At 63.4% G+C, this 449,750-nt stretch carries 423 protein-coding genes, 1 tRNA gene, 8 pseudogenes and 1 riboswitch (2 of these 433 running past the window's edge); of the genes and pseudogenes, 180 read left to right on the top strand and 252 right to left on the bottom strand.

Translation table 11 applies throughout. From position 1 onward, the window contains the following. From ACVIW0_RS04980 to ACVIW0_RS04955, 6 genes are all read right to left on the bottom strand, one after another. Positions 1 to 1,709: the 5' portion of an FdhF/YdeP family oxidoreductase gene (locus tag ACVIW0_RS04980; RefSeq protein WP_461351322.1), read on the bottom strand. The gene continues 559 nt to the left of window position 1, outside the view; only the first 1,709 of its 2,268 coding nucleotides appear in the window; the start codon lies at positions 1,707 to 1,709; its stop codon lies beyond the left edge, outside the window. A gap of 97 nt (positions 1,710 to 1,806) precedes the next feature. Next, positions 1,807 to 2,016 (bottom strand): hypothetical protein, encoded by a 210-nt coding sequence (locus ACVIW0_RS04975; RefSeq protein ID WP_461351321.1) that lies wholly within the window; start codon positions 2,014 to 2,016, stop codon positions 1,807 to 1,809. Positions 2,017 to 2,244: 228 nt separating this feature from the next. Next, positions 2,245 to 2,451: a CsbD family protein gene (locus tag ACVIW0_RS04970; protein WP_461351320.1), complete on the bottom strand. Its 207-nt coding sequence runs from the start codon at positions 2,449 to 2,451 to the stop codon at positions 2,245 to 2,247. A gap of 602 nt (positions 2,452 to 3,053) precedes the next feature. After that, a complete protein-coding gene (locus ACVIW0_RS04965) occupies positions 3,054 to 3,950 on the bottom strand; it encodes a bestrophin family protein (protein WP_461351319.1) in 897 nt (298 codons plus the stop codon). A 201-nt stretch (positions 3,951 to 4,151) separates the two neighbouring features. Further along, the gene (locus tag ACVIW0_RS04960; protein WP_461351318.1) at positions 4,152 to 4,424 is read right to left on the bottom strand and encodes a DUF1488 family protein; all 273 of its coding nucleotides are present in this window, start codon (positions 4,422 to 4,424) and stop codon (positions 4,152 to 4,154) included. A 255-nt stretch (positions 4,425 to 4,679) separates the two neighbouring features. Further along, positions 4,680 to 5,141 carry a GNAT family N-acetyltransferase gene (locus tag ACVIW0_RS04955; protein WP_461351317.1) on the bottom strand — a complete coding sequence of 154 codons (462 nt, stop codon included), beginning with the start codon at positions 5,139 to 5,141 and terminating at the stop codon, positions 4,680 to 4,682. 339 nt (positions 5,142 to 5,480) lie between these two features. Between ACVIW0_RS04955 and ACVIW0_RS04950 the strand changes: the two genes are divergently transcribed. Then, complete coding sequence (locus ACVIW0_RS04950) at positions 5,481 to 6,452, top strand: Dyp-type peroxidase (protein WP_461351316.1); 972 nt, start codon at positions 5,481 to 5,483, stop codon at positions 6,450 to 6,452. Positions 6,453 to 6,526: 74 nt separating this feature from the next. On the opposite strand, the gene ACVIW0_RS04945 is transcribed toward ACVIW0_RS04950, so the two are convergent. From ACVIW0_RS04945 to ACVIW0_RS04860, 18 genes are all read right to left on the bottom strand, one after another. Beyond that, a complete protein-coding gene (locus tag ACVIW0_RS04945) occupies positions 6,527 to 6,691 on the bottom strand; it encodes a hypothetical protein (RefSeq protein WP_461351315.1) in 165 nt (54 codons plus the stop codon). A gap of 1,114 nt (positions 6,692 to 7,805) precedes the next feature. After that, the gene (locus ACVIW0_RS04940) at positions 7,806 to 8,165 is read right to left on the bottom strand and encodes a hypothetical protein (protein ID WP_461351314.1); all 360 of its coding nucleotides are present in this window, start codon (positions 8,163 to 8,165) and stop codon (positions 7,806 to 7,808) included. 72 nt (positions 8,166 to 8,237) lie between these two features. Beyond that, complete coding sequence (gene hemA, locus ACVIW0_RS04935; RefSeq protein WP_461357244.1) at positions 8,238 to 9,467, bottom strand: 5-aminolevulinate synthase; 1,230 nt, start codon at positions 9,465 to 9,467, stop codon at positions 8,238 to 8,240. Between the two features lie 396 nt (positions 9,468 to 9,863). Then, positions 9,864 to 10,073, bottom strand: a complete 210-nt coding sequence (locus ACVIW0_RS04930) for a hypothetical protein (protein WP_461351313.1) — start codon at positions 10,071 to 10,073, stop codon at positions 9,864 to 9,866. Next, positions 10,070 to 10,240 carry a hypothetical protein gene (locus ACVIW0_RS04925; RefSeq protein ID WP_461351312.1) on the bottom strand — a complete coding sequence of 57 codons (171 nt, stop codon included), beginning with the start codon at positions 10,238 to 10,240 and terminating at the stop codon, positions 10,070 to 10,072. The genes ACVIW0_RS04930 and ACVIW0_RS04925 overlap by 4 nt, the downstream gene beginning before the upstream one ends. Before the next feature lie 142 nt (positions 10,241 to 10,382). Then, positions 10,383 to 11,117, bottom strand: a complete 735-nt coding sequence (locus ACVIW0_RS04920; RefSeq protein ID WP_461351311.1) for a hypothetical protein — start codon at positions 11,115 to 11,117, stop codon at positions 10,383 to 10,385. A gap of 3 nt (positions 11,118 to 11,120) precedes the next feature. Further along, positions 11,121 to 11,636: a flavin reductase family protein gene (locus ACVIW0_RS04915; RefSeq protein WP_461351310.1), complete on the bottom strand. Its 516-nt coding sequence runs from the start codon at positions 11,634 to 11,636 to the stop codon at positions 11,121 to 11,123. 481 nt (positions 11,637 to 12,117) lie between these two features. Continuing rightward, positions 12,118 to 12,327 carry a hypothetical protein gene (locus ACVIW0_RS04910; protein ID WP_057020993.1) on the bottom strand — a complete coding sequence of 70 codons (210 nt, stop codon included), beginning with the start codon at positions 12,325 to 12,327 and terminating at the stop codon, positions 12,118 to 12,120. Continuing rightward, the gene (locus tag ACVIW0_RS04905) at positions 12,324 to 12,497 is read right to left on the bottom strand and encodes a hypothetical protein (RefSeq protein WP_461351309.1); all 174 of its coding nucleotides are present in this window, start codon (positions 12,495 to 12,497) and stop codon (positions 12,324 to 12,326) included. The genes ACVIW0_RS04910 and ACVIW0_RS04905 overlap by 4 nt, the downstream gene beginning before the upstream one ends. A gap of 2 nt (positions 12,498 to 12,499) precedes the next feature. Next, complete coding sequence (gene clpX, locus ACVIW0_RS04900) at positions 12,500 to 13,777, bottom strand: ATP-dependent Clp protease ATP-binding subunit ClpX (protein ID WP_461351308.1); 1,278 nt, start codon at positions 13,775 to 13,777, stop codon at positions 12,500 to 12,502. A gap of 7 nt (positions 13,778 to 13,784) precedes the next feature. Next, the gene (locus ACVIW0_RS04895) at positions 13,785 to 14,018 is read right to left on the bottom strand and encodes a DUF6894 family protein (protein WP_057020995.1); all 234 of its coding nucleotides are present in this window, start codon (positions 14,016 to 14,018) and stop codon (positions 13,785 to 13,787) included. A gap of 185 nt (positions 14,019 to 14,203) precedes the next feature. Then, positions 14,204 to 14,527: a hypothetical protein gene (locus tag ACVIW0_RS04890; protein WP_461351307.1), complete on the bottom strand. Its 324-nt coding sequence runs from the start codon at positions 14,525 to 14,527 to the stop codon at positions 14,204 to 14,206. A 216-nt stretch (positions 14,528 to 14,743) separates the two neighbouring features. Further along, positions 14,744 to 15,913 (bottom strand): efflux RND transporter periplasmic adaptor subunit, encoded by a 1,170-nt coding sequence (locus tag ACVIW0_RS04885; RefSeq protein ID WP_461351306.1) that lies wholly within the window; start codon positions 15,911 to 15,913, stop codon positions 14,744 to 14,746. A gap of 11 nt (positions 15,914 to 15,924) precedes the next feature. Beyond that, the gene (locus ACVIW0_RS04880; protein ID WP_461351305.1) at positions 15,925 to 16,128 is read right to left on the bottom strand and encodes a DUF1656 domain-containing protein; all 204 of its coding nucleotides are present in this window, start codon (positions 16,126 to 16,128) and stop codon (positions 15,925 to 15,927) included. Next, positions 16,128 to 17,783: an FUSC family protein gene (locus ACVIW0_RS04875; protein ID WP_461351304.1), complete on the bottom strand. Its 1,656-nt coding sequence runs from the start codon at positions 17,781 to 17,783 to the stop codon at positions 16,128 to 16,130. The genes ACVIW0_RS04880 and ACVIW0_RS04875 overlap by 1 nt, the downstream gene beginning before the upstream one ends. 33 nt (positions 17,784 to 17,816) lie before the next feature. Further along, positions 17,817 to 18,278, bottom strand: coding sequence for a winged helix-turn-helix domain-containing protein (locus ACVIW0_RS04870; protein WP_461351303.1), 462 nt, complete (start codon positions 18,276 to 18,278; stop codon positions 17,817 to 17,819). A 561-nt stretch (positions 18,279 to 18,839) separates the two neighbouring features. After that, complete coding sequence (locus ACVIW0_RS04865; RefSeq protein ID WP_461357243.1) at positions 18,840 to 19,475, bottom strand: response regulator transcription factor; 636 nt, start codon at positions 19,473 to 19,475, stop codon at positions 18,840 to 18,842. A gap of 234 nt (positions 19,476 to 19,709) precedes the next feature. Further along, positions 19,710 to 19,925: a hypothetical protein gene (locus ACVIW0_RS04860; protein WP_461351302.1), complete on the bottom strand. Its 216-nt coding sequence runs from the start codon at positions 19,923 to 19,925 to the stop codon at positions 19,710 to 19,712. Positions 19,926 to 20,498: 573 nt separating this feature from the next. On the opposite strand from ACVIW0_RS04860, the gene ACVIW0_RS04855 reads away from it, so the two are divergent. Further along, positions 20,499 to 20,906, top strand: a complete 408-nt coding sequence (locus ACVIW0_RS04855; protein ID WP_461351301.1) for a response regulator transcription factor — start codon at positions 20,499 to 20,501, stop codon at positions 20,904 to 20,906. Here the strand turns inward: ACVIW0_RS04855 and ACVIW0_RS04850 are convergent. Further along, complete coding sequence (locus ACVIW0_RS04850) at positions 20,872 to 27,192, bottom strand: AAA family ATPase (protein ID WP_461351300.1); 6,321 nt, start codon at positions 27,190 to 27,192, stop codon at positions 20,872 to 20,874. The two genes, ACVIW0_RS04855 and ACVIW0_RS04850, sit on opposite strands and share 35 nt — an antisense overlap. 236 nt (positions 27,193 to 27,428) lie before the next feature. Between ACVIW0_RS04850 and pqqA the strand changes: the two genes are divergently transcribed. The 12 genes from pqqA to ACVIW0_RS04790 all read left to right on the top strand — a co-directional run bounded on the left by pqqA (position 27,429) and on the right by ACVIW0_RS04790 (position 40,109). Beyond that, the gene (gene pqqA / locus ACVIW0_RS04845; RefSeq protein ID WP_461351299.1) at positions 27,429 to 27,581 is read left to right on the top strand and encodes a pyrroloquinoline quinone precursor peptide PqqA; all 153 of its coding nucleotides are present in this window, start codon (positions 27,429 to 27,431) and stop codon (positions 27,579 to 27,581) included. 153 nt (positions 27,582 to 27,734) lie between these two features. Then, positions 27,735 to 30,143 (top strand): membrane-bound PQQ-dependent dehydrogenase, glucose/quinate/shikimate family, encoded by a 2,409-nt coding sequence (locus tag ACVIW0_RS04840; protein WP_461351298.1) that lies wholly within the window; start codon positions 27,735 to 27,737, stop codon positions 30,141 to 30,143. A 204-nt stretch (positions 30,144 to 30,347) separates the two neighbouring features. Next, complete coding sequence (locus tag ACVIW0_RS04835; RefSeq protein ID WP_139861803.1) at positions 30,348 to 30,665, top strand: DUF3551 domain-containing protein; 318 nt, start codon at positions 30,348 to 30,350, stop codon at positions 30,663 to 30,665. A 37-nt stretch (positions 30,666 to 30,702) separates the two neighbouring features. Next, positions 30,703 to 31,617 (top strand): SMP-30/gluconolactonase/LRE family protein, encoded by a 915-nt coding sequence (locus tag ACVIW0_RS04830; RefSeq protein WP_461351297.1) that lies wholly within the window; start codon positions 30,703 to 30,705, stop codon positions 31,615 to 31,617. Between the two features lie 23 nt (positions 31,618 to 31,640). Next, positions 31,641 to 32,612, top strand: a complete 972-nt coding sequence (locus ACVIW0_RS04825) for a 3-hydroxyacyl-CoA dehydrogenase NAD-binding domain-containing protein (RefSeq protein WP_461351296.1) — start codon at positions 31,641 to 31,643, stop codon at positions 32,610 to 32,612. A gap of 47 nt (positions 32,613 to 32,659) precedes the next feature. Further along, complete coding sequence (locus ACVIW0_RS04820; protein ID WP_461351295.1) at positions 32,660 to 34,186, top strand: CoA transferase; 1,527 nt, start codon at positions 32,660 to 32,662, stop codon at positions 34,184 to 34,186. A 297-nt stretch (positions 34,187 to 34,483) separates the two neighbouring features. After that, positions 34,484 to 35,848, top strand: a complete 1,365-nt coding sequence (locus tag ACVIW0_RS04815; protein ID WP_461351294.1) for an NAD(P)/FAD-dependent oxidoreductase — start codon at positions 34,484 to 34,486, stop codon at positions 35,846 to 35,848. 55 nt (positions 35,849 to 35,903) lie between these two features. Next, positions 35,904 to 36,332 carry a hypothetical protein gene (locus ACVIW0_RS04810; RefSeq protein ID WP_461351293.1) on the top strand — a complete coding sequence of 143 codons (429 nt, stop codon included), beginning with the start codon at positions 35,904 to 35,906 and terminating at the stop codon, positions 36,330 to 36,332. A gap of 252 nt (positions 36,333 to 36,584) precedes the next feature. After that, on the top strand, positions 36,585 to 37,985 hold the full coding sequence (locus ACVIW0_RS04805; RefSeq protein ID WP_461351292.1) for a cytochrome ubiquinol oxidase subunit I: 1,401 nt from the start codon (positions 36,585 to 36,587) through the stop codon (positions 37,983 to 37,985). Beyond that, a complete protein-coding gene (gene cydB, locus ACVIW0_RS04800; protein WP_461351291.1) occupies positions 37,985 to 38,995 on the top strand; it encodes a cytochrome d ubiquinol oxidase subunit II in 1,011 nt (336 codons plus the stop codon). The genes ACVIW0_RS04805 and cydB overlap by 1 nt, the downstream gene beginning before the upstream one ends. A gap of 32 nt (positions 38,996 to 39,027) precedes the next feature. After that, a complete protein-coding gene (locus ACVIW0_RS04795) occupies positions 39,028 to 39,804 on the top strand; it encodes a hypothetical protein (protein ID WP_461351290.1) in 777 nt (258 codons plus the stop codon). A 113-nt stretch (positions 39,805 to 39,917) separates the two neighbouring features. Beyond that, complete coding sequence (locus tag ACVIW0_RS04790) at positions 39,918 to 40,109, top strand: hypothetical protein (RefSeq protein ID WP_461351289.1); 192 nt, start codon at positions 39,918 to 39,920, stop codon at positions 40,107 to 40,109. 436 nt (positions 40,110 to 40,545) lie between these two features. On the opposite strand, the gene ACVIW0_RS04785 is transcribed toward ACVIW0_RS04790, so the two are convergent. The 13 genes from ACVIW0_RS04785 to ACVIW0_RS04725 all read right to left on the bottom strand — a co-directional run bounded on the left by ACVIW0_RS04785 (position 40,546) and on the right by ACVIW0_RS04725 (position 54,321). Beyond that, positions 40,546 to 41,571 carry a mechanosensitive ion channel family protein gene (locus tag ACVIW0_RS04785; protein WP_461351288.1) on the bottom strand — a complete coding sequence of 342 codons (1,026 nt, stop codon included), beginning with the start codon at positions 41,569 to 41,571 and terminating at the stop codon, positions 40,546 to 40,548. A gap of 101 nt (positions 41,572 to 41,672) precedes the next feature. Further along, a complete protein-coding gene (locus tag ACVIW0_RS04780) occupies positions 41,673 to 42,923 on the bottom strand; it encodes an adenylate/guanylate cyclase domain-containing protein (protein WP_461351287.1) in 1,251 nt (416 codons plus the stop codon). Next, positions 42,920 to 43,312 carry a response regulator gene (locus ACVIW0_RS04775; protein WP_461351286.1) on the bottom strand — a complete coding sequence of 131 codons (393 nt, stop codon included), beginning with the start codon at positions 43,310 to 43,312 and terminating at the stop codon, positions 42,920 to 42,922. The genes ACVIW0_RS04780 and ACVIW0_RS04775 overlap by 4 nt, the downstream gene beginning before the upstream one ends. A 2-nt stretch (positions 43,313 to 43,314) precedes the next feature. Then, positions 43,315 to 44,826, bottom strand: a complete 1,512-nt coding sequence (locus tag ACVIW0_RS04770; protein ID WP_461351285.1) for a GAF domain-containing sensor histidine kinase — start codon at positions 44,824 to 44,826, stop codon at positions 43,315 to 43,317. Positions 44,827 to 44,839: 13 nt separating this feature from the next. Then, complete coding sequence (locus tag ACVIW0_RS04765; RefSeq protein ID WP_461351284.1) at positions 44,840 to 45,589, bottom strand: SDR family NAD(P)-dependent oxidoreductase; 750 nt, start codon at positions 45,587 to 45,589, stop codon at positions 44,840 to 44,842. A gap of 21 nt (positions 45,590 to 45,610) precedes the next feature. Continuing rightward, positions 45,611 to 46,393 carry a 3-hydroxybutyrate dehydrogenase gene (locus ACVIW0_RS04760; RefSeq protein WP_461351283.1) on the bottom strand — a complete coding sequence of 261 codons (783 nt, stop codon included), beginning with the start codon at positions 46,391 to 46,393 and terminating at the stop codon, positions 45,611 to 45,613. A gap of 149 nt (positions 46,394 to 46,542) precedes the next feature. Then, entirely contained in the window at positions 46,543 to 47,499 is a 957-nt protein-coding gene (locus tag ACVIW0_RS04755; protein WP_461357242.1) for an MBL fold metallo-hydrolase, read from the bottom strand. Between the two features lie 79 nt (positions 47,500 to 47,578). After that, positions 47,579 to 48,784: an NAD(P)/FAD-dependent oxidoreductase gene (locus tag ACVIW0_RS04750; RefSeq protein ID WP_461351282.1), complete on the bottom strand. Its 1,206-nt coding sequence runs from the start codon at positions 48,782 to 48,784 to the stop codon at positions 47,579 to 47,581. A gap of 44 nt (positions 48,785 to 48,828) precedes the next feature. Next, positions 48,829 to 49,659, bottom strand: a complete 831-nt coding sequence (locus tag ACVIW0_RS04745; protein ID WP_461357241.1) for an alpha/beta fold hydrolase — start codon at positions 49,657 to 49,659, stop codon at positions 48,829 to 48,831. Between the two features lie 252 nt (positions 49,660 to 49,911). Then, on the bottom strand, positions 49,912 to 50,895 hold the full coding sequence (locus ACVIW0_RS04740; protein WP_461351281.1) for a helix-turn-helix transcriptional regulator: 984 nt from the start codon (positions 50,893 to 50,895) through the stop codon (positions 49,912 to 49,914). Between the two features lie 157 nt (positions 50,896 to 51,052). Beyond that, positions 51,053 to 53,188, bottom strand: coding sequence for a PAS domain-containing sensor histidine kinase (locus ACVIW0_RS04735; protein ID WP_461351280.1), 2,136 nt, complete (start codon positions 53,186 to 53,188; stop codon positions 51,053 to 51,055). Further along, positions 53,181 to 53,618 (bottom strand): response regulator transcription factor, encoded by a 438-nt coding sequence (locus ACVIW0_RS04730; RefSeq protein ID WP_461351279.1) that lies wholly within the window; start codon positions 53,616 to 53,618, stop codon positions 53,181 to 53,183. Before ACVIW0_RS04730 ends, ACVIW0_RS04735 begins: the two co-directional genes overlap by 8 nt. Before the next feature lie 61 nt (positions 53,619 to 53,679). Continuing rightward, positions 53,680 to 54,321 (bottom strand): response regulator transcription factor, encoded by a 642-nt coding sequence (locus tag ACVIW0_RS04725; RefSeq protein WP_141340810.1) that lies wholly within the window; start codon positions 54,319 to 54,321, stop codon positions 53,680 to 53,682. Between the two features lie 516 nt (positions 54,322 to 54,837). Between ACVIW0_RS04725 and ACVIW0_RS04720 the strand changes: the two genes are divergently transcribed. Together ACVIW0_RS04720 and ACVIW0_RS04715 are read left to right on the top strand one after the other, a co-directional pair. Next, entirely contained in the window at positions 54,838 to 55,767 is a 930-nt protein-coding gene (locus tag ACVIW0_RS04720) for a helix-turn-helix domain-containing protein (RefSeq protein WP_461351278.1), read from the top strand. 368 nt (positions 55,768 to 56,135) lie between these two features. Then, positions 56,136 to 56,708 carry a hypothetical protein gene (locus tag ACVIW0_RS04715; RefSeq protein ID WP_461351277.1) on the top strand — a complete coding sequence of 191 codons (573 nt, stop codon included), beginning with the start codon at positions 56,136 to 56,138 and terminating at the stop codon, positions 56,706 to 56,708. Positions 56,709 to 56,864: 156 nt separating this feature from the next. Here the strand turns inward: ACVIW0_RS04715 and ACVIW0_RS04710 are convergent, their stop codons facing one another. From ACVIW0_RS04710 to ACVIW0_RS04700, 3 genes are all read right to left on the bottom strand, one after another. Continuing rightward, entirely contained in the window at positions 56,865 to 57,854 is a 990-nt protein-coding gene (locus tag ACVIW0_RS04710) for a glutathione S-transferase family protein (protein WP_461351276.1), read from the bottom strand. An 18-nt stretch (positions 57,855 to 57,872) separates the two neighbouring features. Then, positions 57,873 to 58,112: a DUF2798 domain-containing protein gene (locus ACVIW0_RS04705; RefSeq protein ID WP_461351275.1), complete on the bottom strand. Its 240-nt coding sequence runs from the start codon at positions 58,110 to 58,112 to the stop codon at positions 57,873 to 57,875. A gap of 153 nt (positions 58,113 to 58,265) precedes the next feature. Beyond that, the gene (locus ACVIW0_RS04700; protein WP_461351274.1) at positions 58,266 to 59,297 is read right to left on the bottom strand and encodes a glutathione S-transferase family protein; all 1,032 of its coding nucleotides are present in this window, start codon (positions 59,295 to 59,297) and stop codon (positions 58,266 to 58,268) included. A gap of 293 nt (positions 59,298 to 59,590) precedes the next feature. Here ACVIW0_RS04700 and ACVIW0_RS04695 point away from each other — a divergent pair, with 293 nt between their 5' ends. Continuing rightward, complete coding sequence (locus tag ACVIW0_RS04695) at positions 59,591 to 60,205, top strand: FMN-dependent NADH-azoreductase (protein ID WP_461351273.1); 615 nt, start codon at positions 59,591 to 59,593, stop codon at positions 60,203 to 60,205. Positions 60,206 to 60,501: 296 nt separating this feature from the next. Then, entirely contained in the window at positions 60,502 to 61,365 is an 864-nt protein-coding gene (locus ACVIW0_RS04690; protein ID WP_461351272.1) for a tryptophan 2,3-dioxygenase, read from the top strand. 52 nt (positions 61,366 to 61,417) lie between these two features. Here the strand turns inward: ACVIW0_RS04690 and ACVIW0_RS04685 are convergent, their stop codons facing one another. From ACVIW0_RS04685 to ACVIW0_RS04665, 5 genes are all read right to left on the bottom strand, one after another. Continuing rightward, positions 61,418 to 61,762 (bottom strand): hypothetical protein, encoded by a 345-nt coding sequence (locus ACVIW0_RS04685; RefSeq protein ID WP_461351271.1) that lies wholly within the window; start codon positions 61,760 to 61,762, stop codon positions 61,418 to 61,420. A 27-nt stretch (positions 61,763 to 61,789) separates the two neighbouring features. Further along, positions 61,790 to 63,148 (bottom strand): amidase, encoded by a 1,359-nt coding sequence (locus tag ACVIW0_RS04680; protein WP_461351270.1) that lies wholly within the window; start codon positions 63,146 to 63,148, stop codon positions 61,790 to 61,792. 6 nt (positions 63,149 to 63,154) lie between these two features. Further along, positions 63,155 to 64,312, bottom strand: a complete 1,158-nt coding sequence (locus tag ACVIW0_RS04675; protein ID WP_461351269.1) for an iron-containing alcohol dehydrogenase — start codon at positions 64,310 to 64,312, stop codon at positions 63,155 to 63,157. 12 nt (positions 64,313 to 64,324) lie between these two features. Beyond that, positions 64,325 to 65,491, bottom strand: a complete 1,167-nt coding sequence (locus tag ACVIW0_RS04670; RefSeq protein ID WP_461351268.1) for a VOC family protein — start codon at positions 65,489 to 65,491, stop codon at positions 64,325 to 64,327. Between the two features lie 133 nt (positions 65,492 to 65,624). After that, a complete protein-coding gene (locus ACVIW0_RS04665) occupies positions 65,625 to 66,581 on the bottom strand; it encodes a LysR substrate-binding domain-containing protein (protein ID WP_461351267.1) in 957 nt (318 codons plus the stop codon). A 185-nt stretch (positions 66,582 to 66,766) separates the two neighbouring features. Between ACVIW0_RS04665 and ACVIW0_RS04660 the strand changes: the two genes are divergently transcribed. Next, entirely contained in the window at positions 66,767 to 67,384 is a 618-nt protein-coding gene (locus ACVIW0_RS04660; protein ID WP_461351266.1) for a glutathione S-transferase family protein, read from the top strand. A gap of 22 nt (positions 67,385 to 67,406) precedes the next feature. Here ACVIW0_RS04660 and ACVIW0_RS04655 read toward each other — a convergent pair whose 3' ends face one another. The 3 genes and pseudogenes from ACVIW0_RS04655 to ACVIW0_RS04645 form a co-directional block, all read right to left on the bottom strand. Then, positions 67,407 to 68,126, bottom strand: coding sequence for a nitroreductase (locus ACVIW0_RS04655; protein WP_461351265.1), 720 nt, complete (start codon positions 68,124 to 68,126; stop codon positions 67,407 to 67,409). Between the two features lie 215 nt (positions 68,127 to 68,341). Beyond that, positions 68,342 to 68,643: pseudogene (locus ACVIW0_RS04650) on the bottom strand (integrase); the annotation flags it as partial. 764 nt (positions 68,644 to 69,407) lie between these two features. After that, positions 69,408 to 70,328 (bottom strand): LysR family transcriptional regulator, encoded by a 921-nt coding sequence (locus ACVIW0_RS04645; protein WP_461351264.1) that lies wholly within the window; start codon positions 70,326 to 70,328, stop codon positions 69,408 to 69,410. A 106-nt stretch (positions 70,329 to 70,434) separates the two neighbouring features. Here ACVIW0_RS04645 and ACVIW0_RS04640 point away from each other — a divergent pair, with 106 nt between their 5' ends. From ACVIW0_RS04640 to ACVIW0_RS04615, 6 genes and pseudogenes are all read left to right on the top strand, one after another. Beyond that, entirely contained in the window at positions 70,435 to 70,758 is a 324-nt protein-coding gene (locus ACVIW0_RS04640; RefSeq protein WP_461351263.1) for a Dabb family protein, read from the top strand. Then, positions 70,755 to 71,834 (top strand): maleylacetate reductase, encoded by a 1,080-nt coding sequence (locus ACVIW0_RS04635; RefSeq protein WP_461351262.1) that lies wholly within the window; start codon positions 70,755 to 70,757, stop codon positions 71,832 to 71,834. The genes ACVIW0_RS04640 and ACVIW0_RS04635 overlap by 4 nt, the downstream gene beginning before the upstream one ends. Positions 71,835 to 71,901: 67 nt before the next feature. Continuing rightward, positions 71,902 to 72,015 (top strand): annotated as a pseudogene (locus tag ACVIW0_RS04630) (NAD(P)-dependent oxidoreductase); the annotation flags it as partial. A gap of 15 nt (positions 72,016 to 72,030) precedes the next feature. Next, the gene (locus ACVIW0_RS04625; RefSeq protein WP_461351261.1) at positions 72,031 to 72,915 is read left to right on the top strand and encodes an intradiol ring-cleavage dioxygenase; all 885 of its coding nucleotides are present in this window, start codon (positions 72,031 to 72,033) and stop codon (positions 72,913 to 72,915) included. Between the two features lie 60 nt (positions 72,916 to 72,975). Then, a pseudogene (locus ACVIW0_RS04620) lies at positions 72,976 to 73,180 on the top strand (FAD-binding oxidoreductase); the annotation flags it as partial. 142 nt (positions 73,181 to 73,322) lie between these two features. Then, on the top strand, positions 73,323 to 73,610 hold the full coding sequence (locus ACVIW0_RS04615) for a YciI family protein (protein ID WP_461351260.1): 288 nt from the start codon (positions 73,323 to 73,325) through the stop codon (positions 73,608 to 73,610). Between the two features lie 275 nt (positions 73,611 to 73,885). On the opposite strand, the gene ACVIW0_RS04610 is transcribed toward ACVIW0_RS04615, so the two are convergent. After that, entirely contained in the window at positions 73,886 to 75,376 is a 1,491-nt protein-coding gene (locus ACVIW0_RS04610) for a glutamine synthetase family protein (RefSeq protein ID WP_461351259.1), read from the bottom strand. Between the two features lie 200 nt (positions 75,377 to 75,576). On the opposite strand from ACVIW0_RS04610, the gene ACVIW0_RS04605 reads away from it, so the two are divergent. Continuing rightward, on the top strand, positions 75,577 to 76,518 hold the full coding sequence (locus tag ACVIW0_RS04605; RefSeq protein ID WP_461351258.1) for a LysR family transcriptional regulator: 942 nt from the start codon (positions 75,577 to 75,579) through the stop codon (positions 76,516 to 76,518). A 348-nt stretch (positions 76,519 to 76,866) separates the two neighbouring features. On the opposite strand, the gene ACVIW0_RS04600 is transcribed toward ACVIW0_RS04605, so the two are convergent. The 7 genes from ACVIW0_RS04600 to ACVIW0_RS04570 all read right to left on the bottom strand — a co-directional run bounded on the left by ACVIW0_RS04600 (position 76,867) and on the right by ACVIW0_RS04570 (position 83,834). Beyond that, entirely contained in the window at positions 76,867 to 78,015 is a 1,149-nt protein-coding gene (locus tag ACVIW0_RS04600) for an ABC transporter substrate-binding protein (RefSeq protein ID WP_461351257.1), read from the bottom strand. Positions 78,016 to 78,079: 64 nt separating this feature from the next. Next, entirely contained in the window at positions 78,080 to 79,159 is a 1,080-nt protein-coding gene (locus ACVIW0_RS04595; RefSeq protein WP_461351256.1) for a branched-chain amino acid ABC transporter permease, read from the bottom strand. After that, on the bottom strand, positions 79,159 to 80,073 hold the full coding sequence (locus ACVIW0_RS04590) for a branched-chain amino acid ABC transporter permease (RefSeq protein ID WP_461351255.1): 915 nt from the start codon (positions 80,071 to 80,073) through the stop codon (positions 79,159 to 79,161). Before ACVIW0_RS04590 ends, ACVIW0_RS04595 begins: the two co-directional genes overlap by 1 nt. Next, the gene (locus ACVIW0_RS04585; RefSeq protein ID WP_461351254.1) at positions 80,073 to 80,816 is read right to left on the bottom strand and encodes an ABC transporter ATP-binding protein; all 744 of its coding nucleotides are present in this window, start codon (positions 80,814 to 80,816) and stop codon (positions 80,073 to 80,075) included. Before ACVIW0_RS04585 ends, ACVIW0_RS04590 begins: the two co-directional genes overlap by 1 nt. Then, entirely contained in the window at positions 80,813 to 81,583 is a 771-nt protein-coding gene (locus ACVIW0_RS04580) for an ABC transporter ATP-binding protein (RefSeq protein WP_461351253.1), read from the bottom strand. The genes ACVIW0_RS04585 and ACVIW0_RS04580 overlap by 4 nt, the downstream gene beginning before the upstream one ends. Positions 81,584 to 82,089: 506 nt before the next feature. Continuing rightward, positions 82,090 to 82,638: a flavin reductase family protein gene (locus ACVIW0_RS04575; protein ID WP_461351252.1), complete on the bottom strand. Its 549-nt coding sequence runs from the start codon at positions 82,636 to 82,638 to the stop codon at positions 82,090 to 82,092. Further along, the gene (locus tag ACVIW0_RS04570; RefSeq protein WP_461351251.1) at positions 82,635 to 83,834 is read right to left on the bottom strand and encodes an acyl-CoA dehydrogenase family protein; all 1,200 of its coding nucleotides are present in this window, start codon (positions 83,832 to 83,834) and stop codon (positions 82,635 to 82,637) included. Before ACVIW0_RS04570 ends, ACVIW0_RS04575 begins: the two co-directional genes overlap by 4 nt. A 159-nt stretch (positions 83,835 to 83,993) precedes the next feature. On the opposite strand from ACVIW0_RS04570, the gene ACVIW0_RS04565 reads away from it, so the two are divergent. Together ACVIW0_RS04565 and ACVIW0_RS04560 are read left to right on the top strand one after the other, a co-directional pair. After that, positions 83,994 to 84,935, top strand: a complete 942-nt coding sequence (locus ACVIW0_RS04565) for a LysR family transcriptional regulator (RefSeq protein WP_461351250.1) — start codon at positions 83,994 to 83,996, stop codon at positions 84,933 to 84,935. 39 nt (positions 84,936 to 84,974) lie between these two features. Then, a pseudogene (locus ACVIW0_RS04560) lies at positions 84,975 to 85,113 on the top strand (IS5/IS1182 family transposase); the annotation flags it as partial. A 22-nt stretch (positions 85,114 to 85,135) separates the two neighbouring features. Here ACVIW0_RS04560 and ACVIW0_RS04555 read toward each other — a convergent pair. Then, positions 85,136 to 86,050, bottom strand: a complete 915-nt coding sequence (locus tag ACVIW0_RS04555; protein WP_461351249.1) for a MurR/RpiR family transcriptional regulator — start codon at positions 86,048 to 86,050, stop codon at positions 85,136 to 85,138. A gap of 377 nt (positions 86,051 to 86,427) precedes the next feature. Here ACVIW0_RS04555 and ACVIW0_RS04550 point away from each other — a divergent pair, with 377 nt between their 5' ends. From ACVIW0_RS04550 to ACVIW0_RS04535, 4 genes are all read left to right on the top strand, one after another. Next, positions 86,428 to 87,516: a TRAP transporter substrate-binding protein gene (locus tag ACVIW0_RS04550; protein ID WP_461351248.1), complete on the top strand. Its 1,089-nt coding sequence runs from the start codon at positions 86,428 to 86,430 to the stop codon at positions 87,514 to 87,516. A 141-nt stretch (positions 87,517 to 87,657) separates the two neighbouring features. Then, entirely contained in the window at positions 87,658 to 88,197 is a 540-nt protein-coding gene (locus tag ACVIW0_RS04545) for a TRAP transporter small permease subunit (RefSeq protein ID WP_461351247.1), read from the top strand. Continuing rightward, positions 88,194 to 89,795, top strand: coding sequence for a TRAP transporter large permease (locus ACVIW0_RS04540; RefSeq protein WP_461351246.1), 1,602 nt, complete (start codon positions 88,194 to 88,196; stop codon positions 89,793 to 89,795). Before ACVIW0_RS04545 ends, ACVIW0_RS04540 begins: the two co-directional genes overlap by 4 nt. A 60-nt stretch (positions 89,796 to 89,855) precedes the next feature. Beyond that, positions 89,856 to 90,338 carry a MaoC family dehydratase gene (locus tag ACVIW0_RS04535; protein WP_461357240.1) on the top strand — a complete coding sequence of 161 codons (483 nt, stop codon included), beginning with the start codon at positions 89,856 to 89,858 and terminating at the stop codon, positions 90,336 to 90,338. A 68-nt stretch (positions 90,339 to 90,406) separates the two neighbouring features. Here the strand turns inward: ACVIW0_RS04535 and ACVIW0_RS04530 are convergent, their stop codons facing one another. Together ACVIW0_RS04530 and ACVIW0_RS04525 are read right to left on the bottom strand one after the other, a co-directional pair. After that, positions 90,407 to 91,345, bottom strand: a complete 939-nt coding sequence (locus ACVIW0_RS04530) for an aromatic alcohol reductase (protein ID WP_461351245.1) — start codon at positions 91,343 to 91,345, stop codon at positions 90,407 to 90,409. 178 nt (positions 91,346 to 91,523) lie between these two features. After that, positions 91,524 to 93,101 carry a gamma-glutamyltransferase family protein gene (locus tag ACVIW0_RS04525; protein ID WP_461351244.1) on the bottom strand — a complete coding sequence of 526 codons (1,578 nt, stop codon included), beginning with the start codon at positions 93,099 to 93,101 and terminating at the stop codon, positions 91,524 to 91,526. Positions 93,102 to 93,458: 357 nt separating this feature from the next. On the opposite strand from ACVIW0_RS04525, the gene ACVIW0_RS04520 reads away from it, so the two are divergent. The 4 genes from ACVIW0_RS04520 to ACVIW0_RS04505 all read left to right on the top strand — a co-directional run bounded on the left by ACVIW0_RS04520 (position 93,459) and on the right by ACVIW0_RS04505 (position 96,635). Then, positions 93,459 to 94,328: an MBL fold metallo-hydrolase gene (locus ACVIW0_RS04520; protein WP_461351243.1), complete on the top strand. Its 870-nt coding sequence runs from the start codon at positions 93,459 to 93,461 to the stop codon at positions 94,326 to 94,328. A 164-nt stretch (positions 94,329 to 94,492) separates the two neighbouring features. After that, positions 94,493 to 94,885, top strand: a complete 393-nt coding sequence (locus ACVIW0_RS04515) for a RidA family protein (protein ID WP_461351242.1) — start codon at positions 94,493 to 94,495, stop codon at positions 94,883 to 94,885. A 228-nt stretch (positions 94,886 to 95,113) separates the two neighbouring features. Further along, positions 95,114 to 95,482 (top strand): DoxX family protein, encoded by a 369-nt coding sequence (locus ACVIW0_RS04510; protein ID WP_461351241.1) that lies wholly within the window; start codon positions 95,114 to 95,116, stop codon positions 95,480 to 95,482. 202 nt (positions 95,483 to 95,684) lie between these two features. Further along, positions 95,685 to 96,635, top strand: coding sequence for a helix-turn-helix domain-containing protein (locus tag ACVIW0_RS04505; RefSeq protein WP_461351240.1), 951 nt, complete (start codon positions 95,685 to 95,687; stop codon positions 96,633 to 96,635). A gap of 86 nt (positions 96,636 to 96,721) precedes the next feature. Here the strand turns inward: ACVIW0_RS04505 and ACVIW0_RS04500 are convergent, their stop codons facing one another. The 10 genes from ACVIW0_RS04500 to ACVIW0_RS04455 all read right to left on the bottom strand — a co-directional run bounded on the left by ACVIW0_RS04500 (position 96,722) and on the right by ACVIW0_RS04455 (position 109,671). Next, the gene (locus ACVIW0_RS04500) at positions 96,722 to 97,906 is read right to left on the bottom strand and encodes an NAD(P)/FAD-dependent oxidoreductase (protein ID WP_461351239.1); all 1,185 of its coding nucleotides are present in this window, start codon (positions 97,904 to 97,906) and stop codon (positions 96,722 to 96,724) included. Then, entirely contained in the window at positions 97,906 to 98,229 is a 324-nt protein-coding gene (locus ACVIW0_RS04495; protein ID WP_461351238.1) for a 2Fe-2S iron-sulfur cluster-binding protein, read from the bottom strand. The genes ACVIW0_RS04500 and ACVIW0_RS04495 overlap by 1 nt, the downstream gene beginning before the upstream one ends. Positions 98,230 to 98,286: 57 nt before the next feature. Beyond that, positions 98,287 to 99,483, bottom strand: a complete 1,197-nt coding sequence (locus ACVIW0_RS04490) for a cytochrome P450 (RefSeq protein ID WP_461351237.1) — start codon at positions 99,481 to 99,483, stop codon at positions 98,287 to 98,289. Positions 99,484 to 99,713: 230 nt separating this feature from the next. Then, on the bottom strand, positions 99,714 to 100,652 hold the full coding sequence (locus tag ACVIW0_RS04485) for an MBL fold metallo-hydrolase (RefSeq protein WP_461351236.1): 939 nt from the start codon (positions 100,650 to 100,652) through the stop codon (positions 99,714 to 99,716). A 593-nt stretch (positions 100,653 to 101,245) separates the two neighbouring features. Then, a complete protein-coding gene (locus ACVIW0_RS04480) occupies positions 101,246 to 102,370 on the bottom strand; it encodes a hypothetical protein (protein WP_461351235.1) in 1,125 nt (374 codons plus the stop codon). Between the two features lie 676 nt (positions 102,371 to 103,046). Beyond that, a complete protein-coding gene (locus tag ACVIW0_RS04475; RefSeq protein WP_461351234.1) occupies positions 103,047 to 103,394 on the bottom strand; it encodes a helix-turn-helix domain-containing protein in 348 nt (115 codons plus the stop codon). Positions 103,395 to 103,560: 166 nt separating this feature from the next. Beyond that, on the bottom strand, positions 103,561 to 105,168 hold the full coding sequence (locus tag ACVIW0_RS04470; RefSeq protein WP_461351233.1) for a GMC family oxidoreductase: 1,608 nt from the start codon (positions 105,166 to 105,168) through the stop codon (positions 103,561 to 103,563). Continuing rightward, positions 105,168 to 105,773, bottom strand: coding sequence for an MSMEG_1061 family FMN-dependent PPOX-type flavoprotein (locus ACVIW0_RS04465; RefSeq protein WP_461357239.1), 606 nt, complete (start codon positions 105,771 to 105,773; stop codon positions 105,168 to 105,170). Before ACVIW0_RS04465 ends, ACVIW0_RS04470 begins: the two co-directional genes overlap by 1 nt. Before the next feature lie 192 nt (positions 105,774 to 105,965). Continuing rightward, entirely contained in the window at positions 105,966 to 106,931 is a 966-nt protein-coding gene (locus ACVIW0_RS04460) for a MurR/RpiR family transcriptional regulator (protein ID WP_461351232.1), read from the bottom strand. Between the two features lie 394 nt (positions 106,932 to 107,325). Beyond that, complete coding sequence (locus ACVIW0_RS04455) at positions 107,326 to 109,671, bottom strand: molybdopterin-dependent oxidoreductase (protein WP_461351231.1); 2,346 nt, start codon at positions 109,669 to 109,671, stop codon at positions 107,326 to 107,328. Between the two features lie 286 nt (positions 109,672 to 109,957). On the opposite strand from ACVIW0_RS04455, the gene ACVIW0_RS04450 reads away from it, so the two are divergent. The 5 genes from ACVIW0_RS04450 (at position 109,958) to gfa (ending at position 114,020) form a co-directional block, all read left to right on the top strand. Beyond that, a complete protein-coding gene (locus ACVIW0_RS04450; protein WP_461351230.1) occupies positions 109,958 to 111,175 on the top strand; it encodes a cytochrome P450 in 1,218 nt (405 codons plus the stop codon). 11 nt (positions 111,176 to 111,186) lie between these two features. Beyond that, positions 111,187 to 111,510 (top strand): 2Fe-2S iron-sulfur cluster-binding protein, encoded by a 324-nt coding sequence (locus ACVIW0_RS04445; protein WP_461351229.1) that lies wholly within the window; start codon positions 111,187 to 111,189, stop codon positions 111,508 to 111,510. Between the two features lie 168 nt (positions 111,511 to 111,678). Then, positions 111,679 to 112,167 (top strand): RidA family protein, encoded by a 489-nt coding sequence (locus ACVIW0_RS04440; protein ID WP_461351228.1) that lies wholly within the window; start codon positions 111,679 to 111,681, stop codon positions 112,165 to 112,167. A 149-nt stretch (positions 112,168 to 112,316) separates the two neighbouring features. Continuing rightward, positions 112,317 to 113,426 (top strand): S-(hydroxymethyl)glutathione dehydrogenase/class III alcohol dehydrogenase, encoded by a 1,110-nt coding sequence (locus ACVIW0_RS04435; protein ID WP_461351227.1) that lies wholly within the window; start codon positions 112,317 to 112,319, stop codon positions 113,424 to 113,426. Between the two features lie 33 nt (positions 113,427 to 113,459). Further along, positions 113,460 to 114,020, top strand: a complete 561-nt coding sequence (gene gfa / locus ACVIW0_RS04430) for an S-(hydroxymethyl)glutathione synthase (RefSeq protein WP_461351226.1) — start codon at positions 113,460 to 113,462, stop codon at positions 114,018 to 114,020. Between the two features lie 893 nt (positions 114,021 to 114,913). Here gfa and ACVIW0_RS04425 read toward each other — a convergent pair. Next, positions 114,914 to 115,081: a hypothetical protein gene (locus ACVIW0_RS04425; protein WP_461351225.1), complete on the bottom strand. Its 168-nt coding sequence runs from the start codon at positions 115,079 to 115,081 to the stop codon at positions 114,914 to 114,916. A gap of 221 nt (positions 115,082 to 115,302) precedes the next feature. Here ACVIW0_RS04425 and ACVIW0_RS04420 point away from each other — a divergent pair, with 221 nt between their 5' ends. The 4 genes from ACVIW0_RS04420 (at position 115,303) to ACVIW0_RS04405 (ending at position 118,394) form a co-directional block, all read left to right on the top strand. Continuing rightward, on the top strand, positions 115,303 to 115,818 hold the full coding sequence (locus tag ACVIW0_RS04420) for an inorganic diphosphatase (protein WP_461351224.1): 516 nt from the start codon (positions 115,303 to 115,305) through the stop codon (positions 115,816 to 115,818). Between the two features lie 641 nt (positions 115,819 to 116,459). Next, the gene (locus ACVIW0_RS04415) at positions 116,460 to 117,365 is read left to right on the top strand and encodes a DUF6328 family protein (protein WP_461351223.1); all 906 of its coding nucleotides are present in this window, start codon (positions 116,460 to 116,462) and stop codon (positions 117,363 to 117,365) included. Beyond that, positions 117,352 to 117,954 carry a cysteine hydrolase family protein gene (locus ACVIW0_RS04410; RefSeq protein ID WP_461351222.1) on the top strand — a complete coding sequence of 201 codons (603 nt, stop codon included), beginning with the start codon at positions 117,352 to 117,354 and terminating at the stop codon, positions 117,952 to 117,954. Before ACVIW0_RS04415 ends, ACVIW0_RS04410 begins: the two co-directional genes overlap by 14 nt. Positions 117,955 to 118,037: 83 nt before the next feature. Then, complete coding sequence (locus ACVIW0_RS04405) at positions 118,038 to 118,394, top strand: PRC-barrel domain-containing protein (protein WP_461351221.1); 357 nt, start codon at positions 118,038 to 118,040, stop codon at positions 118,392 to 118,394. Between the two features lie 374 nt (positions 118,395 to 118,768). On the opposite strand, the gene ACVIW0_RS04400 is transcribed toward ACVIW0_RS04405, so the two are convergent. Next, on the bottom strand, positions 118,769 to 118,963 hold the full coding sequence (locus tag ACVIW0_RS04400) for a hypothetical protein (protein ID WP_461351220.1): 195 nt from the start codon (positions 118,961 to 118,963) through the stop codon (positions 118,769 to 118,771). 306 nt (positions 118,964 to 119,269) lie between these two features. Between ACVIW0_RS04400 and ACVIW0_RS04395 the strand changes: the two genes are divergently transcribed. Further along, complete coding sequence (locus tag ACVIW0_RS04395) at positions 119,270 to 119,659, top strand: C40 family peptidase (RefSeq protein ID WP_461351219.1); 390 nt, start codon at positions 119,270 to 119,272, stop codon at positions 119,657 to 119,659. Positions 119,660 to 119,916: 257 nt separating this feature from the next. Next, positions 119,917 to 120,093, top strand: a complete 177-nt coding sequence (locus tag ACVIW0_RS04390; protein ID WP_461351218.1) for a hypothetical protein — start codon at positions 119,917 to 119,919, stop codon at positions 120,091 to 120,093. A gap of 3 nt (positions 120,094 to 120,096) precedes the next feature. On the opposite strand, the gene ACVIW0_RS04385 is transcribed toward ACVIW0_RS04390, so the two are convergent. Further along, a complete protein-coding gene (locus ACVIW0_RS04385; RefSeq protein ID WP_461351217.1) occupies positions 120,097 to 120,729 on the bottom strand; it encodes a TetR family transcriptional regulator in 633 nt (210 codons plus the stop codon). A gap of 103 nt (positions 120,730 to 120,832) precedes the next feature. On the opposite strand from ACVIW0_RS04385, the gene ACVIW0_RS04380 reads away from it, so the two are divergent. Beyond that, positions 120,833 to 121,498 carry an O-methyltransferase gene (locus tag ACVIW0_RS04380; protein ID WP_461351216.1) on the top strand — a complete coding sequence of 222 codons (666 nt, stop codon included), beginning with the start codon at positions 120,833 to 120,835 and terminating at the stop codon, positions 121,496 to 121,498. Positions 121,499 to 121,521: 23 nt separating this feature from the next. On the opposite strand, the gene ACVIW0_RS04375 is transcribed toward ACVIW0_RS04380, so the two are convergent. The 3 genes from ACVIW0_RS04375 to ACVIW0_RS04365 form a co-directional block, all read right to left on the bottom strand. Beyond that, positions 121,522 to 122,847 carry a tetratricopeptide repeat-containing protein gene (locus tag ACVIW0_RS04375; RefSeq protein WP_461351215.1) on the bottom strand — a complete coding sequence of 442 codons (1,326 nt, stop codon included), beginning with the start codon at positions 122,845 to 122,847 and terminating at the stop codon, positions 121,522 to 121,524. Between the two features lie 27 nt (positions 122,848 to 122,874). After that, positions 122,875 to 123,459 carry a hypothetical protein gene (locus ACVIW0_RS04370; protein ID WP_461351214.1) on the bottom strand — a complete coding sequence of 195 codons (585 nt, stop codon included), beginning with the start codon at positions 123,457 to 123,459 and terminating at the stop codon, positions 122,875 to 122,877. 108 nt (positions 123,460 to 123,567) lie between these two features. Next, positions 123,568 to 124,707, bottom strand: coding sequence for a patatin-like phospholipase family protein (locus tag ACVIW0_RS04365; RefSeq protein ID WP_461351213.1), 1,140 nt, complete (start codon positions 124,705 to 124,707; stop codon positions 123,568 to 123,570). A 383-nt stretch (positions 124,708 to 125,090) separates the two neighbouring features. On the opposite strand from ACVIW0_RS04365, the gene ACVIW0_RS04360 reads away from it, so the two are divergent. Next, positions 125,091 to 126,521 (top strand): toll/interleukin-1 receptor domain-containing protein, encoded by a 1,431-nt coding sequence (locus ACVIW0_RS04360; protein WP_461351212.1) that lies wholly within the window; start codon positions 125,091 to 125,093, stop codon positions 126,519 to 126,521. A 44-nt stretch (positions 126,522 to 126,565) separates the two neighbouring features. On the opposite strand, the gene ACVIW0_RS04355 is transcribed toward ACVIW0_RS04360, so the two are convergent. From ACVIW0_RS04355 to ACVIW0_RS04345, 3 genes are all read right to left on the bottom strand, one after another. Then, positions 126,566 to 127,297, bottom strand: a complete 732-nt coding sequence (locus ACVIW0_RS04355) for a hypothetical protein (protein WP_461351211.1) — start codon at positions 127,295 to 127,297, stop codon at positions 126,566 to 126,568. A gap of 109 nt (positions 127,298 to 127,406) precedes the next feature. Next, a complete protein-coding gene (locus tag ACVIW0_RS04350; protein ID WP_456752164.1) occupies positions 127,407 to 127,649 on the bottom strand; it encodes a hypothetical protein in 243 nt (80 codons plus the stop codon). A gap of 114 nt (positions 127,650 to 127,763) precedes the next feature. Continuing rightward, the gene (locus ACVIW0_RS04345) at positions 127,764 to 128,741 is read right to left on the bottom strand and encodes an NAD(P)H-dependent flavin oxidoreductase (protein ID WP_461351210.1); all 978 of its coding nucleotides are present in this window, start codon (positions 128,739 to 128,741) and stop codon (positions 127,764 to 127,766) included. An 87-nt stretch (positions 128,742 to 128,828) separates the two neighbouring features. On the opposite strand from ACVIW0_RS04345, the gene ACVIW0_RS04340 reads away from it, so the two are divergent. Further along, positions 128,829 to 130,391: an AMP-binding protein gene (locus ACVIW0_RS04340; protein ID WP_461351209.1), complete on the top strand. Its 1,563-nt coding sequence runs from the start codon at positions 128,829 to 128,831 to the stop codon at positions 130,389 to 130,391. Positions 130,392 to 130,548: 157 nt separating this feature from the next. Here the strand turns inward: ACVIW0_RS04340 and ACVIW0_RS04335 are convergent, their stop codons facing one another. The 7 genes from ACVIW0_RS04335 to ACVIW0_RS04305 form a co-directional block, all read right to left on the bottom strand. Further along, the gene (locus ACVIW0_RS04335; protein ID WP_461351208.1) at positions 130,549 to 132,675 is read right to left on the bottom strand and encodes an ATP-binding protein; all 2,127 of its coding nucleotides are present in this window, start codon (positions 132,673 to 132,675) and stop codon (positions 130,549 to 130,551) included. Positions 132,676 to 133,068: 393 nt separating this feature from the next. After that, complete coding sequence (locus tag ACVIW0_RS04330) at positions 133,069 to 133,842, bottom strand: thioesterase family protein (RefSeq protein WP_461351207.1); 774 nt, start codon at positions 133,840 to 133,842, stop codon at positions 133,069 to 133,071. Then, positions 133,842 to 134,813, bottom strand: a complete 972-nt coding sequence (locus ACVIW0_RS04325) for an NAD(P)H-dependent flavin oxidoreductase (RefSeq protein ID WP_461351206.1) — start codon at positions 134,811 to 134,813, stop codon at positions 133,842 to 133,844. The genes ACVIW0_RS04330 and ACVIW0_RS04325 overlap by 1 nt, the downstream gene beginning before the upstream one ends. Positions 134,814 to 134,985: 172 nt before the next feature. Beyond that, on the bottom strand, positions 134,986 to 135,525 hold the full coding sequence (locus ACVIW0_RS04320) for a hypothetical protein (RefSeq protein ID WP_461351205.1): 540 nt from the start codon (positions 135,523 to 135,525) through the stop codon (positions 134,986 to 134,988). Between the two features lie 96 nt (positions 135,526 to 135,621). After that, a complete protein-coding gene (locus ACVIW0_RS04315; protein ID WP_461351204.1) occupies positions 135,622 to 136,203 on the bottom strand; it encodes a YqaA family protein in 582 nt (193 codons plus the stop codon). A gap of 63 nt (positions 136,204 to 136,266) precedes the next feature. Beyond that, the gene (gene hisE / locus ACVIW0_RS04310; protein WP_461351203.1) at positions 136,267 to 136,680 is read right to left on the bottom strand and encodes a phosphoribosyl-ATP diphosphatase; all 414 of its coding nucleotides are present in this window, start codon (positions 136,678 to 136,680) and stop codon (positions 136,267 to 136,269) included. A 113-nt stretch (positions 136,681 to 136,793) separates the two neighbouring features. Then, the gene (locus tag ACVIW0_RS04305; RefSeq protein WP_461351202.1) at positions 136,794 to 137,234 is read right to left on the bottom strand and encodes a hypothetical protein; all 441 of its coding nucleotides are present in this window, start codon (positions 137,232 to 137,234) and stop codon (positions 136,794 to 136,796) included. A 266-nt stretch (positions 137,235 to 137,500) separates the two neighbouring features. Between ACVIW0_RS04305 and ACVIW0_RS04300 the strand changes: the two genes are divergently transcribed. The 7 genes from ACVIW0_RS04300 to ACVIW0_RS04270 all read left to right on the top strand — a co-directional run bounded on the left by ACVIW0_RS04300 (position 137,501) and on the right by ACVIW0_RS04270 (position 147,231). After that, positions 137,501 to 138,556, top strand: coding sequence for an ABC transporter substrate-binding protein (locus ACVIW0_RS04300; protein WP_461351201.1), 1,056 nt, complete (start codon positions 137,501 to 137,503; stop codon positions 138,554 to 138,556). A gap of 347 nt (positions 138,557 to 138,903) precedes the next feature. After that, positions 138,904 to 140,682, top strand: coding sequence for a glucan ABC transporter ATP-binding protein/ permease (locus ACVIW0_RS04295; RefSeq protein ID WP_461351200.1), 1,779 nt, complete (start codon positions 138,904 to 138,906; stop codon positions 140,680 to 140,682). A 202-nt stretch (positions 140,683 to 140,884) separates the two neighbouring features. After that, entirely contained in the window at positions 140,885 to 142,324 is a 1,440-nt protein-coding gene (locus tag ACVIW0_RS04290) for a D-alanyl-D-alanine carboxypeptidase family protein (RefSeq protein WP_461351199.1), read from the top strand. Positions 142,325 to 142,504: 180 nt separating this feature from the next. Continuing rightward, positions 142,505 to 144,187 (top strand): long-chain-fatty-acid--CoA ligase, encoded by a 1,683-nt coding sequence (locus tag ACVIW0_RS04285; protein ID WP_461351198.1) that lies wholly within the window; start codon positions 142,505 to 142,507, stop codon positions 144,185 to 144,187. 85 nt (positions 144,188 to 144,272) lie between these two features. Then, positions 144,273 to 144,830, top strand: coding sequence for a DUF924 family protein (locus ACVIW0_RS04280; RefSeq protein WP_461351197.1), 558 nt, complete (start codon positions 144,273 to 144,275; stop codon positions 144,828 to 144,830). A gap of 208 nt (positions 144,831 to 145,038) precedes the next feature. Beyond that, a complete protein-coding gene (locus ACVIW0_RS04275; RefSeq protein ID WP_461351196.1) occupies positions 145,039 to 145,524 on the top strand; it encodes a redoxin family protein in 486 nt (161 codons plus the stop codon). Between the two features lie 480 nt (positions 145,525 to 146,004). Further along, positions 146,005 to 147,231, top strand: coding sequence for a calcium-binding protein (locus tag ACVIW0_RS04270; RefSeq protein WP_461351195.1), 1,227 nt, complete (start codon positions 146,005 to 146,007; stop codon positions 147,229 to 147,231). A 136-nt stretch (positions 147,232 to 147,367) separates the two neighbouring features. Here ACVIW0_RS04270 and ACVIW0_RS04265 read toward each other — a convergent pair whose 3' ends face one another. Further along, on the bottom strand, positions 147,368 to 150,220 hold the full coding sequence (locus ACVIW0_RS04265) for a beta strand repeat-containing protein (protein ID WP_461351194.1): 2,853 nt from the start codon (positions 150,218 to 150,220) through the stop codon (positions 147,368 to 147,370). Positions 150,221 to 150,504: 284 nt separating this feature from the next. On the opposite strand from ACVIW0_RS04265, the gene ACVIW0_RS04260 reads away from it, so the two are divergent. Next, positions 150,505 to 151,563, top strand: a complete 1,059-nt coding sequence (locus ACVIW0_RS04260) for a helix-turn-helix transcriptional regulator (RefSeq protein ID WP_461351193.1) — start codon at positions 150,505 to 150,507, stop codon at positions 151,561 to 151,563. Between the two features lie 135 nt (positions 151,564 to 151,698). Here ACVIW0_RS04260 and rnhA read toward each other — a convergent pair whose 3' ends face one another. Genes rnhA through ispH form a run of 3 tightly spaced genes read right to left on the bottom strand, consistent with a single transcriptional unit; the run spans position 151,699 to position 154,117 of the window. Next, positions 151,699 to 152,169: a ribonuclease HI gene (gene rnhA / locus ACVIW0_RS04255; RefSeq protein ID WP_461351192.1), complete on the bottom strand. Its 471-nt coding sequence runs from the start codon at positions 152,167 to 152,169 to the stop codon at positions 151,699 to 151,701. Continuing rightward, positions 152,157 to 153,137 carry a homoserine kinase gene (locus ACVIW0_RS04250; protein WP_461351191.1) on the bottom strand — a complete coding sequence of 327 codons (981 nt, stop codon included), beginning with the start codon at positions 153,135 to 153,137 and terminating at the stop codon, positions 152,157 to 152,159. The genes rnhA and ACVIW0_RS04250 overlap by 13 nt, the downstream gene beginning before the upstream one ends. 5 nt (positions 153,138 to 153,142) lie before the next feature. Then, positions 153,143 to 154,117 carry a 4-hydroxy-3-methylbut-2-enyl diphosphate reductase gene (gene ispH / locus ACVIW0_RS04245; RefSeq protein ID WP_456752147.1) on the bottom strand — a complete coding sequence of 325 codons (975 nt, stop codon included), beginning with the start codon at positions 154,115 to 154,117 and terminating at the stop codon, positions 153,143 to 153,145. Positions 154,118 to 154,361: 244 nt separating this feature from the next. Between ispH and ACVIW0_RS04240 the strand changes: the two genes are divergently transcribed. Continuing rightward, on the top strand, positions 154,362 to 155,060 hold the full coding sequence (locus tag ACVIW0_RS04240) for a DUF1013 domain-containing protein (protein ID WP_461351190.1): 699 nt from the start codon (positions 154,362 to 154,364) through the stop codon (positions 155,058 to 155,060). A gap of 69 nt (positions 155,061 to 155,129) precedes the next feature. On the opposite strand, the gene ACVIW0_RS04235 is transcribed toward ACVIW0_RS04240, so the two are convergent. The 4 genes from ACVIW0_RS04235 to ACVIW0_RS04220 all read right to left on the bottom strand — a co-directional run bounded on the left by ACVIW0_RS04235 (position 155,130) and on the right by ACVIW0_RS04220 (position 159,795). Next, positions 155,130 to 156,245 carry an acyltransferase family protein gene (locus ACVIW0_RS04235; RefSeq protein WP_461351189.1) on the bottom strand — a complete coding sequence of 372 codons (1,116 nt, stop codon included), beginning with the start codon at positions 156,243 to 156,245 and terminating at the stop codon, positions 155,130 to 155,132. A 64-nt stretch (positions 156,246 to 156,309) separates the two neighbouring features. Continuing rightward, positions 156,310 to 156,582: a hypothetical protein gene (locus tag ACVIW0_RS04230; RefSeq protein WP_456752144.1), complete on the bottom strand. Its 273-nt coding sequence runs from the start codon at positions 156,580 to 156,582 to the stop codon at positions 156,310 to 156,312. Between the two features lie 371 nt (positions 156,583 to 156,953). Then, on the bottom strand, positions 156,954 to 158,861 hold the full coding sequence (locus ACVIW0_RS04225; RefSeq protein WP_461351188.1) for a propionyl-CoA synthetase: 1,908 nt from the start codon (positions 158,859 to 158,861) through the stop codon (positions 156,954 to 156,956). Positions 158,862 to 159,027: 166 nt separating this feature from the next. Next, entirely contained in the window at positions 159,028 to 159,795 is a 768-nt protein-coding gene (locus ACVIW0_RS04220; protein WP_461357238.1) for a hypothetical protein, read from the bottom strand. Positions 159,796 to 159,929: 134 nt separating this feature from the next. On the opposite strand from ACVIW0_RS04220, the gene ACVIW0_RS04215 reads away from it, so the two are divergent. Further along, positions 159,930 to 161,474, top strand: a complete 1,545-nt coding sequence (locus ACVIW0_RS04215; RefSeq protein WP_461351187.1) for a cation:proton antiporter — start codon at positions 159,930 to 159,932, stop codon at positions 161,472 to 161,474. A gap of 30 nt (positions 161,475 to 161,504) precedes the next feature. Here ACVIW0_RS04215 and ACVIW0_RS04210 read toward each other — a convergent pair whose 3' ends face one another. The 4 genes from ACVIW0_RS04210 to ACVIW0_RS04195 form a co-directional block, all read right to left on the bottom strand. Continuing rightward, complete coding sequence (locus tag ACVIW0_RS04210; protein WP_461351186.1) at positions 161,505 to 162,311, bottom strand: SDR family NAD(P)-dependent oxidoreductase; 807 nt, start codon at positions 162,309 to 162,311, stop codon at positions 161,505 to 161,507. A gap of 131 nt (positions 162,312 to 162,442) precedes the next feature. Beyond that, positions 162,443 to 162,856: a DUF1850 domain-containing protein gene (locus ACVIW0_RS04205; protein WP_461351185.1), complete on the bottom strand. Its 414-nt coding sequence runs from the start codon at positions 162,854 to 162,856 to the stop codon at positions 162,443 to 162,445. Then, positions 162,817 to 164,925, bottom strand: a complete 2,109-nt coding sequence (locus ACVIW0_RS04200; RefSeq protein ID WP_461351184.1) for a TRAP transporter permease — start codon at positions 164,923 to 164,925, stop codon at positions 162,817 to 162,819. Before ACVIW0_RS04200 ends, ACVIW0_RS04205 begins: the two co-directional genes overlap by 40 nt. Positions 164,926 to 165,042: 117 nt before the next feature. After that, complete coding sequence (locus ACVIW0_RS04195; RefSeq protein WP_461351183.1) at positions 165,043 to 165,990, bottom strand: TAXI family TRAP transporter solute-binding subunit; 948 nt, start codon at positions 165,988 to 165,990, stop codon at positions 165,043 to 165,045. A gap of 174 nt (positions 165,991 to 166,164) precedes the next feature. Between ACVIW0_RS04195 and ACVIW0_RS04190 the strand changes: the two genes are divergently transcribed. Beyond that, positions 166,165 to 167,427 carry an MFS transporter gene (locus ACVIW0_RS04190; RefSeq protein ID WP_461351182.1) on the top strand — a complete coding sequence of 421 codons (1,263 nt, stop codon included), beginning with the start codon at positions 166,165 to 166,167 and terminating at the stop codon, positions 167,425 to 167,427. A 341-nt stretch (positions 167,428 to 167,768) separates the two neighbouring features. Beyond that, positions 167,769 to 168,983 (top strand): EAL domain-containing response regulator, encoded by a 1,215-nt coding sequence (locus ACVIW0_RS04185; protein WP_461351181.1) that lies wholly within the window; start codon positions 167,769 to 167,771, stop codon positions 168,981 to 168,983. A 64-nt stretch (positions 168,984 to 169,047) separates the two neighbouring features. Here ACVIW0_RS04185 and ACVIW0_RS04180 read toward each other — a convergent pair whose 3' ends face one another. Further along, positions 169,048 to 169,527, bottom strand: coding sequence for a hypothetical protein (locus ACVIW0_RS04180; RefSeq protein ID WP_461351180.1), 480 nt, complete (start codon positions 169,525 to 169,527; stop codon positions 169,048 to 169,050). A 205-nt stretch (positions 169,528 to 169,732) separates the two neighbouring features. On the opposite strand from ACVIW0_RS04180, the gene ACVIW0_RS04175 reads away from it, so the two are divergent. Then, the gene (locus tag ACVIW0_RS04175; RefSeq protein ID WP_461351179.1) at positions 169,733 to 170,032 is read left to right on the top strand and encodes a hypothetical protein; all 300 of its coding nucleotides are present in this window, start codon (positions 169,733 to 169,735) and stop codon (positions 170,030 to 170,032) included. 15 nt (positions 170,033 to 170,047) lie between these two features. Here the strand turns inward: ACVIW0_RS04175 and ACVIW0_RS04170 are convergent, their stop codons facing one another. Next, positions 170,048 to 171,256, bottom strand: a complete 1,209-nt coding sequence (locus tag ACVIW0_RS04170; protein ID WP_461351178.1) for a hypothetical protein — start codon at positions 171,254 to 171,256, stop codon at positions 170,048 to 170,050. Positions 171,257 to 171,395: 139 nt separating this feature from the next. Then, a complete protein-coding gene (locus tag ACVIW0_RS04165; protein WP_461351177.1) occupies positions 171,396 to 172,025 on the bottom strand; it encodes an NUDIX hydrolase in 630 nt (209 codons plus the stop codon). A gap of 92 nt (positions 172,026 to 172,117) precedes the next feature. Here ACVIW0_RS04165 and ACVIW0_RS04160 point away from each other — a divergent pair, with 92 nt between their 5' ends. The 4 genes from ACVIW0_RS04160 (at position 172,118) to ACVIW0_RS04145 (ending at position 174,125) form a co-directional block, all read left to right on the top strand. Then, a complete protein-coding gene (locus tag ACVIW0_RS04160) occupies positions 172,118 to 172,543 on the top strand; it encodes a PaaI family thioesterase (RefSeq protein WP_461351176.1) in 426 nt (141 codons plus the stop codon). 102 nt (positions 172,544 to 172,645) lie between these two features. Next, positions 172,646 to 173,656 carry an aldo/keto reductase gene (locus tag ACVIW0_RS04155; protein ID WP_461351175.1) on the top strand — a complete coding sequence of 337 codons (1,011 nt, stop codon included), beginning with the start codon at positions 172,646 to 172,648 and terminating at the stop codon, positions 173,654 to 173,656. Positions 173,657 to 173,686: 30 nt separating this feature from the next. Next, positions 173,687 to 173,911, top strand: a complete 225-nt coding sequence (locus ACVIW0_RS04150) for a hypothetical protein (RefSeq protein WP_461351174.1) — start codon at positions 173,687 to 173,689, stop codon at positions 173,909 to 173,911. A 13-nt stretch (positions 173,912 to 173,924) separates the two neighbouring features. Continuing rightward, entirely contained in the window at positions 173,925 to 174,125 is a 201-nt protein-coding gene (locus ACVIW0_RS04145; RefSeq protein ID WP_461351173.1) for a hypothetical protein, read from the top strand. A gap of 101 nt (positions 174,126 to 174,226) precedes the next feature. Here ACVIW0_RS04145 and katG read toward each other — a convergent pair whose 3' ends face one another. Beyond that, the gene (gene katG, locus ACVIW0_RS04140) at positions 174,227 to 176,401 is read right to left on the bottom strand and encodes a catalase/peroxidase HPI (RefSeq protein WP_461351172.1); all 2,175 of its coding nucleotides are present in this window, start codon (positions 176,399 to 176,401) and stop codon (positions 174,227 to 174,229) included. Positions 176,402 to 176,519: 118 nt separating this feature from the next. Between katG and ACVIW0_RS04135 the strand changes: the two genes are divergently transcribed. Next, positions 176,520 to 177,581, top strand: a complete 1,062-nt coding sequence (locus ACVIW0_RS04135) for a LysR substrate-binding domain-containing protein (RefSeq protein ID WP_461351171.1) — start codon at positions 176,520 to 176,522, stop codon at positions 177,579 to 177,581. Between the two features lie 23 nt (positions 177,582 to 177,604). Here the strand turns inward: ACVIW0_RS04135 and ACVIW0_RS04130 are convergent, their stop codons facing one another. The 3 genes from ACVIW0_RS04130 to ACVIW0_RS04120 form a co-directional block, all read right to left on the bottom strand. Further along, positions 177,605 to 178,999, bottom strand: coding sequence for an IS1182 family transposase (locus tag ACVIW0_RS04130; RefSeq protein ID WP_461351170.1), 1,395 nt, complete (start codon positions 178,997 to 178,999; stop codon positions 177,605 to 177,607). A 343-nt stretch (positions 179,000 to 179,342) separates the two neighbouring features. Further along, positions 179,343 to 180,218: a UTP--glucose-1-phosphate uridylyltransferase GalU gene (gene galU / locus ACVIW0_RS04125; protein WP_461351169.1), complete on the bottom strand. Its 876-nt coding sequence runs from the start codon at positions 180,216 to 180,218 to the stop codon at positions 179,343 to 179,345. A gap of 148 nt (positions 180,219 to 180,366) precedes the next feature. Beyond that, positions 180,367 to 181,668, bottom strand: coding sequence for an NADH:flavin oxidoreductase/NADH oxidase family protein (locus ACVIW0_RS04120; protein WP_461351168.1), 1,302 nt, complete (start codon positions 181,666 to 181,668; stop codon positions 180,367 to 180,369). A gap of 85 nt (positions 181,669 to 181,753) precedes the next feature. On the opposite strand from ACVIW0_RS04120, the gene ACVIW0_RS04115 reads away from it, so the two are divergent. From ACVIW0_RS04115 to ACVIW0_RS04105, 3 genes are all read left to right on the top strand, one after another. Then, a complete protein-coding gene (locus ACVIW0_RS04115) occupies positions 181,754 to 182,173 on the top strand; it encodes a MerR family transcriptional regulator (RefSeq protein WP_461351167.1) in 420 nt (139 codons plus the stop codon). 132 nt (positions 182,174 to 182,305) lie between these two features. Then, entirely contained in the window at positions 182,306 to 183,685 is a 1,380-nt protein-coding gene (locus ACVIW0_RS04110) for a lytic murein transglycosylase (RefSeq protein WP_461351166.1), read from the top strand. Between the two features lie 260 nt (positions 183,686 to 183,945). Continuing rightward, the gene (locus ACVIW0_RS04105; RefSeq protein WP_461351165.1) at positions 183,946 to 185,691 is read left to right on the top strand and encodes an SGNH/GDSL hydrolase family protein; all 1,746 of its coding nucleotides are present in this window, start codon (positions 183,946 to 183,948) and stop codon (positions 185,689 to 185,691) included. A 128-nt stretch (positions 185,692 to 185,819) separates the two neighbouring features. On the opposite strand, the gene ACVIW0_RS04100 is transcribed toward ACVIW0_RS04105, so the two are convergent. Further along, on the bottom strand, positions 185,820 to 186,209 hold the full coding sequence (locus tag ACVIW0_RS04100; RefSeq protein ID WP_461351164.1) for a CsbD family protein: 390 nt from the start codon (positions 186,207 to 186,209) through the stop codon (positions 185,820 to 185,822). Positions 186,210 to 186,267: 58 nt separating this feature from the next. Beyond that, the gene (locus ACVIW0_RS04095; RefSeq protein ID WP_461351163.1) at positions 186,268 to 187,002 is read right to left on the bottom strand and encodes an SDR family NAD(P)-dependent oxidoreductase; all 735 of its coding nucleotides are present in this window, start codon (positions 187,000 to 187,002) and stop codon (positions 186,268 to 186,270) included. Positions 187,003 to 187,183: 181 nt separating this feature from the next. On the opposite strand from ACVIW0_RS04095, the gene ACVIW0_RS04090 reads away from it, so the two are divergent. Both ACVIW0_RS04090 and ACVIW0_RS04085 read left to right on the top strand, forming a co-directional pair. After that, the gene (locus tag ACVIW0_RS04090) at positions 187,184 to 187,963 is read left to right on the top strand and encodes an SDR family NAD(P)-dependent oxidoreductase (protein WP_461351162.1); all 780 of its coding nucleotides are present in this window, start codon (positions 187,184 to 187,186) and stop codon (positions 187,961 to 187,963) included. A 103-nt stretch (positions 187,964 to 188,066) separates the two neighbouring features. Further along, positions 188,067 to 188,954, top strand: coding sequence for a TauD/TfdA dioxygenase family protein (locus tag ACVIW0_RS04085; protein WP_461351161.1), 888 nt, complete (start codon positions 188,067 to 188,069; stop codon positions 188,952 to 188,954). Between the two features lie 170 nt (positions 188,955 to 189,124). Here ACVIW0_RS04085 and ACVIW0_RS04080 read toward each other — a convergent pair whose 3' ends face one another. Beyond that, a complete protein-coding gene (locus ACVIW0_RS04080; RefSeq protein WP_461351160.1) occupies positions 189,125 to 189,796 on the bottom strand; it encodes a YqgE/AlgH family protein in 672 nt (223 codons plus the stop codon). Between the two features lie 136 nt (positions 189,797 to 189,932). Here ACVIW0_RS04080 and ACVIW0_RS04075 point away from each other — a divergent pair, with 136 nt between their 5' ends. From ACVIW0_RS04075 to ACVIW0_RS04065, 3 genes are all read left to right on the top strand, one after another. After that, positions 189,933 to 190,769 carry a protein-disulfide reductase DsbD domain-containing protein gene (locus ACVIW0_RS04075; RefSeq protein WP_461351159.1) on the top strand — a complete coding sequence of 279 codons (837 nt, stop codon included), beginning with the start codon at positions 189,933 to 189,935 and terminating at the stop codon, positions 190,767 to 190,769. 224 nt (positions 190,770 to 190,993) lie between these two features. Then, on the top strand, positions 190,994 to 192,385 hold the full coding sequence (locus ACVIW0_RS04070; protein ID WP_461351158.1) for an oligosaccharide flippase family protein: 1,392 nt from the start codon (positions 190,994 to 190,996) through the stop codon (positions 192,383 to 192,385). A 159-nt stretch (positions 192,386 to 192,544) separates the two neighbouring features. Continuing rightward, positions 192,545 to 193,510, top strand: a complete 966-nt coding sequence (locus ACVIW0_RS04065) for an acyltransferase family protein (RefSeq protein WP_461351157.1) — start codon at positions 192,545 to 192,547, stop codon at positions 193,508 to 193,510. Between the two features lie 149 nt (positions 193,511 to 193,659). Here the strand turns inward: ACVIW0_RS04065 and ACVIW0_RS04060 are convergent, their stop codons facing one another. The 12 genes from ACVIW0_RS04060 to cysG form a co-directional block, all read right to left on the bottom strand. Further along, on the bottom strand, positions 193,660 to 194,448 hold the full coding sequence (locus ACVIW0_RS04060; protein WP_461351156.1) for a 3-hydroxybutyrate dehydrogenase: 789 nt from the start codon (positions 194,446 to 194,448) through the stop codon (positions 193,660 to 193,662). Next, positions 194,448 to 195,644: a DUF3734 domain-containing protein gene (locus ACVIW0_RS04055; protein ID WP_461351155.1), complete on the bottom strand. Its 1,197-nt coding sequence runs from the start codon at positions 195,642 to 195,644 to the stop codon at positions 194,448 to 194,450. Before ACVIW0_RS04055 ends, ACVIW0_RS04060 begins: the two co-directional genes overlap by 1 nt. Before the next feature lie 95 nt (positions 195,645 to 195,739). Beyond that, positions 195,740 to 196,237: a CAP domain-containing protein gene (locus ACVIW0_RS04050; protein ID WP_244066267.1), complete on the bottom strand. Its 498-nt coding sequence runs from the start codon at positions 196,235 to 196,237 to the stop codon at positions 195,740 to 195,742. Positions 196,238 to 196,445: 208 nt separating this feature from the next. Next, a complete protein-coding gene (locus tag ACVIW0_RS04045) occupies positions 196,446 to 197,495 on the bottom strand; it encodes a sulfate/molybdate ABC transporter ATP-binding protein (RefSeq protein ID WP_461351154.1) in 1,050 nt (349 codons plus the stop codon). After that, on the bottom strand, positions 197,485 to 198,447 hold the full coding sequence (cysW, locus tag ACVIW0_RS04040) for a sulfate ABC transporter permease subunit CysW (RefSeq protein WP_461351153.1): 963 nt from the start codon (positions 198,445 to 198,447) through the stop codon (positions 197,485 to 197,487). The genes ACVIW0_RS04045 and cysW overlap by 11 nt, the downstream gene beginning before the upstream one ends. Positions 198,448 to 198,457: 10 nt before the next feature. Beyond that, positions 198,458 to 199,294, bottom strand: a complete 837-nt coding sequence (cysT, locus tag ACVIW0_RS04035) for a sulfate ABC transporter permease subunit CysT (protein WP_461351152.1) — start codon at positions 199,292 to 199,294, stop codon at positions 198,458 to 198,460. 32 nt (positions 199,295 to 199,326) lie between these two features. Then, positions 199,327 to 200,316 carry a sulfate ABC transporter substrate-binding protein gene (locus tag ACVIW0_RS04030; RefSeq protein WP_461351151.1) on the bottom strand — a complete coding sequence of 330 codons (990 nt, stop codon included), beginning with the start codon at positions 200,314 to 200,316 and terminating at the stop codon, positions 199,327 to 199,329. Positions 200,317 to 200,548: 232 nt separating this feature from the next. After that, a complete protein-coding gene (locus ACVIW0_RS04025) occupies positions 200,549 to 201,280 on the bottom strand; it encodes a phosphoadenylyl-sulfate reductase (RefSeq protein WP_461351150.1) in 732 nt (243 codons plus the stop codon). After that, positions 201,277 to 201,792: a DUF934 domain-containing protein gene (locus tag ACVIW0_RS04020; protein ID WP_461351149.1), complete on the bottom strand. Its 516-nt coding sequence runs from the start codon at positions 201,790 to 201,792 to the stop codon at positions 201,277 to 201,279. Before ACVIW0_RS04020 ends, ACVIW0_RS04025 begins: the two co-directional genes overlap by 4 nt. Further along, positions 201,779 to 203,434: a nitrite/sulfite reductase gene (locus ACVIW0_RS04015; RefSeq protein ID WP_461351148.1), complete on the bottom strand. Its 1,656-nt coding sequence runs from the start codon at positions 203,432 to 203,434 to the stop codon at positions 201,779 to 201,781. The genes ACVIW0_RS04020 and ACVIW0_RS04015 overlap by 14 nt, the downstream gene beginning before the upstream one ends. A 27-nt stretch (positions 203,435 to 203,461) precedes the next feature. After that, positions 203,462 to 203,779, bottom strand: coding sequence for a DUF2849 domain-containing protein (locus tag ACVIW0_RS04010; protein WP_461351147.1), 318 nt, complete (start codon positions 203,777 to 203,779; stop codon positions 203,462 to 203,464). Next, positions 203,776 to 205,227, bottom strand: a complete 1,452-nt coding sequence (gene cysG, locus ACVIW0_RS04005) for a siroheme synthase CysG (RefSeq protein WP_461351146.1) — start codon at positions 205,225 to 205,227, stop codon at positions 203,776 to 203,778. Before cysG ends, ACVIW0_RS04010 begins: the two co-directional genes overlap by 4 nt. Positions 205,228 to 205,474: 247 nt before the next feature. Here cysG and cysD point away from each other — a divergent pair, with 247 nt between their 5' ends. Both cysD and cysC read left to right on the top strand, forming a co-directional pair. After that, positions 205,475 to 206,269: a sulfate adenylyltransferase subunit CysD gene (gene cysD / locus ACVIW0_RS04000; protein WP_461351145.1), complete on the top strand. Its 795-nt coding sequence runs from the start codon at positions 205,475 to 205,477 to the stop codon at positions 206,267 to 206,269. 24 nt (positions 206,270 to 206,293) lie between these two features. Then, a complete protein-coding gene (gene cysC, locus ACVIW0_RS03995; RefSeq protein ID WP_461351144.1) occupies positions 206,294 to 208,213 on the top strand; it encodes an adenylyl-sulfate kinase in 1,920 nt (639 codons plus the stop codon). 145 nt (positions 208,214 to 208,358) lie between these two features. Here the strand turns inward: cysC and ACVIW0_RS03990 are convergent, their stop codons facing one another. After that, positions 208,359 to 209,360, bottom strand: coding sequence for an AraC family transcriptional regulator (locus tag ACVIW0_RS03990; RefSeq protein ID WP_461357237.1), 1,002 nt, complete (start codon positions 209,358 to 209,360; stop codon positions 208,359 to 208,361). Positions 209,361 to 209,440: 80 nt separating this feature from the next. On the opposite strand from ACVIW0_RS03990, the gene ACVIW0_RS03985 reads away from it, so the two are divergent. Together ACVIW0_RS03985 and ACVIW0_RS03980 are read left to right on the top strand one after the other, a co-directional pair. Beyond that, a complete protein-coding gene (locus ACVIW0_RS03985) occupies positions 209,441 to 210,676 on the top strand; it encodes an MFS transporter (protein ID WP_461351143.1) in 1,236 nt (411 codons plus the stop codon). Positions 210,677 to 210,825: 149 nt separating this feature from the next. Beyond that, entirely contained in the window at positions 210,826 to 212,988 is a 2,163-nt protein-coding gene (locus tag ACVIW0_RS03980; RefSeq protein ID WP_461351142.1) for a malate synthase G, read from the top strand. Between the two features lie 355 nt (positions 212,989 to 213,343). Here ACVIW0_RS03980 and ACVIW0_RS03975 read toward each other — a convergent pair whose 3' ends face one another. From ACVIW0_RS03975 to ACVIW0_RS03965, 3 genes are all read right to left on the bottom strand, one after another. Then, positions 213,344 to 213,499 (bottom strand): Thivi_2564 family membrane protein, encoded by a 156-nt coding sequence (locus tag ACVIW0_RS03975; RefSeq protein WP_021076357.1) that lies wholly within the window; start codon positions 213,497 to 213,499, stop codon positions 213,344 to 213,346. Positions 213,500 to 213,609: 110 nt separating this feature from the next. Continuing rightward, positions 213,610 to 214,242, bottom strand: coding sequence for a DUF2865 domain-containing protein (locus ACVIW0_RS03970; protein ID WP_461351141.1), 633 nt, complete (start codon positions 214,240 to 214,242; stop codon positions 213,610 to 213,612). A 27-nt stretch (positions 214,243 to 214,269) separates the two neighbouring features. Next, entirely contained in the window at positions 214,270 to 215,124 is an 855-nt protein-coding gene (locus ACVIW0_RS03965) for a L,D-transpeptidase (protein ID WP_461351140.1), read from the bottom strand. A 220-nt stretch (positions 215,125 to 215,344) separates the two neighbouring features. Here ACVIW0_RS03965 and ACVIW0_RS03960 point away from each other — a divergent pair, with 220 nt between their 5' ends. The 3 genes from ACVIW0_RS03960 to ACVIW0_RS03950 all read left to right on the top strand — a co-directional run bounded on the left by ACVIW0_RS03960 (position 215,345) and on the right by ACVIW0_RS03950 (position 217,476). Further along, complete coding sequence (locus ACVIW0_RS03960; RefSeq protein ID WP_461351139.1) at positions 215,345 to 216,457, top strand: AI-2E family transporter; 1,113 nt, start codon at positions 215,345 to 215,347, stop codon at positions 216,455 to 216,457. Positions 216,458 to 216,533: 76 nt separating this feature from the next. Then, positions 216,534 to 216,905, top strand: a complete 372-nt coding sequence (locus tag ACVIW0_RS03955) for an ElaB/YgaM/YqjD family protein (RefSeq protein ID WP_461345359.1) — start codon at positions 216,534 to 216,536, stop codon at positions 216,903 to 216,905. 133 nt (positions 216,906 to 217,038) lie between these two features. Beyond that, positions 217,039 to 217,476, top strand: a complete 438-nt coding sequence (locus ACVIW0_RS03950) for a hypothetical protein (protein ID WP_461351138.1) — start codon at positions 217,039 to 217,041, stop codon at positions 217,474 to 217,476. Between the two features lie 134 nt (positions 217,477 to 217,610). Here the strand turns inward: ACVIW0_RS03950 and ACVIW0_RS03945 are convergent, their stop codons facing one another. The 4 genes from ACVIW0_RS03945 to ACVIW0_RS03930 form a co-directional block, all read right to left on the bottom strand. Further along, positions 217,611 to 218,003 carry a hypothetical protein gene (locus tag ACVIW0_RS03945; RefSeq protein WP_461351137.1) on the bottom strand — a complete coding sequence of 131 codons (393 nt, stop codon included), beginning with the start codon at positions 218,001 to 218,003 and terminating at the stop codon, positions 217,611 to 217,613. A gap of 416 nt (positions 218,004 to 218,419) precedes the next feature. Beyond that, complete coding sequence (locus tag ACVIW0_RS03940; protein WP_461351136.1) at positions 218,420 to 218,596, bottom strand: hypothetical protein; 177 nt, start codon at positions 218,594 to 218,596, stop codon at positions 218,420 to 218,422. A 103-nt stretch (positions 218,597 to 218,699) separates the two neighbouring features. Then, positions 218,700 to 219,626 (bottom strand): DMT family transporter, encoded by a 927-nt coding sequence (locus tag ACVIW0_RS03935; protein ID WP_461351135.1) that lies wholly within the window; start codon positions 219,624 to 219,626, stop codon positions 218,700 to 218,702. Positions 219,627 to 219,729: 103 nt separating this feature from the next. Then, positions 219,730 to 219,951 (bottom strand): hypothetical protein, encoded by a 222-nt coding sequence (locus ACVIW0_RS03930; protein WP_461351134.1) that lies wholly within the window; start codon positions 219,949 to 219,951, stop codon positions 219,730 to 219,732. Between the two features lie 167 nt (positions 219,952 to 220,118). Between ACVIW0_RS03930 and ACVIW0_RS03925 the strand changes: the two genes are divergently transcribed. Next, positions 220,119 to 220,373, top strand: coding sequence for a hypothetical protein (locus tag ACVIW0_RS03925; RefSeq protein WP_461351133.1), 255 nt, complete (start codon positions 220,119 to 220,121; stop codon positions 220,371 to 220,373). 589 nt (positions 220,374 to 220,962) lie between these two features. On the opposite strand, the gene ACVIW0_RS03920 is transcribed toward ACVIW0_RS03925, so the two are convergent. Then, positions 220,963 to 221,523, bottom strand: a complete 561-nt coding sequence (locus ACVIW0_RS03920; RefSeq protein WP_461351132.1) for a hypothetical protein — start codon at positions 221,521 to 221,523, stop codon at positions 220,963 to 220,965. Here ACVIW0_RS03920 and ACVIW0_RS03915 point away from each other — a divergent pair. Further along, positions 221,522 to 221,920 (top strand): transposase, encoded by a 399-nt coding sequence (locus tag ACVIW0_RS03915; protein WP_461351131.1) that lies wholly within the window; start codon positions 221,522 to 221,524, stop codon positions 221,918 to 221,920. The two genes, ACVIW0_RS03920 and ACVIW0_RS03915, sit on opposite strands and share 2 nt — an antisense overlap. A gap of 665 nt (positions 221,921 to 222,585) precedes the next feature. Here ACVIW0_RS03915 and ACVIW0_RS03910 read toward each other — a convergent pair. Further along, complete coding sequence (locus ACVIW0_RS03910; RefSeq protein ID WP_461351130.1) at positions 222,586 to 222,708, bottom strand: hypothetical protein; 123 nt, start codon at positions 222,706 to 222,708, stop codon at positions 222,586 to 222,588. A gap of 37 nt (positions 222,709 to 222,745) precedes the next feature. Next, complete coding sequence (locus ACVIW0_RS03905) at positions 222,746 to 222,922, bottom strand: hypothetical protein (protein ID WP_461351129.1); 177 nt, start codon at positions 222,920 to 222,922, stop codon at positions 222,746 to 222,748. 179 nt (positions 222,923 to 223,101) lie between these two features. Between ACVIW0_RS03905 and ACVIW0_RS03900 the strand changes: the two genes are divergently transcribed. Then, positions 223,102 to 223,356 carry a hypothetical protein gene (locus tag ACVIW0_RS03900; RefSeq protein ID WP_461351128.1) on the top strand — a complete coding sequence of 85 codons (255 nt, stop codon included), beginning with the start codon at positions 223,102 to 223,104 and terminating at the stop codon, positions 223,354 to 223,356. A 26-nt stretch (positions 223,357 to 223,382) separates the two neighbouring features. Here the strand turns inward: ACVIW0_RS03900 and ACVIW0_RS03895 are convergent, their stop codons facing one another. Together ACVIW0_RS03895 and ACVIW0_RS03890 are read right to left on the bottom strand one after the other, a co-directional pair. Beyond that, on the bottom strand, positions 223,383 to 223,523 hold the full coding sequence (locus tag ACVIW0_RS03895) for a hypothetical protein (protein ID WP_461351127.1): 141 nt from the start codon (positions 223,521 to 223,523) through the stop codon (positions 223,383 to 223,385). Positions 223,524 to 223,770: 247 nt separating this feature from the next. Beyond that, on the bottom strand, positions 223,771 to 224,499 hold the full coding sequence (locus ACVIW0_RS03890) for a TetR/AcrR family transcriptional regulator (RefSeq protein ID WP_461351126.1): 729 nt from the start codon (positions 224,497 to 224,499) through the stop codon (positions 223,771 to 223,773). A 325-nt stretch (positions 224,500 to 224,824) separates the two neighbouring features. On the opposite strand from ACVIW0_RS03890, the gene ACVIW0_RS03885 reads away from it, so the two are divergent. Further along, entirely contained in the window at positions 224,825 to 226,036 is a 1,212-nt protein-coding gene (locus ACVIW0_RS03885) for a cytochrome P450 (protein WP_461351125.1), read from the top strand. Positions 226,037 to 226,061: 25 nt separating this feature from the next. Here the strand turns inward: ACVIW0_RS03885 and ACVIW0_RS03880 are convergent. Together ACVIW0_RS03880 and ACVIW0_RS03875 are read right to left on the bottom strand one after the other, a co-directional pair. Further along, positions 226,062 to 230,160, bottom strand: a pseudogene (locus ACVIW0_RS03880) (ATP-binding protein). A gap of 160 nt (positions 230,161 to 230,320) precedes the next feature. Next, a pseudogene (locus ACVIW0_RS03875) lies at positions 230,321 to 231,134 on the bottom strand (response regulator). Positions 231,135 to 231,401: 267 nt separating this feature from the next. On the opposite strand from ACVIW0_RS03875, the gene ACVIW0_RS03870 reads away from it, so the two are divergent. Together ACVIW0_RS03870 and ACVIW0_RS03865 are read left to right on the top strand one after the other, a co-directional pair. After that, positions 231,402 to 231,605, top strand: coding sequence for a NepR family anti-sigma factor (locus ACVIW0_RS03870; RefSeq protein ID WP_018269610.1), 204 nt, complete (start codon positions 231,402 to 231,404; stop codon positions 231,603 to 231,605). Continuing rightward, complete coding sequence (locus ACVIW0_RS03865) at positions 231,605 to 232,153, top strand: sigma-70 family RNA polymerase sigma factor (protein WP_016847265.1); 549 nt, start codon at positions 231,605 to 231,607, stop codon at positions 232,151 to 232,153. The genes ACVIW0_RS03870 and ACVIW0_RS03865 overlap by 1 nt, the downstream gene beginning before the upstream one ends. 92 nt (positions 232,154 to 232,245) lie before the next feature. Here the strand turns inward: ACVIW0_RS03865 and ACVIW0_RS03860 are convergent, their stop codons facing one another. Next, positions 232,246 to 235,149, bottom strand: a complete 2,904-nt coding sequence (locus ACVIW0_RS03860; protein WP_461351124.1) for an EAL domain-containing protein — start codon at positions 235,147 to 235,149, stop codon at positions 232,246 to 232,248. 212 nt (positions 235,150 to 235,361) lie between these two features. Here ACVIW0_RS03860 and ACVIW0_RS03855 point away from each other — a divergent pair, with 212 nt between their 5' ends. After that, entirely contained in the window at positions 235,362 to 235,727 is a 366-nt protein-coding gene (locus ACVIW0_RS03855; protein ID WP_461351123.1) for a methylamine utilization protein, read from the top strand. A gap of 20 nt (positions 235,728 to 235,747) precedes the next feature. On the opposite strand, the gene ACVIW0_RS03850 is transcribed toward ACVIW0_RS03855, so the two are convergent. Beyond that, positions 235,748 to 236,731, bottom strand: coding sequence for a hypothetical protein (locus ACVIW0_RS03850; protein ID WP_461351122.1), 984 nt, complete (start codon positions 236,729 to 236,731; stop codon positions 235,748 to 235,750). Between the two features lie 334 nt (positions 236,732 to 237,065). Here ACVIW0_RS03850 and ACVIW0_RS03845 point away from each other — a divergent pair, with 334 nt between their 5' ends. Beyond that, positions 237,066 to 237,227, top strand: a complete 162-nt coding sequence (locus tag ACVIW0_RS03845; protein WP_461351121.1) for a hypothetical protein — start codon at positions 237,066 to 237,068, stop codon at positions 237,225 to 237,227. Between the two features lie 54 nt (positions 237,228 to 237,281). On the opposite strand, the gene ACVIW0_RS03840 is transcribed toward ACVIW0_RS03845, so the two are convergent. The 18 genes from ACVIW0_RS03840 to urtA form a co-directional block, all read right to left on the bottom strand. After that, positions 237,282 to 238,310: a cytochrome-c peroxidase gene (locus ACVIW0_RS03840; protein ID WP_461351120.1), complete on the bottom strand. Its 1,029-nt coding sequence runs from the start codon at positions 238,308 to 238,310 to the stop codon at positions 237,282 to 237,284. 176 nt (positions 238,311 to 238,486) lie between these two features. Continuing rightward, positions 238,487 to 240,148, bottom strand: a complete 1,662-nt coding sequence (locus ACVIW0_RS03835) for a CHASE domain-containing protein (RefSeq protein WP_461351119.1) — start codon at positions 240,146 to 240,148, stop codon at positions 238,487 to 238,489. A 412-nt stretch (positions 240,149 to 240,560) separates the two neighbouring features. Continuing rightward, the gene (gene ureG, locus ACVIW0_RS03830) at positions 240,561 to 241,199 is read right to left on the bottom strand and encodes an urease accessory protein UreG (RefSeq protein ID WP_461351118.1); all 639 of its coding nucleotides are present in this window, start codon (positions 241,197 to 241,199) and stop codon (positions 240,561 to 240,563) included. 153 nt (positions 241,200 to 241,352) lie between these two features. After that, positions 241,353 to 242,090, bottom strand: a complete 738-nt coding sequence (locus ACVIW0_RS03825) for an urease accessory protein UreF (RefSeq protein WP_461357236.1) — start codon at positions 242,088 to 242,090, stop codon at positions 241,353 to 241,355. Further along, positions 242,071 to 242,700 carry an urease accessory protein UreE gene (locus ACVIW0_RS03820; protein ID WP_461351117.1) on the bottom strand — a complete coding sequence of 210 codons (630 nt, stop codon included), beginning with the start codon at positions 242,698 to 242,700 and terminating at the stop codon, positions 242,071 to 242,073. Before ACVIW0_RS03820 ends, ACVIW0_RS03825 begins: the two co-directional genes overlap by 20 nt. Positions 242,701 to 242,707: 7 nt before the next feature. Then, a complete protein-coding gene (locus ACVIW0_RS03815) occupies positions 242,708 to 243,007 on the bottom strand; it encodes a putative quinol monooxygenase (protein ID WP_461351116.1) in 300 nt (99 codons plus the stop codon). 113 nt (positions 243,008 to 243,120) lie between these two features. Further along, a complete protein-coding gene (locus ACVIW0_RS03810) occupies positions 243,121 to 243,420 on the bottom strand; it encodes a putative quinol monooxygenase (protein WP_461351115.1) in 300 nt (99 codons plus the stop codon). 48 nt (positions 243,421 to 243,468) lie between these two features. After that, on the bottom strand, positions 243,469 to 245,184 hold the full coding sequence (ureC, locus tag ACVIW0_RS03805) for an urease subunit alpha (RefSeq protein ID WP_461351114.1): 1,716 nt from the start codon (positions 245,182 to 245,184) through the stop codon (positions 243,469 to 243,471). Between the two features lie 36 nt (positions 245,185 to 245,220). Next, positions 245,221 to 245,760 carry an HD domain-containing protein gene (locus tag ACVIW0_RS03800; protein WP_461351113.1) on the bottom strand — a complete coding sequence of 180 codons (540 nt, stop codon included), beginning with the start codon at positions 245,758 to 245,760 and terminating at the stop codon, positions 245,221 to 245,223. A gap of 442 nt (positions 245,761 to 246,202) precedes the next feature. Further along, positions 246,203 to 246,658, bottom strand: a complete 456-nt coding sequence (locus ACVIW0_RS03795; RefSeq protein ID WP_461351112.1) for an endonuclease domain-containing protein — start codon at positions 246,656 to 246,658, stop codon at positions 246,203 to 246,205. Between the two features lie 146 nt (positions 246,659 to 246,804). Beyond that, entirely contained in the window at positions 246,805 to 247,110 is a 306-nt protein-coding gene (locus tag ACVIW0_RS03790) for an urease subunit beta (protein WP_461351111.1), read from the bottom strand. Between the two features lie 109 nt (positions 247,111 to 247,219). Then, positions 247,220 to 247,522, bottom strand: coding sequence for an urease subunit gamma (locus ACVIW0_RS03785; RefSeq protein ID WP_029077742.1), 303 nt, complete (start codon positions 247,520 to 247,522; stop codon positions 247,220 to 247,222). Positions 247,523 to 247,568: 46 nt separating this feature from the next. Then, the gene (locus ACVIW0_RS03780) at positions 247,569 to 248,405 is read right to left on the bottom strand and encodes an urease accessory protein UreD (protein WP_461351110.1); all 837 of its coding nucleotides are present in this window, start codon (positions 248,403 to 248,405) and stop codon (positions 247,569 to 247,571) included. Between the two features lie 49 nt (positions 248,406 to 248,454). After that, on the bottom strand, positions 248,455 to 249,150 hold the full coding sequence (gene urtE, locus ACVIW0_RS03775) for an urea ABC transporter ATP-binding subunit UrtE (RefSeq protein WP_461351109.1): 696 nt from the start codon (positions 249,148 to 249,150) through the stop codon (positions 248,455 to 248,457). Between the two features lie 2 nt (positions 249,151 to 249,152). Beyond that, entirely contained in the window at positions 249,153 to 249,914 is a 762-nt protein-coding gene (gene urtD, locus ACVIW0_RS03770) for an urea ABC transporter ATP-binding protein UrtD (RefSeq protein ID WP_461351108.1), read from the bottom strand. A 4-nt stretch (positions 249,915 to 249,918) separates the two neighbouring features. After that, the gene (urtC, locus tag ACVIW0_RS03765) at positions 249,919 to 251,088 is read right to left on the bottom strand and encodes an urea ABC transporter permease subunit UrtC (RefSeq protein ID WP_461351107.1); all 1,170 of its coding nucleotides are present in this window, start codon (positions 251,086 to 251,088) and stop codon (positions 249,919 to 249,921) included. Continuing rightward, complete coding sequence (gene urtB / locus ACVIW0_RS03760) at positions 251,085 to 252,737, bottom strand: urea ABC transporter permease subunit UrtB (protein ID WP_461351106.1); 1,653 nt, start codon at positions 252,735 to 252,737, stop codon at positions 251,085 to 251,087. Before urtB ends, urtC begins: the two co-directional genes overlap by 4 nt. A 72-nt stretch (positions 252,738 to 252,809) precedes the next feature. Further along, positions 252,810 to 254,138 carry an urea ABC transporter substrate-binding protein gene (urtA, locus tag ACVIW0_RS03755; RefSeq protein WP_461351105.1) on the bottom strand — a complete coding sequence of 443 codons (1,329 nt, stop codon included), beginning with the start codon at positions 254,136 to 254,138 and terminating at the stop codon, positions 252,810 to 252,812. A 532-nt stretch (positions 254,139 to 254,670) separates the two neighbouring features. Here urtA and ACVIW0_RS03750 point away from each other — a divergent pair. From ACVIW0_RS03750 to ACVIW0_RS03740, 3 genes are all read left to right on the top strand, one after another. Further along, complete coding sequence (locus tag ACVIW0_RS03750; RefSeq protein ID WP_461351104.1) at positions 254,671 to 256,113, top strand: DEAD/DEAH box helicase; 1,443 nt, start codon at positions 254,671 to 254,673, stop codon at positions 256,111 to 256,113. 24 nt (positions 256,114 to 256,137) lie between these two features. Next, entirely contained in the window at positions 256,138 to 256,431 is a 294-nt protein-coding gene (gene infA / locus ACVIW0_RS03745; protein ID WP_016842649.1) for a translation initiation factor IF-1, read from the top strand. A 265-nt stretch (positions 256,432 to 256,696) separates the two neighbouring features. After that, on the top strand, positions 256,697 to 256,909 hold the full coding sequence (locus tag ACVIW0_RS03740; RefSeq protein ID WP_016842648.1) for a cold-shock protein: 213 nt from the start codon (positions 256,697 to 256,699) through the stop codon (positions 256,907 to 256,909). A 225-nt stretch (positions 256,910 to 257,134) separates the two neighbouring features. On the opposite strand, the gene ACVIW0_RS03735 is transcribed toward ACVIW0_RS03740, so the two are convergent. From ACVIW0_RS03735 to ACVIW0_RS03715, 5 genes are all read right to left on the bottom strand, one after another. Beyond that, positions 257,135 to 257,776: a TadE/TadG family type IV pilus assembly protein gene (locus ACVIW0_RS03735; RefSeq protein WP_461351103.1), complete on the bottom strand. Its 642-nt coding sequence runs from the start codon at positions 257,774 to 257,776 to the stop codon at positions 257,135 to 257,137. Next, the gene (locus tag ACVIW0_RS03730) at positions 257,773 to 258,327 is read right to left on the bottom strand and encodes a TadE/TadG family type IV pilus assembly protein (RefSeq protein ID WP_461351102.1); all 555 of its coding nucleotides are present in this window, start codon (positions 258,325 to 258,327) and stop codon (positions 257,773 to 257,775) included. Before ACVIW0_RS03730 ends, ACVIW0_RS03735 begins: the two co-directional genes overlap by 4 nt. Positions 258,328 to 258,520: 193 nt before the next feature. After that, positions 258,521 to 259,027: a pilus assembly protein N-terminal domain-containing protein gene (locus ACVIW0_RS03725; protein WP_461351101.1), complete on the bottom strand. Its 507-nt coding sequence runs from the start codon at positions 259,025 to 259,027 to the stop codon at positions 258,521 to 258,523. A 197-nt stretch (positions 259,028 to 259,224) separates the two neighbouring features. Continuing rightward, a complete protein-coding gene (locus ACVIW0_RS03720; protein WP_461351100.1) occupies positions 259,225 to 260,670 on the bottom strand; it encodes a hypothetical protein in 1,446 nt (481 codons plus the stop codon). 24 nt (positions 260,671 to 260,694) lie between these two features. Continuing rightward, positions 260,695 to 261,525 (bottom strand): sterol desaturase family protein, encoded by an 831-nt coding sequence (locus ACVIW0_RS03715; RefSeq protein ID WP_461351099.1) that lies wholly within the window; start codon positions 261,523 to 261,525, stop codon positions 260,695 to 260,697. Positions 261,526 to 261,807: 282 nt separating this feature from the next. Here ACVIW0_RS03715 and ACVIW0_RS03710 point away from each other — a divergent pair, with 282 nt between their 5' ends. The 9 genes and pseudogenes from ACVIW0_RS03710 (at position 261,808) to ACVIW0_RS03670 (ending at position 270,564) form a co-directional block, all read left to right on the top strand. After that, positions 261,808 to 261,972 (top strand): Flp family type IVb pilin, encoded by a 165-nt coding sequence (locus ACVIW0_RS03710; RefSeq protein WP_139480303.1) that lies wholly within the window; start codon positions 261,808 to 261,810, stop codon positions 261,970 to 261,972. A 170-nt stretch (positions 261,973 to 262,142) separates the two neighbouring features. Next, on the top strand, positions 262,143 to 262,667 hold the full coding sequence (locus tag ACVIW0_RS03705) for an A24 family peptidase (RefSeq protein ID WP_461351098.1): 525 nt from the start codon (positions 262,143 to 262,145) through the stop codon (positions 262,665 to 262,667). Positions 262,668 to 262,795: 128 nt separating this feature from the next. Beyond that, complete coding sequence (gene cpaB, locus ACVIW0_RS03700; protein WP_461351097.1) at positions 262,796 to 263,587, top strand: Flp pilus assembly protein CpaB; 792 nt, start codon at positions 262,796 to 262,798, stop codon at positions 263,585 to 263,587. A gap of 44 nt (positions 263,588 to 263,631) precedes the next feature. After that, complete coding sequence (locus ACVIW0_RS03695; RefSeq protein ID WP_461357235.1) at positions 263,632 to 265,077, top strand: type II and III secretion system protein family protein; 1,446 nt, start codon at positions 263,632 to 263,634, stop codon at positions 265,075 to 265,077. A gap of 7 nt (positions 265,078 to 265,084) precedes the next feature. Then, entirely contained in the window at positions 265,085 to 265,837 is a 753-nt protein-coding gene (locus tag ACVIW0_RS03690) for a CpaD family pilus assembly protein (RefSeq protein WP_461351096.1), read from the top strand. Continuing rightward, positions 265,834 to 267,103 (top strand): annotated as a pseudogene (locus ACVIW0_RS03685) (AAA family ATPase). Before ACVIW0_RS03690 ends, ACVIW0_RS03685 begins: the two are co-directional and overlap by 4 nt. A 24-nt stretch (positions 267,104 to 267,127) precedes the next feature. Continuing rightward, complete coding sequence (locus ACVIW0_RS03680; protein WP_461351095.1) at positions 267,128 to 268,591, top strand: CpaF family protein; 1,464 nt, start codon at positions 267,128 to 267,130, stop codon at positions 268,589 to 268,591. An 11-nt stretch (positions 268,592 to 268,602) separates the two neighbouring features. Next, the gene (locus ACVIW0_RS03675) at positions 268,603 to 269,580 is read left to right on the top strand and encodes a type II secretion system F family protein (RefSeq protein ID WP_461351094.1); all 978 of its coding nucleotides are present in this window, start codon (positions 268,603 to 268,605) and stop codon (positions 269,578 to 269,580) included. Positions 269,581 to 269,589: 9 nt separating this feature from the next. Next, positions 269,590 to 270,564 (top strand): type II secretion system F family protein, encoded by a 975-nt coding sequence (locus ACVIW0_RS03670; protein WP_461351093.1) that lies wholly within the window; start codon positions 269,590 to 269,592, stop codon positions 270,562 to 270,564. Between the two features lie 172 nt (positions 270,565 to 270,736). Here the strand turns inward: ACVIW0_RS03670 and ACVIW0_RS03665 are convergent, their stop codons facing one another. Then, complete coding sequence (locus tag ACVIW0_RS03665) at positions 270,737 to 271,543, bottom strand: tetratricopeptide repeat protein (RefSeq protein ID WP_461345377.1); 807 nt, start codon at positions 271,541 to 271,543, stop codon at positions 270,737 to 270,739. Between the two features lie 206 nt (positions 271,544 to 271,749). Between ACVIW0_RS03665 and ACVIW0_RS03660 the strand changes: the two genes are divergently transcribed. After that, positions 271,750 to 273,129, top strand: coding sequence for a leucyl aminopeptidase family protein (locus ACVIW0_RS03660; protein WP_461351092.1), 1,380 nt, complete (start codon positions 271,750 to 271,752; stop codon positions 273,127 to 273,129). Beyond that, positions 273,122 to 273,964: a C40 family peptidase gene (locus ACVIW0_RS03655; RefSeq protein WP_461351091.1), complete on the top strand. Its 843-nt coding sequence runs from the start codon at positions 273,122 to 273,124 to the stop codon at positions 273,962 to 273,964. The genes ACVIW0_RS03660 and ACVIW0_RS03655 overlap by 8 nt, the downstream gene beginning before the upstream one ends. A gap of 116 nt (positions 273,965 to 274,080) precedes the next feature. On the opposite strand, the gene ACVIW0_RS03650 is transcribed toward ACVIW0_RS03655, so the two are convergent. The 6 genes from ACVIW0_RS03650 to ACVIW0_RS03625 all read right to left on the bottom strand — a co-directional run bounded on the left by ACVIW0_RS03650 (position 274,081) and on the right by ACVIW0_RS03625 (position 282,571). Then, a complete protein-coding gene (locus ACVIW0_RS03650) occupies positions 274,081 to 275,706 on the bottom strand; it encodes an ABC transporter ATP-binding protein (protein WP_461351090.1) in 1,626 nt (541 codons plus the stop codon). A gap of 3 nt (positions 275,707 to 275,709) precedes the next feature. Then, entirely contained in the window at positions 275,710 to 276,894 is a 1,185-nt protein-coding gene (locus tag ACVIW0_RS03645; protein ID WP_461351089.1) for an ABC transporter permease, read from the bottom strand. Next, complete coding sequence (locus tag ACVIW0_RS03640; protein ID WP_461351088.1) at positions 276,894 to 278,003, bottom strand: microcin C ABC transporter permease YejB; 1,110 nt, start codon at positions 278,001 to 278,003, stop codon at positions 276,894 to 276,896. Before ACVIW0_RS03640 ends, ACVIW0_RS03645 begins: the two co-directional genes overlap by 1 nt. Before the next feature lie 3 nt (positions 278,004 to 278,006). Next, positions 278,007 to 279,878 (bottom strand): extracellular solute-binding protein, encoded by a 1,872-nt coding sequence (locus ACVIW0_RS03635; protein ID WP_461351087.1) that lies wholly within the window; start codon positions 279,876 to 279,878, stop codon positions 278,007 to 278,009. Between the two features lie 16 nt (positions 279,879 to 279,894). Beyond that, complete coding sequence (locus ACVIW0_RS03630) at positions 279,895 to 281,796, bottom strand: extracellular solute-binding protein (RefSeq protein WP_461351086.1); 1,902 nt, start codon at positions 281,794 to 281,796, stop codon at positions 279,895 to 279,897. 226 nt (positions 281,797 to 282,022) lie between these two features. After that, entirely contained in the window at positions 282,023 to 282,571 is a 549-nt protein-coding gene (locus ACVIW0_RS03625) for a c-type cytochrome (RefSeq protein ID WP_461351085.1), read from the bottom strand. A 199-nt stretch (positions 282,572 to 282,770) separates the two neighbouring features. On the opposite strand from ACVIW0_RS03625, the gene ACVIW0_RS03620 reads away from it, so the two are divergent. After that, a complete protein-coding gene (locus ACVIW0_RS03620; RefSeq protein ID WP_461351084.1) occupies positions 282,771 to 283,511 on the top strand; it encodes a 3-deoxy-manno-octulosonate cytidylyltransferase in 741 nt (246 codons plus the stop codon). Positions 283,512 to 283,614: 103 nt separating this feature from the next. Beyond that, positions 283,615 to 284,475: a prephenate dehydratase gene (locus tag ACVIW0_RS03615; protein WP_461351083.1), complete on the top strand. Its 861-nt coding sequence runs from the start codon at positions 283,615 to 283,617 to the stop codon at positions 284,473 to 284,475. Positions 284,476 to 284,559: 84 nt separating this feature from the next. On the opposite strand, the gene ACVIW0_RS03610 is transcribed toward ACVIW0_RS03615, so the two are convergent. After that, entirely contained in the window at positions 284,560 to 285,579 is a 1,020-nt protein-coding gene (locus tag ACVIW0_RS03610) for an LLM class flavin-dependent oxidoreductase (RefSeq protein WP_461351082.1), read from the bottom strand. Positions 285,580 to 285,958: 379 nt separating this feature from the next. On the opposite strand from ACVIW0_RS03610, the gene metF reads away from it, so the two are divergent. The 3 genes from metF to maiA all read left to right on the top strand — a co-directional run bounded on the left by metF (position 285,959) and on the right by maiA (position 291,529). Beyond that, on the top strand, positions 285,959 to 286,873 hold the full coding sequence (gene metF, locus ACVIW0_RS03605; RefSeq protein ID WP_461351081.1) for a methylenetetrahydrofolate reductase [NAD(P)H]: 915 nt from the start codon (positions 285,959 to 285,961) through the stop codon (positions 286,871 to 286,873). A 3-nt stretch (positions 286,874 to 286,876) separates the two neighbouring features. Then, positions 286,877 to 290,731 (top strand): methionine synthase, encoded by a 3,855-nt coding sequence (gene metH, locus ACVIW0_RS03600; protein WP_461351080.1) that lies wholly within the window; start codon positions 286,877 to 286,879, stop codon positions 290,729 to 290,731. 138 nt (positions 290,732 to 290,869) lie between these two features. Further along, positions 290,870 to 291,529 carry a maleylacetoacetate isomerase gene (gene maiA / locus ACVIW0_RS03595; protein WP_461351079.1) on the top strand — a complete coding sequence of 220 codons (660 nt, stop codon included), beginning with the start codon at positions 290,870 to 290,872 and terminating at the stop codon, positions 291,527 to 291,529. Positions 291,530 to 291,864: 335 nt separating this feature from the next. Here the strand turns inward: maiA and ACVIW0_RS03590 are convergent, their stop codons facing one another. From ACVIW0_RS03590 to ACVIW0_RS03580, 3 genes are all read right to left on the bottom strand, one after another. Continuing rightward, positions 291,865 to 292,944: a Cj0069 family protein gene (locus tag ACVIW0_RS03590; RefSeq protein WP_461351078.1), complete on the bottom strand. Its 1,080-nt coding sequence runs from the start codon at positions 292,942 to 292,944 to the stop codon at positions 291,865 to 291,867. A gap of 158 nt (positions 292,945 to 293,102) precedes the next feature. Further along, on the bottom strand, positions 293,103 to 294,179 hold the full coding sequence (locus ACVIW0_RS03585) for a nickel/cobalt efflux transporter (RefSeq protein ID WP_461351077.1): 1,077 nt from the start codon (positions 294,177 to 294,179) through the stop codon (positions 293,103 to 293,105). Between the two features lie 22 nt (positions 294,180 to 294,201). Beyond that, the gene (locus ACVIW0_RS03580) at positions 294,202 to 294,480 is read right to left on the bottom strand and encodes a metal/formaldehyde-sensitive transcriptional repressor (RefSeq protein ID WP_456752038.1); all 279 of its coding nucleotides are present in this window, start codon (positions 294,478 to 294,480) and stop codon (positions 294,202 to 294,204) included. Positions 294,481 to 294,734: 254 nt separating this feature from the next. Here ACVIW0_RS03580 and ACVIW0_RS03575 point away from each other — a divergent pair, with 254 nt between their 5' ends. The 6 genes from ACVIW0_RS03575 to ACVIW0_RS03550 all read left to right on the top strand — a co-directional run bounded on the left by ACVIW0_RS03575 (position 294,735) and on the right by ACVIW0_RS03550 (position 299,671). Then, positions 294,735 to 295,553 (top strand): chromate resistance protein ChrB domain-containing protein, encoded by an 819-nt coding sequence (locus tag ACVIW0_RS03575; RefSeq protein WP_461351076.1) that lies wholly within the window; start codon positions 294,735 to 294,737, stop codon positions 295,551 to 295,553. Next, positions 295,550 to 296,941, top strand: coding sequence for a chromate efflux transporter (gene chrA / locus ACVIW0_RS03570; RefSeq protein WP_461351075.1), 1,392 nt, complete (start codon positions 295,550 to 295,552; stop codon positions 296,939 to 296,941). The genes ACVIW0_RS03575 and chrA overlap by 4 nt, the downstream gene beginning before the upstream one ends. A 58-nt stretch (positions 296,942 to 296,999) precedes the next feature. Then, on the top strand, positions 297,000 to 297,233 hold the full coding sequence (locus ACVIW0_RS03565) for a PepSY domain-containing protein (RefSeq protein WP_461351074.1): 234 nt from the start codon (positions 297,000 to 297,002) through the stop codon (positions 297,231 to 297,233). 164 nt (positions 297,234 to 297,397) lie between these two features. Next, the gene (locus tag ACVIW0_RS03560) at positions 297,398 to 297,616 is read left to right on the top strand and encodes a hypothetical protein (RefSeq protein WP_461351073.1); all 219 of its coding nucleotides are present in this window, start codon (positions 297,398 to 297,400) and stop codon (positions 297,614 to 297,616) included. Positions 297,617 to 297,661: 45 nt separating this feature from the next. Then, a complete protein-coding gene (locus ACVIW0_RS03555) occupies positions 297,662 to 298,606 on the top strand; it encodes a DUF1259 domain-containing protein (RefSeq protein WP_461351072.1) in 945 nt (314 codons plus the stop codon). 90 nt (positions 298,607 to 298,696) lie between these two features. Continuing rightward, the gene (locus tag ACVIW0_RS03550) at positions 298,697 to 299,671 is read left to right on the top strand and encodes a magnesium transporter CorA family protein (RefSeq protein WP_461351071.1); all 975 of its coding nucleotides are present in this window, start codon (positions 298,697 to 298,699) and stop codon (positions 299,669 to 299,671) included. Between the two features lie 91 nt (positions 299,672 to 299,762). Here ACVIW0_RS03550 and ACVIW0_RS03545 read toward each other — a convergent pair whose 3' ends face one another. Beyond that, positions 299,763 to 300,845: an ISAs1 family transposase gene (locus ACVIW0_RS03545; protein ID WP_461351070.1), complete on the bottom strand. Its 1,083-nt coding sequence runs from the start codon at positions 300,843 to 300,845 to the stop codon at positions 299,763 to 299,765. A 414-nt stretch (positions 300,846 to 301,259) separates the two neighbouring features. On the opposite strand from ACVIW0_RS03545, the gene ACVIW0_RS03540 reads away from it, so the two are divergent. Further along, entirely contained in the window at positions 301,260 to 301,976 is a 717-nt protein-coding gene (locus tag ACVIW0_RS03540; protein ID WP_461351069.1) for a dihydrofolate reductase family protein, read from the top strand. Between the two features lie 29 nt (positions 301,977 to 302,005). Here the strand turns inward: ACVIW0_RS03540 and ACVIW0_RS03535 are convergent, their stop codons facing one another. Together ACVIW0_RS03535 and ACVIW0_RS03530 are read right to left on the bottom strand one after the other, a co-directional pair. Next, positions 302,006 to 302,824 (bottom strand): outer membrane protein, encoded by an 819-nt coding sequence (locus ACVIW0_RS03535; protein WP_461351068.1) that lies wholly within the window; start codon positions 302,822 to 302,824, stop codon positions 302,006 to 302,008. A 172-nt stretch (positions 302,825 to 302,996) separates the two neighbouring features. Further along, positions 302,997 to 303,731 carry a TetR/AcrR family transcriptional regulator gene (locus ACVIW0_RS03530; RefSeq protein WP_461351067.1) on the bottom strand — a complete coding sequence of 245 codons (735 nt, stop codon included), beginning with the start codon at positions 303,729 to 303,731 and terminating at the stop codon, positions 302,997 to 302,999. Positions 303,732 to 303,935: 204 nt separating this feature from the next. Between ACVIW0_RS03530 and ACVIW0_RS03525 the strand changes: the two genes are divergently transcribed. Beyond that, complete coding sequence (locus ACVIW0_RS03525; protein ID WP_461351066.1) at positions 303,936 to 305,174, top strand: HlyD family secretion protein; 1,239 nt, start codon at positions 303,936 to 303,938, stop codon at positions 305,172 to 305,174. A 15-nt stretch (positions 305,175 to 305,189) separates the two neighbouring features. Then, complete coding sequence (locus ACVIW0_RS03520; RefSeq protein ID WP_461351065.1) at positions 305,190 to 306,791, top strand: DHA2 family efflux MFS transporter permease subunit; 1,602 nt, start codon at positions 305,190 to 305,192, stop codon at positions 306,789 to 306,791. A 78-nt stretch (positions 306,792 to 306,869) separates the two neighbouring features. On the opposite strand, the gene ACVIW0_RS03515 is transcribed toward ACVIW0_RS03520, so the two are convergent. Then, positions 306,870 to 307,769: a LysR family transcriptional regulator gene (locus ACVIW0_RS03515; RefSeq protein ID WP_461351064.1), complete on the bottom strand. Its 900-nt coding sequence runs from the start codon at positions 307,767 to 307,769 to the stop codon at positions 306,870 to 306,872. 81 nt (positions 307,770 to 307,850) lie between these two features. Between ACVIW0_RS03515 and ACVIW0_RS03510 the strand changes: the two genes are divergently transcribed. The 3 genes from ACVIW0_RS03510 to ACVIW0_RS03500 are packed head-to-tail and all read left to right on the top strand — an operon-like array spanning position 307,851 to position 312,744. Next, positions 307,851 to 308,444, top strand: coding sequence for a hypothetical protein (locus ACVIW0_RS03510; protein ID WP_461351063.1), 594 nt, complete (start codon positions 307,851 to 307,853; stop codon positions 308,442 to 308,444). Continuing rightward, positions 308,441 to 309,628 (top strand): efflux RND transporter periplasmic adaptor subunit, encoded by a 1,188-nt coding sequence (locus ACVIW0_RS03505; RefSeq protein WP_461351062.1) that lies wholly within the window; start codon positions 308,441 to 308,443, stop codon positions 309,626 to 309,628. The genes ACVIW0_RS03510 and ACVIW0_RS03505 overlap by 4 nt, the downstream gene beginning before the upstream one ends. Then, on the top strand, positions 309,625 to 312,744 hold the full coding sequence (locus tag ACVIW0_RS03500; RefSeq protein WP_461351061.1) for an efflux RND transporter permease subunit: 3,120 nt from the start codon (positions 309,625 to 309,627) through the stop codon (positions 312,742 to 312,744). Before ACVIW0_RS03505 ends, ACVIW0_RS03500 begins: the two co-directional genes overlap by 4 nt. Positions 312,745 to 312,754: 10 nt before the next feature. On the opposite strand, the gene ACVIW0_RS03495 is transcribed toward ACVIW0_RS03500, so the two are convergent. The 8 genes from ACVIW0_RS03495 to coxB all read right to left on the bottom strand — a co-directional run bounded on the left by ACVIW0_RS03495 (position 312,755) and on the right by coxB (position 319,430). Beyond that, positions 312,755 to 313,588: an SURF1 family protein gene (locus ACVIW0_RS03495; protein ID WP_461351060.1), complete on the bottom strand. Its 834-nt coding sequence runs from the start codon at positions 313,586 to 313,588 to the stop codon at positions 312,755 to 312,757. Beyond that, entirely contained in the window at positions 313,585 to 313,971 is a 387-nt protein-coding gene (locus tag ACVIW0_RS03490; RefSeq protein ID WP_461351059.1) for a DUF983 domain-containing protein, read from the bottom strand. Before ACVIW0_RS03490 ends, ACVIW0_RS03495 begins: the two co-directional genes overlap by 4 nt. 62 nt (positions 313,972 to 314,033) lie before the next feature. Continuing rightward, the gene (locus tag ACVIW0_RS03485) at positions 314,034 to 314,930 is read right to left on the bottom strand and encodes a cytochrome c oxidase subunit 3 (protein WP_461351058.1); all 897 of its coding nucleotides are present in this window, start codon (positions 314,928 to 314,930) and stop codon (positions 314,034 to 314,036) included. A 107-nt stretch (positions 314,931 to 315,037) separates the two neighbouring features. After that, positions 315,038 to 315,667 carry a cytochrome c oxidase assembly protein gene (locus ACVIW0_RS03480; protein WP_461351057.1) on the bottom strand — a complete coding sequence of 210 codons (630 nt, stop codon included), beginning with the start codon at positions 315,665 to 315,667 and terminating at the stop codon, positions 315,038 to 315,040. A gap of 5 nt (positions 315,668 to 315,672) precedes the next feature. Beyond that, on the bottom strand, positions 315,673 to 315,837 hold the full coding sequence (locus tag ACVIW0_RS03475; RefSeq protein WP_212012421.1) for a CoxF protein: 165 nt from the start codon (positions 315,835 to 315,837) through the stop codon (positions 315,673 to 315,675). A gap of 39 nt (positions 315,838 to 315,876) precedes the next feature. Beyond that, entirely contained in the window at positions 315,877 to 316,815 is a 939-nt protein-coding gene (locus ACVIW0_RS03470; protein WP_461351056.1) for a heme o synthase, read from the bottom strand. Positions 316,816 to 316,879: 64 nt separating this feature from the next. Beyond that, positions 316,880 to 318,508, bottom strand: coding sequence for a cytochrome c oxidase subunit I (gene ctaD, locus ACVIW0_RS03465; protein WP_461351055.1), 1,629 nt, complete (start codon positions 318,506 to 318,508; stop codon positions 316,880 to 316,882). A gap of 82 nt (positions 318,509 to 318,590) precedes the next feature. Then, entirely contained in the window at positions 318,591 to 319,430 is an 840-nt protein-coding gene (gene coxB / locus ACVIW0_RS03460) for a cytochrome c oxidase subunit II (protein ID WP_461351054.1), read from the bottom strand. Positions 319,431 to 319,916: 486 nt separating this feature from the next. Here coxB and ACVIW0_RS03455 point away from each other — a divergent pair, with 486 nt between their 5' ends. After that, positions 319,917 to 320,444 (top strand): invasion associated locus B family protein, encoded by a 528-nt coding sequence (locus tag ACVIW0_RS03455; protein WP_461351053.1) that lies wholly within the window; start codon positions 319,917 to 319,919, stop codon positions 320,442 to 320,444. Positions 320,445 to 320,611: 167 nt separating this feature from the next. Here the strand turns inward: ACVIW0_RS03455 and ACVIW0_RS03450 are convergent, their stop codons facing one another. Genes ACVIW0_RS03450 through ACVIW0_RS03440 form a run of 3 tightly spaced genes read right to left on the bottom strand, consistent with a single transcriptional unit; the run spans position 320,612 to position 322,150 of the window. Then, a complete protein-coding gene (locus ACVIW0_RS03450) occupies positions 320,612 to 321,211 on the bottom strand; it encodes a TlpA family protein disulfide reductase (RefSeq protein ID WP_461351052.1) in 600 nt (199 codons plus the stop codon). 32 nt (positions 321,212 to 321,243) lie between these two features. Further along, the gene (locus tag ACVIW0_RS03445; protein WP_461351051.1) at positions 321,244 to 321,747 is read right to left on the bottom strand and encodes a DsrE family protein; all 504 of its coding nucleotides are present in this window, start codon (positions 321,745 to 321,747) and stop codon (positions 321,244 to 321,246) included. A gap of 10 nt (positions 321,748 to 321,757) precedes the next feature. Then, positions 321,758 to 322,150, bottom strand: coding sequence for a DoxX family protein (locus tag ACVIW0_RS03440; RefSeq protein ID WP_461351050.1), 393 nt, complete (start codon positions 322,148 to 322,150; stop codon positions 321,758 to 321,760). A gap of 129 nt (positions 322,151 to 322,279) precedes the next feature. Here ACVIW0_RS03440 and ACVIW0_RS03435 point away from each other — a divergent pair, with 129 nt between their 5' ends. From ACVIW0_RS03435 to ACVIW0_RS03420, 4 genes are all read left to right on the top strand, one after another. Next, on the top strand, positions 322,280 to 322,732 hold the full coding sequence (locus ACVIW0_RS03435) for a winged helix-turn-helix transcriptional regulator (protein WP_461351049.1): 453 nt from the start codon (positions 322,280 to 322,282) through the stop codon (positions 322,730 to 322,732). 274 nt (positions 322,733 to 323,006) lie between these two features. Then, positions 323,007 to 324,431, top strand: a complete 1,425-nt coding sequence (tldD, locus tag ACVIW0_RS03430) for a metalloprotease TldD (protein WP_461351048.1) — start codon at positions 323,007 to 323,009, stop codon at positions 324,429 to 324,431. Further along, a complete protein-coding gene (gene lepB / locus ACVIW0_RS03425) occupies positions 324,431 to 325,201 on the top strand; it encodes a signal peptidase I (RefSeq protein WP_461351047.1) in 771 nt (256 codons plus the stop codon). The genes tldD and lepB overlap by 1 nt, the downstream gene beginning before the upstream one ends. 253 nt (positions 325,202 to 325,454) lie before the next feature. Further along, on the top strand, positions 325,455 to 326,021 hold the full coding sequence (locus tag ACVIW0_RS03420; RefSeq protein WP_461357234.1) for a nucleotidyltransferase family protein: 567 nt from the start codon (positions 325,455 to 325,457) through the stop codon (positions 326,019 to 326,021). Between the two features lie 106 nt (positions 326,022 to 326,127). On the opposite strand, the gene ACVIW0_RS03415 is transcribed toward ACVIW0_RS03420, so the two are convergent. From ACVIW0_RS03415 to ACVIW0_RS03405, 3 genes are all read right to left on the bottom strand, one after another. Beyond that, positions 326,128 to 326,646: a PAN domain-containing protein gene (locus ACVIW0_RS03415; RefSeq protein ID WP_461351046.1), complete on the bottom strand. Its 519-nt coding sequence runs from the start codon at positions 326,644 to 326,646 to the stop codon at positions 326,128 to 326,130. A gap of 178 nt (positions 326,647 to 326,824) precedes the next feature. After that, on the bottom strand, positions 326,825 to 328,195 hold the full coding sequence (locus tag ACVIW0_RS03410) for a glutamate--cysteine ligase (RefSeq protein WP_461351045.1): 1,371 nt from the start codon (positions 328,193 to 328,195) through the stop codon (positions 326,825 to 326,827). A gap of 93 nt (positions 328,196 to 328,288) precedes the next feature. Then, positions 328,289 to 328,801: a MarR family winged helix-turn-helix transcriptional regulator gene (locus ACVIW0_RS03405; RefSeq protein ID WP_461351044.1), complete on the bottom strand. Its 513-nt coding sequence runs from the start codon at positions 328,799 to 328,801 to the stop codon at positions 328,289 to 328,291. Positions 328,802 to 328,931: 130 nt separating this feature from the next. Here ACVIW0_RS03405 and gstA point away from each other — a divergent pair, with 130 nt between their 5' ends. Beyond that, positions 328,932 to 329,549: a glutathione transferase GstA gene (gene gstA, locus ACVIW0_RS03400; RefSeq protein WP_461351043.1), complete on the top strand. Its 618-nt coding sequence runs from the start codon at positions 328,932 to 328,934 to the stop codon at positions 329,547 to 329,549. A 277-nt stretch (positions 329,550 to 329,826) separates the two neighbouring features. Continuing rightward, positions 329,827 to 330,135, top strand: coding sequence for a hypothetical protein (locus ACVIW0_RS03395; protein ID WP_461351042.1), 309 nt, complete (start codon positions 329,827 to 329,829; stop codon positions 330,133 to 330,135). Between the two features lie 317 nt (positions 330,136 to 330,452). On the opposite strand, the gene ACVIW0_RS03390 is transcribed toward ACVIW0_RS03395, so the two are convergent. The 4 genes from ACVIW0_RS03390 to ACVIW0_RS03375 form a co-directional block, all read right to left on the bottom strand. Further along, a complete protein-coding gene (locus ACVIW0_RS03390; RefSeq protein ID WP_461351041.1) occupies positions 330,453 to 332,666 on the bottom strand; it encodes a 3-hydroxyacyl-CoA dehydrogenase NAD-binding domain-containing protein in 2,214 nt (737 codons plus the stop codon). Between the two features lie 144 nt (positions 332,667 to 332,810). After that, complete coding sequence (locus ACVIW0_RS03385) at positions 332,811 to 334,019, bottom strand: acetyl-CoA C-acetyltransferase (RefSeq protein ID WP_461351040.1); 1,209 nt, start codon at positions 334,017 to 334,019, stop codon at positions 332,811 to 332,813. Positions 334,020 to 334,156: 137 nt separating this feature from the next. Beyond that, complete coding sequence (locus ACVIW0_RS03380) at positions 334,157 to 335,944, bottom strand: acyl-CoA dehydrogenase C-terminal domain-containing protein (protein ID WP_461351039.1); 1,788 nt, start codon at positions 335,942 to 335,944, stop codon at positions 334,157 to 334,159. Between the two features lie 216 nt (positions 335,945 to 336,160). After that, a complete protein-coding gene (locus tag ACVIW0_RS03375; protein ID WP_461351038.1) occupies positions 336,161 to 336,568 on the bottom strand; it encodes a nuclear transport factor 2 family protein in 408 nt (135 codons plus the stop codon). Between the two features lie 160 nt (positions 336,569 to 336,728). On the opposite strand from ACVIW0_RS03375, the gene ACVIW0_RS03370 reads away from it, so the two are divergent. The 5 genes and pseudogenes from ACVIW0_RS03370 to ACVIW0_RS03350 all read left to right on the top strand — a co-directional run bounded on the left by ACVIW0_RS03370 (position 336,729) and on the right by ACVIW0_RS03350 (position 344,125). Next, positions 336,729 to 337,316, top strand: a complete 588-nt coding sequence (locus tag ACVIW0_RS03370) for a PadR family transcriptional regulator (protein ID WP_461351037.1) — start codon at positions 336,729 to 336,731, stop codon at positions 337,314 to 337,316. A 268-nt stretch (positions 337,317 to 337,584) separates the two neighbouring features. Then, positions 337,585 to 341,107: pseudogene (locus tag ACVIW0_RS03365) on the top strand (tetratricopeptide repeat protein). 208 nt (positions 341,108 to 341,315) lie between these two features. Next, positions 341,316 to 342,149: a COG3904 family protein gene (locus ACVIW0_RS03360; RefSeq protein ID WP_461351036.1), complete on the top strand. Its 834-nt coding sequence runs from the start codon at positions 341,316 to 341,318 to the stop codon at positions 342,147 to 342,149. A gap of 267 nt (positions 342,150 to 342,416) precedes the next feature. Next, entirely contained in the window at positions 342,417 to 343,346 is a 930-nt protein-coding gene (locus ACVIW0_RS03355; RefSeq protein WP_461351035.1) for a sulfite exporter TauE/SafE family protein, read from the top strand. Continuing rightward, entirely contained in the window at positions 343,343 to 344,125 is a 783-nt protein-coding gene (locus ACVIW0_RS03350) for a TIGR02186 family protein (protein WP_461351034.1), read from the top strand. The genes ACVIW0_RS03355 and ACVIW0_RS03350 overlap by 4 nt, the downstream gene beginning before the upstream one ends. Before the next feature lie 83 nt (positions 344,126 to 344,208). Here the strand turns inward: ACVIW0_RS03350 and ACVIW0_RS03345 are convergent, their stop codons facing one another. Beyond that, positions 344,209 to 345,513 (bottom strand): aspartate aminotransferase family protein, encoded by a 1,305-nt coding sequence (locus ACVIW0_RS03345; RefSeq protein WP_461351033.1) that lies wholly within the window; start codon positions 345,511 to 345,513, stop codon positions 344,209 to 344,211. Between the two features lie 141 nt (positions 345,514 to 345,654). On the opposite strand from ACVIW0_RS03345, the gene ACVIW0_RS03340 reads away from it, so the two are divergent. Further along, positions 345,655 to 346,137 (top strand): Lrp/AsnC family transcriptional regulator, encoded by a 483-nt coding sequence (locus tag ACVIW0_RS03340; protein ID WP_461351032.1) that lies wholly within the window; start codon positions 345,655 to 345,657, stop codon positions 346,135 to 346,137. Positions 346,138 to 346,237: 100 nt separating this feature from the next. Here ACVIW0_RS03340 and ACVIW0_RS03335 read toward each other — a convergent pair whose 3' ends face one another. After that, positions 346,238 to 347,569 carry an NRAMP family divalent metal transporter gene (locus ACVIW0_RS03335; protein WP_461351031.1) on the bottom strand — a complete coding sequence of 444 codons (1,332 nt, stop codon included), beginning with the start codon at positions 347,567 to 347,569 and terminating at the stop codon, positions 346,238 to 346,240. A 64-nt stretch (positions 347,570 to 347,633) separates the two neighbouring features. Further along, entirely contained in the window at positions 347,634 to 348,578 is a 945-nt protein-coding gene (locus ACVIW0_RS03330) for a DMT family transporter (protein WP_461351030.1), read from the bottom strand. A 96-nt stretch (positions 348,579 to 348,674) separates the two neighbouring features. Between ACVIW0_RS03330 and ACVIW0_RS03325 the strand changes: the two genes are divergently transcribed. Beyond that, a complete protein-coding gene (locus ACVIW0_RS03325) occupies positions 348,675 to 349,538 on the top strand; it encodes a LysR family transcriptional regulator (protein ID WP_461357233.1) in 864 nt (287 codons plus the stop codon). A gap of 121 nt (positions 349,539 to 349,659) precedes the next feature. On the opposite strand, the gene pdeM is transcribed toward ACVIW0_RS03325, so the two are convergent. From pdeM to ACVIW0_RS03305, 4 genes are all read right to left on the bottom strand, one after another. After that, positions 349,660 to 350,331, bottom strand: a complete 672-nt coding sequence (gene pdeM / locus ACVIW0_RS03320; RefSeq protein ID WP_461351029.1) for a ligase-associated DNA damage response endonuclease PdeM — start codon at positions 350,329 to 350,331, stop codon at positions 349,660 to 349,662. 62 nt (positions 350,332 to 350,393) lie between these two features. Then, positions 350,394 to 353,198: a ligase-associated DNA damage response DEXH box helicase gene (locus ACVIW0_RS03315; RefSeq protein WP_461351028.1), complete on the bottom strand. Its 2,805-nt coding sequence runs from the start codon at positions 353,196 to 353,198 to the stop codon at positions 350,394 to 350,396. Between the two features lie 227 nt (positions 353,199 to 353,425). Then, positions 353,426 to 354,652, bottom strand: a complete 1,227-nt coding sequence (locus ACVIW0_RS03310; protein ID WP_461351027.1) for an ABC transporter substrate-binding protein — start codon at positions 354,650 to 354,652, stop codon at positions 353,426 to 353,428. A 166-nt stretch (positions 354,653 to 354,818) separates the two neighbouring features. Further along, positions 354,819 to 355,745 (bottom strand): methyltransferase domain-containing protein, encoded by a 927-nt coding sequence (locus ACVIW0_RS03305; protein WP_461351026.1) that lies wholly within the window; start codon positions 355,743 to 355,745, stop codon positions 354,819 to 354,821. A 143-nt stretch (positions 355,746 to 355,888) separates the two neighbouring features. On the opposite strand from ACVIW0_RS03305, the gene ACVIW0_RS03300 reads away from it, so the two are divergent. From ACVIW0_RS03300 to ACVIW0_RS03280, 5 genes are all read left to right on the top strand, one after another. Beyond that, positions 355,889 to 356,947: a ligase-associated DNA damage response exonuclease gene (locus ACVIW0_RS03300; RefSeq protein WP_461357232.1), complete on the top strand. Its 1,059-nt coding sequence runs from the start codon at positions 355,889 to 355,891 to the stop codon at positions 356,945 to 356,947. Beyond that, positions 356,944 to 358,803 carry a cisplatin damage response ATP-dependent DNA ligase gene (locus ACVIW0_RS03295; protein WP_461351025.1) on the top strand — a complete coding sequence of 620 codons (1,860 nt, stop codon included), beginning with the start codon at positions 356,944 to 356,946 and terminating at the stop codon, positions 358,801 to 358,803. Before ACVIW0_RS03300 ends, ACVIW0_RS03295 begins: the two co-directional genes overlap by 4 nt. 194 nt (positions 358,804 to 358,997) lie before the next feature. Continuing rightward, on the top strand, positions 358,998 to 359,306 hold the full coding sequence (locus ACVIW0_RS03290; protein WP_461351024.1) for a DUF6460 domain-containing protein: 309 nt from the start codon (positions 358,998 to 359,000) through the stop codon (positions 359,304 to 359,306). A gap of 21 nt (positions 359,307 to 359,327) precedes the next feature. Next, positions 359,328 to 360,062 (top strand): MBL fold metallo-hydrolase, encoded by a 735-nt coding sequence (locus ACVIW0_RS03285; RefSeq protein WP_461351023.1) that lies wholly within the window; start codon positions 359,328 to 359,330, stop codon positions 360,060 to 360,062. Positions 360,063 to 360,182: 120 nt separating this feature from the next. After that, on the top strand, positions 360,183 to 361,502 hold the full coding sequence (locus ACVIW0_RS03280) for an MATE family efflux transporter (RefSeq protein ID WP_461351022.1): 1,320 nt from the start codon (positions 360,183 to 360,185) through the stop codon (positions 361,500 to 361,502). Positions 361,503 to 361,674: 172 nt separating this feature from the next. Here ACVIW0_RS03280 and ACVIW0_RS03275 read toward each other — a convergent pair whose 3' ends face one another. Then, a complete protein-coding gene (locus ACVIW0_RS03275; RefSeq protein ID WP_461351021.1) occupies positions 361,675 to 362,772 on the bottom strand; it encodes a quinone-dependent dihydroorotate dehydrogenase in 1,098 nt (365 codons plus the stop codon). Beyond that, positions 362,769 to 363,113 (bottom strand): DUF952 domain-containing protein, encoded by a 345-nt coding sequence (locus ACVIW0_RS03270; protein WP_167386909.1) that lies wholly within the window; start codon positions 363,111 to 363,113, stop codon positions 362,769 to 362,771. The genes ACVIW0_RS03275 and ACVIW0_RS03270 overlap by 4 nt, the downstream gene beginning before the upstream one ends. Before the next feature lie 199 nt (positions 363,114 to 363,312). On the opposite strand from ACVIW0_RS03270, the gene ACVIW0_RS03265 reads away from it, so the two are divergent. Beyond that, positions 363,313 to 363,966 (top strand): S24 family peptidase, encoded by a 654-nt coding sequence (locus tag ACVIW0_RS03265; RefSeq protein WP_461351020.1) that lies wholly within the window; start codon positions 363,313 to 363,315, stop codon positions 363,964 to 363,966. A gap of 181 nt (positions 363,967 to 364,147) precedes the next feature. Here the strand turns inward: ACVIW0_RS03265 and ACVIW0_RS03260 are convergent, their stop codons facing one another. From ACVIW0_RS03260 to ACVIW0_RS03235, 6 genes are all read right to left on the bottom strand, one after another. Beyond that, positions 364,148 to 364,933 carry a class II aldolase/adducin family protein gene (locus ACVIW0_RS03260; RefSeq protein WP_461351019.1) on the bottom strand — a complete coding sequence of 262 codons (786 nt, stop codon included), beginning with the start codon at positions 364,931 to 364,933 and terminating at the stop codon, positions 364,148 to 364,150. Between the two features lie 280 nt (positions 364,934 to 365,213). Then, positions 365,214 to 366,854, bottom strand: coding sequence for a lysine--tRNA ligase (locus ACVIW0_RS03255; RefSeq protein WP_461351018.1), 1,641 nt, complete (start codon positions 366,852 to 366,854; stop codon positions 365,214 to 365,216). Between the two features lie 239 nt (positions 366,855 to 367,093). Beyond that, positions 367,094 to 368,050 carry a transporter substrate-binding domain-containing protein gene (locus ACVIW0_RS03250; protein WP_461357231.1) on the bottom strand — a complete coding sequence of 319 codons (957 nt, stop codon included), beginning with the start codon at positions 368,048 to 368,050 and terminating at the stop codon, positions 367,094 to 367,096. A 154-nt stretch (positions 368,051 to 368,204) separates the two neighbouring features. Next, the gene (locus ACVIW0_RS03245; RefSeq protein WP_461351017.1) at positions 368,205 to 368,795 is read right to left on the bottom strand and encodes an SCO family protein; all 591 of its coding nucleotides are present in this window, start codon (positions 368,793 to 368,795) and stop codon (positions 368,205 to 368,207) included. An 18-nt stretch (positions 368,796 to 368,813) separates the two neighbouring features. Further along, positions 368,814 to 368,948, bottom strand: coding sequence for a hypothetical protein (locus tag ACVIW0_RS03240; RefSeq protein WP_263009965.1), 135 nt, complete (start codon positions 368,946 to 368,948; stop codon positions 368,814 to 368,816). A 173-nt stretch (positions 368,949 to 369,121) separates the two neighbouring features. Continuing rightward, on the bottom strand, positions 369,122 to 369,586 hold the full coding sequence (locus ACVIW0_RS03235) for a hypothetical protein (protein WP_461351016.1): 465 nt from the start codon (positions 369,584 to 369,586) through the stop codon (positions 369,122 to 369,124). 278 nt (positions 369,587 to 369,864) lie between these two features. On the opposite strand from ACVIW0_RS03235, the gene ACVIW0_RS03230 reads away from it, so the two are divergent. Continuing rightward, positions 369,865 to 371,523: an FAD-binding dehydrogenase gene (locus ACVIW0_RS03230; protein ID WP_461351015.1), complete on the top strand. Its 1,659-nt coding sequence runs from the start codon at positions 369,865 to 369,867 to the stop codon at positions 371,521 to 371,523. 121 nt (positions 371,524 to 371,644) lie between these two features. On the opposite strand, the gene ACVIW0_RS03225 is transcribed toward ACVIW0_RS03230, so the two are convergent. Beyond that, on the bottom strand, positions 371,645 to 372,004 hold the full coding sequence (locus ACVIW0_RS03225) for a hypothetical protein (protein WP_461351014.1): 360 nt from the start codon (positions 372,002 to 372,004) through the stop codon (positions 371,645 to 371,647). Positions 372,005 to 372,256: 252 nt separating this feature from the next. Then, a complete protein-coding gene (locus ACVIW0_RS03220) occupies positions 372,257 to 372,604 on the bottom strand; it encodes a winged helix-turn-helix transcriptional regulator (protein ID WP_461351013.1) in 348 nt (115 codons plus the stop codon). A gap of 107 nt (positions 372,605 to 372,711) precedes the next feature. On the opposite strand from ACVIW0_RS03220, the gene ACVIW0_RS03215 reads away from it, so the two are divergent. Together ACVIW0_RS03215 and ACVIW0_RS03210 are read left to right on the top strand one after the other, a co-directional pair. Then, positions 372,712 to 374,160 carry a CDGSH iron-sulfur domain-containing protein gene (locus tag ACVIW0_RS03215; protein ID WP_461351012.1) on the top strand — a complete coding sequence of 483 codons (1,449 nt, stop codon included), beginning with the start codon at positions 372,712 to 372,714 and terminating at the stop codon, positions 374,158 to 374,160. A 120-nt stretch (positions 374,161 to 374,280) separates the two neighbouring features. After that, positions 374,281 to 374,631, top strand: coding sequence for a RidA family protein (locus tag ACVIW0_RS03210; protein ID WP_461351011.1), 351 nt, complete (start codon positions 374,281 to 374,283; stop codon positions 374,629 to 374,631). Positions 374,632 to 374,706: 75 nt separating this feature from the next. On the opposite strand, the gene ACVIW0_RS03205 is transcribed toward ACVIW0_RS03210, so the two are convergent. Beyond that, positions 374,707 to 375,861 (bottom strand): alpha/beta fold hydrolase, encoded by a 1,155-nt coding sequence (locus tag ACVIW0_RS03205; RefSeq protein WP_461351010.1) that lies wholly within the window; start codon positions 375,859 to 375,861, stop codon positions 374,707 to 374,709. 343 nt (positions 375,862 to 376,204) lie between these two features. Between ACVIW0_RS03205 and ACVIW0_RS03200 the strand changes: the two genes are divergently transcribed. From ACVIW0_RS03200 to ACVIW0_RS03190, 3 genes are all read left to right on the top strand, one after another. After that, a complete protein-coding gene (locus ACVIW0_RS03200; RefSeq protein ID WP_461351009.1) occupies positions 376,205 to 376,567 on the top strand; it encodes a nuclear transport factor 2 family protein in 363 nt (120 codons plus the stop codon). 216 nt (positions 376,568 to 376,783) lie between these two features. Continuing rightward, positions 376,784 to 377,581: a helix-turn-helix transcriptional regulator gene (locus ACVIW0_RS03195; protein WP_461351008.1), complete on the top strand. Its 798-nt coding sequence runs from the start codon at positions 376,784 to 376,786 to the stop codon at positions 377,579 to 377,581. 102 nt (positions 377,582 to 377,683) lie between these two features. Further along, entirely contained in the window at positions 377,684 to 378,853 is a 1,170-nt protein-coding gene (locus ACVIW0_RS03190) for a cytochrome P450 (RefSeq protein WP_461351007.1), read from the top strand. Between the two features lie 215 nt (positions 378,854 to 379,068). Here the strand turns inward: ACVIW0_RS03190 and ACVIW0_RS03185 are convergent, their stop codons facing one another. Next, positions 379,069 to 379,998, bottom strand: coding sequence for a dihydrodipicolinate synthase family protein (locus tag ACVIW0_RS03185; protein WP_461351006.1), 930 nt, complete (start codon positions 379,996 to 379,998; stop codon positions 379,069 to 379,071). 36 nt (positions 379,999 to 380,034) lie between these two features. Next, entirely contained in the window at positions 380,035 to 381,201 is a 1,167-nt protein-coding gene (locus tag ACVIW0_RS03180; protein ID WP_461351005.1) for an NADH:flavin oxidoreductase/NADH oxidase, read from the bottom strand. Between the two features lie 267 nt (positions 381,202 to 381,468). Between ACVIW0_RS03180 and ACVIW0_RS03175 the strand changes: the two genes are divergently transcribed. Then, positions 381,469 to 382,488: an LLM class flavin-dependent oxidoreductase gene (locus ACVIW0_RS03175; protein WP_461351004.1), complete on the top strand. Its 1,020-nt coding sequence runs from the start codon at positions 381,469 to 381,471 to the stop codon at positions 382,486 to 382,488. A gap of 303 nt (positions 382,489 to 382,791) precedes the next feature. Here ACVIW0_RS03175 and ACVIW0_RS03170 read toward each other — a convergent pair whose 3' ends face one another. The 4 genes from ACVIW0_RS03170 to ACVIW0_RS03155 all read right to left on the bottom strand — a co-directional run bounded on the left by ACVIW0_RS03170 (position 382,792) and on the right by ACVIW0_RS03155 (position 385,114). Then, positions 382,792 to 382,968 carry a hypothetical protein gene (locus ACVIW0_RS03170; RefSeq protein WP_461351003.1) on the bottom strand — a complete coding sequence of 59 codons (177 nt, stop codon included), beginning with the start codon at positions 382,966 to 382,968 and terminating at the stop codon, positions 382,792 to 382,794. A 43-nt stretch (positions 382,969 to 383,011) separates the two neighbouring features. Then, entirely contained in the window at positions 383,012 to 383,275 is a 264-nt protein-coding gene (locus ACVIW0_RS03165) for a DUF3551 domain-containing protein (protein WP_461351002.1), read from the bottom strand. Between the two features lie 45 nt (positions 383,276 to 383,320). After that, a tRNA-Gly gene (locus tag ACVIW0_RS03160) sits at positions 383,321 to 383,394 on the bottom strand. A 202-nt stretch (positions 383,395 to 383,596) separates the two neighbouring features. Next, on the bottom strand, positions 383,597 to 385,114 hold the full coding sequence (locus tag ACVIW0_RS03155; RefSeq protein ID WP_461351001.1) for a glycosyltransferase family protein: 1,518 nt from the start codon (positions 385,112 to 385,114) through the stop codon (positions 383,597 to 383,599). Between the two features lie 201 nt (positions 385,115 to 385,315). On the opposite strand from ACVIW0_RS03155, the gene ACVIW0_RS03150 reads away from it, so the two are divergent. The 4 genes from ACVIW0_RS03150 to ACVIW0_RS03135 are packed head-to-tail and all read left to right on the top strand — an operon-like array spanning position 385,316 to position 387,605. Next, positions 385,316 to 385,894 carry a methylated-DNA--[protein]-cysteine S-methyltransferase gene (locus ACVIW0_RS03150; RefSeq protein WP_461351000.1) on the top strand — a complete coding sequence of 193 codons (579 nt, stop codon included), beginning with the start codon at positions 385,316 to 385,318 and terminating at the stop codon, positions 385,892 to 385,894. Positions 385,895 to 385,904: 10 nt separating this feature from the next. Beyond that, positions 385,905 to 386,744 (top strand): helix-turn-helix domain-containing protein, encoded by an 840-nt coding sequence (locus ACVIW0_RS03145; RefSeq protein ID WP_461350999.1) that lies wholly within the window; start codon positions 385,905 to 385,907, stop codon positions 386,742 to 386,744. 57 nt (positions 386,745 to 386,801) lie between these two features. Next, positions 386,802 to 387,161, top strand: a complete 360-nt coding sequence (locus ACVIW0_RS03140; RefSeq protein WP_461350998.1) for a VOC family protein — start codon at positions 386,802 to 386,804, stop codon at positions 387,159 to 387,161. Positions 387,162 to 387,188: 27 nt separating this feature from the next. Further along, positions 387,189 to 387,605: an SRPBCC family protein gene (locus ACVIW0_RS03135; protein ID WP_461350997.1), complete on the top strand. Its 417-nt coding sequence runs from the start codon at positions 387,189 to 387,191 to the stop codon at positions 387,603 to 387,605. Between the two features lie 171 nt (positions 387,606 to 387,776). Here ACVIW0_RS03135 and ACVIW0_RS03130 read toward each other — a convergent pair whose 3' ends face one another. From ACVIW0_RS03130 to ACVIW0_RS03120, 3 genes are all read right to left on the bottom strand, one after another. Next, complete coding sequence (locus ACVIW0_RS03130; protein ID WP_461350996.1) at positions 387,777 to 389,219, bottom strand: MATE family efflux transporter; 1,443 nt, start codon at positions 389,217 to 389,219, stop codon at positions 387,777 to 387,779. Between the two features lie 140 nt (positions 389,220 to 389,359). Beyond that, the gene (locus ACVIW0_RS03125; RefSeq protein WP_461350995.1) at positions 389,360 to 390,400 is read right to left on the bottom strand and encodes a hypothetical protein; all 1,041 of its coding nucleotides are present in this window, start codon (positions 390,398 to 390,400) and stop codon (positions 389,360 to 389,362) included. 219 nt (positions 390,401 to 390,619) lie between these two features. Next, positions 390,620 to 391,726, bottom strand: coding sequence for a 2'-deoxycytidine 5'-triphosphate deaminase (locus ACVIW0_RS03120; protein ID WP_456797128.1), 1,107 nt, complete (start codon positions 391,724 to 391,726; stop codon positions 390,620 to 390,622). 120 nt (positions 391,727 to 391,846) lie between these two features. Next, positions 391,847 to 391,926, top strand: a riboswitch (SAM riboswitch). A 77-nt stretch (positions 391,927 to 392,003) separates the two neighbouring features. On the opposite strand from ACVIW0_RS03120, the gene ACVIW0_RS03115 reads away from it, so the two are divergent. After that, the gene (locus tag ACVIW0_RS03115; RefSeq protein ID WP_461350994.1) at positions 392,004 to 393,197 is read left to right on the top strand and encodes an O-succinylhomoserine sulfhydrylase; all 1,194 of its coding nucleotides are present in this window, start codon (positions 392,004 to 392,006) and stop codon (positions 393,195 to 393,197) included. A gap of 188 nt (positions 393,198 to 393,385) precedes the next feature. Here the strand turns inward: ACVIW0_RS03115 and ACVIW0_RS03110 are convergent, their stop codons facing one another. The 5 genes from ACVIW0_RS03110 to ACVIW0_RS03090 form a co-directional block, all read right to left on the bottom strand. Then, positions 393,386 to 394,159 (bottom strand): SDR family NAD(P)-dependent oxidoreductase, encoded by a 774-nt coding sequence (locus tag ACVIW0_RS03110; protein ID WP_461350993.1) that lies wholly within the window; start codon positions 394,157 to 394,159, stop codon positions 393,386 to 393,388. A gap of 133 nt (positions 394,160 to 394,292) precedes the next feature. Next, positions 394,293 to 395,438 carry a pimeloyl-CoA dehydrogenase small subunit gene (gene pimD / locus ACVIW0_RS03105; protein WP_461350992.1) on the bottom strand — a complete coding sequence of 382 codons (1,146 nt, stop codon included), beginning with the start codon at positions 395,436 to 395,438 and terminating at the stop codon, positions 394,293 to 394,295. Between the two features lie 162 nt (positions 395,439 to 395,600). Then, entirely contained in the window at positions 395,601 to 396,791 is a 1,191-nt protein-coding gene (gene pimC, locus ACVIW0_RS03100) for a pimeloyl-CoA dehydrogenase large subunit (protein ID WP_461350991.1), read from the bottom strand. Positions 396,792 to 396,940: 149 nt separating this feature from the next. Then, on the bottom strand, positions 396,941 to 398,629 hold the full coding sequence (gene pimA, locus ACVIW0_RS03095; RefSeq protein WP_461350990.1) for a dicarboxylate--CoA ligase PimA: 1,689 nt from the start codon (positions 398,627 to 398,629) through the stop codon (positions 396,941 to 396,943). Between the two features lie 157 nt (positions 398,630 to 398,786). Then, positions 398,787 to 400,883: a 3-hydroxyacyl-CoA dehydrogenase NAD-binding domain-containing protein gene (locus tag ACVIW0_RS03090; RefSeq protein ID WP_461350989.1), complete on the bottom strand. Its 2,097-nt coding sequence runs from the start codon at positions 400,881 to 400,883 to the stop codon at positions 398,787 to 398,789. Positions 400,884 to 401,063: 180 nt separating this feature from the next. Here ACVIW0_RS03090 and ACVIW0_RS03085 point away from each other — a divergent pair, with 180 nt between their 5' ends. The 11 genes from ACVIW0_RS03085 (at position 401,064) to ACVIW0_RS03035 (ending at position 413,606) form a co-directional block, all read left to right on the top strand. Then, complete coding sequence (locus tag ACVIW0_RS03085) at positions 401,064 to 401,930, top strand: IclR family transcriptional regulator (RefSeq protein WP_461350988.1); 867 nt, start codon at positions 401,064 to 401,066, stop codon at positions 401,928 to 401,930. Positions 401,931 to 401,999: 69 nt separating this feature from the next. After that, entirely contained in the window at positions 402,000 to 402,797 is a 798-nt protein-coding gene (locus ACVIW0_RS03080; RefSeq protein ID WP_095731499.1) for an ABC transporter ATP-binding protein, read from the top strand. Continuing rightward, positions 402,794 to 403,507 carry an ABC transporter ATP-binding protein gene (locus ACVIW0_RS03075; protein WP_456750665.1) on the top strand — a complete coding sequence of 238 codons (714 nt, stop codon included), beginning with the start codon at positions 402,794 to 402,796 and terminating at the stop codon, positions 403,505 to 403,507. The genes ACVIW0_RS03080 and ACVIW0_RS03075 overlap by 4 nt, the downstream gene beginning before the upstream one ends. 13 nt (positions 403,508 to 403,520) lie before the next feature. After that, positions 403,521 to 404,399, top strand: coding sequence for a branched-chain amino acid ABC transporter permease (locus ACVIW0_RS03070; protein WP_461350987.1), 879 nt, complete (start codon positions 403,521 to 403,523; stop codon positions 404,397 to 404,399). Between the two features lie 2 nt (positions 404,400 to 404,401). Next, positions 404,402 to 405,418, top strand: a complete 1,017-nt coding sequence (locus tag ACVIW0_RS03065; RefSeq protein ID WP_461350986.1) for a branched-chain amino acid ABC transporter permease — start codon at positions 404,402 to 404,404, stop codon at positions 405,416 to 405,418. 30 nt (positions 405,419 to 405,448) lie between these two features. Next, positions 405,449 to 406,678 carry an ABC transporter substrate-binding protein gene (locus tag ACVIW0_RS03060; protein WP_461350985.1) on the top strand — a complete coding sequence of 410 codons (1,230 nt, stop codon included), beginning with the start codon at positions 405,449 to 405,451 and terminating at the stop codon, positions 406,676 to 406,678. 119 nt (positions 406,679 to 406,797) lie between these two features. Then, entirely contained in the window at positions 406,798 to 408,024 is a 1,227-nt protein-coding gene (locus ACVIW0_RS03055; protein WP_461350984.1) for an ABC transporter substrate-binding protein, read from the top strand. Between the two features lie 229 nt (positions 408,025 to 408,253). Then, entirely contained in the window at positions 408,254 to 409,480 is a 1,227-nt protein-coding gene (locus tag ACVIW0_RS03050; RefSeq protein WP_461350983.1) for an ABC transporter substrate-binding protein, read from the top strand. Positions 409,481 to 409,638: 158 nt separating this feature from the next. Then, positions 409,639 to 410,865, top strand: coding sequence for an ABC transporter substrate-binding protein (locus ACVIW0_RS03045; RefSeq protein ID WP_461350982.1), 1,227 nt, complete (start codon positions 409,639 to 409,641; stop codon positions 410,863 to 410,865). A 203-nt stretch (positions 410,866 to 411,068) separates the two neighbouring features. Next, on the top strand, positions 411,069 to 412,301 hold the full coding sequence (locus ACVIW0_RS03040) for an ABC transporter substrate-binding protein (protein WP_461350981.1): 1,233 nt from the start codon (positions 411,069 to 411,071) through the stop codon (positions 412,299 to 412,301). 21 nt (positions 412,302 to 412,322) lie between these two features. Then, positions 412,323 to 413,606: a glycerate kinase type-2 family protein gene (locus tag ACVIW0_RS03035; protein ID WP_461350980.1), complete on the top strand. Its 1,284-nt coding sequence runs from the start codon at positions 412,323 to 412,325 to the stop codon at positions 413,604 to 413,606. 106 nt (positions 413,607 to 413,712) lie between these two features. On the opposite strand, the gene ACVIW0_RS03030 is transcribed toward ACVIW0_RS03035, so the two are convergent. Further along, positions 413,713 to 414,231: a MarR family winged helix-turn-helix transcriptional regulator gene (locus ACVIW0_RS03030; RefSeq protein ID WP_456751929.1), complete on the bottom strand. Its 519-nt coding sequence runs from the start codon at positions 414,229 to 414,231 to the stop codon at positions 413,713 to 413,715. Between the two features lie 179 nt (positions 414,232 to 414,410). Between ACVIW0_RS03030 and ACVIW0_RS03025 the strand changes: the two genes are divergently transcribed. From ACVIW0_RS03025 to ACVIW0_RS03015, 3 genes are read left to right on the top strand one after another with little or no spacing between them, the layout of a single operon-like run. Further along, a complete protein-coding gene (locus ACVIW0_RS03025; protein ID WP_461350979.1) occupies positions 414,411 to 415,451 on the top strand; it encodes a branched-chain amino acid ABC transporter permease in 1,041 nt (346 codons plus the stop codon). A gap of 5 nt (positions 415,452 to 415,456) precedes the next feature. Then, entirely contained in the window at positions 415,457 to 417,226 is a 1,770-nt protein-coding gene (locus tag ACVIW0_RS03020; protein WP_461350978.1) for a branched-chain amino acid ABC transporter ATP-binding protein/permease, read from the top strand. Continuing rightward, positions 417,223 to 417,954 (top strand): ABC transporter ATP-binding protein, encoded by a 732-nt coding sequence (locus ACVIW0_RS03015; protein WP_461350977.1) that lies wholly within the window; start codon positions 417,223 to 417,225, stop codon positions 417,952 to 417,954. Before ACVIW0_RS03020 ends, ACVIW0_RS03015 begins: the two co-directional genes overlap by 4 nt. 82 nt (positions 417,955 to 418,036) lie before the next feature. On the opposite strand, the gene ACVIW0_RS03010 is transcribed toward ACVIW0_RS03015, so the two are convergent. The 9 genes from ACVIW0_RS03010 to ACVIW0_RS02970 all read right to left on the bottom strand — a co-directional run bounded on the left by ACVIW0_RS03010 (position 418,037) and on the right by ACVIW0_RS02970 (position 427,107). Next, the gene (locus tag ACVIW0_RS03010; RefSeq protein ID WP_461350976.1) at positions 418,037 to 419,188 is read right to left on the bottom strand and encodes an ABC transporter substrate-binding protein; all 1,152 of its coding nucleotides are present in this window, start codon (positions 419,186 to 419,188) and stop codon (positions 418,037 to 418,039) included. 88 nt (positions 419,189 to 419,276) lie between these two features. Beyond that, entirely contained in the window at positions 419,277 to 419,696 is a 420-nt protein-coding gene (locus ACVIW0_RS03005) for an acyl-CoA thioesterase (protein WP_461350975.1), read from the bottom strand. Between the two features lie 194 nt (positions 419,697 to 419,890). Next, the gene (locus ACVIW0_RS03000) at positions 419,891 to 420,652 is read right to left on the bottom strand and encodes an SDR family NAD(P)-dependent oxidoreductase (RefSeq protein ID WP_461350974.1); all 762 of its coding nucleotides are present in this window, start codon (positions 420,650 to 420,652) and stop codon (positions 419,891 to 419,893) included. 20 nt (positions 420,653 to 420,672) lie between these two features. Beyond that, complete coding sequence (locus tag ACVIW0_RS02995) at positions 420,673 to 422,544, bottom strand: feruloyl-CoA synthase (RefSeq protein ID WP_461350973.1); 1,872 nt, start codon at positions 422,542 to 422,544, stop codon at positions 420,673 to 420,675. After that, on the bottom strand, positions 422,541 to 423,335 hold the full coding sequence (locus tag ACVIW0_RS02990; protein ID WP_461345474.1) for a crotonase/enoyl-CoA hydratase family protein: 795 nt from the start codon (positions 423,333 to 423,335) through the stop codon (positions 422,541 to 422,543). The genes ACVIW0_RS02995 and ACVIW0_RS02990 overlap by 4 nt, the downstream gene beginning before the upstream one ends. A 249-nt stretch (positions 423,336 to 423,584) precedes the next feature. Continuing rightward, positions 423,585 to 424,046 (bottom strand): DUF3237 domain-containing protein, encoded by a 462-nt coding sequence (locus ACVIW0_RS02985; protein ID WP_461350972.1) that lies wholly within the window; start codon positions 424,044 to 424,046, stop codon positions 423,585 to 423,587. 4 nt (positions 424,047 to 424,050) lie between these two features. Beyond that, the gene (locus tag ACVIW0_RS02980) at positions 424,051 to 425,367 is read right to left on the bottom strand and encodes a TRAP transporter large permease (RefSeq protein WP_461350971.1); all 1,317 of its coding nucleotides are present in this window, start codon (positions 425,365 to 425,367) and stop codon (positions 424,051 to 424,053) included. Positions 425,368 to 425,373: 6 nt separating this feature from the next. After that, on the bottom strand, positions 425,374 to 425,883 hold the full coding sequence (locus ACVIW0_RS02975; RefSeq protein ID WP_461357230.1) for a TRAP transporter small permease: 510 nt from the start codon (positions 425,881 to 425,883) through the stop codon (positions 425,374 to 425,376). Positions 425,884 to 426,072: 189 nt separating this feature from the next. Next, the gene (locus ACVIW0_RS02970) at positions 426,073 to 427,107 is read right to left on the bottom strand and encodes a TRAP transporter substrate-binding protein (RefSeq protein WP_461350970.1); all 1,035 of its coding nucleotides are present in this window, start codon (positions 427,105 to 427,107) and stop codon (positions 426,073 to 426,075) included. Between the two features lie 268 nt (positions 427,108 to 427,375). On the opposite strand from ACVIW0_RS02970, the gene pobA reads away from it, so the two are divergent. Together pobA and ACVIW0_RS02960 are read left to right on the top strand one after the other, a co-directional pair. Then, entirely contained in the window at positions 427,376 to 428,545 is a 1,170-nt protein-coding gene (gene pobA / locus ACVIW0_RS02965) for a 4-hydroxybenzoate 3-monooxygenase (RefSeq protein WP_461350969.1), read from the top strand. Positions 428,546 to 428,829: 284 nt separating this feature from the next. Further along, positions 428,830 to 429,285, top strand: a complete 456-nt coding sequence (locus ACVIW0_RS02960) for a PaaI family thioesterase (RefSeq protein WP_461350968.1) — start codon at positions 428,830 to 428,832, stop codon at positions 429,283 to 429,285. A 16-nt stretch (positions 429,286 to 429,301) separates the two neighbouring features. Here the strand turns inward: ACVIW0_RS02960 and ACVIW0_RS02955 are convergent, their stop codons facing one another. Beyond that, entirely contained in the window at positions 429,302 to 430,195 is an 894-nt protein-coding gene (locus tag ACVIW0_RS02955; protein ID WP_461350967.1) for a LysR family transcriptional regulator, read from the bottom strand. A 118-nt stretch (positions 430,196 to 430,313) separates the two neighbouring features. Between ACVIW0_RS02955 and ACVIW0_RS02950 the strand changes: the two genes are divergently transcribed. Further along, the gene (locus tag ACVIW0_RS02950) at positions 430,314 to 430,949 is read left to right on the top strand and encodes a pyridoxamine 5'-phosphate oxidase family protein (protein WP_461350966.1); all 636 of its coding nucleotides are present in this window, start codon (positions 430,314 to 430,316) and stop codon (positions 430,947 to 430,949) included. On the opposite strand, the gene ACVIW0_RS02945 is transcribed toward ACVIW0_RS02950, so the two are convergent. Together ACVIW0_RS02945 and ACVIW0_RS02940 are read right to left on the bottom strand one after the other, a co-directional pair. Then, positions 430,946 to 431,677: a glutathione S-transferase family protein gene (locus ACVIW0_RS02945; protein WP_461350965.1), complete on the bottom strand. Its 732-nt coding sequence runs from the start codon at positions 431,675 to 431,677 to the stop codon at positions 430,946 to 430,948. The genes ACVIW0_RS02950 and ACVIW0_RS02945 overlap by 4 nt on opposite strands. Positions 431,678 to 431,741: 64 nt before the next feature. Then, a complete protein-coding gene (locus ACVIW0_RS02940; RefSeq protein WP_461350964.1) occupies positions 431,742 to 431,975 on the bottom strand; it encodes a hypothetical protein in 234 nt (77 codons plus the stop codon). A gap of 182 nt (positions 431,976 to 432,157) precedes the next feature. Between ACVIW0_RS02940 and ACVIW0_RS02935 the strand changes: the two genes are divergently transcribed. Both ACVIW0_RS02935 and ACVIW0_RS02930 read left to right on the top strand, forming a co-directional pair. After that, positions 432,158 to 432,856, top strand: coding sequence for a helix-turn-helix transcriptional regulator (locus ACVIW0_RS02935; protein WP_461350963.1), 699 nt, complete (start codon positions 432,158 to 432,160; stop codon positions 432,854 to 432,856). After that, the gene (locus tag ACVIW0_RS02930; protein WP_461350962.1) at positions 432,856 to 433,191 is read left to right on the top strand and encodes a YkgJ family cysteine cluster protein; all 336 of its coding nucleotides are present in this window, start codon (positions 432,856 to 432,858) and stop codon (positions 433,189 to 433,191) included. Before ACVIW0_RS02935 ends, ACVIW0_RS02930 begins: the two co-directional genes overlap by 1 nt. Before the next feature lie 9 nt (positions 433,192 to 433,200). Here ACVIW0_RS02930 and ACVIW0_RS02925 read toward each other — a convergent pair whose 3' ends face one another. Both ACVIW0_RS02925 and ACVIW0_RS02920 read right to left on the bottom strand, forming a co-directional pair. Beyond that, positions 433,201 to 433,602 (bottom strand): hypothetical protein, encoded by a 402-nt coding sequence (locus ACVIW0_RS02925; protein WP_461350961.1) that lies wholly within the window; start codon positions 433,600 to 433,602, stop codon positions 433,201 to 433,203. A gap of 168 nt (positions 433,603 to 433,770) precedes the next feature. Beyond that, entirely contained in the window at positions 433,771 to 434,124 is a 354-nt protein-coding gene (locus ACVIW0_RS02920; RefSeq protein WP_461350960.1) for a DUF3307 domain-containing protein, read from the bottom strand. Positions 434,125 to 434,545: 421 nt separating this feature from the next. Between ACVIW0_RS02920 and ACVIW0_RS02915 the strand changes: the two genes are divergently transcribed. Then, positions 434,546 to 435,940, top strand: a complete 1,395-nt coding sequence (locus ACVIW0_RS02915; RefSeq protein WP_461350959.1) for a TAXI family TRAP transporter solute-binding subunit — start codon at positions 434,546 to 434,548, stop codon at positions 435,938 to 435,940. Positions 435,941 to 436,070: 130 nt separating this feature from the next. On the opposite strand, the gene ACVIW0_RS02910 is transcribed toward ACVIW0_RS02915, so the two are convergent. From ACVIW0_RS02910 to ACVIW0_RS02900, 3 genes are all read right to left on the bottom strand, one after another. After that, positions 436,071 to 436,832 carry a Crp/Fnr family transcriptional regulator gene (locus tag ACVIW0_RS02910; protein WP_461350958.1) on the bottom strand — a complete coding sequence of 254 codons (762 nt, stop codon included), beginning with the start codon at positions 436,830 to 436,832 and terminating at the stop codon, positions 436,071 to 436,073. 184 nt (positions 436,833 to 437,016) lie between these two features. Then, complete coding sequence (locus ACVIW0_RS02905) at positions 437,017 to 437,379, bottom strand: PRC-barrel domain-containing protein (RefSeq protein ID WP_461350957.1); 363 nt, start codon at positions 437,377 to 437,379, stop codon at positions 437,017 to 437,019. Positions 437,380 to 437,471: 92 nt separating this feature from the next. Beyond that, positions 437,472 to 437,678, bottom strand: a complete 207-nt coding sequence (locus ACVIW0_RS02900) for a hypothetical protein (RefSeq protein ID WP_461350956.1) — start codon at positions 437,676 to 437,678, stop codon at positions 437,472 to 437,474. Positions 437,679 to 437,909: 231 nt separating this feature from the next. On the opposite strand from ACVIW0_RS02900, the gene ACVIW0_RS02895 reads away from it, so the two are divergent. The 3 genes from ACVIW0_RS02895 to ACVIW0_RS02885 all read left to right on the top strand — a co-directional run bounded on the left by ACVIW0_RS02895 (position 437,910) and on the right by ACVIW0_RS02885 (position 438,621). After that, positions 437,910 to 438,098: a hypothetical protein gene (locus ACVIW0_RS02895; protein WP_461350955.1), complete on the top strand. Its 189-nt coding sequence runs from the start codon at positions 437,910 to 437,912 to the stop codon at positions 438,096 to 438,098. A gap of 26 nt (positions 438,099 to 438,124) precedes the next feature. Further along, a complete protein-coding gene (locus ACVIW0_RS02890; protein ID WP_461350954.1) occupies positions 438,125 to 438,340 on the top strand; it encodes a hypothetical protein in 216 nt (71 codons plus the stop codon). A gap of 62 nt (positions 438,341 to 438,402) precedes the next feature. Beyond that, positions 438,403 to 438,621: a hypothetical protein gene (locus tag ACVIW0_RS02885; protein WP_461350953.1), complete on the top strand. Its 219-nt coding sequence runs from the start codon at positions 438,403 to 438,405 to the stop codon at positions 438,619 to 438,621. A 168-nt stretch (positions 438,622 to 438,789) separates the two neighbouring features. On the opposite strand, the gene ACVIW0_RS02880 is transcribed toward ACVIW0_RS02885, so the two are convergent. Then, on the bottom strand, positions 438,790 to 439,659 hold the full coding sequence (locus ACVIW0_RS02880; RefSeq protein WP_461350952.1) for a DUF6537 domain-containing protein: 870 nt from the start codon (positions 439,657 to 439,659) through the stop codon (positions 438,790 to 438,792). A gap of 29 nt (positions 439,660 to 439,688) precedes the next feature. Further along, the gene (locus tag ACVIW0_RS02875) at positions 439,689 to 440,357 is read right to left on the bottom strand and encodes a Crp/Fnr family transcriptional regulator (protein ID WP_461350951.1); all 669 of its coding nucleotides are present in this window, start codon (positions 440,355 to 440,357) and stop codon (positions 439,689 to 439,691) included. Between the two features lie 373 nt (positions 440,358 to 440,730). Between ACVIW0_RS02875 and ACVIW0_RS02870 the strand changes: the two genes are divergently transcribed. Both ACVIW0_RS02870 and ACVIW0_RS02865 read left to right on the top strand, forming a co-directional pair. Next, complete coding sequence (locus ACVIW0_RS02870) at positions 440,731 to 441,843, top strand: cyclic nucleotide-gated ion channel (protein ID WP_461350950.1); 1,113 nt, start codon at positions 440,731 to 440,733, stop codon at positions 441,841 to 441,843. An 11-nt stretch (positions 441,844 to 441,854) separates the two neighbouring features. Next, positions 441,855 to 442,640 (top strand): enoyl-CoA hydratase/isomerase family protein, encoded by a 786-nt coding sequence (locus ACVIW0_RS02865; RefSeq protein WP_461350949.1) that lies wholly within the window; start codon positions 441,855 to 441,857, stop codon positions 442,638 to 442,640. A gap of 193 nt (positions 442,641 to 442,833) precedes the next feature. On the opposite strand, the gene ACVIW0_RS02860 is transcribed toward ACVIW0_RS02865, so the two are convergent. Continuing rightward, positions 442,834 to 443,268, bottom strand: coding sequence for a DUF6157 family protein (locus tag ACVIW0_RS02860; RefSeq protein ID WP_461350948.1), 435 nt, complete (start codon positions 443,266 to 443,268; stop codon positions 442,834 to 442,836). 11 nt (positions 443,269 to 443,279) lie between these two features. Continuing rightward, positions 443,280 to 443,933: a glutathione S-transferase family protein gene (locus tag ACVIW0_RS02855; protein WP_461350947.1), complete on the bottom strand. Its 654-nt coding sequence runs from the start codon at positions 443,931 to 443,933 to the stop codon at positions 443,280 to 443,282. A gap of 82 nt (positions 443,934 to 444,015) precedes the next feature. On the opposite strand from ACVIW0_RS02855, the gene ACVIW0_RS02850 reads away from it, so the two are divergent. Next, positions 444,016 to 445,020 (top strand): helix-turn-helix transcriptional regulator, encoded by a 1,005-nt coding sequence (locus ACVIW0_RS02850; RefSeq protein WP_461350946.1) that lies wholly within the window; start codon positions 444,016 to 444,018, stop codon positions 445,018 to 445,020. Positions 445,021 to 445,144: 124 nt separating this feature from the next. On the opposite strand, the gene ACVIW0_RS02845 is transcribed toward ACVIW0_RS02850, so the two are convergent. From ACVIW0_RS02845 to ACVIW0_RS02825, 5 genes are all read right to left on the bottom strand, one after another. Further along, entirely contained in the window at positions 445,145 to 445,555 is a 411-nt protein-coding gene (locus tag ACVIW0_RS02845; RefSeq protein WP_461350945.1) for a hypothetical protein, read from the bottom strand. Between the two features lie 72 nt (positions 445,556 to 445,627). Next, the gene (locus ACVIW0_RS02840) at positions 445,628 to 446,341 is read right to left on the bottom strand and encodes a nitroreductase (RefSeq protein ID WP_461350944.1); all 714 of its coding nucleotides are present in this window, start codon (positions 446,339 to 446,341) and stop codon (positions 445,628 to 445,630) included. 111 nt (positions 446,342 to 446,452) lie between these two features. Beyond that, on the bottom strand, positions 446,453 to 447,697 hold the full coding sequence (locus ACVIW0_RS02835; protein WP_461350943.1) for an acyl-CoA dehydrogenase: 1,245 nt from the start codon (positions 447,695 to 447,697) through the stop codon (positions 446,453 to 446,455). Between the two features lie 101 nt (positions 447,698 to 447,798). Then, the gene (locus tag ACVIW0_RS02830; protein WP_461350942.1) at positions 447,799 to 449,046 is read right to left on the bottom strand and encodes an acyl-CoA dehydrogenase; all 1,248 of its coding nucleotides are present in this window, start codon (positions 449,044 to 449,046) and stop codon (positions 447,799 to 447,801) included. Positions 449,047 to 449,159: 113 nt separating this feature from the next. Continuing rightward, positions 449,160 to 449,750, bottom strand: the 3' portion of a protein-coding gene (locus tag ACVIW0_RS02825; RefSeq protein ID WP_461350941.1) for an acyl-CoA dehydrogenase family protein. Its footprint extends 537 nt past the window's final position; only the last 591 of its 1,128 coding nucleotides appear in the window; its start codon lies beyond the right edge, outside the window; the stop codon is at positions 449,160 to 449,162.

Below are 449,750 nucleotides of genomic sequence, written 5' to 3'. Positions count from 1 at the left end.
CTCTTCCAGTCGACCTTGCTGTCCGGCAACGTCGCTTGCGCGATCCGGCAGACGATTTCCACCTCCGGAAGCAGATGCGGGCTCGCCGGCGACAGCACGCCGCGAGACGCGGTGACGTTCGACATCGAGTCCTCGATCGTCAGGAATTGCTCGCCGGCTGCCGTTCGGATGATCTCCGAGCGTGCGATAACAGGCAGCATCAGGGCATCGCGACCGTGAACCAGATGTCCGCGATTCAGCTTGGTGGTGATGGCGACCGTCAGCGCAAGCTTTCGCATCGCTGCGTATGATCGTTCGGTATCAGGTACGGCGCGGACGAAATTGCCGCCGAGGCCGATGAAGACCTTCGCGGTGCCCGCCTGCATCGCGGCGACGGACTCAATGGTATGATGACCATGCTCGCGCGGAGGTTCGAACCCGAAGACATCGTGAACGCGATCGAGATAATCCTGGCTCGGCTGCTCGTCGATCCCGACGGTGCGATCCCCCTGCACATTGGAATGACCGCGAATGGGTGATATTCCGGCGCCCGGCTTGCCGAAGTTGCCTTTGAGCAGGAGCAGGTTGACCAGCTGCTGCACCAGCCGCGACCCCTCCTGATGCTGCGTAATGCCCATCCCGTAGCAAATGATTGTCGCCCGCGATCGAATATAGATTTCGGCACACCTGCGGATTTGCGCTTCCTCTAACCCGGACGCCCGCTCCAGGTCCGGCCATGTCTGCGCCAGCGCGTCGCTCCGAACTGCATCGAGGCCGACGGTATGCTCGCGGATGAATTCCCAGTCGACGATCTTCTCGCCGGCTTCCTCCCGTTCGAACATGACCTTCATGACGCCTTTGAGAAAGGCCAGGTCACCTCCGATGCGGACGTGAACGAATTCGCTGGCAATCCTGGTCGAACCGAAGGTTGCCATCTGGATGACATCCTGCGGATCGGCGAAGCGCACCAACGCACGCTCGGGCATCGGATTAACGGCGACGATCGGAACCCCGCGCTTGCTCGCTTCGACCAGATTGCTCATCATCCGCGGCGAGTTCGTTCCGGTGTTCTGCCCGATGACGAAAATCGCTTCGGCGTGCTCAAAATCGTCGAGGATAACGGTGCCCTTTCCGACACCGATCGAGGGCGGCAGGCCCCGGCTGGTCGGCTCGTGGCACATGTTCGAGCAATCGGGGAAATTGTTGGTTCCGAACTCTCGGACGAAGATCGAGTAGAGGAACGCCGCTTCGTTGGGTGTGCGGCCGGACGTATAGAATTCCGCTTCGTGGGGACTGTCGAGAGATCGCAGATGCCTGCCGATCAACGCGAACGCGTCGTCCCAGCTGCACGGCACGTAGCGATCCGACGATGAGTCATAGCGCATCGGCTCCGTCAAACGTCCTTGCATCTCGAGCCAGTAGTCCGACCTCTCCATGAGCTCGGACACGGTGTGCCGCTCAAAGAACTCTCGCGTGACTCGAAACTTCGTTGCCTCAAATGCCAACGCCTTGGCACCGTTCTCGCAGAAATCGAGCGTCTTCTTGCATTCCGCGTCGGGAAACGCACAGCTCGAGCACTTGAAACCGCCGGGCTGATTCATTGCCAGAAGCGCGCGCGATCCCTTCGTCACCACACTCTGCTCGAGAAGAATCTTTGCGGTCGCTGCGGCGGCACCCCAACCACCGGCGGGATGATGATACGTCTTGAAGCGCGGCTTGCCGTCCAACATCAATCAACTCCGCAATTGTCAGGTCTTCAGTAGGGTCTTCGGCGGGATGACCTGAATGAGATCACCCGCAACACGCTGGGCCGCGTTGCCGGCCGCTTTATCGATCCTGGTCGAGGCTAGCGACGATCACCTTGTCGATCAGGCCTTCGTTGTGCCGGATGAAGTCATCGCGCGTCATGCCGGATGCGCGCCACGCATCCTGGAGACCGGCGTCTCTGTGCAGCCACTCGTTGCGCGTTTGATGATCGATCTTGTGACGCCGTGCGTCTTGCGATCCGTGTGACGCTTCGTCGTGATCCTTGGACATAGTATCTCCTCGTGTATCCTGTCTTGGCTTGGCACTCTCGCCGGGCGCAACGCGAGACAATTCAAGGGAGTCTTGAGGCCGGACTTCGCCGACCCGAGCGTCGCGCAGCCTTGCTACCCGCTGTGATAACGTTCCGCGTCCGATTGCGGGCAAGCTCGGTGAATGTAGATCGAGCATCGACGCTGCTTCGCATGCAGCCGTCGGTCCGCCAGGGTCACTCAATCGGGATCAATCCCAATTTGCTTCCCGCGCCCACTTGTCGCCCTCCTTGCGGACCTGGTTCTTGTCGATGCCGTAGAGATCTTGCAGCTTGCCCTCCAGCCGCTCCCTGTCACCATTGATGATGTCAATGTCGTTGTCGGTCAGCTTGCCCCATGTTGCCTTGAGTGCGCCCTTGGCGGCCTTCCAGTTTCCCTCGATGCGATCCCAGTTCATTTTCATCTCCTTCTTTTGCCTAACCGTGAAACGTGCATCGAGGAGAGGTTAGCAACAGGCGTGCCAGTCTGAGCGCATCGTCATATCAATGAGTTAGGAGATATCGCCTACCGGCAATGGACAATTTGTCACGACAGATTTGGCCAAGTTGTCCGCCGTGACGGATTGCAGCACACGCGCTACCGGCCGCGACTCCACCTCCGTGGCGCGACGCCTGGAGCCGGCGGCCTCGACGATTGCCGCATCGACGGGCCATCGACGCCGGAAGACGTTCGACGACGCCTGCTTGGCGCAATGGACGGCATGGAGAATGCGATGACGAATGACTCCACCACGGCTTTCGCTTACGTTCACCAACGTTGAGGCACCGCGTTCATGCGCAAGGATGCTTCGTTGATTATTTCGCGCCTATGAGGAGATCAAATGAAGCGCGATCCGAGAGACCGGCGACCAATCCATCATTCACCCATTTTCTGGGTTGGCATCGCCTTGTGCCTGGCAGCTATCGCCATCTACGTTTGGTCCAACGATCTTTCCTGGCGACCCGCTGCGACTCCGCACTGAACCGTTAGCGTGGTTAAGGGCCCGTCCCTCTCGGTGGTTTACATCAGCACATTCTGACGCGGCTCGATCGGAGCCGGCAAATCACGTTCCCCGAGCAGAGCGAGCATCTCGCGCTCGATGGCTCGCCTCATTGCGTCAAGCGGAAGGGCATTTGGCTCCAACCCAAACGGAGACTCAAGCTGATGGCCAAGCGCATCGAGGCCGAAGAAGGTGTAGGCGACGAGCAGAACGGGCAGCAGCGTCCACCAATCGAGCGATCCGGCGAGCGCGAACGGCAACGTCACACAGAAGATCAGCGCGGTTCGATGCAGCAGCAGCGAATAGGCGAATGGCACCGGAGTGGACGCGATGCGCTCGCATCCGCCCTGCACGTCGGAAAGAGCGGTGAGCTGTCCCTCCAGGACTGCGTAGTGGATCGGTTCGATCCGATCCCGCTTCATCAGCATCAAGCAGTGCAGCCCGATCTGGATAAGTACGGCATTGGTCGGGTTGGGGCCGACTGAAGTGGCGTCGATTTGGCTCCATGGTTTGATCGCCGCCACTTCGTCCTCACCGCGCAGGCGCGCTGTTAGTCCGGAGCAGAAGCCGCACAGGCCGCGGAGCAGGACGCGCCGGTCGTCGTCTTCGAGGGAGGAGATCTGACGTGCGAACGAGCGGCAGGCGATGATTAGCTTGCCCCAGAGCTCGCGCCCCTCCCACCAGCGGGCGTAACATGTGCTGTTTCGGAAGCTCATGAAGACCGATAGCGCGATGCCGATCAGCGTGAACGGAACCGCACTGATGCGCGCGAAAATGCCCGGATGCTCCATGGCGGCAAAGATCGCCAACACGCTGATCAGCGCTATCGCCACCAGATGCGGCGCGATCCGCGGCAAGATCGATCCATTGACCGCAAATGCGACGTCCCAGAAGCCGGGCTTGGAACGCACGATCATTGCCACCTCTCCGACACTCCAGGTCGATTCCTACGCCCGTATTGCAAGGCTGCGCCGGGCCGAGCTTCGCTGCCGCGGACAGGCCAGCGCAGACATTTTGCCGACATCGATGCTTCGGATCCGGGAGGATTTCCCTGTGACGGAGCCGTGAAAGCGGCCGCTGTATCGGGTTGCAACATTATTTATGAAGCTGAGTTGGGTTCAGAAATCCACGTCGAACCGATCGAGCGATACCACGCGCGTGACGCTGGACTGACGATTTTCAAACTTGTCGCTGGCGGCGCGTTCGATGCGCGATCGACGCATGAGGAAGAATTCCTCGGCGCTCAGGGTGGGATGAAACCGCACGCGCATCACATTGAGGGCTCTGCGCCCAATCATGCACGTAACCTCGGCACTGTCATTGTACATCACGAAATAGATTCCATGACGGTGAACCTCATACTGACCATCGGGATCTCGAGCGAGCGCCATCTAACGGTCCTTAAACGACGGTCGCTCCGGATCAACCCGGACCGATCGGCCATACGATCATTGACTCGGGTGCTCCCAGAGCAAGGAGCACGCCAAATCCCAAGACGACGCAAATTCAATGAATTAGAGGGCGATCACCGCCCTTAGGGCAGACATTTTGTCTCACGCGACGGACAAGTTGGACCGGAGGCCACTCCAAGGCGCCCAGGGAAGCTGGCGTGACGGCCGGGTCTAGAACGACTTCATGACATCACTTCACAGATCGCGAACCATGAGCGTTGCATCAACGCCCCTCCAGCAGGTGCGATCGGCGATCGACCATCCGAGCCGCGCATAGAATCCGGCTGCCTCTGATGTATACAGGTTTAACCGGGAAAATCCGCGCTGCCGCGCCTGATCCTCGATCGCTCGCACCAGGATGGATCCCGCTCCTTCGTTGCGATGCTCGGGGATAACGAACAGACCTGTGAGCCATGGCGCGACATCGTGGTTCGGCTCGAACTCGGACTCGACCAAGAGGCAAGCGCCGATTGGTGCGCCATCTTCTTTCGCGACAAGCAGCACGCCGAGGCTCTGATCGGCAGAAAACTGTTGCAATGACCTCAACTCTTGCTCGAAGGAAGTACGAGGCATTGAGAATGCATTGACACGCCAACGCGCGCAGATCGCCAGCTCGATCGCACCCGGCTCCGCAGCGACTATTCGAATATTTGCCATAGCGAAACGGTCAACTTCACGACGTGATCGCAAGCGCTTCGAGCAATAGATGTGCCATTTCTAACCCGCCGCAGTGCCAGCGACCTGGAACGCGGCGTAGACCGACGCCGGACAATTTGTCTGTGTCGTTGCGGACAATTTGTCTATCGACTTCGCCCGGAACACACTGCCCGATCACACTGGGTGAGTCAGTGCACGATTGCACGACATGAGATGTTCCGCCAGATTAGAGCAAGCAACGGATCTGGCGACAATGCCTGGACAGATGCCGCGCCAACACGTTGCCATGCAACAGACCTGAAGAGACGATCCTGGTTCGACGAGGGAGGCGCAATCACAGTGTCCAACGCAATGCAGACCCCGGAGGCGCGGCATCGCGCGATTGACTCCGAGCCCCAGTACATCGATGCGCCAATGACCGCGTCGGCGGCCTTTCTCGTACTGGCAATCAATCCCGGCGGTCAGGCTCTTGAGACGGTTCGTGCGGTCGTCGGTTCGACCGCCGATCTCATCAAGGATATCCGGGGACGTGCCAACGGTGAGACGTTCACCGCCAACGTGGGAATCGGGCATCGCGTCTGGCTGACTCTCACCGGCAAAGCGGAACCCATGGAGCTCACCGCGTTCAGGGAGATCAAGGGAGCCAAGCATACCGCGGTATCAACGCCGGGAGATCTGCTTTACCATATCCGCGCCGCTTCGACCGATCTTATCATCGAGTTCGAGAAGATCCTGCTGGAGGCCTTCGGCGACGCAGTCACCGCCGTGGACGATGTCGCGGGCTTCCGGTATTTCGACGGCCGGGACTTGCTGGAGTTCGTGGATGGCACGGCGAACCCCGATGGTCTCGATCTCCCCGCCGCGACTCTCGTTGGGGACGAAGATCCGGACCATGCCGGCGGCAGCTATGTAGTTGTCCAGAAATACCTCCACAATCTGGTTGCCTGGCGGACTCAGGCCGCCGAAACGCAAGAGGCCATCATCGGCCGGACCAAGTTCGACAATGTCGAGCTGGCGGACGCGAGTGAAGGGCAGAAGTCTCACAAAACACTCTGCACGATCACTGATGAAGAGGGCGAGCATGATATTCTGCGTGACAACATGCCGTTCGCGGTGCCCGGGCGAGGAGAGTACGGGACCTACTTCATCGGCTACTCGCGGCATTTGTGGGTTATCGAGAAAATGCTTGAGCGGATGTTTATCGGAGATCCGCCTCCGCTTCACGATCGCATCCTCGACTACTCAACACCCGTCTCTGGAGCAACGTTCTTCGTACCGCCGCGGCAGTTTCTCGCCGACCTGTCCGACTGACCCGTGCGACTCGAGTGACTCCCGTCGTATCTCGGCGCCAATCAATGATTGCCGTGGACGACGTCGCAGGATGACTAGTATTTTGAGGGTTTCGGTTGAGTCTCGCTCACGGGATCGGAAGCCGGAAACGTTTCTTCGAGACCTTCCTCGAGCTTGGTTTGCGTCATGTCCGCTTCGATCGCCTTCTTGGGATCGACCGCGAGCTTGTCGATGGGTGCAGGATCGAATTTTTTCTTCATGGATTTTCTCAACGATAGACTGGTCCGCCCGGAGTAATGAACCCCATAAGCGGCGAGTGGCCAAGGCTTTTCGAAGCAATTCAGCGAGAGTGCGCTCCGCCTTCGGACGGATCTGCGATTAAGTGGTGGCCGTCGCGCCTCGCCGCGCGCGATCGATCCCTTCGGGGGTTCGGGTCAGAGCCGGGTTCGATTCCGGTCAGGGCAAATTGCGGGGTCCGCAACGGCACAGGCGTGCCCGCTGCCGGAAGCCTGCCATTTTATTTTTATCGGCTAACCACGCGTGATCCTGTTGGTATTTGTGCTGGTATCGGCAGCAATACGAGAAAAAATCTTCTTTCAATTCAATACGTTATGGCATTAGGTGATTGTCGGCCAGGGGCACCACGGAAAAAAGCGCAGTAATAACAATAACTTACTGCGCTAGTTCGATTCCGGATTTCCCCCGGAAAACTGTCGCGACGGATTGAAAATCCAAGCATAAGCTCACTGCAGCGGTCCACTTTGCTGGTATTTTTGCTGGTATCGCCAAGCCAAACGCGCCGCGGCGAATTTCGCTATTCCGAACGACGGAATCGAGCAAATGGCCCACAAGAATGATGGCGCCGTGGGTGCCAACCCACAGCAGATCTGACTAATCTCGACTGCCGCCGCGCGACCGAATTCGACATGAGCGACGGACCGCCGGCGCTTTTCGACTCGCCCACGAAGCTGATGCAGCATTGGGCTGATCGGAACTGTTTCGATCCCAAGAAGTCGATGCCGACAAGGTAGGCGCGCAGGCTTGAGTCTCCTAACATCAGGCTGGTTGAGCTTGTCCAGTTCAACCCGCGGCGAGCTCAGGTGATAGTCGTCGAACGCATGTGCATGACGTGCCGGAAAGCGAATCGATTTCGCAGCGCATTTGCAACGCGTTGCGCTTGGCCACCTGAGATAAACCGTCGCGCGTACATACGCCGTGACCAAGAGGTCGCCTGCGCTCCTGACCGCCGCCCTCCGAAGGCAAAGGTCACACGTTCTGTGCCAATTGTTCTTATTCTGCAGCGAGATGTGGGCCCGCGAGCCTAGACTCCGCCTCTGTCTGCTTCGGGCGAGTAAGCAAGCGGGAGACAATTTATCAGGTCCGCCGAGCGGTCCAGTACCCTGAGCAACGCGCGTTTCCCGAAAAGCCGCTCCACGTCCCGCGACCGGAGTTGCCCGAGAGCCGACCTGAGCCGGACGCATATTTGTCCGGAACGGTCACCGAAGCGCGGACGGCGCCCGAGCGCGCCACATAGCCCCTGAACTTCACGAGGTTGGGATGCGTGACGATACCGTCGGTGACGTTGACGGAGAAATTGTAGGTCGGATCGCACGCGCCTCGCTGTGTCACGAAGAGAAGGTCCCAAGACCCGTCATACGCCGAGTGGGCTTGTGCGGCCGATACAAGGGTCATCAGGCAACTTGCGGCAATCGTACATGCGAGAAGATTTTTCATTGTGCGCTCCAGATGTCTTGGTCACTCACTTCCGACCTCAGTGCGACGCATGCCCGATGCAAGGGGAACTGATCACTCCGCCGCAAGCGCGTGGCGTCGCAGAGGCAACCCGATTCTGCCCCACACATCGACCAGCGCTTCAGCCAGCTCGTCAATCAGCTTATCATCGTGACAGGGCGTCGGCGTGATGCGCAGCCGTTCGGTCCCGCGCGGGACGGTCGGATAGTTGATCGGCTGAACATAGATCTTGTGCTCGGCGAGCAGGAGATCGCTCGCCTCCTTGCATCTCTCCGGATTACCCACCATCAATGGCACAATGTGCGTTTCACTGGGCATGACCGGCAGGCCAGCGGCGTTGAGCACGGACTTGACCCGCGCGGCGCGATCCTGATGGCGGTTGCGCTCCCATTGCGAAGCTTTAAGATGGCGGATTGCCGCCGTAGCGGCGGCGCAGACCGCCGGCGGCAGCGCGGTGGTGAAAATGAATCCCGGCGCGTAGGAGCGCACCGCATCGATGACGTCGGCATTCGCCGCGATGTAGCCGCCGAGGCAGCCGAAGGCCTTCGCCAGCGTGCCCTCGACGACGTCAATGCGGTGCAGGGCCCCTTCCCGCGCCGCGATGCCGCCGCCGGCCGGGCCATACATGCCGGCAGAATGGACCTCATCGATATAGGTCATGGCGCCGTAGCGCTCGGCTAGATCGCAGATTCGGTTCACCGGCGCTACGTCCCCGTCCATCGAGTAAAGCCCCTCGAATACGATCAGCTTCGGTCGCTCGGGTGCCTCGGCCGCCAGCAGTTCTTCGAGGTGGCCGACGTCGTTGTGGCGCCAGATCTTCTTCTCCACGCCGGCGCGGCGCGCGCCCTCGATCATCGAATTGTGGTTCCAGGCGTCCGACAGGATCACACTGTTCGGCAGCAGTTTCGCGATGGTCGGGATGCCGGTCTCGTTGGAGACGTAGCCCGAGGTGAAGACCAGCGCGGCCTCCTTGTCGTGCAAGCTGGCGAGCTCCCGCTCCAGCTCTACCAGTGGATGATTCGTGCCGGAGATGTTCCGGGTGCCGCCCGCGCCGGCACCCATTCGGGTCGCGGTTTCGACCATGGCACCGATCACCTTCGGATGTTGGCCCATGCCAAGGTAATCGTTCGAGCACCAGATCACGACCGGACGCGGGCCGTCCGGCGAATGCCATATCGCGTGCGGGAAACGTCCTGCGATGCGCTCGAGGTCGGCAAACACGCGGTAGCGCCGTTCGGCGTGCAGACGAGCAAGCGCGGTGGAAAAGAAATGATCGTACGTCATACAGCCAATCTCCAGCCAGTTTGCGCTCAACGATCAGACCGGGCGATCCAGAGAGCCACCGTGCATCCGATCAGGCGTTGCCGCCATCAGACGGTAAAAGGGGCGGCCGGTCCCCGGGAGGAGAAGGACCGGCCGCTGCAAGCCGGCGAAGGGACGGGGGAGGTCCGGCGCCGAGCAGTTGCGAAGCTGTCTGTCTTCGCGAAGTAACTGGTATCCGACATGGAACGTCGATGCGAGTAAAGCAGTCCTAATCTCGGCAAATCGTGGAAAATGTGCTTGTCGCAACGGGCCGGCGGAAACCAGCAACGGCTGATCGAGCGGATCGCTTCGCAGAAGCCCGCACTCAGATCCAGCGCGATGTAAAGAGACGAGTTTGCGGGCGAACTGTTTACTACCTCACACTCCCCTTCCCTCCCGTTTGCCAACTTCGCAGCGCCACCCTGCAAGGCGCTCGGCCGGGTGTTGTCTCATCCATTCGGCCAGCTGCGGTGCGCCCATCAGACACGACTGCACCGATACGGCGGCGAAATCCGAGGTGGTAACGGTCCGATCGTAGCGATTTGCCGGTGAGGACAGACTGCAGAGCACCGCAATGATCTTGATCACGACAGGAGCTCCCCACCGGTGGTCGCATGAACCATTGGCGCCTTGTCGTTCTGCTCATCGAGGGGAGCAGCCGGCGGAAAGACGCTGTCATACATCGCGCGGGCTTCACGAATGAGCCGAATGCGCTCGCGCTCGGATTTTGAGACAAAACGAACAACCTCGCCCATGGCAGGCTCCTATTGCATTATATTTATCATTCCTTGTGCGATGTGGGGTCCTTGACCGCGGCTTTGAAGCCCTCGGGTAGTAACGAACGAACAAATGCGCGTGTTGTAGTCCGAATGTCGGAACGAGGCCGACTGAGATTGTCTACGAGAACGTAACCTCGCTGATGTCGATCGCTACCATCAGCATATCCAGTATTGGACGTCGGTCGGGGCCGCGCGTGTAGGCACGCCGCTTGCTCGGCAAGCGCATGCCGTTGGCCTCGGTGTATTCCAGCATCAGTTGCGCGGCAGGAAAGCCGCCGGCGATATTGACACTGTAGTCGTGGCGGCGAAGCTCAAGTTGCTCGTCGAAGAAGAAATCCTGAATCTGGCAATGCGTCTCGATCGAGCCGGGAAAATAGACACGCAACACCCGCCACGTCTCCTTGCCCTCCTGCCATGGCGCAGTCTCCTCGACACGGAAGCCATCCATCGCAAAGGCAAAGGGCGTCGCGAGATAGGTCCACAGTGCTTTGCCGTTGAAATAGGCGCGGTGCAGGGGATCCCAGGGCGTGTGCATCTGGTGCCCGGCAAATGAATCCCTGGGCATGCGCCGCTCGGCAACGGCCGTTCCGTCGAGCTTCTCGATGGCGATGCGGTCCGGGGTGAACATCGTGCGCTGATCGGCCGCGCCATAAGGCGTGACGGACGATCGCTCCTCGTGCAGCCATACAGTCATGCGGCGCGGATTCGCGTCCTGCAGGACGCCTTTCAAGGCAAAGAAGCCGCCGCCACTGACAATCGTAGCCTCAACCTTGTTGTAGCTACGCCAGCGTTCCAGACCGCCGTGGGCGTTGAGAACTTTCGTGAGTAACTCGTTCGTGGCTTTCCTTTCCAATCTTCAAGAACGAATTTCGAAACGATCGCGCGTGCGCGTATACCAGCCGCCTTCCATGCGACCGATCAGGTCAAGCTTTTCGGCATCGACGTGCTGGCGCGCCGCGTTGGTCACAGCCTCGTCCTTGACATGCACCATCAGGATCCTGCCGAGCACCAGGCTGAAGCTGCCGAGCGCGATTTCCTGCATGAAGGTGCACTCCATCGAGACCGGCGCATCCGCGATACGGGGAACGCCGACCCGTATCGAGGGGGCCCGCGACAGTTCCGCCTCTTTCAGCTCCTCGACGCCTCTTGGAAAGGCAATTGACGTGACGCGCATCTGCTCGGCCAGTGCGAACGGCACCAGATTGACGACGAACTGCTCGTTGCTGCGAATATTGGCGCGCGTGTCCTTTGGCTCAGCCGGTCCCTTGCTGCCAATGCCAATACCGACGGTCGCGGGGTCGCTGCCGAAGACATTGAAGAATGAGAACGGCGCGGCGTTGATGGCCCCGGCAGCATCACCGTGGTCACCCATGCGATCGGCCGCGGCAAAACTGTCGCCAGCAGCAATTTGTAGCGCTCGGGCGCGCCCATCCTTTCGAAATCGAATTCCACAGCTTCTCCAATCCTCAGCTTGCGTGGCCGATCCAGTAGGAGCTAAAGCGCGATGGGATCAGATTGAATCACGGTCGCGCGTTGGCTCCTTGGTTACACATAAGCCGTCAGCTTTGCGGCTTGCTGCCGAGAAGCTGCTTGTGCACCGTCAAGACCTGGATCTGACTGGCCGAGGCAGGCATGCCACCCAGCGTCAGCGCGGGGACGGAGGGAGCCTCCTCAACATGCCCCGCGTTCATCACGCAACCTGGTGCGCGGTGATCGGGAAGCCTGTTGATTCAGTTTTCGGGGAATTCCAGCCGCCCGCTTAGGGTCAGCCACCAACAAAGGACTTGCGGAAATCTGGACTAAGATCCAGCTCGATCTGAACCACCGAACCGGCTGGCGACCCAATTTCTACTTTAAGCTCCCCTGCCGTCCTGTTTGCCGATCACGCAGCGCCATGCCGCGAGACGCTCGGCCGGATGCTGCGTCATCCAGTCGGCAAGCTGCGGCGCGCCCATCAAGCATGACTGCACCGAGACGTTGGCGAAATCCGACGTGGTGACGATCTGCTCGTGGCAATTCGCCGGAGAAGACAGGCTGCAAAGCACCGCAATGATCTTGATCACGAGACAACTCCGGCATTGATGTTGCTGATTGCTTGACCCATCGGCGGCTTCTTGTCCTGCTTGCTGACGGGAGCCGACGGGATGACGCTGTCGCTAATCACGCAAGGTTCATGAATCAGGCGGCTTCGTTCGCGCCCAGACGCTTGGATAAATCGAAAGAATTCTTCCATCTTCAACCTCTTCTGAATTGCGCGCCGCCTGCCACCGCACGATCGGGCCGATCGGCGTAGATGTAGAGCGGATGCGCGGTCCCCTCCGCCACTTCGCGCGAGATCACGACTTGCTCGACGCCTTCGAGGCCCGGCAGATCGAACATGGTCTCGAGCAGGATGCTTTCGAGGATCGAGCGCAGGCCGCGCGCGCCGGTCCTGCGTTCGATCGCTTTGCGCGCAACCGCGCCAAGTGCCTCGTCTGCGAAGGTCAGTTCGATGTTCTCCATCTTGAACAGGCGCTGGTATTGTTTCACCAGCGCGTTCTTCGGATCGGTGAGGATCTTCTTCAGCGAGGTCTCGTCCAGGTCCTCGAGCGTAGCGACCACCGGCAGGCGGCCGACGAATTCGGGGATCAGCCCGTACTTCGAGAGGTCCTCTGGTTCCACATGGCGGAAGATCTCACCGCTGCGGCGGTCTTCCGGTGCGAGTACCTGGGCTCCGAAGCCGATCGAGGTCGACCGGCCGCGCGCCGAGATGATCTTTTCCAGACCTGCGAAGGCGCCGCCGCAGATGAACAAGATGTTGGTGGTGTCGACCTGCAGAAGCTCCTGCTCCGGATGCTTGCGGCCGCCCTTCGGCGGAACTGAAGCGACCGTGCCTTCGATGATCTTGAGGAGCGCCTGCTGCACGCCCTCGCCTGATACGTCGCGAGTGATCGACGGATTCTCGGACTTACGGCTGATCTTGTCGATTTCGTCGATATAGACGATGCCGCGCTGGGCACGCTCAACGTCGTAGTCGGCGGCCTGCAACAGCTTCAGGATAATGCTCTCGACGTCCTCGCCGACATAGCCCGCCTCGGTCAGCGTGGTGGCATCCGCCATCGTGAAGGGCACGTCGAGGATGCGGGCGAGCGTCTGCGCGAGCAGCGTCTTGCCCGCACCTGTCGGCCCGATCAGCAGGATGTTCGATTTCGCGAGTTCGACGTCGTTGTGCTTGGTCTGGTGGTTGAGCCGCTTGTAGTGATTGTGGACAGCGACCGAGAGGACCTTCTTCGCGTGGCTCTGACCGATCACATAGTCGTCGAGGACCTTGCAGATATCCTTCGGGGTCGGAACGCCGTCAGGCGACTCTACCGGCGAGGACCTGTTCTCCTCGCGGATCATGTCCACGCAGAGTTCGACGCATTCGTCGCAGATGAACGCCGTCGGCCCTGCGATGACCTTGCGGACCTCGTGCTGGCTCTTGCCGCAGAAGGAGCAGTACAGCGCATTTTGCGTAAGTGAATGAACTGCCATAGCGACCTCAATGCGACTTGCCGAGCACGAAAGTGAAGGGAACAACAAACAGTTCACCGCCCTGCTCGTCGCTGACATGCAAGGCCCAGTCACGCCAATCCTCGAGGCTGCGCTCGTCGATCAAGGATCGCACGATGCGGGTCGCATGATCGCACGCCTCAGCGAGATCATCCACCAAGGCGCCGCGACGATCGACGAACACCTTCTTCGTGTTCGAGCAATGGAAGTAGACCTGGGTCACGTTCAGTCTCCTTTGGATCGAATGGGGAGTAGCGAGAGGCAAGCGTCGCTCGTGTCCTCAAAGAGGCAGCGCGAGGTAGACAGCGGCGAGGCCACGAATATTTGGAACCACATCCAGGTGGCCATGAGCGGAAACAGGATCATCTGCGCACCTCCTGAGTTGCCATTGGCCACGAATATTGAGGCTCAGCTGCCGCACTTCGTCGCCAACAGGTCGTTGAAAGCGTTGATCACGGAATCGAGCGCGGCCAGGACCCGCGCGCCATCGACGCGGTTGGCTGCCATTTGCCGCAACATCACCGACTCGTAGAATGAAGCGGCGTAGGTCCGACAGCTCTTGTCTTTCTCTTCGGGATTGGCCGGCTGGCTCTGCACGGTCGGCCGGCGCTTGCAAAAGGCATCGACGTCCTTGCTCGAGGTACAGTCAGCCGCAAGCGAGGGGGCCGCAGATGCGATGATCGCGGCGGAAGCGATGAGAACGGCTAATCTCCTCATGACCGAACTCCGCAAGGGGAATTGTTACGAGGAGAGTTACAGTTCCTTAGGCGATCTTCCATTGCACGCGGGTCGTTCCAGGTACGGCTGTGGTTGCATCAACTGAACCTTGGCTTACCGAGCGACGCTGTATGGATGCAACGGCCTACCTTCGTTCGAGGTGACACGAGTTGACGCAGTCAGCCTGCGCGCTAGCGAACACGCTGACCGCGTTGAAGTTGTCGTGTAGACTCACGCCGGGTTTGGAATGCAGCCCGGCCGGGCCGAGGCTCTACCGATCAATCCGAAAAAGCTCGTTTCGAGTTTGGCGCGGGCTCTTTGCAAGAGCGTTGCGCCTTCGCCATCCGTGCCGTCCCGAATCGTCACGGTTGCTGTCAGACCCGACACCAGCGGCACGCCGGTCGGGACGTGATCAATTGCGATCCGGACCGGTACCCGCTGTGCCAGGCGTACCCAGGTGTAGACCGGATCGACATTGGGCAAGCCCTGCGTGGCAGCGGCTGCGTTGGAGACGCTGACCCCACGCGTCACCGTTGCGATATGGCCTGTAATCGGCGCCGAATAGCCCATCAGCTTGGCCTCGGCACGGTCACCCACGCACAGCCGCGCCAGCTTGGTTTCCTCGAAATAGCCGTCGACCCAATAGCTGTCCGTGTCGATGATGGAGACGTTTGCGACACCAAGATGAGCGTAGTCACCCTCCCGGAGCAGGAGATTGGTGACGATCCCATTCACCGGACTGCGCACTTCGGTACGCTGCAGGTTGATCTCCGCCTGCGCAACCTGCTGCTCGGCCGATTCGACAGCCGCCTTTGCCTGGAGCGCGTTTCCCTCATAGACCTGCTTCTGCTCGGTGGACGCAGCCAAATCAGACAGGCGGCTCCGCCGCTCGGACTGCAATGCCTTCACGCTCAGATCCGCCGTCTTCTGCTGGAGGGCCGCCTTGTTCGTGCGCAGCGCCACCTCGAAATCAAAGGAGTCGACGACGTACAGAACGTCACCCTTATGAACAAATTGGTTGTCGACGACTCGCAGCTGCTTGATTCTCCCGGAGATCTCCGGCGCAACACTCGCCACCTGCACGCGCAGCCGCCCATCGCGCGTCCACGGTCCGGCGTTATACTGGTCCCAGGACACGAGCGCAGCCAGCACCGCAGTGGCGGCGATTCCGACGGTTGCCAGCTTGCGCAGCCGCCCGGCTCGCGCGCCATCGTTTCGGAGTGGCGGCGTCGATTTCACTGGAGCCGGTGCGGTCGGCTCATCATCGGTGTGACCGTCCGACACCCTCAGCGCCGGTTGGTCGACCAGGCTCACTCGACGAACCGATTCCTCGGCTGCACTCGGCAAAGCGGCATTTGCCGGTATCTCACGAACAGTCACATCATGAACGACCGCATCCATGGCGCCCTCCTCTAGACCAACAGAATCAACAGGCCGAGAACCGTCACAAACAGGCTCATCTCGGCGACCGCAGCGTGGCTGAACATCTTCGCAAAGCCGACGGCATGCAGGAGGGGCCGAAGCGCGAGGATCATGATCAGAGCTACCGCGAGGTAAATTACAAACGGAGCGAACAGGACGCCTCCGATTACCAGCTCTGCAAAGGTCTGTGCCATCAGGTTACCTCTGATAAATTGAGATTTTGGTCGCGACGCCCATTCCGCTTCGAACCACCGCACGGGATTATTGCTAATTGGTCGAAACAAGAGACCATTTCGGCGAGCGCCTCACTGTCCTCTGCGCCGCCGGCGGAAAGAAACTGCCCAAGCCGTGAGGCATCCCGGAACATTACCTCTTCCGGCGCTTCCCCATTTTTGAAAGACGGCTCATGCAGCTCGCTGCGGGCTTCCGCCAGAAGCTGCATCTTTCGTTTGTCATCGGATAAGGGAGGAATCAGTATTTGCGTTGCAAGCAGCAACGCGGCCGCCGCGACAATAAACACGGACGTAAAGAGGAAGGCTTGCGGATTGTAGGTCTGCGGATTACTCGGCGCCAGGAGGAGCATGGTGAAGGGTAGAATGGTGCGACCGAGTGAGGACCATAGAAGATTGCCGGAGGCGATGAGGAGCGCCGGGCCGATCACAAAGGGGGCAAGACAGATGGCCAGCAGAGGAAAGTCATCGGCGCCATTGAGGATGAAGAACTCGAGTATGCCGGTCAGCACAATTGCGATGGGCGCAGCAACAAGCACGATCGCCGTGAACCCGCGTGGTTTCGGAGTTGTGGCCCCCAATCCGACCATCAGTGCCACGAACGACAGCGAAACGCTCGCGGCAGGCCACGCGGCCCACACGTAGAACGCCGAGGTGATGGCGAGCCATAGAGCGGCGCGGACGGCGCTCTCGGCTGCAATTCGATAGGAGCGATACAGGGGTGCGCGCCACAATCGCCGCGGCCACGTCACCGAACCCAAGGCGAGCAGGTCTTGTGAGACTTGTTCGTCCCGTAGAAGTACCTCACTCCGTGCCAGGATTTCGGTTTCAGCGTCACCGCCGCGGGCACGACCGCTGCTCAGGCTCCGAGCAGCCTGCAATTCGGCGATGAGCGAGACCGCGGTGCTGCGGGCAGCCGCACTCCCTATCGACCCGCCGCTCGACTCCGGAGCTACGCTCGCGATTTCCGGCCGCAGCGCCACAATCTCCCGCAGCAGCATCAGGAATGTCGTCGAGTCGCCTGGTTCGCCACGGAGCGCAGCGCTGGCATAGTGGCGAACGCGGCGATGGATCGCCGCGAGCTGGGTGACCAGATGCGACCGGCGATCGGGCGCAAACGTGAATGTATTCACCACTGCGATCGAGAGAACGCCGATCGCGATCGCGGCGCCACGCGCCATACCGGATTCGAAGACGTGCTGCGGGTTGTCGAGCTGCTGTGTCGCAATAAATGCGACTGTATAGCCGGACAGCACCGCCGCATAAGCCCGATAGCCATCCAGGAGCTTTGCCGCGAAGACGCAGACACCAAGCCAGACCGCAAACGCAGCGAGGATCAGATCCCTCGCCTGCGAGAAGAGACCGGTGATTGCGATTGACGCTGTCACGCCCACGACAGTGGCGAGCAGACGCCAACCCGCCTTGTCCAACGCCTGACCGCGGGTTGGTTCGGCGAGAATGGCAACCGTAAGGGCGGCCGTCGTCGGCGATTCAAGCTGTAGCCAAAAGCTCACGAACAGCGCCAGGATCGAGGCCAGCCAAACACGGATGGCGAAGCTCCAAGAGCCGACAGGTATCTTCGCTATGGTGAGCGGCTGTTCTGTTGTCGTCGCGACCACGGTTTGATCTCTACAATGCTTCACCAGTCGCGCTCAGCTCTCGTGTTCCAGCACGTCGACCCTGCCGACGAAGCAGTAGCCACGTCCGGGAATGTTGACGATGAACCGGTGCCCATCGCGGCCATCACGCAGCGCACGACGCAGCGCGGACATATGGACCGTGAGGTTCGCTGGCTCGACAAAGACATTGGGCCAGACCCGCGCCATCAAGTCCTGCTTGCTGACCAGTTCACCGCGGCGCTCGAGCAAGGCGATCAGGATCTCCAGGGCGCGACTTCCGAGGCAGACGGGCTTATCGCCTTCCAGGAGAAGAAGCTGGGTCGGATGCAGCCGGAACGGTCCGAAAGAAACGTCCGCTGAGGTGACTCCGGCCGATCCGACTCGCTGCGGGACGAATGGTCTGTTCGGAACCGGTCCCTGAACCGTGTGCCCGGCGTCGAGCCTCGGTTCAGGATGAAATTGCTCCAGGCGGCCGAAAGCTGAAATCGATCGCATCGTGACCTCGCGTGCTTTTGCAGGGCTAATCCCCGCAAAGGTGCCAGTGGCCCGCAATCTGATGATTTGGAGAGCCGCGAGCTATTCCACGCTGGTCGCGCGCAATGACAGATTTGGTTGCATTAGCTAAACCTAGATTTACAGGCTGCGCGAGGGAGCAGGCCATCGATGACGAGTGCTGTGGCACGATCAAGACACGCGAAAACCCGAGGCTTAGCACGCGCCCTGCATGGCACTTCGTGATCGATAAACCAACGTATAACTGGCTGTGTCTAGATCACTAGCGCGAACTGCCCTCGGTACAGTCGCGCCATACCCGCGTGCAATGGTGCGGGGCATCGCTCTGCTGTAACGATCCATCCGATGCGGATCACCAATGCATAGTGGGCCGCTCTTTATTGCTCCGGCACCCACGCCGGAATCGCAGCGGAACCGGACCCACGAGCCGGCAGTTGCAAGAAGAGGTCGGCGGCGTAACGCCCGTCGGCCTTTTCTGTTGGTTGCCTGGAGATAAGCGACTGCGGATCCGCGCGTGCGAATGGCACGCAGCAAAGTGACCACTCAAGCGCGCTGCGTCGTGTCGGGCACCAGCTTGAGCTTGTCGGCCATCCGGCCGAGCTCGGGAAGAGAACCGGCCTGCATCTTCTGCATCGCCCTGCTCCGATGCACCTTCACGGTGGCTTCGGCGATGCCGATATCGTGGGCGATCTGTTTGCTCAGGCGGCCTCGCGCGACTTGAATCACGATTTCGCGTTCCCTGGGACTCAATGAAGCGAAACGCTCCCTCAAGGCAACCAGATCCTTCTCACTTTCACGCCGTTCACGATCGCGAGAAAGCCCGAGTTGAATGGCATCGAGGAGATCCTGGTCGCGGTACGGCTTGGTCAGGAACTCGATGGCCCCCCGTTTCATGGCCTGCACGGACATCGGTATGTCGCCGTGCCCCGTAACGAAGATGATCGGGATATCCCGATTTGACGCAGCGAGCTCTCGCTGAAGATCGAGGCCGCTTTGGCCCGGCATTCTGATGTCGAGCACCAGACAGGTGGGCCCATCCGGTCGATTGGACTTCAGGAAGTCGGGAATGGAGGCAAATAGCTGAACGTCGATGCCGAGCGATCGCAACAGCCGCCCGACCGACGCGCGGAGGTCCGGATCGTCGTCGATGACCAATACGGTGGAATCTGCGCCACGCATCGCTGCTGCTCGGGAGGCCGCGAGACTTTCGCCTTCATCTTGGACCGCGACCAGATTGCGCATTTCTAGTCCTAATCCCGGAGCCTGAACAGTCCCATTTTTCCAGAGGATGCGCGCGGGGCATACACCAAAGTTTACGCAGGACCGACGCAGCTGGCCTCGCCCAACGCTGGTCGGCCTGCCCGGCCATCTACGGTTCGTCCGATAGCTGATGAGCAACACTGACCCATCAACTCATGCGCTCCACGCGCGTGCAACATCATTGGCCAATCGAGCCGACGCTTTGTCTGCATCATCGCGCGAAGCCTTCGCGGCTCGCCGCTCATAGTCGTCGGCAAGCGCCTTGAGCTGACCCGCAACCGCTCGATCAGTCATGGTTTTGGCGGTGCGAAGCAAAGTCTCCGCCGTTTTCAAATACTGCCTGCCTCGGGCTGAGATCTGGAGCGTCATGAGGCCCTCACACGGCTTTCGAGCGACTGGTCGGAGGTGACTCGGAGCCAGCCCATCCAGTTTCCGTCACTTTGGCGACGGCTCTTGAGGCGATCGACACAGTTCCGGGAGCAAAGCTGGGTTCGCCACGAATAATGTCGGACGAGACCGAACTTGCCATCACAGACGGCGCATCGTGTGACCCTGCGAGACCCGTGAGTTTCCATGCGGTAAGACATTGTTCTCTCCTCTTGGCCCCTGCGCATTCCGGACGTATGCACATTAGGAGGATCGTCACCGACGCCTCAATTGACCGCGAGTCGATATGGGCCCTCCAAGGGGAGCAGGACGGCGATACGAAGGCTTATAAGGCTCCGCCATGACCTGAGATCGGCGCGCATGACCCCGGCGACCAAGTCCGTTCAGGGGCAATTTCCATGAGAAGCTACGACTGCCGGGCTTGGCAATTGGTTGTCGAGATAAGCCAAAGTTTATGGGGCGCCAGCGTCGCATTGGTGTCATTCTTGACGCAAGTCAAGCAATCCCACGCGGGGTTGCGGCAATGTTAGGCTGCCCGCAGGATGGGTCCCGCGAATGGCCAAAGGCGGAATGATGAAAAAGGTATTGGTTTCGGTCGTCGATGATGATCGATTCTTTCGTGAGTCCATGTGCAGGCTCATGAGATCGCTAGGCCATACAGTCGACGTTTTCTCGTCGGCAGCCGAATTTCTCGCCTCCCCTCGCCTTGCCGAAACAGCTTGCCTGATCGCCGACATCCATATGCCTGCCATGACCGGGCTCGAGCTCCGCCGCCGGCTCATCGATATGGGACGCGCGATTCCGACTATCCTCGTGACGGCGTTTCCCAATGACGTTGACCGGGCTCGCGCGCTAGAAGATGGCGCCATGTGCTACCTGCGCAAGCCGTTGGACGAAGAGCATCTCACACGATGCGTTCGCGAAGCTCTCACACTCGCCGGCTCGCCTGAAGAGAAGCCGTGAGCTCTCCTTCGGCATCGGGCAAGATGAACTGAAATACAGCGCCGCGAGGCTCGTTAGCTTCGACCCACAACTTGCCTCCGTGCGCGTGGATGATGGACCGGCAGATCGACAACCCCATGCCCGTTCCACTGGATTTGGTGGTATAGAAGGCATCGAAGACCCGATCGAGATGCGCCGGATCAATGCCAGGCCCGGAATCGCGTACGCCCACAAGGGCGCCTGCTCGGTCCTGCTCGGTGCTGATCAACAGCTCTCTTGCTCCCGCTTCAACTGAGCTCATTGCTTCAGCCGCATTCAGAATCAGATTCAGCATGACTTGTTGCAGCTGAATTCGATCCCCCAGAACCGGAGCCAATCCCTCCGCAAGCCGAGCCTGGACCGAAACGCCATTCCTGACAGTCACGCTTTGCCCCAATGTGATCACCTCCCTAATCGCGGCGTTGAGATCGAACCGCTCCTTTCGCGGCGGGGCTTTCTTGATTTGCTCTCGGATGCGATCGATGATCTCCGCGGATCGATCCGCATCCGCAACCACACAGGAGAGGGCTTCCTGGACCTCGCCCAGGTCCGGCGGCTGCATCTTCAGGAAATTCTGGGCCGCCCGAGCGTTGTTGCGAGCGCTGGCGATCGGTTGTGCGATCTCGTGAGAGAGCGAAGCCGCCAGTTCTCCCATCACGCTCACGCGGTTCATGTGCGCGAGATCCGACTGCATCTGCTGCAACCGCGCCAGCGCTTGTGTCCGATCCTCGATGTCAGTAGACGACCCGTACCATTTGACAATGTTACCCAACTCATCCCTCAGCGGCACGCCGCGGAACAAAAACCGGCGATATTCACCATCGAAGCGGCGAAGTCGGGCTTCAAGCTCGCCGGGCATGCCAGATTCCCGTATTGCAGTCCATTTCTGCAACATGCCCTTCTTGTCTTCCGGATGAAAGGCGCGAGGCCAGCCGGTTTCGGCCTGGTCCAATTTGAGGCCGGTGTAGTCGAGGGCCGGTTGATTGAGGAAATCGGGAATCCCGTCCGGGCTGGCGCGCCAGACCAATGCTGGAATTGTGTCGACGACCAGTCGAAGGCGATCTTCTGACTTCTTGATTTCGTCGAAGGCCTTTTGCAGCGCCTCGTTTGCGAGGTGCTGCTCGGTAACATCGACATGCGTACTAACCACTTCGACTACCTCGCCGTCCGTTCCGAGCAAGGGATGCCCCACGGAATGTACGTACTTGATCGATCCGTCCGGAAGTGCAATGCGAAAATCGACCTCGCGGCCTGCTTTCTCTTGAACCGCCTGCTGCGCCATTTCGATGACCCGCTCTCTGTCGTCGGGAAGAATGCGATCATAGAAGGGCTGGGGTGATCCTATGTCCTTCTTCGGATCGAACCCGAAAAGGCGGTATACTTCGGACGATAAATACACGAACTCACGACGGCGCACGTCCAAGGCCCAGCTGCTGGTATGACTCAAGCGTTGGGCTTCAGCCAAATAGGCTTCGCTGCGTCGCAGCGCCTCCTCCGCCCGCTTGCGCTCGGTCAGATCGAGCACGAACGCAACGCCCTCGTTGCCTCCTTCCTTGAGCATCGTGGCAGCACCAACAAGCACGGGAACGCGGCTGCCATCTTTCCGGAAATATTCTTTCTCGAAGGGCTGAGCGAGCCCGGTCGAGATCAATTCTGCCCAGCGACGTTTATCGACTTCGCGCCATTCCGGCGGGGTCAGCTCGGTCAAGCTCGCTCTGCCCAAGGCCAAGTCTACACGATCATATCCCAGCATACGTAGAAATGCGTCATTGGCTTCAAGAATTCGACGTTCACGGTCAACAATGATTATCCCGATGATGTTGGAGTCGACAAGACTCCGAATCTTCTGTTCGCGATTCGCAAGATCATGGTAGAGCCGCGCGTTTTCGAGCGAGATTGCCGCCTGCGACGCCAGTACCTTCAATAGAGCAACACGGTTTGGCGTGAAAACGTTCGGCGTTAGACTGTTCTCAAGGTAGAGTATCGCTGTGAGCTTTCCCTGATTGATCAGCGGCAAGCAGAGAATAGAACGGACGCGACTCTGAAGAATATAGCGATCGGCAGAAAATTCATTCTGAGATGACGCATCGTCGAGAATCACAGTCTCATGGGTGCGCGTTCCATAACGCACCAACGACTCCGGTAACGCGGCTGTGCTGTAGGATCCGTCCCGCAGACGCACGATTACATTGTCTCCACCAGCGATTGCTTCCGCTTCTATCTGCAGCACATCTCCTTGCGGAACGATCAAGAGACCTCGCTCGGCGCCGGCGTGCCCGATGGCCGCTCGCAACAGCCTGTCGATAAGCTTTTCGAGAACCATCTCGCCGGAGAGTGCCTGCGAGGCTTCAATCATTGTCGCGAGATCGAGATGTTCGACCGGCGCTTCGATCGTGCCCGCTGGCCCCGGCGCGCGTCCGTCCTGCCTCAGCCGCGGATGGAGCTGATCGAGTTGCCGCACCTTTCCGTCGGCACCCCATCGCAGATAACTCCGCCGCGCGTTTCCCAGGTACAGATGCGCGACTTCCTCGAAGCCGCGCGCCAAGTAAAAGCGCCCGGCCAGTTCATAGGCGATCGCCTCATTGTGGACAAATCCATTGGTTCGCGCCGAGCGGATAGCCTGTTCATACAATTGCTCGGCATCGAGCGTGCGGTCTTCGATCCTGGCAATCTCGGCGCCCACCAGCGCGGCGCGGTTCTCGAAATTTTCCGGGCAATTCGCCTCCCATGCGCGGAGCTGCCGGTGATGAGCAGTCAGTGCATCGAGATGCGGCTGCCGCTCCTCGGCAGGAGCGGTGTCGCAAAATGCGGCGCGGGAGAGCGCCGCGTAGAACTGATATTCCGCGCCTTCCCAGTACGAAGTGGCGGTCCACACCAGCGGTTGTACCCTGGACAGTGCGTCAACGGCCGCGGCGTAGTCTCCCGCAAAAAAACTCGCCTGCAGCTTCTGAATACAATACCAGCACGTGGCAAGCGCAAGATTCGGATTGCTGAATAACCGCTGCGCTACTTGATCTTCGTCGAATTCGTCGCAGTCCATTGAACCGAATGCTCGCGTCAACCCGCGTAACATTTTGACCAGCGCAAGCTGGGAAGCGATAACATCAATCCCCCATCCCATCCGCGTCCTCTGCATAAACGCGTGACCACCCTCGACCGCTCGCTGCACCTCAATGAGCGGATCTCCAGCCGCCAGCATGTGGCTGACCAACTGGCTCCGGCTGTATGCCCCGATAGTGAGATCGCCGATTTGATCGGCCGACGTCACCGCGCGACGCAGCAGATCGCGTCCGGACTTCACATGTTTCGTCCAGGGTGCGACCAGGCCGAAGATCTGATAGGTCGTGGCCTGGAAGCGCGTTAATTCGTAACCTTCGCACAGTTCATAGCCAAGCTGGGCTAAGCGATACCCCGCCTCGTAATCGCCAAACGAAGGGCCGGCGAGCATGCCAACTCGAATATAGGCGACGCAAGAAGCGTCGCAGTTCCCATGCTCGATACTTAGATTGACGCCGCGGCAGGCCGCCAATGAATAGAGATTTATATCCGTGAATCGCGCGGGGGCCCCTAGCCTTACCAAAACATCGAAGGTAGCGCGGGATGAAGGATCGCTCACCAGCGGCAGTTTGATCAGATCCTCGATCGAGCGCTCGCCGAGCTGCGACCACATCAGGTCATACTCGCGCAGGGTCTCCTCTTTCGTTGGATGTGCCGACCATTCGATGCCCAGCTGGCGGAAATACTCCAGAGCCACGGCGACCGCGTCGCTGTTCCTGCCGAACATCGTATGCACGTCCATGCGTAAGCACGCGACGGTCGCACGTTCGACGGAGTTGGCGGCACGCGTTGCAAGCACGGCGAGACGCTCATTCGCTGCGTTCAACTCGCCGGTCAGAAATTCGCATTCCGCTCGGAGCAGCTCCAGTGCGAGAATGAGCTCGTGCTGGCGCTCCCAGCAGTCGTTCGTCAGCAGCGCCACGCCCGCGGTGCTATATTTGAGCGCCGAGGCATAGGCGGTGGACGACCTGGCGCGCTGCCCTGCGCGCAGGTTAAGCTCGGCGAGTTGCTCACGCTCGTCTCGCGAAACGATCAGTGCGGCGCCGCGGTCGAGCTGATTGACGATCTCGAAAATCGCCTCCGCTCGCTTAGATGTGTCTGCCGCGAGCAGCCAGCCGATCCGCAGATGCATCTCGGGGCGTAGATCCACGGGAATGAGCGAGTAGACAGCCTCCTGGACCCGGTCATGAAGAAAGCGGTAGGACCGTTCGGTACGGAAAACGAGCCCGGCACGGACCGATTCCCATAGCCGCTCATGCATCTCTTCTTGCGACAGCCGGGAAACCATGCCGAGGAGATCGAACTCCGCGGTGTTGCCGATGCACGCCAGCAGCTGCAACGCTTGCTGCGTTTCGACGGGAAGCCGCGCCAATTTGTCAACCATTAGGTCGACCACATTGTCAGTGTGGCCCTTCGCGCGGATGCTGTTGATGTCCCAGGACCACGCGCGCTCGTCATAGTTGAATGTCAGCAGATCCTCGTCGACAAGCGAAGAGATGAATTGAATGGCAAAAAATGGATTGCCTGCCGTCTTGTGATGGATCAATTCCGCCAATGCTGCGGCATCTTCCGCTCCGCGGCGAAAACAATCGACGATCAGCTCTGCCAGATCGTCACGTGCGAGCGGCGCAAGCACGATCTGTTGAACGGGTGCTCCGGCTTTCCGGATCTCCTCCAGCTTGCGCATCAGCGGATGCGCCGCAGTGACTTCATTATCGCGGTAGGCGCCGATAAGGAGAAGATTGTGGAGGTCGGACCGGGTCACCAGGTGTTCGAGCAAGTCGAGCGTTGCCGCGTCGAGCCACTGCAAGTCATCGAGGAAGAGCGCCAGGGGATGTTCCGGCCGAGCGAAAACGCCTATAAACTGCCGAAGCACACGCTGGAAGCGCCGTTGCGTGTCCTGCGGCGGAAGCTCGGGCACCGGCGGGGGCTCTCCGATGAGGAGCTTCAGTTCAGGAACGAGATCCAGCATCAGTCCCGCGTTCGGTCCCAGCGTCTCCCTTAATGCATCGCGCCAAGGCGCAAGGTCCTCTTCACTCTTGCCCAGCAGCGGCCGGGTCAGGCTCTGAAGGGCCTGGATCAACGTCGCGTAGGGAATGTCCCGTTTGTACTGATCGAACTTGCCGGAAGCGAACAGGCCGCGCGGCGGCACCAGCACGGGCTGCAACTCGTTGACCACAGAGGATTTACCAATGCCGGAATAGCCCGAGACCAGGACCAGTTCGGGAGCGCCGCCGTTGACGACCCGATCGAAGGCAGCGAGCAAAATGTCGACCTCGCGTCGCCGCCCGTAGAGTTTCTCTGGAATCAGGAGGCGGTCGGACGTGTCGTGCTCGCCGAGGGGAAAATCATCGATCTGGCGCTGCGCTGCCCACTCGGTCTGGCAGTTGCGAAGGTCGCTTTCCAGGCCGGCCGTCGTTTGATAGCGATCTTCCGCCCGCTTCGCGAGCAGCTTCATGACGATGGCTGAGACAGCGACCGGAATCTCTTTCAGCCGCTCAGCAGGCGGCACCGGTAGCTTGGCGAGATGGCAATGCACCCAGTCCATCGGCTCCGCAGCGGCAAACGGAAGTCCACCGGTGAGCATTTGGTAGAAGGTGACGCCAAGCGCATAGAGGTCACTGCGGGAATCGATCGACCGATTCATTCGACCGGTCTGTTCGGGCGCCATGTAAGCGAGCGTGCCGGCGATCGTCTCGGGAGGATGAGGCGATTGACGTTCGCGTGCGAAGCGCGAGGCGATGCCGAACCCGGTCAGCCGCACCTGGCCAGTCGCCTCGTTGAACAGGATGTTGGCCGGCTTGATGTCTTTATGGACGAGCCCACGTTGGTGAAGCTTGCCCAGAGCCGATGAGATGGCGATGCCGAAGCGCAAGAAGCGCCCTACATTCATGGGCACGCCGAGCAACGTCTCGAGCGGCTCGCCGCTCGCATCGTCGAGCACCAGCTTAATTCGATTGGCCTCGCGCACGAGCTCCAGCGGACGCACTGCCCACGCGGCCTCGAGTTCATCTCTTAGTTCGTATTCGTGCGTGAGACGATCGAGGCAAGAGCGGGACGGATGCTCGGTGGCGGGAGCGACGAACAACACGCCGTGGCGCTTGCCGTCTTCATCCATTCGCCAACCGCGGTGAAAGACGCGTTCGCTGTCCCTCCACAAAACCTGAGCGTCACCGTCCGAATACGCGACATTCAGCGAATGCGGCACCATGTGAGCCTCCGGCGTTCGGCCAATCGAGCTTTACACCATGCGCGCGGCCGGTCTCTGGCCCCGCGAAAATCGTACCCGATCGGCTGAGAAATGCCAGCCGTCACTTGATGCCACCTGATCCAAATACGTCGAATCCGCTGGCTCCTTAGCAGCAATTTGCCGCGATTTGGCAGGCTTTACTCGCGACGGCGACACATGCGCGTCAAATCACGCATTGCGAAACAATGGAGATCCGCATGACCACCACCCTTGGCCTCAACCCGTCACTGACGAAGCAACTTCCTGCATCGGAGCGGGTGGCCCCCGCAAAGAAGTGGACCAGCCCGCGCGTCGCCGAGATCGCGGTCGGCCTCGAAATCAACTCCTACGCCCGCGCCGAGCTCAGTTAGCACCGGCGATCAATCGCCGAGCTCTCACGGCGCATCAACGCCGGGTCGCCTCGGCGACTCGGCGGAGTCCCGAAACACTGGAAAAAGGAGAACCACATGTCTTCGACAGTCCATACAGGCCCGGCCGCACCACCACGAGACCGGACCTCTGAGTTGCAAAGATACCTCGCGTGGACGCCTGCGCTGCTGGGCGGCGTGATCGCCCTGCTCGGTTGCATTCTCGCGGGCGGCGGTGCTTACCTCGCCTCGCTCGGGGGCAGCCTCTACTACGTTGTGGCCGGCGCGATGCTGATCGCTGCGGGCCTGCTCATGATCAAGGGCAAGATCGCGGGCGTCTACGCCTACATCGGCGCGGTCGCCTTCACAGCCGTTTGGACGTTCTGGGAAGTGGGCTTGTCGGGCTGGGAGTTGATCCCGCGGCTCGTTGGTCCCTTTGTCCTTCTCATCCTCGCAATCCTGGTTGCTCCCCTGCTCGACCGGACCATTGGTCGACAGGCCCGGAAGTGGGGATTGATCGGCGCCGGCGGCTTCGCTGCTGCACTCGCCGTTCTTATCCCGATCTTCAATCAGCAGGCGGCACCGAACCAGCTTCCTGAGGCGCACGCAAACGCCCCCTTCGCGGATTCCGCCTATGCGCCCAAGAAGGGTGAGTGGAACGCCTATGGCGGCGGTCAGAGCGCACAGCGCTTTTCGGACCTTGCGCAGATCACGCCCGCGAATGCCAAGGACCTCAAGCGCGTATGGACCTTCCACACGGGCGACATTCCGAAGAAATACGGATCGGAATTGACGCCGCTCAAGATCGGCAATGCGATCTACGGCTGCACGCCGATGAACAAATTGTTCAAGCTGAATGCGGCGACCGGCCAGAAGGAGTGGATGTACGATCCCGAGGTTCCGGCGTCCTGGGTGCCCTACACGGCGGCCTGCCGCGGTGTGGCATACTATGAGAACCCCAAGGCCGCAGCCGGCGAGGCCTGCGCGGCACGCATCATCGAGGGAACTCTCGACATGCGCCTGATCGCTGTGGACGCCAAGACGGGCCAGCCGTGCCAGGATTTTGGCAAGAACGGCGCCGCCGATCTCAAGGTCGGACTTGCGCAGAAGGATAGCGCCAATGGCGCCATCACGCCCGTCGTTCCGGGTACAGCGGCCATCACTGGCGTCCCTGTCATCGTGCACGGGGTCGTCGTCACCGGGCATCAGGTGCTCGATGGTCAACGCCGCTGGGCAGCATCGGGCGTCATCCGCGGCTACGATGCTGTCACGGGTGAATTGCGCTTTGCCTGGGACATCAACCAGCCGGAGGTGACGAAGCTGCCGCCGGACGGCAAGCCCTACTCGTTGGGCACGCCGAACATGTGGACGACCGCCGTCGGCGACGAGAAGCTCGGACTCGTCTACCTCCCGATGGGTAATTCGGCGGGCGACTACTACACCTCGCTGCGCTCGGATGAGGAGAAGAAGTACAGCTCCGCACTGGTCGCGCTCGATGTGGAGACGGGCAAGCCGCGCTGGGTGTACCAGACCGTGCATAACGACGTGTGGGACTACGACCTCGGCTCCCAGCCGACCCTGGTCGAATTCCCCACCGCCGGCGGCAAGGTGCCAGCAGTGCTGCTGCCGACCAAGCAAGGCGACATGTTCGTGCTCGACCGCGCCACCGGCAAGCCGCTGCACCAGGTCGACGAAGTTGCCGTCCCGCAGGGCGGCGCCGAGCCCGACCAGCGCTCTCCAACGCAGCCGTTCTCGCGTTACCACACGCTGCGTAAGCCTGATCTGGTCGAGCACGACATGTGGGGCATCTCGCCGATCGACCAGATGATCTGCCGGATCAACTTCAAGCGTGCTCGCTATGAGGGCCCGTTCACTCCGCCGGAGATCGACCGTCACAACCTGGAATATCCCGGCTACAACGGCGGGTCGGACTGGGGCAGCGTCGCCGTCGATCCGCAGCGCGGGGTGATCATCGCGAACTACAACGACATGCCCAACTACGACAAGCTTGTCACTCGCAAGGACGCGGACGCGATGGGACTGTTCCCCGCCGGCGATCCGCGTGCGGCCGGAAGCGCCTCGAGCGCTGAAGGCGCCGGCGCGCAGACGGGCACGCCCTATGGCATCCTCGTCAATGCGGGCTGGCAGATGCCGACTGGCGTGCTCTGCACGCGGCCTCCTTACGGTGGCATCCGTGCGATCGATCTCGCCACCGGCAAGACGCTGTGGGATCGCCCGTTCGGTTCGGCTCGCCGCAATGGTCCGTTCGGAATGCCGACCTTCATTCCGCTCGAGATCGGCACGCCGAACAATGGCGGATCGGTCGTGACGGCAGGTGGTCTGATCTTCATCTCGGCAGCAACCGACGATCTGATCAAGGCGATCGACATCAAGACCGGTGAGATCGTCTGGAGCGACGTGCTCCCCGCCGGCGGCCAGGCAGCGCCGATCGTCTACGAGCAGGATGGCAAGGAGTACGTTGTCATCATGGCGGGCGGCCATCACTTCATGATGACGCCGGGCGGCGACTCGCTGATCGCGTACGCTCTGCCGGACAAAAAGTAAGAGTCTACGATTTCTGCAACGCGCGGCATCACCCGATGCCGCGCGTTGTGCTGTCTGGAGAGGGAAGAGAGAGCCATAGATCGAGCCGATCGATTCACGAGCAGACTCCCTCGCAACAATTTGGCGCGATTTGCTGCGCTTCACTCGCGCTCACAGCACATCCGGATCAAATAGTGCCAAACGCATGCAACGAAAGAGATCCAGATGACCGCAGTCGCCCTGAGAACAACGACCATTCCCGCCGTTACCTTGGCCGTGGCAATTGCGCTCGGCGCAATGTTCGCCTCGTCTGCAGCGCGCGCCGGCGAGTTTTGCAGCCTGGACGGTGATTTCACCAAAGACTGCGGCTTCAGCTCGATGGAGCAATGCCAGGCAACGCGTTCCGGCATCGGCGGATGGTGCCTCCTGAACCCATCGAACAGGGAGACCGGCATCACGGCAATCAATCGCAATGCCTACGCCTATGCACCCCGTTTAGTCCATCACGAGCGCTCCGGAAGAACGGCTACCCACAACAAGTAGGCAAAGCATTTCGATGCTCCGCACAGAAGGACGAGCCATGACGACAATCGAGGCAGCCAAATCGAAGAACTTATCGGGCCCCACCCGCTCCGGCCGACTGTTCGTACTCGAACTGAGCGGCGATCGCATTCACTCGATGAATCCCGATGGTTCCGACCGCAAGGTCATCGTTACCGATGGCTGCTACCCCGACGGCATCGTCGTGGATGCGCAGGCAGGTCACATCTATTGGACCAACATGGGCGTTCCCCCTCTCAACGACGGCTCGATCGAGCGCGCCGACCTCGACGGCGGGAATCGCAAGATCATCGTCCCGCAGGGCGGCACCCACACGCCGAAGCAGATCCACCTCGATAAGGAGAACGGCAAACTCTACTGGTGCGACCGCGAGGGCATGCGCGTGATGCGCGCCAATCTCGATGGCTCGCAGGTCGAAACGCTGGTCCAAACCGGCCACGGCGACGAGGATGCGCGCGATCAGAACCGGTGGTGCGTCGGGATCACCATCGATCCGAAGTTCAAGAAATTCTACTGGACGCAGAAGGGCCCCGACAATGGCGAGCAGGGCCGCATCTTACGCGCCAACATCGAGATCCCGAAGGGCGAGACCCCGACGAACCGTTCCGACATCGAGGTGCTGTTCGATCGTCTGCCGGAGCCGATCGACCTTGAGCTCGATGTGGCGAACCGTGTCCTCTACTGGACCGATCGTGGCGATCCACCGCGCGGCAACACCGTCAATCGTGCACCGGTCGACACAAAGGCAGCGCCGGAGATCGTGGTTACGCATTTGATGGAGGGCATCGGCATCGCCCTCGACGTGCCCGGCAACCGGATGTTCGTCACCGACTTCGCCGGCTCGGTTTATTCCGCCGACCTCGACGGCAAGAACGAGCGCAACTTCCTCTACGCCCAAGGCAATCTCACCGGCATCGCCTACGCCGAGGTTTGAAAACCGAGCAGGAGAATCAAATCATGTCGAACACCAAATCCGTTTGCCGCATTGCCATCATCGGCACCGGCGTGATCGGTGCGAGCTGGGCCTCGCTGTTCCTCGCGAAGGGATTGCAGGTTGTCGCAACCGACCCTGCACCAACCGCAGAGACCTCGCTCCGCAAGTTCGTGGAGGCGGCCTGGCCAGCTCTTACGCGATTGGGCCTGTCGCCCGGGGCATCGCAATCGAATCTCAAGTTCACGGCCGACCTCGCCCAGGCTGTCGCCAACGCGGACCTTGTTCAAGAAAACGGCCCGGAGCGGATCGAGTTCAAGCAGAAGCTCTATGGTCAGCTCGACGAGCTGCTGCCAGCCGACGTGATCATCGCATCGAGTTCGTCGGGGCTCACCATGAGCGAGATCCAGAAAGGTGCCGCGGCACATCCCGAGCGCTGCGTCATCGGCCACCCGTTTAATCCGCCGCATCTGATCCCGCTGGTCGAGATTGTCGGGGGAACCAAGACTTCCGAGGAGACGATCCGGCGCGCGACGGAGTTCTATGCATCGATCGGGCAGCGCCCGGTGCGCCTCAACAAGGAAATGCCGGGGCATGTCGCAAACCGCTTGCAGGCCGCGTTGGCACGTGAGGTTTATTATCTCGTTGCCGAGGGGATCGTGAGCGCCTCCGACGTTGACACCGCCCTCTCCTGGGGACCCGGCCTTCGCTGGGGCGTCATGGGCAACATGATGCTCAACCATCTCGGTGGCGGGCCCGGCGGTATCGAGCACTTCTTTCATCAATTCGCCGGCCCGACGACAGCTTGGTGGAAGACGCTCGGTGCGCCGGTGCTGACTCCGGAATTGCAAAAGAAGCTCATCGACAGCGTCCATGCCGAGGTCGGCTCGCGCACGATCGAGACGCTGGAGCAAGAGCGTGACGATGTTCTGCTCGGCCTGGTCGAATTGCGCAAGCGGTCGGAGACGGCCGCTCCGCACGAATCCGCGGCCAAGTAGCGATCGGCCGCAGGCAGCAATCTTCCCCAAACGCAGGAATACACACGATGAACATCGAGACGACCATTCAGGCAGCGGAAGAGCTCAAACCCGATCTGCTCACCGAGACGATTGTATCGAAGCTCGCCAATCCGGAGACCAGGTCGGATTTTGACTTTCACGGCGCAGTCAACGACGTCCTGAAGGACGTCGGAATGTCGACAGCGGATAGCGGCGGCAAATTCACCTTCTACGGTCGCGATCCCATCATTCCTACCCCATTTCGGTTTGGCACGATGGCGGCGATTGGTCTGGCTGCCAGGTCCACCGCCGTCGCGGCATTGTGGCGCGACCGGACCGGTGAGGGGCAGGATATCGCCGTCGATGTGCGCAAGGCGCTCCGGCGCTTCGCCGGTTTCTTCGATCTGAAATGGGAAACCATCAATGGACGTCCGCCGGCCTTCTTTGAGCCTCTAAACCCCTTCATCGATATCCCCATGTTTCGCGAAACCCGCGATGGGCGGCACGTCATACCCCTGAACATCTACCCAAGGCTCGCCGCCCGCGCACTTAATCTCCTCAAATGCAGTTCGAGCACCGACTCCGTGCGGAACGCCATTCTGCAGTGGCGTGCCCTGGACCTGGAGAACGCGGCGGCCGAGGCCGGCCTGCCTATCGTGATGGTGCGCACCTTCGATGAATTCCGGAGAGAGATTCAGTACGCCGAAGTGCTCTCCAGGATGTCGCTGATTTCGGTTGAGAAGATCGGTGACAGCGATCCGATCCCTTTCAAGAAGGATGGCAAGAGCCCGCTGGACGGCATTCGCGCAATCGGAATGGGGCATGTGATCGCCGGAGCCGGTATCGGCAGAGACCTCGCTCAACACGGCGCCGATGTACTCAACATTTGGCGGCCTGACGACACTGAGATCGAAGCCTTTGCCTGGGATGTGCAAGTCGGGATGCGCTCGACGATCCTGAACAATTCGAAAGAGGACCGGGTACAATTCGATCGACTGCTGAAGGATGCCGATGTCTTCTTCGCCAACAAGCGTCCGGGCTATCTGGAGCGCAATGGCCTCGACGCCGAAGAGCTCTGCGCGAAGAAGCCAGGCTTGATCCATGCGCGTGTCGTTCTCCATGGCGACAGAGGCCCCTGGAAGAACCGTGTCGGGTTCGACGAGATCGGCGGCGCCGTATCGGGGCTGTTCTGCATCGAGGGTACCCCCACAAATCCCAAGTCGCCTCCTATCATCCCGATTTGCGACAACGTGGTGGGCTGGCTTGGCACGGTCGGCATTCTGTCGGCGCTGCGCCGACGCGCGGTCGAGGGCGGCAGCTATCGGGTCACCGTTTCGCTGACCCGGACGCTACTGTGGCTGTATTCGCTCGGCATTTTCGACAAGGACTATGCACGAGCGACCGCCGGGTCCTCCGACGAGCATGCTGACGTCGCTCCCGATTTGTTCACGGCGGAGACGCCGCTCGGCACGTATCAGGGAATAACCGAGGCGATCCTGTCGCGGACACCCCCAGCATTCAGGACGGTGCTCGTGCCGCGCGGCTCGAGCAAACCCGAATGGCTGGAGCGTTGAGACGATAGAGGTCCAGCGACCTGTAAATGCATGGGGCTCCCATGAAAGACGTCTTGAGCGTGGTTGCGGTCCTCATGGCAGCCCTGTGCTTTGTTGTGTTTCTGATCGCGCTGAAGCCGGATGCGCACATTCCAGTTACAGCACAGGTCAAGCTCTCACTTTGCAAAAGGCCGGCTCCTGGTGCGCCAGGATGCGGTAGCGGAACTGAATACACGGAGCGTTGAAAGACCGTCGCGGACGTAAGTTGCAGACTCTCTCAATGACAAAGAGCACGAACGAGGTGAACTTGTGAGTACGATGTTAGCTGAGACCCGGGCTGAAAAGGCGACCGCCGTTGCCGAGCCGCACCGCCGTGAGCGCAAGCGCGTCGTCATCGTTGGCGGCGGCTTTGCAGGGATCGCAGCCGCGCGTGCGCTCCGGCGCGCCGATGTCGATGTCATCCTGATCGACCGCCGCAATCATCATATCTTTCAGCCGCTGCTCTACCAGGTGGCGACGGCGGTCCTCTCGCCCGCGGAGATCGCCGCGCCGATCCGTCAGCTCGAAGTGAAGCAGAAAAACCTCAGCGTGCTCCTCGCGGAGGTCACCGGCATCGATGTCGCCACCCGCACGATCGAGGCGTCTTCGCCCGGCGCGGGCGCTCTCAAGATCGCCTACGACTACCTGGTGGTCGCGACCGGCATGCGTCCGATCTACTTCGGGCACGACGAGTTCGCTCAATATGCGCCGGGCCTCAAGAACCTCAGTGACGCCGAGACGATCCGAGCCAAAATCCTCGGCGCGTTTGAACTGGCCGCAACGACTGAGGACGAGGCCGAACGCGCGCGTCAGATGACGTTCGTGCTGGTCGGCGCAGGCCCAACCGGTGTGGAACTCGCAGCATCCCTCGCGCAAATGGTGAAGGTCACGTTGCGCGGCAACTTCCGCTACATCGATCCGGCACAGGCGAACATCATTCTGCTTGACGCAGGCAAGCGGGTTCTGTCGACCTTTGCCGAGTCGCTGTCCCGCAGGGCAACCCGACGGCTCGAAAAGCTCGGCGTAAAGATCTTGACCGAAGTGAAAGTCGAGACCGTCGACGCGCAGGGCGTGGTCGCCGGCGGAAGCCGGATCCCCAGCGCCACGGTGCTCTGGACCGCAGGGGTTGCGGCATCGCCGATCCCAACGATGCTCGGCACCAAGACCGACCGCGCAGGGCGTGCGCTCGTTGATCCCTTCCTCAAGGTCGTGGAGGCGCCCGGCGTCTTCGTCGCCGGCGATGCGGCGGCGGTCATGAAAAAAAACGGACAGCCGGTGCCAGGCGTAGCGCAGGCGGCGATCCAGGAAGGACACTATATCGGGCGGCTGATTGCCGAGGAGCTGAAGGGAGGGAAGGTCAAGCGTCCGTTCAGCTATTTCGACAAGGGCAGTATGGCGGTCGTCGGCAAGAATTACGCCGTGCTGGAGCGCGGCTGGCTGCGCACGAGCGGGGCCCTGACGTGGCTGGTGTGGGCGTTCGTTCACGTCCTCGCCCTGCCGCAGTTGCAGAACCGTTGGCGCGTGCAGCACCAGTGGCTCTGGTCGTATTTCACTGGCCAGCGCAGCTCGCGATTGATCCCGGAGCCGCCGAGGGACGTTGCTCCCGCGCGGAACTCGCGTGAGGGCCACCAGCCGACATCGTAAGCGGCGCTACGCTTGCGGTCGATGATTAGGATCCCCGAGTTGATGGACAAAGCAGGTGCTCGATCACATTTTGAGATTTATGACGCTTGGCACGATCATAGTTAGCAGTATTGCCATCTACGCCGCGCTTCACACCAACAACAGGCGTGTAGGAGCCGACATTTTCCTCAAGTATTCCGACCGGATCTCCAACCTGAGGCGCACCCTCCCGATAGCTGCCTTCGTTGAAAGAGACGCACCTTGCAACCTGGACATGACGCCCGATGAGCGTCGAGCAGCACACGAAATCATCTACTCAATCTACGAGCTTTATGAGCTTAAAGTGCATGGCTTTCTTCCGTCGGCGATCTGGAAGATAAGAGAGCCCGATATTGAAAGGACTCTTTCTCTTCCGTTTTTTCGTCAAGAGTTAGCTGCCCTAGAGGGAAGATTTACCCGGCACCCACGCTTTGCGAGCTGGCTCGAACAGCTCAGGCGAGGATAGGCCGCTTACGAGCAATCAAATCTGAGGACTTCAGCGAGCAACGCCGGGCCGAATTGCATACGCTCGATCACAGTTGAGCATGTGCTCAGCATAGTTGCTCCGCTGCTTTTGAAGATTTTGCCGGAATTTGGCAGCGTTTACTCATGCATCTGAACCTCGCCAGCTATTTTGAGCGGGCCTGCATGCTGCAGACGGCTTTAGAGAGCCCCTCGGCTGCTCTCTCTACATTACCGAAACAAAAGAGGTTCAGCGATGCACTTCGATCCAGTCCTGTTATCACGCATCCAGTTCGCCTGGGTCGTCGCCTGGCACATCCTGCTGCCGGCGTTCACCGTGGGATGCGCGTCCTTCATCGCAGTCGTCGAGGGCTTGAGTTTCGCGACCGGACGCGAAGAATATGCCCGCATCTCGACATTCTGGACCAAGATCTTCGCCATCGCATTCGGCATGGGCGTTGTGAGCGGGCTCGTCATGCCGTTCCAGTTCGGCACCAATTGGAGCCGTTATGCGGCCGCCGTCGGCGACGTCCTGTCGCCGCTATTTGCATATGAGGGCTTGACTGCTTTCTTCCTGGAAGCCGGCTTCCTCGGCGTCCTCTTGTTCGGCCGCAAGCTGGTGCCGCCATGGGCGCACTTCTTCGCGGCCCTTATGGTGGCAATCGGGACGTTGTTTTCCACGTTCTGGATTTTGTCCGCCAACAGCTGGATGCAGACGCCAGCCGGCTACGAGATCGTCAATGGTCAGTTCATTCCGACAGACTGGATCAAGGTGATCTTCAATCCGTCATTTCCTTATCGGCTGGCGCATACCGCATTCGCATTCTTCACCACCACCGGCTTCGTCGTCCTCGGTGTCGGCGCATACCTGCTGAGGCGCAACCGCTCGGTTCGCGAAGCGCGCATCATGTTCTCGATGGCGCTGTGGGCGCTGACCTTGCTGGTGCCGATGCAGATGCTGATCGGCGATATGCACGGCCTCAACACCCGCAAATATCAGCCTGCAAAGCTGGCGGCCATCGAATCTCGCTGGGAGACCGGCAAGGGCGTGCCGCTGACGGTCTTTGCGATCCCCGATGACAAGGCCGAGCAGAACAAGTTCGCGATCGAAATTCCATTCCTCGGAAGCCTGATCCTGACTCACGAACTCCATGGCGAGGTGAAGGGTCTGAAGGACTTCCCCGCCGATCAGCGGCCGCCGGTGGCGATCCCCTTCTTCGCCTTCCGCGCGATGGTTGGATGCGCAGGGTTGATGCTGGGGCTCGTGCTGCTGGGCGGCTGGTTGCGGTGGCGCGGGCAGCTCTACGACACGCGGCTGTACCTGCTGGCATGTCAGTGCGCGCTTCCGCTCGGCTTCATCGCGGTCGTGGCCGGATGGTTCGTGACCGAGGTCGGCCGGCAGCCCTGGACGGTCTATGGGCTCTTGCGCACGGCAGCCTCGGTGTCGCCGTCCCTGACAAGCTCCGACGTGACGCTGTCGTTGCTGACCTACATGGCGGTCTACCTGCTGATCTATCCCTGCGGCGTCATGCTGATTGCCCGGCTCATTCGCAAGGGGCCGGTCGAGTTCAGTGAAACGGCTTCGGCCGTCGAGGCTGGCATTGCCTCCGCGCCGGTCCTCACCCCCGCCATCAACGTCGTCAAAGGAGAAGTGTAATGACCCAGATCCTCGATTTGGTCCCGATCTGGACAGTGATCCTGGCCGCGGCCGTGTTCTTCTACGTGCTGCTGGACGGCTTCGATCTCGGCGTCGGGATGCTCTATGGCCTGGCGGGCGACAAGCACTCCCGCAACACCATCATGAACTCGATTGCCCCCATCTGGGATGGCAACGAGACCTGGTTGGTGCTTGGCGGCCTTGGCCTCCTCGCCGCGTTTCCCAAGGCCTTCGCGGTCATCATACCGGCCGTGTATTTCCCGATCCTGGTCATGCTGCTTGGACTGGTGTTTCGCGGCGTTGCGTTCGAATTTCGCGTTCGCGACGCCGAGAACAAGACGGTCTGGGACCGCGCATTCTGCTACGGATCCGCGATCGCCACCTTCGCGCAAGGCGTCGTGCTTGGTGCATTCGTCCAGGGTTTTCCGGTTCAAAACGGGCAATTCGCGGGAACGTCCTTTGCGTTTCTCACGCCCTTCTCCGTTCTGACCGGCGTCGCTCTGATGTTCGGCTACGGCCTTCTCGGCGCCGGCTGGCTGATCCTGAAGACCGAGGGTGACGTCCAGGCCGCGGCACGTCGTTACGGCCGCGTCTGCCTCATCGGTGCCGTGTCTGCGATCGCCATCGTGAGCGTCTGGACACCGATCATGAGCCCCGCGGTGGCGGCGCGCTGGTTCAGCTTGCCCAATTTCGTGCTGTTCCTGCCGGTGCCGGTGCTGTCAGGCGTGGTTGCGCTCTGGACTTGGCGATCCCTCAACAGCAAGGCTGAGGCCGCGCCATTCTTCAGTGCGATCGGGCTCTTCGTCCTGACTTACATCGGCATGGCCGTCAGCCTCTATCCGATGATCGTGCCCTACCAACTGACGCTGTGGGAGGCAGCCTCCTCGCCGCGCACCCAGGCATTCCTGCTGGTCGGAACGCTATTCCTGCTACCCGTCATCCTGACCTATTCGAGCTGGTCGTATTGGGTGTTCCGCGGAAAGGTCAAGGCCGAAGCGGGGTATCACTGATCGGCTCTCGTCAACGTTGGCGAGGTCAAGTGATGACGACGACGAAACATGCAAAACGCTTCGCGTCGTCATCGCGTTATTCCATGAGCCAAACTGCCCTGACGCAGACGCCGCATCCCGCAACCTGGGCGCTCCCACGATCCCGGATGCCAGAAGGCGCAATTGCAATGATCATCTGCTCCTGCAATGTCCTCAGCGATCATGATGTTAGAGACGGCGCTGACGACGCCTTCCATCTGGTGATCCCGTCGATGCACGGCTACGGCTTCTCCGGCAAGCTGCCGAATGCATTGTCCTCGCCCTGCCCGGGAAGACGTATGTGCCGACATTCTCCGTGCGCCGTCGCTCAAGATATTCGACGTCATTGGCCCATCCAGCAGCTCGCGGATCAGCGTCACGCGGTCAGTCTCGCGCCAAGCGCAACCGAATCGCCCCCCGAAGTCGTCCACCAAGAGGTAAGTGTCTCGCTCGGGATTGTGGGCACACTGGATGGGGTACGCATGACAAGAGGCTCGCCGGGATTTCGAGTCCGAGCCGGGTTCGATTCGGGTCGGGGCGATTGTCGAAACCGGAAGGGCATTGGGGCATGCCTGCTGCCGGGGTTTCTATCGGCAAATACCGCGCGTCATCCTGCTGGTATTTGTGCTGGTATCGGCAGCAATCGACGACAAAACTGTTTTCAAATCCAAATGGTTATGGCTCTAGGCAATTATCGGCCAGGGCACCACGGAAAAAATCTTAATGATAACAATAACTTAAGCCGCTGGTTCGATTCCGGATTTCCCCGGAAAACTGTCGCGACGGATTGAAAATCCAAACATAAGCCCACTGCAGCGGTCCAATCTGCTGGTATTTTTGCTGGTATCGCCAAGCCAAACGCGCCGCGGCGAATTTCGCTATTCCGAACGACGGAATCGAGCAGATGGCCCGTAAGAATGATGGCGCCGTGGGTGCCAACCCACAGCAGATCTCACTCATCTCGACTGCCGCCGCGCGACCGAAATTCGACATGAGCGACGGACCGCCGGCGCTTTTCGACTCGCGCACGAAGCTGATGCCACATTGGGTTGATCGGAACTGTTTCGATCCCAAGAAGTCGATGCCGACAAGGTAGGCGCGCAGGCTTGAGTCTCCTAACATCAGGCTGGTTGAGCTTGTCCAATTCAATCCGCGGCAAGCTCAGGTGATAGTCGTCGAACGCTCGTGCATGACGTGCCGGAGAGCGGATCGATTTCGCAGCGCTTTTGCAACGCGTTGCGCTTGGCCACCTGAGTAAACCGCCGCGCGTACATACACCGTGACCAAGAGATCGTCCGCGCTCCTCGTGCGAGTAAGCAATCTCTCCTTCCCCCGGTTTGAGATGGTCCATCAGTGGCTCGCGGATGCTCCAAGTCCATGAGATCCTTAGAGACGCACTGATCCCACGATCCCATGACGGTTGCTAGCGAAGCTTGGCGCGAGAAACCGCGCAGCGTCACGCAGTCCGATCTCGTGCAAATCCTTTCGAAGGAAACACCTACGCGCTCTGGAAGGATACCTTCGCGTGGGTCTTATTCCGCGCGGGATGAATGCGTCTCGATTGCCCCGGCAGAATGCTCGCCGCTGATCGTGGCCGGGCCGAAGACAAGGCTTTCGGCCGGCGCGGCCAACGCAAGACCGTTTGCTTTGCATTGGCTGTAAAGGAGGTTGATGACTTCGTTGCGGGCCGCCGTCCACCCGGCGGGACTCTCCACACGGAACAACAACTCGACTTCAATCGCGGCTGCGTCAATCGAATTCAGGGCGACAATCGGCGACGGGTCCTGGACGATCCGCGTGCAGCCTTCCAGCACGGACCGCATAACTTGCTCGACGAAGTTTGGCGTCGTGGTGGCAATGCGTACGGTCAACGTGATCTGGTGCGTCTCGTCGGGGCGGCTGAGATTGGTGACACCCTGTCTTGCCAGGATGCTGTTCGGCACAACGACGACATTGTACCCTCCGGTGAGCAGATTGGTGGAGCGCCAATTGGTCTCAACGACGCGACCTTCCGTGCCGTCCTTCAACTGGATCCAGTCGCCTATGGCATAGGCCCTCCCCAGCGTCAGCGCGATCCCTGAGAAGACATCGCCGAGGGTATTTTGCAGCGCGAGGCCGAAAATGATCGCGACAACGCCCGAGGTCGCGACCAGCGTGCCGACCGGGACACCAAACACAAAGCCAATGATCGACAGCGCGACACCGAGATAGATGACACCGACGGCCATGTCCTGGATCAGATGCGCTTCCCGTGGCCGGCGATTGAGCAACATATAGATGTGGACCAGGCCAATAATGGCCCATGCGAGATGGGTCCACCACAGGATCCTGGCCGATATGGAGAGCAACGCGCCGAAACCCCGCAAGTGAGCGCCATCGACGCGGTGCGGAGAGATGCCGCCTTGATAGAGCACGAGGCTCGTGCCGACAAAGAACAGAATCTGGGCGATCAGTCGGCCTGTCGGACGGTTGCTCCCCTGAACATGCCAAACGACGATACCGGCGATTCCGAGGATATTGGTCAGAACAAGCGGCATCACATGATCTTCGTTTAACATAGTTGGGACTCAGCAATGGCGGTCGGTTGCGACCGACGGAAAGGCTCTACGCTCAGGTGAAGCTACGCATCAATGAGTCCACGCCCTGGAGGTGTGATCAATCACCCCACGTGCATTCGAACACCCTTGGACCCGTTGAGGAGCCTCTTCAGATGAAAATTCGCCAGCGGGTCGTCGGCGTTGAGACCGACCAGTGCCGCGAAGGCTGGCACCACGTCGGTGTCATTCGCCTCCAATTTGTTAAAGGCGGTCGCGTACTGCGTCGCGGCCGGCCCATAACTCTCCGCAGCTGACAAGGGCTCGTAGGCGCGTAGCGCCTCGCTTCGTCCGCGCAGGACAAGATCTCCGATCGGCCGCCCCCTGAACTCCTGTGCCTTACACGCGATCGCGTCGCTGACGCAGATTCGCGTGCCCAATGTCTTGTTGGCCGCCTCCAGTCTGGCGGCAGTGTTAACAGTGTCCCCGTAGGCCGTGTAGTCAAAGTAACGGCCGCCGCCGAAATTGCCGACCAGCGCAGGCCCGGCGTGGACGCCTATCCGCGTGACACCGAAGTCAACGCCCCTCTGTTTCCAGCGCTCCCGAAATGTTTCGGCCCATCGATCGAGCGCCTGCGCGCAGGCGATCGCGCGAGTGGGGTAATCGATCTGGTCGCCGGGTGCATTGAACAAGACCTGAATGGCGTCACCGATCACCTTCGCCACCGTTCCCTCATAGGCGAAGACGACATCCGTCAGTCCACCGACGTATTCGTTGAGCAGATCAGTCAGCACATTCGAATCGGCCGTCTCGACGAGTGAGGTGAACCCCGTAATATCGGTGAAAATCACTGCAATGTCGCGCCAGTGGACCTGCATTTCATCGTCGCCATCCACCGCAGCAAGGCGCTTAGCGAGCTCAGGCGAGAAATATCTCGACAGCGACGCATGAGCCCGCTCCGCCTCCGCCTGTCGGCGGCGTGCTTCGCGCAAGACCTCGATGTGACGGATGGTCTTCTGGATCGTGGATTCCAGGTCGGCGAAATCGATGGGCTTGGTCAGGAAGTCGAACGCGCCGCGATTCATTGCAGTCCGTATGTTGCTCATATCGCCGTAGGCCGAGACGACAATGGCCAACTTCTTGTCCTCTCGCTCCTGCAGTTTCGCCAACAACGAAAGGCCGTCCATGCGCGGCATGTTGATGTCCAAGACCACGAGATCGACGTTCGGATGCCGCTCAATCGATTGCAGCGCCTCAAGACCGTCACGCGCGAACACGAAGCTTATCTGCCGTTCGCGAATCTGCCGGCGAAACCTCCGGAGTACGAGCGCCTCCAGATCCGGCTCGTCATCGACGACAAGAACGGTGGAGGTCATGCGGCGGCCTGTTCCAGTCTCGCCTGGATCGCCTGGCGGACCACGCCGAAGTCGATCGGCTTGGTCAACAGGGCCTGCGCGCCCCGCTCAAGGGCCGTCCTGCGCGTTTCGGCATCGCCGTACGCCGTGATCATGATCACCGGAACGTCGGGCCGCCGAGCGCGAAGCTCCGGCAGCATCTCCAGCCCGCTCATCCCGGGCATGTTGATGTCGGAGAGGATGAGGATCAGCGTTTGCTCGCCGGTATCGGAGATGCGGTTCAGGGCCTGCGCTGCCGAACCGGCAAAGTCCATCGCAAAGCGCCGGGCGCGAAGCTCGCGTCGAAATTGCTGGCGAAACAGGACCTCCAGATCGGGTTCGTCATCCACGACAAGGACCAGTACAGTCATAGTCAACCCCCGATGCTGTGAGAAAGACCGATGTTGCGCGGCAGCAGGATGGTGAACTCGGTGAATTCGCCGGGCTCGGTCTCGACATCGATCCTGCCGCCATGTTGCTTCACGATGATGTCGTGGCTCATGGACAGTCCGAGGCCCGTTCCCTCGCCCGGCGGCTTGGTCGTGAAGAACGGATTGAACATCTTCTCCTTCACCTTGGGCGGAATACCGACGCCATTGTCGCGGACGCGGATTTCGACGTAATCGCCGCGATCATGCGTGACGACGTAGAGCGCGGGTTCAAATCCGGGATCACCGTCGTCACAGCGCTTGGCGACGGCATAGAAGCCATTGGAGATGACGTTCAGCAGCACCCGCGTGATCTCCTGCGGGAAGACGTCGGCGATCCCGGTGTTCGGATCGAACTCGCGCCTGAGGGTGACGTTGAACTGTGGTCTCTCGGTGCGCGCGCCATGATAGGCAAGATTGAGGCTCTCTTCGACCAGCGCATTGACGTCGGCAGGCCGGTGCTCGCCGCCGCCACCACGCGAATGCAGGAGCATGTTCTTGACGATGGAGTCGGCGCGTTTGCCGTGCTGCACGATCTTCTGAAGATTGTCCGTTAGCAGCCCGCTCAGTTCATCGACTTCGCTGCGGATGTCGTCCGGGAGCATGACCGGAGCGAGAACCTCGTTCAATTCGCCGGTCAGTTCGACCGAGAGTGCGGCGAAATTGTTGACGAAGTTGAGCGGGTTCTTGATCTCGTGCGCAATGCCGGCAGTAAGTTGACCGAGCGAAATGAGCTTTTCGGTCTGCACCAGGCGGTCCTGGGCCGCGCGTAGATCGTCGAGGGATCCGGCAAGCTCCTTCGTACGAGCCTCTACTTCTTCGAACAACCGCGCGTTCTCGATCGCGATCACGGCCTGATCGGCGAATGTCTTGAGAAGGTTGATCTGGCTGTCAGTGAAGGTTCCGGGTTCGACGCGCGAAACGCCGATCGTACCGATCGCCACGCCTTTTCGGAGCATGGGCACGACCACGATGCTTCGATATCCTCTCGCGCGTGCCATGCTCTTGATCGCCGGATGGACACCCGGTTCGGTCTCGATATCGGAGCGAAATGCAATCGTCGACGTGAGTGCGACCCGGCTGTGGATCCCGGAGGACGTGAGCGGCGCAGGAAATGAGATTCGGATCTCCTCATCGCCGGCCACGCTTCCTGCCGTGCATGCCGCTAGATGAAGCATGTCGCCGACGACACGTGTCACGAGCGCCGTTTGGCCGGCAAGCAACCGCCTCGCGCTTTCGGAGATGACGTCGAATACCGGCTGCACGTCAGTTGGTGAACTGGCGATAACATTGAGGATTCCTGCCGTGACGGTCTGCCGCTCTAACGCGATCGCGAGTTCGCCCTGCAGGCGGGCATTCTCGGCTACTCCGCTCTGCAGTCGTTGTTCGAGCTCCTCGACCCTGTTCCTCAGGTCGGCATCCATGTGTTGATCATCACTTCCGGGTTCGGCGCTCAAACCCCGATCGCGACTAGGCCAATCCCAGGCCGCCATCGATGGCAACCACCTGGCCGGTGATCCATTCCGAGGCTGAGCCGGAAAGCCGGACAATCCATTCTGCGACATCGTCCGGAACGCCGCGCCGCCCGAGCGGGATGCGCGCACGCTCCTGTTCCTTGACTGCGGCAGCCTGTTCCTGCGTCAGCCCCATCATGCCGGTGAGGGCGCCGGATTCCGTTGGCCCAGCGGCGACGGCGTTCACCCGTATGCCGAATGGCGCAAGCTCCAGCGCCCAACAACGGGTCAGGTGCTCGAGCGCCGCCTTGCTCGCTGCATAATGAGACAGTCCGGCCGCGGGCCGGTGACCAAAGGTGCTCGACACGTTGATGATGGTGCCGCGCCTTGCCTTCAGGTGCGGGAGGGCAGCGGAGGCAAGCAGGCTAGGACCGAGCACATTAACCGAGAAGATATCCATGATCCGATCGGCCGTGGTATCGGCCAATGGAAGGATTGCGCCAGCGCCGGCGTTGTTGACCAGGGCGTCTATTCTGCCCCAGAGATCCATCGCCTTGGCAATTGTGCGCCTGGCATCATCGGTCGAGGCCGCATCCGCAACGATACCCGCGATGTTCGGATGCTCGGCAATCGTGTCGTCCAGAGGACCCGCCCGGCGGCCGGTCACGAGCACCTTGTCGCCCTGGTTGGCAAGGCGGATCGCCGCCGCTCGTCCGATACCTGAAGTGCCGCCGGTCAGGACGATGACTTTTTCTTCGCTATGCATGTTGATCGCGCTCCTCTGCGGTTACTGGGCGGTCCAGCCGCCATCGACCGCGATCGCCGTTCCGGTGATCTGGTCCGCTGCGGACGAACACAGGAAGGCGACGGTGCCGCCAAGCTGCGCCGGAGAAACGAATTCGAGGGACGGTTGCTTCTCAGCCAGGAGTTTGCTGGCGGCTTCCGCCCGGCTCATACCTGTTTGCGCGGCGATGTCGTCGATCTGTTTGTCGACCAGGGACGTTCGCACCCACCCCGGACAGACCGCATTGCACGTCACCCCGCTCCCAGCCGCCTCCAAGCCGACCACTTTGGTCAAACCGATCAGCCCGTGCTTGGCCGCGACGTAGGCGGCCTTGTGTGTTGAAGCGACGAGACCATGTGTGGAGGCAATGTTGACGATCCGTCCCCAGCACTGCTTTCTCATCTGAGGCACCGCGGCGGCAATACCGTGGAACGCGGCCGACAGATTGATCGCCAGGATTGCGTTCCACTTGGCGGCTGGAAACTCGTCTACCGGCGCAGTGAACTGGATGCCGGCATTGTTCACGAGGATGTCGAGCCGGCCGAATTTTTCGGCCGTCGCATGGATCAATCCGCGAACTGCATCCTCCTTCGACATATCGGCGCCATCGTAAACGGCACGCACGCCATACTCGCGTTCGATCCCGCTGCGGATCGCCTCGATCTCGTCGGCATCGCCCAAGCCGTTCAACACGATGTCAGCGCGGAGCCTGGCAAGCTCCCTGGCAATGCCGAGCCCAATGCCGCTGGTCGATCCGGTGACGACGGCCACCCTGCCTTTCAACACAACAATTCCTTTCGATGATAGTTGGATACAAGCTCAATCGCGACGATGTATGGCTGACGATGCTCGGCGGCCCAGTGGTCGCGAAGTATTGAGCTAGGGCGTGAACTCTTTGAGCACCCACCCTTGCTCGGATTTGACTCAACGCACGGTCAGTAGTCCCAGAAGGCCGGCACCCAACGAAACGCGTCGCCTGCGACCGCGACATGACCGACCGACGGGAACGGCATGTGCGTGGCCACCAGCAGTTCGCGGTTCGCCGCCAGTTCGCGCAAAAGTTCGATCCGGACGCGAGCGGCTTCCTCGGGATCGTGCTCGAAGCCATTGTGCCAATCCGGGTGCTCGAATCCGACGGTGAAGACGAGGTCGCCGGCGAATGTCAGCCGGTCGCCGCCGGATGCCACGCGAACCACGCTGTGTCCGGGAGTGTGGCCACCGGTGCGGCGGACTACGACGCCCGGCGCAACTTCGTGCTCATCGTCGAACGTCCGCAGCTGGTTGTGGTACTCGTTCGCGAACCGCTTGGCGGTGGCCCGAAGCGCGTCCGGGAATCCCGGCGGCATGGAGACGCGGGAGAAATCGGGCGCCTCCCAGAATTTGACCTCCGCGGCCGCCACGTGAATCCGCAGGTCCGGACGCAGCCGGTCCTTCACGCCCTCGACCAGCAAGCCGCCGACATGGTCCATGTGCATGTGGGTCAGCACCACGTCGGTCACGGATGCCAGATCGATGCCGGCGCCTTCCAGTCGCTTGACCAACTGCCCAGCCCGCGGCAGGTGCAGATCCGGGTCCAGTCCGAGACCCGCGTCGATCAAAATGGTCTGCGCGCCGCTGCGCACCACGACCACGTTCAGTGCCCAGTCGAACGCGTCCGGCGGCAGGAACATGTCGTCCAGCCAGGCGGCGCGGACGGCCGGGTCGGCGTTGTGCGCCAGCATCTTGGACGGCAGCGGCAGCACGCCGTCGCTGATCACCATAACATCGATGTCGCCGATTTTCAGCGCGTAGCGCGATGGTACCAATTCGTCGGGCTTCGATCTAACGGAGCGTGCGGCAGTGTCTAAGCTCATGGTTGTCTCCTGTTGAGTATTGCGGATCATCCGATCCATCTTCGAGAAGTTCGGCCCTCGATCCTGGGCGCGGGTCGTGCTTCCCGCGCGGAAAGCGCGGTCAATGCTCGTGAGGCGTTCAGAGATCAGTGACACGCTCCGGATCAGCGGACGCAAGAGCAGCGGCACGCTCGGCCCGCGGCGGATAGATCCAGACGGTATTGATCTCCTTCTTGGTCTTCTTGGCTTCGTCGCCAACCATCTCGACCTTGCGCTCCCAGCCGCGCGTGAACAGCGCACCGGCTTCTCCTAAGTCAAGACAAGTGACGTAAGCCTTCTGGCGGTACGGTTTGGTAGGGACGCTGAGCAGCTCGGCGGCCGCATTGTTGCCGGCGAAGGCGCCCATCCGCGTGGCGTGTTGGCACGACATCAACGCGTAGTTGCCAACCTCGTCACATGCCGCTCTCGCCGCATCGCCGGTCGCAAAGACCCCAGGCACCGACAGCACGCGCAAGTCGGGATCGACGAGCAGGCGCCCAAAGTTGTCGCGCTCAGCGGGAATCTGCGCGGTTAGCGGAGCGGCACGCATGCCGGCCGCCCAGATCACGGTCCCGCTATCAATATGCTCGCCGCTGGAAAGCGTGACGCCGGACTTGTCGAGCGAGGTAACGCCAACGCCAAGCCGGGTCTCGACCCCCAACTTGCGGAGCGCGGCTTCGATGATAGGGCGAGGACCTTCGCCCATGTCGGGGGCGATCGCACTGTTTCGCTCGACGATGATGACACGTGGATTGGCATCCTTGCCAAGGATCTCACGAAGCCGCCCGGGCATCTCGGTCGCGACTTCGATGCCGGTAAATCCGCCACCGGCCACGACAACCGTGTCGCGCATCTGTGATACCGGCCACCCCACCAAGTGACGCAAATGCCGGTCGAGGGCGATCGCGTCGTCGAGCTGGTCGACGCTAAAGCCGTGTTCAGCGAGTCCGGGGATGCTGGGACGGAACAGCCGGCTGCCAGTGGCGACAATCAATCGGTCATAGGCGAGTCTCTGCTTCGCACCCTTGGCCGCAACGATGTCTACCACCTGGGACTTGGCATCGATCGACTCGGCGCTGCCTTTCACATAGGTAACGTCAACGGCCTTCAGCACATCCCGGAGCGAAGCTGTCAGGGTCTCCGGTTTCGGCTCATAGAGCCGCGGTCGAACCACCAGCGTCGGCTCCGGTGAAACCAACGCAATTTCGAACGCCTCGGGCGAAACGCCCTGGATGTCGCGCAGCCGGGCCGCAGAGAGAGCGGCATACATGCCGGCGAATCCGGCGCCGATGATCACGAGTCGCATTTGATTACTCCTTGGGTTTGACTCTCTTCGATGAAGGCGCCGAGCTACGCGCTCACGAATTTGAGCAAATCGGCGTTGATGATGTCGGGATGCGTCGTGCACAGACCGTGCGGTAGCAGGTCGTAGATTTTCAGAGTGCTTCGTTTCAGAAGCTTCGCCGACAAGATTGCGGAATCGTCAACGGGCACGATCTGATCGTCGCCGCCATGCAGGACGAGCGTGGGCACGTCGATGTTCTTCAGATCTTCGGTAAAGTCGGTTTCCGAGAAGGCCTTGATGCCATCGTACTGCGCCTTGGCGCTGCCCATCATTGCTTGGCGCCACCAATTCCAGATCACCGCCTGGGACGCCTGCGCACCTGGGCGATTGTAGCCATAGAACGGGCCACTCGCGAATTCGAGATAGAACTGTGCCCTGTTCGCTGCGAGCTGTTTGCGCAATCCGTCAAGCACCTCAATGGGCACGCCCGCCGGATTGGCTTCAGTCTTCAACATCAAGGGAGGCACGGCCCCGATCAGGACCAGTTTGGCCACCCGGTTCCTGCCGTGGCGAGCGACGTAGCGCGCGGCTTCGCCTCCGCCCGTGGAATGACCAACGTGAATGGCATTGCGAAGATCGAGATGCTCGACGACAGTCGCAACGTCGGCTGCATAGTGGTCCATGTCATGGCCCTCGCTCACTTGACTCGAGCGGCCATGACCTCGTCGGTCATGAGCGATGACGCGATAGCCTTTTCCGACGAAGAAAAGCATCTGCGCGTCCCAGTCGTCGGCACTGAGCGGCCAACCGTGATGAAAGACGATCGGCTGGGCGGACCTCGCCCCCCAGTCCCTGTAGAATATCTGTACGCCGTCCTTGGTCGTGACTGAGGTCATGGGATCGCTTCCTTGTGCGGGCGACGTCGAATGGTCCCTTTCCTTGCCAATCGCCGAAGACGGGCGAACGGTCAGCGATGTCGCGTAGATGAGCGTGCTCGCCAGCAAGTTTCGACGCGACGTGAGGCCGCTGAAGAGTTTTTTGGAAATCATCTGTTCGTCTCCGTGTCGTCAGATTTCTTTACGGGTTGTCTAGGTGATCTCGGGGACTACTGCCCAAGAGCGATTGCGCCGATTCCAGCGCGATTGCGGCTAACGCATGCTGCGCCGCCAATCGGTCGGTGTTTCGCCGGTCAAACGTTTGAATGCCGCGGCGAACGCGGTCTGAGAGCCGTACCCGAGAGCTTCCGCGACCGCGACGACCGATGCGTCGGTGTCGCGCAGCATCTCCATGGCCTGCTCGAGCCGTCGCTGGCGCAGCCAGGCATGGGGCGAGAGGCCTGTGCTCTCCTTGAAGGCACGACAAAAATGGAAACGCGAAAGGCCGGCCTCCGAAGCGAGCGCTCCGAGAGAAACGTCCGCGTCGCTATCGGAGCGCAAGCGCTCGATAGCGCGGCGCAGGACATTCGGCGAGAGACCACCCAGAGTTGGCCGGACCGTGATCGACGAGCCGGCATGTGCTGCCAAGAGGCGCGTCGCCAGCAGGTCCATCAATTGCTGCCTGAACAACGCATCCAGCGCCGCGTGCCCTTCCAGAGCATCCACCGCACTCATCAGCAACCTGGATGTAACGGGATCGGGGTGCACTGTCCGCTCCAGAAGGTCGCCGGGCGCGGCCACGTCGGCTTCGCCGGCAGCGCGCGAGAGTGTTGCGTGCGGAAGGTAGAGTTGAAGGACATGCATCGGCCGGTGAATGTCCCACCGAGAGGTCGAACCAGCCGGAATGAGCGTTATGACGCCGGGACGTGCCGTTCCGATTGCAACTGATCTTCCGGTACGCCGCTCGAGCCGTTGCACGCCGGTCGGATAGGTCATGATGACGTGATCGAGCATCGGCTTGACGATGTCGTGTACAGGCTCGTGCTTCCAGTATGCGATCGTGCCGCTGGACGGTTCCAAAGCGACGCGAAAGGGCTTGGTCCTGAGCACCCGTGCCATCTCTTCATTGGCGGGGCGCCGCTCGCCGATCGGCGGGTCACTCCTATGCGTCTGCGTCACGCCGGGCGCGTTATCCAGGGGGGCGCGCAAGATGGGCCTGCTCATGAACTCCCGCTCGCATTGGGGAAGGGCGTTCATTCCGCGCCTCTGCGGATGCGCCGCTTCCCTTGTGCTGCGATCATGGTGGCGAGCGCTGTATGAGGGTATCGTGCAGCGGGTCTGGTCGCGCTGGTTCAGCGGATAGATCGACCTATACCTCGGAATAGATGCTCCCCGTCACGGGCGCAATTCCCTGTTAAAGCAGCCGCTCATTGTGGAGATTGGCGTAGTTGGCGAATGGCTCGACAACGTTTGAATCGGGACCGGCAGCCACCGGCACGGGAAGCGTGAAACGAAAATGTGCGCCGCCATTCGAGCGATTCGCGCCCCAAATGCTGCCGCCGTGGGCACTGATGATCGAATGGCAGATCGCGAGGCCGATGCCAATTCCGGCATCCTTGGTGCTGAAGAAGCTGTCGAAGATGCGCGTGAGGTTTGCGTCGGCGATGCCAGGCCCATTGTCGAAGATGGAAAGGCCGACCGAGCCGTCTTCGCCGACCGAAGTTTGGACGTCAATCCGGCGAATTGGTTGACCGGACTGCACAATGGCCTGGACGCTGTTGACGAGCAGATTGATGATCACCTGTTGCAGCTGAATGCGGTCGCCCAGCACCTGGGGAAGCCCGGATGCGAAGGTCGTAGACAAGGCAATTGATTTTGAATCAATGTCGTGGCGAATGAATAACAGCGCTTCTCTTGCGACCTCATTGAGATCCATGAGGCGCTTCTCCGGCTCATGCTTCGCCGCCATACCCCGGATGCGATTGATGATCTCACTCGCGCGCCGCGCGTTCGTCACGATTCGAGACGTGAGCTGGGTAACCTTTTCGATGTTTTGATCAGTGCGCGCCAGCCACCTCAAACTTGTCTCGCCATTGGTCACGATGGCCGCAAGCGGCTGGTTGATTTCATGCGCGATCGAAGTTGCCAACTCTCCGAGAGTCGCGATGCGGCCCGCATGCGCGAAATCGGCTTGAAGCTTCCGAAGTTGCCGCTCTGCGTTCAAGCGCTCACTGATGTCCTGGATTGTGATTAAGGTGTTGTCGAGTTGCTCGGGGGGCACAGGATATGTGACCGTGAACAGGACATCGATGAGCGAACCGTCGAATGCACGGATCCTGGTCTCTTCTATGAGATTGCGTCGGCCTTCAAAGTGAGCGACCATGACCCGCTCAGCGAGCCCCGGGGCGGCACCAAACAGGTATCGAACGGGCTTGATCAAGTCGGCGAGAGTATGGGCTCGAAACAGCGAGACCGCATCGCGATTGACGTCGGTCACGCGAACGACGTCCTTGGCATGCTCGACTAGGTCGGGATTTCGGCTCAAATAGGAGGCAATATCGCGGATGCCCTTGGCCTTCAGTTCGTCGAAGACCTCGCCCGCGCGTCGTGAATCGACTTGCCAGAGAGCCGTCGGCAGGTACTGAATGAGCTTGCGATACCGATCCTCGCTCGCCTGCAGCTCCCAGGACGTGCGGTCATCATCAATCGCGGCGTTGATCGTCACGAGCACGGTGCCCGGCGGCTTCGGCTCGGCAGAATGCCAGGCCCGGATGATGGGGTTGCGTATAGCGCCGCTCAGGACCATTCTGCGGGTCTCGAGGCGCGAGCGGTCCATGGCAACGTTTTCGATTAGTCCGGCCAGGATTGAGCGGCTTTCAGCCGGCCAGAACGTACCGATCGACTGACCGATCATCTGCTCGTGCCCTGCATGTGCCCCGAACATGCGCACCGCGCGATCATTGGCGGCCAGAATTCGAGTTGCGGTAAGCAGTGCGTTGACCCAGTCGGGATGCTGATCAAGATCGATAGCGGCTCCGCGGCGCCTGTGCTCCGCGATTGCATCAAGCAGGGGTCGGGCCGGCGAGGCATCGAGCTCCCAAGCAGCGGCCAGAGATCCCTGCAACTCGGCATCCATGCGCAGGTATGCTCCTTCGGTGAGCGGTCCCGCATTTTGGCCAAACTCAACGATGTCAAGGACGGCACCGGTTGCGTCTCGCCGCACCACTTGCCGCACGGCGACCGCAACCTCGACTCCGGTCAGGCTACGCCGAAAGACGATGCCTTCCCATCGACCTTCGCGGAGCAGTATGTCGATGTGGTCGATACCGGAGTGGCCGAGCGAGCCGATCTCTGCCACGTGTCGACCGACCATCGCCATGGAAGGCCAGCCGTACAGGACTTCCGATGCGGCATTCCAGTACTGGATGACACCGTGCAGGTTGCTGACGATGATGCTTTCGGACACAAGGTCGGCCAGTTCCGTGCCGGGAGCAGAGGCAACGAGATTCGGCTGGCTGCCTTGCGATACCTGTCGGACGAGATTAGTCATCTGATGGTGGATCCCGTCGCTCGTGGCGTCGCGAGCGGCCTGCGCAGTTCATTGCGTTCTGCAGGAGATGAAACAGCACCTCATCATTGACCGGCTTCGTCAGGCAGGCATAGGCACCGCCCCTCAGCGCGCGCGCCTCTGTCGCCGGGCTTGTGTCCGCGGTGATGAAAATGACCGGCATTGACGAGCCCAGCTCTCGTAATCGCTCCTGTAGTTCGAGCCCGCTCCGGCCGGGCATGCTCACATCGGTGATCAGGCAATCGAAGCGGCCCGGCACAAATTCGGCCATGAACGCCTCCGCCCGATCAAAGGAGCGACACGCAACGTCCAGGACCAGGAGGAGATCGCAAAGAGCCTCTCGTACAGCTTGGTCGTCATCTACGATGGCAACTAGGGGCGTTTTGGACAAACAGATGACTCTCGCTGGCATGGCCCGACGACCATCTGCCCATTGCTGATCGGGTTGTACCTATTCCTTGGTGTAGGATGGGCTACCTCCCGCGAAGTTCCGCAGGAAGTGCTTCCCAAATCCGGATCAAGTCTCCGACGGACGTTGCTTGCAACTTTCTCGTCGCGTTGCCGCGATGCAGCTTCACAGTGATCTCGCTGATGCCGAGATCAAAGGCGATCTGCTTGTTGAGGCGGCCCCTTGCTACCTCACCCAGGACTTCACGTTCGCGCGGTGTCAGCGTTGCGAAGCGGGCGGCGTGTTGCGTGATGCGTCTGGCTGCGGCTCTTTGCGAGACATCCTTCTCGATCGCCGCCGCGACGGCGTCGAGGAGCGTCTGGTCTCTGACTGGCTTCGTCAGGAAGTCGACGGCTCCCGCCTTCATTGCCTGGACGGTCATGGCGATATCGCCATGACCTGTGAGGAAAATGATCGGCCTCGTGTTGCCGTTCAATGCCAGACGCTGTTGCAGATCCAGCCCGCTTGCTCCGGGCATGCGAACATCGAGAATCAGGCAGCCGGGCCGCTCCGGAAGATCGGCACGCAACAATTCCTGCGTCGAGCCAAAGCAGCACGCGTCGATGCCGACCGACAGCAAAAGCTCCCGAAGCGCCGACCGGATCTCCTCGTCGTCGTCCACGATCAAAACAAGTGGGCGGTCTGCAGTGTTGGTATTGAGAGTCATAGGTAAGCGCGTTACGTGCGATGAAGGCTGCGAGCCCGTGGATACGGTTGCCCTGAGCATTTGCGTGGCCTCCTGATCGCTTCTGCCCCGCGGTCTTTCGCTGCTTCTTCGCAGATGCCCGTAAGGTCCATGTCATGACACGACCGTCACGGTCACTTGGCTTCTACGGCGTGTTTCTAGGGCTTGCAGGGCGCCCGCGTCTTTCCCAAAGCCGTCATGTCTTGCCTCATTCCGTGCCAAACGAGGACCATGCGACCGCGAGTCACGGAATCACGTGTGCTTGCGAATAATGGCGACCCGCGCTCCGGATTCCACCCCCAGTTCCTGGCGGCAGTTGATTGGATCGACCGCATTGAAATTGCTTCCGAATCCGTTGCGACTTTCGCGACGATTGCCCTCACGAAAAGTTGCGCATCGCCGGGTGGCCGTGGACAGCCGCTTGCCTATTTCCGATAATGCACCGCAAAATTCGCAGGGCGATCAGCGCCTGCGGTCTAACCTTCCGGATCAACTTAAATGGCACAGGCCGGCGTCTACGGATCGAGGCTCGGACGACCCCTACAGGCGAAGAATGCACCTTCGCTGATTGCGCGTACGCTGCGCAGCGCCGAGCTGGCGGTGACCGAAACCCGAAACGACGACCCGGTGCCGAGCCTTTCCGGTTCGCTGCCTGCCGAGGACGCTTACCTCGTCAGCCTCAAATTTCGTGATTATCCGGACTGCGAGTGCTGGGAGCGGGGCCGATGTGTCATCAAGACGAATGTCCACGGCGGCTCGACCTATCTCTACGATCTGAAGCGCGATCCGCGCTATGTCATCGACAAGCCATTTCACTCCCTCTTTTTCTATCTTCCGCGCTCAGCCCTTGACGACATTGCGAGGCAGGCCGGCGCACCGCGCATTGGCGAGCTCGCCTATGAGCCTGGTATAGGCCACGACGACACGGTCGTCCGTAACCTCGGTGCGTCGCTCTTGGAAGCTTTGCGTCGAGCGGACGAGACCAACCAGCTTTTCGTCGACCACATGTTGCACGCACTTACTGCGCACGTCGCTCAAACCTACGGTGGCCTTCGGCGTAGCGCCAAGCCGATCCGCGGCGGCCTTGCTCCGTGGCAGTTAGACCGTGCTTGCGATAGGCTCGAGGCCGATCTCGCCGGAAAGACTCCTCTACGGCAGATCGCAGCCGAGTTTGATCTTTCCGTCGATCATTTCTCGCGGGCGTTCCGAATCTCCACTGGTCTGCCGCCGCATCGATGGCTGCTTCGCCAGCGAGTGAAGACGGCGCAGCAGCTGATGACCGTCCGCGATCTGCCGCTGTCCGAGGTGGCAAAATCGGCCGGGTTTGCCAATCAGAGCCACTTTACCAAGGTTTTTTCGACCATAGTTGGCGTCAGCCCGGGAGCCTGGCGGCGAGAAGTGCGTGGCTCGTCGAACAGCGAGACCTGATCCTGATTACCTTATTGCGGCGCATCCCACGCATCGTCAAACCGACACTCGTGATGGCGATCGCCCCAGCAGCACCCTTTTCGTGACGTGTTTTCCTGACCATCGCGAGCGACATGCGCGTTCTACGCAGTACAGTGGTGAAGCGACCTTTCCTAAAACAGGCACGTTTTATCTGATCCTGCTGCGCGCGCGGCATCGATACCGACAAGAGCGCGCGTCCAGAGTGGCAGCTTTTGCCGGATAGCATTTGCCGCTGGGCAGCGCGTGAAGTCCGAGACGTACGATAAGTCGTTGAGAACGCAAGTCATCGAAATTGGCATATCTATTGCTGGCAGCCCGAATATTTGAAATGACAGTGGAGTCTAAGCGTGGGCATCGGAAGCATAGCCGGCGGAAACGCCGTGAGCTGGCCTTCTTCGGTCCGCCAAACCAATTCTGTTTCGACAGCCGGTTCAAAAGGCGACGGTTCGAAGCTCGCGCTCGGCATGAGCGCCGATGCGCCTTACGACGCGATTAAGGTCAATCTACGAAACGGCATGTCCGTCGGAGTCTACAGCTTCGGCGGAACAGGACTCGATAGCGAAACCCTCAAGACGATCGAGGATTTCGTACAGAGATTGGCGAGCCAGGATATCCCCGGACATCAGGCATCCACCACGGATAAGCCAAGCGCAAGTTCAGGCGGCGATGAGGCATCAGACGTCGCCGGGTTGGATAATATCCACGTGGATCTTCCGAACGGGATTTCGTTCGAGGTGCGACACTCCTCCGCTGGTCAAACGACAGACAGCGCCGCTGTCATGAAGGAGCTCACAGATGCCGCGGAGGAACTGGCGGAGGTCTTTGCAAGATATTCGCCGGCTTCGACCGCGGCCTCTGCCTATGCAACCAACCAGGCAGCGTCACTTGGCCGCGCAAATCAATTCGACACGCGGACTTGAGAACGACTTGTTGGTGCCCGCTTCGTGCTCCTCCCCGAGCGCAGCGGGCTTTACGTGAACGGATCCTTGCGTGCTAACGGGCGTAGGAAATTACCAAACGCCTGTCGGCGCGCGTTGCGTCCCGGCGTGCGGGTACCGGGTCCAAGGCGAAAATTGCTATTTATCTGCCGAGAGCCGTTCGCGCCCATGCGCCGCGCTAAAATCACGCAGAGGGCCCGCAGGGACGATACCCGTGGGATTGATGGAGCGATGGCTCTGATAGTAGTGACGCTTGATGTGCTCAAAGTTCACGGTCGATGCGATTCCTGGCCATTGATAAACGTCACGGACGTACGCGGAGAGGTTTGAATAGTCGGCAACAGATCGAATGTTGCACTTGAAATGGCCGAAATAGACGGCATCAAACCTGATCAGCGTTGTGAAGAGCCGGATGTCCGCCTCGGTCAAACGATCGTCGAAAAGGAAGCGGTTATCCGCCAGACGCTCTTCGAGCCAATCTAGTGTCTCGAACAGCGGAACGACGGCATCATCGTAGGCAGCTTGTGTAGTAGCAAATCCGGCCTTGTAGACACCATTGTTGAGCGTGTCATAGACCCGGGCATTCACGGCATCGATCTCGTCTCGAATCTCGCTAGGATAGAAGTCGCCCGATCTCGCACCGAGGTGATCGAACGCGAAATTCATCATGCGAACGATTTCGGACGATTCGTTGCTAACGATAGCGCCCTGTTGCTTGTCCCACAGCACTGGCACAGTTGCCCGACCAGTATAGTGGCTGTTGGCCATCGTGTAGATCTGATGCAGATATTCCGCGCCGTTAACATGGTCGGGTATCACTCCCGGACCGTTCGCGAAACTCCAGCCGCGCTCGGCCATCAGCCAATGCACAATGGATACGGATATCTTGTCTTCGAGGCCCTTGAGCACTCGCATGATCAGAGTTCGATGGGCCCAGGGACAAGCAAGACTGACATAAAGGTGATATCGACCCACTTCAGCCCTGAACCCGCCAACACCGCTCGGACCAGGGCTTCCGTCGGCCGTAATCCAGTTGCGGAAAACTGCGTCCTTGCGGACAAAGAAGCCGCCGGTCGCGTCGGTGTTATACCAGGTGTCACGCCATTCACCTTCAACCAATAGTCCCATACCGTCCTCCTGGCGTGATCAGCTCGCGGGTTCATCTCTGGTAAGACCGAGAGACAAGAGTTTTATCGCTGGTGCGGCCAGAAAGACCACAGGCGACATCGCAGCCCACGAAATCAGCCATGATGAGAACCAATTCCAAAGGAAATGGCCCGTCGCCAGCGATGGAATGCTCGCAATACCGGCAGCGACGAGGGACGTGATACCGGACTGTATGACCCCAAACACGAAATGGCTATGACGACGCGGGATAGGAAGCATGACGAATTTGGGGAGCCGTCGTCCAACGTCTCTACGTCAACCAAACCGTGTTCTCGTAACCCTTACGAAACATCTTCGAGTATGGACACACCCACTTGGTCTCTCTAATCAGTTCGTGAGCGATCGCGGGATCGCCAAAGACAAGCCCAAATTCTAATGCTTCTTGAAGCGCTCGATGCGCTCGCCGGGCGGATGACCAGGCCAATTTATTACGCCATTTTGCATCGCCGGCGAGGCAAAAAGCTGTTCAGCGTATTCGGACACCCTCGGGCAGTCCTTCCACATCCAATTGTAACCAAGAAAGAGAAGCCGGAAGAGACTTACACCCCAGAAGATATCGGCTAGGGTAAATCCATCGGGCATCAACCACTCGTTTTTGCTTTCCAATCTTCGATCCAGTTGCACGATAGTGCTGTGCGTTGCCTCGATAATCCTCCGCATATTGGCCGACTGCGATATGAATTGACGCCCCGCTTCTTCCTTTATGATCTTCTGCCTGTAAGCCTCGCGAAGAAGGGAGTCCGCCGGCAGGCCCTCTAAACGCTTGCGCACCAGTTCGATCTTCTTGTTATGAGCACCCCGCATTCCCGCACGGATCTCTTCAGGCCGATCGTCGCCATCGGGATTCGCGCCATAGAACAAGCCAGCATGTGGTATTGCGTCGACAATTGCTATTTCACTCCAAACCCTGTTTTGCCACTGCAGCGGCACCAACGCCCCTCCACTCAAGATGTCGAGATAGGCCGCAATCAGCCGCGAATCCGCAACGACTGTTCCCTTTTCATGATCGACGAGCGTGGGTACCGCCAACGGGTCGAAGCCCTCGTTCTCAACGCTTGAACTTCCGGAATAGCCGTTCACAAACGGCCGGCTGCGCGCAATAGCAGACGCCATGCGAAGCTTCACGTATTCGGCCGAATAGTTTTCGCTGAACGGAGGCATGATGACCAGTTCGCTGCTGGCAAATGGAACGCCAATCTGGAATAGCGCCCCGCGAATCTTCTGAGAGCAGATCGACATGGTGAAGTGAAACAGCTCGAGCCGTGGGCTCGGTTCCTGTCGGTCTCTCGGCTTCGGACGTACGCTACCACTGGAAACGATGGCCCTCCGCTCAGGATTCCCGATTGCAGCGTTCCTCGCTTGCTCGGCCAAAATACTGGTCGACGTTTCGAAATCAGTGGTCATCGCGTTCCCTGGATGTTCGAGCCTTGTCCACGCACTTACCCACCCAAACTAGCTGCGGACTGCCCGACCTGAAGCCGTCTTTCTTCGAACCATGCGTTCAACGTGTCGGACGATGTTTTCTCCCAAATAAGGAGGGGGGATCATCGCGGTGATCGTTCCAATCTGTGGAACGATGCGTCCGAGATCGCGCAGCTTCCCGCTGAGCCTGTGCTGCATTTACGTCCAGACGGTCGTCAGCTGCGAAATGAATCCTCTTGGAGCGGCTGACTTAGTACCAACTCTGGAGCAAAAGAATGACCCGCCTCTTGGTGATTGAAGCCAGCCCACGCTTCGAGCATTCGACTTCCCGCACGTTGACCGCGCAATTTGTCGAGAAATGGACCCGCCTCCATCCCAATGCTTCCGTTCTCACACGCGACCTTACGCGCTCGAATCTACAGTTCGTTGACCTTCCGTGGATTGGCGCCGCTTTCACCCCACCCGAGACGCATTCGCCCGAAGTTGCTGCTGCCCTGACGACCTCCGATATCCTCATCGAAGAACTCAAGTCCGCTGACCACATCGTCATCGGCACACCAATGTACAATTTTTCGATTCCCGCCCTCCTCAAAGCGTACATTGATCAGATCGTGCGTGTCGGTGTTACAGTCTCAACCACCTACGAAGGCATGCTGAAGGGCAAGCAAGCCACCGTGATCCTTACGACTGGCGGCGATTTCTCTCCCGGAGCTCCATTCGCGTCAGCCAACGTGGCAAGCTCTTATCTCAAACAAATTCTCGGATTCGTCGGCATCACCGACGTCAACATTGTTCTTGCCGTCAAGACTCTCGCAATCGATCAAGGCGAGACAACCCTTGGTGATTTTGCGAGCCGGTTCGATGCCGAACTCTCGGCGGCAGCTGCATAGGACGGGACCAGTCAGAGTCTCGCACCGTTGCTGGACCGGATAGAAAGCGCAGCTCCGTTCAACAATATAGACGATGTGTTCGGCTGCAGGTGTCTTTTCAACGAGCACAAAACACCACGAACATTGATTGGAATATTGAGCAATTCAACAGCGTGTCGGCAGCGGCAAATCAATCAACCGGAGGCCACCGCGAGTCGCGATGTTTGCGGATCAAGTTCGTCAGGCAAGCCATCGCCCGGCGGCGTTTCGATTCCGAACCAGGCAGGAAGTTCTTGTAACATGGGAGCACCAACGCAATGAACGCCCAGATCACCGAGAAAGATAGATTTGAACAGACACCGTATAGTATGTGGCTGCAGACGGAGATTCTGCACACGCTGCAAAGGACGGTGAGCGATTATCCAGGAGAGTACTCGTTCATCGTCAACTGTCAGGTAATGGAGCTCTATTGGGCTCTCATTGTCCGAGAACTTCAGGCCGCTCAAAGCAGCCTGAGACAGAATGACCTTGCGAAGGCCCAGCAAGCGCTGCGCCGAGTGGTCGATGCACATGAACCACTCAATGCCACGTGGCGTTCTCTATCGTGGCTGACCCCGTCCGATCTGCTTCCGATGCTGGGCGCGGCTGGAGCGACATTAGGCCGCGACACTGCTCTCCAGGGTTGGACCTACCGCCACATGGTCTATCTGTTCGGAATCAAACAAGCGGAACATTTGGAGCACTTTAAGCCGCAGCCGCGCAGATGGCAGCAACTGAATGAGGCCCTTAACGCTCCGAGCGTCTACGACGACGTGTTGGCATTCCTGCATCGTGAAAAGCTTCCCATCCCTCGAGCTCAGTTTGAGCGTGATTTCGCTCAGCCGTACAAGCCTAGCCCCGAGGTCGAGCGCGCTTGGCAAATTGGGTACGATGAGCGACCCGAGATCAAGAACTTGGGTGAGACACTTGCCGATATTGCCGAGGAGTTCACGACCTGGAAGTATCGCCACCTGATGCTGACCCGACGCACCCTGGGATCTCGCAAGGCCTACTTCGGCGTCTCCGGAATTGAGTGGCTGACGCCGACTCTCGAAGAGATTCCATTCCCGGAACTCTTTTCTGCGCGGACGTTCATCGGTGATCCTCCAGCGGGCTGCCCCGTGGGCAAAGCCAAGGAGTAACCTTTCGCGACCGCCTGAGTTTAGGGGAGGCAGTCCTGACGGCCGCTTCCCTTCAGGCCGAGCGGATCGGCGTTCCTGCAATGGCTCCTTGGTTCTTGCACAGAACCGATAGCAGGCACGGAGTGAGTGAATGCTCATTTGGGCACGCCAAATCAAGGCCGCGCGTTGTCTTGTGGGGTGGCAGCAGTTTCAATTGGCCGTTGCAGCCGGCGTCGGAATTGCAACCATTCGCCGGATTGAGAGAATGACGGGTGCTATCAACGCCCAGTTCGAGACGGTCAAAAAGATCCGCCGGGCGCTCGAAGGCGCTGGCGTTGAATTTATCGGAGAGCCTAAGCCCGGCCTCTGCGTTCGACCCAAGTAATTGGGCAATCGCTTGTTGGTTACGCAGAGACATCGATTGTCGGCCAGCGGTCAGCCGGATCTAACTAGTTGCATTGTTGCAGTTGAGCTCGGTGACCAGCCTCTGGAACTGCACCGCGGCATTAATGACATCGCGATCCCTTCCTCTACGGCCCACGATCTGCAGGCCAGCCGGCAAGGCACCGGCCCTTCGCGGCAAGGGCAGAGTCACGGCAGGATATCCAACGAGGTTGAATGGCGCCGTGTAGGTCATGAGCGCTTTACGGATGTCACCGCTCCACGCTCCAATCCGAACATCGTCCGCTCCGATCAGGGGTGCAGTACAGGGGCACGTAGGCAAAATCAGAAGCTCGATTTGCTCAAAAAGGGATGCAATCTTCGACGAGAACCGCCGCCTTGCCTCCTGAGCTCTTGCAAAATCGTCGATGCTAAGCATGCGCGCCCGCTCGAGCCTGGCAACCGTCTCTCTACCGTAGCTTTGGCGAATTAGCTCTGAGGAACTGTGCGAAAAATGTACCATACCTCCCTCGGCCAGCACCAGGTTGGCAAAGATCGAGTAGGCCTCATCTAGGCGCGTCTCGACCTCCATGAGGTTGTGATCATGACGCAACCTTTCAACGACTGTCGAAAGGTCGCTCGAAATGGCCGCGTCGACTGGAACATCGCTTGGCACCTTAAGCACGCCAATCATTCGCTTCATGTTGGCGTTGCGGCAGGAATCATCTGGCGTTACGTTCATCCCCAGAGCACCGGCCAGGACGATAAGATCCTCAGCCGTTTGGCAAATGAGTCCCACATGGTCGAGCGTTGGAGCGAGTGGAAATACTCCATCGGGTGAGAGAACGCCGTACGTCGGTTTTAGTCCAACTACCCCGCAAAGGGCGGCCGGGATTCGAACCGAGCCTCCGGTATCCGTGCCGATAGCGGCCGGAACCACTCCGTAAGCAACTGCTGCGGCCGAACCACCGCTCGATCCTCCTGGAATTCGTGCTGAATCGCTCGGATTGAGCGTATTGCCAAAAGCCTCGCTCGATGTGGTCACGCCCCAGGCAAATTCGTGTGTGGTCGTCTTTCCAAGGATGATTGCACCGGCATTCCGCAGATCACGCACCACTCGGGCGTCGGCTCTCGGCACGTTACCGATGTAGGCGGCCGATCCGTACCGGGTCTCAATACCAGCGCTATCGATGATATCCTTGACGACAATCGGAATACCCTCAAGAGCTCTTGCCGAACCTGCTGCGTATCGCCAGTCGCTCTCGGTTGCGACAGCCAACACGCTTTCATCGATCGCCGCAAAGGCATTCAACTCAGCTGCGCAACGTTTGGCCTTTTCAAGTGCTACCTGCACAAGTTGACGCGATGTTGTTGCGCCCGACTGAAGCTCAACTAGCATCTCGGCCACGGATGGCGACGTCATCCTGGCTCACCACAGGCTTCGTAACAGGGCTTCAAGTTTTCGATCAGCGTCTTCTCCAAGATCGGCGACTTCGCTCTGATAATTCGCTCGCAGGAGATCAGTGATCTCCGGAAGCGCCGATAACCCCATATCAAATGATCGCAGCCGATTCGGTAGCCCGAGGTGCGCCACAAGACTCTCTATTCTGGTGGCGAGTGCCGGCCCTGGATTAGGTTCTCCTGGCGAATTGAACACCCGAAGCTTATTGCCATACCGCGCTTCACAATTTCGGATGACGGGCCCAAGCGTTATGCATGACGTGACGCTATGCGGAAATCCAAACGTCCCACCCAAGATATGTCCGATTCGATGACTGAGCCCGTAGACGACGGATGCCGGATAGAAATAGCATTGCCACGCGGCCAGCTGCAGCTGAAGCAAAGCGTCGAGATGAACCGCTCCTCGTTGAACGGCCTCGCCGGTTTCCAGATCGGTTGGCCACTGCTCCAATACGCCAAAACACCTGCCTGCGCCTGCCGCGGCCATGATCGCGTGTGGGTGGTCGACGTCGACTAGTCGCATGCCTTCGATGGCATGATCCAGCCCCTTGACGGCAGACGACAAGAGCAACGCCCGGGGTGTGTTGATGAGCAAGCTGGGATCCATCAGCACAATCTTCGGAACTGTTTCGCGCTCGGCGTAGCTTCTCTTGAATGGCCGCGCCCCTGACGTTTCGGTGACACCGAAATAGTGAGAGAATTCGGATCCGGAGAGAGTGGTCGGCAGAGCGACTATCGGAAGATGGCGCCCCTGACGAAGCGAATGAAAATGCGAAACGGCCTTAGCGGCATCCAAAACCGAGCCGCCTCCATAGGCGATGATTGAGCGGGCGCCCGCCAGGATGCACCGATCAAGCGCACCTTCGATCGCTGTATCGGGCGCATGAGGCGGAAAATCGGAGATAATTCCAGAGACGTCGTGAAGATGCGGAAGAATGACCCGATCGGTTGAGCGCAGCAGCGGCTCAACCGTAAAAATCATCGGCCGCTCCAGGCCGTCGTCAGCCAGTTCCCGAAGGGCAGCATCGACGATCCCCAACCCCCACCGCAGGGTTTCCTGCGGTAAGCACCGCAGGACCCCCCCGCTGATTACACGTTCGGAGCGAGAAGGGGCTGCCTTCAGCACGCTGCCACTCCTTCAATTCTGAGGAAGCGGCACAGGAGCTGGGCGCAACGCCATATTGCGCTCTATCTCAATGCGGCGATCTTCCAAATCCGGCGCCAAGCAAAGCTTTGTCCCGAGCTCTTCAGCAGGTTCATCGATCGTCAGTTGAGTTGGCGTGGAAAGGGCGCAAATGTGCCCATCCGGATCCCGGAAGTAGAATAGCTTGCTGTAGAGGCAGTCATAAACGTCCGACACTTTCACGTCGGCTCGTTTTAGGCGTTGGTGCTCATGCGTAAGGGCCGCGTCGTTCTCCACTTCCAAGGAAAAGTGATGCGATAATCCTGTGCCCAAATGTCCGGCGGAATACCCAGGCAGCCCAAAGAAGGTCAAGACCGAGCCAGGCGAGAGATCATCGTCGCACGCGTAGTAATAGTGCGTACCTCCGCGCTCATCCAAATAGTCGGTCTTTTTGATCAATCGAAGTCCGACCGTTTCGACGAAGAACTTTTCTGTCCGCTCGGCGTTCGACGAGATCGACGTAATGTGGTGGAAACCGCGCAGCGCAAAATCGTCCGTGATCGACGGGACGGCACGGGGCCAAGTTTCGGCTGCCGTTAGCACCTCGTCGCGACCGCCAATAAGGTTCTCCTTCGGCTGAGACCGGAACCCAGACCCGAGAACCGCTTCATCGTGCCCGAACCCGGGTTCGGTGGTCGCGATTTCGATGATCGCGCCATCGGGGTCGCGGAGGTAGATCGCATAAAAGTAGTTACGGTTGTAGGGCCCCGTAACATGGATACCCTGGTCGGTGAGTCTCCGCTTCCATTTCAAGAGGCCGTTTCTTGTGGGAACGTGAAGAGCCAGATGATGGTTCGTACCGGCCCCCCAACGCCCCTTTGGGTCTCCAACCCGCGGCGACGTAACGCCAGCGATGACCGTTTTTGGATCCACGAATCCAGTTTGCGGCATCATGTAGAAAATCGGATTCCACTCGATGTAGCTGATCGTGTGACCGCGCTTCGGCTCGCCCTTGAATGCCTGAAATCCAAAAGTAATGACTGGCAATCGCGGGTCCAAATGATGGACGGTCCGCTTCACGACTGGCAGGCCTAGAAGCGTTGAATAGAAGTGCTCAATCCTGCCGAGATTTGCGGCCACGAATACCTGGTTGTTGACGCCGCCGATAGTCATGTTGTTCATCTTAAACCCTCGCGATCACAGGCCGCTGAAGCGGCGTCTCTACCCATCGCGAAGGATGGCAGCGCTACTGAGGGATATGAAGATACTCAGCGAAGGACGTAGCGTTCAATTTGTTGGACGGAGCGGAAAATCCTCAGGTCGACCGCTTGCTCGACGCTTTGGCGTGCACGTCTTCCGCCGGCGCAGGCTCGAATGCGGTCACGCGCGGTATCTCCGACGCCAAGAAATCGACCAAGGCCCTGACCGCAGGAAGAAGGCCCCGCTTATATGGGATAAGGGCCGAGACCCGCGCATCGGCCGCAATCCAGCGCGGCAATATCTGCTTTAGCTTTCCCACCGCAATTTCGTCTCGGCAAATGTATCCTGGCAATGCGGCAATGCCCAGGTTGGCACATGCTGATTCCTTCAGCGCAACGAGATTGTTGCTCTGAAAGCGAGGCGCCGTCTGCACGATGCACCTGCGGCCGTTCGGTCCAGTCAGCACCAAGTTCGTCGAACCCATCCTTGCGATCGAGATTGTATCGTGTTGCGCGATTTCCTCAGGAGTCGCTGGAGCACCCTTAGCGTCCAAGTATCCGGGTCCGGCGAATAAGTACCACGGCGCGCGCGCGATGGCCCGCTGCACCAGGGATGAATTCTGCAACGGCGAGGTATGGCCGCGCAAAGCCAAGTCGAAGCCGTCAGCGACGATATCGACGAGGGTATCCGTGGTGATCTCCACAATCTGCACTTTCGGATACTTCTTAAGAAATACCGGTATCAGGTCCTTCAATGCGAACTGGGCGATTTCGACGGCCGTCGTCATTCTGATGACGCCGCTAGGTTCGGTTGCCCTCTGGCGCACCGCCTCCTCCGCGACCTCGGCCGTCTGCAGCAATGTCTGAGCGTAATGATAGAACTGCGTTCCTACTTCGGTCATACCGAAACGGCGCGATGTTCTGTTGAGCAACGTTACGCCCAAAGCGCCTTCGAGTTCTCTTATCCGATGACTCAAGGTGGATTTCGGCAAACCCAACGATCTACTCGCAGAGGTAAAGCCCCCTCTGTCAACGACCTGGACAAAATAGAAGACATCCTTGAGATCAAGCATGACGCAAGCAGATTGATGTGTACCTCAGGCTGACAAAGATACGACTCACACTTTTAGATGTGCAGATCCTATCTAAGCTATTGTAGACACCCGCCGTTCTGACCTCAACAGGCACATCCCTTGCTTGTCTCTCGGCACCACTGGCTCGTATTCTGTCTCGAACCAGAAGCCCGTCGGAGTAAGCCATGTTTCGTCTTTACGATAGTCTGCTATCTGGAAACTGCTGGAAGGTCCGGATTCTGCTTTCGCAGCTGAACCTTGAGTACGAGAGAATTACTCTGGACTTGGTCCGAGGCGATACTCAACAACCCGATTTCGAAAGAATTAGCCGGTTCTCGCGAGTCCCGACATTAGTACTGGAGGACGGTCGCCCTATCGTGGAGTCCGGCGCCATATTGATGCACCTGGCAGAAGGAACGCGTTTTCTCCCTGGCGACCGGCTTGCGCGCACGGAGGTGCTGAGCTGGCTGTTCTTCGAACAGGCCGATCTTCAAAAGGCCATCGCATTCCCACGCGTTTACAATCTTCGCGGCCAAGCATCCCAGATGGCAGGCGAAATCGTCTACCGGCAAAAGGACGGATACAGCGCTTTACAAAAACTCGAGAACTGGATTGGAAGTCGTGACTGGCTAGTGGGTAATGGCTACACGATCGCCGACACTGCAGTATTCGCCTACGTGTCCCTGGCTGCGGAGGGCGGATACCAGATGGAGCGATATCCCGGAATTCTCAGATGGTTGAACAGCGTGCGATCGACCGATGGCTGGGTACCGCTTATCGAAGGGACGACGCCTTCAAGATAATCCGTACCCAGTCCAGGGCAGTCTAGACGTCGAGGAATGTTGCGAATTTCTCCGGCCCGAATTTATCAAGCGCCATGTTGTTCTCGGGAAGGCCGTTGTCTGCGTGGCCAATGCACATGCCGCATACGACCATGTCGCTTTCAGGAATGCCGAGCTCCTTGCGCAGCACTTGATATTGCAGCGACCAAATCTGTTGAGGAAGCGTATCAAGTCCTCGGCCCTGAGCCGCCAACATTACTGTCTGCAGGAAGGCGCCGTAGCAGATGAAGCTTGCGGGGACCAGTTTCCGGTCCATCGTGAAAATAAGACCGACAGGTGCGCCAAAGAACATAAACTGTCTAGCCACATCGCGGCGGCGGCTTTCCTTATCGCTTCTTTCTACACCCTGCGCGTCTCCTAGTTGACCACGAAACTTGGTGAAGACCGACAAATGCGGCTCGTGAAGGGGCTCCGGAAAGAATGGATATTCCGGAGACAGTTTGTCATGGTTGTCATTGAAATTCTTCACCGCGGCCGCAACAACTCGCTCGCGAGCCTTTCCGGTCAATACGTAGCATTTCCACGGTTGAGTGTTGCTCGAGCTAGGGGCGAACCTAGCGATCGAGAGGATATCCTTAACGACTTCGGTTGGAACGGATTTGTCTGTAAACCCACGTTTCGCCCGACGACACTTGATGAGTTCATCAATGTAAAAGGGGCTCTCATCATCCTTCCGCACGTGCCGCTGAAGCTCTAGTGTCATTGCATCCCCCGAATCCTTTGAACCAAGACCGCATGGCCGTATGACCCATCTTCGGAGTTCAGCAGCCGTTTAGGGAAGTAGCCGATCTTCGGACTTATCGTTCGACAAATTCGAACGATGCCGGCGCGTCAGTCCTGTGGCTGCTTTTTGCACCTGGTCGCGTTTCGGAGTTTTTCGCTGCTACTAAGGCCAGCCCGCCAAGATTGGTATAGACCCTAAGCCGCCAATTGGCACTCCTGCTCGATCAGCTGTTGGTCGCCACTCGAAGCTCGCTTTAGGAAGCGGGCCAAGGCGGCCTTTCGCGAACCATCCAAGGCGTAGGCAGTCTGCTTGAACTCGATGCCATCAAGGAGGCCTTGAATGTAGCCCGAGATGGTGTCCGCAGCCATGATGAACGCGGTATCAAGCGTGTGGATGTACTTGCTCGTCACAGAGCCCTTCGCATGCCCCGGAGCGCCGCGATGGTCACCTCGGTAAAGCCGAGATCGTTGGCGAGCCGTAGCGTAGCCTGGCGGAGAGAGTTGGAGTCAAACTCACGATTTTTCAATCGTTCCACTTCCAAGGAGACTGAAAGCTGCTGAGGAAGCGCTCGCCTGCCTCCTCCAAAGATTTCGAGTCTGAGCCGGGTTCGATTCCGGTCGGGGCAAATTGTGGAGTCCGGAACGGCATAGGCGTCCCCGCTGCCGGAAGCCTGCTGTTCTATTTTTGTCGGCGAATACCACCTGCTGGTATTTGTGCTGGTATCGACAGCAATCGACGACAAAAGTGGTTTCAAATTCAAATGGTTATGGTTCTAGGCAATTATCGGCCAGGGGCACCATGGAAAAAACTGTAGTAATAACAATAATATAAGGCGCTAGTTCGATTCCGGATTTCCCGGAAGACTGTCCGCGACGGATTGAAAATCCAAGCATAAGGCCACTGCAGCGGTCTACTCTGCTGGCATTTTTGCCGGTATCGCCAAGCCAAACGCGCCGCGACGAATTTCGTTATTCCGAACGACGGAATCGAGCAGATGGCCCGCAAGAATGATGGCGCCGTGGGTGCCAACCCACAGCAGATCTAACTAATCTCGATTGCCGCCGCGCGACCGAAATTCGACATGAGCGACGGACCGCCCGGCGCTTTTCGACTCGCGCACGGAGCTGATGCAGCATTGGGCTGATCGGAACACTGCGCGGTCCGGAGCTTTGCCTGCGCGCGGATGACGGCGGAGGCACGCGGTCCCGACGCCCGTGAAGTTGCTCGCGATTCGGATGCGAAAGGTTGCGAACCGGGTCCTTACTGCGCCTCGATCCAGATCCCCGACTCCGAATGCTTACGGATGTGGCTGACCAGAAAGTCAGAAAACACCCTGATCTTGGCAGGCAGCCCGACGCGGTTCTGATAGGCGATGTTCATGCTGAGCAGAGGCAGTTCCCAGTCGATCAGGAGAGGGATAAGGCGGCCGGCTGCGATGTCGCTCTGAACGATGTAGAGCGGCTGAATGAGGATGCCGAGGCCGGCCAGCGCCGCGCCGCGGATGACCTGACCGTCATTGCTGTCGAGTGTCGGCGTGATGCGAACAGTCTGCGCACCATGGCCTTTGCGCAAGCGCAGGGAATACGGATCGTTGGCGAGATTGTAGACGAGCATGTTGTGGCGCGCGAGCTCGGCCGGCTGTTCCGGCGCGCCGTAGCTTGCGAGATATGACGGCGAAGCGGCGAGCACGCGGCGCATCTGGCCGATGCGGCGGACGATGATGTTCGAATCCGGCTCCTGCTCGCGCGTGCGGATCGCCACGTCGACGCCGGCCTCGATGAAGTCGGGATAGCGGTTGGCGGTGGTGATCTGCAGATTGAGCTTCGGGTAGCGCGCGCGGAAGGCCGTCAGCATCGGCGCGAGATAGATCACCGCAAAGGACAGCGAGCTCGTGACGCGCAGCGTGCCCTGCGGCGACAGTGCGCGATCGCTGACGACGTCCTCGGCTTCCGCCAATTCGCTCAAGACCCGGCTCGAGCGCTCCAGCAGCTCCTGTCCCGCTTCCGTCAGCCACAGCCGGCGCGTGTTGCGCTCGATCAGGCGAACAGCGAGGCGCTCCTCGAGCGCGCTGAGATGGCGGCTCGCGGCCGCGTTCGACATGCGCAAGGCCTCGGCGGCCTTTGACAGGCTGCCGAGTTCGGCCGTCTTGGCGAACACCTCCAGTTGGAGCAGGCGGTCCATTTTTTCTAAAACTGGAAAAGAGACTTGCAATTATTGGGCTTTATTTCCGTCTTCTGCAAGCCAAAATGGCCGGAAGGAAGCAGGATAGCAGGCGAGGAACGGGGAAATGCCGAGGCCGATCAGGCACATCGTGATGTGGCGCCTGCGAGGGGAGACCCCCGAGGAGCGCTCCGCCGCCCGGATGAAGGTCAAGACCCTGTTCGAGGGCCTCAAGGGCCGGATCGACGGCCTCACCCACATCGAAGTGGGCATGGATGTCAGCGCCGTCGACTACGCCTGCGACGTGGTGCTCTTCTCTGAATTCACCGGCCAAGCGGCGCTCAGCGCCTATGCCAATCACCCCGAACATTTACGCGTCCGCGAAGCGCTCGGCGACTTGCGGATCGGGCGCTTCCAGGTCGATTATCCCATCATAGAGACCGGCGCATGATCGGTTCGTTCACCTTTGAAAACCCGCCCTCCCGCGTCGTGTTTGGCAGCGGAACGTTGGCCGCGGCAAAGGCTGAAGTGGAGCGCCTCGGCGGCAAGCGCGCGCTGGTGCTGACCACGCTGCAGCAGGAGGCGCAGGGCAAGAATCTAGGTGCGGCCCTCGGCCCGCTCTATGCCGGCATCTTTCCTGGCGCCACCATGCACACACCGGTCGAGGTCACCGAGCGCGCGCTCGCGGCGATGAAGGCGTGCGAGGCCGACTGTGTCGTCTCGCTCGGCGGCGGCTCGACCACCGGCCTCGGCAAGGCGCTGGCCTTGCGTACCGGCGTGAACCAGCTCTGCATCCCAACCACGTATGCCGGCTCGGAAATGACGCCGATCGTCGGCCAGACCGAGAACGGCCTGAAGACCACGGTGCGCGACGCGGCGATCCTGCCGGAGACCGTGATCTACGATGTCGACCTCACCCTGACGCTGCCGGCGAGCCTGGCGACGACTTCGGGCATCAACGCGATCGCCCATGCCGTCGAGGCGCTCTATGCCCGCGACACCAATCCTGTGACATCGCTGATGGCGGAAGAAGGTATCCGCGCGCTGGCGCGCGCCCTGCCGGCAATCGCTGCGAAAAGCGACGACCGCGAGGCCCGCACCGAAGCGCTCTATGGCGCCTGGCTGTGCGGTGTCTGCCTCGGCACCGTCGGCATGGCGCTGCATCACAAGCTCTGCCATGCACTCGGCGGAACCTTCGACCTGCCGCACGCCGAGACCCACACCATCGTGCTGCCGCATGCACTGGCCTACAACGCGCCGGCCGCGCCCGACGCGATGGCGCGGATCTCCCGCGCGATCGGTGGGGCCGATGCATCGCCGGGGCTCTACGAACTCGCTAAGCGGCTGGGCGCGAAGCTGGCGCTACGCGATGTCGGCATGCCCGAAAGCGGCATCGACACGGCCGCCGATCTCGCCGTCACCAACGCCTATTGGAATCCGCGCCCGCTCGAGCGCAATGCCATCCGCGATCTGATCGCACGCGCCTGGGCCGGCGAGCCGCCCGGCGCCGCCAAAGCGACGGCGTGAGGCGATGCGGTGCACGCTTATCAAATCCGCCAACGCTATCAGCATGCATGATCCGACAGCTCGCGGCCAATTTCGCGAGACCTATGGCGCGCTGGTCGCGCAAGGCGATAGCGAGACTGACTTCATCGCGACCGTCAAGCATCTGGAACGGTTGTCCGGACTTGGCGAGCCCAAACTCTGATCGACGGAGGCGAATGTGCGTAATTTCAGCGAGACCAACATCACCGACGCCGTGCTCGAACGCATCGCTGGCGCCGCCGAGCCGCGCATCAAGCAGGTCAGCGAAGCCCTGGTGCGTCACCTCCACGCCTTCGTGCGGGAGATCAGGCCGACGCAGAAGGAATGGGAGTACGGCATCGACTTTCTGACCCGGACCGGGCACATGTGCGACGATAAGCGGCAGGAGTTCATCCTGCTGTCGGATACCCTCGGCGTCTCCATGCTGGTCGACGCGATCAACCATCCGGTGCCGGAAGGCGTGACCGAGACCACGGTGCTCGGCCCGTTCTTCGTTCAGGCCGCGCCGGAGAAACAGAATGGCGACGACATCTCGGAGACCATGGAAGGCGATCCGATGCTGGTCACCGGCTCGGTCTCGACCGTCGATGGCAAGCCACTCGCGGGCGCCGTGGTCGACGTCTGGCATTCCGACAACGACGGCTATTACGACGTGCAGCAGATCGACGAGATAGGCGACCTCGCGATGCGCGCACGCTTCCGCACGGACGCCAACGGCCGCTTTCATTTCTGGTCGATCAAGCCGGCGGCCTATCCGATCCCGCACGATGGCCCGGTCGGCGAGATGCTGGAGGCGCAAGGCCGACATCCCTGGCGCCCGGCGCATGTGCATTTCATGATCTCGGCGCCGGGCTTCGAGCAGCTGGTGACGCATGTGTTCGTTGCCGGCGACAAATATCTGGACAGCGACGTGGTGTTCGGCGTCAAGGACACCCTGATCCGCGAATTCGTTCGTCATCCCGCCGGCCGTGCGCCGGATGGTCGGGTGGTGGACAGCGACTATTTTCATCTCAACTATGATTTCGGCCTGAAGCAGGTTGCGAGCAGCGCAAGAGCCGCTTAAGCCGAACGACAGCGTAGCGGACCGGCAAGAGTCCGCGATCGGGGCAGATCGGAAGCAAGGATCGGACCGCGGGTCAGCACGAGCATATTGGCCGATCGCCTCACCGGCACGATCGGCCCGCGCGCGAGCCTTGCGCGCGGGCGTGCTCGATCAGCATGGGCTGAGCGAGTCGCACTATCGCAATTTGCCGCCCGACATCGTCGTCTTCCCCGAGACGACGCAGGAGGTCGCTGAGATCGTCAAGCTGTGCGCGAGTGAGGGCCTATTGTTCGACACGCCGCTCGAGCAGCGCACCTGTCCGACCTTCGAAGAGGCCAGCAAGCTCGGCGCGAAGCAATGGCGGCTTGTCCTGATCAAACACCGGGACAGCTGCTGAAACAGCCGTCCCCAAGAAGACTGGAGACATCATGTTGTTTGCCATCCACGCCGTCGACCGCGCCGGCGCACTGCCGACGCGGCTTGCTAATTACGATGCCCACAAGGCCTTCCTCGGCGACACCTCACGCTTCGGAGTCAAGATCGTGATGTCGGGACCGCTGGTCGCCGACGACGGCGCCACCATGATCGGAAGCCTTTTCCTGATCGAGGCCCCGGGCCGAGCTGAAGTCGAGGTCTTCAACCGCGCCGATCCGTTTGCCGCGTCCGGCATCTGGGAGGAGGTCACGATCACGGGATTTCTGCGGCGGCAGGGCTGAACGTGACGCGTCCTTGAGCTGGGCTTGTTGAGCGGCCGCCCGATATCCGTTCGCCCAGCAGCGGCGACGAGATGCGAACCTTCCCTAGGATCGCGGACGAATCAACAAGCAACCCATATACTGCAGCATTTTAGCAAACAGGGCCTCTACTCGATCACCTCGTCCGCGCGGGAAAGAAGAGCCGTTCCGAAGCCCGCCAGCCTCCGGCAACTAGTGCGCTTCAGCGGCTTGCTCGATACGCCCTGCTCTGCCACACTTCGGGCGGCATCATACGGTCAGTACCGGGTAAAATACTCTCTATGTTCCCAACCCGTCACCTTATCCGGGCTTCGCTGCCAGTCCGGCTCTGAAGCAAGGAAACGGTTCACTTCCGACTGCTTCATCCCGACTAACCAGTCCACGAATGCCTCACCCAGCTGCCGGCGGAAGAACGACGCTTTGTTGAGTGCCTCCAACGCCTCCATCAGGTTTGCAGGGAGAAGCGGCCGATGCGTTGCTGAATATGGGCTCGTCTCGGGCGTCCCTGGCTCTAGGCCACGTCGTATGCCGTCTAGTCCGCTGAGCACCTGAGAGGTAATATAGAGGTGGGCATTGGCTCCAGGTTCGCCGACACGGTTCTCGATGTGAGCAGATGCTTCTCCGGCGCAACCCAACACTCGTATCATCGTTGCACGACTGTTATGTCCCCAAGTTGCGCGATCTGGCGCCAAGGAATTCGCCTTCCGACGGCGATAGCCATTCACGGTGGGAGTTGTGAATACAGATGCCGCAGCCGCGTGCTCGAGGATTCCGCCGACGAAATGGCGACCGGTCTCGGACAGAACGTCGTTCGCGCCCGCATCCGTCGCAAAAGCATTTCTTCCGTCTGAGGTTCTGAGGCTTTGATGAAGATGCCAACCGCTAGGTACATAGTTTGGCAGGCCAGGCAAGGCCATGAAGGTCGCATGCAAGCCTTTGCGGTATGCAACCTGCTTCACCATCGAGCGGAAGAGTGACATCGTGTCCGCGGCCTGCAATCCAGGCAGCACGTCGAAGGTAAACTCCAGTTGCCCCGGTCCCATCTCGTTTTCGACCGTGCGTAAAGGCAACTGTAGCGCCTCACAATGGCCCACAAGCGTACAGACGAAATCATCCATGCGATCAAGGTTGTCTTCGACTTGGTAGGAAAAGCCACGCGATGCAGCCTCGACAATAGGCGGCGTCGGCGGCGCACCGAACCAGCCCATGTCTTCAGGCATCAGCTTGGAATCCACGACTTTGGCGACGTAAAACTCTATCTCCAACCCGGCCATGAAGGTGAAGCTCTCGCGTTCGAGATCGGCAAGCGCGGACTTCAGTTGGTGGCGCGCATCGAATGGGATAGGACGGCCGTCTCGGAAATACAGATCACCCAAGATCCAGCCTGTCCCCGGACACCAGGGCAGTTGCCGAAATGTGAGGGGGTCTGGAACGAGGACGACATTAGCGAAGCCACCCATCCCGGGTATGCCGAATTCGCCACCTTCCGCGAACGGGTTGTAGGCCATCGCTTCGGCTGAATCGAAACTGTACTGCGCGTTCGTAAACTCGATGCCGCTTTTCAGCACCTTCTGGAAGAAGCTCGGCATCACCGTCTTGCTACGGAGCTTGCCCTGCGGGTCTGAGACCGAAACGCGAATACAACGGATTCCGTTCTTTGCGACGACTTCGAGGACGTCCTTGGCTGCAGACCGTTGTTCGTGATTCCAGAGACTATGGGCTTCGATAAATCCCGCTGTCGTGCTCATGGAAACGCCTGCTCAATATGACGTGCAACCGCCTCGTTGATCTGAACTGAAGACCACGCGTAGACGACACCGCGAGTGTGAGCAGATTTGCCGGAGCTGCGCTCCCGAATGGAGTGCGCTCTTCGGCTTGGCCAATCGCTCATGCCAATCATCTTTGACAAGGATTGATCTAAGTCAAATTCATTGTTAGAATTCACACTATGAATGAGACTAATTCACCTCTCGATCTTAATCTCCTGCGCGTGTTCTTCGCTATCTGGGACCTTCGGAGTCTTACCGCAGCAGGCGAGCGACTCGGCCTGACTCAACCGGCAATAAGCCATGCCCTGCGGCGCTTACGTGATCGCTTCAACGACCCGCTATTTGTGCGCGCCGCAAACCGCATGCTTCCCACCGAAACGGCCGTTCGCTTGCATGAGCCACTTGATCAGGCGCTCACGATCATCAACCGCGTCCTTCAGGAACGTGTTGCGTTCGATCCAATGGTCACGCAGCGGACCTTCCGAATCGCGATGTCCGACATGGCCGAAATCTACGCCCTGCCCCGGCTGATGGCACGGCTCAGATACATCGCACCCTTGGCGAGAGTTAATGCCGTCCCACTTCAGCCGGAGAACGGCGTCGCCGCGATGCGCTCTGGCGATGTTGACCTTTCGATCGGGCACATCAAGGATCCCGACGAAGACTGCGTCAGCAATGAGGTATTCAACGACAGGATTGTCTGCATGGTGCGAGCGAACCACCCGATCGCCCGGTCAAAACTCACTCGATCGAACTTTTCTAATCTTCAGTTTTTTTATGCGCGAATGACCGCTCCCATTCACCAGATGGTCGAGCAATGGCTCATTGACGAAGCTCGCCCTCGGATTGCAGTTCGTGGACACTTCATGGCCGCGCCGGATATCGTAAGAAACACCGACTTGGCGGCGATCTTTCCCGAGAATATGGCTCTTCACCTCGATCGTGCGAAAGATTTTCGCCTCCTCGAATTGCCATTCGACTTACCTCCGATTGAAGTCAAAGTGCATAGCCATGCGCGGTTTGCGAGCGACATGGGGATTAAATGGATGCGGGAGACTGCGGCAACGATACTTAAGGAAGGTAAAAACTCAAAGGCTCTTGGTCGTCAGCCGAAAGGATGAGGTGACGCGAGCGACTTCTTATCGAGAAGTTTTTGCAAGCATCTGGCAGATCAGCCGTGTTGGCTCGCCCTACGCGAGACAACGCTGCAGCGCCGATACTGCGCCTGAGATCAGGCAGGATTTAACCAGAATGATCCGCGAGCGGGCTGGCGGCTCAGATTTGATTCGAGAAAGGCCTGGGCTTCCGGTTGGAGATCCAGGCAAGTTGGGAGGTAGCTTGGAAATCACAAGCCTGTCGGTCAATGCAGGGAAAAGAGCTAGCGCTCCGGATTCGTGATCGGAAGCACGACTCCCCATCTCTTCGACCAGCGGCGCAATGCGCCGCTGGCAGCCGCTGCCCGAAGCACGCTATTCTGCTTTACGGAGAAGCTCATTTGTGGCGAATGGCGTCTTGGTCGTCCAGCTATCGATAACTACGTGTTTTCCATCCTTGACCGACATGATTGGAAACGAGAACTTGTTTTGAATGTGCAGGTCGCGCGAAAACGAGTAAGGCCCAAAAATCGTCGGGATGCCGTCAGGCGACTCGAGCGCCGCCACAACCTTCTTCGTATCCGTGCTCTTCGCTTGCTCCACCGCTTTGGCGTAAAGATTGATGGCGACGTACCCTAGGAACGCGTGCGAGAAGGGGGGCTCGGCGTTATATTTCGCCTTGTACCTTTTCACTAGGTCGTTGACGGCTGCGCGTTGGTCATCGCCATAGATCGAGCCATGAACCGGATAATAGAAATCGTTGAGGCCAGGAACCGCATCCAGCCAGTGATTTCCGTCCATGGCGATACTCGCAAAGATCGGGGTCTTAATGCCGGCCGCCCGGATCTGGCGAACAGCTGCTCCACCACCTGGGGTAAAGGTGCAAAGCGTAATGACGTCCGGCGCTGGATCCAGGTTCTTAATGCGTGTAACTTGGGAAACGATGGACGGATCGCCGTTCTTGAAGGTGTCACGACCGACGATCTTGGCTCCGGCTAAGGTTTTAGCAGCGAATTCGTACCCGTAGCAAACGGACTTATTGTATTCGATGAGGGTGTCCGTGAGAATATATGCGGTCTTAAAACCTTTCTTTTCGTAACCCCACTCCGCCATGGCTGCACCTTCAAGCTGTGCGGCCGGCCCGCTGGTGAAAGCGAGCGGCCCCACGCCCTGCACACCCATTTTCACGTCCTCTGCGCCAATCGAAAACGATATTTTACCGGCCTTGCTTGCTTCAAGCGCTGCAGGAGCGCCCATGTCGTAGTCAAGGTCAACGAAAATTACGTCTGCGCCTTTTTCCAAAACTTCCAAAGCGGCCTTCGCACCTTGGGCCCTGTCGGACTTGGTGTCGGCATAGATCGTCTTTATCTTTCGTCCTAAAATTCCACCTGCGGCATTCAGTTCATCGATCGCCAAATCGGCAGATTTGATGCCACCCTCGTTATTGACGGCAAACCAGCCGCTCTGAGCAATTGCGAAGCCGATCACAATTGGCTTTTCCTCGGCGAGCACGATGCCGGACAATGCGATTGCTCCGACGGCCGCGACTATGCAAGTTCCGATAAATCTCTTCCTCATCTTCTGCTCCTTAGTAATTCTCAGTGAACTTACTGATCCGCTTCAGCTGTGGTGCGAGGAACCGCGACAGTCGCCCGCCTATCTCTTGGTTGCCGGCAATGCCGTTCCGGCGAAAAATGAGCATGACTAACATTGCCACACCGAGACCGATTTCCTGCGTTCCACGGGGGGCGGAGACAGTGAGTGAACCCAAAGCAAATCCGTGCTCGGATTGGCGAAGCACTTCGATCAGCAGCGAGATTGCTCCCACGCCAACCACCGCTCCTGTAAGGCTGTTCATGCCACCGACGACCAACATTGCGAGCGTCAGGAGACTGATGTCGATATAAAAGGCATCGACCGAGATGGTGCCGAGAAAGTGAGCGTAAAGAGCACCCGAAACGCCGACAAAGAAAGCGCTGATTACAAACGCGATGAGACGCTGGCTGAAGATGCTGACTCCTGAGGCCTTCGCCGCCACTTCATCCTCGCGCGAAACGCGCAATGACAGCCCGAAGCGGGAAGTCTGATAAAAATGAGCGGCGAAGATGGCTATAACCACCCACAACAAAGCAAACCAATGGTCTGTGTAATTCGGAATGCCGACTAATGTGCTGGTGCCTGCTGTCATCGAATCCCAATTAGAAAATGTAACGTTGACGATCGCCAGGACCGCGAAGGTCGCGATCGATGCGCCGATTCCTGAAAGGCGAACGATTGCTAGGCCAACGACGGCAGCAAAAATCGACGCAACCACGCCGGATAAGATCGTGGCAAGCGGTGGAGGAACGGTGGCCTCAAGCAAAAACTTCGGCAGAGCCGGCATCAAGAGTGGTTTGGTCGCACTGCAGCAGTCCTGCCATGCAGTGGCATAAGCGCCGATTGCCATGAATGCAGTATGGCCAAACGATATCACGCCTGAATTGCCGACGAAAATGTACAGCCCCACGACGTACACAATGCGTACCAAGGCCTCAACTACGGTGCGGTCTAGTGCCGCGTTGTTTGTCAATGCAGTGCCGAGCACAATCAGGGCTATCGCGCCACACAGAACGATAGGCGAGGCATTGCGCGCCAAATTTTCGGCAATGGAAAAGCGGCGGGCCATCATCAGACGCGCTCCCTTGCGGCGCGGGAAACCAACAATCCTTGTGGCCGCACGACGAGGATGACGATGACGACCGCGAAAACGAATGCGTCGCGGAATGTTCGTAGATTCTCGGGCAACAGCGTCTGCAGCAAGATGCTCGCGAAGCCCACGATATATCCGCCGATCACCGCCCCTGTAAGGCTGCCCATGCCCCCAATCACAGTGGCAACGAATGCGAAGAGCATGAGGGGAACACCCATGTTGAAGCTCATGACCCCAACCTGCGCCAAGAACAATAGAGACACCACGCCAGCAAGAAATCCGCTGATGACTAACGACGTACTAATTACAGTATTGGCGCGAACTCCAAGCATTCGCGCCATCCGGAAATCTTCCGAAGCCGCGCGCATTTGTACGCCAAATGGCGAAGCCTTAAGAAAGAGAACGAGAGCCCCAAGAAGCAGCAGTGTGACAGCGATGGTCAGGAGTTCTAGCCTAGGCATTCGCAACCCACTGAGCACAATCGCTTCTCCAAGGTCAGGCCAAAGACCGACCGCTTTGGGCCGCCCGTCATATACAACAATAATTATGTTCTGGATGACGTATCCAAGAGCGAAAGAACCAATCATCAATACAGCGGGCTTCGCGGTTCTAAGCGGCCGGAATACGAAATACTCTGACGTCAGCGAGAGAATAACGACCACGCCCACCACGGCAATCACAAGAAACGGCCATGGCCAATGGCCGATGACAATTTCTACCGTGGATCCCGCAGTAGGAACGATAAGTGCATAGCTTGCGACGGTAATAAAATCACCGTAGGCAAAATTGGCGAGACGCAAGACGCCAAATACAAGCCCGACGCCAAGCGTCGCCAGCGCGTACAAACTACCGAGGCTAATGGCATCCACTAAAATTTGCAGCGCCGCTATCATCACCGAATACCCTCTGCTTCGTCCCCGAACCCGAAATACGCCTGCTGCAGTCGCACCCCGTCCTCGAGTTCAGTGCTTGTCCCCGCAAGCTCCACCAATCCCCGCCGCATCACATAGATGCGGTCGGCGACGTCGAGCGCTCGTTCAGCGCTTTCCTCGACGATCAGCAGGGTAATGCCGCGGGTGTCGCGCAAACCGGTCAGAATGTCGTAAACTCGCTCAATCATCATCGGGGCAAGCCCTAACGACGGCTCATCAACCAGCAGGATCTTGGCGCCAGTCAAAAGCGCCCGCCCTATTGCCAATTGTTGCTGCTCGCCGCCCGAAAGCAGTGCCGCGTTGGTGCCACGGCGTTCCGCGAGAACTGGAAATTCGTCAAGAATACGCTTCAACTCGCGCTCAACATTCCGCTGATCGGGACGTCGATAGGTACCGATCCGGAGGTTTTCCTCCACAGTGAGCGTACCGAAAATGTGGCGCCCCTCCGGTACCATTGAAATGCCGAGTCGAGCGACTTTCTCCGGCGCCATTCCGAGGATTGGAACACCGCCGATACTGATCGCGCCACGAGTCGCCGACAGCACCCCCACAGTGGCGAGTAACGTCGTCGATTTACCCGCACCGTTAGGCCCAACTACACAAACTATCTCGCCAGGATCGACCCTCATCGACACGCCGCGCACCGCCGCCAGTCTTCCGTAATGCACGTGAACGTCGTCGATCTGGAGCAAAGGCTCGGTCATTTCGGTCCCTTGCGTTTCTTTGTACCTAGATAGGCGGTTATGACCTCAGGGTTGGCCTGTACTTCATTCGGCGTTCCTTGGGCGATCGTTCGCCCTCCGTCGAGCACATGGACGCGAGAACATGTGCCCATCACCACCCGCATGTTGTGTTCGATCAACAAGACCCCGGTGCCAAATCGTATGGGAATTTGCGCGATGAGCTCCATCAGATTGTCGCATTCCTGATCGGACATTCCGGCCGCCGGTTCGTCCAGCAGCACAAAGGCGGGATTCATTATCAGTGCTCTGGCAATACTGAGACGCCGTTCGTCCGTGTAAGGCAACGTGTCCGCGTAAGCGTCGGACTTGTCACCAAGCCCGATCCATTCGAGTATGCTCATCGCATGGTCGTGCGCTCGCTTGCGGCTCAGCCCGAAACTTGCTGCCGTCGCTTCCACGTTTTCGCGCACCGGCAATTCACGAAAAAGGCGACCGCTCTGAAAGGTGCGTGCTACTCCAGCCAGCCGGATTCGGTGTGGAGGCCAGCGGGTAATGTCCGTATCTCCCAAGTGGACACTTCCCGCGGACGGCAACTGGAATCCCGTGAGCGCGTTTATGAGCGTAGTCTTGCCGGCGCCGTTCGGCCCAATCAGGCCAACAATTTCCCCTTGCTGCACCGACAGAACGACATTCTCAAGCGCCCACAATCCATCGAAGTGTACCGACAGATTTCGGGCGGCAAGGGCGGCGACGCTTTTGGCGACAAAACCTCCACTCCCGTCGATCATCACAATCTAATTCCCCCTGGGATCGCGGACGCGCCGCCCGCTCGGCAGCACGAACACCGCGACCGCGAAGCCTCAGTCTTGTCGTCGTTCCAGCCCCAAATGAATAGGCCTGGCTCGAATAAGAGATTCGGCTTCTTCCCGACGCACTGATCTAAGAGAGGGCAGACCACCACTGTCCTGCGCTTTCCTGCTCGAACTTGCAAAAATTGACTGCGAAAGTCTGCTTTGAAGATACTTACAATAATTACGTATCGACATCAATATGAAATATTCATTATGTCAAATGTGATGCACTCTCGGTCATCAACGTGTCTCTGGGTCAGCTCGATTGACGCTCGCGATTTCGCGATAACGCGAGGACTCGGCTCCAGATAGATGGTTTCGAGATCGCTTGGGGTGAGATCGACCACAGAGGTCCCCCGTCCTGACGTCTAACTGCATATCAATATGACTGAGCAAGTCTCTCCATCACACGATTTTCGCCGTGTCATGGCATCGCAAGCGCCTCAACAGTGCGCCTGAATAGGCAACAATCCGCAGAACTCTCGATTGAAATGCACGAGCGGGCGATTCTCGGACTCATGGATCGCCGACTTCACCTCACAAAAGAACACTGAGTGCTGACCGACCGAGAACTCGTTGACGATCTCGCAGTCGAGCACGGCAAGTGCATCGATCAAGGCCGGGCCACCGCTTGGCAGGTTGCCCCAATGTGCTGACTCGAATCTGTGAGCCCCCTTCGTGCTGGCCGACGAGAATAGCTCGGCAAGCCGCACGTGACCGGCTGCGAGAAAATTTACGCTTACCCGTTTGGTTGTCCGCATAGCCTCGTGAGCTCCGGCGGCGCGATTGATGCAAACGACCAGGGTGGGTGGGTCAGCAGTTAGCGAGCAGACTGCCGTCACGGTGAGTCCGAGCCGTTCCCCATTGAGGGAGGTGGCTGCGATGCAAACCCCACCGGCAAGGAGTCGCATGCTCTGTCTGAAGGTGTCCGCAGAAATTGCTGCTTCTCTTGTCATCACATTGTCGCTGCGTTTGCCTTCTGGCCGTTTCATGCGAATGGGGCGGCACGAGGATTTTCGCCGAGACTGCCAAGCAGGATTGCGCGTCCCTGCATTTCAGACACGAGGTCAAAATCCACCACCGCATGATGACATGCCGTGACCACGTCACGGTACGCCCGAAGAACGGGATCGCCTTCATAAAGTCCATGCGCTCCGGCAGAGGCATAGATGCGATCGATAGCCCGCCGGCTGAGCTCCGCGACGTAGGCGGCATCCCAACGAAACTGAATTCGGTCGCGGTCGGACATCGGGGGCTCGTCCGCCACCATCGCGGCATCAAACCGCGTGCAGATATTCTCCAACAAACGTCTCGCTTGCGCCAGCTCCGCTCCTGACTCCGCAATACGACGCTGCATCGAGATGCTTTCGGCTTTCGCCACCCCATAGGCGCTTTTGCGGACCATGGTCTTCTCGACGAACGCCTTGAATCCTCTTTCGGCTATGCCGAGCACCGATCCGGTCATCATGGATGCCAACCCGGCATAGACCGGAAGGCGAAACGTTGGGCTTTGTGCGTGCGGGCTCAATCCGAGGAACGTCGGAAAGGTCGGCATGGCGCAGTGTTCGGGGATGAAGGCATCACGCACCACAAGATCCTTCGAACCGGTGCCGCGCATACCCAGCGTGTGCCAGGTGTCGTCGATTTCCACCTCGGCACGGGGAACAACGACGTGCTGGACCTGATAATCGTCGGCCTTCGGATCGATCACCTTCGCGCCCAGAATGAACCAGGGCGAATGATCGCAGCCGCTGCCGAATTGCCAGCGCCCCTTGAGCCGCCACCCTCCAGGCACGCGCTCCACCGTGCCCTGCGGCTGCAAGCACCCGGCCAGCAGGTTATCGGCGTCGCCTTCGTAGACCTCTTTCTGACACTGTTCGGGAAACCGACCGACAATATAGTCGTGGGCTACGCATACCATCAAAACCCAGCTAGCCGACGAACAAACCTGACCGAGCTCGGCGCAAGCCCAGATATGCGCACCGGGCGAGAGTTCAAACCCGCCAAACCGCTTGGGCGTGAGAACGCGCGTCAAACCGGATTCCCGGAGAGCCGCAGCGGCATCATCGTCGAGACGACGCATTTTTTCGCTGTTGTCAGCGGTCGCAGCAAGTCTCGGCAAGATGGCGCGAGCCGCGCCCTTGTAGTCGAATTCCGCCGCCTTAGTGTCCATTGGCATCATTTTCATCGTTCGGATCCTCCCCTGAAGACGGGCCTCTAGCGCTCAGAAACTGTGGTCCGATGAGCCTGCAGCCCATGCGGCTTGGATGTCGATCAATCAAGATTCCTGAGACTGACGATCATCCGCGGATTGAGCTGCGTCAAATTCATAGTTAGAATTTGTTGCATGAACCGCATTAATGAATATCTCGACCTGAACCTTTTGCGCGTCTTCTTCGCCATCTGGGATCTTCGTAGCCTCACGGCGGCGGGAGAACGTCTCGGCCTCACCCAACCGGCCATCAGTCACGCACTGCGACGGTTGAGGGACCGGTTTGACGATCCGCTGTTCGTGAGAGTGGCGAACCGCATGCTTCCGACGGATGCTGCCGTCCGTCTGCACGAGCCTCTGGATCAGGCCTTCGAGCTACTCAATCGAACCCTGCAAAGCGGTATCGTGTTCGATCCACGCGTGACCGAACGAACCTTCAGGGTGGCGATGTCCGATATAGCCGAGGCCTACCTCTTGCCTCGGCTGATCACCGAGCTGTCGCGCATCTCGCCCTTTATCCGCATCCAGATCGTTCCACTGGTTCACGACAGCGTGGTGAATTCGATGCGTTCGGGTGAGATCGACTTGGCGATCGGTGCTGTCACCGTGTCCGACAAGGATCTCATGAGCATCGACATTCTCAGGGATCGGTATATTTGCCTGGTGCGGGCCAAACATCCGATCGCGAAGTCCCGACTGACCCGCGCGGATTTTTCGAAACTTCGCTTCTTCTTCGCGCGAACGACGTCTACGGTTTACCAGCTGGCCGAGCAATGGCTCGCGGACGAAGCAGCTCGGCCACAGATTGCCGTCCGCGGTCATTTCACCGCCGCGCCGGAGATCGTACGCCGTTCAGATCTAGCTGCGATTTTCCCACAGATGCTCGCTCTGGAATTGCATCGTGCCAGAGATTTTCGGTTGCTTGATCTGCCGTTTGAGCTGCCGCCAATGGAAGTCAAGGTGCACAGCCACGGACGCTTTGCCAACGACACTGGGATCAAGTGGATGTGCCAGACCAGCGCCGCCATTTTGGGAAAGACCACCGATGGTGCGCGCACCAGGACCGAAACTGGGTAGCCCAGGGCTGGCCCATTCGCGTCGCGGCCGGATGTCCGCGGCGTATGGGCGAGCTCATGAGCGCACTAGCCAGCGCTCACGATGCTGCCGTGCAGATGACCGAAACGTCTATCGCTCGCATGCATCAACACGGGACCTATGTCACAAGGAACCGGCGCCAATGATGGGAAGGTCACGCGCCGCTTGCTCAGGACCGCAGCTCATCGTTCCTGTTGGCCCTTCTGAAGCGGTGTCATGCCGCGAGACGCTTGTTGTTCATCGCGTTGCTGTAACGCAAGCAGATCAGCCAGGCGTTTTCTCGCTGGAGCACCCATCGACCGCGCAACCTCCGCGATAACCAGCTCGGTCAGAGCAAAGGCACCCACAAGTGAGTCGAAGGGGTCGAGACCCTTAGTGCTGCAAGTCAGCAGAGACGTCGCATGCTGAGCAAGAGGCGACAGATACTGATCGGTGAAAAGAATGAGGTGAGCCTTGCGCTTCGTTGCCTCGATGCCCCAACTTACGGTGCTCTCTTGATAGTGCCGGTAGTCGAAAAGAACGACCACGCTTTTCGGATCTAAATCAAGCATGCTAGAGCTTCGACCGAAACCGTCGGAAGCAATCTGAGTGACGTTTCGGCGCAACTGCGACAGGTAAGTTGCAACGTGCGAAGCCAAAACAGAACTTACCCGACCTCCCATCAAGTAAATCGGTCGCTTGGGATCCGACAAAGCAAATACAGCCGACTTTAACTCGGCAGCATCGAGGTGAGTAAACGTTGACCGAATACATTCTTGGTAGGCAGCAAGGGCCTTTGCCGCGGCGGTCGAGCCGTTGCCCCCGCGCTTGGAGGATGGATAGGCATCGACCGGAGAGAAAATTCGCTCTTGAATTTCGGCCCGGAGCGCAGCGTGAAACTCGGCGTACCCGTCGAAGCCAAGCTTATTGACCAGACGAAGAACCGTCGGGCCGCTCACGTGAGCCTCAGCAGCAATCTGAGCTATCGGCACCAACCCGCTTGTTGGATACCCTTCAATAATCGCGCTGGCCACAGCGAGTTCGGACGGCGCGAGATGGTTGCGAACGACGCGGATTCTCTCTGCGACGGTGCCATGGGAGGGAACGGGGACAGTCACTAAACAGCCTGCATCCAGAATTGAGATCGATGTACTGGTATCACGACCCTTATGGCGAAAGAAGCGCCCTTATGCCGCCATAACTGGCAGGTCGAGCCTTATCGTTACGCACCGCCCGATTTCGCGATTCCAGTCCTGCTGGCGATAGCCAGTACATACAGGCGACGCAGCCAAGCAATCGCCGCATTACGTAAATTACATGTTGATTCCGCTGCGTATCATTTATAACCTTTACATGGTTCAACTTGCTAACGCTGCTCGACGACTCGCCTGACCTTTACTGGCTCCTACGGCGGCGTGGTGCAGTGTCGCGCTGAAAGCAGCGCATCAGCAAGGACTTGGCATAGTTGAGGGAAAATGTGGGGGGAGCAAAAGGCATGAAGCGACGGGATTTCATTAAGGCGACCGGCTTGGGCGTTGCGGGCGCAACGACGCTGACAGCTCCAGCTATCGCCACCTCGATGCCCGATATCAAATGGCGGCTCGCGACGAGCTGGCCGAAATCGCTCGACACAGTTCACGGGGCCTGCGAGCTCTTCGCGAAGGCCGTTGGGGAAGCAACCGACGGTCAATTTCAGGTCCAGACTTTTGCAGCCGGCGAGATCGTTCCAGGTCTGCAGGTGCTCGACGCGGTGCAGAATGGAACGGTCGAGATGGGTCACACCGCACCGTATTTCTATCATGGCAAAGATCCGACCTTCACCTTTGGCTCCTCGATACCGTTCGGCCCCAACGCACGCATCAACCAATCCTGGTACGTGGTTGGTGGCGGGAAGGAGCTCCTGAACGAATTCTTTAAGAGCTACAACGTTACCTCCCTTCTCGCCGGCAACACCGGCTGTCAAATGGGTGGCTGGTTTCGAAAAGAGATCAATACCGTGGAAGACCTTCGCGGATTGAAAATGCGCATCGCGGGCTTTGCCGGAAAAGTCCTTCAGAGGATCGGGGTCGTCCCGCAGCAGCTGGCCGCCGGCGATATCTATCCTGCACTGGAGAAAGGCACGATCGATGCCGCCGAGTGGGTAGGGCCATATGACGACGAAAAGCTTGGCTTCTACAAGGTGGCTCCTCACTACTATTATCCGGGATGGTGGGAGGGCGGCACCATGGCGCTCGTGATGATCAATCTCGACAGGTGGAATGCGCTGCCGAAGCACTATCAGAACGTGCTGGAGCAAGCGGGTCATCTCGCCAACACGTGGATGATGGCACGCTATGACCAAGCAAATTCATTGGCGCTTCGGAAGTTGCTTGCAAACGGCGCAAAATTGCACGCATTTTCGCAGCCAATCATGGAAGCTGCATTCAAAGCAACGAAGGAACTGCACAGCGAGATTGCCGCTACGAACCCCAATTTCAAAAAGCTCTACGACTCCGTGACGACCTTTTCCAATAACGGCTATGCGTGGTTCCAGGTGGCCGAGATCGGCTACGACAACTTCATGGCGCGTCACTTCCAAAATTGACAATCGATCGCGAATAGCCGCACCGCGGTGTGAATGCGATGCGCTTGCTCGGAGTCTTGCAGCCGCGAGCCTATGCCCGCGGCTGCAAGACAATACCCGCCTGGATAATCGTCGCGCTTCGGCGTCGCCCTGGAGAGTCGGATGCGCGGCTTGCTGCCACTGAGTAGAGCGATCGACCTGCTCAACGAGAGGATCGGATACGTCTGTAACCTGCTCGTGCTCCTCGCCTGTCTGGTGAGCGCGGCCAACGCCATGATCCGCTACGCCTTCAGCTACTCGTCGAACGGCTGGCTGGAGCTGCAATGGTACATGTTCGCGATCCTGGTGATGTTCGGCGCGTCCTACACGTTCAAGCGCAACGAGCATGTCCGCGTCGAGATCCTCTATCTGATGCTGTCCGAGCGCGGCCAGCTCTGGCTCGACATGATCGGCACGCTGTTCTTCCTGATCCCGTCCTGCCTCCTGCTCGCCTATCTGTCCTGGCCGTTCTTCATGCAGGCCTATGATGTCGGCGAGATGTCCGGCAATGCCGGCGGCCTGATCCGCTGGCCGATCAAGTTCGTGATTCCCGCCGGCTTCGTCCTGCTGGCGCTCCAGGGTGTTTCCGAAGTCATCAAGCGTATCGCGGCTCTCCAGGGCTATGTGACGATCGACGCCAAGTACGAGAGGCCGACCCAATGATCACGCTGGAAATGATGCCGCCGCTGATGTTCGGCGGCCTGGTTCTGGCGATGCTGATCGGCTTCCCCGTCGCGTTCACGCTTGCCGCGGTCGGCCTCTCGTTCGGCTTCCTCGCCATCCATCTCGGCTTCTTCGACCTCAACTTCCTCCAGGCGATCCCCGGCCGCGTGTTCGGCAGCGTGCTCTCCAACGAGCTGCTGCTCGCGATCCCGTTCTTCACCTTCATGGGCTCGGTATTGGAGCGATGCGGGCTCGCCGAGGACATGCTGGATTCGATGGGCCAGCTGTTCGGCCCGGTGCGCGGCGGCCTCGGCTATTCCGTCATCATCGTCGGCTTCATCCTCGGCGCGATCACCGGCACGGTCGCCGCGCAAGTCATCGCCATGGCGCTGATCTCGATGCCGGTGATGATCCGCTACGGCTACAACATGCGCTACATCACCGGCGTGCTGGCGGCCTCCGGCACCATCACGCAGCTGGTGCCGCCCTCGCTGGTGCTGATCGTGCTTGCCGACCAGCTCGGCAAGTCGGTCGGCGACATGTATCTCGGCGCCTGGGGCCCCTCGGTGTTCCAGATCATGCTGTTCGCCGGCTACACCTTCATCCTCGGCCTGATCAAGCCGGGCCACGTGCCCGCGGTGCCGAAGGAGGCCCGTACGCTGACCGGCTGGGCGCTGTGGAAGAAGTGCCTGATGGGCATCATCCCGTCCGCGGTGCTGATCTTCGTCGTGCTCGGCACCATGATGATGGGCCTTGCGACCCCGACCGAAGCCGGCGCCATGGGTGCGGTCGGCGCCATCGTGCTCGCCGCCATCCACCACAAGGACTTCAGCGCGACCGGGCGCAAGGTGCTGATCATCGGCGTGATCGCCGGCGGCATCGGCACCATCATCGCGATGCTCTACAGTGAGAACCTGATTTTCAGGCTCGCGTTCGCGGTCACCTATCTCGCGGTGGTCTGGATCTGCCTCGAGGCCGTCAAGATCCCCGACCTGCGCGACCTGATCAAGCAGGGCTACGAGACCACCATGCGCATCACCTGCATGGTCACCTTCATCCTGATCGGCTCGACCTGCTTCTCGGTGGTGTTCCTCGGCGTGTCCGGCGGCGTCTGGCTCGAGCATCTCCTGACCTCGCTGCCCGGCGGCGTCTGGGGCTTCCTGATCTTCATCAACCTCTTCATCTTCTTCCTGGCGTTCTTCCTCGACTTCTTCGAGATCGCCTTCATCATCCTGCCGATGATCGCGCCGATCGCGCAGAAGATCCTCGCCCCCGTGGTCGGACCGGACGCGGCGCTGATCTGGTTCGGCGTGATGCTGTGCGTGAACATGCAGACCTCGTTCCTGCATCCGCCGTTCGGCTTCGCGCTGTTCTACCTGCGCGGCGTCGCGCCGAAGGAAGTGAAGAGCTCCGACATCTATTGGGGCGCGATGCCCTGGATCGGCCTGCAGATGATCATGGTGCTGCTGGTGATCATCTTCCCGTCCGTGGTCACGGGCCTGCTCGACAAGCCGCTCAACGTCGATCTCGACAAGGTCAAGATCGAAGTGCCGCAGATCGACCTGCCGCCGCTGGATTTCCGTGATACGAAGCGGTGACAGGCGCACGATCTGGAGTTGAAGGTGACAGAACTCGAGGAAGCCCCCGATCTAGAGGCCATGCGCGGCACGCTAATTCCCTTGGCCCTATATAGGCAACTTCTAAACGGACCAGAGTTCCTATCCGATTGGCAGACAGTCGATCAGTCCATGATCGACATGTTCGCTGATGCCACCCGCGATCACCAGTTTATTCACACTGATAGCCGACGAGCCGAGAAGGAGACGCCGTTTGGGGGCACGATCGCGCACGGTTTCCTCACGCTATCATTGCTATCGAGGCTCGCCTTCGATGCGATGCCCGGAGTCGAGGGAACACAAATGGGTGTCAACTATGGGTTTGAGCGCGTACGCTTCCTGAGCGCGGTCAAGTCCGGAGCTCGGATTCGGGGCAGGTTCCGCTTAATTGGACTAACAGAGCGCGCGGTGTCGGTCCAAACAGCTTGGGACAGCTTGGTGGAGGTTGACGGTATGATCAAGCCTGCCATCACGGCGCACTGGATCACCTTGGCGCTGCTTGACCCTAAGCAACTCCCGCTCTGACTTAAGACTTGCAAGGTGAGCAGGCTTCGCTTTCGCAGACTGCTCTGGTCGTCTTAGCGCTTGCGCTCTTAAGAGTGAAGGTTTTCTCTGATCCATTCTTCGGCGTTCTTGACATTTATGCCATTTTGCACATTGAAGCTGTCGCGCTTTGGCCATGCCACGCCCTTACCCTCGGCAAAGACCGCCCGATATTTCTTGATGTGGTTATCAGGGTCCTGTGCAAGTTCCGACTTGAGCTGACGAACTGTCCATTCTGCTTTCGTAAACGGACGCCCAAGCACGGTCTGAAGCTTGTCGGCAACCTCACCGTAGGTCACCGTGTCGCCAGCAAGATAGATGATCTCGTTGCGGATCATCGGCTGAGCGAAGACCACCTCGGCGGTCAAGGCACCGATATCGTCGGGAGTTGTCAGCGTAACTTCCGTATCTAGGCTCCCCAGCGCGTTGACCACGTTCTTTTCGAGATCGACGACCCCGAAGATCGGTTCGAACAAGAAGCTCGTGAACATTCCCGTAGAGATCACCACCCAGTCGGTTTTGTCTTGCGCACGCAGAAGTTCGCGCACGTCGATCTGGGCATCGAACAGGTCCTGAGGGCTGCCACGACCGATGACGTCGAAGTCGACGCCAAACTGCCACGGGAAATATCGCTTGAGGTTGGCTTCAAGCGCAGCTTTCGCGAGTTTCATTGGCGTGTTTCGACCAGCCGAGAAGCCAGCACAGCCGATCACCGTATCAAAACGTGCGAAGATCGCTGCCAGCTCACTTATTGTCGAGGCAAGGATGTCGCCAGTGACGATCTCGATCCCCAGTTCGCGTATCTCGAAGACATCAAGCTGTTTGCCTGGGTCAGTCGACTCAACGGTCGCAGCCCGCAGAAGAACGCTGATCGTTGTTCCATGACGATCCCTGGCTTTAAGCGCCAGGTGGCGCAGTACCGGCATACCGAGTTCTCCGGCACCAACGACCAGGATCGACTGTGCTTCTGCCTTTTGCGTGGAGCTCATGTTGTAAAATCCTTCCCGACCTCATCGTTCGTGTGAACGGGTAATTGACAATGTCGGAGTGGAACACCGGTTACGCTCAACCTCGCGCCGGCCTGACATCTGGCAAGCTCCCCCCGGCAGCGCCTCTCGATTGGTCGTGCCGGCCGTGTTGCGCGCAACCTCACTCCACGGCCGCTCCTCAATAGCCCAGAGCCAGGCCATCCTTGCGGTGGTCGGAGGCGCCGAGAAGAATGCCGCGCGCATGATCGATCTGGATTGCCTGGCAACCGCCGATCGGCTCCACCGGGTAGCGTACGTGGTGGCCGCGCTTGCGCAGTTCATCCTGGATCGCTGATGAAATTGTCGTCTCGACCTCCAATACGCCGTCGAAGGCAAATGAGCGCGGCGCTTCGGCCGCAGCTTGGATGTCCATCTTCATATCAAAGATGTTCGAAAGCAAATTGGCATGACCGGCGGCCTGGTAGTTGCCGCCCATTACGCCGAACGACATCACGGTTTTGCCGTTCCGACGCAGGAGGCCCGGGATGATTGTGTGCATCGGGCGCTTGCGCTGCCCGAGGGAGTTGGGATGCCCGGGCGTAGGGCGGAAACCCCAACCGCGATTGTGCAACAAGACGCCTGACTTGGGTGCATAGATGCCGCTACCAAACGGCGTAAACAGCGAATTAATCAGTGACACGACATTGAGGTCGCGATCGACCACGGTCACGTAGACAGTATCGCGGTGCTCAATATCGTCCCAGGTTTCCTTTTCGGAGGCGCGGTCCATGTCGATCCGGGCGCGAATACGTTCGATATAGCTGTCAGCGAGGAACGCGGCCGGATCGATCATGCTGGTCGCCGGATCGCAGAAGTAGGCGTCGCGAGCGCGGTAAGCTGCCTTCGTCGCTTCCGCGAGCAGATGGATGCGGTCAGTCTGAGACAACGTGCCCACGTCGAAGCCTGCTAATGTGCGCAGGATCATAAGCGCGGCAAGCCCTTGCCCGTTGGGAGGACATTCAACGACCTCGTGATCGTGGTACGGGGCCGAAATCGGACGGACATCGTCCGTCGTCTGGGCTGCGAAATCATCCATTGTGTGGGCGCCGCCCAACGCGCGGAGGATCCCGACCATTTCTTCGGCAGCTTCACCAGCGTAGAACCCTTCTCGCCCAAGTCTTGCAATATTGCGTAAGGTGCTTCCCAGCGCCGGTTGCGCGCGAATGTCGCCAACCATGGGCGCCACACCATCCGGTAGGAACTGGGCTGCCGCATTTGAGTCAATCTCGATCCGCGCGCGGAATTTGTGCCAGTCGTGCGCAACGCGCGGCGTGACACAGAAGCCCTGTTCGGCAGCAGCAATTGCCGGCTGAAAGATTTCCTCCAGCGACCTGCTGCCGTAATTGGCCACGAGCCGGCACCAAGCGTCGACCGCGCCTGGCACGGTCACTGCTTCAGGCGACGTTTGCGGAATGTCCCGCCGCGAGGCGTTCGCATATTTGCCGATATCGGTGAATTGAGGTGTGCGACCTGAGCCATTCAGCGCAATTGGATCGCCTGCTTTGGGCGAATAGATCACGAAGCAATCGCCGCCGATTCCGGTCATCTGCGGTTCGACGACGCCCTGCAGGGCGACCGCCGCGACGGCAGCATCGACGGCGTTACCACCGGATTTCAGCATGTCGATCGCAGCCAGCGTCGCTCTCGGATGCGAAGTTGCTGCCATACCTCTTTCCCCCACCGCCACCGAGCGGCCAGGCGTCATGAAATCACGCATGTTGTATCCCCAATGTATCAAGCGGCCGCCCGCGCCGATATCGTGACGACGGGCGTAGGCAGGCAGAGCACCTACACTTCTGTTGGAAGAAGAAGAGCTCGATTAGCATCACAGGCTGTTTCCGGCTTGAAACGCCCGGGTACGAGGCCGCCTACGCGGCCCTTTCATCCTGCTCCTCTTACTCACCAATTGAGGTGGAGGGACGTCCTCGCCTGCCCTTACGGCACGAGCTTCTGATACGTTATAAATATTACGATGTGCTTGCAATAGGTGTTTTTTATAATATAAAGGCGCTCAACGATCGAACATGTACCGACGCGCTCAAACTGCAGAGCGAGTACCCCAGGACACCTGACGATGAGTATTCATCATTTCGGCGAAACGTCAGTAGTACGTGTGACGGAACAATGCGGACTAAGCTTCGCTCCCGAAGAGCTGTATCCGCAGTGGGACCGTACGCTGCTGGAGCAACATCGCGAGTTGATGATTCCCACCTGCTTCGATGAGACGCAAAGCCGCTTCATCAACAGCGTTCATACCTGGGTTTTGAAGACTCCCAAGCACGTGATCTTGATTGATAGCTGCGGCGGCAATCATAAGAATCGGCCTCTCGTGCCGCAGTTTCATCAGCAGAATCTGCCGTTCATCGAACGGCTGGCCGAGGCTGGCGTTACGCCTGAGCAAGTCGATTGCGTCTGCTGTACCCACCTGCACGTCGACCATTGCGGGTGGAACACAATGCTGCGCGACGGCCGCTGGGTACCAACATTTCCTAACGCAAGATATGTATTCTCCAAGGCGGAGCATGACCACTGGTCAGGACCGGCGGGCCGAAGCGGCGCGCATGCCGGCGTGTATGAGGATAGCGTTTTGCCCGTCGTGGCAAGCGGTCAGGCAGACATCATCGACGGCGATGGCCCACTGGGCAATGGCCTCATCCTGCATGCAACGCCGGGCCACAGTCCTGGCCACGTTGCAGTCGAATTCGCCGACCAGGGTCGGCGCGGACTGTTCGGCGGCGATATCATGCATCAGCCATTGCAGGTGTTTCGGCCAGATTGGAACAGCGTCTTCTGCGAAGAGCCGGTCCAGTCGCGAGCGTCACGACGCTGGCTCTTGGAGCACGCTGCTGAGGAGCGCGCAACGGTGTTCACCGCTCATTTTGCTGGAAGCTCAGCTGGTCATGTCAGCCGCAAAGGCGATCTGTTCGATTGGCGCTTCGTCTAAGCAGAACTGGCGAGGTCGGGGGCGTGGTCAATTCCTACAGGCCTGAGCAGAAAAGCGCAGGATGGCGATCGTCCCTACAGCTACGTAGTGACAGTCCATAAGGCGCCCTGATCAGCAGGGGGCCGCTGGCTGAAACACCGAGACAATCAAAAGCGGAGAAGTCCATGTTCAAGAGCACGAATCCCGGCACAATAGCTCCTCCTGTGGGCGCGTATAGTCATAGCATTGAAATTCCCGCCAATGCGCGATGGCTCTCGATTGCGGGACAGGCTGGCATTCGCCCGGACGGCAGCCTGCCCGAAAGCTTTGAAGAACAGCACGACCAAGTTTGGCAGAACACCCTGGCCACTCTAAGTGCCGCGGGGATGGGACCTGAGAACATTGTGCACTTGAACGTCTACTCTACAGACCCCGCTGGTCTCAAATTCCTGGCCATTCACCGGAAGAAATATCTGCCTGCTGGCTATCTGCCGACGTCCACCTGGGTCGTTGTGTCCGGCTTGGCCAACCCCAAGTGGGTGGTCGAGATGGAAGCTTTGGCTGCAAAAGCAGATTGAGATGAGAACGTGCAGCGGGCGAGCGCTGGCTTTCGGCCGTGCTCGCCAGCTGTTTCGGTCGCTGTGCAACTCGGCAAGCCCGTTCAGCGGTCAGGGCGTGCTCACTTCATTAGAATCCATGCACTAAGGCCACCAACGGTACGTTAGCGCGCCTTTGTGCTTTGAACCGAATGACCTTGCGAAGGAGCGACGCCATGCTGCACTTCGCGCCACTTCTAGGGGAGTCGAATGAATCTAGATCTTGCCGATCCGATCCGCCAACTCGGTCTCATTTGTGGACTTGCCTACATCCCTCATAGCCTCGCCAAATTCACCGCACGAGACAGTGTGTTCGGCTTTTTCAAAGCCGCCGGGTTCCGTCCAGTCGCTTTGTTTGTCTACTTTTCGCTTGTTGTTGAGGTAACAGTTACCGTTTGCATGACGTTTGGAATATTCATGACGTTTGCCGGGTGGATATCCGCAATTTTCATGCTGACCGCCGCAGCTGCCGTCCTGAAGGTTTCCAGCGGCAAATGGAGCTGGAATCTCGGCGGTTGCGAGTACCACGTTTTTTGGGCCCTGTGCTCGTTGATCATCGCGCTTCACGCGAAGACCTAGTGTCTCCATTCTCCTGGGCCAAGTGCGGCTGCTTGCGTTTCACCGGAGCTTATGCACGTCATTGCCGCGGGCGGAGCTAAGCAGGATCGGGCAACTTAGCTGACCTGACCTGACCTGACCTGGAGAACACACGATTCTATTTTTTCTAACATACTGAAGCGTCACGGTGCGCCTCGTAGTTTAACCCAATTGACGGCGCGCAGTGACCCGGCTTACCTTTATGGGGCTATATCGAGATCGGCTGGAGATGCGCGTCTTTAGGACTTTTACGCTCGCCGATACGCACGGTCTGTTGACCTTGCCGACTTGCCAAGTGCGGTTTTCCAGCGAAAACTGCGGCTGGTCATCCCTGTTTGTTTCACATCAGAGTGAAGCGCCATTTCACGCCGACCTTCACCCTCTAGATCATCATCTCATCGTCTTGCATCTTACTGGTCCGGTGCGCATAGACGGAAAGATTGATGACAATCCCAGGAGCAAAGTCGTGTCTCCCGGCGGCATAGGCTTCTGGCCCGCTGGGCGGCAGTTTAGCATTACATTGCGGGATCAGTTGGAAACGGTCCACTTGTATCTGAGCTCAGCCGTAATGCGAAAGGCCGCCGAAAATCTAGGGTATGTCTCTGGCGAACTAAGCTACCGGCCATTGTTCACGATGAAAGATGAGTTGCTGGAGCAGCTGATAATGGAAGCTTGGCGAGTAGCGGCTAAGCGTTCTGATCGATCAGTTTCCTATGCAGATCAGCTAGCAATGGCGATTGCAACTCGCCTCGTCTGGATAAATGCTGGAGCAGTCCAGGAATCAGAGTGCGATAGAGGGTTGACCAGCTCGCAGTTGGAAACAATTCGGAACCACATCGACGAGAATCTGGACAGCAATATACGCTTGCAAGACTTAAGTGATCTGATCGGTCATAGCGCCTCCCATTTTTCTCGCCAGTTCAAGAATGCTACGGGCAAATCTCCTCATCAGTTCATCGTGCTCCAACGGGTTGAGCGCGCTAAGCGTCTTCTGCGACACACAACTGGTTCAATAGCAGAAATTGCGCTTGACTGCGGATTTGCACACCAAGAGCACCTGACTCATGTTTTCCGGCGGGTTGCAGGCGTTACTCCTGGCAGCTATCGGAAGGCCTCCCACGATTTGGTTGCATAGACCTTCGAGCGGTCGTGCTCGGTCAGCGACACGCCGCTTGCGCAGCCATGCTGCTCGCCGCATCCAATTTCAGAGTGAGCAGCCGCTCAGACGCTGAGGGCGATATCTCGCGAAGGGCCGGCTGCAAGAAGTTTGCGTGCAGACATATGCACGCCGGGAGCATTCAGAGTCTCGACTGCCGTGACTAGCCCATTCCGAGACCGAACTACGACCTGCCCGCCGTTCTCCGTCTGTGTCAAACGTGCCGCGTCGTCGGGTGCGGCCAAGCCCGCGATTTGTAGTTTGTACCTGCCCTGATCGCTCCAGAACCACGGTAGCGCCGCGTAAGGAGAAGGGCGACCCATGATTACATCCGCAACACACCGTCCGTGATCGACCGCTGCCTGTACTGATTCTAGACGAATAAGCGACAGACCGAACGGATCAGGAAAGGCCGCACAATCTCCCACGGCGTGAATCATTGGGTCCTCGGTCGTCAGATAGCAGTCTGTTACGATACCGTTATGAACCCTCAATTCAGCCGCTTCAGCAAGCTCGGTGTTCGGGACAACCCCGGTCGCCAAGATTACGCCGTCGGCCGGCAGGAAACGTCCGTCGCTCAGTGACACCCCGCGCACCCGGCCATCAGCCTGCGCCTCCACAGATGCAGCGAAGCTGTTCAGGAATATCGATACCCCCTGCTCGCTATGAATCGCTTGCACGATTGTCGACATCTGGGGAGAGATCGCCCGTGCCATCAATCGTCCGGCGCTCTCGATAATACTGACTTCGATACCTGCCTCCCGCGCGACGGCGGCAAACTCCAACCCGATGAAGCCTCCTCCAATCACAACTGCCCGCCGCATTGTGGCCATTTCATCACGCAGGCGCCGCGCATCGTCAATCGAACGCAAGCCATGAACGCCCGGCAGATTCACCCCTGCGATTGGCGGTGAGGCAATCCGAGTACCGGTGGCCAAAACCAGGCGATCCCAATCGAGATACTGCCCGTCATCCAGTGTTATCCGTTTTGCTCGACGATTAAGTGCCGTGACGCGTCGTCCACACAAGAGAGAGATTCGATTCTCAGAATAGAAAGGCAGATTGCGAAGGTGCAGCCTCTCTTCGCAGCCCTCTTTTAGATAGGCCTTGGAAAGAGGCGGACGCTGATAGGGAGGGGAGGCTTCATCGCCTACCAGCGTAATTTCACCTGCAAAACCCTTTTGTCGCAGGCTTGCGGCAAGCTGGAAGCCTGCTTGGCCGGTACCGACCACTAACACGTGCTCGCTCATCAAAACTGACTTTCAGGTAGGTGCACGACCATCCCATCCATCTCCGGCCGCATGACGATTTGGCAGGATAGGCGAGAATTGTTGCGCAACTCCGAGGCAGCGATGGCCAGCAACTCCTCTTCGGTCTCGCTGCGCGGCGGACACCAGTCAAGAAATTGCGGTGCGACATAAATGTGGCAAGTCCCGCAATTCATCGAGCCGCTGCATTCGGCCTCAATTCCAGTGACGCCGTTATCCAATGCAATACGCATCAATGTCTCGCCCGCTGTTGCATCAACGGTCGTTGCCTTTCCCAATGCGTTGACAAAGGTAAGTTTCGCCATGACGATACCCTCGATCTAAAACCGATCGCGTCGGTCTGCTGGTTTTGACTCGCTCTGTCAGTCGAACTCAACCTCGACTTCGAGCACTTCGTAATTGCGCACGAGGTTGTGCACCAGCCGCTTTTCATTGCGGACGTGGAAGCGCCGTACCCGGCTCAGCAAGGCCGTGAAGAGCGAAACGATTTCCAGACGCGCAAGGTTCATGCCCAAGCATTGATGTGTACCGAACCCAAAGGAGAGATGCATGTTTGCATTGTTCCGGGCAATGTCGAAGCGGTCCGGGTTCTCGAATTGGCGCGGATCCCGATTCGCCGCACCATAGAAACAGATCACGCGGCTATCTTTGGGAATGGTGACCCCATCCATCTGAACATCATTGGCAACATACCGGCCAAAGCCCTGCAACGGAGCTTCGAGCCGCAACACTTCGTTTACCGCGTTGCGCAGCAACGCATTATCGTTGCGCAGCTTGTCCCATTGATCAGGCGAACGGGCGAAGTGCCAGACAGCCGAGACAATGCCAGAGATGGTGGTGTCCAGACTGGGCACGAGATAATCGCCCATGAGAACGGAGACTGCCTCTTTCGGAACGGCACCACTATCAGCCGCATCGAGAATGGCATCAGCCCAACTCCCCTTGCGAAGCTTGCCACGCACCGCCTGGTTGTTCGCGTACTCCACCATCTCACCCAGCACCGGAAGCGACCGCAACATGCGTTCGTTCTCCGGACCGAAGCAATTGAAGGCGGCCTCCGACCATTCCAGCATTCGTTCGCGGCCCTCTTCGGCAAGGCCAACCGCGTTCGAGACGATTTTCAGCGGCAAATACTGAGCGAGATCCTTGACCGCGTCGAACCGCCCGCCCCGATCGCCCAGCAGCCGGTCGACCAACCCTTCGCTCTCCATGCGGATCTCGTCCTGAAGACTTTTGAGGGCACCCGGAGTCATGGGAGCAGCAGTGACTTTGCGAAGGCGGGTGTGCATGTCGCCATCGCTGCAAAGCGTGTTGCCAACCAAAAGATTGTTCAGCTGCTCGTTCATCATTACGCCTCGTCCAGACACGAAGTTTGTGTCATCGCTGAGCGCTTGTTTGACCGACGAATAGCGCGTCAAGGCATACATCTCGTATTTCGTCAGCCAGACGGCTGCGCCCATGTCGCGCAGCATGTCATAGCCCGGGAACGGATTTGGCAACGCACCGTCGTGATAGGGATCATAATTCGATTGGGGGATTTGATTGTTTGTGTCCAGCATTGCTGTCGTCCTCTGTGTTTGCGTTTCGGTTGTTGACCGCTTTCACCTTGGCGCCCGGACGCGTGACCTCTCACCGCTGCGAACCGGATCGAACGCCGATCCTCCGGCCAGCCGCCCTTCACGTAAGCGCCGCTAGGATCATTTGGAAATTCCTCCAAAAATCATCCGGCAACGGCTTCTGCTTCGTGACGCATCGAAGCATCACCAAACGCCGGTGCCCGCTTCGTCAATTAGGACGATTCCGGCGAGAACGCCTTTATGCCATAGGGCTTGCGGGACTTATCCCCGTCGCGCAGATTGACCTCAGCGACCTGATTCCCGCTAGCCGTGACCCAAGTTAGATGACGCTCCCACAGAACTGGATCGTGACCGGGAATGATGCGCTTCGTCTCGTTTTTCAAAACGTCGCGCATTTGCAGAAATGTTTTGATTTGGTTGAATGCGTTTCCCTGATTGTACCCAGGCGGCCACATCTTCTCGACGTTCGAGTACCAGTAAACGGTGTCTCCAGCGACCGCGAATGGCCCATTATGCGTCCGGACCATGAAGAATTGAGTGCCGAACGTGTGCGAATCTTTAGCGAGATGAGCGGTGATGCCCGGCAGAATCTCTTCTTCTCCGCGTACAAAGCAGAGCCGCCCCTTCGCCAACCCCTCCGCGGCATGCACTAAGTCTTCCGGGTCAAACGACGAAAGTATCCAGGCTCTCTCTTCGTCGGAGTGCATGTTCTGGTGGGCACTACATACTGCTTCCGACCACCCGAGATATTCGTCGAGCTGGATGTAGAGCTTCGCATTTGGGAAAGCGCGAAAATTGCCTATATGATCGAAATGCATGTGCGTGACCAAAATTGCTTCCACGTCCTCAGGTGAGAAGCCCACTTTACCCAGAACGTCTTTAGGATCCTCCCAGCCCGAGAAGGAATAGCGCTTCAGCCAGTCGCCCTTCTGGAAGCCGCAGTCTACAAGAGCGACATGCTGTTTGCCGCCGACTTCGCCACCGACGAGCAGCGTGTAGATCATCGGAACCGTGACGATACCTTTGTTACTGTAAAGACCCGCGCCCCCAAAGAAATCGTACGGCATGTGCGACTGACAGTAAGCGAGCGGCCAGATTGAATAGTCTGTATCACGAGCCGGATGAACGTCTAAAAGAGGGGGCAGCTTCATTTGATGCTCCGATTGCGGAATACGCCAACGACTAAATTTGCATCACCAGGAAGGCGACATCCTGCAAATTCGTGATGCCTTCTGCCGAATCGTGCCATGCGGCCAGCTTTATGAGAAACCTGCTTTTTACTTTGCCGATATGCGCCAGGAAGGCACTCTACAGAAACGCTCCGGCGGCTGATCCGGACCATCTCCGCGTCAACGCCCCATGCGGTGGCAATCCCGTTGGTCGATGTCCGCGAGCTGCCGGAAGCGACAACGGGTATTCAAGCCGTGACATCGACCGGCCACTGTCCTGGGCCTACCGCGCTCAAACATTCCAAGCCGTGGCTGGAGAATGACGCTTGGGAAGTTCTGCCTGGGATGCTGACGCGCGAGCAGTTGAGATTGTTGTTCCAGTTTCTGTCTCGTCTTGCATCTAACTTCGATAGTGCCCGGAAACCCGCCAGACGTGCTCGAGCGACGCTCGAATTTCAGGAAGATCAGTAGCGAGTCCGTCGTAGATGAGGAAAAAGAGCGGGAGGGCTGCCCCGAGGAAAGCCGTCCCGCTCAGTGCGGCCATGGAGGTTGCTTATGGCCAATGGGAGCGAGGATCAGAACTTTATTGTAACGCCCGAATAGACTGTCGATTCCGTGCAGCTCTTAGTGCTCTGACCGGACGCGGCGACCGTGCAGACGCCGGGCGCTGCGTTACGGTCAAGACCGTGCACGTTTTGCCAATAGCGGTAGGCCACCCAGAGATCAACAGCGTGAGCATTCTTCGGACCCATGAAGGCCTTGCCGGCGTCGAACGTCAGGCGGATTGGCTCGCTGTTAAACTCGGTTTTGGTCGCAGTGCTGAAACGCCCGATACCGGAGAGCGCCGGCAGACCATTCGCGTCGCCTTTCGGTCCAATCCAGGCGGCGCGGCCACTGATAGAGAAAAACTGCATGTTCTCGGGAAGGAAACCCAAGTCCATGTACCAGTTCGTCTCGATTGCCCATGTGGTTTTGAATTCCACATTGCCGTCGCCCTGGCAGGTCACGCCGGGAACGCCTGGAGCAAGACCGCATTGAGTGAAGGCGATGTGATTGTATTCCTTGTATGCCAACGGCGCTACATTGAAGAAGCCTTTGTAAGGAAGATCGAACGCGAACTGCAAACCAGCGACAAACTGGCGACTGTTCGGAGCTAGAAAGGTGTTGGTCGTTTCCCCGAAGGCCCCAACTTCCAACGAAACATTGCGCAAGGGTCCGATACTGAAGGCCTTGGTGTTGAAGATTTCATTGAAGCCAAAGGTGCTGCGCAGCAGACCGAAGAATTCCGTGGCACCCGCACAATCTGCCACGCCTCCGGTAATTGTAACCCCAGGCGCTACACAGGGGCTGGCGGGATCGTTGTGACCCGACTTGAGCATCGAAATGGTTAGGAAGTTGGTGCCGTACTGCCATGCATCGAAGTGGGTGAACGAATAGACGCTCTTCGGCGTCGTGCCGTTGATCGAGCCGTCCGGGCGAATGCTGTACATGCCCGGATCAACACCTTTTGGCATCCAGGAATATGTTACCCGATCGTCGATGATGAAGAAGAACGGCAGATCGGCAGGCTTCGAAGGCACCTTCAACGCTTTGGTTGGCGGCGGCTTATCTTGATCAGCCGCGGCAGCGAATTTAGTTGTCCCAGCCGTTAGGGCCACCAGGCAAGTCGTGACCGCTATTGTCCGAATGAAGTCCAGCATCAAAGTCCCCCGAGGTTGAAAACGAACGGCCAAGGAGCGGCCTCGTTCGATGGAGGGATCATCGTCCGCGAGATCACGTACCTCAAGATGAGTTGAGGTCTTCGCATCGCATTTTTGCAGGTAGTTATAATAATACGACAGTAATATCACTTATGATCAGAATAATATCTGGATTGATATATTTTATTCCTCGCAGAATTACTTCGATTTCACTGCGTTAGTACTGTGCCACTTCATTTCTCACCGCACAGACCACGAGAGAATTGTTGCTGCCTCGTGTTGCTCGACGTGATGCGACGGGTCGCGGTCGGCCTCCTCAGTCTCTTCCTCCGATCCAGGCTCTCCTCACGGCTTCCTCGATGTGCGGGCTGAGGCACCGCCAGTTATTTCAGCTTCTCGAGAGCGACCGCGATGTCCTGACCTACGCCGGCATACGTGTAGGCGAGCGGCGCGCTTCTCCATGGCGTACCGGTCCGCGCAACGTCGATGCGCAAGCAGCGCCATACAAGGAATGGCAGCGAGATCGCGACCTCTGCTCGGGGATCTCCCCACCGCCACGGTCCGGATCGCGAACGAGGACGATAGCGGAGATAGCAGCCGCTCCATTCCCACATGCCCGCCAGAAAAGCCTTCCGGTCGCGCCTTCCAGTCGCACGGTGCAGAAGCGGTCGACCAGTCAAAGCGAATCGTCCCCTTTGGTGAGCTGAACTCCATAATTCGGACCATCGATGAAGTGGATGCCCGCACATTTCAGCGCATCGCAAACCTTCACGACAGTGCCATAGTGAGCTTCAATGAAGCCTTCGGAGGCTTCAAGACGCCTGATAGTCGATATAGACACTCCAGCCCGTTTACATAGTTCGAATTGATCCCATCCCAGCAGCGCCCGCGCCGCCTTGATCTGATTGGTAACGGTCAGCACGCCAAGTCCTGTAAACACAAGTTGGCAAAAACAGTCATGGATTGCGGCCCATCGTTGCTCAGCACCAAAGCGGCGATTGCGGCTGGTGTAGCGAATACACATGAACCGCATCGACAGTTGAGGTTGCCGAGGCAACCGCCAATACGAATTCTGTTACCACCGCGACACGCGAAATGATTAACCCCGTCATCATGCACCGGCGATGTGCGCCGTCCCGCTTCTGCCATCAATTCTCACCGCGACGCGCGAGCTCACGGTCCAGCAGCAATTAGTTGAGACCTCGAAGGACGAAATCCGCACACCGTTCGCCGATCAGCGTCGCAGCTGCGTTGGTGTTGCCGCTTACCAATTTCGGTATGACGGACGCGTCAGCGACCCTTAGTCCGGACAGTCCATTGACGCGAAGCTGCACATCGACGACGGCTCGCGCGTCCGACCCCATGCGACAGGTACCTGCAACGTGACTGACCGAACGGGTATACTTCCGCACGAACCCTTCCGGATTCCGCGCATCTTCTTCGCCATCGGGCGAGGAATAGATCTCTCCGCTGGCGATTCGCGCCAAAGACGGCGCCTTGATGATCTGTCTCGCGACCTCGATGCCGCGGACAATGGTGTCGACATCGTCTTGATGCGCCAATGCGCCCGCATCAAAAACCACGGGGTCATCCGGCGCCGCACTGCTCACTCGGACGGAGCCGCGCGATTTTGGCCGCAGCAGTTGCACGCAAATCGAAACGCCATGGCCCGGAGGCGCGGGCCATTCCGGCGAACCAAACAAAGAGGGGATCAGATAGAGCTGAACGTCCGGTCTGCCCGTCTTCTGGGTATCGATGAACGCGCCGGCCTCAGCGATACTGGAGGCCAACAGACCACTTCGAAACAGCGTGTACTGCAGACCGTGCTTTAGCGCAGCAAAGCCCTTGTCCTGGCCAAACAGGCTGATCGGTTCCTTCAGCCGGCAATGTAGGGGCACCTCGACGTGGTTTTGATAATTCTCCCCAACCTCGCGCGCATCGTGAACGACTTCGATACCCTTGTCCTTCAGCAGCGATGCAGGTCCAATTCCTGACAATTGCAGGATCTTCGGCGAGGCCATGGCTCCCGCTGCCAATATGACCTCTCTCGCAGCGCGCACTTCATTCCTGACACCGTCTCTGCCACGATAGACGACGCCAGTTACCCGCGTCCCCTCCGTGATGAGCTTAAGCACTTTGCAATTGGTCCGCACGGTCAGTTTTGGATGAAGTCTTCGCGGGGACAAATAACCTACGGCTGAGCTGCTACGGCGGCCCTTGCAGCAAGTCGATTGGTAGAAGCCGATGCCCTCTTGTCGTTGACCGTTGAAATCGTGATTGAAAGGGAGCCCTATCTCCTGCCCAGCCTTGATGAAGGCGAGATTGGTCGAGATCCCGTACCAGGGGTTGCTGACTTTTATGGGGCCGTCGATGCCGTGATAGGGCTCGGAAAGCGTGTCGTTGCATTCCGACTTCTTGAAAAACGGCAAGACGTCATCCCAGCCCCAGCCATCGCACCCGAGCTCTCGCCATTCGTTATAATCTTCAGCCGAGCCGCGGATATAGATCATGGCGTTGACCGAACTTCCGCCCCCCAACGTGTTGGCTTGCGGGACAAAGAAGGTCCGAGAGCCGGCATTCTTCTGCGGCGTGGTTTGATAGGCCACCACCCGATCACCCGTAAACAAGCGGACGAAGCCGCCCGGCATGTGGATGAACGAGGTGTCGTCATCACGACCGCCCTCAATTAGCAAGACCGAACGCCCCGCCTGAGCTAACCGCCCGGCAATGACGCAACCCGACGTGCCGCCACCGACGACGATGAATTCGTAATTCTGATCCGAGCTTGAACTAACCATTACAATTGCTCTTTGTAGATCGCTTCAACGACAGCCTGGCTTTCGGGTTCGCCGAGCGAAGTCCGGTCATGATTGATCTCACCGATGCTCGGGAAGCTAGACCGCTTGACGCGAGCCTCGTCCGACCAGAGCTTCGAACGCATCGCGGCCTTGCCGCAGTGGAAGTAGGTTTCCCTGACCTCTATTCGGAGAACCGCGCGCGGCTCCTTGCCAAACTCAATCATCCGCTTCAGGAGCACCGGGTCAGTGGTGACGGCACCCTTGCCGTTGATCCGCAGCACTTCATCGATCCCCGGTACGAAGAAGAGCAGGTGCACAAAACCGCTCCCTTCGACGATGTTTCTGAAGCTGTCGAGGCGGTTGTTGCCTGCGCGGTCCGGCATCAGCAGCAGGTTGGGCCCCTCGACATGAGCGAATCCTGGATTGCCACCCCTCGGCGATGCATCAGCACTTCCGTCCGCGCCCGTCGTAGCGATCACGCAGAAGGGGGACATGCCAATGAATCTCTGGGCGTGCTTGTCCAGCGATGACCACGCCTTTGCGAGCACGCGCGGATTCGGCTTGGGATAGATTGCGTCGAGGTCACTTGAAGCAAGATCGGTCAAGGCAATTCTCTCTAGCGCGAGCCAAACTCTCACGAGGCCGGATTTTCGAGCCTCCAGCAATTTCATGTTATAAATTGTACATTTTTCTTGCAAGAGGTAATTTTCATACCTAGTTGCCTCGTCGAGTGGCAACGGTCTCTCCACAGACCCGGCAGTGGACCGTCAGAGGCCATTTATCCGCCCCGGACCGGATCAAGCTCCGAGACGGCTTTCATTGTCCTGTTGAAAGGCACGCAGATCGGTCAAGCGCTTCTTCGCCGGAGCACCCATTGCGCGAGCAACCTCTGCGACAACCATTTCGGTCAGAGCTAAGGCACCGACGAGAGAATCGAACGGATCAAGGCCCTTGGTGCTGCACGTGAGTAGAGACGTCGCATGCTGAGCAAGCGGAGATAAATAATGGTCCGTGAATAGGACGACATGGGCCTTGCGCCTCGCTGCCTCAGCCCCCCAGTTGACTGTCCTCTCCTGATAGTGCCGATAATCGAAAACAACGACAACGCTCGTCGGCCCCAAGTCGGCAATGCCGCAGCTTCGCACGAACCCGTTCGAACCAATATGGGCTACGCGCGGCCGCAAAAGCGACAAATGGGTGCAGAGATGTGAAGCCAGAATCCCACTGACCCTGCCTCCCAACACGTAGACGGACCGCTCGGCGTCCGACAACGCCGATACGGCCGATTTCAGCTCGCTCTCGCTGAGCTGCGACAGTGTCGCCTGGAGACACTCATAGTACGCAGCTTGGGCCTCCGCTGTAATTTCTTGGTCGCCCCCGCCACAGCTCGCCGCGGGATAAACATCAACGGGTGAGAAAATTCTCTCCTGGATCTCGGCACGAAGCGCGGCGTGAAACTCGCCATATCCCTCGAAACCAAGCTTGCAAACGAGGCGAAGCACCGTTGGGCCGCTCACGCCGGCATCAGCAGCAAGCTGCGCAATTGGAACCAATCCGCCTGTCGGATAACGATCGATAATCACGCTCGCGACCGCAAGCTCCGATGGCGACAGTCGGCTTCGAATGGCGCGGATTCTTTCCGCAACTGTGCCATAAGCGGGAATGGTGGGGTTTCTCTCCGAGACCCACATCGCTCGCTCCTTCCAACTAGACCATAAGCCCACTCGCATCGCGATGACGGTCAGCAGCGACACACCATCCATCGTCGTTCCGCACCGTCGCAGCTCCACCCGCCCCGAGTACGTTCGCCCCGCCGGCCATCGCCAATGGATGTCCGGTAGCGATGGTTCCGCGCCTCGCGTGCGCAAACTTTGACGTCATACCTCTATTTCGCAACATTCCATCCGAGCGTTCTCCAATGCGCTACTGCTTTCGCCGCAGGAAATGATGGGCTTGGTCGACCATCGGACGCGCACGCGACGGCGAACCGCCATTCAGGAAATCGACAACGCCAATGCCTAGCAGGCCCGCAAAAACTCCAGAGAACGGACAGTGACCAGGAGACCAGCCGCAAATGGCAGATGAGCGCTTAAGTTCAATGTCATTCACCGCAGATGTATCAGTGAGAGCCGAGCTCCAGTTTCGTCAATTGGATCACTACCTATGTGTTTTGGAGCTTCCGATCTGGAAATCACGCAGCGCGAGTTCGGTGATCCGCGGCTGATCAAATGCCGTCACCGCAGGGGCAACCAGACATTTCTCGATTTCCACGAGCACGGTCTGCGCAACGGAGCCCTGTGCCAACTGCGACGTCCCCCTGTCGTCCGTCACAACATTTGGATTGCCGTGTTTTTCGAGGGAGCCGACCTTCCCAGGTTCAGAGGGATCGTACCAAGCGCCGGTCGCCATCTGAGCGACCCCTGGTCGGAGACTCTCCACGATCTTCACCGCGGCTATGAACGCACCCCGATCATTATAAACTCGCACTAGATCGCCCTCGGCCAGATCGCGGTCCTTTGCGTCCTCATGGCTCAGGCTGATGGGCTCGCGGCCGTTGAGCTTAGAGGCTTGGCTTACCGAAGACATATCCAACTGGCTGTGCAAGCGTGCGGTCGGCTGATGAGAAAGAAGATGGATCGGATATCGACCGGCCTTGTCACTTCCGAGCCACTCCGCTGGCTCAATCCAGGTCGCATGAGCCGGGCAATCTTCATAGTTGAAACTATCGATGAGCGCGGAGGTGATCTCGATTTTGCCAGACTGGGTAGCAAGCCGGTTCATTTCGGGATCCGAGCGGAATGCCCCCAGGAATGTCTCATCCCGTTCGAGCGATGGAAATTCATAAGATCCATCGGACCAAAATGTATCGAACGGAGGGGGTGAATAGCCCCGTTCTTGCGCGATTTTCCGGGCGCCCTCATACATGTGGCGGAGCCAGCCCATCTCGTTCCGGCCGCACGTGTAAGAATCATGGAAGCCCAAGCGAGCCGACAACTCTGCAAAAACGTCGAAATCGTTTCGGCTCTGGCCGACCGGCTCGATCACCTTATGCATGGCGATATAGAAACTGTTTCGCTCCGAGGCCAGGATATCGTTCCGCTCCATCGTCGTCGTGGCCGGCAACACAATGTCGGCAAACCGCGCTGGCGGCGTCCACCACGGCTCATGGACGATGATCGTCTCCGGCCGCTGCCAGGCCTCCAGAAAGCGATTGAGGTTGGCATTGTGATGAAACGGGTTGCCGCCCACCGAATAAATCAGCTTGATGTCGGGGAGTTTCAGGACCTTGCCGTTGTACTGCAGCTCGGCGCCAGGATTGAGCAGCATATGTGCGACACGCCCAACAGGCACGTGAGCGCGGATGGGATTAGGCCCGAGCGGAAGAGTCGGCCGCGGGATGTCCGGAAGACAAGACATTCCAATGCTGCTGGTCGCGCCCAAACCCAGGCTGAACCCGCCTCCTTGAAGCCCAATCTGACCGAGGATTGCAGCCAAAGTAACGGTCATCCACACCGGCTGCTCGCCATGATCAGCTCTCTGCACCGACCAGCTCGTATTGATCAATGTGCGCGTCTCCGCCATACGGCGGGCGAGCTCAGCGATGACCGAGGCGGAAATCCCCGTAAGCGCTGCGGCCCACGAAGCATCCTTACGCACACCGTCCGTCCGACCTAGCAAATAGCTTTCGAAACGCTCAAACCCGACGCAATAGCGCGCGAGAAAGTCGCGGTCGTGGAGACCCTCAGCGACCAGCGTATGAGCCAGGCCGAGCATAAAGGCAGTGTCTGTGTTCGGCCGAATGGGCAACCACTCGGCTCCGAGCGAGGCGGCAGCATCGTCTCGGGACGGACTGACGTTGACAAAGCGAATGTTACGAGCCTTGGCTTGAGCAAAGCGGGCTTCCACATCGTGCACCACCGTGCCGCCCGAATCGATCTGGGTGTTCTTAAGAGCACTTCCGCCGAACATGACGACGAGTCTGGTATGCTCGATCATCTCGGACCAGGGGACCGCCTGGGAAGGAATATCGCCGTCACCGATAACATACGGCATAATATGCCGCGCCGCACCGAAACTGTGATTCCCGGCCTTATCGACGTACCCGCCAAACAGCCCAAGGAAGCGTTTCAAAACGCTGGGGGAATGGTGAAAGCGGCCAGCGCTGGCCCAGCCATAGGACCCCCCGTAGATCGCCTCATTACCATAGTGGTCCTTGACGCGGCGAAGCTCATTTTCGATTAGATCAAGCGCGACTTCCCATGACACCGGAACGAACGCTTCGCCACCACGGTTGCGCGGTGCTTTCTCACGACGTCGAAGATAACTTTCGCGGACGTGGGGCCGATCGATCCTCAGTTCATGCTGAACGGTTTCAGGCAATGAGCCCACATAGCTGGCCGGGCGAGCATCCTTCGACAACGGGATCGTTCGCAGGATTTCACCGCGGTCCGCTTCTACGTTGAACACGCCCCAATGTGACGCGGTCTGGGTGATCTTTTTCATCTCGCTGCCCCTACTCGCCAACTCGGATTATCTATCCGAGGGGGATTCTTTCGCATCCCGACGATCACGTGACTTGCTCAGCCGATCGGGCGCCCTTTCAGACGTCACGTTACATATATTACCTCTTTATTTCAAAAAGTATTTTTTGTAATGTACCCCCTCGACAGGGGGGCACCCTTACAACGGCAACCAACTTCGAGAGCACATCCGTGGAACTTGACGACAAGTATTCATCATTTCGGCGAGACCTCGGCGTCGGCCCTGCAACGCACTTCGGGAGATCAAAATGAATGCGACAGATTCGGCTCCATCGGCCGACACGGATATCCCGCATCTGGACGTCGATCCGTTTTCCAACGAGTTTTTTTCCGATCCCTATCCGGCCCATGAGCAGTTACGGGAGGCCGGACCAGTCGTGTATCTCGACAAGTGGAACGTCTATGCGGTGGCGCGCTATGACGAAGTGCGCACCGTGCTGAACGATCCGCTCACTTTTTGTTCAAGCCGCGGCGTGGGCCTTAGCGATTTCGCCAAGGAGAAGCCGTGGCGTCCGCAGAGCATTATCCTTGAAGCCGATCCACCGGCGCATACAAGAACGCGCGCGGTTCTGAATCAGGTGCTATCGGCAAGTGTTGTGAAGCGGTTGCGCGAACGCTTCACGGCCGCGGCCGTCGCAAAAGTCGACGAATTGATTGCGCTGAAAACTTTTGATGCGATCTCCGACTTGGCGGAAGCCTTTCCGATGTCGGTCTTTCCTGATGCAATGGGTCTAAAAAAAGAGGGTCGCGAACATCTGCTGCCCTATGCGGTGGTGGGGTTCAATGCATTCGGCCCGCCGAATGAACTACGTCAAACCGCGCTCGAACGCTCGGCGCCGCATCAGGCCTATGTGCATGAGCAATGCCAGCGCGAAAACCTGGCGCCGGACGGGTTCGGCGGCTGTATCCACGCCCGAGTCGACAGCGGTGATATTTCCGAAGCGGAGGCGCCGCTCCTCGCGCGAGCGCTGCTCTCGGCCGGCATCGATACCACTGTCAACGGAATCGGGGCTGCAGTCTATTGCCTCGCGCGGTTTCCCGAACAGTTTGAGCTGCTGCGCCAGGATCCGGCGCTGTCGCGCAGTGCGTTCGAGGAGGCGGTCCGCTTCGAAAGCCCGGTTCAGACCTTCTTCCGGACTACAACGCGTGAAGTCGAAATATCCGGCAAGCGCATATGCGAAGGCGAAAAGGTCCTGATGTTCCTCGGAGCCGCTAACCGCGATCCGCGGCGTTGGGACAAGCCTGACAGCTACGACATCACCCGCCGCACCTCCGGCCATGTCGGCTTCGGCTCCGGCATCCACATGTGCGTCGGCCAGCTCGTCGCCCGGCTCGAAGGCGAGGTGATGCTGACCGCGCTCGCGCAGCGGATCGCCAGGATAGAAATATCGGGCGAGCCGAAACGACGCTTCAACAACACGCTGCGTGGGCTCGATAGCCTGCCTGTCACCATCACCCCTGCTTGACGAGGAATTTTATGACCGCCATCATCTTCATCCATCCCGACGGTAAGTCCGAGCGCGTCGAAGCCAGCTACGGCGAAAGCGCCATGCAGGCTGCGACCCGCCACGGCCTCGACGGCATTTTGGCCGAATGCGGCGGCAACGCGATGTGCGCGACCTGCCACGTCTATGTCGACCCGAGCTGGCTCACGCGCCTACCTGACATGGGCGACGAGGAGGACGCGCTGCTGGATGGCACCGCGACCGAACGGCTGCCCAACAGCCGATTGTCCTGCCAGATCCACGTTACGTCCGCGCTCGACGGCATCGTGCTGAGACTGCCAGAGCGGCAGTTCTGATTTTTCCGATGCGGTGGCGGCGACCGACGCGGCATCTCAAGCGGGAAACGGACCACGCGAGCATGTCGCGACGCGCTAGGTCATACGAATGTTCAAGGATGCCCTGAATTGCGAGACCGATCGCAAGAATCATCGCTGCTCGAACACTCAGCAGAAAGGAAGTCCACAATGTTCAAAAGAGCAAAGCATCTAGCTTTGAATTTCGCAACACTGCTTGTATTCGCGGCGGCCACTGCTCCATTTGCACACGCGGAGAATACATTCTCCAATCCCCCAACTATTGCAAAGGGCCTTGGCTATACGCACTTGGTCGAGGTTTCTGGACCACATCGGCTCGTCGTCATAGCGGGCCAATTAGGGCTTACGCCTGATGGAAAGTTCGCCGGCGAACCGGGTGATTTCAGAGCTCAATCCACGCAGGCATACAACAACTTGAAATCAGCTCTGGACTCTGTTGGCGCAACTTTTGCGGACGTTATCAAGGTCAATCACTATTTGACCGACATTCGGGCACAATTGCCGATCTTGCGCGAGGTACGCGACTCCTTTGTCAACACCGCCGCACCTCCTGCGAGCACGACCGTTGAGGTTTCCCGGCTGGCCGCCGATGCGGCCTTGTTTGAGGTGGAAGCAATCGTGGCATTACCCACGCGTTGAAGGCACAGGCCGTGCCCGCCCGGGCAAATATGAGGACAAGAACGACGCCTATACCAAGAATGAAGAGTCGTGCATGGGCAAGAAGCGAACGTTTGGGGCCCGGCTGAGACTCAAGTCTTGGCGCCCTGCGAGAATTTGAGGAGTTACCGATGAAAACACGTGCCGCCGTCGCCTTCGAAGCCAAAAAGCCGCTCGAAATCGTCGAAGTCGATCTGGAAGGGCCGAAGGCCGGCGAAGTCCTAGTCGAGATCAAGGCGACGGGCATCTGCCACACCGACGCCTACACGCTCGACGGTTTTGACAGCGAAGGCATCTTCCCGTCGATCCTCGGTCATGAGGGCGCCGGCATCGTCCGCGAGATCGGCGCAGGCGTCACTTCGGTGAAGCCGGGCGATCACGTCATTCCGCTCTATACGCCGGAATGCCGTCAGTGCAAAAGCTGCCTGAGCCAGAAGACCAATCTCTGCACCGCGATCCGCGCGACGCAGGGCAAGGGCGTGATGCCTGACGGCACCAGCCGCTTCTCCTACAAGGGCAAACCGATCTATCACTATATGGGCTGCTCGACCTTCTCCAACTTCACGGTGTTGCCGGAGATCGCAGTGGCGAAGATCCGCGAGGACGCCCCGTTCGACAAGAGCTGCTACATCGGCTGCGGCGTCACCACCGGTGTCGGCGCCGTGGTCAACACCGCAAAGGTCGATCCGGGTTCCAACGTCGTCGTGTTCGGCCTCGGCGGTATCGGTCTTAACGTCATCCAGGGCGCCAAGATGGCCGGTGCCGACAAGATCATCGGCGTCGACGTCAACGACTCCAAGGAGGAATGGGGCCGCCGGTTCGGCATGACCGACTTCGTCAATCCCAAGAAGATCACCGGAGACATCGTCCCGCATCTGGTGACCCTGACCGACGGCGGCGCCGACTACACCTTCGACTGCACTGGCAACACCACGGTGATGCGCCAGGCGCTGGAAGCCTGCCATCGCGGCTGGGGCACCTCGATCATCATCGGCGTCGCCGAAGCCGGCAAGGAGATCGCCACCCGTCCGTTCCAGCTCGTCACCGGCCGCAACTGGCGCGGCACTGCCTTCGGCGGCGCCCGCGGCCGCACCGACGTGCCGAAGATCGTCGACTGGTACATGAACGGAAAGATCCAGATCGATCCGATGATCACCCACACCCTCAAGCTCGAAGACATCAACAAGGGCTTCGACCTGATGCATGAGGGTAAATCGATTCGTTCAGTCGTTGTGTTCTAGCTCGCAAGCGTCACACCCAAGGAGGATCGACCCATGACTTCACTGCATCCCTCGATCGACAACGGTCTCAAACAAGGTACCGGCCATTTTGCCGGCGGCACGCTCGCCTCCAAATGCAGGGATCATCAGGTCAAGGTCGGCATCAAGGGCGACGTGGCGCACAACCACGCCTGCGGCTGCACCAAGTGCTGGAAGCCGCAGGGCGCAAACTTCTCGGTCGTGGCGGTGGTGCCACGTCAGAACGTCACCGTGCTCGAGAACGGCGACAAGCTCCAGATCGTCGACGCCTCCGCGGTGATCCAGCGTCACGCCTGCAAGGCCTGCGGTACCCATATGTACGGCCGCATCGAGAACAAGAACCATCCGTTCTACGGCCTCGATTTCGTCCATCCGGAACTGTTCCAGGAGCAAGGCTCGCAGGCACCGCAATTCGCCGCCTTCGTCTCCTCGGAGATTGAATCCGGCGTCAAGCCTGAGCAGATGGCCGGCATTCGGTCCCGGCTGAAGGAAATCGGCCTCGAGCCCTATGACTGCCTGTCGCCGGCGCTGATGGATGCGATCGCGACCCACGTGGCGAAGGCCAAGGCCGCCTGAGCAAGGCTGCCTGACAAGGCCGCGCAGCTGGGGCCGCTTGATGATATCCCGTCCGCTCGCTGGTTCGCCAGCGAGCCGGATGGGTGCCGCTCCCGAAATGATTGCGGCTATCCTGCCGCCTGTGCGCGTTGCGTATGCGAGCGCGTTTCGCTCGCTCAGTCCTCGTCTTTGAATGACCGCGCAGCGGCGGCCTCTTCTCTCTTGAAGTCAGCGCGGCCCAGCGATTCTCCCTCCCTCGACTGAGGACTACTGCTTCGTCCGCCCAGTCCCTCTGGCGGCCGAAGCTCTTTTACCGCGCCATCGATTTTGCAATCGCGCATCAAGCAACGCCTTGCCGCACCCTTCCTTGGCAAACCCCGATACAATCTTTCCACGTCGAGAATAGCTGAGAACACTTGGCTGTGAACACCGATCCGGCGCGTTTAGCTGCAACAGCTGCGGTCGCGCGATTCATTGGTTTGTTGCCATCGCGAACAGCCGGATACAGTGGAGAGGCAGTGCGGCGGAGAGAGTGGGAGTCAAACTCCCGATTTCGATTATTCCACTTCGAAAGACTGAAAGCCGCTGAGTAAACGCTCGCCTACCTCCTGCAAAGGTTTCGAGTTTGAGCCCGGTTCGAGCGATTGTTGAGCACGGACCGTACCGGCGCAGATCGCTTGCTGTTTTTTTGCGAGCTAATGCCGTCCGCATCCTGCTGGTATTTGTGCTGGTATCGGCAGCAATCGACGATAAAAGTGTTTTTGATTTCAAATAGTTACGGCTCTAAGCAATTATCGGCCAGGGGCACCACGCTTCGCCCTTGCGGGCTTCGCGTGGCGCAGCCACGCCCAGACCGCAAGGAAGCGTGTCCGGCAAAGCTTGAGCGAAGCGAGAGCGAAGACGGACTGGCGCCCCTAAACACCCCTCACTGGTTCAGGATCGGCAGAGTGTCCTTTGCGCCGCGCCCGCAGCGAGCTGAGATAGGCGTGGATGTCGGCGATGCCCCTGTCCAACAGCACGTCGGCGGAGAACGACGGCATGTCGTTCGGCGCCTCGCGCAGGAAGGCGATGAGGGACGCCACAGGGAACGCGATCTGCGCCAGCGTTCGCCAATCTATTGGAGCCCTCCTTGCGGCCATCGTCCTCGGTTGCAAAGTTCGTGACGGCGGCGAAATCGCATGCAGGAACGATAAATTGGCACCGCCGTTTGGTTTGACCAACCGCAGCAGAGGATCAAGCGGTTATGGAGAAAAAGCCGCCCCGGGGGCGGCTCGCAGGCGCATATGCTCGTAGGCGAACAACTATGACGAATCTCGCTAAGCTCCCGACCTGGGCGGACGATAAGCACGTCTTCGCCGTCATCGAGACTCCCCGCGGGAGTACATGCAAGCTCGAGTTCGACCCCAAGCTGGGGACCTTCACTTTGGCAAAGCCCCTGATGACAGGACTCAGCTATCCGTACGACTGGGGCTTCATCCCGTCCACCAAGGCGGAAGACGGCGACCCTCTCGATGTGCTGGTCATTCACGACGCCCAGACGTATCCCGGCGTTGTTCTCAAATGCAGGCCGGTCGGGGTGCTGGAGATCGAGCAGAAGAGCAAGGGTAAAAAGGAGCGCAACGATCGCGTCTTCGCCGTGCCGGACCGCTCCCCACTCGAAACAGATCTAAGGGATATCCGCCATCTTCCCTCGCGCGCCTGCGAGGAGCTCGAAGCGTTCTTCCGCGCCACCAACGCGCTCGAGAGCAAGGATCTGACTTTTTTGGGCTGGCATGGGCCAGGCCATGCGGCCAAGGCGATCAAGCGCGTTTCAAAGTAGGTCGTCCGAGCTGTGCAGCAAATCGCACATATCGGGCATCGAACAGTCCGTTCGGTCATCCAAAAGAAACGGCCCCGGCAACGAGCAATCGCCGGGGCCGTTCTTATTCCCATGCTCACGCCGAACCGCCGGTTGCCGATAATAGGCGGCCCTTCTGGGCCGTAAATTGATCTTAATGAAATAGCCCTGCCCAGTCCCCGGATGATTCGCGGAATACGCGGTTCGAGAAAATAACACGTGTGAATCTTGTCTAAAATAAATTGCCGATTCTTCCCGGCGCCCAGCTTTCATGGACGCATCGTCCATTTAGTTTCGGGCCAGCAAGTGGAATGAGGAAGGCCGTGGGAAAGAAACGTAACCGGGTTAAGCAAAACGACCTCGCTGACGTTCAGGCTAGGTCGGCGGGCAGAAGCGGCACGAGTTCGAGCCGCGATGATACCGCCGGGGCGGAGCGCGAACGCATGCTGCGGAAGGCGCGCGAAGCGGAGAGCGCTATCGCAATCGAGAAACTGGTCACAAGCCCGGGGACCGAATTACCCACCTAGACCAAGACTGTACCGATTGCCCTTTGCGCGCGTCCAGGACAGCACCCAAATTGATATTGGAACCGGCAGGGGCCGCAAAAGGTTCATCGCATCGCGATGACGAAAGAACTCGACGCCAAGCTCAAGACCGCCCTGGATGAGTCCCGCCTCCTTATCCTGGGCGCACAGGTTCTGTTCGGCTTCGCCTTTCAAGGCGCATTTCAGGAGCTTTTCCGGGATGCGTCGCCAGCCGGGCATACGCTTCAATGCGCGGCGCTGGTGCTGCTCTGCGGCAGCATTTGTCTCCTGATTGCGCCCTCCATGTATCACCGCATCGCCTGTAGTGGCCAAAGCCGGCACCGGGCATTGCACGTCACGACAAGCCTTACCGGCTGGAGCCTCCTGCCACTGACGCTCGGCCTTGGCGCATCCGTCTTCGTTATTTTCGATTTTCTGGTCGGGCCGGAACTTGGCGCAGCCATGGGAGCGGGGCTGGCCGCAATCGGGCTCGGCTTGCTCTTTGGCCTCGGGATGGTCTTGCGGCACAAGGCCAAACTGCTGCCCCCGGAGAGCGGCACGCCGCTCAAGACCAAGATCGAACAACTCCTGACCGAAGCCCGCGTCATCATTCCAGGCGGACAGGCGCTGCTCGGCTTTCAGTTCGTGGCGGCGCTGACAAGGTCCTTTCAGGCCTTGCCCGGCTGGATGCAGGCCGTCCACGCGGCGGGGCTTCTGGCTGTGGCGTTTTCGGTCCTTCTCCTGATGACCCCCGCGTCGCTGCATCGCCTCGCCTATCATGGCGAGGATGATCCGCAATTCTTCCGGATCGGTTCCGCGCTCGTGATTGCAGCCGTGCTTCCCCTTGCGGTCGGGATCGCCGCCGACATCACGGTCGTGCTTTACATCGTCAGCGAGAACGCAGGTCGTGCCATCGCGATCGGCACGTCCGCGTTCGTTGCCCTCCTGACGGCATGGTACGGTTTTCCGCTCTGGCATCGGGGAGCCGGCCATGGGGCAGCTTAAAGCCTCACCCGGCGACCGCACCGTGCATGTGTGCATCGACATGCAGCGCCTGTTTGCCGCGGGCGGTCCATGGCCCACGCCATGGATGCCGCGCGTTGTACCGGTCATTCGGGAGCTCGTGGCCCGCGCACCCGAACGCACCATCTTCACGCGCTTTATTCCGCCGGTCGAGCCCAAGGATGCAGCTGGCATGTGGCGCGCCTACTATGAGAAATGGCCGAAGGTGACGCGCAGCACAATGGATCTCAATCTGTTGCGCCTGGTGCCCGAACTTGAGGGCTTCGCGCCACCCGCACATTGCATCGACAAGCCGGTCTATTCGGCCTTCGCAACGGGGGCGCTGCGGACTTACTTGCAGGAGAAGCATGTCGATACGCTGCTCGTGACCGGCTCCGAGACCGATGTCTGCGTGCTCGCATCGGTGCTCGATGCCGTTGACTTTGGCTACCGCGTCATCGTGGTGAAAGACGGCCTGTGCTCCTCGTCCGATGCGGCGCATGACGCCTCTCTCCACCTCTACGCCCAGCGCTTCGATGTCCAGATCGAGCTGGCGGAAGCCCGCGAGGTGCTGGATGCGTGGCGGCCATAATCTGCCGCGGCGCTTCTCAATATTAGGAACGGGCTTATCGGGCCCGCGTTTGACGTTCTGACCATGCACCCCAGGAGAGAGTTATGGCAGAACGAGAGACAGGGAATCTTATCGCCAGCGACAAGGTCGAAGGCACCGCCGTATATGGAGCCGACCAGCAGAAGATTGGCAGCGTCGAGCGCGTCATGATCGACAAGGTATCGGGCAAGGTCGCCTATGCGGTTCTGAGCTATGGCGGCTTCCTCGGCATGGGCGATGATCACTATCCGACGCCGTGGTCAAGCCTGACCTATGACACCAATCTCGGCGGATACCGGACCAACATCACCAAGGACCAGTTGGACAAAGCACCACGTTACACCAACGACAATGACTGGAGCTGGACTCGCGACAACGATCGGCGCGTCTACGACTACTATCGAGCCTCGCCCTACTGGTGAGCCGAGACCACTGCGCTTACGAGAGCCCGGTGCTGAACGCGCCGGGCCGGAAGCGCGGCGTGTCAAATCCAGTCCTCGCCTTATTGAGGCACGGAGCTGCGCGGGCACGCCTACAACGACGGTGTCCCTCCACCAAAGACGCTTCTCGACTCCGGTGACCCGCCCGACTGTTGGAATCCTCATCCTCACTGGCTCAGGACCGGCGGAATGTCCTTCTCGTCCCGCCGCCCCTGCCGCGAGCTGAGATAGGCGTGGATGTCGGCGGCGTCCTTGCCCGACAGCACGTCTGATCGCGGCCAAGATCAGCGTCAGCCGTGCGCCGCGCCTGGCTTCTTCCAACGTGACGTCACGGCCATCTGGCCGACGCCATGCACCTATTCGCCGTTACGCGCCAGCTGACCGCTGACATAGACGCTGTCGCGATGGACCACGACCGGCGCATACCCGCCGCCGGCGGTCGCCGAAATCAGCAGCTCGATTTCAAGTTCGTTCAAACGTTGCTCAAGTTCACGATTTCCTGCCGGCGAGCTGGCCTCCTCTGAAGCGAAATGCGCGAAGCTGCGCTTCATCTGCAGCGCTCCGGTTCCGATAACCGAATTCCGGGTGAAGCGGCATCTGTGATCTTGCTCTCGGAGCAATTGCGCCGAGCGCTCGCGCTCGCCGCGCCTGACATTTTCGGCAATATCTCGGCCGTCAGACAAGTATGACCGTCATATTTTGGCCATAGGCGGTTTCTTAAAGGCCCAAGCGGGCCATGTCCCCGCCTCTGTTTTGCGTCGCTCGACCCGGTGCGGTCGCTTCGCAACCCAATCGCAGATCATCGCTGCGCCCCTCCCACAATCAGGATGGTCTGCCAACAACAAGAGGACTTTGTAATGCGTAAAACTCTTGCGGCGGTCGCCGTGCTCCTGGCCTTTGCTTCATCTGCTGCCGAAGCCCGCGGCCGTCACCATCACCATCGGCACCATGCGCACGCACACGCGGGTCGCCCGGCGGCCTGGTGCGGCTGGTTCATGCGCACGCAGGTCGGCAGCGATCCGGGTCCGCAATACAATCTGGCGCGATCCTGGGCGCGCTACGGCAGCAATGCCGGCGGCCCCTCGGTCGGTGCAATCGTCGTCTGGCGTCACCATGTCGGCAAGATCGTGGGTCACGAGAACGGCCAGTGGATCGTCACCAGCGGCAACGACGGACACGCCGTGCGCACGCGGCCGCGCTCGCTCGCCGGCGCCATCGCGTTCCGCAACGCTTACGCTTCGTTCTAGGGCATGATCCGGAAAAGTGCGAAGCGGTTTTCCGAACAGATCATGCTCAAATAAATCCCCAAAGCGCGATGACGACCTCATCGCGCTCTGGCGGAACTTTGCTTCAGCGCTGACATCCGAACTCGCGATGCCGAGCGGTATACGAACCGTTCATCATCGCCGCCTACGCTGCGGCGGGGTTTCGCCCTGAAGCCCTCAGACGGGCGCCGTCACCTGTGTTGACCAGGTGGCGGCGCTTTTTCAAGGGATGCACGCACTTGCCCCGAAAACCGAACAAAGTCGCGGCTGTTTCCAAGAAAGCTTCTTGCGAGACTGCTTCTTACAAGAGTGCCTATCGGTCGGCCGCCTATGTCAGCTTGTGCAACGGCATGACCATGTTCGCCGTGACCAGCGGCGTTCTCGGATTTCTCCTGGTCGCCAAGCGCTATCTCTGAGCGTCAGCGCTTTCCGAGGCTTCTCAGATAGGCGCAGAACATGTCGGCCATGGCGTCGGCATAACTCTCGATCTCGGCCCGACTTCGCGGGCTCTCCGAAAAATCCTTGCCGACCGCGCTCAGCGTCGTCGAGATCAGATCACCGGCCATGGCGCGGACCGCGCCGGATGCCTTCGGCAAGGCCTCGCGCATGAAGATCTCGACGGTGCGCGCGCCAGATGCCCGCGCCTCGCGCGCCTCCGGCGCGTCACGATAGAGCGGTGCGGCGTCGCTCAGCGCGCCGCGCACTGCGGCCTCCTCGCATTCGGAACGGATGAACGCGTGCACCAGCGCGCGCAGCCGCAGCAATGGCGGCTGCCCGCCATCTTCGAGAATCTCCCGCAGCAGGCCGGTGGTCTGCCGCCACTCGTCGCTCTGCAGCCGGAACAGGATCGACGCCTTGTTCGGAAAATACTGGTACAGCGAGCCGACGCTGACGCCCGCCTTCTCGGCCACCCGCGCCGTGGTGAAACGCTGCGCGCCCTCCTTCGTCAAAACCTGAACAGCCGCCTCGAGAATCGCCGCGACGAGTTCCGTCGAGCGGGCCTGTTGCGGCTGTTTTCGCGAGGAAACTGAAGAGCTTCGCCGTTTGGTCATGGACGTCGTATGGGCACCTTGGGGAATGCGATTAGCGAATGCGAATAATTATTCGTATTTCAGGCGAGGCGCAAGGACGCGCCGCTGACAGACCGGAGACCACATGACCATTCTCGCTTCACCTGAGCTCGCTGGCCTGCTCGACCGCCTGTTCGCGCAGGCTTCCGCAGCAGTGGAAGACACCCAGCTCGCGGTGGCCGACCTTTCCGATGAGGAACAGGAGCGCCTGATGCGCAGCAAGACCGACTACCGCGCGCTGTACGGCCGCCTCAACAATGTACCGCTCGCGGTCTCGCGCCAGACCGGTGCGCTGCTCTACATGCTGGCGCGTGGCGCGCGGGCGCGGACCATCATCGAGTTCGGCACCTCGTTCGGCATCTCGACACTGCACCTCGCCGCCGCGCTGCGCGACAATGGCGGCGGGCGCCTGATCACCAGCGAGTTCGAACCGTCCAAGGTCAAGCGCGCCCGCGACAACCTCGTCGCCGGCGGGCTCGACGACCTGGTCGAGATCCGCGAGGGCGATGCGCTCACGACGCTGCGCAGCGATCTGCCGGATACGATCGACCTCGTGCTACTCGACGGCGCCAAGGCGCTGTATTCCGATATCCTCGATCTGGTGCAGGGCCGGCTGAAGTCCGGCGCCTTCGTGGTCGCCGACAATGCCGACGACAGTCCCGACTATCTGGCGCGGGTGCGCTTGCCGGCAAGCGGCTACATTTCGGTGCCGTTCGCCGAGGACGTCGAGCTGTCGATGCGGCTGGGCTGAGATGGATGCGGGCCGCACTGCGATCAGCATGCCTTGATCCTGTCGATGATGGCAGACAGCTGCGCCCGCTTTGCGGCGTCCGTCACCTGCGCAACGGTGGTTTCAAGATCGGCGCGAATGGTATCGAGTTTCCATGCCGCCGGGCCTTCGTTCAGCTCGTCATCGGCCAGTTGCCCGGCTTTGTCGGGCTCACCGAGATCGAAGGCCGCGGTAAGCAGCGTCGGACGCAGCCATTCGTCGGCGACTTGCAGCCGCTTGGCACGTTCGCAAGCGGCGATCGTCAACCGGAGAGCCGTCTGCGCACGCTCCTCGTCTCCAGCAGCCTCCCGCGCGCGATAGAGACGCGGCAGATTGCTGGAGCAATAATAGGCGTTGAGATCGAGCTCCATTCCCTGCGCGTAGCATTCGATTGCCTTTGCGAGCGCCTGCCTCCTCTCGGCGGCGCTTGCCCTTGCCGCCTTGGCAAGCCGCTTGTAGCGACCACCCATCAGGCCAAGGCGTTCCGGCGTCGGTCCCGCGAAGTCGATCAGCGTTTGGATCTCGGCAATGGCCTCGATCTCGTTACCGACCTGAGCCGCAGCGAACGCGCGGTTTTCCTTCACTTCGGGCTCGTCCGCGAAACGGTCGGGAAGGCTCTTGATGTAGCCCAGCACGACGTTCCAGTCGGCGGTAGTATCGACGCAGTCACGCAGCAGCAGCAGCAGGGCGAGCGCCTTCGCATAGGTCGCGGGCGGATTTCCATCGGCGGCGATCAACGCCTGGACCCGTTTCATGCGCTCGACCGCGGGTGCAGCACGCACCGCGCGTATCTTGGTCTGGAACGCGGCCTGCTCGGCAAGCTGGTCTCGCGTCGTGACAGCCTTGCGAGGATCGACGGCAGTGGGATAGCCCGGGATCGATTGGTGCATCGGCGAGATTCCGTTACGGCGAAATTCGATCTCCCCCTTGATTTTGGCCTGGAACGCGGCGGCAGTGGCGGGATTGATGTCGCCTTCGGGCAGCGGGTAGCGGACAGTCCGCATCTGCGCGACATCGAACAATTGCTTGGACCAGTCCGCCGCAAGCAGGACACAGCCTGTCTTCTGCGCGGCATGGCGAATGCCGACTTCGTAATAGACATTTCCGTTCGGAATGGTCATGTCGGCCAGCACGAGATCGGCGAAGTAGAGCCGTTCCAGCATTTCGCTGATGATCAGTCCGCTGGTGTCCTGGTCGGCGCGTACCGGCTCATAACCCAGATCCCTGATGACGGGAACATAGCCGCGATCCCAAAGTGCGTTGAAATCAATATCCGCGGGTCCAAGCCCCGTTTCATTCTGCGTCGCCCTTCGGCCATAGGGCATGATCATAAAACACGACGGCATGTTGCAATTCCCTCAGTCCCATAATTTTCTCGTATCGAGCCAGTAGATCCACGTCGTCTTGCGGCCGGCCTCTTCCATCAGGTGCTTCGCACCGCCCGGACCGTCGCCGCCCTCGCCGTTCCACAGGCAGATGAAGGCCATTCTCTCGCCGCCGAAGCGCGCGGCGCGCTCCAGCATCCATTGATTGTCCCGCTCGTAGGCGTTCTCGCCGGGCGGCAACGGCCCGAGCTCGTCGGGCATGACGTGGAGCGTCGCCTGCGATTTGGCGGCGAAATACCGCGCGCGCCAATCGCCTCCGGCGAAATCCACCGAGCCGGCGAGGAAGGTCGGCTCGTCAAACGGAATGTAGATTTCAAGCCGCATGCGCCGCGCGAGCGCGGCTTCCGCAAACAACAGGTCCCCGCCGCAAGCGCCGCCGCAGATTGCAAGATCGCCTTCGCGGACCCCGATCCGCTCCAGCGCGGTGGCGATCGCAGCGGCGGCCTTGGGCGCCTTGTCAGGTGGAAAGCGTGGCGTTTTTCGATCCGGCGCATCGATCATGTGACCGCTGAAGAGAACCACCGTGTTCGGCGACTTGGCGTCTTGTTCCGTAGCCATCGCGACACCTCGACTCATGACTGGATCATTGTGTCCAGGTGCCGAACTTAGCTGAAGGCGAAATCCTTGTCGAAAGGCGGGATCGGCGTGTCGTGACGCCGCGCCGCATCACGTGAGATCGAAGGCCTGCGGGAAATGTTCCGGCTTGACCTGCTGCTTCGCAGCGCCCTTGCCGATCCCGGCGAGCTCGTCCATGTTCGTCGGGTCGTCCATCGCCGCGATCTTCGCCAGCGCGCCCGGCGTCCACGCGATGCCGAGCATCTCGTTCAGCCAGGTGGTCTCCAGCAGCACGTTGTAGCGCGCATAGGTCGCGAGCTGCGGCCCGCGCTGGCTGTCGGCAATCATATCGGTCACCGCGCGATCGATCGGCCACGGCGTCAGGCAATCGGTCAGCCATTGCAGCATGCCGTGATTGTGCCGGCTGCAATCGTCCATCAGCGACTGCAGCGATCGCACGCCCTGCTCCGCCGCCGGCATGCGGACGATCTGCTCGGCCGAATAGGTGGAGCGGAATTCGCCCGTACCGGCCGAGATCAACAGCAGCCTGTCCTTGCCGGTATGCCAGCGAAAGCCGTGGCCATGGAGCGCCGCGAGCATCAAAAGTTGCAGCGCCGGATCGTTGAACGGGCTGACGCCGCCGTCGACGAAGGCGCCATTGACCGTGTGACCGTCGCGCGCCGAGATCGTGATCTCCTCGGGTTTGAAATAGGTCGGCGCCGCGGTCGAGGCACGAACGACCTGCGTCAGCCGCAATGCGCCGTCCTGCTTCGCAAAGACTGCGTCCGGATTGTTATGCAGCGGCCAGGGACTGCCGGTATCGAGCCGCTTGGTCATGATCATCAGGCCGGTGCGGACGCGGTCGCCGCCGAGCACGGTATCGGCGCCGAGCTGCGCATCGAGCGCGCGCTGCAAGGCGTCGGAGTCGAATTTCGGCGCCAGCAACCCCCGCCGCCAGAACGATTCCTGGAAGATGTCGGTGCCGATGCCGCGATAGAGTGTCTTCAAGGCGTCCACGGTCATGCCGCAGGCGAGCCCGGCCGCGATGATCGATCCGGTCGAGGTGCCGCCGATCAGATCGAAATAATCGCACAACAGCAGGTCGGGCTTGTTGTAGCGGTCGCGCAACATCGCCTCGATCGCGGCCAGATATTCGAGCGTCAGGATGCCGCGAATGCCGCCGCCGTCGAGCGCCAGGATCCGCTTCGGTCCGGCCTCGCGATCGAGATGCTGCTGCCTGGTCTTCGGCATGATTGCCCCCGCAGAACATTGAGATTTGCTGATGTCGACGCGACCGGCCGATCGCGGCCAAAGACTCGATTGGACGCGCTTCCGAGCGCGACGGCATCAAGTCATGACATGAGCAACGCCCCAGATCGATACACCGACTTGTCGACAATTTTATCCATTCGACGCCGGAGCACGGCAATTTTCGAGCGCGCGGCTCCTCGCGGCAAACATCATGCACCCCATACATCCTAGGGTATAGTGAGGTAGTTCACTGGCAGGAGACTTTTCTTTTTCTCGCCGGACGACCGCAAATTTCAAGAGCGCGCTATCATTCGATCCGCAGCGAGACGCGCAACGAGACCCGGCCAGCCGTCGCACCAATTTCATGCAGATCGGATTTTGCCATGCCAAACGATTTCTCGGTCTTTATCAGCCATCGCGCCGAAGACAGATTTCTCGCGCGCCTGTTGAAGGCGCGGCTCGAATATCTCAGCAGCCTGGACGGCCAGCGTCCGGTGGAATGTTTCGTCTGCGAGGAAATCCCGGGCGGCTCGGAATGGCGTCAGTGGATGATCGACAACACGGCAAAGGCCGATTGCTTGATCTTCATCCACACCAATGCCGAGCACAATTGGACCTGGTGTGCGTCCGAGATTTCGCAGTTCGACGGCTACAAACGCGCGCTGAAGCTCACCTCGAAGGTGTTGTGGTTCTCGGTCGACGCATCGCCGTCGTTCCCGATGCTGGCGGAAAACGAGTTCTACGGCATCGGCGAGGATGACGTCCGGCGTTTTCTCGAAGATTTGTTCGTGAGGCCGACCTTCGGCGTCGCCCCGCTCAGGCCGCGGCTCAATGCCAACCACGCCCGCGACTTCAACGAGGCGGCGAAGGATCTGCACGCGCAGTTCATGCAGATCACCCGCCCCGAAGAGCTGTTCCGCCTGCGGCTGCGCATCGTGTTCAGCGACGAGCTGTCGTTCCGGCAGAAGGCCGAGACGCTGCGGACATTGCCGCCTGCGGACCGCGCGCGCGGCTTCCTGAAGGATGCGAAACTCGAGGCGGACGCCGCCACCACCACGCTGCTGTCCGGTCCCGATACGGCCGATCTCGACTGGGAGGATCTGCTCAGCGCGCAAAACCGCTACGACAGCGGCGCCTGGCTCGACGAACTGACGAGCTATGTCGCGAACTCGTTCGCCGACGTGGATATTGCCAGCCGGCGCAGCCGCGAGCAGGTCCTGAGCCCGATCTTTCGCGATCTGAAGCTGTACCAGCCGGTGATCGCCCGGCTCGAATATCTCGACAGCACGCCGTTCTCGGTCGTCATCATCTTCGTGCCGATGCCGCCATTCAGCGAGGATCCAAGGCTGATGGTTGCGCAGAACATGCCGAAGGACATCGTCTTCCTGTCGATCCTGCTGCGGCTGGCGCGGCGCTTCCGATGGTCGTTCCTCGAGCCGCTGTACAACGCCGTCGAGGACCTCGACGATGACGTCACCGCCAAGCGATGGGACGACCTGCTCGCGCGCTACCACGAATGCCTGGAGAACCTGGATTCGATCCTGCGGCAGGGCAACATGCGCGAGCTCGAAACGGTCGGCGACATCAAGTCGGCGATCAACATCTCCGACGATGCGCTCTTGAAGGAGATGTTCAAGGATTGGGGGACGTTTCAGACCCGGCTTGCGCAGGCCATCGAGAAGAAGTCGCCCGGCGATGTCAGGCAGACGCTGGAGCCCTGGCTGAAGCGCAACAAGGATTTCATGAAGCAGCTGCTGGTCGAAACCCAGAACAAGGTGGAGAAGCTGCGGCCGCTGGAGGCGCGCTCGGGATAGCGGAACGCAGGTTCGGCTCGACCGACCCTCGCTCGCCCTTGCGCTCAGATCATCGCGGCGACGCGCTCGAGGCCGATCAGGCGCGCCAGCGAGCGGACCTCGTTCTTCTGGTCCTCGCGCAGCTGGAACAGCAGCGGCATCGCAGCCGACTTGAGCTGCTGGACTTCCTCGGAATCTGGATCGATCGGCATGGTGCCCGAAGCCGGATCGCCTTGGCGCTTGGCGTGGATCTTGCGCGCGACGGCACGCAGCGCGGTCTCGACCGCCGGCCAGTAATATTCCTGCGACGACGATAGCTTGAGCCGGTCCTTGATGCCGGCGATCTGGGCATCGCTGAGCAGGGCATAAGTCTTTTGCGGCGCCGGCTTGGCGGCGGCCTTGGGTTTCGGCGGCGCTGCGGGTGCGACCGGTGCGGGCTCGGCGAGCTTGGGCTGAGCCGCATCGACGCCATCATTGAGCTTTGGCAGGCCGATATCGGCGGGCTCGGCCGACGCGTAAGCCTGGCGAACCGTATCGGTCGCGCCCGGTATCGCCGCTTGCGCCCGCAGCAAAAGCGGCGACGGATTGGCGGGGGGCTCGGCCGGCTTGGCGGGTACGTCAAAGGAGGCCGCGGCAAGCGTCGTAACCGCAAGCTTGTCCTGCTTGCTGGCACGGTTGGCAACCGGACCGAAGTCGGCCTGCGCCGCCGGAAGACTGTCACGGCCCAAAATGGCTGTGATCGCGGCGCCGGCGAGCAGGAAGCAGGTCAGGGCGACGAGGGTGATGGCTCTGGTCAAAAATTACTCCATTGCCGGCCGGTATCGCCTCAAACTGCGCGCGAAATGCGGCGTTAGCGTGCCGTGACGGCGCCAAATAGGTGAAATCGTCCCGAAACGGCCCGAACAATCAGGCCGCGGCATCAAGCTCGTAGGCTTCCTGGATGTCGGCGACGATCTCGTGCGCCGTCCAGAGCGCGCCGGGCTGGACCGAATGCATGCTGACGGTCCAGTTGGTGCGGCGGGTGCGCGGCGTGCTGACGATGTCGAATTCAACCTGACGGCACAGCGGATGCCGTTGCAGGGCGTAAAACACCCGGGTCCGGAGTTCGTCGAGCGAGGCCGGGGTCTTGGAGAGCGCCTGAAGAGCCATGTCGCATTCCCACAACTGCCGGGCGGCCGGCCGTGGCGGCGGACCATCCCGTGACGCATAGTTGGGACTGGCATGGTTAATGCCGGGTTAAGCGAACAGGCGGGACTTGAATGATCAGGCCAGCCGCACCCGCGCGCTCGCCGCCTCGTATTCCGCGATGGTCTGCGCCACGAGCTCGTCGACGCCGAGCACCCCGGTCACTCCCGAGGTGGAGTGACCGCCGCTCCAGATGTCGCGCCAGCGTTTCGGCCGGCTTTCGCGGGCGCCGATGTCGATGTCCTTGCCGATATCGATCGCGCCGCGCGTCGGCAGGTCGTCGGGATCAAGGCCGGCGGCCTCGATCGAGGGCCGCAGCATGTTGGTCTGCAAGCCGGTGAACGCCGTCGTCAGCAGGATGTCGTCGGCGGTCGCCTCGACCAGCATCTGCTTGTACCTCGCATCCGCCATGCTCTCGCGCGTCGCGATGAACTTGGTGCCCATATAGGCCAGCTCGCAGCCGAGCGCCTCCGCGGCGCGCAGCGCGTGGCCGTCGCTGATGCCGCCGGCGAGCACGATCGGGCCGTCGAAGAAGCCGCGCACCGCGCGGACGAACACGAACGGATTGAGCCAGCCGGTCTGCCCGCCGGCACCCGCAGTCAGCAGCACCAGCCCGTCGACGCCGGCAGCCACCGCGCGTTCGGCATGGCGGATCGAGGCAACGTCGGCAAACACCAGCGCGCCGGCGTCGTGCAGGGGGCCAAGCACCGGCGCCGGTGAGCCGACCGAGGTGATCACAAGCTCGGGCCTGTGCTGCAGCAGCACGACGAGATCCTGCTGCAGCCGCGCGTTGGAGCGATGCACGATCAGGTTCGGGCAGATCGGCGCCGCGGCCTGGCCGCTCGCGTCTTCATGCGCCTGCAAGCGGCCCTCGATGTCACCGAGCCATGCATCGAGCTGTTCCGTCTCACGGCAATTCACCGTCGGAAACGAACCGATCACGCCGTTGCGGCAGGCGGCGACCACCAGTTCGACACCGGAGACCAGAAACATCGGCGCCGCAATCAGCGGCAACCGAAGGCGATCGCGAAAACGCGCGAGAGGATCAGCGGGCAAGTTGTTTCATCCCTGCATCATTGTGTTAGCGTTGCCGCCAACATTGGCACGCGAGAGGCCAAAGACAAAGCGGGAGGAGACCACGACATGAGCAATCCGCTCCATGCATTTCCGGCGGTGTGCGAGCAGACCCTGCGGGCGCTGGCGCGCTATCCGTCACGCACCGCCTTCGCATGGCCGGGCGGCTCGCTCAGCTATCAGGGCGCGACCGACCTGATCGGACGGATGCAGAGCGTGTTCATGCGGCTCGGCTTTGCGCCGGGCACCCGCGTCGCGATGCTCACCGCCAACCGCGCCGACAGCTGGTGCGCCGGCGTCGCCGCGCAATTGTCGCGGCTCGCGATCACCTGGCTGCATCCGCTCGGCTCGCTCGACGACCAGCTATTCCAGATCGAGGACTCCGAAGCCGAGATGCTGATCGTCGACGGCGTCACGTTCCGCGACCGCGGCGGCGAGCTCGCGGCGAAAGCGCAGGGCCTGAAGACCGTGTTCACGCTTGGCCCGGCGGATTACGGCGCCGACCTGTTGCGCGTGGTCGAGGATGCCGGCAGCGCGACCGCGAAGAACTTCGCCCGCGAGGACGACATCTCGACCTTGAACTACACCGGCGGCACGACCGGCAAATCCAAGGGCGCGCTGCGCACTCACCGCGAATATGGCGGCTTCGCCGCAGCCATCCTCGCGGACTTCGAGATCCCCGCGACGCCGCGCTACCTCACGGTGGCCCCGATCAGCCATGTCGCGGGTACAAAAGTGCTGCCGACGCTGATGCGCGGCGGCACCGTGCACATGCTGAAGGGATTCGATCCGGAGGCGGTATTCAAGACCATCGAACGCGAGAAGATCAACTTCACGCTGTTCGTGCCGACCATGATCTATGTGATGCTGGATCATCCCGCGCTGGCGAAAACCGACCTCTCCTCGCTCGAGCTCTTGCTCTACGGCGCGTCCGCGATGTCGCCGAGCCGGCTGGTCGAGGGCATCGAGCGGATCGGCCCGGTGTTCTCGCAGCTCTACGGCCAGACCGAGTGCTATCCGGTCTCGGTGCTGCGCAAGGCCGACCATGATCCGAAGACGCCGGAACTGTTCCTGTCCTGCGGTTTCCCGATCGCCGCCTGCCAGGTCAAGATCCTCGATCAGGACGACCAGGAGGTTGCAACCGGCGAGGCCGGCGAGATCTGCGTCCGCGCCACCCACGTGATGGCCGAATACTGGAAGCGGCCCGACATCACGGCGGAGACGCTGAAGAGCGGCTGGCTGCACACCGGCGACATCGCGCGCAAGGACGAGCGCGGCTACATGTTCATCCTCGACCGCAAGAAGGACATGATCGTCTCCGGCGGCTTCAACATCTTCCCGCGCGAGGTCGAGGATGTGCTGTCGCAGCACGCCGATGTGGCGATGGTCGCCGTGGTCGGCGTGCCCGACGACAAATGGGGCGAGGCCGTCACCGCCGTCGTGGTGACGCGCGAGGGCGCGGTGCCCAACGCCGACGAGCTGATCGGCCTCGTCAAGGCAAGGAAGGGATCGGCGCACGCGCCGAAGCAGATCCAGTTCGTCAGGGAGCTGCCGTTGACCGGCGTCGGCAAGGTCGACAAGAAGGTGCTGAAGGCCCGCTTCTGGTCCGGCCGCGATCGCATGGTGGGGTGAAGGCGCGGCTGCGCGCACAGCTCCAAGCCTATCACCGTCATCCTGAGGTGCGCGCTCTTGCGCGCCTCGAAGGATGCACGGCCCCGATCTTTCAGCGTGCGTCTCCACTGCGGCGGAAGCCGGGCCGTCACCCTTCGAGACGCCGCTTCGCGGCTCCTCAGGGTGACGGGGAAAGAGTGGAAGGCGCGGCAAGACTGTCGGCATCCGCCGCAGCGGCGTGCTGCTTCGCCTCCTGCCCCAGCAACTGATCGAGCCGCTCGCGCAGCTGATCCTGATGATAGGGTTTTGCCAGCCGCGGCAGGTCGAGCTGGATGCCGTCGGGCAATTCGGCATAGCCGGTGGCGAGCAGCACGAGGAGGTTTGGTCGCAGCTTGCGCGCGGCCGCGGCGAGCTCGACGCCGGTCATGCCGGGCATCACGTGATCGGTCATCATGAGGTCGATCTCCTGATCGGTCCTGAGGATGTCGAGCGCCTGCGGTCCGGAATGGACGCCGATCACGCGATGACCGAGGTCCTCCAGCATCTCCATGGTCGACATCGCGATCAACGCATCGTCATCGACCAGCAGGATCACCGCCGAGCGCTTGAGCGTCTGCGGCGCGAGCGCCGCGCTCTCGACCGCCGGTGCCGTTGTCGCGACCGGCAGTACCAGCGCAGCCGTGGTGCCCTTGCCGACCGCGCTCGACAGCTGCAGCGCGCCGCCGAGCTGCACCGCGAGCCCATGCACCATCGAGAGGCCGAGCCCGGTGCCCTTGCCTACCGGCTTTGACGAGAAGAACGGCTCGATCGCCCGCTTCAACACCTCCGGCGACATGCCGCTGCCGCTGTCGACGACCGACAGTTTCAGGTAATTGCCCGGCCGCAGCACCGGATCGTTCTTGACTTGCGAGGCCGCGAGGCGGATCTCGATCACACCACCATCCGGCATCGCGTCGCGCGCATTGATCGCCAGGTTGAGGACCGCCAGCTCGAGCTGGTTGGTATCGACGCAGGCCGGCGGCAGCCCCTCGGGAATGTCGAGCCGCAGCGCGATGCGCGGTCCGAGCGAACGCTCCAAGAGGTTGCTCATGTCGCGCACCAGCGTGCCGAGATCGACCGGCACCGCGCGCAGATCCTGCTGCCGCGCGAACGCCAGCAGTCGCTGCGTCAGCGAAGCCCCGCGCTCGGCGCCCTGCAACGCACCGTCGACCAGCCGGCGCAGCCGCGGATCCTCCGGCATCCGCTTGCGCAGCAGATCGAGATTGCCCATCACCGCCATCAACAGATTGTTGAAGTCGTGCGCGACGCCGCCGGTGAGCTGGCCGATCGCCTCCATCTTCTGGGCATGGCGGAGCTGCTCCTGCGCCCGCTCGCGCGCGGCGACCTCCTTCATCAGGTCGGCGGTGCGCTGCTCGACCCGCTGCTCCAGCGTCGCGGTGAGCTCGGCAAGCGCGGTGCGCTCGGCGGCGAGCTGCGCCAGCAGCGCCTCGCGCTCGATCTCCGCGGTCTTGCGCGCGGTGATGTCGGAGCAGACCCCGACCAGCGAGCGGATGCTGCCGTCGGGCCGGCGCACCGCACGGGCGCGGACATCGACCCAGTGCTGGGTGCCGTCAGGCCAGATGTTGCGATATTCGATCCGGTAGTCCGCGCCGGTGCGCAGCGTCTGATCGACGGTTTCGGACCGGCGGGCGCGGTCGTCGGGATGCACCGAATCCAGCAGATCCTGATAGGTGAAGGGATCGCCGGGCCGGCGCCCGAAGAAGGCCTTGCAGGTCGGCGACGCCTCGAGCTCGAAATCGGGCAGATGGACCTCGAGCGCGCCGAGATGGCCGGCGTTGAGCGCGGTCTGCAACAAATCTTCGCTCTCGGTCAGGTCCTCGAGGATCTGGCGGGTCTGGTACTGGCGGCGACGGCCGCGCACTGCGGAGGCAACCAGGCTCACCAGCGTGGTCGGGTGAAACGGACGCTCGATGAAGGTGACGTTGCCGAGCGCGCGGCCGAGCCGCGCCGCTTCCGGATTCCGCTCGGGAGGCCCGGCCTCGCTCATCAGCACGATCGGGAAATCCGACCATGACGGCTGCGCATTGAGCCAGCGCGTCAGGCCGGCAAGGTCGGCGGTCCGGATCGCCTCATCGGCAATGATGGCAAGGCCCGCGCCGCTTGCGACCTGGCGCTCGAGCTCGGCGAGATCGCCGCAGATATTTGCGTAGTAGCCGGCTTCCTTGATCAGATGGGCGGTCTTGACGGCGTCCCGCTCGCTCGCGGCGAGGATGACCGCGCGTTCCGAGGACGGGCCGGGCTTCACCGCGTCCACCCCTGCGGCGGCCGGGCAACGAGACCGGCCGGCCCAGCACGAAGCCGCCGGGCGGCCAATGCCACGGTGCCGGCGGCGGGATCGATACGCGTCATGGGGCCCCCTAACGGGAGCGAAACTCGCTGGTGCGGCCAACCGTTCCAGCGCAGCGAGGTTATTTTTGTCGCAGGGCCAGTCGCTTGGCGCGGCCCGGCACCGAAAACGGTGAAACAACCCCATGCACAGGAGGCGTGGCCGGTTTTCTCCTTCCCCCTGAAAGGGGGAAGGTCGGGAATGGGGTCAGCCACAGGCTCCGCGGCAAGTGGAGAGAACAGATCCCCACCCGCTTTGCTCTCGCGAGCAAAGCGACCTCCCCTTTTCAAGGGGAGGTTGGAGAAGCGCAGGTCAGCGCCGCTCGATGACGAGGCTCTGGACCGCCCGGCCGAAATAGCCGCTGACATCGGCGAGCCGCGACATCGCAAGCCCGGCGCCGTCAGGCCCGATCCAGGATTCGCCGTCGAGCAGGATCCAGTCGCCGACCGGCTCGCGGGCCAGGCTCACGGTGAGATCGGCGTTGATGAAGGTCCATTGGTTGAAATCGAGCGCCGGCGAGGTGCCGTTGGAAAAATCCGAGGCGACCACCGCGCGCATCGCCTGCGACACGGCGGCACCTGCGATCAGCGGCTGGTTGACGCGGAACCAGATCGCGCCCGGGCCCATCACGCCGAAGCGGCCGCGCGCGGCGCGCATCGAGATGCATTTCACGAACGGACTGTTGGCGAGATTGCCCGGCTCGGCCATGCTTTGGTCCGGCCCCGGCAGATCGACCGGAAGGGCTGCGATATCAGGCGGCAACTCGGCCGCCTGACGCTTGATCTTGAGCACAGTGGCCGAGACCACGAGGACGCCGTCGGCGAGCAACCTGACGCCGCAGAGCTGGATCTTGCGGCCGTCGCGCAGGATCTCGCTCTGCACCGTCAGCGGCGCCACCGGCACCGGACGCATCAGGTCGATGGTGACCCGCGCGATCCGCATCGGCGCCGCTGTCGGGATGGCTTCGGCCGCCCACACCACCAGCGCCGCCGGCGCGGAGCCGTGCTGCATCCGCGGATCCCACGGACCTGCGGCATCGGGACTGGTGACGACGCGGTCGCCGTCAACGCGGAAGATCGGCTCCATCAAGCAAGCGCCGGATCGACCGCTTCGTCGTATTCCTTCTTGAAGCGGCCGATCAGCTCGGCCGCGGGCAACACCTTGGAGATGCTGCCGACGCCCTGGCCGGAGCCCCAGATTTCCTTCCACGCCTTCGGCTTGGCGCGCTCGCCGGAGGCATCGGTGCCGAAGCTCATCTTCGAGGGGTCTGACGTCGGCAGGTTTTCCGGATCCATACCCGCCGCGACGATCGACGGCTTCAAATAATTGCCGTGCACGCCGGTGAACAAATTGGAATAGACGATGTCCTCGGCGGACGAATTGGTAATCATGTCCTTGTAGCCCTCGACCGCGTTTGCCTCCCTGGTCGCGATGAAGGCTGAGCCGATATAGGCGAAGTCGGCGCCGATGATGCGCGCGGCGCGGATGGCGCGGCCGTTGGCAATGGTGCCCGACAGCGCAATCGGCCCGTCGAACCACTGCCGCGTCTCCGACACGAATGGGAACGGCGATAGCGTGCCGGCATGACCACCGGCGCCGGCCGCGACCAGGATCAGGCCGTCGGCGCCCTTCTCGATCGCCTTGTGGGCGAACTTCTGGTTGATCACGTCGTGGAAAACGATGCCGCCCCAGCCGTGGACGGCCTGGTTGATCTCCTCGCGCGCGCCGAGCGAGGAGATGATCATCGGCACCTTGTGCTTCTCGCAAAGCGCCATGTCGTGATCGAGCCGGTTGTTCGACTTGTGCACGATCTGGTTGACCGCGAACGGCGCCGACGGCCGCTCCGGATGCGCCTTGTCATGGGCGGCGAGCTCTTCCTTGATCCGGTACAGCCATTCGTCGAGCAGTTCCGGCGGCCGCGCATTCAGCGCCGGAAACGAGCCCACCACGCCGGCCTTGCACTGGGCGATGACGAGGTCGGGCACCGAGATGATGAACAGCGGTGCCCCGATCACGGGAAGAGACAGGCGGCCCTTGAACAGAGCAGGGATGGACATTGGCGGCGGATCCTCAGGGTTGGTCGTTGGTCTCGAATGCTGACCGTCATACCAACAAGAATCTTTCCAGTGTCAAGTATTGCGTTATGGCGCTGCGAAATGGGTGACAAAACTTCATCCGGGCGCGGCATTTTCGCAGGCGTCTGGCATCCCAGACGTGGGATTGCCTGCCTCATTGGCAGACCGCCCGCGTCACGAAATTTTCCGTCTTGCAGTCGTTCGGGCCGCGCTTGTGGCCGGGCAGATAGACCAGCGGCGAGCATTTCTCTGACGCGTCGGTATCGAGGCCCCTGCCCTCCTTGAAGCCCTTGCTCTGGCACAGCCGGTCGGCGCCGATCTTGCAATCCGGCGCGCCGTTCGAGGCCACCAAGCAGGCCGCGCGGCCGGTCACCACCGTCGAGGGGCGCGCGATATTCGTGAGGTCGTTGAGGGTCTCGCCGGGGCTCTTCAGCGGCGGCAGCGCCGACTTCGACTTCTCCAACAGCTTGCCGATTTCGTTGATCAGCCCTGGGTTCTCGCGCTCGACCGGCGCGGCCGGCAGCTCCATCTGTTGCGGCTGGGATTCAGCGGGCTGCGGCGACGGCGACTGCACGCCGAGCGCGGGCGGCGCGGATTGCGCCCAGCCTCCGTCGATCGCAGGCAGCGCCATCGACAGCGCAAGGCCCGCCATCGCAACGCGCGCCTTGGCGGGATTGAGTCTTGCGGGATTCACCGGTCGTCGATTCCATCGGCCATCGCAGCGAGCGTAGTCCGAAGCCGTCCGCGGGCAAAGACGCTGCTGACTAGACTTTGGTCAGATCAGCTTGGGTCAGATCAGCTTGAATGCGACAACAAAGCCCAGCACCAGCACGATCGCGCCGATCGCGACCCACAGGCCGAGCCGCTTCTCGAGCTCGGCGCGGATGACATCGCCATAGCGGTTGAGCAGCACCGCGACGAAGAAGAAGCGTCCGCCGCGCGCGATGATCGAGCACAGGATGAACAGCCAGATGTTGTAGCCGGCAAAGCCCGAGGTGATCGTCACCAGCTTGTAGGGGATCGGCGTCAGCCCCTTCAGCAGGATGATGATGGCGCCCCACTCCGCATAGGAGGCACGGAACGCGTCGACCTTGTCGGTGAGGCCGTAGAGATGCATCAGCCACTGCCCGAGCGAGTCGTAGAGCAGCGCGCCGATGGCGTAGCCGAGCACGCCGCCGGCGACCGACGCCACGGTGCAGACCGCCGCAAACCACCAGGCCTGCTTCGGCCGCGCCAGCGACATCGGCAGCAGCATGATGTCGGGGGGGATCGGGAAGAAGGAGCTCTCGGCGAAGGCGACGGCCGCGAGAATCCACAGTGCGTAGGGCTTGTCTGCCGCGTCGACGCACCAGTCGTAAATCCGTTTCAACATGGGCGCGATGAACCATCATGGAGCCGATTTGTCCATGCCGGGATTGGGCCGAATTTGGTTGATTTACGGCTGCCGTTTGCGCAGCCGGTTCTCCAGCGCGACAATTCGACGCCGCGCCGCCGGGACCGGCGCGGCCTTGGACAGGCTCTTGGAGACCTTGACCGGCGACTTCGGTAGCTTCTCGGCGATCCCGAGCAGCCGCTCGCGCCGCTCCATCTCGCGCCAGACATCCTCCGGCTTCACGCCGGCGGAGGCCCAGAGCACCGTGAGATTGTAGAGCAGGTCCGCGCTCTCGCGGACCACGGCGTCACGCTTGCCACTGATGGCGTCGATCACGACCTCGACCGCTTCCTCGGCGAGCTTCTTGGCCATCTTGGCCGGGCCGCGCCGGAACAGCCGTGCCGTGCGCGACGTGGCCGGATCAAGATCCTTGGCCGCGATCACCGCCTGGTAAAGCCGCTCGATCGAATCACCCATCGTTCGAGCCTAATCGAAACGCGTCGCCAGCGTGTTAACGGCACAATTGAAAAATCCACCGGCCTTGCAGCCGGTGGATCGATGATTTGTGACAGTTCCGAGAACAGCCTGCGTTAGTACGGCGTATAGGGTAGCGTCGAGCGGCGCCCGTAATAGCCGTGATAACCATAATACGGTCCACCGCCGTAATAGACCGGGCCGCCACCGTAATAGGCGGGACCGCCGTAGTAGCCCGGGCCACCGTAGTAGCCGTAGGAGTCGTAATAGTCGCGGCGGCTCTGGGCCGCGGCGATCGCCAAACCCGTGCCGACGATCCCGGCGAACATGGCCGCAGCAGCCGCACCACCACCGCCACCGCGATAGTAACGACGGCGCGCGCTGATGTCGGTCGCACCGCTCGTGCCTTCTGACGTCGTCACCGTGGCCGTCTTGCCCGCCGGAGCCGAGCCTGCGAACGCCATCGTCGGCTCAACGGCCGTCAACGCTACCGCGGCAACCGTTGCCAATGTGGCTGCGCGGCCAATGGACGAAAAAACACCTTCTCGCGCAAACATGGCAGTCATCCTTAGTGGAAGCCGGCCCGACGGGCCTTGCTGAGCTAACCACCACCTCCAGATTAGGTTCCCCAAACCGAATGCAAGCTGAACGAGCCTAAAGTGAAGTCGAAACCAGTCATCGGCCGTTCACCTTGCCCAGGGCAAGATGCCTGCGAATAGCGCCTGAAATTGACGCTTGAACTGCAGCGTTCGTTGGCGCATTCGATGTCGTGAAACAGACGCGCAGCCGGCGCGGCACTTTGTCTCGCCTCGCGGATGGCATGATGCAGGTAAGTCGGACCACTGTTCTGCGCTGGATGCTGGCCGGCATGATCGGCCTTTCGGGCGGCGTGTGGCCGGCCTTGACGCCGCTATACGCCGGCGATCCGCCGCAGCCACTCTCGATCCAGTTCACGCTCGACCGTCCGCTCGATGCTGTCGCCGCACCCTTCGTGATGGCGTCGATCGGCGGCCTGTTCGGCGCCGAGGGCCTCAACGTCGGCACCAATGTCGCGACCAGCTCGGCAGATGCCATCGCGCGCGTCGTCGACGGCGCGAGCGATTTCGCCCTCGTCGACATCAACGCGCTGATCCGCTTTCGCGACAAGCCGGGTGCCGCGCCCGTCAAGGCGGTGTTCGTGCTGTTCAACCAGGCGCCCTACGCGATCATTGCCCGCAAGAGCCGCGGCATCAACACGCTGACCGACATGGAGGGCAAGAGCCTCGGCGTCGCCGAGGGCGACCTCTCGATCCGGCTGTGGCCCGCGGTCGCCAGGCAGAACGGCATCAAGCTTGCGAGCGTCAAGCAGAACACGATCAGCGCCGCGGTGCGCGAGCCGATGCTCTCAGCGGGCCAGGTCGATGCCGTGACCGGCTTCTCCTATCTCTCCGCGATCAATTTGCGGGATCGCGGCGTGCCGGCCGACGATCTCGCGGTGCTGCGCTTCGCCGACTACGGCTGCGTGGCCTATGGCTTCGCCGTGATCGTGAGCCCGCGGCTTGCGGCGGCGAAGCCGGAGGCGGTGAAGGGGTTCGTGCGCGCAGTGATCGGCGGCACCAACGTCGCCGTCAAGGACCCTGCCCGTGCCGCGGGCGAGGTGGTGAGCCGGATGGACGGCGGCTCGCGCGATCTGGAGCTCGAGCGCCTCACCGCCATCCTCCGCGACAACATCCTGACCGCTGAGGTGAAGCGCAACGGCCTCGGCGGCATCGAGCCGGGGCGCTTCGAGCGCTCGGTCGACCAGCTCGCGGAGGACTTCAAATTCGAGACGCGGCCGCACGCCGCCGACATCTTCGACGACCAATTCCTGCCGCCGATCGATAGCCGGTTGGTGAATTGAGAGCACGCGAATGCATCACTGACGAACGGCACCGTGCCGCACGCCACAATTGCCGTCACCCCGAGAGAGTGTGAATGTATTGAGCGTCGTCCTGGCGAAAGCCAGGACCCATTGCCCCAACCGCTTGCTGCTGTGCGACGCCGGGGCCACTATCGCATTCTCAATCGAACTCGGTGTTATGGGTCCTGGCTTTCCGCCAGGACGACGGCGTGGGGAGGCTGCTCGCTACAATTTCTCAGACCATCACCCCGAGCATGACGCGCTGTCCCCGCTGGCCCTGTATCGCGAACCCTGATTAGATTGAATCCCGCCTGATCGGGCGTCCACCGCTTACGAGTCCCGCCGGCATGTCCATGCTTCGTCTCTATACCCGCGTCCTCGAACTGCTCGGCAAGGAGGCGCGGCTCGGCTGGATCCTCGCTGCCGCCAACATGCTGCTCGCCGGCGCGCAATTCGCCGAGCCGGTTCTGTTCGGCAAGATCGTCGACTTGCTGTCGGGCCGGCCGGTCACCGGGCTGTTCGCGACCTCCTCGGCTTGGCCGCTGCTGGTGGCCTGGGCGGCGTTCGGCCTGTTCACGATCGGCTGCAGCGCGATCGTGGCACTGCAGGCCGACCGGCTGGCGCACCGCCAGCGCCAAGCGGTGCTGACGGATTATTTCGAGCACATCCTGCAGCTACCGCTGACCTTCCACTCCGGCACCCATTCCGGACGGCTGATGAAGGTGATGCTGAACGGCACCGATGCGCTGTGGCGGCTCTGGCTCGGCTTCTTCCGCGAGCATTTCGCCGCGATCATGTCGCTGATCGTGCTGCTGCCGCTCGCGCTCTACATCAACTGGCGGCTCGCGATCCTGCTGTTCGTGCTGTGCGTCGTGTTCACCGTGCTGACCACGCTGGTGGTGCGCAAGACCTACGGCATGCAGAGCGAGGTCGAGGCCTATTACAGCGACCTGTCGGCGCGCGCCTCCGACGCGCTCGGCAATGTCGCGCTGGTGCAGAGCTTCGTGCGGATCGATTCCGAGGTGCAGGGATTGCGCTATGTCGCCGACAATCTGCTCGCGGTGCAGATGCCGGTGCTGTCCTGGTGGGCGCTGGTCACCGTGATCACGCGCGCCTCGACCACCATCACGGTGCTGGCGATCTTCACGGTCGGCATCGCGCTCCACAATGAAGGCCTCACCACGGTCGGCGAGATCGTGATGTTCGTCTCGTTCGCCACCATGCTGATCCAGAAGCTCGAACAGGTGGTGAGCTTCATCAACAACGTCTTCATGGAAGCGCCGCGGCTGCAGGAGTTCTTCGACGTGCTCGACGCGGTGCCGGCGGTGCGCGACCGGCCCGGCGCGATCGATCCCGGACGGCTGTCGGGCCTCGTCGAGTTCAACGACGTCTCGTTCTCCTATGACGGCAAGCGGCCGGCGGTCGAGGACCTCTCCTTCACCGCGTTGCCGGGCCAGACCATCGCGCTGGTCGGCTCGACCGGCGCCGGCAAGTCCACCGCGATCGCGCTGCTGCATCGCGCATTCGACCCGCAATCCGGCATCATCAAGATCGACGGGATGGACATCCGCGCGATGAAGCTGACGGCGCTGCGGCGGAACATCGGCGTCGTGTTCCAGGAGGCGCTGCTGTTCAACCGTTCGCTTGCCGAGAACCTTCGCGTCGGCAAGCCCGATGCGACCGATGAGGAGCTGCGTACCGCCGCGGCGCGCGCGCAGGCGCTGGATTTCATCGAGCGCAGCGACAAGAAGTTCGAGACCCATGCCGGCGAGCGCGGCCGCATGCTCTCAGGCGGCGAACGTCAGCGGCTGTCGATCGCGCGTGCGCTGTTGAAGGATCCGCCGATCCTGATCCTCGACGAGGCGACCAGCGCGCTCGACGCCGTCACCGAGGCCAAGGTGAACGCTGCTCTCGACGAAGTGATGAAGGGCCGCACCACCTTTGTGATCGCGCACCGCCTCTCGACCATCCGCCACGCCACCCGCATCCTGCTGTTCGAGCAGGGACGGGTGATCGAAAGCGGAACTTTTGATGAACTGGTGGCAAAAGGCGGCCGTTTTGCCGATCTCGCACGGGCCCAGTTCATGGTTCAGGAGCAGGCGCGTGCCAGCATCGAGACACCATAAATCTTCCGTTTCCAATTGAGACGGCTGCCGAAATTCAGCCGATTTCGTCCACGATATAATGCGCCGGCCTCTGTTCTCTGCTGGCAAGCCGGTATAGGGTTTGCGTCGCCGCAACGCGGCGCCGGACACGCTTGAAACCCGTACGTCGCAATCGCAAGACCTCCTTTTTGAAGGCGGGTCTCAAAGGACCGGAACCGGATTCGTGCATTTTCCTCGCCCGTCATTGAAATGGATTCTGGCCGTCGCGATGCTCGCCGTCGCAACGCCGCAAATGGCGCAAGCCGAGGCACTTCTCGTGATCGAGGCCGATAGTGGAAAGGTGCTGCAGGCCGACAACGCGACGATGCCGTGGTATCCGGCTTCGCTCAGCAAGTTGATGACCGCCTATGTGACGCTGAAGGCGGTCAAGGACGGCCGCGTCTCGCTCGACACGCTGCTCACGGTGTCACCGAACGCCGCATCGCAATCGCCCTCGAAGATGGGCCTGCGGCCGGGCACCCAGGTCACCGTCGACAACGCGCTGAAGATGATGCTGGTGAAGTCGGCGAACGACATGGCCGTGGTGCTGGCCGAAGGCATCGGCGGTTCGATCGACGGCTTTGCCGGGATGATGAACCAGACCGCGCAAAAGCTCGGCATGACGCAAACCAGCTACGTCAACCCGAACGGCCTGCCCGCCGACGGCCAGATCACCTCGGCGCGCGACATGGCGATCCTCGCCCGCGCCATCATCCGCGACCTGCCGGAATACGAGTATTTCGTCCACATCCCCTCGATCCGGTTCGGCCGCCGCATTACCCAGAACTTCAACAAGCTGATCGGCCGCTATCCCGGCGCCGACGGCTTCAAGACCGGCTTCATCTGCGCCTCCGGCTACAATCTGGTGGCCTCGGCGACGCGCGACGGCAGGCGGCTGATCGCCGTGGTGCTCGGCGCCTCCTCGGGCCGCATGCGCGCGATCCGCGCCGCGCAGCTTCTGGATCGCGGCTTTGCCAATAACGGGCTGGCGTGGCTGCGGCCCTCGCTCGGCACCGTCGACAATCTGGTGCCGATCGATTCCACGCCGCCGAACCTGCGCGAGGAGATGTGCGGCCCCAAGCACAAGCGGCCCGCCAGCGACGAGGACGGCGAAGACACCATTGCCAGCGCCGCAGGCGCGAGCACCAATGGCGACGGCGGCGTGAGCTTCTTCGCCTCCGGCCTGCAGGCCGCGATGCCGGCAAAACCGGCCGACCTGCTGGCGCAGCCGGCGGCGGCCTCCGAACCGGTCGTGGTTTATACGGGGCCGACCAAGACCGGTGCTGCGTTGATCGCCGCGGTCGAGGCCGACACCGAGAAGGCGCAGCCGGCGGTCAAGCGCGGCAAGGGCAAGCACAGCCGCGTCGCGGGCAAGAAGCCCGATGCGGCCGATGACGCGAAGGGCGAGGCCAAGAGCGCGGCCAAATCCGACAGCAAGCCGGCGGCCAAGCCCGTGCGCCACGCCAACGCCAAGCCCGATGCCAAGCCCGATGCCGCAGCTGCGAAGCCGGCTGCGAACAAGCCGGCCGCCGCAAAGCCTGCCGGCAAGCCGGCGGCGGCAAAGCCTGCTGCGAAGCCGAAAGCTGCCGACAAGCCGAAAGCCGACGCCAAACCGGCCGGCTAACAGCGCGTCACCCCCTCCGATCTCGCAATGCGTCGATAGCGCGCAGCGGCTTGCCATCGGCCGCGGCATCGCTCAATACTGCCCGAAATACCGCGGCCAAGAATAATACGACCAAGGGTCGAGAAACCCGGAAACAATCCGGGATATCAGCCAAGTTTATAAGAGAGGGGAAAGACCATCATGGAGCGCATCTGGCTCAAGCATTATCCGGCCGGCGTGCCCGCCGATATCGACGTCACGCAATATTCGTCGCTGGTCGAACTGCTGGAAGAGAGCTTCAAGAAGTTCGCCGATCGCAAGGCGTTCATCTGCATGGACAAGGCGATCACCTATCGCGAGCTGGACGAGATGTCGACGGCCCTCGGCGCCTATCTGCAAAGCAAGGGCCTGCAGAAGGGCGCGCGGGTCGCGCTGATGATGCCGAACGTGCTGCAATATCCGGTCGCGACCGCAGCCGTGCTGCGCGCCGGCTATGCCGTGGTCAACGTCAATCCGCTCTACACCCCGCGCGAGCTCGAGCACCAGCTGAAGGATTCCGGCGCCGAGGCGATCATCGTGCTGGAGAACTTCGCCACCACGGTGCAGAAGGTGCTGGCCAACACCGCGGTGAAGCACGTCATCGTCGGCAGCATGGGCGACCTGCTCGGCTTCAAGGGCGTGATCGTCAACCTGGTGGTGCGCCGGGTGAAGAAGATGGTGCCGGCCTGGTCGATCCCGGGCGCCGTCGGCTTCAACGAAGCGCTGTCGGCCGGCCGCGCCGCCAGGCTCAACAAGCCTGTGCTGACGCTCGATGACGTCGCCTTCCTGCAATATACCGGCGGCACCACCGGCGTCTCCAAGGGCGCGACCCTGCGCCACCGCAACATCCTGGCCAACGTGCTGCAGAACGACGCCTGGTTGCAGCCGGCGCTGGCGAAGCCGCCGATCGTCGAGCAGATGGTCATCGTCTGCGCGCTGCCGCTCTATCACGTCTTCGCGCTCACCGCGTGCTATCTGCTCGGCATGCGGGCCGGCGGCACCAATCTGCTGATTCCGAATCCGCGCGACATGGCGGGCTTCGTCAAGGAACTGTCGAAGTACCAGGTCAGCTTCTTCCCGGCGGTCAACACCCTCTACAATGGCCTGTTGAACACGCCCGGATTCGACAAGCTCGACTTCTCCAAACTGAAGATCGCCAATGGCGGCGGCATGGCAACGCAGAGGTCGGTCGCCGAAAAATGGTTGAAGGTCACGGGCGTCTCATTGTCGGAAGGCTATGGCCTGTCGGAGACGTCGCCGACCCTGACGTGCAATCCCGCCACGATCGAGGAGTTCTCCGGGACGATCGGCCTTCCGGTCCCGTCGACCTGGATCTCGATCCGCGACGACGACGGCAACGAGCTGCCGATCGGCCAGGCCGGCGAGATCTGCGCCAAGGGCCCGCAGGTGATGTCAGGCTACTGGAACAGGCCCGACGAGACCGCGCGCGTGATGACCGCGGACGGCTATTTTCGCACCGGCGACATCGGCGTGATGGACGAGAAGGGCTACACCAAGATCGTCGACCGCAAGAAGGACATGATCCTGGTCTCCGGCTTCAACGTCTATCCGAACGAGATCGAGGAAGTGATCGCGAGCCATCCGGCCGTGCTGGAATGTGCCGTGATCGGCGTGCCCGATGCCAAGTCCGGCGAGGCGGTCAAGGCGTTCGTGGTCAAGAAGGACCCGAACGTCACGGCGGAGGACATCATCAAGTTCAGCGCCACCCAGCTCACCGCCTACAAGGTGCCGAAGCAGATCGAGTTCAGGACCGATTTGCCGAAGACCAATGTCGGCAAGATCCTGCGTCGCGAATTGCGTGACGAGAAGAAGGCTGCGGCCTAGAGCATGATCCGGGAAAGTGCGAAGCGGTTTTCCGAATAAGATCATGCTCAAACAAGAGCCAACCAACAGGCGGGCGTTGGACGGAATGACTGACGCCCGCATCGCGACGCCTGCCGAAATCATCGCGTTCTGGCGAGAGGCCGGCCGCGACCGCTGGTACAGGCGCGACGACGCCTTCGACGCCGACATCCGCAGCCGCTTCCTCGCCACCTGGCAGAAAGCGGCCGCCGGCGGATTGTCGTCATGGGAGGCGAGCGACCAGGGCGCGCTGGCGCTGACCATCGTGCTCGACCAGTTTCCGCGCAACCTGTTTCGCGGCGACGCCAGGACCTTTTCAAGCGATGCGCTGGCGCGCGACGTGGCAAGGCGCGCCATCGACCGCGGCGTCGATGCGCGGACCGACCCGGTGCTGCGCGAATTCCTCTATCTGCCGTTCGAGCATTCGGAAGACCTCGCCGACCAAGAGCGCTGCGTGGCGCTGTTCCGGCAGTATGACTGCCATCCCGACAATCTGAAATATGCCGAGGACCACGCCGACATTATCCGCCGGTTCGGGCGCTTCCCGCACCGCAATGCCCTCCTGGGCCGGAAAATGACCGCCGAGGAGCAGGCTTTCCTCGATGCCGGCGGGTTTTCCGGCTGAAGCGCAATCAGATCGGGCTGGAACGTGATCGCGCTTTAGATTCTTGTTTAAGCATGATCTTTTCGGAAAACCGCTTCGCACTTTTCCGGATCATGCGCTGATGACGGAACGGTGACGGTATCCGGCATTGCCGTTCCCCGTCGAGCCCGTATTGTACCATTCCGCAGCCGGGTTTAAGACAATTCCGCTTCACCGAGGGAGAATGACGATGACGATCAATGTTGGCGACAAGCTGCCGGAAACCAAGTTTCGGGTGATGACCGCCGAGGGGCCGCAGGTCAAAACCACTGACGACATTTTCAAGGGCAAGAAGGTCGCCCTGTTCGCGGTGCCCGGCGCCTACACCGGCACCTGCCACAAGATGCACCTGCCGAGCATCTTCCTCAACGCCTACGCCATGAAGAACAAGGGCGTCGACACCATCGCGATCGTCTCGGTCAACGACGCCTTCGTGATGAACGCCTGGAAGCGCGACACCGACCAGCGCGACGAGGCGATCTTCCTCGCCGACGGCAATGCCGACTTCACCAAGGCGATCGGCATGGAGCTCGACGCCTCCGGCAACGGCCTCGGCATCCGCTCGCACCGCTACTCGATGCTGGTCGAGGACGGCGTGGTGAAGAAGCTCAACAAGGAGCCCGCTCCGGGCAAGGTCGAGGTCTCCGGCGGCGACACGCTGCTCGGACAGCTCTGAGTCTGACCTGTCATTGCGAGGAGCACAGTGACGAAGCAATCCATGCCTCAACAAGCACAAATATGGATTGCTTCGCTTCGCTCGCAATGACGAGCTGAGATAGCCGCCTCAATGGCCACTGTCATCGCCCGGTTCAACCGGGCGATCCAGCACGCCGCGGCCTCTCGGTTGCATCACCGCTGTCTCTGGATACTGGATCGCCCGCTTTCGCGGGCGATGACAGTTTTGGCGTGGCGATGGCCGCAGCGAAGCCGATCGGTTTCGTGCCGCGCCGAGATGGCGGGCTTCGTACGCCTGCCCCACCTTCACCCAGGCTTCCCTGGTTTGGCTTTTCTCCCCACTCCCCCCGAACTTGCGGGAATTTCTCCGGCGCGCCGGTGTTTGGTCAACACGCAGCGTATTGATGCTGCGCCGGCTTCGGTTCAAGTCCATTAAATTGCAACAATTTGTCTTCGGCCGCACCGATCAGGGAGAGCCGCCATGGCTGAGAATGCATCCGCGTTCGTATCACTCGTGCAGCAGCTTTCTCCAACGAGTTACGAATACACGCTCACCTTGATCGACAATGGCACCACCCCGATCGGCACGTTCTGGTTCGCCTGGTTACCCGGCCAGGGCTACCTGACCGAGATTCCAACCTTCGGCGCTCCGTCGGGATGGACCGCAAGCATCACCGACGGTGCCCCGCCCACCAACGGCTACAGCGTCCGGTGGGTCGCAGACTCCGCCTCCACCGCACTTCAGCCCGGCCAGTCGCTCGGTGGCTTCACCTTCACGTCGTCGATTACACCGGCCGAACTGTTTGCGGATTCGTCGATCCATCCAGGGACGTTTACCACCACATCGGTGGTCTATTCCGCCGGACCGTTCAGCGATGGCGGCTTCGATCTGGTCGCCGGCCAATTACTGTTCGGCGCGGCGGGCGATGACGTCCTCGTTGGAACCCTCGGCGATGACGTGGACTATGGCGGAAGCGGCAATGATTACGTCTATGCCTATGGTGGCAGTGACACGCTGGTCGGGGGCGATGGACTTGACGTGCTGCTGGGCGGAGACGGCAACGACTTCGTCTACGGCGGCACCGGATTCAACTATTTGTTCGGTGACGCCGGAGACGACGTATTGCTTGGAAACGGTGGAGCGACCGCTTCCGACGTCAACGTCATGTACGGCGGCAATGGCGCAGACGCTCTCTACGGCGGCATCGGCACCAACTACTTCTACGGCGGTGCCGGCATCGACACGATGGTTGGCGGTTCCGGTCTCAACATCTTCATTTCGTCGGGCGAGACCGACGGCAATTTCATCTATGGCGGCTCAGGCCAGAACTATGTTTATGGGTCGAACGGCGGCGACACCGTTACCGGCGGCGCAGCCGTCGACGTTTTCCTGATGGGGTCCGGCAACGACAATATTGCGGGCGGTGGCGGCGTCGACTACGCCTGGGGCGGCGGCGGCTCCGATACGTTCAATATCAATGACGGCGAGCCGGAGGTCATGGTCGTCCAGGACTTCAACACCGGCGGCGTCAACGACATCGTGAATTTCGCCGGCACGTCGCTGCATTCATTCGCGGATGTTCAGGCGGCCGAGTTCTACGCACCCGGCATCAACACCACCATCGTCACCGACGCCGCGGGCAGTGCGGTATGGCTGATCGGGATCGCGCCGGGACAGCTCGACGCCAGCATGTTCAAATTTGGCTAAGCGCCTGGGCTCGAACGGCACCCTGCCTCCGCTCGGGTGCCGTCTCATTCAATAGCCTCGTCAGCAGGGCTCGCGTGGCGTGGTCTCGGGAGGGTCGAGTCGCACGCGAACACTTCACAAATGGGTCGAGCAAGTCCTAACTGAACTTGAACATGCTGGCGTCGAGCTGTCCCGGCGCGAGACCTATCAGCCAGACCGCATTGCCTGCGGCGTCGGTGATGATGGTGGTGTTGATGCCGGGTGCGTAGAACTCGGCCGCCTGAACATCCGCGAATGAATGCAGCGACGTGCCGGCGAAATTCACGCTGTCGTTGACGCCGCCGGTGTTGAAGTCTTGAACCACCATGATTTCCGACGTGCTGTCGCTGATCGTGAACGTATCGGAGCCGCCACCACCCCAGGCATAATCCACTCCGCCGCCGCCCGTGATGTAGTCGGCGCCGGAGCCCATCAGGAACACGTCAACGTCGCTGCCGCCGCTGACGGTATCGCCACCGTTGGATCCGTAGACGTAGTTCTTGCCGCTACCGCCGTAGATGACGTTGCCGTCGCTCTCGCCCGACGAGATGAAGATGTTGAGACCGCTGCCGCCGAACATGGTATCGACCCCGGCACCGCCGTAGAAGTTGTTGGAGCCGGCCCCACCATAGAGGACGTCGGCCCCGGCCTCGCCGAACATCACGTTGATATCGTTCGCTCCAGTCCCGCCGTTGCCGGCCACGACGTCATTGCCGTCGCCGCCGAACAGGTAGTTGGTGCCGGACCCGCCATAGAGGCTGTCGTTGCCGGCTTCGCCGAGCAGAACGTCAAGACCGGCATCACCCACCAGAATATCGTTTCCTGCACCGGCATAGAAATAGTCGTTGCCGTCGCCGCCATAGCCGACATCGTCGCCGGCAAAGCCGACCAGGACATCATTGCCGCCGAGGCCGACGAGCGAGTCGTTGCCGACGCCGCCGTAAAGATTATCCCCGCCAGCCGTCCCGGTATTGGCGATCGGCAGATCCGCAACGTTTAAAGTCACGTCGGCAAAATGCAGCAGTTCGATATTGGTCAGCGTGTCCAATCCCTCGCCCGCGACGAGGACCGAGCTCGTGGGACTGGTTCGGGTGATCGTGTACGCGCTTCTGTTCCCGAAGAACCACGCCGTATCGGTGCCGGCCCCACCGTCCAGCGAGTCATTACCGAGCCGTCCCCTGAGGACATTGCTCCCGCCGTCGCCTGTCAGCGTGTCGCCGAAATCGCTGCCTTCGAGTCCCTCGATGGAGGTGTAGCTATCACCAGCTGCCTCGCCGGCGTTGGCGGCCGGATTTGCAAGGCTGGCCACCACGCCGGAGCTGGCCAGGAAATAGGAAGCGATGTCGTTGCCAGCTCCGCCGTTCAACGCATCGGCGCCGACATAGCCGGTCAGGATGTTGTCGCCTGCATCGCCGACAAGCGTGTCGTTGAAATTCGACCCGAACAGCGCTTCGATGGAACTATAGACGTCGCCGGCGGCATCGCCGGCATTCTGCGAACTGTCGGCAAGATTGGCGACCACACCCGCCGTTGCCTGTCGATAGGAAGCAGTGTCAAAGCCGGCGCCGCCATCGAGCGTATCCGCTCCGCCGCGCCCTTCGAGCGGATTGTTGCCGGCATCGCCGATCAGGTGATCCGCGAAGGCACTGCCAACCAGCACTTCGATGCCGCTATAGGAATCTCCGGCTGCCTCGCCGGTGTTCACTGCCGAATTGGCGAGACTTGCTGTGACGCCGGACGTCGCATTCAAATACGAGGCTGTGTCGAGGTTGCTGCTGCCACCAACCATCGAGTCGGCGCCAAGCCCGCCGATGAATATCGTGTCTGCGGTCGCGTATCCGATCAGTGTATCGTTGAAATTGCTTCCCTGGATGCCCTCGATCGAAACGTACACGTCGCCGGCGGCCTCGCCTGTATTCAGTGATGTGTTGCGGAGATTGACGACGATGCCCGCGCTGGCATTGTTGTAATCGGCGGTATCGATGCCGCCGCCGCCGTTCAGCGTATCCGCGCCCAGGCCGCCGCGCAGATAATTGTTGTTGTTGTCGCCGACCAGGAGATCGTTGAATGCGCCGCCTCTGAGCGCCTCGATGCCGATATAGACGTCGCCGGCCGCCTCTCCGGTATTGGCCGACGCATCCGAGAGATTCGCCACGATCGCGGTGGTTGCGTTGAAATAGTCCGCAAAGTCAAAACCGGCGCCGCCGTCCAGCGTGTCGGCGCCGAGACCGCCCTGCAGGAAATTGATGTTGCCATCGCCGGTCAACGAGTCGTTGAAGTCGCTGCCGCGGATCGCTTCGATCGAGACGTAGGTATCACCGGCCGCCTCGCCCGTGTTGGATGCCGGATTGGCCAGGCTTGCGGTGATGGCCGTCGTCGAATCCGCATAGGAGACGAAATCGAATCCCGCGCCGCCGTCGAGAGAATCCGCCCCAAGGCCGCCGCGCAGCGTGTTGCTGTTGCCGTCGCCGATCAGCGTATCGTTGAAGGCCGAGCCGCGGAGGTTCTCGATTGACGTATAGGTGTCGCCGGCGGCCTCGCCGGTATTGCTGGCGGGATTTGCGAGGCTGGCCAGCAGTGCCGCCGAAGCGGCAAAATAGTCCGCGGTGTCGCTGCCGGCGCCGCCGTCGAGGACGTCCGCGCCCAGTCCGCCGCGCAGCAAATTGTTGCTGCCGTCGCCGGTCAGCGTGTCGTTGCCGTTGCTTCCGATCAGGCCTTCGATCGAGGTATAGGTATCGCCCTGCGCGTAGCCGGTATTGAGGCCGGGATTGGCCAGATTTGCCACCACGCCGGCCGGCGCGTCCGCGTAGGACGCGAAGTCGATGCCGGTACCGCCGTCGAGGGCGTCCGCGCCGTCTCCGCCGACCAGGGTGTCGTTTCCGGCGAGCCCCTGAAGTGTATCGTTGGTATTCGCGCCGTTGGCTGTGCCGGTAACCGTGTCGTCACCCGCGGTCCCCTGAAAAGATCCCATCCCCAAAATCCCCCAATCATAATCGCCTTCGACCCGGACTGCCGGACCGAACAAATCCTCAATTTAGTCAGATACTTGCGTAGGAAAAACAACGACGCGATCCGCATATCATGCTGGCCGGGATTCGATCCTGACCCATCTGGGTGCGACAATTCCGCACATCCGCGACGGTCCCGATATTGCGGCTCCCCATCCGTCTGTATTTCTTGATGTTTCCTGCCGCAATTTCAACGACGCTCCCATTGAGTCGGAAAGCCATAGACCACGATCGGTTGACCCAGATCATGAGCCGCCTCGGCGATGCCGTTGTGGATCCCTTGCTGTGGCCCGTGCTGATGGAAAGCATCTGCACGGCGGTTGGCGCATCGGCTGCCCTGCTGCTGCAAAGCGACGTTCGGACACCGGACGTGCCGCGAACGGAATCGATCGACGAAGGCACCCGGTTCTACTTTGCAAACAATTGGCAGGAAAAAGATCCGCGTGCGATCGGATTTCCGCGCATGATGGCCGGAGAGGTCGTCACGGATCATGACCTGCTGACGCCCGAGCAGATCCGGGCTGATCCGATGTACAATGAAGTCCTGTTTCCATTCGGCTTCAAATGGTTTGCCGGCATCGGCTTTTGGGCCGACTCCGCCGCCTGGGCGCTCACACTTCAGCGAACCGAAAGCGAAGGGTCCTTTGACGAGGCGGACAAGCGCGCGCTCGCCCGTCTTGCGCCAAGGCTGACGGAGACCGCGACACTGGCGACGGCAGTCGGCCGCGTTGCGCTCTCCTCGATGACCAACGTGCTGGAGAAGGTTCAGCGGCCTGCGCTGGTCCTGAATCGGCAAGGTCTTGTGTTGAGCTGCAACGCGGCGGCCGATGCCGGCTTCGATCAGGACATCCTGGTGCGGAACAGGCGGCTTGCTCTCCGCGACAGGGATGCGATGGCCAAATATCACCGCCTTGTCGATTTGATCCGGTCGTCCCCCGACGGCGTTGCGCTGCCCGCAGAACCGATCGTGGTCCGCCGAGCCGCAAAGCCTCCCGCTTTGATCCGGGTGCTGCCGGTCGATGGCGCTGCAAGCAGTGTGTTTTTGGGCGCGCGCGCGATGCTGGTCTTCTCCAACCTGTCGCCACCCCCATTGCCGGATGCGAAGCTCGTTGCGCGAGCTTTCGATCTGACACCAGCCGAGGCGAGGTTGACGGCGTTGCTAACCGGGGGCCTGTCTATTCAAGCCGCTGCAGGGGAATTGGGAATTGCCCCGGCAACGGCGCGCAACCATTTGAAATCCGTATTCTCCAAGACGGGCGTCCATCGCCAGTCCGAGCTGATGAGATTGGTGACCATGTTGGGCTAGAGCGTTTTCGAGCGAAGTGGATACCGGTTCGCGTGAAGAAAACGCGTCAAAACAAGAATCTAGAGTCCCGTTCCGATTCAATCGGAACCGCGTAGGCTCTAGTTCGAAGATGGCGGTGTTTGGCCATCTTCCACTTCACTGCGTCAAGCTCTTCAACCGCGCCATCGCCACGCCCTCGCGCGCCAGCTCGTCGGCGCGTTCGTTTTCGGCGTGGCCGGCATGGCCCTTGATCCAGTGCCAGCGCACCTCATGCGGCTTCAGCGCGGCGTCGAGGCGCTGCCACAGCTCGACATTCTTGACCGGCTTCTTGTCGGCGGTGCGCCAGCCATTGCGCTTCCAGCCGTGGATCCAGCCGGTGATGCCCTGGCGGACATACTGGCTGTCGGTGGTGAGGTCGACCACGCAGGGCTTCTTCAGGGCTTCCAGCGCCGAGATCGCCGCCATCAGCTCCATGCGGTTGTTGGTGGTGTGTGGCTCGCCGCCCTTCAATTCCTTCTCGACGTCGCCGAACCGGAGGATCGCGCCCCAGCCGCCCGGTCCGGGATTTCCGGAGCAGGCACCATCGGTGAAGACAGTCACATGCGGCTTGTCGCTCACGCCGCGCATCCCGCCGGCGTGATGCCGTAATCGTTCAGGCTCGCGACATTCTGCTGGAAGCGCAGCTTGCGGACATATTCCAGCGGGTCCTTCGGCTGCACCAGCGCGCCTTCGGGCACGTTGAGGAAATCGACCAGCCGCGTCAGCAGGAAGCGCATCGCCGCACCCCGCGCGAGCAGCGGCAGCGCCGCCTCTTCCGGCGCCGACAGCGGCCGCTCGCGGCCATAGGCCTTGAGCAGCGCGCGCGCCTTGGTGACGTTGAAGGAATGATCCGGCTCGAAGCACCAGGCGTTGAGGCAGATCGCGACGTCGTAGGCCAGGATGTCGTTGCAGGCGAACGGGAAGTCGATCAGGCCCGACAGCCTGTCGCCGAGGAAGAACACGTTGTCGGGAAACAAATCGGCATGGATCACGCCGACCGGCAGATCGGTCGGCCACGAGGCCTCGAGATGATCGAGCTCACGCGCGATGAAGTCGTGCAGCCCGGCCTGCACGCTGTCGGCCCGCGCGGCGGCGAGCGCGAACAGCGGCCGCCAGCCGGACACCGACAGCGGATTGGTGCGAACCAGCGGAAAGTCGGCACCGGCGAGATGCATCTTCGCCAGCGCCTCGCCGACGCCGGAGCAATGCGCCACGTTCGGCTTGCGCGGCCACACGCCCTCGAGGAAGTTGATGATCGCCGCCGGCCGGCCGGCGAGCCGGCTCGTCACCTCGCCCTGGCGGTTGCGCGCCGGCTGCGGGCACGACACGCCGCGCGCGGCGAGATGCGCCATCAGCGACAGGAAGTATGGCAGGTCGTCCTCCGCCACGCGCTTCTCATAGAGCGTGAGGATGTAGGCGCCCTGGCTGGTGTGCAGCAGGAAGTTCGAATTCTCGACGCCCTCGGCGATGCCCTTGTAGGAGAGCAATTCGCCGATGTCGTAGCTTTTGAGGAATTCCGCGAGGTCTTCGGCGGCAACGTCGGTGTAGACCGCCATATGGTCTATTCCGCCGCGGCAGCGTCGGGCCGCAGCGAACGCGGCAGCGGGAAGAACTCGTTCTCTTCCGCGGCCGAGACCGTCTCCACGTGCAGTTCATAACGCTCGGCGAAGGCGCCCATGATCTCCTCGACGATCACCTCCGGGGCAGAAGCGCCCGCGGTGATGCCGAGGCTCGTGATGCCTTCGAAGCGATCCCAGTCGATGTCGCTAGCGCGTTGGGCAAGGATCGCAATCGGGCAGCCCTCGCGCTCGGCGACCTCGCGCAGGCGCTGCGAGTTCGACGAGTTCGGCGCGCCGACCACGATCAGGGCATCGACCACCGGCGCCACCTTCTTCACCGCAAGCTGGCGGTTGGTGGTGGCGTAGCAGATGTCTTCCTTGTGCGGGCCGTTGACGTTCGGGAAGCGCTCCTTGAGCAGCGCCACGATCTCCGCGGTGTCGTCGATCGACAGCGTGGTCTGGGTGACAAAGGCGAGGTTGTCGGGGTCCTTCGGCACGAAGGTTTTGGCATCCTCGGCGGTCTCGATCAGGGTCACGGCGCCCTCGGGCAGCTGGCCCAGCGTGCCGACCACTTCGGGGTGATGGGAATGCCCGATCAAGAGGATCTCGCGGCCGCGCTTGAAATGGATCGCCGCCTCGCGGTGGACCTTGGTCACCAGCGGGCAGGTCGCGTCCAGAGAGAAGAAATTGCGGGATTTGGCCTCGGCCGGAACCGATTTCGGAACGCCATGGGCCGAAAACACCACCGGGGCGTTGGTTTCGTCGGGGATTTCGGACAATTCCTCGACGAAAATGGCGCCCTTGGTCTTCAGGCTGTCCACCACATACTTGTTATGGACGATCTCGTGCCGGACATAGACCGGGGCACCATAAATGGTGAGGGCCCGTTCGACCGTGTCGATGGCGCGGACCACCCCGGCGCAAAAGCCGCGGGGGGAACAAAGCACGATTTTAAGATCGGGTTTTTTCGCTGACATCGAGCTGGTCTCGGGGCTGTCTTTGGGGGCAATTTCGGGACCGAATCACCCCTCGCCGGGCGGGCGGGCAACGGCCAGTTAGAGTAAGGACTTGGGACTGCTTTCGGGCGCTGTCAAGGCGATTTTGCTGGCCCATTGCGCCATTCCCCCCTGAGGGCTTATATAGGCCCTATAATTCCCGTCATCGCCGATGACTACCAGCTTCGCCTCGACAGAGGTGGGCGAAGCACAAAGGAGATTTGCCATGAGCAACGCACCGCTGATGCCGAAGGCGACTGCCGTGTGGTTGGTCGACAATACCGCCCTGACCTTCGATCAGGTGGCCGATTTTACCAAAATGCACCCGCTCGAGGTCCGCGCCATTGCCGACGGCGACGCCGCCCAGGGCATCAAGGGCATGGACCCGATTTCGAACGGCCAGCTGACCCGCGAGGAGATCGAGCGCGGCGAGCGCGACCAGAACTACCGGCTCAGGCTCCAGCAGAGCAAGGTGGTGCTGCCCACCGCCGCCAAGAAGAAGGGCCCGCGCTACACCCCGGTGTCGCGCCGCCATGAGCGGCCGAGCGCGATCCTCTGGCTGGTGCGCAACCACCCCGAGTTGAAGGACGCCCAGATCATGCGGCTGGTCGGCACCACCAAGACCACGATTGCGAGCGTGCGCGACCGCACCCACTGGAACGCCTCGACCCTGACCCCGATGGACCCGGTGACGCTCGGCCTGTGCTCGCAGATCGAGCTCGATTTTGAGGTGCAGCGCGCCGCCAAGGAGAAGCCGACCACGACCGTCTACGGCGGCGCCACGCTGCTGCCGGCCTCCGAGACCACGCGCAAGGACGAACTGGACGATCAGCCGATCGAGCGGCACGACGATCTCAACGTCGACGCCGTGTTCGCCAAGTTGAAGACGATCGGCGGCAAGAAGCCCAACGACGACGAACAGTAAGCGCGGATCGCGCAACGCGACGAGCGGAATACCAAACGCGGTGGGGCCACTCGCCGCGTTTTTGTTTGGTTAGCCGAACGAGAAGCGCCGGTGCGCGAAGTCGAGCAGCGGACGCTCGAAATACCGGTAGGTCAGTGCACATAGCCCGAACGTCAGCGCGAGCGCGACGAAAGTCAGCGAGATGCCGGCGAGGCTCGCGATCGTTCGCGGCTGATGCAGCACGGCGAACAGCAGATACACGACGACGGGGTGGATGAGATACGCCGCGTAGGACGTCCTGGCGAAGAAGTTCGCGACCGAGCTGCGCAGCAGCGCGAGCTTTGGCGAGCCGCGATGTTCCAGCACGACGAACAGCAAAGCCCCGAAGAAGATCTCGACCTGGGTGTGCGAGAACGCCACCGACCAGCGCTTCCACCCGAACAGCCACAGCAGCGGCAGCGCCATGGTCGACCATTTGAGGATGCGGACAACAAGCCCGGAGATTTCGGCATCCGGCTTGCGGTAGAGGCGCCACCACGCGATCAGCGCGCCGATCGCCAGCGAATCGATCCTGAACTGCGGCAGCACGTACCAGCCGTAGGCGTCCGGCAGCGCGCTATCGATCAGCCGCCCGATCGGGCAGATCAGGATCGGCACCAGCAGGATCGCGAACAACCGCTCGGGCGGGATGTTGCGGACCAGCAGCGGAAACAGCAGGTAGAACTGCTCCTCGATCGCAAGCGACCAGGTGACGGCCAGAAAGTAGGCGCCATCGGTCTGGGCCCTGGCCATGCCGAAATTCTGCAAGCCGAACAGATAGAGCCAGCCCGGCACGCCCCTGGTGTCGAACAGATCGGGGCTGAGCGAAAAAAGCCAGCCGATCAGCGCGCCGGCGCACATCAGGTAATACAGCGGCCAGATGCGGAACGCCCGCCGGCCGTAGAAGGCCGAGTAATAGCGCTCGGCGGTGCGGTGCCGCAGCAGGATATCCGTGATGAGATAGCCGGACAGGATGAAGAACAGGTCGACGCCGAAGCGGCCGACATGCAGCAGCTTCCACGGCCAGCCTTGCGGCCCGTCCGGCGTGCCGAAATAGTGCCAGATAACGACGATCAGCAACGCGATCGCGCGCAGCCCGTCGAGCTCCCCGATCCTGTCACGTTGCAACGCGAGCTGGCCTTCCACAAGCACAGGACCTGGTCTCATCCAAAAGGGCCGCTCACGATCGCGCGGCGGCGAGCCGACAGCTTAAGCGAATTCGGCTCGGCACCTAGTGCACGTCGGGATGGTTCATCATGTATTCGCCGAGGTCGCGCTGCCGGCGATCGGAGCGGACTTCGGCGTTCTGGCGCTGGACGTCGCGATCCCTGCGGCAGGCGACATATTCGGCCGAGCCGACCGCCACCTTGCCGCCGGCCTGGCAGTACTGGTCGTCGTCGCCCATGCTCTCCGCGATCGGCGACCGGCCGCGCTCGAGGCAGCCGGCCAAGAGCGGCAAGGCGAGCAGCAATGCGAGGGGCGCGCGTGCGGAAATCGATCGCATCCGTGGGTCCGTATCTCGTGGCAAATGAGGTGTCGACGGCCGGGATGACCCGGCAATCCATCAAAATCAAGGCCGTTTTGCTTCCGGATGCGTATCCGGCGTGGGCGTCCCGGTTGGGCGATGGCGCGCTCATCATCGAGCGTGCCCGGGGCCACCCCTCTCCCCAACCCTACCCCGCAAGGGGGGAGGGAGCCCGACCAGCGTGGTCACCTCACGTGATGCAGCCTCAAATGCACGCCGCTCAACTCATCCTGAGTGAGGGACGCATCGGCGAAGGGGTTCCCTCCCCCCTTGCGGGGGAGGGTTAGGGAGAGGGGTGGCCGCACGGGTGGTCTATCCGGAAGCCTGCAATGCACACCACCAACGACGTGCTATGCCTTGCCCTTCAGCGCCTCGCCGATCTCGTCGAGCACCTTCGGGTCCTCGATGGTCGCGGGCATGGTCCAGGGCTCGCCGTCGGCGATCTTCTTGATGGTGCCGCGCAGGATCTTGCCGGAGCGGGTCTTCGGCAGCCGCGCCACCGTGATCGCGAGCTTGAAGGCGGCGACCGGGCCGAGCTTCTCGCGCACCAGCGCCACGACCTCCTTCTCGACCTGATCCGGCGCCTTGGTCACGCCGGCCTTCAGCACCAGGAAGCCGCAGGGCACCTCGCCCTTGATCGCATCCTTGACGCCGAGCACGGCGCATTCGGCGACGTCGGGATGCGAGGCCAGGATCTCCTCCATGCCGCCGGTGGAGAGCCGGTGACCGGCGACATTGATGATGTCGTCGGTGCGGCCCATCACCCAGACATAGCCGTCCGCATCCTTGTAGCCGGCGTCCGAGGTCTTGTAGTAGCCGGGGAATTCCGAGAGGTAGGCGTCGCGGAAGCGATCGTCCTGCTGCCACAGCGTCGGCAGGCAGGCAGGCGGCATCGGCAGCTTGATGACGATCGAGCCCATGGTGCCGGCAGGGACCGGCTTTGCCGCCTCGTCGACGATATCGACCTGATAGCCCGGCATCGGCACCGTCGGCGAGCCGTGCTTGACCGGCAGCATGCCCAGCCCAACCGGATTGCCGGCGATGCACCAGCCGGTCTCGGTCTGCCACCAGTGATCGATCACCGGCACCTTGAGCTGCTGCTCGGCCCACTCCACCGTCGGCGGATCGGCGCGCTCGCCGGCGAGGAACAGCGTGCGGAAGCGCGAGAGATCGTAGCTCCTCAGCAGCCTGCCTTCCGGGTCTTCCTTCTTGATCGCGCGGAACGCGGTCGGCGCGGTGAAGAAGGCGACCGCCTTGTGCTCCGAGATCACGCGCCAGAATGCGCCGGCATCGGGCGTGCCGACCGGCTTGCCCTCATACATGATCGTGGTCGCGCCGTGGATCAGCGGGCCGTAGACGATGTAGGAGTGGCCGACCACCCAGCCGATGTCGGAGCCGCACCACCAGATCTCGCCGGGCTTGACGCCGTAGAGATTTTCCATCGACCATTTCAGCGCGACGAGATGTCCGCCATTGTCGCGCACCACACCCTTCGGGATGCCGGTCGTGCCCGAGGTGTAGAGGATGTAGAGCGGATCGGTCGCGGCGACCGGCACGCAGGGCGCCGCCTTGCCGGCATCGAGCGCGGCGCGGCGCAGCGTCGCCCAGTCATGATCGCGGCCCGCGGTGAGCTCGCACGCCTGTTGCGGCCGTTGCAGGATGATGCAGGTCTCGGGCTTGCTGCCGGCAAGCCGGATCGCCTCGTCGAGCAGCGGCTTGTACTGCACGATGCGGCCGGGCTCGATGCCGCAGCTCGCCGAGAAGATCAGCTTCGGCCTGGCGTCGTCGATCCGGGACGCGAGCTCCTTGGCCGCGAAGCCGCCGAACACCACGCTGTGCACCGCGCCGATCCGCGCACAGGCGAGCATCGCGACCACGGCCTCCGGCACCATCGGCATATAGAGGATGACGCGATCGCCCCTGGTGACGCCGAACTCCTGCATCACGGCGGCGAGCGTCTGCACCTCCTTCAAGAGCTCTGAATAGGTGAATTTGGTGATCGAATTGGTGAGCGGGGAATCGTGGATCAGCGCAACCTGGTCGGCACGGCCGCCCGCAACATGGCGGTCCAGCGCGTTGTAGCAAGTGTTGACCACGGCGCCGGTGAACCAGCGACCATAGCCGCCGATCGCGGGATCAAAGATCTTCTTCGCCGGCTCGATCCAATCGATCTCACGCGCTGCCTCGGCCCAAAACCCCTCGGGGTCCCGAAGCGAGCGGGCATACACCTCATGATACCGGCTCTGCTGGATGGTCATCGCGTCTCTCCCTCGCGCGGTCGCGCGTCATTTGCCGACCATTGTCACGGGAAGTGGCGCCGTTTCAAGCCGAAATGACCGCGACCTTCGGCCGGGTCGACCGATAGCGTTTTCGAGCGAAGTGGGTACCCCGGTTCGCGTGAAGAAAACGCGCCAAAGCAAGAATCTAATACCCGTCGACGCCGTTGATCCGCTGCAGCCGCTCGCGCATCGCCTTTTGCAGGTCGTAGCCCGGCTTGCCGAATTCGGCATTGCGGCGGGCGATGAACTGATCCTGATCGCGCTGCAGCTCGCGCGCCTGGCGGGAATCCTTTGCCTCGCGCACCGCGCGGAAGGTCGACGCGCCGATCTCGCGATCGAGATCGGCGAGCGCGGGATCGGCGCAGATCACCTTCTCCACCGGCCGGCGTGCCCTGCGGCAGTCGAAGCTCGGCTTGCCGGCCACCGCCATCATGGCTCCGATCCGCTCCAGCTCCAGCGACAGCGATTTGTAATTGGCCTTGGCGGCGGCATGATCGGGGTTGAGCTTGACGGCGGCGCCGAAATCCATGATCGCCTTCGGCCGGTCGCCCTTGCGGCGCCACAGCTCGCCGCGCGTATTGTGGGCATCGGCGAGCGACGGATCGAGCTTGAGCACGGTGTCGTAGTCGGCAATGGCGCGATCGATCATCTGCTTGTGGTCATAGGCGCCGGCGCGCGCCACAAGGGCCTTGATGCGATCGGGCTTCGTCGCCTTCTCATTGTCGATCAGCGCGCCGCAGGCCTCGATGATCTTGTCGTCATCGGCTGCCGCGGCTACGGCATTGCACGGGCCGGCATCTGCCGGCACATCCTTGCCGGGTTCGCTGCCGGTCGCGCGCGCAGCGCCTGATGCCAACAGGCATGCGCAGATCAGCGCGATAGCCAGACTTGGAGAGTTGCGTCGTATTCCCATCACCGACAAGACATCCCGCGCCTGAACCGCCGGCCTCTGATGTCCGGCAGCAATTGCCGCCAAACCACACGCTGGATTATACGTCAATTGCGACGATCGGCTGCAGGTCGCGCGCCGCACCTTGGGGGTTCGCCTTGCTCACGTTCGAATGGATCATCGGCCTGTTGCTCGCAGCGGTGGCGCTGTCGGCGCTGGCGCGGCGGATCAAGGTGCCCTACCCGACCTTCCTGGCGATCGGCGGCGTGCTGCTCACATTGCTGCCGTGGGCGCCGACCTGGGCGCTGGAACCGGAGCTGGCGCTGGCGCTGTTCGTGGCGCCGGTGCTGCTTGATGCCGCGTTCGACACCTCGCTGCGCGATCTCCGCAACAACTGGCTGCCGGTCTCGACGCTGGTGGTGGTCGCGGTCGGCGTCACGACGGCAGCGGTCGCCGTGGTCGCGCATTGGCTGCGGCCGGACATGCCCTGGCCGGTCGCAATCGCGCTCGGCGCCATCGTGGCGCCGCCGGACGCGGCCGCGGCCACCGCGATCCTGCGCCAGGTCAGCCTGCCCTACCGGATCCAGAAGATCCTCGAGGGCGAAAGCCTGCTCAACGATGCTACCTCGCTGTTGATCTATCGCGTCGCGGTCGGCCTGGTCGCCGCCGAGCACATGAAGATCCGCGAGTTCGTGCCGTCGATCGCGATCGCGCTGGTCGGCAGCCTCGCCGCCGGTTATTTGTTCGCGCAGGTCTGGATGATGATCACCCGCCGCATCACCGAGGCGCCGAGCGCGATCATCACGCAGTTCGGCGGCACCTTCATGGTGTGGATCACGGCCGAGCATCTCGGGCTGTCCGGCATCCTCACCATCATCGCCTATGCGATCACCATCGCCCGCACTGCGCCGGCCCGCACCTCGGCGCGGCTGCGCGTGTCGTCCTATGCCGTGTGGGAAACCGTCGTGTTCGTGCTCAACGTGCTGGCCTTCATGCTGATCGGCCTGCAACTGCGCCCGATCTGGTCCGATCTCGACGCCGAGGTACGGTGGAAATATTGCAGCTTTGCCGCCGCGATCCTCGCCGTCGTGATCCTCGCCCGCATCCTCTGGGTGATGCCCTACGGCGCGCTGCTGCGCACGCTGAAGGCGCGCCATTGGCTGCCCGCCCATGTGATGGACGCGGTGCCGACCCTAAAGCGCGGCTTCATCGTGTCGTGGTGCGGTATGCGCGGCATCGTCACGCTGGCCGCCGCGTTTGCGCTGCCCGAATGGTTTCCGTATCGCGACCTGATCCTGCTCACGGCATTTGCCGTGGTGCTCGGCTCGCTGGTGATCCAGGGCCTGACCTTGCGGCCGCTGATCCTGGCGTTGAATTTCGAGGATGACGATCCGGTCGGACGCGAGGCGGCCCTTGCCCGCGGCGTGGTGTTTCGCGCCGCGCTCAACGAGATCGACGGGGATCCGTCGGAAGAGGCCGAGATCCTGCGACTCGAATACCGCGCCGTGCTGCTGCGCGCCGAGAGCGACCCGGACGGCGGCCTATTCTCGCGCGAGTTGCCGGCCGATCCGCTGCGCCGCCGGGCCATCGCGGCCGCACGCCAGGCGCTGCTCAAGCTGCGCGGCACCGAGACCATCGGTGACGACGCGTTCCATCTGGTCGAGGAAGAGCTCGACCGCGCCGAACTCAGCGTCGAGGCCTAGCCTCGTTCACGCGCGCTCAGGCGCCGGACTTCATGCACCAGATTTGCAGGTGATGCCGCCGTCGACCACGAGCTCGATGCCGGTGACATATTTCGATTCGTCCGAGGCGAGGAACAGCGCGGCATTGGCGACATCCCAGGCGTCGCCCATGTGCCCCATCGGCACCTGCGCGTCGCGCGCCCGCCACATCGCTTCGACGTCACCCTTGGCGTAGCTCTGCGCCAGCCCCGCCGAATGCGCGACCATCGGCGTCTTCATCAGCCCGGGCAGGATCGCATTGACGCGCACATGCCTCGAGGCGAACTCGACCGCGGTCGAGCGCGTCATCTGGTTCATCGCCGCCTTGCTGGCATTGTAGCTGACATAGGAAATGCCGACATGGCGGATCGAGGCGATCGAGGAGATGTTGATGATCGAGCCGCCGCCCTGCTTGATCATGACCGGAATGACGTGCTTCATCGAGAGATAGGCGCTCTTAAGGTTGACCGCGAAGACGCGGTCCCACTCGGCTTCCGCCACCTCCACCACACTGCCGACCTCGGCGATGCCGACATTGTTGTCGAGCACGTCGATGCGGCCATAGGCCTTGAGGCAGGCCGCGACCATCGCCTCGACCTCGGCGGCGCGTGAGACGTCGGCGGTGAAGGCCGTCGCCTTGCCGCCCTCCTCGGTGATGATCTTGACCGTCTCCTCGGCTGCAGCGCCATTGCGATCGACGCAGAACACGCTGGCGCCCTCGCGCGCGAAGGTAACGGCGGTCGCCTTGCCATTGCCCCAGCCGGGTCCGATCGAGCCCGCGCCGACCACCATCGCAACCTTGCCCTTGAGCCGATCCATCGATTTTTCTCCCGTTTGTTGTTGTTCTTGTAGCCCGGATGGAGCGAAGCGCAATCCGGGAACGGCGCCCCCGGATTACGCGGAGCTTGTCATCGGGCGCGCATTCGCGCGACCCGTTGGCTTCATCCGGGCTACGGATCGCGACACATACTCATCGTCGTGACATTAGCACCGATCGGATGTCCGAAAATCTCCGATAGCGTCTGGCAGCGTCCCGCATGGCACAGGTGCCATTCGCCGGCGGCGCCGGAATTGCCGAGCACGACCTCCGGCCTCGGCACCGGCTGCGGCGACCATTCTAACCAGCCATCGACGAGGCGCGCCTCCGCCGGCGGCTCCATGCCGGCGCCGGTGCCTTTGATGCGCGCCTCGTGCAGCGTCAGCCCGGCCGGCGTGACCAACCAGTCTTCCTGCCAGGCGGTCTTCTCGATCGAATGGGTCCAGGCGAGCGTGAAGGCCGCGATCGACAGCATCTTCACGACACCGGCGGATGCAAGGCAGAGGCTCAAGCCGCCGCCACTGCATCGCGCGGACGCTGCCGCCATTGCCACAGCACGACCGCTGCCGCGAGCGTGAAGCCCGCAGTGTCCGAGAAGCGGAAATCGCCGAGCAGGCAGAGCGCGGCGCCGAACGCAGCCACGATCTCGATCAAGCTTAGCCGCGTGAACAGGAAACCGATCGCGACGATGCCGAACAGGCCGATCGCTACCAGCGCCTTGAAGGTCGCCAGCGCTACCGCGCCGTAGAAGCCGAGCTGGGCGGCCATCGGATCGCCAGCCTGCAACATCAGCGCCGGCGAATAGACGAAGATGAAGGGGATGACGTAGCCGGCCAGCGCGATCCGCATCGCCTCCCAGCCGATCTTGTCCGGGTTCTCCTTGGCGATCGGCGCCGCCGCGAGTGCGGCGAGCGCCACCGGCGGCGAGAGGTCGGCCATGATGCCGTAGTAGAACGCAAACATGTGGCTTGCGATCAATGGCACGCCGAGCTTGGCGAGCGCAGGCGCGGCGAGCGCCGCGGTGATGATGTAGGTCGGGATCGTCGGAATGCCGGTGCCGAGCAGGATCGACAGCAGCATGGTCATGATCAGCGCCAGGAACAGGCTCTTGGCGCCGAGACCGATGATCCAGCTGCCGAAGATGGTGCCGACGCCAGTCTGTGTCATCATGCCGATGATGGTGCCGACGATGGCGCAGGCCATGCCGACGGTCAGCGCCGACTTGGCGCTGTCGGCAAGCGAGTCACGGCAGGCCCGGAGCGTGGCGCGGCCGCCGCGCGTGATCGCCGCGATCACGATCAGGCCGGCGACCACGCTGGCCACCGGCACGATCTCGAGCCCCTGGCGCGAGACTGCGGCAACCACCAGCGCGAGCCCGATCCAGAAGATATAGCGCACGACGGTGTTGGAGAAGCCGAGCGTGATGCTGGCGCCGAGGATCAGCGCGACCGTCAGCACCAGTCCCATGCTGCCGGCATAGAGCGGCGTGAAGCCTTCGAACAGCATGTAGACCAGCGCCGCGAGCGGCAACACCAGGTACCAGCGTGCCACAAGCGCCTTCCAGGCGCTCGGGATCTCCGAGCGCTTCATACCGACGAGGCCGTGCTTGCCGGCTTCCAGATGCACCATCCAGAACGCCGAGGCGAAGTAGAGGATCGCCGGGATCACCGCGGCCTTGACGATCTCCGAATAGGGCACGCCCAGCGTCTCGGCCATGATGAAGGCGACCGCGCCCATCACCGGCGGCATGATCTGGCCGCCCATCGAGGCGGTGGCCTCGACGCCGGCGGCGAAGGCGCGGCGATAGCCGAACTTGATCATCAGGGGAATCGTGAACTGGCCGACGGTCACGACATTGGCGACGCCGGAGCCGGAGATCGTGCCCATCATGCCCGAGGCGAACACCGCGACCTTGGCCGGGCCGCCGCGGGTGCGGCCGAACAGGCCGAGCGAGACGTCGGTGAACAGCTGGATCATGCCGGCGCGCTCCAGGAACGAACCGAACAGGATGAACAGGAAGATGTAGGTCGCCGAGACATAGATCGGCACGCCGTAGAAGCCCTCGGTGCCGAACGAGAGATGGGTGACGATCTGGTCGAAGTCATAGCCGCGATGGTTGAACGGCGACGGCAGATACTGCCCGAAGAACCAGTAGAGCAGACAGGCGCCGCACATCAGCGGCAGCGCCGTCCCCATCAGCCGCCGCGTGCCCTCGAAGATCAGGATCGCAAGCAGCGTGCCGACTGCAAGATCCATGCTGGTCGGATCACCGTCGCGGGCGATCAAATCGGCATAGAAGATCCACTGATAGAGCCCGCAGAGGAAGCCCGCCGCGCCGACGATCCAGCTCACCGCCCGGCTGAACTCGGTCTTGGCGGTGAAATTGCCGATCAGGCCGAAGGTCAGGAGGATCAGGAAGCCGACATGGACGCCGCGCACCACCTGGCTCGGCAGATAGTTGAAGGCCGCGACGTAGAGCTGGAACACCGCAAAGGCGAGCCCGATGGCGTACGCCAGACGTCCCCAACCCCCCGGGCCGAAACCTTCCGGAAAGCCATGCTCGAAATTGTCGAATTCAACCTTGATGGGCTGCTCGCCCGCAATCTGCTGCTGCATTGAATAGGTCCCCCGCCGTGCCCAAGGGCGCTTATAGCCACCTGGCCTTCGTCCGGACCACCGTCATTGCGAGCCGTTGGGTCTTCGCGATGACGATGGAGGCCGGTTTGTATCGCCTTACTTGATCAGTCCCTTTTCCTTGTAATAGCGGATCGCGCCGGGATGCAGCGGCACCGGACTGCCGGTCGCGGCGGCCTCGAGCTTGATCTCCTTGCCCGCGGCGTGGGCGTTGGAGAGCTCCGGCAGCGATTCATAGACCAGCTTGGTCATCTGATAGGCGAGATCGTCCGACACCGCGCTCGAGGTGACGAGGTAGTTCACGACCGCGGCGGTCGGCACGTCCTTTCCCTGACCAGTATAGGTATTGGCCGGAATGATCACGGAGACGAAGGGCGGGCCGATCTTGTCAACCGTCTCCTTCGGCACGGCGACCACGGTGATCTCGCTCGAGGTCGAGAGGTCCTTCAGCGAGGCAACGCCGAGGCCGGCTGATTGCAGCGTGGCGCCGAGCTGGCGGTTCTTCATCAGGTCGACCGATTCGGCGAACGGCAGATACTCGACCTTGCCGAGATCCTTGTAGCTCATTCCGGCGGCGGCGAGGATCGCGCGCGAGTTGAGCTCGGTGCCGGATTTCGGCGCGCCGACCGACAGGCTCTTGCCCTTGAGGTCGGCCAGCGTCTTGATGCCGCTTTCGGCGGTCGCGACGATCTGGATGTAGTTCGGATAGATCGCGCCGATGGTGCGCAGCTTGTCGAGCTTGGCCTTGAAGCCGGCCTCGGCGTCGCCTTCCCAGGCCGCCTTCAGCGAATCGCCGAGCGTGAAGGCGATCTCGCCGCGGCCCTGCTGCAGCAGCACCAGGTTTTCGACCGAGGCCTTGGTCGCCTGCACCTGGGTCTTGGTGCCGGCGATCTTGTCGCCGTAGATCTTTCCGATCGCGACGCCGAGCGGATAGTAGACGCCCGAGGTGCCGCCGGTGAGCACGTTAATGAACTGCTCGGCCTGTGCGACAGGCGCGGACAAAACACTGGCTGCCACGACCGCGGCAGCCATCAACCTAGAATTCATGAGCATTATTCTCCCCTAAGCCGGGCCGGAAATTGGCCGCCTGCCTCCACCGGGTCAACCCATCCAAATGACGCATGCGCGGCCGAAAATCCCGATGGCAGCATCACTTTACCTGCGCGGGAACTCGTCCCCTGCGAGCGGGTTGAGATGCGCGATCCGGCCGCGAGGTATCACTTGCAGCCGTCCCGGACGACGACCGTCGAGCGCGCGCTGGATGCGCTGAACTTCTTCCTCGCCGACGTGCGGGACGGGCTCGGCCCTTATCTTGCGATCTACCTGCCGACCGAACGCAAGTGGGACGAGGGCTCGATCGGCTCGGTGATGTCGATCGCGGCGATCGCCGGGATCGTCGCCCAGACGCCGGCCGGCGCCCTGATCGACCGCAGCCGCGCCAAGCGGGGGCTGATGATCGCGGCCGCCATCGCCGTGACCGCCGCGTCCCTGCTGCTGCCGCTGCTCGACCGCTTCGCGCTGGTCGCCGCGACCCAGGCACTCGCGGCCGCGAGCGCATCGGTGTTCGCGCCGGCGATCGCCGCAGTGACGCTCGGTATCGTCGGACCCACGGCATTCGCGGTACGGACCGGCCGCAACGAAGCCTTCAATCATGCCGGCAACGCGGTGGCCGCCGCGATCGCCGGCGGCACCGCCTACTGGTTCGGTCCCGTCGTGGTGTTCTGGCTGCTCGCCGCAATGGCGCTTGCCAGCATCGCCGCGACGCTGTCGATCCCGTCCGCCGCCATCGATCACCAGGTTGCGCGTGGGCTCGACGACGTCGCGGAGGAGCCCGGCGCGGCGCATGACCGCCCGTCCGGCTTTCGCATGCTGCTGACCTGCAGGCCGCTGCTGATCTTCGCGGTCTCGACCGTGATCTTTCATTTCGCCAATGCGGCGATGCTGCCGCTGGTCGGACAGAAGCTCGCTTTGGTCAATCGCAACCTCGGCACATCGCTGATGTCGGTCTGCATCATCGCGGCGCAGGTCGTAATGGTGCCGGTTGCGATGCTGGTCGGACGCAAGGCCGATGTCTGGGGCCGCAAGCCGATCTTTGCGACAGCGCTCGCGGTGCCGGCGGTTCGCGGCGCGCTTTATCCGTTGCCGGATAACCCGTATTGGCTCGTGTCGGTGCAATTGCTCGACGGCGTCGGCGCCGGAATCTTCGGCGCGCTGTTTCCGCTCGTGGTTGCCGATCTCACGCACGGTACCGGGCATTTCAACATCAGCCAGGGCGCGATCGCCACCGGAACCGGTCTCGGCGGCGCGCTCAGCACGGCCGTCGCCGGATTCATTATCGTCCATGCCGGTTACAGCGCTGCATTCCTGTTCCTTGCAGCCGTCGCTGGCGTCGGGCTGATCGGCTACTGCGCGCTAATGCCGGAGACGTTGCGAACCGCAACAACGACGACACGCACGACTTCATTGGCATCGCAGAACAGATGATCGCGATTCGCTGCGTGCGATGCGATCCGATGTCCGACAATGGCGCAATTCCACGCCTGCATCGGCGCGATAACATAGTCATTAACACCGTCTCGCGATGACACACGCGCGCAATGTTTCCGGCGACGCGCAGAGTCGGTTGCGATCGCGCGCATGAACGCCAGATGACGCATTTGTTGCAGGTGTAACCGCGGCAAGGCGCAGCGATTCCGGCATCATTTGAGTCGAATTGAATCCTTTAAGGTTAGCGAGCCAATCAATGTATGAACCAGAAATTTCCATGATTGCCGCGGCTCTTGGATGTACGAGTCAGGCCGGGGTAATTACGGATAAGGCGGGGCATGAACCACATCAGTCATATCGAACGCACCCGGGCCGGCTGGTTCGGACATCGCAAGCTGACCCCACGCGCATGCATAGCGGACAGCAAAAAACACCTTCGGACCTTCCTCGCGGAGGCACTGGACGACCTCGGCTTCATCACCAGTGAATGCAGCCAGGCACTGGAACTCGACACCGTGCTGGACGCGGAACGGCCCGATCTTCTGGTGCTCGGGGTGTCCGTGGACGGCATCGAAGTCAGTAAAATTCTCGAGACTTTGGTGAGAAAGGACTATGGCGGCAAGGTCCTCGTCATCGGCCAACCGGACTCGATCATCGTCAAGGCGGTCCGGCAGATCGGCGATGAGTACGGCATCGCCATGCTGCCGGCGCTGTCCACACCGTTCAGCGCCGGAACCCTTCGCGACAGTCTTGCGTCATTGCTGCCGCTCGAGCCCGCGCCGAGCCCGGCCGTCGACGTCCCCGAAGCACTGAAGGCCGGCTGGCTCGAGCTGTGGTATCAGCAGAAAATCCATCTCCGGACGCTGGTCCCGAGCGGTGCCGAGGCGCTGATCCGGATGCGCCATCCGGCATGGGGCGTCGTGCCGCCGGCCTACTTCATCCCCGACGAAAGCGATCCGCATTTTCACGCGCTGTCCGAGTTCGTGATCGCGCGCGCGATCGAGGACTGGCGCTATCTGCTCGAGCAGATCGGGCCGGTCAATCTCTCGATCAACCTGCCGATCTCGTTTCTCGCCGACGATGACGCAGTGCGCGAGCTCTGCTACCGGATTCCGGACCATGCGGCCTTCGCCGGCCTGCTGATCGAGATCGACAGCACCGAAGTGGTCGACAATCTGGATCTCGCGATCGATGTCGCGAGGCGCGTGCGGCTGCACAATATCGGCATCTCGATCGACAATGTCGGCGCCAACTGGCCGTCCTTGCTGGGACTGCCGAATTTTCCATTCGTCCAGCTCAAGGTCGATCATCAATACGTCACCGGCTGCGCCGATCAGCGCCTGAAGCAGACGGTGTGCCGGCGTGTCGTCGAACTCGCCCATGACTGCGGCGCGCAGGTCGTCGCCCAGGGCGTCGAGACCCGCGCGGACTTCCTCACCGCCCATGAGATGGAATTCGATCAGGTCCAGGGCTACCTGTTCGGCAAACCGATGGGCGTCAAGAAGTTCGCCCGCTCACGCATGCACTTCTCGGAGAAAGAGCCGGCCTCCTGACCCATGCCGGTTCGACGGCACTACCACGCCGGACGCGCCCGCATTCACGAGGGCCGCGCCGCCCTCACTGAAACGTCATGTCGAGGCATTTCGAGATATCGGAGCCGAGGCCGGACGAGATCGTGATGCAGCCGCGAATCTTCTGGGTGTTGGCGTCGCTCGCCCAGATCGCATAGCCGCCCGGACCGAAGAACGAGTTGGTGTTCGGCGGCTCGGTCTCGGTGGCGTCGAAGGTGTAATTGCCGTCGGTCTCGAAGATGCGCGGCTTCTTGGTGCAGCCGCCGTCGGCCTGGACGTTGATGACCTCCTTGTTGTCCCGCGTCAGCGCCAGCGAGACCTGACAACGGAAATATTCCGAGGTCTTGGCGTTGAACAGATAGGCGTAGGACTTGCAGGTCGAGGTGTTGAGCTTGCCCGCGGAGAGACCGCGGCTGCAGGAGATCCGCTGGTTGTTGGAGAGCTTGAACTCGTCCGCCTGCGCGACTGACGCCAGCGTCATGAACGACAGAGCGACACCGATACCGATCTTCATGACGTGGTTCATCCTGATCATCCCTAGGTAGCGTTTCTGGCAATCGAAGCGTTTGTAAACGGTAACGCGAAAATAGTCGCCAAGCTTGATACGGGAAATCACAAACTCGATGATCTGCGTAAGCAGCCACGTCGATTGTCGTATTGACGCGTGAATGGCGTTCGTGATTTGTTCAAGGACGTGGGGACGACGCCGTTTTTTCGGCCGGAGGTGGATCATGACGCATTTTTTGACCAAGACCTTTTTTGCAGCTGCGGCGTTTGCCGCGATGACGACATGCACATTGGCGCAGGAGGCTGCGCCCTGGGAGCTGAAGACCGACATGGGCTATGCCTATGACAAGGACGGCAAGACCTGGGCCTACAAGATGGGGACCAGCAATGCCGGCACCTTGCTGAAGGGCGCCAAGAAGGTGCCGAAGGGGACGCTGTTCTTCATCGGCCACAACGGCCAGCTCTACATGCGCTCCGGGCCCTATCTCGAGGGCGACGGCAAGTTCATGTTCGGCTCGAACTGAGACTTCCAGCAGACCTCAGAATGCCGCGGCCAATTCCTTGGCGCCGGGCTTGTTGCTGTTGAAGTCCATCCGCTCGTTGGTGACGGCAAGCAGCCTGGCCACGGTGTTGTGGCGGATCGCGACCGGGTTGCGCTCATAGCCCGAGCGCTGGAAGAAGTTCGCGGTCGGCACCTGTTCGCGCATCGCCTGCGGCATGGTCACCATATCGAGCCCGGTGCCGTCGCCGGTCAGGTTCATCATCTCGAGCTCGGCTGCGGTCAGCGGCCGGCCGTAGCCCTTGTTGCGCGCAAAGATCACCGAGGTGAGCAGCTTGTGGGTCTGCAGCATCGGGCCGACATCGATATCGAGCACCATGGCATGACAGGCCCAGCCTTGCGGCGTATCGGCGAGGCGTTGATGTGCCGACCAGTCGTCGGGCACGGTGCGCGCGAACGCCACCATCTTCTTCAGCACCGCGAGCTTGTGCTCCATGGCCTTGCGCGCCGGCCCCTGCGTCCGCGCCACCCGCTCGGTCAGGTCCCGCACGAATTCATGGCCCTGCTCGGCCAGCAGCTCGACGGTGTTGGTGGTGAGCAGCTGGTTGTAGCCCATCGCGGTGGAGATGGCACGCCTGCCGCCATGCTCGATGCCTGCCTGCACGTCGTAATTGCCGGTGCCGCCGGTCTCGAACGAATAGACCCGCACCGCCTGCTCCGGCGTCAGCCCCGCCGCGCGCGCGTAGCGGGCATAGGCGCGCTTGAACTCGACCTCGCTGGTCGGCCGCTGCGGCGTGAACTGGAATTGTTCGGCGGCCGCACTGACCAGATCGGAGACCACCGGAATCGTTTTCGGCGGCCGCGGCGGCTTGCCGCCCTCCTCTTCGGGCGCCGGATTGACCGGCCGCTTCGGCCCCTCATAGACCGGCGGCTGCTGCAGCACGTAATCGTCGAGGGTAATCTGCACGCGGTCGCGACGCTTGGCATTGCGGACGCGCCGCTTGTCGGCGATTGCGTTCCAATAGGCGCCGGCGTCCTGCTCGAAGGCGGCACGCGCCTCCTCGTATTCCTGCAGCTTGCGGCGATACTCCATGATCGCCTGCGGCGATGCCTGCGCCATCGCATTGGCGACGGACGGCGGCAATGCATCGGCCTCGCCGGCCAAGACACCAGCCAAGACAGACGGCGCGCCCGCAGTGAGCGCGAGCGCGACGAGTCCAAGCCAAGGGCGAATCAATTGCGGGCGCATGGCCTCGTTGTAGCAAGCGCGGCCGCGAAGTCAGCCCGGAATTGTCCGGATCGAAGCGGCCGGATGCCGCGATCAGCTCCAGAACTTTCGCCACAATGCGGTGTTCCCCGCGCAACGCCGTGCCGACGGGTGATGGCGGTCACTTCCATGCGAACACCGGTTGCTCGAGATCGGCGACGCGCGTGCTGCGCCCGGCCAGCACCTCGCGGAACTGATAGATCAGCGCGGCGGTCGGCGCATGGATTTGCTGGCCGCCGAGGCGGAAGCGGATCACGCGCCGCGCGCTCTCGGGAATCGTGACGAAGCTGAACGCCTCCTGAAGTTCGATCGCATCGAGGCCGATGCGGTGCACGGTGGCGACCTCGTCCGGATTCGGCGTGATCGCGGCATGCGCACCGGCCCACACCACGACCGGCGTGATCAGATAGCCGGAGCGGGTCGGATAGTCGTCGAGCAGGCCGAGCACATCGCGTTCGGACAGCTTGAGCCCGAGCTCTTCGTGCAATTCGCGCAGCGCGGCTTCAGTCTGCGTCTCGCCGGCATCGCAACGTCCGCCCGGCAGCGCCCATTGCGCGCTGTGCGCCCGCAGGCGCGCACTGCGGCGGGTCAGCAGGAACGCCGTACCATGGCCATCATCGCCTTCGGTCAGCGCGATCGCGACCGCCGCGCGTTTCAGCGTCGGCGCCGCATCGGCCGCGGCCTGACGCGTAAATGCGGCACAGAGCTCTGCGATATTCCGCCGGGTGGCATCGTCAAATGTGCGGGCCATTGAGCTTGACTACAACACATCAGCGTTTGATGAAATGAGCCGAACGACATGCCTCCTGCGATCAGTCATCTGCAAGCAAGGGATCCCTCCTCATGACGGCCAAGGCCGCGGACCACCTCAAATCCGACGGCTGGAAGATCGCCGAAACCACGGGATTCCTGACCCTGATCGGCCCGTTGTGGGAACGGTTGAAGGACGGCGCGCTCGAGCTCGCGCTGATCACCGAGGACAAGCACCATAATCGCCGCGGCCTGGTGCAGGGCGGCGTGATCATGACGTTTGCCGACCGCGCCTGCGGCATGGCCGCGCGCTTCGTCTCGGGCAGGCCGACGCTTGCGACGGTGCAGCTCGACACCCATTTCGTCGAGGCCGGCAAGATCGGCGAGATCCTGACGACGCGGCCCCGCGTGGTGCGCTCGACCCGCAGCCTGATCTTCATCAGCGCCGAGGTGACCGTCGAGAAGCGCTGCATCGCGATGGCCAACGGCGTGTTCAAGATCCTGAAGAACGAGAGTTGATCCTGTCATTCCGGGGCGATGCGCCAGCATCGAACCCGGAATCTCGAGATTCCGGGTCTGGTCCTTCGGACCATCCCGGAATGACGTCCGGAGGAACGATCGATGCAATATCGCCAGCTCGGCCGCAGCGGCCTGAAGGTTTCGCCGATCTGCCTCGGCACCATGATGTTCGGCGGACCGACCGATGAGGCGACTTCGTCGCGGATCGTGGCCAAGGCGCGTGAGTCCGGCATCAACTTCATCGACAGCGCCGACGCCTATAATGGCGGCAAGTCCGAGGAGGTCGTCGGCCGCGCGATCGCCAACAGCCGCTCCAACTGGGTGCTCGCGACCAAGCTCGCCAACCCGATCGGCGATGATCCGAACCATGGCGGGCTGTCGCGGCGCTGGGTGTTGCAGGCCGCCGACGAAAGCCTGAAGCGGCTCGGCACCGACTACATCGACGTCTACTACCTGCACAAGGAGGACCACGCGACGCCGCTCGACGAGACCGTGCGCGCGATCGGCGATTTGATCCGCGCCGGCAAGGTGCGCTATTTCGGCGTCTCCAACTACCGCGCCTGGCGCGTCGCCGAGATCTGCAACATCTGCGACCGGCTCGGCATCGACCGCCCGGTCGCCAGCCAGCCCTATTACAATGCGATGAACCGGATGCCCGAGGTCGAGCATTTCCCGGCCTGCGCCTATTACGGCCTCGGCATCGTGCCCTATAGCCCGCTGGCGCGCGGCGTCTTGACCGGCAAATACGCGCCCGATGCCGCGCCGCCGGCGGACACCCGTGCAGGGCGCAACGACAAGCGCATGATGCAGACCGAGTGGCGGCCGGAATCATTGCAGCTCGCCCAGGAGATCAAGCGCCATGCCGAGAGCCGCGGTATCACCGCCGGGCAGTTCGCGGTATCCTGGGTGCTGAACTCCTCGTTCGTCAGCGCCGTGATCGCGGGCCCGCGTACCGAAGCGCAATGGGACGACTACATCCGCGCGCTCGACTACCGCTTCACTGCCGAGGACGAAGCCCTGATCGATCGCCTTGTCGTCACCGGCCATCCCTCGACGCCGGGCTTCAACGATCCCGCCTATCCGATCGAGGGGCGCCGGGCGCGGACCGGATAGCCGCTGTAGCAGCAACTCCACGATTTGGGGTTGGCGCGCGCAATTTCATCCGCCGTCATTGCGAGCGAAGCGAAGCAATCCATTGTGCCGCAAGCGGAGAAATGGATTGCTTCGTCGCTGACGCTCCTCGCAATGACGGTATCTGGCATTCGCCTCGAACAGGCGCGGCTCTCGGTTTTGCCGAAGTTACGTTTCGTAGCTTCCGAATTGCGCGAGCCGCGCGCCGGCTGCACCATCGACACATGGAAATGCTGATGCTGGTGCTGCCATGACGGCACCTAATGTACTGGACTGGATCGTGGCGCTCCTGGTGTGCTGGGCGAGCCTGACGGCAATCTTCGAGCCATCGCGTGGGGCCTCGCAGTGCGATGCTCCGATCGCGACGAGCAGCGCGCCGCAATCGCCACCGGTCATTCCGACGCGGGCGGAGTTCGAGGCGATGATCCGGGACATGAGGCTGCACGACTGAGCAAGGCTGCGGAAAGCCTTTCGTCTTAAATACGACGTCCCTGAAATGAAACAGGGCGGCGCCGAAGCGCCGCCCTGTCCCTGATTGCCGTTGCCGGCCGCTTACTTCACGAGGTCGAAGCGATCGGCGTTCATCACCTTGGCCCAGGCCGCGACGAAGTCCTTCACGAACTGTTCCTTCGAGTCGGACTGGCCGTAGACCTCGGCGAATGCCCGCAACTGCGAGTGCGAACCGAAGATCAGATCGACGCGGGTACCAGTCCACTTCACCGCCTTGGTCTTGCGGTCGCGGCCTTCATAGACGCCCTGGCCGACATGGCTCCACTCAGTGGACATATCGAGCAGGTTGAGGAAGAAGTCGTTGGTCAGCGTCCCGGGCTTGCCGGTGAAGACGCCGTGCTTGGACTTCCCGGCATTGGCGCCGAGCACGCGCAGGCCACCGACGAGGACGGTCATTTCCGGCCCCGTCAGCTTCAGCAGCTGCGCACGATCCACCAACGCTTCTTCCGGCATCATGAACTGATGCTTGCCGCTGACATAGTTGCGGAAACCATCAGCCCGCGGCTCCAACGGAGCGAAGGATTGGACGTCGGTCTGATCCTGCGACGCGTCCATGCGGCCGGGCGTGAACGGAACCTTCACGCTGATGCCGCCGTCCTTGGCCGCCTTCTCGATCGCGGCCGCACCGCCGAGCACGATCAGGTCGGCCAGCGAGACCTTCTTGCCGCCGGTGCTGAACTCCTTCTGGATGGCTTCGAGCTTGCCCAGCACCGTCTTGAGCTGCGCCGGCTCGTTGACCTCCCAGTCCTTCTGAGGAGCAAGACGGATGCGCGCACCGTTGGCGCCGCCGCGCTTGTCGGAGCCGCGGAACGTGGAGGCCGAGGCCCAGGCGGTCGACACCAGTTCGGACACCGACAGACCCGAGGCGAGGATCTTCGCCTTGAGCGCCTCGATATCCTTGTCGCCGATCACTTCATGATCGAGCGCCGGGATCGGGTCTTGCCAGATCAGCGTCTCCTTGGGCACCAGCGGGCCGAGGTAGCGCACGATCGGACCCATGTCGCGGTGGGTGAGCTTGAACCAGGCGCGGGCGAAGGCGTCCGCGAACTGATCGGGATGCTCCAGGAAGCGGCGCGAGATCTTCTCATAGGCGGGATCGAAGCGCAGCGAGAGGTCCGTGGTCAGCATCGTCGGCTTGCGCTTTTTCGACGGATCGAACGGATCCGGGATGATCGCGTCAGCTCCCTTGGCTTCCCACTGCTGGGCGCCACCCGGGCTCTTCGTCAGCTCCCATTCATACTTGAACAGGTTCTCGAAGAAGTAGTTGCTCCACTTGGTCGGCGTCTGGGTCCAGACCACCTCGAGGCCGGAGGTGATCGCATCAGCGCCCACGCCGCTGGCATGGCTGCTCTTCCAGCCGAGGCCTTGGTCCTCGAGCGCGCCAGCTTCCGGCTCCGGACCGACCAGCGACGGATCGCCCGCGCCATGGGTCTTGCCGAAGGTGTGACCGCCGGCGATCAGCGCGACGGTCTCCTCATCGTTCATCGCCATGCGGAAGAACGTCTCGCGAATATCCTTCGCGGCCGCGACCGGATCCGGCTTGCCGTTCGGACCTTCCGGATTGACGTAGATCAGGCCCATCTGAACCGCGCCAAGCGGCTCGGAGAGCTGACGCTCGCCGCTGTAGCGCTCGTCGCCGAGCCAGGTGCCTTCCGGGCCCCAATACAGCTCTTCCGGCTCCCATACGTCGGCGCGGCCGCCGGCGAAACCGAAGGTCTTGAAGCCCATCGATTCCAGCGCGACGTTGCCGGCAAGGATCATCAGGTCGGCCCAGGAGATCTTCTTGCCGTACTTCTGCTTGATCGGCCAGAGCAGCCGGCGCGCCTTATCGAGGCTGGCATTGTCGGGCCAGCTGTTGAGCGGCGCAAAACGCTGTTGACCGGCACCGGCGCCGCCGCGGCCGTCGGTGATGCGGTAGGTACCCGCCGAGTGCCAGGCCATGCGGATCATCAGGCCACCGTAGTGACCGTAGTCGGCCGGCCACCATTCCTGCGACTCGGTCATCAAGGCCGTCAGGTCCTTGATGACCGAGTTGAGATCGAGGGTCTTGAATTCCTTGGCGTAGTCGAAGGCCTTTCCCATCGGATCGGACAGATCCGAATTCCGATGCAGCACCTGAATGTCGAGTCCTTGCGGCCACCAGTCACGATTCGTGCGTGCGCGGGGGCTTGCGCCGAACGGGCATTTGCCCGCGCCTTCGTCGGTTTTTGCGTCCATGTTTCTTCTCCGAGGTGATGGATTCTGGAATGTGCTGGAGCTCTTCCAAGACGGATTCTACGCGCCCCAATCCATCAGGTGAAATTGACTTTAATGATCACGACGATAAGATAATCTGATGATAAATGTCACACTCCGGCAACTCAGGTATTTCGATGCGCTGGCGCAGCACGGCCATTTCGGCCGCGCCGCGGACGCCTGCGCGGTGTCGCAGCCGGCGCTGTCGATGCAGATCCGCGAGATGGAACAGGCGGTCGGCGGCGTGCTGATCGAGCGCAGCGCGCGGCAGGTGACGCTGACGGCGTTCGGCGAGGAGCTGCTGCGCCGCGTTCGCGACATCCTGCGCTCGGTCGACGAGCTCGGCGATTTCGCCCGCGCCTCGCGCGACAAGCTCGCCGGACGCCTGCGGGTCGGCATGATCCCGACGATCGCGCCCTATCTGCTGCCGAAGGTGATCGAGACGCTGGCGCGGCTGCATCCCGAGCTCGACATCCATGTCCGCGAGACACTGACGCCGAAGCTGATCAAGGAGGTCGCCGAAGGCCGGCTCGACACCGCGATCGTGGCGCTGCCGGTATCGGAGCCGTCGCTGACCGAGGTCGCGCTGTTCTCGGAGAATTTCCTGCTGGTGCGGCCGGGCGAGGATGCCAAGACGCCGGTGCCGAGCGCCGAGATGCTGCGCGAGATGCGGTTGCTGCTGCTCGAGGAGGGCCATTGCTTCCGCGACCAGGCGCTGTCGTTCTGCAACATGCAGTCCTCGCCGCCGCGCGAGGTGCTGGACGCGAGCTCGCTGTCGACGCTGGTGCAGATGGTCGGCGCCGGCATCGGCGTCACCCTGATCCCGGAGATGGCGGTGACGGTGGAGACGCGCTCGGCGCCGGTCACGGTCTCGCGCTTCAAGCACCCGCAGCCCTCGCGCACCATCGGCATGGTCTGGCGCAAGAGCTCCCCGCTCGCCGCACAGCTCCAGCAGATCGCCGAAGTCGTCTCACTCGCCGCCCGCGAGCTGCGCGCGCCGAAGGGGGATCAAGTGAAGGACGCGAAACGCCGCGGGACGACGGAAGGTTGGGTGATCTTGGCTTGGTTGAGGATGCCGTTCGTTTTTGACGCACCGTCGCGCCACGCTTGCAGCTGTCGTCCCGGCGCAGCAGGCCGTGTAGGAAGTCGGCGTGTTGCTTGAAGTTGAGGGACGAGGTGTCGGCCTCAAGCTGGATGGGGCCGGAGCGCTTGGAGCAGAGCGGGTACGCCCTTGATGGCGATCATTCTTTTGATGTTGTAGCCGGTGATGCTGAGTGCCAGTTCGGCTTTGGCCTTCCGCAATCCGCGGAGAAGGAAGCGCGGGATACCCATCAGCCATTTGACGGTCCCGAACGGATGTTCGGCGACCTGCCGGCGGAGCTTCATCCAGCTCGGATCGGCCATGGCACGCTGGTGCATGGCCTCGCGGTCGTCGTCATGGAAGCCGCGCACGATGATCCGCCGCGCCGCTTTGGTGCATTGCGACTTCAGCGGGCAGGACGGGCAGGCTTGCGTCCGATATTCCTTCTTCTGTTTGGTGCGGGAGGTCTTGAAGAGGTGGAGGATCTCGCCGGCCGGGCAGTTCCAGCTGTCGTTCTCCCGGTCGTAGCTGAATTGATCGCGGCTGAAGTATTGCTTGCCCTTCGGATTGACCCGTTCGGCGTGGGGCACGATCGCGGTGATGCCGTCCTGCTCACATTGCTTGCCGTGGGCGCCGTTGGCGTAGCCGGTATCGGCAACGACGCTGACCTGATCGGCGCCGACGGCCGCCTTGCCCTGCCGGGCCATCGGATGCAGCTGCTGCAGATCGTTGCCCTCGTTGGTCAGATCGAACGCGACGATCAGGGCGTGCTGGGCATCGACCGCGATTTGCGCATTGTAGGCCACCTGATGGCCGCGCGGCGTGCGCATCAGCTTGGCCTCAGGCTCGCCCAACACCTTCTGCTTGAGGCCTTCTTGAACCAGCTGCTTGGCCTGCTGCTGCAACGCCGCCCGCTGAGCCTTCAACGCAGCAAGGGCTGCCGCCACGTCGGCCTTGGTTGGCTCAAGCGGCGTCTCCTCGGCATCGGCCTCATCCATGGCCGTCAGGTACTCGGCGATCTTGCGCTCGATCGCCGCGTCCCGTTCCGCAAGCTTCTTCTTGGTGATCACCTGCTTGCGGCTGGCAGCCGCAGCAATCTTGCTTCCATCGATCGCCAGGACTTCGCCTCCAAACACCGATTGCCCGCGGCAGAACTTTATAAAGGCCCGGCAGACCCCGACTATGGCTTCCGGATGATCCTTGCGGAAGTCCGCGATGGTCTTGAACACCGGTGTCAGCCGATTGATCAGCCAAAACACCTCAACATTGCGCTGCGCCTCACGCTCAAGCCGCCGGCTCGAACGCATCTGGTTCAGGTACCCGTAGATATAAAGCTTCAACAGATCGCGCGGATCGTAAGGCGGCCGTCCTGTCGCCTCCGCCTCAACGTGCGAGAAACCCAGTTCGGCAAGATCCAGGCTGTCCACAAAGCCGTCAATCACCCGCACCGCGCTGTCCGCCGCGATCACATCGTCCAACGTCTCGGGATAGAGCGTCACCTAACGCGACTGGCCAACAACGTCTGCCATCATGCCCCCGAATCAGTCTCACCCTCCAAAATCCAGCATCACAGCATGGTTTTTACACGGCCTGGCAGGCCGGGACCCATACGCCGCGGCGGACGTTGTGAACGGGACTCGCCGTTCCAGCGTCGCTCACCAATAACTATTCGTGGTTATGGGTCCCGGCCTGCGCCGGGACGAATTTGCGGCGCAGTTCGTAGGGCGGATTAGCCGAAGGCGTAATCCGCCGCGCGCTGCGGCGGCAGATAACGGCGGATTACGCTGCGCTAATCCGCCCTACGAGGCTGCCGTTCCGGCGCGCATGACACGGCCGACGCCCCTACCTCTCCAGATACTTCTTCATCTCCGCGATCAGGCCGTCGCGCAGCTCGGGGCGCTTGAGGCCGAAGGCGATGTTGGCGCGGAGGAAGCCGGGCTTGGAGCCGCAATCGTGGCGCTCGCCCTCGAACTCGACGCCGTAGAACTTCTGTGTCTTGGCGAGACCGATCATCGCGTCGGTGAGCTGGATCTCGCCGCCGGCGCCGCGCGGCTGGGTGGCGAGGATGTCGAAGATCTCCGGCTGCAGGATGTAGCGGCCGGTGATCGACAGATTCGACGGCGCGGTGCCCTGCGGCGGCTTCTCGACCATGCGGTCGACCTCGAAGATGTTGCCGGTGCGTTTCCCCACGCTGCAGATGCCGTATTGATGGGTGAGCTCGTCGGGCACCGCCTCGACCGCGATCAGGTTCGACTTGCCGCCAAGCTTGTGGCCGGCGTCGATCATCTGCTTCAGACAGCCCGGCGTGTTCAGCACCAGCTCGTCGGGCAGCACCACCGCGAACGGCTCGTTGCCGACGATGTCGCGCGCGCACCACACCGCGTGGCCGAGCCCGAGCGGCGATTGCTGCCGGGTGAAGCTCATCGCGCCGGCTTCGGGCTGGTTCTGCGCCAGGATTTCCTGTTCGGTCTTCTTGCCGCGCTGCGCCAGCGTGGTGTCGAGCTCGAACATGCGGTCGAAATGATCCTCGATGACGCCCTTGTTGCGGCCGGTGACGAACACGAAGTGCTCGATGCCGGCTTCCCTCGCCTCATCGACCACATACTGGATCAGGGGCTTGTCGACGATCGTCAACATCTCCTTCGGCATCGCCTTGGTGGCGGGCAGCACACGGGTACCGAGACCGGCGACGGGAAATACGGCTTTGCGGATCTTCATGGGACTATCGGAAGCCTTGCAACGGGTGGGAACGCGCGAGATTTAATCTCTTCTTGGTAACCGTTTTGCAGCCGAGAACAAAGGCGGATGTGTGATGCGCACCAACCCGCCTTCTTCCACCCAGGCGTCGTCGACCCGAGCGTTCAGACTACCGCGGCATCCCGACGGCCCGCGAATTCGCGCGCGACGGCGCCGACGCGCCGCCGGATGCGGCGGTCGCGCCAGCAGATGACGCGATCCAGCGGCGATACTTGCGGGTCAGCACCGCCGTCCGCAGCTGGGCGAGAACTAACGCCTTCAGCGGCGAAACGTTCGTATTGGCGGTGCGCCTCCTGCTCAACTGCCGGAGCTGGAATTTCACGACGGCCATCGCGGCAAGCGACGCCATCGGCTTGCTCTTCCAACGGATCGGCGCGACTTCTGGCCGCAGATCCTCAGCCCTGCGCCAGGCATTCGGCAAATCCGGCCTGATGGCCAGCGCGGTGGCGATGCCGGCGATGGCGACGCCACTGTCGAGCACCTGTTGCACGACGCCGATGCGGCGAATGCCCCCGGTGACCATGACCGGCATCCGTGCGACCGCGGCGATGTCGCGCGCGAAGTCCAGGAAATAGGCCTCGCGCGCCAGAGTGCGACCGTCGCGTGCCTCGCCCTGCATCGCCGGCGCCTCGTAGCTGCCGCCCGACAATTCGACCAGATCGACGGGCAATTCATTCAGCTTCTCGACGACGGTCTTCGCATCAGCCGCATCGAAGCCGCCGCGCTGGAAATCGGCCGAATTCAGTTTGATCGCGATCGAGAAACCCGGCGACACCGCCGCACGCACCGCCTTGACGGTTTCGATCAACAGACGCGCCCGGTTTTGCAGCGAGCCGCCCCAACGGTCAGTGCGCCGGTTGGTCAGGGGCGACAGGAACTGGCTGAGCAGATAGCCATGTGCCGCGTGGATCTGGACGCCGGAGAAGCCCGTCCGCTCGGCGAGCCGCGCCGCGCTGGCGAAGCGCGCAATCACCTCGTCGATGTCCTGCTCGGTCATCGCCTTGGGCATCCCGAACAGATTCGAATGCTTGCCAAGATCGAGCGGCACAGCGGATGGCGCCAGGGTCTGCTGACCGAGATTCTTCATCATCTGGCGGCCCGGATGATTGAGCTGCATCCAGATTTGCGCGCCTCTGGCCCGGCCAATCCGCGCCCAGTTTCGAAACGCTTCAAGCTCGGTACCGTCCTCCAGCACGACGCCACCCGGACCGGTCATGGCACGGCGATCGATCATGACGTTGCCGGTGATGATGAGACCGGCGCCGCCGTCGGCCCAAGCCTGATAGAGGCGCAGCAGCTCGGCCGAGGGGAGATGGTCAGCGTCGGCCATGTTCTCCTCCATCGCCGCCTTGGCGATGCGGTTGGGAATGCTGGTTCCGTTGGGCAGAGTGAGGCAATCGAACGGCGACATGAGCCAGGTTCCTTATCGAGTTCCTAGTTGATCTGCGCGCACCCTAACCTTAAAGTAAACTTGAAGGTCAAGCAGGAGCGCCGCCGTGAAGATCGGGGAACTGGCTCGGGAATCCGGTCTGTCGCCGTCGCGCATCCGCTTCTATGAGCGAGAGGGGCTGATCGGGTCGATCGACCGCGGCTTGAACGGCTATCGGCAGTATTCGCGCGGAACCAGGCAGGTTCTGGAGATCATCGTGATGGCCCAACAGGCGGGATTTTCGCTCGACGAGATCCGGAACCTGCTGCCGCCGCACGGCAAGGGAGATTGGAGCAAGGACAGGCTGGTGGCCGCGCTGAAGACCAAGGTGATCGAGGTCGCTGCCCTGCAGCGCCGATTGTCCGAAACCCGGGCCGGCCTTGAGGCCGTGATCGCCCGGATCGAGGCTACGCCGCCGGGCGGCGATTGTTTCGAGAACGCCGAAGCTGTTCTGGCCGGTCTCAGGGCGCAGTCGAAAGCGGAGTGACGACGGGGACAATTTGTCCCGGCGAAAACCGTCGCGTGATTTCGCCACGCCCTAAATGCTGCCCTTTGTTAAGCTATTGGAAACCGTGACGGGTCCTTCTGGAACAGCACGTTTTTGACAGGCATACGACAAATGCGCTCGATGGGAACATCAAGAACCAGGCTTTGCAGCGCGAGCCTGATCGCGCTGGCCCTGCTGCTGGCCGGCGGGGCCCAGGCGCAATCGGCCGGTAACGGCCTGACCAACCTGATCGACAGTATCTTTTCCGGGCCGAACGCGACCCCGCCGCAGGCTGCGACCGGACAGGATGGCGCCGCACCACCCTGGAGCGGCGAAGACGGCGCCTCCGGCCATCCGCTGATGACATCCGCCGCGATCCGCCAGGCCGCGTCCGACTTCCCGAACTGCGTCGCAGCGATGTGGCCGGATGCCGCGCGGCGCAACATCACCCAGGATAATTTCCAGCGCTTCACCGTAGGGCTGCAACCCGACCTGCGCATCATGGACCTGCTGGACTCGCAGCCGGAATTCACCAAGGCGATCTGGGACTATCTCGACATTCTGGTCAGCGACGCGCGGCTGGCGAAGGGCCGCGAGATCCTCGCGAAGTACAAGCCGCAGTTCGACGCAACCGAGAAGGCCTATGGCGTCGATCGCACTATCATCGCGGCGATCTGGGGTATCGAGTCGAACTACTCGACGCAGATGGGCGATCGCAGCGTGCTGCAGTCGACCGCGACGCTCGCCTGCATCGGCCGCCGCCAGGCCTATTTCAAGGACGAGTTCCTGTCGGCGCTGGAGATCCTCAACCGCGGCGATCTCAAGCCCGAACAGCTGCGCGGCTCCTGGGCCGGCGCGTTCGGCCCGACCCAGTTCATGCCGACCGCCTTCAAGCGCTACGCGGTCGACGGCGACGGCGATGGCCGCCGCGACGTGGTCGACAATCCGAGCGACCTGATCGCGTCCACCGCCAACAATCTGAAGAAGGATGGCTGGCAGACCGGCGCGAGCTGGGGCTACGAGGTCGTGCTGCCGCGAGGCCTGAACTACATGCTGGCCGACCGCGCCAAGGTGATGCCGCTGTCGCAATGGGAACAGCTCGGCGTCAAGCGGCCCAACAACCAGCCGTTCCCGCGGCCGTCCGACAAGGCCTATCTGCTGGCGCCGGCGGGCGCCGAGGGGCCGGGCTTCCTGATGCTGCAGAACTTCCGCGTCATCATGAAATACAACCCGGCCGAGGCCTATGCGCTCGCGATCGGCCATTTCGCCGATCGGCTGCGCGGCGGCCAGCCCTTCGTGCAGCCCTGGCCGCGCCAGGAACGGGTGCTGTCGCGCGCCGAGCGGCTGGAACTGCAGCAGCTGCTGGCCCAGCGCGGCTTCTACAAGGGCACGCCCGACGGCCAGTTCGGCGGCCAGACCCGCGAGGCGCTGCGCGGCTTCCAGGTCTCGATCGGCGCACCCGCCGACGGCTTTGCCACGTCAGAGGTGCTGGACCGGCTCAGGGGACGGTAAGGCGAGGCAGTTAAGCAATGTGAACGTCATTCCGGGGCTCGCGAAGCGAGAACCCGGAATCTCGAGATTCCGGGTTCGATGCTACGCATCGCCCCGGAATGACGTTCAGGCCCCCTCGTCCCAAAAGTAACGTGAAATCCGATAGTTGCCGCCCGCCTTGATGGCGGCTGGAGGCACCCGATTTATGGTGGAAAAGCTGCCCGCTTGCGGCCCGATTCCGCTAATATGCTCACGTACTTCCAGATCATTGCGACGCCCCGATGCGAGAGCCGAAGTCCTTCCTGCGCCTATTCACCGAAGCCGGCCCGCTGGTCGCGCTAACGGTGGCGCTTGCGCTGTTGATCGGCATTGCCGAGCCCGCCTCGGCGCAGTTCTTCGGTTTCCCCGGCTTCGGTGACGCCCCCCAGCGCCGCGCGCCGCCGCCACGAAGTGGCGGTGGCGGTGGAGGCGGCTGGTTCGGCGGCGATTTCTTCGCGCCGTTCCAGCAGCAGCACCCGCAGTCGCAGCCCCAGCAGCAGCGGCCACGCGAGGATTTCTCGCGCGCACCGGCGCCGGCCAAGCGCGAGGCCGCCGCCGAGCGCAATGTGCTCGTGATCGGCGACGCAATGGCCGATTGGCTCGCCTATGGCCTCGAGGATGCCTATTCCGACCAACCCGACATGGGCGTGATCCGCAAGGCAAAGACGGTGTCCGGCCTGATCCGCTATCAGCCGAAGGGCGACCCGGCGGATTGGGCGGCGGCCGCCAAGGGCATTCTCGCCACCGAGAACCCGGACGCCATCGTCGTGATGCTCGGCCTCAATGATCGTGCGGCGATCCGCGAACCGGTGGTGGAGAAGAAGGCCGACAAGAAAGACGAGAAGAAGGACGCGCGCGGCAAGCCGGACGCAAAGCCGGGCGACAAGCCCGATGCCGCCGCCAAGACCGATGCGAAGAACGATGCCAAGACCGAAGCCAAGACCGAAGCCAAGCCGGTCGATCCCGAGCTGCCGCCCGACGACGCCGACAATGATGCGCAGGCCGCGCCGGAAAAGACCGCGCGCTCGCCCGGTGGCGTCTATGATTTCCGCGAGGACCGCTGGGTCGAGCTTTACGGCAAGAAGATCGAGGAGCTGATCAACGTGCTGAAGAGCAAGGGCGTGCCGGTGCTGTGGGTCGGCCTGCCTGCGATCCGCGGCCAGAAGGGCACGTCGGACATGCTGTTCCTCGACGCGCTCTATCGCGACGGCGCCGGCAAGGCCGGCATCACCTATGTCGACGTCTGGGACGGCTTTGTCGACGAGGCCGGCCGCTTCATGCCGAAGGGCCCGGACTTCGAGGGCCAGCCGCGCAAGCTGCGCACCGATGACGGCGTGTTCTTCACCAAGGCCGGTGCGCGCAAGCTCGCGCATTATGTCGAGCGCGAAGTAACCCGCCTGCTTGCGGTGCGCTCCGGCCCGATCGCGCTGCCGAGCGAGCCGGCAACGCCCGATACCAGCGCCGAGCCCGGCAAGCCGGCGCCGCGGCCGCTGGCAGGCCCGGTGCTGCCGCTGGTCGCCTCGACCGTCGGCACCGATCAATTGCTCGGCGGACCGGGCTCGCGGCCCGCCGCCGTCGATGCGCTCGCCGCGCGGACGCTGGTGAAGGGCGAGGCGTTGGCGCCGCCGGCCGGCCGCGCCGATGATTTCGCCTGGCCGCGCCGCGAGATCGGCCGCGAGCAGGCCAAGGGCGACGTGCCGGTTGCCGCGGTGACGCCAACCGCGCCAGCGGGTGGGCCGGCAAATCCGCCGCCCTCGACCACGGCGATCGCGCCCGACGGCTCGATCATCACCGCGCCGAAGCCGGCCAGGCGCGTGTTCCGCCCGGCCCAGACGCAGCAACAGCCGCAACAGCCGCAGGCGCAGCCCTGGCTGCGCGATTTCTTCGGGTTCGGCGCACCGCAGCAGCGCCCGCTGGTCGCCCCGCCACCGCGGCCACCGCGTGGCGTCGGACAGCGCGCCGCGGGGCCGTGGAATCCCTGGCAGTAGACGGCGCGTAACGCGCGTTCAGATCATGATAGATCGTTAGGCGAAGCCGTAACCCGCCGGTATAGAGTGCGCGGTGAGACGGCGGGTTACGCTATCGCTAACTCGCCCTACGGATCTATCGCGAGGCTTCAACCGTAATAGCGCCAGCGTGACGGCGGCGGGCGTCGAGGCTGGCGCGTCATCAGCAGCGCGAGCGCAAAACCGATGCCGCCGGCGATCAAGAGCGATCCCAGCGGATTGTCCTGCACCGTCTGCGCCACCGCCTTCTGTCCGCTGCGAACGGCCTCGCCGGGATGCTCATAGGCATCCTTGAAGGTATCCTTGGCGTAGTTGACCGCGCTGTCGGCGGCGTCGCGTGCGGCGTCCTTGGCCTGGCCGTAGAGGTCCTGCACTGCGCCGGCCGCCTCGCGCGCTTTGCCCGAAGCCTGCGTCTGCTTATCGCCGGCCGCGTCGCCGACTGCGCCTTCGGCCTTGCCCGCGAACTCCTTCGCCGTTCCGAAAATCCGATCCTTGTCCATCGTGACGCTCCCTGAATTGTCAGGAGCTAACCGGGCAAGCGCGCGCCGGTTCCTATGGTTACAGGATCAGCCCGCCGTCGACGACGATGGTCTGGCCGACGATGTAGGCGGCGAGCGGCGAGGCCAGAAACAAGGCGGCGCCGGCCATGTCGGCGGGCGTGCCGAGCCGCTTCAGCGGAATGCGCTCGAGCGCGCCTTCGAGGCGTTTGGGATTCGCCGTCGTCGCCTTGGTCATCTTGGTGTCGACGAGGCCGGGCGCGATGCCGTTGACGCGGACGCCGTTCTCGGCCCAGGCCTCGCCGAGCGTGCGCGTCAGCCCGACGGCGCCGGTCTTCGAGGCGTTGTAGGCCGGATTGCCCATGGTGGAGTGATACGCCGCGGTCGAGCTCACGATGATCAGCGAGCCCTTGCTTGCGCTCAGCATCGGGTGGAATTTGGTGGCGCAGGCCATCAGGCTCATCAGATTGACCTCGAGCACCTTGCGGAAGCCTTCCATCTCGAATTCCCCGCGGCGGTAAATCACCGCGCCCTGCGCCAGCACCAGCACATCGAGCCGATCGAACGATGGCGTGAGGCTTGCGACCGCCTGCGGATCAGAGACATCGAGCTGCGCATAGGCAAGGCCATCGAGATGCGAGCCTTCCTCCGCGGAATAATCGCTCGCCTTGGCGCGGGTGCCGTACACACTGACGCGCGCGCCCTTGGCGCGGAACGCCTGTGCGATGCCGTTGCCGATGCCGCTGGAGCCGCCGACCACCAGTATCTGCTTGCCGCCGAAATCGAGCTCGTTCATCGCGCGTTCCTCTCCGTTGTTGTCTTGATTGAGCATGATCCTTTGCGAAAAGCCAACCGGGAAACTTGCGTTAACGCGCTGCGCGCACGCCGACAAGAGATCGCCGGTTTGACGTCTCTCCAGATCGGTGCCAGCGTTGCCGGTCTCACAGCACGCAAGAAAATCAAACGGGAGGTCCGTGATGTCCGAATACAAGCAGCTCAGCCGTTCGGTGAAGGGCCTCACCGTTCTCGTCACCGGTGCCGCCAGCGGCATGGGCCGCGCCACCGCGCGCGTGTTCGCCGATGAAGGCGCCAATGTCGCGGTCACCGACCTCACCGAAGAGGGCACGCAGGCGGTGGCGAAGGAGATTTCGGCAAGCGGCGGCGCGGCGAAAGCCTGGACGCTCGACGTCAGCGATCGCGATGCGATCACCAAGGTCGTCAACGATGTCGCCGCGCATTTTGGCGGGCTCGACATCATCGTCAACAATGCCGGCATCTCGGTGCGGGTGCCGATCGACGATCCCGGATACGAGGACGCCTGGGCCAAGGGCATCGCTGTCATGCTGACGGCGCATCCGCGCATCATCCGCGCCGCACTGCCCTACCTGCGCAAGTCGCGCTCGCCGCGCATCGTCAACATCGCCTCGACCGAGGCTCTCGGTGCAACAGGCCTGCACAGCCCCTACTCCGCGGCCAAGGGCGGCGTCACCAGCCTGACCCGCTCGCTCGCGGTGGAACTGGGACGCGAAGGCATCACGGTGAACTGCATCTGCCCGGGTCCGATCCGCACCGCCATCACCGACCGCATCTCCGAGGAGCATAAGACGATCTACGCCAAGCGCCGCACCGCGCTGGCGCGTTACGGCGATCCGGAGGAGGTCGCGCATATGACGTTGAGCCTGTGCCTGCCCGCAGCATCGTTCCTGACCGGCGCAGTGATTCCGGTCGACGGTGGGTTGATGGCGCGGAATGCCTGACCCGCGTCTCTCCCCGAAGCGTTGACAGCGCGCGCCTCGGGAGTAGCCTTCTGCTCAAACGAAGCGGGACAACCGCCCGCACGAGCACGGGGAGATATGCGCCATGACGGTCCTGATCCGGCAGCTTCACAAGCATTTCGTCGGCGAGGTCTCCGGCGTCGATCTGCGCAAGCCGCTGACGAAGCAGGAAGCCCGCGACATCGAGGCCGGCATGGACAAATACGCCGTGCTCGTCTTCCACGGCCAGGACATCACGGACGAGCAGCAGATGGCGTTCGCGCTGAATTTCGGCGAGCGCGAGACCTCGCGCGGCGGCACCGTGACCAAGAAGGAGGACTACCGCCTCTCCTCCGGGCTCAACGATGTCGGAAATCTCGGCAAGGACGGCAAGCCGCTGCCGAAGGATCACCGCACCCATCTCTTCAACCTCGGCAACTGCCTGTGGCATTCCGACAGCTCGTTCCGGCCGATCCCGGCGAAATTCTCGCTGCTGTCGGCGCGGGTGGTGAACCCGAAGGGCGGCAACACCGAATTCGCCGACATGCGCGCGGCCTATGATGCGCTCGACGACGAGACCAAGGCCGAGATCGAGGACATGATCTGCGAGCACTCGCTGATGTATTCGCGTGGCTCGCTCGGCTTCCTGGACTACACCGACGAAGAGAAAGAGATGTTCAAGCCGGTCCTGCAGCGCCTGGTGCGCACCCATCCGGTGCACGGCCGCAAGTCGCTGTATCTATCGTCGCATGCCGGCGCGATCCGCGGCATGAGCATGCCGGAGGCGCGGCTGTTGCTGCGCGACCTCACCGAGCACGCCACGCAGCCGGAGTTCGTCTACGTCCACGAATGGACGGTGCATGACCTCGTGATGTGGGACAACCGCCAGACCGTGCACCGCGTCCGCCGCTACGACCAGTCGCAACCCCGCGACATGCGACGCGCCACGGTGGCGGGCACCCAGCCGACGGTGGCGCAGGAAGCGGCGGAGTAAGCTGCAAATTACATGCGTCGTCCCGGCGAAAGCCGGGACCCATTACCCAGCAGCTCATGATTGGACGATGCTGTGGCCCCAGCACGGCGCCACAACGACGCCCTGTGGTTATGGGTCCCGGCCGGGACGACACCGTGGATGTGTTGAGACCGTCGCTACTTCAGCGGAGCCTACGCGTGCCCGGCGTCGTTCGACAGCATGCCGGCCTCGATGCCGATCTTGCGCAAGGCGCGGGCGTATTTCTCGTCGACATCGGTGCCGAAGATCAGCTCCGGATCGGCGTCGCAATGCAGCCAGCCATTGTGCTGGATCTCGTTCTCGAGCTGGCCCGGCGCCCAGCCGGCATAACCGAGAGCGAGGATGGCGTGCTTGGGGCCGGCGCCCCTGGCGATCGCCTTCAGGATATCGACGGTCGCGGTGAGCGAGATGCCATCGTCGATGTTGAGCGTCGCATCCTGGATGTAGAAGTCGCTGGAATGCAGCACGAAGCCGCGGCCGGTGTCGACCGGGCCGCCCTTCATGACCTTCATCATCTCGGCATTCTCGGGCAGCGTGATCTGGTCCGACTTCTGGATGATGTCGAGCTGCACCAGAAGGCCGGGGAAATCGATGCTGCCGGCCGGGCGGTTGACGATGATGCCCATCGCGCCCTCGGATGAATGGGCGCACATGTAGATCACCGAGCGCTCGAACCGCGGGTCGTTCATCACAGGCATGGCGATCAGCATCTGGCCATCGAGATAGCCATCGTCGCCGGCATCGGGACGGACGCCCGGGTTTGGGCCCGCGGCGGTCTTGCGAGGCCTGCCTGTTGTCTTGCCTGTTTTGCCTTCAGGGCGCATCCGCAGAGGCCTTTCCTGCTGATTTGGCATCCTGATATTGGGTGGCGGTTCTGTCAATCAACCATCGATCGCAGTGCGGCGATGCATCACAAGCAATTCAATGGTTTGCACCGAAAGTTGCAGGTAAAGACGTCTCATGATCGTCACAGTTCCCCTGCGGGCCGCATTTGGCGTTGTCGCCTTATTTTCCGTCGCCTTTGCCGCAACGGGGGTTCGCGCCGACGACGCCTCCCCGTGGCAGCAGGACACCCATTCCGCGGTGCGGCTGCTTGCGGGATCGCGCAGCGGCGCGGTGCTGCTCGGCGGCATAGCCTTCCAGTTGCAGGACGGCTGGAAAACCTATTGGCGGACGCCCGGCGATTCCGGCGTGCCGCCGCGGTTCGATTTCTCCAAGTCCGACAATGTCGATGCGGTGACGGTGATGTGGCCGGCCCCGCGCCAGTTCGACGACGGCGCCGGCGGCACCTCGCTCGGCTACAAGCATCAGGTGGTGCTGCCGCTGCGCATCGTCGCGAAGAACCCGGACAAGCCGCTGGTGCTGCGCGCCGACATCAGCTACGCGGTATGCGAGAAGCTGTGCGTGCCGGTGGAAGCGAAGGCGGAGTTGGCGTTCGCCAGCGTCGCATCGACCGAGGACGCGGCGCTGTCGGAAGCGCTCAACGCGGTGCCGAAGCCCGCCAATATCGGCGACCCTGCCCCGTTCACGATCCGCAACGTCAAGCGCGACGGCAACAACGTGCTGGTCGATGTCACCGCGTCCGAGGCAAAGGACCTCAGCCTGTTCGTCGAGGGACCGACGCCCGACTGGGCGCTGCCGGTGCCCAAGCTCGTCGAGCACGCGCCGCCGGGCGTGAAGCGCTTCTCCTTCGAGCTCGACGGTCTGCCGCCCGGCGCCACGGCAGACGGCGCCGCGCTCAAGCTGACGCTGGTCGGCGGCGATAAGAGCTACGAATTCAATATCAATTTGAACTGACGCCCGTCTCTCCGATCGTCGTCCTGGCGAAGACCAGGACCCATACTCCGCAGCGGCTGTTTGAGGCAGGCTGGGGCCACAGCGTGCTCCCAAACGGACATTTGCGGTTATCGGTCCTGGCTTTCGCCAGGACGACGGGAACACCCTCACCCAACCCAATCTTAACGTTTCGTTGATAGATCGGAGCCCATTGCCGCCTTGCGGCGCTTTGGGAATTTTCCGCCTTGGCCGTGATGGAGACACAATCCGCAACCTCTGCGTCATCAGGCCCGGTCGCACGCTTGCGCGGCCTCATCGCGCGACTGCTCGGCGGCACCAAGGAGGCGTCGGTCACCAAGCGCCTGGCCGGCATGATCTTCGTCATCCGCGTCGTCAGCGCCGCCATCGCCTATCTCGCGCAGATCCTGCTGGCGCGCTGGATGAGCGGCTCGGACTACGGCATCTATGTCTATGTCTGGACCTGGGTGCTGCTGCTCGGCAGCACGATGGATTTCGGCATCGCGCCGTCCGCGCAGAAGATCATCCCGGAATATCGCGCGCGCGGCGACCTCGCCGCATTGCGCGGCTTCCTTTCCGGCGGACGCTGGGTGGTGCTTGCCGCCTCCAGCACGGTCGCGCTACTGCTCGCCGGCGTGATCCATGTCGCCTCGCCCTGGATCGATCCCAACGCAATCGTGCCGCTCTATATCGGCTGCCTGACCTTGCCGCCTTTCGTGGTCGCCAACACCCAGGACGGCATCTCGCGCGCGCATGACTGGATGCAGCTCGGCCTGATGCCGCAGTTCATCGTGCGGCAGGGACTGATCATCGCGCTGACCGCCGGCGCGCTGGTGCTCGGCCTCAATCTCGGCGCCACCGCCGCGATGATCGCAAGCGCCGCCGCGGTCTACATCGCGGCGATCGGCCAGATGATCGTACTGAACCGCCGGCTCGCCGCCCATCACGGGATGGGTGCGAAGACCTACGATGTCAGGGGCTGGTTTGCGATCTCGCTGCCGATCATGCTGGTCGAGAGCTTCTATCTGTTGCTCGGCTACACCGACGTGTTGATGCTGCAGCAGTTCCGCTCGTCCGAGGAAGTCGGCATCTATTTCGCCGTGGTGAAGACGCTGGCGCTGGTGTCGTTCGTGCACTACGCGATGTCGGCGACGACCGCGCACCGCTTCGCCGAGTATAACGCGCTCGGCGACAAGGACCGGCTGTCGGCCTATGTCGCGCACGCCATCAGCTGGACGTTCTGGCCGTCGTTGCTCGCCACCATCGCCCTGCTCGTATTCGGCAAGCCGCTGCTGTGGCTGTTCGGTCCGAAATTCGTCGACGGCTACGGCATCATGTTCGTCGCCGCGATCGGCCTTGTGGTGCGCTCGGCGATCGGCCCGGTGGAGCGGCTATTGAACATGCTCGGCCATCAGAGCATCTGCGCAACCGCCTATGCGGTCTCGTTCTTCATGAATGTCGGGCTCTGCATGGCGCTGGTGCCGCGCTACGGCGGCATGGGCGCGGCCGCCTCGACCTCGCTGTCGCTGATTTTCGAGACCATCCTCTTGTTCTACGTGGTACGCTCGCGCCTCGGGCTGCACGTACTGGCATTCGGGAAACGGCGCTCGGCGCCGTAGCATTCGGCCGGACGCGCGCAGCGAATCCGCGATGTTGTCGACCATGTCCACCGCGCCTCGGCATCAGCGGCGATAACCCTGGCGATGCTGCCATCAGCAGCATTGTCCGAGCGCGACCGCGCTGCTAGGTTGCCGTCTTGTGATATTATGAACGGGTAAATGGACCAAAAGCTGGAAGGATTGCAGGTCGGCAGGGCGCTCGCTGCGCTCAGCGTGGCTTACTTCCATTCCTGGCACGTGACCTTGCCGTTTCCACCGGATACCGCTCATCCGATTCCCCTGCTCCGCGACTACGGCGAACTCGGGGTCCATTTGTTCTTCACGATAAGCGGCTTCGTCATCTGCATCGTCGTGACATCGCCGCGTTTTGCGATCGCAAACTTTGTCACGCAGCGGTTTTTCAGAATTTGGCCACTGTGGATCGCGACATCGATCGTCTATTTGTACCTGACCAGATACCTCGGCAGGGATCCAAATCAGACGATAGGCGCGTTCGTCTATTCGCTGACGTTGCTGCCGACCGAAGGCAATCCGTTCTATGACGTAGGTTGGAGCCTACAGCATGAGATCGCCTTCTATCTCGTGGCCGCCCTCATCGCGCCGAGGCTGGGCGCCTATGCGCTTGTCGCGCTCTTGAGCCTGTGTGCACTGGCAGACCACGCGCTGTCCTTGCCCTGGTACCTACATCAGTATTTCAGCTTCTACCCGTATTTCGTCGCGGGAATTATCGCATTTCTTCTGCACCGGCGCGCAGGGCAACTCGGCGTCATTGCTCCGCTCGTCGCCGGCATCGTGTTGCTATGGCTTCTCCCGCGCGCTTTCTATCCAATACCGATGTTCTGCCTGCTGATCGGATTGGCGAACTTCAAGCCAAGGACCGTCTTCGGTGAAGTTCTGGTTGCGCTCGGAAATGCGTCTTACTCGATCTACCTGATTCATGCGCTGGTGTTCTATGACGTGTATATCCACCTCCAACCGCCGCTTCCGCCTTTGTGGGTCCAGGAGCCGCTAAGGTTTGGAGCTCTGATCGTTATCTGCCTTTTGTCGCTGGCGTCCTGGCGATATTTCGAGACGCCAATGATCTCGGTCGGTCGCAAGTGGTTGCGCGCTTCGGCGCAATCGTAAAAACGTCCTGATAGAGTCATCCACGCCGCCGTCGAGCGGCTTTTCCTGTCGGAGATTCCAGGCCGCCCGGCTTGTCGCCTCAAGCAAATGCCGGCCCTGATTCCATCAGGGCCGGCTTGTTCTTAGGCAGACAAATCCCGCCGGAAAAATTACTCCGCGGTCCAGCCGCCGTCGATCGAGAGATTGGCGCCGGTGATCTGCGCGGCATCGTCGCTGCACAGGAACAGCGCGAGCGCTGCGACCTGCTCCGAGGTCACGAACTCCTTGGTCGGCTGTGCCGCGAGCAGCACGTCCTTGATGACCTGCTCCTTGGTCATGTTGCGCGCCTTCATGGTCTCCGGAATCTGGTGCTCGACCAGCGGCGTCCAGACATAGCCCGGCGAAATGCAGTTGCAGGTGATCTTGAACTGCGCGAGCTCGAGGGCTGCGGTCTTGGTGAGGCCGGCGATGCCGTGCTTGGCCGAGACATAGGCCGACTTGAACGGCGAGGCGACCAGCGAGTGCGCCGAAGCCGTGTTGATGATGCGGCCCCAGCCACGCTTCTTCATGCCGGGCACCGCGGCGCGGATGCCGTAGAATGCCGACGACAGATTGATCGCGATGATCGCTTCCCATTTCTCCGGCGGGAATTCCTCGATCGGCGACACGAACTGGATGCCGGCATTGTTGACCAGGATGTCGACCGAGCCGAAGGTCTTCTCGCCGAGCGCGATCATGTCGGCGATCTCAGCCGGCTTGGTCATGTCGGCCGGCGAATAGGCCGCCTTGACCTTGAAGTCGGTCTCGATGCCGGAGCGTTCCTTCTCGATGTCGGCCGGCACGCCCATGCCGTTGAGAACGATGTTGGCGCCGGCGCCGGCAAAGGCGCGCGCGTAAGCCAATCCGATGCCGCTGGTCGAGCCAGTCACAACCGCGGTCTTGCCTGTCAACGTACCCATTATCGGTCGCTCCTATTTGCTTGCGGGGGGCTCGATTCAGGGGGCTTGGGTTCGTCCCCCGTGAGGTCGTAAGTCACCATGGTTTCCCCGGACTGTGGCCGTTCTAGCCATTCTTTGTGACGCATCGACAAATGCACGTCGCGGACGCCCGCGCCCCAGTGCTCGACCATCGCAACATGGGAGAAGTCGTAGTCCTTCGACGAACTCTCGTAGTTCTTGCTCTTGTAGATCAGGTGAACCACCGTGACGGTGTTCTCCTTGGAGGCCTTGCGCAGCAATTCGACCGATGGATCGTTCTTCAGGTAATCCGGCAGCTTGCTGATCAGGTCGCGCACCGCCATGCGGGCGTTGTGGATCTGCCTGTTCTTGTCGGTGTTCATCCGCGTCCGGCTGGAATAGCGGATGTCCTTCTCGCGCTCGGCGGCCTCCAGCAACGTCTCCGGCAGCGGCCCGCGGGCGCTGAACAAATCGACCTGGAAGATCAGCAGATCGCGGCTGGTCTCCTCATCGAGCACGAAGTCGAGCGGGGTGTTGGAAGCGATGCCTCCGTCCCAGTAATGCTCGCCATCGATCACCACGGCGGGAAAGCCCGGCGGCAACGCGCCCGAGGCCATGATGTGCTCGGGGCCGATCTTCTTGCCGCGTTTCTTGAACTCATAATTGTCGAAATAGCAGAAATTGCCGGAGGTGACGCCGACCGCACCGACCGACAAGCGCGTCTTCAGATCGTTGATGCGGTCGAAGTCAACGAGCCGCTCAAGCGTCTTCTTCAACGGCGTGGTGTCGTAGTAGCTCAGCGATTGCGAACTGCCGGGGGGCCACAGCGGCGCCGGCGGAATCCGCGGCGTGAAGAAGCCGGGCACGCCGAAGGTCGCGATGATGGCGGCAGAGGTCTCGTTGAACAGCGAACGGGCGCGCTCATGCTTCGAGACCGGATTCCACGGCACCGGCGCCGACACCATCTCCCAGAATTCCTTGAGCTTCGGCACCCGCTTGTCCGGCTCGTTGCCGGCGATGATCGCGGCGTTGATGGCACCGATCGAGATCCCGGCGATCCATTCCGGCTCGAAGCCGGCGTGACAGAGCGCCTGGAAGGCGCCGGCCTGATAGGAGCCGAGCGCACCGCCGCCCTGAAGAACCAGCACACGCTGCGCTTGCGCGGGCGTCGAGGCCGGCGCGGAATCCGAAGTATCCATTCGTAACCGTTCGGTCAGAAATGACGTCAGCCGCACCGTGGCGGCTGTTCGTCGCGGCGTCAATCAGAGGTTAGATCACGCGGAATTTATCGAAATCAGGTTGCCGCCAAAATGAGCGTCCAGAACACCTTGTATTTGGTGTTGGGAGCATAGACGGCCGCGATGCCCATTTTTGTGACACCGCTTTTGAGCATATTGGCCTTGTGCGGCGGTGAATCGCGCCAGCCCGAAAACGCTTCCGCCAGCGTGTGATAGCCGGCCGAGATGTTCTCGACCGCGACGGTTGCGGGGTAGCCGCCCGCCTCCAGCCGCTTGCCGAGCGGGGCCTTGACGTCATGGTCCATCTTGTTGCGGGCCGCCATCGCCTGCGATTGCTGCTCGGCGAGCTTGGTCAGGTCCGGATCCACCACGACGGTGCCAAGGCCGTTGTTCTGGCGGTATTGCGAAAACATGATCGCGGCCGCCTGGCTGTCCAGCACGGCGCCGGGCTGCGCCATGTTGAGATACATGGCCGGTTCTTCCGGGATTTTGGTGTCCGTGCCGCAGCCGGCAAGCACCAGAAGCCCGAACAGGGCGACCGTCGTCCGTTTCACTATTGAAGACCCCCAAGGTTGGCCCGCCGTTGTTGCATACCAACCGTGGCTGAATGGTGAACAGGGGCCAACTTCTGGCCAGCAATGGCCATCGATTTCCCCGGGACCTGTAGCCCGGATGGAGCGAAGCGCAATCCGGGAACGGCCGATCCGCGGAACGAAGTTCCTGGATTTCGCTGCGCTGCATCCGGGCTATGGGTGTCTGGCCCTACCCCTGCGCCGCAAAAATCCGGTAGCGGCGGGGTTGCAGCGAGACGATTTCGCCGGCCTGGAGCTCGCGGTCGCGGGGAGCGTCGATCTCGATCACCGTCTTGCCCTCGCTGCCCGACAGCGTCACCTCGGCGCGCTGGATCGGGCCGAATGACCGGACATGGCGGATGGCGCCCTCCAGGGCGCCGGTTCCGGCCGGGCCGACCGCCATGTCGTGGCGGCGGACGAACAGCTTGGCCGCGCCGGGGGCGGCGCCCAGCGCCGGAATGTTCAGCGGACGGCCGTCGAGCCGTACCGCATCACCGGCCACATCGACCGGCAGTACGATGGATTCCCCGATGAAGCCATGCACGAAGGCGGTCGCCGGATTGTCGTAGACATCGCCAGGCGACCCGATCTGCTCGATCTTGCCCTTGTCCATCACAACGACGCGGTTGGCGACTTCGAGCGCCTCCTCCTGGTCGTGGGTGACGAAAATCGAGGTGACGTGGATCTCATTGTGCAGCGAGCGCAGCCATTGCCGCAGCTCCTTGCGCACCTTGGCATCGAGCGCGCCGAACGGCTCGTCGAGCAGCAGGATGCGCGGCTCGATCGCGAGCGCGCGCGCCAGCGCGATGCGCTGACGCTGGCCGCCGGACAATTGGCTGGGATAACGGTTGGCGAGCCAGTCGAGCTGCACCAGGTCGAGCAAATTCTTGACGCGGGCGCGGATCGTCGCCTCGTCCTTGCGGATCGCGCGCGGCTGCACGCGCAGGCCGAACGCGACGTTCTCGAACACCGTCATGTGGCGGAATAGCGCGTAGTGCTGGAACACGAAGCCGACCTGGCGCTCGCTGGCGCCGCGCGACAGCGCGTTCTCGCCGTCGATGGCGACCTCGCCGGAGTCGGGCCAGTCGAGACCTGCGATGATCCGCAGCAGCGTGGTCTTGCCGGAGCCGGACGGACCGAGCAGCGCCAACAGCTCGCCATCGGCGACCTTGAGATCGACATTGTCGAGCGCGGCGAAGTTGCCGAACCGCTTTACGATATTCTTGACTTCAATCGCCATCGGGCACCTCTGCCTCATCGAGCCGCCGCTCGAGAATGGTTTTCGCCACCAGCGTGATCAGCGCCAGCATCGCGAGCAGCGACGCGATCGCGAACGACGCGACGAACTGATATTCGTTGTAGAGAATCTCGACCAAGAGCGGCATCGTGTTGGTCTCGCCGCGGATGTGGCCTGACACCACCGACACTGCGCCGAATTCGCCCATCGCGCGCGCATTGCAGAGCAGGACGCCGTAGAGCAGGCCCCATTTGATGTTGGGCAGCGTGACGCGGAAGAAGGTCTGCAAGCCGGAAGCGCCGAGCGAGATCGCGGCTTCCTCTTCCTGGGTGCCCTGCTCCTGCATCAGCGGGATCAGGGCGCGCGCCACGAACGGGAAGGTGACGAAGATCGTCGCCAGCGCGATGCCGGGCACCGCGAACAGGATGTGGACGTTGTGGGCCTGCAACCACGGCCCGAAATAACCCTGCGCGCCGAATAGCAGCACATAGACCAGGCCCGAGATCACGGGCGAGACCGAGAACGGCAGGTCGATCAGCGTGATCAGGAAGGTCTTGCCGGTGAACTCGAATTTCGAGATCGCCCAGGCCGCGATCACGCCGAACACGAGATTGAGCGTGACCGAGATCGCTGCAACCAGCAGCGTCAGCCTGATCGCGGCAAGCGCCTCGGGCTCCGCCAGCGCCGCGAAATAGGCGACAATGCCTTTCGAGAAGGCTGAGGCGAACACGACGACCAGCGGCAGCACGACGAAGATGCTGAGGAAGCTGATCGCGAGCGCAATGATGATCAAGCGGATCGGGCCCGGCTCGGTGCGCGGATTGCGCCGCGCCGCGACCGGTTCGGTGCGCGCGATCTCCAGCCGCGGCGCCGGCGCCGCGACGCTGACATCGGTCGCGGGCGCGTAGGTCCGCAGCTGCGGCGTCGAGGTCACCAATCCGGTTTGCATCGACATCCTTGCGCCCTCAATGCACGGGAATGCGGGCCTGCGCCCAGCGCTGCAGCCGGTTGATCAGGAAGATGATCAGGAACGAGGCCACCAGCATCACGATCGCGATCGCGGTGGCATCGGCGTAGCGGAATTCGGACAGCCGGATCACGATCAACAGCGGCGCGATCTCGGAGACGTTCGGCAGATTGCCGGCGATGAAGATCACCGAGCCGTATTCACCGATGGCGCGGGCGAAGGCCAGCGCGAATCCGGTAAGCAGCGCCGGGATCAGGCTTGGCAGGATCACGCGGAACACCGTGTGCCAGCGGTTGGCCCCGAGGCTCGCCGCCGCCTCCTCGATCTCGGGATCGAGATCGATCAGCACCGGCTGCACCGTGCGCACCACGAAGGGAATGCCGATGAAGATCATCGCAATGAAGATGCCGATCGGCGTGAACGCGACCTTGATGCCGAGCTCGGCGAGCGGTGCGCCCAGCCAGCCCTTTTGCGCAAACAGCTGTGTCAGCGCGACGCCGGCGACGGCCGTCGGCAACGCAAACGGAATATCGACAATGGCATCGAATAGCCGCCGGCCGGGAAAGCGATAGCGCACCAGCGCCCAGACGATGATGGTGCCCATCACCAGATTGACGCAGGCGGCCGCAAACGAAAGCCCAAACGAAATCTTCAGGGCGTTCAGGGTGCGGCGGCTGGTGATGATGGCCCAAAACTGATCGAGGCTGAGCTCGAACGTCTTGAGGAACAGCGCGCCCAGCGGAATCAGGATGATGACGGAGAGCCAAGTCAGGGTGAGCCCCATGGTGAGACCGAACCCCGGTAGGGTACTGCGCCGTGCAACCGCTGTGCTCACATATCCCCCTGTTGAACCAGGCTATGGTTCGATCAGTTCTTGTAGATCTGATCGAAGATGCCGCCCTCGGCGAAGTGCTCCTTCTGCGCCTTGGTCCAACCACCGAAAACGTCGTCGATGGTGAAAAGTTCAACCTTGGCGAAGGATTTTTCGTACTCCCTGGCGATCTCGGGATCGCGCGGCCGGTAGGAGTTGCGCGCGGCGATCTCCTGGCCTTCCTTGGTATACCAGTACTTCAGATAGGCTTCGGCGACCGCGCGCGTGCCCTTCTTGTCGGCGACGCTATCGACCACGGCAACCGGCGGCTCGGCGAGGATCGACTGCGGCGGCGCCACGATCTCGAACTTGTCCGCGCCGAATTCGCGCAGCGCCAGGAAGGCCTCGTTCTCCCATGCCAGCAGCACGTCGCCGACGCCGCGCTCGACGAAGGTCACGGTCGAGCCGCGCGCGCCGGTGTCGAGCACCGGGACGTTCTGGTAGAGGTCGGCGACGAATTTCTTCGCCTTGTCGGCCGAGCCGAACTTCTTCTGCGCATAGCCCCAGGCGGCAAGATAGTTCCAGCGGGCGCCGCCCGATGTCTTCGGGTTCGGCGTGATGACGGCGACGCCGGGCTTGATCAGATCGTCCCAATCCTTGATGCCCTTGGGATTGCCCTTGCGCACCAGGAACACGATGGTCGAGGTGTAGGGCGAGGCGTTGAGCGGCAGCCGCTTCTGCCAGTCGGCCGGAAGCAGCCCCTTGCCCGCGACCGCATCGATGTCGTAGGCGAGCGCCAGCGTAACGACATCGGCCTGCAATCCGTCGATCACCGAGCGCGCCTGCGAGCCCGAGCCGCCATGCGACTGCTTGATCTCGACGCTCTTGCCGGTGTCCTTCTGATAGGCCGCGGCGAACGCCTTGTTGAAATCGACATAGAGCTCGCGCGTCGGATCGTAGGACACGTTGAGCAGCGAATAGTCGGCCGCGAAGGCCGAGCTCGCCCACAACAGTCCCGCAACCAGCGGCAGCATACGACGGATCATTTCGCTCTCCATTCAACCTGAGAATGTCAGGGAACACGTCAGACATAACTCACGGCGAAGCGGCTTTAAGTCAACGAAACCGGTTTTCTTTGTTTTCGGCGGCGCAGCGCGCTTCTTCTACGAAGGCGCCGCACCGCGAAGGCTTTGTCGTTCGGGTCTTTCTTGAGCATGATCTATTCGGAAGCCGCTACGCACTTTGCGCTAACGCGGCCCTTCGGGTCCGGATCATGCCCTACGACATCTTCGTCGTGTGGATACCGCATTCGGTCTTCGCCCGGCCACGCCAGCGGCCGTCGCGTGCGTCCTCGCCGGCAACAGCCCGGCTCGAGCAAGGCATACACCCGACCGACTGATATCCCGATGCGACAAGTGGATGCGGCGGGAGCTTGCCGAGCGTGTAGATCGCCTCGATCTCCTCGCGGGAGACGTTGGCGAACGGATTGAATTTCAGCCTGACGCCGTCGTCCTCGACCACGGGAATATCGGCGCGGGCACCGCCCTGGAAGCGCTTGCGGCCGTTGATCCAGCCGGCGAACGGCTTGAGCGCGCGCGCCAACGGCTCGACCTTGCGGATGCGGCAGCAGGCGTCGGGATCGCTGAACCACAGCTCGCGGTCCGGATCCTGGCGGGCCAGCGCCTGCTCGTCGGGCTTGATCGAGCGCACATCGGTGAGGCCGAGCGTCTTGATCAGCGTGTCGCGGTAAGCCAGCGTCTCCTCGAACAGCCAGCCGGTGTCGAGGAAGACCACCGGAATCGCCGGATCGACATCCGCCATCACCTTGAGCAGCGCGGCGGATTCTGTGCCGAACGACGACACCAGCGCCAGCCGCTCGCGGCCGACCGTCTTCAGCGCCGCCGCGATCACCTCGACGGGCGATGCGGTGCGCAGCGCGCGATCGAGCGCATCGGCGGACGGCAATCCGCTTGCCTGCGCAGGCGCGAGCTCTGGTGCGAGCGTGCTCACTGGCCAGCGCTCTCCGAGTGACGCAGCTGCATGCGGCGGTTCAGCGCGGTGACGCGGCCGTCGCCGGTCGGCTGGTAGAACACCGAATAGCGCTTCATGGTCGCGGCGAACGCATCGGCATCGGCATCCTTCTTCACCTCGAAGGCGTCGAAGCCGGCGCGCGTCATGAACACGAACTGGTCGCGCAGGACCTGCCCGGTGGCGCGCAGCTCGCCGTCATAACCATGGCGCTCGCGCAGCAGGCGCGCCTGGCTGTAGGCGCGGCCGTCGCGGAAGGTCGGGAACACCAGCGCGACTGAGGCCAGACGATCGAGATGCGGCACCAGCTCGTCGAGGCCCCGATTGTTCGGCCAGATCACGCCGACCTTGCCGGCCCGGCGCAGCAGCGCCTCCGGATCGGCGAGAAAGCGTTCGGCCGAGACCAGCACCGCGCCGTCGCCCGGCAGCTCGGCGCCGTCGGCGACGTGGACGAACAGGTCGGTCGTGATTCTTCCCTGCTTAACGAGTGGCATAGACCCGCTCCCTGATAGGCTCGACACCCAGACGCTTCACCGTATCGACGAACAATTCCTCGGGACGGTCGCGCAGCGCGAGATAGGCTTCGACAATGTCTTCGATCACGTCGGCGACTTCCGCATAGGGAACGGCCGGGCCGATCAAGGTGCCCAGCTGCGCGTTCTCGTCGGCGCGGCCGCCGATCGTGATCTGGTAGAACTCCTCGCCGTTCTTCTCGACGCCGAGAATGCCGATGTGCCCGACATGGTGATGGCCGCAGGCATTGATGCAGCCGGAGATGTTGATGTGCAGCCGACCGATCAGGTCGGCGGTGTCGTGGTTGGCAAACCGGCGCGTCAGCTCCTGCGCGATCGGGATCGAGCGCGCATTGGCCAGCGAGCAGTAGTCCAGCCCCGGGCAGGCGATGATGTCGGTGACCAGGTTGACGTTCGGCGTCGCAAGCCCGAGCCGGTCGAGCGCCTTGAACAAGGCCGGCAGGTCGCGCTTGGCGACATGCGGCAGCGCCAGATTCTGCTCGTGGCCGACGCGGATCTCGCCGAACGAATATTTGTCGGCGAGGTCGGCGACCGCATCCATCTGCTCGGCGGTGGCATCGCCGGGCGGGCCACCGACCGGCTTCAGCGACAGCGTCACGATCGAATAGCCCTGCACCTTGTGCGGGGCGACCGAGTTCTTGCGCCAGCGCTCGAACAGCGGATCATGCGCGGCCTGCTTCAGCTCGTCCGGCATGTGCGGCAGCTTTTCGTAAGCCGGGTAGGAGAAGCGCGAGCGAACCTCCTCGATGGCAGCATGATCGAGCGTCAGCCCGACATCGCCCATCGCCTTCCACTCCTCGTCGACCTCCTTGGCGAACTTCTCGATGCCGAGCTCGTGCACCAGTATCTTGATGCGCGCCTTGTAGATGTTGTCGCGGCGGCCGTACTGGTTGTAGACCCGCAGGATCGCCTCGATGTAGCTGAGGATATCGCGGCCCGAGACGAACGGCTTGATGGTCTTGGCGATGAACGGCGTGCGGCCGAGGCCGCCGCCGACCAGCACCTCGAAGCCGGTCTCGCCGTCGGCATTCTTGTGCAGGCGCAGGCCGATGTCGTGGATCTTGATCGCGGCGCGGTCATGTTCGGACGCCGTGATCGCGATCTTGAACTTGCGCGGCAGGAACGAGAATTCCGGATGCAGCGTGGTGTGCTGGCGGATCAACTCCGACCAGATCCGCGGATCCTCGATCTCGCCGGGCGCGACGCCGGCCCACTGGTCCGACGTGACGTTGCGCATGTTGTTGCCCGAGGTCTGCATCGCATGGATGCCGACTTCGGCGAGGTCGGCCAGCGCGTCCGGCAGCTCGGCGAGCTTGATCCAGTTGAACTGGATGTTCTGCCGCGTGGTGAAGTGGCCATAGCCGCGGTCGTAGCGGCGCGCGACATGGGCGAGTCGCCGCAGCTGCTTCGACGACAGCGTGCCGTAGGGGATCGCAACGCGGAACATGTAGGCGTGCAGCTGCAAATACACGCCGTTCTGCAAGCGCAGGATCTTGAATTCGTCCTCGGTGAGCTCGCCGGAGAGGCGGCGCTTCACCTGGTCGCGGAATTCCGAAACACGCTCGTTGATCAGCGTGCGGTCGAGTTCGTCATAAGCATACATGTTCGATGAGCCTTACGCCGGCGCGCCTTACGCGGGGACCTGGAGATCGATGGTGACGCCCTTGGCGCGGATCTGTTCGCGGAGGTTGCCGGGCTTGACCTTGCCGCCATCCTTGAGTTCGACCGGCGCGATATAGGCGCCGACCGCACCGACGTCGTCGGCGGTGGCTTCGGCCAGCAATGCGCGGGCATCGTCGGAGGTGCTGACGATGGCGGAATCGGCGAGTTCGGTGGACCAGCCTTGCTTGGCGGTTCGGTATACGACGGCGCCATCCCAGGTGCGGTTGGCGGTCACCACCGAGGGGCCCGTGATCCTGATTTTCTTCTGTTCGAGCGGAGAGGTCATTCGGCAGCTTTCAGCAGTTCGGAGAACATCTGGTTGGAGAACAGTTGGGTGACGTTGGATCGGCTCCACGGCGCGGAATGCGCGACCACGTCGCCGATGATGAGGACGGCGGGACCGCCATCGACCTGTTTGACCAGTTCAGGCAGCCGCGCCAGCGTGCCGACCGCAGCCTTGGCGTCCGGCCGCGTTACGCGCGCGAACACGCCGACCGGCGTCTCCGGCGAGCGGCCCGCGGCCAGCATGCCCTCGCGGATTGCGGGCGCCGCGGTCATGCCCATATAGACCACGACGGTCATCTTCTTGTCGGTCAGCACCGACCAGTCGACGACTTCGGCATCGCGCGCCTTGTGCGCGGTCAGGAAGGTGACGCGCAGCGCCTCGTGCCGGAAGGTCAGCGGCACCTCGAACTGCGCGGCCGCGCCGAGACCGGCGGAGATGCCGGGAATAATGGAGTAAGCGACGCCGGCGTCGCGCAGCGCCTCGATCTCCTCGCCGCCGCGGCCGAAGATAAAGGGATCGCCGCCTTTCAGCCGCACCGCGCGCTGGCCCGACTGCGCGGCCTCGATCATCAGGCGGTTGATGGCATCCTGGCCGATGCCGGGCTTGCCGACGCGACGGCCGACCGGGACGCGCGCGGCATCGCGGCGGATGCGGTCGAGAATTTCAGGTGACACCAATTCGTCATAGAACACCACGTCGGCGTCCTGCAGCGCGCGCAGCGCCTTCACCGTGAGCAGGTCCGGATCGCCGGGGCCGGCCCCAACCAGCGTCACATGACCGACGGCCTTGCCTTCCGTATCGGCGCCGGCGAAAGCGGCGGGGTCGGAAATTGCGTTCAGCGCCTGCTCGGCCTCGCCGTCGCGGCCGGCCAGCACCAGCGCGCCGATCGGGCCGTCGATAATGCGTTCCCAGAAACGGCGGCGCAGCGGAAACTCCTCGATGCGCGCATGCATCGCTTTGCGGAAGCGGCCGATGAAGCCGGCGAGATCGCCAATCCGCGCCGGCAGCACCGCCTCGATCTTCTCGCGGATGCGGCGCGCCACCACCGGCGACGTGCCGCCGGTGCCAACCGCGACCACGACATCGCCGCGATCGACGATCGCCGGCATGATAAAGGTGGAATGCACCAGGTCGTCCATGACGTTGACCGGCAGGCCAATCGCCTTGGCACGCACCGACACCGCAACACCGATGTCACCGGCACCGGCGCAGAGCACGGCGATGACATCGGAAAGATCTGCCGTCAGCGGATCGCCCGCGGCGCGCTCGATGCGCGCGGCGTCCTCGGCCGAGATGCCCGCAAGCTCATGATCGCCGTCGGTCGCGTACCAGCGCACGGCCGCGCCGACAGCCGCGAGCAGCCGCAACTTGGCGCGCACCAACTCGCCCGCTCCAACGAGCAGCACCTTGCCGCTTTGCAGATCCAGAAACACCGGCAGATATCGCATCAGACACTCGCTTCCCCAATTTGGGGGTTGACTGAAATTATTTTCTATTTATCTCTCGATCAAGCCCGATAAAGAGAAAATTATTTCTTCTCTATTGCGGCGCAACTTTAGAATTTTCAACTCCACAGGCCAAGGCCAAGAGATGCATCTTCTCGACAACGAATCCGCCGCTGCCGGAACGCGCTCCGCAGCTCTTGGTCAAGCACCTTCCGTGCCGGGAATTTTGACCGATCAGGCCCCCCCGACCATGGATCATCTCGACGAGCTCGAGGCCCAGAGCATCTACATCCTGCGCGAGGCGTTCGCCCGGCTGAAGAAGCTGGCGCTGCTATGGTCGCTCGGCAAGGATTCCAACGTGATGATCTGGCTGGCGCGCAAGGCGTTTTTCGGCCGTGTCCCGTTCCCCGCGATGCATGTCGACACCGGCAAGAAGTTTCCGGAGATGTACGAGTTCCGCGACCGCTTTGGAAAGGAATGGGACCTCGACCTGCGTGTCGAGCCCTGCCCGCCGATCGACAGCGTCGACCCGACCCTGCCGCCGGCCGCGCGTTCCGCCGCGCGCAAGACTGAGGGCCTGAAGCTCGCGCTCAACAAGTATGGCTTTGACGGATTGATCGCCGGCATCCGCCGCGACGAAGAGGCGACCCGCGCCAAGGAGCGCGTGTTCTCGCCGCGCGGCCTCGAAGGCGAATGGGACGTCCGCGACCAGCCGCCGGAGTTCTGGGATCACTTCAACGCCTCGCCGCCGCCGGGCGCGCACTTGCGCATCCATCCGATCCTGCATTGGACCGAGGCCGACATCTGGGCCTACACCAAGCGCGAAGGCATTCCGATCATCCCGCTCTACCTCGCCAGGGACGGCAAGCGCTATCGCTCGCTGGGGGATCAGGACATCACCAACCCGGTGGCGTCGACCGCATCGAGCATCGATGAAATCCTGGCTGAACTCGAGAACACCAGGATTCCTGAGCGCGCCGGCCGCGCGCTCGATCACGAAACCGAGGATGCGTTCGAGCGGCTACGTGTCGCCGGCTATCTCTGATTCAAGTTTGCCGTGAGTGCTCTGATGAACATGATCCTTCCCACCGCCGCGATCTCGGCGACCCCAAACGGCACCACCCGTCCCCAGGTGCGTATCGTCATCGTCGGCCATGTCGATCACGGCAAGTCCACTTTGGTGGGACGCCTGCTGCATGAGACCGGCAGCCTGCCGGACGGCAAGCTGGAGATGCTGAAGGCGGTCAGCGCGCGGCGCGGCATGCCTTTCGAATGGTCGTTCCTGCTCGACGCGCTGCAGACCGAGCGCGACCAGGGCATCACCATCGACACCACCCAGATTCGTTTCCGCACCCGCTCGCGCGACGTCGTGCTGATCGACGCGCCCGGCCACGCGGAGTTTTTGCGCAACATGATCACCGGCGCCTCGCAGGCCGACGGCGCGGTGCTGATCATCGATGCGCTCGAAGGCGTCCGCTCGCAGACGCGCCGCCACGGCTATCTCCTGCATCTGCTCGGCGTGAAGCAGGTCGCGGTTGTCGTCAACAAGATGGACCGGGTCGATTTCAGCGCCGACCGCTTCAACGAAATCAGCGAGGAAATTTCGGCGCATCTGGTCGGTCTCGGCGTGACACCGACCGCGGTGGTCCCGATCTCGGCGCGCGACGGTGACGGCGTCGCCGAGCACACGCCGCGGATCGGATGGTACAAGGGACCGACCGTGATCGAGGCGCTCGATGCGCTGGAGCCGGCACGGCCGCTGGCGGAGCTGCCGCTGCGGCTGCCGGTGCAGGCGATCTACAAGTTCGACGATCGCCGCATCGTCGCGGGACGCATCGAGTCCGGCAGCCTGAAGGCCGGCGACGAGATCGTCATCACGCCGGCCGGCAAGATCGCCAGGATCAAGACCGTCGAGAGCTGGCCGGTGACGCCGCTGCACGGCCCGCAGGGCGCCGGGCGCTCTGTCGGCATCACGCTCGACCGCGAATTATTCCTCGAGCGCGGCGACATCATCGGACATGCCGGGCAGAGCCCGCGCGACACCCGCCGCATCCGCGCGCGGATCTTCTGGCTGCACGACAAGCCGCTGACTGAGGGCGAACAGATCCTGATCCGGCTCGGCACCAAGGAAAGCCGCGCCACCGTGGTCGCGATCGAGAAGGCGGTCGATCCCGGCGCGCTGTCCAACGAAGAGAACACCGCGATCGCACGCAACCATGTCGGCGAGATCGACATCTCGCTGGCGCAGCCGGTCGCGACCGATCCCTACACCGACAATCCGCGCACCGGCCGCCTCGTGATCGAGGTCAACGGCCGCATCGCCGGCGGCGGCCTCGTGCTGTCGGTCGACGCCGGCCGGCCCGCGGTGCCGGTCGATATCGTACCGGTAGAATCCGCGCTGCGACCGGATGAACGCTCGGCGCGCTACCACCACAACGGTGCGGTGGTCTGGCTGACCGGCCTGCCCGGTTCGGGCAAGTCGACCCTGGCGCGTGCGCTGGAACGCCGCCTGTTCGGCAATGGCGGCTCGCCGATCCTGCTCGATGGCGACACTGTCCGCGCCGGGCTGAACAGCGATCTCGGCTTCTCGCCACAGGATCGCGCTGAAAATATCCGCCGCCTCGCCGAGGTCGCGACCCATCTGGCACGCAACGGTCACATCGCGATCGTCGCCGCGGTGTCGCCGTCGGCCGCTGACCGCGCGGTTGCGCGGCGCATCGCCGACAGCGCGTTCCGCGAAGTCTATGTCGCGACGCCTGCCGAGGTCTGCGAGACCCGCGATCCCAAGGGCCATTACGCCAAGGCCCGGTCCGGCGGATTGCCGTCCTTTACCGGCATCACCAATGACTATCAGCCGCCGACCGGCAACGAACTGACCATCGACACCTCGAACCGCTCGGTCAGTGACGCCATCGACGAGATCGAGCGGATGCTGGCCACGACCGGCATCCTGTTCGACGAGCTGACCGACCTCGCGGCGAATATCTGATCTCGCTCACCTGTCATCGCCCGGCTCCGACCGGGCGATCCAGTATTCCAGAGAGAGCAATTACTGAACCGATGGGCCGCGGCGTACTGGATGCCCCGCTTGAAGCGGGGCATGACAGCGGTGTCGAGAACGGTCCGGTTGATACCTATTCCGCCGCGCGTTGGCTTCCGACCGCGTGTCGCACCATCCCCGGCGATCGCCCGGTGATGCGCTTGAACGCGCGGCTGAACGCCGCCTGTGACGCATAGCCCAGGCGTTGCGCGATCATGTCGATCGGCTGGCGTTCATGCTCGATCCATTGTGTCGCAAGGCGCATGCGCAGCTCGGCAAGATAGCGCAGCGGCGATTGCCCGGTCATCGACTGGAAGCGCTCGGCGAACAGCGAGCGTGAGCAGCCTGCCTCCGCCGCCAGTTCGGCCACCGTCCAGTTGCGGCCGGGCGCCCGATGCAGCGCACCAAGGGCGCGGCCGAGACGCGGATCACGCAACGCCTCGAACCAGCCGACGGCGTTGTCGCCGCCGCATTCGACCCAGCCTCGCACGATCGATGCGGCGAGAACATCGGCGAGCCGCGCGGTGACACCGACGGAGCCGGCCCGCGGCGTGCAGGTCTCCCGCTCCATCGCCTTCAGCATCGGTTCGATTTCCGGCTGGCGGACAAGCAACGTGTCGGCCCGCATCACCTCCGGCATCAGGGCGATGAGCGGGCGCATGCCGCCGAGGTCGAAATTCATGCAGGCGCTGAAGACCAGAACCGACTCGTCTTGCGGGCATCCTTCAGGACAGGCCGACGTCACATCGACATTGCCGCACAGCGTCTCGGTCTTGAAACGCTCGACGTCGCAACTCGGCTCGTCCGCGGCCGAGACGAGATCATGCGCGCCGCCGCGCGGCAGGAAAATCGCATCACCGCATCCAAGCGGCAGCAGCGTCGCATCGGCGTAGCGCAGCAGCGCCGTGCCATGGGCGACGAAGTGGAATTGTGCGCGTCCATAGGGCGTCTCAAAGCGCAGACCGAAGGGCGCCCTGGTCTGGATCCGGCGGTAGTAGACGCCCTCAAGCCTCATGCCGAGCAGCAATTCGCTGACCAGGTCGATGGCGGCGTCAGTCGTATCGGTGACACGCGATTTGGACGATCGATCAAACATTGGAGCGTTTATGGCATAGATTGTCCAAAACCTCCAGCCTATGTCTGCGGCAACGCAGCATAAAATGGAAGTTTTGGTCGATGGATCAAGAACTGGACCCAGCTCTGGCGCACACCGATGTGGTCGCGCCGGTGCCGCGCGACGTCGCGCTTGAGACGCTCCCATCGCAAGCACCCGCCTGGGGCGCGGTCGCCGCCATGATGCTGGGCGTCACCGCGCTGCTGACGGCGGAGTTCCTGCCGTCCGGATTGCTGACGCCGATGGCGAGGGATCTCGGCGTGAGCCCAGGGCTGGCCGGTCAGGCGGTGACGACGACCTCGCTGGCCGGCCTGGTGGGCGCGCTGTTCACGCCGACACTGACACGCAACTTCAATCGAAAGCCGGTGCTGCTCAGTTTCGCTGTTCTTCTGGCGATCTCCAACCTGCTGGTGGCCCTGGCGCCGAACATCACCTTCCTGCTCACCGCGCGGATCGTGCTCGGGCTTGCCCTCGGCGGCTTTTGGGCGATGGCGGCTGCGACGACGATCCGACTGGTGCCGACGCCGCTGGTCCCACGCGCCCTATCGATCGTGATGAGCGGCGTCCCCGCCGCCATGATCATCGCCGTGCCGCTTGGCAGCTATCTCGGCGAGGTGATGAGCTGGCGTGCCGTGTTCCTGCTGGCGACGGCATTTGCCGCAATAGTGTTCGTCGTGCAGGCATTGGTCTTGCCGCGTCTGGCTCCAAGGGGAGAAGCCGGGCTCGGCACCTTGATCGAAATCCTGTCACGGCCGGGGATCGGCGCCGGCATCCTGGCGGCAACCCTGGTCTTCACCGGACATTTCGCCTATTTCGGCTACATCCGTCCTTTCCTCGAAATCGTGACCGGGCTGAGCGCCGCTGGTGTCGCCGCGACGTTGCTTGCCTTCGGCGTCGCCAACTACCTCGGCTCCTTCGTGAGTGGCCTGCTGGCTGAGCGCAAACTCAAGCTCACGCTGATCGCGATGCCGCTCGCCATCAGCCTGATCGGCCTGTTGCTCGCCGCTTACGGCGAGGACGTCGTGCCCGCTCTGGTGCTGGTCGCGCTCTGGGGCTTCGCCTTCAGCGGCGTGCCGGTGGCGACGACGACCTGGATCACCCGCATGGTGCCCGACGAGACCGAAAGCGGGACCGGAATGACCGTGGCCTCGATTTTCCTCGGCATCACCACAGGTGCGGCCGGCGGCGGGCTGGTCCTTGACCTGATGGGCGCGCCGGCGGTGTTCGTGGCAGGCGCAATCCCCCTGCTGCTCGCCGTGTTGCTGATCGCCGCCAAGGTGCGGACCAGGCTGCCCTGACCTCCCCGCGTGAAGGTAACAGGCAGGGGCCTTCTCAGAGCCGTGGCTTTAAGGCTAAAAGGGCCGTGAACGCGGCCCTTTGGCGCGTTTTTTGCTGATTTCTTTCGAAAGCAGCGCCTAAACGCCCCATTTCTTTGAGAAAGCCCATCATGACTCGTGTCGATGCCCATGGATTGAAGATCGCCCCTGTCCTGTTCGATTTCATCGCCAAGGAGGCGACGCCGAAAACCGGGATCGCGCCCGACGCGTTCTGGGCAGGACTGGCCGCCATCCTCCAGAAGCTCGGCCCGAAGAACCGCGAGTTGCTCGCGGTCCGCGACACCTTGCAAGCCAAGATCGACGACTGGCATCGCGCCAACAAGGGCAAGGCGTTCGACATCAACGCCTACACCACGTTCCTCAAGGACATCGGCTATCTACTGCCGGAGCCCGCGACCCACAAGGTCGAGACCGCCAATGTCGACGAGGAAATCGGCAAGATCTGCGGTCCACAGCTGGTGGTGCCGCTGACCAACGCCCGCTATGCGCTGAACGCCGCCAATGCGCGCTGGGGTTCGCTGTACGACGCCTTCTACGGCACCGACGCGATTCCGCATGATCCGAGCGAGAGCGGAAAGGGTTACAACAAGGCCCGCGGCGACAAGGTGATCGCGAAGGCCAAGGCGTTCCTCGATGCGGCCGTGCCGCTCGCGACCGGAAGCCACACCGACGTGACCTCCTACGCCGTGATCGCGGGCCAGCTCTCGGTCAAGCTGAAGAGCGGCAATTCGACCGCGCTGAAGAACGGCGCCCAGTTCGCCGGCTACCTGGGCGACGCCGCCCAGCCGACCGCGATCCTGCTCGTCAACAACGGCATGCATGTCGAGGTCAAGATCGACCGCAGCAACGTCATCGGCAAGGACGACCCGGCCGGCGTTGCCGACATGATCCTGGAATCGGCGGTCTCCACCATTCTCGACATGGAAGATTCGGTCGCCGCAGTCGACGCCGAAGACAAGGTGCTGGTCTATCGCAACACGCTCGGTCTGATGAACGGCACGCTGTCGGCCGATTTCGAAAAGGGCGGCAAGACGCTGACGCGCTCGCTCAATGCCGACCGCGTCTACAAGAAGCCAGACGGCAGCGAGCTGAGGCTGCACGGCCGCAGCCTGCTGTTGATGCGCAATGTCGGCCACCACATGTTCACCGACGCCGTGCTCGACGCCAAGGGCGAGGAAATCCCGGAAGGCATTCTCGATGCCGCGGTCGCCGGCCTGCTCGCGATCCACGACCTCAAGGGCAATTCCAAGGTCAGGAACAGCCGCACAGGCTCGGCCTATATCGTCAAGCCGAAGATGCACGGCCCCGACGAGGTGACGCTGACCTGCGACCTGTTCGCGGAGGTCGAGAAGATGCTCTCTCTGCCGGAGAACACGCTGAAGGTCGGCATCATGGATGAGGAGCGCCGCACCACGGTCAACCTCAAGGCCTGCATCCAGCGCGCCTCCAAGCGCATCATGTTCATCAATACCGGCTTCCTCGACCGCACCGGTGACGAGATCCACACCTCGATGGAAGCGGGTCCGATGATCCGCAAGAACGACATGAAGGCACAGCCGTGGATCAAGGCCTATGAGGACTGGAACGTCGACAACGGCCTGATCGATGGCCTGCCCGGCCATGCCCAGATCGGCAAGGGCATGTGGGCCGCGCCCGACAAGATGGCCGACATGCTCGCCCAGAAGATCGGCCATCCACAGGCCGGCGCCACCACGGCCTGGGTGCCGTCGCCGACCGCGGCGACGCTGCACGCGCTGCACTATCACCAGGTCAACGTGATCGCGCGCCAGCAGGAGCTCGCCAAGGGCGGGCCGCGCGCAAAACTCTCCGACATCCTCACCATTCCGGTGTCGCAGTCGAACTGGGCGCCCGACGACGTCAAGCAGGAGATCGACAACAACTGCCAGGGCATCCTCGGCTACGTCGTGCGCTGGATCGACCAGGGCGTCGGCTGCTCCAAGGTGCCTGATATCCACGATGTCGGACTGATGGAAGACCGCGCCACGCTGCGCATCTCGAGCCAGCATCTGGCGAACTGGCTGCATCAGGGTGTCATCACCAAAGATCAGGTGATGGAATCGCTGAAGCGCATGGCCGTCGTGGTCGACAAGCAGAACGCCGGCGATCCCCTCTACAAGCCGATGGCACCGTCGTTCGATGGCGTCGCCTTCAAGGCGGCCTGCGACCTGATCTTCGAGGGCCGCACCCAGCCGAACGGCTACACCGAATACATCCTCACCGCGCGCCGTCGCGAGGCCAAGGCCGCCGGCTGATCCGCAAGCGAGCGCAACGACAAGCAAAAGCCCCGGCGATGAGCCGGGGCTTTTTTGTTGGCGATGCGCTGCTGCATTAGTGCGCGGTGAGCTGAGCTCGAGCGGCGACGGCGCTGCGCTCCCTCGCCCCGTTCTTACGGGGGGAGGGTTGGGGTGAGGGGCCGTATCCGCATATTCGGTGATAGCTTAGTTTGCGGAGACTTCCCCTCACCGGAACGCATCTAACGATGCGTCATAGCCGAAGCTCTGCTTCGGCGTTCTTGAGAACGGCCGCCGAAGGCGGCCTACGCCTCTCCCCGCAAGCGGGGCAAGGTGAAGCGGAGTCCGTTGCTTGATCGAAGTGAATCATCTTGCGCTAGAACACCGCGAGATATTTCAGCAGCGAGACGATGCCGATGATGATGACGACGACGCGCGCGATCTGCTTGGCGCGGCCATCGAGCGGCAGCATGTTGATGAGATAAAGAACGAGAATAATGACAAGGAAGGTGACAAGTACGCCGACCAGCATGCGGGGCCCCCTGAAGGCATCGATGAATGCGCTATTCGCCCTTTGCCAACGTGCAGGCGCGAGGTCGGTTCCGACCAGGAACCGATATCGGCGGCATCAGATGATCGACGCTACTCGCGCGCCACCACTGGCGGCTGGCCATATTTGGCGCGGATGCGCTCAGGCGCCGGCGTGAAGTTGAGCGAAGCGCCACGCCGGTCCTGGCGGCTGACCGACATCAGCCCATCCTTGCCGGCGACGATGTCGCCCTTGCGCAAGGTCGGATCATTTTCGATCTGCACCGCGGCGAGCCCGACCGGGTCCTTGCCGTTGCAGGTGCAGCCCGCGACGATCGCGTCGCGATAGCGGTATGCGTTCGGCAGCTCGGAATACGGCTTGCCGTCCTCCGTCGCGGCGTTGTCGATATTGCCGCCATAGACCACTTCGGTTGCGGCCGCCGGGCAGAAGCTGTTGCAGCTTTCCGCCTTGCTCTGGCTGCCGGTCGCAGCCAGCGGGAAGTAGCGGCCGTCGCAGGTCCGCACGCAATAGGCCTGACCGCCGTCATAACGCGCGCGACGCTCGGCCCGCGGCATCATCGGTGCGGGGCCGTCATCGAACGGCATCCGGATCACCGGCGGGCGGCCCTGCATGAGGCCGCCGAACAGTTGCGAAAAGAAATCCTGGGCTTGCGCCGCGGACGCCAGGGACAGGCCGAGCAACGCCGCCGTCCCAAACGCCCACCGCGTTACATGCTGCCTTGCCATCACCGACCCTCGGTTCAACGCCGAATGTCAGTACAACGAGGAAGCGGTCGGAATGTTCATCGCCTGACGGCCGGACGGAAGCGTCATGACAGCGGGACGCGGCTGCACCGGCGCCCGGCGAACCGAGACCTGCGTCGCGGCCGGGCCGAGCTCGCGTGCCGCAAGGTGCGGCGCGTTCTTCGGCAGCACCACGACCTTGGTGCCGACATCGACCCGGCTGAACAGGTCGGAAACGTCCTCATTGGTCAGGCGGATGCAGCCCGACGAGACGAACTTGCCGATCGTCGTGGGATCGTTGGTGCCGTGGATGCGATACTCGCTGGAGCCGAGATACATCGCGCGCGCGCCGAGCGGGTTGCCCGGGCCGCCGGCCATGAAGCGCGGCAGATAGGGCTGGCGCTTGATCATCTCGGCCGGCGGATGCCAGTCCGGCCACTCGGCCTTGCGGCTGATCGTCTGGGTGCCGGCCCAGGTGAAGCCCTCGCGGCCGACGCCGACGCCGTAGCGGATCGCCCGGCCGCCGCCGAGCACGTAATAGAGCGCGGTGTTGCCGGTATCGATAATGACGGTGCCGGGCGCCTCCGACGTATTGAGCGCCACGGTGGTGCGGCGCAACCGCTGCGGCAGCGCGCCGTCCTCGCCGACTTCGGTCGAGGGATTGGTCATCACCTCGTCGGACGGGAAAGCGCCCGGCTGCGTCGAGGCATAGCCGAGCGCAGAAGAACTGACTTGAGAGCTGACTTGAGAACTGACTTGGGCGTTAGCCGAGGTGGTGACAATGAACGGCGTCACGAACAGGACGCTGGCGAAAGCAAGAGTGCGAGCATGGGTGCGCGCAACGCGCGACGCAAGCCGGCGGCTGGAGAGAGACGGATGTGTCATGTGCTGCCCCTGGACGGGATGCGCATCGTGGTGATGCGATGCCAGGTCAACGCGCATGGCCGCCAGAGAGTTCCGCCGCGAATCGTCATGAAGTCGCGATTGTCAACCCGCTGCGTCTCACGAAACCGCGATGGAACCTTTGCTGGGACAACGCCGTTGTCACGCGCAATTTGATACGAAATTCATTTGTCCTCGTGCGGGAGGATGCGGGAGGAATCGGGTGCGCGCCTTTCCGGGTGAAATTCTGGTTGGCCATGCGCCCGAAGGCACGCCCCTCCCCGACAGCAACGCCGAGTTGCCACCGGTCGTCAGCCGTGCCGAGGTCGTCGCCTTTGCGCTGGTCGCGCTGCTGGTCATTGTCATCGTCGGCGTGCTCTATCTGGCGCGCGCTTTTTTCCTCCCGATCACCATGGCTTTCATCGTCGGCACCATGCTGTCGCCGGCGGCGAGCCTGCTCGAGCGTTACCGGATTCCGCGCGCGCTCGGTGCGGTACTGCTTGTGATCGCGGCCGGCAGCGCCGTCGCTTTCATGATCGGACTGATCGCCTCTCCCGTGATGGAGTGGAGTTCGCGGCTGCCCGAGCTCGGCGCGATCCTGAGGCAGAAGCTGCACGTGTTCGACCGGCCGCTCGCGCTGTGGCAGGAATTGCAGAGCATGGTCGGCGGATCCGATACGCTCGCCAGCTTCCAGATGCCGAAATTCGAATGGGTGCAGCCGACGCTGGAATTCCTGTCGCCGACATTCGCCGAATTCCTGCTGTTCATCGCCACCCTGATCCTGTTCGTCGCGAGCTGGAAGGATCTGCGCCGCGCGCTGGTGATGACTTTCCGCGAACGCGAGGCACGGCTGCGCACACTGCGGATCCTCAACGAGGTCGAGGTCCATCTCGGCAACTACCTGCTGATGGTGACCATGATCAATGTTGGCGTCGGCATCATCACCGGCGCGATCTGCGCGGTGACCGGCATGCCCAATCCGGCGGGGCTCGGCGCACTCGCAGCGACGCTGAACTTCATTCCGATCATCGGCCCGGTCGCGATGTTCCTCGTGCTGGTGGTGGTCGGCATCATCTCCTCGCCGACGATCGGCGCGGGATTGATCGCGGCGGTCTGTTTTGCCGTCGTGACCTTCATGGAAGGACATTTCGTGACGCCGACGATCGTCGGCCGCAGGCTGTCGCTGAATGCGCTCGCCGTCTTCCTCGCGCTCGCATTCTGGACCTGGCTGTGGGGGCCGATGGGCGCTTTCCTGTCGTCGCCGCTCCTGATCGTCGGATTGATCGTGAAAGAGCATTTGATGCCGGTCAATTCGCCGCAGCTGCCTGAAGGGTAACCACAGTTTCGCACCTGGAACTTTGCGAGATGCGAAGCGTTTTTCCCGCAACACGCCAATGATGCGGGAGCCTCCGATGTCGAGCACGGACAGCGTATTTGGGATCAAGAACATGACCGACAAAGCGACCTACGAACGCCTGGAAAAGGATGTCACCGCCGTGAAGAACGACATTGCAGCCCTGACCGAGCAGATCACCGACGCGCTGAACTCGTTCGCCAACAACGCCGGCAAGCAGGCCCGCCGCCGCTACAAGGAAGCGCGCGCCAATGCGGAAGATGCGCTCGACGACGTGTCGGAGCGCGGCAGCGCGATGATGGGCGCGGCGCAGGACGCGGCGTCTTCGATCGAGGAGACGCTGGAGGACGTGATCACGCAGCGGCCGCTGGCGACCGTCGGCCTCGCGGTCGGCCTCGGCTTCTTGATCGGCCTTACCTGGCGGCGCTAGGCAACCAACCATCCCTGAGACATGGTGGCGATCATGCGCAAACCACCGTTCTGGACCAGATGGCAGCGCTGGCGCGCTGCCGCCTCGTTCGTTGATGCGCTTTTCAGGGCGAGGTTCAAGGCGAGGCTGGTCGATGCTTCAGCGGCTGATCGATGACGTCAAGGAGTCCACCGGCAGCGCGCTGCGGCTGACGTCGCTTGCCGCGGCGGCTGCGATCGCGCTGTTCATCACCATCGCCTTCCTGTGCGCAGCCGCCTTCGTCTACGTGTTGCAGCACTACGGACCGGTGGAAGCGTGCCTGTCCGGCGCAGCACTGTTCCTGGTCGTTACATTGATCGCCGCCGGCGTCTACACGGTGCGCAAGCGCGAGATGCGCCGGCGCGCCGAGAAAGCCGCCAAGGCCGCCGCGGCCAATGCGTTTTCCGATCCTGTCGTGGTGGCCACCGGCCTGCAAATCGTCCGGGCCATCGGTGTGAAGCGCCTGATCCCGATCCTGGCGATCGGCGGCCTCGCGCTCGGCCTGATGGCAAGTCGCGGCGCTGCGGGCGGCGAGGCGGAAGAGCAGGAATAACGTCCTCCACCGTCATTCCGGGGCTCGCGAAGCGAGAGCCCGGAATCCATCGGGCCGCATATCTCGCGGTGAAATGGATTCCGGGCTCGCGCCAAGCGGCGCGCCCCGGAATGACGGTGAGATAATTGGTGTTCTCAGGTCACGCAGCGGCCGGGCTGCAGCAGCTTGGCCACTTCGGTCAGCACGCTGACCACGGGCTCGCAGGCCACCTTGCGGGTATCGCCGGGGCGGGCTCGGGCGGGCGCTGGGGGATGATTGCGGGCCTCTTCCCGCGCCACGGGGACGCGGACCAGGACCGACGTGTCGGGCAGCCGATCGACCTTCAGCGCCACGGTCCGGCTCGGCAGGCCGGTCGCCGGAGCCACGGCACGATCGGTCTTGGCGGCACGGTTGACGGCGAGCTCGGGCGCCAATGCGGTCGTAACCTGCTGGCCGCCAATGAGATCGTGGCCGGACGCCAGTTGCACCGCGCCAAGCGTCAAGCCGACCGCCAACGCAGCGAAAATTGCCTTTTGCTTATTTGACATGGTGAATGTCCCTCGCCCCATGGAAATTCCCGTTGGCGATCCCGGACACAACGCGAACGAAACCTGCAGGGTTCTCGCGTCCGGCCATCACTTAACCGTGTACGAAATTATTTTCACCCGCACGGAACGAGTCCGGGGGGATGCGAGTCATGCAAGGAGCCGGTTATTCCCCCTGCCCCATTGACCGGCGACGTAGGGCGCGACCGTGGTGATGCCGGTCGCGCCCTGCTCTTTTTTGGCGGTGCTTTTCGAGGGCCGCCGCGCGCGATGCGTCAGCCGGGCTTAGCTGTCGCATGGGGGAAATCGCGCGAAAGAGCAGTCCGCTCGCTGCCGAGAGGACCGCTTCAGGCATCGTCGCTTGTCGGGGCGTCCTGGTATCGAACGACTGTTACCTCGCGGGCTCTGGCTCCCGGCGCTTATTTCGCAGCGGCCTTCCGGGACTCTGCTGCTTCGCGCGCCTGCCGCTCGGCCTTGAGGCGCTGGAAATTGTCGTAGAACGCCTTCTCGTTGGCGCGATGCTCCTTCATCGCCTGCGACGCGTCTTGCTGACGCTGCGCATCACGGTCCTTGCGCTGCTGGGGAGTCAAATTCATACGCCACTCCGATAAAGTATTGAATCGCCGATGGATTCAACGCACGAGCCGGCAAGAGGTTGCATCGGGATTGAGGCTTGCGGCAGCGGGTAAGTTTGCCGGGCTATTTGCGCAGGCTGGCCCAGACGCCGCCGAGGATCAAAAGGCCGCCGATCAGATGGATCAGCTTCGGCGGCTCGCCGAGGATCAGCCAGGACAGCAGGGCGCTCGCGATCGGCGCGACATAGAGCACCAGCGACGTCCGCACCGAGCCGAACCGTGCGCCGAGCCAGGCGAAGCCGGCATAAGCGGCGAGACCGGGCACCAGGCCGGCGAAGACATAGGCCTCGAATGCCCTGGCGTTGAGCACCGCCGCCGGCGCAGCCCACATCTCCTGCAGCGCCGGCGGCAGCGAGCACAGCGCGCCGGCCGCCGAGAACAGGCTGACCCGCGCCAGCAGCGAGGCGCGCGGCGCGACGCGCGATTGCACCAGCGTGTAGCCGGACCAGCCGAGCATCGCGCCCACCACCAAAAGATCGCCCCAGGCCGCGCTTGACTGCGTCAGCGTGTCCAGATGGCCGCCGGAGACGATCAGCAGCGCGCCGGCCAGCGCCAGCGCGGTGCCGAGCCATTGCAGCGGACCGATATGCTCGATGCCGAGCGCCGCCGAGATCAGCAGCACCATGATCGGCGACAGCGCGAAGATCAGCGCGATATGGATCGCGGTGGTGGTGATGCCCGCGATGTAGACGGGGCCGCCGCACAGGAACATGCCAAGGAAGCCGGCGGCGAGGATCGGCCAGAAACTCTGCGCCAGCGGGATCTTGCCGTCGCGGATCGCCACGATCGCAAACGGTGCCAGGCCGATGGCGATGATGCTCCAGCGGAAGAAAGCCAGCGAGAACGGCGGCACCGAGCCGGCAAGGCCGCGCGCCAGCACCTGGTTCGACGCTTGCCCGACCGCGACCAGGATGAAGCCGGTCAGCGCGACCGCGTCCTCCCAGCCCGTCGCCGGGCGGCTGGCTTGCGCCTTCGGCAGTTCCGCATCCATGACACCTCCCTCAAGCCGGTGCGCCGCGGCGCGCGCTACCGCTCCGCGGCCTCCCGCTCCATGTCGCGGTCCTGACGCGGCCCTGCCCCGGCGAGTCCCGCTGCTAGTTCTTGAAGCGTTGGTCCAACTGCGGCGGCGGGTAGCTGCGCCGCTTCGCCTTGAGATATTCGCGTGCGAAATGGATGCCGATCCCGATCAGGAACGGCGGGGCAAGCGCGGCAGCGATCATCAGCGCGGTGATCGACTTCGGCGTCAGGATGTCCAGCACCATCGACGCCAGCAGCCACAGCGTGGCAGCAATCACCGCGACGTCGACATGCTTCATTCCCCGGTCTTTCCTTGGTCCCTGACCGCCATCCAGGTTCCATCCTACCGGCTGGTCCCGCGCGCGCCAAGGATTCCGGCGGCAAACGATACCCGTGGCCCTTCACTTTTTGGAACGGCGCGCGCGCGGCCCACGTTGGCCTGTGGCAACCAGACGCGGAGGCTACCATGGGGAACTCCAGTGACATCCACAGCGGCGTCGACCATCCCGCCAGCCGTAACGGCGTCAATGACCCGGTCGACGGGGTCGACGTGAAGCGGACGTTCGACGACAACCAGACGCCGCACGAACGGGCGCAATGGGCCGCCGATGTCCGTGCCGACGCCTCGCCCCGGAGCGGGGAAGCATTCCTTCCCGAGGCGCTGCGGCGGCCGCCGACCGCACCGCTCAATCCGCGCACCGGCCGCCGTTCCACCGACTAGCCGGACCGTCGCAGGGGGCGAATCCAAAATCTCGCAAAACAACCCCATGCAAAGGAGCCGGCGGCGGCCGGCGTCCGAACCAAGCGACTCGACACGTCGGGCAACTCAGGGGCATACTTCTAATATTCAGAAATCACGCCTCGCCTTCGCGGCGGCGCTTAGTCGCATCTTGCTCTCGCGTGTCGCGAGACACGGAAATCCATCCGTCTATTCGACCCGTCATCCTGAGGCGGCCGCTTCTTCAGCGGCCCTCGAAGGATCGACGGCCCGGCTGGTGGCCGTGCATCCTTCGAGACGCCCGCAAGTGCGGGCTCCTCAGATCCTATGGGGCGGCGGGTGGTCAAGAGAGGTTAGGATTGGATTGCAAACCACCCAGCCTCGGAGGACCAAGATGATCAAGCTCGATCGCATTGACGCACCCGCCACAGCGGAGCATGCCACGGTTTACCTGGCTTTTGAACTGAGCAAGGCGAAATGGAAGCTCGGTGTGTTGCTGCCGGGTTCCCAGAAACTGAGCCGCTACACGATGGGCGGCGGTGATCTGGTGGCCATGGCGGCCCGGCTTGCCGCGATGCGCAAGAAGGCTGCCTCAAGCGGCCGGCCGGTCCGCATCATGTCGTGCTACGAAGCGGGCCTCGATGGCCATTGGCTGCATCGCTGGCTGACGCAGCAGGGCGTCATCAATCATGAGATCGATCCCTCCAGCATCGAGGTGAGCCGTCGCGCACGGCGCGCCAAGACCGACCGGATTGATCTGGAGAAGCTGATGCGGACCTTCCTCGCCTATCTGCGCGGCGAGCCGCGGGCGTGCAGCGTGGTGCACGTGCCGACAGTTGAGGATGAGGATCGCAAGCGCCGCAGCCGCGAACGCGAGCATCTGATCAAGGAGCGCACGGCTCACCTCAACCGCATCAAGGCACTCCTGCACGGACAGGGCATCCGCGATGTCAATCCACTGGATCGCTCGTTCATCGAAAGCCTTTGCAAGCTGCGCACTGGTGACGGTCACCTGCTTGCCGTGCGGCTGAAGGAGGAGATTGCGCGCGAGCACGAGCGGCTGCGGCTGGTGGTCCGGCAGGTCGCCGAGCTCGAGGCCAAAAGCCGCGCCGAGCTGCGCCGCGCAACCTGGCTCGCCGGAAGAGAGGATCATGCAGCTCATCGACCTCAAAGGCGTCGGCCCGGTCGGCGGCCAGGAGCTGGTCAACGAGGTGTTCTATCGCGACTTCGACAACCGCCGTCAGGTCGGCAGCTACTTCGGCCTCACCGGCACGCCCTACGACAGCGGCGAGCGAAGCCGGGAGCAGGGGATCAGCAAAGCCGGCAACCGGCGGGCCCGCGAGCTCGCCATCGAGCTGGCGTGGCTCTGGACGGTCCATCAGCCGGATAGCGCGCTGACGTGCTGGTTCCGCGAGCGGGTGCGCAATCTCAAGGGACGCGTCCGGCGCATTGCCATTGTCGCCCTGGCGCGCAAGCTGATGGTGGCGCTGTGGCGCTATCTCACGACCGGCGTGATCCCCACCGGCGCCGTGCTGCATCCGACCGTGTGAACGGCCACGCGCAATGAGGGCCGACGTGAGCCAGGACAGACGCGTGACCGTCGTCATCCAGGGGAGCAAACAACCCGCTCTCTCAGAGGGGTCCCGTCCTTGCTGGGCTCTGCCTTCACCCGTGCATGAAAGATCAGGGTACCGGGCCACGTGCCCGACCGGATACAAGGTGATGCGGTGTTGCCGCATTGTCGTTCACGGCCCAGGCCTCGCCTCACGTCGAACCCGTCATCACGCGCGTTGTGCGGGCGCCATTATGGCGCTGAACTCGGCGCGCTCAAGGCCGCTAACGCGCCGCCTCCGGCGGTGGCCTCCGGCAAGCCTTGACCCCGCCTCACTTCAGCGCCCAAGACCACCCCCAACAAACAACGCCCTCTTGACACATCACTCCCCATACAAGGATGACGGAAAGGGGAGCAGGTAGCTGACCATCAAGCCGCGACGCCCGCACCAGCAGAAGGCCACCGACCAGCGCCACGAGGTGAACCAGGAAGTGGGGCACGCGCTGCGGATCGGCTGTGACGCATGCTCCTACCGACGCTGTCGCGCCCAGTAGGAGCATGCGCCTTGCGGCGATTATCGGGAGACTCCATCCCCTCAACGCGAGGATGGCAGGCGAGCGGAGCGGCGGGAGCAAGTGGACGCCGCGCCGCTCCGGTGTTGGCTCATGTGGTCGTCGACAACATCGTGTTGAGCTCGACGGCTGCCTTCAGCTGTTCGATACGCGCAATAATCTGTTCGCGCGCGGCGCCGCGCGGAAGCTGCGCGAGCTGGGTCTCGAGCCGCACGCGGTGCTCCTCGAGCCGCTGCTCGAACGTATGTGGCTCAGACCGTTTCCGCTTTCGAATCGTTCTCTCCATTGTCCACCTTCGGAGGTTGTAGACCGGGACTGTTGGCCCAGCGGTCCAGTTGATCGATGACGCGCGCATGGCTCGGGCGCCGTGGTTCAGGCGCTTTCGGTTCGTCGGATAGTTTGCGGGGTAGCTTGACGTCGTTGGTCATGGCACCTCTCCGGCGAGCTAACGAAACAGGCGCGTCACCGTTCCATTTATTTTTTTATTAAGTTACTGATTTTACTTGATAAATTTACTCATACGCTGTTTTTGTCTCAAGCGATGGAACCCAAGGCAAGTTGGTCGGTTTAGCAAATTACTCATTCAGCTAAGTCTGGGTATTTTCCGATGAACGAGCTGCGGGCCGAGCGATTGCAAGTGATGCTGTCGCCCGAGGAATTAGCTGCCCTCGACGATTTCCGCTTCAAATACCGCATGCCGACACGCGCTGCGGCGGTCCGCGAGCTATTGAAGCTCGGTCTGGCTAGCAGCGGCATCGATGGGGTAGCTGGCGTAAAATCCAGTGACTACGGGGTGTTCGATCGGGGGCCCGACGGGCACATCCAGGTCGATATCCAAGGCGATGCGCCGCGAAAGGATTGATGGCGCGTTGACCCTGGCGAGGGTTTTCAGCCAAAGATGAGGAGGTCCACGACCGCCTTCAGGGTGCAGACCACGAGCGCCGACGTGAACATCGCCGTACCGAGATCCGCGAGATAAAGCAGTTGCGCCCTCTGCTCCGCGTCGAGCCGCGCGATCGCCTTACGCATGGCCAAGCTCCCTTTCGGGGAGAACGCGGCGCGCGAACGACCGTTCCTTTGGCCGCAGCTCGGGCCCGCTGCAGCGCCAGCGTCACGCCGCCGAGCGTCAGCACCATGGCACCGATCTCGCGGACCCCTAAGGGTTCGCCGAGGATGATCGCAGTCGACACCGGCCGATCACCGGCACCAGCAGCGTGCCCGTCGACGCCGATGTCGGCGGCAGGCGGCGCAGCGTCTCGAACCGCGACTCACCCTGTCAGGCAAAGGTGCCCGCCGTGATCTTCGGCCAGCCCTCGCTTTTCCGTGCGGCGGCAAGCTTGCCGGTCCAGGCATCGACCAGGCTTGTGATCAGCAGGCGGCCGGTGCCGCGCATGTCGGGCAGCTTCATGGTCGGCGTGCCGAGCGTCAGCGCGACCACGCCGTGAATCGCCGCCAGCAGTGCGGTCGCCAGCCGCTGCGGCAGGCCCGGCGCCGGCTCGGCACCATGCGCGGCGAGATACTCCCGCACCGAGATCACGAACAGTTCGTAGCTGCGGCGCGCGATCTCGGTCTCGCCGAAATAGACGCCGTCGGGAAACCGGCGGTCCTCGACCGTACCGGACATCGAGAACAGCGAACGGAAGTGATCGGGATTGTCGGCCCAGTAATCGAGATAGGTCTCCATCACCCGCCGCAGCCGCAGATCGCTGTCGGCCGTCTGCGCGCGGACGTGGTCGAGCCGTTCGGCAACCGCCTCAAGGTTCTGTTGCTTCACCGCGAGCAGCAGCAGCAGCTTGGTCGGATAATATTTGAGGACGGTGCCCTTGGAGTAGCCGATCGCGTCGGCGATCTTCTGGATCGACACGGTCTCGAGCGTGCCGGCGGCGAACTCCTTGCGCGCGGTCTCGAGGATCAGCGCCTTCAGCGCCTCCTTGTCGGCCTCCTGGCGCGCCCTGCGCTGAAAGCGCCGCCCGCCGCCCTTGCTGGATCGCTCCTCGATCGACATCGCCGTCTCCTAGAGCATGATGCGATTGGGTTGAGCTGGAACGGCGTCGAAACTTCACCTCTCCCTTGGGAGAGGTCGATCTGCGCAGCAAATCGGGTGAGGGGTTACGACCCATCGAGAGAGCAAGGGCCCTCACCCGGATTGCTTCGCAATCCGACCTCTCCCCAACGGGGAGATGTGAACGAGACCGCGCCAAGCGATTCACTCGAATCTTGCCGCGCTTTAGAGCCTTTTCCGTTCCGATGGAATTGAAACGAGGCGCCTCTTGCCATAAGCAAATTAATTGACTATGGTCAATTAACTGATCACAAGACGGGAGGATGCAATGAGCGCGCTTGTGAGCCCGCTTGCCCGCGACGTTGTCCGCAGCGATTTCGATCCGTTCAGCCCGGTGACGCGGGCTGACCCCTACGGCACGTATGCAGAGCTCCGCGCCGCGGCGCCGGTCGTGAACCTGACGAAGTACGACATCTGGGCAGTGCCGCGCTTTGCCGAGGTCAAGACGATCTTCGGCGACCCCATCAATTTCAGTAACGCCGGCGGCGCCGGGCTTGCCAACCATTTCAAGGAAAAGCCGTGGCGGCCGCCGAGCATCATCCTGGAAGCCGATCCACCGCTGCACACAAGGACCCGCGCGGTGCTGGCGCGGGTGCTGTCGCCCGGCGCGATGCGCAAGCTTGCCGAGGACTTCAAGGCGACCGCTGTGCGGCTGATCGACGGGCTGGTCGAGCGCGGCTCGTTCGACGCCATCAAGGACATCGCTGAGGTGTTTCCGGTCAGCGTGTTTCCCGACGCGCTCGGCATCGACCAGGAGGGACGCGAGAATTTCCTGACCTATGGCGCCATGGTGTTCGCCGGCTTCGGGCCGGAAAACGATTACTTCCGTGAGTTGATGAAAGAGGCCCCACGCGTGCTGCCATGGGTCGCGGCGCGCTGTCAGCGGGAGGCGCTGCGCCCGGGCAGCTTCGGCGCGCAAGTCTATGACGCGGCTGATGCCGGCGAGATCAGCGCGGAGGAAGCGCCGCTTCTGGTGCGCTCGCTGCTCTCGGCCGGGCTCGACACCACGATCAGCGCGATCGGCATGGCGCTTTACACGCTGGCGCGCCATCCCGGGCAGTGGGCATTGCTGGCCGCCGATCCGTCGCTGGCGCGCGCAGCGATCGACGAGACGCTACGCTTCGATTCACCGGCGCCGTTCGTGTTCCGCACCACGCCGCACGACACCGAGATCGCCGGTGTGAAGATCGGCAAGCACGAGAAGGTGCTGTTGCTGCTCGCCTCCGCCAACCGCGACGAGACGCGCTGGGAGCATCCCGACCAGTTCGACATCACGCGGCGGCTGTCCGGGCACGTGGGCTTCGGCGTCGGCATCCATGGCTGCGTCGGACAGATGGTGGCGCGGCTGGAGGCGGAGGCCGTGATCGCAGCGCTCGCGAGCCGCGTGAAGCGATTCGACATTGCAGGCCCGACGGCCTTCCGCGACAGCTCGGGCCTGCGCGCGCTCAGCACGCTGCCGGTCCGCGTCACACCGAAGTAGTTTCGAGCAAGCGCCGGCTCAACTGCTAGATTCCGTCCAGGACCTCGCGGACCTTGGTCGCCAATTCGTCGATCGAAAACGGTTTTGGCAGCAGATTGGTGCCGGGATCAAGGATGCCGTTGTGGACGATGGCGTTGCGGGTGTAGCCGGTGGTGTAGAGCACTTTGAGGCCCGGGATGCGCTCGCGCGCTCGGACTGCGAGATCGTGGCCCGACATGCTGGGCATGACCACGTCGGTAAACAGCAACGCTACCGAAAGTCCGCCGTCGAGGAGTTGCAGGGCTTCGTGGGGATTGGCAGCACTAACCACGGAGTAGCCGAGATCCCGGAGTGCCTCGACGGAAAGGCCACGCACACGATCCTCATCCTCGACCACCAGAATCACCTCGTTCTTCTGACCGCGATACGAGGTGATCGGCGCACGCCTGACAAGGTCTGGGCCAGCTTCACCACGGTACCGCGGCAGATAGATCTTGACGGTCGTACCGACCCCGATCTCCGAATAGATCTTCACATGGCCGCCCGACTGGCGCACGAAGCCATAGACTTGGCTGAGGCCGAGTCCAGTCCCCTTGCCGACCCCCTTGGTGGTGAAAAAGGGATCGAACGCCTTGGCAATGACCCCATCGGTCATGCCGCCGCCGTTGTCCGCCACAGCGATCATGACGTACTGGCCGGGCGGAATCGAATATGCTTTCGCCGCGACCTCGTCGACATAGCTGTTGGCGGTTTCGAGCGTGAGCTTGCCGCCACCCGGCATCGCATCGCGGGCGTTGACGCAGAGATTGAGGATGGCGCTTTCGAGCTGGCCGGCATCGGCGCGAACCCGCCACAGGCCCGCGGCCAGCACGGTTTCGAGACCGATGGTCTCACCGAGCGTGCGCGCCAGCAACTCGGCCATGCCTGATATCATCTTGTTGCTGTCAAGCGTGACCGGCGCGAGCGGCTGCTGACGCGAGAAGGCAAGCAAGCGTTGGGTGAGGCCCGCGGCGCGCTGTGCGCCATCGATGGCGGCCTCCACGAAGCGTTCGACATCGCTTTCGCCCTTCGCAAGCTTGCGCTGGATCAGATTGAGGCCGGCGATGATCACCGCCAACATGTTGTTGAAGTCGTGCGCGATGCCGCCGGTCAGCTGGCCAACGGCCTCCATCTTCTGGATCTGCCGCAACTGCTCTTCGGCCTTGGTTCGCTCCTGCACCTCTTCCGCGACGCGCTGCTCCAGCGTCGTGTTGAGGGCCTGCAATGCGGCTTCGGCGCGGCGGCGCTCGGCGACCTCGCGCTCGGCGGCCTGGAACAGCCGCGCGGTATCGATCGCGGTCGCCGCCTGCGCGGCGATACCGGCGATCAGCCGCTCTGCACGATCGCCGAAGACACCCGGCTCAGGGTGACCGAAGAACAGGCCACCCAGCACCTCGCCGGAACGCGACACCACGGGTGCGGCAAGATAGCTCCGCACCGGCAGATGCCCCTTCGGCATCCCGTAATGCGGATCGTTCTTGCCGTAGCGCGGATCGTTCAGGATGTCGTCGGATCGCACGATCGCATCGCCGTTGAAGGTCGGCGCGAACACCGCCGTGTTGCGCGGCATCGGGAATCGCGAAAACGCTTCGCGTGGAACGCCAGAAAGAGTGTAGAGCATATAGCTCTCACCCTTATCGTTGATCACGTTGTAGAAAAACGAACCGAACGCTGCACCAGTCAATTCGGTCGCGGCGTCGGTAACGATCTGAACGGCGCGATCTAGATTCAGCTCGCCCGCCACCGCGCTGCCGACCTTGTTCAGCAGCTCGAGAACGTGAGCTTCCTCCTCCAGCAGCAAGGCACGTTCCGATCGCGTGGCAGACAGTTCAAGGTTGGCTGCCACGCGCGCCAGCAGCTCGCGCGCGCTGAACGGCTTGACGAGATAATCGTCAGCGCCGACCTGCAGGCCCTCGACCCTCGCCTCTTCACCGGCGCGCGCCGACAGGAATATGACCGGAAGCCCCTTCAAATCCTCGTCGGAGCGAAGCGCATTGAGCAGGCTGATGCCATCGAGCCGCGGCATCATGATATCGCTCAGCACGAGATCGGGGCGCCGCCGCCATGCCGCGTCCAGCGCGGCCTTTCCATCTTCGACCGCTTCGACGTCGTAGAGCGGCGCCAGCAAGCGGCGGACATATTCGCGCATGTCGGCATTGTCGTCGGCAAGCAAAATGCGCTGGCGGCGTCCGGAGGCGGTAGGCGCGGCCAACCCAAGATCCTCGGGCGAGGACGGATCAGGCCGGTCGTCGGTGCCGCTGCCGTCCAGCCATCCGAGCGCCTCGTCGAGATAGGCCTGGGCACGGACGCTGCTGCGCTCGGCCGGCGCCGTCGTGTTGATCTGATCGGCGGGAAGATGATCCGTTCCGAACGGGAGGGTGATGGTGAACGAGGTGCCGCGGTCAATCTCGCTTTCCACCCTTATCTGGCCGCCATGCTGCTTCACCAGCTCCCGCACCAGCGCAAGACCGATGCCGCTGCCCTCGAAAGAGCGGCCGCGCGCGCTCTCGACGCGCTGAAACCGATCGAATATGTGCGGCAGCGCTGACGCTGGAATGCCGGTCCCCGTGTCACCCACGACGATCTCGGCCGCAGCACCGTCCGGCGAGGCCTTGATGGAGACCGTAATCTTTCCATCGAATGTGAACTTGAACGCGTTCGAGAGCAGGTTGAGGACGATCTTCTCCCACATGTCGCGGTCGACATAGACGGGTTCCGGCAGTGATTCGGTCTCGATCACGAGACCCAAACCGGCCTTTTCGACAGTCGAACGAAAGCTCGAGGCGAGGTCCGACGTCAGCGCAACAAGGTCGACGGCCTCGTATGTGGCGGTAATCCGACCCGCCTCGATGCGCGCGAAATCCAGCAGCGTGTTGACGAGCTTCAGCAGGCGCTGACCGTTGCGGTGTGCGATGTCAAGCAGCGAACGCTGCTCTTGCGGTAGATGCTTGTCCGCCTTGGATATCAGTTCCTCGAGTGGGCTCAGCATCAAGGTCAGCGGCGTGCGGAATTCGTGGCTGACATTGGAGAAGAAGGTCGTCTTGGCGCGATCGATCTCGGCCAGCGCCTCAGCGCGGCGGCGCTCCTCCTCGTAGGCCTGGGCATTGTTGATGGCGGCGGCAATCTGCGCCGATACCAGCCCGAGAAAGCTCGTGTAGCGTTCGTCGTAAAGGCGGAATGGATTGAGGCCGGCGATCAGAAAGCCCGCGACCGCATCACCGGCGGCAAGCACCGGGAGGATGACGGCCTGCTCCGGCGCCTTGCGCCAGCCGCCGGATGGAAAATCGAGACCGAACAGATCTTTCAGGTTCCGCACCAGCACGCCGCCGCGGCCCGTCTGAGCCTCGGCGACCGGCCACGCCTCGCTGCCGTCCAGCGCGAGCTGCGTCTTCACCCCCGATATGATGCCGATCGATGCCGCTGGTCGCCGCCAGCCGCGCCACCTGCTCCTGCGGATCGTTCAGATAGATCATCGCAAAGGGCAGATCCCGGGCATCGGTCGCAAGCGCCGCGGCGCTGCGCTCACACGCATCATCGACGCTTCGCGCCGCGGCCGCGCGGCTGGCAAGCTCGCGCAACAGCGAGAGCTGCCGCTCGCTGATGACGCGCTGCGTATCGTCGGTGTTGGCGCAGAAGATTCCCGCGGGCAAGCCATCGGCATCCGGGATCGGGCTGTAGGAGAACGTGTAGTAGGTTTCTTCCGGAAACCCGTTACGCTCCATGATCAGCAGTTGGGCCTCGACATAAGTGCCTTCACTCCCTCCCATGGGCTTGCTTAAAAGCGGAGCGATGTCATCCCAAATTTCGCGCCAGACGACGCGCGTCGGCTGTCCAAGCGCCCATGGATGCTTGCCGCCGATGATCGACTTGTAGGGATCGTTGTAGAGAAACGTCAGATCGTCACCCCAGCCGATCCAGATCGGCTGCTGCGATGTGAGCATGATGCGCACGGCGGTCTTCAGGCTGTCCGGCCACGCCTCGGGCGGTCCTAGGGGAGTGCTTGACCAATCCAGATTCTTGATGAGTCCCGCAAGCTCGCTGCGGCCGATGAAGAGGCGCTCGGTGAATTCATCACGAGCAGCAATCGGGGTTTGCAATATCGACACAATGACTCCGCCACGCCCAAAACAATAAGGAGCAAACTCGTGTCGATGATCTCCGTTCCGCAACAGCAGGACGCACCCGCCCCGGTTGAACCACCTAAAACAAAAAACCGGCGTACCTTTCGGTACGCCGGCCGCATTTTGCCTCTTGCGTAAACTCAGCTCATGCCGAGGCCGCACGCGGCGCGCGGTTGCGCGAATTGCGCTGGAAGAACAGCGCCTGGCTCGCTACCGCCGACACCATCGCCGGCTGGAACGGTTTCGAGATCAGGAACGCCGGCTCCGGCCGCTCGCCGGTCAGGAAGCGCTCCGGATAGGCGGTGATGAACACCACCGGCACCTCGAAGGTCCGCAGCAGCTCGTTCACGGCATCGAGGCCCGACGAGCCGTCGGCGAGCTGGATGTCGGCGAGGATCAGGCCGGGCTTCTTGTTCTTGGCGAGCGCCACCGCATCGGAATGCGTGCGCGCGACGCCGATCACGTTGTGGCCGAGATTCTTCACCAGGCTCTCGAGATCCATCGCGATAAAGGTCTCGTCCTCGATGATCAGGACGTCGGTGGCGATCTCGGCGGCCATCTCGCGGCCGGCGGCGTCGGTCAGCTTGCGCGTCTCGGCGATATCGGTGCCGAGGATGTAGCCGACCTCCTCCTCCGAAAAGCCTTCCAGCGACAGCAGCAGGAAGGCCTGCCGCGGCAGCGGCGTGATGTTGGAGAGCCGGCGCTCCGGCGGCAGCGACAGCGTCGCCACGTCTTCATTGTCGTTGTTGTTCACCGAGACCGAATTCCAGATCTGGGGTGAACAGCCGAAACAGACCGGCGCGCGGGCCATGCGTCTGGTCCAGCAATGATCCATCCTGCAACAAGGCCTCGAGCATGGCCCCGACATAGGCGTCCCCCGACGCCTGGTTTCCGGTCAGCGCGCGCGCGTAGCGGCGCAACAGCGGAAGGTGCTCGGCAACGATCTGCGATCGGGACATTCCCACTCCATCCTTCTTCGTGAGGCCACCGGCCTGAAACCCGTTGTCTGGGGACGACAGAACCCAATTCCGGGGCGGCCCCGTCTCCCCTGCCTGGCCGATTACGCGCGAAGGCCGGAAAAGTTCCACGAAATAGTTCCAGCCTTCCGGAACTTTATCCGCAACTTCGCATTAGCTCGTGACCGACGAGGCAACGCGGCCAGCTCTATTTCGAGGAAACTTCTTGGAAATCAGAGACTTAACTCCCGGGGAAGCGTGGATCAGATCATGAAGGAAGTAAAGAAGCAGGGCGGTCTCAACGCCGAGATTCAGTCGAGAATCGGCCACCAGCTGCGCGCCATGTACGATGACGTGGTGCGGCAGGGGGTCCCCGACCGCTTTGCGGAGCTGATCCGCAAACTCGACGGCCCCGAGGCCGCCGCTGCGGCCGTGGCCGGGGGCGATACCGACAAGAACAATGGAGGGGACTAATGCCTCTCACGAATGAACTCCGCGACGACATCCTGGCGTCGGTGCCGAGCTTGCGTGCCTTCGCGATCTCGCTATCCGGCAATGGTGACCGCGCCGACGACCTCGTCCAGGAGACCCTACTGCGTGCGATCGCCAATATCGACTCGTTCCAGCCTGGCTCGAACCTGCCCGCGTGGCTGTTCACCATCCTGCGCAACCTGTTTCGCTCCGACTACCGGAAGCGGCGGCGCGAGGTGGAGGACGCCGAGGGCAATTATGCCAAGACGCTGAAGAGCCAACCGTCGCAGGCCGCGCATCTGGAGTTCGAGGAATTCCGCGCTGCGCTCGAAAAGCTGCCGCAGGACCAGCGCGAAGCGTTGATCCTGGTCGGCGCCTCCGGCTTCTCCTACGAGGATGCCGCGGCGATCTGCGGTTGCGCGGTCGGCACCATCAAGAGCCGCGTCAACCGTGCGCGGTCCAAGCTCTCCGCGCTGCTCTATGTCGACAGTGCCGAGGATTTCGGCCCGGACAACACCGTGCGCGCCGTGATCGGCGGCAATGGCGGGTAAGCGAGACCCGCGATCAATCAAAGAAAAGGCGGCCCCGATCGGGCCGCCTTTTTGATTGGGAACGGACCACGTTGACGCGATTGCCGGGCGCTTCAGCCCGCCATCGCCTTCCTGGCCGCGGCCGGCTTGAAGCCGTTTCTCAATTCGAGGATCTTGGCCGCGATTTCGGTCACCGGGACCGGATGACTGAACAGGAAGCCCTGCGCCTCGTTGCAGCCCTCGGCCCGCATGTGATCGAGCTGCTCGACGGTCTCGATGCCCTCGGCGATCGTGGTCATGCCAAGGCTTCTGCCGAGGCTGATGACGGCGCGGACGATCGATTTCGACCCATGCGTCGCGGTCGCGTCGCGCACGAAGGACTTGTCGATCTTGAGCTTGTCGAACGGGAAACTGCGCAGATAGCTCAGCGAGGAATAGCCGGTACCGAAATCGTCGAGCGCGATGCGCAGCCCCTGCGCCTTCAGCTTGTGCAGCGTCGTCATCGTCTCGTTGCTGTTCGCGAGGAAGACGGATTCGGTGATTTCGAGCTCCAGCCGGCGCGCCGACAGTTTCGACGCCGCGAGCGCGTTGACGACGACGTCGATGAAGGCGGGATCGCGAAACTGGACCGCGGAGACGTTGACCGCGAGCTTCATCTCGCTGGGCCAGGTGACAGCCTGCTCGCAGGCGCGGTTGAGCACCCATTCGCCGAGCGGGCCGATCAGGCCGATCTCTTCCGCGATCGGGATGAACTGGTCCGGCGGCACCAGCCCACGCTTGGGATGATGCCAGCGCAGCAGCGCCTCGAAGCCGCAGATGCGGTCGAGATGGAGATCGTAGAGCGGCTGGTAGAACAACGAGAACTCGTCCTTGACCATCGCCTCGCGAAGGTCGAGCTCGATCGCGCGGCGCCGTTGCAGGCTGGCGTCCATCGCAGGCTCGAAGAAACGCCAGGTGCCCCGCCCTTCCATCTTGGCGCGGTACAGGGCGACGTCGGCATTCTTCAATAGCTTCTCGCCGGTGGCACCGTCGCCGGGCGACATCGAGATGCCGACGCTGCATCCGACCACGACGCGATGCCCGTTCAGCTCGTACGGCGCGCCGACGCATTCCACGACGCGGCGGGCGAGGCGTTCGGCCTCGTCACCGCTCTGGACGCCGCACTGGATCACCGCGAACTCGTCGCCGCCCAGACGCGCGACGGTGTCGACCTCACGGACGCAAGCGTTGAGCCGGTCCGCGACCGCGCACAGCAGCTCGTCGCCGACCGGATGCCCGAGCGTATCGTTGACCTGCTTGAAATTGTCGAGGTCGAGGCAGAACACCGCAAAGCCAAGTCCGCGGCCGACCTGAGCGACCGCGAGCTCAATCCGTTCGGCCAGCAGGGTCCGGTTCGGCAGCTTGGTCAACGCATCGTGCCGGGCCATGAACGCGATTTGCGACTCGGCGCGCTGCTGTTCGGTGACGTCCTCGCAGGTGACGAGCCAGCCGCCATCGGTCGTCGGCCGTTGCGCGATGGCGATGATCCGCCCGTCGCTGAGATGCTGCAGATAGTTGCCGTCGTGCTGGGCCATCGATCGATCGCGCTCGGCGAGCAGGTCTGCGACGGTCCGCTCGCCGTGATTGCCGGCGGCGACGCTCAGCTCGAGCACGTCGTCCATGGTCATTCCGGGAACGACGAGCTCCGGCGAAATATCGAAGATTTCGCAGAACCGGCGGTTGGCGACCTGCAGCCGCGCTTCGCTGTTGTAGAGGCACAGGCCCTGCGACATGTGCGTGAGCGCGGCATCGAGCCGCAGATTGGTCTCATGCAGCTCCGCCTTCTGCTGCTTCAGCGCGGAGATATCGCTGTAGACCAGGACGACGCCGCCCTCCTGGGTCTCGCTGCGGCTGACGCGCAGCCAGCGTCCGTCCGACAGCCGGGCTTCGCTCGCGAAGCCGTCGATCTCGCCGTCGGCCGGCGCCAGCCGCGGCGCGTCGACCGACTGCAGCAGCTGGGGCGAGAGGCGGATGAACTCGCTGGCGCGCGAATTGGCCAGCGCGATCTGGCCATCGGCATCGAGCAGCACGACGCCTTCGCGCGACGTCTCGAGCGCATCCGACAACCGCGCCTGCGCCGAGCGGCGTTGCGAGACTTCCTGATCGACCATCCGCCTGATGTTGTCGCGCATGGTTTCCATGGCGGTCAGCAGCGTGCCCAATTCGTCGGTGCCGCCCTTGGGGACCGTCGCATCGAGGTCGCCGCCGGCGATGCTGCGCGCGGCCCTGGAGGCGATGGCGACGGGGCCGATGATCCGGCGCGCCAGCAGCCATGAGAACAGCGCCGACAGGAACAGCGCGACGGTCAGCCCGGCGACATTGAGCTGCAGGTCCCGCTTGATCGTCGAGAGCGCCTTTTGCCGGAAGAGAAAGCCGTCGCCGGCCGTATAGTTGACCAGGAGTTCGACCTGCTGGCTGACGATCTTGGAGTAGCGATCGACGTCGCCGACCGTCGCAGCCGGTCCCTGCGGATCAGCCGCCGGCTGTCCGTCGACCGACGGCCCGACCGCCCGGCGATGCAGCGCCATCCAGGCGTCGGCAGCCTCCTGCACCTTGGCGGCGGCTTGCGCGGCCCGCGCGGACTGCGAGCGGTCGGCTGCGATCGTCAAATCCTCGGAGAGGGTCTTGGCGAGCGTTTCAATCTGGCTGTCCAGACTGGCACGGATCTCCGGATCCGTGGTCAACAGGCGCTGCGACGAGGCGACCCGCATCGAGGCGAAGTCTGCGCCGGCGGCGCGGGCGTAATTGATCGACATCAGGGATTCGTCGAATGTCTTCGCCACCAGATCGCCGGCGTGACGGATCCCGAGGATGGAGTATCCGCCGAGCGCGACCGCAACGGCGCTCATCGCGAGGCAAAAAATCAGGATCTGGGTCCGGATCGACCCCGTCGTCAGGGCAAGACGCGAGAGCCGGCCGGTGGCGAACCGGAAGGCCGCACCGCTCTTCACTTTGAGGTTGCCCGATAGGCTATCCATGCCCGCGTTTCGCCGTGTGCTCGATACTCAAGCTACGCAGAAACGCGCAGCGCTGCGGAAAAATGACTGTCTGCTCAAAATTGCTTTAGTAGTGACTGCAACTCATGCTGAAATCGTTAAGATCAGCTGGCGATAATCGGTCTTACAGGTAATCCGGGACGCACCAATTGCACCCTAGAGTAGCCGGTATTGGAGTTCCAAGCGGGGGTCTCATGCAGTCAGGCTTGTCGCGCGCCCTGCGCCTCGGCCAGGTCGGCAGCGTGCCGATGGTGGTCGCGATCATCACGGGAGCGCTTGCCGGAGCCGCTTTGGGGGCGGCTCCCCAGGTCATTTCGCAGAAGGATCGTGAATTCAAGCCCGCCGAGATCTCGATCAAGCGCGGCGAGGTTTTACGGTTCATTAACGATGACGGCGAACTGCTGCATCACGCTTATTTGAGCACCGACACCTTCAGTTTCGACTCCGGCGACCAGCAGCCGGGCAGCAAGTTCGACGTCACCTTCACGGTGCCCGGCGACTACACCGTGCTGTGCGGCATTCATCCGAAGATGAAGCTCGCCGTCCACGTCGCCAAATAACCGCCTGACGCCGCGACGATCTACAGGATCGTGGTCCTGAACAGCGCGGCGTGGCCGAAATAATAGACGAACAGCGTCAGCGACAGCGCGGCACAGAGCGCGACCGGACCAAGCCACGGCGCGCGGCGATCGCGCGGCAGCACCTTGTTGTCGGCGGCAATCGCAACCAGCACGACGATGATCGCCGAGTGTCCGATCGTGTCGATCTTGCCGAACTCGAAACACGCGCTGATGAACATCCCCGTCAGCACGGCGGCAGCGCAGCGCCGGATCAGCGGCGTCCAGATCAGGGCAAAGGCGAGCGTGAACTCCACCATGCCCGCGGCGCGCATATAGAACTCATTGTCGAAGCCCAGCGTCATCGGGGCGTGCTCGATCAGCAGCGGGAAGCTCCATTCCGGATAAGCCCATTTCTCGATCGAGGCCCACATCAAAGTCACCGCCGCGGCGTAGCGCATCACGTCGATCGGCCGGATTCCAAACAGATCCTTGCTCAGTCCGATCAGCGCCAAATAGGCGGCAACACCCAGAAAAATCGGGTAGTCGGCGAGATGGAAAACGCCGTAGCCGCGGACGCCGATCCCGAACAGGATCGCCATGCCGACGGCCGACAGCGGCAGCGTGCGCCGCGACAGCATCCCGGCGGCGATCGCAAGCTGCAATGCGCCCACATAGGGTGACGTCGTCTTCAACTCGGGCGTCAGCAGGATCCCGCCCACGGCCCAGATCGAGATGAAGAAGAACGCGACCACCGCGCGCATCATCAGCTCGGTGCGCAGCCGCAGCGGCTCGGTGATGCGGTCCAGCGCCCGGATCGTCGCATCCCCGAGCGACGTCGGCTCGATCATGCAGCCTGCGAACAGCCAGAACACCGCGATGCCGAGCAGCAGTTCAAAATCGAGGCAAAGGACGTTCTCGAGTCCGCGGGGCTGGCCGGCGACATCGTAAGCACAAAACCATTTGACATGTGCCTCGGCACTGCGCGCGGCTACGACGCAAAACAAAACCGCTGCAAGGCACGTGGCGAAAAAGGAGCGTACAGCCGAGCCGGCAGCATGCTCCCGCCCATTAAACATTGAACCAACCGCCCACACACACAGACACGCTTAAGGACTTGCACGCTTAAGGACTTGTTTAACTTATATCAAATTTTACAGTTTGCGCCTGCCCAAGACATCCGCTGGTTGCATTGTGGTTAATCACGGCGGTCCGCCCCCAGCCTGCCCCTCAGTGCGGCGCTTTTCAGCCGGTTCCATCGAATTTTAGCTAATTCCGGCACGGGGGCTCAATCCAACTGTCGTAGTGAAACCCGGACAAATCGGATCGGAGGCCGGTTAGATGTTCGGAGTGCTGAGTGTCGTCAGTATCGGGGTGGGGTCCGCCCTCGCCTATGTGACGAAATCGTCCCTGTCGCGGACGGAAACCCTCGAGACCTGCGCGGGCGCGTTCCTCATCGTCGGGCTTGGCCTCCTGGGCGCCGCTCTGCCGCATCTCGCCTGAGGAGCCCTCTTCGCCGGCCTTGTAACGCTTGGATCGCTTACCGCTCGGCCGCGCTCAGCGCGGCAATTTCGGGATCCCCGCCACCGGCGGGTCCGTGGCGGTCAGAGTTTGCAGGAAGGCGATCAAATCCTTCTTCTCGTCCGCCGTCAGCGACAGCGGCTTGATGTCGGGCGATCGGCTCGGCCGTTCGATCCCGCCTCTGTTGTAGAGCTCGATGACATCTTCCAGCGTCGCGACCGATCCGTCGTGCATGTAGGGCGCCCGGCGCGCGACGTCGCGCAATGTCGGGGTCTTGAACGCATATTTCAGCTTCGCCGAGGTCGGAAAGTAGCGGCCGCGGCCGATGTCGTGGCCCTTGGCGGTGCCGATATCCTGGAAGGATCCGTCGGAGAAGGATGGGCCGCTGTGGCAGGACGAACAACGTCCCTTGCCGTTGAACAGCTCGAAGCCCTGCTTGGCTGATGCGCTGATCGCGCTTTCATCACCCTTGATCCAGCGGTCGAACGGCGCCTCGCCCGCAATGATGGAGCGCTCGAAGGTCGCAAGCGACTGTTCGATCCTCGGCCGCGTGATCGCGCCGTCGCCGAACGCGCGGGCAAACGCATCGACATAGCCTGATATCGCCGACAGCCGCGCGATCAATTCCGGCTCGGTCATGTTCAGGTTCATCGGGCTCAGGATCGGCCCGAACGCAACGGATTCGAGATCCCTGAACTTGCCGTCCCAGCCCAGCGGCTCGAAGAAGGCCACGTCGATCAGGGTCGGCGAACGGATCGGCAGCCCCTTCGGATCCTCGCCGATGGCGCGCGGCAGGCCGTCGGCCCAGGACAGGCTCGGCTTGTGGCAGCTCGCGCAGGCGTGCGTCTTTGACCGCGACAGCAGCGGATCGAAGAACAACATCTGCCCAAGCGCGGATTTCGCCTCCGAATAGGGATTGCTGCTCGGGAAGGGAACGACGTCCGGCCGGCGATAGCTGGCGCGAATTGTCGCCGGGTCACGCGGCTCCGTCGCCGGGGTCAGGGCAAGCGACAGCCCGACCGGCAGTACTGCAGCGAGCAAGGTCAGGCTGACCCAAAGCCTCATCGGCGTCCTCAGACGGTATCCTGCTCGGTATATGCCGAAGCATGTTCAACGAAGTTTTAACGGTGCGTTGCCGGCGATTACGGAGGCGGGCGCAGTTCCCGGCGTATTCCCATCAGCGTGATTACGCTCAATCCGCGCAGCGATCGAGCCGCACAACCTCAGGCGGCCGCGTACGGCTATTTCTTCACCGGACGCAGCGGCGCGGAGAACTGCTCGGTACGATCACGCTCGGTCATGTCGACGACGGTGTCCATCGGCGCGGTCAGCTCGTAGACATAGGAAACGTCGGTGAAGTAGCGCTTCGCGGTGCCGCCGAGCGCTTCCGGCGCGACGCGATCGAGCAGGATCAGGCCGAAGTCGCTGTCGGCCCGCCGTGTCGCCTGGCTGGTGTTGAACTCCTCCCAACGAAAATGGAAGGTCGCCTCCGCATCCTCGCCGAGCACCTCCCAATTGGCGACGATATGCGGATGCTTGCCGACCAGCGACAGGCCCTCGTCGGAATGCGAGGCGAGCTCGAAGAACAAAAGCGACAGCGATTGCGCGGCGCGGGCGCTGACGGTGATGTCAGGACCGTTCACCGCGATCCGCTCGGCATGCGGGATCGCGCGCGCTTCGAACAGGCCCTTCAGCTTGACGCCCTGCCACTGGCTCTCGCTGAGCAGCGTGACGACGTTCGACATCGCATGGATGCGCCCGATCAGGAGCTCGCGCGCGACGTCGATGTCGGCGCCGTGCCGCAGCGTGCGGGTCACGATCGACTGGATCACGGCGAGGATGTTCTTGACCCGGTGATTGAGCTCGTCGATCACGGCGGTCAGCCGGCGCTCGAAGCCGATCCGGACCTCGATCTCGCGGCTGAGGCGCAGATTGTTGTAGGCGACATAGCCGAACAGGCCGCAGACGATGCCGGTCAGTGCGAGGCCGATCGCCGCGACGATGGTCGCGGTCTGCTGCGCCCGCACCGTGGCATTGCTCTTGGCGTAGTAGTCGAGCGACCAGTCGCGGCCGCCGAAGGTGACCGTGCGGACCATCGATGGCGTCGGTCCGTCCTGGCGCACCGCGCGCGAGGTGACGATGCCCTGCTCGTTGGCGGTGAACTCGTCGTTGGAATCGCGCGGATCCTTCAACGCCACCGCGAACAGCGATGTATCGTCGTTGGTCAGCATCAGCGACGACAGCTCGTATGAAAACGTGATGAAGCCGGCCGGCTCGGAGGCGCCTTCCTGGAACACCGGCGCGGCGAGCACGACGCCGACCGGGCCGTTCTGCCGCAGCAGCGGCACCGGGTCCGAGGCCACCGGCTTGGCGTTCGCCATCGCTTTCGCCAGCATCGGGCCGACCACCGAGTGACGGTCGAAGGCGCGACCCGGGATGCTCAGGGTCTCCGGGTTGCGCGGCTCGACGTCCATCAGCACGTTGATCGGCTTGTCGAGCGCCTTGAGGTCGAGCGCCTGGTCGTCGAAATCGCGGATCGTGGGATTGGTGAAGCCGGCGGCCTTCAGCTCCGCCTCGGCCGCCGTCAGCTCGTTCGGCTTGAGCCGCGCGATCCAGGCGGCGACGACGAAGTCGGTCTTGAAGGCGTAGATCGCCGAGCGCAGCGGCTGCAGCATGTTGGCCTTGACCATCGACGGCGTCCGGAACAGGCCCGAGGCGACCCGCGCCAGCAGCTCGCGCTCGGTCAGGCGGTCCTGCACCAGGCTCGCATGGACGTCGATCGCCCGCGCCAGCGCGATGCCATCGATCGCGAGCTCCTGGTCGTGCACCCGATAGGCCGCAAGACCGGAGAGCAGGACTCCGATCAGCGCAATCAAGGCAACGATGAAGCCCAGTCGAACCACACGCTTACTCGGCAATCAGGGGGTGGCGAAAGGGGACTGAAGGCATCTGGCTTCTGCGGGGGCGGTGACAATTCAGGATGCGAAGAACGCCAGCCGCAGAGGAATATGGAATAGCGATCATCGGTACGCAACAGAAGCCGGTCGGCAGCATTAACGACGACGCCACCCGGCGGTCTTTGGCGGCGCCAAAGGTTCCTAATCGTCAAAGTTGGAAATTGTTCCGGCGATTGCGCAGCTTTTTTGCGGCGGCCCGGCATCCAGCCAAGTGCGTCACCGTCATCCTGAGGAGCGCGCAGCGCGTCTCGAAGGATGAACGGCCCGGCTGGTGGTGGCGGTGCACCCTTCGAGGCTCGCTCCGCTCGCACCTCAGGGTGACGGGGAGAGAGCGGAGCCCCGCCACAATGATTAACGGCTACCCCGCCTTGCCCGCCGCCTGTGACCGAAGGCCGCCCTTGGTCTCGATGAAGCTGATGATGCGGTCGAGGCCGTCGCTTGTCTTCAGATTGGTCATCACGAAGGGCCGCTCGCCGCGCATCCTCTTGGCGTCGGTGTCCATCTTCTCGAGCGACGCACCGACATGGGGCGCGAGGTCGATCTTGTTGATCACCAGCAGGTCGGACCGCGTGATGCCGGGGCCGCCCTTGGAGGGGATCTTGTCGCCGGCGGCGACGTCGATGACGTAGATCGTCAAATCCGCCAATTCCGGCGAGAAGGTCGCGGCCAGATTGTCGCCGCCGGACTCGATCAGGACCAGGTCGAGATCGGGGAATTTGGCCCGCATGTCGGCGACCGCGGCGAGGTTCATCGAAGCGTCCTCGCGGATCGCGGTGTGCGGGCAGCCGCCGGTCTCGACGCCGGCGATGCGGTCCGGCGTCAGCGAGCCGGAGCGCACCAGAAACTCGGCATCCCATTTGGTGTAGATGTCATTGGTGATCGCCGCGATGTCGTAGCGCTCGCGCATCGACTTGCAGAGCAGGTCCATCAGCGCGGTCTTGCCGGAGCCGACCGGACCGCCGACGCCGACCCGCAGCGGGCCGTGAGAAGTGGGCATGTGATGTGCTCTCTCCGTTATCGTCGTCCCGGCGCAGGCCGGGACCCATTACCACCGAATTGAGTTGTTGCGCGAAGCTGGGGCCGCAGACTTGCATAACCACGAAGGCCGGTGGTTATGGGTCCCGGCCTTCGCCGGGACGACGGTGAACCATCATGACCGGAACAGCCTCGTATACTGCGTCTCGTGACGCAGGCTGGCGAGGTCGGCGCGGAAGGTCGCGCTGCCGAGATCGTCGAGCGTCGCCATGTCGGCCCGCGCTGCGGTCGCGGCAACGATCGGCTCGAGATCGGCCAGCACGCGCTGGCTGTCGGTCTGCCCGAGCGGGATCAGCCGGCTGCCGGCGGAAATCCAGTTGGAGAGCACGGCGTGCAGGAAGGCATGCAGCGACGGCGCCAGGCGAATGCCGTGCGCGGCGCTGACGATGCCGACCGCGATGGGATAGACAATCACGCCGTCGCAGGCTGCAACCATGACGTCGAGCCCGGGTGAATTCCAGGCGGCGCGGGCGATCTCGATGAAGGCGCGGCCCTGCGTCGTGGTCTCGAGTTGGCGCTCGCGCGACGGCACGAAGGCGGCGGCAAGCTCGGCGACCACCCTCAGGGCGGCAGGATCGGGCTCCGACGCCGCGCGAAAACTCTGCGCGAGGAACACGGCGTCGCAAAAGCCGCTGCCATCGCTCAGCATCGCGGAGAGCCAGCCGCGCAGCGATGCGGCATCGGTGATGTCGCCGGCCTCGACCGCCCATTCGATCCCGCTGGAATAGGCGAACGCGCCGACCGGAAAGGACGGCGACAGCCACGTCATCAGCCGGTACAGCGCGGCCGCCTCGTCGTCCGCCATCCCGCCGCGCATCGCGGCGGGATCAGGCTCATTTGTGGTCATGAGCATGGGAGTGGTCGTGGTGATGATGGGCATGCTCGCAATGCTCATCATGGTGATGGTGGTGATCGTGGTGATGCCCATCACTGTGGTGATGTCCATGATCGTGGTGGTGACCATGATCGTGCGCATGGCTGTGGGCGTGATCGTGGCCGGCATGAGCGTGCGCGTACGCCTCGGCATGCGCATTCTCGGCATAGGCGCCGCCCTCGGGATCGAACGGGGCTTCGATCTCGATGACGCGGGCCCCCAACCCCTTCACCATCGCCTCGATCACGTGATCCCTGCGGATGCGCAGGCCCTTCGGCATGATCTGCGTCGGCAGATGGCGATTGCCGAGATGCCAGGCGACCCGGATCAGATGATGCGGGTCGCTGCCGCGGATTTCCACGAGCGGCTCGGGGGCTGCGACCACCTCGACGAGGCGGCCGTCCTCCAGCACCAGCGCATCGCCGCCGCGCAACGCCGTGGCGTTCTCGAGATCGAGCAGGAATTCGAGACCGCGCGTTCCGGTCATCGCCATCCGCCGCCGGTGCCGGTCGTCGAAATCGAGCACGACTGTGTCGGCGGCCGCTTCCTTGAAGCGATGTTGTCCCAGGACCTTGGTTGCGCGGATCATCGCTGCCTCAGAGCTTCTGAACCTTGCCGTCGCTGATGATCTCGATCACCGTCGGCCCGGTCTTCATGTCGGCGGAATATTCGCGCCACACCTTCATATGCGGCGCCTTGCTGTGCGCGGTGAGGTCGTCGCGGGTTTCCCAGCGCTCGACCACAACATACAGATTGGGATCGTTGACGCTGACATGGCCTTCATAGGAGAGGCAGCCCTTCTCCTTGTGGGTCTCGACGATACAGGCCTTGTGTCCCTTGATGAAGTCGTCCCTGCTCTCCGGCTTCATCGGCGTGGTGGCGATGACGTAGATCATGATGATTCTTCCGTTCTTGCTCTTTTCTCAAGCGCGACGATCGCGCTTGAGGCCTTTTCTTTTTTGCGCATGATCCTTTCGGAAAACCGCTTCACACTTTTCCGGATCATGCTCTAGCGGACGTCGACCTTCTCGGGCGTGATCACCTCGATCTTCGGCGGCGCCGCCATGCACTTCACCGCGACCCGGCCGAAGGTCTTCATGTGCTCGGCGGTACGATGCGGCACCAGCACGTCGGCATTTTCCCACTGCTCGACGAACACCATCTTGCTGTGATCGGTGACGCTCTCATGCAGATCGTAGGCGATGTTGCCGGGCTCCTTGCGGGTTTCCTTGATGCAGGCCGTCGCCGCAGCGATGAATTCGGCTCGGGTCTCAGGCTTGATGGTCAGCGTAGCAACGACGTAAATCACGGAAATTCCTCCCGGTTTCTCTTTTGGCTTTAGATGGCGGGAGTAGTTCTAGAACATAAAATAGCGCTGTGCCATGGGTAGCACCTCGGCCGGCGCGCAGGTCAGGAGCTCGCCGTCTGCGCGTACCTCATAGGTCTCCGGATCGACCTCGATCTTGGGCGTCGCGTCGTTGTGGATCATGCTCTTCTTGGAGATTTTTCCGCGGGTGTTCTGCACCGCGTAGAGCTTCTTGCTGATGCCGAGCTTGCGGGCGAGGCCGCCGGTGATCGCGGCCTTCGAGGTGAATACCACCGAGGATGCCGTCAGCGACTTGCCGAAGGCGGCGAACATCGGCTGGTAATGCACCGGCTGCGGCGTCGGGATCGAGGCATTGGGATCGCCCATCGGCGCGGCCACGATCGAGCCGCCCTTGATGATGCAGTCCGGCTTGACGCCGAAGAACGCCGGCGACCACAGCACGAGGTCGGCCATCTTGCCCTTCTCGACCGAACCGATCAGCTTCGACACGCCGTGCGCGATCGCGGGGTTGATGGTGTACTTGGCGATGTAGCGCTTGACGCGGAAATTGTCGTTGTCGCTGCCCTTGTCCTGCGGCAGCGCACCGCGCTGCTTCTTCATCTTGTCCGCGGTCTGCCAGGTGCGGATGATGACTTCGCCGAGCCGGCCCATCGCCTGCGAGTCCGACGACATCATCGAGAGCGCGCCGAGGTCGTGCAGGATGTCTTCGGCAGCGATGGTCTCCTTGCGGATCCGGCTTTCGGCGAAGGCCAGGTCTTCCGCGATCGACGGATCGAGGTGATGGCACACCATCAGCATGTCCAGATGCTCGTCGATGGTGTTGCGGGTGAACGGCCGCGTCGGGTTGGTCGAGGACGGCAGCACGTTCTTCAGGCCGGCGATCTTGATGATGTCAGGCGCATGCCCGCCGCCGGCGCCCTCGGTGTGGAAGGCATGGATGGTGCGGCCCTTGAATGCCTTCACGGTGTCCTCGACGAAGCCGGATTCGTTCAGCGTGTCCGAATGCAGCATCACCTGGACATCGTAATCGTCGGCCACCGACAGACAGGTGTCGATCGCCGACGGCGTGGTGCCCCAGTCCTCGTGCAGCTTCAGCGCGCAGGCGCCGGCCTTGATCATCTCGACCAGCGCCGCCGGGCGCGAGGCATTGCCCTTGCCCGAAATGCCGAGATTGACCGGGAAAGCGTCGAACGACTGGATCATTCGCCCCATGTGCCACGGGCCGGGCGTGCAGGTGGTGGCGAAGGTGCCGTGCGATGGACCGGTGCCGCCGCCCAGCATCGAGGTGACGCCCGCCATCAACGCGTGCTCGATCTGCTGCGGGCAGATGAAATGGATGTGGCTGTCGAATCCCCCTGCGGTGAGGATCTTGCCCTCGCCCGCGATCACGTCGGTGCCGGGACCGATGATGATGGTGACGTTGGGCTGGATGTCCGGATTTCCGGCCTTGCCGATCGCGGCGATCATGCCCTCCTTGATCGCGACGTCGGCCTTGACGATGCCCCAGTGATCGACGATCAGCGCATTGGTAATGACGGTGTCGGCCGCGCCCTGCGCGTTGGTCACCTGCGACTGCCCCATGCCGTCGCGGATCACCTTGCCGCCGCCGAACTTCACCTCCTCGCCATAGGTGGTGAGATCCTTCTCGACCTCGATGATCAGATCGGTGTCGGCGAGCCGCACCTTGTCGCCGGTGGTCGGCCCGAACATGTCGGCATAGACGGAACGCTTGATTTTCACAGACATATCAGCCCCGTTTGCGTTTGAATTGTTGACCGATGGTCACAGCGAGCGCCTCGCCCTTCTCACCACGTCGTCGAACTTTGTATCAAGCCAGGAATTGCCGCCACGACAGCCCGCGACCACTTGCTCGGCCCAATCGGTGTAGTCGACCAGGTCGTCGCGCTCCTCCGTCGTCGGATCGGAGTGAATACGCGCGCCAATATTACTGATCTTGTCGGCAATCTTGATCAGCTTGGCGTCGGCCGACTTCTTCGGCGCGTCGACGACTTGCAGCCGTCGCCGCTCGGCCTTTGGCAGGCTCATGTCGTCGGTGCACTCGTTGACGAGGGAGGCCACGCGATCAGAGAACCTCGCCGAGAGCTCTTCGCGTGTGGTGTCGGTGTCCTCCATCGTATCGTGCAGCCAGCCGGCCGCAACGAGTTCGACATCCGCACCGTCGGTCGCGATCGCAAGCAGGTTCGCGACCTCGGCGAGATGGTTGATATAGGGCTCGCTGCCCCGCCCCTTGCGCGCCATCCCGTTGTGACGACGCGCGGCGAGATCGGCGGCTTCGGAGATCATGCGGACTGCGGGAAGCATCGGTTACGACGTCCCTTCGTGCCTATGGCAATTGGTAACGAATCGCGAAATCACTACTGCCAGCGTTCGCGGCTTACCCCTCTCCCCAACCCTCCCCCGCAAGGGGGGAGGGAGCTTGAGCAGCATGCTCACCTCACGTCGCCTCGCGACTGCTGCAGCTTGCATCACGACTGCACCTCGCCATCGGCATCCGATGTAAGGGAGGCACCGGCAGACAGGTTCCCTCTCCCCTTGCGGGAGAGGGTTAGGGAGAGGGGTGCCGCTTGCTCCGCTGCAGGACGTGACACGGCGGCAACCCACGCAGAATCGATTGAAAGAGACTGCACCATCTCTTCGACCGGAGCCCGGGGCTTACCCCTCTCCCCAACCCTCCCCCGCAAGGGGGGAGGGAGCCCGACAAGTGTGCTCACCTCACTTGGCCTGAAAGCTCCGCCACACAGCATCACGACTTCTCCCCTCCATCGACATCAGATGTAAGGGACGCACCGGCGGAAGGGTTCCCTGCCCCCTTGCGGGGGAGGGTTAGGGAGAGGGGTGCCGCTTGCTCAGCCGCTTCCGCGATGCTGAGAACGACTCCCTCAAGATTCTTCAGCACATCATCGTTGGTGAAACGGAGAACGCGGTAACCGCGCGACCTGAGCCATGCATCCCGCCGCTCGTCGTGTCGAATACGCTCCTCGAAATCGTGACTCTCGCCGTCGACTTCGACCACGAGCTTGCAGGCATGGGCGACGAAATCGGCGATGTAATTCCCGATCGGCGCCTGCCGGCGAAAGTTGAGACCGGCGAGACGATCAGCCTTCAGATGACGCCACAGCAACGTCTCCGCGCGCGTCATCGCGCGGCGGAGCTGCTTGGCGCGATCGCGCTGGATGTCGCTCACCTGAGTATGCGGCATAGCCCTCTCCCGAGCGCACTATCCACCGACGGAGCCCGGGGCTTACCCCTCTCCCCAACCCTCCCCCGCAAGGGGGGAGGGAGCCCGACCCGAGTGCCCACCTTACCGTCGATCATTACCGGCAACCCCATCGCGTCAAATCGAGATTACAGCTTCCCCTTCACCTCGGCGCGGAAGCCGTGGATTACGCGCTTGCCGGCGAGGGCGACGAGCTGGATGTCGCGGGTCTGGCCGGGCTCGAAGCGGACGGCGGTGCCGGCGGCGATGTCGAGGCGCATGCCGCGGGCCTTCTTGCGGTCGAACTTCAGCGCCGGGTTGGTCTCGAAGAAATGGTAGTGTGAGCCGACCTGGATCGGGCGATCACCGGTATTGGCGACCGACAGCGTCACGGTCTTGCGGCCGGCATTGAGCTCGATCTCGCCGTCCTTGATGAAGAGTTCGCCGGGGATCATCTGTCTCTCCTGTCATTCCAAGGCACGCGAAGCATGCACGCGGAATCTCGATCTACAATCTCTGGATTCCGGGTTCGGCCTGCGGCCGCCTCAGAATGACGGTTCGTGGCTAGCGGATCGGCTCGTGCACGGTGACGAGCTTGGTGCCGTCGGGGAATGTCGCCTCGACCTGGATGTCGTGGATCATCTCGGGAATGCCGGTCATCACCTGATCGCGGGTCAGGACCTTGGCGCCGGCCTGCATCAGATCGGCGACGGTGCGGCCGTCACGCGCGCCCTCGACGATGAAATCGGTGATCAGCGCGATCGCCTCGGGATGGTTCAGCTTGACGCCGCGCTCGAGCCGGCGGCGCGCCACCATGGCGGCCATCGAAACCAGGAGCTTGTCCTTTTCGCGGGGAGACAAATTCATGCGAGCACTCTGATCGTTCTGAAAGGATTAGTTGAGCCACAGGCCTTTAGTTAAGCCAGAGTCTTGGCAGCGGGACGATGGAGGCGCGGCCGAGCACCGCCATCATGTCGGCGCGCAGCCGGGCCGCATCTTGGGCACAGAAGCGCGCCATTGCAAAGCCATTCCAGGCGGAGATGCCGACCTCACCGCCAGAGCTTTCCGACGCATGGCGGATGCGCTCGACCAGCGCCTCGTCGCCGGGCACGATCAGCGCCGTGCCGATCGCACAACCGCCATTGGCAATCGCGGGTCGTGCCAGCTTCTCGCCGATCTCGCCGTCGAGCCTGATGGTCTCGGCGAACACCAGCCGGCCGCCGCGCCGCATCCGCCAGCGGTCGACGAACTCGCCATGGCGCATGGTCTCGCCCATCGCAGCGCGGCCGAACACCACGATCTCGCAGAGCAGCAACGAGGCGCCCTCGGCAAGGTCGATGTCGAAGGTACGGTGGATGCGCGCGCGGTCGAACAGGATGGTCTCCTGCGGCAGCCAGGAGAGATGCGCACCGTCCGCAACGCTGAGCGTGATGCCGAGCCGGGCAGCGGCGCCGGGCGCGCGATAGACCTTTTCGGCCGCAGCCGTGGTCAGCGTCAGACGGGCGCCCTCGCCGGCTTCGATGCCAATCTCAAAGCGGTCCCCACCGGCAATGCCGCCGGCGGTGTTGACGAACATGGCCGAGAGGCCCTCGTCCTCCGGTGATGGGAAGCGGACGCGCAGCGAACCCGACTCATGCAGGTCGCCGCGACGGGTCGCGCCGTCCTTGCGGTGCACCGCGAACCGCACCGCGCCCTGGGCGCGGTTTGCCGCAAACGTCGCCGCTGCCGCGCCTGCGATCCCGCTCCGCATTTCCCCGACGCTCCCTTCGCGCGCCACGAAGGGCGGCGTCACATCCTGTTCACAGCGCCATCTGGCGGCTGATCTCGGAAGGATCGAGGCTTGCGCGGTCGCAGGCAAATTTCACCGCACCCCGGTCCATCACGGCAAAACTGTCGCCGAGTTCGCAGGCAAAGTCGAGATATTGTTCGACCAGCACGATGGCGATGTTGCCGAGGTTGCGCAGATAGGAGATGGCGCGGCCGATATCCTTGATGATCGAGGGCTGGATACCCTCGGTCGGCTCGTCGAGCAGCAGGAGCTTTGGCCGCATCACCAGCGCGCGGCCGATCGCAAGCTGCTGCTGCTGGCCGCCGGAGAGGTCGCCGCCGCGGCGGCCCAGCATGGTCTGCAGCACCGGAAACAGCGAGAACACGTCATCGGGGATGTTGCGGTCCTCGCGCTTCAGCGGGCCGAATCCGGTCTTCAGATTCTCTTCCACCGTCAGCAGCGGGAAGATCTCGCGGCCCTGCGGCACGAAGCCGATGCCGCAGCGCGCCCGCTCGTAGGGCTTCAGCGCGGTGATGTCCTTGCCGTCGAAATTGATCGCGCCGGAGGCGATCGGATACTGGCCGACCATGGCGCGCAGCAGCGAGGTCTTGCCGACCCCGTTGCGGCCGAGCACGCAGGTGACCTTGCCCGGCTCGGCGGCCAGCGACACGCCGCGCAGCGCCTGCGCCGCGCCGTAGTAGAGGTTGATGTTGTCGACCTTCAGCATCGCTAGCGCCCCAGATACACTTCGACCACCCGCTCGTTCGACGACACCTGGTCGATCGACCCCTCGGCGAGCACCGAACCCTCGTGCAGGCAGGTCACCTTGACGCCGAGCTCGCGCACGAAGGTCATGTCGTGCTCGACCACCATGATGGTGTGGTTCTTGTTGATCTGTTTCAGCAGCTCCGCGGTCAGATGGGTCTCGACATCGGTCATCCCGGCGACCGGCTCGTCGACCAGCAGGACCTTCGGGTCCTGCGCCAGCAGCATGCCGATCTCGAGCCACTGCTTCTGGCCGTGCGACAGGCTGCCGGCGAGGCGGTTGCGCGCATCGGTCAGGCGGATGGTCTCGAGCACCTTGTCGATCCGCTCGGCCTCGGCCTTGCTGCCGCGCCAGAACAGCGTGCCGCGCACGGAATGATCGACATTGAGCGCCAGCAGCAGATTGTCCTGCACGGTCTGGCTCTCGAACACCGTCGGCTTCTGGAATTTGCGGCCGATGCCGAGTTCGGCGATGCGGGTCTCGTCGAGCCGGGTCAGATCGACGGTGCCGTCGAACAGCACGGTGCCCTCGTCCGGCTTGGTCTTGCCGGTGATGATGTCCATCATCGTGGTCTTGCCGGCGCCGTTCGGGCCGATGATGGCGCGCATCTCGCCGGGCGCGAGCGTCAGCGACAGATTGTTGATGGCGTGGAAGCCGTCGAACGAGACATGCACGCCGTCGAGATAGAGCATGGCCGAGGTGGCGCGGGTATCCATGACGTTCATCGGTCTACTCCGCCGGGTTCGGCGCGCCGACGCCGTCTTCGCGCGCGGCACTCGCCTCGTCGGCGGCGATTCCTGCGCTGCGCCGCGTGTCGCGCCAGCTGTTGAAGGTGCCGACGATGCCCTTCGGCAGCAGCAGTGTGACCAGGATGAACAGCGCGCCCAGCATGAACAGCCAGTACGGCGCGAGCGGCCCCGAGGTGAAGAACGTCTTGGCGTAGTTGACGACGACGGCGCCGAGCGCGGCACCGATCAGCGTGCCGCGGCCGCCGACCGCGACCCAGATCACCGCCTCGATCGAATTGCCGGGCGCGAACTCGCTGGGATTGATGATGCCGACCTGCGGCACATAGAGCGCGCCGGCGACACCGGCCATGCAGGCCGACAGCGTGAACACGAACAGCTTGTAGGATTCGACGCGGTAGCCGAGGAAGCGGGTGCGGCTTTCAGCGTCGCGCACCGCGATCAGCACCTTGCCGAGCTTCGAGCTTACAATCGCGCGGCAGATCAGGAACGCGATGATCAGCGCCAGGCAGCTCAGCAGGAACAGCGCGGCACGGGTGCCTTCGGCCTGCACGTTGAAGCCGAGGATGTCCTTGAAATCGGTCAGGCCGTTATTGCCGCCGAAGCCGAAATCGTTGCGGAAGAACGCCAGCAGCAGCGCATAGGTCATGGCCTGCGTGATGATCGACAGGTAGACGCCGGTGACACGCGAGCGGAAGGCGAGCCAGCCGAAGCAGAAGGCGAGCAGGCCCGGCACCAAGAGCACCATCAGCGCCGCAAAGGCGAACTTGTCGAAGCCGTACCAGTACCAGGGCAGCTTGTCCCAGTTCAGGAACACCATGAAGTCGGGCAGGATCGGGTTTCCGTAGACACCGCGGCTGCCGATCTGCCGCATCAGATACATGCCCATCGCGTAGCCGCCGAGCGCGAAGAATGCTCCATGACCAAGCGAAAGAATTCCGCAATAGCCCCAGATCAGATCGATCGAGAGCGCGAGGATGGCGTAGCAGACATACTTGCCCCATAGCGCCACCAGATAGGTCGGCACCTGGAACATCGAACCCTGCGGCAGCAGCAGGTTCGACAGCGGGATCAGCACGCCGACCGCCGCGACGAGCAGGACGAACGCCGTCGCGGCGCGGTCGAGCGAGCGGGTGAGGATGTGCGGCGTCATGCTTCCACCGCCCGGCCCTTGAGCGCGAACAGGCCGCGCGGCCGTTTCTGGATGAACAGGATGATCAAAACCAGGATCGCGATCTTGCCGAGCACCGCGCCGGCCACCGGCTCGAGGAACTTGTTGGCGATGCCGAGCGTGAAGGCGCCGACCAGCGTGCCCCAGAGATTGCCGACGCCGCCGAACACCACGACCATGAATGAGTCGATGATGTAGCTCTGGCCGAGATTCGGGCTGACATTGTCGATCTGCGACAGCGCCACGCCGGCAATGCCGGCAATCCCCGAGCCGAGCCCGAAGGTCAGCGCATCGACCCGCGAGGTGGCGATCCCCATCGAGGCCGCCATGCGGCGGTTCTGCGTCACCGCGCGCATCTCGAGGCCGAGCGCGGTGTAGCGCAGCATCGCGAGCAGGATGGCGAACACCGCGAGCGTGAAGCAGAGGATCCAGAGCCGGTTATAGGTGATGGTGATCTGGCCGAGCTCGAAGGCGCCGCTCATCCAGGAGGGATTGCCGACCTCGCGGTTGGTCGGGCCGAACGCGGTGCGCACCGCCTGCTGAAGCACCAGCGACAGGCCCCAGGTCGCAAGCAGCGTCTCCAGCGGACGGCCGTAGAGGAAACGGATGATGGTGCGCTCGATCAGCACGCCGATGAAGCCGGCGACCAGGAAGGCGAGCGGCACCGCGATCAGCAGCGAATAGTCGAACAGCGCGGGATACCGAGTCCGAATCACCTCCTGCACCACGAAGGTGGTGTAGGCGCCGAGCATCACCATCTCGCCATGCGCCATGTTGATGACGCCCATCACGCCGAAGGTGATGGCCAGGCCAATCGCGGCGAGCAGCAGCACCGAGCCGAGCGACAGGCCGTACCAGGCGTTCTGCACCATCGACCACATCGCAAGATTGCTCTGGATCGCGGACACCGCGCTGGCGGCGGCCTTGGCAACCAGCGGCGGCTGATCGCCGAGACCGGTGAGCAGCGCCAGCGCCTCCTGGTCGCCGCGCGCCTTGACCACGGCGACGGCGTCGAGCTTGTCGCTGTCGGACGCATCCGACTTGAACAGGATGATGGCGGCGCGGGCCTCGGCGAAGGCCTGCTTGATCGGCTTGACGCTCTCCTTGGCGAGCGCGCTCTCCACCGTCGGCAGCAGGTTCTCTTCGTGGCTCTTGAACACCGATTGCGCCGCCGCGAGCCGCTTGGCCGGATCCGGCGACAGCAGCGTCAGGCCGCCGAGCGCGGCCTCGACGGTGCGGCGCAGGCGGTTGTTGAGCCGGACGGCGGCCGCGTTGTCGGGCAGCTTGTCGACCGCGGCACCCGTGGTGGCGTCAACGATCTTGCCATCGGCCTGGGTGATGAAGACCTTCTTGCTGTCCGGATCGGCCGACAGCCGGCCGTCCTGCAGCGCGCTGATGATGGGCGACGCCAGCGCATTGCCCGATGCGGCGATCTCGCCGACCGCGGCCTCGGTGTCGGAGAACTCGTCATTGGCGAATTTGGCGACTGAATCCTCGAACGGCCCGGCCAGCGCCGGCACGGCAAGGCAGCTCAACAGCAGGATCGAGAGCAACAGCGCACGAAAACGATCAATACAATTGGCGACCACGTCAGGACCCCGGCAGGACTGTGAGGAGAAGGCGGCGAGCATGCCGCCTTCTCCAGGTTCTTGGATGGTTGTGTTGTGTCGTTGATCAGGTCAGGAGCTTAAGAGCCTTTCAGCTCAGGAGCCCTGGCCGCCGCACTTGTTGGTCTTGGTGTTGTAATTGCCGCACTTCTTGCCGACCCAATCGCCGATCAGGTCCTTGGAGCCTTCGAGCTCCTTCGACCAGGCGTCGCCGGCCACCAGGCCCGGGGTCTTCCACACCACGTCGAACTGGCCGTTGGCCTTGATCTCGCCGATGAACACCGGCTTGGTGATGTGGTGGTTCGGCAGCATCTTCGAGGTGCCGCCGGTCAGGTTCTTGGCTTCGATGCCGGGCAGCGCGTCAATCACCTTGTCCGGATCGGTCGACTTCACCTTCTCGACCGCCTTGACCCACATGTCGAAACCGATCACGTGCGCTTCCATCGGATCGTTGGTCACGCGCTTCGGATTCTTGGTGTAGGCCTGCCACGCCTTGATGAACTTCTCGTTCTCGGGCGTCTTGATCGACTCGAAGTAGTTCCAGGCGGCGAGATGGCCGAGCAGCGGCTTGGTGTCGATACCCGCGAGCTCTTCTTCGCCAACCGAGAACGCGACCACCGGAATGTCGGTCGCCTTGATGCCCTGGTTGCCGAGCTCCTTGTAGAACGGGACGTTGGCGTCGCCATTGATGGTGGAGACCACGGCGGTCTTCTTGCCGGCCGAGCCGAACTTCTTGATGTCGGCGACGATGGTCTGCCAGTCGGAATGACCGAACGGCGTGTAGTTGATCATGATGTCTTCCTGGGCAACGCCCTTCGACTTCAGATAGGCTTCCAGGATCTTGTTGGTGGTGCGCGGATAGACGTAGTCGGTACCGGCCAGCACCCAGCGCTTCACCTTCTCGTCCTTCATCAGATAATCGACGGCGGGAATCGCCTGCTGGTTCGGCGCCGCACCGGTGTAGAACACGTTGCGTTCGGACTCCTCGCCCTCATATTGCACCGGATAGAACAGGATGTTGTTCAGCTCCTTGAACACCGGGAGCACGGACTTGCGCGACACCGAGGTCCAGCAGCCGAACACGACCGCAACCTTGTCCTTGGTGATCAGCTCGCGCGCCTTCTCCGCGAACAGCGGCCAGTTCGATGCGGGATCGACCACGACGGCCTCGAGCTTCTTGCCAAGCACGCCGCCCTTCTTGTTCTGCTCGTCGATCAGGAAAAGGATGGTGTCCTTCAGCGTGGTTTCGCTGATGGCCATGGTGCCGGAGAGCGAATGGAGAACGCCAACCTTGATGGTGTCGTCGGCCGCTTGTGCGGGCGCGAACGGCGAGGACGCAGCCAGGCCCAAAATCAGGCCGGCCGTCGCCGCGAGCCCGCGGCGGCGAGTCATCGTCGTTATTTTGTGAGTAAGCTGAGTAAGCATGAAATGTCGTCTCCCTGACGCAGGCGTGAACGCTTGCGAAACGGCCGCTTGGCCGCCTGCGGTTAACCGAATCGCAAGAACTGTGCCACGGTGGCGGGGCACCGTAAGTTGATGAACCGGTTAGATAATTTCGCTAGTTCCGGGCAAATACGGAGAGGGATTGCACAAACATTGGGCTGAAAACTTGACTGCCAAAACAGCAGTCAGATCATTTTGTGGGCAGAATCGCTGCGTTGGCTAAATTTCCGGCACAGATTTGTGACAGTTTGCGCGCTGGTTTGGCGAAGACTGCGCGGCAATCCGAGCGATATCATCTTGAAACCGCCCAGTTCCTGGTCCATATCCTTGCCATGCCCGCGACATCGCGGTGCCTTCGCGAGCTGCGTGTTCAAGCTGCCCCAAGCGGCTTCTGGCTCGCCTTTCAGCTAACCCAGCTTGACGCCCCAGACACGCGGGTGTCCCCGAATGCCTTCATACGATTCCAGCCGGTCTTGGCTGGGACGATGACGGCTTTTATGGAAAGAACCACCTTTTGACCTCCTTTCAGGATTTCGGCCTCGCCGATCCCATCGCCCGCGCGCTTCGAGAAGAAAACTATCTCACGCCGACCCCTATCCAGGCCCAGACCATCCCGCTCGCGCTTGCCGGCCGCGACGTCGTCGGCATCGCCCAGACCGGAACCGGCAAGACCGCGTCTTTCGCGCTGCCGATCCTGCACCGGCTGCTCGAGAACCGCGTCCGCCCGCAGCCCAAGAGCTGCCGGGTGCTGGTGCTCTCGCCGACCCGCGAACTGTCCGGGCAGATCCTCGACAGTTTCAACACCTATGGCCGCCACATCCGGCTGTCGGCGGCGCTCGCCATCGGCGGCGTGCCGATGGGCCGCCAGGTCCGTTCCCTGATGCAGGGCGTCGAAGTGCTGGTCGCCACCCCGGGGCGCCTGCTCGACCTCGTGCAGAGCAACGGGTTGAAGCTCAACCAGGTCGAGTTCCTGGTGCTCGATGAAGCCGACCGCATGCTCGACATGGGCTTCATCAACGACATCCGCAAAATCGTCGCCAAGCTGCCGATCCGGCGCCAGACGCTGTTCTTCTCGGCCACCATGCCGAAGGACATCGCCGAGCTCGCCGAGGCGATGCTGCGCGATCCCGCCCGGGTGGCGGTGACGCCGGTGTCCTCGACCGTGGAACGCATCGCCCAGCGTGCGATCCAGGTCGATTTCGCGGCCAAGCCGGCGGTTCTGGCCCAGCTTCTGAAACAGGAACCGGTCAACCGCGCCCTCGTGTTCACCCGGACCAAGCACGGCGCCGACAAGGTGGTGAAGAGCCTCGCCAAGGCCGGCATCGAGGCCAATGCGATCCACGGCAACAAGTCGCAGAACCACCGCGAGCGCACGCTGGCGGCGTTCCGCTCCGGCGAGATCCGCACGCTGGTGGCGACCGATATCGCTGCCCGTGGTATCGACGTCGACGGCGTCAGCCATGTCGTGAACTTCGACCTGCCCAATGTTCCGGAAACCTATGTCCACCGCATCGGCCGCACCGCGCGTGCCGGCGCCGACGGGGTCGCGATCTCGCTGGTCGCCGGCGCCGAGGAAATGGGCTATTTGCGCGATATCGAGCGGCTGATCCGGATTGCCGTGCCGCGCGAAGACCGCCGCACCCAAGGTAGCTCCCAAGGCAGTTCCACCGGCGGCCGCGAGGCAGCGGCGCCCGCCCAGGCCACCCATCCGCACCGCGGCGGCCGTTCTGCGCCGCGCGCCCACAATGTTCGTGGGAATGAGGCTGCTACGGGCGCAAAAGGCCCTCGCCGCCGCCGCCGTCGGGGTGGTAATAATGGCGCGCCGCAGACGAACCGAGGCGAGTCGCCGCGTCCGTCGCAGGCCGGCAACAGCGAAGGCATCCAGGGCGTCGCCTTCTTGCATCGCGAGAGCCGGCCGAATCCGCAACCCAACCGCAACAGCCGACCGAAGCACTAGCCGTCGCTCGATCTGGAGAACCATATGGCTAAGGAAGAGCTGATCCAGTTCGAAGGACTGGTGACCGAAATCCTCCCCGACGCCCGTTATCGGGTGCAACTCGATGCCGGACACGAGATCGTCGCCTACACCGCCGGCAAGATGAAGAAAAACCGCATCAAGACGCTGGCCGGCGACCGCGTGACGATCGAAATGTCGCCCTACGATCTCGAAAAGGGCCGCCTGATCTTCCGCCACAAGGACGAGCGTCCGAGCGGTGCGCCCGGCGGCCCGCCGCGGGGCGGAGCCCAGCGCGGCGGCCAGTTCCGCCGCCGATAGCGGACTTTGCAACCGCTGCGGGCATGACGTGCCGATGTCCTGAGCAGCAATGGCCGGCGGCCCCGCCGGCCAAAAAATCGCGCACGTCAGGATTGTTTTGAACCCTTCTATCGAATAATATCCTACCCATCGATTTTCGGCCGGACGACATTAGCCAATACCGGTACAGCCGGTTCAGACGCTGACGACCCTTCCAAAAATTCGATCTCACCACCCCGCCGATCAGCGGGTCTTGAACTTGTATATCTGAGAAGGGACTACCCACGTGAGCATGGGAACCGTGAAGTGGTTTAACGCGACCAAGGGCTACGGCTTCATCCAGCCGGATGAAGGCGGGAACGACGTGTTCGTGCACATCAGTGCAGTCGAGCGCGCCGGCCTTGGCACTCTGCGTGAAGGCCAGAAGATCTCCTACGAGATCGTTGCTGACCGCCGTTCCGGCAAATCCTCGGCCGACAATCTGCGCGCCGCCGGATAAGCCGATTTTCCGGGAGCACGATGCTCCGGGAAATTGTCGTTAACGCATCAAGGGCCGCACCTTCGGGTGCGGCCCTTTTTGTCTGGATCATGCCTTCGTCGGAATCGCCGCTCTGCCGCCGCAGCCTGGAAGCCCTTTCGTTCCGATAGAATCGGAACGGGCTCTCGATTCTTGTTTTGAAGCGTGTCTTCACCCGAAGCGGTAACCACTTCGCTTGAGAGCGCTCTAGTAAGTCGAGCAGGTCGTCGGCATCGTGGCGGCGGTCGGGGCGTAGAACACGCAGACAGACTGCCGCGGCCGGGTAAAGGCGACGTCGCTGAGATTGATGCCGCTCTTGGCCATCACATAGCCGATGGTTGGGACGTATTTGTAGCTGACCTCGCTGAAGATCAGATAGGTGCCCGCGACCAGCAGCGCCGAGGGCACGAGGCTCGTCACGATGTCACCCTGGCTGCGGCTCGAGGCCGTCAGCGTGGCCTGGGTGGCGCCGGAGGCGATCGTTCCCGCCTTGCTCCACTGGATATGCGCGATCTTCGAATTGTCGACATAGATTTCCGACAACGTGACTTTGGTCGGCGACGCATCGTAGGGCGTCATGATGCCGACGCTGGCACTGAAGAAATTCTGCAGGTCGGCATCCACCACCTGCGTCGCCTGCGAGGTCAGATCCGACGCGGCGCGCGCCATCAGCGTAACCTTGCGATCGACCGCGACACCGGATGAGAATTCGACGGTGCCGAAGAACATCACCAGCATCAGCGGCAAGATGAAAGCGAACTCGACGGCGGCGAGACCCCGGCAGTCACTGGCGAGGGCGGCGGCCGACCGCAACCATGCTGCGGGCAGGAATTTCACGATCTTGCTCATGAGCATGTCGCCCCAGCGGTCCCGGACGGCTCGTTCTTGAACGTCGCGGTCGCAGTCAGGAGCCGCTTGCCGTTGGGAAGGTTGGCGACGTTGAAACCGAGCTTGGTGACGAACAGCGGCCATTGATAAAACAGCCGGACCACCACCACGTCGCCGTCCTTGCCGGGACACCATTTCACTTGCGTCGGATCGGTTATCGGCGTGATGTTGACGCTGCTGAAGCCTGTCGCAGACGGATAGCTGCGTACGTCGACATAGACGCCGTTGGTGCAGTCGAACAACGCGCTGACCTTGCCGCAGACGTAATCCTTGAACTGCTGCTGCGTGTAGTTGGCGCCCTGGGCCTGGCCGGTCATGATGTAGCGCGAGGAATCCTGCGTCACCGTCTCGAGCACCTGGCTGGCAAGGAAGATCATCGCCACTTCGATGATCGCAAACAACAGCCCGAAAAACAGCGGCGCGACCAGCGCGAATTCGACCACGGTCGCACCACGGCGATTGCGGCGAAAGCGAAGGAGCAGGCTCATGAATGAATGAGCGGGCAGCGGCATCAACGACCCCGGATCAACATGGCGGCAACAACTACCCAAAACTCGCTACCCGAACTCACTATCCGAGACTCATTGTCGAAGTATTTCGCCGGATCGAGACAGAGCGACCCGATCCGTTAGGCTTTTCTTAACCATGACGGTGACAACGGCGATCGGCGGCCCCGGCTTGTGGAAGCGCCGGCGCCGGCAGGCGTCAGTTCTGCGGCTTGCCACCCGCGCCGGAGCCGGATGCCTGGCTGCTGAGTGAACCGGCCTGGTCCATGGTCGACTTGAAGTAGGTCTCGCCGTCGCCGAGGGTGATGCGGCGCTGACAGACCGGCATGCAGCTGTAGGTTTCCCGATCGACCCCGCGATAGACGGTCACGAGCTGGTCGGTCGGACCTTCGACCTGGATTTGGCGATCCACCAGCACCTGGCCGGTGCGGTCGAGCGCGATGAAGTTGGTCGCGCCGTAGCCCTTGCCGGTCACCACGACAACGCCGCCATTCTGCAGGGTGACGTCGGCAATCAGGGGGTTGCCGACCACGATGGTGGCAATGCCGCCGGGCAGCTTGACGAGCTTGGCCTGATCGACATTGACCGCGATGCGGTCCGGATCGGGCGCGGCGGTGGCGAATGCGGGCCACAGCAGCACGGCCGCGGCCAGCGAGATGAATCCAATGCGCGTGACGGCGCGAATACGTTGGGACTGAAACGACATACTCTACCCCGGGACGTGAACGAGCCGGCAAAAACGATACGCAGCGGACCGGCGCCCGACGCTGCCAAATCTGACGGCAATTCATTTAAGAAGAGGAAAAATCGACCGCCGAATTGCGCGGATGTCGCGACTTCCGCGATCAGTCAGCGGCCTCGTAATCCCCGGAGAAAAACCGATCCCGCCGGGACAGCCACGGCCTAGCCGGCCGGACGCACATGGATCACGACGCGATCGTCGGCGTAGAGGCGCCGCCAACCGTCGATGTGATCGAGGAATTTGGAGGCCGGCGTCGCCGGGTCGAGCATCACCGCATCGATGTCGTAGGCCTCGAGCAGATCGAGCAAGCCGCCGACGTCCTTGAGCTGGAGCGCACGGTAGTAATCGATCTCGAACTTTTCGCCGTAGAGCTCGGCCCGGCCGTCGACGAACACCGGCACCTGGCGCGAGATTAGATAGCCGCCGAACTGCAGATCGTGGAGCACGCGCCGCGCGTTATGCGCCTTCAGCGCGTCGACCGCGGCAGCGGGCGAATGGATCGGCGGCGGCGATATGGTCTGGCGCGCCGCAACGATCGCGGTCGCGAAGCACAGCGCAGCAATCAGCATCGCCGCCGGCACGGCCTTCAGCCGGACGGCGCTCGCGCCGCGCAGGCCGAATTGGGTTGCCACCGGCGTCAGCGCAGCCAGCGGCAGCAGCAGAGCGAACAGCTCGAGATTTCGGACATGGGACAGCGCCATGTGCAGCAGGCCCAGCACCAGGGCGATCCGCGGCAGCGGCAGCTTCACCCCGCAATAGAGCGCGGCACCGATCAGGCCGAGGATCGACAGCTCGAACGCATCGACCTGGCTGAAATTCGCCGGCATCCACTCCGCGATGAGCTGCAGCAGCTCACCGAGGTTCAGGATCTTCAGCGAGGCCAGGATCGAACCCCAGCCATAGGGCGTGACGCAGCACGCGGCCAGCGCGCCGGCGCCGAATGCCGCCCAGCGCAGCGCCAGCGGCAACCGTTGCGCCGGCGCGGCATTCCACAGCGCGTCGAGCGCGAAGGCACCGGCCAGCACCAGCCCGAACAGGAAGCCGCCATGCAGATTGGCCCAGAGCGCGATCAGCGGCAGCAGCCAGAACGAGGGCGCCGCGCGGCGTTCGCTGGCAACCATCAGGCCGTTCGCCCAGACCAGCATGATCGGCAGCACCAGTACATGCGGACGGGCGAGCAGATGCCCGCATGTCAGCACCAGCGCGACGAGCGCGATCAGGCTCGCATGGATCGCCGGCAAGGCGCGGCTGAGGATGGCGGTGAGCAGCGCAAAGGTGGCGGCGCCGCAGGCCGCGGCCAGCGCCGCGGGCCCGGTCCAGCCGGCAAGCTCGTAAGCTTTCGCGAACAGCACCTGCGCCAGCCAGGACGACGACACCCATGGCTCGCCCGCCTTGGTGAAAGAATAGATGTCGACCGACGGCAGCGCGTGGCGGTCGAGGATCCAGCGGCCGACGGCAATCTGCCAGTAGGTGTCGGAATCGGCGAGCAGCCGGTCGCCGACGATCAGCAGCAGCGCATAGACGCCGCACGCCATCCAGAACCAGGCCGGGACCTCGGCGAATACGGAGGTCCTGGCCTGCGGGATGGCTGCGGTCTCAGCGTTCATGCGGACACAGACCGGTTGATGACGTCAGTGCCGGAACGGATAGGCCAGCTGTCCGCCGATTTCCGCCGGCACGCCCTGCTCGGCGTCGACGCCGTAATCGTCCGGCAGCTTGCCTTCGGGCATCCGGAACGTTCCGAACAGAATATCCCAGAGCGGAAACGTGCCGGCGAAATTAGTGTCGCCGCCTTCTTCCAGCGCGGTGTGGTGCCAGCGGTGAAACACCGGCGTCGCGATCACATATTTGAACGGGCCGAGCGTCCAGTTCAGATTGGCGTGCACGAATGCCGAGTGGAATGTGGTGAACGGGCCGACCCACAGCATGATGTTCGGCGAGATGCCGGCCATCAGCAGGATGACGTCGACCGTGATCGTGCCAATCAGCAGATTGACGGGATGGAAGCGCGCCGCCGAGATCCATTCGAGATCCTCGGAGGAGTGATGAATGGCGTGATACTTCCAGAACGCGCCGCCGTGAAACATCCGGTGCAGCCAGTACAGCATGAAGTCGGAAGCGACCAGGAAGATGATCGATTGCAGCCAGAGCGGCAGCTGCGCCAGCGGGCCGTGCCCGTTCTCATAGAACGCGATCAGCTCGTCGGCGCCGTGCACGTTGAAGACCGCGGCCGCGCCGACCACCAGCAGACCGATGCGCAGCACGCGGGCGAACACCGGCACGAAGAACCAGTAGCAGATGTCCGTGACGAGCTCGCGCTTCTGCCACCACGGCTTGCCGGGATTGCAGGCCCAGTAATGAGTGAGCACCGTGAAGAACAGTGCCAGCGCGATCGTGATCGGCACCACCCGCATCATCGTCTGGCCGAGCATCTCGATGACTTCGATCGGAAGGGTGGACATTGGCAGCCTCATTTCACGGAAGCCTCATGACTATAGCTGTGCGCTTAAGGAGCCGTGAATAGATGCCGGCAGCTGTCGATCCGGCAACAATGCGCAATTTTAGCGGGCCGCTTAATCCGAAATTTACTGTGCGCAACAACTGCGGGTTCCCCTGGAGTTTATGCAATCAAATTAACTGCACCGAAATCGTCCAACCGTAGGGTGCCGCCATGGTCACGGTGCTGAGAACGCCGGCGAGACCAAACCTAGTTCGACCAGCCACGTGTACACAGGAGTGATTTTATGAAGAACCTCGTTTCGCGCTTCGTGAAGGACGAGTCCGGCGCGACCGCCATCGAGTACGGCCTGATTGCCACCGGCATCGCCATCGCGATCATCGCCGCAGTCAACGGCGTCGGCTCGAAGCTCTCGGGTACCTTCAACTCGATCTCGGGTTCGCTGAAGTAAGCCGGTTCCGACGAATTCGCATCAAAGGTCCCGGCAACCCCGGGACCTTTGCTATTTGTCGGGGCAATCGGCCGCCGTTGTTGCAGACGCCGGCGATCCTTTCCCGATTGTTCACCATTGGCCGCTAGCGTCGGGTCTCGACCGCAGCTCCAGCTTGACGGCATGAATCCATGATCCTCGACATCGCCCGCTTGATGCTGTTTCCGGCCCTGATGGCCTTCGCGGCGGCGAGCGATCTGTTGACCATGACGATCCCGAACCGGATCTCGCTGGCGCTGGTGGCCGGCTTCTTCGTGCTGGCGCCGCTGACCGGGATGGGCGTCCACGAGATCCTCACCCATGCCGGCGCCGGCGCGCTGGTGCTGGTGGTGGCGTTCGGCATGTTCGCGATGGGCTGGGTCGGAGGCGGCGACGCCAAGGTCGCGGCGGCGGCCGGCCTGTGGTTCGGGTTCGAGCATCTGCTCCCCTATCTGGTGTTCGCGTCGCTGTTCGGCGGGGCGCTGACCGTGCTGCTGCTGCAACTGCGGCAATGGCCGCTGCCCTATCCGCTCGCGTCCCAGGCCTGGCTGAGCCGCCTGCACGACAAGCAGACCGGAATCCCCTACGGCATCGCCCTCGCCCTCGGCGCCCTCCTGATCTATCCCGAGACGGATTGGATCAAGACGATCGATCTCGCGCACTTCGCAATGGGCTGAAAAGGCGGGCGGTAACGGCCCGTTAAGGCGATTTAGATACGCCTCATTAACCATGCTTTGACGAATAGCTGGTCAACTCCCATCACGGCGGCGGCAGCGTCGCGGCGTCATGTGGAAAGTGAAGCGTAATGGATAGGGCCCGCATTCTGGTCTTGGCAATTGCAGGCTGCGCCGGCATTGCGGCGCTCTATTTGGCAAGCGGAGGCGAGGACAAGCCGGTGGCTCCTCCGCCGGTCGCGCAGTTGCCGACCGTCGACATCCTGGTCGCGCGCACCGACATCGGCCTCGGCCAGGCGGTGAAGCCCGAAGATGTGCAGTGGCAGACCTGGCCGGCGGCGACCGCCAGCGCCAGCTTCATGCGCAAGGACAGCAACGCCGACGCCATCAAGGACGTCACCGGCTCGATCGCACGCGCCCCGTTCATCCAGGGTGAACCGATTCGTGAACAGAAGCTGGTCAAGGCCGACGGCAGCGGCTTCATGGCCGCGATCCTGCCCTCCGGCATGCGGGCGGTATCGACCGAAATCTCGCCCGAGACCGGCGCCGGCGGCTTCATCCTGCCGAACGACCGGGTCGACGTCCTGCTCTCCAAGCGGGACAAGAATCCGGACCGCAACGGCGCCGACATCGTCAACTCCGAGGTCATCCTGACCAACGTTCGCGTGCTCGCGATCGACCAGGCGCCGAAGGAGAAGGACGGCACCAACGCACTGATCGGCAAGACGGTGACGCTGGAGCTGAAGCCCGAACAGACCGAGACGCTGGCGCGCGCGCGCCAGAGCGGCGTCCTGTCGCTGGCGCTGCGCAGCATCGCCGACAACAACGCGCCAGAGACCAAGACCGACGACACCCGTAGGCGCGGCGAGACGATCAACGTCATCCGCTTTGGCGTTGCCAACCAGGCAACGATGCAGAAGTGACCATGAGGATACACGTGATGATGGGCGGGGCAACTCAACGGACAATGCGGGCCTTCATGGTCCGCGCTTTGTCGTTCTCGGCCATCACGGCGTTTACGCTCAACCCGGCGCTGACGCCGGTGATCGCAAGCGACTACCGCGCCGCGCCTGCCCCTGCCGCGTCGGCCGATGGCGGCCAGATGAATGCCCGCTTCCTCGCACTCGGCGTCGGCAAATCGATCGTGATCGACTTGCCGAGGGACATCAAGGACGTGCTGGTCGCCGATCCCAAGATCGCCAACGCCGTGGTCCGCTCGGCGCAACGCGCCTACATCATCGGCGCGGCGGTCGGCCAGACCAACATCGTGTTCTTCGACGCAGCCGGGCAGCAGATCGCGGCCTATGACATCGCGGTCAAGCGCGACCTCAACGGCGTGCGCGCGGCGCTGCGGGCGGCGCTGCCGAATGCCGATATCCAGATCGAGGGCGTCGGCGAGGGCGTCGTGCTGACCGGAAGCGCGGCGAGCCCGATCGAGGCGCAGCAGGCCGCCGACATCGCGACGCGGCTGGTCGGCAGCGCCGACAAGGTCGTGAACTCCATCGCGGTTCGCGGCCGCGACCAGGTGATGCTGAAAGTCACCGTTGCCGAAGTCTCGCGCAGCCTGATCAAGCAGCTCGGCATCGACCTCACGGCGAACCTCAATTACGGCACCACCGTGGTGAAGTTCAACAACGCCAACCCGTTCACGGCAAACAATGCTCCGCTGGTGCCCGGCAACGCGATCACCACGTCGTTCGGATCGTCGGTATCGGCGACGATCCGCGCCATGGAGAGCGCCGGGGTCGTGCGGACGCTCGCCGAACCGAACCTGACCGCGATCTCGGGCGAATCGGCGACCTTCATCTCGGGCGGCGAATTCCCGATTCCGACCGGCGTGACCTGTCAGACCACGACGTCAGGCGCGATCGGACAGTGCGTTCAGACCGTCAGCTTCAAGAAATTCGGCATCTCGCTCAACTTCACGCCGGTGGTGCTGACCGAGGGACGGATCAGCCTGCGCGTGATGACCGAAGTGTCGGAAGTCTCGACCGAGAACTCGCTGACCGGCGGCGCCAATGGAACGACGATCCCCTCGATCAAGACCCGCCGCGCCGAAACCACGCTGGAAATTCCCTCGGGCGGCTCGATGGCGATGGCCGGGCTGATCCAGGACCAGACCAAGCAGGCGATCAACGGTCTGCCCGGGCTGGCGTCGCTGCCGGTGCTCGGCACGCTGTTCCGCAGCCGCGACTTCGTCAACAACCAGACCGAACTGATGGTGCTGGTGACGCCCTATGTCGTCCGCGCGGTGGCGCAGAAGGACCTGTCGCGTCCGGATGACGGCTTCGCCAACGCCGCCGATCCGCAGGCCGACCTGCTGGGCAGCCTCAATCGCATCTACGGCGTGCCCGGCCGCACCACCGAGCCGGCGCGGAATTACCGCGGCACCTACGGCTTCATTACCGACTGAGCGGACGATGACACAGACCACATCCAGGACACCCGCCAAACACAAGCGCAGCATCGGCCTGGCTGCCGCGCTGGTCGGCCTTGCCATGACGCTCGGCGCCTGCCAGCACGCCGCCGACAACAGCCTTGCGATGGTGAACTCGCCGGCCGACTATCGCGAGCGTCATCCGATCGCGGTCACCGAAGGCGATCGCTCGATCGTGGTCTTTGTCGGGCGCAGCCGCGGCGGCCTGACCGCCGAGCAGCGCGCCGAGGTGATGGGGATGGCGCAGGACTGGATGCGCGAAGGCACCGGCGCCGTCACCATCGACGTTCCCGCCGACACGCCGAACGCACGCGCCGCCCAGGAATCGCTGCGCGAAATCCAGGCGACCTTCGCCGCCGCCGGCGTGCCGCCGCGCGGGATCGTGGTCCGCAAATATCGTCCCGAGGATCCGCGCCAGATGCCCGCGATCCGCGTCAACTATCCGAAGATGAAGGCGGTCGCCGGACCGTGCGGTCTCTGGCCGGAAGATCTCGGACCGTCGATCCACAACGGGTCCTACACCCAGAACAAGCAGTATTACAATTTCGGCTGCGCCAATCAGCGCAACCTCGCGGCCATGGTCGAGGACCCGACTGACCTCGTGCAGCCGCGCGCGGAGACCCCTGCCTACACGGCGCGTCGCAGTATCGCCTTCGACAAATATCGCAAGGGCACCGCCACCGCCACGAATTATCCCGAGTCCGACAGGGCCAAGCTAAGCGACACCGGAAAATGATAACCTACGCGCAGCAAAACTCCGAAGAGCAGACGGACGTCCCGCCGCAGGCCGTGGACGACCATATTGCTCCGGCGCCGCGGGTTTCCGTGCAGGCGTTCTGCGAAACGGTCGAGACCGCCGCCGCGGTCCAGTCGGCCGGCGAGGATCGCCGGCTGGCCAAGGCCCACCTCAAGATCCAGATGGGCGGCATGGCCGCCGCCATCGAGGCCTATCGCTCCGCGCCGACACCCAACGTCATCATCCTCGAGACCGAGGGCCGCAGCGACGTGCTGGCCGGCCTCGATCAGCTTGCCACGGTGTGCGACGCCGGCACCCGGGTGGTGGTGATCGGCCGGGTCAACGACGTCACGCTGTATCGCGAGCTGGTGCGCCGCGGCGTCAGCGACTACGTGATCGCGCCGGCGCATGCGATCGACGTGGTGCGCGCGGTTTGCAACCTGTTCTCGGCGCCGGAAGCCAAGGCGGTCGGCCGCATCGTCGCCGTGGTCGGCGCGAAGGGCGGCGTCGGCGCTTCGACGATCGCGCATAACGTCGCCTGGGCGATCGCCCGCGATCTGGCGCTGGATTCCGTGGTCGCCGACCTCGACCTCGCGTTCGGCACCGCCGGGCTCAACTACAACCAGGACCCGGCGCAGGGCATCGCGGATGCCGTGTTCTCGCCGGACCGCGTCGATACCGCCTTCGTCGACCGCCTGCTGTCGAAATGCACCGACCATCTGAGCCTGCTGGCGGCACCGGCGACGCTCGACAAGGTCTATGATTTCGGCGCCGAGGCGTTCGATGCGATCTTCGATACGCTGCGCACCACGATGCCCTGCATCGTGCTCGACGTGCCGCATCAATGGTCCGGCTGGACCAAGCGCGCGCTGATCGCGGCCGACGACATCCTGATCGTGGCGGCGCCCGACCTCGCCAATCTGCGCAACGCCAAGAACATGTTCGACCTGTTGAAGGCGTCGCGGCCGAACGACCGCGCGCCGCTGTATTGCCTGAACCAGGTCGGCGTGCCGAAGCGGCCGGAGATCGCGGCCGGCGAGTTCGCCAAGGCGATCGAAAGCCAGCCGATCGCGGCCATCCCGTTCGATCCGCAGATCTTCGGCTCGGCCGCCCAATAACGGCCAGATGATCGCGGAGATTTCCGCCAATCACCGCGCGGTGGAGCTGTTCCTGCAGATGGCGCAGCGGCTGACAGGCCGCGGCGAGACCAAGAAGCCGAGGGGGTCCTTCCTGTCGCCCCTGCTCGAAAAGCTGCGGTCCAAATAGTGGTCCGCATGGAGTCAAGACGTCGTGTTTGGTAAGCGTAGCGGAAACGATGGGGACATGCGGGCACCCAAGCCCGCTTTTCAGACGCCGGAGCCTGCCGGCCCGTCGACCATGCCGCGCGAGTCCGCGGCACCGACGATCTCATCGCCGCCGCTGGCGCCGAGCAAGCCGCCGCCCGCTCCCGCCGTCGAGACCCGCCGCTCGGACAACTACTACCAGGTCAAGGCGACGATCTTCGGCGCCCTGATCGAGGCGATCGACCTGGCCCAGCTTGCCAAGCTGGACAGCGAATCGGCGCGCGAGGAAATCCGCGACATCGTCAACGAGATCATCGCGATCAAGAACATCGTGATGTCGATCGCCGAGCAGGAAGAGCTGCTCGACGACATCTGCAACGACGTGCTGGGCTACGGCCCGCTCGAGCCCCTGCTGTCGCGCGACGACATCGCCGACATCATGGTCAACGGCGCGGGCACTGTGTTCATCGAAGTCGCCGGCAAGATCCAGCGGACCGGAATCCGCTTTCGCGACAACCAGCAACTGCTCAACATCTGCCAGCGCATCGTCAGCCAGGTCGGCCGGCGCGTCGACGAATCCTCGCCGATCTGCGACGCCCGCCTCGCCGACGGCTCGCGCGTCAACGCCATCGTTCCGCCGCTGGCGATCGACGGCCCCGCGCTCACCATCCGCAAATTCAAGAAGGACAAGCTGACGCTGGAGCAGCTCGTCAAGTTCGGCGCCATCACGCCGGAAGGGGCGACCATCCTGCAGATCATCGGCCGGGTCCGCTGCAACGTGATCATCTCCGGCGGTACCGGCTCGGGCAAGACCACGCTGCTGAACTGCCTGACCAACTATATCGAGCACGACGAACGCATCATCACCTGCGAAGACGCCGCCGAACTTCAGCTGCAGCAGCCGCATGTGGTGCGGCTGGAAACCCGGCCGCCGAACATCGAGGGCGAAGGCCAGGTGACGATGCGCGAACTGGTGCGCAACTGCCTGCGTATGCGCCCAGAGCGGATCATCGTCGGCGAAGTCCGTGGACCCGAGGCGTTCGACCTGTTGCAGGCGATGAACACCGGCCATGACGGCTCGATGGGCACGCTGCACGCCAACAATCCGCGCGAAGCGCTGTCGCGCTGCGAATCCATGATCACCATGGGCGGATTCTCGCTGCCGTCGCGGACCATTCGCGAGATGATCTGCGCCTCGGTCGACATCATCGTGCAGGCCGCGCGCCTGCGCGACGGTTCGCGCCGCATCACCCACATCACCGAGGTGATGGGCATGGAAGGCGACACCATCATCACCCAGGATATCTTCCTCTACGACGTGATCGGGGAAGACGCCAACGGCAAGATCATCGGCAAGCACCGCTCGACCGGCATCGGCCGGCCGCGTTTCTGGGAGCGTGCCCGCTACTACAATGAAGAGAAGCGGCTGGCGGCGGCGCTGGACGCCTCCGACGCACCCGCGCCGGTCTAGGGAGACGCCGGATGCAGATGCAAATCCTTGCCCTCGCCTTCCTCGCCGCCACCACCGTGGGTGGCCTCGCCTGGGTCTTCCTGTATCCCTACCTCTCGGGAGAGAAGAAGGCCGAGTCGCGCCGCGCATCGGTGGCGCGCAGCGAGCCCTCGACGACCCGGACGGCCGACCGCACGCAACGCTCGCGCCGCGAGCAGGTCGAAGGATCGTTGAAGGAGCTCGAGGCGCGCCGGCAGAAGGACAAGAAAGTCCCGCTCGGCATGCGCATCTCGCAGGCCGGGCTGGAATGGTCCGAGCAGAAATTCTGGATGATCTCCGGCGCCCTCGGCCTGTTCGGGTTCGGCGTCGCGTTCATGATCGGCGGCGGCCTGCTCGGCGCGGCCGGCATCGGCTTTGCGATGGGTCTCGGCCTGCCGCGCTGGTTGCTCGGCTTCCTGAAGAAGCGGCGGGAGAAGGCCTTCCTGAAAGCGCTGCCCGATGCCGTCGACGTCATCGTGCGCGGCATCAAGGCCGGTCTGCCGCTGTTCGAATCGCTCAAGGCTGTAGTCAACGACGCGCCGGAGCCGCTGCGCAGCGAATTTCTCGCGATCATCGAGACCCAGGCGATCGGCATGCCGCTCGGCGACGCCTGCGCCCGGCTCTACGAACGCATGCCGCTGCCAGAGGCGAACTTCTTCGGCATCGTGATCGCGATCCAGCAGAAGTCCGGCGGCAACCTGTCGGAAGCGCTCGGCAATCTGTCGCGGGTGCTGCGCGACCGCAAGAAGATGGCCGAGAAGATCCAGGCGATGTCGATGGAAGCGAAGGCCTCGGCCGGCATCATCGGCTCGCTGCCGCCGATCGTGATGATCCTCGTGTTCCTGACCACGCCGGACTACATCGCCCTGCTCTGGACCAACTCGATGGGCCAGCTGATGCTGGTCGCCTGCGCGCTTTGGATGACGTGCGGCGTCCTGGTGATGAAGAAGATGATCAACTTCGATTTCTGACGGTGCAGCATGATTGATATTCTGGTTGCCAAGCTCCACGACGTCAGGTTCATGACCATGCTGCTTGCCTTCTTCGCGGCAAGCGCCACGGTCTACACGATGGTGATGCCGCTGCTCGCCGGCGGCGATCTCAACAAGCGCATGAAGGCGGTGGCCAGCGAACGCGAGCGGCTCCGGCAGCGCGAGCGCGACCGTCTCTCCAAGACCGAGAAGGTGGCGCTGCGGCAGACGCCGAAGCAGGTGGTCTCCAGGGTGGTGGACGATCTCAACCTCACCAAATGGCTGGCCCAGGAAGCAGCGCTCGAGAAGCTCGTGATGGCGGGCTATCGCGGCCACGCTCCCTACGTCACCTTCCTGTTCGCCCGTGCGGTGACGCCGATCGTGCTGCTGCTCGGCGCCATCATCTATACGTTCTTCATCGCGGGCGCCGGCTGGTCGCTCACGATCAAGATCGGCATTTGCGTCGCCGCGGCCTATGCCGGCCTGCAAGCGCCGATGCTGTTCCTGAAGAATGCGATCTCCAAGCGCCAGCTCCAGATCAAGCGCGCCTTTCCTGATTCGCTGGATTTGCTGCTGATCTGCATCGAATCGGGCATGTCGGTCGAGGTCGCGTTCCGCAAGGTGGCCAACGAGATCGCCGGACAGTCGATCGCGCTGTCGGAGGAGTTCGCGCTGACCACCGCGGAACTGTCCTATTTGCAGGACCGCAAGACCGCCTATGAGAACCTGGCGCGGCGTACCGGGCTCGAGGGCGTGAAGTCGGTGTGCATGGCCTTGCAGCAATCCGAACGCTACGGCACGCCGCTCGGCCAGAGCCTGCGGGTGATGGCGCAGGAAAACCGCGACATGCGCATGAACGAGGCCGAGAAGAAGGCGGCGGCACTGCCGCCCAAGCTGACGGTGCCGATGATCCTGTTCTTCCTGCCCTGCCTGTTCATCGTGATCCTCGGGCCGTCCTACATCAAGATCGCCACGATGCACTGAGTTTGCGCGGTTGCGCCGGCCGCCTTCTCCTTCCCCCTGCAAGGGGGAAGGTCGGGATGGGGGTCAGCCGTAGGCGATACCATATCCGCGAGAGATGATCCCCACCCACTTTGCTCTCACGAGCAAAGCGACCCCCCATTTCAAGGGGAGGTTTGGAAGTTGCCGTGTTGGCTTAATCGTCCTTGGCGACGACAGGCGCGGCGCGCGATGCGGTCTTCGGCCCATCCTTGCGGTTCAGCATGTCGCGGAGATAGGCGACGTTGGCCGCCGCCTCGTCTGCCGGCAGGTCGGCCTTGACGATCGTCTCGGCCTCCGCGAAGCGGCCCTGCAGGCCGACGACGAGCGCGAGGTTCTGCCGGATCCTCGTGTCGGCGCGGGCGCTGGCATAGGCCTGGCGCAGCGTCTCTTCCGCCTTCGGCAATTCCTTGGTCAGCATGTAGGACAGGCCGAGATTGGACAGCACCGACGGCTCGTCCGGGGCCAGCCGCAGCGCGCTGGCGTAATAGCGCCGCGCTTCCTCGTGCCGGTTCAACTTGTCGAGCGTGGTTCCCTGCACCGACAGGATCCGCCAGTCCGGATTGTCCGGGCTGTGCGCGCGGCTCAGCACGTCGAACGCGGCCTGCGAATTGCCGTTGTCGGCCAGCGCCCGGCCATAGGCCGCGAGCAGCGCCTTGTTGCCGGGGCTGGCGATGGTCGCCTGCTCCAGCACGGCGCAGGCCTGCGAGCGCTGTCCGGTCATGCGCAGCGCCTGGCCATAAGCGATTGCGGCCTCGGCATCCTTGGGATTTTTGCGATAGCGCTCGCCATAGACCTCGGCGGCGCGGCGCGGATCATCGGGCGTGGCGGGTGTGGGGTCCGAGCGGGACGCGATCGATCCCGTCACGTCGGACATGGTCTGGCAGCCGCCAAGCCCTGCGGCGAGGACCGCCACGAAGGCCGCGGAAGCGAGATGCCGGGTCAAATGGGACTGTCGACGCATGGCACTGTGACTCACGAAATCGGGCGAATGGCTGCAACCGAGCGTGCCAGCAATAGACTGTTAACCCTAACGTCTGGTTAACTGGCGGCACGCGCGACCGGCGCGCCGGTTCCGATTCTGCAAGGCCTTGTGACCACGGCCGCGCTACCATCCGCCATGAAAGGCGTGTAGTCACCAGCCACGACGCCAGAACAGCCGAGAGCCGCATGCCATCCGTGTTCGAGACCGCCCCTACGACCGCCGTCACGCCGATCACCTTCGTCACCAAGGCGACTTGGGATGCGGTCCGCAACGAGCTGCCGGCACCGGCGCGCCAGTTCGCCGAGGCGAACCGCTTCGAGGCCAAGCCCGGCAAACTCCTCGTTCTGCCGGCGCCAGATGGCGGCATCGCGCAGGTGCTGTTCGGCCTCGAGGACGCCGACCACAAGGCGCGCGATCCGTTCCGGCCCGGCGCGCTGCCCGGCCTGCTGCCGCCCGGCGTCTACCGCTTCGCCAACGCGCCGCATGACACGCGGCTCTCCGCGCTCGCCTTCGCGCTGGGCTGCTATCGCTTCGGCCGCTATCGCAAGAATAACGCCCCCGAGGTCCGCCTGGTGCCGCCCGACGGTATCGACGCCGCCGAGATCGCGCGGATGGCGGATGCCGCGGCGCTGGCGCGCGACCTCATCAACACGCCGTCCAACGACATGGGCCCGGCCGAGCTCGCCGAGGTGGCGCGCGATCTCGCCAGCCGGTTCGGCGCCGCCTTCAATTGCATCGAGGGCGACGAGCTCGCGCAGAATTTTCCGCTGATCCACGCCGTCGGCATGGCCTCGACGCGCGCGCCGCGGCTGATCGAGCTCTGCTGGGGCGATCCGGCCCATCCGAAGGTGACGCTGGTCGGCAAGGGCGTCTGCTTCGACACCGGCGGGCTCGACCTCAAGCCGTCGAGCGGCATGCTGCTGATGAAGAAGGACATGGGTGGCGCCGCCAACGTGCTGGCGCTGGCGCAGATGGCGATGGACGCCAGGCTGAAGCTGCGGCTGCGGGTGCTGATCCCGGCGGTCGAGAACGCGGTTGCCGGCAATGCGTTTCGCCCGCTCGACATCTTCAGGTCGCGCAAGGGCATCACGGTGGAGATCGGCAATACCGACGCCGAGGGACGGCTGGTGCTCGCCGACGCGCTGGCGCTGGCCGACGAGGAGACGCCGGATCTGCTGGTCGATTTGGGCACGCTGACCGGTGCGGCGCGGGTGGCGCTGGGCCCGGACCTGCCGCCGTTCTACACCAATGACGAGGCGCTCGCCGCCGACGTCGCCGCTCACGCGACAAGCGAGAACGATCCGCTGTGGCGGCTGCCGCTGTGGCCGGCCTACGATGCCTGGCTCGATTCCAAGACCGCCGATATCACCAACGCGCCGTCGGGCGGTTTCGCGGGCTCGATCACCTGCGCGCTGTTCCTGCAGCGCTTTGTCGAGCGCGCGCGGAGCTGGCTTCATGTCGACATCTATGGCTGGACGCCGTCGGCAAAGCCGGGCCGCCCCGAAGGCGGCGAGTGCCAGGCGGCGCGCGCGATCTACAAATTGCTGAGCCAGCGCTATGCATGACGCCAGACTGACGCCGGCCCGCGCCGACCTCGCCGCGAAATATCTCGAGGGCAAGATCAAGGCGGCGCGCTTCGTCGACGGCACGCTGTTCGAGGTTCGTGATGCCATCGCGCCGCTGCGCCGGGCGCCCGCGGCCGATGCCGAACAGATGACGCAGGCACTGCGCGGCGAGCGCGTCACGATCTACGATCGCAACGGCGAAGGCTGGGCCTGGGGCCAATTGGCCGATGACGGCTATGTCGGCTGGATTCCCGACGCGGCCCTGACCAAGCCCGGCGCGACACCGACGCACAAGGTGACCGCGCTGCGCACGCTGGCGTTTCCGGGACCGTCGATCAAGCTGCCGCCGGTCGAGGCGCTGGCGATGGGGAGCAAGCTTACGATCCTCCGCGAGGACGGGGTTTTCGCGCTGACCCGCGGGGGCTGGCACCTGCCGCGCCAGCATCTCGCGCCGCTCGACGCGATGGCAGCGGATTTCGTCGCGGTCGCCGACCAATTCGTCGGCACGCCCTATCTCTGGGGCGGCAAGTCGAGCCTTGGCATCGACTGCTCCGGCCTGGTGCAGATCGCGCTGACCGCCGCCGGCACCGGCTGCCCGCGCGACAGCGACATGCAGCAGGACGGACTCGGCCGCGAATTGACGTCAGCGGAAGCGAAACACCTGCAGCGCGGCGACCTGATCTTCTGGAAGGGTCATGTCGCCATCGCGCGCGATGCGACGACGATCGTGCACGCCAACGCGCATCACATGGCGACGGTGGTCGAGAACACGCAGGCCGCGATCGCAAGGATCAAGGCTGCCGGCAGCGATGTCGTGGCGATCAAGCGGCTCTAGCCCCGTCATTCCGGGGCGGCGCGGAGCGCCGGGCCCGGAATCCATTGGGCCGCCCGCTCGGTGGATGAATGGATTCCGGGCTCGCGCTTCGCGCGCCCCGGAATGACGAGAGGTTGCTACGTCGCCACCGACCCATCGCCGGCCGCTTCGATGCGGAACGCGGCGGCGAACAGCGCGCGGGTGTAGTCGCTCTTCGGGTTCTTGAACAGCTCGGAGGCCGGCCCCTCCTCCTCGACCTTGCCGGATTTCATCACGATCAGATGGCTCGCGAGCGAGGCGACCACGCGTAGATCGTGCGAGATGAACATGTAGGTGAGATCGCGTTTGCGCTGCAGGTCGCGCAGCAAATCGACCATCTGGGCCTGCAGCAGCATGTCGAGCGCCGAGGTCGGCTCGTCCAGCACGACGAAATTCGGCTCCAGCACCACCGCGCGCGCGATCGAGATGCGTTGGCGCTGGCCGCCGGAGAATTCGTGCGGGTAGCGGAAGCGCCAGTCCGGATCGAGGCCGACATCCTTCATGGCCTTGATCACCCGCGCCTCACGCTCGGCGCGCGACAGCTGCTTCTGGTGCACCTCAAGCCCCTCGGCGATGATGTCGGCGACCGACATGCGCGGGCTGAGCGAGCCGAACGGGTCCTGGAACACGATCTGCATGTCGCGGCGGAACGGCCGCATCTGCTTGAAGCGCAGGCCCTGGATGTCGCTGCCGAGGAACACGATCGGGCCGTCGGAGGAGATCAGCCGGAGCAGCGCGAGCCCAAGCGTGGTCTTGCCCGAGCCGGATTCGCCGACCACGCCGAGCGTCTCGCCCTTGCGCACCGCGAGGCTGACGCCATCGACCGCCTTGATGTGGCCGACGGTCGAACGCAGCAGCCCGCGCTTGATCGGAAACCAGACCTTGAGATTGTCCGCCGACATCACGACCGGCGCGCCCGGCTGCGGCGGCGCCGGATCGGGCTTCGGCTCGGCGGCCAGCAGTGCCTTGGTATAGGCATGCTGCGGGGCGGTGAAGACCTGCTCGACCAGGCCCTGCTCGACGATCTTGCCGTTGTTCATCACGCAGACCGTGTCAGCGATGCGGCGCACGATGCCGAGATCGTGGGTGATGAACAGCAGGCTCATGCCGAGCCGCGCGCGGATCTCGGCCAGCAAGGCCAGAATCTGCGCCTGCACGGTGACGTCGAGCGCCGTGGTCGGCTCGTCCGCGATCAAGAGGTCCGGCTCGTTGGCAAGCGCCATCGCGATCATCACACGCTGGCGCTGGCCGCCGGACAATTGGTGCGGATAGCTCTTCAGCCGGGTCTCCGGCTCGGGGATGCCGACCTGGCCGAGCAGTTCCAGCGTCCGCGCCCGCGCCGCCGCGCCACTGACGCCCCTGTGCAGCGACAGTATCTCGCCGATCTGGGTCTCGATGGTCTGGAGCGGATTGAGCGAGGTCATCGGCTCCTGGAAGATGATCGAGATGTCATTGCCGCGGACCTCGCGCATCTCCTGGTCGGAGGCGGTCAGGAGATCGCGGCCGCGGAAGCGGATCGCGCCTGACGGATGCGATGCCGTCGGATAGGGCAACAGCTTCAGCACCGACAGCGCGCTGACGGATTTTCCCGAGCCGGATTCGCCGACCAACGCGACGCACTCGCCGCGCTTGATCGAGAACGAGATGCCGTCGACCGCGAGCGAGCGGCCGAAGGCGACCGAGAGGTCGCGGACATCGAGCAGAGGCTGGTTGATCGCGTCCATCCGTCAGCCCTTCGAGAACGTCTTGCGCGGATCGAAGGCGTCGCGCGCGGCTTCGCCGATGAAGATCAGCAGCGACAGCATGATCGCGACCGAGAAGAATCCGGTGAGACCGAGCCACGGCGCCTGCACATTGGCCTTGCCCTGCGACAGCAGTTCACCGAGCGAGGGCGAGCCGGGCGGCAGGCCAAAGCCAAGGAAGTCCAGCGCCGTCAGCGTCATCACCGAGGACGAGACGATGAAGGGCAGGAACGTCATGGTCGCGACCATCGCGTTGGGCAAGAGATGGCGGAACATGATCACGCCGTTGGAGACGCCGAGCGCGCGCGCGGCCTGGATGTACTCGAAGTTGCGGCCGCGCAGGAATTCGGCGCGGACGAGACCGACCAGCGAGACCCAGGAGAACAGCAAGAGGATGCCGAGCAGGATGAAGAAGCCGGGCGGCAACACCGCCGAGATGATCAGGAGCAGATAGAGCGAGGGAATCGCGGTCCAGATCTCGATCAGCCGCTGGAAGATCAGGTCGGTCCAGCCGCCGAAATAGCCCTGCACGCCGCCGGCTGCGATGCCGATGATCGAGGACAGGATGGTCAGCGTCAGGCCGAACAGCACCGAGATGCGGAAGCCGTAGATCAGCCGCGCGACCACGTCGCGGCCCTGATCGTCGGTGCCGAGCCAGTTGTATTCGAGGTCGCGGCAGCCGGTCAGTCCCTTCCGCTTCACCACGTCCTTGCACTGCTCTTCGGTCAGAAGCCAGGTCGGCTTCGACGGCACCGCCGTCGGCGGGTCGAGGTTGCGGCTGTCGTAGGAGTAGCGGATCGGCGGCCAGATCATGCGGCCGCCCTTGGCGGCGATCTGCTTCTGCAAATAGGGATCGCGATAATCGGCGGCGGTCTCGAAGTCGCCGCCGAAGGTGGTCTCGGCATAGGTGAACACCACCGGCCAGTAGAGCTTGCCGTCATACTTGATCACCAGCGGCTTGTCGTTGGCAATGAAATTGGCAAACAGCGAGGCCACGAACAAGGCGAGGAAAATCCAGAACGACCAGTAGCCGCGCCGGTTCGCCTTGAAGTTCTGCCAGCGCCGCTTGTTCAGCGGCGACGGCGAAAAACCGTGGTGCGTGGCGGGCACCGCTTCGCCGAGGGGCGATTGCGTCGAGGTCTCGACCGGCTGGGGCGCGAGCAGCGTCATCACACCTCCCGCGCTTCAAAGTCGATCCGCGGATCGATCCACATATAGGCGAGGTCGGACAGCAGATTGACCACCAGTCCGACCAGCGAGAAGATGAACAGCGTTCCGAACACCACCGGATAATCGCGGTTCAAGACGCTCTCGAAGCCGAGCAGGCCGAGCCCGTCGAGCGAGAAGATGGTCTCGATCAAGAGCGAGCCCGAGAAGAACGCGTGGATGAACGCGCCCGGGAAGCCCGCGATCACGATCAGCATAGCGTTGCGGAAGATGTGGCCGTACAGCACCTGGCGCTCGCTGCAGCCCTTGGCGCGCGCGGTCATCACATATTGCTTGCGGATCTCGTCGAGGAACGAGTTCTTGGTCAGCAGCGTCATGGTGGCGAAGGCGCCGAGCGCCATCGATACCAGCGGCAGCGTCAGATGCCAGAAATAATCGATGATCTTCCAGTACCAGGGGAATTGCGCCCAGCCGTCTGAAGTTAGGCCGCGCAGCGGAAAGATATTGAGGAACGAGCCGCCGGCGAACAGCACGATCAGGAGGATCGCAAACAGGAAGCCGGGGATCGCGAAGCCGATGATGATCACCGCGGACGTCCAGGTGTCGAACCGCGAGCCATCCTTGACCGCCTTGCGGATGCCGAGCGGAATCGAGATCAAATAGGTGAGCAGCGTCATCCAGATGCCGAGCGACATCGAGACCGGCAGCTTTTCCTTAATCAGCTGGATCACGCTGACGCTGCGGAAATAGCTTTGGCCGAAGTCGAAGCGCGCGAAATTCCAGACCATCAGCGCGAACCGCTCCGGCGCCGGCTTGTCGAAGCCGAACTGCACCTCGAGCTTCTTGATGAAGTCGGGGTCGAGCCCCTGTGCGCCGCGATATTTCGAATTGATCGCACCGCCCGCTGCGCCGCCCTGGCCGCGCTGCGCGCCGAAATCGCCGCCGCCGCCCGACACCCGCGAGGTGCCGCCGGTGTCGGCGCCGTTGATCTGCGCGATCACACGCTCGACCGGACCGCCGGGAGCAAACTGCACGACCACGAAGGAGACGAACAGGATGCCGAGCAGCGTCGGCAGCATCAGGAGGATACGTCGGGCGATATAGGCGCTCATCGGCTATTTCGCCTGCTCGAGCTTCGCGGCCTTGGCCGCATCGTACCACCAGTTCTCCGGCGCACCGACGCCCTGGGTGTATTTCGCCGGCTTCTCTGGATGCCCGAACTGATCCCAATAGGCGACCCGATGCCGGTTGGAATACCATTGCGGCACCCAGTAGCGGCCGGCGCGGAAGACGCGATCGAGCGCACGGCAGGCGAAGGTCAACTCTGCCCGCGTGTCGGCAGCGATAGCTTTTTCGATCAACGCGTCGATGGCCGGATTCGCAACGCCCGCCAGATTGTAGGAGCCCTTGGTGGCCGCAGCCTGGGACGAGAAATAAGGCCGCAGACTGTCACCCGGCGTCGCCGACATCGATATACGCTCGGTCGTCACCTCGAAATCGAAAGCCTCGACGCGCGCGCGATACTGCACGGCGTCGATCTGCCGGATATTGGCATCGATGCCAAGCGGCTTGAGATTCTTGATGAAGCTGGCGTGATGCGGCTGGAACGTCGGCTCATCGAGCAGGAACTCGATCGTAAGCGGCTCACCGTTGGGCAACCACCGCTTGCCATCCTTGACCACGCATCCCGCTTCGTTGAGCAGTTGCGTCGCCTTGCGCAGGAGCGCGCGGTCCTGTCCCGATCCGTCGGACACCGGCGGCACGAAGGGCTCGCCGAATACCTCGTCCGGCACCTGACCGCGGAACGGTTCGAGCAGCTTCAATTCCTCCGGCGAAGGCAGTCCGTTCGCCACCATGTCCGAGTTCTGGAACGGCGAGACGCTCCGCGCGTAGGCGTCATACATGATGGTCTTGTTGGTCCATTCGAAGTCGAAGGCATAGATCAACGCCTCTCGGACACGCGGGTCTTTGAACTTGTCGAGACGGGTGTTGATGAACCAGCCCTGGCCACCGGACGGCGTCTCGTCCGGCAACGTTTCGCGCTTGACCCGTCCGTCCTTGATGCCGGGGAAATCATACCGCGTCGCCCAGACGCGGGCCGTGAATTCTTCGCGAAAGAGATAACTCTTGCCCGTGAAGCCTTCGAACGCGACATCGCGATCGCGGTAGAATTCGTAGCGCACGGTGTCGAAATTGTAATTGCCGCGGTTGACCGGGAGATCAGCGGCCCACCAATCCTTAACACGATCATACTCGACGTAACGGTTGACCTCGAACTTGCCGATTTTGTAAGGCCCTGAGCCGAGCGGCACTTCGAGCGTGGACTCATCGAATGGCCGGGTCGCATAAAACGCCTTCGAGAAGATCGGCAGGCCTGCAACGTAAAGCGGCACATCACGCGCGCGGTTGGGCGCGAAGGTCACGATCACAGTGCTATCGTCCGGCGCCTCGGCCTTCACGAAATCACGCAGCTGAACTATGATCAACGGATGACCCTTTTCCTTCAGCGTGTTGAGCGAGAAGGCGACATCCTGTGCAGTCAGCTTCGATCCGTCGTGAAAACGCGCCTCGGGCCGTATCGTGAACCGGTAGGCGAGCTTGTCGGGTGAAATCGAGACCGATTTTGCCGCCAGGCCGTACATCGCGTCGGGCTCGTCGGCCGCGCGCGCCATCAGCGAATCGAAGGTCATCTCCATGCCCTTTGCGCCTTCGCCCTTGAGGATGTAGGCATTGAAGGAACTGAACGTAAAGAAGGACTGGTTGTAGGCACGGGTGGAAGGGATGGTCGAGAACGCGCCACCCTTCGGGGCCTTCGGGTTGACATAGTCGAACTGCCGGAAATCCGCCGGGTATTTCAGGTCGCCGAACACCGACATGCCGTGCATCTCGGTTCCGTTGTCGGCCGCTGCCGGCGCAGCACGCAAGCCTGCAGCACTCAACGCACCGATGCCGAGGCCGAGTGCGTGCCGACGGGTGAACAACCCCATGCGCGAATCCTTCGATCTATGAACGCTTGAGCTTCGCCGCCTTGTCAGCGTCGTACCACCAGATCGCGGGGAATCCCGATTGGCCGTATTTGGGCAACTCTGCCGGACGGCCGAAGCGATCCCAGCGCGCTGTGCGCACTTTCGGATAATTCCACTGCGGGACAACGTAATGGTTCCACAATAGCACCCGGTCGAGCGCTTTTGTCGCTGCGACGAGATCCTCGCGATCCGTCGCAAAAATCACCCGTTCGATCAGCTTGTCGATCACCGGGCTCTTGATGCCGGCGATATTGCGCGATCCGGCGTTGTCTGCGGCCTTCGATCCCCAGTATTCCCGCTGCTCGTTCCCGGGTGACAGAGATTCCCCCCAAGACGCGACCACGATGTCGAAATCCCAACTGCGAAGCCGATTCTCGTATTGGATTGGATCAATCGTGCGCACGGTGATCGAAAACCCAAGCCGCTCGAGTGCTGGCTTATATGCCAGCATGATCCTTTCGAAATTCGGATCCTCGCTCAACAGTTCTATGGAGAACGGCTCTCCGCTCTTGGAATCCACGAGCTTGCGGTCTCGTATTTCGTAGCCTGCCTCCTTGAGCAGGCGTGATGCTTCGCGAAGATTCTCGCGCACCGCGTCGGGATTGCCGCCGACCGGGTTGCTATAGACCGATGTGAATACTTCGGCTGGAACCTGATCACGCACAGATTCAAGGATCGCAAGTTCCTTGCCTTGCGGCAGCCCGGTGGCCATCAACTCGTCAGCGCCATCAAAGTAGCTGACGATGCGCTTGTATTGGCCGAAAAACAGCAGCTTGTTGACCTCCTCGAAGTCGAACGCGTAGTTCAGCGCGCGGCGAACACGCGCATCGCCAAATTTGGGCCGGCGCAGATTGGGGACGAAGGCCTGCATGATGCCCGAACTGCGGTTCGGAAACTCTTCCAGCACCACACGCTTCTCGGTGACGGCCGGAAAATTATAGGCAGTCGCCCATGCCTTCGCGCTGTTCTCCAGCCGCCAATCGATCTGATCGCCCTTGAACGCCTCGATCGCAACCGTCGGGTCCCTGAAGTACTCGTAGCGAAGCTCATCGAAGTTGTTTCGTCCGACATTGATCGCGAGGTCGCGCGCCCAATAGTCCTTGACACGCTCCAGCGTCACGGTTCGTCCTGCGACGAACTCCTTGATCCGATACGGCCCCGACCCGAGCGGCGGCTCCAGCGTTGTCGCGGAGATATCGCGCTGATGGCCTTGACCATCAGTGCCTTCCCACCAGTGCTTGGGCAAAATCGTCAGTTGCCCTACGATTTGCGGCAATTCGCGGTTGCCCGGCATGTCGAACACGAACTTCACTTCGCGATCGCCACGCTTCTCCGCTCTCACCACATGGCTGTAATAGGCGGAAAACATCGGGTGATGCGTTTTGAAGGCGTTGAGCGAGAAGATCACGTCTTCCGGGGTGACCGGTGCTCCATCGTGCCACTTTGCTTGAGGGCGCAGACGGTAAACGACATAGGAGAAGTCGTCGGGATGGCTTGCCGCCTCCGCCAGCGAGCCGTATTCCGTCGAGACCTCGTCGAGCGAGGGCGCCGTGAGCGATTCATAGATGAGGGCGACACTGCCTGCGACGGAGCCTTTCACGCCCGAGACGACGATGTTGAAATTATCGAAAGTGCCGATCGCGATCTGCCGGACAAGGCCACCCTTCGGTGCATCGGGATTGACGTAGTCAAATCGCTTGAAGTCAGCCGGGTATTTGACGTTGCCAAAGAGCGACAACCCGTGCCGCCATTTCAGTCCGTTCGGGCCGTCGTCGGCGAGTGCCGGCGTGATCGCTGACACGCCAGAGTTCAATCCGAGCGCCGGAGCCATCGCCGCCAGTGCGCTGCCTTGAAGGAGGTGTCGTCGGGTGATTGCCAAATTCGGAATTCCTGTTGCTGACCCCGCCTAGATGGACCTCAATATACGGCAACGGTTCGACCATTTACGTTGCTTTTTCCTAATGATGGCCAGGCCGGAACCGATCCGGTGCGGCGAAACGTCTCGATCGCAGTCCTGCAAACCCTGATCGTGGGTGAGCGTTCCGCATACGAAAACGGCCAGGCATTGCCTGGCCGTCATCTGCATATGATCGCAGGACAAATCGCTACTTCGAGGCGGTCGGGAGCGGAGCCGGATGCTCCGAGTTCGAATTCAGATAGGCGATGATGTCGGCGCGCTCGCTGTCCTTGGGAACGCCGGCGAAGCCCATCGCGGTGCCCGGGATGAAGCCCTTCGGGTTGGTCAGGAACTTGTTGAGGTCGTCGAAGGTCCACTCGCCGCCCTTACCCTTCATCGCGGCCGAGAAATTGAAGCCGCGGCCCTCGCCCTTCTTCTCGCCGACGACGCCGAACAGGTTCGGACCGACGCGGTTGGGGCCGCCCTTCTCGAAGGTATGGCAGGCCTGGCACTTCTTGGCGGCCGCGGCGCCCTTCTCGGCGGAGGCGGTCTGCAGCAGCTTCTCGATCGGCTCGGACTGCGCGGCTGCGGCCTCGCCGCCACCGCCATGGGTCTCTTCCTTCACCGCGATCTCAAAACCCGGCTTCTCAGGCTGCTTGGCCGAAAACACCGATCCGGCGGTAAAGCTCATCACCAGGACGACGATGCAGGTGCCAAGAACCGCACCGAGGATTTTGTTGAGTTCGAAGGAGTCCATTTCGGTCAGGCTCCGGGCCTTGAATGTCGACTTCAGGCCGGGAATACGGCCGCGGGGAGAGACCTGGGAATCGGCCTTATCGCACCGCCCCAAGCAGGGTTGAGATATCGGTTTGCCCGCGCTCTGGCAACCCGTATAAACGCGCCGAATTCAACCTCCTCCCCGGCATTTTCCGCTAGCCGGACGGGCCCCGAACCGAATGACCGATCCCCGTACCTTGGTGCTGATTCCGGCCCGCATGGCCGCCACCCGACTGCCCGGAAAACCGCTGCTCGATATCGCAGGCCAGCCGATGATCGTCCATGTGCTGCGGCGGGCGGAGGCGGCCGGAATCGGCCGGGTCGCGGTCGCAACCGACACGGCGGAGATCGCAACCGCGGTGCGGGCGGCGGGCGGCCAGGTGGTGATGACCCGCGCCGACCATCCCTCCGGCTCGGACCGGATCCATGAAGCGATGATGACCCTCGACCCGGGCGGCCGCGCCGAGATCGTGGTCAATCTGCAGGGCGATTTCCCGACCATCACGCCGGAGACCATCCGCAGCGTCATGCCGGCGCTCGACGATCCCGGCGTGGATATCTCGACACTGGCCTCGCAGATTCATACCGAGGAAGAGGACCGGGCGCCCAGCGTGGTCAAGGCGGTCGGCTCCCCGATCGGCGCCAACCGGTTGCGCGCGCTGTATTTCACCCGCGCCACCGCGCCCCACGGCGACGGGCCGCGTTACCACCATATCGGCCTCTATGCCTATCGCCGCGCCGCGCTGGAGCGGTTCGTCAAGCTGCCGCCCTCGCCGCTGGAGCTGCAGGAGAAGCTCGAGCAGCTGCGCGCGCTGGAGGCCGGGATGCGGATCGACGTCACCATCGTCGACACCGTCCCGCGCGGCGTCGACACCCCGGCCGATCTCGAAACCGCCCGGCGGATACTTTCCAAAGCCTGACCGGCATCTCTTTGTTGAGCATGATCTCCGCGCAAACGCTTCGCGTTTGTCGCGAGGGAAAACCGGTTTCCACTTTTCCGGATCATGCTCTAAAAGGCCCCGCATGACCAAGAAGCTGAAAATCGCGTTCCAGGGCGAGCCTGGCGCCAACTCCCATATCGCGATCGTCGAGGCCTATCCCGACGCCGAGCCGATGCCCTGCCCGACCTTCGAGGACGCGCTGGCCGCGATCTCCTCGGGCGAGGCCGATCTCGGCATGATCCCGATCGAGAATTCGGTCGCCGGCCGCGTTGCCGACATCCATCATCTGTTGCCCGCCTCGGGCCTGTTCATCGTCGGCGAATGGTTCTTGCCGGTCCGCCACCAATTGATGGCGATCAAGGGCACCAAGCTCGCCGACATCAAGAGCGTGGAGAGCCACGTCCACGCGCTCGGCCAGTGCAGGCGCATCATCCGCAAGCTCGGCATCAAGCCGATTGTCGCCGGCGACACCGCCGGCAGCGCCCGCGATATCGCCCAGCGCGGCGACCGCAGCGTGGCCGCGATCGCCTCGCGCCTCGCCGCCAGTATCTATGGCCTCGAGATTCTCGCCGAGGACATCGAGGACGAGGCCCACAACACCACCCGCTTCGTGGTGCTGGCCCGCGAGGAAAAATGGGCTGCGCAGGGCTCGGGGCCGCTGGTCACCAGCTTTGTGTTTCGGGTGCGCAATCTGCCGGCCGCGCTGTACAAGGCGCTAGGCGGCTTTGCCACCAACGGCGTCAACATGACCAAGCTCGAAAGCTACATGGTCGACGGCAATTTCTTCGCGACGCAATTCTATGCCGATGTCGACGGTCATCCGGATGATCGTGGGCTTGCCTTTGCGCTGGAGGAACTGAAATTCTTCTCCCGCGAATTCCGCGTCGTCGGCGTCTATCCCGGCCACCCGTTCCGCGCGACGTTCAGCGAGACGCAGGACTGACGCAGTCATTCCGGGGCGATGCGTAGCATCGAACCCGGAATCTCGAGATTCCGGGTCTGGTCCTGCGGACCATCCCGGACGGCCTCATGCGGCAGCCTTCTTCCGCAACCCGAACGCCTCGGCAAGCAGGCTGTAGGACCGCTTCCGCGCCGCGTGGTCATACACCGCGGTGATCACCATCAGCTCGTCCGCCTGGGTCGCCGCGATCAGAGGCTCCAGCTTCGCCATCACGGTTGCCGCGCTGCCGACGAACAGCCGGGCGCGATTGCGTGCGATCGAGGCGCGCTCGGCGTCGGTGTATGGATAGGCCTCCGCCTCCTCGACGCTCGGCAGCGGCAGATACTGGCCGCGGTCGCGGCGCAGCCGGTTGAGATCCATCGACAGCGCAAGCCGCTCGGCCTCCGCGTCGGTCTCCGCCGTGACGACAGCGACCGCGAGGATCGATTGCGGCGTCGCACGCCAGCCCGACGGCTTGAAATGCGCGCGGTAATTGGTCATCGCCGCGATCGCATCGTGCGTGGCAAAATGGTGCGCGAATGCAAACCCCATCCCGACCTGGGCTGCGAGTTCGGCGGAATAGTCGCTCGAGCCGAGCAGCCAAATCGGCGGCAGCGGCGAATCATCCGGCATTGCCACCACATTGTTGTAGGGATGGCCGGCCGGGAAATCGCGCGTCTCCCACAGGGTCAGCTCGTGCAATCGTTCGAGGAAATCGTCGCCCTCGCGGCGATCGAGCCGGCTCCGCAGCGCGTAGGCGGTGGCGCCGTCGGTGCCGGGCGCGCGGCCGAGACCGAGGTCGATGCGGCCGGGAAACAGCGCCTCCAGCATCTTGAAGCGCTCGGCGACGACGAGCGGCGCATGGTTGGGCAGCATCACGCCGCCGGAGCCGACGCGGATATGCTGCGTCACCGCAGCGATCTGCCCGATCATCAAATCGGGCGCCGGGCTCGCCACCGAGGCGAGGTTGTGGTGCTCGGCGAGCCAATAGCGCGTGTAGCCGAGACCATCAACATGGCGCGCCAGATCGATGCTGTTGCGGAGCGCCGCGGCGGGCTTGGTGCCGGTGGTGACAACGGAGAGGTCGAGGACGGACAGCGGGATCATGGGCGACAACCTAGTGGGAGGTCAGGAGGCGACAAAGTCCCCGGCCGCGCAGACCAGTCCCGCACCCGAGGGCTGGAACAGGCTGCAGCAGATATTGGGATGATTCATTGACATACTCCACGGCCCACACGCCATTCTGGCGATGTTCATATCACCGAAATATGATTTAATCTACCAATATCAAGGCATTAATCACCAGATTTGGCTGACAGCTTGTCGCCCACCACACGTGCCCCGCAGCCGATTTTTCTCGTTTCTCTGCCAACAATGGGCAATTTCCCATATCCGATGGGCTGTTTCGGCCCACCGGTTTCGCCTATCTTAGACATCCATATCGAGGCCGAACGTCTGCCCTCCAGTTGCGGAGCCCTTGCGTATCATGACCGAGACCATTTCCTCCGTGCCAAACGGCCAGCGCGCCCCAAAGGCGCCGAAAATCTCCTTCGAGTTCTTCCCGCCGAAGACCGAGGAGATGGAGCGCAATCTGTGGGAGACCATCAATCGGCTGGCGCCGCTGACGCCGAACTTCGTCTCGGTCACCTACGGCGCCGGCGGCTCGACCCGCGAGCGCACCCATTCCACCATCAGCCGCATCCTGCGCGAGACCGATCTGCTGCCGGCCGCACATCTGACCTGCGTCAGCGCCTCGCGCGGCGAGATCGACGAGATCGTCGACCGCTACCATGAGGTCGGCGTCCGCCACGTCGTGGCGCTGCGCGGCGATCCGCCCGGCGGCATCGGCACGCCCTACTTCACCCATCCCGACGGCTACCAGAGCTCGGCCGAGCTCGTCGCCGGGATCAAGCGCCGCCACGCCGACATCGAGATCTCGGTGTCCGCCTATCCGGAGAAGCATCCGGAAGCGGCCGATTTCGACGCCGACATCGACACGCTGAAGGCCAAGGTCGACGCCGGTGCGACGCGCGCGATCACCCAGGTGTTCTTCGACAACGACCTCTACCATCGCTACGTCGACAGGGTGCGGGCGCGCGGCATCGAGATTCCGATCGTGCCGGGCATCATGCCGATGCACAATTTCAAGCAGGCGCGCAATTTCGTCACCCGCGCCGGCACCAGCGTGCCGGACTGGCTCGCCGAGAAGTTCGAAGGCCTCGACAACGACGCCGAGACCCGCAAGCTGGTCGCGGCCACCGTTGCCGCCGGCCAGGTGCAGAAGCTGTTCAAGCATGGCGTCGACACCTTCCACTTCTACACCATGAACCGCGCGGACCTCGTGTTCGCGATCAGCCACCTGCTCGGCATCCGGCCGAACGGTGCCCAGAAAGCTGCCTGATCCATGACCATTCCCGTTTCTGCGAAGCGTACCGCCTTGCTCGCGGCTGCCCGCGAGCGCATCCTGGTGCTCGACGGCGCCATGGGCACGATGATCCAGGGTTTGCAGTTCGACGAGGCCGCCTTCCGCGGCGCACGCTTTGCGGACTTCCACCGCGACATCAAGGGCAACAATGATCTCCTGATCCTGACCCAGCCCGAGGCGATCACCGACATCCACGCCGCTTATCTGCGCGCCGGCGCCGACATCGTCGCGACCAACACCTTCTCCTCGACCTCGATTGCGCAGGCCGACTACGACATGTCGGACCTCGCCTATGAGCTGAACCTGCAAGGCGCCCGGCTCGCCCGCACCGCAGCGGAGCGGGTGAGCGCCGAGGACGGCAAGCCGCGCTTCGTCGCCGGCGCGCTCGGCCCGACCAACCGCACCGCCTCGATCTCGCCCGACGTCTCCAACCCCGGCTATCGCGCCGTCACCTTCGACGATCTGCGCAAGGCCTATGGCGAACAGGCCAAGGGCCTGCTCGATGGCGGCGCCGATCTGCTGCTGGTCGAGACCATCTTCGACACGCTGAATGCCAAGGCTGCGCTGTACGCGATCTCCGAGATCATGGAGGCGCGCGGCATCGACGTGCCGGTGATGATCTCCGGCACCATCACCGATAAGTCCGGCCGCCTGCTCTCCGGGCAACTGCCGGAGGCGTTCTGGCATTCGGTGCGGCACGCCAGGCCGATCACGATCGGCTTCAACTGCGCGCTCGGCGCAGAGGATCTGCGCGCCCACATCGCCGATATCGGCCGCGTCGCCGACACGCTGGTGTGTGCCTATCCGAACGCCGGCCTGCCCAACGAGTTCGGCCAGTATGACGAGACCCCCGACTACATGGCGCGGCTGATCGGCGAGTTCGCCGCCGCCGGCCTCGTCAACATCGTCGGCGGCTGCTGCGGCACCACGCCCGACCATATCGCAGCGATCGCCAGGGCGGTCGCCCCACACAAGCCGCGCGTGGTGCCCGAGATCGAACCGCGGCTCAGACTTTCAGGCCTCGAGCCGTTCACGCTGACCGATGCTATCCCGTTCGTGAACGTCGGCGAGCGCACCAACGTCACCGGCTCGGCGCGCTTCCGCAAGCTGATCACCGCGGGCGACTACACCGCCGCGCTTCAGGTGGCGCGCGACCAGGTCGAGAACGGCGCGCAGGTCATCGACGTCAACATGGACGAGGGTCTCCTGGACTCCGAGAACGCGATGGTGACGTTCCTCAACCTCGTCGCCGCCGAGCCAGACATCGCGCGCGTGCCCGTGATGGTCGATTCCTCGAAATTCCATGTCATCGAGGCCGGCCTGAAGTGCATCCAGGGCAAGCCGATCGTAAACTCGATCTCGCTGAAGGAAGGCGAGGCGAAGTTCATCCACGAGGCGACGGTGGCCAAGCGCCACGGTGCCGCGGTGGTGGTGATGGCGTTCGACGAGACCGGCCAGGCCGACACGTTCAAGCGCAAGACCGAGATCAGCAAGCGCGCCTACGACATCCTGGTCAATAAGCTCGACCTCCCGCCCGAGGACATCATCTTCGATCCGAACATCTTTGCGATCGCGACCGGCCTCGAGGAGCACAACAATTACGGCGTCGACTTCATCGAGGCGACGCGCTGGATACGCCAGAACCTGCCCGGCGCCCACATCTCCGGCGGCGTCTCCAACCTGTCGTTCTCGTTTCGCGGCAACGAGCCGGTGCGCGAGGCGATGCACTCGGTGTTCCTGTACCACGCGATCCATGCCGGCATGGATATGGGCATCGTCAATGCCGGACAGATGATCGTCTATGATGACATCGATCCCGAGCTGCGCCAGACCTGCGAGGACGTGATCCTCAACCGCGATCCCGGTGCGTCGGAACGGCTGCTGGCGCTGGCGGAGAAATTCCGCGGCAAGGAGAAGCAGACCAAGGAGCAAGATCTCGCCTGGCGCGAATGGCCGGTCGAGAAGCGGCTGTCCCATGCGCTGGTGCACGGCATCACCGAATTCATCGAGCAGGACACCGAAGCCGCCCGCCAGAACGCGTCCCGCCCGCTCGACGTCATCGAGGGGCCGCTGATGGCCGGCATGAACGTGGTCGGCGACCTGTTCGGCGACGGCAAGATGTTCCTGCCGCAGGTCGTGAAGTCGGCGCGCGTGATGAAGCAGGCGGTGGCCTACCTGATGCCGTTCATGGAGGAAGAGAAGGCGCGGAACCTCGCCAATGGCATCACCGGCGGCCGCAACGCCGCGGGCAAGATCGTGCTCGCGACGGTCAAGGGCGACGTCCACGACATCGGCAAGAACATCGTCGGCATCGTGCTCCAGTGCAACAATTTCGAGGTCATCGACCTCGGCGTCATGGTGCCCGCCAACAAGATCATCGAGACCGCCAAGGCCGAGGGCGCCGACATCATCGGCCTGTCCGGCCTGATCACGCCCTCGCTCGACGAGATGAGCTTTCTCGCCGGCGAGCTGGAACGGCAGGGCATGAACGTGCCGCTCCTGATCGGCGGCGCGACGACGAGCCGCGTGCATACGGCCGTGAAGATCGACCCGAACTATCCGGGTGGGCCGGTGGTGCATGTCAATGACGCGAGCCGTGCCGTCGGCGTCGCCTCCTCGCTGCTGTCGGCCGAGAAGAAGCAGGCCTATGCCGCCGAGGTGCGCGCCGAATACGCCAAGATCTCGACGGCGCATTTCCGCGCCCAGGCCGACAAGAAGCGGCTGAAGCTCGCTGAAGCGCGCGCCAACAGGGTCGCGATCGACTTTGCCGCGGTGCCGCCGAAGAAGCCGGCCTTCTTCGGGCTGAAGAGTTTTGACGCCTACGATCTCGCCGAGCTCGCGGACTACATCGACTGGACGCCATTCTTCCAGACCTGGGAGCTGACCGGCCGCTTCCCGGCGATCCTCGACGATCCCAAGGTCGGCGAGGTCGCCCGCTCGCTCTATGCCGACGCCCGCAAGATGCTCGACAAGATCATCGCAGAGAAGTGGTTCACCGCCCGCGCCACCATCGGCTTCTGGCCGGCGAACGCCGTCGGCGATGACATCGAGGTCTATGCCGACGAGACGCGAAAGCAAAAGATCGCGACCTTCCACACGCTGCGCCAGCAGCTCGAAAAGCGCGAGGGCCGCTTCAACGCCGCGCTGTCCGACTTCATCGCGCCGAAGGAAACGGGCGTGCCTGATTATGTCGGCGGCTTCGTCGTCACCGCCGGGATCGGCGAGGATGCGGTCGCCGACCGCTTCAAGAACGCCAATGACGACTACTCCTCGATCCTGTGCAAGGCGCTGGCCGACCGTTTGGCCGAGGCCTTTGCCGAGCGCATGCACCAGCGCGTGCGCAAGGAGTTCTGGGGCTATGCGCCGGACGAGACGTTCTCGGCGGACGAATTGATCCTCGAGAAATATGACGGCATCCGCCCGGCGCCCGGCTATCCGGCGCAACCCGACCACACCGAGAAGCGGACGCTGTTCGCGCTGCTCGACGCGGAGAATACCGCGGGCGTCAAGCTGACCGAGAGCTTTGCGATGTGGCCGGGCTCGTCGGTCTCGGGCCTTTATTTCTCGCATCCTGAGAGCTTCTATTTCGGCGTCGGCAAGATCGAGCGCGACCAGGTCGAGGACTATGCCGCGCGCAAGGCGATGACGGTCGCCGAGGTCGAGCGCTGGCTGGCGCCGGTCCTGAACTACATCCCCTCGCAGGACGGCGCCAAGAGCCAGCCGATCGCGCCCGCCGCGATGCCCGCCAACGACGCCGAGTTGGCCTCGCATCCGCAGGGCTGCACCTGTGCGGTGCATCTGGCCTGGCGCAAGAAGAAGGTCGGCGCGGGCTAGGCATCTCCGATGGCGTAGCCCGGATGCAGCGAAGCGCAATCCGAGATAGACTGCGACAGAACGACGACCGGTCCCGGATTTCGCTTGCGCTTCATCCGGGCTACGGGCGGCGTCGTTGAGGGCAGAGAGAAATTCCCCATGCAGTTCTTCTCATTCTGGCGATCGCTGGCGAGCTTTCGGGTGCGGATTGCGCTCAACCTCAAGGGCGTGCCGGCCGAGGTCGTGTTCGTCGACATCGATGCCGACGCGCATCGCGCTGACGCCTATCGCAAGATCAATCCGCAGATGGCGCTGCCGGCGCTGGTGACCGACGACGGCACGGTGCTGTTCCAGTCGCTCGCGATCATCGACTATCTCGACGAGACTTTTCCGACCCCACCGCTGCTGCCGCCCGATCCGCTCGGCCGCGCCCGCGTACGCGGGCTCGCGCTGATCGTCGCCTGCGAGGGCCATCCGCTGCTGACGCCGCGGGTGCGCCGCTATCTCGACCGCGAGCTCGACCTGCGCGACAGCCAGCAATCTGCCTGGCGACGGCACTGGACGGTCGAGACGCTGGCGGCGCTCGAAGGCCACCTCGCCGGCCACAAGGCGACCGGCCGGTTCTGCCACGGCGATGTGCCGACTGTCGCCGACATCTGCCTGGTCGGCCATGTCACCGCGGCGATCAACCAGCAGATCAGCCTGTCGCCCTGGCCGACCGTGAAGCGCATCCACGATGCCGCGATGGCGCTGCCGGAGTTCGCGAAAGCGCATCCGTCGGCGCAACCCGATTCGCCGGAGGCGATGCGGGTGAAGTAGGCGCGCTGTCTTCCCTACCAAGCAGGGACGCATACTCCGCGGCCCGCGTCGTGGGACGACAGCGAATGTGTTGCGCGGTCGGCACGCGCGCGTGAGGGACGCATCGGCGGCAGGGTTCCCTCTCCCCTTGCGGGAGAGGGTTAGGGAGAGGGGTACCACACGACGTGAACTCTCCGTGTTCGTCTCAGCGACAGGTGACGAATTGCGCGTGCCACCCATCGATCATCTCGCCCGGGGCCACCCCTCTCCCCACCCTCTCCCGCAAGGGGAGAGGGTGCCTGATCACCGTGCTCACCTCACGCAGCGTGAGATTCCGCATTGCCATACCCTCGGCATCAACGGCCTGCATCGGTCTGCAAGCCCCAAACCATCCGCTCCCGCACCGTCCGCGCGATCGCGGCCGGCGCCTCGTCGGGGATTGCGAAGCACGAGCTCGCGTTGATCTCGCAGAGCACATACGTGTCGGCTCCAACAGCATCGCGCGGGCCGTAGAGGAAATCCGCATCCCAGATCACCGGCAGCGATGCTTCATCGATCGTCAGCACCTGCATCAATTGCGGAATCCATTCGTCCTCCATCAAGCGCCGCAATGCCTGAAATTGCGCGGCATCAGGACCGTGCATGATGCGCGGCCCGGGCTGGGCTTGCGGTGAATCGGGGCCTTCCGGAGGCGGCGGGATCAGCGCCTTGATCAATTGATGCCCGAAGCCCGCGACCTTTGAACCGCTGACATAGCAGCGGATCATGCCTTCGGGCAGGCGCGGCTGGAACGGCTGGTCGATGATGCAGCCGCCCCAGCCGAAATACTGATCGCAGCGCCCCATGAACGCCTCCAGCGGCAATTCCTCGGGCTGGCTGCCGCGCAGCGCGTGCAGCACGCGAACGGTCGCGTCCGCGTCCGGCGAGGCCTCCACCTTCCAGACGCCCTGCCCGCCATTGCCGCGGTTCTGCTTGAGCACGCGCGGCCCGCTTGCGCGAAGCCGCGACGGGAATTCGGCACGGAAGGCGTCCACGCTGGCATAGCGATGCGTATCGGCACCCCAGCCCAGATGACGCGTGCGATAGAGCACGTCCTTGACGCCCATCTTGAGGATGACATCGGGATGTGCGCTGACCCACGGACCTTTCGCCGCGACCTCGCGCAGCAGCGGATCGAGCGCCGCGCGCGTCTTGCCCTGATGGATCGGATCGATCCAGACGAGGACGCCGTCCATGGTCAGCAATTGATCGCGAACGATGTCGGCGAAGGTCTCGTCATAAACGACGGGAACAGCCTCGATGCCGGAGGCGGCAAGTGCATCGAAGACGTGAACGAAGCGGCTGTTCTGCGGCGTCGCCTCGCGGCGCGCCGCGGCATCGCCACGCCACAGGATGGCGATTCTGGAACGAGGAGATGTCTGTTGTTCGGTGTCCATATCAAAGCTCCACGACGGTTGATGTCGCGCAGAGCTTGGACCGAAGTCTCACGGGGAGTCTGCCTGGTCCCCTCAAGGACGACTCTAGACCACTTCGCGCCGGTTTCAAGATCGATGTGGGATCACATCATGGTCCGGGATCATACCATGATCCGGGATCACGCCGTGATGCCGTGCAAGCCGAGCCATCCCGTGTAGAGGCCAACCAGCACGATCAGCACGGCCGACACGTACGGTGCGCGCCGTGCGAAGCGGCTGAAGCCACCCCAATGACGCTCGACATGATGGAGACTGAGCGCGGCCGCGACCCCGACGGAGACCATGGTGAGCGCAAGCCCGATGCCGAAGCAGAGCACCAGCACGAAGCCGAGGCTGAACTGCTTCAGTTGAAGGCACAGCAGCAACACGGTGATCGCCGCCGGACAGGGAATGAGCCCGCCGGTCAGGCCGAACAGGATGATCTGCCACGTCGTGACGGTGCGTCCGGCAAAGCGCTTGCGGATGTCGGCGGCATGCGCGAGGGCATGCGCATCGTCTCTGTCCTCTCCGAGGTCCATGTGCGCATGGTCATGCTCCTTGAACAGGACTTCCGCCGTCTCCGCCCGCACCGAGATGCGTGCCTTGAAGGCATGCGGCTCCGGAATCTCATCGATGCTTTCGAGATAGCCGCCCTGCTCAGCGAAACGGAAGTGCTGCGCGCTGCCGTCGGGACGGATCGTCATGACACTGACCTCGCCGGCCGCAGGCAGCGCCCCGACCTCGCTGCGCAGCCGCCAGCGCGGCGGTACGCCGTCCTCGAAGACCTCGAGCGACAGCGACTGTCCGGCCAGGGTCAATTGGCGGGTTTCGTCGTGATGGTGGTGTTGATCGTGATCATGGTGTTCGGCCGTCTGCCCGCGCCAGGTGCGCCAAGCCATCCAGACTGCGATCGCGATGATGATCGCGGCCGAGACCAGTTGCAGCCAGGCTTCGCTGCGTTCGCCGGACCATTGCTGGCCGAAATGCAGCCCCGCCAGCGCGATGAGCCAGACGATCGCGGTGTGCGAGATCGTGGCAGACAGGCCGAGCAGCACCGCCTGCACCACCGTGCCGCGGATCGCCATGATGAAGGCCGCCATCATCGTCTTGGAGTGGCCGGGCTCGAGCCCGTGCAGCGCACCGAGCAGGATCGCGCTGGGGATGAACAGCCAGGCATGCGCGCTGCTCTGCTGCAGCAGCTGGGACAGATCGGCCATTTGCTTCACTTCAGGCTGGGCGTCACTTCAAATAGGTACGAACCACGTCGATCAGGTCGGCAGCGCCCTGCGCCTTCTCGGGATCCTTTTCCAGGGCAGGGTCCACCACGTGATGGCGGATGTGATCCTCGAGCAATTCCGCAGTGAGGCCGTTGATGGCGCCGCGCACCGAGGCCACCAGCATCAGCACGTCGGCACAGCCGATCTCGGACTCCAGCGCCCGCTCGACAGCCTCGAGCTGACCCTTGATGCGGCGAACCCGGCCGACGAGCTTGGACTTGTGCTTGATCGTGTGCGACATCGAGGTAATATAGGGGGGTACCCTATATTGGTCAACACTGTTGTCGACCGACGCGGCGGCATCCGTGATGCAGCAGCGGATATTTGAGCGCCGACATGTTCCTGTCGCAAACGGTGAAATCTTGGTGATCCGCCGATCCGGCAGAGCTGGTTGACAGCAACGGGCATTGGTCTTCTATTGATGGCACGGGGATGTGCGATCTCCCCGCGAGGCGACATGCCCAAGAATCGCGTCCTGTTCACCAAGGGCGCAGCATGTCCTCTTACACATCAATCTCATCCGAAAAATTGTCTCGTCTCATCGGCACCGCCAAGGCGCCGGTGCTCGTCGATGTTCGCCTCGATGAGGATTTCGCCGCCGATCCGCGCCTGATCCCCGGCGCCATCCGGCGCTCCCATCTCGACGTCCAGGATTGGGCGTCCGGCCTCGGCGGCCAATCCGTTGTCGTCGTCTGCCAGAAGGGGCAGAAGCTTGCCGAAGGCACCGCTGCCTGGCTCCGCTGCAGCAACATTGCGGCCGAGATTCTCGAGGGCGGCCATCTCGGCTGGCGCCAGGCGGAACTCCCGACCATTCCCGCCGACAGGATTCCGAAACGCGACGAACGCGGCCGCACCGTCTGGGTGACGCGATCGCGGCCGAAGATCGATCGCATCGCCTGTCCATGGCTGATCCGCCGCTTTGTCGATCCGGCGGCCGTGTTCCTGTTCGTCACATCGGCTGAAGTCGAGGCTGTCGCCGAACGCTTCGAGGCCACGCCGTTCGACATCGAGAACGTGTTCTGGAGCCATCGCGGCGAGCTCTGCACCTTTGACGTGATGGTCGAGGAGTTCGGCCTGTCGACGCCGGCGCTGGAGCGGCTTGCGACGATGGTGCGGGCGGCGGACACCGCGCGGCTCGACCTCTCGCCGGAGGCGCCCGGGCTGCTCGCGGCCTCGCTCGGCCTGTCGCGCATGTTCGACGACGACCTCGAACAGTTGAGCGCCGGCATGCTGCTCTACGACGCGTTCTATCGCTGGTGCCGCGACGCGACCAGGGAGACGCACAACTGGCCGACCAGCAAGGTGAAGCCATGACGGACGTCGCAACGACACCAAAAGCGCGCGGACAAGAGCACGCGCACGGCATCTCGTTCAACGAGGCGCTGCTGGTCTGGATGCGCGTCGCCATCCTGAGCTTTGGCGGACCGGCCGGCCAGATCGCGGTGATGCATCGCATCCTGGTCGAGGAGAAGAACTGGATATCGGAGGGGCGCTTCCTGCACGCCCTCAACTACTGCATGCTGCTGCCGGGGCCCGAGGCGCAGCAGTTGGCAACCTATATCGGCTGGCTGCTGCACCGGACGCTCGGCGGCATCGTGGCCGGCGGGCTGTTCATCCTGCCCGGCATCTTCGCCATCATGGGCCTCAGCTATATCTACGCGGCCTATGGCAATGTCGGGTTTGTCGAGGCGCTGTTCTTCGGCCTGAAGGCCGCCGTGCTTGCCATCGTCATCCAGGCGGTGGTGCGGGTCGGCAAACGCGCGCTGCGCAACCGGGTGATGATCGCGCTCGCGGCGATCGCCTTTGTCGCGATCTTTTTCTTCGCCGTGCCGTTTCCGCTGATCATCGGCGCCGCGGCCCTCACCGGGCTAATCGGCGCGCGCCTGGGCCGGTCTGAATTCGCGGCCATCGAACATGGCGGCAAGGACTCCGCCCTGATCGACAGCATGCTCGGCGAAGCGATGCCGGATCACGTCCGTCCCAACGCATCGCGCACGCTGCGGGTAGGCGCCATCTGGCTCGCGCTCTGGCTGGTTCCGGTGTTCGCTTTGCTGATCGCGCTGGGACCGGGCGACACGTTCGCGCAGATCGCGATCTTCTTCAGCAAGATGGCGATGGTGACGTTCGGCGGGGCCTATGCTGTGCTCGCTTACGTCGCGCAGCAGGCCGCGGAGTATTACCACTGGGTCAGCCCGCGCGAGATGCTTGATGGCCTCGGCATGGCCGAGACCACGCCCGGCCCGCTCATCATGGTGGTCCAGTTCGTCGGCTTCATGGCGGCCTTCCGCGAGGCAAGCGGGTTGTCGCCGATGCTGGCTGGCACGCTTGGCGGGCTACTGGCGACCTGGGTGACGTTCACGCCCTGCTTCCTGTGGATCTTCGTCGGCGCGCCCTACATCGAGGCGCTGCGCGGCAACAAGGTGCTGGCGGGCGCGCTTTCGGCGATCACCGCCGCCGTGGTCGGCGTGATCCTCAATCTGTCGATCTGGTTCGCGCTGCATACGCTGTTTCAGCAAACCGTCCCGGTGCAGGAGTTCGGCCTGTCGTTCGACGCGCCGGTGCCGGCGAGCATCGACTGGCCGGCGCTTGCGCTGTCGGTGGCGGCAGCGATCGCGATCTTCCGCTTCAACGTGGGGATGCTCAGCGTCCTTGCCGCGTCCTGCATCACGGGCGTGCTGCTGCGGCTGGCAGGCATCATCTGAGCCGAGCGGCGCGCGTCGCAAGAACCTGGGGCAGCACAACACAACCAGGAGAACAGACATGCGGAAGCAGAAGCTCACTCACCTGATCCTTGCGCTCGCGATCGCAGGCACGGCCATGCCCGCACGCGCCCTGACCCAGGACGAGCTGGTCGCGAAACTCGAAGCCGCCGGCTACGCCAATGTCAGCGACGTCAAATCGACGGCCGAAGGCATGACGGCGAAAGCGATGAAGAACGGCAAGCCGGTGAGGCTGGTGATCGACAGCAGCGGCCAGGTCAAAGAGCAGCACTAAACCCCTGCTCCGCACGGCACACATCAAGCCCCAAGCAATGGAGTGAAATCATGAGGACAACAACTGCGGTCCTGTGCCTGGCCGTCCTCTGGACGGGCGCAGCGCTTGCGGCACCAGCCGACGACCGTGAGCGGCAGCAAGCGGCTGTCGCATTGGAGGCGGCGATGATCCTTCCGTCCGCAAGCGAGACGCTGCGGGGCATCGTCGATCGCGTCGACGAACGGAACGACACGCTGCTGATACGCTTGTCTGCGGACAAGACCGAAGCGTTCAAGGTTCAGGACGGCTTGATCTTCAATGCCGTCCGCTTCGGCGATCCCGTCGAGATCTCGGTGCAGACCATCGCGGGATTCCGAACCATCGTCGGGCTCTCGAAGGAATAGAGCGGCAGCCTGAAGCATCAAATGCGGGTTCAAGGGAGAAATCCAATGCGAAACACAATCTCGGCGCTGATCGGCGTCAGCGCCTGCGTCTTTGCCTCCAGCGGAAGCGCGCAAAAGATCGACTGGCAGATATTCACCGAGCCGTTCGTCTCCTCGGCGCATGCCCAAAGCATCGACTGGCAGAAGGTCGATGACACCTTGGGCAGAAAGCCGGCCGTCTCGGGCGACGTGCATCGCTACGGCTTTCCGCGGACCGACCTCACAGTGACGCTCAACGGCGTCACCATCAAGCCGGCGCTGGCGCTCGGCGGATGGGTCGCGTTCAAGCCCATGCATGACGGCATCATGGCGATGGGTGATTTGGTGCTGCTCGAATCCGAGATCAATCCCGTAATGCTGAAGATGATCGGTAACGGCCTGCAGATCACAGCCGTGCACAATCATCTGCTCGGCGCGAGCCCGGCCACCTTCTACATGCACGTCGCCGGCCACGGCGATCCGGTGAAGATCGCCGGCGCGATCCGGGATGCGCTCGCCGAAAGCAAGACGCCGCTCACGACCGCAGCGCCGACAACACCGCCACCGGCCATCGATCTCGACACCGCGCAGCTCGACCAGATCATCGGCGCCAAGGGCCAGGCCAATGGTGGCGTCTATCAGTTCAACGTGGCCCGGCGCGATCCGGTCACCGAAGGAGGCGTGCCGTTGGCGCCGGTCGGCCCGATGGGCGTTGCGATCGCCATCAACTTCCAGCCGACCGGCGCCGGCAAGGCGGCGATCACCGGCGACTTCGTGCTGACCAACGACGAGGTGAACCCGGTGATCACAGCGCTGCGAACCCACGGCATCGAAGTCACCGCGCTGCACAGCCACATGCTGGATGAACAGCCGCGCCTGTTCTTCATGCATTTCTGGGCCAATGACGATGCCGTCAAGCTCGCCAAGGGCCTGCGCGCCGCGCTCGACAAGACGGCGAGCACCAGGAGCTGAAGGCAGGCCGGCTCACCGGCCTCATGCGTGGAACCGGCTTGCGGCCCTCGCTATTGTCGTGGCCGCAAGTCCTATGCATGGAGCCGGTAAGTGCTGAAATTGTACAGGTCGGCGAGCTCTGATTGGCAGGGCATCGACGCCGAATTGCCGTCCGACATCATCTGGATCGATCTGCTCGATCCCACCGCGGATGAAAAGCAGTTCGTTGAGCGCATGCTCGACATTCGCGTCCCCACCGAGGAATCATTGGGCCAGATCGAGGCGTCCAGCCGCCTCGTGACCGATCGTGACCGGCTCTATCTGAGCTCGCCGGCGGTGCGGCTCGACCAGAACAACGAGGCTGAGATCACCAATATCGGCTTCGTGATCGGCCCCAAGGTGCTCGTCACGGTGCGCTTTGCGCCGCTCGCCACCTTCGACGAGGTGATGAAGCGGATCGACACCGACAAAAGCCTGCAGAACGGCATGTGCGTGTTCACCGCGCTGCTCGAGGCCATGATCGATCGCGGCGCCGACGTGCTGGAGCAGCTTGGCGCGAAGACCGACCGACTGTCGCGCGCCGTGTTCAAGGGCGGACTGGTGCGGACCAAGCGGCCGGTGCGCTCCAGCCGCCGGCTACGCGAGGCGCTGGAGAATATCGGCGAGCTGGCTGATCGCCTGGCCAAGGCGCGCGACGTGCTGCTCGGGGTCGGCCGGATCGCGAGTTTCGCCGACGATGTCGGCAATGAATGGATCACCGCGGCATCGAAGCGGCGGCTCGAGGCGGTCTCCAAGGATGTGGCGTCGCTGGGTGACTACGAGACCAGGCTGTCGGACAAGATCCAGCTGTTGCTGGACGCCGTGCTCGGCTTCATCAACATCCAGCAGAACGACCTGTTCAAGATCCTGACCATCGTCTCCGTGGTCGGCGTTCCCCCGACCATCCTGGTCGGGGTCTGGGGCATGAATTTCAAGGTGATGCCGGAATTGGGCTGGACCTACGGCTATCCGCTGGCCTGCGCCGCGATCATCGCCAGCGGCATCCTGCCGATACTCTGGTTCAAGCGGCGCGGCTGGTTCGATTAGGCGCCGGACTGACACGTAGAGTCTGCTCCCAACAGAATGCACGGTGATGGAGCCACCAGCGGCAGGCTTCCCTCCCCCCTTGCGGGTAGGGCTATCGCATATGGCCGAGGGTCGAGAGAAGGAAGTCGTTGTTCCACCTGGCTTGGAGCATTTTGTGGCTGATGCGCGCGGGGCCGGGTGTCGCCTGCAGAGCATTGATGGCCAGCTTGCGGATAAGAGCAAGATTTTCCGCAGCGTGATCCTTGCGGCTGCGGCAGGCATCCTCGTCGAACAGAACGTCGAGGACCCAGTGCAGGTTGTTCTCGATGCTCCAATGAGCGCGCACGGCCTCGAGCAGCTTTTTGGCCGACAGCAGGCGCGATGCCAGGAAGTATCGGACCGTGTGTTTGACAGCCTTGCCAGAGTTGGCGCGCCAACTGTCGATGCGACCGACTGCGGCGATGGCGGGGAAGCCGTATTGTTTCGCCAACCGAGGCGCCGGCGCGACGAGGGCCTGTCGGCGCTCGACGCGGCCGTGGGCGGTGGCTCTTCGTTGACTCGCTCGCGCGGGCTTTCGGGCTGTGTCGACCAGCGTCTTGGCGGCCTTGAACAGCCGGCCACGATTGCTCTTGATGGCCAACACGTAGTGCCCCTTTCGGTCGCGGATGGCCTGCGCGGTGTCGGGCCGGCAATGCAAGGCATCGGCGGTGACAAGAGCCCCATCCAGATCGAGCAGGGCGAGGACTTCGAGAGCCCCGGCAACCTCGTTGCGGTCGGGAGCCTTTCTCTGAGCCAGCGCCATGCGAGTGCCTGCGGCCCAGACATTGACCATATGCAGCGGCGTGGCCTGCCGACCTCGTGTGTAGGCTCCGCGCAGCGCCTTGCCGTCAATGCTGACCACCCCTTTGACGCCGAAGCTCTTGCTGAACTTGCGCAAAACCGCTTCAAGCCCCTTCGGGTCCAGAGCACGGAAGACATTGCTGAACGTATCGTGGCTCGGGATGCCGTGCTCGAGCTTCAGGAAGCGCCGCAACAGCTCCTCGCGGCCTTGGCCAAAGAACTCGAACTCGGTGCAGGTCTTGGCGCCAGCCAGCGTCGCCGCCAAGGCGATGACGAGGATCTCCACCAGATCATGTCGGGTGTTGCTAGCGCGCGGGTCCTTGAGCGGTCGAAACAGGCGCTTGAGCTTGCGCATTCAGGGCTCCCTCGGGAATCGAGAGACACCCAAAGAATCCAGTTCCAATCGCTTGGCAACACCCCGCTAGCGCCATATGCGATTCCCCTACCCTTGCGGGGGAGGGTTAGGGAGAGGGGTACCACGCGGCGCACTCTCTCAGCATCGTCGTCGACGACACGTGCAAGATTGCAACGTCAATGCACGTATCAACACTATCGTCCGGGGCTTACCCCTCTCCCCACCCTTCCCCGCAAGGTCCCCGCAACGGGGCAGGGAGCCTGATGCGTGTGCTCACCTCACTTTGAAGGAGGCCCGCACAACCAGAGTTGAAGCATCGCACCGAAACTGACGTTGAGCGTTCGACCGCGGCGACCTAAATGAGATGACCCAAACCGCCGCGCCCCGTCGGCATACATCGCAACAAGAGCACTCATGCGACCCCACATCATCTGCCACATGGGCACGTCGATCGACGGCCGGCTTCATCCCAGCCGCTTCACCAAGGCCGCTGCTGGTATCCCGGCCGACGTGCTGCGCTCGCATTACGAGCGGATCCATGACGGCTTCGATGCCGATGGCTGGATCATCGGCCGCGTCACCATGAACGAGATGGCCAAGGGAACCGAGCGGCACATCGCCAACCCGCCGAAGCTGCCGCGCGAGCCGCATCTCGGCAACCGCGCCAGCCGCAAGCTTGCCATCGGCATCGATCCGTCGGGCCGGGTGCATTTCGGCAAGGACAATGTCGGCGGCGATCACGCGGTCGCGGTGCTCGGCGAGCAGGTTTCCGACGCCCATCTCGCCGAGCTGCGCGAGGACGGCGCGTCCTACATCTTTGCCGGCCCGAAGGGCGACGACCTGCCGGGCGCGATGGCGCAATGTGCCGCGCTGTTCGGCGCCAAGACGTTGCTGCTCGAAGGCGGCGGCGGCATCAATGGCGCGTTCCTCAAGCATGGGCTGATCGACGAATTCAGCACGTTGATCCATCCGGCGGTCGACGGCGTCGCGGGATCGCAATGCATCGTCGACTATCACGGCCCCGAGGGCGACCGGCCCGGCGCCGGGCAATCGCTGCGGCTGACGCATTGCGAGACGCTGGAAGGCGGCATGGTCTGGCTGCGGCACGCCGTGGAGCGCGCACCGGGCTGAACGATCCCGGCGCTTCGCTCCAGCCTGCGTCAGAACTTGTAGCTCAACGCGGCGCGGGCGACGCTGAACCTGCTCTGGCGGCTGGCGTTGTACCGGATTTGACTCTGCACCGGATCGATGCCCTGGAATGTCGCCGTGGTGCCGCTTGCGCCGAGATCGACGTAGAGATATTCGCCGCGCAGCGTCCAGTTGTTGGTGAAGGCATATTCGGTGCCACCGCCGGCGGTCCAGCCGACGCGGACGTCGGAGTTGTCGCCAAGCCAAAGCCGCAACAGGCCATTGGAAAACGCTGACGAATTGGCGATGTTGGTCTTTACCTCGCCATAGGCGAGACCGCCTGTCGCATAGATCAGCAGGCGCTCGGCCGGCATAAAGCCGATGCGACCCCGCCCGGTACCGAACCAGTCGACCTTGCTGGTGTTTTGAAGATTGAAGCTTCTCGTCACACCACCGGCGAAGGCAGCGGTGGCGCTGCCATTCCTGGTCGATTTCAGGTCGACATAGTTGAAATCGGCTTCCACCCCGAGGACGACCTTGTCGATCTGATAATTGTATCCGAGCGATCCGCCAGCGGTTACGCCCGCTTGGTTGCTGTCCGAAGCAGGGACACGAACAACGTTGCCGGGGCCCAAGATTGAAATGACATTGCTGCTGGTGGTGATGCCACCACCATCATACCAGCCGCCGCCCACATTGACGCCGGCGTAGAATCCGGACCAGTTGAACGCCGGAGCCACCAAAGGCGGAGCCTTGCTCCAGCTGCGCTCCAACAGGTCGGCGGCGGATGCCGCGCTTGCAAACCCCAAAAATGAAATCAGGCCGGCCCCGACAATTGCAAAACCACGCATTCCCATTCCATTGCACCCGGCGAAACCGCCTGACTTAAGGTTGTGCCACGGACGGGAGGCCTGCGACAGCAGGCCTCATTCGAGTTGGATTCTTTTCCAAGCGCTGTAGCGGAGCTGCAACGATCTGCGCTGGCAACCCGCTGACCGAAGTCGTCTCGCGTCAATGCTCGGATCAATTGGTTTCTACCGGGAAACCGCTTCTACATCCAGCAACGAAGAACGCGACGCCGCGTGCGACATGCTCGTCGATCTCGGGATCAAGCGCCTTCAGGTCGACCTCGAACAGCGCCCTGAGCAGCATCGGCACCGCGATCATGTCGAGGAACAGGCGCGCCGTGGTCGGCAGTTGCTCCGGCGCGAAGGCCGGCAGTTTGCCGAGCTCGTCGGATTGCGTCAGGTCGCGCAGCAGATGGATGCCGAGCTCGGTGGCGAGCGCGCGCGCCCTGCGGTTGACGGTGGCGGCGAGATCGGGAAAGCGATGTGCCTCGGCAATGGCGAGCCGCATCAGGCCGATCCGGTCCGCGTCGAGCCCCCAATGCAGCAGGGTCGAGGCGACGCTGGTGAGGCGCTCCTCCACCGTCACGCCGAGCGGCGCATCCGCCTTGAACTCCGCGATACGTGACAGGATGTCCCGCGTCACCACCTCGGTGAACAGCGCCCGCTTGTCCTGGAAGCGCGCATAGATCGTGCGCTTGCCGGAGCGCGCGACGTCCGCGATCTCGTCGATGCTGGCGCCTTCGAAGCCGCGTTGCAGGAAGACCTTGCGCGCCGCATCGAGGATACGCGCATCGACCTCGCCGGCGAGCTCCTTCGGCGGCCGCCCGGCACGGACCTCGACCGGCCTCATCTTCCTCGCCGCCACCTTGGTGTTGGGCGCCCGCGGCATCTTCAGGGTGCTGGTCGTCATCGCCTTGACCCGGGTTCCATGAGCCGGTTCGGCCGGCAACATCAGGCAATATAGGCCAATCACATCTAGTTGTAAATAGAACGGCACGGTTCCGTTTCTATTGACGGCGCACGGCCGCGGGACTAAATGCCGCACAGAACGGAACGGTATCGTTCCCTTTTGCGAAGGCCGTGCAGACCTCGCTCAACTGCAGGAGCAGCCATCATGTTCGTAGACACAGTGTTGGAGCGCGACCAACAGGGGCACCAAGGTATCGAGGGCGCGCCCTCCCACGAGCCCGTCAGCCCAAAGTTCAACGCGCGGGCTCCCGCGCAGGAGCGGCCGGTGGCGAAGGAGCCCGCCCCGCCGGCAACGATCCCGCCGGAGGCCGCGCCGAAGAAGCGCGGCTTCCTGCGCCGCCGTCCGGTCGTCTCCGCAATCGGCGCCGTGCTGCTCGCTGCCGCGCTCGGCGGCGGCTATCTCTACATGGACTACGCCGAGCATTTCGAATCCACCGACGACGCCTTCATCGCGGCGCGGCAGTCCGCGCTGGCGCCGAAGGTCTCCGGCTACATCACCGCGGTTCCGGTCACCGATAACCAGCATGTCGCGGCGGGCGACGTGATCGCCCGGCTCGACGATCGCGACTATCGCGTGGCGCTGGCGCAGGCCGAGGCGCAGGTCGCCGCCGCGCAGGCCAGCATCGAGAATGTCGATGCGCAGCTCGACGTGCAGCAGGCGCAGATCGCGGCCAACCAGGCCCAGGTCGATCAAGCGCAGGCGGCGCTGACCTTCGCCCAGCAGCAGGCGACGCGCTATCAGCACCTGGAGCAGACCGGCTACGGCACGGTGCAGAATTCCGAGCAGTACACCTCGCAACTGCATCAGCAGCAGGCGTCGCTCCTGAGCGCGCAGGCGACGCTGAACCTCGCGCAGCGCCAGGTGGAATCGCTGAAGGCGCAGCGCAAGAGCGCGGTCGCCAACCTCGCCCAGGCCGAGGCGCAGCGCGACCAGGCCAAGCTCAATCTGTCCTACACCACGGTGACCGCGGCGCAGCCGGGCCGCGTCGTCAATTTGTCGGCGGCCGTCGGCCAGTTCGCGCAGGCCGGCACAAATCTGACGATGTTCGTGCCCGACCAGACCTGGGTCACCGCGAACTTCAAGGAGATCCAGCTCGACAAGATGCGTCCGGGCGAGACGGTGACGCTGAAGATCGACGCCTATCCGGGCCGCACCATCCAGGGTCATGTCGAGAGCGTGCAGCCCGGCTCCGGCACCGCGTTCTCGCTGCTGCCGGCGCAGAACGCCACCGGCAATTACGTCAAGATCGTGCAGCGCGTGCCGGTCAAGATCGTGATGGACAATCCGCCGACCGAAGTCGCACTCGGCCCGGGCATGTCCGTGGTGCCGACGGTGCGGATCAATTCATCACCGTCGCTGCTCGAGCGGCTTGGCAAGCTCTGATTCCGGGAGAATGTCATGAGTGCAGCAGCAATCGAGGCCAAGAGCCTCCCTGTTCCGAACGTCACGGTCAATCCCTGGCTGATCGCCATCGTGGTCGCTCTCGCGAGCTTCATGGAGGTGCTCGACACCACCATCGCCAACGTCGCGCTACCCTATATCGCCGGCGGCATGGGCGTGAGCCAGGATGAAGCCTCCTGGGTGGTCACCTCCTATCTGGTGTCCAACGCCATCATCCTGACCGCCTCCAGCTTTCTCGCCAAGATGCTGGGGCGGAAGACGTTCTTCCTGATCTGCCTCGGCATCTTCACCGTCAGCTCGATCCTGTGCGGCTTCGCGCCCAATCTGAACGCGTTGCTGCTGTTTCGCATCCTGCAAGGTCTCGGCGGTGGCGGCATGGTGCCGGTGGCGCAATCGATCCTGGCGGATGCGTTCCCGCCGGCCAAGCGCGGACAGGCGTTTGCGGTGTTCGGCATCGCCGTGGTGGTGGCGCCGGTGGTTGGCCCGACGCTCGGCGGCTGGCTCTCCGACAATCTGTCCTGGCACTGGTGTTTTCTGATCAACGCGCCGGTCGGCCTGTTCGCGACGATTGCGATCGCCGCGGTGCTGCGGGAGCCGGCGAAGGCCCGTGAACAGAACAAGGACCAGAAGCAGGACAACTCATTCGATGTCATCGGCTTCGCGCTGGTGGCGACCTTCCTCGGCGCGCTCGAGGTGACGCTCGACCGCGGCCTGGAGGACGACTGGTTCGGATCGTCCTTCATCGTCATCTCGGCGGCGATCTGCGCCACCGCTTTCGTGCTGATGATCCCGTGGGAGATGACCCGCCGCAATCCGATGATCGATTTGCGGATGGTCGCGACCCGCCAGTTCGGCGCAAGTTTCCTGGTGATGCTGGCGACCGGCGCCATCCTGCTCGCGACCACCCAGTTCCTGCCGCAGCTGGTGCAGCAGGATTTCGGCTACACCGCAACCTGGGCCGGCCTCGTGCTGTCGCCCGGCGGCGTGGTCACCATGCTGATGATGTTCGTGGTCGGCCGGCTCGCCGCAAGGGTGCAGCCGAAATACCTGATCATCGCCGGCGCGCTGGTGATCGCGGCCTCGATGTACAGCATGACCAACGTGTATGGCGATCTCGGCTTCTGGTTCATGGCGCGCTCGCGCATGCTGATCGGCATCGGCCTGCCGCTGATCTTCATTCCGATCATGACGGCGTCCTATGACGGCATTCCCGCCGGAAAGACCGACCAAGCCTCCGCCCTGATCAACGCGGCACGCAATACCGGCGGTTCGATCGGCGTCTCGCTCGTCTCAAACGTGCTGACGCACCGCGAGCAATTCCACCAGAGCCGGCTGGTCGAGCAGGTGATGCCGTCGAGCCCGCAATACCAGGACACGCTACAGCAGGTCACCGACTACTTCGTCGCCCAGGGCAATGCGCTGGCGCAGGCGCATCAACAGGCGATCCAGTGGATCGGCCAGCAGGTGCAGATCCAGGCCTCGTTCCTGTCCTACATGGATGCGTTCTGGGTACTGATGCTGATCGCGCTGTCGGCAATCCCGCTGGCGCTAACCTTGCGCAAGGTCAAGCTGGGTGGCCCCGCTCCTGTCGGCCATTGACGAACAGCGGAGGTCAGCTGCACGACGCCCGCGCCGGGATCGGCGCGGGCGTATCGCTTTGGATCGTCTCGACAGAGGCTAAATGCCGCTCGTGGCGGCAATGATCGTGTCCCTCAGCCAGCGGTGTGCGGGCAGATCGTCGAAGCGGCGGTGCCAGCTCATCACGCTCTGCAGCTTCGATGCGTCGAGCGGCAGGTCCCGCATCTCGATCGGATAGGCGCGGCGGAATTCGAGCGCGAGCTTGCGGCCGAGGATCGCGACCATATTCGATTGCACCAGGACGGCGCCGGCGGACAGATACGGCACATCGGAGGCGATGGTGCGCTCGGCCTTGCGGGCTCGCAGCCACGCATCGATGAAATCCAGATCCTCGCCGCTGGAGGTGATCGCAAGGTGCGGCAGCTCGACCAGCGTCTCGCCGGTCAGCTTCTTGCGCAACGCCGGATGACCGGCGCGGAGCACCGCGACGAAGCGATCCTCGATCAACCGGCGGGATGCAAAGCGCTCGCCGTCCAGGGCGCGCGCCGAGATCGCAAGATCGAGTTCACCGCGGTCGAGCCGGTCGGCGAGATTGAGCGTGCCGCTCGGCACCAGCATCAGCCGCACCTTGGGCGCTTGCGCGCGCACCGCCGCGATGATCGCGCCGGCCACGACCACCGCGGCGTAATTGTTGACGGCAATACTGAAGCGCCGCTCCGCCTGCGCCGGGTCGAACCGCTCGCCCTCGACGGCGAGTTGCAAATCGCTCAGCGCCTTGCGGACCGGCAGCGCCAGCGCTTCGGCGCGCGGCGTCGGCAGCATGCCGGCCGGCGTGCGGACGAACAGCTGGTCCTTCAGCGCATGACGCAACCGGTTCAGCGCGTGGCTCACGGCGGGCTGGCTGATGGCGAGCGCGTCGGACGCGCGCACCACGCTGCGCTCGCGCATGACGGCGTCGAACACCAGCAGCAGATTGAGGTCGAGATTGCGCATCCGCATGCCCTACATCATGCACGATATGAATTGACGGATAAAGACAATTCATTTGAATAATATCTGGCGCGGTCCCAGCTTCCGGGCATGCCCAAGAGCCCGCACAGCATCATCGCGGTCCCGCCCCTCCCCGCCACGGCGGGTGTGCTGGTCGGCGTCCTGGCCGCCCCCGATGCCGCCGAGATCGCCATGCCGGAAACCTTCGCACGCTGGCAGCAGCTCACGCCGCTCGCGACATGGCTGCCGATCGCGCTTGGCGAGACCAGCTATGCCGACATCCTGAGCGGCGTCGCGGACGCGCTCGATCGTACCGGCATGGCCCCGCGGCAGCTAATCCTTCTCGGCGAAGGAGCAGTCGCGCGGCGCACGCTCGAATTGGCGCTGCGCGGCGAATTGCCCTGCGGCGGCATTGTCGCCATCGACGTCTCCTCCGACGCGCTGCCGTTTCCCGTGGTGCCGACCGTGACCGCAATCCGGCTTGTCATTCATCACGACGACGAGCCGCAAGATAGCCTGATCGACGCACTGCGCGCCGCCGATCTCGACGCGCGCATCATCAATCTCGACCTGACTGCCGGCCGCAGAGCTGAAGCGGCCGCTGCGAGCGCAACTGAAACCTTTGTCCTGGAGCTGGTTGCAACGATCGGACGCCGGACAACCGAAGGAGCTGGTGACCCATGACATCGAAGACTTTCAAGATCGCATGCGCGGGCCTGGCGGCCGCCGCCGTAATCGGCGCCGGCGCCTATGCCGCATATCGGCCAGACGGCGCGAGGCAAACGACCGAGCCGCAAACCGTCCCGTCCGCCGTCCCGGTAACGGCGGCAAAAGTCCTGCAGCATGATGTACCGATCGTGCTCGAGGGCCTCGGCACGGTGACGCCGCTCAACACGGCCACCATCCGCACCCAGGTGCAGGGCACGCTCGACAGCGTCGATTTCGTCGAGGGCAAGCAGGTGAAGCGCGGTGATGTGCTGGCCAGGATCGACCCGCGGGTCTACGAGGCCCAGGTCGACCAGGCCGAGGCCGCGCTGGCGCGCGACGAGGCGAGCCTGAAGAACGCCAGGACCAATCTGGCGCGAACCCAGCCGCTCGCCAATCGCGGTTTCGCCACCCAGCAATTGCTTGATACACAGGATTCGCAGGTCTCGCAGGGCGAAGGCACCGTCGCACTCGACAAGGCGGCGCTGGAAGCGGCGCAGACCCAACTGAGCTTCGCAACCATCACGGCGCCGTTCGACGGCGTCACCGGCATCCGCCGCATCGATCCCGGCAACATCGTGCACCCGACCGACAGCAACGGGCTCGTCGTGCTCACCCAGCTGCAGCCGATCGCGGTGATTTTCACGCTGCCGTCCGGCGATATCCCCGGCGTGCAGCAGGCGCTGGCATCCGGCGACGCCTCGGTCGAGGTCTATGACGCCCAAAACAAGCACAAGCTCGACCACGGCAGCCTGATGCTGATCAACAACCAGGTCGACAGCTCGACCGGCACCGTGCAGTTGAAGGCGTCGTTTCCAAATGCCGGCAACACGCTGTGGCCCGGCACCTTCGTCAACGTCCATCTGACGATCGCGATTCGCCACAACGCACTCACCGTGCCGCTGACGGCAGTGCGCCAGGGGCCGGACGGCAGCTTCGCCTATGTTGTCGGCCCGAACAACGTCGTCAACATCCGCAATGTCACGACCGGTCAATCGCGCGACGGGCAGATCCTGATCGAGCAGGGCCTCACCGCCAACGAGACCGTCGTCACCGCGGGCCAGTACCGGCTCAATCCGGGGACCACGGTCGAGATCGTGCCCGACGACAAGAAAGACCAGGTCCAGGACGCAACCACCGCAAGCGCAGGGATGCTGCCATGAACGTCTCCGCAGGATTCATCCGCAAGCCCGTCGCCACCGCCTTTCTCGCTATCGCCATCGTGCTGGTCGGCATGATCGCTTTCGTGAGGCTGCCGGTCTCGGCGCTGCCGACGGTGGATACCCCGACCATCCAGGTCACGGCGCAATTGCCCGGCGCCGACCCACAGACCATGGCCTCCTCGGTCGCAACCCCGCTGGAGCGGCAGTTCGGCCAGATCGCGGGTCTGACCGGCATGAGCTCGAGCAGCGGGCTCGGCAACACCCAGATCACGCTGCAATTCGCGCTGAACCGCAGTGTCGATGCCGCCGCGCAGGACGTGCAGACGGCGATCGATGCGGCATCGGGGCAATTGCCCAAGACCATGCCGTCGCCGCCGACCTTCCATAAGGTCAATCCGGCCGACGTCCCGGTGTTGCTGATCGCGTTGATGTCGGACACCGAGCCGCTGACCAAGGTCGACGACTATGCCGACAGCATCCTGGCGCAGAAATTGTCGCAAGTGCCGGGCGTCTCGCTCGTCACCATCGGCGGCATGCAGAAGCCGTCGATCAGGGTGCAGGTCAATCCGGCCAAGCTCGCCGCCGCGGGGCTCGACCTCGAGCAGCTGCGCACCACGCTGGGCAACATCACCGTGAACCAGCCCAAGGGCGTGCTCTACGGCAGCCAGCAGGCCTATACGCTCGCCACCAACGACCAGGTGCTGGTCGCGAGCAAGTATGACGATCTGATCATCGCCTATCGCAACGGCGCGCCGGTCCGGCTGCGCGATATCGGGCATGCCATCGTGGCGGCCGAGGACGTTACGCTGCACGGCTGGTACAATGACAAGCCGGCGGTCATCCTCGCGATCCAGCGCCAGCCCGGCGCCAACGTGATCAGCACAGTCGATGGCATCAAGAAGCTGCTGCCGCAGCTGGTGTCGAGCCTGCCGTCCGACATCAAGGTTCAGATCGCTTCCGACCGCACGCAGACCATCCGGGCCAGCGTCGCCGACGTTCAGTTCACCCTGGTGCTGACCATCGCGCTGGTGGTCGGCGTGATCTTCCTGTTCCTGCGCAATCTGTGGGCGACCATCATCCCTGCGGTGTCGGTCCCGATCTCGCTGATCGGCACCTTCGGCGTGATGTATCTGCTCAACTACAGCCTCGACAATCTGTCGCTGATGGGCCTGTCGATCGCGGTCGGCTTCGTCGTCGACGACGCCATCGTGATGATCGAGAACATCTCGCGGCATATCGAGGAAGGCCTCTCTCCGATGCAGGCCGCGCTGAAGGGCGCCGGCGAGATCGGCTTCACCATCATCTCGATCTCGGTCTCGCTGATCGCGGTGTTCATCCCGCTGCTGCTGATGGGCGGGGTGATCGGCCGCATGTTCCAGGAATTCGCCGTTACGGTCTGCGTTTCCATCGTCGTGTCGGTGATCGTCTCGGTGACGCTGACGCCGATGATGTGCGCCTATCTGCTATCGCCGCACCAGGGCACCGAGGCCGGAATCACCTCGCGCACGCTGGAGCGTGGCTTCGTTGCGATCCAGACCGCCTATGAAGCCGTGCTGGCCGCCGCGCTGCGCTACAGGGCGACGACGCTGTCGATCATGCTGGCAAGCGTCGCGGTGACCGGCCTGCTGTTCGTGGGCATTCCCAAGGGCTTCTTCCCGCAGCAGGACACCGGCATGATCACCGGCATCACCGAGGCCTCGGCTGACATCTCGCCGGCGCAGATGGCGACGCTGCAGCGGAGCGTGATCGACGTTATCGCCAGGAATCCTGCCGTCGCCAATGCAACCGGCTATATCGGACCGGGCGGCCCGACCGTGACCGAGAACAATGGCCGCCTGTTCGTGCTGTTGAAGCCGCGCGCCGAGCGCGATGCGTCCGCCGATCAGGTGATCCGGCAGCTCGATACCGCGCTGCAGAAGATCAAGGGCATGTCGGTGTTCATGCAGGCGACGCAGGACATCAATCTCGCCAGCCGTCTGTCCAAGACGCAGTACCAGTTCACCCTCACCGACGTGAACCAGGACGAGCTCAATCTGTGGGCCGGCAAGCTGTATCAGAAGCTGAAGACGTTGCCGGAGCTGGCCGACGTCGCCACCGACCAGGCCAACGCCGCGCGTCAGCTCAAGCTGCAGATCGACCGCGACGCGGCCTCCCGCCTCGGCATCGATCCGGCCGCGATCGACAACACGCTCTATGATTCATTCGGCCAGCGGCATGTCGCCCAGCTGTTCACGACGCTCAATACCTATTACGTGATCCTGGAGGTCGATCCGTCGTTCCAACTCGGCCCCTACGCGCTGAACCGCATCTACATCCGCTCGTCCGCGGGGACGATGGTGCCCTTGAGCCAGATCGCGAGCATCGACTACGGCACCGCGCCGCTCGCCGTGAATCATCAAAGCCAATTTCCATCGGTGACGCTGAGCTTCAATCTGGCGCCAGGCACGGCGGTGGGAACCGCGGTCGCAGCCGTGCAGAAGGCGACCGCCGACCTGCACGTGCCGTCGACGGTGGTCACCAGCTTCCAGGGTAACGCGCAGGCGTTCCAGGCCGCGCTGGCGTCGACGCCGATCCTGATCCTCGCCGCGGTGGTCGCCGTCTATCTGATCCTCGGCATGCTCTATGAGAGCACGATCCATCCGGTCACGATCCTCTCGACCCTGCCGTCCGCCGGACTCGGCGCGCTGCTCGCGCTGTGGGCGTTCGGCTTCGGGCTCGACGTGATCGGGCTTATCGGCATCATCCTGCTGATCGGGATCGTGCAGAAGAACGGCATCATGCTGATCGATTTCGCGCTCCAGGCCGAGCGGCACCAGCATCTCTCCGCCGAACAATCGATCTATCAGGCCTGCCGGGCCCGGTTCCGCCCGATTCTGATGACGACGATGTGCGCGATGCTCGGCGGCGTGCCGCTGATGATCGGCACCGGCACCGGCTCGGAATTGCGCCAACCGCTCGGCTTCGCGATCGTCGGCGGGCTGATCGTCTCGCAGCTGATGACGCTGTTCACGACGCCGGTCGTCTACATCTATCTCGACAGGATCAGCCGGTCGTTAGGCAAGCTGCGCGCAGGTGCGCGAGAGGCCGCGCCGCACGAGCCCGAGGCGGCTTCGTGACACGCTCGTCTTAACCCGCCCGGCGGCGCTGGCCGCGCCACCACAGGCCGAAGGCGACCGTGACTGCGGCGGCCAGCGCGAACCAGGTGATGGCGTATTGCATATGGTCGTCCTTGAGCCGCACCTTGAGCGGTCCCGGCTTCGGCGTGCCGCTGTCCGGCACCGGCGCCTCGAGATCGATATAGAACGGCGCGACTTGAGCGCCATCTTGGCCCCAGCCGAGCGCCTGCGCCATCGCGCGATGATCGCGCACGAACCACAGCCGCTTCGCCGCATCTTCCTTCGGCGTCAGCCGGCCCGGCGGTTCGGGAAATCGGAGATAGCCCGTGAGTTCGACCGGCGCGCCGCCAACGAGGCGCCCGGTGACGCGATCCTCGAAGGCACGGTCCTGCATCGTGTTCTGGACGAAGCCGGTGTTGACCACGACGGTCTCACCGCTGGCGAGCTTCGCCGGCAGGAATGCCCAGGTGCCGGGGCCACTGACATCGTCGCGCACCGCGGAGCCGGAGCTGAACACCATCGCGTCGGGCAGCTTCGCATAGGTCGCGGTCAGCGTGACGCGACGGAATTCATCCTTGGCTGAGGTCAGCGTGGGCCATGCCGAGGGCGGCGGCAACGCCTCGGTCGGCGCGGCCAGCCGCGCGTCGAGTGCTGCGATCAACGCGTGCTTCTCGACCCGACGCTGCAATTGCCAGACGCCGAGGGCAACAAATACTACGATCAGGATCAGCGTGAAAATACCGAAGCCGGCCGCGCTCGGCCGAGGTGAACTTTTTGACGCGTTTTCCTGGCGCGAACCGGCGCCCACTTCGCCGGACAACGCTTTGTTCGTGGTCTCGTTCATTTCGGGTCGCGCTCGATCAACTGGCCTTCCGCGGCCTTGTGGTGGAATTGCAGCGCGATCAGCAGCGCCTTCATCGAACGCAGCGGCAGGATCGTTGTCACCACGATCAACGGCAGCCACAGCGCGGCATGCAACCAGAACGGCGGCTGGTACTTCACTTCCACGATCAACGCGGCCGCGACCACGATGGCGCCGGCCAGCATGATGATGAAGACCGCCGGTCCGTCGCCGGCATCGATGAAGGCGTAGTCGAGGCCGCAGGCCTGGCAGCGCGGCGCCAGCGTCAGGAAGCCGGAATAGAGCTTGCCTTTGCCGCAGCGCGGGCAGCGGCAGGCGATGCCGCGGAGCGCGCTCTCGGTCACGGTGGGCGGGGTATCGGTCATTGGTTCTCTTCAAAAGCAAAGGGGCGGCCACCAGGCCGCCCCCTCTTAGCACGTCAGAGAAGTTAGTGGGCGCCGTGGGCCATCGACTCGGCGCCGTGGCCCCAGACGTAGATGCAGATGAACAGGAACAGCCAGACCACGTCGACGAAGTGCCAGTACCAGGCGGCGAATTCGAAGCCGAGGTGCTGCTTCGGCGTGAAGTGGCCGGCATAGGCGCGGATCAGGCAGACCAGCAGGAAAATGGTGCCGACCAGCACGTGGAAGCCGTGGAACCCGGTCGCCATGAAGAAGGTCGCGCCATAGACATTGCCACCGAACGAGAACGTCGCATGGGCGTACTCATAGGCCTGCACACAGGTGAAGCAGGCGCCGAGGATCACGGTCAGGATCAGGCCCTGCTTGAGGCCCTGGCGATCGTTCTCGAGCAGTGCATGGTGCGCCCAGGTGACGGTGGTGCCCGAGGTCAAGAGCAGCAGCGTGTTGAGCAGCGGCAAATGCCAGGGATCGAAGGTCTCGATGCCCTTCGGCGGCCAGGTGCCGGGCACCGAGCAGGCGCCCATCGCCGTGCCGGGCCCGCAGCCGAACACCGCATCGCGCGTGGCATGCACCGCATCGGCCGGGAACAGCGCCGAGTTGAAGAAGGCCCAGAACCAGGCGACGAAGAACATCACCTCGGAGGCAATGAACAGAATCATGCCGTAGCGGTGGCTGATCTGCACCACGCGGGTGTGGTCGCCCTTGTACTGGGCTTCCTTGATCACGTCGCTCCACCAGCTCGCCATGGTGTAGAGCACGCCGATGGTGCCGATACCGAACACGATCGGCGCGGCGGAGTACATGTGATGCATCCAGCCGATCGCGCCGAACGCCATGATGAAGGCCGAGATCGAGCCGACCACGGGCCACGGGCTCGGGTCGACGAGATGATAGTCGTGATGCTTGACTTGCGCCTCAGCCATTGCCGTCTCTCCATTCGCGTGCCGCAAGGCACGTCTTAATCTTAAAATTCCAATCTCATCAGCATGATCTTCTCGGAAAACCGGTCCCCACTTTTCCGGATCATGCTCTAGCCGCCCTTGCGCTGCTCCGCCTCGCCGGCCGCCACGGGCTTCGGCGTGGCGTCGCGCACGGGGAAGAAGGTGTAGGACAAAGTGATCGTCTTCAGCGTGTCGTTCTCGCTGTCCTTGGCCAGCGCCGGATCGACATAGAACACCACGGCCATCTCGCGCTTCTCGCCCGGGGCCATGGTCTGTTCAGTGAAGCAGAAGCAGTTGATCTTCTGGAAATAGGCGCCGACCGTCAGCGGCGCGACGTTATAGGCGGCCTGGCCGATGGTGGTGCGCGCCGACTGGTTGGTCACGGTGTAATAGACCGTGACGACCTGGCCGATCTTGACGTCGATCGTGGTCTGCTCGGCCTCGAACTTCCAGGGCAGGCCCGGCGCGACGTTGGAATCGAAGCTGACTGCGATGGTACGCTCGAGCGGCGCATCCGAAGGCGCCGAGGTCGCCACCTGGGTGGTGCCGTTGAAGCCGGTGGTGCGGCAGAACCAGTTGTAGAACGGCACCGCGGCGTAGGACGCGCCGACCATCAGCACCACGACGAAGCCGCAGATTGAGGCAACCAGCGCGTCGCGCGTCAGCATGCGGCGCGTGACCTTGGCGCCCTCGCCTTGCAGCGGTCCCTGGTTCGCCATCTCGCTCACAGCGGCCGCACCAGCACGGCTGGCCCCTTGACGAGGGTGACGGCAAAGAACAGCACGACCATGACGCCAAGCGCGAGCGCAATGGCGATCGAGCGCTGGCGGCGGCTCTTGAGCTGCGCCTCGGTGAGGACGATGCCTTCTGGTTCGTTCTTGTCGTCCATTGCTATCCCGTGCACCCCCATCTGGCCCCCCGGCGTCCTCTACCCGATGAAGACGGGCAGGATCGCGCGGACCACGACCTCCGCGAGGAGGACGGCGAACAGCGCAAACAGATAAAGGATCGAGAAGGCGAACAGCCGGCGCGTAGCGCGGCTGGCTGCAACACCCTCGCGGCGGCGATAGACCGCGATGGCGAGCCACAGCATGCCGGCGCCAAGCACCAGCGAGGTGACGCCATAGATCGCGTCGAAATAGCCGAGCGGCCACGGCACAAAAGCAATCGCGACCAGCACGATGGTGTAGAGCAGGATCTGCAGCCGGGTCGCATCCGGACCGGCGACCACCGGCAGCATCGGGATGCCGGCGCGCGCATAGTCATCGCTGCGGAACAGCGCCAGCGCCCAGAAGTGCGGCGGGGTCCAGAAGAAGATGATCAGGAACAGCAGGATCGGCTCGACCGAGAGCGAGCCGGTCGCGGCGGCCCACGCCACCACCGGCGGCAGCGCGCCGGCGGCGCCGCCGATCACGATGTTCTGCGCGGTCCAGCGCTTCAGCCACATCGTGTAGATCACGGCATAGAAGAAGATCGTGAAGGCCAGCAGCGCGCCAGCCACCCAATTGACCAGGATGCCGAGCGTCATCACCGAGAAGAAGGCGAGCGTGATGCCGAAGGCCGCCGCCTCGGTCGGCGTGATCCGGCCGCGCGGGATCGGCCGGTTGGCGGTGCGTGACATCAGCGCGTCGACGTCGCCCTCATAGGCCATGTTGAGCGCACCGGAGGCACCGGCGCCGACCGCGATGCACAGGATCGAGGTGAACGCCAGCACCGGATGCACATGCACCGGGGCGATCATCAGCCCGACCAATGCGGTGAAGATCACCAGCGACATCACGCGCGGCTTCAGCAGCGCGATGTAGTCGCCCACTTCGGCCTCGGAGATCCGGGGCAGCTCGATGGCGTTGTGATCGACAACCGACAAGATCAGGTCTCACTTCTCTCAAAGGGCGCGACGCACGCTTGAGGTGCGCCGCGTTGTCTGGGACTTACTGCACGCGGGGCAGCACTTCGAACTGGTGGAACGGCGGCGGTGAGGTCAGCGTCCACTCCAGGGTGGTCGCACCCGCGCCCCACGGATTGTTCGCGGCCTGTTCCTTGCGGACGAAGGCATCGATCACGCCGTAGATGAAGATCAGGACGCCGACGCCGGAGATGTAGGAGCCCCAGGAGGAGATCAGGTTCCAGCCGGCGAACGCGTCCGGATAGTCGACATAGCGGCGCGGCATGCCCGACAGGCCGAGGAAGTGCTGCGGGAAGAACACCAGGTTGACGCCGACGAAGGTGAACCAGAAGTGCGCCTTGGCGATCTTCTCCGAGTACATGTAGCCGAACATCTTCGGGAACCAATAGTACCAGCCGGCGAAGATGCCGAACACGGCGCCGAGCGACAGCACGTAGTGGAAATGCGCCACCACGTAATAGGTGTCCTGCAGCACGCGGTCGACACCGGCGTTGGCCAGCACGACGCCGGTGACGCCGCCGACGGTGAACAGGAAGATGAAGCCGATCGCCCAGATCATCGGCGCCTTGAACTCGATCGAACCGCCCCACATCGTGGCGATCCAGGAGAAGATCTTCACGCCGGTCGGCACCGCGATCACCATCGTGGCGGCGACGAAATAGGCCTGCGTCGCCGACGACATGCCGACGGTGTACATGTGGTGCGCCCACACCACGAAGCCGATGCCGCCGATCGCGACCATCGCGTAGGCCATGCCGAGATAGCCGAACACAGGCTTGCGCGAGAAGGTGGAGACGATCTGGCTGATCATGCCGAAGGCGGGCAGGATCAGGATGTACACTTCGGGGTGACCGAAGAACCAGAACAGATGCTGGAATAGCACCGGGTCGCCGCCGCCGTCAGCCGCAAAGAAGGTGGTGCCGAAATTGCGGTCGGTCAGCAGCATGGTGATCGCACCGGCGAGCACCGGCAGCGACAGGAGCAGCAGGAATACGGTGACCAGGATCGACCACACGAACAGCGGCATCTTGTGCAGGGTCATGCCCGGCGCGCGCATGTTGAAGATCGTGGTGATGAAGTTGATGGCGCCGAGGATCGACGAGGCACCCGCGAGATGCAGCGACAGGATCGCGAAGTCGACCGCCGGGCCGGGATGGCCCGAGGTCGACAGCGGCGCGTATATGGTCCAGCCCGCACCGACGCCGTTGGCGCCCGGCTCGCCCTCGACGAAGGTGGACATCAGGAGCAGCGCGAACGAGGCCGGCAGCAGCCAGAACGAGATGTTGTTCATGCGCGGGAACGCCATGTCCGGCGCGCCGATCATCAGCGGCACCATCCAGTTGCCGAACCCGCCGATCATCGCCGGCATGACCATGAAGAAGATCATGATCAGACCGTGCGAGGTCACGAACACGTTATAGGTGTGCGTCTCGTGGAATATCTGGACGCCCGGGTACATCAACTCGGCACGGATCGCGATCGACATCGCCGCGCCGATGATGCCCGCGATCACCGCAAAGACCAGGTACATCGTACCGATGTCCTTGTGGTTCGTGGAGTAGAGATAACGCCGCCATCCGGTCGGATGGTGGGCGTGATCGTCATGTCCGTGATTTTGGGCGTGATCGTCGTGTGTCGCTGCGCCTGTCGCCATGTTCAAAATCCTGCCTTGCAGTCCCTCTCGGACCTTGCGGTCCCGTCGCCCTTATTCCATACGTGCCGTAAGCCGTTCGGGCCTACTGCGCCGCCTGACCAGCCGAGGCGTAGGAATTCGCCGGGTTGGTCGCAAACTTCTTCTTCGCCCCTTCAACCCAGGTCGCGAATTCCTGATCGCTGACGACCCTGACCGCGATCGGCATGAAGGCGTGGTCCTTGCCGCACAGTTCCGAGCACTGGCCGTAGAACACGCCGGTCTTGGTCGCCTTGAACCAGCTCTCGTTGAGGCGGCCGGGGATCGAGTCGATCTTGACGCCGAACGCCGGCACCGCGAACGAGTGGATCACGTCGGCGCCGGTGGTCTGGATCCGCACCACCTTGTTGACCGGAACCACCATCTCGTTGTCGACGCCGAGCAGGCGGGGCTGCTTGTCCTTGTCCAACAGCGAATCGAACTCGAACTTGCCGTTATCCGGGTAAGCGTAGGACCAGTACCACTGCTTGCCGGTGACCTTCACGGTGAGGTCCGGCTTCGGCACGTCGAGCTCAAGGAACAGCAGGCGGAACGACGGCACCGCGATGCCGACCAGGATCAGGACCGGGATCAGCGTCCAGGCCACTTCGATCAGCGTGTTGTGGGTGGTCTTGGAGGGGACCGGGTTGGCCTTGGCGTTGAACTTCACCACCACGATGACGAGAAGCGCCAGCACGAACAGCGTGATCAGGGTGATCAGCACCAGCAGGAAATTGTGAAACCAGATGATGTTTTCCATCACCGGGGTCGCGCCCTCCTGCAGCGTGTGCTCCCAGGGGGCCGGCTGCCCCATTTCGGCGAACGCCGATCCCGCGGCGACCGACGCCACACCCGCTACCGTCAACCCCAGCAATTGCCTGCCCAACCGGCCAATCGACATCTTCATGCCGCTCGCGCTCCCTTGCATTGTTCCCCAAAGCACCCCCGGCATGTGGCCGAAAATGCAGCACGATCCGCCCTGACAAACGGCCTTCCGGACATACCCGTCTCTGAGTCAAGGTGGGTACGGGAGCCAGATCGCTAGAACGCGTCGAAATCCAGCCTCTCAAACCATAATTCTCAGGCGCTCGCAATGCAGTAGTGGGGCCGAAAGCCATGCGCCTGCGATGAACCTGCCGGTTGCGATTTTTCCCGCAAAATCAAGCGAAAGCCCTTGGACCAATTGTCCACCCTGCTTGACAGGGAGATTGCCGGATGTACCCACAGGCGGGTGTTCTTTAAGAACCTGATTCGCTGCGGGTTGCCGCAATCCGGCGCGGGAATGGCTTCAAGATCGCCTTCAAGGCGCCCTATTGCGGTATCAGTCGACTTGCGCGTGCGACCGGTGGCCGGAATGGCCGGACTGACCAAACATCTCAAAGGATCGACCCGGATGGGCGCTTCAAACATTCAGGCTGGACGAAAGGCCGGCTGGCTCGGCGGGCTGCTGGTTCTGGCCCTCAGTTTCGGCCTGACCCAGGCGGCGAACGCCCAGGGCGCGGTGCGCTCGGTCCACGGCGACTGGCAGATCCGCTGCGACACCCCGCCAGGCGCCCAAGCCGAGCAATGCGCGCTGATCCAGAGCGTGGTCGCCGAAGACCGCTCCAATGCCGGCCTGACCGTGATCGTGCTGAAGACGGCCGACCAGAAGAGCCGCCTGATGCGCGTCGTCGCCCCGCTCGGCGTGCTCCTGCCCTCCGGCCTCGGCCTCAAGCTCGACAATCAGGACGTCGGCCGCGCCGGTTTTGTCAGATGCCTGCCCAATGGCTGCGTCGCCGAGGTCGTGATGGACGACAAGCTGCTCGGCCAGCTCAAGAACGCGAAGACGGCGACATTCATCATCTTCGAGACCCCGGAAGAGGGGATCGGCTTTCCGCTGAGCCTGAACGGGCTCGGTGAAGGATATGACAAATTGCCCTAGGCGGCTCACTTCGCTGCGTCTCAGGACGCAAAGGCACGTAGCCCGGATGGAGGGCAGCGCAATCCGGGGCCGCTCTAATCGCGGATCGAGCAATCCCGGATTGCGCGGAGCCTGTCAACGGGCGCGCATTCGTGCGACCCGTTGGCTCCATCCGGGCCACGCCAATCTCAGCGGACGCCCGCATAATAGTCGAACAGCCCGCTTGCCTCCACGGACAGCCAGTCCGCCTCCCCCATCATGTAACCCTCGACCTGCCCGGTGATGCCGATCAGGAATGAGATCGGCATGCCGTAGAGCGCGAACGGCGTGTCGACTTCGGCGGCGTCGACGCGCGACACCAGTCCGCCGGGATCGTAGCCGATCGCAAGGCGGCGGAGCTTGAGCTGCTTGACGTAGGGCGGCACCAGCGCGCGGTTGCGATCAGTGCTGATCGAGACCACCACAAGATCGGTGCGGCCGCTCGCGGCGAGGCGATCCAGCATCGGCAGCTCGGTCCGGCACGCCGCGCACCAGGTGGCCCAGAAGTTCACCAGCACCAGCTTTCCCTTGAACGCGGTGAGATCGAGCGCGCCACCGGCGAGCGCGGGAATCGCAACCGGCGGCACCGGGCGGGCGCCTTGCACGAGCGTGAACTGGTGCCTGACGGTGCCGAATTGCGGCGGTCCCGACGCTGCGCGCGTCCGTGTTGCAGGCATCGCGAGCGAGGCGCCGGTGCCGATCAGGCCGGCGACGACGGCGCGGCGCGTGGGCACGCGAGCACAAGTCATGACGGGTTCTCCCCTTGCGCTATCCGCATCGCTCACGAGCGGATGTAGGACCAGCCGGCTTCCTGCAATTCGATGATGTGACCGGGCCCGTTGGGCACCAGGTCGACATTGTCGAGCAGCACCAGCGGATGCCCCTCGGCGCGCTCCATGCCGAGCTTGGTGGCTTCGCAGACCACGAAGCGGATGTCGGGCGTCAGCCCCCGCACCACCCGCAACATGTCCTTCACCGGCGAGGTATCGACGCGCAGCATGTGAACGCCGGCATTGTAGGCGACGACCTCGATCTCGAACGGCTCGTTGTGCTCCCGATAATATTTCGGGAGGTTGAGCGCGGTCGAGATCAGCGCCCGCATCACGGTGGGGTCGTCCGAGTTGATCGGCAGCACCACATGATGCACCCGCGGCTCGGGCTTTTTGAGTTCAGGCTTGGAAACCGCCGCAACCGAACCGGTGAGCAGCAAGGTCACCGCAAACGGGACCGCGAAGGCAAGCACCAGCCCCGCGGTCAGCGTCAGGATACGGCGGGAGATGCGCATCGCGGCCACCTCACGGCGCGCTCGCGAGCAGGGCGAACTGGCTGCGCTTGGCGTAGGCGACGATTGCGCTCAAGGTCAGCAGCACCAGCGCCGGCACCGGCGAGCCGCCGATCACGAACAGATGCGTCAGCGTAGCACCGACCATGACGCAGCTCAGCAGCACGCCGCCGAATGCTGCGACCGGGGGCAGCAGGATCAGGATGGCGCCGATGAGCTCCAGCGATCCGGTGAAATAGCGGAACCACTGGCCGAGCCCGATATGCTCGAATTCCTCGACCAGCATCGGCACGCCGTAGAACTTGGCGGCGCCCGCGGCAGCAAAGGCCAAGGCGAGCAATCCCCTGACGACCCAGAGGCTGACGGATTTCCAGCGCGATGGCGCCGCGGCAACAGCAACTGACATGGATGACTCCCCACTTGTTCAAGTCGACCGCGCAGCCCACCGCCCCTCGGCAGCAGGCCCGCGCCTTCCGGTGCACTAAATTCGGGAGTAAGATGAAAAGAACAAGTAGGATGCTTTTTGTGAGGTAGTATGAAAAAACTGACTATTGAGCCTGCCGAACCTCCGGCGGCGTCCGGGCCGTGCAATGGCGACCTGTCGGCGCAATTTCATCGCGCGCTGTCGGTGCTGGCCGGCAAATGGAAGGGCGACATCCTCTGGCAATTGGTCGACCGCAAACGCCGCTTTGGCGAGCTGCGGCAGTCGATCCCGGGCGTGACCCAACACATGTTGACCACCCAGCTCCGCGACCTCGAAGCCAACGGCCTGGTCAAGCGCACCGTCTATCCCGAGGTGCCACCGCGGGTGGAATACGAGATGACGCCGTCCGCCAGGGCGCTGAGGCCGGTGTTCGACGAGCTCTACCGGTGGGCGCAAGAGCATGGCTTTCCGACCTCGACCGGGAGCACCGCGCAGCCGGCGGCATCGAACGATCAAGGCGAGCCGGAGGACCCTGCGCGGAAGGCGGCGCGGCGTTCACGGTGATGACGACAAGGTGAGCATGGCCCGGGGCTGCCGTGATCGTCGTCACAGTCGCAGGCCCTCCCGGTTTGCCACCCCAAACACTATCTCGAACAGTTGCCGTCCGGGCCTGAACCGGGGGCCGGCGCAGGTTTCCGGGTTGTAAGATGAGTTTTCCGCTCATCTCTGCTTCAATCGGCCCGAAATCCCTGCGTCCGGGTTCCCCACTGGCAATCAGCTGCGCTTCAGGCAAGGATGACACGGAACGCCCACGGAATCGCACTGCGTCGGAGTGACCATGACCAATCCCGCCACGACCTCCCTGCTCGACCGCGCCAATCTGGACCGCGACACCGTCCGCCGCGAGGTGGCCCGTGGACTTGAGGGTGCCGACGACGGCGAGCTGTTCCTGGAGTTCGGGCAGACCGAGGCGCTGGTGTTCGACAATGGAAGGCTGAAGCAGGCCACCTACGACACCTCGCAGGGTTTTGGCCTCCGCGCCGTCAAGGACGACGCGGTCGGCTATGCGCATTCCTCCGACGTCTCGATCCCGGCGCTGATCCGCGCAGCCGACGCTGTTGCCGCCGTGCGCGGCGGTTATGCCGGGACGTTCGCCGCGGCGCCGGCGCACACCAACATCAAGCTCTATGGCGACGAGAACCCGCTCGACGGCCCGGCCTTCGAGGCAAAAGTCAAACTGCTCGGCGAGATCGACGCCTATGTCCGCGACAAGGATCCGCGGGTGCGGCAGGTCTCGGCCAGCCTCACCGCGACCTGGCAGGTGGTGGAGATCCTGCGGCCCGACGGCGAAAGCTATCGCGACATCCGCCCGCTGGTGCGCGTCAACATCTCCGTGGTCGCCGGCCAGGGCGACCGCCAGGAGAGCGGCAGCAAAGGCTATGGCGGCCGCGAGGGCTATGCCCGCTTCATCGAGACCAAGGCCTGGCGCGACGCCGCCGACGGCGCGTTGCGCGAGGCGCTGGTCAACCTCGAATCGGTGCCCGCGCCCGCCGGCGAGATGGATGTCGTGCTCGGCGCCGGCTGGCCCGGCGTGATGCTGCATGAAGCGGTCGGCCATGGGCTCGAAGGCGATTTCAACCGCAAGCAGACTTCGGCCTTCGCCGGCCTGATGGGCCAGCAGGTCGCGGCCAAGGGCGTCACCGTGGTCGACGACGGCACCATGGCCTCGCGCCGCGGCTCGCTCTCGATCGACGACGAGGGCACGCCGACCAACCGCACCGTGCTGATCGAGGACGGCGTCCTGGTCGGCTATATGCAGGACCGCCAGAACGCCCGGCTGATGGGCATGAAGCCGACCGGCAACGGCAGGCGGCAGAGCTATGCCCATGTACCGATGCCGCGCATGACCAACACCTACATGCTGTCGGGCGACCGCGATCCGGCCGAGATCATCGCCTCGGTGAAGAACGGCATGTATGCCGCCAATTTCGGCGGCGGCCAGGTCGACATCACCTCGGGCAAATACGTGTTCCAGTGCACCGAGGCCTACAAGATCGAGAACGGCAAGCTCGGCGCGCCGCTGAAGGGCGCCATGCTGATCGGCAATGGACCGACCGATCTCCACAGGATCACCATGATCGGCAACGATCTTGCGCTCGATACGGGAATCGGCACCTGCGGCAAGAACGGCCAGGGCGTGCCGGTCGGCGTCGGCCAGCCGACGCTCAGGATGGAACGGATTACGGTCGGAGGAACGGGCTAGTGAGCAGCGGAAACGAAGTCGTGGCAACCAAGCAAACCAGCTGGCGCGGGCAGGCCGTGCAACTGGCCGCGATCGTGGCCGTTGTGTTCCTCGCCAAGGGCGCGATTGCCGAGCCGTTCTACGTGCCGTCGGGCTCGATGGAGCCGACGCTTTTGATCGGCGATGCGCTGGTCGCCTCGAAATTCCCCTACGGCTACGGCGCGGCGTCGCTGCCGATCCAGATCACGCTGCCGGAGACCGGCCGGCTGTTTGGCGAAACGCCGAAGCGCGGCGACGTCGTTGTGTTCCGCTGGCCGGGCGACCGCTCGCAGGCCTGGGTCAAGCGCGTGGTCGGGCTGCCCGGCGACCGCATCCAGATGCGGCAGGGCCAGCTCTTCATCAACGATCATCCGGCGGCGCTGAAGCCCGATGGCACCGGCTTTGCCGAGGATGATCGCGGCGGCGGCGAGGACGCCTACCGTTACATCGAGACGCTGCCGAACGGCGTCAGCCACGCGATCTTCAAGATCCGCGACAACGGCCGGCTCGACAACACCGCCGAGGTGACGGTGCCGCCCGGCAAACTGTTCGTGCTCGGCGACAACCGGGACAATTCCGCCGACAGCCGCGTGCCGGTGCGCGATGGCGGCGTCGGCCTGCTGCCGATCGACAATCTGATCGGCCGCGCCGATGCCGTGGTCGGCTCCTGGGACATGGGCATCCGCAGCCAGCCGGTCTGGACCTGGCTGTCCGGCTTCCGCCTGGCGCGCTTCTTCACCTCGGTGCAGTAGACGGACCCGTAGCCCGGATGAGCGCAGCGACGTCCAGGGCTTGTGCCGAGACTGTCCCGGATATCGCTTCGCTCATCCGGGCTACATTCTTTGCTGGCGTAGCTGGCATCGAACAAGGCGGTCGGGGATCACGACGCGACGACCGCGTAGACCCGAAGGATGGGTGGAGCGAAGCGATACCCATCGCTTTGTGATCTCATGCACAATCAGAATCATGGGTATCGCTCCGCTCCAGCCATCCTACGGCATCTCGATGACCTCCGACCAATTTCTCGCCGCGGCGCTGCGCAACCCGGTCAATCCAGCGATCACCGACGAACTGCATCGTCTCGATCTGCCCGATGCCTGGCTGGTGGCCGGCTGCCTGGTGCAGAGCGTGTGGAATGTGCTGACGAAGCGGCCGCTCGGCCACGGCGTCAACGACTACGACGTCTTTTATTTCGATCCGGATACGTCGTGGGAAGCCGAGGACGCGGTGATCCGCGACCTCACGGCGCGGCTCGGCCACCTCGGCGTCGCGATCGAGGTCCGCAACCAGGCCCGCGTCCATCTCTGGTATCCCGGCAAGCACGGCGTGCCCTACCCCGCGCTGTCGCGTTCGACCGACGGTATCGATCGCTTCCTCAGCGCGAACGTGCAGGTCGGCATCCGCCGCAGCGCTGATGGCTACGACGTCTATGCGCCGAAAGGTTTTGCCGATATCGCCAGCATGATCGTGCGGCCGAACCGGACCGCGAATTTTTCGCCGGCGAACTACGCGGCGAAGGCTACGCGCTGGAAGGCGCTGTGGCCTGAGATCACGGTGCTCGAGGCGGAGTGAGCTTGCCGTCAATGTCATTCCGGGATGGTGCGCCAGCACCAGACCCGGAATCTCGAGATTCCGGGTTCGATGCTGCGCATCGCCCCGGAATGACGCGCGTTGCGCGTCAGCGCACCACGCCCGAGGTGAACCCCGCCTTGCGCCGCGGCGGCTTGATCTCTTTCTTCAGGAAGCAATGCGCGTCGCGGCCGGCATAGCCGGGCCGGGCGTAGGTCCAGGCGCGGCACTTGTTGTCGGCGGTGCAGGCGGCCTGGCAAGCCTCGTCGCCGTCGCTGCTCTTCAGTTCGAAGTTCTTGTAGTCGCCGCCGAGCCGGTCGATCGAGGTCTCGATGGCGCCGTTGCGCGGTTCGACCACGCCGGCGCCGCGCACCCCGGAGACGCAGCAGACGTCCTGCACCCGCGACGGCACGGTGTTCTTCAGCCAGCACACAGCGCCATTATTGGTGTCGGTCGGATAGTTGAAGCTCCAGGCCCGGCAGCGGCGGTCGCGCTCGCAGGTCAGCGCACAATCGGCCGGATCGCCGGTCGAGACCGGCGCGTTCAGATAGTCGCCGCCGGGACGGTCGAAATTGGTCTGCGCCAATGCTGGGCGCGCGACGACCGCGGCCGCGAACACCGCGAACATCACCACACACGCCCTAAAGAGGCGGCCTATCCCCATGAGATTGCTTTCAAATTTGCGCAGCCCCGCGCATTCCACGGGGCGTCATTTGAACGCCATGAACCTGTACGGCTGATGAACGGCGGGTGCGACACCCCCGCCGTCGGACCGCATGTCAGGCCTCGATCCGGCCGGGTGGGAATTAGAAGGCGTACTCCTGATAGGCCGGTTCCACCGAGCCTTTCCAGGGGCCGTTGAACTTCTCCAGCATCTCCTCCGCTGGCGAACGGCCGGTTTCGATGATGCGCTCGAGCGGTTCGAGGAAGCGGCTCTCGTCGCGTCCAAGATGGTCGATCCGGCCGCGTCGCCGTAATCCGGCATGCGACAGGACCAGGCACTCCTTGGCGATCTCGAACAGATAGCGGTCCTTGATCCGCGCCTTGAAGCCGAAACGCGGCACGTCGTCGCGCAGCGCCTGCCGCTCCGGCGTGGTCCAGTGGCGGACGATGTCCCAGGCGGCATCGAGGCAGTCGTTGTCGTAGAGCAGCCCGACCCAGAACGCCGGCAGCGCCGGCAGCCGGCCCCACGGCACGCCGTCGGCGCCGCGCATCTCGAGGTAACGCTTCAGCCGCACCTCGGGGAAGATCGTCGAGAGATGATTGGCCCAGTCCGACAAGGTCGGCCGCTCGCCGGGGAAGGCGGCATTCTTCCCGGCGAAGAAATCGCGGAACGAGGAGCCCGCGACATCGATATATTCCTCGCCGCGCTTGACGAAATACATCGGCACGTCGAGCGCGTAGTCGACATAGCGCTCAAAGCCCATGCCGTCCTCGAAGGCGAACGGGATCATGCCCGAGCGCGCATTGTCGGTGTCGCGCCAGATCTCGGAGCGGAACGACAGGAAGCCATTCGGCTTGCCTTCCGTGAACGGCGAGTTGGCGAACAGCGCCGTCGCGATCGGCTGCAACGCCAGCGATACCCGCAGCTTCTTCACCATGTCGGCTTCGGAGGAGAAGTCGAGATTGGTCTGCACCGTGCAGGTCCGCAACATCATGTCGAGGCCGTATTTGCCGACCTTCGGCATGTAGTTTCGCATGATCTTGTAACGCCCCTTCGGCATCACGGGGATCTGCGCCCGCGACCAGGACGGCGTCATGCCGAGACCGAGGAAGCCGATCCCGAGCGGAGTTGCGATCTCGCGCACCTGCGCCAGATGCGCCATCAATTCCGATTGGGTCTGATGCACGGTCTCGACTGGCGCGCCCGACAATTCGAACTGTCCGCCCGGTTCGAGCGAGATCGCCCCGCCGCCGGTGACGTCGTAGAGCCCGATGATGTTGCCGCGCTCGATGATCGGCTCCCAGCCGAGCAGGAGCTTCATGCCCTCGAGCAATGCGCCGATGCCCTTGGCGCCTTCATAGGGCACGGGTTGGTGACCCTCGAGGGTGAACGGGGTCTTCTCGTGCTCGGTGCCGATCCGGAATTCGGACTCGGGCTTCACGCCGGCTTCAATCCACGCCACGAGTTCGTCGCGCGACTGCAGCGGCGTCATGTCGATCTGGTCACGCGCCATAGAAAATCCAACTCAAGGGCGCTTCGATCGAAGTCGCGCGGTGGCAGGGGCATCCACGGGCCACAACGGCCGCGGATGATGGGATCAGGACTATCATCGGGCAGGCGCGCCGTCTCGTGCGGACGCTGCCTTGGTATCGCTCTTGACGTCGTCTTTGGCGTCGCCGCAGGAGCAGCCGAGGCGGTCGAGCAGACCACACAGCCGCGCCGCATCGGCATCGGACAGTTTCGAGCCGACATGCTTGTCGATCGCGGCGGAATAGGCGTTCCACATCTTCTTCTGCAGCTCGCGGCCGGCCTCGGTGATCTCGACGAACTGGCCGCGCTTGTCGATCTTGCATTCGCGCCGGGCGGCAAGCCCCTCGTCGACCAGCTTGTCGATCAGCCGCGAGGTCGAATATTGCGGGATCAGCATCTGCCGCTCGAGCTCGACCGGGCGCAGCTCGCCGGACGGCGCGCGCGACAGCTCGAGCAGGGCGTCATACCAGGCGAGCGGCGGAAAGCCGGCCTTCTTCAAATCCTGCTCGACACAATCGAGCACGCGGCTCGGCACCCGCATCAGCCGGATCCAGGCGGCCGTCGCCTCGCTCGATAGCTTGCGTTTCATCGTCTAGCCCATAAGGTCCCGGAACCCAGTGTACCGCACTGAATGCATCTGCATCAATCTTGACTATTTCATGCAGGCGCATGTAGGCAATCCCTCTCCGGACGCCAAGAACAAGGGAAGGAATACCCCCATGAAGCTTTATTACTCCCCTGGTGCATGCTCCCTCTCCCCCCACATCGCCCTGCTCGAGGCTGGCCTGCCCTACGACCTGGTCAAGGTCGATCTGCGCGCCAAGAAGCTCGAAAACGGTGACGATTTCCTGCAAGTGAACCCCAAGGGCCAGGTGCCGGCGCTGGCGCTGGACACCGGCGAACTGGTCACCGAAGGGCCGATCATCATCCAGATGATCGCGGACCGGGTCGCCGACCGGAAGCTGGCGCCGGCGCGGGATTCCAACGAGCGCTACAAGCTGCTCGAATGGCTGAACTACATCACGACCGAGTTGCACAAGAACCTCGGCCCGATGTTCTCGCCTGTGCTGTCAGACGACGCCAAGGCGTTCTTCAAGGACCGCGCCATGGGCAAGTTCAAATATGTCGAGAGCCAGCTCGCCGGGCGCGAATATTTGATGGGCAACCAGTTCACGGTCGCCGACGGCTACCTCTTCACCATGATGATGTGGGCGCAGGACCGGCTCGGCTTCGACTTCTCCGGCCTGCCGAATGTGACGGCCTACAAGGCTCGCATCGCGGCGCGCCCGAAGGTGCAGGAAGCGCTGAAGAAGGAAGGCCTGCTGAAGGCGGCCTGAGTTTTCGAGCCGACCTCACCAGACATGAAGGGCCGGAAAATATCCGGCCCTGTCGTATCTGATGAAGCCGCTGGCCGGCCGGTGCACCGCGCCTTCAGGGAGTGATGTGCGGTGCAAACTTTCGCTGCGCGCCGGAACAATCAAACTTAATCCGCATTCTACGAGTCAAGGCTAAGTCGGTGCACTTCCGGCTGAGAGCGTAGCTGTCCTTGTTCGTGCGATCCAACTGACCGACTATGACCTGCGGCGCGCCCTCCGCTCCAACTGGTCTGAAAATGTGACGATCGCCCTGACGCTTTTATTGACCAGCACGCTCGTTGGGCTGGCCACCAGTTTTTACTTTCGGGTTTGGACATTGATGCTGGTATCGCCGCTGATCGCGGTGCTCGCGGCCATCGTGCTCCAATCCGACGGCTATGCCTTTGCCACTGGCGCCCCGATCGTCGTCGCCTGCCTCGCCGTCAACCAGATCGCCTATCTCGCCGGCGCCTTGCTGTCGCCGGACAATGACGGCTCAATTGCGGAAGAAATCGACGGCATTCCAGGCCGCCGCCGCGAGCACAAGGTCCACGGCCAGAACGAATAGGACCAGGCCGATCCACGACGGGCCCTTGCGCCGCAATCGCAGCGGAACAAGCCGTGACGGCGGCGAGAGCGAGAAGGAGCGCTTGCCCGCGGCCTCAGCGGCACTGTCCTTGAGAACGGAACGCATTGCAGGACACCCCAGCCCGGTCGTCGTCTTGCTGATCGTCTTCGATCGACCAGCAAGAGTGATGCCAGCAGCATGGTGCCAGTTGGGAGCAAGCGTGGCGGGACTTTGACCGCCGTGACCGTCACGCTACAGGATCAAGTCGGATCGGTGACCGGCTTGATCCTATCCTATGTCCCGGAGCGGGACGGCGCTTACGCCGCCTGCTTCTTCGGCGGGAAGCGGCCGTAGAAGGTCTCGCCCTTGGCCGCCATCTCCTCGAGCAGCTTCGGCGGCGTGAAGCGCGAGCCGTACTTCTTCTCGAAAGCGTGGCACAGCGCGACGAAATTCTTGGTGCCCATGAAGTCGATATAGGATAGCGCGCCGCCGGTGAACGGCGCGAAGCCGAAGCCGAGGATCGAGCCGACATCCGCCTCGCGCACGTCAGTGATGACGTGATCCTCGACGGTGCGCGCGGCTTCCACCGCCTGCACCACCAGGAAGCGCTGCTTCAATTCCTCCACGCTGAGCGTGTCGGGATCGAGCTGCTTGGGCTGCAGGTTGGCGAGCCCCGGCCACAGGCTCTTCTGGCCCTTGCCCTTCTCGGGATAGTCGTAAAAGCCCTTGCCGTTCTTTCGGCCGAAGCGGCCCTGCTTCTCGACCATCTCGACCATCAGCTTCTTCTGCGCCTGGTCGATCGCGTTGGGGCCGAGATCGGCCTCGGTCGCCTTGGTGATCTTCAGCCCGAGATCGAGCGCGACTTCGTCCTGCAGCGACAGCGGCCCCACCGGCATGCCGGCCATCTTGGCGGTGTTCTCGATCATCGCCGGCGGCACGCCTTCAAGCAGCATCTCGTTGCCCTCGGAGATGTAGCGCATCACGCAGCGGTTGGCGAAGAAGCCCCGGCTATCGTTCACCACAATGGGCGTCTTGCCGATCGCGCGCACATAGTCGAGCGCGGTCGCCAGCGCGACGTCGCCGGTGTTCTTGCCCAGGATGATCTCGACCAGCATCATCTTCTCGACCGGCGAGAAGAAGTGGATGCCGATGAACTTGCCCTGGTCCTTGAACTCTTCGGCCAGCGAATTGATCGGCAGGGTCGAGGTGTTGGAGGCGAAGATCGCGTCCGGCTTCAACAGCGGCTGCGCCTTGGCGTAGGTGTCGGCCTTGACCTTGCGATCCTCGAACACCGCCTCGATGACGAGGTCGCAGTCCGAGATCACGTTGTAGTCTGCCGTGGCCGAGATACGCGCCAGGATGGCGTCGGCGGCCTCCTGCTTCATCCGGCCCTTGGCGATCAGGCCGTCGACCACGGTCTTGGCGTGGCCCTTGCCCTTGTCGGCGCTTTCCTGGTCGCGATCGACCAGCACGACGTCGATGCCGGCCTGCGCCGAGACATAACCGACGCTGGCGCCCATGAAGCCGGCGCCGATCACGGCGAGCTTCCTGACCTTGGTCGGCGGCACGTTGGCCGGGCGGCGCGCGCCCTTGTTCAGCTCCTGCATCGACAGGAACAGCGAGCGGATCATCGCCGCCGCCTCCTTCGAGCGCAGCACCTTGGTGAAGTAGCGCGACTCGACGCGAAGCGCAGCGTCGATCGGCAGCTGCAGGCCTTCATAGACGCAGCTCATGATGGCGCGCGCGGCCGGATAATTGTCGTAAGTCTCGCGGCGATAGATCGCGTTGCCGGCCGGGAACATCTGCATGCCGGCCTTCGAGAACACCAGGCCGCCGGGCAGCTTGAAGCCCTTCTCGTCCCACGGCGCGACCGCCTTGCCGCCGCCCTTGATCCAGTCCTTGGCGGCCTTGATCAGATCGGCCGCGGGCACCACGGCGTGGATCAGGTTGAGCGCCTTCGCACGCGTGAGATTGACCGCCTCGCCCTTGAGCAGGAGCTGCATCGCATCCGTCGGCTGCACGAGACGCGGCACGCGCTGGGTGCCGCCGGCGCCGGGGAACAGGCCGACCTTGATCTCGGGCAGGCCGAGCCGGGTCTTCGGGTTGTCGGCCGCGATGCGGTAGTGGCAGGCCAGGGTGATCTCGAAGCCGCCGCCAAGCGCGAGGCCGTTGATCGCGGCGGCCCATGGCTTGCCCGAGGTCTCGATCGCGCGGAACGACAACGACATCTGGCGGCTCTGCTCGAACAGCATCTGGTTCGCAGCTTCCTCGCCCTTCTCCTCGAAGAGCTGCGCATAGCTGCGGTTCATGCCCTCGAGCATCGAGAGGTCGGCGCCGGCGCAAAACGCCTCCTTCGCCGAGGTGATGACGACGCCCCTGATCGTGGGATCGCCGGTCGTCTGCTTGATAATCTCGCCGATCTCCTGCGTGGAGACCTCGTCGAACACGTTCATCGAACGACCGGGGATATCCCAGGTGACCAGCGCAATGCCGTCGGCGTCGATCTCGAACTTGAAATTCTTGTAAGCCATCTGTTGCTCCCTCGCTGCCGGCAACCGATCTCAGGCGCGGCGGTTGTGTCTCGATCTCGTAGGGTGGGTTAGCGAAGCGTAACCCACCACCTTTCGCGCCGTGGCATGGTGGGTTACGCCTTCGGCCAACCCACCCTACGGCAGTTACACCCGCTCAATGATGGTGGCGGTGCCCATGCCGCCGCCGATGCACAGCGTCACCAGCGCGGTTTCCTTGTTGGTGCGCTCGAGCTCGTCGAGCACGGTGCCGAGGATCATCGCGCCGGTCGCCCCGAGCGGATGGCCGAGCGCAATCGCGCCGCCATTGACGTTGATCTTGGAATTGTCGATGTCGAACGCCTGGATGTAGCGCAGCACCACCGAGGCGAACGCCTCGTTGAGCTCGAACAGGTCGATGTCCGACTTCTTCATGCCGGAGCGCGCGAACAGTTTTTCGGTGACGTCGACCGGGCCGGTCAGCATCATCGCGGGCTCCGAACCGATATTGGCGAAGGCGCGGATCTTCGCCCGCGGCTTCAGCCCGTGCCTGGCGCCCGCCTCCTTGCTGCCGAGCAGCACCGCGCCGGCGCCGTCGACGATGCCGGAGGAGTTGCCGGCGTGATGCACGTAATTGACCTTCTCGACCTCGGGATGCGACTGGATCGCCACCGCATCGAAGCCGGCCATCGCCGCCATCGCCGCGAAGGACGGCTGCAGCTGCGCCAGCGACTGCATCGTCGTGGTCGGGCGCATGTGCTCGTCCTTGGCGAGGATAGTCAGGCCGTTGACGTCCTTGACCGGCACCACCGACTTGTTGAAGCGGCCCTCGTCCCAGGACTTCGCCGCGCGCTGCTGGCTCTGCACCGCATAGGCGTCGACATCATCGCGCGAAAAACCGTATTTGGTCGCGATCAGATCGGCCGAGATGCCCTGCGGCATGAAATAGGCCGGCACCGCCATCGAGGGATCCATCGGCCAGGCGCCGCCAGAGGCGCCGATGCCGACCCGGCTCATCGATTCCGCGCCGCCGCCGATCACGAGCTCATGCTGGCCGCTCATGATCTGGGCCGCGACGAAGTTCACGGCGTCGAGGCCGGAGGCACAGAAGCGACTGATCTGCACGCCCGGCACCTTCTGGCCGAGGCCGGCGTTCAGCGCGGCGAAGCGGGCGATGTCGCTTCCGGCCTCGCCGATCGGATCGACCACGCCGAGTACGACGTCGTCGACGGAGTCCTCGGGCAGGTTGTTGCGCTCCTTGAGCGATTTCAGCGGCACCGTGGCGAGCGCCAGCGCGGTGACCTCGTGCAGGGCGCCATCGGCCTTGCCGCGGCCGCGCGGGGTACGAACGTGATCGTAGATGTATGCCTCAGGCATGACGCCCTCCTTTATATGAGGATCACAATATATACGGAAGGAAGCGCCGCCGCAGCAATGCGGCGGCAATTTTCAAGGCTTTCTTGTTTGACGCGTTTTCTTCATGCGAACCGGTGTCCACTTCGCTGGAAAACGCTTCAGAACGCTTCCGCGGCCAGTTCCATCGTGGTGGCGCTGCCGTTCTGGATTCGCGCCAGATGCACGGCGGTTTCGGGCAGCAGCCTCTCCATGAAGAAGCGGCCGGTCACGAGCTTGGTGGTGAGGTAGGGCGTGGCGCCGGCGGCGGCCTTGTCCTGCGCCACCTTGGCCATCTTCGCCCACATGTAGCCCAGCGCGACCAGACCGAACAATTTCATGTAGTCGGTCGCGGCGGCGCCGGCATTGTCGGGCTTGGTCAGTGCATTCTGCATCAGCCAGCCGGTGGCCTGCTGCAGATGGCCGAGCGCGGTCGAGAGCGGGATGATGAACGGTTTCATCGCCTCGTCGGCGCCATGCTCCTTGGCGAAGGCCGTGACCTCGCCGAAGAACGCCATTATCGCGCGGCCGCCGTCGCGCGGCAGCTTGCGGCCGACCAGGTCGAGCGCCTGGATGCCGTTGGCGCCTTCATAGATCATCGCGATGCGGGCATCGCGCACGAACTGCTCCATGCCGTGCTCGGCGATATAACCGTGGCCGCCGAACATCTGCTGTGCCGAGACCGTGTTGGCGAACCCGGTATCGGTCAGCACGCCCTTCAGCACCGGCGTCATCAGGCCCATGTGATCGTCCGCCGCCTGACGATCCTTGGGATCGTTGGAGCGGTGCGCGACGTCGCTCTTCAGCGCGGTCCACACCACCATGGCGCGCGCCGCCTCGTTGAAGGCGCGGATGGTGAGCAGCGTGCGGCGCACGTCGGGATGCACGATGATCGGATCGGCCGGCTTCTCGGGCGCCTTCGCACCGGTCAGCGAGCGGCCCTGCAGGCGCTCGCGCGCATAGGCAACCGCGTTTTGGTAGGCGACTTCGGATTGCGCCAGGCCCTGCACGGCGACGCCGAGGCGGGCCTCGTTCATCATCACGAACATGCCCTGCATGCCCTTGTTCTCTTCGCCGATCAGCCAGCCGGTGGCGTTGTCGTAGTTCATCACACAGGTGGAATTGCCGTGGATGCCCATCTTGTGCTCGATCGAGCCGCAGCTGACGCCGTTGCGCGCACCGAGCGAGCCGTCGGCATTGACCAGCACCTTCGGCACCACGAATAGCGAGACGCCCTTGATGCCGGCCGGTGCGCCTTCGATGCGCGCCAGCACGAGGTGGATGATGTTGTCGGCAAGGTCGTGCTCGCCGGCGGAGATGAAGATCTTGGTGCCCGTGATCTTGAAGCTGCCGTCCGACTGGCGCACCGCCTTGGTGCGGAGCAGGCCAAGATCGGTGCCGCAATGCGGCTCGGTCAGGTTCATGGTGCCGGTCCACTCGCCGGCGACCATCCTCGGCACATAGGTCTTCTTCTGCTCGGGGGAGCCGTGCACCAGGAGCGCCGCGGTCGCGCCCATGGTCAGCCCGCCATACATCGCGAACGCCATGTTGGCGGAGATCTGGAATTCGTTGACAACCTGCGACAGCGTCACCGGCAGGCCCTGGCCGCCGAATTCCGCCGGCGCCGACAGGCCGAGCCAGCCGCCTTCGGCGACCTGCTTGAAAGCGTCCTTGAAGCCCTTCGGCGTGGTGACGCTGCCATCGTCATTGCGCTTGCAGCCCTCGAGATCGCCGACGCGATTGAGCGGCTGCAACACCTCTTCGCTGAGCTTGGCGGCCTCGCCGAGGATCGCCTCACGCACATCGGCCGACGCATCGGTGAAGCCGGGAAGATTGCCGTAGCGATCGATCTGGAAAACGTCGTTGAGCAGGAAGCTGACGTCTTCGACGGGGGCTTTGTAGGTTGGCATGCTGATCTCCCGGCTGGCTCGTCGCCGCATCTGCGGCCGACGCTCTGCAGCTTGTCCTTGGTTTGTTGCAGCGGACCTTATCCGGTTCGGAAGGTCCGCGGCAGGTGCTAGCGCGACTAAAGCGCGATGAGATTGGGTTTAATCGTCATCGCGCTTTAGCCCTTTGTTTGAGCATGATCTTTTCGGAAACCGCTTCGCGCTTTTCCGGATCATGCTTTACGATTGCGACGTTGCGCCGCTCTGCTTCATCAACTCTTCGCCCATCATCCGATGCAGCAGGTTGATCGCCTTGAGCGGACGCACCATCACCTTGAAATGCGTGATCCGGCCGTCCCCGTCGAATGTGATGATGTCGACGCCATTGAGCTTGATGCCATCGATCTCGTTCTCGAACTCGAGCACCGCGCCGGCGTCGCTCTGCCACTCGCCGAGATATCTGAAGGTCGGGCCGCCGAGTACTTTGGCGGCGCTGGTGAGATATTTGAAGGTGATGTCGCGGCCACGCTGCGGCGTGTGCACGACCGGACTTTCGAACACCGCGTCGGGATGCAGCAGATCCCACAAAGCTGACGTGTCGTGGGACTTCATGTAGGCGTACCACTTGTCGAGGCCCGGCTTGCTCATTCGGACGTCTCCTGCGGCGGGGTTGAAAGCCTGAACGTCGGCAGCACCCGACAAGGCGGCACGCCGATCACCATATGCATATTGACGCATATGCACAGTAACGCATAAAGTCAAGCGAACTCGGGAATGGCCGTTTTGGGAACTGAGATGGAGGTGGGCGTTGGCACTCGGTGACGCAATCCTCGCCTGCCTGACGGAACGTCCGATGACGGGCTATGAGCTCGCCAAGACGTTCGACGCCTCGATCGGCTTCTTCTGGAAGGCCGACCATCAGCAGATCTACCGCGAGCTCTCCCGGCTGCGCGACAAGGGCCATGTCCAGGGCCGCGAGGTGGTGCAATCCGGCAAGCCCAACAAGCTAGTCTACACGCTGACGGCCGAGGGACGCGCGGCGCTGAAGCACTGGGCGGCGCGGCCGAGCGTTCCGCCCTCGATCAAGGACGATCTGCTGGTCCGGCTCTATGCGCTCGACTGCGTCGACATCGAGCCGCTGCGCACCGACCTGATGGCGCGGCTGGAACATCACCGCGACCGCTATGAGCGCTACGAGCGCCTGCTCAACAAGCGCTTCCCCGACGGCACTGCGCCGCCGGCCGATGTCGGCAAGATGCTCAGCCTGCGCCTCGGGATGCGCCATGAGCGCATGGTGGTGGAATGGTGCGAAGAGGCGCTCGACGCACTGTCGGCGATGTCCGGCCGCGGCAATGTGCTGCCGCTCGACGACGGCAAGCGCGAAGGCAACGGCTAGAAACAATCGCGGTACCGCTGACGTTGGACGCGGTGGTTCCGCTTTGCCTGAAAAACGATAGCCCTGTCCTGATCCGGCGCAACAGGTTCCGCAATTCCCTAACTTTAAGGCCCGTCGGCCGTATTCCTTAACCCGTTATTTACCGTGACGGGAAAAAGTCGGCAGTTGAAGCAGACGACCAGCGCAGAATTCGATTGTCTCTTAACGGGAATGCGCGGGGAGGCTGCGGGCGCAGAGTATGGCGCCGGAGTCGGGACCGGACGGAATCATGAATTCGCGCGTATCGTGGAGTGTTGACGGCATCGATCCCTCCGTCCGCGACAGGGCCGAGGCGGCTGCGCGCCGTGCCGGGATGTCGCTGAACGACTGGCTCAATTCCACCGTCGGCGAGCCGAGCCCACCGGATTGGCGCATGGAGCAGCGGCAGCCGATGCCGAGCCGGGAAAGCCGCGAGGTCGCCGATATCCATCAGCGGCTCGACGCGATCACCCGCCAGATCGAACAGATTGCAAAGCCGCTGACGCGCGCCGAAGCGGTGCGCGCCGAGGTGCCGCGCGGCCAGCCCGCCGTCGCACGGCAGCTGAACGACGCGATTTCGCGCCTTGATGCGCGGCTGTCGCAGATCTCGCGGCCCGCAGCCGGCGCGCGAGCCGCAGCCGATGCGTGAACCGCAGATGCAGCGCGAGCCGCAGATCACCGAGCGGCAGCTCGAGGAGAGGCTGCGCCAGGCCGAAGCGGTCGAGCGCGCCGCAGCCCAGGTCTACCGCCCCTCGCCGCCGCTGAGCCCGGCCTCGTTCGATTCCGCGATCGCGGAAATCGCCGCGCGCCAGAACGAACTCGACGGCCCGCCATCAAGGCAGATGCCGCCGCGCAATGCGCCGCCGTTGCAGCAACCGGCGTCGCCGATGGCCGCCCATGCGGCGCCGGCTGCACCCACCGGCCCGGACTTCTCCTCGCTCGAGCGTCATCTGCTCAAGATCACGAGCCAGATCGAGGCGCTGCAGCGGCCCGACCATGTCGAGCAGTCGATCGCGGCGTTCCGCGGCGAGCTTGCGGAAATCCGCCAGGCCATCACCGAGGCGATGCCACGCCGGGCGATCGAATCGATCGAGAACGAGATCCGCTCGCTGCATCACCGGATCGACGAGCTCCGCCAGGACGGCCGCAACGGCCAGGGCCAGGCAATCGCCGGCATCGAACGCGCGCTGTCGGAAATCCGCGAGTCGCTGCGCACCCTGACGCCCGCCGAGCAGCTCACCGGCTACGACGAGGCGATCCGTAATCTCGGCGCCAAGCTCGACATGATCCTGCGCGCCAATGACGATCCGTCGACGGTGCATCAGCTCGAGAGCGCGATCGCGGCGCTGCGCGCCATCGTCTCCAATGTCGCCTCCAACGACGCGCTGCTGCAGCTCTCCGGGGACGTGCACGCGCTGTCGACCAAGGTCGACCAGCTGTCGCAAATGTCGCGCGCCGAGTCGCGCGACGATGCTTTCGCCGGGATCGAGCAGCGCATTGCCGCGCTGGCCTCGTCGCTGGAAAGCCGCGAGCGGCCGGTGGGCCACGACAATACCGACGCGATCGAAAGCGCGATGCGCACCCTGTCGGAGCGGATCGACCGCTTGCAGGTCGGCAACGACAGCTCATCCGCCTTCACCCATCTCGAGCAGCGCGTCTCCTATCTACTCGAACGGCTCGAATCCGCCGACCAGCGCTCCGGCAATCTCGGACGGGTCGAGGAGGGGCTGCATGATATCATGCGGCACCTCGAGGCGCAGCACGCCCACATCGCCTCGCTCGCCGACGCCGCCCGCAGCAACGTCAGCACCTCCTCACCGCAGCCGATGATGGACACGGGCATCGTCGATCTGGTGAAGCGCGAGCTGTCCGACATCCGCTTCAGCCAGTCGGAGACCGATCGCCGCACCCAGGATTCGCTGGAGACCGTTCACAACACGCTCGGCCATGTCGTCGATCGGCTGGCGATGATCGAGAACGATCTGCGCACGGTGCGCACCGCGCCGCCGGCGCCGCCCGCCCCTGCCTATGCCGAACCGCGGATCGAAGCGCCGCGGACGGAGACGCCCCGCGCGGCGACGCCGCAGCCCAGACCCGAATCGTACCAGCCAGAATCGTACCGGCCCGAACTGCCCAATCCTGCGCTGGCGCAGGAGCATTTCATGTCCGCGCCGCGCGAATTCCATGCCGCGCAGCCGGTCGAGACCGCCCCCCCGCCGCTGCCGCCGCGCGCGATCAGCGAGATCCTCGAACCGCATGCGGCGTCCGCACGCGCCGCGATCGCGCCGGAACTGCCGCCGGATCATCCGCTCGAGCCAGGCACGCGCCCCTCGGGCCGCGCGTCGTCGCCGTCGGAGCGGATTGCGGATTCCGAGCGCGCGATCTCTGATCTTCCCGCCGGCAAGAAAGAGCCGGTCTCGACCTCGAGCTTCATCGCTGCGGCGCGCCGCGCCGCGCAGGCCGCCGCCGCGCAACCTGTCAACGAGAAGGCGGCGCGCGCAGCGAACAAGGCCGCGGCCAAGGCCAAGGACAAGGCCGACAAGGCCGCGAAAGCTGCTGCCGCCAAGGCCGGCGCTTCGGCGGCTGGCGCGCCGGAAGCACAGCCTTCGACCATCACCTCCAAGATCCGCTCGCTGCTGGTCGGCGCAAGCGTGGTCGTGATCCTGCTCTCGACCGCCAAGATGGCGATGAACCTGCTCGATACCAGCTCCGCACCACAGGCACCGGCGATCGAGCACAGCGAGCCGGCCGCACCGTCCGTGCAACCGCCTGCCGAGAACTCGATCGCGCCCGCCCCCGCTCCGGCTATGCCGTCCGGCACGCCCGGGCCGTCCATGACTTCGCCGACCCCGCTCGGCCGCCAGTCCAACAACACGGCGGCGCCGAACACGCTCGACAGCGCGCAGGTGACGATCCCTCAGGCGCCAGCACCCGCGGCAGCGCCTGAGCCCGCGGCGCCACCGGTCGCCGCCAGCAGCGACATCACCGGCACGATTCCGACCGCGCCGCCGCTCGGCGGCAAACTCGCCACGATCCAGATTCCGGCCGGCGAGAAGCTGCCCGACGCGATCGGCGGCCCGGCGCTGCGCACCGCCGCGATCAAGGGCGATGCGGCCGCGGCCTATGAGGTCGGCGTCCGCTTTGCCGAGGGCAAGGGTGTTCCCGCCAATGTCGACGAAGCCGCCAAATGGTATGGCCGCGCGGCGCAGGCCGGCGTGGTGCCGGCGATGTTCCGGCTCGGTACGTTCTACGAGAAGGGCCTCAGCGTGAAGCGCGACTTCGACGTGGCGCGGCGCTTTTACGTGCAGGCGGCCGAGCGCGGCAACGCCAAGGCGATGCATAACCTGGCCGTGCTCGACGCCGATGGCGGCGGCAAGGGAGCGGACTACAAGAGCGCCGCGCAGTGGTTCCGCAAGGCGGCCGATCGCGGCGTCGCCGACAGCCAGGTCAATCTCGGCATCCTCTATGCGCGCGGCATCGGCGTCGAACAAAACCTCGCCGAGTCCTTCAAATGGTTCAGCCTCGCCGCCGCGCAGGGCGACGCCGACGCCGGCCACAAGCGCGACGATATCGCCAAGCGGCTCGACCCGCAGTCGCTGGCCGCCGCGAAGCTTGCGATCCAGACCTTTACCCCCGAGCCGCAACCGAGCGATGCGGTCAACGTGCCGGCCCCGGCCGGTGGCTGGGACGGCGCCGCCGCACAGCCCGCGGCGGCGAAGCCGGTCAAGCAACTGTCGAAGCGAACCGCGGCGCTGGCCGCTCCCGCCCACTAAAGCGCGATAAGATTTAGTTATCGCGCTTTAGCCCTTTGTTCGAGCATGATCTCTTCGGAAAACCGCTTCGCACTTTTCCGGATCATGCTTTAGGACAACAAGAGTTGCGGCGCCTTGACGGCGCCGCTGTCTTGTCCGTCCGCCCTTCCGCCGTGTAGACAGGCGCGCAGTCCCGCGCCGATTGCGCACGCGTTCCGGAGGGTCAGGCTTGTCTGTCGACGATCGTCAGGAGGATGGAACGGGTCACCGTTCGTCGCCGACCGGTCCCCGCGTCGCCCCGCGGCGCCAGACCCCGTCGCCGTTTGCGGCGCGTCCCAGCACTCCGCCACCGCAAGGGAACGTGGCATCGCCGCGCGGCAGCTTCCGGTTCTCGTTCCTGTCCATCATCATCTTCGTGCTGCTGCTGTCGAGTATCGCCATCCAGGCCTATCGCGACCTGTCGCAGCCGGGCGCCTGGGACTTCTGGCGCGAGACCTATGTCGCGGCGAGCATGACCTCGGCCGCGATTCCCGATGTCGATATCGACGGATCGGGCCGCGGCCGGCGCGCGCTGGCGATCAGCGGCAAGATCGGCTCGGCCAGCGCGAGCTGGCTCCGCGACCGGCTCAGCGAGGCGCGGCTCGCACCAGGCGATGTCGTGCTGCTGTCGTCGCAGGGCGGCGCGCTCAACCAGGCCGCCATCATGGGCGAGGTGATCCGCTCACACGGGCTCGTCACCGCGGTGGCCACATCAGACGTCGCAGGCAAGCTCCGCCCCGCCGCCTGCGCCAGCGCCTGCGTTCTGGTCTATGCCGGCGGTGTGACCCGCTATGGCATCGCGGGCTCGCGGCTCGGCGTGCATCGCTTCACGACCAGCGCGCCGGTCAGCGATCCGCTCGCCGAGGCGCAGCGCATCCAGGGCATGGTGCTGGGCTACATGACCAAGATGGGCGTCTCGTCTGCCATCGTCGAGGCGATGTCGCAGACCTCGGATATCCGCTGGCTGAGCCCGAAGGAAGCGCTCGCCCTCAACCTGATCACCAAGCCGGTCGACCGGCCCTGAGCCAACGCCGCGGCATTAATCTAAATTATCAACCACGTGCGCAGGAGAACGGCAGCCTGCGGCGAAAAATGCCGTCCGCGACGGAATCTTTAGTCCCTCCTCCCGCCGATATCGGTTATGCAAGAACGCGGCAATCGACCCGCGTTCGCCTGCGTCTTGCGCGCCGACCGGATTCGTTCAGCCGGAGAAATGCCCGACCCGAACGACATCACGCCGTGATGCGGCCTTGCGCCCCAGCATGCGGCGACCCGACAAGAAGCGACGCGCGTGCAGCTCTACCTCCCGATCGCCGACATTCCGGTTAATGTCTTCCTCATCCTGGCGATGGGCGCGGCAGTTGGCTTCGTCTCCGGCATGTTCGGGATCGGCGGCGGCTTCCTGATGACGCCGCTTTTGATCTTCGTCGGCATCGCGCCCGCGGTCGCGGTGGCTTCCGTCGCCAGCCATATCGCGGCCTCCTCGTTCTCCGGCGCGATCTCGTATTGGCGCCGGCGCGCGATCGACCCGCTGCTGGCCACGGTGCTGCTGGTCGGCGGCACGATCGGCACCGCGCTCGGGGTCTGGACTTTCACCTTCCTGCGCTCACTCGGCCAGCTCGACCTGATGATCGCGCTATCCTACGTCATCCTGCTGACCACGGTCGGCGGGCTGATGTTCTGGGAAGGGCTGCGCGCGATGCTGCGCGCCCGCGGCGGTCGCCCGGTCGCGCTGCGCAAGCCGGGCAGCCATCGCTGGATCCACGGCCTGCCGTTGAAGCTGCGCTTCAAGCGCTCCAAGATCTACCTCTCGGTCATTCCGGTGGTCGTGGTCGGGCTTGCGATCGGCTTCATCGGCGCGGTCATGGGCATCGGCGGCGGCTTCATCCTGGTGCCGCTGATGATCTACGTGCTGCGGGTGCCGACCTCGACCGTGATCGGCACCTCGATGGTGCTCACCCTCGTCACCATGGTGTTCGCCACCCTGCTGCACGCCGTGACCAACCATCTGGTCGACGCCGTGCTGGCGCTGATCCTGATGATCGGCGGCGTCACCGGCGCGCAGTTCGGCGCCCGCGCCGGCCAGAAGATCCGCGGCGAGCACCTGCGCCTGCTGCTCGGCCTCCTGGTGCTTGCGGTCGGCATCCGCTTTGCCGTCGAGCTGGTGATCCGGCCGCAGGATCTCTACAGCATCCGCGAAACCGGCGGAGCCCCGCCATGAGGCTCTGCGCGCCGCTTGCGATCATCGGCCTCATCATCGCCACCGTGGCGGCGGCGCCCGCTCATGCCGAGCGGCTGATCGTGTCGGTCTCCAACCACCGCGTCACGGTGACGCCGAACTATTCCGGCGGCGAGCTCGTGCTGTTCGGTTCGGTCGAGAAGGACGACAAGACGCCGCCCAATCGCAGCAATTACGATCTCGTCGTCACCGTGTCGGGCCCGCGCGCCAACATGGTGACTAGGCGCAAGGAGCGCAGATTCGGGATCTGGATCAACACCGACTCGCGGCAGTTCCTGCAAGTCCCCGGCTATCTCGCGCTGTTCTCCAATCGCCCGTTCGACCAGATCGCATCGCCGGAGGTGCAGCGGCGGCAGCAGATCGGGCTCAACAACGTGTTGCTGATGCAGCGAGTCGGGCCTGATTACGCTGACGTGGTGCCGAACGACCCGTTCCGCAGCGCTTTCGTCCGGCTGCGCTCCGAGCACGGGCTGTACAGCGAGGCGACCTCGGCGGTGACGTTCCTGACGCCGACCCTGTTCCGCACCGGCATTCCGCTGCCGGCCGAGGTGCCGATCGGCACCTACAACGTCGAGATCAAGCTGTTCTCCGACGGCGCGCTGGTGACCAAGACCGAGAGCGCGTTCGAAATCGTCAAGATCGGCTTCGAGCAGTTCGTCGCCACCACTGCGCGGCAGAACGGCCTGGTCTACGGCCTCGTCACCGCGTTCATGGCGCTGATGACCGGCTGGATGGCCTCGATCGTGTTCAGGAAAGACTAAAGATTAGAAGCGCAGGTCGAGCGAAGCGATACCCAACATCCGGAGCCTGGTGGCATGATGGGTATCGCTGCGCTCCACCCATCCTACGATCCACGCAACGCGCTTTCGAACGCGTCGCTCAGGATCGAGAGGCCGAGATCGATCTCGTCATCGCTGATCGTCAGCGGCGGGGCGATGCGGAATACGCTGCCCATGCCGGGCAACTGCACGATGTTGGTGGTCAGTCCGAGCTCCATGCAGCGCTGCGACACACGCGTCCCGAGCGCTTCGTCAGGTTCTTTGCTGAAGCGGTCGCGCACGATCTCGATGCCCTGCATCAGTCCCCTGCCGCGGACGTCGCCGATGCATTCGAACCGGTTCTGAAGCGCGAGCAGCCCGTTCCTCAGCCGCGCGCCCGCGATCCCGGCGCGCGCGACCAATCGGTCGCGCAGGATGATCTCGATGACCTTCAGCCCGACGGCGGCCGGCATCGGGTCCGACACATGGGTGGTGTAGAACAGGAAGCCGCGTTCGTGACAGCGCTCCTCGACCCCGGCTGACGTGATGACCGCGGCCAGAGGCAGGCCGGCGCCGAGCGTCTTCGACAGGGTCAGGATATCCGGCACGACACCATCGCGCTCGAACGCGAACATGGCGCCGGTTCTGCCAAGCCCCGTCTGCGCCTCATCGATAATCAGCAGCATGCCGCGCGCGCGGCACAGCTCCTTCAGCGCAGCAAGGTAGCCCTCGGGCAGATCGATCAGCCCGCCGGAACTCAGGATCGGCTCGGCGATCATGCAGGCGAGCGAGCCGGTCGATTGGCGATCGACCAGATCGAACGCGTAGGCGAGTTCAGCGCGCCAGTCGGCCGCCTGGCCGAAGCGCGGGCGATAGGGATTGGGCACCGGGATCGCGAGCGAGCCGACCGGCGCAGGACCATAGCCCTTGCGGCCGGCCGAGTAGGTCGCCCCCGCCGCGCCCGATGTCATGCCGTGCCAGGACTGCGCGAACGCGACGGTCTCGAAACCGCCGGCGAAGAGCTTGGCCATCTTGATGGCCGCCTCGTTCGACTCAGCGCCCGTGCTCAGCAGCATGACGCGATCAAGCCCCGGCGGCAGCAGGTCCGCGAGCTTCTCGGCCAGCGCGACCACCGGGCGCGTCAGCATGCCGCTGAACAGATGGTCGAGCTGCTCGGCATGCGCGCTGATGGTCCGGACGATCTCCGGATGGCCGTGACCGAGCACGGCGCTCATCTGGCCCGACGTGAAATCCAGGATGGCGCGGCCGTCGGCATCATAGACGAAGGACCCGGAGGCGCGCTCGATGATGACGGGCGCGAACGTCCCGCCATAGCGAATGAGGTGACGCCGCGCACGATCCCAAAAGACTTTGTCGTCATTTCCGCTCATGCCAACTCCCTGCCCGTCACCGCGGTCGTGGACTTTGCAGGGCATCTTATGCCTTCATCGGGGCAATGACATTGCGATTTGAAATGCATTTCATCCGATCTTCTGCAATAAATTGCGCAAAAGGCGGAAAGTGCGAAAGAAATGGGAACCACGATCGCGATCGACGAGCTGGACCGGAAAATCCTCGATGTGCTGCAGGTCGAGGGACGGATCACCAATCTCGAGCTGGCCGACCGGATCGGCCTCTCGTCCGCCCCATGCCTGAGGCGGGTCCGGACGCTGGAGGAGGCCGGCGTCATCGACTCCTATGTGGCGCTGGTGGACCCCGCACGCCTTGGACTGGGGTTCGACGTGATCGTCGAAGTCCGCCTCAAGCAACAGAACCGGGACTCCTTCGAACGCTTCGAGAAGAAGGTGACCGGCCTTCCGGAGGTCGTCGAATGCTGCATGATCGCCGGCGATTGGGATTATTCGCTCCGCGTCGTGTCGTCCGACCTCGCGCGCTATCAATCCTTCATCCTCGACCGCCTGATGCATCCGGACAGCGATATCGCGAGCTATCGCACCACCATCATCCTGCGAAAGGTCAAATCGACCACCAAGATCGATAGCTCGCTGTTCTGACCGCAAGAGCTTGTAGGTTGGGTGGAGCGGAGGCTATACCCAACATCGTCGCCACGAAACCGATGGGTATCGCCGCGCTCCACGCATCCTGCAGGCAAGATTAGAGAAGGAATCCGATCACCATCGCGATCACGCTGAGCGCCATCGCGCCGGTCGAGAGCCAGCCCAGCCAGTAGAGCCACGCGCCGATCACGAAGCGGCCCATCACCTCCTTGTGGCGGGACATGAACATCAGCAGCACCATTACCGGCACTGCGAGCACGCCGTTGACGACCGCGCTCCAGTACAGCGCCGAGATCGGATCGATCGGCGTGAAGTTGAGCGCGATGCCGATGCCGCCCGACAGCGCCAGCACCGAATAGAATGCGATCGCCTCCTTCGGCTTGCGCGCCAGTCCGACCGGCCATCGACGTCCCTCGCTGACGGCGTAGGCCGTGGCACCCGCAAGCACCGGGATCGCCAGCAGGCCGGTGCCGACGATGCCGAGCGCGAAGATCATTTCGGCAAACGGTCCTGCGATCGGGCGCAACGCCTCGGCGGCCTGCGCCGAGGTCTGGATGTCGGTCTTGCCGGCCGCATGCAGCGTGGCCGCGGCAGTGACGATGATCGACAGCGCGATCAGGTTGGAAAATGCCATGCCCGTGATGGTGTCGGCGCGGATGCGCGAGAATTCGCGCTGCGCGCCGTAGTGCCGCTTGATCAGCGGATGCTTGTTGGGATCGACCCGCTGCTCCTCGGCCTCCTGCGAAGCCTGCCAGAAAAACAGATAGGGCGAGATCGTGGTGCCGAGGATCGCGACGATGGTCGTGAAATAGTCCGCGCTCCAAGTGACGCGCGGCAGGAGCACGCCTGCCAGCACCTCTGTCCACGACACCTTGGCAAAGGCGAGCGCCGCGACATAGGCGAACAGGCTGAGCGTCAGCCATTTCAGCACAGCGACGTAGCGTCGGTAATTCATGAAGATTTGTGCTGCCACCGAGGTCACGCCGAACAGCACGACATAGACGATCGCAGGACCTCCGATCAGCAGCCTGGTCGCGTCGGCCATCGCCGACAGGTCGGCGGCGATGTTGACGGTGTTGGCGATGAACAGCAGCGTCACCACGACAGCGAGGAGCCAGCCGGGATAGTGCCTGCAGACATTGCCCGCAATGCCGTGCCCGGTGACGCGGCCGACCCGCGCCGAAATCTCCTGGATCGCGCTCATCAGCGGGAAGGTCAGCAGCATGGTCCAGCCGATGCCGTAGCCGAGCTGCGCGCCGGCCTGGCTGTAGGTGCCGATGCCCGAGGGATCGTCGTCGGAGGCCCCGGTGATCAGGCCGGGGCCGAGCGCCTTGATGATACGGCTGAAGCTGAACGGTTGGCGCCGAGGCTTTGCCGCCGGCGCATCGTCATCTTGGTCGTGGTGCGAGATCGTCCCTTGCCGCGTCATGTCCAGTTCCAGCGTCTGACAACGAGCCGGATACCGCCTGGTTCCTGTGACGCAACCCGGGCCTCTATGGCCGTGCCGACCCCGGCTTGAAGGAGGCGCTGGCGACAGCCGCGGCGGGGCGGGTCACCAGATAGATGCCGAGCGCGACCGGAACGATCCCGAGCAGGTCGCGGAATTCGACATGCTCGCCGAGCACGAGGTAGGCGAACAGCATGCCGAGCGGCGGCATCAGGAAGTGATAGGCGCTTGCGGCGGTCGCGCCGCACACTTTCAGGAGATGGAACCAGAGCAGATAAGCGAGGATCGAGCCGCCGAGCACGAGGAAGGCGAAGGCGCCGGCGAGCCGCATGCTCGGCACGATGTCGCTGACGCTGGACAGCGTGAAGGCGAACGGCATCACCGCGAGGCCGCCGGCGATGTTCTGGATGCCATTGCCGATCCACAGGCTGCCCTTCGGCGCCAGCAGCTTGAACAGCATGGTGCCGGCGACGATCGAGGCGAGCGAGGCCAATGTGAACAGGATGCCGTGTGGGCTGTCGGTGCCGACCTTCAAGCGATGCCAGACGATGAAGGCGACGCCGACGATGCCGAGCACGAGGCCGACCACCTTGCGCAAGGTCATGCTCTCGCCGAGGAACAGTGCCGCCAGCATCGCGGTGAACACCGGGTTGGCCGAGACGATCAGCGCGCCGAGCCCGGCCGAGACGGTCTTCAGGCCGGTGTAGCCGAGACCGAGATAGAGCGCGTTGTTGGCGACGCCGATCACGGCGAACACCGCCGCGTCGCGCCAGCTGAGATCCCATTTGTCGCTGCGCAGCCAGGAGATCGCGAGGATCAGGACGCCGGCGAGCGAGAACCGCGCGGCGAGCAGGATCAGCGGCGGACAATCGGTGACGCCGATCTTGCCGGCGACGAAGGCGTAGCTCCAGAGCAGGCAGAACAGCGCGATCAAGAGCGGCAGGGTGTTGAAGCGGGCGCGTGGGGCGGCAATTGAGGATGCGGCGGACATGGAATTTCTCCTTGGCCCATGATCTAGGCCACCGCCTTGCTATTTGGAAATTAAATGATAGACTGACATCCAGTGGATTTATGAATGGTGGCCGCGATGCTCGACCTGGAGCTGTTGCGCAGTTTCGTCTCGGTGGTCGATGCCGGCGGCTTCACCCGCGCCGGCGAGCGCGTTCACCGCACGCAATCGACGGTCAGCCAGCAGATCAAGCGCCTGGAGGAGGATGTCGGCCAGCCGCTGTTGATCCGCAGCGGCAAGGATGTCACCCCGACAGAGGCCGGCGATCAGCTGCTGACCTATGCGCGGCGGCTGCTGGCGCTTGCCGAGGAGGCGCGTGATGTGGTGTCGCGCCCCGGCAGCGAAGGCGCGATCCGGATCGGCATCACCGAGGATTTTGCAGCCTACCGGTTGACCCGATTGCTCGCGACCTTCTCGCGCAGCCATCCGAATTTGCGGCTCGACGTGCGCTCCGGCCAGAGCCTGTATTTGTACCGCGATCTTGAGCGCGGCGATCTCGACCTCGCGCTGATCAAGCGCGCGGCCAGCGAGAGAGGTGGCATCGCGGTGTGGCCGGAACGCGTGCATTGGGTGACGAGCAAGAGCCATCCGCGCGACACGACGACCGGCTCGGTGCCATTGATCGGCTTCGGCTCGGGCTGCCTCTATCGCGCCCACGCCATCCATGCGCTGGAGAGCGCGGGGCGCAACTGGCACATGGCCTATACGTCATCCAGCCTCGCCGGCATCCAGGCCGCGGTCGCCGCGGGCCTCGGCCTCAGCATTCTGTCAGAAATGTCGATCCAGGCCGAGCACCGCGTGCTGACGGCGAAGGACGGCTTTGCGCCGATCGAGCGAACCGAGGTCGCCCTCGTCGCCGCCCCCGAAGCCCGCCCCGCGACCTTGCGGCTGGCGGATCGGCTCGCGGAGTATTGCGAGACCGTGCAGGCGAAGGCGGCATAGGAATACCTCTTCGTCATTCCGGGGCTCGCGAAGCGAGAACCCGGAATCCATCTTGCCGCATCATCCGGGGACGGATGGATTCCGGGTTCGTGCTTCGCACGCCCCGGAATGACGCAGAGTGTCAATAACACCGCGACGCCACGAAAGCATGCACGCGGTTGTCGCCGAGCACATGGGCGACGAAGCCGGACGATCCGAAGATCCGCGCGAATGCCGCGTCGCGGATGCTCAGGCCGCCGGTGTAGGCGCCAAACGCCGGCATCACCGCACGCTCGCCGTCGCTCGCAAAACACCGCCGCTCGATCGAGCGGCCGCGGGTCGGCACCCGCGCCTTGGGGTGCAGATGGCCGGCGATCTCGCCGCTCGCACCGGTCGGCTCATGGCGGAACACGATCGGACCGATCGCGACCTCGGTTGCGACCACGCCGCCGAGACTGGACGGCAACGCCGGATCGTGATTGCCCGCGATCCAGATCCAGTTCCGCCGCATCTGGAGTGCCGCGAGCACCGCGCGATCCGGCTCCGACAGGCGCGCATGCGCATCGCGATCATGAAAGCTGTCGCCGAGCGCGATCACCTGCCGCGGATCGTGCCGCGCGATCACAGCGGCAAGCCGGCTCAGCGTCGCGACCGTATCGTAGGGCGGCAGCAGCACGCCGCGGGCAGCGAAGCTCGAACCTTTTTCCAGATGCAGGTCGGAGACCACGAGCAGGCTCTGCGCTTCCCAGAACAGCGCGCCGGAGCAATCCGCCACGAAGTCGATATCCGCCACCGTGACCCTCGCAACGCGCATATCGTCACCGTCTCGCAAAGCTAGCGCGCTTGCCGTCACGTCCGTCCCCCAGAATATCAACGTTACGTCGTCGCCTCCCGCACGAGTTCCTCGGCCGCCTCGGCCAGAAGCTCGTCGGATGCTTCGCCATAAACTGACTCGCGGCCGATTTCCAGCAGCGCGGGGACGGCAAGCGGAGAAACGTGGTCGAGATCCTTGTGGGTGATTCGGCCGTGGATGCGCGACAGCATGTCGCCGAGGCGGCGGAGATCGAGCAATCCCGTGGCGGCATCGCCACGCGCGGCGCGCAGCAGCACGTGGTCGGCCTGGTGCTTGCGCAGCACGTCGTAGATCAAATCGGTCGAGAACAGCACCTGTCGGCGCGACTTCTCCTCGTCGGTGAAGCGACGCGCGATCAGGCCCGAGATGATGGCGCAGTTTCGGAAGGTGCGCTTCATCAGCGCGGATTCCGCGAGCCATGCTTCGAGGTCGTCGCCGAGCATATCGGGATCGAACAGCGCGTTGAGATCGAGTTTGCCGTGCCGGATCATGAAGGAAAGATCGCCGACGCCCCAGACCGCGAGCGCATATTCATTGGCGACGAAGCCGAGCGGACGGGCGCGGGCGCGCTCCAGCCGGCGCGTCAGGAGCATGCCGAGCGTCTGGTGTGCGAGGCGGCCCTCGAACGGATAGCAGACCAGGTAATGGCTGCCGCCGCGCGGGAAGGTTTCGACCAGCAGCTCATGCACCGCCGGCACCCGGGAGAATTTTCGCTGCAATGACAGCCAGTCGTGGACCTGGTCCGGCAGCGCGTCCCAGGCCCGGCTGTTGTCGAGCAATTTGCGGACACGCTCGGCGAGATACGTCGACAGCGGGAACTTGCCGCCCATATAGGACGGCACTTTCGCATCCTTGTCATTGGCGCGGGAGACATAGACCTGGTCTTCAACCAGGGCCTCGTAGCGCACCACCTCACCGCCGAACACGAAGGTGTCACCGGGTACGAGACCCTCGATGAACACCTCCTCGATCTCGCCGAGCATGCGGCCGCCGCGGGCGATCGCCCCGGTCGATCCGCCGCTTTTCCCTTGGCCGCCGGCACGCGAGCGCACCAGCCGCACCTTCAGCATGGTCTCCTCGACGATGGTGCCGACGTTGAGGCGGTAGCTCTGCCGCACCTTGGGATTGGTGACACGCCAGCGGCCCTGCTTGTCCTGCTTGATGCGCGCAAAACGCTCATAGGTCTTCAGCGCGTAGCCGCCGGTCGCGACGAAATCGACGACATCGTCGAAATCGGTGCGCGACAGCGCTGCATAAGGCGCCGCAGTCCTCACCTCATCATAGAGTTCGTCCGAGAGGAACGGCTTGCCGCAGGCGCAACCGAGCACGTGCTGGGCCAGCACGTCGAGCGCGCCGGTGCGCAGCGGCGGCGTGTCCTGCGCATTTTCGGCGATGGCATCGATCGCGACAGCGCATTCCAGCACCTCGAAGCGGTTGGCCGGCACCAGCACGGCGCGCGAGGCCTCGTCGAAGCGGTGGTTGGCGCGACCGATCCGCTGCATCAGCCGCGACGATCCCTTGGGCGCGCCGATATTGATGACGAGGTCGACATCACCCCAGTCGACGCCGAGGTCGAGCGAGGAGGTGCAGACCACGCCGCGCAGTTTTCCCGCGGCCATCGCGTCCTCGACCTTGCGGCGCTGCGCGACGTCGAGCGAGCCGTGATGCAGCGCGATCGCGAGCCCGTCGTCGTTCATCCGCCAGAGATCCTGGAACAGCATCTCGGCCTGGCTGCGGGTATTGACGAACACCAGCGTGGTCTTGTTGCGCTTGATCAGCTCATAGACCTCGGGCAGCGCGTGGCGCGCGCCGTGGCCGGACCACGGCAGCCGCTCCCGCGTGTCGAGCATCTCCACCACCGGCGGTGCGGCGCCGCCGGCGGTGACGACGTCGGCGGAAGCGTTCTCGCCGCCCGGCTGCGGCACCAGGAAGCGCGCGAGCTGTTCGGGTTCGGCGACTGTTGCCGAGAGGCCGATGGCGCGCGCCTGCGGCGCGATGGTCCAAAGCCGTGCGAGACCGAGCGAGAGCAGATCACCGCGCTTGGAGGTGACCAGCGCATGCAGCTCGTCGAGCACAATGCGCTTCAGCGACGAGAACAAAAACGGCGCATCGTCGGAAGCGAGCAGGAGCGCCAGCTGCTCCGGTGTGGTGAGCAGGATGTCCGGCGGATAGCGCCGCTGCCGCTGCCGCCGCGACACCGGCGTGTCGCCGGTGCGGGTCTCGATCCGGATCGGCAAGCTCATCTCCGCAACCGGCGTCTCCAGGTTACGCGCGATATCGACCGCGAGCGCCTTCAGCGGCGAGATGTAAAGCGTGTGCAGCCCGCTGGAGCGGCGAACGCTGCGGCCGGTGGAAACGAGATTCCTTCTTGGTTCCGCAGCGCTAGCTGCCAAGGCTCCCTCCCCCCTTGCGGGGTTCGAGGCGAGCAAAGCTCGCTCTCGAGGTTGGGGAGAGGGGTAGGACGTATCGTTCGGAGCAAGCGGCGTACCCCTCTCCCGCCGCTCCCCGACGCGCAATTGCGCGTCAGAGGGCGTCGACCTCCCCCGCAAGGGGGGAGGTGGCGATCGAGTGCGTGTCACGAGCTTTCCGTCTCTCTCTCCGCCGTCCCCGCTCAACTCCACCAGCGTCGGCAAGAACCCCGCCAGCGTCTTGCCCGCACCTGTGGGCGCGATCAGCAGCGCGGAACGCTCCTCGCGCGCTTTGGCCAGCAGCGCGAGTTGGTGCTCGCGCGGCGACCAGCCGCGTGAGGCGAACCAGTCGCGAAACCGGCGCGGCAAGAGATCGGCCGTTTCCGACGGCGGGACGGAAAAGAGATCGAGCGTCGACACGCTCCAAGAGGTAGGCGGTTCAGGCGGTTTCGTCGAGGGCAGACGGAAATGGCGGCAGGTGGCAGGGGCGAGCGGCCTGCGCTGCTGCTCGCTGGCAGAGCCGCCCGCCCGCCGTCATTCCGGGATGGTGCGCAAGCACCAGACCGGAATCTCGAGATTCCGGGTTCGATGCTTCGCATCGCCCCGGAATGACTACCCAGTAACGACGGACAAGAGTGGCGCCCGCCCTACTCCGTCATCGGCTCGCCGGAGAGGTCCCAGTCCTTGCCGTTGAAGATCGAGACGTACAGCGTCTTCATCGGCGTGTAGTCATCGGGCGTATAGCTGTACTTGATGCCGTCGAGGAAATAGGGCGAGTGGAAACCGGCCAGCGTGGTGGCGTTCTTCAGCACGTTGGCGCGGGTCAGATCGTCGCCGCAGCGGCGCAGGATTTCGCCTATCGTCGCCGCCTGGCCGTAACCGGCGAAGGCGATGGTGTTGTCGGGATCGATGTTCGGCAGATATTTCTTGCGCAGCTCCTCGAACGCCATCACGTCCGGATCCTTCTCATAGCGCGGCACGCCGACTTCCTTGTTGTAGCGGATCGCGACGATGTCCTTGGCGTTCTCGAGGCCCGCGGCGCTCAGGATCGAGCGGCCGGTCGAGCCTGCCGACAATAGCTGCAGCGGCTTCCAGCCGAGCTCGGCCACCTTGCGGATCGACTGCGACGTCGCCTTGCCTGTCGTGATGTTGTAAAACACGTCGGCGCCCGACTTCGAGAGATTGATGAGCTGGGAATCGACCGTCGGATCGGTGAGATCGTAGGTCTGCTCCATGATCACCTGTGCCTTGCCGCCGGCGTCGGCCAGCACCTTCTTGAACGGCCCCAGGAAGTCGCGTCCGAAATCATCGTTCTGGTAGAGGATGCCGATCCTGGCGCTCGGCTTCACGCTGACGACGTGCTTGGCCAGGATGCGCGCTTCTGTCGGATACAGCGGCAGGCCCGCCATGGTCCATTTGAAGTTCTTCGGATCGTTCCACTTCGAGGCGCCGGTGTTCAGCAGCAGCTGGGGAACGCCCTTGGAATTGAGATATTTGTGCACGGCGGTCTGCGGCGCGGTGCCGAGCGAGCCGTAGAGCGCCAGTACCTCCTCCTGCTCGACCAGCCGGCGCGTCGCCTCGACGCATTTCGGCGCGCTGTAGGCATCGTCCATGGTGAGGAACTTCACCTTGCGGCCGTTGATGCCGCCCTTGTCGTTCAGCATCTGGAAATAGGCTTCGCCGACGCGGCCGAGCACGCCATAGAGCGAGCCCGGGCCGGAGTGTGGCACGGTCTGGCCGAGCTTGATCTCGGTATCGCTCGCACCCGGATCGTACTTCTTGTCCGCGGCCCAAACGAACGGCGCCGGCAGCACGGATGCTGCGATGACAGACAATGCGGTGGCGCCGAACTCGCGCCGAGTATGTTTTTTCATTGCGTCTCTCCCTGAAACGAAAGCTCTCGCACTCCGCTCAGCGCCGGGCAAGTGCGAAGTCACGGCTTTGCGGCGCAATGCCGCGTCACGGCAAATCCGCAGCGTGTAGACTCAAGTTTGAGGGTGAGATGTATCGGACCGCTTTCTTATCCTCCCCTGGAGGGCATCACGCCTTGACGGCCACCGCGACAAGGCCGGGCGCGGGAATGTTGTCCTCATTGCGCGCCGAGAGATCGTCGAGCAGGGCCAGCGTCAGGCCGGCGGCCGCAACGGTCGCGCGCACATAGGCCTCGCTGTGCGCGTAGCGCAGCCCATCGCCGAGGATGACGCCCTCGCCGTCATGGGTCTCCGTCGTAAAGGCCAGCACGCCGCCTGGCACCAGCACGCGCGCGGCCTCGGCGAGAACAGGCGCGAGATCGGCGACATAGACCATCGCATCGGCGGCGAGGATCAGTTCGGCGCTGGCATCGGGTTTGGTCGAAATGCCCTGCAGCATGTCGCCAGCCTCGAGCTCGGCATAGAGGGCGGTGGCGCGCGCTCTGTCGATCATGCGCGGCGACAGGTCGATGCCGATGAAGCGGTCGACATGCCCAGCGAATGCGCCGGCCGCCAATCCGGTGCCGCAGCCGAGATCGATCGCGCGCTTGAAGAAGGCCGGCTTCTTGGCGCCCGCGCGCACCGACAGCACCGCCTTGAACAGCAACGCCGGGCCGCGATAGCCGAGATCGCCGACCAGCGCGGCCTCGAAGCGCGGCGCATATTGATCGAACAGCGTCTGCACATAGCCCGGCGGCATCGCACCGACGGCCTCGACGCCGAGCTGCATCAGATGCAGGCCGGCGCCATGACGGTCCTCGGGATCGGCGTCGCGCGCGGCGCGGAAGGCTGCGATCGCGGCCTCGCGCTGCCCGAGCTCGAGGCGGATCTTGGCCAGCATGTACCAGGCCGAGGTAAATTGCGGCACCAGCTCGATCGCCTGCTCGAGCAGCTCGGCGGCAGCCGGCAGGTCGCCCTTCAATTGCAGGTCGCGCGCGAACTCGTAGCGGCGGTCGGCAACGAGATCGCCGGAGGATAGAAACAGGCGGGGAGCCATTCTCTCTTAGGAACCAATCTTGTTTTGGGAATCCTGGCCGAATGGCCATCCATCAAAGCACGGACTTTTTCCGGAGATGGATGCGCCAGTCAAGCCCGCGCATCACGATTAGATATCGCGGAATCAATGCCTATATGTGCGGCATGCGCCCGCAAGACATCCTGATGCCCGTCCCGGCCGGGCTTTGCTGCAAGCCCGGCGGCTTCCATATCGATCCTGTCAGGCCGGTCGAGCGGGCCCTGATCACGCATGGTCATTCCGACCATGCGCGCCCCGGCCACGGCGCCGTGCTCGCGACCCAGGAAACCCTCGACATGATGCGGCTGCGCTACGGCGAGAATTTCGCCGGATCGACGCAGGCTGTGACTTATGGCGAGGAGATCAGGCTCGGCGACGTCACGGTGACGTTTCATCCCGCCGGTCATGTGCTCGGCTCCGCGCAGATCTCGGTCACCTGCAAGGACAGGCGCATCGTTTCCTCCGGCGACTACAAGGATGCGCGCGACCCGACCTGCGCCCCGTTCGAGCTGGTGCCCTGCGACGTCTTCATCACGGAGGCGACGTTTGGATTGCCGGTGTTCCGCCATGGCGATGCCGCCGCCGAAGTGAACAAGCTGCTGGCGTCCGCAAAGCTGTTTCCGGAGCGCGCGCATCTGGTCGGCGCTTACTCGCTCGGCAAGGCGCAGCGCGTGATCGCGCTGCTGCGCGAGGCCGGTTACGACGCGCCGATCTACCTGCACGGCGCGATGGAGAAGATCACCTATTACTATCAGGAGCGCGGCATTCCACTCGGCGAGCTCCGGCCGGTGCGCGGTGTGAAGAAGGCCGAGCTTGCCGGCACCATCACGCTGGCGCCGCCGAGCGCGACATCGGATGTCTGGACCCGGCGCTTCCCAGATCCGGTCACCGCCTTCGCCTCGGGCTGGATGCGCGTGCGCGCGCGGGCAAGGCAGGGAGGCATCGAGCTGCCGCTGGTGATCTCGGATCATGCCGATTGGGATGGGCTGACGGCGACGATCGCCGCCACCGGTGCCGGCGAGATCTGGGTTACCCACGGCCAGGAAGACGCGCTGGTGCATTGGTGCAGGAGCAAGGGCCTTGCCGCGCGGCCGCTCGATCTGGTCGGCTATGGCGACGAAGACGAGGGCGAGACCGCCGCGATCACCGGCGAGGTTCAGTCCGATGGCGAGGCGGACACATGAACCGCTTTGCCGAATTGCTCGACCGCCTCGCCTACGAGCCCGGCCGCAACAACAAGATCAAGCTGCTGGTTAGCTATTTCCGCGAGACCGAGGACCCCGACCGCGGCTATGCGCTGGCGGCACTGACCGGCGCGCTGTCATTCAAGCACGCCAAGCCCGGCTTGATCCGCGATCTGATCACCGAGCGCGCCGACCCGGTGCTGTTCGGTTACGCCTATGACTATGTCGGCGATCTCTCCGAGACCGTCGCGCTGATGTGGCCGAAGGCGACTGGTGCAGATCACAACGAATCTTTCCCGGGCCACCCCTCTCCCCAACCCTCCCCCGCAAGGGGGGAGGGAGCCCAACCGGCGTGGTCACCTCACAGCGATGTTGAGTTGACTGACGCGAGTAAGGGACGCACCGGTGGACGGGTTCCCTCCCCCCTTGCGGGGGAGGGTGAGGGAGAGGGGTACCGCGGGCGAGATCGCAGCGAAACTCCCCGCACGCACAACAACCCGCCGCCCCCGACGCTGACCGACGTCGTCACCACGCTGCGCACGCTTGGCAAGGCCGAGCTGCCGGCGCAGTTGGCGCGCTGGCTGGACGAGCTCGACGAGACCGGACGCTGGGCGCTGTTGAAGCTCGTCACCGGCGCGATGCGGATCGGGATCTCGGCGCGGCTCGCGAAGACGGCGGCAGCGGCGCTGGGCGACAAGGACGCACACGAGATCGAGCTGATGTGGCCGGGCCTGTCGCCGCCCTATCTCGACCTGTTCGCCTGGCTCGAAGGCCGCGGCGACAAGCCGGTCAACCGGGATCCTGCGCCATTCCGCCCGGTGATGCTGGCGCACGCGATCGAGGATGCGGACTTTGCCAATCTCGACGCTGCCGATTTCAGCGCGGAGTGGAAATGGGACGGCATCCGCGTGCAGGCTGTCGCCGGCCGCGACGCGCGCGGCCACATCCAGGCCCGGCTCTATTCGCGCACCGGCGAGGATATCACCGGCAGCTTCCCCGACCTCGTGCCGTCGCTGCATCTGCCCGGCGCGATCGACGGCGAATTGCTGGTGCTGCGCGACGGCCGCGTACAGACCTTCAACGTCTTGCAGCAGCGATTGAACCGCAAGGTCGTCTCGCCGAAACTGATCAAGGAATTCCCGATCCACCTGCGCGCCTACGATTTGCTCGGCGACGACGAGAACGATCTGCGCGAGCTGCCCTTCACCGAACGCCGCGCGCATCTCGAAGCCTTCGTCGCCAAGCTCAGCGATCCGCGCATCGACCTGTCGCCGACCGTCCCGTTCGCGAGCTGGGAAGAGCTGGCCGCGGCCCGTGCCGATCCCAAGAGCGCAGGCGCCGGCGACGATGCCGACGCGGTCGAAGGCGTGATGCTGAAGCGGCGCGATGCGCCCTATCTGCCGGGACGGCCGAAGGGCCCGTGGTGGAAATGGAAGCGCGATCCTCACATCATCGATGCGGTGCTGATGTATGCCCAGCGCGGCCACGGCAAGCGCTCGTCCTATTATTCCGACTACACGTTCGGGGTCTGGACCCGTGGTGAGGCCGGCGACGAGCTGGTGCCGGTCGGCAAGGCCTATTTCGGTTTCACCGACGAGGAGCTGTTGCAGATCGACCGCTTCGTCCGCCGCAATACCACCGAGAAATTCGGCCCGGTGCGACATGTCGTGCACGAGCCGGATCAGGGGCTGGTGCTGGAGGTCGCCTTCGAGGGCTTGCAGCGCTCGCCGCGTCATAAATCCGGCGTCGCGATGCGGTTTCCCCGCATCAGCCGGCTGCGCTGGGACAAACCGCCGCGCGAGGCCGACCGGCTGGAGACACTTGAACGGATGTTAATCTCCATGACAGGAAGTTAAACCCGCAAGCCGCATGGCGGCCATTGATCGCGCCCCGCGGGTTTCCCATGTGCACCGCCGTGACCTATAATGCGGGCGATTCCGCCAGAACTCGGTTCTGATGGAATCAGAACCGAGTTCTAGGTTTTGTTTTGACGCGTTTTCTTCACGCGAACCGGTACCCACTTCGCTCGAAAACGCTATTGGAGACAACGATGCCAGACAACATCCGGGACTTGCCGGCCGGCGGCCAGAGCGACGGCCTGTACCGCTTTCTCGGCGGCTCGCCGCTGTCGGTGGCGTTCCGGCTGATCCTGCTCTCGATCCTGGTCGGCGTCGTGCTCGCCGCGATCGGGCTCGATCCCTGGAACATTCTCTACAGCATCCACAGGCTGTTCCAGAGCCTCTGGGATCTTGGCTTCGACGCGATCAACTGGGCCTGGCGCTACTTCCTGCTCGGCGCCGTGATCGTGATCCCGATCTGGCTGCTGTCGCGGCTGTTCGGCGCGCCGCGCGGCCGCTGATCAAAGGAGGGTTCGCAGCCGATGCAATTGCAATTTGTCGGCTGCGGCGATGCGTTCGGCTCCGGCGGCCGCTTCAACACCTGCTTCCACATCAGGGGCGAGCGCGCCAATTTCCTCATCGATTGCGGCGCCTCGTCGCTTCCCGCATTGAAGCGGCTCGAGATCGACCGCAACGCGATCGACCTGATCCTGATCACGCATTTCCATGGCGACCATTTTGCCGGCCTGCCGTTCTTCCTGCTCGACGCGCAATTCTCCCGCCGCACAAGGCCGCTGGTGATCGCAGGTCCCGAAGGCATCGAAACCAAACTGCCCCAAGTAATGGAGGTGATGTTCGAACACTCCTCCAGGACCAAACAGCGCTTCGATCTGTCGGTCGTCACGCTCGCCCCACAGGAGCGGCGCAGCTTCGGCGAGGTGACCGTGACGCCTTACCCGGTGGTGCACGGCGAATCCGGCGGACCATTTCTGGCCTATCGCATCGAGACGGAAGGCCGCGTCGTCAGCTACAGCGCCGATACCGAGTGGACCGACACGCTGGTCCCGGCGGCGCAAGACGCCGACATCTTCATCGCTGAGGCCTATACCTACGACAAGATGGTCAAGAATCATCTCAGCCTGACAACGCTGGAAGCGCATCTTCCGGCCATCAACGCGAAACGCGTGGTGCTGACCCATATGAGCGACGACATGCTCGGCCGCATCGACGGCCTGCCGTACACAGCGGCGAGCGACGGCATGGTCGTGATATTCTGACCACGCAATTGCATGATAGGCCGCCCAGCCCCATCGCCACCGCATTGCTCTGAGAACATTTCCAGCATGGCCGCGCAGCGGATCACGCGATAGAAGTGTACACTGCTCACAATTGTAGCCATGCACGCACCCGCCCACCCAAAGATCACGACCCGCCAGGTGTTCGCCATCGCCGGTCCCGCGATGGTCGCGAACCTCACCACACCATTGATCGGCATCGTCTCGACCACCGCGATCGGCCGCCTCGACGACGCCGCGCTGCTCGGCGGCGTGGCGATGGCCTCGGTGATCTTCGACTGCCTGTTCTGGCTGTTCGCCTTCCTGCGCATGAGCACGCTGGCCTTCACCGCACAGGCGCAGGGCGCCGGCGAGCCGCAGGAATATGCTGCGATCCTGGTGCGCGGCTTCATCGTCGCCGGCCTGATCGGCGCTGCGCTGATCGCGCTCCAGTTGCCGCTCGCCGCAGTCACCTTCCAGCTAATGGGCGGCAGCGAGGGCGTCACGCGCGCCGCAAAATCCTATTTCATGATCCGGATCTGGTCGGCGCCGCTGGCGCTCGCCAACTACGTCATCCTGGGTTGGCTGGTCGGCCAGGCCCGCGCCAATCTGGCGCTGGCGCTGCAGATCGTGATCAACATCATCAACATGATCGCAACCGTACTGCTGGTGCAAACTTACGGCGCCGGCATCGCAGGCGCCGCGATCGCCGCCGTGCTCGCCGAGACCACCGGCTTCGTTGTCGGCATCATCTTGGCGTGGCGGATCTCGCAAGGCGGCTTCGCGGTACCCGCGGCCACGCTGTTCGATCGCGCCAAGCTGATGCGGATGCTGGCCGTCAACCGCGACATCATGATCCGCACCGCGGCGCTGATCGTCGTGTTCCTGTTCTTCACCGCCAAGGGCGCCCGCGAGGGCGACGTCACGCTGGCGGCGAATTCGGTGCTGAACAATTTCCTCTTGGTGAGCGCCTTCTTCCTCGACGGCCTCGCCAATGCCGCCCAGCAGCTGTGCGGCCGCGCCTTCGGCGCGCGCGATTCCCGTGGCTTCGCCGATTCGACCCGGCTGGTGCTGCTGTGGGGCACCGGCTTTGCGCTGGTCGTCTCGGTGCTGTTCGCGCTGTTCGGGCCGGCGCTGATCAAGTTGATGACGACCAGCGACGACGTGCGCCACTATGCGCGCGACTTCCTGCCGTTCGTGATCCTGGCACCGCTGCCCGGCGTGTTCGCGTTCGGCTTAGACGGCATCTATGTCGGCGCGACCTGGGCGCGCGAGATGCGCAATCTGATGCTGGCCTCGCTCGTGATCTTCCTCGCCACCTGGTGGGTGCTCAGCGGCTACGGCAACACCGGACTGTGGATCGCGCTGCTCGGCTTCTATGTCGCGCGCGGCGGCCTGCAAGGCCTGCGCTATCCGGCGATGTTGCGGAAGACGTTCAAGTGAACGAAGCGACCCTCTGCTCCCTCGCGTCCCGCTCTTGCGGGAAGTGGATTGGGGTGAGGGGCTATTTCCGCGAATGAGATGGGAGCCGAACACGCGGAGGCTCCCCCTCACCCGGATCGCATCTAACGATGCGATCCGGCCTCTCCCCGCAGGCGGGGCGAGGTAACGACACCTACCTCACCGGCCAATCCTCGGCCGTGATCGTCGCCGCATCGGCGCCGACAATTTCCGACAGCGAGTCGCGCCCGGTCCGCAGCAGGGTCGAGGACAGATCGCGCTTGATGTCGTCGATCAGGCCGATGCCCTTGTAGACCAGCGAGGAATACAGCTGGATCAGGCTGGCCCCGGCGCGGATTTTCGTCAGCGCGGCGCCGCCAGAATCGATGCCACCGACGCCGACCAATGGAAACGCGCCTTCGACGCGGACATAGGTTTCAGCCACCATCCGCGTCGACAGCCGGAACAGTGGACGGCCCGACAGGCCGCCCTGCTCCTTGGCGCGGCTCTCCTCGCGCAAGGTCGAGGGACGCGCCAGCGTGGTGTTGGCGACGATCATGCCGTCGACGCGCCGCGAGCGCGCGATGTGCACGACATCGTCGAGCTCGGCGAGGCTCAGGTCAGGCGCGATCTTCAGCAACACCGGCGAATCGCCGGCGTTCTTGCGCACGCGCTCGCGGGTGTCGATCACCCGCGCCAGCAGATCGTCGAGCGCCGCCGATTGCTGCAAATTGCGCAGGCCCGGCGTGTTGGGCGAGGAGACATTCACCGTGAAATAGCTCGCGACCGGAGCAAAGGTCTCGATCAGCTTCACATAGTCGGCGACGCGGTCCGTCGAATCCTTGTTGGCCCCAACATTGACCCCGACGATCCCTGCGGCGCCACCGCGCGTGGCGAGCCGGCGCAGCACGGCGTCCGCACCGTCATTGTTGAAGCCCATGCGGTTGATCACGGCCTCGTCGCGCTCGAGGCGAAACAGCCGCGGCCGCGGATTGCCGCCTTGCGGCTTCGGCGTCACCGAGCCGATCTCGACAAAGCCGAAGCCGAGCCGCAGCAGCGCGTCGGGCACTTCGGCGCTCTTGTCGAAGCCCGCCGCCATGCCGATCGGGTTCGGAAAGTTCAACCCGAAGGCGCGCACCGCGAGCTTGGGGTCATCCGCCCGCTGCCGGAACGGCGGCAGCAGCTTCAGGCCCTGGATCGCCATGCGGTGGGCATCTTCGGCATCGAACCAGCGCAGCAGCGGCAACGAGAAGGCATCGAAGGCACGGATCACGGCTTGAGCTCCGGAACGTCGTGGCCGCCATCGGAGCGCGCGCGCAGATCGAGGATCTCGGTGACCGCGCCGAGGTCGAGTTCGCCATAGAGATGCGGGAACAATTCGTCATTGCGCGACCGCTCCCAGCGCAGGGCGTCGCCAAGCGCGTCGGCATCGACCGCGACCAGGAACAGGCCGGTTTGCCCGTGATAGTGCTTGCGCGCGGTCTCGGCCACCTGGGCGGCGGTCGAAAAATGGATGAAGCCGTCGCGTTTGTCGTCCGCACTGCCCCGGTACACGCCCTGCCGTTCGGCCTCGCGCCAGGCCGAAGCGGGGGTGATTTTGTAGATCATAGGCACGGCCCGGCCTTCCCTTTTGTCCTTGAGTCTCTTGGGGTTTTATCCGGATTTGCGGGGAAAGGCCCCAATCGCCATCTGGCGAGCGAGGGACCGTATCGGCGGCGGGCGCCCAACTCAAGCGGTGGCGGGACACATCCGCCGGCAGATTTGCGAAAATCGAAGTTTCAGGCAATAATTCCTACCATCCGGGATGTCCTCGATGGCCAAACAGCCCAAAGCCGCGCGACCGCTGACCCACGCACAGGTCTGGGCCGCGCTCGACCGGCTTGCCGAACGCGCCGGCCTGTCGCCCTCCGGCCTTGCCAAGCAGTCCGGCCTCGATCCCACCACCTTCAACAAGTCCAAGCGCGTCACCGGTGACGGGCGCGAGCGCTGGCCGTCGACCGAATCGCTCTCCAAGGCGCTGGCCGCGAGCAATGCCAGCATGGAGACCTTCGTGCAGCTGCTCGGCGACGGCGCGCGCGGCGGCCAGTCGGTGCCGCTGATCGGCTTCGCCCAGGCCGGTGCCGGTGGCTATTTCGACGACAGCGGGTTTCCCGCCGGCAAGGGCTGGGATGAAGTGGCGCTGCCGGGGACGTCAGACGAGCACGCCTATGCGCTCGAGATCGAGGGCGACTCGATGAAGCCGGCCTATCGCGAAGGCGACATCATCGTGGTGTCGCCCGCGACCGCGATCCGCCGCGGCGATCGCGTCGTGGTGCGCACCACCGGCGGCGAGGTGATGGTGAAGGAACTGAAGCGCCGCACCGGCAAGGTGCTGGAACTCGCCTCGCTCAATCCGGAGCATCCCGACCGCATGCTCGATGCCGAGGAAGTCGCGTGGATCGCGCGCGTGGTGTGGGCGAGCCAGTAGCTGGGCACATCGATCACCACATCACCACTGTCGTCCCGGCGAAAGCCGGGACCCATAGCCACCGAAGATTATTGCTACACCACGCTGGGGCCGCGGCGCGCTTCAACAACGCGACCCCTGTGGTAATGGGTCCCGGCTTTCGCCGGAACGACGGCGGAGGTTAGAGCGCCATCCAAGCCCATTACGTCGCGTAGTCCGGCTCCTTGCGGTCCAGCATCCGCTTCAGCGCATCGAAATGCCGCTGCGCCGGGGATGGGCCGTTGTAGAGATGGTCGTCGCGGAAATCGCGCTTGGTCTTCTCCACCACATGCTGCGGCAACTGCTTCAGCGGCTGCTGGGTCCACATCGCGTAGATCTGCACCTGCGCGGCGCGCTCGATGTAATAGAGCCGGTCATAGGCGTCGGCGACGGTCTCGCCGACGGTCGAGATGCCGTGATTGGCCATGAACAGGATGGTCTTGTCGCCGATCACCTTGGCGAGCCGCGCGCCTTCCTCGGGATCAAGTGCAGGTCCCGTGTAGAGATCGTCATAGGCGATCGCCTCCGACAGCCCGACCTCGGTCTGGCCGATCTCCTTGATGCGCGGATCCTCGAGCCGGGTCAGCGCACTCGCATACGGCATATGGGTGTGGAACACCGCCTTGGCCTGCGGCAGCGCCTTGTGGATCGGCGCATGGATGCAATAGCAGGAGCGCTCGACCTCACCCTCACCGCGCTTGACGTCGGCATCGTCGATGCCGACCTCCATGAACGATGACGCGGTCACCTCCGACCAGTGCATGCCGAACGGGATCTGGTAGTAGCGATCGGTGCGGCCGGGAACCACGAAGGTGAGATGGTTGAAGATGCCTTCTGAAAAGCCGTGGATGTAAGCGAGCCGATGCGCTGCCGCGAGATCGACCCGCGCCTGCCATTCCTCGGCGCTCGAACTGTCCTGCAGCGATGTCGGCGAAACCCTGAACTGCATGCGCATGCTCCCATCTGTGCCGGCCCCTTGGCGGAGGCCGCTGCTGATTTTACGGAGGCGAGTTTAGCGCAATCCGACGCCAGCCCCGCTGAAATTGCGGCAGGACTGCCATCTGGTTTTGCGGCGCTACGCCGCAGTGTGCGCTCGTAGCCCGGATGGAGCCAACGGGTCGCGCGAACGCGCGCCCGATGACAGGCTCCGCGCAATCCGGGGCACCGAGGCCGCTGACGACGATCCCCCGGATTTCACTTCGCTTCATCCGGGCTACACATCCTTCAAATTACGACGACCGCGCCAGCGCACCGTCGATCATATTGACCGCGTTCTGCACGCCGTAGACCGCGACGAAGGAGCCGAAGCGCGGGCCCTTCTCCTGGCCCAGCAGCACCTGGTAGAGCATGTTGAACCAGTCGAGCGAGACGCCGGGGCGGCCGTCCTTGCCCTTCTTGACCATGTCGAGGAACGGCTCGCGGCGGCCGATCTCGTAGACCACGTTCTGGATGTCTTCCGCGGTCGCATCGGCCGGCATGTTGGCGAGCGCATCGCGCAGGTCCTGCAGCGCGGCGCGTTCGCCATCGGTCGGCTCGCGGAACTGCTTGGTCGGCGCCACGAAGTCGCGATAGTAGTTGATCGCGTAGCCGACCATCGCATCGAGCTTCGGATGGGTCTGCGGCGTCACGCCCGACCGGTAGCGGCCGATGAAGCCCCACAGCGTCTCGGCATTCTCCGCGTTCGACGACGACACCAGCGTCAGCAACAGCTGGAAGGTGACGGGCATGTCGGCCTGCGGCGGCTTGCCGGAATGGATGTGCCAGACCGGATTTTGCAGCTGCTGCCGCGCCTCCTGCCGCGTGAAGCCGTCGAGGAATTGCTGGTAGTCGTCGACATTGCGCGGGATGACGTCGAAATAGAGCCGCTTCGCCGCCTTGGGCTCGCGATACATGAACAGCGACAGCGATTCCGGCGAGGCGTAGCGCAGCCATTCGTCGATGGTCAGGCCGTTGCCCTTCGACTTCGAGATCTTCTGGCCCTTCTCGTCGAGGAACAGTTCGTAGTTGAAGCCTTCCGGCGGCGTGCCGCCGAGCGCCGCGCAGATCTTGCCCGACAGCTTGACCGAATCGATCAGGTCCTTGCCGGCCATTTCATAGTCGACGCCGAGCGCATACCAGCGCATCGCCCAGTCCGGCTTCCATTGCAGCTTGCAGCGGCCGCCGGTGACGGGAACGGTGACGCTCTCCCTGGTCTCGGGATCTTCGTAGGAGATCGTGCCGGCCTTGGCGTCATGCGCCGTCACCGGCACGTAGAGCACGAGGCCGGTGCGCGGACAGATCGGCAGGAACGGCGAGTAGCTCGCCGCGCGCTCCTCGCGCAGCGACGGCAGCATGATCGCCATCACCTTCTCGATCCGCTCCAGCATGCGCAGCAGCGCGGCATCGAACCGGCCGGAGGTGTAATACTCGGTCGAGCTCGCGAACTCGTAGTCGAAGCCGAACTGGTCGAGGAAGGCGCGCAGCCGCGCATTGTTGTGCTGGCCGAAGCTCGGATGGGTACCAAACGGATCGGGCACCTTGGTCAGGGGCTTGCCGAGATGCTGCTCCAGCAGCTCCTTGTTCGGCACGTTGTCCGGCACCTTGCGCAGGCCGTCCATGTCGTCGGAGAAAGCGAGCAGGCGGGTCTTGATCTTGTCTTCGGTCAGCACACGGAAGGCGTGGCGCACCATCGTGGTGCGCGCGACCTCGCCGAAGGTGCCGATATGCGGCAGGCCGGAGGGGCCGTAGCCGGTCTCGAACAGCACCTCGTCCTTGGGATTTTTCTTCAGCCGCGCCACAATCGCTTTCGCCTGCTCGAACGGCCAGGCGTTGGATTGTTCGGCGAGCGCCCGCAGGTCGCTCGGGCTGGCAGCAAGATCAATCACGGACATTCCTCAGGCTCTCTCCAAAAAGGCCGCGAAAACTAACGCTTTCGCGGCAAAATGCAAAACGACGGTGGCGGCGCCCGCTCCCTCGCCCCGCCCTTGCGGGGAGGGGGTTGGGGTGAGGGGCTCGATCCGCATCGACGGCAAGAGCCGGAATCGCGGTGAGTCCCCCTCACCCGGAATTCAAGCTTCGCTTGAATTCCGACCTCTCCCCGCAAGCGGGGCGAGGTGAAGACATTCGCGCGTCAAAACGGGCTGATCGAGAAATAGCGCAGCCACAGGTCGGTGAAGCGGCCTTTTTCCCAGATCCGGAACAGCGCCCAGTTCAACGACTGCCGAAGCAGATCGTTGCCCTTGCGCACGGCGATGCCGACGCCCTCGCCGAAATAGCGGCTTTCGACGAAGGGGCCGCCGGAGAACGCGCAGCATTCGGCGGAATCGGTGCCGTTGATCCAGAACGCGAGCGAGATCGCATCGCCAAAGATGAAGTCGACCTCGCCGCGGCGCAGTGCCGCACGCAGCGCATCGTTATCCGGATAGGAATGGATCTCGGCGTCGGTGAACATCGCCTTGAGATAGGCCTCGTGCGAGGTGCCGGCGATCACGCCGACCTTCTTGCCCTCGAGATATTCGGGACGGATTTCCGGCATCACATTGTCGCGGCGCGACACGAAGCGGGCCGGCGCGCGGTAATAGGGATCGGTGAAATCGACCTTGGCGCGCAGCTGCGGCGTCACCGCCATCGAGGCGATGATGGCATCGCCGCGGTTGGTGGCGAGCGCATCGATCAGGGTCTCGAAGCGGCGCATCTGGATGGTGCAGGTGACCTTGATCTCGTCGCACAGCGACCGCGCCAGGTCGACGTTGAAGCCGGCCGGATTGCCGTCCGGCCCGGTGAAGTTGAACGGCGGATAGTCGGTCTCGGTCAGGAAACGGATCACGGTGAGGCGCGACAGGTCCGGACGGTCCGGACGGCGCCGCGGATCCCAGAAGCCCGGTACCGCCTGCGGCGCAGCCTCGGTGGCTTTGGGTGGCTGGGTTGGCGGCGACGGAGCGGCAGCCGCCGGGGGCGTCGCGGGTGCCGTTGGTGCAGGGGCCGCCTTGGTGGACGGGGCGGGAGCGTTCTTCGCCGCCGGGGCCTGTGCCGGAGGCGTCTGCCCGGCCGCAGGCCCGGCCATAGCCAACACCACGGCCGCCAGCATCCCCGCGGCCAGGCGGGACTGGCGCGAGCGGACGGCAGATGGCTGGGCAGACAGATTGGGCATAACCGGCAATATCAGGAAATTGGACGGCTTATAGACCATCCGGCGCGTGAAGCGAGCGCCGAATGGGTTAATTCCGAACCGGGAAAAGCGGTCAGAGATAGCGTTTGAGATCGGCCGCCGCCTCTTCCGGCGTCCGCTTCAGATTGAACGGCGCGACGAAATGGCCGTCGCGGTCCATCAGATAGATCAGCGCGGTGTGGTCCATCGTGTAGTCGCCATCCCTAAGCGGCACCTTCTTGGCGTAGACACGGTAGCTCGACAGAACCTTGGCGATCGCGGCCGGATCGCCGGTCAGGCCCTTGAGGTGCGGATCGAAGCTCGACAGGTAATCCTTCATCGCCGCGGCGGTGTCGCGCTCCGGATCGACCGAGACGAAATAGGCGTTCACGCGGTCGGCGTCCTTGCCCATCGCCTTCAGCACCTCGGAGATCTCGAACAGCGAGGTCGGGCAGATGTCCGGGCAATGGGTGAAGCCGAAGAAGATCAGCGTCGGCTTGCCCTGGAGATTCTTGTCGGTGACGGTCTGGCCGGCCTGGTCGGTGAGCTGGAACGGGCCGCCGATCGCAGCCGGCGCGGCGACGGTGCGCAGGCCGCCGACCGCCCACAACATAAGGAACAGGCCGACCGCCAGACTGCCCGCGAAGGCAGCAAAGATCACCAATGGGCGCGTGGTCCGGGGCATGATGCGAGAGCGTCCTTGTCAGAAGCAGGCGGCGATGCCGGCCGTGATCATTTCGAAAAACACCGCGGTCCCGTAGTGGAACCAGAGCGCGGCGGCGGCAAGCAAGGCCAATCCGCCGATGCCGGCAGCGCCCCACAGGATCGCAGACGCCACCCGGCCCTGCGGAGCCGCAACGAGCTCGGATCGGGTGGAGATCGGCTGAACCATGCGGTTGAGATAAGCCGGGTTCCGGCAGGCAGCAAGCGCAATGGCGGTCGCAGGCCGTCAAATGAGTGCGAGGCGATTTCCAGGGCTTATCCCGTCATGCCGGGGTTTCCGGCCACGACTCAATGCTCGCCCTTCGCCGAGGCCTGGGCGTTGAGGTAACACGGCTTGTACAGCGCCTGCAGTTGCTTGCCTTGCAGGAAGATCATGCGCCGGGTCAGGCCGCCGCGGCCGGTGATCCATTTGCGCACCGCCGGCGGGTACATCAGGTACAGCATATGGGTGGCTTCGGGATTGGGCACCGGACGGCCGTCGTCGCCGTAATCCCAGGCGGCATGGAAGCCGAGGCTGGCGTGCGAGGTCACGCAGATCCGGTCATGAGGAACCTTGCCGAGCACGATGGTGCAGGCCGAGGCGCACAGCCCGTCGATGATCACGGTCTCACCCGAGCTGCGCAGGTCCTGATATCTGTCGACATAGACGCCGATCTTGCCGCCGCGATCGTCGGCGATCCTGACCACTGCTTGAGACGCCCCCATTCCCGCCAGCAGGAGAACCGCAGCGAGCAACCCCGTCAGCAACTTCATTTTGGCCAGCCCCAGTCGAAACCGAATCTGTTTGGTCTGTGATGCACGACAATCGTGAGCGTGTTGCGGCCGCGGATTTTTGTCCAGACGCGCGATGCCGGTCAAAACAAATTCAAATTGGGTGTTGCGCGCACGCTGCAGTGGCGCGTGGAAAAGGTCCCAAACTGGAACAGCTTGCCGCAACCATCTGGTGCCTCGCCGCCACAGGCAAGGTCCATTTGGCGTTGACCGCGCACAACGACGCGGTCTTGATTAATGGCGGGACGGGGGAATCAAACATGGCTGACGATGCGGATGTGATCGTGATCGGCGCCGGGCTTGCCGGTCTGGTCGCCGCGACCGAGATCGCCGATGCGGGCAAGCGCGTCATCGTGCTCGACCAGGAAGGGGAACAGAGCGTCGGCGGCCAGGCGTTCTGGTCGTTTGGCGGGTTGTTCCTGGTCGATTCGCCGGAACAGCGCCGGCTCGGCATCAAAGATTCCGCCGACCTTGCGTTGCAGGACTGGATGGGCACCGCCGGTTTCGATCGCGAGGAGGATCATTGGCCACGCAAATGGGCCGAAGCCTATGTCGCGTTCGCGGCCGGCGAGAAACGCGACTGGCTGCGCGCGATGGGTCATCGCATCTTCCCGGTGGTCGGCTGGGCCGAGCGCGGCGGTTACGACGCGATGGGCCACGGCAATTCGGTGCCGCGCTTCCACGTCACCTGGGGCACCGGCCCCGGCATCGTCGAACCATTCGAGCGCCGCGCGCGCGAGGCCGCCAACAGCGGGCGCCTGGTGTTCAAGTTCCGCCATCGCGTCGATGCGCTGAGCGTCACCAACGGCGCGGTCGACGGCGTCAGCGGCGCGATCCTGGAGCCGACCTCGGTCGAGCGCGGCAAGAGTTCCGCGCGCAACGTCGTCGGTGATTTCAGCTTGCGCGCGCAGGCCGTGATCGTCGCCTCCGGCGGCATCGGCGGCAATCATGATCTGGTGCGGCAGAACTGGCCGAAGCGGCTCGGCGCGCCGCCGAAGTTCATGATCTCCGGCGTGCCCGAACATGTCGACGGCCGCATGATCGGGATCACCGAGCAAGCCGGTGCCCGGCTGATCAACCGCGACCGCATGTGGCACTATGTCGAGGGCATCCAGAACTGGAACCCGATCTGGCCGCGTCACGGCATCCGGATTCTGCCGGGGCCATCATCTATGTGGTTCGACGCGTCAGGCAAACGGCTGCCGGCGCCGCTGTTCCCGGGCTCCGACACGCTCGGGCAACTGCATTACATCATGGGCACCGGCTACGATTATTCGTGGTTCATCCTGACCCAGAGCATCATCAAGAAGGAGTTCGCGCTGTCAGGCTCGGAGCAGAACCCCGACCTGACAGGAAAAAGCTGGCGCATGACGATCAAGCGCGCCACCAACAAGGGCGCGCCGGCGCCGGTCGAAGCCTTCAAGCAGCATGGCGCCGACTTCATCGTGCGCGACAATCTCGCCGACCTCGTCGGTGCCATGAACAAGCTCGCCGGCAATGACCTATTGCAGCTCGACGCCATCAAGGCGCAGATCGAGGCGCGCGACCGCGAGATCACCAATCCCTATGTGAAGGATGCGCAGGTGATGAACCTGCATAATGCGCGGCGCTATATCGGCGACCGGCTGATCCGGACCGCAAAGCCGCACCGCATTCTCGATCCCGAGCACGGCCCGCTGATCGCGGTGAAGCTCAACATCCTCACCCGCAAGACGCTCGGCGGCTTCGAGACCGACCTGGATTCGCGCGTATTCGGCAACGAGCACGAGATCATCCGCGGACTTTACGCGGCTGGCGAAGCCGCGGGCTTCGGCGGCGGCGGCGTGCACGGCTATCGCTCGCTGGAGGGAACATTCCTCGGCGGCTGCCTGTTCTCCGGCCGCAATGCCGGGCGCGCGGCGGCGAAGGCGGTGGGATAGAGCATGCCGCTCGCCACGGAAGTGACGGCGAAACGGATATGGAAGAGCCCGCCGGGCTCGAACCGGCGGGCTCTTGTCATTGAGTCCCAATTTCCTCAGCTATCTCTGAGCTTTCTTGCGCTCACGCCAGCTTGGTGAAGAGCGTGAGAATGCCGTTGCTGAGATTGACAGCGACAACCTGTGCCGAGCTCAGTCCCTTCGCCTTCAGCGCGGATGTCGCCTCCGTGGACGCGTCGATGGAACCCCGCAGGCTCTTCAGGTCTTCTTCGCTTGCCTTTGCGATGACAGCCTCGACCCGTGAGCGGACTTCGGGCTTCAGTTCCTTGACGTCCACGACCTGTATGGTCTTGATCGTGGCGGGTTGCTCAGACTGGGCTTGCGACGGCGTGTTCGGTTGCGTTCCCTGCACTTGCGCCCAAGCAGGTGTTCCAAGCGAGAGCGCGGCAACGATGATGGATGCCGTAGAGATGCGGATGCGCATGAGCATTCCTTGTGTTGATTGCCCCCAACACATCCCGCGACAACGAGCTTCCCTCGCCGATGGTTCCGGCCAGAAATCCACGCTTCGGAATGGTTCCGTGCGAAAGTTATGGAACTGCCGCAGGGCGCGCGGTCAAATATCGAGGAACAACCCCATGCAAAGGAGCCGGCGGTGGCCGCGCTCGATCAAGGGACTTGACACGTCGGGCAACTCAGGGGCACACTTCTAATATTCCGAAATTGCGCGCTCGCCCTAATCCGCCTCCGCACTCGCGAAGCGGACGCCGAACGTATCGGCATTCGCCTGCCCCCAATCGTAAAGTGCCTGCAGCATCGGCTTCAGCATTTCGCCGCGCTTGGTGAGGCAATAGCGCGAGGAGCCGCCGCCGCGCTCCTGCTTGACGAAGCCCGAATTGCAGAGATCGCGCAGCCGCTCGGTCAACACCTTATCGCTGAGCTGCGGGATGTCGTGGCGCAGTTCGCCATAGCGCATCGGCCGGACCTTCAGCCGGCTCAGGATCACGGTCTTCCATTTGCCGCTGAGCTGATCGATCGAGAACTCGACCGGGCAACCATATTTGCGCTTGGTCTTGCGGATCATCGCAACTCTCTCCCGCGGCACTTTCCATCTGGTTCGTTGAGCGCCGCCATCGATCCATCTAAGCACGCTTCGCGCGGGTTGGGCGAGTTCAGGGATCATTGCAAGGCATGACAGACGACAGTTCCGTCCAAGGGTCGAGCGACAGGCAACCTCGGCGCAAGCGCATCACCATCAGGCGCAACGGGCCGTATGAACCCGAGCCCGACATTGCCATTGTCGATCATCTCGGCGTACCTGTCGCAGCCGAGGCGCCGGTGCGGCTCTGCCGCTGCGGGCAATCGCAGACAAAGCCGTTCTGCGACGACAGCCACGTTGCGCGCGGCTTCACTGACTCCAGGGATCCGCGGCGTGTGCCCGACAAGCTCGACATCTATGCGGGGCAGCAAGCGTTCGTATTCGACAACCGCGGCACCTGCGCGCATTCCGGCTTCTGCACCGACCGGCTCAACGCCGTGTTTCATCTCGGCGAAGAGCCGTTCGTCGCACCGAGCGGTGCGCGCCTCGACGACCTCATCAACGCGGTGCGCCGATGCCCGTCGGGCGCGCTCGGCATCGGCATTGGCCCCGTGCGCGACGCCAACCTGTCCGATACCAACCGGCCGCCGCAGATCGAAGTGTCGAAAGACGGGCCCTATCGCGTCACCGGCCATGTCGAGCTGGTCGACGCGGATGGCACGCCGGTCGCGCAGAACGCGGGCGCGTCACAGGAACATGTCAGCCTGTGCCGCTGCGGCGCGTCACTGAACAAGCCGTTCTGCAGCGGCATGCACTGGAACGTTGCGTTTCGTGACCCCGTTCCCGATCCCTTGCGCGAGCCGACATTGTTCGAATGGGCGGGCGGCTATCCGGCGCTGCTCGACATGACGCGCATCTTCTACAGCCGCTATGTGCCCGAGGACCCGCTGCTCTCCCCGCTGTTCGCCGAGATGTCGCCGGACCATCCCGAGCGGGTCGCGGCCTGGCTCAGCGAGGTGTTCGGTGGGCCGAAATTCTACACCGAACGCTATGGCGGCTATCGGCGGATGGTTTCGCAGCACATCGGCAAGCAGATCAGGCCGGAGCAGCGCGCACTGTGGGCCACCTACATGATGCAGAGCGCCGACGATGCCGGCCTCCCGTCCGATCCGGAATTCCGCGCCGCCTTCGTCGCCTATATCGAATGGGGATCGCGGATCGCGCTGGAGAATTCCGGCTCCGGCGCGACACCGCCGAACATGCCGGTGCCGCGCTGGTGGTGGGTCTGCAACGCAACGCCGGCCGCGCGGCCGTCGGCTGCCGCGAGCGATGCGGCGGTCGCGAATGATCCCGCCGTCGCGCTGCCCGGTCCCGGCGAGGCCGTGCAGTTCGAACAGCACATCCGGCCGCTATTCCGGCCGATGGATCGCAACGCGATGCTGTTCGCGTTCGACCTCTGGAAGGAAGAGGATGTCGCCAGGCACTGCCGGCAGATCCTCGCTCGCCTGAAAGCCGGGACCATGCCATGTGACGGCGCCTGGCCGGCCGAACGGGTCGCGCTGTTCGCACGCTGGGCGAACGGATTGGAACCACAGGCCTGATTGCGCCGAGGCGATCTCGGAGCAATTTCGAGCGATTCCGTGAACGGTGCTGCAAATTGTGCAGTGGCGGCGGGCGCGCTGGCAGGCTAGAGAGTTTCCGCCATTCAAGTGGAGACCCAAATGAGCATTCAACGTTTCGAAACCGGCCCGCGCATGAGCCAGGCCGTCGTGCACGGCAATACCGTCTATCTCGCCGGCGTCGTCGCCGGCAAGGCCGCGGGCGGTAGCGTGACCGACCAGACCAAGGACATCCTGTCGATCATCGACGGCCATCTCGCCAAAGCCGGCACCGACAAGTCGAAGCTGCTCAGCGCGACGATCTACATCACCGACATGAAGACATTCCCGGAGATGAACGCGGTGTGGGACTCGTGGGTCTCGGAGGGTAACACCCCGGCCCGCGCCACCGTCGAAGCCAAGCTCGCGGCGCCGCAGTACAATGTCGAGATCATGGTGGTCGCAGCGAAGTAAGCACGACATCCGTCACCGCGACGAATCTCGATGCCCCGGATTGCAAGACGCAGTTCGGGCATTCGCGTGTTCCGCTCACGCGCTGATCCGCAATCGTTCCGCGGCCTCACCAAGATCGGACTGAAGCCAGCGGGCAATCCGGTGCCACGAACCGGCCAAGGCCTTGCACCCCACGAACAGACCGAGGTGACCACACGGCTCGGTGTCACACTGCAGCCAAGCCGGCGGGGTCCCGAGCAGTCGCAACGTCGCAAGCGCCTGGTCGGGCGGAACGACGACGTCGTTCTCCGCGGCGAGCAGGAAGACGGGCTGCTTCACCGCAGCAAGATCGATCCTGCAACCAAGCGCGACGAAGTCTCCGGCCGCGATCCGGTTCTGGCGAAAGATCCAGTCGGTCACTTCGAGGTAGTAGGTGCCCGGCAGATCAAGCGTCTCGTCGTTCCAGCGCATGAAGCGATCGAGCAGCGTCCGCGCATCCTCCGACTTGTCGTCGAGCTGCCGCTGCAGCGCCGCTTCCACGTCACGAATGGTGAAAGGGACGCTCCAGGCCTGCAGCATGTGCTTGCCGCTGACGATCCCATCCCCCTGACGGACCAGCGCCTCGAAACCTTGCTGTGGAACCGAGGCGACCATCCTGGAGAGCTCCGACGGCACCGAAACGTCGAGCGGGCTGCCGGCGAGCACGAGCCGTCGCACCTTGCCGGGAAAGCGCGCCGCATAGAGCAATGACAGCCAGCCGCCCTGGCAGAGACCGGCAAGGTCGACCGGCGGCCCGATCGTGTCGACGGCCACGTTGAGATCGGACAAGAAAGTATCGATGGAGAAAAATCGCATCTCCGGGCCCGCCGACCGCCAGTCGGTGAGATAGAGGCGCGCAATACCCGCCTTCTGTAACGTCTCCATCAGGCTGTGGCCGGGCGCAAGATCCGCTATCTTCGCACGGTGCAGCGCATAGGGCGCACAGACCAGCAGCGGCCGGCCTTCCGCCGCGCTCGAGAAATCCAGTAGGCGCATCGAGGCCAGTTCAAGCGCGACCGTGTGAGCCGTCGTCCAGGGCAACGCGGCCGCTTCGCCCGGCAAATCCGTCGGCACGGACGCAGGCTTGGGGTACCAATGCGAGTAGATGTCCAGCGCCAATCGCGCGGCTTCGAACGGCCACAGCCAAGCGTCCTGCGCCCAACTGGTGCTCGCACTTCGTTCCGATGGGTCCACCTTTTCGGGCAAGGTCATTCACCGATCGATCGTTGCGGGATAGTCTGGCCAACGCGGTCAAAACCTTGACCCTGATCAAGAAGCGACAAATTCAGTCCGGACCAGTCTACGCCAAACCGGCTGGAGCAGCAGCCACGCCGGGACGTCACGATCTCGCGACCCCGGCGCGACCTGCCGGCTGCTGCCGGACCATGCCTGCGAGCCGCTCAACGTGCATGCGCACGGCGATCCCGAGCCAATATAAAGCCGTAGCTCGCGCCACCGTCACGCGCGCGATGACCTCTGAGGTAATCGATCGGCGCACGCGAACCTTCGATAGTCCGAACAGCCGCACAGTCCGGCGCATCAGAAGGAGAGCAGCATGACCGACCACGCCACCATTGCCCGCCGCTACATCGAGCTCTGGAACGAGCGCACGCCGAGCCGGCGCCGCGAGATGCTGAGCGAGAACTGGACCGCCGATGCGCGCTATGTCGATCCGCTGATGAGCGGCGACGGCCATGAAGGCGTCGACGCGCTGATCGCGGGCGTGCAGCAGAAGTTTCCGGACTTCTCGTTCAAGCTGATCGGCGAGCCGAACGGCTTTGGCGACCACGTCCGCTTCTCCTGGGGGCTTGGCCCCGACGGCGTCGACAGCCCGATCAAGGGCACCGACTTTGCCATGCTGAAGGACGGCCGGATCAGGAGCATCACCGGCTTCCTTGACCAAGTGCCGAGCGCCTGAGGCGATTTCCACATGGCCGTCATTCCCCGGTGCGCAATTGCGCACCTGAGGGCGACGCGCGGCGTCGAGCCCGGAATCCATTCAGCCGCAGCGCTTGCGGTCCGATGGATTCCGGGCTCTCGCTGCGCGAGCCCCGGAATGACGAGGAGATGGGACGCCCCCGCTTCCACCCCAGTGATGTCGCTGCTAGTCTTCCCGAAACACAGGGAGGACACCATGAAGGCCGATTTCGCCTTCAAGACTTCTGTCGTCAGCGACATCACGCCGGCGCTGCTGGCGATCGGCCACGACAGCTTTGCGCAGGCGCTGATCGGCTCGCTGCGCCGCGTCGCCGGCGTCGGTCACTGCATGGTGTTCTCGTTCACCGGCCCGCGGTCGGCCGCGTGCCTGCTCGACGTCGGCAACATCCCGACCGGGCGCGATCTGGGGATCGCCTATTCCGAACATTTCCATCAGGCCGACCCGAACCGCGACGCGGTGTTCGAGGGCCAGTCGCAGGCCGCGCCGATCGTGCTGCCGAATTTCGCCCGCCGGATGTACAGCGACGGCTACCGCAAGATCTTCTTTGACGATTCCGACATCGTCGACAAGTTCGCCGCCGCGATCTGGACCGGCGACATCTGCTTCTACGTCAATTTCTACCAGATCACCGCGCAGGGCCGCTTCAGCCGCGAGCAGATCGCGCGCCTCGCCGCGGTCGCGCCCGCGTTGACCGCAGCCGTTGCGCGGCATTTCCAGCGCGACCCAGCGCCGGAGGTGGATCCGATCGCGCGGCTGAAGACCCTGTTTGCGACCACCGAGCCGCTCGCCCGGTTGACCGGGCGCGAGAAGGAGGTCTGCCTGCGCATCCTCACCGGCCTCAGCTCGGAAGCCATCGCAGCCGAGCTCGGCATCGGGCTGCACTCCGCCCTCACCTACCGCAAGCGCGCCTATGACAAGCTCGGCATCTCCTCGCAGAACGAGCTGTTCGCGATCGCCCTGCGCCTGATGGCGTCGGGACGCCAGCTGAATTGAGGCAGCTCTGAGCGGTGGCCTGTCCCAAGCGGTAGGGACAGACCGGCGGCGACAGGGCGCCTATGCTTGGTCCGAAACCTGAGGCCAACCCGAGATCGCGCCGTGAGCACCGCGCCCCATATCGACATCGACGTCACAGCGTTCTGGCAGGATCCCTATCCGGCACTGGCGCGCATGCGCAAGGAGGCGCCGATCGCTTTCGTGCCGCAGCTCGGCAGCACGCTGCTGTGCAACCGCGACGACATCTTCGTGTCGGAAAAGCAGATCGACGTGTTCTCGTCGCACCAGCCCGAAGGGCTGATGAACAAATTGATGGGCCACAACATGATGCGCAAGGACGGCGATGCGCACATGACCGAACGCAAGGCGATCTTCCCGGCGATCTCGCCGAAGACGGTGCGGTCGCACTGGACCGCGCAATTCGCCGGACATGCGAGGCGCATCCTCGACGAATTGACGCCGGATGGCGCGGTCGATTTCGTGCAAGCCTTCGCGCTGCCGTTCTCGGCCGAATGCCTGAAATCGATCACCGGCCTCACCAACATGCGCTTTCAGGACATGAACTCGTGGTCGCAGGGCATGATCGACGGCATTGCCAATTACGTCGGCGATCCCGCGATCGAGGCGCGCTGCCACGCGGCGACCTCGGGCATCGACGCCGCGATCGACGACATGGTGCCGGTCCTGCGCAGGACGCCCGACCTCAGCCTGCTCGGCGTGCTGCTGCAGACCGATATGCCGATGGAGAGCGTGCGCGCCAACATCAAGCTCGCGATCTCGGGCGGTCAGAACGAGCCGCGCGACGCGATCGCCGGCACGGTGTGGGCGCTGTTGACCCATCCGGACCAGCTGGCGCTGGCGTTGAGCGGCGCGATCCCGTGGCTGCAGGTGTTCGAGGAATATGCCCGCTGGATCTCGCCGATCGGCATGTCGCCGCGGCGGATCGCAAAGCCCTGGACGATCCGGGACGTCGCCTTCGAGACCAACGAACGCGTGTTCCTGATGTTCGGCTCGGCGAACCGCGACGAGAAGCATTTCGACCGGCCCGACGCATTCGACGTGCGCCGCGACGCCAGCAAGAGCATCGCGTTCGGCGCCGGTCCGCATTTCTGCGCCGGCGCCTGGGCCTCGCGCGCCATGGTCGCCGACGTCGCGCTGCCCGCGATCTTCGAAAGGCTCAGGAATCTGCGCCTGATCGCGGACAAGCCGCCGCGGATCGGCGGCTGGGCGTTCCGCGGCCTGCTGGATTTGCCGGTGACATGGGACGCGTAGGGCACGCTGAGACTAGGTTAAGCTGGATCGGCGTCGGAAGCTCACCTCTCCCTTGGGAGAGGTCGATTTGCGTAGCAAATCGGGTGAGGGGTTGCGGTCGATCGAGAGAGCAAGAGCCCTCACCCGGATTGCTTCGCAATCCGACCTCTCCCCGTCGGGGAGAGGTGAACCGAAACCGCCGTGTGCTTCAACCAATCATTCCGCTCTAGACGCTCCTACCGCCCCCAGCGCAGCACGACCGGATCGAGCGTGCGCGCGATCTCGATCAGGCCGACGCGCGTCGCCGGATGCAGCGGCTGCAACGGGTGGCGCACCGCGTCCGATTTGATGACGCCGCCCTCGCGCATCAGCACCTTGCAGGCTTGCAGCCCGCACTGCCGGTTCTCGTAATTGATCAGCGGCAGCCAGCGCGCATAGGCCTGCATGGCCTCGTCGCGGCGGCCGGCGAGGAACGGATCCATGATCTGGCGGATGCCGTCGGGATACCCGCCGCCGGTCATCGCGCCGGTGGCGCCGGCATCGAGATCGGCCATCAGCGTGATCGCCTCCTCGCCGTCCCACGGCCCCTCGATGACGCTGCCGCCCTTTTCGATCAAGCCGCGCAGCTTGTTCGCCGCCATCGGCACCTCGATCTTGAAATACCTGACATTGGCGAGCTCCTTTGCCATCCGTGCCAGGAAATCGACCGACAGCGGCGTGCCGGCGACCGGCGCGTCCTGGATCATGATCGGAATGCCGATCGCATCCGAGACTACGCGATAGAATTCATAGATCGCCGGCTCGCCGACGCGGAAGGTCGCACCGTGATAGGGCGGCATGATCATCACCATCGCAGCACCGGCGGCCTCCGCCTGGCGGCTGCGCGCGGCGCACACCGCCGACGAGAAGTGCGTCGTGGTAACGATGACGGGAATGCGGCCCGCGACGTGCTCGAGCACCGCGTGCATCACGGTCTCGCGCTCGGCATCGGTCAGCACGAACTGCTCGGAGAAGTTGGCGAGGATACAGATGCCGTGCGAGCCGGCATCGATCATGAAATCGATGCAGCGGCGCTGTCCGTCGAGATCGAGGTTGCCGTCGGCATCGAAGATGGTCGGCGCGACCGGGAAGACGCCGCGATAGGGACGCTTTGCGATTGTTGTCATAGGACGACCTCCCAGGTTTCTTGTCAGCTGTTCTGATTAAACGCTGCGGAACGGCAACGGCGGACCTTCGAGCCTGCGCAGGCCCGGCTCGCGCCGCTCCAGCCACCAACCATACTGCTTCGGCCAGGATGCGAACACCTCGCCGCTTCCGACGCCAAGCGCAAGCTCGGCATGCAGCGGCCAGCTCGGATCGAACAGCGCCTCGCGGCCGATCGCGACCAGATCGGCCTGGCCGTCCGCCAGAATATCTTCGGCCTGCTGCGGATGCAGGATGAGGCCGACCGCAATGGTGGCAACCTCGGCGGCGCGGCGGATTTCGTCCGCATAGGGCACCTGAAAGCCGTAACCGCGCGGAATCCGCGCCGCGGTCGCCGAGCCGAGCAGGCCGCCTGACGAGCAATCGATCAAATCGGCGCCGCGCGCCTTGGCTTCGCGCGCGAATGCGATCTGGTCCTCGAGCGTCAGGCCGCCGTCGACGCCATCGACCGAGGAGATCCGCACCGACAGCGGCCGCTCCGCGGGCCAGGCGGCGCGCACGGTCTCGATGATTTCGAGCGGATAGCGCATCCGCCCGGTGCGGTCGCCGCCATAGGCGTCGCTCCGGTGGTTCGACAAGGGCGAGAGGAATTGGTGCAGCAGATAGCCGTGCGCACAATGCACCTCGACGAATTCGAAGCCGGCCTCCACCGCACGCAGCGTGGCGCGCCGCCATTGCTCGCGCAACGCCGCGAGCTCCTCGACATCGAGCGCGTGCGGCATCAGCCAGCCTTGCTCCATCGGGATCGCGCTCGGCGCCACCGTTCGCCATGGCAGATCGCCGCGGACGTGATCGGCATCATCGAGGGCGGCATTGCCGTACCAGGGGCGCTGCATGCTGGCCTTGCGTCCGGCATGCGCGAGCTGGATCGCGGGCACCGCGCCATTGTCCTTCAAGAAGGCTGCGATGCGCTCAAGCGGCGCGATCTGCTCGTCGTTCCAGATGCCGACATCGCCATGGGTGATGCGGCCCTCGGCGACCACCGCCGCAGCCTCGACCATCACGAGCCCGGCGCCGCCCTGGGCAAACTTGCCGAGATGAACAAGATGCCAATCATTGGCGAGACCGTCGGTCGCCGAATACTGGCACATCGGTGAAATCAGGATGCGGTTTCGGGAGGTCACGCCACGAAGCGTGATCGGCTGAAACAGAAGCGGCTGCGGCATCGGGACCTGCGGAAAACGTGGTGGCGGGAAAAATGGTGGCAGAAAGCTAGGCGGCGCGTTCCGAGATCGCAAGTCACGCCGTGGCGCAGGCGGCAAGACCTGCACGCATGCGCAGTTGCGCAGCCGCGCGAAATGCGCAACCCGCAACATTTGCCGCAGAATAATTTCCCGGCCGGTAAACACTTTCCGTCATCCATGGGCGACTTTCGGTCATCCCGAGGTCCGCCACCGATCGCAATTCGCGCCTGATATGCCTACATTGCCGACATGAAGAAAATCGGATTCCTCTCGTTCGGGCACTGGACGCCCTCGCCGCAATCCCAGGCCCGCTCGGCCGCGGATGTGCTCCTGCAATCCATCGATCTTGCGGTCGCCGCCGAAGAGCTCGGCGCGGACGGCGCGTATTTTCGCGTCCATCATTTCGCCCGCCAGCTGGCCTCGCCGTTCCCGCTGCTGGCGGCGGTCGGCGCGAAGACCAGCCGGATCGAGATCGGCACCGCCGTCATCGACATGCGCTATGAAAATCCGATGTACATGATCGAGGACGCCGGCGCGGCCGACCTGATCGCTCAGGGACGCCTGCAACTCGGCATCAGCCGCGGCTCGCCGGAGCAGGTGATCGATGGCTGGCGCTATTTCGGCTATCAGCCGGGCGAGGGCCAGACCGACGCCGACATGGGCCGGCGTCATGCCGAGATCTTCCTCGAGCTGCTGCGCGGTGAGGGATTTGCAAAGCCGAATCCGCGGCCGATGTTTCCCAACCCTCCCGGCCTGCTGCGGCTCGAACCGCTCTCGGAAGGCCTGCGCGAGCGCATCTGGTGGGGCGCCGGCTCGAACGCCACCGCGGTCTGGGCCGCGAAGCTCGGCATGAACCTGCAGAGCTCGACGCTGAAGAGCGACGAGACCGGAGAGGCCTTCCACATCCAGCAGGCCGCGCAAATCCGCGCCTACCGCGCCGCCTGGAGGGAGGCCGGTCACAGCCGCGAGCCGCGGGTCTCGGTGAGCCGCAGCATCTTTGCGCTGGTCGACGATCGCGACCGCGCCTATTTCGGCAACGGCCAGGAGGAAGATCAGATCGGCTTCATCGACGAGCGCACGCGCGCGATCTTCGGCCGCGGCTATGCCGCCGAGCCGGAGAAGCTGATCGAGCAGCTCAAGACCGACGAGGCGATCGCCGAGGCCGACACGCTGCTGCTGACCGTCCCCAATCAGCTCGGCGTCGCCTACAACGCGCATGTGATCGAGAGCATTCTCGCTCACGTCGCGCCCGCGATGGGATGGCGGTGAGTTTGCGCGATCGGGACCCGCGGCGGCCGTCCTTCTAGGGGTGTGGTTGAAGGCGGACGACCGGCCGCGGGCTTGAACCGACCATTCTCTACCGGAGGCTGGCCGGTTCTACAGCGCCAATGCCGGAACCCGCGAGATCGTTCCGGCGGAACTCCGTTCTCAAACGCGGAGAACTACGGAAACATAACTGCGCCTTGTGAGAAGAACAGGTTGAGTACGGTTCGTTAGGCGGGCACGTTACGTGAACAGATCGCCGTAATATCCCGGGCGATCGCGGCAGGCCTGACCGCCGATATGCCCACGTCAGGAATCGCGATCGCGATCACGCTCGGCGAGATCGTGGCGAAGGCGATCGACGCGCTCATCAAGTCGCCGGTTCAGTTCCTCGTCCTCGTTCGAAGAGCTGCCGCGACGGGCGCGAAGGACAAATACGCATCCGATCACAACGATCGCAATGAGCGCGTAGAACCACCATTCCATGGGTCGATCTCAAATGGACGCCCGCGAAAACGAGCGGAAATCGTCATCGTTCCCGCCTGTCGCGGCGCGCCGATCTCGGTGCATCGGCTGGCGCGTAAAAGGGGTTGATCAGGCAGGTCGCCGGAAGCCCCGCAGCGCCGGCCTGGCACTGATTCAGCGACGCGAAGTCGCAGTCCATTCGGTCGCCGATCAACGCACCATAGACATGCCTGCAGACCGGGTAGCGCGGATCATACATTTGTGCAGAGGCTGGCCTTGTCATCCAAAGCGCGCTCAGCGCAAGCAGCAGCGCTCCAAGCAACTTCACGTCGGCTCTCCTGCGATTGCCCACAGACTACGACCGCCCAAGGGCTGGAGCGGGCGAAGGGAATCGAACCCTCGTATGCAGCTTGGGAAGCTGCCGTTCTACCATTGAACTACGCCCGCAATCTCAATTGCTTGAGGTCGACCCAATCGGGTGCGACCTGCCGGACCATAGCCCGGGCGGCGGCAACGGATCAAGCGTGCATTGACGCCGATCGCCGCCGCTAAAGCGCGGTGAGATCAGATTGAATCGTTATCGCGCTTTAGTGCATTGTTTGCGCATGATCTTTTCGGAAAACCGCTACACACTTTTCCGGATCATGCTTTAGTGCCCCATCCTCACGAGCGCGTCATTGATGACAAAGGGTGTGGCGGCCGTTGCATCGCAGGTCCCGCTGCGCGCGTAGATGCAGGCATCGGCGATGCCGACATGGGCACAGCTTTGCCGGGAAAAATCCGCCGGCAGATCGCCGGCCGCCTCGGGGCGTGCAAGGATGCGGTTGAAAGCCGGCTTGGTGGTCTGCAGCAGCAGCGGCAGCACCAGCTCGGCAAGCGGATCGGCGGGCGCAAGCACATAGAGCGGCACCGGGCCGACCAAACGCTCGCGGCCAGGCAACAGCTGGAAACGGACGTTGTAAAGCGCAAGGCCGCACATCTGCGGATCGTTGCGCAGTTCCGTCGCTAGCTGCGCGGCGCCGACGCCACGCGTCCAGTATTCGCGCATGCCTTCGCTGGCGCCGGCCAGCGCCACCGAGAGCAGCGCCCAGCCAGCCATGACGACCGGCAACGCAAGGCGGCGCCATCTGTCCTTCGTGCGCAGCCATCGCACCCAGTCGGCCGAGCCGAGCGCGGCGACGATGATGAAGAGCACCACCGAGAGGAAGACGAAGCGGTATTCCTTGTGCGCGATCACGCTGTGGAAGACGAGGTTGGCGAGCGCGACAGCCAGCAGCAGCGGCGCATGCCGCCAGCCGCGCCAGATCGCAGCGAGCGGCAATACGATCGCCGCCGACCATACGATCAGGAAGTTGACGAGATACGCCGCGGGCGGGGTCACGCCGAACTCGGTGGCGCGATCCTGCACGAGGTTTTCCTTGATATTGCCGATCAGCCAGACGAACGGCACGGCGCCATGCGCAAGATCGATTGCGGCGGTGAGCACCAGCGCGGCGAGGCCACCGGCGACCAGCGGAACGAGGTTGCGCCAGCGCATCCAGCAGGCGCCGAGGGCGAGCACCGCAATGGCCGGCGCATATTGGAAGCGGCAGACAAAGGCGAAAGCGAGCAAGGCACCGCCGATCGCAAGACGCCGCTGCGACGGATGATTGGTTACCAGCAGCGCCGCCGGCACGATCAGCGCCGTCGCCAGCGGCTCGCCCAGCGTGTGCGGCGCGAGCAGGACCAACTCGAACCAGACCGCGGCGGCAAAGGCCGCGACGACGGCATGGGTTCGCGAGACCCGTGCGCCAAAGAACCAGGCGCTGACCACGATCGACACCGACGCACATGCCGCGAGCAGGCGCGGCACCAGGAAGGCACCGGCGCCGCCGGGCGCAACCGCATCACCAAGCGCAACCGGCCCGGCCAGCAACGTCGGCAGGAACCAGCCGCGGATGCCTTCGCGCCATTCCCAGGTCAGGATGCCGTCATGGCCGAGCATGCGCCACGCCGGCTCGAGATACTGGAAGATCTCGTCGGGATACATCACGTTGGGCCAGACCGCGGCCGCAAGACGGATCAGCAGCGCCAGCGACAGCAACGCGAACAGCGGGAGAAAGCGCCCGCGCGCACGCCGGGCCATGCCCGCGCTGCCCGGCGCGGCTTCGGCGCTGGTGCTCGTCATCGTTCGGCCGATCGTATCGGGGAGCAGCATGCTGGCGACCAGATAGCGGGCAAAGCCTTTAAGATGCGTGACCGGAGGATGCGTGACCGGACGTTGTCGAGGTCACACAGCGCCGGCCGCGACATGCTTAACTAAACGTGAAGATTCCGGATGCGCCTGCGGCCACCGATGCTATGATCGCGCCTGGGGGTTGGTGGCGTCATGGCGGGGCGTGGGTACACCATTTTCGACACGGCAATCGGCCGATGCGGCATCGCATGGGGCGAAGCCGGCATCGCCGGCGTGCAGCTTCCCGAGCGGCGCGAGATCGAAACCCGCAGGCGGCTGTTCAAGCTTTATCCCGATGCACGCGAGATGCGGCCGCCCGAGGAGGTCGAGGTCGCAATCGAGGGCATCGCCGCGATCATGCGCAGCGGCGATCGCGACCTGTCGGGCGTTGCGCTCGACATGGGCAGCATTCCGGCCTTCGATCAGCGCGTCTATCAGATTGTCCGCGGCATTCCCCGCGGCGAGACCCGGACCTATGACGAGGTGGCGAGGGCCCTGCGCGCTTCCGGCGCGGTCTATTCGGTGGCGCAGGCGCTCGGCCGCAATCCGTTCATGATCATCGTGCCCTGCCATCGCGTGCTCGAGGCGGGCCACTATGCCGACCGCATCTCGCCGAACGGCGGCAGCATCTCCAAGCGGCGCCTGCTTTCGATCGAGGGCGCCCAATTGACCGCCAGCAAGACCCTGTTCGACGTGCTGCTGCCGGTTGCGCGGCCCCGGCCGCAGGCCTAAATCCTGGGGTATGAACCGGTCCACGCCGTTGCAGCGCGAGCGCATCACGGTGAACGAGTTTCGCTGCACGGCGGAGCCCGGCGATAAGCCGTTCGCCGAGCAGTTCGCCTGCCACTCCGTGTCCTATGTGCGCAGCGGCAGCTTCGGCTGCCATTGCCGCGGCCGCTTCCATGAGCTGGTGGCCGGCTCGATCCTGGTCGGCCATCCCGGCGACGAATACACCTGCACCCACGACCATGTGGTCGGCGACGAATGCCTGTCCTTTTTCCTGGACCCGGAGCTGGTCGAGACCATCGGCAATCAGACGTCAGTCTGGCAGGTCGGCGCGGTGCCGCCGCTGCCGGAATTGATGGTGATCGGCGAGCTCGCCCAGACGGCGGCAGCTGGCAACAGCGACGTCGGCCTCGATGAGGTCGGTCACCTGCTTGCCAGCCGGCTGGTCGAGCTGGTGTCGGAGCGCAAGGCAAAGCCCCTCGTCGCCGGCCTGCGCGACCGCCGCCGCGCGGTTGAAACCGCGCTGTGGATCGACGCCAATTCGCAGCATCAAATCGACCTCGACGATGCCGCGGAACAGGCGGGCCTCAGCACGTTCCACTTCCTGCGGCTGTTCTCCGCGGTGCTCGGCGTCACCCCGCATCAATATCTCGTGCGCTCGCGGCTGCGGCATGCGGCACGGCGGCTGGCCGACGACGACAGTCCGATCACCGACATCGCCTATGACGTCGGCTTCGGCGATCTCTCCAATTTCGTGCGCAGCTTCCACCGCGCCGCCGGCGCCTCGCCGCTGAAGTTCCGCCAGGCCTCCCGCGGCGACCGCAAGATTCTCCAAGAACGTCTTGCGCTGCAATAGCTAGGGTTGCTCCGGTCCGCGCGTCCGTCGGCGCGCCCAACGACTGGAGACCCCATCATGTACGACCACATCGGATTACGCGTCAGTGACCTCGACGCCAGCGTGCGCTTCTACACCGCGGTGCTGGCGCCGCTTGGCTTCGTGCTGTGCTCGCGCGACGACAGCGGCGCCGGTTTCGGCCCAAAAGGCGAGCCCGCGCTCTGGCTGCATCTGCACAAGGGCAAGGCGCAGGGCGGCGCCCACATCGCGTTCCGCGCCCCGAGCCACGACGCGATCAAGACATTCCATACCGCAGGCCTGAAGGCCGGCGGCAAGGACAACGGCGCGGCGGGCCATCGCAAGGATTACAGCCCCACCTACTACGCGGCGTTTCTGCTCGACCCCGACGGCAACAATGTCGAAGCGGTGTCGACCTAAGATCAGTTGATGAAAGGACCCAATCCCATGGCCTCAATTCACAAGGACATCCCGATCGACGCACCGGCCGATCACGTCTGGGACGCACTGCGCGATTTCGGCGCGCTGCATACGCGGCTTGTGCCGGGCTTCGTGACCGACACCCAGCTCGACGGCGACGTCCGCACCGTCACCTTCAGCAACGGCACCGTGGCGCGCGAGACACTGGTCGATTGCGACGACAAGCGACGGCGGCTGGTCTATGCGATCAGCAGCGAACGGCTGAAGCAGCATTCCGCCTCGGTGCAGGTGTTCGCCGATGGCGACGCGCGTTGCCGGGTGGTGTGGATCGCCGACGTGCTGCCGCACGAGATCGCGCCCTACATGGACGCGCAGATGGACCTCGGCGCAGCGGCGATGCAGGCGGCGCAGGCCAAATCGGCGAAGGAAAAGAACGCTGCGTGACACATCCATCACCGTCACCCTGAGGAGCCGCGAAGCGGCGTCTCGAAGGGTCGACGGCCCGGCTGTATCCACGAGTGCACGCCGCTCACGGGGGCCGTCGATCCTTCGAGACGCGCGCAAGGGCGCGCTCCTCAGGATGACGGGGAAGGACCGGATGACGAGTCCAATAGCTCAAGACAGGGCCGGCTGCACTGCTGCGACCGGCGTTGATTTGCCCCAGCGCGTCAGGATCACGCTGAGGCATGAGAGCACGCCGAGCACCCCCATCGAGGCGGCGGCGAGGGCGAAGAAGTTTTGCGCGCTCGCCTCATGGGCCGACAGCCACCAGCCGCCGGTGCCGATGAAGATCAGCCGCGCGGTCTGCGCCAGCACCGGTCCCAGCACCTTCGCCGCGCCTTGCGAGGAGAAATACATCGACATCGCAAGCCCGATGAAGGCGTACATCGGCGCGGCGGTCGAGAGATATTGATGGCTGGTCGCCCGCACATGCGGATCGTTGGTGAACAGGTTGACCCAGAGATCGGGGAAGACGGCGATGAAGCTGCCGACCACACCGACCAACAGGAACGATATTGTGCCGGCGGTCCAGGCGATGCGCCGGGCCCGCGCGACGCGCTCCGCGCCGACCGCCATGCCGATCATCGGCACCGAGGCGATGCCGACCGCGAACGCGACCGAGGTCAACATGAATTCGAGCCGCGCGCCGATCCCGTAGCCGGCGAGCACCGCGGTGCCGAACTGCGCCAGCATGTGGGTGAAGATCGAGATCGTCAGGACCGATTGCAGCGGCGAGAAGCAGGAGACGGCACCGACCCTGAGGATGTCGATGAACATCGCCCATTGCACGCGCAGCCCCCTGAACTTCGGCTTCACGCGAGCGCGGCCCGAGAACAGATACCAGCCCATCACGCTGATGCTGATCGAATAGGCGATCAGCGAACCCGCCGCGACGCCGCGCATGCCGAATTGCGGCACCGGGCCGAGGCCGAGCCCGAGCGTGCCGCCGAGGATGATCTGCCACACCGCCGATGATAGGATCATGGTCGACGGCAGCTTCATGTTGCCGGTGCCGCGCAGGATGCCGGCCATCGTGTTCATCAGCCAGGGCAGGGTCGCGCCGCCGAAGAAGATCTGCGAATAGGCGATCGCCTGCGCCAGCACATTGCCGCGACCGCCGAGCAGTTCGAGCAGACGCGGACCGAAGATCAGCATGCCGAGCATGAACGTGAGACCAAAGATCAGGCCGATCAGCAGCGCATGCATGGCGAGCGTCGAGGCGCGCTCGATCTCGCCGGCGCCGAGCGCGCGCGCAATCGCGGAGGCAACACCGCCGCCCATCGCGCCGCCCGACATCGTCATGGTCAGGATCACGCAGGGAAACAGCAGCGCCATCGCCGCTAGCGACTCGACGCCGAGCCGGCCGATATAGGAGGTTTCCGCGATCACCACGCAAGTGCCGGCCGAGAGCGCGATCACGTTCGGCCAGGCCAGCCACAGCAGCGTGCGCAGGATCGGCCCGTCGAGCAGCGCGTTGCGCGCCGGCTTGCTCACCGGCGGCGGCAGCGGCCGTTCTTGTTCGTCGACAGGTATTTCGGCGAGGCCGAGATCGGACATTTCCACTCCCACGCGCGCAGTCTGGGAGCCGCGCCATGGTGTTTCCCTACCATGGCAGCGGCGGATTCCACGTGCGCGGGACGCAAGGGGGGCCTGCGCGATTGCAGGTGAACCCGGATGAACCCAGATGAACCTTGGCGCTAGCCGATCGACCAGACGAATGGCGCGCCGGCAGCGCTGTTCGGCTTCAGATGCACCGGAATATGCCGTCCGCAGCCGGCGGCAAGCCCTTCGAACAGCCCGGTCAGCACGCTGGCGCAGGCCGGGTGATAGTCGGCGACGTCAGCCATCAGCTTCCAGCCCTGCTGGCGGATCTCGAACTGGCCCTCGGACGCGCTGATGACTGCGACATCATCCTGCGACTCGAACAGCGCGCGCAGGAATGCGGCAAATTCCGTGGCACGGCCACGGCTGCCACCGAGCGCCTGCGCGACCTCGTCAAAATACTGCATGCCAATCAGTTTGCCGGTGAGATGCAGCAGATAGCTGGCATCCTCAGGCCCGAACACCTGCACCATAACGGGCGCGGCCGTCTTCACATATTCCATCGCGTAGTTGCGATAGGCCTTCTCCAGCCGCTGACGCGGCCAGCTTTCGACCGGCAGCGCCGGCGCGGTTTTGGCATCGAACAGCGGCGCTTCGAGGTGGCGCGCGAACACCAGGCGCTGATCGAGCTCGAGCGGGTGATCGTATTCGCAGTAATAGCCTTCGAGCCCGTCCTGGCCGTCGACGCTCTGCTTGGTGCAGACGAAGCCGAGCCGCAAGTTGCCGAGCGCGACCCCGTTGTTGGCGTGCCAGCCGCGCAGCATCGCGCGCGAGACCTCGCCAGGCACGCCGCAGATCGCCGTGCCCTTCCAGATCCAGCGCGGCGGCGGATAGCGGATCCAGGCCTTGCGGTCGGTCTCGTGCATGTATTCGACATGCACGCCGCCGATCCAGTTGGAGAGATAGTGATACTGCGCGGCCGCGACCGCCGGCGGCAGACCGTCGAGGCCGAGCTTCTTCAAGCCGGGCAGGAAGCGTTCCTGCTGCTGGCGGCGAAATACGCGGAAGACGAACTCGGCGGCGTCGGCCGTGCCGCGCCGCGTGACCACGGTGAGGATCAACCCGGTGAAGAAGGCGTGATAGAGATCGGCGACGCTGCGCCACTTCCGCCATTGCGCCGGTTGCTCTCCGGTCATGTTCGCTCCCGCATTCTTGTTGGCGAGATCAGGCCTCGCGCGCATGATCGTAGCCCGGATACAGCGAAGCGCAATCCGGGGGCAAGGACTATTGGTCCCGTCATCCTGAGGTGCGAGCTCTGCGAGCCTCGAAGGATGCACAGCCCGGCTCGTGGCCGATTCATCCTTCGAGGCTCGCCGAAGAGGCTCGCGCCTCAGGATGACGGCGAGAGAATATCGCTACACGCGGAAATGCTTGGAGAGCTTCAGGCCCTGCGCCTGATAGTTCGAGCCGATGCGCTGGCCGTAGAGCGCGTCGGGACGCTCCAGCATGCGCTCATAGACGAGACGGCCGACGATCTGGCCGTGCTCGAGGATGAACGGCACCTCGCGCGAGCGCACTTCCAGCACGGCGCGCGCGCCCTTGCCGCCGGCGCCGGCATAGCCGAAGCCGGGATCGAAGAAGCCGGCATAGTGGACGCGGAATTCACCGACCAAAGGATCGAACGGCACCATCTCCGCGGCGTAGTCCGGCGGCACCTGCACCGCCTCTTTCGACGCCAGGATGTAGAACTCGCCGGGATCGAGGATCAGGCTGCCGTCGGGCCGCGCCTTGATCGGCTCCCAGAACTCGTCGACCGCATAGCCGCCGCGGCGATCGACATCGACCACGCCGGTGTGACGCTTGGCGCGGTAGCCGACGAAGCCGCCCGAGCTCTCGCCGGAGAGATCGACCGACAGCGCGACGCCATGGGTGAGATCGGCGTTGTCGGCATCGACCAGCCGCTCACTGGCATGCAGCGCGTCGAGCTCGTCGGCGGTCAAGGTCGCCTCGCCGATCCGGAAGCGGACCTGGCTGAGCCGCGAGCCCTCGCGCAGCAGCACCGGAAAGGTCTTCGGTGAGATCTCCGCATAGAGCGGGCCGTGATAGCCGGCGCCGATCATGTCGAAACGGCGGGTGCCGTCGGCGATCACGCGGGTGAAGACGTCGAGCCGTCCGGTCGAGCTCTTCGGGTTGGCCGCAGCCACGATCTCCGGCGGCAGCGCCAGGCTCTCCAGCAGCGGCACGATGTAGACGCAATTGGTCTCCAGCACCGCGCCGTCGGACAGATCGATCTCGTGCAGCTTGAGCTGGTCGATCCGCTCGGCGACGGTGGCATCGGGCCCCGGCAGGAAGCTGGCACGGACCCGATAGGCGATATCGCCAAGCCGCAGGTCGAGGCTCGCCGGCTGGATCTGGCTTTCGACAAAGTCGTAGGCGGGCAGAATGAGGCCAGCCTCCGCCATCTCCGCGATCATGCGGTCAGGCAGGATTCCGTTGGATTCATCTTCCAGCGTGAACGACACGGCACGGTCCCTCGGGATGGCCCAACCCTACTCCAGGCGGCCACCAAGCCCCAAAATATGGGCTTTTACGGGTTATCCGATGACCGTCTTGACGGAAAGGGCGCGAGGGAATATCAGCTCCACTTATCCCGTGGTGATTTGAGCCGGCCGGCTTGCAGCCACGTTAAATAAGTCGCTAAACAGGCCGGGGACAGTGTGATCCCGGCTTGTGGAGGTTGCTCCAGGCCGGTTTTTTTGTGGCCATTTTCGAAAGGGAAATGGCCACTCCGGAGGTCACATGTCTGAATCGAAGGATACCGCCCGCTTCCGTCCCGAAACCCGCCTGGTCCATGGCGGCACGCTGCGCTCGCAGTTCGGGGAGACGTCGGAAGGGCTGTTTCTCACCCAGGGCTACGTCTACGACAGCGCCGAGCAATGCGAGGCGCGCTTCAAGGGCCAGGACCCCGGCTTCATCTATTCGCGCTATTCCAACCCGACCATTGCGATGTTCGAGCGCCGCATGATCGAGCTCGAGGGCGCGGAAGCCGCGCGCTCGACCGCGACCGGCATGGCCGCGGTGACCACCGCGATCCTCGCGCCGCTAAAGGCCGGCGATCACGTGGTGGCCTCGAAGGCGCTGTTCGGCTCCTGCCTCTACGTCGTGCAGGACCTGTTGCCGCGCTACGGCATCGAGACGACCTTGGTCGACGGCCTCGATCTCGACCAATGGCAGCGCGCGTTGCGGCCGAACACCAAGACCTTCTTCCTGGAGAGCCCGACCAATCCGACGCTCGACGTGCTCGATATCGGCGCGATCGCCAAGATCGCGCACAGCGGCGGCGCCCGGCTGATCGTCGACAACGTGTTCGCGACGCCGATCTGGCAGAGCCCGCTGTCACTCGGCGCCGATGTCGTGGTCTATTCGGCGACCAAGCATATCGACGGCCAGGGCCGATGTCTCGGCGGCATCATCCTGTCGTCGGAAGCCTTCATCGCCGAGCATATCCATAATTTCATGCGCCAGACCGGCCCGTCGCTGTCGCCGTTCAACGCCTGGGTGCTGCTGAAGGGGCTGGAGACGCTCGGCGTCCGCGTCCGCGCCCAGACCGAGAACGCGGCCAAGATCGCCGAGGCGCTGGCGAAACATCCGAAGGTCACCCGGCTGGTCTATCCTGGCCGCCCCGATCATCCGCAGGCCGAAACGGTGAAGAAGCAGATGGGCGCCGGCTCGACGCTGGTCGGCTTCGAAGTCAAGGACGGCAAGGCCGGCGCGTTCCGCTGCCTCAACGCGCTGAAGATCTCGCGCATCTCCAACAATCTCGGCGATGCCAAGAGCCTGGTCACGCATCCCGCAACCACGACGCATCAGCGCCTGGCGCCGGAGGCCCGCGCCGAGCTCGGCATCAGCGAAGGCTTCATCCGCTTCTCCGCCGGGCTCGAGCATCCCGACGATTTGATCGAGGATTTCGAGCGAGCGCTGGAGCAGGTCTGAACTTGGATCGGCAGCGGAGGTTCACCTCTCCCTTGGGAGAGGTCGGCGCGTAGCGCCGGGTGAGGGATTAAGGTCCCTCGTTGGAGCCGCGGCCCCTCACCCGATTTGCTGCGCAAATCGACCTCTCCCCAATGGGGAGAGGTAAAGAGAGCGCGCGGTCAAAGCGATTCATCAAAGTTCATCGTGCTCTAAGTCGCCGCCGTCGTCACACCGCCGTCGACCACGATGGTCTGGCCGGTCATGAAGGTCGAGGCATCGGAGGCGAGATAGGCGACCGCGCCGGCGATCTCGTCGGGCTCGCCGATGCGGCGGAGCGGCGTCGACGCGGTGCGGCGCTTCAGATTATCCGGATCCTCCCACAGCGCGCGGGCGAAATCGGTTTTCACGAGGCCCGGCGCCACGCAATTGACCCGCACGCCCTTCGGCCCCCATTCGCCGGCGAGGCTGCGGCACAGCGCAAAGTCGGCCGCCTTGGAGATGCCGTATGCGCCGATCACGGTCGAGCCGCGCAAGCCGCCGATCGAGGAGATGATCACGACCGAGCCCTTGCCGCGTTCGGCCATCTGCGGGATCGCCAGTGCGGAGAGCCAGATGTTGCTCTTGACGTTGGAGCCCATGATCTTGTCGAAGGCCTCGTCCGTGATGTCGAGCAGCGGGCCGTAATAGGGGTTCACCGCGGCGTTGCAGACCAGGATGTCGATCTTGCCGTAGTGCTTGATGGTGCCCGAGACCAGCGCCTCGACCTCGGGGCGGCGTGCGATGTTGCAGGGAATGACGAGCGCGTCACCGCCGGCCTTCTTGATGCCGTCGGCGACCTCTTCGCAGGCATCCGCCTTGCGCGAGGAGATCACGACCTTGGCGCCGAGCTTTGCCAAGAGCTCCGCCGACGCGCGGCCGATGCCGCGGCTCGAGCCGGTGATGACCGCGACCTGGCCGGTGAGATCGAACGGGGTGTTTTTCATTGTTGTTGGCTCCCCGGCTCCGTCATTCCGGGGCTCGCGAAGCGAGAACCCGGAATCCATTGGGCCGCATCATTGATGGTGGAATGGATTCCGGGCTCAGCCCTTCGGGCTGCCCCGGAATGACAGTTGAGGACTAAGCCAGCAGGCCGCCACCCTCGCTGACACGACGCAGATGATAGTCGGTGTCGCCGAGCGTGTTCTCGATCATGGTCAGCCGCTTGAAGTAGTGGCCGATCTTGGCCTCCATGGTCATGCCGATGCCGCCGTGAAGCTGGATCGACTGCTGGCCGACGAACTTCAGGGACTTGCCGACCTGCACCTTGGCGGCCGCGACCGCGGACGAACGCTCCTTTGCATCGTCGAAGTCCGACGCCATGGTCGCGAACATCGACATGCTGCGGGCCTGCTCCAGCGCCACGAACATGTCGGCGGCGCGGTGCTGCAGGCTCTGGAACGAGCCGATCGGAACCCCGAACTGCTTGCGGGTCTTGATGTACTCGACGGTCTCCTTCAGCGACTCGTCCATCGCGCCGACCGCTTCCGCGCACAGCGCAATGCGGGCTTCGTCCGCGACGCGCTCGATTAGCGGCAGGCCGTTTTCGGGATCGCCGATCGCAGCATCCGCACCGACCTCGACATTGGTGAAGGTGATGTCGGCCGCGTGCAGGCCGTCCTGGGTCGGATATCCCTTTTTGGTGACGCCCTTGGCATCCGCCGGGACCAGGAACACACCGATGCCGGTCTTGTCGCGCTGGCCGCCCTTGGTGCGCGCGGTGACGATCAAGGTGTCGGCATTCTCGCCGTTGAGCACGACAAACTTCTCGCCGTCGATGACCCAGCCACTGCCCTTCTTCTTGGCCGTGGTCACGACGTCGAACAGGTCGTAACGGGAGTTCTTCTCGAGTTGGGCAAAGCCGAAGGTCTTGCTGCCGTCGATGATACCCGGGATGTACTTGGCCTTCTGCTCGGCCGAGCCGCCATGGCGCAGGAAACCGCCGGCGACCACGACGGTGGCGAGATAAGGCTCGACCACCAGCGCCTTGCCGAGCGCTTCCATCACGATCATGGTCTCGACCGCGCCGGCACCGAAGCCGCCATCGGCCTCGGCGAAGGGCAGACCGAGCAGGCCCTGCTCGGCGAGCTTGCCCCAGAGCGCTTTGCTCCAGCCGCCCTTCTCCTTCATGTACTTCTTGCGCGCATCGAAGTCGTAGGCATCGGTGAGAAGCCCGTCGATGCTTTCCTTGAGAAGCCGCTGCTCCTCGGACAGATCAAAATCCATTTTACCATCTCTCCAAAATCAAGCGGGCGTCGGGCCCTGATCTCCACTCGTCATCCCCGCGAAGGCGGGGATCCAGTACGCCGCGTCGCTCATTGGGAATTCCGACCGCCTCGGCGTACTGGGTCCCCCGCCTGCGCGGGGGACGACAGCTGAATGTGTGGCTTACAACCCCAGCACCGCCTTGCTGATGATGTTGCGCTGGATCTCGTTGGAGCCGCCGTAGATCGAGACCTTGCGGTTGTTGAAGTAGCTCGGCGCGATCTGCGCGGTCCAATCCATGCTCTCGTTCGAGCCGGCATCGCCGTGCTCGTCATAGGGCGCGGCGAACGGACCGATGATCTCCATCAAAAGCTCGGTGGTGGTCTGCTGGATCTCCGAGCCCTTGATCTTGAGCACCGAGGACGCCGGGTTGGGCTTGCCCTTGCCGTGCTTGCCCTCGTCGGCGACGACGCGGAGCTGGGTCAGCTCGAGCGCCTTCAGCTCGATCTCGCAGGCCGTGAGCTTCTCGCGGAACGTCGGGTCCTCGATCACCGGACGGCCGCCCGACTCGACCTTGGAGGCCAGCGCGCGGATGCGGCGCAGCCGCTCCTTCGACACGCCGACCCGGGCGATCCCGGTGCGTTCGTTGCCGAGCAGGAATTTGGCGTAATCCCAGCCCTTGTTCTCCTCGCCGATCAGATTCTCGTAGGGTACCTCGACGTCGTCGAAGAACACCTCGTTGACCTCGTGGCCGCCGTCGATGGTCTGGATCGGGCGCACCGTGACGCCCTTCGACTTCATGCTGAACACGATGAAGGAGATGCCCATCTGCTTCTTCGCGGCCGGATCGGTGCGGCAGAGGCAGAAAATCATGTCGGCGTACTGCGCGAGCGTGGTCCAGGTCTTCTGGCCGTTGATGATCCACTTGTCGCCACGGCGCTCGGCCTTGGTCTTCAGCGAGGCGAGGTCCGAACCCGAACCCGGCTCCGAGAAGCCCTGGCACCACCAGTCGTCGACATTGGCGATGCGCGGCAGATACTTCTTCTTCTGTTCCTCATTGCCGAACGTGTAGATCACCGGGCCGACCATGCTGACGCCGAAGGCGAGCGGCTGCGGCGCCGGATAGGACTGCAGCTCCTCGTTGAAGATGTAGTGCTGCACGCTGCTCCAGCCGGTGCCGCCATATTCCTTCGGCCAGTGGGTGACGCCCCAGCCCTTCTTGTTGAGGATGCGCCACCAGGTGACCATCTCGTCCTTCGACAGATGGCGGCCCTCCTGCAGCTTGCGCCTTGTCTCCGGCGGCACGTTGTTCTTGAAGAACTCCCGCACCTCCTCGCGAAACGCTATCTCTTCCTTGGTGAAAGCGAGATCCATCGGATCCTCCTTTGAACGAAATACAAGACGTCATTCCGGGGCGCGACGCAGTCGCGAACCCGGAATCTAGAAGTTGTGGCGCGAGATTCCGGGTTCATTCGCGTGCCGCGAATGCCCCGGAATGACGGCGGAGACAATGACTGCACATGTCATGAGCGAGATCCTGATGCGGCCTGTGGGTGGCGTGATTGAGATGTCCCGGGCTGCTGCTGGCGCAATTCGTGACGCGACAGCTTGCCGACCGGGGTGCGCGGCAGTTCGGCGACGAACTCGACCGCCGCCGGCAGTTCGTGCTTGCCGACCTTGCCGGCGAGGAACGCGCGCAGCTCGTCGATCGAGAACGGCTTCTCGCCGTCGCGCAGCTTGATGAAGGCCTTTGCCGCCTCGCCGCGGTAATCGTCGGGAATCCCGATCACGATCACCTCCTGCACGGCGGGATGGGTGTAGATCGCCTGCTCGATCATCTGCGGATAGACGTTGAAGCCGCCGGAGATGATCATGTCCTTCTTGCGGTCGACCAGATAGAAATAGCCGTCGGCGTCCATGTAGCCGATGTCGCCGGTGAGGAAGCGGTCGCCGACGAAGGCTTCCGCGGTCTCCGCCGGCCTGTTCCAGTAGCCCTTGGTGACGTTCGGGCCGCGGATGCGGATCTCGCCGACCTCGCCGACCGGCATCACCCTGGTAGGATCCTCCAGCGACACCACGTCCATCTCGATGCCGGGCAGCATCAGCCCGATCGAGCCCGGCTTCTCCGGGCCGTCCTTGGGATGACCGGTACCGGGCGAGCAGGTCTCGGTCATGCCCCAGCCGCTCTTCAGCTTCATGCCGACGCGGCGCTCGAAGACCTTTGCGACCTCGACCGGCAGCGGCGCGCCGCCGGAGCCGGCGACGACCAGCGAGGAGAGATCGCGCTTGTCGAGATCGGGCAGCGAGGCGATCGCGATCCACATCGTCGGCACGCCGGGAAACACCGTCGCGCGCTTGACCTCGATGTCGCGCATCACGGCCTCGACGTCGAAGCGCTGGTGCAGCGAGATCAGGTGGCCGCGCCGGATCGCCGACAGCAGCACCACGGTCAACGCATAGATATGAAACAGCGGCAGCACGCAGATCACGCGCTCGATCGCATTGCGTTCGAGCCGCGCGGGCCTGCCCCAGACATCGTAGATCGACACTGCCGCGGTGAGATTGCCGTGGCTGAGCATGGCGCCCTTCGGCAGACCCGTGGTGCCGCCGGTATATTGCAGCAGCGCGACGTCCTCGACGTCGACCGCGGGCCATTGCGACGGCTTAACTGCGCCATCGATGAACTGGCGATGCGTGATCACGGCGGGATTGTCGGGCAGCGCGGTTTGCGGCGTGCCGGCCCTGCCCCAATTGTCGTCCTCGCAGACGATCAGACGATCGAGCAGACCCTTGGCGAGGAACTTCAGCGCGGTGGGCAGCAGCGCCGAGAGGTTGCTGGTGACCAGCACGCGCGCGCCGGAATCCGAGAGCTTGTGCGACAGCGCGATCTCGCCGTCGAGCGGCGACAGATGCACGACGCGGGCGCCGGCCTTCAGCGCGCCGAAGAAATTGATCGGATGATCCGGCGAGTTGCCGAGGAACAGCGCGACCGAGGTGCCCTTGCCGTAGCCGGCGCGCATGAAGGCGGCGGCCGCGGTCTCCACCAGGGCTTCGAGCTCGCTGTAGCTGATCTGCCGGTCGCGGAATTCGAGCACCGGGCGCGCGCCATATTCGGCGGCCGCGGTCGAGAGCAGGTCCGGCAGCGTACCGCGCGTGATCTCGTCGCTCCACCGCACGCCCGTGGGATAATATCGTTCGCCGGGATAGGTCATGGATGCCTTCGCAGGGACTCTATGAAGTCGTCATTCCGGGATGGCCCGAAGGGCCAGGCCCGGAATCCATCAGGCCGCTCGTGCCGGGGCGCAATGGGTTCCGGGTTCATCGCTTTCGCGATGCCCCGGAACGACATGTGGTTAGGCCTTCAGCCAATCACGCCGCCTTCGACGGCGCGGCGAGCGAGGCGAAGGTCTTGCCCTCATCGGCGAGCTTCTTCAGCAGCGGCGCCGGCTCGAGCGAGGGATCGTTGGTCTCCTTGGCGTAGAAGGCCAGGCGATCGGCGATATGCTTGAGGCCGACAGTATCGGCCCAGTACATCGGGCCGCCGCGATAGATCGGCCAGCCATAGCCATAGAGCCAGACCACGTCGATGTCCGACGGCCGCGCCGCGATGCCCTCGGCGAGGATCTTGGCGCCCTCGTTGATCATCGGGTACATCATGCGCTCGAGGATCTCGTCGTCGGTGACGACGCGCTTCTTGCGGCCGAGGCGCGCGAGCGTCTCGTCGATCAGCTTCTCGACCTCCGGATCGGGCAGCGCCGCGCGCGAGCCCGGTTCGTACTTGTAGTAGCCCTTGCCGGTCTTCTGGCCGAAGCGGCCGGCTTCGCACAGCGCGTCCGCGATCTCCGACTTGATGCCGCGGTCCTTGCGCGAGCGCCAGCCGATATCGAGGCCGGCGAGGTCGCCCATCGCGAACGGGCCCATCGGCATGCCGAACTTGGTGACGACGGCGTCGACCTGCTGCGGCAGCGCGCCTTCGAACAACAGCTTCTCGGACTGCTTGCCGCGCTGCGCCAGCATGCGGTTGCCGACGAAGCCGTCGCAGACACCGACCACGGCCGGCACTTTTGCAATTTTGCGGGCGACCGACACCGCGGTCACCAGCGCGTCGGGCGCGGTCTTGTCGGCGCGCACGATCTCGCACAGCTTCATGACGTTGGCCGGCGAGAAGAAGTGCATGCCGAGCACGTCCTGCGGACGGTTGGTCGCCTTCGCGATCTCGTCGATGTTGAGATAGGACGTGTTGGAGGCCAGCACCGCGCCCGGCTTGGCGTATTGGTCGAGCTTGCCGAACACCTCCTTCTTGACCGCCATGGTCTCGAACACCGCCTCGATCACCAGATCGGCGTCACCGACGTTCTCGATGCCGACGACGCCGTTGATCAGCGCCATCCGCTTGGCGGGCGCGTCCGCCGGGATGCCGCCGCGCGCGGCGGTCGCCTCGTAGTTCTTCTGCATGATGCCCATGCCGCGCTTGAGCTGCTCCTCACCGGTCTCTATCAGCGTGACCGGGATGCCGGCATTGGCGAACGACATCGCGATGCCGCCGCCCATGGTGCCGGCGCCGAGGATGGCGACGCGCGCGACGTTGCGGCCCTTGGTGCCCTCAGGAATGCCGGAGATCTTGGCGGCCTCGCGCTCGGCGAAGAAGGCGTAGCGCTGCGCCTTGGACTGGTCGCCGTTCATCAGCTTGAGGAAGCCCTCGCGCTCCTTCTTCAGGCCCTCCTCGAACGGCAGGTCGATCGCGGCGCCGACGGCATCGGCCGCGGCGAACGGCGCTTCGAGGCCGCGCGACTTCTTGGTCAGCGCGGCGACTGCATTGGTGAAGATCGAACGGTCGGCCTTGGCCGCGGCGAGCTTTGAGTCGTCATCGCGCAGCTTGCGCAGCGGACGCTTCTCGGCGACCACCTTGCGCGCAAATGCCTCGCCGCCCGACGCCGGACCTTCCACGATCTCCTCGATCAGGCCGGCCTTCAGCGCGAGTTCGGCGCCGATCGGATCGCCTCCGACGATCATCTTGACGGCGAGCTCGGGACCGACCGCGCGCGGCAGGCGCTGAGTACCGCCGGCGCCCGGCAGCAGGCCGAGCTTCACCTCGGGCAGGCCGAGCTTGGCGTCCTTGGTGGCGACGCGATAGTGGCAGGCCAGCGCGACCTCGAGGCCGCCGCCGAGCGCGGTGCCGTGGATTGCGGCAACGATCGGCTTCGGCGAGCTCTCCATCAGGCTCAGCACCTCGGCGAGCCCGGGCGGCTTCGGCGGCTTGCCGAATTCGGTGATGTCGGCGCCGGCGATGAAGGTGCGGCCGGCGCAGGTCAGCACGATGCCCTGGACCTGCGCATCGTCGATCGCGGCCTTGATGCACTCGAAGATGCCGCCGCGCACCGCGGCGCTCAGCGCGTTTACGGGCGGACTGTTAACCGTGACGACGGCAATGTTGTCATGACGTTCGAGCTTGACGACTTCACTCACCGGGAGTCTCCCTGGATGCTTGTTCTTGAACTTGTGTTGAGTAGCTGCACGACTTGCGTCGAGCCGCTACGATTAGACCAATTTCGCACTGCGAAATTTAATTCCACATCTTGACACGGAGGGTTATTTTGAAGCACGAGCCTTGTCAACGAGCATGACAAGGGCAGGACAAGGATAGGGATGAAGCGCGCCAGCAAGAAAGCAGCGACCGATCGCAATTTCGTCGTCGCGCTTTCCCGCGGACTGGACGTCCTGCGCGCATTTCAGCCCAATGACGGGCTGCTCGGCAATCAGGAGATTGCAGCCCGCACCAAGTTACCGAAGCCGACCATTTCCCGGCTGACCTACACGCTGACCAAGCTGGGATACCTTACACCGGTACCGAAATTCGAGAAGTATCAGCTCGCGCCGTCGGCGATGGCGCTGGGCTATGCCGCGCTCGCCAATCTCGGCGTTCGGCATTTGTCCGAGCCGTATCGAGAAGAAGTGATGCGCGCGACCGGCGGCGCCGTCGCGGTTGGCGGCCGCGATCGTCACAGCATGATCTATTTCGGCCAGAGCCGGAACGGACTGGCGCTCGGCGTGCAACTCGACGTCGGCTCGCGGGTGCCGATCGCAACCACCGCGATGGGCCGTGCCTATATTTGGGCATTGCCACCCGAAGAGCGTGCGGCTTTATTACGCGAGCTGCGGGATCACTATGGCAGCCGCTGGGCCAAGATGCGTGACGGCATCGAACGTTCCGGCGAGACGGTGGCGAAGCACGGCTTCGCCATGTCGGCCGGCGACTGGCAGAACGACGTCGCCGCGGTCGGCGTCGCGTTGAGATTGAATGACGGAACCGGTCCTTACGCCTTCAATTGCGGCGCGCCGGCATTCCGTTTCACGGAAGATAGATTGCTCAACGACATTGGACCTCGTCTTGTCGCGATGGTAAGGAACATCGAGCAGGCGCTCGGTGGAATGGCGCCGCAATCCAAAAAAGAAGAACGCAAAAAGTCTAGAGTAGGAGGGAAAGTTGCACGTTTGGCCGAGGGGATCAGATAGCCTCCATCACGTCCGGCGAAGCACATCGCAGGATAGCTCGCACCGCTCGACGACGGCGGGCGAGACGAGATGACGCAGGCACAGCTCGCGCAGGGGAATGATCCCTTGCTCGCGGTTCGCGACGTCAGCGTCGTGTTCGGCGGCATCATCGCACTCAACGGCGTGTCGTTCGACATGCGCCATGGGCAGATCCTCGGCCTGATCGGGCCGAACGGCGCCGGCAAGACCACGCTGTTCAACTGCCTGTCGCGGCTGTACCAGCCGTCATCCGGCGACATCCTGATGGAAGGCAAGAGCATCCTGTCGCGGCCGCCGCACCGGATCGCCGAGATCGGCATCGGCCGCACCTTCCAGAACGTCGCGCTGTTTCCCAACCTGTCCGTGATCGACAATGTCCGCGTCGGCGCGCATGCCCGCACCTCGAGCGACATCGTCAGCGACTCGCTGCGGCTCGCCTGGGTCCGCCGCGGCGAGAACGACATGAACAAGAAGGTGCACGACATCCTCGGCTATCTCGACCTCGAGGACGTCGCCCACACCGTGGTTTCGGGACTTCCGTTCGGCACCCAGAAGCGCGTCGAGCTGGCGCGCGCCTTGGCGGCGGATCCGAAGATCCTGCTGCTCGACGAGCCGGCCGGCGGCCTCAATCACGAGGAAGTCTATGTGCTCGGCGATCTGATCCGCAAAATCCGCGACGACCGTAAAATTACGGTGCTGCTGGTCGAGCATCACATGGGTCTCGTGATGTCGATCGCCGACCACGTCGTCGCGCTCAATTTCGGCCGCAAGCTGGCCGAAGGCACGCCGGCCCAGGTCCAGGCCGACCCTGATGTCATCAAGGCCTATCTGGGGAGCAAGGACCAATGACCGCGATGCTCAACGTCAAGGACCTGCGCGCCTATTACGGCCAGGTCCAGGCCCTGCACGGCCTCAGCTTTTCCCTCAACGAGGGCTCGCTGACCACCCTGCTCGGCGCCAACGGCGCCGGCAAGACCACCACGCTGCGGGCGATCTGCAACATGGTGCGCTCGACCGGCGCGATCGAGTTCGAGGGCAAGCCGATCGGCACGCGCTCGACCGAGAACGTGGTCCGGCTCGGCATCGCCCATGTGCCGCAGGGCCGCGGCACCTTCACCAACATGACGGTCGAGGAAAACCTGCAACTCGGCGCCATCAGCCGCTCCGACACCAAGGCGATCGGCTCCGACATCGAGCGGATGTACGACCACTTCCCGGTGCTGAAGCAGCGCTACACCCAGCAGGCCGGCACGCTGTCCGGCGGCGAGCAGCAGATGCTCGCGGTGGCGCGCGCGCTGATGCTGCGGCCGCGCCTGATGCTGCTCGACGAACCGTCATTCGGCCTCGCGCCGCTGATCGTGCGCGACCTGTTCCGCATCCTCGGCAAGATCAATCGCGAGGAAAAGGTGACCATCCTGGTGGTCGAGCAGAACGCACAGCTCGCGCTCGAGCTCGCCGACCAGGCCTATGTGATCGAAACCGGACGGATCGTGATGTCGGGCAATGCCAAGGACATCGCGAACAACGAAGACGTCCGCAAATCCTATCTCGGCTACTGAGGGAGCTGGCACAATGGAGCTTTTTGCCAACCAGGTCCTGGCCGGCATCGCCACCGGCGCGATCTACGCCTGCATGGCGCTCGCGGTGGTGATGATCTACCAGGCCATCGACCATCTGAATTTCGCCCAGGGCGAAATGGCGATGTTCTCGACCTTCGTGTCCTGGCAGCTGATGCAATGGGGCGTGCCGTATTGGGGCGCTTTCGTGCTCACCGTCGCCTTCTCGTTTGCCGCCGGCATCATCATCGAGCGGCTGCTGTTCAAGCCGCTCGCCAAGGCCCCGATCCTGACCAACGTCGCCGGCTTCATCGCGCTCTATGCGATCATCAACTCGGTCGCCGGCCTGATCTGGGACTTCACCATCAAGCAGTATCCGACGCCGTTCGGCTCCTCGCCGTTCCTCGGCAGCCAGCTGATCTCGACCCACCAGGCCGGCATGATCGGCATCACGCTGTTGATGCTGCTGTTGCTGTTCTTCTTCTTCCGCTTCACCCGGGTCGGTCTTGCGATGCGCGCCGCCGCCTCGCTGCCGGAATCGGCCCGCCTGGTCGGCATCAACACCTCGTGGATGATCGCGCTCGGCTGGGGCATGGCATCGGCGATCGGCTCGATCGCCGGCATGATGATCGCCCCGGTCGTATTCCTCGAGCCGAACATGATGCTCGGCGTGCTGATCTACGGATTTGCCGCGGCCGTGCTCGGCGGCCTCAGCTCGCCGTTCGGCGCCGTGATGGGCGGCTTCCTGGTCGGCATCTTCGAGAATCTGGTCGGCACCTACATCCCCGGCGTCGGCAATGAGCTGAAACTTCCGATCGCGCTTGCGCTGATCATCGTCGTCCTGGTCGTGAAACCGGCGGGCCTGTTCGGCCGCGCCATCGTGAAGCGAGTTTGATCATGAGCGCCGTTGAAGAAGTCGTCACAGAGGCCCCCGCCGTCGAGGCCGTGCCGAAGCGCGCCATGACGCTCGGTTATGGCACCTCGCTCGTGGTGCTCGCCGCGCTGGTCCTGATCCCGCTGTTCGTGAAGAACTTCATCATCTTCCAGATGACGATGCTTCTGATCTACGGCTTGGCGGTGCTGGCGCTCAACATCCTGACCGGCGGAAGCGGCCAGTTCTCGCTCGGCCAGAGCGCGTTCTACGCCGTCGGCGCCTATACCTCGGCGATCCTGATGGAGCATGCGGGCATGAACTATGCCCTCACTCTGCCGATCGCCGGCATCGTCTGCTTCGGCTTCGGCTTCCTGTTCGGCCAGCCGGCGCTGCGGCTCAGCGGCGTCTATCTGGCGCTGGCGACCTTCGCGCTCGCCACCGCGATGCCGCAGTTGCTCAAGCTCGGCTATTTCGAGCACTGGACCGGCGGCGTGCAGGGCCTCGTGGTGACCAAGCCGGACGCGCCGTTCGGGCTGCCGCTGTCGCAGGACATGTGGCTCTACTACTTCACGCTGGTCGTCACCATCGCGATCTACCTCGCCTCGGTGAACCTGCTGCGCTCGCGTTCCGGCCGCGCCTTCATGGCGATCCGCGACAATGAGATCGCGGCCTCCGCGATGGGCGTCGACGTTGCGCTGTACAAGACGCTGGCGTTCGGCGTCTCGGCCGGCATCACCGGCGTTGCCGGCGGTCTCGGCGCCATCGCGGTGCAGTTCGTGGCGCCCGACGGCTACACCATCCAGCTCGCGATCTCGCTGTTCCTCGGCATGGTGGTCGGCGGCGTCGGCTGGCTGCCCGGCTCGATTGTCGGTTCCGCCTTCATCATCTTCGTGCCCAACATCGCGGAAGGCATTTCAAAGGGCCTTTCGGGCGCGGTGTTCGGCGTGCTGCTGTTCCTCGTCATCTTCCTCGTGCCGCACGGCGCCAGGCAGGTTGCGATCGTTGCCCAGCAACTGGCCGCGAAGCTCAAGAAGAACTAAGAGCAATATAGAAGCAAACCAGGAGACAATATGCTTTCTACCGTTCGGATCGCCGCGATGTCCGCGGCGATCGTCGCTGTTGCCGCGACCTCCACTGCCGCATTCGCCCAGAAGAAATACGACACCGGCGCGAGCGATACCGAGATCAAGGTCGGCAACATCATGCCGTATTCGGGACCGGCCTCCGCCTACGGCGTGATCGGCAAGACCGAAGAAGCCTACTTCAAGATGATCAACGACCAGGGCGGCATCAACGGCCGCAAGGTCAACTTCGTCAGCTATGACGACGCCTATTCGCCGCCCAAGGCGGTCGAGCAAGTACGCAAGCTGGTCGAGAGTGACGAGGTGCTCGTCGTGTTCAATCCGCTCGGCACGCCTTCGAACACCGCGATCCAGAAGTACCTCAATTCAAAGAAGATTCCGCAGCTGTTCGTCGCCACCGGCGCGACCAAGTGGAACGACCCGAAGAACTTCCCGTGGACCATCGGCTGGCAGCCCAGCTACCAGAGCGAAGCGCAGATCTATGCCAAATGGCTGATGAAGGAGAAGCCCGACGCCAAGGTCGCGATCCTCTATCAGAACGACGACTTCGGCAAAGACTACCTCAAGGGCACCAAGGACGGCTTCGGCGCCAAGGCGGCCTCCAGCATCATCATGGAGGAGAGCTATGAGGTCTCCGAGCCGTCGATCGACGGGCATATCGTCAAGATCAAGGCCGCCAATCCTGACGTACTCTTGATCTACACCACGCCGAAGTTCGGCGCCCAGACCATCAAGAAGACCGCGGAGCTCGGCTGGAAGCCGCTGCAGATCATCACCAACGTGTCGATCTCGGTCGGCAGCGTGATGCAGCCCGCCGGCTTCGACAATGCCCAGGGCGTGCTCTCGGCCGCCTATGCCAAGGACGGCTCCGACCCGCAATGGGCCAACGATCCCGGCATGAAGAAGTGGAACGCGTTCCTCGACAAGTACATGCCGGGCGTCGACAAGACCGACAACGGCGTCGTCTACGGCTACGGTGCCGCGCAGACGCTCGCCAAGGTGCTGGCAATGTGCGGCGACGATCTGACCCGCGCCAACGTCATGAAGCAGGCGGCAAGCCTGAAGGACTTTACGCCCGACACCCTGCTGCCCGGCGTCAAGATCAACACCTCAGCCACCGACTTCGCCCCGATCGCCCAGCTGCAGATGCAGCGCTTCAAGGGGCAGAAGTGGGAACTGTTCGGTGACATCATTTCCGGCGACATTCCTTCCGAATGAACGTTGCACTGCGGAAATAAACAACGGGCCTCCGCGATAACCCTCGCGGGGGCTTTTTGTTGACGCCCCGCGCCGTTCGTATTGAATACGACCCAACAAAGAACCCGAGGTGGGGAAACATGACTGCCGCACGTCCGTCCCTGACGGCGCTGTTGTCCGCATTCGCTCTGATCCTGACCAGCTGCAATGTCGCGCTGGCGCAGAAGACATACGATACCGGGGCCAGCGACACCGAAATCAAGATCGGCAACACCGTGCCCTATAGCGGCCCCGCCTCGGCCTATGGGGTGATCGGCCGGACCGAAGCCGCCTACTTCAAGATGATTAACGCGGCCGGCGGCATCCGCGGCCGCAAGATCACGTTCATCTCCTATGACGACAGCTACTCGCCGGCCAAGACCGTGGAGCAAGCCCGCAAGCTGGTCGAGGACGACGAGGTGCTGCTGGTGTTCGGCTCGGTCGGCACCGCAGGCAATGCGGCGATCCGCAAGTACATGAACGAGAAGCAGGTGCCGCAGCTGTTCATCGCCTCCGGCGCCTCCAAGTGGAACGACCCCAAGAACTATCCATGGACCATGGGCTGGCAGCCGTCCTACCAGGACGAGGCGCGGGTCTACGCAAAATACATCATGAAGCACAAGCCGGACGCCAAGGTTGCCGTGCTCTATCAGAATGACGATTTCGGCAAGGACTACCTCAAGGGCCTGAAGGACGCCTTCGGCGACAAGGCTTCGATGATCGTCGCCGAGGAAGCCTATGAGACTTCCGAACCCACGATCGACAATCACATCGTCAAGCTGAAGGCCGCCGGCGCCGACACCTTCATCAGCATCACGTCACCGAAATTCGCGGCACAGGCGATCAAGAAGGCGGCCGAGATCGCCTGGACGCCATTGCAGATCGTCGCCAACGTCTCGGCCTCGGTCGGCGGCGTGATGCAGCCGGCCGGCTTCGAGAATTCGCAGGGTATCCTGTCGGCGTCCTATCTCAAGGACGGCGCCGATCCGCAGTGGGACAAGGATCCCGGCATGGAGAAATTCCTCGCCTTCCTCAAGAAGGATTATCCCGAGGCCAACAAGCTCGATGGCGCCACCTCTTACGGATACGCCGCCGCACAGACCATGGTGAAGGTGCTGGAGATGTGCGGGGACGATCTGACCCGCGCCAACGTCATGAAGCAGGCCGCGAGCCTGAAGGATTATGTCCCCGACACCTTGCTGCCCGGCATCAGCATCAACACCTCGGCCACCGACTTCGCGCCGATCAAGCAACTGCGCTTGATGCGGTTCAAGGGCGAGAAGTGGGAGTTGTTCGGCGACATCATTTCGAGCAATCTGAGCAACTGACCGCCGCACTCAACTCAACAGCGTTTGTTGGGCGCACCGCAATCTCTGCGGATCGCGCGGCAAGACCATCAGCTCCCGATATTGTCGACTAAAGATGCAGCCCCTGCGGTCACGCCACGGGGGCTTTTCGTTGAGGCGCCCCCGGTAAGATGATAGTTTTCACTGACAACAACGAGCCCTCGAAACAGGGGGCCGCGACACATCATCTGCTATCAGGGAGAGAAACCGCATGTCTGCAATACGACATCTGGCGGCTTTTGCCGTTGCGTTCGCGCTCGTCTCCGCATCCGGCAGCGCAGCGCTTGCCCAGAAGAAATACGACACCGGCGCCAGCGACACCGAGATCAAGATCGGCAACATCATGCCCTATAGCGGAGCGGCGTCCGCCTATGGCGTGATCGGCAAGACCGAGGAGGCCTATTTCCGCAAGATCAACGCCGAGGGCGGCATCAACGGCCGCAAGATCACGTTCATCAGTTACGACGACGCCTACACGCCGCCGAAGACCGTCGAACAGGCGCGCAAGCTGGTCGAGAGCGACGAGGTGCTGATGATCTTCAATTCGCTCGGCACGCCACCGAACTCGGCGATCCAGAAATACATGAACCAGAAGAAGGTGCCGCAACTGTTCGTCGCCACCGGCGCCACCAAGTGGAACGACCCGAAGGAGTTTCCCTGGACGATGGGCTGGCAGCCGAATTACCAGAGCGAGTCCATCATCTATGCGAAGTACATCCTGAAGAACAAGCCGGACGCCAAGATCGCGGTGCTCTACCAGAACGACGATTACGGCAAGGACTATTTGAAGGGATTCAAGGACGGGCTCGGAGCCAAGGCCGCGTCCATGATCGTCGCCGAGGACAGCTACGAGGTGACGGAGCCGACCATCGATTCCCACATCGTCAGGCTCAAGGCCTCCGGCGCCGACGTGTTCTTCAACATCACGACGCCGAAATTCGCGGCACAGGCGATCAAGAAGAATGCCGAGCTCAACTGGCATCCGCTGCACTTTCTCAACAACGTCTCGTCCTCGATTGGCAGCGTGATCAAGCCGGCGGGCTTCGAGGCCGCCCAGGGCATCATCTCGTCGCAGTACCTCAAGGATCCGACCGATCCGCAGTGGAAGACCGACAAGGGCATGATCGCCTGGAACGCATTCCTGGATAAGTACTACCCCGATGCAAACCGCGCCGACGCCTCCGTGATGTACGCCTACACCGTCGCGCAGGGCCTCGAGCACGTGCTGCGGGCGTGCGGCGACAATCTGACGCGGGAGAACGTCATGAAGCAGGCCGCCAGCCTGCGCGACCTCGAACTCGGCGGACTGCTGCCGGGCATCAAGGCCAACACCTCGGCGATCGATTTCGCGCCGCTTTCGCAACTGCAACTGATGCGGTTCAAGGGCGAGACCTGGGACCGCTTCGGTGAAATTTTGAGCGGCGACATCGGCGGCTGAGCCGGAGTTATCGACTAAAGACGCGGCCCCTGCGGCGTTCTCGCAGGGGCTTTCCGTTGAGGCGTCCCGCCTAAGCTGGTAATTTCACCCGATAACAACAGAGCCACCGGAACAGGCGGCCGCGACACATTCGTCTGACAACAGGGAGAGAGACATCAATGTCCGTTACCACCAGACTTGCGGTCCTCGGGGCTGCGCTCGCGCTCGTCGCGACGTCCGGCAGCGCCGCGTTTGCCCAGAAGAAATACGACACCGGCGCCACCGATACCGAGATCAAGATCGGCAACATCATGCCCTACAGCGGCCCCGCCTCCGCCTATGGCATCATCGGCCGCACCGAGGCCGCCTATTTCAAGAAGATCAACGACGCCGGCGGCATCAACGGCCGCAAGATCAACTTCATCTCCTACGATGACGCCTACTCGCCGCCGAAGGCGGTGGAGCAGGCCCGCAAGCTCGTGGAAAGCGATGAAGTGCTGCTGATCTTCAATTCGCTCGGCACGCCGTCGAACTCGGCGATCCAGAAATACATGAACGCCAAGAAAGTGCCGCAGCTGTTCGTCGCCACCGGCGCCACCAAGTGGAACGACCCGAAGGACTTTCCCTGGACCATGGGCTGGCAGCCCAATTACCAGAGCGAGACCCAGATCTACGCCAAGTACATCCTGAAGAACATGCCGAACGCCAAGATCGCGGTGCTCTACCAGAATGACGATTACGGCAAGGACTATCTGAAGGGCCTCAAGGACGGCCTCGGCCAGAAGGCCGCCAGCATGATCGTCGCCGAAGAGAGCTTCGAAACGTCCCAGCCGACCATCGACAGCAACATCGTCAAGCTGAAGGCCAGCAACGCCGACGTCTTCATCGACATCGCGACGCCGAAATTCGCGGCACAGGCGATCAAGAAGGTCGCCGAGATCGGCTGGAAGCCGACCCACTTCCTCAACAACGTGTCGGCCTCGGTCGGCAGCGTGATCAAGCCGGCCGGCTTCGAGAACGCGCAGGACATCATTTCCGCCGCCTATCTGAAGGATGCTTCCGACAGGCAGTGGGACAATGATCCCGGCATGAAGGAATTCTACGCTTTCATGGCCAAGGATTTCCCCGAGGGCGACAAGCTCGACGGCGGCACCGTGGTCGGCTTCGGCGTGGCGCAGACGCTGGTCCAGGTGCTGAAGCAGTGCGGTGACAACCTCACCCGCGAGAACGTTATGAAGCAGGCGGCGAACCTCAAGGACTTCCGTACCGAGGTGCTGCTGCCCGGCATCAAGATCAACACCTCGCCGACCGATTTCGCCCCGATCAGCCAGCTGCAGCTGATGAAGTTCAAGGGCGAGAAATGGGAATTGTTCGGCGACGTCATCAGCGCCGACGTCGGCGGCTGATTTTTCGCGAATTGCCGACTGAGAATGGCCCCCTGCGCGATACCGTCGCAGGGGGCTTTTTCATGAACCCTGTTATCTGCTCATCGCCCCGGAGGGCGATGCCCGCTTACACTTTGTCCGGCAATGCGCTAGGTAAACCGGCAAGACCCCGACAAAGAACTCGGCGCCCTTGCGCGCCGGCAACAACAAGGAGTTTTCGGGACATGCCGAAGCGGATCCGTCACCGTGTCGCAACCGCCCTGCTCGGCCTCGCCATCGCCACCGCGACGGGCTATGCCGCATGGGCGCAGAAGAAATACGACACCGGCGCGAGCGACACCGAGATCAAGATCGGCAATATCGTGCCCTATAGCGGCCCGGCCTCAGCCTATGGCGTAGTCGGCAAGGCAATGGCCGCGGTGTTCAAGAAGGTCAACGACGAGGGCGGCATCAATGGCCGCAAGATCAACTTCATCTCCTATGACGATGCCTATTCGCCGCCGAAGGCCGTGGAGCAGGCGCGCAAGCTGGTCGAGAGCGACGAGGTGCTGTTCCTGTTCGGCACGCTCGGCACCGCCTCCAACACCGCGATCCAGAAATATCTCAACGCCAAGAAGGTGCCGCAGCTGTTCGTCGCCACCGGCGCGACCAAGTGGAACGACCCGAAGACCTTCCCGTGGACCATGGGCTGGCTGCCGAGCTACCAGAGCGAATCGCGGATCTACGCTAAATATCTGCTCAAGGAGAAGCCCGAAGCCAAGGTCGCGGTGCTCTATCAGAACGACGACATGGGCAAGGACTATCTGAAAGGCCTCGAAGACGGCTTCGCCAGCGATCCCGCCCGGATCGCCGCCAAGGAAAGCTACGAGGTCGCCGAGCCGACCATCGATTCCCACGTGGTGCGGCTGAAATCCTCCAATCCCGACGTCATCATCTTCTTCACCACGCCGAAATTCGGCGCCCAGGCGATCAAGAAGCTCGGCGAGATGAACTGGAAGCCGGTGACGATCGTGTCCAACGTCTCCGCCTCCACCGCGACGGTGATGCGCCCCGCGGGCCTCGACAATGCGCAGGGCGTGATCTCGGCGGCCTACGCCAAGGACGCCAGCGATCCGCAGTGGAAGGATGATCCCGGCATGAAGGCGTTCGATGAGCTGCTCGCCAAATACATGCCCGACACCAACCGCGTCGATGCCTCGGCGATGACCGGCTACAACATGGCAACCACCATGGTCGAGGTGCTGCGCCGCTGCGGCGACGACCTCACCCGCGCCAATGTGATGAAGCAGGCGGCAAGCCTGAAGCAGTTTGCGCAGGGCGGCCTGTTGCCGGGCGTGACGCTGTCGACCGGGCCGGCCGACTTCCAGCCGATCGAGCAGTTGCAGCTGATGCAGTTCAAGGGCGAACGCTGGCAGTTGTTCGGCGACGTCATCAGCGGCGAGATCGCCGGCAACTGAACGCGTAACGAAAGCACTGCCATGACCGACCGTCGTCCATTCCTGCGTTCGATCTTCGATGCCGCGGTGGCGGCTGCGCATCCCGATGTGGTGCTGGCATCGCGGCTGCGGCCGGTACCGAAGGGGCGCGTGATCTGCCTCGCTGCCGGCAAGGGCGCAGGCGCCATGGCGGCCGCGGCGGAGCGGCACTATCTCGACACGCTCGGCCTGGCACCGTCGCGGCTGCTCGGCATCGCGACCACCCGTCACGGCCATGGCGTGCCGACCCGCCGCATCAAGGTGGTCGAGGCCGGCCACCCCGTGCCCGATGAAGCCGGCCTGCGCGCAGCCGACGATACGCTGCGGCTGGCGGCAGAGGCGACACCGGACGATCTGCTGCTGGTGCTGTTGACCGGCGGCGGCTCGGCGAACTGGATCGCCCCCGTCGAGGGCGTCAGCTTTATCCAGAAGCAGCAGGTCAACCGCGCGCTGCTGCGCTCCGGCGCGCCGATCGGCGAGATGAACACCGTCCGCAAGCATCTGTCGCGGATCAAGGGCGGACGGCTGGCGCGCGCCGGGCAGCACGCCGCCGAGATCGTGACGCTGGCGATTTCGGACGTACCGCACGACGATCCCTCCGCGATCGCCTCGGGGCCGACGGTGCCGGATCCGACCACGCTGGCGGATGCCCGCGCGCTGGTCGCCAAATACAATCTCTCGGTCGACGACGCGGTCCGCCGTGCACTCGACGATCCCGGCAACGAAAGCTGCAAGCCCGGCGATCCGGCCTTTGCCCGGGCGACATTCGAACTGCTGGCAAAGCCGAAGGCATCGATCGAAGCCGCGGTGAAGGTCGCGCAGGACGCCGGCTACGAGACCATCGCGCTCGGCGCCGATCTCGAAGGCGAGGCCCGCGAGGTCGCGGCCGCGCACGCGCGGCTGGCGCTCAAGGCGCGCAGCGAGGGCAGGCGCGTCGCGATCATCTCCGGCGGCGAGCTCACCGTGACCGTGCGCGGCAACGGCCGCGGCGGCCCCAACCAGGAATACGCACTGGCGCTCGCCGACCTGCTCAAGGATACGCCCGACATCGCAGCGCTTGCCGCCGACACCGACGGCGCCGATGGCGGCGCCGGCAGCGCGACCGACCCCGCCGGCGCGGTGATCGACCGGGCGACGTTTGCGAAGATGAAATCGCTCGGCCTCGACCCTCGGGCGTATCTGGAGAACAACGATGCCACCGGCTTCTTCGCGCAGACCGGGGATTTGCTGCTGACCGGGCCGACGCTGACCAACGTCAACGACGTGCGCGTGATTTTGGTGGATTGACGCATCCGTCATTCCGGGGCGATGCGCAGCATCGAACCCGGAATCTCGCGTCACAACTTCTGGATTCCGGGTTCGTCGCTGCGCGACGCCCCGGAATGACAGTGCCTCAAAACTCCTGCGCGAGCTTTGCCAGCATCTCCAGCAGCGCGGCGTGGTTGGCCGGGCCGAGCACCTCGATCAGCCGTGCCTCGTGCTTGTTGGCGACCAGCTTCTTGGCGCGCGCCAGCACGGCCCGGCCCCGGTCGGTCAGCACCAGGATGTGGGAGCGGCGGTCGTTGGTCGAGCGCATTCGCGCGCAAAGGTCGCGGCTCTCCAGCGCGTCGAGCATCGCGACGAAATTCGGCCTGAGGATGCCGAGCGTATTGGCGATCTCGGTCTGGTTGCGGCCGGGATTCTTGTCGAGCAGCAGCAGCACCGAGAACTGCGCCGGCGTCAGCTGCAACGGCGCGACGCAGCGCAGAAAGTCCTCGAATACCCTGAGCTGTGCGCGCTTCAGCGAATAGCCGAGCAACCCCGACAGCTCGCCCAGTTGCAGCATGCTGTCGTCCCCGGCAGGATCGACCGGTTCCCTGCGCTGGTCGCGCGACGAACGGACGGCATCGGAGGCGGTCTTGGAAACAGTCATCGCGCCAGGCTCGCAATCCCGGTACAAAAACCCCACGGGACACTCGGGGACCTTGAGATTATATCTAATAATTGTTATCCGCTATATCTAATATCGGCTTCTATCAACAGCCGATATCGGCCGACCCGCCCGGCACAGCCGGCTGTGGCGGCCCGACGCTTGAGGGGGAGCGCTCGGCCTTGAACACAACGATCATGCTGTTCCTGCTGCAGGACGGCATCACCAATGGCGCAATCTACGCACTGCTGGGGCTGGCCCTGGTGCTGGTGTTCGCGGTGACGCGGGTGATCCTGATCCCGCAGGGCGAATTCGTGACCTACGGCGCGCTGAGCTACGCCATGCTGGCGACCGGGCAGGTGCCCGGCACCGTGCGGCTTGCCGTCGCGATGGGCCTCGTCGCGTTCGCGCTCGACCTGTTCTTCGCCCGCAAGGCGCTGCATGCCCGGCTGGTCGTGCGCTCGGTCGCGGTCAACGTCGCCTTCCCCGTGGCACTGCTCGGCCTCGTCTATGCGCTGGTTGGTCCCCATACACCGATCGCCGTCAACATCGCGCTGGCGCTCCTGATCGTCGCGGCGATCGGGCTGTTCCTCTACCGCATCGCGTTCCAGCCGATCGCGCACACCTCGGTGCTGGTGCTGTTGATCGCTTCGGTCGGCTGCCATCTGGCGCTGCAGGGCCTCGGCCTGGTGTTCTTCGGTGCCGAGGGCCTGCGCGGCCCGGCGCTGTCGAATGCCGCGGTGACCGCCGGTCCGCTGCGCTTCACCGGCCAGAGCCTTGCGGTCTACGGCCTGACGGTCGGCTTCATCGTCGCGCTGTGGCTGTTCTTCGGCTACACCAGGACCGGCAAGGCGCTGCGCGCTACCGCGGTCAATCGGCTGGGCGCCCGCCTGGTCGGCATCCGCACCACGCTGTCGGGCCAGATCGCGTTCCTGCTCGCCTCCGTGATCGGCGCGATTTCCGGCATCCTGATCGTGCCGATCACCACGCTCTATTACGACACCGGCTTCCTGATCGGCCTGAAAGGCTTCATCGCCGCCATCATCGGCGGCCTGGTCAGCTATCCCCTGACCGCGGTCGCCGCCATCCTGGTCGGCATCGTCGAGGCCTTCTCGTCGTTCTATGCCAGCAATTTCAAGGAAGTCATCGTGTTCACGCTGATCCTTCCCGTCCTGGTGCTGCGCTCGCTCGCAGCACCCCAGGTCGAAGAAGAGAAGGATTGAGCGCGATGACGCAGCGGCTTCCTCTCATCATTTTCGCGCTGGTGCTGGCGGCGATCCCGTTCGTCCCGGGCATCCCGCCATTCTGGATCGTGCTGCTCGACAATATCGGCCTCGCCGCGCTGGTCGCGATGGGACTGGTGCTGCTCACCGGCGTCGGCGGCCTCACCTCGTTCGGGCAGGCCGCGTTCTGCGGTTTTGGCGCCTATACCACCGCGGTGCTGACCACCGCCTACGGCGTCTCACCCTGGCTGACGCTGCCGGCGTCGCTTTTGGTCAGCGGCATCGCCGCCGTGCTGCTCGGCCTCGTCACGGTGCGGCTGTCGGGTCACTATTTGCCGCTCGGCACCATCGCCTGGGGCATCGGCCTGTTCTATCTGTTCAGCAAGCTGGAATTCCTCGGCCGCAACGACGGCATCTCGGGCATCCCGCCGCTTTCGATCGGCTCGTTCAAGATGCTGAACCCGGACACGATCTATTACGCGATCTGGGTCGCGGTGCTGCTCGCGGCGCTGCTGACGATGAACCTGCTGGATTCCCGCACCGGGCGCGCGATCCGCGCGCTGCGACGCGGCCATATCGCCGCCGAAGCGTTCGGCGTGCAGACGCCGCGCGCCAAGCTGCTGGTGTTCATCTATGCCGCGGTGCTGGCCGGCCTGTCCGGCTGGCTCTATGCGCATTTCCAGCGCGCCGCCAACCCGACGCCGTTCGGCGCGCAGGCCGGCATCGAATATCTGTTCATCGCCGTCGTCGGCGGCGCGGGCTACGTTTGGGGCGGCGTGCTCGGCGCCGGGATCGTCGTGATCCTGAAAGAGGTGTTGCAGAGCTATCTGCCCTACATCTTCGGCGGCCAGAGCCAGCTCGAGACCATCGTGTTCGGCATCATGCTGGTGCTGCTGTTGCAGCTCGCGCCGCAGGGCGTCTGGCCCTGGCTGATGGCGGTTCTGCCGTTCAAGCCCGCCCGCAAGATCCCGGACACCTCGGTGAAGCTGGAGCACCGCGAGCGGGCGCCGGGAACATCCCCGGTGCTGCTGCACGTCGAGAAGGCGCGAAAACAGTTCGGCGGCGTGCTCGCGGTGAACGATGTCTCGTTCGACGTCAACGCCCGCGAGATCGTCGCGCTGATCGGCCCGAACGGCGCCGGCAAGAGCACGACCTTCAACCTGATCACCGGCGTGCTGTCCGCAACGAGCGGCAAGATCGCGGTACTCGGCAACGAGGTCGCGAACGCGCCGCCGCAGGAGGTGGTCAAGCTCGGTGTTTCCAGAACGTTCCAGCACGTCAAGCTGGTGCCCGACATGACCGTGCTGGAGAACGTCGCGATCGGCGCGCATCTGCGCGGCAATTCCGGCGCGATCTCCAGCATGCTGCGGCTCGACCGCGCCGACGAGGAGAAGCTGCTGGCGGAGGCCGCGCGGCAGATCGCGCGCGTCGGCCTGTCCGACCAGATCGACCAGCTCGCCGGCTCGCTGTCGCTCGGGCAGCAGCGCATCGTCGAGATCGCCCGCGCACTGTGCGTCGATCCGATGCTGCTGTTGCTCGACGAACCGGCCGCCGGGCTGCGCCACATGGAGAAGCAGCGGCTCGCCACGCTGCTCCGGCAATTGCGCGACGGCGGCATGTCGGTGCTGCTGGTCGAACACGACATGGGCTTCGTGATGGATCTCGCCGACCGCATCGTGGTGCTCGATTTCGGCACCAAGATCGCCGAGGGCACGCCGGCTGCGATCAAGCGCAACCCCGACGTCATCAAGGCCTATCTCGGAGCCGCCGCATGAGCGCGCTGCTATCGGTCACCGACGTTCACATCTCCTACGGCAAGGTCGAAGCCGTGCGCGGCGTCTCGCTCGACGTCGCGGATAACGCGATCGTCACCATCATCGGCGCCAACGGCGCCGGCAAGACCACGCTGCTCAACGCCATCATGGGCGTGCTGCCGCTGCGGGGCCGCACCAGCTTCGCCGGCGTCGACATGGCGCCATTAGACATCGAGGACCGCGTCGCCACCGGCCTCAGCCTGGTGCCCGAGCATCGCGAATTGTTCGGCACCATGAATGTCGAGGACAATCTCGAGCTCGGCGCGTTCCGGATCGCGAAGGCGGCCGCGGCGACCTCGCTGGAGCGGGTCTACACGCTGTTTCCGCGGCTCAAGGAACGCCGCAGGCAGCTCGCCGGCACGCTGTCCGGCGGCGAGCAGCAGATGCTGGCGATGGGCCGCGCGCTGATGGGTGCGCCGAAACTCCTGATGCTGGACGAGCCGAGCCTCGGCCTCGCCCCGATCATCGTCGCCGACATCTTCCGCATCGTCGGCGAACTCCGCGCCGCCGGCGTCTCGGTGCTGCTGGTCGAGCAGAACGCGCAAGCCGCGCTGCAGATCGCCGACCGCGCCTATGTGATGGAGCTCGGCGAATTCGTGCTGTCAGGCCCCGCGAATGAAATCGCCGCCAACAAGGGCGTCGCCGCGAGCTATCTCGGCTTCCAGCACGAAGGCGAGAGCGCGATTTGAGGCGCTGGGAAATGCCCCATCCCAGAGACAACAAAAGAGCCGGTCCGTAGCCCGGCTTTTCGTTTCGCAGATCGCGCCCAGCTCACATCGCCGGGACGTATTTGCCGTCCTTGACCGTCAGCAGGATGCGCGAGCGGTCGTCGAGGCCGTAGCGGTCCTTTTCGGTCCAGTTGTAGACGCCCTGGGACGCGACGATCTCTTTTTCGGAGATCAGCGCCTGGCGGATCGCCTCGCGGAATTCCACCGTGCCGGGCTTGGCGGTCTTCAGCGCCACCGGGATGATGCGATTCAGCACCTGGAACGCGTCGTAGGAATGGCCGGCGAACTGGCTGCGGCTGTTGGCGCCGTATTTGGCTTCATAGGCCGCGTTCAGCGTGAGGCCCGGCTTCTTGGTCAGCGCGCTGTCGGCTTGCGTTTCCGGCGACATGATCGGGCCAGCCGACATGATGACGCCTTCCGCCGAGGCGCCGGCGATGCGGATGAAGTCCATGGTGGCGGCACCGTGGGTCTGGTAGATCAGGCCCTTGTAGCCGCGCTCGCGCAGCGCGGTCTGCGGCAGCGCCGCGGCGGTGCCGGAGGCGCCGACCAGGATGGCGTCGGGATTGGCGGCAACGAGCTTCAGCACCTGCCCCGCCACCGACGTATCCGGACGCGCGAAGCGCTCCTCGTCGGTCATGGTCAGGCCCATCGGCACGGCCTGCGCCTTGAAATCGTTGACCCAGAGATCGCCATATGAATCCGAATAGCCGATATAGCCGACGGTCTTGATGTTGTGCGCCTTCATGTGCTCGTAGAGCACCTTGCCCATGATCGGAATCGACTGCGGCAGGTCGACCGACCATTTCGCGCGGGCGTCGTTGATAGGGAACGGCGCAAGGCCGAAATGCGGGATGCCGGCCTCGTTGGCGACCGTCGACACCGCGATCGTCGTCGGCGTGATGCAGGAGCCCATGATGATGTCGGCCTTGGACTCGGTGACGAAGCGCCGCGCATTGGTGGTCGCAGCGGTCGGATCGCCGGCGTCGTCGAGCACGATCAGCTTCAGCGGCACGCCGGCGATCTCCTTCGGCACGAAATCGAGCGCGTTGCGCTCGGGGATGCCGAGCGCCGCGGCGGGGCCCGTGGTCGAGAGCGAGATGCCGATGGTGATCTCATTGGTCTGCGCCAGCGCGGGCAAGCCCGGCAGCGCGATGACAGCCGCGAGCACTGCTGTGGCGAGAGTGGCCTTCCTCATTCATTCCTCCCTGCGGATATATTTTTTGGGTTTAAACCGGTTTTGCGGGCCAATTCAGCCCCTTCTTTAGGTCATGAAGGACGGCAAGTCAGCCCTTCATGAAGCGGTCGATGACCTCCTGCGGAAATGGCGCCGATTTCAGCCTGGCCGGATCGTCCGGGTGACGGCCGACCAGCACCCTGGTCTCGAACGCCTCGATCGCCAGCGCCTCGCCCTTGAACACGCGGTGCACCACCTCGAAGCTCGAGCGCTTGATGCTCTCGATGCGGCTCTCGATGCTGATCCAGTCACCATGGGTCGACGGGATGTGGAATTTCGCCCGCGTGTCGACCATGGGAATGCCCACCAGGCCGTATTTGTGGACGAGGTCCTGCTTCGAGCAACCGGCGGCCTCGAACATGATCGAGGTCGAATCGTCGAACATCGCGAAGTAGCGCGGGTAATAGACGATGTTGGCGGGGTCGCAATCGCCCCACTGGATCTGCACGTCGCGCCGATTGACGAACATGATTACCCAACTCCGATGCCGCGGCGGTGGCGGTGAGCTCCCTCTCCCATGGGGAGAGGGCTGGGGTGAGGGGGTACGGTCTTCGTTGTTGATCCGAACCCCTCACCCGGATCGCTGTGCGATCCGACCTCTCCCCATGGGAGAGGTAGAAGCGGGCTGATCGAATGTTCTCGGGTCATACGCGTCATCATGCGTTAGCGCGGCGCCATCCGGAGCGCGGCATCGAGCCGCACCACTTCGCCGTTCAGATAGGGATTGTCGATCATGTGCAGCGCCAGCGAGGCGAACTCGTCGGCCTGGCCGAGCCGGCGCGGGAACGGGATCGCGGCGGCGAGCGAATCCTGCGCTTCCTGCGGCAGGCCAGCCAGCAACGGCGTCATGAATAGGCCGGGCGCGATGGTCAGCACGCGGATGCCGAACTGCGCGAGCTCGCGCGCGATCGGCAAGGTCATCGCAACAATGCCGCCCTTGGAGGCCGAATAGGCCGCCTGCCCGATCTGGCCGTCATAGGCCGCGACCGACGCCGTCGAGATCACGACGCCGCGCTCGCCGGTCGCCAGCGGCTCGAGCTTCGACATCTCGGCAGTTGCAAGCCGCAGCATGTTGAAGGAGCCAATCAGATTCACCTTGATGACCTTGTCGAAATCGGCAAGCGCCATCGGGCCCTCGCGGCCGATCACGCGCTTGGCGACGCCGATGCCGGCGCAATTCACCAGCACGCGCGCCGGGCCATGCGTCTTGGCGGCGGCAGCGACCGCGGCTTCCGCGGCCGCCGCATCGGCGACGTCGCAGACCACGGCAATGCCGCCGATCTCGGCCGCGACGCTCTCGGCGAGCTTGGCGTTGAGGTCGCAGACCGCGACCTTTGCGCCCTGCGCGGCCAGCCGGCGCGCGGTCGCAGCTCCCAATCCCGATGCGCCGCCGGTGACGATGGCGGCCTGGTCCTTCAACTGCATGGCATGCTCCTCTTCAAACATCAGACAAGTGTGATCACCGATGCCGGCGGCACCGGCGCGTAGAGCGCTTCGATGATGTCGGTGCGATGCTCCAGCACGGCGCGCTGGTTGATCGAGCCCTTGTCGGTGACCTCGCCGCGATCGATCGACAGCGGCGTGTCGAGCAGGATCGCCCGTGCGATCCGGGTCGACGAGCCGGTTGCGCCGGCCAGGACCCGCGCGAAACGTTCGCGAAAGGCTGCGCGCACCAACGGATCATTGGCCGCGGCCGCGATGTCATTGGCAGCAAGCGCCGGATTGATCAGGCGGCAGCCATCGAGATCGAGGATCACGATCGCAGCCAGCTCGTCGCGGTTGATGCCGGCGATCACGACGTCGCGCACCAGCGGCGCGCAGGTCCCGACGAAGCGCGCCCGCAACGGCCCGACGCTGACCCAGGTCCCGCTCGCCAGCTTGAAATCCTCGGCGATCCGGCCGTCGAAATCGAATCCGGCGTCGAGATCGCCGGGGTTGGCAGGCTTCAGCGCATCGCCGAACTTGTAGAAACCTTCCTGATCGAACGCCTTCGCAGTCAGCTCGGGCTGCCGCCAGTAGCCGGGCGTCACGTTCGGGCCCCTGGCGCGCACCTCGAGCTTGCCGTTGTTCGGCACCAGCTTCGCCTCATTGCCCGATACCGGAAGCCCGACATGGCCGGACCGGCTGGTGTCGGGCCGCACCGACATGAAGAACGGCGAGGTCTCGGTGGCGCCGAGCCCGGTCAGCATCGGCACCCGATAGCCCTTCTCCTGCACGGCGAGCGCATCGAGGCTGTTCCAGACGAACGGCGACAGTGCGGCGCCGGAGAAGAACATCGCGTGCAGCCGGTGGAAGAACCTTGCCCGCAAGGCCGCATCGTCACGCAGATAGGGCAGCAGCGATTCATAGCCCTTGGGCACGTTGAAATAGACCGTCGGCGAGATCTCGCGCAGGTTTCGCACGGTCTCCTCGATGCCGCCGGGCATCGGCTTGCCCTCATCGAGATACATCGAGCCGCCGTTATAAAGCGTCAGTCCGACATTGTGGTTGCCGCCGAAGGTGTGATTCCACGGCAGCCAGTCGACGATGACAGGCGGCTCGTCCTTGAGGAACGCCAGCGTTTCGCGCAGCATCACCTGGTTGGCGCAGATCATGCGCTGGGTATTGATGACGGCCTTGGGGTTGCCGGTCGACCCCGAGGTCAGCAGGAACTTCGCAATTGTGTCCGGCCCGATCGCCGCGTTGATCGCGTCGAGGCGCGGGTCTTCCGGCGTTGCCATCAAGCCGGCGAGCCGCGTCACGACGCGGCCGGCGACAGCTCCGCGGCTTGCCGCGATCTCGACGTCGGGTCCGACATTGGCGCGCAAGGCATCGGAAAATTTATCGGCATCGTCAACGAAGACGAGGCCGGGTGTCAAAAGCTTGATGACAAAGCTGAGCTTGCCATAGTCGCGCGACACCAGCGAATAGGCCGGCGACACCGGGCAGAACGGAACGCCGGCATAGAGCGCACCAAGTGCGACCAGCGCGTGATCGATCGAATTGCCCGACAGGATCACGATCGGTCGCTCGGCCGACAATCCGCGCGCGATCAGCGCGGAGGCGATCCGCCGCGTGGTTTCAAGCAATTGCGCGTAGGTGATCTGCCGCCAGCCGCCGCCGGCGGCACGCTCGGCCATGAACACGCGGTTCGGCTCGGCCTTCGCCCAGTGGTGCAGGCGATCCGTGAGACGAGCCGGAAAGTCGACGAGGCCGACTTTCGGACGGAGATAGATCGTGCCGTCGTCGCGGCGCTCGACGGTGACATCAGGGTTGCCGAACGAGATCGGGCGCAGCGGGTGCGCGCTCGCAGTGAACGCAGGCGACGTGGCATTCATGTCGGCTTCACCTTGGCGGTCTTGCGATCCAGAAACGCGCGGATCCGCTGCTTGGCTTCCTTGTCGCTCTGCGCCACCGTCGCCATCAGCGATTCCATCAGCAGGCCGGTCTGCGGATTGGCCTCGGCGATCATCGGTAGCGCCTGCAACACGGCAAAATTGGTCAGCGGCGCATTGGCGGCAACGCGCTCGGCAAGCTCCAGCGCCTTCGGCAGCGCGCCGCCGGCCTCGGTGAGATATTGCGAGAAGCCGTAGGCGGCGCCCTCGGTCGCCGAATAGACCCGGCCGGTCAGCATCATGTCCGCCATCCGGGGCACGCCGATCAGGCGCGGCAGCCGCACCGATCCGCCGCCGCCGACGAAGATGCCGCGCTGGCCCTCGGGCAGTGCGAAATAGGCCGACGGCTCGGCGACCCGGATATGCGCGGCGCAGGCCAGCTCCAGCCCGCCGCCAATCACCGCGCCCTTCAGCGCCGCGATCACAGGCACGCGGCAATACTGGATGCGGTCGAACACGCGGTGCCACATCTGGGAGTGCACCAGACCCTCGGTGGCGTCGCGCTCGGTCAGTTCGGAGAGATCGAGGCCGGACGAGAAGTGATCGCCGATGCCATGGATGACGACGGCGCCGATATCGTCCGATATCGCGGAAAAGCAGTCCCGCAGCGCCAGGATGATGCCGTCGTTCAGCGCATTGCGCTTGGCGGGCCGGTTGAGCCCGACCGTCAGCACGGCTCCGCGCGTCTCGATCCTGAGCAGCGAGGCGTCACCCGCGTCGGCAGCGTTTCCCATGGCGTTATTGTTTCCCGGTTAGAATAGTTATGTTTTATAACTATCATTGCGGGAGTCAAGACGGGACGTCGCGAAGGCTGGCGGAATGCACGCAGGGCTCCATTCCATTCACGGTGCGCATGCGAGCGCCGACACCGTTTCCGCGCACACCGCCGTCGTCCCGGCGAAGGCCGGGACGACACCGAGTATGCGTTGTCGCTTGTGAACAGAAGGGGCAGGGAAAGCTGTCAAGGTTTGCGCAAGCGGAGCTCACAACACCTGATGCACGTCGATCACGACGCGGTCGGCGTGGCGGGCGGCGGAGCCGACGAAGATGTGTTGCATCAGCCAGCGGTATTTTTCCGCGCCGGTTTCGAATTTCGGCACGGTGCGGAAATAGATCAGCTTCGGATCGACCGGCTCGCCGCGCTTGAGCTTCTGCAACAGCTCGACCGGCCCGAACCGGATGCCCTTGTTCTCGACATAGACCACGGCGCCGTCGTCGGTCTCGAAGGCGTATTTCGCCTCCAGCTCGATCAGCTCGTTGGGCCGGATGATCTGGAAGTCGGCACCGAACGGCAGCACCTTGCCATTGATCCCCTCGCCCGTCACCTCGCCGCCGACGATCGGAATGATGCGGCGCACGCCGGTGCCGATGTCGCCGGCGGACGTCACATCCGCGACCCGCGCGGTGATGGTGAAGACGTACTTGGTCTGAAGCGTGGGTATCATGAATTTAACCTATCATGCGCTGCGGCAACCAGGTCGCGAGCAGCGGGAACAGGATCAGGATCACCAGCCGGATCAGATCGGTGATCACGAACGGCAGCACGCCGACGAAGATCGTCGACATGTCGACGTCCTTGATCACGCTCTTGATCACGAACACATTCATCCCGACTGGCGGATGGATCAGGCCGAGCTCCACCGTCATAACGATGATGATGCCGAACCAGATCGGATCGAAACCGAGCGCGGTCACCACCGGAAACACGATCGGCACGGTGAGGATCACCATCGCCATCGCATCCATCAGGCAGCCGAGCACGAGATACATCAGAAGGATCAGCGCCAGCACGCCGTAGGGCCCGATGCCGAGCCCGGTAAGGAATTCGGTGACGTGCTGCGGCGTCTGGGTGATGGTGAGGAAATAGCCGAAGCAGAGTGCGCCGATCAGCACCGTGAACACCGCGGCGGCGGTGCGCGTCGCCTGCAGCAGCGATTGCAGGATGCCGTCTTTGGTCAGCTTGCCGCGGAGGATGCCAATGATGAAGGCACCGACCGCGCCGACCGCGCCGGCTTCGGTCGGGACGAAGAAGCCGCCATAGAGCCCGCCGATCACGAACAGGAACAGCAGCAGCGGCGACCAGACGTCGCGCATCGCCATCGCGCGCTCGCCCCACGACGCCTTCTTGCCCGCCGGCAGGAAGCCCGGCCGGGTCACGCCGATGATGCCGATCGTGATCATGTGCATCAGGATCGCGAGCAGGCCCGGCACCACGCCGGCGATGAACAGCTTGCCGATGTCCTGCTGGGTGATGATGCCGTACACCGCGAGCACCGTGGACGGCGGCAGCATCGCGCCCAGCGTACCGCCGACCGCGATCACGCCGGTGGAGAAGGATTGCGGATAGCCGAAGCGGCGCATCTCGGGATAGGCCACCGCCGAGAAGGTGGCGGCGGTCGCGACCGAGGAACCCGAGATCGCGGCGAAGCCGCCGCAGGCCGCGATCGTCGCGATGCCGAGCCCGCCCTTCCAGTGGCCGACAAAGGTATTGGCGGCGCGGAACAGTTCGCGGCTGATGCCGGAGACGGACACGAACGCGCCCATCAACAGGAACATCGGGATCACGCCGAAGGAATAGTCCGTCACCGTGCGCATCGTAGTCTGGCCAACCAGCTTCAGCGCCGGTGCAATGCCGGTGAGGTAACCAAAGCCGGTGATGCCGACGAGGCCCATCGCCATGCCGACGGGGACACGCAGCAGCATCAGCACGAACAGGCTGACAAAGCCGATGACGGCAACGGCCTCGGGACTGAGATCAAGGCTCATGGCCGTCTACTCCGCGGTCTTGATCTTGGCATCGTGGATATCTTCCGGATGGAAGATCAGGCGGTAGGTGCGGATCGCGATCAGCAGCACGGCCGAGACGTCGCCGATCCACGACACCAGGAAGAACGGCCACACCGGCACGCCGAGATCCATGGTGACGATGTGGCTGTTTTTGGTGTCGATCACCTTGTCGACCAGCGTGTAGGTCTGCACCGACACGACGAACAGCAGCACCAGCGTCGCGAAAATGTCGATCCAGCGCTGATAGCGCGGCGAGGCGTTGGCCCAAACCAGATCCACCGTGATGTGGGTGCCGCGATAGCTGGTCGCCGCGATGCCCCAGAAAATCAGGATGCCGAGCAGGAACTGGCCGAAATTGTAGTAGTCGGGGATCGTCACCGAGAAGAACTTGCGCATGAACACCGCGGTGAAGGTGTTGAGCGCGACGACGCCGACAAAGAACGCCGCCACCCATTCGATCGAATCGATGAAGCGGTCCATAAAATTCTTGCGCACCGGCTCGGGAGGCCCGGTGATCGCGCCGTCTGGGGTGACTTCGGAATTGGCAGCCATGATGTTGGACTATCGATGTCAGGGAGAGCCGTCATTCCGGGGCGCGCGTCAGCGCGAACTCGGAATCTCGCAACACAATCTCCAGATTCCGGGTTCGCTCGCTTTGCGAGCGCCCCGGAATGACGACAGGGTTCAGATCCCCGCCTCGTATTTCGTCAGCGTGGCCTGCAGGTCGGCATCGATCTTCGCCGCATCACCGCCGGCTTTCTTCACCGCCTCGGCCCAGCTGTCGTGCAGCGGCTTGACCGCTTTCTTCCACTCGGCGAGCTGATCCGCCGTCAGCGGATAGACTTCATGGCCTTGCAGCGCCTTCATCTTGGTGCGGCCGTTGGCTTCGAAATCGGTCCAGGGATCGGTGACCTTGGAGGCCCATTCCGGCGAGCAGTGATCGTCGATCACTTTCTTCTGGGCATCCGACATCGCATTGTATTTGGCGAGGTTCATGTTGTAGGTGAACACGGTCGAATAGAGCGGCACGTCCATGTGGTACTTCACCACCTTGTCGATGCCGAACAGGAAGATCGAGCCCCAGGGGAAGGTGATCTCGTCGGCCACGCCGCGCTCGATCGCGTCGCGCGATTCCGGCGCGGAGGCCTGCACGTTGGTGCCGCCGAACGTCTTGACCATCTCGCCGATCGTGCTCTGCGCGGGGCGCACCTTGACGCCGGAGAGATCGCTCGGCAGCACGATCTTCTTCTTGCCGTGCAGCGCGCCCGGATCGTGGATGAAGGCGAAGCACAGCTTGGTGTCCTTCATCTCGGTCGGCGCATATTTGTGATACCACTCGTTCAGCGCCAGCGTTCCCTTCTTGCCGTCGGAGAAGGTGAAGGGAAGCTGGCCGGCGGCGGCGATCGGGAAGCGGCCGGGCTGATAGCCGGGATTGACATAGGTGACATCGGCGATGCCGTCGCGCGCCATGTCGTAATGGTCGAACGCCTTGCCGAGCTGCTCGGACGGAAACACGGTGACCTTGATGGTGCCGCCCGACGCCTTCTCGATGTCGGCGGCCCAGGCCTGCGTCGCCGGCACCAGCGGATGCGCCGGCGGCACCCACAGCGACACTTTGAGATTGACGGTCTTGTCCTGCGCCATGGCAGGTCCAATGGCGGGGCCCGCGGCCGGCACAATGGCGGCTGCCATCAGCAGCGCCAACAATCTATTCCTCATCACGTCTCCTCCTCTCCATGACGGCAGGCTTCGCGCCCGGCCCTTATTATTTAACATGTTATCTAATTCGCGCGCCGGTTCAAGATGGAATATGCGGGGCGGACGCCTCGTCGCATCCGGTCCCTCCACCATCTTGCGCTGCGGCGAACATCGTTTCCGCGCAAATCCGCTTTGCCAAAACTGTTATATGATATAGTTGCCTTGGCAAGTTGACGGCGCCCGGAGCGGGCGCCCGGCGAACAGCCTATCCGATCGGGAGGACGAGGTATTGCGGACAAAAGTAGCAATCATTGGCGCAGGTCCGGCCGGACTGTTGCTTGGGCAACTACTTCATCTTTTCGGCATAGACAACGTCATTCTTGAGCGGCAGACCCCGGACTACGTGCTGGGACGGATTCGCGCCGGCCTGCTCGAGGAAGGCACGGTGTCGCTGCTCGAAAGCGTCGGCGCGGCAGCGCGGCTGCACCGGGAGGGCCTAGTCCATCATGGCCTCGAGCTGGCGTTCGGCGGCGCGCGCCACCGCATCGACCTGCATGGCTCGACCGGCAAGACCGTCACCATCTACGGTCAGACCGAGGTCACGCTCGACCTGATGAACGCCCGCAAGGCCGCCGGCCTGACCACGATCTACTCGGCCGCCGACGTCAAGCCGCTTGATTTCGACACCGACCATCCGCGCGTCAGCTACGTCAAGGACGGCGTCAGCCACGACATCGCCTGCGATTTCATCGCGGGCTGCGACGGCTTCCACGGCGTCAGCCGCGCCAGCGTGCCGGCCTCGGCGATCACCAGCTACGAACGGGTGTATCCGTTCGGCTGGCTCGGCATCCTCTCGGAGACGCCGCCGGTCTCGCCCGAACTGATCTACAACAACCACGAGCGCGGGTTTGCGCTGTGCACGATGCGCTCGACGCACCGCAGCCGCTACTATGTGCAGTGTCCGCTCGACGATCAGGTCGATCAATGGTCGGACGAGCGGTTCTGGGACGAATTGAAGCGGCGGCTCGACCAGAAGGCGGCCGACGAGATCGTCACCGGCCCCTCGATCGAAAAGAGCATCGCGCCGCTGCGCAGCTTCGTCGCCGAACCGATGCGGTTCGGCCGCATGTTCCTGGCCGGCGACGCCTCGCATATCGTGCCGCCGACCGGCGCCAAGGGCCTCAACCTCGCCGCCAGCGACGTGCATTATCTTTCGCAGGCGCTGCGCGAATATTACGACGAGAAATCCTCCGCCGGGATCGACGGCTACTCGGCCAAGGCGCTGGCGCGGGTCTGGAAGGCGGTGCGCTTCTCCTGGTGGATGACCTCGATGCTGCACAAGTTCCCCGACGAGGGCGAATTCGCCGCGCGCATCCAGATCGCCGAGCTCGACTATCTGGTCAGCTCGAAGGCGGCGTCGACCTCGCTGTCGGAGAACTATGTGGGGCTGCCGTTCTAGGCGAGCTCGCGGATGCTTTTGTCGGGCAGCATTCTCTCCACAATCTCGGTGGTCATACCCCGCGTAGGCGGGGTATCCAGTACGCTGCGGCTTCTCGGATCCAGCCGAAGTCTCTGGAATACTGGATCGCCCGCTTTCGCGGACGATGACAGCTGAAGACGTGGCGACCGGCCAGGGCCGCATTCAAACAGCCGCGCGAATCCCGTTTAAAACTTTGTAGGCGGTGAAACCGTCGTCGACATCGCGTTCAATGGCGTCAACCCGACGTCTTAAGCGAGATTCAGATGACCACCGATACGCAAACCGCCCCCGACATTCCTCAGGACGTCCCGCAAGGCTTCGAGCCGCTGTTCCGCAAGAGCCCGCTGACCGAGCCCTGGGAGCCGCTGTACCAGAAGAAGACCGAAAGGTCCGTCATCATCGGCCTGCGGTTGGCGAGGCCGCACACCAACGGCCGCGGCCTGATCCATGGCGGACTGATCGCAGCGCTCGCCGACAACGCGATGGGCTATAGCTGCGGCCAGGCCACCGGCTGGACCACCTCGTACGTGACGATCTCGCTGACGGTCGATTTCGTCGGCTCCGCCAATGTCGGGCAGTGGCTTTCAGTCGAGAGCGATGTGATCAAGACCGGCAGCACGATCTGCTTCGCCCAGAGCCTGATCAAGGCCGACGGCGTGACGATCGCGCGCGCCAGCGGCAGCTTCCGCGTGGTGCCGAAGAAGCCGCCGGTAAGCTAAGCGCATTCACTGTGATCTATCTGAAATGCCAGTCGGTGATCTCGGTGACGAGATCGATGAAGGTCCGCACCTTGGCCGACAGCAGCCGGGATGTCGGGTAGACGACATGGATCGGCACCGGCGGCTGCTCGAACGCGGCGAGCACGATTCGGACCCGCTTGGCCTTCAGCGATTCGGCGGCCTGGTAGGCCATCACCCGGGTCAGTCCGCCGTCCTGCTCGGCGAACTGGATGGCGGCATCCGAGCTGTTGCTGGTGAAGCGCGGCGTCGGCGTGATCCGGATCTCCTGGCCATTCTCCATGAAGCGCCAGTCCGGCACGGCCGTCACGGCGCCGAACTGGATGGTGTCATGATTGGCAAGGTCCGATGGCCGTTTCGGCTCGCCGCGCAGCTTGAGATAGCCGGCCGAGGCCACCACGATCCGGCGCATCTGGCCGACATGCCGGGCGACCAGCGTCGAATCCGGCAGGTGCCCGAGCCTGACCGCGAGGTCGACGCCATCCTCGACGAGGTTGATCCGTCGATCCGATAGCCGCAGATCGACGCCGACATCGGGATAGCGTTTCAAATAGGCTGACACGACCGGGCTGACATGCAGCCGCCCGAAGCCGAACGGCGCCGAGATCACCAGGCGCCCTTCGGGGCGGGTGCGCTCGCTCTCCACCGCGTCCTCGGCCTCCTCGACGTCGGCGAGGATCCGCCGCGCCCGCTCCAGATAGCGTGAGCCGGCATCGGTCAGGGTGACCTGCCGTGTCGTCCGTTGCAGCAGACGCGCGCCGAGCCGCTCCTCCAACGCGGCGATCAGCCGGGTGATCGCAGACGGCGACAGGCCGAGCTTGCGCGCGGCGGGCGCAAACCCCTCGAGGTCCGCCACCGCGACGAAGGCCTGCATGGCGTCGATCCGGTCCATGACACTATTGCATAATCGGCAACAGTGAAGTGTCAATTCACAAGATTGCTTACGATCCGGAAATACCCATCTTACAACCCGAGGACGGCCGCTTCGTCGCCCGTTGCGGGAGGCTCAGATGTCAGAGGTTCGCAGCTATTCGAGCGACGTCGGGTTTACCCCGGCGGTGAAGGAAATCCAGGCCCGCAAGGGCTCGCGCGCAAGCTATGCCGAGGTCGAGGCCCGTGGCGGCTGGCAGACCGAGGTCGATGACAATCTCGCAGCCTTCCTCGCCGACACCAACAGCTTCTATCTCGCGACGGCCTCCGCCGACGGACAGCCCTACATCCAGCACCGCGGCGGACCCAAGGGCTTTCTCAAGGTGCTGGACAAGCACACCATCGCGTTTGCCGATTACAGCGGCAACCGGCAGTTCATCACCCAGGGCAATCTCTCGGAGAACCCGAAGGCCTATATCTTCGTGATGAATTACGCGCACCGGCAGCGCGGGAAGATCTGGGGCGAGGCGCGCGTCGTCGAGGACGATCCCGCGCTGATGCGTTCGCTGATGCCGCAAGGTTATCGCGCACGGCCCGAGCAGGTGATCCTGTTCAAGGTCAAGGCGTGGGACACCAACTGCCCGCAGCACATTCCGCAGAAGTTCGACGCAGCCGATGTAGCGCAAGCCCTCGCCTCGCGCGACCGGCGCATCGCCGAGCTCGAGGCGGAGCTCGCCGCACTGAGGGGCGAGCCCGCTCCTGCGGCCACAAGCTAGGCCGCCTGCTGCTGCAGCGGCGCCCAGGCGAACTCCGGGTAATATTGCTGCATCATCCGGCCGACATAGGCGGTGAGATTGTCGAACTTTTCGGTGCGCTCACGCAGCGCCGAATCGAAGAACGGTGTCAGGATTCCTGCCAGCGCACCGAACGCGGTGGCATCGGTGCCGCAGGGCGAATTGCCCATCAGATAGGGCTTGTCACCGAGCTGCACCGACAGCGCAAACACCGAGCGAAGTGCGAGATCGACGTCCTCGTCGGGTCCGTGACGGCCAAGCCCGCTCAAGAGATAGTTCTCGGCAACGCGGAACTGGGCGTCCTCGCGCATCTTGTCGCGCAGATGATCGGGCGCGCCGTCGAAGAAGTGCGCCGGCCCCTTGGCGAAATTGGCGTCGTCGACCCAGCGCGCGCCGACCAGCGCCCAGTAGATGTGATGCTCGATCATGCGCTCATAGGCCCAGGCCTGGGCGCGCGCCTGCAGGCTCAGCGGCGCATCGAAATCGAAGCCGTATTTGCCCTCGATATGGGCGCGGATGAAGGTCGAATCGGCGATCGTCTCGCCGTCATCGACGATGAACGGCAGCTGGCCCTTGGGAGAGGCCGGCGGCTTCGCCTTTTCCTTGGCGTAGGCGAGCCCGGCCATCTTGAGCTGGACCTCGGTCTTGGTCACGAAGGGGCTGATTTCCGGCAGACCGAAGCCCGTGCCAAAGCCAAAAAGCGTAATCATATGAAGCTCCCGATCGCCTGTGGACGTGAATTGAAGTTAGCTGCCCCCTGCTGCCAGCATGGTGTCAGCAGTAGTGGCATTCACTGTCGAGCGGGCCGACCGGCGCGAGGCGGCGAACCGCCTCGCGAACCCGCTTGACCAGCCGTGCCCGCCCGTAGGACCAGACCGAGCTGATCGACTGTGCGATCAACGCGACGAGGGCCCAGCGCAGGTCGCCGGAGGTGGAGTAGACCGTGATCATTTGTTCCAGCGCGAAGCTCTGCGCCTGGCGGAAACCGAGTTCATCAAGATTCGTCATGGACAAATTCCCTTCACTTGAGGTGTTGTCCTGGTATAGCCCCCACCTGCTGCCAACATGCTGTCAGCAGCAGTGACAGGGGACGCGAAAAGGCGACAGGTCGAGACACCGCGAGATCCGTCAAGACACTCGTCAAGAGAGCGATCCAGAGAGTTGCCGAGAGAACTGCCGAGAGAATTGCCATGCGACGCGCCGACCGGCTGTTTCAGATCATCCAGGTGCTCCGCCGCACCCGTAAGCCATTGACCGCAGATGCGATCGCAGCCGAGCTCGAGACCTCGAAGCGGACCATCTATCGCGACATCGCGAGCCTGATCGAGCAGCGGGTGCCGATCCGCGGCGAGGCCGGCATGGGCTACATCCTGGAGAAGGGCTTCGACCTGCCGCCCTTGATGCTGACACCGGACGAGATCGAGGCCTGCGTGCTCGGCGCGCAATGGGTGGTCGGCCATGCCGATCCCGCGCTGGCGCGCGCGGCCGAGGATTTGATGGCCAAGATCGCCGAGACCGTGCCCGACCGGCTGCGGCCGTTCGTGCTGGAGCCGGCAAGCCGCGCCCGCTCCGCCTGGAACCGGGAGCCCGACCGCATCGACATGGTCCGGACCCGCAGCCAGATCCACGAGGGCAAGAAGATCACGCTGAACTATCGCGACGAGCATGGCCGCGACTCCGAGCGCACCATCTGGCCGATCGCGGTCGGCTACCACGAGGCGGTGCGGCTGCTCGCCGCCTGGTGCGAGCTGCGCAAGGATTTCCGCAGCTTCCGCACCGACCGCGTGGTCGCAGCGATTTATCACGACGAGAAATATCCGGAGCGGCGCGACCTGCTGAGGGCGCGCTGGCGGCGCAGCCTGGTGTGGGAAGCACCGAAGGACACCTGATGGCTGGCGATGCAATCGATGCGGCCGGCGATAGCCCGTGCCAGTCCTGTGGTGCCTGCTGCAGCTATTCGGAGAACTGGCCGCGCTTCACGATCGAGGACGATGCGCAGCTCGACCTGATCCCACTGCAATACGTCAATGCGCGACAATCGGGGATGCGCTGCGACGGCGACCGCTGCTCGGCGCTGTCAGGGCAGGTCGGAGAGGCAACGCGCTGCATGGTCTATGCGGTGCGGCCGGAGGTGTGCCGGACCTGCCAACCGGGCGACGCGGAATGCGCGATGGCGCGGCGCCGGCACGGGCTGCCGCTCATCCCGAGCGCGCAGCCGATTTGATCGCGCGCTTTAAGCCGTCACCCTGTCGGTGACGTCTTCGTCGTCGAGCTCGTCATCGACCAAAGGCGCGAAGCTCGACAGCGGCTTGGTCGACAGCGTGATCGGCTTGCGGCCGCCATGCGACACGGTCGCAGCGCGAGCCGGCTCGCGCGACAGCGCGTACAGCGTCGACCCGACGCGGCCGCCGGAATTGACCAGCTCCCATTCGCTGCAGCTCGACGCGATCGCGAGTGCGAGTGCGTGCAGATGGCTGCGGCGATAGCAGAACAGCGCCAGCCTCGCCCTGACGTCGGGCGCAACATTGGCAACCAGCAGCGAAAGCCCGTTCGGATTGGCGCGGTACATCTGGCCGAGCAGGTCGTCCGCAACCGGGCAGGCATCGTTCTCAAAGGCGTCGCGGCTTGAAAACATTTGCAAATCCCCCTCGATCGGGAAGATGCCGCGCAATCCTCTAACGAAAGGTTAACCACGGCTCCCGGTCGTCCCCGGAGCGGCTTGCCCGTTGCACGCGAATCACATCCGCCCCCGCAAGCGGACGGTCGATTGCTTGAAATGAAGGAAGAGGCGTTCGTCAGCCGCTCAGTTCGCCGCCATGTAGATCGACAGCGCGAAGCCAGTGAGGTGGTGCAGCGCCTGGTCGACCCCGATCAGGGTCCAGAACCAGGGATGGCCCGACTCCAGCGTCACGCCGAAATGCGAGGCGCAGATGCCCTTAGCCCGATCGACGATGATGTGGATCACGAAGTCGATGAAGGCGACGTACCAGAACCGCGGCGCCACCACCAGGATCAGCGCCAGCGCGACCGCGAGATGGACCAGGCAATGCGCCAGCAGCGGCATGGCCCAGCCCGTCTTCTGGTCCTTGCCGATCGCCATCCAGGCGTTCTGCAGCATGAAGTCGGCGATGATGTGCTTCGCGGTGAGAAGCAACATCCATCCCACCAGGGCACCAACCGACACCGACGATGACATGGCAGGAAACAGCAAGCTGACGCCCTTTTACTTCGATGAATGTGATTGCGAGAAATCCGGGTCAGGCCGTCAGCACAATTCCGCAAACCGATGCATGTCTCATTTATGACATCTCCGGCGACGGAATGCACCAGCGGCTCGCTCGAAAATCACATCCCGGTTCACCCATCGATAGTGGCGATGGTCATGTCGCATCGCGGCGCAGACGGGCCGCAGTTAAGGTTACGGCAGCCGGCCGGTTTGCATTCCGGCCGCGGAGGTATATCGTCGACCACACAGGAAATTTTCGTTCTTTTATAGTCATTTACAGATTCACTGGGCTGCGCCGATCCGGTTGCGGGTGGCGGCCGTCCCGGACGGGTGATGAGCCAGGTAATCAGCCATGAGTGCCGAAGCCCCCTCGCCTGCGCCAACCCGGACACGCCCGCCGGTCGCCAAGAGCAACCGCGCGCAGATCATCGTCTTCACCCTGCTGACGCTGCTGTTGAGTGCGGTCACCGTGATCGGCGGCCGCCTCTGGCTGCGCAATTCGGAAACGCTGGTGTTCGCGGTCGGCGACGCCGGCGGCCCTGAGGCCAGGTTCGCCGCCCGCCTTGCCAGCGTGCTGAAAACCAGCTCGTCGCGGCTGCGGCTGAAGATCGCGCCGGACCCGGATAACGCCAAGGCGCTGGCGCAATTCGATCGCCGGGGCGCAACACTTGCCGTGCTGCGCACCGATGCAAAAGTGCCGCCGCGCGCCCGCGCCATCGCGATCCTCGAACATGATGTGGTGCTGGTCCTGAGCCCCGGCGGCAAGAAGATCAAGTCGCTGTCCGAGCTCAAGAAGAAGCGGGTCGCGGTGGTCGGCGACGGCGAGAACAGCGTGAATTTCGTCCGCAGTGCGCTCGAGATTTCCGACAGCCCGGATGCGGCGCAGCGGGTCCAGCAGGCGCCGCCGAACACGCCGTTCGACAAGCTGTTCGCTTCGGGCTTTGGCGCCGTAGTCGCGATCGAGCATGCCTCGAAGATCGTGAAGGACAAGACCTACGAGCAATATGCCAAGCGCTCCGGCAGCTTTACGCTGAACGCGATCGATTCCGCCAAGGCGCTGGCGCGGAAATATCCGGCGATATCGGAGGAAACCGTCTCGACCGGCATGCTGTCGTCCTCGCCGGCGATCCCCGATGACGACGTCGACACCATCGGACTGGAATGGCTGCTGGTGGCGCAATCCTCGATGTCCACGACCACGGCTGCCGAGCTCGCCCGCATCGTCTACGAGAACAAGTCCGAGCTCGCGCTCGACAACGGCTTCGCCTCCAAGATCGAGCCGGCGGCGACCGACAAGGACGCCTTCATCGTCGCCCATCAAGGCGCCGCCGAATACATCAACGACGATACCAAATCATTCATGGATCGCTACAGCGACGTGATGTATCTCGGCGCCGCTGCGCTCAGCATCATCGGCTCGATCTTCGTCGCGATCTACACCAAGATCACCCGCATCGCGCCGGAGAAGGCCAGCGAGCTGGCGACCCGGATCCTCGACATCGGCGAGCGTGTCGAGCACACCACCTGTGCCGACGATCTCGACCAAATGCAGGACGAACTCGAAGCGATCCTGCGCGGCGCGGTGATCGGCCTGCGCGACGGCACCGTTTCCGGCGACGGGATGGACACGTTCAAGCTCGGCTACGAGCTGGTCCGCGACGAGATCGCGCTGCGCCGCGATCATCTCAAGCGCCACCCGGCGACGGCGGACGACAATCTCGTGGTGGTGAAGACCGCGAACGGGTGAGGCAACTTTGTTCGGTGTCATCACCCGCGCATGCGGGTGATCCAGTATTCCAGAGACGCCAGTAGCTGAGCCGAGAGGGCGCGGCGTACTGGATCGCCCGGTCGAGCCGGGCGATGACAGCAGTGGTCCGTCACCCCGCCACCGCATCCGGTGGCGTCACGACGACGTCGAGCTGCCACCCCTCGTGATCCATGTGCAGGTAGTTCGGGTTGAACAGGCCGGCGCGCATCAACCGGTCGAGATTGGGGACGGCGAGCATCTTTCCCTTGAGCACGATCAAGCCGTCGGCGCGCAGCTCCTGCAGCGTGCGGTTGACGTGGACCTTGGAGAGCCCGGTGGCGTCGGCGAGGTCGCCCTGGGTCAGCGGGAAGTCGCAGCTGTCGCCTTGGGTCAGGCCGGCGACGCGCAGCCGAAGCCATATCTCGCAGAGCAGATGGGCCATCCGCTCCAGCGCCGTGCGCTGGCCGAGGCTCATGGTCCATTCGCGCTGGATCGCCGCGTTGACCAGGGTCTCCCACCAGAACGCGGTGACGATCCGCGGATGGCGCGCTGCGACCCTGTCGAAGAATTCGCGCGAGAGGTCCGCGATCGACACCGCGGTGATGGTCCCGATCGAATGATCCATCTCGCGCAGGATGAAGACGTTCACATCGCAGATATCGCCGGGCAGGAAGAACGACACCACCTGGCGCCTGCCGTCCTCGAGCTGCTTGTAGCGATAGGCCCAGCCCGACAGGATCAAATGGACGTCCTTCGGCTTCTCGCCTTCACGGACAATATCGACGCGCGCACCGAAATGCCGCACGCGCTCGGTCGACGCGCGATTGAGGATGGCATGATCTTCCGGCGAAAGCCGTACAAACTGCTCCAATTTACGGACTAGCGACGCCAACGACATTGATCTCCCGCATGCTTAATCGGGTAACTGCCGGTCCGTTTTCAATAACGTATGTTACATTGCACAGTCGTTGACGTATGTTCACTAGTGGACGGATACCGAAGGACGGTTACGCCTTTAAGCTGCACTCCGCTAACTCGGCCGAAGCGCAGGTGGCTTCCGGGCTTTGCTTCCCCGCTCAGACGAACGGCACGCCGTAGTAGTCGTTCACTGCGCGTGTGGTGCCGATATCGGCCCAATTCCAGTCGCGCTCGCTGCCGTATTTCGGCGCGCCGCGCAGCTGAGCCTCGGTCACGCCCGTGACGTAGCCGCCCAGTCTGGTGTCGTATTTGAGCGATTGCCAAGGCAGCGGATAATGATCGTTGCCGAGGCCGAGAATACCGCCGAATCCGAGCACGGCGTAGGATACCCGGCCACTCTTCTTGTCGATCATCACGCGCTCGATCGAGCCGATCTTGCGTTCGTCCGATCCATAAACCGCGGTGCCCTCGACCTTGTCGCTGCCGATCAGGTTTCCGAGCTCTTTCTCGTCCATCGCCATAGCCAAATTCTCCGTTGCTCTCTGAGGCCAACAACGGACGAAAATGATCGTTCCTGCCGCCTCGCCGCGGTTGCTGCACAGCGGAATGCGATTCAACCGGTCGGCGGCTCGCCGCCATCGTCCGATGAAATGCCCGAGCCCGGCGTCTTGTCGGCGTCGTTCAATTTCGGATCCCGTGTCGCTTCGCGCGTCTGCGGCTTTCGCTTGTCGGTCTTGTGCGCGGTTTGCGCGCGCCGCTTGTCGACAGGCTGCTCCTGGCCTTTGTCGTCCTTGACGATGCCGTGATTGGAATGTGCCACTTCTGACCTCCCTGAAGATATGCGGGCCCCGGCGACGAAATTCGCCGAGGCCCGTCACCGGAGTGTCCACCGCCTTTCGGGGAGCAAGGCAGCGAACACATGGGCCTTACGTATGGCGTAGAAGATCGTTCCTGCGGTCCTGACGACGATTCCGTGTATGGCCGATGTCATGGGTTAACGACGGCCTCCGGGGAACATGCCTAGTATCGCTGGTTCCGGCTCGGAGGTGGCATGATCAAGAAGCGCAACAGGTCACGGCCTCCCGGATCGTTCGAGGACCGCCTGCAGAAATTCGCCGAGGATGCGCGGATTGCCGCACGCAAGCTGCCGCCCGGACGGGAACGCGAGACGCTGATGAAGAAGGCGAGACAAAGCCAGGCCGTGATCGAGATCAGCGAGTCGCTGACGCTCCGTAAATAGCCGCGGACCTCAAGGGGAGAGCTGCGATGATCGAGGAACGATTTGATTCACGCACGCTCGCAGCGATGAACTTCGCGCTCGACCAGGTCTGTGCCGGCGCGCCTCATGGCGAGGAACACGACACCCGCCGGCGCGTTGCCCGATACATCATCAAATGCGCCAAGAGCGGCAGGACGACGCTTTCCGAGCTCACCGAAGCCGGACGACAGGCGTTGGCCAAGGTTACCGCCGCGGCGGGATGATCAGCGCAGGCTGCCCTGCTGCAACCTGCCCTCCTCTTGGCGTTTAGCGAAGGCAGATACACATGCGCATCGCAATCAGCATCGGCCTGCTGGTGCTTCTGGCCGCCGTCGGCGCCTATGCCTATGAAGGGCTCATGGTAGACGCTCCGATCCCCGCCTATGGCATCGCCCTGTTCACGATCGGAATTGCGGTTCTGGAAGCGGTCTGCGTCGGCCTGATGGGCTTGCTGTTCTATTCCAGCAGCCACGGCTACGACGAGCCGCCGCACGTGAAGAGGTAGGTTGCCCAAACACAGCCGCGGGCACCCCTTAGTCCCGTCATCCTGAGGTGCGAGCGGAGCGAGCCTCGAAGGATGCACGGCCCGCAGCCACAGTCGGGCCGTCGACCCTTCGAGGGCCGCTGAAGAAGCGGTCACGTCAGGGTGACGGTGATGGAGTGGTTTCAAAGATCAGGACGCCGCCGGCACCCGGGCGCGGATCTCCGCGATCTTGCGCTTCAGCGAGGCCTGCCGCGGATCCGGCATGATGGCGGCGCGGGCTTCAGTGATGGCAGCGGCCAGGTCGGGCAGCGCCAGCACGCCGTCGAAGGTCGGCTTGACCAGCCCATCGATGATCGCGTGCCAGTCCGCGATGCCCTGACGATAGAGATCGCCGTAGCCCTGGATCATGGTTGCGGTCTCCGTGACGGCCGAGGCCGCGCCCGGCTGCTTGGTCAGGCTGCGGTCGATCATGTGCAGCCAGCGCTCCACCCAGACCCGCTCCCTGGCGTAGCGGCCCGAGAACAGCCGCCAGCGCTTCAGGCCCGCCTCGATCCTGAGCCGGCGAATGCAGAAGCGGTTGTTGGCGCTGAAGCGGATCGAGACCCGGCGGCGCCGCCAGCCGAACTGATCGAGCACGGCAAGGATCGGATCGGCGACCATCGCCGGCAAGGCGTCGATCAGTTCGTCGAGGCGCAGCTTCTTGACGTCGTCGGCCGAGCGCGCCACAGGACCGCCCGCTGCGTGGACTTCGGCGAGCTTGAGCTGCGCGATGCGGATCGCGTCCTCATAGGCCATCCGCTCGGCCATCAGCCGCGCGATCTTCGCAAGCAGCGCATCGTCAACGCCGCGGCGGCCGACGAAGCGCTTGAGCCGGTCGATATAGAGCTGGGCGTAGCTCGTGCTCTGATAGGTGATCAACTGGTGGATGGCCTCGGTGACCACGGGCCTGAGGTGGTCCGGGCAGGCCTCAGGCAGCACCGGCGGCCCCTCGTCCTCATCGCCAATGATATCGGCGAACAGGTAACGAAGCGAAGCCAGCAGACTGTCGTCATCCGACACTGCGGCGCCTCCGGAACTCGTCGCCGGGCTCATGCAGGTTTGGGCTCCGCGACCTGTGGGGCGGCGTGCTGGGCGAGCCGTTGCTCGAGGGTTGCGATATTCTCGAACAGGCGGGCGCTGGCCAGGCGCAGGAAGTAGAAGCCGAATGCCGGGTTCTGGACGTAGAGCTGCTCGACCTGGTCATAGGTCACCGACAGTATCATGCCGGCCTCGACGCACTCCAGCGTCTGGGTTCGGGTGTTCGACGGCGACAGCATGCCGAACTCGCCGACCAGGGCGCCGACCGGCAGCTCGATGCCGGACTCGACCAGGCGGAAGCGGCCGCTGACGATGTAGAACATGCTATCGGCCTTCTCGTCCTTGTAGAACAGGACTTCGCCCGCCGCGACTTTGCGTTCCGTCGTGAACGGCTTCAGCCAATCCATCGACAGATCGCTGTTGACCGATTTCTTCACGTTGCGGACCAGTTGCAACATCTGGTGCAGACGATAGGTGTTCACCGGCAGCAGCACGGCATGCAGGATCAGCGTCGCGTAATTGTGGGTCGGGACCGCGGTCGCGATCAGGATGATGTTGGTCAGGATGGCGAACACGCGCAACGGAATCATGGTGCGCATCGACAGCGTGGCGACCACGAAGATCGATGCGAAAAAACTGCCGGCGGCGCCGGCGTGCTGCGCGAGATGTGAGGTATCCATCGGAAACCAGCCAATTCTCAAGAAGTGAATAAGATCGTCTTATTAGTCGCTTCATTCCTGTCCAGGTTGCCTGTTCAGGTTGCCTGCTCAGGTTGCTTCCCGGGTTGCCCGCCCGGGCTGTATATTTATCGCGTTCGTCAGCATCCCTGATATACGGTGAAAAAGCGACGATTTGTCTGATTTCTCACATTCGCGGGCGCAAAATCGGGCCAACATGGTTAGGCCATTCGTCCAGCATATCTGACTTTCGCCGCGCATGCCGCCCGAGCCTGCGCGTTGACGGCCTCAGCCGGGAGAGGCAGTTTGTGACATCGGCCCAACCGTTCACAGGGCCTCGATTCCAGCAGTCCAGCGACAGGCAAATTCCGTCCCGATGTCCAAGCGGCTCGTCCTTCCGGCCTTGACGCGCTTCGTTTCCGCCACCGCCGGCCGCAACATGACCAGGGCGGCCTATGTCGCGGTCACGGTCGGCGTCGCCACGATGACGCTGCTGACAGTCGCGCCGGCCTATGACGCGGTCCCGCACTGGGTCGATGCGCTGCTGTGGACTTGCCTTGCCTATTTCGTGTTCGAATGGCTGGTGCGGCTGCGCCACATGCGGCGGCAGGACAAGCTCTGGTTCTATCAACTGTCCAGCGCGGGCATCGTCGATGCGATCGGCGCGCTGGCGGTGCCGCTGGCGCTGCTCGCCGGCCTCGAACCGAAGACCGCATGGCTGCTCGGCGTGCTCTGGGTGCTCAAGGTGGTGCCGGGCATTCCCGGCCTGCGCCAGCTCCGCCGGGTGCTGGTGGTGGAGTCCGGGCCGCTGCTCAGCGTGCTGGTGATCTTCCTGATGGTGGTGTTCCTGGCCTCCGTCGCCGAGTACTATCTGGAGCGGGACGTGCAGCCGCAGACCTTTGGCAGCGTTCCTGCGGCGCTGTGGTGGGCGGTGGTGACGCTGACCACGACCGGCTATGGCGACGTGGTACCGATCACTACGCTCGGCCGCGTGGTCGCCGCCATGGTGATGATCTCGGGCCTCGGCGTGTTCGGGCTGTGGACCGGTATTCTGGCGACCGGCTTTGCCAACGAAACCCGCCGCGACAATTTTCTGAAAACCTGGGAGACGGTCAGCAAGGTGCCGTTCTTCGCGCATCTCGGCCCGGCCGCGATCGCCGACGTCACCCAGATGCTGCGGACCATTGACCTGCCGCCGCGCACCATGATCATCCGCAAGGACACCAACGGTGACTGCATGTATTTCGTCGCCGCCGGCGAGGTCGAGGTCGACCTGCCGGGGCGCAAGGTTAAGCTCGGCGAAGGCGCGTTCTTCGGCGAGATGGCACTGCTCGGCAACGCCAAGCGCGGCGCCAGCGTCTCGACCAGCAAGGTGACCCGGCTGTTGGTGCTTGACCTGGTCGATTTCCGCCTGTTGATGGCAAGGCACCCCGATCTCGCCGAGACCATCGACGCCGAGGCGAAGCGGCGGGAACGCGAGAACCAATGATGGAGACCAAGATGGCTGACGCGGCCGACACCGCCAGCGGACCCGTGCTCGAAATATCAGGCGCACGCGCCACGATCCGCCTCAACCGGCCGAAGCACCTCAACCGCCTGCAGGCCGAGGATCTCGGCGATCTGTTGAAAATGTTCGACACGATCGAGGCCGATCCTGCGATCCGCGTACTGATATTGACCGGAACCGGCCGCGCGTTCTCCGCCGGCTACGACCTCAACTCGGTGGCCGAGCGCGCGGTCAGCGCGAACGAGCAGCAGAGCGCGGGCTCGGCATTCGAGGTCGTGGTCAACCGCCTCGAGGATTTGAGCGTGCCGACGATCTGCCGGCTCAATGGCGGCGTCTATGGCGGCTCGACCGACCTGGCGCTGGCCTGCGACTTCCGCATCGGCGTCGATACCGCCGAGATGTTTATGCCGGCGGCGCGGCTCGGGCTGCATTATTACAAGAGCGGCATCAAGCGCTACGTCACCCGGCTCGGCGTCGACAACGCCAAGATGCTGTTCCTGACCGCGCAGAAGATATCGGCACCAGAGATGCTGCGGATCGGCTACCTCACCGCGATGGTGCCCCCCGACGTGCTCGACGAGGAGGTCGACAGGCTGGCGACGATCCTGGCCGGCAATGCGCCCAGGGCGATGGCCGGCATGAAGCGCGCGATCAACGAATTCGCCCGCGACGAACTCGACGCCGCCGCCGCCGACCAGCGTCACCGCGACGGCATGCGCGGCGACGAGATCAAGGAAGGCATCAAGGCGTTCGCCGAAAAGCGGCCGCCGCGGTTTTAGTTCATCTTCCGCGCCCTGACTACTGTCACCCTGAGGAGTTAGTACCGTCACCCTGAGGAGGCCGCGAAGCGGCCGTCTCGAAGGGTCGACGGCCGGCTGGTGGCCGATTCATCCTTCGAGACGCGCGTTCCGCGCTCCTCAGGATGACGGGGCTGGCGGTGTGCTATTCGGCACGATCTCTCGCTGAATCCCCCTACACCCGCTTCGACCGCATCGCGCGGGTCTGCGCGATGTCGGGGTCCGCGGCGAGCGTCTGGTAGCGCTTGCTGTCGACGGCGACGATCGCGATGCGGCCTTCGGCGTCGGCGTGAACGCCCCAGCCGAAGCGCTTTCCCAGCGGCGAGGCGCGCATGCAGGCCTGGCCTTTCGAGAAGAACGCCTCGCGGGCCGTGCTGCGTTCTTTCTTCGTCGCCTTCGCACCGAGCGCACGGCCGGCGGCCGACGTCGCGAACACCACATCGTCGGACGTGTATTTGTAGGGCGCCCCGGCAAGCATGGCGTATTGCAGCGTGCCCACCGTCGGCTTGCCGCCATGAGGCCGCGGCTCCTCGCCGACGCGCGCGGGGCAATCCTCCGCGACGCGGACGAAGGTGTTGACGACGTTGGTGGTGTGGAGTTCCTTGACCATGGCCGATCGTATCACACGCCGGCCGCCGCGGCATGCGCCGCCGCCATGTCCTGGTCGGCGGCCGTGACGCGCTGGAACGCCGGGCGCGCGGTGATGCGTTCGACGTGGCGGACGAAGACGTCCCGTCTGGGCACGATGCCGAACATCATGGTCCAGGACAGGGCGATGCCCCAGAGGATGTCGGCCGCCGTGACCTGATCGCCAAGCAGGTAGGGCCCCTTGGCCAGCTGTGCTTCCAGCGCGCCCAGCATGGTATCGTAATCGGCATAGGGCGACTGCGTGATCGGCGCCGGCTCGCGCTTCATGAAATGGTCGATCACCGCGGGCTCGAACGAGGAGCCGTAATAGGCGATCCAGCGCAGATAGGGGCCGCGGCGCGGATCGTTCAACGCCGGCGTCAGACCGGCCTGCGGAAACAGATCGGCGAGATAGATGAAGATCGCGACCTGCTCGGTGACCAGCGCGCCGCCATGGCGGATCGCCGGCACCTTGCCGAGCGGATTGACGGCGAGATAGGCGGCCTTGCGCTGCTCGGCCGCCTTCATGTTGAGGATGTGCAGATCGTAGGGCGCACCCAGCTCCTCGAGCAGCACGCGGGTGCCGGTGGCGCGGCTCTGCGGCGAGTAATACAGCGTGACGCGGTCGGTGGGGGCAGCGGTTGTCATGGGCGGTCTCCTTGCGCCATCAGGGGCATGGTCCCTTTATGTCCGCCTATACCTGACATCTTGTGTCAGGTATGATCGGCCCATGCGCGCGAGCCGGCTGTTTTCCATCCTCACCACCCTGCAGGCGCGGGGACAGGTCACCGCGCCCGAATTGGCCGAGGCGAACGAGGTCTCGGTGCGCACCATCTATCGCGACATCGACGCGCTCGCCGCTGCGGGCGTGCCCGTCTATGCCGACCGCGGCGCCGAGGGCGGCTATCGGCTGCTCGACGGCTATCGGGTGCGGCTGAACGGCCTGTCGCAGGGCGAGGCCGAGGCGCTGTTCATGGCCGGCCTGCCCGGCCCCGCCGCCGCGCTCGGCCTCGATGCGGCGATGGCGGCGGCGCAGAGCAAATTGATGGCGGCGCTGCCGGAGAGCCTGCGTCCGAACGCACGGGGCATGCAGCAGCGCTTCCATCTCGACGCGCCCGGCTGGTTCGGCGAGACCGAGGAGCCGAAGCACCTGCGCGCCATCGCCGGCGCCGTGCTGCGCGAAAATCTGATCGAGATCCGCTACCAGAGCTGGAAGGCCGAGAAGCGGCGGCGCGTGGCGCCGCTCGGCCTCGTGCTGAAGGGCGGCAGCTGGTACCTCGCCGGCCTCGTCGACAGCAGCGTTCGCAGCTATCGCGTCGCGCGGGTGCTGGACTGCACGGTGCTGGAGAGGCCGTTCGCGCGGCCGGCGGATTTCGACCTCGCCGGCTATTGGCGCGCCTCGATCGAACGGCTCGAGGCCGAGCTGCATCCGAACCAGGCCACGGTGCGGCTGTCGCCGCTCGGGCTGAAGCTGCTCGATGCGCTGGCCCATCCTTATGTGAAGGCGCGGATGCGGCTTGCCGACGGCACCGATGCCGACGGCTGGCGTGTCGCCACCATGCCGGTCGGCAAGACGGTGTGGCATGCCGCGACCGAGTTGCTGCGGCTCGGCGCCGAGGCCGAGGTGATCGCGCCTGACGGGCTGCGCGAGAAGATGGCCGAACTGACCGGCGCGATGGCGGCGCGCTATGTGGATGCACCGCCGAGCCGCGCCGTGGCGGGACGCAAGCGCTAGAGCATGATCCGGAAAAGTGGAAACCGGTTTTCCCTCGCGACAAACGCCAAAGGCGCTTGCGCGGAGATCATGCTCAAACAAAGAGATGAGATCATGATGCGATTCCGTGGAAACGCATCATGATCTAGTACCGGCTGTCCGAACTGATCACGAAGCGGTCGAGAAAATTGACCGGCAGGATCTCGAACTTGTCCAGCGTCAGCGTAATCCCGGTCACGAAGTCGACGCCCTTGATCGTGCCGACGAGGTCGATCCGCCGGCCGCGGCGCAGGCCGCGTGTTTCCGGATATTGCTCGATGTCGATATAGGCATAGATCGGATTGTCGAGCCGGGAATGACGGTGCCAGCCGCGCTGCAGGAAACTGAATTGCAGCACCGAGCCCGCGCCCCAATCGATCGCGTCGAAGAAGCGGGTCTTCCAGGCCACGGGCTGTCCCAGATAGTGCGCGGCAACGAAGGCGTCGCGCTCGAGCGCAGGCAGACGGTGCAGTTGCCAGCTGATCTCCGCCGGCGTCAGGGAGGCGTTATTCGCCATTGTTGTTCTTGTCGTTCTTCTTGTCGCGTCTTCTTTGTCCTCGGCGGGAGGCAGCGCCCCGCCTTGAGGAAACTATACATCTACAAATGTGACAGTATCCGCCACAGTTGCGCGCGACGTGCGGTAGCTATTCACCTTGTGCGCATGATCCGCATAGCCGAACGAGATGCCGCAGACAACCCGGCGGTCGTCGGCCAGGTTGAAATGGCGGCGGATCAGGCCGGAATGACGGGCGATCGCGGCCTGCGGAATGGTGCCGAGCCCGAGCGCCTGGGCGGCCAGCAAGAAGTTCGAGACATAGCCGCCGCAGTCGACCGCCCCATAGATGCCGAGCGGCTCGTTGGTATGGATCACGGCAACGTGTGGCGCGCCGAAGAAATTGTAGTTCTCCAGCGCCTGCTTCGCATAGGCCGCCTTGTCGCCGCGTGCGATGCCCAGCGTGTTGTAGAGCTGGAAGCCGCTTTCGCGGCGGCGTTCCAGATACACCCCGACATATTCGCGCGGTGGCGTGAAGTCGTAATCATCGCCAAGGCCGCGCGAGGCCTCGGCATAGATCGCCTTGCGGAAGCGTTCCTTGGCTGCGCCGGACACGATCAGGACTTGCCAGGGCTGGCTGTTGCACCAGGATGCGGTGCGCTGCGCGGTCGTGAGCACATGCTCGATGGCCTCGCGCGGCACTTCGCGCGGCTGGAACGCGCGCACCGAGTAGCGCTCGTTGAGCAACTCCTCGAGCGCGCCGATGCGATCTTCGGTCGAATAACGAGTGTTCGGAGCTTTGGCGTCCATCACGTACCCTTTTGTAGGGTGGGTTAGCCGAAGGCGTAACCCGCCACTTCTGTTGATCGTCGAGGCGACATGGCGGGTTACGCTGCGCTAACCCGCCCTACGGTCCTACGATCATCTGCCCTTGGTCGGGATCTTGTTGTAGGGCACGTCCTTGTCGACCCGGATGTCACCGGGCAGGCCCAGCACGCGCTCGGCGATGATGTTGCGCAGGATCTCGTCGGTGCCGCCGGCGATGCGCATCGAGGGCGACGACAACAGCATCTGCTGGAACTGGCCGTTGGCCTGCTCCTCGTCAGCGCCCGTGAGGCTGCCTGCGGCACCTTCCAGATCCATCGCATAGGTCGCGATGTCCTGCAGCATCAGGCCGGAGACGAGCTTGCCGATGGAGTTTTCCGGACCCGGACGCTCGCCCTTCGACAGCGCCGAGATCGCGCGGTAGCTGGTGTATTTCAGCCCGCTCGCCTTCACCGCCCAGCTCGCGAGCTTGGAGCGCACCGCCGGATCGTCGATCGCAAGACCATCTTCCAGCATCAAATTGGAGCAGAACTCGAACATCTCGGGGACGCCGGTGGCGAGCCGCGCGCCGATCGACATGCGCTCGTTCATCAGCGTGGTCAGCGACACGCTCCAGCCCTCGCCAACGGCGCCGAGGCGCTGGCTATCCGGGATCACGACGTCGGTGAAATAGACCTCATTGAACTCCTGCATACCGTTGGCCTGCTTGATCGGGCGCACCTCGACGCCGGGGCTCTTCATGTCGAGGAAGAACATCGTGAGGCCCTTGTGCTTGGGCACATTGGGATCGGTGCGCGCGATCAACAGGCCGTAGTCGGAGTAATGCGCTCCTGAAGTCCAGATCTTCTGGCCGTTGACGACCCAACTGTCGCTCTTCTTCTCGGCGCGGGTGCGCAGACCCGCGACGTCGGAGCCGGCCGACGGCTCGGAGAACAGCTGGCACCAGATCTCCTCGCCGGAAGCAAGCTTCGGTAGATAGCGACGCTTGGCCTCTTCACTGCCCCAGGCCATCACGGTCGGGCCGCACATGCCCTCGCCGATCTGGAACGGCTGGGTCAATTTGCCGTAGACGCCCTCTTCCTGCTGCCAGATCACGCGCTCGATCGGGGTGGCGCCGCGGCCGCCATATTCCTTCGGCCAGTGCAGGCAGGCCCAGCCGCCCTGCGCCTTCTTCTTCTGCCAGGCCTTGCCGACCTCGACCATGTCGTGCTTGGCGAGCCGGATGCGGCCGAGCGAGGATTTTGACAGCTCCTCCTCGAACTCCTTCGGCGCATTGGCCGCGATCCAGTCGCGCGCAACCTTGCGGAATTCGGCTTCCTGCGGCGTGTCATCGAAATTCATGGCCAACCTCTTTTCCTTGTCATTCCGGGGCACGCGAAGCGTGAACCCGGAATCTCGATCCACAATCTCCAGATTCCGGGTTCGCCGCTGCGCGGCGACGGCTAGTTTCTTCCCTTGGTCGGGATCTTGTTGAAGGGAACGTCCTTGTCGACCCTGATGTCGCCAGGCAAGCCCAGCACGCGCTCGGCGATGATGTTGCGCATGATCTCGTCGGTGCCGCCTTCGACGCGGGTGCCTGGCGCGCGCAGCAGCATCGCCTGGAATTTGCCGGCGACCTCGGCGTCCTCGGGGCCGCTCAGGGCGCCGGCGGCGCCCTGCAAATCGAGCGCGTAGGTCGCGACGTCCTGGATCATCGAGCCAGCGACCAGCTTGCCGATCGAGTTCTCCGGTCCTGGACGCTCACCACGCGACAGCGCGGAGATCGCCCGCATGCTGGTGTATTTCAACCCGCTCGCCTTCACTGCCCAGTTGGCGAGCTTGGAGCGCACCGCGCGGTTCTCGATCGCGGGGCCGTCCTCCAGCATCAGGCTGTTGCAGAAGTCGAACAGCTCGGGGAATCCGGTCGAGACGCCGGCGCCGATCGACATCCGCTCGTTCATCAGCGTGGTCAGCGACACGTTCCAGCCGTCATTGACATTGCCGAGCCGCTGCGCGTCCGGAATCCGCACGTCGGTGAAATAGACCTCGTTGAAGTCCGACGCCCCGCTCGCCTGCTTGATCGGCCGCACCTCTACGCCCGGGCTCTTCATGTCCAGGAAAAACATGGTAAGGCCCTTGTGCTTCGGCACGGTCGGATCGGTGCGGGTCAGCAGGATGCCGTAGTCGGAATAATGCGCGCCCGAGGTCCAGATTTTCTGGCCGTTGATCACCCATTCGTCGCCGTGCTTCTCGGCGCGGGTGCGCAGGCCGGCGACGTCTGAGCCGCCGGCGGGCTCCGAGAACAGCTGGCACCAGATCTTCTCGCCGGAGGCGAGCGGCGGCAGATATCTGCGCTTCTGCTCCTCGCCGGCGAACGCCATCATGGTCGGGCCGCACATGCCGTGGCCGATGATGAACATCGAGCTCAGGCGGCCGAACGGGCCCTCCTCCTGCTGCCAGATCACGCGCTCGATCGGCGAGGCCCCGCGGCCGCCATACTCCTTCGGCCAGTGCAGGCAGGCCCAGCCGGCGTCGGCCTTCTTCTTCTGCCAGGCTTTTGCCACTTCGAGAATGTTGGCGCCCTTGAGTTGAACGCGGCCGAGCGAGGCCTTGCGCAGCTCGTCTTCATATTGCCTGGGCGCATTGGCCGCGATCCAGGCTTTCGCCTCGGCGCGGAATGCGGCCTCCTGCGGGGTGTCGTCGAAGTTCATCCTTATCTCTTTCCGTCATTCCGGGGCACGCGCAGCGTGAACCCGGAATCTCGAACCAAACCTCTGGATTCCGGGTCTGCGCTTCGCGCATCCCGGAATGACGAATCGTAGGACTACGCTGCGTTCTTCTTGCGCATGCGATCGATCAGGGCGTCTTCCCAATAGGACAGGCTGCCGAGGCCGAGCGCCACCGCATTGGCGCGGCGGTAGTACATGTGGCAGTCGAACTCCCAGGTGAAGCCCATGCCGCCATGGACCTGGATGTTGTTCTTGGCGCAGTGCTGGAACGCCTGGGTGGCGCTGATGCGCGCGGCGGCTGCCGCTTCCGGCAATTCGCCGGCATTGGTCGAAAGCGCCCAGGCGCCGTAGTAGCAATTCGAGCGCGCCAGCGTCGCCGAGACATACATGTCGGCCAGCATGTGCTTGACCGCCTGGAAGGAGCCGATCGGACGGCCGAACGCGATACGGTCGAGCGCATAGTCGCGGCCCATTTCCAGCGCGCGGTCGGCACCGCCGACCTGCTCGAACGCCATCAATACGGCCGCGCGATCCAGCACCTGGGTGATGACGCCCCAGCCTTCGCCGGACGCGCCGAGCGGCTCGGCCTTGGCGTCCTTGAAGCTGATCTCGGCCTGGCCGCGGGTCAGATCGATGTTGGTCAGCGACTTGACCTCGACGCCGCTCCCCTTGAGGTCGACGATGAA

The sequence above is a fragment of the Bradyrhizobium sp. USDA 4454 genome (assembly GCF_054822705.1).
The sequence above is the reverse complement of the archived record's forward strand: the minus strand, read 5'-3'. Positions and strand labels throughout refer to the sequence as shown.

What these genes read in the sequence shown, in the direction of transcription:
- ACVIW0_RS04940 (WP_461351314.1), bottom strand. Translation starts at nt 8,165, where the DNA reads ATGAAAAATCTTCTCGCATGTACGATTGCCGCAAGTTGCCTGATGACC.
- ACVIW0_RS04735 (WP_461351280.1), bottom strand. Translation starts at nt 53,188, where the DNA reads ATGACTAATCTCGTCCGACAGGTATCGCAAGGCAGCCAGCCGAATCTC.
- ACVIW0_RS04455 (WP_461351231.1), bottom strand. Translation starts at nt 109,671, where the DNA reads ATGAAAAAGATCACCCAGACCGCGTCACATTGGGGCGTGTTCAACGTA.
- ACVIW0_RS04795 (WP_461351290.1), top strand. Translation starts at nt 39,028, where the DNA reads ATGACGACGACGAAACATGCAAAACGCTTCGCGTCGTCATCGCGTTAT.
- ACVIW0_RS04805 (WP_461351292.1), top strand. Translation starts at nt 36,585, where the DNA reads ATGCACTTCGATCCAGTCCTGTTATCACGCATCCAGTTCGCCTGGGTC.
- ACVIW0_RS03825 (WP_461357236.1), bottom strand. Translation starts at nt 242,090, where the DNA reads ATGCTCATGACCACAAATGAGCCTGATCCCGCCGCGATGCGCGGCGGG.
- ctaD (WP_461351055.1), bottom strand. Translation starts at nt 318,508, where the DNA reads ATGGCGACAGGCGCAGCGACACACGACGATCACGCCCAAAATCACGGA.
- ACVIW0_RS04450 (WP_461351230.1), top strand. Translation starts at nt 109,958, where the DNA reads ATGAATGCGACAGATTCGGCTCCATCGGCCGACACGGATATCCCGCAT.
- ACVIW0_RS03410 (WP_461351045.1), bottom strand. Translation starts at nt 328,195, where the DNA reads ATGGCGCGTGACCAGATCGACATGACGCCGCTGCAGTCGCGCGACGAA.
- ACVIW0_RS04085 (WP_461351161.1), top strand. Translation starts at nt 188,067, where the DNA reads ATGACGGTCCTGATCCGGCAGCTTCACAAGCATTTCGTCGGCGAGGTC.
- ACVIW0_RS03135 (WP_461350997.1), top strand. Translation starts at nt 387,189, where the DNA reads ATGGCCTCAATTCACAAGGACATCCCGATCGACGCACCGGCCGATCAC.
- ACVIW0_RS02990 (WP_461345474.1), bottom strand. Translation starts at nt 423,335, where the DNA reads ATGGGAAACGCTGCCGACGCGGGTGACGCCTCGCTGCTCAGGATCGAG.
- ACVIW0_RS04755 (WP_461357242.1), bottom strand. Translation starts at nt 47,499, where the DNA reads ATGGATCGGATGATCCGCAATACTCAACAGGAGACAACCATGAGCTTA.
- ACVIW0_RS03050 (WP_461350983.1), top strand. Translation starts at nt 408,254, where the DNA reads ATGTCTGCAATACGACATCTGGCGGCTTTTGCCGTTGCGTTCGCGCTC.
- metH (WP_461351080.1), top strand. Translation starts at nt 286,877, where the DNA reads ATGACCATTCCCGTTTCTGCGAAGCGTACCGCCTTGCTCGCGGCTGCC.
- ACVIW0_RS04120 (WP_461351168.1), bottom strand. Translation starts at nt 181,668, where the DNA reads ATGTCGCCGTTCGATTGCCTCACTCTGCCCAACGGAACCAGCATTCCC.
- ACVIW0_RS04240 (WP_461351190.1), top strand. Translation starts at nt 154,362, where the DNA reads ATGAGCAACGCACCGCTGATGCCGAAGGCGACTGCCGTGTGGTTGGTC.
- ACVIW0_RS03180 (WP_461351005.1), bottom strand. Translation starts at nt 381,201, where the DNA reads ATGCCGCAGCCGCTTCTGTTTCAGCCGATCACGCTTCGTGGCGTGACC.
- ACVIW0_RS04790 (WP_461351289.1), top strand. Translation starts at nt 39,918, where the DNA reads ATGGCCCGTAAGAATGATGGCGCCGTGGGTGCCAACCCACAGCAGATC.
- ACVIW0_RS04645 (WP_461351264.1), bottom strand. Translation starts at nt 70,328, where the DNA reads ATGGACCGCCTGCTCCAACTGGAGGTGTTCGCCAAGACGGCCGAACTC.
- ACVIW0_RS04615 (WP_461351260.1), top strand. Translation starts at nt 73,323, where the DNA reads ATGTTGTTTGCCATCCACGCCGTCGACCGCGCCGGCGCACTGCCGACG.
- ACVIW0_RS04855 (WP_461351301.1), top strand. Translation starts at nt 20,499, where the DNA reads ATGGCCAAAGGCGGAATGATGAAAAAGGTATTGGTTTCGGTCGTCGAT.
- ACVIW0_RS04280 (WP_461351197.1), top strand. Translation starts at nt 144,273, where the DNA reads ATGACTGACGCCCGCATCGCGACGCCTGCCGAAATCATCGCGTTCTGG.
- galU (WP_461351169.1), bottom strand. Translation starts at nt 180,218, where the DNA reads ATGAAGATCCGCAAAGCCGTATTTCCCGTCGCCGGTCTCGGTACCCGT.
- ACVIW0_RS04640 (WP_461351263.1), top strand. Translation starts at nt 70,435, where the DNA reads ATGCCGAGGCCGATCAGGCACATCGTGATGTGGCGCCTGCGAGGGGAG.
- ACVIW0_RS04270 (WP_461351195.1), top strand. Translation starts at nt 146,005, where the DNA reads ATGGCTGAGAATGCATCCGCGTTCGTATCACTCGTGCAGCAGCTTTCT.
- urtD (WP_461351108.1), bottom strand. Translation starts at nt 249,914, where the DNA reads ATGAACGTCATGGATACCCGCGCCACCTCGGCCATGCTCTATCTCGAC.
- ACVIW0_RS02930 (WP_461350962.1), top strand. Translation starts at nt 432,856, where the DNA reads ATGGCTGGCGATGCAATCGATGCGGCCGGCGATAGCCCGTGCCAGTCC.
- ACVIW0_RS04730 (WP_461351279.1), bottom strand. Translation starts at nt 53,618, where the DNA reads ATGCCAGCGAGAGTCATCTGTTTGTCCAAAACGCCCCTAGTTGCCATC.
- ACVIW0_RS04300 (WP_461351201.1), top strand. Translation starts at nt 137,501, where the DNA reads ATGCAGGTAAGTCGGACCACTGTTCTGCGCTGGATGCTGGCCGGCATG.
- ACVIW0_RS04220 (WP_461357238.1), bottom strand. Translation starts at nt 159,795, where the DNA reads ATGGGAATACGACGCAACTCTCCAAGTCTGGCTATCGCGCTGATCTGC.
- ACVIW0_RS04490 (WP_461351237.1), bottom strand. Translation starts at nt 99,483, where the DNA reads ATGCTGGACACAAACAATCAAATCCCCCAATCGAATTATGATCCCTAT.
- metF (WP_461351081.1), top strand. Translation starts at nt 285,959, where the DNA reads ATGACCGAGACCATTTCCTCCGTGCCAAACGGCCAGCGCGCCCCAAAG.
- ACVIW0_RS04105 (WP_461351165.1), top strand. Translation starts at nt 183,946, where the DNA reads ATGCGAGAGCCGAAGTCCTTCCTGCGCCTATTCACCGAAGCCGGCCCG.
- ACVIW0_RS03455 (WP_461351053.1), top strand. Translation starts at nt 319,917, where the DNA reads ATGGGCGCTTCAAACATTCAGGCTGGACGAAAGGCCGGCTGGCTCGGC.
- ACVIW0_RS02925 (WP_461350961.1), bottom strand. Translation starts at nt 433,602, where the DNA reads ATGTTTTCAAGCCGCGACGCCTTTGAGAACGATGCCTGCCCGGTTGCG.
- ACVIW0_RS04225 (WP_461351188.1), bottom strand. Translation starts at nt 158,861, where the DNA reads ATGACCATCCAGCAGAGCCGGTATCATGAGGTGTATGCCCGCTCGCTT.
- ACVIW0_RS04205 (WP_461351185.1), bottom strand. Translation starts at nt 162,856, where the DNA reads ATGGCGGCAGCGTCCGCGCGATGCAGTGGCGGCGGCTTGAGCCTCTGC.
- ACVIW0_RS02970 (WP_461350970.1), bottom strand. Translation starts at nt 427,107, where the DNA reads ATGAGGAATAGATTGTTGGCGCTGCTGATGGCAGCCGCCATTGTGCCG.
- ACVIW0_RS03380 (WP_461351039.1), bottom strand. Translation starts at nt 335,944, where the DNA reads ATGCCAACCTACAAAGCCCCCGTCGAAGACGTCAGCTTCCTGCTCAAC.
- ACVIW0_RS04820 (WP_461351295.1), top strand. Translation starts at nt 32,660, where the DNA reads ATGAACATCGAGACGACCATTCAGGCAGCGGAAGAGCTCAAACCCGAT.
- ACVIW0_RS04210 (WP_461351186.1), bottom strand. Translation starts at nt 162,311, where the DNA reads ATGGATCGGCTCAAGGGCAAGGTTGCGATGGTGGTCGGCGCGGGCTCG.
- ACVIW0_RS03695 (WP_461357235.1), top strand. Translation starts at nt 263,632, where the DNA reads ATGCGGGCCTTCATGGTCCGCGCTTTGTCGTTCTCGGCCATCACGGCG.
- ACVIW0_RS03060 (WP_461350985.1), top strand. Translation starts at nt 405,449, where the DNA reads ATGCTTTCTACCGTTCGGATCGCCGCGATGTCCGCGGCGATCGTCGCT.
- ACVIW0_RS04595 (WP_461351256.1), bottom strand. Translation starts at nt 79,159, where the DNA reads ATGATGGCCCGCCGCTTTTCCATTGCCGAAAATTTGGCGCGCAATGCC.
- urtB (WP_461351106.1), bottom strand. Translation starts at nt 252,737, where the DNA reads ATGCTCGCCGCCTTCTCCTCACAGTCCTGCCGGGGTCCTGACGTGGTC.
- ACVIW0_RS03205 (WP_461351010.1), bottom strand. Translation starts at nt 375,861, where the DNA reads ATGACCTTGCCCGAAAAGGTGGACCCATCGGAACGAAGTGCGAGCACC.
- ACVIW0_RS03560 (WP_461351073.1), top strand. Translation starts at nt 297,398, where the DNA reads ATGATCCTTCCGTCCGCAAGCGAGACGCTGCGGGGCATCGTCGATCGC.
- ACVIW0_RS04385 (WP_461351217.1), bottom strand. Translation starts at nt 120,729, where the DNA reads ATGACCAAACGGCGAAGCTCTTCAGTTTCCTCGCGAAAACAGCCGCAA.
- ACVIW0_RS04745 (WP_461357241.1), bottom strand. Translation starts at nt 49,659, where the DNA reads ATGACCTCAGTCACGACCAAGGACGGCGTACAGATATTCTACAGGGAC.
- ACVIW0_RS03300 (WP_461357232.1), top strand. Translation starts at nt 355,889, where the DNA reads ATGCGCCCGCAAGACATCCTGATGCCCGTCCCGGCCGGGCTTTGCTGC.
- ACVIW0_RS03545 (WP_461351070.1), bottom strand. Translation starts at nt 300,845, where the DNA reads ATGCGCAAGCTCAAGCGCCTGTTTCGACCGCTCAAGGACCCGCGCGCT.
- ACVIW0_RS03540 (WP_461351069.1), top strand. Translation starts at nt 301,260, where the DNA reads ATGCGACCCCACATCATCTGCCACATGGGCACGTCGATCGACGGCCGG.
- ACVIW0_RS03885 (WP_461351125.1), top strand. Translation starts at nt 224,825, where the DNA reads ATGAGCGCGCTTGTGAGCCCGCTTGCCCGCGACGTTGTCCGCAGCGAT.
- ACVIW0_RS04230 (WP_456752144.1), bottom strand. Translation starts at nt 156,582, where the DNA reads ATGCGATCGATTTCCGCACGCGCGCCCCTCGCATTGCTGCTCGCCTTG.
- ACVIW0_RS03255 (WP_461351018.1), bottom strand. Translation starts at nt 366,854, where the DNA reads ATGTCCGTGATTGATCTTGCTGCCAGCCCGAGCGACCTGCGGGCGCTC.
- ACVIW0_RS03085 (WP_461350988.1), top strand. Translation starts at nt 401,064, where the DNA reads ATGAAGCGCGCCAGCAAGAAAGCAGCGACCGATCGCAATTTCGTCGTC.
- ACVIW0_RS04825 (WP_461351296.1), top strand. Translation starts at nt 31,641, where the DNA reads ATGTCGAACACCAAATCCGTTTGCCGCATTGCCATCATCGGCACCGGC.
- ACVIW0_RS02870 (WP_461350950.1), top strand. Translation starts at nt 440,731, where the DNA reads ATGTCCAAGCGGCTCGTCCTTCCGGCCTTGACGCGCTTCGTTTCCGCC.
- ACVIW0_RS04060 (WP_461351156.1), bottom strand. Translation starts at nt 194,448, where the DNA reads ATGGGTACGTTGACAGGCAAGACCGCGGTTGTGACTGGCTCGACCAGC.
- ACVIW0_RS02920 (WP_461350960.1), bottom strand. Translation starts at nt 434,124, where the DNA reads ATGTTGCTTCTCACCGCGAAGCACATCATCGCCGACTTCATGCTGCAG.
- ACVIW0_RS04835 (WP_139861803.1), top strand. Translation starts at nt 30,348, where the DNA reads ATGACCGCAGTCGCCCTGAGAACAACGACCATTCCCGCCGTTACCTTG.
- ACVIW0_RS02845 (WP_461350945.1), bottom strand. Translation starts at nt 445,555, where the DNA reads ATGGCGAATAACGCCTCCCTGACGCCGGCGGAGATCAGCTGGCAACTG.
- ACVIW0_RS02960 (WP_461350968.1), top strand. Translation starts at nt 428,830, where the DNA reads ATGACCACCGATACGCAAACCGCCCCCGACATTCCTCAGGACGTCCCG.
- pimA (WP_461350990.1), bottom strand. Translation starts at nt 398,629, where the DNA reads ATGACCTATCCCGGCGAACGATATTATCCCACGGGCGTGCGGTGGAGC.
- ACVIW0_RS03140 (WP_461350998.1), top strand. Translation starts at nt 386,802, where the DNA reads ATGTACGACCACATCGGATTACGCGTCAGTGACCTCGACGCCAGCGTG.
- ACVIW0_RS04955 (WP_461351317.1), bottom strand. Translation starts at nt 5,141, where the DNA reads ATGGCAAATATTCGAATAGTCGCTGCGGAGCCGGGTGCGATCGAGCTG.
- ACVIW0_RS04330 (WP_461351207.1), bottom strand. Translation starts at nt 133,842, where the DNA reads ATGGAGCCGATCTTCCGCGTTGACGGCGACCGCGTCGTCACCAGTCCC.
- ACVIW0_RS03005 (WP_461350975.1), bottom strand. Translation starts at nt 419,696, where the DNA reads ATGTTCGTCAATCGGCGCGACGTGCAGATCCAGTGGGGCGATTGCGAC.
- ACVIW0_RS03055 (WP_461350984.1), top strand. Translation starts at nt 406,798, where the DNA reads ATGACTGCCGCACGTCCGTCCCTGACGGCGCTGTTGTCCGCATTCGCT.
- ACVIW0_RS03170 (WP_461351003.1), bottom strand. Translation starts at nt 382,968, where the DNA reads ATGGAATGGTGGTTCTACGCGCTCATTGCGATCGTTGTGATCGGATGC.
- ACVIW0_RS04530 (WP_461351245.1), bottom strand. Translation starts at nt 91,345, where the DNA reads ATGAGCTCCACGCAAAAGGCAGAAGCACAGTCGATCCTGGTCGTTGGT.
- ACVIW0_RS04545 (WP_461351247.1), top strand. Translation starts at nt 87,658, where the DNA reads ATGCGCGGCTTGCTGCCACTGAGTAGAGCGATCGACCTGCTCAACGAG.
- ACVIW0_RS03580 (WP_456752038.1), bottom strand. Translation starts at nt 294,480, where the DNA reads ATGTCGCACACGATCAAGCACAAGTCCAAGCTCGTCGGCCGGGTTCGC.
- ACVIW0_RS04195 (WP_461351183.1), bottom strand. Translation starts at nt 165,990, where the DNA reads ATGAATTCTAGGTTGATGGCTGCCGCGGTCGTGGCAGCCAGTGTTTTG.
- ACVIW0_RS04045 (WP_461351154.1), bottom strand. Translation starts at nt 197,495, where the DNA reads ATGGCGATTGAAGTCAAGAATATCGTAAAGCGGTTCGGCAACTTCGCC.
- ACVIW0_RS03345 (WP_461351033.1), bottom strand. Translation starts at nt 345,513, where the DNA reads ATGAGCGGAAATGACGACAAAGTCTTTTGGGATCGTGCGCGGCGTCAC.
- ACVIW0_RS04135 (WP_461351171.1), top strand. Translation starts at nt 176,520, where the DNA reads ATGATAAATGTCACACTCCGGCAACTCAGGTATTTCGATGCGCTGGCG.
- ACVIW0_RS03585 (WP_461351077.1), bottom strand. Translation starts at nt 294,179, where the DNA reads ATGGCCGATCTGTCCCAGCTGCTGCAGCAGAGCAGCGCGCATGCCTGG.
- ACVIW0_RS04155 (WP_461351175.1), top strand. Translation starts at nt 172,646, where the DNA reads ATGCAATATCGCCAGCTCGGCCGCAGCGGCCTGAAGGTTTCGCCGATC.
- ACVIW0_RS03725 (WP_461351101.1), bottom strand. Translation starts at nt 259,027, where the DNA reads ATGTCGTTTCAGTCCCAACGTATTCGCGCCGTCACGCGCATTGGATTC.
- ACVIW0_RS03925 (WP_461351133.1), top strand. Translation starts at nt 220,119, where the DNA reads ATGGGGAACTCCAGTGACATCCACAGCGGCGTCGACCATCCCGCCAGC.
- ACVIW0_RS04080 (WP_461351160.1), bottom strand. Translation starts at nt 189,796, where the DNA reads ATGCGCCCTGAAGGCAAAACAGGCAAGACAACAGGCAGGCCTCGCAAG.
- ACVIW0_RS03520 (WP_461351065.1), top strand. Translation starts at nt 305,190, where the DNA reads ATGAGTGCAGCAGCAATCGAGGCCAAGAGCCTCCCTGTTCCGAACGTC.
- urtA (WP_461351105.1), bottom strand. Translation starts at nt 254,138, where the DNA reads ATGCTTACTCAGCTTACTCACAAAATAACGACGATGACTCGCCGCCGC.
- ACVIW0_RS03815 (WP_461351116.1), bottom strand. Translation starts at nt 243,007, where the DNA reads ATGATCTACGTCATCGCCACCACGCCGATGAAGCCGGAGAGCAGGGAC.
- ACVIW0_RS03940 (WP_461351136.1), bottom strand. Translation starts at nt 218,596, where the DNA reads ATGAATTTGACTCCCCAGCAGCGCAAGGACCGTGATGCGCAGCGTCAG.
- ACVIW0_RS04880 (WP_461351305.1), bottom strand. Translation starts at nt 16,128, where the DNA reads ATGGCACAGACCTTTGCAGAGCTGGTAATCGGAGGCGTCCTGTTCGCT.
- ACVIW0_RS03980 (WP_461351142.1), top strand. Translation starts at nt 210,826, where the DNA reads ATGACTCGTGTCGATGCCCATGGATTGAAGATCGCCCCTGTCCTGTTC.
- ACVIW0_RS04725 (WP_141340810.1), bottom strand. Translation starts at nt 54,321, where the DNA reads ATGACTCTCAATACCAACACTGCAGACCGCCCACTTGTTTTGATCGTG.
- ACVIW0_RS03505 (WP_461351062.1), top strand. Translation starts at nt 308,441, where the DNA reads ATGACATCGAAGACTTTCAAGATCGCATGCGCGGGCCTGGCGGCCGCC.
- ACVIW0_RS04475 (WP_461351234.1), bottom strand. Translation starts at nt 103,394, where the DNA reads ATGTGTATTCGCTACACCAGCCGCAATCGCCGCTTTGGTGCTGAGCAA.
- ACVIW0_RS03660 (WP_461351092.1), top strand. Translation starts at nt 271,750, where the DNA reads ATGCCATCCGTGTTCGAGACCGCCCCTACGACCGCCGTCACGCCGATC.
- ACVIW0_RS04480 (WP_461351235.1), bottom strand. Translation starts at nt 102,370, where the DNA reads ATGCTGGACTTCATTCGGACAATAGCGGTCACGACTTGCCTGGTGGCC.
- ACVIW0_RS04585 (WP_461351254.1), bottom strand. Translation starts at nt 80,816, where the DNA reads ATGACCGAGCCTTTGCTCCAGATCGACGACGTTCACGTGCATTACGGA.
- ACVIW0_RS03495 (WP_461351060.1), bottom strand. Translation starts at nt 313,588, where the DNA reads ATGAACGAGACCACGAACAAAGCGTTGTCCGGCGAAGTGGGCGCCGGT.
- ACVIW0_RS03435 (WP_461351049.1), top strand. Translation starts at nt 322,280, where the DNA reads ATGAAAAAACTGACTATTGAGCCTGCCGAACCTCCGGCGGCGTCCGGG.
- infA (WP_016842649.1), top strand. Translation starts at nt 256,138, where the DNA reads ATGGCTAAGGAAGAGCTGATCCAGTTCGAAGGACTGGTGACCGAAATC.
- ACVIW0_RS04090 (WP_461351162.1), top strand. Translation starts at nt 187,184, where the DNA reads ATGTCCGAATACAAGCAGCTCAGCCGTTCGGTGAAGGGCCTCACCGTT.
- ACVIW0_RS03075 (WP_456750665.1), top strand. Translation starts at nt 402,794, where the DNA reads ATGACCGCGATGCTCAACGTCAAGGACCTGCGCGCCTATTACGGCCAG.
- ACVIW0_RS03200 (WP_461351009.1), top strand. Translation starts at nt 376,205, where the DNA reads ATGACCGACCACGCCACCATTGCCCGCCGCTACATCGAGCTCTGGAAC.
- ACVIW0_RS04870 (WP_461351303.1), bottom strand. Translation starts at nt 18,278, where the DNA reads ATGCGATCGATTTCAGCTTTCGGCCGCCTGGAGCAATTTCATCCTGAA.
- ACVIW0_RS03615 (WP_461351083.1), top strand. Translation starts at nt 283,615, where the DNA reads ATGACCAAGAAGCTGAAAATCGCGTTCCAGGGCGAGCCTGGCGCCAAC.
- ACVIW0_RS03065 (WP_461350986.1), top strand. Translation starts at nt 404,402, where the DNA reads ATGAGCGCCGTTGAAGAAGTCGTCACAGAGGCCCCCGCCGTCGAGGCC.
- ACVIW0_RS04765 (WP_461351284.1), bottom strand. Translation starts at nt 45,589, where the DNA reads ATGCATAGCGAAGAAAAAGTCATCGTCCTGACCGGCGGCACTTCAGGT.
- ACVIW0_RS03130 (WP_461350996.1), bottom strand. Translation starts at nt 389,219, where the DNA reads ATGTCCGATCTCGGCCTCGCCGAAATACCTGTCGACGAACAAGAACGG.
- ACVIW0_RS04850 (WP_461351300.1), bottom strand. Translation starts at nt 27,192, where the DNA reads ATGGTGCCGCATTCGCTGAATGTCGCGTATTCGGACGGTGACGCTCAG.
- ACVIW0_RS02865 (WP_461350949.1), top strand. Translation starts at nt 441,855, where the DNA reads ATGGCTGACGCGGCCGACACCGCCAGCGGACCCGTGCTCGAAATATCA.
- ACVIW0_RS03350 (WP_461351034.1), top strand. Translation starts at nt 343,343, where the DNA reads ATGAGGCTCTGCGCGCCGCTTGCGATCATCGGCCTCATCATCGCCACC.
- ACVIW0_RS03260 (WP_461351019.1), bottom strand. Translation starts at nt 364,933, where the DNA reads ATGCAGTTCAGGGTTTCGCCGACATCGCTGCAGGACAGTTCGAGCGCC.
- ACVIW0_RS04905 (WP_461351309.1), bottom strand. Translation starts at nt 12,497, where the DNA reads ATGGAAGAATTCTTTCGATTTATCCAAGCGTCTGGGCGCGAACGAAGC.
- ACVIW0_RS03860 (WP_461351124.1), bottom strand. Translation starts at nt 235,149, where the DNA reads ATGGATAGCCTATCGGGCAACCTCAAAGTGAAGAGCGGTGCGGCCTTC.
- ACVIW0_RS04635 (WP_461351262.1), top strand. Translation starts at nt 70,755, where the DNA reads ATGATCGGTTCGTTCACCTTTGAAAACCCGCCCTCCCGCGTCGTGTTT.
- ureC (WP_461351114.1), bottom strand. Translation starts at nt 245,184, where the DNA reads ATGTCTGTGAAAATCAAGCGTTCCGTCTATGCCGACATGTTCGGGCCG.
- clpX (WP_461351308.1), bottom strand. Translation starts at nt 13,777, where the DNA reads ATGGCAGTTCATTCACTTACGCAAAATGCGCTGTACTGCTCCTTCTGC.
- ACVIW0_RS03895 (WP_461351127.1), bottom strand. Translation starts at nt 223,523, where the DNA reads ATGCGTAAGGCGATCGCGCGGCTCGACGCGGAGCAGAGGGCGCAACTG.
- ACVIW0_RS03525 (WP_461351066.1), top strand. Translation starts at nt 303,936, where the DNA reads ATGTTCGTAGACACAGTGTTGGAGCGCGACCAACAGGGGCACCAAGGT.
- ACVIW0_RS04705 (WP_461351275.1), bottom strand. Translation starts at nt 58,112, where the DNA reads ATGCTTCCTATCCCGCGTCGTCATAGCCATTTCGTGTTTGGGGTCATA.
- ACVIW0_RS04030 (WP_461351151.1), bottom strand. Translation starts at nt 200,316, where the DNA reads ATGATCCGTCGTATGCTGCCGCTGGTTGCGGGACTGTTGTGGGCGAGC.
- pimD (WP_461350992.1), bottom strand. Translation starts at nt 395,438, where the DNA reads ATGGATTTTGATCTGTCCGAGGAGCAGCGGCTTCTCAAGGAAAGCATC.
- ACVIW0_RS03070 (WP_461350987.1), top strand. Translation starts at nt 403,521, where the DNA reads ATGGAGCTTTTTGCCAACCAGGTCCTGGCCGGCATCGCCACCGGCGCG.
- ACVIW0_RS02985 (WP_461350972.1), bottom strand. Translation starts at nt 424,046, where the DNA reads ATGATACCCACGCTTCAGACCAAGTACGTCTTCACCATCACCGCGCGG.
- ACVIW0_RS04380 (WP_461351216.1), top strand. Translation starts at nt 120,833, where the DNA reads ATGACCATTCTCGCTTCACCTGAGCTCGCTGGCCTGCTCGACCGCCTG.
- ACVIW0_RS04495 (WP_461351238.1), bottom strand. Translation starts at nt 98,229, where the DNA reads ATGGCGAAACTTACCTTTGTCAACGCATTGGGAAAGGCAACGACCGTT.
- ACVIW0_RS04525 (WP_461351244.1), bottom strand. Translation starts at nt 93,101, where the DNA reads ATGCGTGATTTCATGACGCCTGGCCGCTCGGTGGCGGTGGGGGAAAGA.
- urtC (WP_461351107.1), bottom strand. Translation starts at nt 251,088, where the DNA reads ATGACGCCGCACATCCTCACCCGCTCGCTCGACCGCGCCGCGACGGCG.
- ACVIW0_RS03735 (WP_461351103.1), bottom strand. Translation starts at nt 257,776, where the DNA reads ATGAGCAAGATCGTGAAATTCCTGCCCGCAGCATGGTTGCGGTCGGCC.
- ACVIW0_RS02950 (WP_461350966.1), top strand. Translation starts at nt 430,314, where the DNA reads ATGTCAGAGGTTCGCAGCTATTCGAGCGACGTCGGGTTTACCCCGGCG.
- ACVIW0_RS02835 (WP_461350943.1), bottom strand. Translation starts at nt 447,697, where the DNA reads ATGAATTTCGATGACACGCCGCAGGAAGCCGAATTCCGCAAGGTTGCG.
- tldD (WP_461351048.1), top strand. Translation starts at nt 323,007, where the DNA reads ATGACCAATCCCGCCACGACCTCCCTGCTCGACCGCGCCAATCTGGAC.
- ACVIW0_RS03890 (WP_461351126.1), bottom strand. Translation starts at nt 224,499, where the DNA reads ATGTCGATCGAGGAGCGATCCAGCAAGGGCGGCGGGCGGCGCTTTCAG.
- ACVIW0_RS03245 (WP_461351017.1), bottom strand. Translation starts at nt 368,795, where the DNA reads ATGCCCCGGACCACGCGCCCATTGGTGATCTTTGCTGCCTTCGCGGGC.
- rnhA (WP_461351192.1), bottom strand. Translation starts at nt 152,169, where the DNA reads ATGCGCGGCGTGAGCGACAAGCCGCATGTGACTGTCTTCACCGATGGT.
- ACVIW0_RS03405 (WP_461351044.1), bottom strand. Translation starts at nt 328,801, where the DNA reads ATGAAACGCAAGCTATCGAGCGAGGCGACGGCCGCCTGGATCCGGCTG.
- ACVIW0_RS03820 (WP_461351117.1), bottom strand. Translation starts at nt 242,700, where the DNA reads ATGATCCGCGCAACCAAGGTCCTGGGACAACATCGCTTCAAGGAAGCG.
- ACVIW0_RS04815 (WP_461351294.1), top strand. Translation starts at nt 34,484, where the DNA reads ATGTTAGCTGAGACCCGGGCTGAAAAGGCGACCGCCGTTGCCGAGCCG.
- ACVIW0_RS03800 (WP_461351113.1), bottom strand. Translation starts at nt 245,760, where the DNA reads ATGCTTCCCGCAGTCCGCATGATCTCCGAAGCCGCCGATCTCGCCGCG.
- ACVIW0_RS04665 (WP_461351267.1), bottom strand. Translation starts at nt 66,581, where the DNA reads ATGCTTGATCTCAAGGATGTCTTCTATTTTGTCCAGGTCGTTGACAGA.
- ACVIW0_RS04520 (WP_461351243.1), top strand. Translation starts at nt 93,459, where the DNA reads ATGAGTATTCATCATTTCGGCGAAACGTCAGTAGTACGTGTGACGGAA.
- ACVIW0_RS03230 (WP_461351015.1), top strand. Translation starts at nt 369,865, where the DNA reads ATGGCTGACGATGCGGATGTGATCGTGATCGGCGCCGGGCTTGCCGGT.
- ACVIW0_RS04510 (WP_461351241.1), top strand. Translation starts at nt 95,114, where the DNA reads ATGAATCTAGATCTTGCCGATCCGATCCGCCAACTCGGTCTCATTTGT.
- ACVIW0_RS03565 (WP_461351074.1), top strand. Translation starts at nt 297,000, where the DNA reads ATGCGGAAGCAGAAGCTCACTCACCTGATCCTTGCGCTCGCGATCGCA.
- ACVIW0_RS03450 (WP_461351052.1), bottom strand. Translation starts at nt 321,211, where the DNA reads ATGACTTGTGCTCGCGTGCCCACGCGCCGCGCCGTCGTCGCCGGCCTG.
- ACVIW0_RS03930 (WP_461351134.1), bottom strand. Translation starts at nt 219,951, where the DNA reads ATGAAGCATGTCGACGTCGCGGTGATTGCTGCCACGCTGTGGCTGCTG.
- ACVIW0_RS03975 (WP_021076357.1), bottom strand. Translation starts at nt 213,499, where the DNA reads ATGCTGGTCGGCGTACTTGTCACCTTCCTTGTCATTATTCTCGTTCTT.
- ACVIW0_RS02850 (WP_461350946.1), top strand. Translation starts at nt 444,016, where the DNA reads ATGCGCGCGAGCCGGCTGTTTTCCATCCTCACCACCCTGCAGGCGCGG.
- ACVIW0_RS04275 (WP_461351196.1), top strand. Translation starts at nt 145,039, where the DNA reads ATGACGATCAATGTTGGCGACAAGCTGCCGGAAACCAAGTTTCGGGTG.
- ACVIW0_RS03950 (WP_461351138.1), top strand. Translation starts at nt 217,039, where the DNA reads ATGCTTCAGCGGCTGATCGATGACGTCAAGGAGTCCACCGGCAGCGCG.
- ACVIW0_RS04685 (WP_461351271.1), bottom strand. Translation starts at nt 61,762, where the DNA reads ATGTCTCTGCGTAACCAACAAGCGATTGCCCAATTACTTGGGTCGAAC.
- ACVIW0_RS03865 (WP_016847265.1), top strand. Translation starts at nt 231,605, where the DNA reads ATGCCTCTCACGAATGAACTCCGCGACGACATCCTGGCGTCGGTGCCG.
- cpaB (WP_461351097.1), top strand. Translation starts at nt 262,796, where the DNA reads ATGGATAGGGCCCGCATTCTGGTCTTGGCAATTGCAGGCTGCGCCGGC.
- pqqA (WP_461351299.1), top strand. Translation starts at nt 27,429, where the DNA reads ATGACCACCACCCTTGGCCTCAACCCGTCACTGACGAAGCAACTTCCT.
- ACVIW0_RS04295 (WP_461351200.1), top strand. Translation starts at nt 138,904, where the DNA reads ATGTCCATGCTTCGTCTCTATACCCGCGTCCTCGAACTGCTCGGCAAG.
- ACVIW0_RS03730 (WP_461351102.1), bottom strand. Translation starts at nt 258,327, where the DNA reads ATGCCGCTGCCCGCTCATTCATTCATGAGCCTGCTCCTTCGCTTTCGC.
- ACVIW0_RS04395 (WP_461351219.1), top strand. Translation starts at nt 119,270, where the DNA reads ATGCGTAAAACTCTTGCGGCGGTCGCCGTGCTCCTGGCCTTTGCTTCA.
- ACVIW0_RS02840 (WP_461350944.1), bottom strand. Translation starts at nt 446,341, where the DNA reads ATGGACGCCAAAGCTCCGAACACTCGTTATTCGACCGAAGATCGCATC.
- ACVIW0_RS04570 (WP_461351251.1), bottom strand. Translation starts at nt 83,834, where the DNA reads ATGAAAATGATGCCAATGGACACTAAGGCGGCGGAATTCGACTACAAG.
- ACVIW0_RS03385 (WP_461351040.1), bottom strand. Translation starts at nt 334,019, where the DNA reads ATGCCTGAGGCATACATCTACGATCACGTTCGTACCCCGCGCGGCCGC.
- ACVIW0_RS03210 (WP_461351011.1), top strand. Translation starts at nt 374,281, where the DNA reads ATGAGCATTCAACGTTTCGAAACCGGCCCGCGCATGAGCCAGGCCGTC.
- ACVIW0_RS04780 (WP_461351287.1), bottom strand. Translation starts at nt 42,923, where the DNA reads ATGACCTCCACCGTTCTTGTCGTCGATGACGAGCCGGATCTGGAGGCG.
- ACVIW0_RS03480 (WP_461351057.1), bottom strand. Translation starts at nt 315,667, where the DNA reads ATGGCGAACCAGGGACCGCTGCAAGGCGAGGGCGCCAAGGTCACGCGC.
- chrA (WP_461351075.1), top strand. Translation starts at nt 295,550, where the DNA reads ATGACGGACGTCGCAACGACACCAAAAGCGCGCGGACAAGAGCACGCG.
- ACVIW0_RS04605 (WP_461351258.1), top strand. Translation starts at nt 75,577, where the DNA reads ATGAATGAGACTAATTCACCTCTCGATCTTAATCTCCTGCGCGTGTTC.
- ACVIW0_RS04575 (WP_461351252.1), bottom strand. Translation starts at nt 82,638, where the DNA reads ATGAAACGGCCAGAAGGCAAACGCAGCGACAATGTGATGACAAGAGAA.
- ACVIW0_RS03115 (WP_461350994.1), top strand. Translation starts at nt 392,004, where the DNA reads ATGTCTGAATCGAAGGATACCGCCCGCTTCCGTCCCGAAACCCGCCTG.
- ACVIW0_RS04305 (WP_461351202.1), bottom strand. Translation starts at nt 137,234, where the DNA reads ATGTTTGCGCGAGAAGGTGTTTTTTCGTCCATTGGCCGCGCAGCCACA.
- ACVIW0_RS03310 (WP_461351027.1), bottom strand. Translation starts at nt 354,652, where the DNA reads ATGAAAAAACATACTCGGCGCGAGTTCGGCGCCACCGCATTGTCTGTC.
- ACVIW0_RS03665 (WP_461345377.1), bottom strand. Translation starts at nt 271,543, where the DNA reads ATGCGTCGACAGTCCCATTTGACCCGGCATCTCGCTTCCGCGGCCTTC.
- ACVIW0_RS04285 (WP_461351198.1), top strand. Translation starts at nt 142,505, where the DNA reads ATGGAGCGCATCTGGCTCAAGCATTATCCGGCCGGCGTGCCCGCCGAT.
- katG (WP_461351172.1), bottom strand. Translation starts at nt 176,401, where the DNA reads ATGGACGCAAAAACCGACGAAGGCGCGGGCAAATGCCCGTTCGGCGCA.
- ACVIW0_RS03295 (WP_461351025.1), top strand. Translation starts at nt 356,944, where the DNA reads ATGAACCGCTTTGCCGAATTGCTCGACCGCCTCGCCTACGAGCCCGGC.
- ACVIW0_RS03035 (WP_461350980.1), top strand. Translation starts at nt 412,323, where the DNA reads ATGACCGACCGTCGTCCATTCCTGCGTTCGATCTTCGATGCCGCGGTG.
- ACVIW0_RS03475 (WP_212012421.1), bottom strand. Translation starts at nt 315,837, where the DNA reads ATGGACGACAAGAACGAACCAGAAGGCATCGTCCTCACCGAGGCGCAG.
- ACVIW0_RS04775 (WP_461351286.1), bottom strand. Translation starts at nt 43,312, where the DNA reads ATGACTGTACTGGTCCTTGTCGTGGATGACGAACCCGATCTGGAGGTC.
- ACVIW0_RS03040 (WP_461350981.1), top strand. Translation starts at nt 411,069, where the DNA reads ATGCCGAAGCGGATCCGTCACCGTGTCGCAACCGCCCTGCTCGGCCTC.
- ACVIW0_RS03045 (WP_461350982.1), top strand. Translation starts at nt 409,639, where the DNA reads ATGTCCGTTACCACCAGACTTGCGGTCCTCGGGGCTGCGCTCGCGCTC.
- ACVIW0_RS03185 (WP_461351006.1), bottom strand. Translation starts at nt 379,998, where the DNA reads ATGACAACAATCGCAAAGCGTCCCTATCGCGGCGTCTTCCCGGTCGCG.
- ACVIW0_RS03265 (WP_461351020.1), top strand. Translation starts at nt 363,313, where the DNA reads ATGGCCAAACAGCCCAAAGCCGCGCGACCGCTGACCCACGCACAGGTC.
- ACVIW0_RS04750 (WP_461351282.1), bottom strand. Translation starts at nt 48,784, where the DNA reads ATGCGACTCGTGATCATCGGCGCCGGATTCGCCGGCATGTATGCCGCT.
- ACVIW0_RS04565 (WP_461351250.1), top strand. Translation starts at nt 83,994, where the DNA reads ATGAACCGCATTAATGAATATCTCGACCTGAACCTTTTGCGCGTCTTC.
- ACVIW0_RS04075 (WP_461351159.1), top strand. Translation starts at nt 189,933, where the DNA reads ATGATCGTCACAGTTCCCCTGCGGGCCGCATTTGGCGTTGTCGCCTTA.
- ACVIW0_RS04410 (WP_461351222.1), top strand. Translation starts at nt 117,352, where the DNA reads ATGGGGCAGCTTAAAGCCTCACCCGGCGACCGCACCGTGCATGTGTGC.
- ACVIW0_RS04200 (WP_461351184.1), bottom strand. Translation starts at nt 164,925, where the DNA reads ATGCAGCAGCAGATTGCGGGCGAGCAGCCCATCAAGGTTGAATTCGAC.
- ACVIW0_RS03110 (WP_461350993.1), bottom strand. Translation starts at nt 394,159, where the DNA reads ATGAAAAACACCCCGTTCGATCTCACCGGCCAGGTCGCGGTCATCACC.
- ACVIW0_RS04350 (WP_456752164.1), bottom strand. Translation starts at nt 127,649, where the DNA reads ATGGCTCTTCAGGCGCTCTCCAAGACCCCGGCCTCGCTCGACGAACTC.
- ACVIW0_RS04785 (WP_461351288.1), bottom strand. Translation starts at nt 41,571, where the DNA reads ATGTTAAACGAAGATCATGTGATGCCGCTTGTTCTGACCAATATCCTC.
- ACVIW0_RS04740 (WP_461351281.1), bottom strand. Translation starts at nt 50,895, where the DNA reads ATGAACGCCCTTCCCCAATGCGAGCGGGAGTTCATGAGCAGGCCCATC.
- ACVIW0_RS03845 (WP_461351121.1), top strand. Translation starts at nt 237,066, where the DNA reads ATGTTCGGAGTGCTGAGTGTCGTCAGTATCGGGGTGGGGTCCGCCCTC.
- ACVIW0_RS04370 (WP_461351214.1), bottom strand. Translation starts at nt 123,459, where the DNA reads ATGGCTACGGAACAAGACGCCAAGTCGCCGAACACGGTGGTTCTCTTC.
- ACVIW0_RS04100 (WP_461351164.1), bottom strand. Translation starts at nt 186,209, where the DNA reads ATGGACAAGGATCGGATTTTCGGAACGGCGAAGGAGTTCGCGGGCAAG.
- ACVIW0_RS03690 (WP_461351096.1), top strand. Translation starts at nt 265,085, where the DNA reads ATGACACAGACCACATCCAGGACACCCGCCAAACACAAGCGCAGCATC.
- ACVIW0_RS04540 (WP_461351246.1), top strand. Translation starts at nt 88,194, where the DNA reads ATGATCACGCTGGAAATGATGCCGCCGCTGATGTTCGGCGGCCTGGTT.
- ACVIW0_RS03985 (WP_461351143.1), top strand. Translation starts at nt 209,441, where the DNA reads ATGGATCAAGAACTGGACCCAGCTCTGGCGCACACCGATGTGGTCGCG.
- ACVIW0_RS03500 (WP_461351061.1), top strand. Translation starts at nt 309,625, where the DNA reads ATGAACGTCTCCGCAGGATTCATCCGCAAGCCCGTCGCCACCGCCTTT.
- ACVIW0_RS03375 (WP_461351038.1), bottom strand. Translation starts at nt 336,568, where the DNA reads ATGAGCAAGCCGGGCCTCGACAAGTGGTACGCCTACATGAAGTCCCAC.
- ACVIW0_RS03340 (WP_461351032.1), top strand. Translation starts at nt 345,655, where the DNA reads ATGGGAACCACGATCGCGATCGACGAGCTGGACCGGAAAATCCTCGAT.
- ACVIW0_RS04095 (WP_461351163.1), bottom strand. Translation starts at nt 187,002, where the DNA reads ATGAACGAGCTCGATTTCGGCGGCAAGCAGATACTGGTGGTCGGCGGC.
- ACVIW0_RS04655 (WP_461351265.1), bottom strand. Translation starts at nt 68,126, where the DNA reads ATGACACTAGAGCTTCAGCGGCACGTGCGGAAGGATGATGAGAGCCCC.
- ACVIW0_RS03620 (WP_461351084.1), top strand. Translation starts at nt 282,771, where the DNA reads ATGACCGATCCCCGTACCTTGGTGCTGATTCCGGCCCGCATGGCCGCC.
- ACVIW0_RS04660 (WP_461351266.1), top strand. Translation starts at nt 66,767, where the DNA reads ATGTTTCGTCTTTACGATAGTCTGCTATCTGGAAACTGCTGGAAGGTC.
- ACVIW0_RS03965 (WP_461351140.1), bottom strand. Translation starts at nt 215,124, where the DNA reads ATGACACATCCGTCTCTCTCCAGCCGCCGGCTTGCGTCGCGCGTTGCG.
- ACVIW0_RS04065 (WP_461351157.1), top strand. Translation starts at nt 192,545, where the DNA reads ATGGACCAAAAGCTGGAAGGATTGCAGGTCGGCAGGGCGCTCGCTGCG.
- ACVIW0_RS04515 (WP_461351242.1), top strand. Translation starts at nt 94,493, where the DNA reads ATGTTCAAGAGCACGAATCCCGGCACAATAGCTCCTCCTGTGGGCGCG.
- ACVIW0_RS04445 (WP_461351229.1), top strand. Translation starts at nt 111,187, where the DNA reads ATGACCGCCATCATCTTCATCCATCCCGACGGTAAGTCCGAGCGCGTC.
- ACVIW0_RS03705 (WP_461351098.1), top strand. Translation starts at nt 262,143, where the DNA reads ATGATCCTCGACATCGCCCGCTTGATGCTGTTTCCGGCCCTGATGGCC.
- ACVIW0_RS04970 (WP_461351320.1), bottom strand. Translation starts at nt 2,451, where the DNA reads ATGAACTGGGATCGCATCGAGGGAAACTGGAAGGCCGCCAAGGGCGCA.
- ACVIW0_RS04165 (WP_461351177.1), bottom strand. Translation starts at nt 172,025, where the DNA reads ATGGCCCGCACATTTGACGATGCCACCCGGCGGAATATCGCAGAGCTC.
- ACVIW0_RS04580 (WP_461351253.1), bottom strand. Translation starts at nt 81,583, where the DNA reads ATGATCGACGGGAGTGGAGGTTTTGTCGCCAAAAGCGTCGCCGCCCTT.
- ACVIW0_RS03920 (WP_461351132.1), bottom strand. Translation starts at nt 221,523, where the DNA reads ATGATCCTCTCTTCCGGCGAGCCAGGTTGCGCGGCGCAGCTCGGCGCG.
- ACVIW0_RS03795 (WP_461351112.1), bottom strand. Translation starts at nt 246,658, where the DNA reads ATGCCGCATACTCAGGTGAGCGACATCCAGCGCGATCGCGCCAAGCAG.
- ACVIW0_RS04440 (WP_461351228.1), top strand. Translation starts at nt 111,679, where the DNA reads ATGTTCAAAAGAGCAAAGCATCTAGCTTTGAATTTCGCAACACTGCTT.
- ACVIW0_RS03635 (WP_461351087.1), bottom strand. Translation starts at nt 279,878, where the DNA reads ATGGGGTTGTTCACCCGTCGGCACGCACTCGGCCTCGGCATCGGTGCG.
- ACVIW0_RS04590 (WP_461351255.1), bottom strand. Translation starts at nt 80,073, where the DNA reads ATGATAGCGGCGCTGCAAATTTTAGTGGATGCCATTAGCCTCGGTAGT.
- ACVIW0_RS04710 (WP_461351276.1), bottom strand. Translation starts at nt 57,854, where the DNA reads ATGGGACTATTGGTTGAAGGTGAATGGCGTGACACCTGGTATAACACC.
- ACVIW0_RS04160 (WP_461351176.1), top strand. Translation starts at nt 172,118, where the DNA reads ATGACGGCCAAGGCCGCGGACCACCTCAAATCCGACGGCTGGAAGATC.
- ACVIW0_RS02980 (WP_461350971.1), bottom strand. Translation starts at nt 425,367, where the DNA reads ATGAGCCTTGATCTCAGTCCCGAGGCCGTTGCCGTCATCGGCTTTGTC.
- ACVIW0_RS02945 (WP_461350965.1), bottom strand. Translation starts at nt 431,677, where the DNA reads ATGATTACGCTTTTTGGCTTTGGCACGGGCTTCGGTCTGCCGGAAATC.
- ACVIW0_RS04830 (WP_461351297.1), top strand. Translation starts at nt 30,703, where the DNA reads ATGACGACAATCGAGGCAGCCAAATCGAAGAACTTATCGGGCCCCACC.
- ACVIW0_RS04945 (WP_461351315.1), bottom strand. Translation starts at nt 6,691, where the DNA reads ATGAAGAAAAAATTCGATCCTGCACCCATCGACAAGCTCGCGGTCGAT.
- ACVIW0_RS04405 (WP_461351221.1), top strand. Translation starts at nt 118,038, where the DNA reads ATGGCAGAACGAGAGACAGGGAATCTTATCGCCAGCGACAAGGTCGAA.
- ACVIW0_RS03280 (WP_461351022.1), top strand. Translation starts at nt 360,183, where the DNA reads ATGCACGCACCCGCCCACCCAAAGATCACGACCCGCCAGGTGTTCGCC.
- ureG (WP_461351118.1), bottom strand. Translation starts at nt 241,199, where the DNA reads ATGCCCACTTCTCACGGCCCGCTGCGGGTCGGCGTCGGCGGTCCGGTC.
- ACVIW0_RS04435 (WP_461351227.1), top strand. Translation starts at nt 112,317, where the DNA reads ATGAAAACACGTGCCGCCGTCGCCTTCGAAGCCAAAAAGCCGCTCGAA.
- ACVIW0_RS04235 (WP_461351189.1), bottom strand. Translation starts at nt 156,245, where the DNA reads ATGAGACCAGGTCCTGTGCTTGTGGAAGGCCAGCTCGCGTTGCAACGT.
- ACVIW0_RS03990 (WP_461357237.1), bottom strand. Translation starts at nt 209,360, where the DNA reads ATGTTTGATCGATCGTCCAAATCGCGTGTCACCGATACGACTGACGCC.
- ACVIW0_RS03610 (WP_461351082.1), bottom strand. Translation starts at nt 285,579, where the DNA reads ATGATCCCGCTGTCCGTCCTCGACCTCTCCGTTGTCACCACCGGCACC.
- ACVIW0_RS03155 (WP_461351001.1), bottom strand. Translation starts at nt 385,114, where the DNA reads ATGACGAGCACCAGCGCCGAAGCCGCGCCGGGCAGCGCGGGCATGGCC.
- ACVIW0_RS04680 (WP_461351270.1), bottom strand. Translation starts at nt 63,148, where the DNA reads ATGACGTCGCCATCCGTGGCCGAGATGCTAGTTGAGCTTCAGTCGGGC.
- ACVIW0_RS03915 (WP_461351131.1), top strand. Translation starts at nt 221,522, where the DNA reads ATGCAGCTCATCGACCTCAAAGGCGTCGGCCCGGTCGGCGGCCAGGAG.
- ACVIW0_RS02940 (WP_461350964.1), bottom strand. Translation starts at nt 431,975, where the DNA reads ATGACGAATCTTGATGAACTCGGTTTCCGCCAGGCGCAGAGCTTCGCG.
- ACVIW0_RS03175 (WP_461351004.1), top strand. Translation starts at nt 381,469, where the DNA reads ATGAAGAAAATCGGATTCCTCTCGTTCGGGCACTGGACGCCCTCGCCG.
- ACVIW0_RS03010 (WP_461350976.1), bottom strand. Translation starts at nt 419,188, where the DNA reads ATGAGGAAGGCCACTCTCGCCACAGCAGTGCTCGCGGCTGTCATCGCG.
- ACVIW0_RS04020 (WP_461351149.1), bottom strand. Translation starts at nt 201,792, where the DNA reads ATGCCACTCGTTAAGCAGGGAAGAATCACGACCGACCTGTTCGTCCAC.
- ACVIW0_RS03785 (WP_029077742.1), bottom strand. Translation starts at nt 247,522, where the DNA reads ATGAATTTGTCTCCCCGCGAAAAGGACAAGCTCCTGGTTTCGATGGCC.
- ACVIW0_RS03015 (WP_461350977.1), top strand. Translation starts at nt 417,223, where the DNA reads ATGAGCGCGCTGCTATCGGTCACCGACGTTCACATCTCCTACGGCAAG.
- ACVIW0_RS04420 (WP_461351224.1), top strand. Translation starts at nt 115,303, where the DNA reads ATGACGAATCTCGCTAAGCTCCCGACCTGGGCGGACGATAAGCACGTC.
- ACVIW0_RS04960 (WP_461351318.1), bottom strand. Translation starts at nt 4,424, where the DNA reads ATGGCGCTCGCTCGAGATCCCGATGGTCAGTATGAGGTTCACCGTCAT.
- ACVIW0_RS02915 (WP_461350959.1), top strand. Translation starts at nt 434,546, where the DNA reads ATGAGTGCCGAAGCCCCCTCGCCTGCGCCAACCCGGACACGCCCGCCG.
- ACVIW0_RS02995 (WP_461350973.1), bottom strand. Translation starts at nt 422,544, where the DNA reads ATGAATGCCACGTCGCCTGCGTTCACTGCGAGCGCGCACCCGCTGCGC.
- ACVIW0_RS04265 (WP_461351194.1), bottom strand. Translation starts at nt 150,220, where the DNA reads ATGGGATCTTTTCAGGGGACCGCGGGTGACGACACGGTTACCGGCACA.
- ACVIW0_RS03530 (WP_461351067.1), bottom strand. Translation starts at nt 303,731, where the DNA reads ATGACGACCAGCACCCTGAAGATGCCGCGGGCGCCCAACACCAAGGTG.
- ACVIW0_RS04325 (WP_461351206.1), bottom strand. Translation starts at nt 134,813, where the DNA reads ATGTCCATCCCTGCTCTGTTCAAGGGCCGCCTGTCTCTTCCCGTGATC.
- ACVIW0_RS02890 (WP_461350954.1), top strand. Translation starts at nt 438,125, where the DNA reads ATGATCGAGGAACGATTTGATTCACGCACGCTCGCAGCGATGAACTTC.
- ACVIW0_RS04965 (WP_461351319.1), bottom strand. Translation starts at nt 3,950, where the DNA reads ATGATCGTGCGTTCCAAGCCCGGCTTCTGGGACGTCGCATTTGCGGTC.
- ACVIW0_RS03715 (WP_461351099.1), bottom strand. Translation starts at nt 261,525, where the DNA reads ATGTCCACCCTTCCGATCGAAGTCATCGAGATGCTCGGCCAGACGATG.
- ACVIW0_RS03020 (WP_461350978.1), top strand. Translation starts at nt 415,457, where the DNA reads ATGACGCAGCGGCTTCCTCTCATCATTTTCGCGCTGGTGCTGGCGGCG.
- ACVIW0_RS03305 (WP_461351026.1), bottom strand. Translation starts at nt 355,745, where the DNA reads ATGGCTCCCCGCCTGTTTCTATCCTCCGGCGATCTCGTTGCCGACCGC.
- ispH (WP_456752147.1), bottom strand. Translation starts at nt 154,117, where the DNA reads ATGTCAGCGAAAAAACCCGATCTTAAAATCGTGCTTTGTTCCCCCCGC.
- ACVIW0_RS04720 (WP_461351278.1), top strand. Translation starts at nt 54,838, where the DNA reads ATGGCACAGGCCGGCGTCTACGGATCGAGGCTCGGACGACCCCTACAG.
- ACVIW0_RS03220 (WP_461351013.1), bottom strand. Translation starts at nt 372,604, where the DNA reads ATGATCCGCAAGACCAAGCGCAAATATGGTTGCCCGGTCGAGTTCTCG.
- ACVIW0_RS03900 (WP_461351128.1), top strand. Translation starts at nt 223,102, where the DNA reads ATGAACGAGCTGCGGGCCGAGCGATTGCAAGTGATGCTGTCGCCCGAG.
- ACVIW0_RS02855 (WP_461350947.1), bottom strand. Translation starts at nt 443,933, where the DNA reads ATGACAACCGCTGCCCCCACCGACCGCGTCACGCTGTATTACTCGCCG.
- ACVIW0_RS03640 (WP_461351088.1), bottom strand. Translation starts at nt 278,003, where the DNA reads ATGAGCGCCTATATCGCCCGACGTATCCTCCTGATGCTGCCGACGCTG.
- ACVIW0_RS04500 (WP_461351239.1), bottom strand. Translation starts at nt 97,906, where the DNA reads ATGAGCGAGCACGTGTTAGTGGTCGGTACCGGCCAAGCAGGCTTCCAG.
- ACVIW0_RS04415 (WP_461351223.1), top strand. Translation starts at nt 116,460, where the DNA reads ATGACGAAAGAACTCGACGCCAAGCTCAAGACCGCCCTGGATGAGTCC.
- ACVIW0_RS04470 (WP_461351233.1), bottom strand. Translation starts at nt 105,168, where the DNA reads ATGGTTAGTTCAAGCTCGGATCAGAATTACGAATTCATCGTCGTCGGT.
- pdeM (WP_461351029.1), bottom strand. Translation starts at nt 350,331, where the DNA reads ATGCGCGTTGCGAGGGTCACGGTGGCGGATATCGACTTCGTGGCGGAT.
- ACVIW0_RS03485 (WP_461351058.1), bottom strand. Translation starts at nt 314,930, where the DNA reads ATGGCTGAGGCGCAAGTCAAGCATCACGACTATCATCTCGTCGACCCG.
- ACVIW0_RS03490 (WP_461351059.1), bottom strand. Translation starts at nt 313,971, where the DNA reads ATGACCGATACCCCGCCCACCGTGACCGAGAGCGCGCTCCGCGGCATC.
- ACVIW0_RS02860 (WP_461350948.1), bottom strand. Translation starts at nt 443,268, where the DNA reads ATGGTCAAGGAACTCCACACCACCAACGTCGTCAACACCTTCGTCCGC.
- ACVIW0_RS04690 (WP_461351272.1), top strand. Translation starts at nt 60,502, where the DNA reads ATGAACGCCCAGATCACCGAGAAAGATAGATTTGAACAGACACCGTAT.
- ACVIW0_RS03720 (WP_461351100.1), bottom strand. Translation starts at nt 260,670, where the DNA reads ATGAACGCTGAGACCGCAGCCATCCCGCAGGCCAGGACCTCCGTATTC.
- ACVIW0_RS03030 (WP_456751929.1), bottom strand. Translation starts at nt 414,231, where the DNA reads ATGACTGTTTCCAAGACCGCCTCCGATGCCGTCCGTTCGTCGCGCGAC.
- ACVIW0_RS02895 (WP_461350955.1), top strand. Translation starts at nt 437,910, where the DNA reads ATGATCAAGAAGCGCAACAGGTCACGGCCTCCCGGATCGTTCGAGGAC.
- ACVIW0_RS03440 (WP_461351050.1), bottom strand. Translation starts at nt 322,150, where the DNA reads ATGTCAGTTGCTGTTGCCGCGGCGCCATCGCGCTGGAAATCCGTCAGC.
- ACVIW0_RS03870 (WP_018269610.1), top strand. Translation starts at nt 231,402, where the DNA reads ATGAAGGAAGTAAAGAAGCAGGGCGGTCTCAACGCCGAGATTCAGTCG.
- ACVIW0_RS03285 (WP_461351023.1), top strand. Translation starts at nt 359,328, where the DNA reads ATGCAATTGCAATTTGTCGGCTGCGGCGATGCGTTCGGCTCCGGCGGC.
- ACVIW0_RS03415 (WP_461351046.1), bottom strand. Translation starts at nt 326,646, where the DNA reads ATGTTCGCGGTGTTCGCGGCCGCGGTCGTCGCGCGCCCAGCATTGGCG.
- ACVIW0_RS04375 (WP_461351215.1), bottom strand. Translation starts at nt 122,847, where the DNA reads ATGATCATGCCCTATGGCCGAAGGGCGACGCAGAATGAAACGGGGCTT.
- gstA (WP_461351043.1), top strand. Translation starts at nt 328,932, where the DNA reads ATGAAGCTTTATTACTCCCCTGGTGCATGCTCCCTCTCCCCCCACATC.
- ACVIW0_RS03855 (WP_461351123.1), top strand. Translation starts at nt 235,362, where the DNA reads ATGCAGTCAGGCTTGTCGCGCGCCCTGCGCCTCGGCCAGGTCGGCAGC.
- ACVIW0_RS04170 (WP_461351178.1), bottom strand. Translation starts at nt 171,256, where the DNA reads ATGCGCCCGCAATTGATTCGCCCTTGGCTTGGACTCGTCGCGCTCGCG.
- ACVIW0_RS04010 (WP_461351147.1), bottom strand. Translation starts at nt 203,779, where the DNA reads ATGACCTCTCCGCTCGAACAGAAGAAAATCAGGATCACGGGCCCCTCG.
- cysW (WP_461351153.1), bottom strand. Translation starts at nt 198,447, where the DNA reads ATGTCGATGCAAACCGGATTGGTGACCTCGACGCCGCAGCTGCGGACC.
- ACVIW0_RS03535 (WP_461351068.1), bottom strand. Translation starts at nt 302,824, where the DNA reads ATGCGTGGTTTTGCAATTGTCGGGGCCGGCCTGATTTCATTTTTGGGG.
- ACVIW0_RS04365 (WP_461351213.1), bottom strand. Translation starts at nt 124,707, where the DNA reads ATGCCGAAGACCAGGCAGCAGCATCTCGATCGCGAGGCCGGACCGAAG.
- ACVIW0_RS04400 (WP_461351220.1), bottom strand. Translation starts at nt 118,963, where the DNA reads ATGAAGCGCAGCTTCGCGCATTTCGCTTCAGAGGAGGCCAGCTCGCCG.
- ACVIW0_RS02885 (WP_461350953.1), top strand. Translation starts at nt 438,403, where the DNA reads ATGCGCATCGCAATCAGCATCGGCCTGCTGGTGCTTCTGGCCGCCGTC.
- gfa (WP_461351226.1), top strand. Translation starts at nt 113,460, where the DNA reads ATGACTTCACTGCATCCCTCGATCGACAACGGTCTCAAACAAGGTACC.
- ACVIW0_RS04695 (WP_461351273.1), top strand. Translation starts at nt 59,591, where the DNA reads ATGACCCGCCTCTTGGTGATTGAAGCCAGCCCACGCTTCGAGCATTCG.
- ACVIW0_RS04865 (WP_461357243.1), bottom strand. Translation starts at nt 19,475, where the DNA reads ATGCGTGGCGCAGATTCCACCGTATTGGTCATCGACGACGATCCGGAC.
- ACVIW0_RS03325 (WP_461357233.1), top strand. Translation starts at nt 348,675, where the DNA reads ATGCTCGACCTGGAGCTGTTGCGCAGTTTCGTCTCGGTGGTCGATGCC.
- ACVIW0_RS03935 (WP_461351135.1), bottom strand. Translation starts at nt 219,626, where the DNA reads ATGGATGCGGAACTGCCGAAGGCGCAAGCCAGCCGCCCGGCGACGGGC.
- ACVIW0_RS03080 (WP_095731499.1), top strand. Translation starts at nt 402,000, where the DNA reads ATGACGCAGGCACAGCTCGCGCAGGGGAATGATCCCTTGCTCGCGGTT.
- ACVIW0_RS03195 (WP_461351008.1), top strand. Translation starts at nt 376,784, where the DNA reads ATGAAGGCCGATTTCGCCTTCAAGACTTCTGTCGTCAGCGACATCACG.
- ACVIW0_RS03510 (WP_461351063.1), top strand. Translation starts at nt 307,851, where the DNA reads ATGCCCAAGAGCCCGCACAGCATCATCGCGGTCCCGCCCCTCCCCGCC.
- ACVIW0_RS03330 (WP_461351030.1), bottom strand. Translation starts at nt 348,578, where the DNA reads ATGTCCGCCGCATCCTCAATTGCCGCCCCACGCGCCCGCTTCAACACC.
- ACVIW0_RS04670 (WP_461351268.1), bottom strand. Translation starts at nt 65,491, where the DNA reads ATGAACAACATGACTATCGGCGGCGTCAACAACCAGGTATTCGTGGCC.
- urtE (WP_461351109.1), bottom strand. Translation starts at nt 249,150, where the DNA reads ATGCTGAAGGTCGACAACATCAACCTCTACTACGGCGCGGCGCAGGCG.
- ACVIW0_RS03515 (WP_461351064.1), bottom strand. Translation starts at nt 307,769, where the DNA reads ATGCGGATGCGCAATCTCGACCTCAATCTGCTGCTGGTGTTCGACGCC.
- ACVIW0_RS04925 (WP_461351312.1), bottom strand. Translation starts at nt 10,240, where the DNA reads ATGGGCGAGGTTGTTCGTTTTGTCTCAAAATCCGAGCGCGAGCGCATT.
- ACVIW0_RS03335 (WP_461351031.1), bottom strand. Translation starts at nt 347,569, where the DNA reads ATGACGCGGCAAGGGACGATCTCGCACCACGACCAAGATGACGATGCG.
- ACVIW0_RS03575 (WP_461351076.1), top strand. Translation starts at nt 294,735, where the DNA reads ATGTCCTCTTACACATCAATCTCATCCGAAAAATTGTCTCGTCTCATC.
- cysC (WP_461351144.1), top strand. Translation starts at nt 206,294, where the DNA reads ATGAACATGATCCTTCCCACCGCCGCGATCTCGGCGACCCCAAACGGC.
- coxB (WP_461351054.1), bottom strand. Translation starts at nt 319,430, where the DNA reads ATGAAGATGTCGATTGGCCGGTTGGGCAGGCAATTGCTGGGGTTGACG.
- cysG (WP_461351146.1), bottom strand. Translation starts at nt 205,227, where the DNA reads ATGCGATATCTGCCGGTGTTTCTGGATCTGCAAAGCGGCAAGGTGCTG.
- ACVIW0_RS04550 (WP_461351248.1), top strand. Translation starts at nt 86,428, where the DNA reads ATGAAGCGACGGGATTTCATTAAGGCGACCGGCTTGGGCGTTGCGGGC.
- ACVIW0_RS03945 (WP_461351137.1), bottom strand. Translation starts at nt 218,003, where the DNA reads ATGTCAAATAAGCAAAAGGCAATTTTCGCTGCGTTGGCGGTCGGCTTG.
- ACVIW0_RS03790 (WP_461351111.1), bottom strand. Translation starts at nt 247,110, where the DNA reads ATGATCCCCGGCGAACTCTTCATCAAGGACGGCGAGATCGAGCTCAAT.
- ACVIW0_RS03780 (WP_461351110.1), bottom strand. Translation starts at nt 248,405, where the DNA reads ATGCGGAGCGGGATCGCAGGCGCGGCAGCGGCGACGTTTGCGGCAAAC.
- ACVIW0_RS03250 (WP_461357231.1), bottom strand. Translation starts at nt 368,050, where the DNA reads ATGCTGGCGGCCGTGGTGTTGGCTATGGCCGGGCCTGCGGCCGGGCAG.
- ACVIW0_RS04860 (WP_461351302.1), bottom strand. Translation starts at nt 19,925, where the DNA reads ATGACGCTCCAGATCTCAGCCCGAGGCAGGCAGTATTTGAAAACGGCG.
- ACVIW0_RS03420 (WP_461357234.1), top strand. Translation starts at nt 325,455, where the DNA reads ATGACCTCCGACCAATTTCTCGCCGCGGCGCTGCGCAACCCGGTCAAT.
- ACVIW0_RS03905 (WP_461351129.1), bottom strand. Translation starts at nt 222,922, where the DNA reads ATGACCAACGACGTCAAGCTACCCCGCAAACTATCCGACGAACCGAAA.
- ACVIW0_RS03645 (WP_461351089.1), bottom strand. Translation starts at nt 276,894, where the DNA reads ATGACGCTGCTCGCGCCCCAGCCGGTCGAGACCTCGACGCAATCGCCC.
- pimC (WP_461350991.1), bottom strand. Translation starts at nt 396,791, where the DNA reads ATGGATCTCGCTTTCACCAAGGAAGAGATAGCGTTTCGCGAGGAGGTG.
- ACVIW0_RS03225 (WP_461351014.1), bottom strand. Translation starts at nt 372,004, where the DNA reads ATGCGCATCCGCATCTCTACGGCATCCATCATCGTTGCCGCGCTCTCG.
- ACVIW0_RS04700 (WP_461351274.1), bottom strand. Translation starts at nt 59,297, where the DNA reads ATGACCACTGATTTCGAAACGTCGACCAGTATTTTGGCCGAGCAAGCG.
- ACVIW0_RS03710 (WP_139480303.1), top strand. Translation starts at nt 261,808, where the DNA reads ATGAAGAACCTCGTTTCGCGCTTCGTGAAGGACGAGTCCGGCGCGACC.
- ACVIW0_RS04185 (WP_461351181.1), top strand. Translation starts at nt 167,769, where the DNA reads ATGAACCACATCAGTCATATCGAACGCACCCGGGCCGGCTGGTTCGGA.
- ACVIW0_RS03215 (WP_461351012.1), top strand. Translation starts at nt 372,712, where the DNA reads ATGACAGACGACAGTTCCGTCCAAGGGTCGAGCGACAGGCAACCTCGG.
- ACVIW0_RS04535 (WP_461357240.1), top strand. Translation starts at nt 89,856, where the DNA reads ATGCGCGGCACGCTAATTCCCTTGGCCCTATATAGGCAACTTCTAAAC.
- ACVIW0_RS04015 (WP_461351148.1), bottom strand. Translation starts at nt 203,434, where the DNA reads ATGTATGCTTATGACGAACTCGACCGCACGCTGATCAACGAGCGTGTT.
- ACVIW0_RS04360 (WP_461351212.1), top strand. Translation starts at nt 125,091, where the DNA reads ATGCCAAACGATTTCTCGGTCTTTATCAGCCATCGCGCCGAAGACAGA.
- ACVIW0_RS04975 (WP_461351321.1), bottom strand. Translation starts at nt 2,016, where the DNA reads ATGTCCAAGGATCACGACGAAGCGTCACACGGATCGCAAGACGCACGG.
- ACVIW0_RS03125 (WP_461350995.1), bottom strand. Translation starts at nt 390,400, where the DNA reads ATGACCGGAGAGCAACCGGCGCAATGGCGGAAGTGGCGCAGCGTCGCC.
- ACVIW0_RS03670 (WP_461351093.1), top strand. Translation starts at nt 269,590, where the DNA reads ATGATTGATATTCTGGTTGCCAAGCTCCACGACGTCAGGTTCATGACC.
- ACVIW0_RS04885 (WP_461351306.1), bottom strand. Translation starts at nt 15,913, where the DNA reads ATGGATGCGGTCGTTCATGATGTGACTGTTCGTGAGATACCGGCAAAT.
- ACVIW0_RS02955 (WP_461350967.1), bottom strand. Translation starts at nt 430,195, where the DNA reads ATGGACCGGATCGACGCCATGCAGGCCTTCGTCGCGGTGGCGGACCTC.
- ACVIW0_RS04260 (WP_461351193.1), top strand. Translation starts at nt 150,505, where the DNA reads ATGAGCCGCCTCGGCGATGCCGTTGTGGATCCCTTGCTGTGGCCCGTG.
- ACVIW0_RS03445 (WP_461351051.1), bottom strand. Translation starts at nt 321,747, where the DNA reads ATGCGCATCTCCCGCCGTATCCTGACGCTGACCGCGGGGCTGGTGCTT.
- hemA (WP_461357244.1), bottom strand. Translation starts at nt 9,467, where the DNA reads ATGACGTACGATCATTTCTTTTCCACCGCGCTTGCTCGTCTGCACGCC.
- ACVIW0_RS02875 (WP_461350951.1), bottom strand. Translation starts at nt 440,357, where the DNA reads ATGGATACCTCACATCTCGCGCAGCACGCCGGCGCCGCCGGCAGTTTT.
- ACVIW0_RS04110 (WP_461351166.1), top strand. Translation starts at nt 182,306, where the DNA reads ATGCGCTCGATGGGAACATCAAGAACCAGGCTTTGCAGCGCGAGCCTG.
- ACVIW0_RS04180 (WP_461351180.1), bottom strand. Translation starts at nt 169,527, where the DNA reads ATGAACCACGTCATGAAGATCGGTATCGGTGTCGCTCTGTCGTTCATG.
- ACVIW0_RS04315 (WP_461351204.1), bottom strand. Translation starts at nt 136,203, where the DNA reads ATGTTGAAACGGATTTACGACTGGTGCGTCGACGCGGCAGACAAGCCC.
- ACVIW0_RS04460 (WP_461351232.1), bottom strand. Translation starts at nt 106,931, where the DNA reads ATGGATGGTGTGTCGCTGCTGACCGTCATCGCGATGCGAGTGGGCTTA.
- ACVIW0_RS03675 (WP_461351094.1), top strand. Translation starts at nt 268,603, where the DNA reads ATGCAGATGCAAATCCTTGCCCTCGCCTTCCTCGCCGCCACCACCGTG.
- ACVIW0_RS03150 (WP_461351000.1), top strand. Translation starts at nt 385,316, where the DNA reads ATGGCGGGGCGTGGGTACACCATTTTCGACACGGCAATCGGCCGATGC.
- ACVIW0_RS04340 (WP_461351209.1), top strand. Translation starts at nt 128,829, where the DNA reads ATGAGCAATCCGCTCCATGCATTTCCGGCGGTGTGCGAGCAGACCCTG.
- ACVIW0_RS03590 (WP_461351078.1), bottom strand. Translation starts at nt 292,944, where the DNA reads ATGGACACCGAACAACAGACATCTCCTCGTTCCAGAATCGCCATCCTG.
- ACVIW0_RS04915 (WP_461351310.1), bottom strand. Translation starts at nt 11,636, where the DNA reads ATGGGTGACCACGGTGATGCTGCCGGGGCCATCAACGCCGCGCCGTTC.
- cysD (WP_461351145.1), top strand. Translation starts at nt 205,475, where the DNA reads ATGGATCATCTCGACGAGCTCGAGGCCCAGAGCATCTACATCCTGCGC.
- ACVIW0_RS03650 (WP_461351090.1), bottom strand. Translation starts at nt 275,706, where the DNA reads ATGGACGCGATCAACCAGCCTCTGCTCGATGTCCGCGACCTCTCGGTC.
- ACVIW0_RS04610 (WP_461351259.1), bottom strand. Translation starts at nt 75,376, where the DNA reads ATGAGCACGACAGCGGGATTTATCGAAGCCCATAGTCTCTGGAATCAC.
- ACVIW0_RS03555 (WP_461351072.1), top strand. Translation starts at nt 297,662, where the DNA reads ATGCGAAACACAATCTCGGCGCTGATCGGCGTCAGCGCCTGCGTCTTT.
- ACVIW0_RS03840 (WP_461351120.1), bottom strand. Translation starts at nt 238,310, where the DNA reads ATGAGGCTTTGGGTCAGCCTGACCTTGCTCGCTGCAGTACTGCCGGTC.
- ACVIW0_RS04175 (WP_461351179.1), top strand. Translation starts at nt 169,733, where the DNA reads ATGACGCATTTTTTGACCAAGACCTTTTTTGCAGCTGCGGCGTTTGCC.
- ACVIW0_RS03235 (WP_461351016.1), bottom strand. Translation starts at nt 369,586, where the DNA reads ATGAAGTTGCTGACGGGGTTGCTCGCTGCGGTTCTCCTGCTGGCGGGA.
- ACVIW0_RS03955 (WP_461345359.1), top strand. Translation starts at nt 216,534, where the DNA reads ATGTCGAGCACGGACAGCGTATTTGGGATCAAGAACATGACCGACAAA.
- ACVIW0_RS04485 (WP_461351236.1), bottom strand. Translation starts at nt 100,652, where the DNA reads ATGAAGCTGCCCCCTCTTTTAGACGTTCATCCGGCTCGTGATACAGAC.
- cydB (WP_461351291.1), top strand. Translation starts at nt 37,985, where the DNA reads ATGACCCAGATCCTCGATTTGGTCCCGATCTGGACAGTGATCCTGGCC.
- ACVIW0_RS03290 (WP_461351024.1), top strand. Translation starts at nt 358,998, where the DNA reads ATGCCAGACAACATCCGGGACTTGCCGGCCGGCGGCCAGAGCGACGGC.
- ACVIW0_RS03000 (WP_461350974.1), bottom strand. Translation starts at nt 420,652, where the DNA reads ATGCAGTTGAAGGACCAGGCCGCCATCGTCACCGGCGGCGCATCGGGA.
- ACVIW0_RS02935 (WP_461350963.1), top strand. Translation starts at nt 432,158, where the DNA reads ATGCGACGCGCCGACCGGCTGTTTCAGATCATCCAGGTGCTCCGCCGC.
- maiA (WP_461351079.1), top strand. Translation starts at nt 290,870, where the DNA reads ATGCAGTTCTTCTCATTCTGGCGATCGCTGGCGAGCTTTCGGGTGCGG.
- ACVIW0_RS03970 (WP_461351141.1), bottom strand. Translation starts at nt 214,242, where the DNA reads ATGGCAAGGCAGCATGTAACGCGGTGGGCGTTTGGGACGGCGGCGTTG.
- ACVIW0_RS02830 (WP_461350942.1), bottom strand. Translation starts at nt 449,046, where the DNA reads ATGAACTTCGACGACACCCCGCAGGAGGCCGCATTCCGCGCCGAGGCG.
- ACVIW0_RS04250 (WP_461351191.1), bottom strand. Translation starts at nt 153,137, where the DNA reads ATGGCGGTCTACACCGACGTTGCCGCCGAAGACCTCGCGGAATTCCTC.
- ACVIW0_RS04145 (WP_461351173.1), top strand. Translation starts at nt 173,925, where the DNA reads ATGACGGCACCTAATGTACTGGACTGGATCGTGGCGCTCCTGGTGTGC.
- ACVIW0_RS04055 (WP_461351155.1), bottom strand. Translation starts at nt 195,644, where the DNA reads ATGGATACTTCGGATTCCGCGCCGGCCTCGACGCCCGCGCAAGCGCAG.
- ACVIW0_RS03390 (WP_461351041.1), bottom strand. Translation starts at nt 332,666, where the DNA reads ATGGCTTACAAGAATTTCAAGTTCGAGATCGACGCCGACGGCATTGCG.
- ACVIW0_RS03145 (WP_461350999.1), top strand. Translation starts at nt 385,905, where the DNA reads ATGAACCGGTCCACGCCGTTGCAGCGCGAGCGCATCACGGTGAACGAG.
- ACVIW0_RS02905 (WP_461350957.1), bottom strand. Translation starts at nt 437,379, where the DNA reads ATGGCGATGGACGAGAAAGAGCTCGGAAACCTGATCGGCAGCGACAAG.
- ACVIW0_RS03625 (WP_461351085.1), bottom strand. Translation starts at nt 282,571, where the DNA reads ATGGACTCCTTCGAACTCAACAAAATCCTCGGTGCGGTTCTTGGCACC.
- hisE (WP_461351203.1), bottom strand. Translation starts at nt 136,680, where the DNA reads ATGGGTGATTCGATCGAGCGGCTTTACCAGGCGGTGATCGCGGCCAAG.
- ACVIW0_RS03655 (WP_461351091.1), top strand. Translation starts at nt 273,122, where the DNA reads ATGCATGACGCCAGACTGACGCCGGCCCGCGCCGACCTCGCCGCGAAA.